The organism is Paenibacillus sp. ICGEB2008, assembly GCF_000307675.1.
Classification (GTDB): domain Bacteria; phylum Bacillota; class Bacilli; order Paenibacillales; family Paenibacillaceae; genus Paenibacillus; species Paenibacillus polymyxa.
Genome location: NZ_AMQU01000014.1, coordinates 1 through 334,330, shown reverse-complemented (window position 1 = coordinate 334,330; position 334,330 = coordinate 1). Strand labels below are relative to the sequence as shown.

The window sequence follows — 334,330 nt, the reverse complement described above, 5'->3', positions numbered from 1 at the left end:
TGGCGTAATGCTTAATGTGTTAACTTCGGCACCAAGGGTATCGAAACCCCTAACACCTAGCATTCATCGTTTACGGCGTGGACTACCAGGGTATCTAATCCTGTTTGCTCCCCACGCTTTCGCGCCTCAGCGTCAGTTACAGCCCAGAGAGTCGCCTTCGCCACTGGTGTTCCTCCACATCTCTACGCATTTCACCGCTACACGTGGAATTCCACTCTCCTCTTCTGTACTCAAGCTCCCCAGTTTCCAGTGCGACCCGAAGTTGAGCCTCGGGATTAAACACCAGACTTAAAGAGCCGCCTGCGCGCGCTTTACGCCCAATAATTCCGGACAACGCTTGCCCCCTACGTATTACCGCGGCTGCTGGCACGTAGTTAGCCAGGGCTTTCTTCTCAGGTACCGTCACCTCAAGAGCAGTTACTCTCTCAAGCGTTCTTCCCTGGCAACAGAGCTTTACGATCCGAAAACCTTCATCACTCACGCGGCGTTGCTCCGTCAGGCTTTCGCCCATTGCGGAAGATTCCCTACTGCTGCCTCCCGTAGGAGTCTGGGCCGTGTCTCAGTCCCAGTGTGGCCGATCACCCTCTCAGGTCGGCTACGCATCGTCGCCTTGGTAGGCCATTACCCCACCAACTAGCTAATGCGCCGCAGGCCCATCCACAAGTGACAGATCGCTCCGCCTTTCCTCCTTCTCCCATGCAGGAAAAAGATGTATCGGGTATTAGCTACCGTTTCCGGTAGTTATCCCTGTCTTGTGGGCAGGTTGCCTACGTGTTACTCACCCGTCCGCCGCTAGGTTAGTTAGAAGCAAGCTTCTAAACAACCCCGCTCGACTTGCATGTATTAGGCACGCCGCCAGCGTTCGTCCTGAGCCAGGATCAAACTCTCCATTAAAGACGTTACAAAGTAACGTCAACCTGTTTCATCTTCATCCACTCCAATGAGAAGAACCGAAGATGAAACAATATAGAAAGAGCGATTAGCTCATTTTGAAACTGACGAGATAAAATATCTCTTTTGGATTTTGTAAACAAAATCCGTACTCACTCGTTGTTCAGTTTTCAAAGATCAAACTTGCGTAACTCTTTACTTTAACTCACTTTATTTCTTCACCACATCTCAGCGGCGACTTAAATAATATATCATGTTTCTTTTATCTTTGCAACACTTTTTTTTAAGAGAATTTTTCAATTAATTCTAATTTGTTTTTATGTTGCTAATCATCTTGTAAAAGACAACTATAATAATATACCACATGACTATGCTAATTAGCAACATATTTTTTAGTGACATTATTCATGTGTAGGATTACTGCATTAAAAAAAAGAGACTATCATTCTCAACTAGCAGAATAACAGCCTCTTTAACATTTATTCCTTTCACCTTATGACTAACAAATCGGGACGGTACTAGTGTTTACCTCTTTCTTATATTTATCTGCGTCAGTCATTAATCCATGGATTTTGACGTGCACGAGCACTATAGGATGAGGAGCGAGATCTTCCTCCTGTCAATTTACGGGATTTATGCTTCTTAACAGTAGCATGTTCACTTGAAACCTTGGCTTTAGATGTTTCTTCCTTGGATGTACTGCTAGAGTTGTCTTTTGATTTGCCTTTAGACGCGCTATCATCTTTTTTTGAAGAAGCATCTTCATTTTGCGATGGAATAGTCAGATTGTTACCTACCTCTTGCGTTCCCGGAGAGGCTGACGCCGACTCGATCTTTCCTTCCCGGCATCCGCAGTCTGGCATAAACATATAGGGCGTTGTATATCCCTCTAATGGATACATAGGTGCATTTCCATGTGCGAACGGATGATATGGATGATTCGCGGCGTGTTGAGCCATTGGTTGGCTAAAGTCGGACACGTATCCACTTGCAGGCATACTATATTGTGGTCCTCCCCATGCGTTGCCCCACTGGCTACCCTGGACTGCACTCTCTGGTTGCTGCTGCGGACCCCCTTGGTGGATAAATGGAGGATAGACAGGATAGGATGTATTTTCAGACGCTTCATGACTCGGATAATATCCAGGGGTGCAGCAGCAATCTGAATAGGCAGGATAAGGTGTGGGATGAGCATGTATGGGTGCTGCTGTCTGCACAGGTCCCCAGCACCATGGATGCTCACAGTCATGATGATAGCCCTGATCTGCAACTACAGTAGGAGAGGCATGTTCTGCAAAGGAAGTATTTACAGGAGCATTCCCCCAATTCTGAGGAGACCCAATCCCCGGATACAACGAGTTCGGCATTGCATTTATTGGCGGACTGTAATCAAATGTCGGTTGCTGTAATGGCCATGAGGAATTTTCCATCGGCTTCGAGCTTGTGCAGCCACAAAACTTTTCAGTTACAGGTTGCTTTTCGATATTAATTGGAAGCTGCGGTTTAGGTGCAATCGGTTGAGTGACTATAGGTTGGGTGACTATAGGTTGCATTTGTTGAGGTGGGGCAGGTTGAGTAATTATGGGCTGCAATTGAGGTGGAGCAGGATTTACGGGCGCCATATTGACAGGTGCCATGTTCACGGGTGCCATATTGACGGGCGCCATAGGAGCTTCAGGCAGTTTTAATTCAGGAAGCTTAGGAGGATTCACTGTTTCTTTCGGCTGTGTCATTTCTTCTTTAGGGCTAGGCATATTCTCCGGTTTAGGCTGTGTTAATTCCGCCTTGGGCTGGGTAAGTTCTTCCTTGGTCGGGGATTCGGTTTTAGGCTGTGTCATCTCTTCTTTCACTGCGGTATTTTTTTTATTCATAGAAAGATCAGATGCGTTTTCTTTGTAGTGTGGAATATTAACTGTTTCTCCAACCAGAAGTGCGTTCGGGTTTTTAAGTTGGGAATTGGCATCAATAATTATCTTAAGCGGTACATTCCACGCCTTGGACAACTTCCATAACGTATCACCTTGCTTAACCTTGTGTTGATAAACCGTTGACGGCTGTGTTTCCATCGTAACAGGATCTGTCGGAATTTTGATTTTCTCACCGATGCTCAACTGATTAGGGTCTGCCAATTGGGGATTGGCGGCAATAACTTTCTCTAGTGTCACATTATACTTCTGTGCCAGTAAGTATAGAGTGTCACCTTTTTTGACGATGTGTATTTTCACAGGTCACAAACCTCCTAGACTTTCGTTCGGGCGGGATAAACGCCCGGCTTCTGTTATTACATCCTATGCACCTCCCGGGCGAATGACCCCCTACAAACAAAAAAATCCTCTCAACCGAATACTCTTACAAGCATTCAGTCAAAAGGATCTCGATTATTTTAGCCCTGCCACACTTTATAGCCATCCTGATCCACAATCTTCCGGAACTCAGCCAGAAGCTCCAAAGTCACTGGACCAGCAACACCGGAGCCAATCGTACGACCATCTACTTCATAAGCTGCAATCACTTCTGCCGCAGTTCCCGTAAAAAACACCTCGTCCGCGACATATACATCATGCAATGTAAAAGGTTGCTCCTTAAGCGAATATCCAAGCTTAGCACACAAATCGATGATAGCATTACGAGTAATCCCCTCAAGCGCTCCCAAATAACAAGGCGGTGTGTACAACACTCCATTTTTGACAATAAAAATGTTGTCAGCAGAACCTTCCGTCACATATCCTTGGGAATTGAGCATAATAGCCTCACCTACACCAGCATAGTTAGACTGGATCTTCACCAGGATATTGTTGAGGTAGTTCAATGATTTAATCTTTGGATTCAAAGCATCCGGGATGTTGCGACGCTGAGAGACAGAGATTGTCTTCAGGCCTGTCAAATAAGCTTCTTCCGGGTAAATGGCGAGCTGCTCGACGATAATGATGACACTCGCTTTTGCACAACGAAGGGGATCCAAACCTAGATTTCCAGCACCACGGGATACAACCAATCGAATATATCCATTACGCATTTCGTTAAGGCGAATCGTTTCAGCCATGGCTTCCAACATTTCATCAGGAGACAACGGAATGTTCAACTGAATAGATTTCGCAGAATCATACAGACGCTCTAAATGCTCCTTACATTTAAAAATATTTCCGTTATAAATACGAATACCCTCAAATATACCGTCTCCGTACAAGAAACCATGGTCATATACGGAAACCTTTGCGTTCTCCTTAGTTACATGCTGCCCATCCAGATAGATCCATTGTTCTGCCATTACAACCACACCTCCGATTAATGTTCCTTCAAAATAGGTTCGATCGCTGCTTCAACATACTTGTAGCTTGGATAAGAGCCAAGAATGCGTACATGGCACCCCAAAGCCTCGATCTCTGCAAAGGCTGCCGGAAGCAAAACGGAATGCAGAGATTCCAGAACTTCAATGTAAAAATAATAATTCCCCAATTGCTTTTTGGTCGGACGCGATTCAATACGAGACAGGTTTAACCTTCGCCATGCAAATGCAGATAAAACCTGATGCAGCGCTCCCGGGAAATCCTGTGGCGGCGTGACCAAAATACTGGTTCGCTGGCCTTCTGGCGTACGCGGGAACCTTACAGGTTCATGTCCAATCAAGACAAAGCGGGTAAAATTGTTATCGTGATCCGTCACCTTGCTGGCCAAAATGTCCAATCCGTGTTTGGCAGCCGCAAGCTTGGTTCCGAGAGCGGTCCAACCTTTACCTGGGTTATGTTTAACAATTTCGACGGCTTCTGCCGTACTTCCTGCACTCTCCAGCTCAGCTTGAGGAGCGAAAGCTTGTATGAATTCTTTACATTGGGGAAGCGCTACAGGATGGGACATAATTTTGACCACTTTGCTCAAATCCAGCTCGTCCTGATCCCCAAGAAATTCACTACGATGTCCAATAAGATTTTGAATCGAAGGATATACCCATTCCGCCTGCATTGGAATGTCTACCTCATGTACAAGCCAGTCCATATGCAAACTCACAGAGCCGTCAATCGTATTTTCAATAGGAATTACACTATAGTCTGCCTGTCCCTTGTCTATTGCCTGAAATACGTCTGCTATATGTTTGTAAAATAGAAGTTCACAGGGTGTATCTCCTAACAAATATTTAATCGCTTCATGAGAAACAGTCCCCTCAGGAAGAAGTGCAATTCGTTTCATATCGTAAGTTCCCCTTTAATCATATCCATAAAAGGGTGTGTATTCCCTTCCGTATATACTTTAACCCCTTCAACCTCTGGGCGCAATTTCAAAACAGACGCAGTGATCCCTTCTTTGTTCATTGTCTCCGTTAAATACTGTTCAAGCTCCGCTTTGCGATTTTCCCGTTGATCCATCAATGCCAGCAACGTCGGTCCAGCACCACTAAGGGCCACACCCAATGCACCATAATGGTGCGCATCCTGTAGGATCTCTGTCATACCCGGCACTAGTGCCGCGCGGTAAGGCTGATGAAGCTGATCCCGCATCGCTTCGGCGATTAGATCTGTTCGGCCCGATGCCAATGCCGCTACCAGCATTGAAGCATGACTTATATTATATACAGCATCCTTCAAGGATACGTGGGTAGGCAGGACCTCTCTGGCCTTCGACGTAGACAGTTGAAAATCTGGAATAACTACCATTACCTCTAGATTAGCATCCGGTTCAATCCGTAAGTGCTTGGCATGCTCGCCATCCCACATAGCAGTAATAATACCACCAAACAGAGAGGCTCCGACATTGTCCGGATGCTTTTCGATAGCGCTTGCCATGTCAAATAGCTTGGAATCCGACAGAGGCGAGCCAATCAGCGTATTAGCAGCCACCAGGGCACCTACAATGGCGGAAGCACTGCTGCCCAAACCACGGGTAAGCGGAATATCCGAGTACATCGAAATTTCCAGCTCAGGAACAGATACACCTGCTTCACGAAAAACCATTTGTGCTACCTTGTAAATCAAATTGGTTTTATCTTGGGGAACGCCATTCATTTGATCTCCGTACAGATGGAAAGCTGTCTGCTCGGCCTCTTTTAATTCAATCCATGCGTATAGAGACAACGCCATGCCCAATGTATCAAAGCCAGGTCCTAGGTTAGCCGTACTCGCAGGCACGCGCACTCTTGCTGTTTTCAAAACGGTCATACAAATGATTCCTCCTGCTTTTATTGACTATCCCTCTACCCGATATACACTCTTGATGCGGCGAATCACGTCCAAAGTTTCAAAATGCTCTAAAACCTTTTTCATACTTGCTTTGCTAGCTAAATGAGTCACGATAATAATTTCAGCATCGGGATTAGTCTCATTCGGTTGCTGCACGACAGATGCCAAACTGACATTGAATTCAGCAAATACCTGCGTAATCTGTGCCAATACCCCCGCTTTATCATCCACGTGCAAAAGCACGAAATTTTTGAAATACACGTCTTCGTCATTGCTAATTTTTTTAGGATTGTAGGGTACGATTGCTTTAAGCCCATTTACGCCGAGTTTGAGGTTTTTCACTACAGCTACCAGATCAGCCACAACTGATGTAGCTGTTGGCATTTCACCTGCACCTGCACCATAAAACATGGTTTCACCCACCGCTTCACCATGTACATAAACTGCGTTGAACACCCCGTTCACCGAAGCTAATGGATGCTGCTTGCGCACCATAGTTGGCTGAACATTAATCGTAAATTCATCACCTTGACGCTCTGCAATGCCAAGTAATTTCATTTCATATCCTAATCTTTTAGCAAAAGCAATATCTTCACTGGTTACCTTGGAAATGCCGCTCACGCTTACATCCTTGAGCTCTACATTGGAACGGAAACCAAGGGTGCCAAGTATCGCCATCTTTCGGGCCGCATCCAATCCTTCGACATCTGAGGTCGGATCAGATTCTGCGTATCCAAGCTCTTGGGCTTCCTTAAGAACCTCCTCATACGAGGCTCCTTCCTGGCTCATTTTAGTTAAAATATAGTTTGTTGTACCGTTCACGATTCCCATAATGCGGGTAATACGGTCAGAGGAGAAACCTTCAATGAGTGTACGAATAATCGGGATACCACCTGCTACGCTAGCCTCATAAAAAATATCACATTGTTTTTCCTGTGCCTTTGCCAGTACTTCAGAACCGTGCAATGCCATTAAGTCCTTGTTGGCCGTTACAATGTGCTTGCCTCTCTCTAACGCTTCGAGAATGTACTCCTTCGTCTGATCAATCCCACCCATGACTTCGATAATCACATCAATTTTAGGATCTCGAATGACTTCCCACGGGTCCTCCGTAAGCTTGGCGGTGTCTACTTCAATGGAACGATACTTTTCTATGTTTTTTACAGCTATTTTTTCAATGACGATCGGTGAACCGACTTGTCTGCTCAAGTCTTCCTGATTACCCTCAACGATTCGAACGACTCCCGTACCTACAGTCCCCAAGCCTAACAATCCTACTTTGACCGGTTTCATTCATTCCCCTCCTGGTAACTTTTATCTAACGAACTGTATCGCCTCAGCCTTGCCCAATCAGGCGGACCCGCTTGACTCCAGAAATGCTCTCCAAGCCCTCCAGCAGAACACCCAATTCATCACTAAGCCTGGACATTTCTACTGAGATGACTACGTTGGCTCTGCCTTGCAGTGGAATACTTTGCTGGATCGTCAGCACATTACCTCCGTAATCTGCCACTCTACCGAGCACCCTGGACAGCATACCGGATTGATGCTCTAGATCAATAGAGATATTGACAATTCGCTCGCGCTCCAACTGGTTAACCAAATGTATGCCATCTTTATATTTATAAAAGGCGCTTCGGCTTAGCCCAACTTGCTCCACAGCATCATGTACGGTTTTAACATCTCCCGAAGCCAGCAGCAGTTTTACCTGTATGGTCTTAACAATAGCTTCAGGCAAAATATCTTCCCGTACCAAGTAATAGCGCTCTTTCAAGAACGTCCTCTCCTCAAAGACTTATGTTTTTGTATAGAGGACATTATATCGAAACTCTTGAAAATCGGCAAGCTAACAATACAAAAAACGGCTACTGCCTTCTATAGAATTCCCTATAGTGCAGTAACCGTTCAGGTTTTAAAGCCTTATTTCATTTTTAGTAGTAGCTGCTACCTTCTACAAATTCGAACTCGAAATCAGCAATGCGTACAGATGTACCATCTGTGGCACCACGCTTGCGTAGCTCAGCATCCACACCCATATGACGCAACGTTCTTGCTAATTTTAAGATAGCATCATGTGAGTTCATCTGCATACGCTTCATCATGCGCTCAATTTTGGGGCTGTGCACCACGAATGTGTCGTTTTCACGTACGATCGTAAAGCCCTCGTCTTCGGCCGTATCCAACTTAAATACCTTACGTTCATTGACTTCTGCTACTTCCTCAACAACCGGCTCGTCCGGTATTTGATCCAACAGATCAGCAGCTCGATAGAGCAGTTCCTTTACCCCCTGACGTGTCAGAGAGGAAATAGGCATGATTTCAAGGTCAGGACGTATCGCAGCAATTTGTTCTTTGAAGTGAGCAAGATTTTCTTCAGCTTCCGGCATATCCATTTTATTGGCCGCCACAATTTGTGGACGCTCAGCCAGAGCTGCATTATATTGCTTTAATTCGTCGTTTATTTTGGTCCAGTCTTCAAACGGGTCACGTCCTTCAGAGCCCGCCATATCCACAACATGGATAATGATTCGCGTCCGCTCAATATGCCGCAGGAATTCATGACCCAGTCCAGTGCCTTCATGAGCTCCTTCGATCAAACCAGGCAAATCGGCCATCACAAAGTTCCGCTGATCCCCCACATCTACGACGCCCAGATTTGGGGTAATCGTTGTAAAGTGGTATGCGCCAATTTTAGGTTTTGCGGAAGTTACAACTGACAACAAGGTAGACTTTCCTACACTAGGAAATCCGACCAAGCCTACGTCAGCCATCACTTTTAACTCAAGTGTAATATAACGTTCTTGCCCCTCCGCACCGTTTTCAGCCAATTCAGGCGCTGGATTGCTCGGTGTAGCAAAACGAATATTACCGCGTCCTCCGCGTCCTCCTTTAGCTACAACGACCTGTTGGCCATGACGTGTCATATCTGCCAATACTTCACCAGTGTCATCATCCATGATAACTGTTCCCGGTGGTATACGGACGATCATGTGCTCTGCGTTGGCTCCGTGTTGGCTTTTGTTGCGACCTTTTACTCCACGCTGGGCTTTAAAATGCCGTTGGTATCGAAAATCCATCAAGGTGCGCAAACCCTCATCTACACGGAAAATCACATCCCCACCGTTCCCTCCGTCACCACCAGCTGGGCCACCATTAGGAACATATTTCTCACGGCGAAACGCAATTAATCCGTCTCCACCGTCACCGCCTTTAACAAAAATCTTCGCTTTATCTACAAACATGGTTACACCTTCCTTATGTCTGGCACTGCATTCGAATTTGAAGCATATCACCCGTAGGGAGCTTTTCTGTTCGAAGGCGTTCACTTCCAAGTACGGATCTGACCTGCTTTAGTATATTTAAGTCGGCAGGCATATCACTTCCTTCAAAACGGACGATAACATCATTCTGATCCATACCGAAATAAAGTGTCAATCTGCGCACTTCTCCCCAGGACGACCGGCCCCCGCCATATTGATACGCACGCACCGTTTGTATGACGGCCGAGGCAAGCGACTCGCCGTCTTCGGGAGACATGACAGCGTCTAACTTTAACTCTTCCTCAACCTTTACCGACAATTGTAAATTTCCGGCGTTCACGCGAAAAGACTGCAAATAAAACACCAGCGAGGGAATACCCAGCTTAGATATTTTACTGTCTTCCGACACCCGCCCTTTTATTGTTTCCACATAAGCAGCTGATTTATCATGCTTATTCATACGAATATAGCCATAAAGCACCTGTAAATCATTCATCCAGTCATGCCGATGATGGTTAAGCGTCGCTATCGCTGTACGCTCAAAAGAACGCAAAGCAGCTTTCCGCTCAAGTTCAACCTGTCTATGGGTATACCACATACCAAAACAAGCAGCAGCTACAGCCCACACAGCTAGTATGATAATCGTTAATGCTTTGGGATAGAGCAGTGAAAAAACCAAAGGAATCAGAATGGAACCCAACGCCAGATAAGGCGCTCTTATCCGCTGGAACATGGCTTCTCTCCGTTCTGCGATAATTAAATGGACTAGTCAACAACCTTAATCCAGTATAGCACAGACTAACTTTCCAGTTCATTACCATCATGCAAAAAAGCCTCCGACAAAAGTGCCGGAGGCTTTTCAGCGTGTCTAAGCCGCTATTAAGCTTCTACAGTAGCTGCTACTGGAGCAACGTCGATCGGGTAGATGCTCACCTTTTTGCGATCACGGCCCCAACGTTCGAACTTCACAACGCCGTCCACTTTCGCGAACAGAGTGTCGTCCTTACCGATGCCCACGTTCGTGCCCGGGTGAATTTTCGTTCCGCGTTGACGAACCAAGATGCTACCGCCGGTAACTGCTTGACCGTCAGCACGTTTCACTCCAAGACGTTTCGATCTGCTGTCACGTCCGTTTTTTGTGGAACCTACACCTTTTTTCGATGCGAATAACTGAAGATCCAATGTCAATTTCAACATGATGTCTACCTCCTTCTTTGTTTATTTTCTATTTGAATATACTTACCGTATGATTCAGCAATGCTTGTCAGCATAATCACCATGGATTCCAACAACAGTTGAACCTGTGCGTTCGCATCATGATAACTTTCAGGAGATAGATACGCGCTTAAAAAGCCGTTTTCCATTTCCGTTTCCATTTCAACGTCCGTAAGAGCTACAATCGAATTGACAGTTCCTACGGTTACCGCCGAAACACCAGCACATACGATATCTTCGCCAGATTTAGCAAAATTCGCATGGCCTTTAACAGAAAACCCCTGTATGCTGCCATCCTCCAGTCGTATAATACGCACGATAATCAATTATCGCACCCTCTTACGCTTGGATTTTTTCAATCGTCACTTTCGTGTACGGTTGACGATGACCTTGCTTCACATGGTAGTTCTTTTTAGGTTTGTATTTGTATACGATGACCTTTTGACCTTGACCATGCTTCTCAACTTTAGCCGTTACAGAAGCTCCAGAAAGAAGCGGTGTACCTGCTGTCAAGCCATTGTCGCCGGACACTGCCAGAACACGATCGAACGTTACAGTTTCACCATCATTAGCTTCCAACTTCTCGATGAACAATACGTCGCCCTCTTGAACTTTGTATTGCTTACCACCTGTTTCGATAATTGCGTACATTTGCTTGCACCTCCTTATGTCTCAGACTCGCCTAATAGCAGGTGGCAGTTTCTTTAAGATACTGCACTTCAGTACCTGATTGGAGCGGTTACAGCATGTGCAGCCAATCTTACGCATCACACATACTAAATGATTGTAGCACAAGCTTCGTACACATTCAACCTTTAGTTTTGAAATAATTTTGATTACGCACGTTCTATACGAGAGTCTTTTCTTCACGCACTTTTTTGCGGGTCATTTCCAGTAAACCTAACCGCGTCCAACCGACAACATAGGATTTAGTCCGGTCCTTTTTTAATCTTGCCTCCAGCACAGAGGATACTTCCCTACGATTCTCCTCTTGTTCCATATCAATAAAATCAATGATGATAATACCACCAATATCACGGACACGTACCAGGCGGGCAATTTCTTCTGCTGCTTCAATGTTAGTCTGGGTCACCGTCTCTTCCAGATTACTGCCGCCCGTAAACTTCCCTGTATTCACATCAACGACGGTCAATGCCTCCGTATGATCAATGACAATGTATCCGCCACCCTGAAGCCATACCTTTCGCGCAAAATCGCGTTCCAGCTGCTCATGAATGCCATAAGCTTTGAAAATAGTTTCTTCTGCACTGCGAAATATACTTACATGAGCTTTCGCAGAACCGATCTGTTGCAGCATTATTTCTGCATCCTTTGCTTGCTCCTCACTGTCAATGACCAGTTCATCCTGCTCAGGTGTAAACACATCGCGAATTAAACGCTGAACGATACTCAGATCCCGGTGCAATTCACACGGTGCAGAGTGTTCGCCCGCTTTACGCTGAATAGCCGCCCATTGCTTGCGTAGTTGATTCAGATCATTTTCAATCGCCTCTATACTCATTTCCTCTGAAACAGTACGAATGATGACCCCTTCCTCACCCGTGCGCAGTTGCTCTCCCATTGCTTTCAAACGGGCACGTTCTCCCTCACGCTCAATCTTCTTGGATACGGCCACATAATCAGCACGGGGCATGTAAACAATCCAGCGGCCGGGAAGTGAAAAATGAGTGGTCACCCTGGCTCCTTTGCTACCAACTGCCTCTTTTAATACCTGTACTACGATTTCCTGCCCCACCTTTAACAGTTCAGAAATGGACGGCTTTACCTCTGGCTGCTTGTCCAAATGGGCATGAAGTACGTCATCCACATACAAAAAGGCATTCTTGCGCTGTCCAATGTCAACAAAAGCGGCTTGCATTCCCGGTAGCACATTGACCACCCTAGCTTTGAAAAAAGAACCTAGAATTCCCCGTTTTCGCGGTAGTTCAGCCGCATATTCAACCAACCGTCCCTCTTCCAACAGTGCCATTTGGGTCATCTGCTGTTGGCATTGTACAATCATTTGCTTCATGGTTTTTCAACCTCTCTGAATACAGCCTCTTCCTCAATTCATAAAACATTATTTGGGCTTGGATTCTCCACCATTTGGCGGGCGTGCCGCAAAATAAGAGCGTATAAGTCGTTGCTCCGGCAATACAGCTACAATCCGTCCCTGTTCATTCATAACGTAAACCATATGATATCGGTCTCTTCTGAAAAGACGCAAAACAGGCTCCAAATGTTTCACTGGCAGGGATACAATAGGTAAAGCAATGCTTCCTTTAGCCGCTTCGCGGTAAAAAAGCTCGTCCCTCCCCAGCAAAAAACGTATAAAACGGTAAGGGATATTCCGATAATCCACAATATTAGAATAAAGCAAAAAAATCCCTACCGCCAGCAGATTTAAATGTAAAGGCTCATCTTGTCTTAATAACGGCGAAATACCATACAGGCAAAACAGCAGACTGGTTACGATACTGGCTCTAAAAGTCCATACTAATGTGCGATGATAAGAAAAGAATAAGCTAATCAGTGACTGTAATATTTTCCCACCATCGAGCGGTAAAATGGGCAACAAATTAAACAATGCAATAACAGCATTTCCCTGAATTATATAATTTACATAATCATGCTCCAACCCACTCACATGCCTAAGCCACAAAAGAATGATGATCATGATTCCGTTTTGCAGGGGGCCCGCTAGAGCAATGACAATTTCCTTCCACGCATTGAGCTTCCCTTGATCCTCAATGACAGCTACTCCTCCAAAGGGTAACATCTGTATGGAAAGCAACCGCGCCCCCAACAACGAAGCAGCTGTCGCATGACCTAGTTCATGTATAAACACCAGTGTAAATAAAGTCATGATCTCGATAAAATGTCCAGTTAATACAGAGGTCAGCATAACTAGTACAAACAGTGGATGCAGTGATAGGGTCACCCCTCGGACATTAATCAAGGGCTACCACTTCCGACGGGTCAATGTATTGATCCCCTCTTTGAATTGCCAAAAATAAAGTTGCCACCTCGCTACCGCTGTGACTTGCTGGCAATACACCGATCTCTTCACCCTCCTGAACCCAATCGTTCACTTTTAAGGTAGAGCGTGAAAGCCTTCCGTAAGTTGCTGTGATGCCCCCAGTGTGACGAACTGTAACCGAAATCCCGCTTTTGGGATGGTTTAATACGTCTAATACACGTCCTGCATCTATACTTTTAACAGCGATTGCCCCGTTATCGGTAACATTCGGCGTAATTTCTACCCCTTTAAGGCTCAGTACAAACGGCTGTGTTATATTGCCTTCAATCGGTGGAGAGCCCTTTCGACTAGCGTCTACCTGGTTCGTTTCATGCTCCTCGCCAAAAATCGGTAAAAAGGAAGGAGCTCCGTCAAAATAAGTTTTATACCATTGTCCGGCGGCTACAAAATCCATGTCCTTATTCAAGGCATCCGCGACAAACATTCTCAAATTTACTGCATAGGGAATATCCCAGCGAAATAAGCCCCATACCACTCCAAATAACACTGTTGCTATGACAGTTCTGCGCCAAAAGGAACTCCAAAAAGACGGACCACGATTTGCCCCAAAAGATTGCTGCCAACGTTGTCGATCATTTTTCCACTCGGTTTCTGGGTCTCTGGGCGAGTTGGCACTGACTACAGGCATCGATTTCATTTCTCTGTACCCGTACCTGTTCTGATCTATGCCTGAGGAATACGCCTCCGCTTTGTTTCCCTCGATTAGCTGCTGTATACGTTCTTTTCTGCGTTGCTTGATTCCGGAATTTTTGTCCATCTTATTCAGCCCCCTCAGCGAGGTAAGTTTATTACATCTTATGAGGACGGGCTTCAACTTATGTTGTCCGGGTGGGAATTACATACCCTAAAAAATCAAAAAAACCGGCGCTAGCGCACCGGATATGTTTTGTATTTATAACATTTATGTAATGACCTAAATTTACGAACCATTATCATAGAAATTAAAAAAGCAAACCAAAAACACTTAAATAAGTTGCCACTTATTTAAGTGTCTAGTATTACAAATGAACGCTACTGTAACACTTACCTTAGAAATCTTCCTGTTTTCCTTATCCACCCATACCAAAAAATTTCTTAAAGCGTGTCATCACGCTCTTCTTCTGGTCCAGCTGCATAAGAGGCACAGTATCGCCCAAGATTCGTCTCGCAATGTTCCGATAGGCAATCGCTGCCTGTGCATCCGGATTCATAACAGTAGGCTCTCCTGTATTAGCTGCTTTAATTACCATTTCATCATCCGGTACAATCCCAATAAGGTCTATGCTAAGCACTTGTAGAATCCCATCAATATCTAACATATCTCCGGATTTAACCATACTATTGCGAATGCGGTTAACCACTAATTTAGGTGATATCACATGTGAACTTTCCAGTAAACCAATGACCCGATCTGCATCGCGTACAGCAGCATTTTCTGGAGTAGTTACAACAATGGCCTGATCCGCACCGGCAATGGCATTTTTAAAGCCTTGCTCAATACCCGCAGGGCAGTCAATCAATATATATTCAAAATCCTTCTTAAGCTCTAAAATAATATCCTTGACCTGCTCCGGCGTAACAGCACTCTTGTCCTTGGTTTGAGCAGCTGGCAGCATATACAACTCCTCAAAACGCTTGTCCTTAACCAGTGCCTGATTCAGACGGCAACGACCTTCCGCTACATCAACAAGGTCATAAATAATCCGGTTTTCCAGACCCATCACAACGTCTAGATTACGCAAACCGATATCCGTATCCACCAAACACACCTTTTTGCCGAGCAGTGCAAGCGCTGTTCCTATATTGGCTGACGTCGTCGTTTTGCCGACGCCGCCTTTTCCTGAAGTGACGACGATAGCCTCTCCCATGTGCTACACCCCTTTGAACACGTTAAAATCGCGGCCCAGACGCACAATATTGCTCATTTTGTCTATTTGCATAGCGCCATCCTTGAGATACGCAAATTCCATGCCGGATTCACGCGTCTCCCATTCATCTGGTGGACGGCTGATCATTTCGGAAATTCGCAGCTGTGTTGGTGCAAAATAGGAGGCCGCGATAATCGCTTCACTATTTCCCTCCATCCCTGCATGCGCCATGCCCCGCAGAGCGCCAAGGACATAAATATCACCGGTACAAGTTATAATTCCACCCGGGTTAACATCTCCCAAAAAGAGTAAGTTTCCATCGTGATGAAGCACTTGTCCTGAGCGGATAATCCCTGTCACCGTGTGAATGGGGGGCTTGCCCTGCACTACCGCAGGCAATCCGGGTGATTCTACAGACCTGATGAGCAGATTACCCTTCTGCTTTAAAATCTCCAGAATACTTTCCTTCTGCTCCTCCGTTACTTCCCGACTTCCCAGCTTAATATCCACATGAATGATCGGGCCTGTTAAAATATTTTGATGACTGTGCTCCAGCTTAAAACGCAGCTCACCCAGCAAATCCTCAAATTCGCATTGATCGTCCAGCAGGAATACCAGGCCATCTTTGATGCCTTTAATCGTGACATGATTCGATTTCACCGCCATTAGCCTGTCCCTCCTATCTCAATCATTTCGTCCCCGGGACGTCAAATCCCTGCTAACCCGGACAAAATGTGTGTAAAAAGACCTAGACAGTCTCTTCCTTTTTCACACGGGTACCCAAACGCTGTAATTGCTTGCGAACAGGGACATAAATGATGAGGGCGAACAGAAAATGGATAAATAAATCAGGAATCATATACTGGGCAAGTGCCCAATTGAAAGTCTGATGATTCAGCTGGAACAGCTGATCAATGGCAAAGAGCATAGAATCCAGCAAGAAACTACCAATCAACACGGCCGCCATCATAATGGGCATCGGTGCACGTCTAGCTGTAAACACAAGCCCTAATAAGTATGCAGACAATCCCATTGCAAAAGAATAAGGGCCAATGATAAACCCGTAGTACACTACGTCATGAATAAGTCCAAAAACAATACCTAGCACCAACGCTGTATGACGGCTGTAATACACAGATACAAACAAAATTACGACATACACAAAATTTGGGACCATTCTTGAATGCCAACTATCCGGGAGAAGCCAAGGAAGAATCGTTCCTTCAGCTATAAACAGGACAAACAGCAGCAGTATCAAAACCTGACCGCGCATCTTCATTATTCCGGTACCTCAGGAGTGTAGAGGACGAGCAGTTCTTTCCAATCCACAAAGCTGGCTGCCGGTTTAATAATCGCTGTCCGTGTTTTACCGAACTCTCCAACCTGAATTTTCTCCACCGTTCCAATCATTAGGTTTTTGCGGAACTTCCCGCCTGCACCAGACGTAATAATCTGATCACCCTTTGCGATTGGATCTTTTTCTTCAATGCGAGTCATTTGAAATCTGTTCGTACCCGGATCATAGCTTTCAATCATACCAAACGATTGATTTTCCTTACCCAAGACTGTCGCTGCAATAGCATAAGAATTCGGATTTTTAGGGTCCAATGTAGTCAACAGCGTAACGGTAGACGTAAAATTCCCCGTGCGGCTAATGACTCCAACAAATCCTTCAAGTGAACTGACTTCCTGACCAACCTTGGCTCCATCCTTCTCACCAATATCAATCACGAGCGTTTTGGAATCATTGCTAACACTGTTCACTTGAGCAACACGATAATCATAATTATTTTTCGCCTTTTGCGTTTGGGTGAACTTCAGTTCATTCTGCAATCTGGCATTTGTCTCAACATAATTATGAGTCTGAATCTGGTCACGAGTCAGCTTAGCCACGGCTATTTTTAACCGCTCATTTTCTTCGTAAATACTACGCATATTGCCAATATCTTCAAAGAAGCCCGCTATTGCTGAAGCGGGCCTGTAAAAGATACCTTGCACAAAGCCAATTGAATCTCTGGCGAACTTCTCGGGCCAGGTTAAGGAATTTCTCTGTCCAAGTGTAATCCCCATAAGGGCAATAAACAGAACGATTCCGATCAATAGAACAAATAGTCTTTTATTGCCAAACAGCTTAAACAGTTCCTACACCCCCGATTCAACGTTTGGAACGGACGGCAGAACTGCTGCGCGATTTGAACAAATGGATATTTTCCAGTGCTCTACCCGTACCGATTGCCACACAATCCAGAGGATTTTCCGCTACGATCACCGGCATTCCGGTCTCACCTGCCAACAGCTTATCCAGGTTGCGCAGTAGTGCTCCACCACCAGTCAGTACAATTCCTCTATCCATGATGTCCGCCGCCAGCTCGGGAGGGCATTTTTCCAATGTTACTTTGACTGCGTCCACGATCGCATTCACGGTGTCTGACAATGCTTCGCTAATTTCATCGGAGGTAATCGTAATTGTCTTCGGCAAGCCTGTAACCAGATCGCGTCCGCGGATTTCCGATGTTTCCACTTGCTCTAATGGCATTGCTGAACCAACTTCCATTTTCAACTGCTCAGAAGTCCGTTCACCAATCATCAGATTGTATTGACGTTTCACGTATTGAATAATAGACTCGTCCATTTCATCGCCAGCCACTCGTACAGAACGACTTGTTACGATCCCTCCCAAGGAAATGACCGCAACTTCGGTTGTACCTCCACCGATATCGACAACCATACTGCCCGTAGGCTCCCATACCGGCAGATCAGCGCCAATTGCCGCTGCAAACGGCTCTTCAATCGTGTACGCCTCTCTTGCGCCTGCTTGCTTGGTCGCATCTTCAACAGCACGCTGTTCCACTGCAGTAATACCCGAAGGCACGCAAACCATCACGTTCGGATGGCGCGGAAACAATGAACGTTGTGCTTGCGCCTGACGGATGAAATATTTAATCATCGTTGCAGTCGTATCAAAATCGGCAATGACTCCATCCTTCATTGGACGAATTGCACGGATATTTCCCGGTGTGCGACCGATCATTTTTTTCGCAGATTCCCCAACAGCCTCAATGGTTTTTGTATCTGTACGCAATGCGACTACAGATGGTTCACGAACCACGATTCCCTTACCTCTTACGTATACAAGCGTGTTTGCCGTCCCCAAGTCAATTCCCAAATCTTTTGTAAAGCCACCCAGCATGATGTTAATCTCCTTTTCTCTTCCCTGAAATCTGTTATCCCTGTATAAACGGTTTATTCAGGCCGGTTTATCCGGTCGTGTTTAAATGTTTGATTTAAATATTATATTATATCAGACCTTGTTCCTTCAAACTTACAAAGGTCCCGTCCCCGATCACAATATGATCAAGCACGTCGATACCCACGATGTTGCCCGCTTCCATCAAGCGGCGGGTCAACTGGATATCTTCCGGGCTTGGCTTCGGATCACCGCTCGGATGGTTATGAGCGCAAATAATCGAAGCACTGCTGCACTTGATTGCAGCCCGGAATACTTCACGAGGATGCACGATGGCGGAATTCAGGCTGCCCATAGATAGCGTTTCCTGAGCAATGACATGGTTTTTGGTATTTAGAAACAGGCAAACAAAATGCTCTTTCTGCAAATAACGAAGCTGCTCGAACAGCAGATCTGCCACATCCCGCGGGCAACTAATCACCGGGGTCTCCAAGTGGCGTGACAATGCCAATCGACGCCCGAGTTCGATACCCGCTTTTAGCTGTATCGCTTTAGCATTTCCAATACCCTTAATCTGGGTCAACTCGCTCAGACTCATATCCACCAGTTGACGCAGATTCCCTGCCTGCTGCAAAATACGCTGCGCTAAATGCACAGATGATTCTCTTTGTGTTCCTGTACGCAGTAGTATTGCTAGCAACTCCGCGTTGCTCAAGGCATCCGCCCCATATGTCATCATGCGCTCTCTTGGTCGTTCTTCATGGGGGAGGTCGCGAAGCATCAGTATTGGCGACTCCAGCATATGTTTATCCCCTTTTATGGACGCAGCACATTTACTCCAAAATCGGACAGCATGTCCGACAGCAAAGAAAGCGGCAATCCTACGACGTTAAAATAACAACCCTGAATAGATTCCACCAACGTAGCACCCATGCCTTGAATGCCATACGATCCTGCTTTGTCAGACGGTTCACCAGTATTTACGTATGCCACAATTTGTTCTTGGCTCAAAGGCTTCATTGTGACCTCCGTTTGGCGATGTCTAACAAGCATCTTGCCGGTTCCGGTATGTATGCAGGCTACCCCGGTGTACACACGGTGTGTTCTTCCCTGCAATGCAGTCAACATGCGAACTGCGTCCGCATGGTCGGCAGGCTTGCCCAATACCGAATCCTCCAGCACGACAATCGTATCACTGCCAATCACCAATCCAGCTTCCTGGGACTGTGCGGCAGTGCGCACGACCGCTTCGGCTTTGCGGGCCGCAAGGGTCTCCACGATTTGCTGAGGCGTCCAGCTCTCAGGCGTGCTTTCATCCGCATGACTCGGCACCACCTCAAAGGGGAGTCTCAAATATGCGAGTAATTCCTTCCTTCTTGGTGAAGTCGATGCCAGAATAATGCGGGGCGTAATTTTCCCGTCCATAAGGGAAGCTCCTTTTCATCAGTTAGAGCCTGCGATACAGCCAGAATGCGGCGATGATGCCGATCAGACTAAGCAGGCTCAATTCAAAATTTATCGTTATGTTGTAGTTGATAATATCCAGATCCGCTCTCGGCGACCAGGATATCGTAGTGGGGTGGGTCAGAAAGGAAAGGACTTTGACCGATTGAAGGGCCTTAGCAATCCAGGCACCCAAAAGCCAACCGAGCAACAAAAACAGTATAAGCATTCCTACATTTTTTTTCATCCTGATCTTCCCTCGCCATTTTTTGACACCTTCATTATTATACGGTGATTTGTACTGCAATACAAACAGAAATCCGGCATGGGGAACTATTTCCAGTTCCTTGCCGGAAAGTATGGTTAGTCTACTGTTTTATGAATTGAATAAATTCCTTCTCACGCAAAACATATTCCATCATGGAGGACTGAATCTCCCAAATGTGTTCCTTGGCTGTATTCTTGTTATATTCTCCAAGTGCAGAGACTGCGCTGTTCATCGCCTTTTCAAGCGAGGTTGCGGTGGCAGCCGCTTCCTTCGGAAGACCAGTAGGAAGTGCAGCGACATTTTGTGTCCACTGCTGATGCAGGTCGTTCAGCTCGCTCATGTCGGAGGCTGACACCGCATTTGAGCCTTCTTCTCTGAGCAAATTTGAAGAAAGTCCGCTCAGCTTCCCCACTAATGAGTTGCTTAACTGAAAAAAGGTAGTGAGTTTATCACCATTACCTCCGTAAGCCGCTTTTTCAAATCCGGGTAATTCGAGCTCGCGGACATACAATTCCACTCCTTGTGTCTTCAATTGATTACTGAGCAACTTGGCTTGCTCCCTATCCGACGATATTCCTGCATATACCCGGTTTTGATCCTCGCTATCCCCTCCTGCTGCAATGCCTGCCTTCAACAGTTCTTCCTTTGCCTGTAAAGCCCGCTCTGGAGTGCTGAAAACCCCATATTGCAGCAAATAATAGGTTTGTGGAGGCACTTGAGTTGCTACGACGGCGACAGGGGCAGCATTCTCTTTTGCATACGTGTTATCGACATCAACAGATTCTTTAAAAACAGGCACAGCCTCATCAGCAGAAGGATCAGATCCCGGGACCATACCGCCTCCGTTAAACAGTAACAACAAAATATATCCGAACATGCCTCCTGTCACCAACGCGCTGGCTACAGAACCGATTAATCTCCATCTGGAAGGGTGAGGTGGACGCTTTCTATACTCTTGACCGGAATAATAGGTTTCCTCAACCTCAACATCGTCCTCTTCCGGACTTTCCGGTAGAATGTCCGCATCTGACCAGGAAGCTGCCGAACGACCAAAAGGGTCGTCCCATCCCTCTTGTACCCTCAATGTTGGAGTAAAGCGCCGAGTTGCAGTGCGTTTGTTCGTCTCCACAGGCTTACCAAGCTCTGAATGTTGTGTAGTTCGAGTATGTTTCTCCATACTGCTAGTCCGTTCCATCCCTTTATGCTGGTTATCTGTTTGATAAAGCTCATCATCGTGATATAACTCCGTATCTCTGATCGTGTCACGCTGTCCGTTCGTAAATGACTCATTTTGGTTCGGAAGCACCTGTAGCTTATCCTCCCGGCTTGTTTCCGGCAACTGTTGATCGAACCGGAATGTCATCTTGGCCTTGTTCATGGATGCACTCCCTCCTTGTCCCATACTTCCTCATAGTCTGTTGTATGAGTCAAGCTGAGAGAATATGCCTCGGCTTTACAAAAAAAGGGTATCCCGAAACACCTTCGTGTTCGGAATACCCTTCAAAGCTATAATACATTGGCGTAACAGCCCATGTTCATACGTATTACACTTGTTGCCCGCGAAGATGGCGTGCTAACGCGTCGCCAGCTTTCCAGATATCTCCTGCTCCCATTGTCAGCACAAGATCGCCTGGTTGTAACCGATCTTTCAGCTCTTCGATCACAGCTTCTTTGGTTGGTAAATAGATTGCATTCGCATTGCTGTTTTGGACGATTAAATCCACCAGTTTGGAAGAATGCACACCTTCAATCTGTTTTTCTCCTGCTGGTGAATAAATATCGGTAATGATCACTTCACCAGCCTCGCTAAACGCACGGCTGAACGCATCCAGCAGGAAAAAGGTACGACTGTAGCGTTGTGGCTGGAACACGGCAATAATACGCTTGCCAGTTGCTCTCGCTGCACTGATCGTAGCCTCAATCTCTGTTGGGTGATGCGCATAATCATCAATAATCAAAATGTCATTGCCTTCACCTAGCACTTGAAAACGACGTTTCGCTCCATGAAATTCCACAATAGTTGCAGCAATTTGATCAAATGGAATCCCTGCTTCCAGACATGAAATCACGGTAGCCATCGCATTATACATGTTATGTTTACCAGGTACAGACAATTCAATCGTTCCGAGTGCTGTTCCCTTACGGCTCATCGTAAAGCTTAATCGGCGGTCACCCAGTTGGATATCTGTCGCCATGTAATCCGCTTCATGCTCTACCCCATAAGTAATGACCCGAGTTTGGAGCTGAGGCAGCATCTCTCGGATGTTCTGATCATCTGCGCATACAATAGCTGCTCCATCCGGCCGAATTTGGCTCAAGAATTGCACGTAAGCACTTTTCAGGCGATTGAAGTCCCCATCGTAATTTTCCAAATGATCTGCTTCAATATTGGTTACGATCCCCTGCCAAGGATGATATTGTAGGAAAGAACCATCGCTTTCATCCGCCTCGGCAACGACAAACTCGCTTTTCCCCGCTTTGGCGTTCGTCCCCAAATTCGTGATTTCGCCGCCGATAATATACGTTGGGTCAACGTTACATCTCTCCATAACCAGAGCGATCATAGAAGAGGTTGTCGTTTTCCCGTGCGCACCCGCAACCGCTATACCCTTACGTTCGTTAAGCAAGCGAGCCAGCATCTGCGAACGGTGCAGTGTTGGAATATTCAATTCTTCTGCTGCCACCCGCTCTACATTGTCACGTGACAATGCTGTTGAATAGACGACGATATCTGCGCCCGCAATATGTTCAGGCGTGTGTCCAATATATATTTTTGCGCCTTTTGCCGCCAGTTTTTCTGTCAGCTCCTGTGATGCCACATCTGAGCCAGTCACGGTATATCCCATCTCCAGCATGACCCGAGCAATCGCGCTCATCCCGTAGCCGCCGATACCGATAAAATGAACATGTTCCGAAGTAATCAACAAATTTCACCAACCTTTTTCCGAATCGGTTTGATACATAAGGGTAGCCCGTACATCCGCAATAAGATACAGCGTGCCGGACACCACCCCCAGATCTTCCGCTTCCGTATGTGACTGAAGCAGGTTTAAAGCCTTTTTCCAGTCACCTTCTACAATAATTTTTAAATCCGTTTTGGCATAAGACGGCCGCAGCTTCTCCACGAGATGAGCCAAATCAGCGGCATTCATTTTGCGGCGAAAATCGGGCTCGGTCAGGATAAGCGTATCCACTAGTGGCAGTATATGCTGCAAGTATGCCTCATGATGCTTGTTTGATAGCATCCCCATCATTAAAACCAATTTTTTGTACGAATACACTTGTGGGAGACTCTTGGCCAGCGTTTGTGCCCCTTCTGGATTATGAGCCCCATCAAGGACAATTCTCGGCGAGGTACTGACTTGTTCGAGACGCCCTGCCCAGGCAGCTTGCCTAAATCCCTCCAGCAGATCCTCATCATCCAACACAAAAGCCATATACTGACGTAGGACTTCAAGTGCCATCAGAGCTCCTGCCGCATTAGAACATTGATGCTCACCTAACAACGTGATGTCGATTTCCATATGTCGGAAGGGTCCGGCGAATGAAAAGGTCTGACCTGTTTCATTCCCGTTTAACCGTTCATACGTAAATTGTTCTCCTGCCAGGTATAAGGTAGCTCCTTGCTTGGCCGCCGTTTCACGTATGACCTGAATAGCCTCGGGCTGGGAAACACAACTGACGACAGGTACACCCGGCTTGATGATCCCAGCCTTTTCTCTTGCAATCTGTTCCAGTGTATCTCCCAAAATGTCCGTATGGTCATAGCCGACATTCGTAATGACCGAAACGATAGGACTCACGATATTAGTTACATCCATCCTTCCCCCGAGGCCTGTCTCCCATACCACAACATCTGGAAAAGCTACCGTAGCATAGTACAAAATAGCCAACGCTGTGGACACCTCAAACATCGTAGGTGATCCCAACTCACTATCTGCGATTTCTTTCACCAACGGATACAAGCGATTGGCCAGTGAAACCAGCGTTTCATCTGGAATATCGGTCCCGTTGAATTGAAAACGGTTCGTAAATCGGGTGATGTACGGAGAAGTAAAGGTCCCAACATCGTATCCACATTTCAGAAGCACAGAGGTTAGAAAGGCACAAGTCGAGCCCTTACCGTTGGTTCCTGCAATATGAATAAATTTCAGATGTCGTTGCGGATCACCCAGCCTACTCATCAGCTGTTCGATTCGCTCCAGTCCGGGTCTAATGCCAAACGGAATCAACCCATTAATCCATTCCACTGCTTCATCATAACTTTGTAAAGGGGCTATGTCGCCGCCCCTGATCGTATCTGACATCCTCTTCACCTTCAGGTCATTTTATTGTGAGTGAAATTATCCCTTGAGTTCTTCAATACGTGCGATAACTTTAGCGCGCTTATCTGAGTAATCGGCTTGCTTGGCCTTCTCTTCCTCGATGACTTTGGCTGGTGCCTTCGCCACAAAGCCTTGGTTGGAGAGTTTTTTCTCCACGCGCTCCACTTCACTGTTCAAATGCTGAAGTTCTTTTTCAAGTCTGCTAATTTCCTGGGCAATATCTAGCAGTCCGGCTAACGGCAGGTATAGCTCTGCGCCGCTAACAATAGATGTCATGGCTTTATCTGGAGCGGTGAACTCTAAGCCTGCGTCGAATTCAGACGTGTTACAGAATCGACGTACATACTCTCCATTGCGGTTAATGATATCAAGAACGGCTTGATCGCCGGGTTTTATGAGCAATTCAATTTTTTTACTCATCGGCACGTTGACTTCAGCGCGGATATTGCGCACAGCGCGAATCACGTCGATCAGCAAATTCATTTCAGCGACCGCGTCCTTATCCTCGAAAGCAGGATCGTAAGCAGGCCAAGCGGCCAGTGTGATCGTTTCTCCCTCATGCGGAAGGTGCTGCCATATTTCCTCGGAGATAAACGGCATGAACGGATGAATCATGCGCAGTGTCCGATCCAAAACGTATGCAAGTACCGATTGTGTTTTCTTTTTCGCCTCTGCATTATCGCCATATAGGGAAAGCTTCGCAAACTCAATGTACCAGTCGCACAAATCATCCCAAATAAAGTTATACAGAAGGCGGCCTGTCTCGCCAAATTCATAAGCATCTATTAGACGCGTGATGTCGCGTGAAGTTTCGTTTAGACGGTGCAGAATCCAACGGTCAACGGTGCTCAAGTCACCAGTAATGTCTATATCTGCCGCAGTGACGCCTTCCAGATTCATCAGCGCAAAGCGTGATGCATTCCAGATTTTATTGGCAAAGTTACGCGCCTGCTCCACACGTTCCCAGCGGAAACGAAGATCTTGTCCAGGGGTGCTGCTGGTGGAGATCATATAACGCATTGCATCGGTACCATATTGGTCGATCACGTCGAGCGGATCAACACCATTGCCCAGAGATTTGGACATTTTTCTTCCGTCCGCGTCACGAACCAAACCGTGCATAAGTACATCCTTGAACGGAATCTCTTCCGTGAACTCCAGCGCGGTAAAGATCATACGCGATACCCAGAAATAAATAATGTCATAGCCTGTCACCAGAACATTCGTCGGATAATAGCGTTTGAGATCCTCTGTCTGCTCAGGCCAACCTAGGGTCGAAAACGGCCACAAAGCAGAGCTGAACCAAGTATCGAGTACATCCTCATCCTGTTTGAGTTTTCTACCGGCATATTCAGGCAAAGTGGTAGGGTCCTCCGCCGATACAATAACTTCTCCGGTTTCCTCATCATACCAAGCCGGAATACGGTGTCCCCACCATAATTGACGGGAAATACACCAATCCCGCACATTTTCAATCCAATGCAGATAAGTACGCTCAAAGCGATCCGGTACAAAGTTTACACCGTTGCCAGCCTTCTGTGCTTCAATCGCCTTAGCTGCCAGAGGCTTCATTTCCACGAACCATTGCGTCGACAGATAAGGTTCTACAACTACGCCAGAACGCTCACTATGACCTACTTGGTGTACATGCTCTTCAATACGAATCAGTACACCCTGCTCTTTCAAATCAGCGACGATTTGCTTACGGCAATCGCTGCGATCCAGTCCCTGATATTTGCCTGCTTCAGCATTCATCGTTCCCGTCTCGTCCATCACCGTAATTTGAGGCAACTGGTGACGTTGACCCATTTCAAAGTCATTCGGATCGTGAGCCGGTGTGATTTTAACCGCGCCGCTACCGAAATCTTTATCTACATAGTCATCCGCAATGACCGGAATTTCACGCCCGATGATTGGAAGCACAAGCGTTTTGCCGATCATTTGCTTATAGCGTTCATCTTCTGGATGTACAGCTACAGCCGTATCGCCCAGCATCGTTTCAGGGCGTGTAGTGGCTACAGTAATAAATCCGCTACCGTCTTTCAGAGGGTATTGCAGGTGATACAGATTTCCGTTCACCTCTTTGTATTCCACCTCAATATCCGACAATGCGGTACGTGCAGCGGGGTCCCAGTTAATGATGCGTTTACCGCGATAAATCAGACCCTTTTTGTACAGTTTAACGAATACTTCGCGTACCGCCTTGGACAGTCCCTCATCCAATGTAAAACGTTCACGAGAATAATCGAGAGAAAAGCCCATTTTCTCCCATTGATTGTGGATATTGTCCAGATAAAGATCTTTCCACTCCCACACTTTCTCCAAAAACTTCTCACGGCCCAAATCATAGCGAGTCAAACCTTCTTCACGTAGCTTCTGCTCTACTTTTGTTTGAGTAGCAATACCTGCATGGTCTGCCCCTGGCAGCCACAAGGCATCATAACCCTGCATCCGCTTGGCGCGGATAATAATATCCTGCAAAGTAAAGTCAAGAGCATGTCCAATATGCAACATACCCGTAACATTCGGTGGTGGAATAACGATAGTAAAAGGCTCTGCCTCTGGATGTTGCCCGGCACGGAAATAGCCCTTCTCCATCCACGTTTTGTACCATTTTTGTTCTGCTGATTTGGGATCGTACGTTGTTGGCATTTCCAAGGTTGTCTTGTTGTCTTGTTCTGACATATCAGGATACCTCCATGATTTTCAATTGGCAAATAAAAAAAAGCCCTTCATCCTCAAAGGACGAAAGGCTGTTCTCTCGCGGTACCACCTTTGTTTCACCCCTAGTGTATGTATCCACTGATCCATTACACATGGTGTGACACTTTATGCAGATAACGGTTGCGGACCGGCCTTATTCTACCGTGAACCTCTTACCTTCCGAAGGAATGAAATGAGGAACCGTTCAAACAGGCGACTCCCGGGTGACTTCGGCCAGTAGCTTCCTGCGGAACCTCACAGCGCTGCAATTCCACTCTCTGAAGGGCTTGCTGCCTACTCTTCCCGATCTCAGTCTTTCAATAACTATACCACATCATACATTTCCCATTGACTATAGTCAACACCCATTTCTCATTGACGATAGTCAGCACTTCGTCGCATGTTTCAGCAACCGAATCAAGGGATGTACAATACCTGCCCTTCTTCTACATGATGCTCTGCCAATCTATTATACAATTGAAGCTCCCGTGTGCTGAGCTGATAACGGTCTGCTATCGTTTCCAGTGTATCCTCGCGCTGTACAATGCATAACCGCACCTTGCGGAAAGGCGTTTCATCCTGTGTATGGAAAAAAAGATTTTTCCACTTGGCATCCTCACGCTCTTCCTCGGCTTTCTGATCCTGACCTTGCGGTTCATGTTCCAATTGCTGCTGGTGTTCGGCTTCCTTCACCGAACGGCTGGATTGAAGCAATGATGAGTAGACAACCGGGTCCGGCTCGTCTGCTCCTTCATCCTTTTTACTGTTAAGCGCCACGCGCATCTCTGGCTTTTCCTCAGTAAAGGTATCCTGAACTTCATGGTTTACCTGTTCCGACGCTTCAGGCCTGAAGTCAAAGTCATTCCCCTGACTTGCTTCCAACTGCGGCTCCAAATAAATCTCTGACTCTGTGGCAGAATGGGGCTCCGACAGCAAAGGGTCGTATGCTACATTGGGAGATGCAGAGGATACTTTGGGCTCGTTCCCTTCCGTCCCTGCTTCCTCTTGCTGAAATGCCCACACTTCCGACGCCTCCTGCTCATGCTTAACTTCGGAAGAGCTGTCTTCAACTACTTTTCCCGTCCACGGCTCATAATATCGGTTCGGATCTACTATCGGATCATAAGCTTGATGCTCCAATGATGGCTTCTGTTCCCCTTGATCCTCTGACGACTGTTCCCAGTAAGCTGACTCTTGTTGTGCTGGTACTTTGTATGAAGTTTCCGGGTCTGAAATGTTGTTGTATACCGAGTCTTGGGTAGAATAAACCTCTTCGTGACGATGCTCTCCAGCGCCGTAAAGAGATGGAGCCGGATGTTCAGGTGCATGCACCACAGTAAATTCCTCATCCAGCCAAACCGCCGTCTCCTCTGCATGCGAGCTTTCCACCCCATGCAAAGAAAGCACCCCTGTAATGTTTAGACTACGTAAAGAGAGCAGGTCCACATCAAAATTTTCAATCTCCACGGAGATATCTTCCAATCTTCCTACCCGGTTAAGCGGAATGGTAATTTCCACAGGGATCAAATGATGAAGCTCGCTCGTGATCTGTTCAGGTGTGCGGTACACGCCCTCCAGCAGCAAATGCCCTCGCAAAGCGGCATGGTCGCCGTGGGTTACAACCTGAATGCGTGGCAGAAGCTCAATTTCCTCCAACTCGGCAATCCCGGCAGCTTCCTCCGTCAAATGAATGCGTTCATAGATATCAAAACGCAAGCCTTGCGGCTGATCATTCTGTTGTTTATTCAAGGATGGCATCCTCCTTTGGGCAGCCTCCGCACATCCTCTGACTCGTGTCAGGCGCACGGAAACTCCATATTGCAAACCGTTTCTAGGTTCAAGTATATGCGCCAAAATAGAAGGCATGCCATCTTTTATAGCTGTTTGTGCAGCTTTTGAAAATCATCCGGCCAAGCATCCTCGACGATAATCGTTTCGCCGCTCAGCGGATGACAGAAGGTGAGGCGCTCTCCGTGAAGGGCCTGTCTGCCAAAATCAGCAGCACGACCGCCGTATAATACGTCCCCAAGTAAAGGATAGCCAGCATGACTAAGATGTACGCGTATCTGGTGCGTCCGACCTGTCTCCAGCGTCAGATACACGAGACTGACCGCACTCGGACCACTACCCGATACTTCTCCAACTTCCACATGGGTAACCGCCTTCTGTCCAGTTGGGGATACACGGCGGCGCTGTTTATGATGCCTATCCTTGCCAATCGGCCAATCCAACGTCCGCAGCGATGGAGGTACTTTCCCTCGTACCAAAGCTACATAACGACGACCGATGTCTTTAGCTCGCATTTGTTTGTCCAGCTTGAGCAACGCAAATTCATTTTTGGCATAAAGCACCGGGCCTGTCGTGTCCACATCCAGACGATGTACATGCCGTACTGCTGTATGAATGTCGTTGATTTCATAATAGGATGCGACAGCATGATCCAATGTTAGCGGACCATCCTTTACACCACCGTCTGGATGGACCGCCATCCCCGCTGGTTTGTGTACAACCAAGCAAAAATCATCCTCGTATAGTATCTTCAAATCATACCAACGTGGGATGACGCCGAGGTCCACTACAGGAAAAAGGGCCAGCCGCAGCCGGTCCCCTGTAAGTTCAATCCCTTTTTCATGCCGTAGCCTGCGCCACAGCTTGTCCGGTAATCCCAGACGGTTCAGCAACCAGCGGTCCACAGCTTCAGCGCGATTTTCATCAGTTGCAATTTCTCGCCCTGGTGTGACTTCCAGCCACGGTCCTCTTCTTTTCCAGCTGCCTTTCCAACTCATAGACGTTTGAGCGCGCGGTAGTTCGCTTCAATGGTCGCATCAATATCCTCAACTGTATGCACACCTGATACGAACATGCCCTCAAATTGAGATGGAGCTACACTAACGCCCTCATTGACCATTTCAGTAAAGTAACGGCGGAAGTGGTCCTGATTACTCGTTTTAGCAGTGTCAAAATTGACAACCTTCTCGTCTGTGAAGAACGGACACACCATAGAACCGACACGGTTGATCGTGACAGGAATACCCAGTTCACGCGCGTTATGTTCGAATCCGGCCTGAAGCCGTGCTGCCCGTTCTTCCAGACGATCATATACTTCCGGTGTCAGCAATTTAAGCGTCGAGTAACCTGCTGCCATAGCCAGCGGATTTCCGCTCAGCGTACCCGCTTGATAGATCGGGCCAGATGGTGCAATTTGCTCTAGAATGTCGCGACGGCCGCCATATGCACCTACAGGTAGGCCACCACCAATCACTTTGCCCAGACACGTAAGATCAGGCGTCACACCAAAGCGCCCTTGAGCAGAATGAAGTCCTACCCGGAATCCAGTCATCACTTCATCAAAAATCAGCAGACTTCCGTACTGTCGGGTTACCTCACGCAAACCTTCCAAAAATCCAGGCTGTGGCGGTACAACACCCATATTGCCGGCTACTGGCTCGACAATAATCGCAGCAATCTCTTCGCCAAATTTCTCAAAAGCCAGCTTCACCGACGCCAAATCATTATAAGGGACAGTGATTGTATGTGTGGCCACGACTTCAGGTACACCCGGACTATCAGGTAGACCTAGGGTCGCAACACCAGAGCCCGCTTTAATCAGCAAGCTGTCTGCATGACCGTGATAAGAACCTTCAAATTTAAGAATTTTACTGCGTTTCGTAAATCCACGCGCGAGTCGGATCGCACTCATTGTTGCCTCGGTTCCCGAGTTGACCATTCGAACAATGTCCATGGAAGGAACACGCTCACATACGAGCTTGGCCATTTCCGTTTCCGCAAGCGTTGGGGCTCCGAAGCTGGTTCCTTTTACAACAGCAGCCTGTAAGGCTTTAACCACTTCAGGGTGCGCATGACCCATAATAAGCGGTCCCCACGAACATACATAGTCTATATAGGATTGACCGTCGATATCATATACACGTGATCCTTCCCCACGATCAATATATACCGGTGTTATACCCACGGATTTAAAAGCTCGAACCGGACTGTTTACGCCACCCGGAATATATTGTTTTGCCTCATCAAAGGCTGCTTTGGAACGCGTATCCTTGCGTACCGTTCGTTGTTCGTCGATCATTCTAATCACTCCTGTCTTCTGAAAAATACACTTATTGCTTCAACCATCTTGCCGCATCCTTGGCAGAATAGGTAATAATCATATCTGCACCGGCACGCTTCATGCTTGTCAGAATCTCCAGCACCATCGCCTTTTCATCAATCCAGCCTTGGAGGGCTGCCGCTTTGACCATTGCATATTCACCACTGACATTGTAAGCCACCATAGGCAAATCAAATTGGTCCTTAATGGTGCGCATTACATCCAGATAAGAAAGAGAAGGCTTCACCATCAGCATGTCTGCACCCTCCATCACGTCAGACTCCGCTTCCCGCAACGCCTCACGTGCATTGGCAGGGTCCATCTGATAGGATTTGCGATCACCAAACTGCGGCGCAGAATCAGCGGCTTCCCGGAAAGGACCATAAAAAGCAGACGCATATTTGACGGAATACGACATAATTGGAATATGCGAAAAACCTTCCAGATCGAGTCCCTGCCGAATCGCCTGTACAAAACCGTCCATCATATTAGAAGGAGCGATAATATCTGCACCGGCTCTGGCCTGAGAAACGGCTGTACGTACCAGCACCTCCAGAGATTCATCATTCAATACTTCACCGCACACTTCACCATCATGCTCATGCATGTGTACCATACCGCAGTGTCCATGGTCCGTAAACTCACACAAACAAGTATCTGCCACGACCAGCAGTTCGGGATAACGCGATTTGATCAAACGAGTAGCTTCCTGAACAATACCGTTGTCCACAAAAGCTGAAGTCCCTACACTGTCTTTGGTTTCTGGTATGCCAAACAGGAGCACAGCAGGAATGCCAAGCTCACTAATTTCTTTCAGTTCTTCCTCCAGCCGATCCAGAGAAAAACGGTATACACCTGGCATGGAGCTAATCTCCTGTTTCACTCCAGTACCAAATGTTACGTAGATCGGTTGGATAAAATCAGACGGATTCAATACCGTTTCACGCACCATACTGCGGATGGCAGCTGACTGACGCAAACGACGATGTCTGGTAAAAGGGACACTCATAATTACAAACCTCCATTTTTTTTATACATTCATTTGTAAAAATTAAAATTTATAATGTCATAACCGTACTTGATTGTTTCCAGTCACATAGAGATTGAATTAGACTTTCGATAGTCGCCTTCTCTGACATCAAACTGACAGTCAATCCGGCTTGGGTTGCTGTCTCACCAGTCAAGGGGCCAATCACAGCGATAGTAACTCCCTCCAGCAGCGATACTGGATCACTGATCCCCATTTGTCTGAGGGCTTCCATGAAATAGGTTACGGTTGAGGAACTGGTAAACGTAATCGCGTGAATGGCACGCTCCTCCAGCAGCTTGAGAAGTTCATCATCCTGTGTGTTGGCAGCCAGCACCGTTTGATACAAATCAGCCTCGGTCACATGCAGTCCCATCTCTCTCAGCTGCTCCGGCAGCCATGAGCGAGCGAGATCACCTCTTGGAAGAAATACGTTTTGCCCTGCTTGCAAATCTTGCTCAAACGTTTCAAGCAGTCCCTCTGCCTGAAAAGGACCTTCGATCTGTTCTGCTACAATTCCGTGTTTTCGAAGTGCGGCTGCTGTAGCTGGTCCCACTGCGGCAATACGAGCTTTGTATAGCGCACGTACATCCTTGCCCTGTTCCTTTAAATGAGTGAAAAAGTATTCCACTCCGTTAACGCTGGTAAAAAACACCCAGTCATATTCAGGAAGTCGCGCAAACGCCTCTTTGATTTTCTGTTTTGCCTGCTCGTCCGAAGGGACGACGGTCTGGATAACTGGGAACTCATAAGGTTCGCCGCCAAGCTCCTCAATCCGGTGAACCAGACTGCTGGCCTGCGCGCGTGCGCGAGTAACCAAAATTCGCTTCCCAAACAAAGGCATATCCTCTGCCCATTTTAACTGTTCACGCTGATTGACCACTTCTCCGACAACGATGACGGCGGGCGGTTGAAAATTCGCTGTCTTCACCTTGGCTTCAATATCCGCCAGCGTACCCACTAGCGTATCTTGCTCGGCGCGGGTCCCCCAACGGATCAAAGCAACTGGAGTATCGGACGGCTTACCATGCTTTATCAGTTGATCACTGATATAGCCGATCTTCGCTACACCCATCATAAAGATCAGTGTACCCGTTGCGTTCGTTACTTTATCCCAATGAATACTTTTATCTAGTTTATCAGGACTTTCATGACCTGTAATGATAGACAGCGACGAGGCCATCTCCCGATGCGTAACAGGAATGCCTGCATAGGCAGGCACGCTGATGGCTGATGTGATGCCAGGTATGATTTCATAGGAAATACCGTGTTTACGTAGTAGCCCGGCTTCCTCGCCGACTCGCCCAAAAATAGTGGGGTCTCCCCCTTTGAGCCGGACGACTGTCTTTCCTTCCAAGGCTAAATCCACCAGCAACTGATTAATTTCCTCTTGCTTCATGGTGTGACGATCTGGCAGTTTGCCGACATATATTTTTTGGGCCCCTGGCTTCATCAGCCCCAAGAGGCGAGGGCTTGCCAGTCTGTCATACACAATGACATCGCCCAGTTGAATGCACTCCCAACCCTTGACCGTAATTAATCTTGCATCTCCGGGTCCTGCACCTACTAAATATACCTTTCCCACCATTCCACTATCCCCTCACCTGCGCCAGAATCTGTTCCGCTCCTTTGGCTATCAAACTGGCCGCCACCGCTTCTCCCAGCTTCTGCGGATCATTTCCCTGGAGCGTTTCCTTCAAAATAACCTCGCCATCTGGCGAACCTACCATCCCTGTGAGGCTGATTTCTTGATCAGCCCAAACCGCATGAGCTCCGATTGGCACTTGGCATCCCCCATTTAACACACCCAGAAAGGTTCGCTCAGCCGCAACCGTGGCCGAGGTATCCTGGTGGTTGTAGAGTTTCAACAATGCCAATAGCTCTTCATCGCTCGCACGGCATTCAATACCGAGCGCTCCCTGTCCCACTGCCGGTAAGCACGCCTCCTCTGGTATATAGGACGTAATTCGGTCTTTCCAGCCCATCCGGTGCAAACCTGCTGCTGCCAAAATGATGGCGTCAAAACCTTCCGTCTCCAGCTTTTTCAGACGGGAATCAATATTGCCACGTACTGGCTCTAATTGTAGATCAGGTCGCATGGACTTGATTTGACTGGCTCTGCGCAAGCTGCTTGTGCCTACCTTCGCTCCTGAAGGCAAATCCTCCAGACTCTTGGCGCCCAATGTAATTAGGCAATCGCGTGGGTCCTCACGGCGCGGTACAGCGCCATTGACAAGACCTTCCGGCAATTCGGACGGCATATCCTTCATACTATGTACTGCCATATCAATCTCACCAGCCAGCATGGCCTGTTCAATCTCTTTGACAAAAAGTCCTTTGCCACCCACTTTGGACAAGGTTACATCCAATATTCGATCACCCTTGGTCAGGATTTTTTTGACGACAAATTGTAAATCCAATCCATGCTCCGCGCACAGCGCATTCAAATCCTCAATGACATGCCCGGTCTGAGTTAACGCCAGAGCGCTCTGTCTGCTGCCTACCACAATTGTTCGCATGTTATTCCTCCTGATTTTGCGCAATCCATAGATCTATTTCTTTTTCGGTCCAAGCCATAAATTCATGACGTTGTATCTGTTCCAAAATTCCGCTGCTCGCCAAGCGTCTTAATAGTTTGGTCCTTTGCTGTGGGGAACTTATCTTACGTTTGATGACCTGTCGCATATCGTGCATAAAATCCAGATAAGGCTCATATTCACTACCGAACAACGTATCCAAGGCTGATGTAATATCAGCGGTCACAGCGGGGCCTGCCCCTTCGGTGGAAATACTAATCGTCAGTCTCCCTCGTCGGATGATGCCCGGCGTTATAAAATCTCCCTCTTCCGAGCGATCCGCCACATTTACCAGTATACCCCTTTGTCTGGCCTCATGCGCAACCTTATTATTCACTTCTCTCTGGTTCGTAGCGGCATATACAAGAAAGGCTCCCTGGAGGTCACCCTCGCGATATACGCGATTTACCCAGTGGAGCTGCTTGTGATCGGCCAGGATCTGCAAATCCGGCGTTATATTCGGGCTAATGACGGTAATGGATGCCCCACTTTCCATCACCCCCTTAACCTTTCGTTCCGCAATCCTGCCGCCGCCTACAACACAACAGAGCTTATTGTTACAATTCAACGAAATCGGGACAAAATGCTGCAAGTGGCTTTTCACTCCCCCGTCCACTGATGAAATACAGACCAGGAATTCAGCAAAAAATTAAGAATGAGTAGCGTGTAGCCAACCAAAGACCACTTTGCCATGACCAGGCCAGAACGCTGGTTCAATCTTTTGCTCACTAAAAATACAATATACACGCATAAGGCAATCGCTGTCATCAGCACTTTGGTATCTAGCAAAAGACGCCAGCGTTCCTCGGCAATAATAGAAATAACAGCAACAACAATAGAAACTCCCAGCAAAGGAGTACCAATTAAAAGCGCCATATGTGTATACCGATCCATCATTTCCAGACTCGGCAGGCGCTTGATCGTGTCATTCCATTTCTTGACTTTCAATTTACGATGCAAAAACAGATACAACCCCGAAAATACAGCCGCTACCGTCATCGCGACAAAGCCAAGATTAGCCAGCGCAATATGAATCAGAAGCAGCCCATGTACGGTATGCCAATTTCCAAGCGGGTTGTCGATCGGCTCCATCCATATATTGTTGAGCACAAGAACAGCAAAACTAATGATATTAAGCAGCAACACCGCAAATTCCGATCGCTGATAACGTGACAGAATCAAAGAAATCAGTACCAGGATAAATGAGAACAGAAACAGAAAGTCGTAGGTCACAAAAATAGGAAGATGCCCTTCATTCCAGGTTCGCATTCCCATAAAAACAAGCTGGAGCATTACAACGACAATAAGAAGCCCTGTACCTGTCCGTTTAGCATTCGCATTGCGACGAATTCCATCCGAAAATACAAACAGAAGGCTCAGGGCAAAAACATAAATCATTGAATCATATATAAGCATGCCTGAGGCCACGTCTGTTCACCCACCTTTACAGGCTGGCCGGCGCAAACGACGCTGGCAAAGCCTGAGCCTGACCGGTTTTTCCATGAACACCAGCCTCCGGTTTTATTAACGCAGATGCATCGCTTTTATCTACTTTCTGAGCGGCGTCCTCCAAACGATCCTCCAGAGCAAAAATGTGGCTAAACATGTCTAGCGCCTCATTTCCCTGCTTTTGGACAGCCAGTTCCTTAACCCGATTGATCGGATCATGCATCATCTGATTCAGCATACTCTTCGTCAAACGGCTTATCACTTTACGCTGCCGTTCATCCAGCTCGGGAAGCTTGTTATACAAGCTTTCCAGCGTATCCTGATGTATAGACTCCGATTTTTCCTGTAATGCACGAATCACCGGACGCACTCCCATCGTTTTCAACCATTGATAAAACTCGCTAAGCTCATCTTCAATCATATGCTCGATTTTTGCAGCTTCAGTACGGCGCATTTCCAGATTGCTCTCCACGATCCCTTCCAGGTCATCAATGTCATATAGGAAAACATTCTGCAATTCGCCAATAGCTGGGTCCAAATCGCGTGGAACCGCGATATCAATCATAAACAAAGGACGAGACTGACGACGTTTCATACTGGCTTCGACGCGATTGCGATCCAGAATATACCCCTGAGCACCAGTCGAGCTAATCACAATATCCACATCCGCCAACCGATTTATGCCTTCCTCCATCGTAACTGGCGTTCCGTTAAACTTGGAGGCCAGATCCTCGGCGCGGGACAAAGTTCGATTTGCTACAATAACCTCGGCAGCTCCGCCGCTGTACAAATGCTTAACGGTAAGCTCGCTCATTTTACCGGCACCGAGAATCAGTACCTTTTTATCCGTAAACATCCCGAAAATCCGTTTGCCCAACTCAACTGCTGCATAGCTAACAGATACGGCGCTTTCTCCAATAGACGTCTCCGAATGGGCACGCTTGCCCAATGTGACGGCCTGCTTAAACAACATATTAAACCACGTTGCTGTAATTTTTTGAGATTGAGCCTGAAGAAAAGCATTCTTTACCTGTCCCAAAATTTGTGTTTCTCCGATGACCATAGAATCCAGACCACAAGTCACACGGAACAAATGCCGAATTGCCTGCTCGTCCTCATATATATATAAATGTTGTGTAAACTGATCACGAGGAATACCAAACCATTGTTCCATAAAACTGCGTATAAAATAACCGCACATGTGAAGGCGGTCAACCACAACATATATTTCAGTCCGATTGCAGGTTGCGACAACTACGCCCTCCAACACACTTTTGGTAAGTTTGAGTTGTTCCAGCGCTTTTGGCAAATCCTGTTCTGCAAATGTAAACCGTTCTCTGACTTCCACAGGCGCCGTACGATAATTCAACCCAACAACGACGATGTGCATTGTAAAATTCACCTGCCTAAACTGTAATAAGAATACTCACTGTTATCATAAACTATGTTAATTATATCACAGAAGTCCGAATCCCCTTCGGCTGTTTTATGAATTGTTTATGAAAATTGGATGGCTTTCATAAACATCCAGCACGTTCTGTATGATTTAGTTTAGTGTAAACCACTTTTAAAACAAATAACCATGGAAATGTTCCATGGTTATGATATAGGACGCACACGGCTCCATAAAGGAGATTTACACCAACTCAGCCAGCTTGCACTCCGGGGATTCCACCTGAAGTTCTCCCAAGCCGCGAATCAGCTTCTTCGCATATGTTTTTTTCGGTTTTAGAACGGATACCAGGTAATCAATAGCTAACTGCGGATCAACAGTCTCACCGCAAGTATAACAATCAATAGCGGCAAACCCTCTCTCAGGATACGTATGAATAGAGAGATGACTCTCCGACAACAGTACAAGCACGGTAGCTCCCTGTGGTTCGAATTGCTTGGATTGAACGGACATCACCGTTGCTCCGCAAGCTTCAGCAGCTTCAACTAATTGAGCCTCCAGAAACTGCGCATCATTCAGTAATTCAAACTCAACACCCCAAGTATCTACGGCAACGTGTCTTCCGAAAGTTGAGTATTCCAATTCCATCTTTCGGTTCCCCCTTCCTAGGAATAAAATGTTCGAAAAAAATTTCATCCGCTAGGACCTACGTCATTCACTTCCCGAGGGATAACCTCTCGCAACATTCAATGTCCTGAGTGAATCCTGGTTCCTATATTCATTTTCAACGAGATTAAAAATAACATCTATGTGCAGCAAATGCAATCATTTTTTTGGAATAAAAAAGCCCCTTTCGGTAAAGAAAGGGACTACACTGTATAACAATTCATTCCATATATTCAGCCTTCTAAGCTTCCAGGGCAAATAATTTGGAGCAACTCATCCGAAGCTTGTGGTCAATCAGTTCCAGCTCAGAGAAAGTACGCGCCAGATTCCGCTCATCTAGTAACGAATTAATGAGATTGTATACATCTGCTATTTCCTTTTCGACGTTCTGATGTTGAAAAAGCTGTTGCAGCTCTTGCGCTGTATTTCTATATTCAAACACCAGCCTGGAGCCTTCTGCATTCTTTTCCATAATTTTGCGAACCGCACCTTCATTATAAAAATACACCATAGTGAATCCTTGATACATGCGGTAAACAATACCTTCACCCTTAAAACGAACAAATAGTTGGCGTATAAACAGGGTTAGCTGTGGATGAACTAAGCGGCAAGTTAATTCACAGACAAACGCTCCCTCTTTGGCTTCAAAAAATAAATGAACTTCCTCACCCGCAATATGCTCCAGAACGATTTCCTGTCTTCCGTTATCCAGAACTTTAATGCGGTAATGCACCTGAGGATCATTCACTGCCTGTAAAAATTCGTCCATTTGGGTTTCTGACAAGGTCAAAGTGGTTTTTACATACTCTGTGGCTAACCGCTGTGCCATACCAATCTCCTCAATTCTTTCCTCAAACCTGTAGTGTAAGCTTTATGCTTTATTATACATCAGACCCGCAGCGCTTTCTTGCGCATCAAATCATAAATATCCGGCATTCATCGGAAATAAACGGAAAATAACGGAGTCGCAGCTGCATTATCCACCATATGCTCACTTTTATGCTTAAATCCCACGATTTACTTTGTTTATTATATATTATTCCTACCCATTTAATAAGTTTAATGTTTTTAATCCAACATCACGAAAAAAAAGGCGTCCTTCAGGACGCCCCTAACCTTACAATTCCGTCTGCTCTTCGTCGTCATTCTCGATATAGCTGGAGATGACCGACCACAGCTCTTCCTTGCCCATGCCTTCTTCAGATGAAAAGGGGATAAACAAACCCCCGGGAAGTATTCCGAGTTCCTGCTTGATTACCTTATAGTGCTTTTCTCGCCGTGTTTTAGGGATTTTATCTGCTTTTGTGCCTACAACACAGACCGGAAGCCCATTATGACGCAGCCAGTCGTACATCATGATATCATCCTTGGACGGTGGGTGGCGCAAATCTACCATTTGAAGCACCAGTTTAAGCGGCTCACGTTCCAGCAAATAAGACTCAATCATCTGCCCCCAAGCCTTGCGAGACGTTTTGGATACCTTAGCATAACCGTAACCGGGAAAATCCACAAAATAGAGCTCATCATTGATCCGGTAATAATTGAGTTGCTGGGTTTTACCTGGCGTAGAACTGGTACGCGCCAAATTTTTACGGTTAATCATCCGATTAATCAGTGATGATTTTCCAACATTGGAGCGCCCCGCCAGAGCAATCTCTGGCAAAGCGTCCACAGGAAACTGATCCGGGCCAACCGCACTAATTATAAATTCTGCTTTTGTTACTTTCATTGTGTCTTTAATTCCTCTCTAATGTACCCTTGCCTGCTCAACCAAAGCATGCTTTAACACCTGATCCATATGGGCAACGGGGACAAATTCAACATCCTGCCGGATACTGTCGGGAATATCCTTCAAATCCCGTTCATTATCTTTGGGAAGCAGAATTTTTTTGTAGCCTGCCCGATGGGCAGCCAGCGACTTTTCTTTCAAACCGCCAATCGGCAATACGCGACCGCGCAAGGTAATTTCGCCCGTCATCGCTACATCCTTGGATACATGACGGTTGGTTAAAGCGGAAATTAATGCGGTAGCAATCGTAATTCCGGCAGATGGGCCATCCTTTGGTATCGCTCCCTCAGGAATATGAATGTGGATATCATTTTTCTCATAGAAGTCCAGTTCAATGCCCAGATCGACTGCCTTGGAACGAGTGTAGCTGAATGCCGCCTGCGCGGATTCTTTCATAACGTCTCCCAGTTTACCCGTAAGAATCAGTTTCCCGCTACCAGGCACGACCGTCACTTCAATCATCAGTGTTTCACCACCGACCTCGGTCCATGCCAAGCCTGTAACCGTACCGATCTGATCCTCCAGTTCTGCTACACCGTAACGGAATTTGGCGATACCCAAATAATCTTTCAAATTATCCGGTGTGATTTGAATCGGTCCTTCACCACCGGAAACAACTGACTTCGCTGCCTTGCGACACAGAGAAGCCATTTGCTGTTCAAGATTCCGCACACCGGATTCACGGGTATATTCGCGAATGACACGCAGCAGCGTATCCTCCCCAATAACCAATTGTTCCTCTCCCAAGCCATGCTCTCTCTTCTGCTTAGGCAATAGATATCGATTGGCGATTTCCAGCTTCTCCAGTTCGGTGTAGCCGGGAATATAGAGCGTCTCCATACGATCCATCAGCGGACGTGGGATATTATGTGCAGCATTGGCTGTCGTAACAAACATCACGTTGGACAGATCAAACGGCAACTCAACAAAATGGTCACTGAACGTGTTGTTTTGCTCAGGATCAAGCACTTCGAGCAACGCCGCCGATGGATCGCCTCGGAAATCGGAGGCCATTTTATCAATCTCATCCAGCAAAAAGACTGGATTAGATGTTCCTGCGGTCTTCATTCCCTGAATAATCCGCCCCGGCATCGCGCCAACATAGGTCCGGCGGTGACCACGGATTTCTGCTTCATCGCGCACACCACCGAGAGAGATGCGGACAAATTCCCGGCCCATGGATTTGGCAATCGAGCGAGCCAGCGAGGTCTTGCCGACCCCTGGCGGACCTACGAGACACAGAATGGGTCCCTTAATGGTCTTCACCAGTTTGCGCACGGCCAAATACTCCAACACCCGCTCCTTGGGCTTATCCAGCCCATAGTGGTCGTTATCGAGTATTTCTTCTGCTTTGACGATATCAAGATCATCATCGGTGAACTTGTTCCACGGCAAGCTTAACAGCCAATCGACGTAATTGCGGATGACACCACCCTCGGCAGAGCTTGCTGGCATTTTTTCCAGACGGTCAATTTCCTTTTCGACCTTCTCTTTCACCGGAACAGGCAACTCTCGTTCACTTAGCTGGTTGCGTAGTTCTTCAACTTCTCCTGCGCGACCTTCCTTCTCACCAAGTTCCTTCTGAATCGCCTTCATTTGTTCACGCAGATAATACTCCTTCTGCGTCTTTTCCATCTGCTTTTTCACACGCTGGTTGATTTTACGTTCCAGTTCCAGCACTTCACGTTCATTGTTCAAAATATCTAGGAGCTTCTCCAGACGCTGAGTTACGTCGATCGTCTCCAATATATCCTGCTTTTCCTTAATTTTGAGCGTCAAATGGCTTGTGATTACATCAGCCAGTCGCCCTGGCTCCTCAATATCAGATACCGCAGCGAGAGTCTCCGGTGTTACCTTTTTGGACAAATTGATATAATGCTCGAACTGAGTTAATACAGTGCGCATAAGCGCATCCGTTTCAGGCTGTACGTTTTCTGCCTCGTGCAGTTCCTTCGCCATTACCTCATAATATTCTTCATTGTCCGTATATTGAATAATCTCAGCGCGTTCCAGCCCTTCCACCAATACTCGAATGGTTCCGTTGGGAAGCTTGAGCATTTGGCGTACTTTGGCTACCGTGCCGACTCGAAAAATATCCTCTTGTGTGGGTTCTTCAATATTAACTTCTGATTGAGAACACAGGAGAATCAAATTGTCTTCAACCATCGCTTTTTCCAAAGCCTTGACCGATTTTTCCCGGCCCACATCGAGATGCAGAACCATGCTCGGGTAAACCAGAAGTCCTCTTAAAGGCAGCAAAGGAAAACGACGACCTTTTGTCTTGGTGGGTCCCATCGCTTTCGCACCTCCAGTGATTCTCAGGTTCCGGATTTTACAATCCTCACGTTGCTATCTTTCATATTTTATCAAATGTTTTATAAAAAAACCAATGAAAGACTAGTTCATTAGCAAGATCCCGTATCTGAAATCGTCCCATTATGTGTTCCATCTGCCTGTAACAAGGAGGATTGAGATGGGCGAAAAGTCTCAATTGGCGCATGTACAGGCGCATCCGTGGTCATCTCTTCTCCAAACACATGACGAAACACTTCGGTAACCGACTGTACAGGGATGACTTTTAGTCCCTCAATGCTGTCAAATAGAGCTTGCCAGTTATCCTGCGGAATGATCACTTTTTTGGCACCAGCCTGAAAAGCAGCTTCGACCTTGGCTAATACGCCGCCAATCGGCTTGACTCGACCATGGATGCTAATCTCGCCAGTCATGGCAATCTCATGATCCACCGGAATTCCCCGCATCGCGGAGGCAATAGCTGTTGCCATCGCAATCCCTGCCGACGGACCATCTACTGGCGTCCCCCCTGGAAAATTGATATGCAGATCGTAATTGGACGGAGACAAACCGAGCGTACGCAAAACAGTCAGAACATTTTCCACAGAGCCTTTAGCCATGCTCTTACGACGCAGTGTACGGGAGTTACCTCCGATCTCTTCTTCATCCACAACACCCGTAATATTATAGCTTCCCTTTCCTTCAGGAACCGGAACCGCAGTAACCTCAATTTCCAGCAGCATGCCCATGTTCGGACCGTATACAGCTAATCCGTTAACGAATCCGATTTGCGGCAAGCCCGGTATTTTTCGATCAGGACGAGGTTGAATTTGGCTGCTACCCGCTACCCATTCTACATCCGAAGCATCGAGTCGTTCCCTTTTCTCGGTAAGCGCCAAACCAGCAGCAAGCTGGATCATATTGACTGCCTCCCGGCCGTTGGTCGCATAACGCTGTACAACCTCAACTGCCTCTGGACAAGGACCAAAGCCCAACTTGTGTACAGCATCTTCAGCAATACGAGCAATCTCCTGAGGTTGCAGGGCACGGAAATAAATTTCCATACACCGGGATCGAATAGCAGGTGGCAGCTCATGCGGCGAACGTGTCGTCGCACCTACCAAACGGAAATCCGCAGGCAAACCATTTTGGAAAATATCGTGAATGTAAGCAGGCGTATGCGAGTCTTCTGAATTGTAATATGCACTTTCCAAAAATACCTTTCGATCCTCCAGCACTTTCAACAGCTTATTCATCTGCGTTGGATGCAGCTCGCCAATCTCATCAATGAACAGCATCCCTCCATGAGCCTTCGTTACAGCTCCGGGTTTAGGTTGAGGGATACCCGCTACACCCATCGCTCCTGCCCCTTGATAGATTGGATCATGTACTGAACCAATTAACGGGTCCGCAATACCACGTTCGTCAAAACGGGCCGTTGTGGCATCAATCTCCGTGAATTTAGCATCCCCCTTGAACGGGGAGGACTGATTCTTCTTAGCCTCTTCCAGTACCACACGTGCTGCAGCCGTTTTCCCTACACCAGGAGGGCCATAAATAATGACATGCTGCGGATTTGCACTGCATAACGCCGCTTTGAGCGCTCGCAGACCGTCCTTCTGACCGACGATATCCTGTAACGTGGCAGGTCGCGTGCGTTCAGCCAGCGGCTTAGTAAGTGAAATAGAGCGCAATTTGCGCAACTTATCCAATTCCTTCCTAGATTCCCGATCCACCGCACTACGGTTCGTTTTCTGGCTCCGCAGAAGATTCCAGAAATACAGACCAATGACAATCCCGAAAAACATTTGCACCAATAACAATATCATAGTCAAGTCCATCGTATTTCCTCCGTTTCTCATCTCAGCAATTTGAAAATGCTGTTCTATGAAAGACAGTATTTCCTTTTCCACGAGAGCTAAACGGCTGTCTTTCAAAAGATCAGAGAGAAATACAAAAACGCCGCGAAAAACAGTTCTGTAGCAGAGCTGCTCTCCACGGCGCTTAAACGATGACCATAGTTTATGATTATACCTGTTTTAAAATAACCGCTTTTGCCTACACCTTCTCGGCAGTGTGACGCTCTTCACGTCCCGGTATTTTACCTGTTTCCTCATAAGCCTTGACGATGATATCAATTTCTTTTTTCAATTCGTCAACCATTTCAGCCTCAGGGACTTTGCGAATCATCTTTCCATAACGGAACAATAGACCTTCTCCACGTGCTCCGGCAATTCCGATATCAGCTTCCTTCGCTTCACCCGGACCGTTAACTGCACACCCCAGTACGGATACTTTAATCGGCACCTTGAGTTTTGCAATGTAATCCTCTACTTCGTTCGCAATAGAGAACAGATCAATATCCAGACGCCCGCAAGTCGGACAAGAAATCAATGTAGCTGCATTCGTGATCAACCCAAACGTTTTGAGCAACTCCCGTGCTACCTTCACTTCTTCGACTGGATCGGCACTTAGCGAGATACGCATGGTGGATCCGATACCAGCTGCCAACAGTGCTCCCATACCCGCTGCGCTTTTAACCGTTCCAGTAAAGAGTGTACCGGCTTCGGTGATGCCCAAATGGAGGGGATACTTAATAATTTCAGCTGCCTTCGTGTAAGCCGCAATCGCCATTGGAACGTCAGAAGCCTTCAGTGATACGATAATATCATGGAAATCAAGCTCTTCGAGTATCCCGATATGGTACAGTGCACTTTCTACCATCGCTTCTGGCGTCGGGTAGCCATACTTATCCAGTAAATGCTGTTCCAATGATCCGGCGTTCACACCAATCCGAATCGGAATCCCTTTTTCTTTACACGCCTTAACGACTGCTTCCACTTTTTCACGTCGTCCAATGTTCCCTGGGTTAATACGAACCTTGTCAATCCCATTTTCAATCGCCAGTAGAGCCAGCTTGTGATTAAAGTGAATATCTGCAACCAGCGGAATATGAATCCGCTTCTTAATTTCCTTAATAGCTGCGGCAGCTTCCTCATTGTTGACGGTAACCCGCACTATCTGACATCCGGCTTCTTCCAAGCGAAGAATCTCAGCTACTGTAGCTTCCACATCTGCCGTTTTGGTTGTACACATGCTTTGGATGATGACTTCATTGCTGCCGCCAATCGTCAGATTCCCGACTTTAACGGGACGTGTGTCTTGTCTTAAGAACATGTACTTTTCTCTCCCATTAACGCCAAACCTCCACCCCATAAAACCTCATACGGGTTTAGTGAAGTGGAGATCTGGCTTCTCATATTGTAGAGATCGCGAAGTATCAATCCTTAGGCGCTCTCTTCTTGTTTTTTATCCTTATCTGTACCACCGAGTTCCGGTGCGATTTTGTCTTTTACTACCTGCTCGTTGATGACGCAAGTCGTCACATCATCACGGGAAGGAACTTCGTACATAACGTCGAGCATAATACCTTCGATGATTGCACGAAGGCCACGGGCACCCGTGTTACGCTTGATCGCCTCACGAGCAATGGCTTCCAGAGCATCTTGCTTAAATTCCAGCTGCACATTGTCCAGTTCCAGCATCTTCTGATATTGCTTGGTCAAGGCATTTTTTGGTTCAGACAAAATACGAACCAATGTCTTCTCATCAAGCGGCTCCAGCGTAGAAATAACTGGCAAACGTCCTACGAATTCCGGAATCAGACCGAATTTCAGCAGATCCTCTGGCAATACCATGGAGGTATATTCGCCTGGTTTCAGATCTTTTTGTTCACTAGTCGCGTTAAAGCCGATGACCTTCTTACCGATACGACGTTTGATCATTTGCTCCAGACCATCAAAGGCACCACCGCAAATGAACAGGATATTCGTGGTATCAATTTGAATGAATTCTTGATGTGGATGCTTACGACCACCTTGCGGAGGTACAGAAGCAACTGTGCCTTCCAAAATTTTAAGCAACGCTTGCTGTACACCTTCACCCGATACGTCACGCGTAATGGACGGGTTTTCGGATTTGCGGGCTACTTTATCAATTTCGTCAATGTAGATAATGCCGCGCTCGGCTTTTTCTACATCATAATCGGCAGCTTGAATCAGTTTCAGCAAAATGTTTTCAACGTCTTCACCCACATAACCCGCTTCCGTAAGGGAAGTAGCATCTGCGATAGCAAATGGGACGTTCAAAATTTTAGCCATGGTTTGCGCAAGTAACGTTTTACCCGAACCTGTAGGTCCAAGCATCAGAATGTTACTTTTTTGCAATTCCACATCATCAATTTTGTTTTGTGTATTAATACGTTTGTAGTGATTATATACCGCAACAGACAATGATTTTTTCGCTTGATCCTGACCAATAACATATTGGTCCAGAATTTCACGGATTTGCATTGGTTTTGGAATGTCTTTCAGATCTACTTCTTCTTCATGACCCAATTCTTCCTCCACAATTTCCGTGCACAACTCGATGCATTCGTCACATATATATACGCCCGGTCCGGCAACAAGCTTGCGAACCTGATCCTGAGATTTACCGCAGAAAGAACATTTTAATTGTCCTTTTTCATCATTAAATTTAAACATAGAGCCACCCCTTTACAGATTAATCGGTTTAGACAGCACCTGGTCAATGATACCGTATGCTTTCGCCTCTTCCGCTTCCATGAAGAAATCCCGGTCAGTATCACGTTCGATTTTTTCGAGGGGCTGACCTGTACGCTCCACATAGATTTGATTCAGCTTGGCACGTGTTTTGATAATCCAGTCCGCATGAATCAGCATGTCGGAGGCTTGCCCCTGAATGCCGCCGAGCGGCTGGTGAATCATAACTTCACTATTGGTAAGTGCATATCTCTTGCCTGGTGCACCGGCTGTGAGCAATAAAGAGCCCATACTAGCAGCCATACCTACACAAATCGTCGATACATCCGGCTTAATGAATTGCATTGTATCATATATACCCATGCCTGCAGTAACAGAACCGCCTGGCGAGTTAATGTACAAATTAATGTCCTTCTCCGGGTCTTCCGCAGAAAGGAACAATAGCTGTGCAATGACGAGATTGGCGACATCGTCATCAATCGGGCCACTTAGGAAAATGATGCGATCCTTAAGCAACCGCGAGTAAATATCGTAAGATCGTTCTCCTCGATTCGTTTGTTCCACAACCATAGGGACGAGACTCATCACGACCAACCTCTTTTCTTTATTAAAATGAACACCTGTATTCATCCGCTTCCTTAAGTCCCATTAAAACGGAAGCGGCAATCATGAAACGTGAACACCTTACAAAATATTTTAACATGTTCAGAGTCTCGTGTCATATTTGCCTGTGCTCATATATAAAATGCAGGCTATTTACAGACGTCCTGCCGAGACCTTCTCATATTTAACCATGTTTCGTATGTATGTGCAAATGTACGGTAGTGACTTATGTAAAACAGAAAACACCATTCACAGCGCTTTCCATAAACGACTAAAATTTGGATTGTCTAAGGTAAAAATAAGGCACGTAACTTTCACTACGTGCCTTATCCTTATCTAATTACTACGTTGCAGCCTGTTACAGCATACACCGTATATTTTATCGTTTAAATTACTCAGCAGCTGCAGCTGGCGCTTCCACTTCTTTGCTGTTTTCAACCAGCAAAGCGATTGTTTTGCGCAGTGAGATCTCTTCTTTCAAGTTAGCGAACGAGCCGTTACTTTCCAGAATGCTGCGGATCTCTTCTACAGAACGTTTGTAAGCATCAGCCATGTTTTGCAGCTCTTCATTAATTTCCGCTTCGGAAACTTCGATGTTTTCTGCTTTAGCCACTTGCTCCAGCACGAGGTTGTTGCGTACGCGCTTCTCAGCATCAGCTTTCATTTGCTCTTCCAGGTCTTCTTTGCTTTGACCGGAGAAGCCGAGGAACATTTCAAGATTCATGCCTTGGCTGCGCAGACGGTTGTCGAAATCGCGAACCATGTTTTGCACTTCACTCTTAACCATTGCCTCAGGAATGTCGATTGTTGCATTTTCAGCAACTTTCTCCACTACAGCGCCCTCACGAGCTGCTTTAGCTTCGTTTTCTTTGCGTTCCAGCAATTGCTTTTTCAAGTCTTCCTTGAATTCAGCAAGTGTATCAAATTCACTTACATCTTTAGCAAATTCATCGTCCAATTCAGGAAGAACTTTGCGTTTCAGTTCATGAACTTTCACTTTAAATACAGCTTGTTTACCAGCGAGGTCAGCAGAATGGTAGTTCTCTGGGAACGTTACTTCAACATCCTTGGAATCACCAGTGTGCAAACCAATCACTTGATCTTCAAAGCCAGGGATAAAGGTATTGGAACCCAGTTCCAGAGAATACTTCTCAGCTTGTCCACCTTCGAACTGTACACCGTCTACGGAACCGTCGAAGTCAATGATAGCAGTATCGCCGGATTGAGCAGCATCTTCATCAACGACAACCAATTCAGCATGACGTTGTTGCAGGCGCTCCAGCTCTTGAGCCAATTCTTCGTCGCTTACTTCGATTTTGCTTACAGGCACTTCTACGCCTTTGTAATCGCCCAAAGTTACTTCAGGTTTAACCGTAACTTTTGCTTTGAATTTGAAAGTTTCGCCTTTAGCAAATTGATCAATTTCAACATCTGGGCTATCTACTGGGAAGATGTCTGTTTGCTCTACAGCTTGGCTGTATGCTTCTGGCAACAGGAAGTCAATTGCATCCTGGTACAGACTTTCAATACCATAACGTTTTTCAAAGATAGGACGTGGCACTTTACCTTTACGGAATCCTGGTACGCTTACTTGTTTAACCACTTTATTAAAAGCTTTGTCGAGTGCAGCGGCTACACGATCCGCGTCTACCTCAACTTCAAGAACCCCAAGGTTCTTCTCTATTTTCTCCCAAGTTGCTTTCATTTTATGCTTTCCCCTCCAACAAAATCTTCACTTAGTTTTCATTACAATCAACGCACACAAAATAACCACTATAGTATATCTAACATTACTGTCTTTTTCAAGAGCAGCCCTTGAATGCTTTAACAGGTAAACGTTTCCGGTCATTAAGGAGTGTTCATTCCCGCCGCTACGAATAATCGCATCGACCGATATGCTTGCTCAAAACGGAAGCGCAGTGCATCTGTAATGCCATATATAGCGCGGGTTTCTTCTTCATTATTGTTCCCGTTCAAACTTTCCGAAACGGTCTGATGGAGTGCTGCTGCCCAAATATCCGGCATTCCGTCCTCTTCTACCAACATTGATCTATAATCTTTCGTACCGTACACGGCCATCACAAACTGTGACCACAGCTCCTGTGCAAAATAGAATAGTGTGGGCTCATGCACTTCAGTCTGGTCAGCTACCCGTTCCAAAATACGCATAATCGCCTCTGGAAACTCATCAGGCTGTAACGGAACCGTTTCAATATCGATTTCTGTCTTTTCATCCCCTCGTCTGATTTCTATCGTCCCTTCCATTCCGCGGCGTCTCAATGTCTGTAGAACACGGAATTGGAGAAGAGGATGGATTTCCCGTTCAGTAATCCAGCGAAGCAAAGCATCGTCGATCTCCGGCAGTTCCAAGTAGGATAGCTGTTCCAAAGCTAGAATCGTCTGTTCGGATAACGGTTGATCCATAGCCATCTGCAAAAGCTTGTTACCGTAGCCTGCATCCTGTTGCTGCTTAAAACGTGCATGACGGCGAGCCAACTCAACTTCACTGACTTCGTCTTCTTCCACATTGTCCGTTACCGCTCCGCTGTCAGCATACTGTGGAAATGCAGCTTCCAACCATTGTGATAGAGCGTTCCATTCATCGTATTGTTTCTGCTCCTGTCCCTGACACTGCATCAAAAAGCGCAGCATCGCCATCGCCTCTCCGTAACGTTCGTTTTCAAGCATCACCGTAAGTTGAATTTGATAGTAGTCCAGTGTCTTCGGAAACAATACGATATTATTTTCTTTTGTCGTCACCTTGGAGTCCTTTATTTTCAAGGCACCCCCTCTCCTCCGCAAGCTAAGTATTTGTAGATTATATGAGAAACAGCAGCCGAAGTTCAACCACTCGTCTTCAACATATTCACCTGTATTCTAACATACCCTTTTATAAGGCAAAAAAAACGATGTGTAGTCTGAATTTATGTGGTGTAGAGCCCAAATAAACGATAAATGCAAAATAAGACTTGAATCTTTTTCATCCATATGATATATTAATATTCGCTTGAATTTTATGTCCCAGTAGCTCAGCTGGATAGAGCAACGGCCTTCTAAGCCGTCGGTCGGGGGTTCGAATCCCTCCTGGGACGTATAGCCGAAGCTTCCTATTTAGGAAGCTTTTTTTATTTTCCAGCGAAATAGGACCCACCGTGAACGTTGGAGCCCAGCATCGTATTACAACCTATTTTAATGTAGAAAAGGCTGTTTCCGTAGCGCTGTTCGAGCGCTTGTCTGGGACAGCCTTTTAATCGAGGATATACCCATTACACCGCTTGACTGCGTGGAGTAGTAAGGAGTTTAATCAAATGAAATTAATATCTTGGAATGTAAATGGCTTAAGAGCCTGTGTAACCAAAGGATTCTATACTTATCTAAAAGAAACGAATGCCGATATTTTTTGCGTACAGGAAACGAAGCTTCAAGAAGGACAAATCCTCATGGAGAACATGGAGGAATACATGCAATACTGGAATTATGCTGAGAAAAAAGGGTATTCTGGCACAGCTATTTTCACCAAAATCAAGCCGCTCTCTGTGCATTATGGACTTGAAGAAAATGAAGAACCGGAGGGTCGAACCCTTACGCTGGAATTTGAAAAATTTTATCTTGTCAATGTGTACACACCGAATACCAAACGGGATTTATCCCGATTGCCATACAGGCTCGAATGGGAAGACCGTTTTCGCAACTATCTGCAACAACTAGACACTTTGAAGCCTGTCATCATTTGCGGAGACTTGAACGTGGCTCATCAGGAGATCGATCTCAAAAATGCCAAAGCCAACTACGGAAATGCTGGCTTCACGCCCGAGGAACGAGACCGCATGTCACAGCTGCTCAACGCTGGATTTATAGACACCTTCAGATATTTTTATCCTGATCGAACGGATGTTTATTCCTGGTGGTCCTATATGCCAAAGGTGAGAGAACGGAATATCGGCTGGCGGATTGATTACTTCCTCGTCTCGGAGCGGCTTCGTCCGCTTTTAATAGATGCGAGTATTGATTGCCATATTACAGGCAGTGACCACTGCCCTGTTATATTAGATTTGCAAGATATACCCGCATAATTCGCACTAATACAAGAGTCTAAAGTTTTAAAAGCCGTCATGCTCCGTTTGGCAGCATGACGGCTTAAATGAATTAAAGCGATCTCTCCAGATGCACCTCGATACGAGAAACCAGCCGGTCTCTCACATCTTGCGCCTCTTTTGGGTCTAATACAGCCTGGTTTATTGTCTTCTGTTCCTCATTGCTATAATGCAGTATATACTGTTTCACTATGCAGTCCGGCGCATAAGTATCCATGCGACTTGTATTATAATACGTCACCTGGCAGCTTCCGAGAAAGCAGAAGGATAACTCACCTGCAGCTGTGAACAGCCATCCTGGCAACTTGGGCTCCAGCTTCAAGGTAAGCCCCCTAGAATCATAGCCAAATGGCTGCCCGCCTGTCATCATCCATAGCCACATATGAATAAATTCTGCTGTAGATCCACTCAGCCTCGCAATATATCCCGTTCCATGCAAACTTGCATCAGGATTAGCACTGCTAGCAATAAAGGAACTGTTTTCCAGCGTACTTCTTCCATAGATCGTAGCATCCATAAAAGGGGGTAGCGCTTTTTGGATGTCGGCAAAAAATTCAGTGTATAGACCCACCTTTAAACACTCAAGTAAATATTTATATTCCATATGCATAAATATCGATTCATTTTCCAGCCACCCTGGCGTGAAAGCTCTGGAACGGCCCAGTTCAAACGGCTGCCCCGCCAGACTCTCATTCACCTTATACATACCCAGCTTTTTGTCGTAAAGCTCGCTCTGTCTGATTTGTCGATACAGCTTGCGCCCATTTATAATGTCGCCAGTTACTTTCATAGCCCGGGTTGGCCCTTCTAGGAAGAACGGTATATCCTTGCGTTTAAAGGAATGTATATTTACAAACATCCCCCCGTTCTCATCCTCCTGTACCTCGAATTCTTTGGCTTCATAATAAAAGAAGGTTGGGTATATCCCCTTTCCTATACGCAGAGCCTTATCCATCCCCTCTTGAATCTTACGTTCAGCCCACTGCAAAAACACCAGCACATCATCAAAGGATAATGCTGCTTCGGTCCCTTCAAATCCAAAACGAACCGTTTCGCGATATGCTTCTCTAGCATCCGAAATCCGTGACCAGAAGCCATGATCGGCACTACCATTCCCAGGCTCCGCATCATTAAAATCGTGGTAGTACTCTTCAACTGCGAGCCCTAATTCTTGAATCAACCTGGCTACCTCTAGCGGTAGCCTCAGCACAAAGTCTGCCGAAAGCTTCATCTGTGCATGTATTAAAAATCTTACGAGTCGCTGTAACTCGCATAGCTCACTAAAGCCCGAAGCAAACAGCCCCGGAAGTCCGTTCATGGAATCATTCCATCCCGGTTTCCCCGCCTCCATCTCAATTCCCAAGCCTTCTGGGTCTAATGTAGACAGCTTGATGGCAGCCAAGGATAGCAGCTTCTCGTATAAATTGGACTTGTAAATCTCTCCGTTGCCTCGTCCGGTTCGAACCCAGTGAACATCGCGAGTCCGCATGTGAAGTTGAGCTTTCTTCTCCTTGCTTTCTACAACCGCTCCGTACTGACGAATACGTCCGTCCTTCATCTGCACGTATTTGTTTCGGCGCGGCTGTACCCATGCCGGACTGTCGTAATACATGTACTCCCTGGCCGAGAGCAGGAGTTCTTCTTGTTTGTCTGGAAAGATACTCAAATAGCTTTCGATTAGATCCATATTATAAGTCCAATGGTCGATCCAGAAGCCTTCACCAAAATCAGCCTCATAGCATTGTTCGGAATGCTTGAGGGCTTCGATCACAAATGTCTCTACCGTTTGCTTTAGTCCAATATTGTCATGAATGATGTGCTGAATCAGCTCGCCCGGGGTAAATGATGATTGAAAAAAAGTACACAAAGACGAATGGGCCGCCACTTCCACCTGTTCCAGCAACGGTTCGAGCTCTCGTATTTGAAAGCTACAGCCTTTTACAACAAGCGGGTTATAGCCGTCCGGCTGAATCAGGCTCATAAACAAACGAATATTAAAATCTCCGACGCCCGGGTTAAACCACACATCATTTCTCCGATTCTGGTTCGCATCGCGGAAATTACCATTCCCTTGCGAATAATACCCCGCCTGGAGTTTGAAAAAATTATAGTCTCGTTCCAGATCTCCATGCTTGCGCGAAAATACATGATACACAAAGGGTTGCTCCGTGCCATTGTCCAGCAATAATGGATAACCCCCACGTAGCAGATTATCCAGATAGCTCTGACGGCAGTACTCGTCAAACAACGGAATGGATGTCTGCGTGGCCATTCCATCCGTCAACTCTTCAACTAACGTTCTAGCTTCCTTCGCCTTTTGATCGATATAAGACATCGTTGCAATTTCTGTAATCCGTTCATTGATCAATTGAATATCATTCACATGCCCGATGACCGAACAGTAATTTACAGCTGCACCTGCCGCCAGTCGTGCCGCATAACCGCTAAACCCACAAGGCACTTTATTCGTCGTCACTGGCTGCTGTGATATCAGGTCTTCGACACGTGTATGGATAAAGCAGTCAGGGAAGGTCAGGGACGTATTTTCACCAAATATAATGGATGGATCGACAATGGGACGTACTAGTCTGGCCTTGCCATCCTGCTCCACAAAGCTATACATAAAATGTCCCGCCTCAATCTGATGGACCTCACTTGTATCCGCTGTACTTCCACGTACCTTATAGTAAGGTATGCTGTTATTGAGGTTATACACATCCATCCAGCTTTTCAGTGTATATCCAAGCTCCTTGTAAGCCGTATTGTCAATACCGAAGGGCAGCACAGCCGGCATGCCGTCCAGCACCTCCAGCTCAAGTTCTTGATCGGAATGATTGACAATCTCAACCTTGCGCACCAAAGCAGCGTAGCTTTCATGAGGAAGCGTAAAATATTGCACACGCACCTCCAGCCCTATATCTGGATGAGAGCTATTAATTTCCAGCATATGGCGGGATATTAACATTTTTTGTTGCTCATGCTCCAAAGGACGCACAGCCGAAAACGGCTCCATATAGCTCCACCCATCCTGCCTTTTTACCTTTAAAAAGGTACGGAAGCCATGGATCGGTACGAGGCTATAGCTGCGGTTAGCCGGAAAAAATTCCATAATCGCTCCATTTTTATCCTCCACACCAAAGCTCGCAATTCCTTGTCCACGATTAACATAATACGCCCACAAGGGAATCCCCTGAACACCAGCAATGCCGGGCAAGAAACTGGAAAAGGGCTTGGCATGCGCAAAATTTTCAATCACAAAACGTCCTTGATTGTCAAAATAATACGGCTGCATCGTATCCCCCTTTTCTGTTTAAAACCCGTTCTTTGCCATCATTTGCTTGAACCATAGCGCACTTTGTTTGGGAGTCCGTTCCTGCGTCTCGTAATTGATATGCACAATGCCAAAACGCTTGCTGTAGCCCCAGGCCCATTCAAAGTTATCAAGGAAAGACCAGACAAAATACCCCTTGAGCTGACCTCCCTCTTCAATGAAGCGATGACAGGCCTTTAAATGCTCTTCAATATAGCGCTGACGCCCGGTATCCTCAATCTGTCCATTTACCACTTCATCCCTCATCGCTGCTCCATTTTCCGTAATCAGAATGGGCAAGCCCTTGCTAAAATCCTTCTCAATCCGTGTCAGCAGCTTATAAAAAGATTCAGGGTGAATCTCCCATCCCATGTCCGTTACTGGCTCCTCCATGTGAACCTGCTCTACTTGCAGCAACGAAGCGTCGTTCGTTGATCGAATGATGCTGCGGGTATAATAGTTAATGCCCAAAAAATCCCCCGGTTGCTGAATCAGCTCCATATCACCAGGCTGTACAAAATCCAATCCATTCAGATACGTTCCGTACCATTCCACCATATCTTCAGGATACTTTCCGTTAAACAATGGCTCCGCAAACCAACGATTAATAAAGCCATCTCTTCTGATGGCAGCAGCCACGTCCTCGGGTCGCTCGGAAGCCGCATCCACATGTTCCATGTTCAACGTAATGCCAATCTTACCCGTTAACCCTTTTTCCTTATGCAAATTGCTGGCAATCCCATGACACATCAGAATATGATGGGCGGCAGTAAAGGCTTCCCTCCAGTTCTCATGACCAGGGGCATGCTCTCCTGTACCATAGCCCAAAATAGAGGCGCAATAAGGCTCATTGATCGTATTCCACCAGTTTATCCGCTCGCCGAATCGATCCATGATTACAGAGGCATACGTTTTAAAATGTTGGATAGTCTCTCGCTGTGTCCATCCACCCTCGTCCTCAATCCACTGCGGTAGATCCCAATGATACAGCGTCAGCATCGGGATCAGTCCAGCCAACTCAATCTCATCCAGCAGATGCTCGTAGAAGAGCAACCCCTCTTCGTTAATAATGCCAGGCGCGGGCATAATACGTGGCCAAGCTACAGAAAAACGATAATGTAAAAAACCAAGCTGTTTCATTAATTGCACGTCTTCTTTAAAGTGGTGAAAATGATCACATGCTACATCTCCACAGTCCCCTCCGATTACCTTCCCGGGGATTTGACAAAAAGTATCCCAAATGGAGGGCGTTCTGCCGCCCTCATCTGTACCCCCTTCAATTTGATAAGAAGAGGTTGAAGTTCCCCACATAAACGTGGCAGGAAATATAAAGGTATTCTCGCTCATACTCGGTACCGTCCTTTCAGGAATCAAGACTTCACAGCTCCAGCCATTGCACCGCCGACAATAAAGCGCTGGAGGAAAATATACAAAATAACCAGCGGTAGTGTAACAATCAAGATACCGCAAGCAAGCAGCGGCCAGTTGTTCATGTATTGTCCATAGAAAGAGAACAGTCCCTTGGTCACTGGCTGATAGGCGGGATCAGACAAATAAATGGTAGGACCTATAATGTCGTTCCATGCACCAATGGCTGTCAAAATGATGCCTGTCGCCAACACGGGCTTCATCAGTGGTACAAGAATCGTGAACAAATAACGTGAATAACCGCATCCGTCCATTGCAGCCGCTTCATCCAGCTCTCGGGAGACAGACTTGATATACCCCACAAACATCAGGAAAGCGATGCCGGTACCTGTCGTTTTAAGCAAAATAAAACCAAGCTGTGTATTGTACAGTCCCAGACTATTAATAAGGGCAAATTGCGGAATTAGCGGATTGGGGAGATACATGGAAATCAGGAAAAACACATAAAAGAAGGTGCTGAACTTAACATATCCCCGTGCTAGCGGAAAGGCGGCAAACACGGATATAATCAGGGTTAATAACGTAGAAACTCCTGTATACAAAATACTGTTCCACATATATTGAGAGAAATTCCCTTTATCCCAAGCATCCATGAAATTCTCCAAACGCAGACCCTTGGCTAGCGCTACAGGATCCATCAAATACTCGCTTTGCGTCTTCATTGATACATTAAAAAGGTAGAAAAGCGGGAGTACATATAACGAAAGCATGAGCAGTACGATGGTGTAGCTCACTATTTTGGTTCCTTTGCTACTGCTCATTACATTTCCACCTCTCTTCTGCGCAAGTAATAAAGTGCAATCATTGATACCGTAAACACGAATACAAACTGGATCATCGCAACTGCGGAAGCAAGACCATAATCTGATGTCCCGGAGCCAAAGGCTGTGGCATATACATCAAATGCAAGTGTCGTCGTGTTGAATTTACCCCCTGTCAGCACATAAATAATGTCAAAGGTTTGCAAGGCGCCGATAATGGACAGCAGCATATTGACGGTAAAGGACGGTGCAATCATTGGAAAGGTAATATTTTTGAACGCTTTCCATCCAGAAGCGCCGTCCATATATCCCGCTTCATATAAGTCACTAGGAATGGATTGGAGTCCAGCTAAGAAAATAGTCATCGAGTAACCCATGTACATCCAAATTTGCACAAAAATGATCAATTCAAATGCAATATCATAATCCCCAAAGAAGTTGGAGCTGGTTCCAAAAAAGTTCAGCAATGCTTGCGCAGGACCGCCAAGCGGATTGGCAAGCAACTGCCAGATCAGACCGGATACCGTTACCCCGAGCACAACGGGCAGAAAAAATACAGAACGATATAACACATCACCTTTGAGCTTTTTATTAATAAGGACAGCCATGAATAGCCCAACTGCGTTTTGGATCACAACCACCGCTACGGCAAAATATAAGGAACGGCCAATGGAAGCAATGCGATCTCCAGAATCGGAGGAGGTAAAAAAGGTCGTGTAATTCTCGAATCCGATAAAATTCCACGTCTGTCCCGGAACCCCGGTAGCATCTGTAAAGGAAAAAAGCACGGTTACCATAGAGGGTCCAAAACCAAGAAGCAAATAGAGCAGCACCGGAATACTCAGCAGAAGATAGGGCATTATCCGGGCAGCACCCTTTCCAAAGGGATACATGGGTCTCACACCTTTTCACATTATTATGGGAGCTTTGCAGTTACCATTGTGTTCATGTAAAATCTATGGATTATTTAGGGGCTGCCGCATCCCAGTCTGCTTGAGATTTCTGCGCAAGCTCCAAAGGCGTTTTTAACGGACCGGCAGGCGCCAAAAATTCCGCATGTACACTGGCTTCCTTAATGTACTGTCCAACATTCTTACGATTGATAAACAGCTGATCCCAAGAGAGTTTGAAGTTTTCCAATGAAGGCTGGATTTCATTAACGAAATCGCTGCTTATCTTCACATCAGACTGTGTTGGCAAAAATCCAGCAGCGTTCACAAAATCCGTGTAGTTCTGTTTCTCAGAGAGCATTTCAAGCCATTTGATCGCATACTCCTTGTTTGGTGACTTTTCTAGTACCATCCAGGTCATATCATACTTGCCTGCCAGGTTTTTATTTTTGGCGGGGTCGTTACTGCCCGGAATCGGGAAATAACCAAATTTCAGCTCTGGATTGGCTGTCTGAATCGTAGTTGCATCCCACGTACCATCCGCTATCATAGCTACACGCCCTGAAGCAAACAAACTTGGCAAGGTTCCATAGTCAATTCCCATAAATCCACCAATGGCGTTGTTCATCAAAATTTGTGTTTTTTCCAGCACCTCAAGCTGGACAGGATCAGTCAGTTTGGTCTTGCCTGTCCACAGCCCTTTGATATATTCCAGCTGATCATCATGGATAGAGGCCTGAAGCCCTTGGACAGCAAGGTTGATAGGCCATACATCTTTACCGCCGAAACCAATCGGTTCTACGCCGTTATCTTTGAGCACCTTCATAACATTCACCAGTTCGTCCCATGTCGTGGGCACAGCAAGATTATATTTTTCAAAAATCTCTTTGTTATAAAACAGTCCTGTCAGGGCCACCTTCCCCATGTTCACACCATATACCTTGTCGTTATAGGTCATGGCATTTTTGACATCTGTAGGATTATAGTTTTTGATAAAAGCTTGATCTGACAGATCTGCAATGAGTCCTCCCTCGATCCACTGCTTCCACATCGGATCAGCAGCTCCCTTAGACCATTCCTGCGGTGCGCCTACGAAGCTGAATTTCAGAGGAATAATATCTGCATCACCGGTTGAACCCGCATTCATACGCGTTTGCATCAGTTGATCATAAGTGGAATCAGCAGGAACCGTCGTATACTCCACCTGAACATCAGGATACTTCTCTTCAAACTTTTTATTAAATTCCTTTATATAGTTATTAATATTCTCCTGCTGCCAATGAATAATTTTTAACGTGACCTTTTTATTCCCGTTCTGCCCAGCTTCGTTACCTTTACCGCAAGCGGCTAATACCACGATTAAAGCGGTTACAACAAGTAAAGAAAAACACTTTTTCAGCATTGCAAAATTCCCCCTGTAATCTTAGAATAAATGCACTCACTCTTACGAAAGCGGTTTAGTTAATTACAGCTACTATTATGTATCGAATAGCCTGTATTTGTAAATAGCAATTTGTAAATTATCAAAAAATCATTAACTATCGTTAAATCGAACTTCATTATCCATAATATATTAGGATTTATCCTATAATAGCACGGTTGACTCTCTTCTATGAGGTAGCATAGAATACGAGTAATCATTAATTTTAGAATGCAAGGTCAAATGAACTAAATCAGTTTAGTTACGGAGGATTCCATGAATATAAAAACAATAGCTAGCATGGCAGGCGTTTCAGTAGCAACGGTTTCGAAGATCATAAACAATTACACAGATATCAGTGAGGAAACCCGGCAGCGAGTACTCAAAATTATGGAGGAAACAGGCTATAGACCTTCCTCCTCGGCTAAAACGCTTGCTACCAAAAAATCTAATCTGGTAGGCGTTATATTCGCTGGCAAGCTGAATGTCGATTTTAGCCATCCTTTTTTTGTAGACATCATTAATGTTTTCAAAAAGCAGATTGGCTTGCTCGGTTACGACCTGCTGTTTTTTTCGAATGAGAAATTTCTGGATAATGGAGAGGACTATTTGGCTCGCTCAAAATATTTCTCAGTGGACGGGTGCATTATTATTGCCGGAGACGAAGTGGAGAAGAGTGTTTTTGATCTCGATGCCAGCCCTATCCCCTGCATCGGTGTCGATATCGAACTAACCGGAGCCAGTTCCTGCTACATCATGTCCGACAATCAAAAGATTTCAATGAAGGTTGTTGAGCACTTTTACATGAATGGATACCGCGAAATGGGTTTTATAGGCATAGAACGCCCCTCCTTGGTTATTAAAGAGAGAGAAGAAGCTTTTATCTCATCACTAAAGCGGTTTAGCCTTGATGTCAGACCGGAATGGATCGTGTATGGCAAGGACTATGCAGCAGAGGATGGATACCAGATCGCAAAGGCGTGGATAGAGCAAGAAAATTTACCAAAAGCTATTTTTGCGGCTACCGACCTGCTTGCCTTTGGTGCCATCCGTGCTTTCAAGGAGAGCGGCTTGAGGGTACCCGAGGATATTGCCGTAGTAGGATGTGATGATATTGAAGCCTGTCGTTATACCGATCCTCCACTGACGACTGTAAAACAAGACAAGCAAAAAATAGGTCGTCTGGCCGCTATGGTGCTGTTTGACCTGATGAATAAACAAATGGATACGAAATGTATTAAAGTGGAGCCCGAACTCGTCATTCGCACCTCCTGCGGAGCCCGGCAACATTGGAACCCTACAAGGGTTGAGGGATAGCACATACCTAAAAAAGGTGACTCCTGTCGAATACAGAAGTCACCTTTTTGCAGTTATATAACAAGAGCCCTTTCGTTTAAGCCATTATTTGTAGGCCATCGTCGCATTCACAGCCTTTTTCCAGCCTTCATACAGGCTGTCACGTGTTGCTTCATCCATCGTAGGGGTAAAAGAAGTTTCCACTCTCACTCGCTTACGAAGTTCGTCTGTACTCTTCCAGTATCCTATCGCCAACCCTGCCAGACACGCGGCACCCAGCGCCGTTGTCTCATGGATAACTGGCCGTTCCACCGTCGCATCCAGAATATCGCTCTGGAATTGCATCAGGAAATTGTTCAACACGGCTCCTCCATCCACTCGCAACATCTTCACCGTAATACCTGAATCAATCTCCATGGCTGTGAGCACATCCTTGGTCTGATAAGCGAGCGACTCCAGGGTGGCACGGATAAAATGCTCCTTCGTGGTCCCACGTGTCAGACCAAACATCGCTCCACGCACCTCGCTATCCCAGTAGGGGCTGCCCAGCCCGACAAAAGCGGGTACAAGATATACTCCTTCTGTGGAGGAAACACGGGCCGCATAAGGCTCACTGTCCTTCGCTTCACGGAACATGCGCAGCCCATCTCGCAGCCACTGGATCGCAGAGCCCGCAACAAACACACTCCCTTCAAGTGCGTATTGCACTTTGCCTTCCTCCAGCCCCCAAGCGATGGTCGTGATCAGACCGTGCTTGGATTCAACCGGCTGATCTCCCGTATTCATCAACATGAAGCAACCTGTACCGTAAGTGTTTTTGATCATTCCTTTTTCGTAACAAGCCTGACCGAACAAGGCTGCCTGCTGGTCACCCGCTGCACCGGCGATCGGTACATTCTGACCAAAAAAATGATAATCCACGGTGTGCGCATATACCTCGGAAGAAGGCCTTACCTCAGGCAACATGATTTTCGGAACTCCCAGAATATCCAGTAGCTCTTCATCCCACTTTAGCTCATAAATATTGTACATCAGCGTTCTGGCCGCATTGGAGTAGTCTGTTACATGGGCCTTTCCGCCGGATAGTTTCCAGATTAGCCACGAGTCAATCGTACCAAATAATAAGTCACCTCGTTCCGCTCTTTCCCGCGCTCCTTCTACATGGTCCAGTATCCACTTTACTTTAGTGCCTGAAAAATACGGATCGATCAATAGCCCTGTTTTGCTGTGAAACAACTCCTCATGCCCTTGCCGCTTCAGTTCTTCGCAAATATCCGAGGTTTGGCGTGATTGCCATACGAGTACGTTATACACGGGTAATCCGGTATTTTTGTCCCACACGGCCACCGATTCTCGCTGATTGGTAATGCCGATGGCAGCAATTTGTTTTGCTTTTACACCGGATTCGGAAAGACAGGAGGCAATAACGCCCAGAATAGAACTCCAGATTTCATTCGCATTCTGCTCTACCCAGCCGGGGTGAGGAAAATATTGCGGAAATTCCCGCTGGGCCGAGTACACCACATCTCCTTCGCTATTGAACAAAATCGCTCTTGAACTTGTCGTTCCCTGGTCTAGTGACAAAATATATTTTCCCATGTTCATCTCTCCCCGTGTAAATCCATCGTTTTTACGCTGTAAGCTTGTGATCCATTTTATGATTTTTATAAATACGACTAATACGGAAGGTAATCAAGAGTACAACCACGATAACTCCTAATAAAATCCAGAACGCCGGAGTCATACTCCCCTTAAAAACGGCCTGATAAAATGGACCTGCGAAAGATCCCCCCAATAGCGGTCCTACAATGGGCACCCATGCATATTTCCAGTTGGATGCTCCCTTACCGGGTATCGGTAGTAAATAATGCATCAGACGCGGCCCAAAATCCCTCGCTGGATTGATGGCATAGCCCGTTGTGCCTCCAAGGGATAAACCGATACTGACAACCAAAAAACCAACAATTAGCGGTTTAAGGCCGTCTGTAAACGAATTGGCACCAAACGACAGTAAAGCAAGAACAAAGATAAAAGTACCTATCATTTCACTAAGCACGTTACCAAACGGATGATCAATAGCTGGTCCTGTCGCAAATACACTGAGTTTGGCTGCTGTGTCCTCCGTCTCTTTCCAGTGGGGCCAATAATGCAAAATGACGATCCCTGCACCCGCCATGGCTCCAAGAACCTGAGCCACAATATAACCGGGAACATCCTGCCATGGAAAACTACCCTGAAATGCCAACGCGAGTGTAACTGCCGGATTCAAATGCGCTCCGCTGATTGGACCCACCGCATACACCCCAATAGCTACCGCGAGCCCCCACCCCAATCCGACCACAATCCAGCCGGAAGCGTGGGCAAAAGACTTTTTCAGGGACACCCCTGCGCACACTCCGCCACCTAGGGCAATAAGAATCATTGTCCCTATGAATTCGGCTGCGTATGGCGACATACAACCAACCTCCTCAATAGATCATCCGATTTTGATCGTTGTCATCGCGCAAAAAAAAGAAAAGCCATCACAAACCAACCCTGTGCTGTAACATGGGATGTCTGCGTGGCTCTCTTGTCTCCGTCACGATTATTAACTTAAATTTGATATTATATAAGCATGTAAGCGATGTCAACTGCGGATTTACGTCTTCTGATATCCTAAAATAATCGTTGACCATGTTAGATTGCCCGATTTATGATGTAAAAAAATGGCTGAATGTAAGGATTTCAGGATGAATACGACACTCCCAAACTTGATGATGAAGGGAAGAATGTTATGCTGAAATTTCTGCAAAAAATCGGCAAGTCATTAATGCTTCCAGTAGCTACATTACCCGCCGCAGGGATTTTGCAAGGGCTGGCTCTCATTAATTATGAAACGGATATTCCGCTTGGCCCTGGAGTTGGTGGATTTCTGAATCATTATGTCACTCCTTTTCTGAATGAAGGGGCGGGTGCCATCTTCGGCAACCTGGCGCTTATTTTCTCCATCGGTGTTGCTATTGGTCTGGCAGGCGACGCGGTAGCCGCACTTTCGGCAGTCATTGCCTATTTGGTGCTGACCCGTATTTTGGCGGCCGTACCGGGTATATTTGCGTATATTCCAGACGACGTCAAGCTGGACATGGGCGTATTGGGCGGTATTTTTATCGGCGGATGGTCTGCTTATCTGTTCAAAAAATATCATAATATTCAACTTCCAGATTGGCTTGGCTTTTTTTCGGGCAAACGTTTTGTCCCCATGATTACCGCCTTCACGACCATGATTTTAGCCATTCTGCTCGGCATGATCTGGAGTCCGATACAAGATGGCATTGCAGCCTTCGGCAACTGGATTGTTGGCTTTGGTGGAATCGGGTCAATGGTGTTCATGATTGCCAATCGACTGCTGATCCCGCTCGGTCTGCATCATGTGCTGAACTCGATCGCATGGTTTCAAATTGGGGACTATACCAATGCTGCAGGTGAAGTTGTTCATGGTGACCTGACACGTTTTTTCGCAGGCGATACATCGGCGGGTATGTTCATGTCCGGCTTCTTCCCCATTATGATGTTCGCTCTGCCAGCGGCGGCTCTCGCATTCATCCATACGGCCAAGTCGGAAAAACGTAAAGCTATCGCTTCCATCTTTATCGGTTCTGCGCTGGCGTCGTTCCTGACCGGTATTACTGAGCCCCTCGAATTTTCTTTTATGTTCATTGCACCTCTGCTTTACGGCGTTCATGCTCTGCTAACAGGTCTGAGCGGCCTAGTCGTATACCTACTGGATGTCAAACTCGGCTTTTCCTTTTCAGCAGGACTCATTGACTATCTGGTCAATATGAAGCTCTCCACCCATCCATTGCGAATGATCCCGATTGGGCTTGTCTTCGCCCTCATCTATTATTTTCTGTTCCGCTTCATCATCCTCAAATTCAACCTAAAGACTCCCGGGCGCGAAGACGATGTAGATGACACCCTTCTATTTGAGGCTAACAAATCCATACCCGTTGGAAAAGCAAGCGCCTCATCCGGCACCCAGTCCAGTCAGGCAGGCCAGGTCCTAACCTATCTCGGCGGTTCAGACAATATCCAAAGCATTGATGCCTGCATCACGCGGTTGCGTCTTGTCGTCAAGGACGACAAAGCGGTTAACGATCAAGCTCTTAAGCAGCTCGGAGCGTCAGGAATTATCAGGCTTGGGAACGGTACCCTACAGGTTATTTTCGGTACTCGATCCGAAGCTCTGAAAGATGAGATACAACGATTGATGTCATGAAGCTAATCCCCTGCCTTAAGCACGTGCGATCTTCCTATAACAGACGCACGTGCTTTTTTTTATGGATAAACGTTTCGAATTTTTTGTTTTTGGTTAAGGCAATGCACATAAATGGGTAACAGCTTCATATGATGGAGCTAAACCATTTACAACTTGTTCAGCAGGCAGATTATTCAGACAGCAAGGAGGGAAATGATGTGAAGACAGTACAATGGCAATGGCTGGTATTATGTCTTGCTTTTCTCACTATGATTAGTGGTTGTAGTGGGTCCCTATCCTCTAAAGGTCAATCATCTGAAGCTAATTTGTCAAACAGCAAAAAGATAACGCTTACATTGTGGTACTGGAACCGTTCTATTGACGATGAATTGCTCGTCCAGGCAGAAAAACAGTTTCCCAACATTGAATTAAAAACTCAAAAAATAGGCGGTGACTTTAAAGCCAAGCTGAAGACAACGCTCGCAGCTCGTTCCGGTGAACCGGACATCGTAGCTCTGAACGACTGGATGGTGGAGCTATTCCCGAGTGCGGATCGTTTTTATGATCTAAAGGAACTCGGAGCAGACCGACTGAAGGATCAATATTTGGAATGGAAATGGAATCAGGGCATCACTCCTGATGGTAAAATGATTGCATTTCCCATGGATACTGGGCCTACCGCCCTCTTCTATCGAAGCGACCTGTTTGAACAGGCAGGCTTGCCAAGTGATCCTGAACAGGTCAGTGCCTCGATCCGCACATGGGATGATTATATGGCAGCCGGAGAACAACTTCGGCAGAAATTCGGAAGCCATTCATTTTTGGCCGATAATATTGTAAACGTTTACAATCAGGTACTCGCTCAACATACGAACCTGTACTTCAAGCCGGACGGAAGTTATATCGGCAATCAATCTCCTGACATCCGCCTGGGCTGGAAAACCGCTGTGGATTTCCACAGGAAGCATCTGCTCGCCAATGCAGATGGCTGGACTCCTGAATGGAATGCTTCGGTCAATAACGGCAAAATCGCCTCGTTCGTAGGGGCAATCTGGATGAAGCAAGTTCTCACAGAAGCCGCACCGGATACAGCGGGCAAATGGAGAGTCGCCCGTGCTCCTGGAGGAGACGGCAATCTGGGAGGGTCTTTCATCTCTATCCTCAAATCTAGCCAACACCCCAAAGAAGCCTTTGAAGTTCTGACCTGGCTGCAAAGCCCGGAACACCAATTGGAAGCCTACCATAAAATCGGCCTGTTCCCATCCACTCCCGGCGTCTATGACGATCCAGTCATGGAGACACCCGAGCCTTTCTTTGGTGGTCAGGCCACTGGCCTCATTTTTGCCGCCTCCGCACGTCAGGTAAAAAATAGCTATTTCGGCGAGCGCTATCCTGTCATCCACGGCATTGTGACCCGTCGTCTTGCCAATGTGGCCAAACAAAATGCCGATCCCGACTCATTATGGACGGAAACAATGCAACGAATTCAACGGGAATTACAGCGTTAAAAAACAAAACTTCAAAAAAGGCGTGTGGACAATATGCTGAGAGAAATCTGGAAGCACCGGGCCGTTTATGCTGCGATCTCGCCATTTTATTTGCTGTTTGGCATCTTTGGCTTGTTTCCGATTGGCTTTTCATTGTACCTGGCGTTTCACAAATGGGACGGGATCGGAGACATGACCTACAACGGCTGGGGCAACTTTCGTTACCTTGTGACAGACAACGAATTTTGGCAGGCTGTAGGTAATACGTTTGTGATCTGGGTGTACGCCACGATTCCAATGCTATTTCTAGCACTCATTGTTGCCTTTCTGCTTTATGCCCCTTTTGTGAAAATGCGCACCTTATGGCGAGTTGGATTCTTCCTGCCCAATGTGACATCTATTGTTGCTGTTGCCATCATCTTTGGCGCCTTATTTGCCAACAATTTTGGATTTCTCAACTACCTTTTGCAGCTCTTGGGGCTACCTATGATCCAATGGCTGAATGTGCCATGGGGTATCCAAATCGCCATTTCTTCCATGGTCGTCTGGAGATGGATGGGTTACAACGCCATTATCTATCTGGCTGGGCTCCAGAGTATCCCACATGTGCTGTATGAGGCCGCCAAAATAGACGGGGCAACCGGAGCGCAAGCTTTTTTCCGCATCACCATTCCGATGCTGCGCCCAGTCATTTTGTTTACGGTCATTACGTCCACCATCGGTGGGATGCAGCTGTTCACCGAGCCACAGGTCCTGGTCGGTAATGACGGCGGTGCCGGGGCAAGTGGCATGACCATCGTTTTATACCTGTACCGCGAGTCGTTCATTAACAACTATTTTGGATATGGCGCTGCTGTCGGATGGGGCATGTTTCTCATCATTGCTCTATTCTCCATCATCAATTGGAAACTCGTTCAAGGTAAAAAATAACGATGGAAGGAGCTTTACCACATGATGCAGACACGTGCAAAATCCATTGTTTTATATGCTGGGCTGTTGGTAGGTATCATCCTGTCGATGTTTCCATTTTACTGGCTAATCGTCATGGCAACCCGTACAACCTCAGACATCTATCGTTTTCCGCCACAATTGTGGTTGGGCAGCCACTTCCTGGATAACATCACGAGAGTATTGCAGCAGATTGATTTTGCCGGCGCCTTTTTGAATACCCTTTTTGTAGCCAGTTCGATTACCCTATTGGTGCTGTTTTTTGATTCACTGGCCGGTTTTGCATTCGCAAAGTTTGATTTTCCGGGCAAAAAGGTGCTATTCGTCATTCTGCTAGCTACAATGATGGTCCCTTCACAACTTTCGCTCGTCCCCTCCTTTGTCATGATGGCTTCCTTTGGATGGGTAGGTACGTTCAAAGCGCTCATCATCCCGGGTATGGTAAATGCCTTCGGGATTTTCTGGATTCGTCAGTATGCAGAAGAATCTATTCCCAAGGAGCTCCTGGATGCGGGGCGTATGGACGGGTGCAGCTTTTTTCGGCTGTACTGGAATGTAGCACTGCCGATTTTACGCCCTGCGTTCGCTTTTCTCGGCGCATTTACCTTTATAGGAGCTTGGAATGATTACTTATGGCCATTAATCGTTTTAACGGATGAGCGCAAATTCACCCTCCAGATTGCATTGTCGCAGTTGAACGGGATTTACAATACGGATTATGCGATGGTCATTGCTGGCACCCTGCTGGCTGTACTTCCTCTTATTATTTTGTTTCTTTTCATCAGCCGCCAATTTATTTCCGATCTTGCCGCTGGAGCGATCAAAGATTAGCTTCGCTTGATTCCCCTTTTACTTGCTCTAAAGCGTCTTCGAAACTGGACTTAAGCTCTGGAGAGGAATTGCACAACTATGAGCTCCGTGCGATTTTATTAATTGGAACGACTGCTCTAAACGGAACACTCAAATAGACTACTTCGAGGCTGAGTTTACACACGATTGAACATGTACTGTCTACCTGTTATCCATATTTCCTTGTAAATTAGCCTCCATAGTTATCTAACGATTAATAAAAATCGCTTCCACTCATTTAACAGAGTAGAAGCGATTTTTCAAAAATTAAATAAACGTTTCTCTAATAGGTCAACTTAAAGCCATATCATAGTTTGCACTACTATTCATTTGCCTATCAGAGCGACATTTACATGCACAATTCGAGCCATGTCCGAAGTCATGAAGTATATTATTAGCACCGGAAGAACAAATACAAGATAAAGGAACAATTCCAAGGGTATTTGCCATTAAAGGCTTCCTTCCAAATGGATTTACAATTCTCAATTTATAATCCTCCTTCGACTCGTTTTGATAATAGATTGGAATTACACCAATGTAATATGGTTTAATTCCTCTAATAAATGTGGTTTGTGTTCCAAGATAGTATGATAGCTTATTAATGCATGTTCCAGCATATCTAAAGAACGCCTACAAGCTATTTTCTTTTTTTCGATATTAAACTTATCACTATCGTAACATTCGACGTAACAAACCGAACAAAGGCGTATAGCCCAACATTTGGAGCACTGGGACAAACTCTCCTTACCATAGTCGTCTATATAACGATCGATTAATACAGATTCGTCTATACCACTATAAACGTTTCCAACTGAAGGTGATTTTCCAATGCGCTCGCATAAATGAAAGTCTCCATTTACCGTTACATAAATTCTTCTTGAGGCAGGTGAACAGCAGCCGTTTAAGCAATAGTCCGGGTAAGGAGTTTCAGTTAAAATCCTATCATGTATTATTGAGAATTGTTTGTGTAAAAAATCGATTGTAAAGGGAGTATTTTTTGATATAGAAGTATTATTTAACATTAGATCAATTGTCCAGTTCCCTACAGGGTTATCATAACAATGCATAGAGCTTTTTTCAGTAATCGTTTTTTTCTATGTCAGACGAGTGTCTCACATAAGAAATATTTTTAGTAATATCCTTAGGTACCCACGAAAGAGAATTGAAGAAATTTTGAATTTTTTTTCATAACTACATCATTAGCTGGTCTAGGTGTTACCATGCTTAGCGATATAAGAGAATTACTCTTTTCTCCATAAGCATTAATTAGATGTTTAAGACCATTAATTGCCTTGTCATACGTGCCCTCACCATTTTTAAATACCCTCCTACAATCATGTATTTCCTTTGGACCGTCAATACTACAAACTACTCCAAAGTTAGGAACTGTAGATAGATATTCTGCGATTTCAGCAGTCATTAAGGTTAAGTTTGTTGTCATTGAAAATGTTAAATCTTTATCAGCACCATTTTTTAAAGTATAGTCTACACAATGCTTTAATAATTTAAATTCTATTAATGCTCCCCGCCATAAAAAGTTACCGCCACTTTTTTACCTGAGTTTTTCAGAGTATAATCGATTGCTAACTCTGCTACTTGCCAGGACATGTGCCTGCGTCCAAATTCCCTGAAGTCTATGTTCCCTGAATGATATATACAATAGTGGCATGCCATATTACATTGTTCGGTCAACTCCAGAGTAACCTGTTCTAGATGACTTCTTGCATTTTCTAAAACCTCATCTTTTGATAGTGCAAAGGATAAAAGAGGAGGTGCTTGGAATAAATGCTGTTCCTGCGCAACATGTATTAAGTCAATTAGAATAGTCAATGTATCATCATTAACTTTGGTAGTTTTTATTACCTCTTCGATATCTCCGTACACTTGTAAGTTATTTAGAAATACATACTCTATTTCAGTGCATTCCATAACTTTGCCTGTGCCCACATCATACAAATAGGATTTATTCTTTGTCTGAAACAACTTAAACAATCGTGAGTAATTCCCATACTGTTTTTTGATGTTTCTAAAGAACTCCATAACTGTGGAATCCAATATCATCACGTTCCTCTTGGGTTTCAATATTCAAAATATGGTCACATGCTGCTAATAGTCTCTGGTCATGTGATACTACAATTGTTATCCTTCTTGACTTTTGCTTGGTCAATATTTCTATAAGTCCACTTACACTCTTTGAATCTAAGGCTGATGTGGGCTCATCAAGAATCGTTAAGAAAGAATCTTTACTTAATGCACGAATCAAAGCTAATTTTTGCTTTTCACCACCAGAAAAGTTGCTTCCATTTTCATTTATTAGTATATTTTCAAGGTTAGCTTTTGTTATTATCTCTTCAAGCCCAAAAGCTGTTATAAGCTCATCTTGATTACTGGCAATCTCTTTTGAAAAAGTAATTCCAAATTTCAAATATTCCTTTATTGGTAGATTTAAAAACTCCGGATTCTGTTCTACATAAGAAATTCTATAACGCCTCATATCAAGCATATCTATATCTTTGATGGAGCAATTATTAAAAGCTATTTCTCCTGTGTAAAGATCACTATAAAGACCTATCAGAGTATTAAGTAATGTTGTTTTGCCTGAACCATTGTGACCACAAATCCCGTAAATTCCCCCCTTAAAAAAATCATAAGAAAAGTCTCTAAATACGCTTTCCTCGGAATATTTAACACCTAATTGTTTAATACTTATTTTCTCTAAATCTTCAAGTGTTGTACTACCATAAATATCATTTTCAGAGTTCATAACGTCATTTAGCCGTTCTATCGATACTTTCGTCTCTTGGTATGAACTTGCTAAGCTTAATAAATATGAAGTTGACGAGATGATCATTGAAAGGTACGTGTTAATTATGGTGAACTGCCCTATACTCATTTGGCCAATTACAACTTTATGACCTCCAATTCCGATTACAAATATATAGCAGATGATCAATATAAATTGATTTAGATTGGAGAAAATATAATTAGTTTTTACTTGTGAAGTCGCAACTCTAAATAATGAATTAAATGCTTTATTTAGCCGCTCATTCATTTCATTAAAGAGTACATTCTTCTTTATAAAAACCAATTTGTTAATTTGTTCGACTTTTTTAGAGTAGTATTCATTTGCTTCTTTTTTGTATTTCAGATTTGCTTTATACAATTTTTTTTCTAAAAACCACATATGTAAATATATAAAAAGGAATAAGCGAGAAAATTATAACGCATAGTAGTACATCAGCTTTTAAAACAATAATACCACTGATAATTATTGTGATTACTTGCAATACTAAGTTGGAAATATTATTTGAAAAAAAGTCAACTACTGTGGATGAATCATTATTAATTTGGTCAACTAAGTATGCATTATCCTTATCTTTGAAGACCGACAGTTTAGTTTTGAATATTTTTTGATAGATATCATTGCAGATTTCGTATAATAATAAATTATTCAATTTCGTAGAGAAAAGGGCAGTTAAATATTGTATGAGAATGTTTACTATATTTATAATCCCCAGTAACAGTACAAAATATAAAATGATACTTATATTACTTTTTGATACTAAATAATCAATATATATGCCTGTGATGTAAGGAACAATAATTCCTATAATCCACAATACTGAAGTAACAACAATGTAAAAAAAATACATACTTGCGCGTTTTTGAAAGGTATTTTTTCAAGTATTCTAGGACTATCATATTCATCACCTATGTTTCATATTAGGTAAATCTTAGCGAGATGCTAAAAACAGCATCTCGCTAAGTAATGTTACTTCTCTTATGCTACATCTTGTAGGAACAAGAAAGAGTACAGCCACTTGAACCGTGGAAAGGACAATGTGCACTTACTTGTACAGCACTTTTTACCAATACGTCCATGGTTTTTCCCTCCTTAAAATTTAATTTATATAAATAACATACAGTTTAAAAACTATATGCTACTTATCACTTTTGAGCTGCAATAGAAAATGCACTGTTTTCAAGCGTGATATTTATCTTTGCTTTACCTGCACCATTTATATAGTTATATGTTAAGTTTGGTCTAAACAATGGCCATCCCGCAGGAACACTTAATGCACTTGCAGTCGTCTTAACTGTAACTGTGTAATCCGAAGCTCCTTTACTAAAAGTTAAGGAACCTGAACCTTTTGTATTGTCATAACTAATGGCTTTTGAGTATCCTACAGGCACCCGAACTGACATTGAGGAACCATCTACACCTGTGATATCAAGATTAGTATTTAGCTCTGGAAGTGAAACTCCAGACTTTGTACTTTCTACCGTTATTTTTTCATAACTTTTATCAGGAATTAAAATATTAACTCTGTCGGAAATGCCGTTAGCTGAGCCTTTCCCCTTTACTGTGATGTAAATTGTAGATCCACTTAATGTAGAAGTGACAGTATACAAGGATTTGTTATACTCATAACTAAAATCACTTGCTGAAGTTTTTGTAACGGTGACATTACAATTTATAGCCGTTAGATTGATATTCTTAACATCATTTGAAGCTGCATTACTTGAAGCACCTAATGGCATCCCCATAAGTAAGAAACCACATAAAACAATACACATTTTTTTTAGCATTAACATGATTCAGAAACCTCCTTCTTATTTTCCGTTAATTGTCCAGCCAGTAATACTTTCGTGCACTCGGTAATATACTCCTGCAAATTATAACGATATTGCTCACATATGTTAAAGTCTGCCATTCTATTATGAGGACATCCTCCTAAACACACAGGTAAGTACTTACAGTCTGAACATTTTTCATCTTCAGTAGGATCATATAATAAATAACAACCAAGAAGCTCAGTATTCCATTTCACTGATGTATCTTCATTTATATTTCCAACACACTGCTCAATAATTCCAATATCGCTCCAACATTTATATAAATGACCAAGAGGATCAATAACGAAACTATTATATTTGTCCGCAGAACAATAATTACCTTTAGGTGCAGGATAAATATAACTAATTGGGATATCATTTTCCGACATAAATTTTAAATTAAATTTTGAATACATCTCGTCTGTCAAGCACTTAGTTCCCTCATACTTTCCATTCGTCGGCGTAACTAATCCTAGATAAGGTATTACATTTTCCAATAAAGAATTTTCCTTTAAGAATCCTACGATTTCATGTAAATTCAACCAGTTGTCTTGGTCAGTATTTATTCTCATAAATATCTTAATCATCCCTTTAATTTGCTTGAGGTTATTCATTATGACATCAAATGTCCCTCTTCCACTTACTAAAGGGCGTCTAAGATCATGTACTTCTTTAGGACCGTCAACAGTGACTTGAATATCATTTACTCCACATGATATTAACGTTTGAACTTTTTCTTTATTTAAAAGATAGCCGTTTGTAATGACACTGGCCGTATATTGTATATTGTTTTCTTTACATATTTCCAAAAAATCTTCCGATATCCTAACTATCTGCTTCATTGCAATCAAGGGTTCACCGCCATACCATGTAACATTAAGAGTGTCAAGTTTACTAGCATTTGCTTTAACAAAATTGACTATACTTTGAGCTGTTTCTTCACTCATAGTTTTGTTATGATATTGGTCTTTCTCAAAACAGTATACACATCGAAAATTGCAGGCCATTGTAGGGGCAATTGTTAGCATTAAATTAGAAGATTCAAACCGATTTTTTAAGAGGTTTACCTTTACATATGCTTTTTCATTCATATTATCTTCTACGATATAGCCACATTCGATAAGATTTTTAAGATAAGTATCATTATTTATTGCCAATCCATTGTTTGTAAGTTCACAAAACTGTTTATAGTACTCCGGTTCAAGAACTGCCAATGCACCTGTTCGAGAATTATAAAGTACCGTTTTATCGGTATTTTCAATAATGTCATTAAAAATAAAGTTATATTGCGAAGCTTTCATTTTAGCCCTCCTTAGAATGGATGCGGTCCCTATGTAATTATGAATCGATTAACTAGTGACAAAATTCACATAAGTTTTAAAAATAAGATGTACGCTCATTCTGAGTTGTAATAGCATTCTCGCAGTGCACACTAGCCACCAAGAATAGATGTCCATCATCCGAAACCGGACTGAATTTAAAAGCCATCCTACACCTTTATAGTTTATTCATATACTTTATTCTCTCTGGACAATATCTATACTAGATAGCTTTTCCTTCTCGGCTTTTAATGTAGCATAAGGCAAAAAGAAAAAATAAGCTTGTATCCTGAAATGCAAAAAAGTCCATCTCAACGACCAAATATGTCAGCTTCATGTGAGATTAATATTTTTGTTACCTATTCTAAGCAATAAAGAAGAACGTATCCATTCCCTCGCCTGGGCTACGTCCTATCCACAGTATAAGTATGCATTTGAACTTTTACTAACAAAAATTCCATAACCTGATGGTAATTTTTTTCATATGTAAAACATCACTTCGAATAGACTTTTTTTACAATATACTGGATTTATATAACATATTTGAGGTGGTCTATTTGTTTCAAGTTGCTGTTTGTGACGATGATCCCGCAATGCATAAAATTTTACAACACTTTTTCATGTGTATGTCAGTAAGTGAATCCTTTGATTTTAATCTACAATTCTTTTTATCTGGGGAAGATCTAATCAAATCTTACAGTTCACAAGAGCGATACCCCTTTCATATTATCTTGTTAGATATTGAAATGAGGGAATTATCGGGAATTGAAACTGCAAAACTTATTCGCCTTTTTCCTGACCGAGAAGTTCAAATCATATTTCTAACTAACTATCCAGAATACATGCTAGAAAGTTTTGAAGTACAAGCATTTCAATATTTACTTAAACCCCTTACTTATAAACTCTTTGTAGAAAAAATAAATAAACTATGTCATTATATGCGTTCTTCAGTATCCCACTTTCTGTCTGTGAAAAATAAAACTGAGCATCTTGTATTGAGACACTCTGAGATCATAGCCATCTCAAAAGGTGAAAACAATTACATCCATAATGAACTTTGTATTGCAACGGATTCACACAACTATTTTATTTCTGGAACGTTGAAAGCGGTTTATGAACAATTAAAATATCCGTTTGTGTTTATACATAGGTCAATAATTGTGAATTTAGTTCATATACGTAAGTTTTCAGCTACTTCTGTTATTATGTCAAACGAACAAGAATTCCCTGTAGGTCGTTCTCACGCTAAATCACTTCGTGAGGCGTATGCTCGTTTTATAATTTCTCGTTTTCAGGAAGGGTGAGTTTTTTGAATCATTGCGTTTACATTAATGTCACCTCGTTTTCTAATTACTCTTTATTTTTATTTAGCACAACAAAGCAAAGTCATTTTTCCAATCCAATAGTTAACCTTTTTTTACTTTTCGCCTCTTTACACTTCATACTTATTACAGTACTAGTAGTTCATTATTTTAAAAAAGGAAGAAAATACAAGATAGGGATTGTGTATTATTTTGTAATATTAATAGGAACATCGTTTAACTTGCTCATACATTACGGTTTATTTTCTTTTATGAAACATAATTTATTCTTTATAATGTCAATCATCAGTATTCTTGGAATGAACGTGATTAATGTCTTTCTAACGGACAAGTTGATAGAAAAGTCAAACCTCTCATGCTTTTTTCAAAAGCAAATGCTGATGCAAGAAAAACGTTATAAAGAAACAATTCGATCTCTTAGTGATATCAAACGAAGTATTCATGATTTCAAAAAACAGTTAATATTTGTCCGTGCTTGTTTACAAGAACAGAGGACGGAAGAGGGTGTTAATCACATCAACCAAACTCTAAAAAATATAGACTCACCAAAACTTCATATAACAACAGGACATCTCGTTATTGATGCTTTAGTAAATCATACTTTCAGCATCGCTAATAAAAGTGGGATAGCTTTCTTCCATCAAATCCATATTAACCCGGCAAATATTAGTATTGGAAGTCATGATCTATGTATTGTCTTAGGTAATGTTTTCGATAATGCTATTGAAGCTGTAATGCAGCTTCCTAGAAAGAAAGAGCATTCAATTCATTTGGAAATTTTCACCGATAATATTGCCCTATGGATTTATGTTCGCAATTCAAAAAGTAATTATCTCAATACAGCATTCTCAACCAAAACATACAATCCCCCTTTAAAAAAACATGGGTATGGATTACTTAACATCCAGCAAGTGATAAAGAAATATGGTGGTTATTTAAATACAACTATTACGGATTCGCATTTTCAAATTACGATTATGCTCCCATGTAATAACTCTTAGGTTTGTAAACGTTATGGATTAAGAGATATTCAGAATAAATAAAATGTCGGTAATCACCAGTCTTATAACCTAAAAAAAGGAGTACCCTCAAGCCTGTGATGGCTGAGGATACTCCCTTTTAGTATTTATGAATTTACCGTTTGTCCCTTTTCTTCTACTTGGATAGCCGCCCCTACATTGGCACCAGCAAGAATACCCTTGTTCTTATTAGGATACAAAGAATTCATATAAGTCCGGGTTTCTGCAACAACAATTCCCGACAAGCCGAGCAGTGCAATCAGGTTCGGAAAAGCCATCATGGCGTTAAAAATATCTGCCAGCAGCCAGATGGCATCGAGCTTGATGAACGCGCCTCCGGCAACCAGTACGATGAACAGATAACGGTATGGTTTAATCCACTTGACCCCAAGCAAATATTCAACACAGCGTTCCCCGTAGTAGTTCCAGCCAAGTATCGTTGTGAACGCAAATAAAATAAGGCTAATCGTCACGAGCTCTGCTCCAGCCGGAAAGGCACTGGAAAACGCATGCTGAGTCATCAGACCTCCATCATCATTTCCACTCCATATTCCCGTAACCAGCAATGTAAATCCTGTCAAATTACAAATAATCATCGTATCGATAAAAACGCCCGTCATGGATATTAGCCCTTGTTCTGCGGGCCATTTCGTCTTAGCTGCTGCTGCTGCGATTGGCGCACTTCCCAAACCAGCTTCATTTGCAAAGATCCCTCTGGCAACTCCGCTTCGCATCGCCAGCATAATCGTGGCTCCGGCAAATCCACCCGTCGCAGATGTTGTCGAGAAAGCCCCTTGTAATACTAGTGCGATCGCATGAGGAAGCTCTCCTGCAAACTTAATGAGTACGATTAAACAAACCACGATATAGAGCCCCGACATGAATGGAACAATCTTTGTGGATACCTTGGCGATACTTTTGAGTCCTCCAATCGTAACAACAGCCGTCAACACGGAAATAATGATTGCTGTAACTACTGTTGGCACGCCAAAGCTACTTTCCGTAGAAGAAACGATAGCCTTTACTTGCGGAAAAGTACCGATTCCAAATAGTGCTACAAGAATACCAGAAAAGGCAAACAACATCGCCAGCGGCTTGAAACGGCGGCCAAGCCCATTTTCAATATAATACATCGGTCCACCCGAAAATTGTCCGTTCCGGTCTTTAACACGGTATTTAACGGATAATAGCCCTTCCGCATATTTGGTTGCCATCCCGAAAAAAGCTGCAACCAGCATCCAGAATAATGAACCGGGCCCACCCAGTTTGATCGCTGTTGCGACACCGACGATACTTCCCGTACCTACAGTAGCTGCAAGTGCCGTACTCAATGCTCCAAAGCTACTGACATCCCCGCTGCCTTCGTCCGGCGCTTTACCAATTAGCTTGAGCGCTAAGGGCAATCGAATAATCTGAAGCATCTTCAGACGGATCGTTAGCCACAACCCAGTGCCCATGACGAGAATTAGAAGCGGCGCTCCCCACATCCAACTGTCAATCGTTTCTAACACATGTACCAAATTCATTTCAACCCGCTCCTTCAGCATAGTAGAAAACAAAAAAGAGTCAAATCTGTTGATTCGACTCTTGGAGAGGTTAAAGGCACGAAAAAATACAACCATCTTGTGCAGGATTTCACCTCTAAAAGCTTATAAAAAGCCTAGGGCTATCCCTGTCACAGGTTATTCGCGTCTCTGTCCTTTTGCCTGAGAGTTTAAGCAGATGTGATCTGCGGTGCACCTTCGGCGCCCAATTAAGGGTCTCTCCAGAGTTCTGTCCGTTTACGGTCCCTGCTCGTTGCTGTAAATCAGCCTAAGCACCTGAGAGTTTTGCCCCTTCGGTTGGAACTTTCATTCCATCTCCCGCAAACATCAACCAGACATATGAAATTTTTATTCATTATACAGAAAAATTTCAGCTTATTACAAGTGAAAAATTTGTGAAGCCCTCTGAAAGAATCAATAGAGTGTCTATACAAAAAGCGGGTACAGCAGATTGCATCCTGAGGATTTTCTCTGCTGTACCCGCCAAAACGATATGGAATTATAATTCTTCACCGTTGGTTGCTATCACATTTTTATACCAGTTAAATGAGTCCTTTTTGGAGCGTTGAAGCGTTCCGTTACCGTCATCATCCAGATCAACGTAAATAAATCCGTAGCGCTTGGACATTTCGGACGTAGACATGCTCACAAGGTCGATAGGTCCCCAGCTGGTGTAACCAATCAGATCAACACCGTCAGCAATCGCTTCCTTCATTTGGGCAATATGCTGACGCAAGTAATCAATGCGATACGTGTCATGCACAGAGCCGTCTTCTTCTACCTTATCATACGCACCCAGGCCATTTTCCACGATGAACAGTGGCTTTTGATAGCGATCATAAAACGTATTCAGTGTAACACGCAGGCCGATCGGATCGATCTGCCATCCCCAGTCGGAAGACTGCAGATACGGATTTTTCACACCGCCTATCAGGTTCCCTGCTGCCTTTTCGCCTTCTGGCCCTGCCGATACGGTCAAGGTCATATAGTAACTAAATGAGATAAAATCGACCGTGTTATTTTTCAAAATTTCGGCATCGCCGGGTTCTGTCTGGATCACAATATTATTTTCTTCAAAATAGCGGTTCATATAGTTGGGATATCCCCCACGAGCATGCACATCCGTAAAGAACAGGTTCATTTGATTTTCATGCTGTGCTTTCAGGATATCTTCTGGGTTACACGTATGTGGGTAGCTTTCAATGCGGGCCAGCATACAGCCGATCTGAGCGCCCGGAATGATCTCATGTCCCCGTTTGGTCGCCAATGCACTTGCTACAAATTGATGGTGCAATGCTTGATATATCGCTTGTTGCTTGTTTTCTACACGGTCAATAACCACACCGCCGCCTGTAAACGGGCTCATAGTCATGACATTAATTTCGTTAAAGGTCAGCCAGTATTTTACTTTATCCTTATAGCGTGTAAATACCGTTTCGGCATATTTTACGTAATGATCCACGACTTCGCGTCCCAACCAGCCATTATACTTCTGTGTCAGACCTAGCGGTGTTTCATAATGCGACAGTGTTACCAAAGGCTCAATACCATACTTGCGCAGCTCATCGAATACATTGTCGTAGAATTGCAATCCTGCTTCATTCGGCTCGGCATCATATCCATTCGGGAAAATCCGCGACCAGTGGATGGACATCCGGAATACTTTAAAGCCCATTTCTGCAAACAAGGCAATATCTTCTTTGTAGTGGTGGTAAAAGTCCACACCTTCACGCTTTGGAAAACGGGCGTTTACCTTCCCTGCCAAGATGTCCTTCAGTCGTTCGGACGAAATTTCTATAGCATGATCGTTCTTACGTTCTGATTTAGGTACATAGGCTATCATGTCTGCGCTGGATAGACCTTTTCCATCTACGTCAAAAGCACCTTCCAATTGGTTGGCTGCAGTTGCCCCGCCCCAGAGGAAGTTTTTCGGGAATCCTTTTAGCGTCTTCGTCATGGTATGAAAACCTCTTTCCTTAATTTAATGTTTTCACTTTAGTCAGTAACCCGTCAGGTGCTGCAATGCGAATCCATAACTAACGGTAACCGTTCTCCTTTGAAATGCATCGACAGATGCTTTAAAATAGACGTAATGCCCTCATAAAGCATCCTAATTGTTGTAACGCGTTTCATGTCAAGTATTTTTTTCTCAGGTGAGGAGAAGCATCATGTCGAATCTTGATCAAATTGCAAAACTGGCGGGCTTTTCCAAAGCTACGGTATCCAGAGTGTTAAATCAGTCCCCCCATGTAAGCCAAGAAACCAGAGCTAAAATTTTAAAAATAATGCAGGAATTGGATTATGTTCCTAATCGAAATGCGATCTCTCTATCCAAGGGTCAGACGCTTCAGATTGGTATCATCACTTCAACTATCAATGAAATTGTGCTGGCATTTCTGGACAGCTTTGTGGAAATCGCAGGCCAATATGAATTCCAAACCATTATTTATACTTCGGGAGAAGACAAAAAGAAAGAGCTTCAAGCTTTCGAGGATTTAAAAAGAAAAAGAGTCGATGCGCTGGTCATCATTTCCTGCGTGAATGACACTGATTTTTTGAGTACCTATTGCAAATATGGACCGATCGTGGCATGGCAACGAATGGAGCATACTGATATTCGCTCCGTCGCTATGGACCAGTATGAAGGATACATGTTAGCATTAAAACATTTGATACAAAAAGGCTATACACGTATAGCCAATGCTTTTGGTCGTCCAAGCAGCATCAATACTCACAGCAGACAACGAGCCTATGAGCAGATCATGAGTGAACACAATCTGCCGGTACTGCCACACTGGAACTATTCTTCTATTTATAACATTCGTGATGGCGAACAGGTCGTGCGCAATTTGTTACAGCATCGTGAGGAATTTCCGGAGGCTATCTTGTGTGCTAACGATTATGTAGCAGTGGGCATTCTCTGCGAAGCGCGCAGACAATTGCTGAGGGTACCGGAAGATCTGGCGATTGTTGGGTTTGATAACACGGAGCTGGCGCACACCATGGGGATTACAACGGTTCAAAATCCCATTATGGCTCAGGCGGAAAATGCCTTTTTCATGCTTTCCCCTCAGCTGATTGGACGCCAAATGGAGCTTCATTCGCTAGAATACAGTCTCATTGAGCGTACGACCACTTAAGGGCACAATTGACTTGCAAATTAGGCAAATGGGCCTTGATATGAAATATTTTTTGTCGAAAGAGAATAAAATATGTTGAAATCGCTTTTTTTTGTGCTACAATAGCACTATATCGAAGGATTGTGACCGGTGATGCGGGCAATGCCTGAGTTCAATTGAGTGCTATTGCTAACAATAGTGTTGAATTGTGCTTGGGCATTTTTTATTGGTAAAGGATGGGAGGGGGAACTTCAATGATTATTGAGAAGGTGCTCAATAACAACGTCCTGTTGACTAAAAACGATAAAGGCAAAGAGGTCATCGTCATGGGAAGAGGTATTTCCTTCAAAAAGGTGGCTGGGGATCAAGTCGATGATCATAAAATAGATAAGATTTTCATGTTAAATGAAAACGAGTTCACGGCCAGACTAACTGAGCTGCTAAACGATATTCCTGTGTCTCATCTGGAGGTCGTGAATGAAATCGTGACCCATGCAGCCGAAGTGCTGGATACGGAGTTAAGTGATAACATTTATTTAACATTGACCGACCATATTCATTTTGCCATACAGCGGGAAGAAAAAGGATTGGCACTCAAAAACGCGATGCTGTATGAAATTAAACGCTTTTACAAAAAAGAATTTGCAGTTGGGCTGGATGCTCTACAAAAAATTGAAAATACGCTCGGTGTAAAATTGGGCGAAGACGAAGCGGGATTTATTGCACTGCATATGGTGAATGCACGGATTGATGGTAACGAGATGAAGGCTACACTGAAAATGACCGAGATTGTCCAACACATATTGAATATTATTACGTATCATTACGGGATTGTGCTGGATGAGTCTTCTTTTAGCTATTCGAGATTTTTGACCCATTTGCAATATTTTGCAATGCGAGTGATTCGCAAAGAGGTTATTCACAGTGGTGAAGAATTTTTGTACAACCAGGTAAAGCAAACATATACCGAGGCTTTTGCTTGTGCCCAAAAAATTAATGAGTATCTGGAAAAAACATATGATCAATATTTAAGCAAAGATGAGTATGTATATCTAACGATTCACATTCATCGGGTAACTGAGCGTAATAACATATCAGGCTAAAAACTTTATATCCTCATCGTTCATGGATTGTGACTGGTAAGGCAGGCAAAACCTAAACTGATGGTGAAATCGACGTTCCCTTATAGGAGGACTGCGCAGTTTTCACCACGAGTTTAGGTTTTTCTTGTTTACAAGTTTAAAAAGATGCACGCCGGCGCATCTCAGCAACAAATGTAAACGGTAAATCCTATCAGTAGCAAGAATAACACTTAAGGAGTTCTGAACATGAGTGATAAAGAGCTATCCAAAAAAATAGTGACTCTCGTTGGCGGCGAAGAGAATGTCAATTCGGTATTCCATTGCGCTACACGCTTGAGATTTAAATTAAAAGATCGCACAAAAGCAGACAAAGCTGCACTGGAAGCAACACCTGGTGTCATTACAGTGGTGGAAAGCAGTGGCCAGTTCCAAGTGGTCATTGGTAACAATGTAGGTCAGGTCTTTGAGCATATGATGGCAGAAACAAATCTGCAGGATGCAGATAATCCAAATGCGAAAAAAGAAGAATCTTCCGAAAAAACGAATTTTCTTGGCAAAGCGGTCGATATCATTTCCAGCATTTTCTCACCTCTCTTGGGTGCTCTTGCCGGAGCTGGTTTGCTCAAAGGGATTATGGCCTTAATTGCGTCGCTCCATTGGATTGATACTGCAAGCGGTACGTATCTCATTCTGAACGCCGCTTCGGACAGCGTGTTTTATTTCTTGCCTATATTCCTAGCTATTACATCGTCCCGTAAATTTAAGACGAATGCTTTTGTATCGGTCGCAGTTGCTGGAGCCCTCGTCTACCCGGATGTTATTGCAGCGGTGGACCATCCGGCAAAACTGGCTTTTCTCGGGATTCCAATCATTCTGATAAAATATAGTTCCAGCGTAATCCCAATTATTCTCGCGGTATGGGTACAGTCCTATGTGGAACGTTGGTTTAATTCCTTTGTTCATCAATCGGTTAAAAACATTATCGTCCCTATGCTATCACTGCTAGTTGTTGTTCCGTTGACGTTTTTGGCCTTTGGTCCAGTCGGTAACCTGATCAGTCAAGGCTTGGCGAACGGTTTTACATGGGTGTACAATTTAAGCCCATTGATTGCCGGAGCTGTTGCTGGGGCATTCTGGCAAGTATTTGTTATTTTCGGCGTACACTGGGGCTTCGTTCCTATTATGCTGTCCAATATTCAAACATTGGGTTATGACACGATGCTTCCAATGCTTACAGCAGCCGTACTTTCTCAAGCGGGTGCAACACTGGGGGTATTCCTGAAATCACGAAATACTCAAATGAAAGCTTTGGCTGGTTCTTCTACACTGGCAGCTGTATTCGGGATTACTGAACCTACGATTTATGGTGTAACTTTGAAATTGAAAAAGCCTTTCATCTATGCTTGTATTTCTGGTGGTATTGGGGGCGCGATTATCGCTTCCGGCGGAGCAACTGCAAAATCCTTCTCCCTGCCTAGTTTACTGGCGTTGCCAACTTATTTTGGAGCTGGGTTCTTGTGGGTTGTTATCGGCTTACTCGTTGCCTTTGTACTTGCAGTTGTATTGGTTATGATTTTGGGCTTTGATGATCCAAAAGAAGAAGCTGCAAAAACAGAAACAGCCCCCGTAAAAAAAGAAGTAGCCATCGAAAAAGAAATCCTCGTAAGTCCGCTGCAAGGTAAAGTGCTGCCATTGGAACAATCTTCTGATGTTGCTTTTGCTTCAGGCGCTATGGGGAAAGGAATCTTGATCGATCCTACAGAGGGTGTGCTGACTTCTCCGGTTAACGGAACGATTACGACCGTATTCCCGACCGGACATGCCATCGGTATTACTTCCAATGACGGAGCGGAAATTTTGATTCACGTTGGTGTTAATACAGTGAAGCTGAAAGGACAATTCTTTGACAAACGCGTCAAAGAGGGTGATGTGGTGAAGCAAGGACAGTTGTTGCTTGAATTTGATATCGAACAAATTAAAGCGGCAGGCTATACAACGACTACGCCGATCATCGTAACCAATTCCGCTCAATACCTGGATGTACTGAACACCATGGAAACGGAAGTGAAACGTGAGGATTACTTGTTGACCGTTGTAGTCTAACGTTTAACTTTCAGACTAAAAGAAGCTTTCCTAATGGAAAGCTTCTTTTTTTATACATCATGAGACAAGTGTTACAGCGAAAAATGGAAATATCATATATTGTAAGTTTGAGATTGTAAAAAAAGGAGGATTTCTGTGAAAAAAGGATATATCGCCGGGTTAAGTGTCATTGTGTTGCTTATCATTGGTATCGCTATTTCAGCTGTAGTTAAATTTCAAGACCTGGAGCAGGTAGTTCAGCAGAAAGATAAAGAGATCCAAGCGAGCAAAAGCAATTACCCCGAAATATATGACCACTTGAATGCGGTTACAATGGATGGTTTTAAACAATTGATTCAGCAGGATCAAAGTGTATTTGTCTATGTTGGCAGACCCAGTTGTGGCGACTGCAATCGGTTTGAGCCTAACTTTAACAAGGTGATTGAACAGTATAATCTGGGCTCCAAAATTACTTTTTTAAACGTTCACAAAATTCACAAGGACAAATCCCAATGGAATAAGTTCAAAGCAGATTACAACGTAAAATACACCCCCACGATTGCAGAATTCAGGAACGGCAAGCTGGTGGATAAAATAGAATGGACGCCAAAAAGAGATCTCAGTACAGATGCCGTAAAAGAATGGCTAACCTCCAAAAAACTCATTTTATAAGCCTCTTTTTTATCCATTTCATTGAGAATAATAGAGTTGTTCATGCAAAAAAGGTATTCAAGCGAACAACGCATGAATACCTTTTATTAAGAATGTCCAAATCATCAAGCTGATTAAAAATAGTTCCTAGCGCTCTTCACTCGCTTCGGAAAGCCTTGTTTACACCCATCCGTTCCTATATTGCAGGCGATTATACAGTACGAGCATCAATCGAATCGGGAAATTCATATCGAATAATATCCGTTTCGGATACGATATGTCCGATTTGTGACTCAATGAATTCCAAATCTCCATCTACTGCACCTATAAAATGCTTGGTACCAGGTTCTACAACGATGACCATACCAGGGCTGACTGTCTGTGTCATCCCATTGATACAGACACTTCCGGTTCCTGAAACAATGGTCCAAACCTCTTTTCGGAACTGATGCTCATGATAGCTGATAAATCTCCCGTTCGAAATGACAACACGTTTGGTGACCGTTTGTAACCCGCTTGCCGCTTGTTGATGGGACAAGACCGTTTGCTTTCCCCAGAATCGCTCCTCAAAACGCGGTCCAATTTCAATTTCTGCCACCATATCCTTAATTCCTGTTGATGATTGTCGATCCGTAACCAGCACACCATCCGGCCCAGCAACAACAATAATGTTTGGGACATTCCAGATGCTAACCGGAATTTCCAGTTCATTGATGATATGCGAGTCATGTGATGCTTCCGAAATATATCCGGGACCGCTTAGCTTTGAACTTACTTCCCGCACCAACGAATCCCACGTTCCCAAGTCCCTCCACTCTCCATGATATGGGAGCACGGAGAGCTTACGAGTGTGCTCTACTACCGCAATATCAAAGCTGGTTTTAGGCAAGTCTGCGTAATTTGTCGAAAGTGTTTTATAATCGGCTGGTAAACTCATTTGCGCCAGCACATCCAATAAAAAGCCGAGTCTAAAAGCAAACACTCCGCAGTTCCATAAGGCTCCTTCACGGATCAAGGCTTCAGATCGAATCAGATCGGGCTTTTCTACAAATGAACTCACCCTATAATATTCCTGGTCAAGTAAAGGAGCTGAAGGCACAATATATCCATATTTATCTGAGGGCTCCGTTGGAACAGCCCCCATCAATGCGATATGGCTTCCTGATTGCTCTAATATGGAAGGAAGCCTGCGCAGATGCTCGAAAAATTCATCCCCCGCATAGCCATCCACCGGCATGACCCCCACGATCTCGTCACGTGATGCACCTGCAATGTCATGCAAGTAAGCGGTAGCCAAGGAAATGGCCGGGAAGGTATCCCGCTGAGTCGGCTCCTCAATCACTACAGCGTCTCCACCAATTTGTCCCTGAATCAGTTCGACCTGAGTTCCACTCGTAGAAAAATAGGCTTGATCTGCCAAATTCGCCTCATCCAACTGCCTCCATATCCGTTGCAGCATGCTTTCCGGCCGCTCGTCATGACGTAGGATGGAAAGAAACTGCTTCGGACGGTTCACATTGGATAAGGGCCATAGACGTTTACCCGAGCCTCCGGATAATAAAATCATTCGCAAAGATGCAACCTTCTTCCTCTAAATTCATATTTTCTTACATTATTGGACTGTTTGCTTTTCGTGCTTTTGCCGAATACATAAGTATGTATCATCGTAGAACATACATAGTTATGCCATGTTAATGGTATCTTTGTCCGTACAGGAGATGTCAGTCATGCCTATAAAAATACTCATCATTGAAGATCAAAAAAGTTTGGCTGATATGATTGCTCTTCATCTTCAGGAGGAAGGCTATCATACCGAACTAATCTATGATTGTAAACTCGCAATTCCTACATTAATGCACTTTAAGCCGGACATTATTGTGACCGCTCTAATGTTTTCCGGTAAAGTCGAATCTGAGCTAATCAGTCACATCCGTCAATTTACCACGGTTCCTATGCTCGTCATCTCTAATAACACCCTGCTGAATATAAGAATAAAGGCTCTGGATGACGGAGCGGATGACTTTTTATGCAAACCTTTCAGTCTGAGGGAGCTAAATGCCCGCATCAAAGCCTTGCTGCGCCGCAGTGGTAGCAACATGCTCACTGAATCACGAACGATAACCCAAAAGCTTAAAAAGGTAAGAGTTTGGGTGAATGATTACCGTCATAGCCTGTTGGTCGATGACCAGGAAATCGAAGTTACTCACATCGAATTTTCTATTATAAAAGAGATGTCCAGCAATCCAGGGAAAGTCTTTACCCGTAGCGAGCTGATGGATCGGGTCAAAGGCGGAGATGGTGCTTATCTGGACCGTACCATCGACGTACATATCTCCAGCCTCCGCAAAAAAATTGAGCGTGATCCTAAAAACCCTCAGCATATCCGTACCGTTTGGGGCAGAGGCTACAAATACGAGATGTAGCCATATTGTGGCGCCTGTTTCCCTCCGGGCAGCTTGCTTCTTATGGAATTTTCCGCTTATTCCATCGCCGATATGGAAGAAAACAAGCTGCTCCGCCCAGGATCCCTATGACAAACAATACCCAGCCAAAACGGTAGGCTGAAGCCAGAATAACGACAACCTTACCGTTTCCGCTGCCATTCGTTATGAATCCGGTAGTTACTCCATTCACAGACAGACGCGCTCGCTGATTTTCGTTACCCAGCCTGAACTCCCATAGTGGATTGGGTGATTCCGTCTCCCGGATCAGCACCTGCTGATGCATTGGATTATATAGCGTAAAACTACGTTCCATGGAATTTTCACGAGTAGCCTGAATGCTTTCCGCAGCGTGTGGTGCCATAAAAAAGGTATCCATATCCGTTCCCTCAAACAGCGTAAATTGATCCACTGTAATCATCGCTTGATAAGGGATGATGGAATATTGCTTCATTTGAAATAAGCCCGTCTGCTTCTTGTGCGCATGCGCTAAAATCTGAAACTGCATCATGGTGGTTCCTGCCGGAGCCTTTACAATCTGGTCATAATGATTCCATTGCTCCTTATCTCTCTCCTCCACCTCATCAATATAGGAGGTTTGAAGAACCTGGGACGCTTTATTTAAGAAAATGACCTTCATGTGTCGACTTCCAATTTGTTCTGACCGTGCATCCAACTGCACGGCATACTCTTGCAGCGGTTCCGCCTTCATTTTTTTGGACGCATAAATATTCCAATCACAGGAATAGCTAGGTGCGTAACGGATGGACAGTTCTGTGTCCTTGATGGATAGATCCGTCTGGCCAGGTCGAATATCTGCTACACAACCAACATCCGTGCTCAATGATTCCTTCGTGTCCTGCCCAGGCATCACGATCACTTCCTGCCCGCCCATTCGATGAATATCTGCAAAATGGCTCAATGACGGCACCTGACTGTCGAGTACAAGGATTAAGCGATATTTTCCCTTGGTTAAGAACAGATTTTTAAATTCGACTCGGCCATAGTCGTTCAGCAGACCGGGAATTTGTATGCTTTTCTTGGCAAAACCATCCTGATTGGGCACCGTTTCAATAACCTTCTTTTCGGATAAAGAGGTAGCGGGTAATCGCTTATAAGAGTCCTCCGTACGAATCGTTCTGGTCAGTACCTCTCCAGTCTCTTCATTCTTCCATTTCATGGTTAACGATCCTTCATATCCGGCAGGTAAATTAGCCAAAATAGCTGTGGCATAGGTTCCCGTTTTGGCGACTTCCACTTCTCTGCTTAACGTCCCTTTTTGGTAACTGATTCCCCGACCCATACTAAGTCTAGGTAAAGCACGTTCCGTCTGCACATTCCCTTGAGCATTAAAATCGTTCTCTGCCTCCAAGGTGAAAAAGAGCTTGCCCCGCTTCAATGCCTGCTCCACCGGAAAAGATAACCGATCCAGTTGATCCACAGGAACAATCGCAAATTGATTGACCGCATTAAAGCCTTGCAGGTTATTAACCGTGATTGGGTTATCTCCCTTTGGAAAAACATGTTCTCCCAAATCAACCCATTGAAATTGGTTTAATCCTCATCACGGGTCTTGATGTTAGCCACTCCATCGGGCAGTGTGACTTGTATTTTCCCGCCTGCCTTATTCATGAACACTCTTGCATATACATGCGAGGTTTGAGGCTGGTCCATCTTTTTATGCATCGTAAACGTGTTGGGCTTGCTGTATTTCCCCAAATCACGCAGCTGAATATCGTGAATCCACCAGTAATTTTTTTGCTGCGGACGCTGGAGGGTTAACAAATCCATTCGCATCCAATAGCTGCCAGGCGGCGAGACGTATTCCCCGTAAAATTTTACACTGTCAAAATTATATCCCTCTGAAGGCGCCACAACATAGCTAACCCCCAGCTCACGCATTTGCTTATCATAAAACCTCATTTTTACATGCATTTTGTTCGTCCCACGACCAGAAACGGTGATGTGGAACTGATAAGGGTTATTTTCCTTGGCCTCTAGCAATCCCGATCTAGCAACCTGCCATATATTACTCGGATCTCCCTTCATAATCTCACCATGCAGAGTCGGCACGTCGTTCGATTCCTCTCGGGGGTTAGCCTGCACACTGAACAACTGTGGATTATCAGGCTTGAAAAAGGTTTCCGTTCTCAGCATAGAGTCAAAATCAAGCACCGTTTTGCCTTCAATACTGCTCATCTGATAGGGTGCCACATCCAGCTTCTTACTGGCGAAGGTGACCGCAATCCCTGCATCCATCTCCATATCAAACGGGAAGTTCCGTATATTTTGGGAGGATAAATACCACAACCAATCGTTGGTTGATGCAAAAGTTTTGGACCATTTTAAAAATGCATTACCATCCTCAATGGCATCAAAAGGCCGCAAGTAATCCTCTGCCGGGAGCTGGGACAACAGCAAGTCATTAAAGGAGGCTGCCTCCACATAATCCCCCTTGTTGACCGTCTGAATGGTGTTTAACTCAGGCTTCAACGCGCTGAACAGCACGCCAAAACGGCTGAAATCAAAACCAGGCAGATGACTGTAGCTCTCCAGTCGGCTAAATCCGTAAGGTGTCACAATTTTACTTGCAAGAATATTCATATAGGGCGGTGTCTGATCAAGATTGAATATGGAAAACAAATCGTTCTTATACGTACGTTTCAACCCGGTCTGACCTTCCAGCTGAGACAGGTGGAAATCCTGCCGCTTCTCCTGTCCTTCATATTCATCATGGTAGACCAGCTGGTTGACCCCAAAGGTAGAGAACAGCCAGCCTAATCGCGAGCTTAGTCCGTTGTCCATAACATACTGTAGAAAATTCATATAGTATGTGATACCGGGATCATTGCCTTCATGATGAAAGATCGTATTTTTAGGAGAAGAGTATACCTGAAAATCCCCGGTTGCCTTCTCGGTTGCCGTTTTTCCTTTATTCCATTTGGGCGTCGCTACTCCGTTATAGCTTTGAATCATATTATCGGCAATCGGAAAATACAGTGCCTTGCTGTCAAAACGATCTGGGTCAGTCAGCTTTTCAGCCATTTGACTATAAGCCTTCGGCACTTGTACCGGCTTGTAGTACCCCTCAATGAACTGGGTACGCAAGGGAGCAAAATATACGCCCAGGCACAAAACGACGATAACAACCGCCAGCTTTTTATACACACGCTGTAGCGGCGATGATCCAAACCATTCCATACATTGAATGACGCCAAAGGTCAGCAACACACCGAAATTAAGGGAAAGCAGTCCAATAAATTTGTTAGGATCACGGAAAACCGAACCAATTACAGGGGTTTTCGTAACCAAAATAACAAACCACTTGGCAATGGACGGAAATGTCGTTCCAGTCGCTGCAACCATAAATAACAGCGTAAGGAGCGAGAAGATCAGAATGATCGGTTTTTTATGTGAACGTGTCACCATCGCGTATCCGATCAATAGCAATAAGAATCCCCCACCTACATAAAACATCGCAGGCAGTGAGGAAAAGGAAAACATTGGCCACCAATAGCTCAGTAAATAACCCACATTATATAAACTGCTATTACGGCTGAACAGAGACAACGTATCCACGACGTTGATATTATGCTGAGACGCTTGAGCGTCCATCAACATGCTACCTACATACAGGGACAACCAGTAAAAACTAAGCAGTCCGAAAAACACACCAAAAATCATGCCTTTACGCAAAAAATTACTGTATAAGGGCTGTAAATAGGCGCGCCCGGCTTTACGATGAGTCCAGGTCAGTTTGAGCAGGAGCAACATGGTGAACAATCCCAAATAAATCATCCCGAAGAAAAAATAATGAATGGCCGCAGCACTAACAGTGAATACTGCAGCCAGCAGGAACAGGTCAATCCAGTTCCGCTGATACAACTTATGGGGATGATAGTTTTTAATTTGTTGAATTTGAAACTTGGGGTCCACCGCACTGAAAAAGAATCGCAGCATTAACGGAAACAAACTATACCCACAGAGCAAATAAATATGCTGGATGCGAAAAATAACCCACGGATTCAGTGCGTAAAACAACGAACCAACCATGATGGCAAAAATACGGGTTTTCGTAAAACTTGGTGAATAATACACGCTGACCAGTCGCTTGGCAAAGGCATACATCGAAAATGCCGAGACAAATAACAAGCCTGTGATAAACGACTTGAGCAAGACCGGGCCGCTTTCGTCAAATAATAGTGAAAGTCCATAGAAGGGCAAGATGTACAGGATACGTGGAGCATTGAACAAGGTCGAGGTAGACCATCGTTCGTTCCATACCCCGGTTATTTCCTCCAGATACCGATGAGAGGTGGCTCCAAAGGCAATGTCACTGAATACGATTTGTCCTAATCCATAGATGGGGGCAAGATATGCGACAATCGCAGCCAGCATCAATAGGATTGCCGCCATATCGTAGCGGTAGCGAAATATCCACTTTTTCATGCTTGTCCCCCTCTCTTGAACCTCTTGTATCTGTTGGTTATCTTGGGCCTATCTATCTTCTCAAATGAACGATGGCCTGCAATCCCTGATCGGTGTTACGCAGCTTTAAGCGACCACCTATAGTCTTCAGATATGCATCCATGTGATACAGGCTGAACGTATGCTCCTGTGCGTTTTGGGAATAGTCCGGCTGGAAATAGCTCCAACGCATCTTGTCATCAATCCCGCCGCCTGTGTCTTCAATGATAATCATAATTTCAGCTTCTTCCAGCCGTGAGCTAACCTTAAGCATATGAGATTGCCGCTTGGACCGCAGACCCGTTCGGCTCCGTTCCTGATCCTCCAGCTGCTCTCCATCTTGGTTCATGGCCTGCACTGCATTTTCCAGCAGCCCCTGAATTGTTTTGTACAGCATGGGTGCTTGTGCTGCAATGGATGGAACTGGCTCTTGCCGCAAGATCACTTGAATGTGCTTCATATTCAGCGAACGGTTCGCCCATTTCAGCGATTCGGACAATACCTCATTCATATCGGTGAAGCTAATTCCGCTATTATCATGCATTTTCTCTTCCAGCTCATCACGCAAACTACGGACGCCTGTCAGTAATTCTCCTAGTGAGGATTCCTGTCTGAGACGACCCTGAATGAAATTTTCATTCAGCTCGCGGAAATACTCCAGTTCCTCATGAGATGCTCCTTTTCCCTGACTGGAAGACACTTCAAAGCGGTTGGCTAGATCTTGATAAAATCCCAACAGCTTTAAATCATCGCCGCCTGTGAGACGGCTAGTCTGTTCTTGCAGCTCTTGCAGCTGTTGCTCAATCGTCTGCATTAACGGCAAATAATACGTGTCCTGCTGCTGTCGCATATCTTCATCCCGCCGCTGGTCACGCACTTGATTGTTCACGATGGCATCTTTCACAATCCGTTTGCGGAACTGTATGAGCATGGCCCACAAAATAATGAGTATTAGAGCCATCACCATCCACAACTGTTTGCGAAAGGAGCTAATTCGCTGGGGGGTGTCCTGACTGATATCCTTAACCGATATGTAAAGGGCCTCTTCCCCAATGCGGCTGAATCCTATTCCGTATTTCTCTCCACGATCTTCAACGATACCCGTATTGCCCTCCAGCAGCCTACGGGTTACACTCGTGATGTCCGTCCGGTTGATATCCGAAGTACTTCGGGAAGCTACGATCTTGAATTGACCGTTATAAAATAAAGTCTCATGCTGATTCACCGGCTTACTTTTAACAATTCCACTAAGCATTTCAGCGTCAACTGTACGCACCATAAAACCGCCCGTCTGCGCCCCTTGAATCCTGCACGCTATGTACTGGGCAGGCTGATGATCCTCAGTCACAAAAGAGCTTACCGCACAACCATTTTGCAGCCATTTAATCTGCTGGACCGCATTCCTCATCTCACGATTGTCACGTCCGACCATCACATGATACTGTTCATCCAGCACATAAAAAGACCCGCTCTCACGCTTAAACCCCACAGCATATTGACGTGTTCCCTGATTCAGCATCTCTCTGCCCAGACTGGACGACAGCTCTTTTAGCTCAGCTTGCCATGCGGCATAATGCTCCGTTATGCTGCCAGACAGTTCCTGTACCTCATCCTGGAGCTGCTCGTTCTGAATTTCCGCCAAGTGACCGCTGAATTGCCGCATGACGAACCATTGTAGCACAGCGGCCAAGAACACTGTCACACACAAAACCATCAGGTACAGGATCAGCTTTTGCCAACTTGGTTTCAACAAAGCCCATTGCTTCATGACCTGGCCCCTCCATTTTGTTCAAGACGGCTCAAAATCGCTTGCATCAGGCATTCCAGCTCGTAGCTGACCAGCGGTAGCCGTGCGCACAGCAACCGGGGAGTGCGGCGCTGGAGTGCGGCAAACCTCGCAGCGGTTTCCGTTGCCCCGTCTGTCAGCAGGATCAACTCGCATGTTTTGGCTATATATAGACGATCCAAATCTTCCTCGCTGTATGCTCGCAGATCAACAACGTAAATATCATGACGATCTTCCATATGCTGAAGTGCGCTGGAGACAGCCAAGGTCACCCCTGTATGTCGCGCAGCATGATATTCGTGAAGAAGACGCATCCCTTTTTCCCAGAGCGCATGTTCAGCCGAATCAAATCGTTCACAAAAAAGACGCAACGCCCGTTCTGTACTGACATCTTTCAAAAATGCCAAAACGCTGATATTATACATGTAGTTCCTCATTTCTTACTTCCTGATTGGAGTTGCGCAGTTCTTATGACACCCCAAAACATTCTATTTGTTGACGACAGCCCCATGGTGCTGTCCCTGCTAGAACGGACATTGACGCAAGAAACATTCACCTTACATACCGCTCACACGCCTAAAGAAGCTCTGCAAGTGCTGGAAAAGTACCCGATTGATGTTGTCGTTTCCGATCTGCTTATGCCTGGTTTGGACGGGATTACGTTCCTTCGTATGATTAAGAAGGATTATCCGCACATTGTACGCATCATTTTGTCTGGTCACCTGCATACACAGTCTATTTTATCGGCCATTAATCAAGTCGGCGTGTTCCGTTTTTTGACGAAACCGCTGGAGCTGGATGATGATACGCTAAAAAAGATACTGTATGAGGCGCTTGATCAGGCCCGACTCAATCGAAACAGCCTGTATGCAGACCAGAACGTCGCATCAGACCTATCGGTATTTATAAACAGCATTTTGAATGCTCCGTACCGACCGTATGTCCTGCTGAATGAACAAGATGTCGTAACCGCCGTACACATTGCACTTGCTGAGCTGTATCCTGTCGGCTGCTCACTGCGTCATCCTGCTGGCGAAGGTATTCAGTTAACTCCGCATTCATTATATATACCGTATGAGGAGCCGGAATCTTCCGATCCCGACCTGTACTCACTGGATACGCTGACCCTCGGTCATTCATCGTTACGCCTTATCCGCCTTAGCGAGATCGCCTGAGTGACGGGTGCCGCCCTTTAACACGGCGGCTACCCCAATCACAGTCAGGCAGGTGTACATCCACAACATCCCCCCCGTTAGCAGCGGATGGCGGATGTAGTTTTTCACATTCCCCCATGTATACAACACCGGACGGAAGAAGTACCAACGTTCCAGTGCCTTTCGCAATCCGCCCTCCTCAGATGACATCGTACGATCCATCACCGAGAAGTAGTAGGCTTTTTTACGTAATACATCCTGCAAATACACCTGTTTTTCATCATGATATACCCGTGTAAATACCGCCCGGCGAATGACTCCGCCAGACTCTATATAGCGTAAGGTTGGCTGTATTTCTTCAAAAGCAATTTGCTCCGCATTAAATCCGCCTGTCGATTCGTAAGCGCTCATTCGCCAGAAGCGTGCAGCTTCAATGGAGCGTTTTCCCAAGGTCTCTCCTGCGTTGTTAATTACATTCCGCTCGAAAACCTTTACTTTGGAGAAAAAATTATTTGCTTCCGAATATGCCTCCTCTGGAACAACCAAAGCGCCAATATCTTGATGATTGTCAAAAAAGTCGATGCTCTGCTGAATCAGATGTTCGGCTAAAATCATATCGGAATCCAATACAAATATGTATTCGGCACCCAAGCGCTTCGCTTCCTCAACCGCTTTGACTCTAGCAACTCCCCGCTCTCCATGAGGAAGCTCCAATACAGTAACGGGTACTGAGCTCCCTGCGGACAGCATACGAATCGTCTCAACCGTCCGATCACTGGAGCCATCATCGGCAATTACAATATGCAGATCCCTGTAATTTTGCCCCATACAGCTTAACAAACAAGGCTCTATTGTACGTTCATTGTTGTACGTGGAGAAGAGAATGACCACTTTGTCCACTCTGTTCCGCCTCCTCTGTCCAATTCTCCATCAACTGCTCAAACGCGGCAGCTGTATGATCAAAATGAAATCTTAGCGCATATTGGTACGCTCGCTCACGGATGGCCATGTAATCTTCGCCACCCTCTGCCGCTCTTTCCATTTGTTCAGACAATCCTCGAATATCGCCGTGAAAGCATAAATATCCGCTTTTTCCGAAATCCGTCGCATCCACCAGACCGGGAGAATTGCTCACAATGCTGGGAGTTCCAACCGCTGCCGCTTCGGTAATCGTCAATCCCCAGCCTTCACGCAGGGAAGGGAATACGAGCGCATGGGCACGGCTCATCAGCTCCAGCTTATACTCTGCTGAAACAAATCCATAAAAGGTAATATCGGCTTGTGATTGTCCCTGTTCATCCGGTTCTCCGTATGTCAATCCATACCGTTCTATAATCGGCAATAATTGTTCTGTCACATAGGTTTTATCGGTTTTTCCGGCAATCCATAACATAGCCTGGGGGAACTTTTCCTTGAGCCGCCCAAAGGCTTCAACGACCAGATCAATGCCCTTATATTTAACAAAGCGTCCGGCATACATGAAGGTTGGGTTAGACTCCTTCGTCAAAAATTGTTCACGCGGCCAATGATCAAACTCAATTCCTTCCGGTAAAAGATGAACGCGATCTGGATGAAAGCCCAGTTTAAGCAGATCATACCGGGTAGACGGGGATACGGTGAGCGTCCGATCCTTCCGTGCCAGCTTAAGCATGAGGGGCTCCATATGAAATCCAATCATATTTAGCGGGAACCTGGCATTTTCATACCATATTTCCCTTGTTAGCTGATGTATGAAAAAGATCCGCTTGGAGGCCTCCACCCAAAATCGGGTAAAGAACTGATGCGTATTCGCTTGATTAATTACATAGTCAATCTGCTGCCGATGACGACGGTAATAGCGCATCGCATAATAAATAACACTGTATATGTTTCCTTTTCGAATATACGTAACACCGTCAATGACTTCATGCTCAGGCATCCCCTCAAATTGAGGTGAGAAATGAATGAACTGAAACCGACCTTGCTGTGAGCGTTTCAGCATTTCATGGGTGAAAATTTCTGCTCCCCCGCTTTTCGGAGAACGAATGTCACGCCAGGAAAGCAATAGAACTACGGTCTTATCGTCCTGCTCTAGTATGGTATTCATGGGGTGATTCCTCCCCTTATCTTTATTTTGAACAAATACATATAGGCATCTATCACAAAGTAGAGAGACATAGCTCCGTACACAATGAACTCTGACAACAAAAAATCGATCGGGTCTGTGTGAGCCATATGAAAGGCTACTAATAAAGCTGCGGCTCCTGCCATCAGACTGAACATAAAGGTGCGTCTGCCCACCAATACGTGCACATGCACAAAAAATAGCACGATGGAAAAAAGCCAATACACCCAGCCTCCCCATGGAATAAAGGCCTCAGCCGCCTGGTAAGAGGCTCCAAATAATATGGGAATAGAGGGTGGGAATATATAAGTTGTGCCCACATATACACACAGCGCGGCTACAGCCATTAATCCAGCATAGATTACAATTAACTTGCCCAAAGCCTGGCGGTCATGCCCCTGCGCACCGATCTTTGGAATAAAGGCAGCAATCAAGCTGTACGAAACGTAATAGACCAATTGGCTGTACTTCAGCGCAATGGCATAGCTGCTGGCTTGCTCGGGAAAGTAATGCTGTACATACAACATGTCGATGGAGATACAAAATAGAATGAATAAATTCGTCATAAGGCTATCGGTAAAATCCTGACCTAGCGACTTCCATAACCCAGAAGAGATACGTTCTCCACTGTGTGTAGATAAGGATACGCCACGAGCCGAAACGATCCAGCCGTGAAGCAACGACAGCAGCATTCCCCCACAGCTCGCTAATAATAAGGCTTCCAGCCTTAACCCCAGGGCAGCCAGGACAAAAAACAGGCATAGCTTCCCTAATACCTCAATGTAATAGTTCACATTGAGCGCCAGCATGCGTTCCCTCCCCTGTAAATCTCCACGGCACGAACTCACCAGAATATGCAATCCGATCAAGGCATACAGCATGAACAGCGGGCCGGACTCAACGCCCAATAGCGAACCCAGCAACGGATGAAAGGAAAGTGAAATGATCATGGCAAGCAGAGTTAGCACTAGAGGTGCTTTTAGTAATAGAGAACCGAGCGGTAAGCTGCGTAGCGGAAGCTTCTTGTCAGCCTTGGACACCAGCTTGGCAGTTAACAGCTGGATGGATAAGCCCAATACGGACAACAGTGCAAAGAGGGCCAACAGCGCGTTCGCCTGACCATAGGCTTGTCCGGTAAGATACCAGCTCGCTGCAATGTGGAAGAAAAAATTGAATCCGTTAAGCAGCACATTAAAGAGGGGGAACATCAACGAACGCAATCGGTTGTTCACGTGGTTATCTCACCCGCCGATCCAGTCGCCAAATCTCAATGATAGAGCGCAAAAAACGAATGGAATCCTTCCAGACATGAATGTGCGAGCCATCTCGGTCAATACATTTGACGGGTAGTTGCAGCACACGGAGCTGAAGTCGCTTGGCAATGAACATCATCTCCAGATCCAGCGCTAGTCCGAGTTGTTCCTTCAAATGTGGAAACATCCGCTTCACGGCAACCGAGCTCATCACTTTAAGACCCGTCTGGGAATCTACTACACCGGTTGGTAAAAAGGGGCGAGAGACGACCCGTTTGCCAAAGCTGACGATAGATCGCAATAAAGAACGATTCTCGGCGGTCATATCTTTGGTTCCAATCACAACATCATAGTAGCCCTGTTGAACAACATTGATCATTCTGGCAATATCCTCAATAAAAAAGGAATCGTCCGCGTCCACAAATACGTAGTAATCCGCACCGATGGTCCGCATTCCTTCCAGATACGTCCCTGCCTTGCGCGTATTGCGTCCCAATTCCCTTGTTTGAAGCAGTGGACTCAAGTTCTGGTTAATCCGGTTCACGGACAAGTCCGTTGCTGCCTCCAGCGCTTTAATCAAGGCATTCGTGCCATCGTGGCTACCATCATCAATGAGATAAATCGAACCTTCTATAATATGGCTGCGGATAAAGGCTTGCAGTCGCTCAGCAAAGGTTTTGACATGAACAAAACGTTTCTCTTCGTTATACACAGACAAGATGAATGCAACATGTTGGCTTTTGGTCGAATACTCGGGATAGAGCAAGCTTTGTATTTCAGAAAGTATTTCTTCGGTATCATTGGCTTGCCAAAATAGCAGACGCAATCGGCCTACTCCGATAATCTGCACCATATGCTGATCACTGAACGGAAAGGTTACATCCGTCACCAATAGCAATGGCATTTGCGGAAATTGGCTACGGATCTGATTAGCTTTCCGCACGGCTTGCCCCGGCTCCCTATAATCTATCAGGCAGCAACTTGCGCCCTCGTAGACTGAAGCTTCCTCCGTGTCCTCGCACTGTATATATTGGTAAAAACAAATCACATTGGGATAATCAATAGCCCTGTTGTTATCGCTAAAAATGGCTATAGGTCCCTGCACACAAACCTCTCCTTTTCCTCCGAATAATTCTATTTTGTTGAAAAAGAATTAAAAATGTTTGCTTAGTAAGATTAAATTAATGTCCAAATACTTCATATTTTCTTAACAAAATAGCTCACATCCCTTGATATATAAGCATTCAAGAGAAGAAAAACTAATTTTCATATTTGATAAAAACAGAGCATTTAGACCTGATTCATTAGGACTATTACTATACGAATTGCAAGGTGAATCCGAAAACAAAATTAGTTCTATGGGATTAATAAAAAAGATACACATATGGTCGTTTTGTCATAGATTGATAGACGAATAAAACCAATTCGTACGTCCATACTATGGACAACATGTCATTTTTCATCATGAATAATTATCAAAATATAGGGAAAGAAGGTATTTTTATGGAAGCATTTCATGTCAATCGTGATGGGTCATTATCTACTCCCTTACGAGGAAAGGACGTGCTAGCAAACCCTCTTTTGAACAAAGGGGTGGCATTTACAGAAGAAGAACGCAAAGAACTGGGCTTGGAAGGAATTCTTCCTCCCACTGTCCTTTCATTGGAAAAACAGAGCGTTCGGGCATATCAGCAATTCCTGGCACAACCCACCATGCTGCGTAAAAATGCTTCACTTAACGACCTTCATAACCGGAATGTCGTGCTTTACTATCGGCTGCTAACCGACCATTTGAGTGAAATGCTGCCCGTAGTCTACACACCGACTGTAGGAACCGCCATTCAAGAATACAGCCATGAGTACAACCGCCCTGGGGGCGTATATTTATCAATAGATCATCCGAATGGAATTGGACAGGCGTTCTATAATTCCGGATTGCGTAGTGAGGATGTTGACCTTGTCGTCGTGACGGATTCAGAAAGTATTTTGGGAATTGGTGACTGGGGGGTCGGGGGAATTAACATTGCTATTGGCAAACTTGCTGTATATACAGCTGCGGCAGGTATTCATCCCGGGCGGGTGCTGCCCATTGTACTGGATGTCGGCACGAATAACGAGAAGCTGCTGAATGATCCGCTATACATCGGAAACCGCCATAAACGAGTTCGCGGAGAAGCCTATCATCAATTTATTGATACCTTTATCAGCAAAACCTTAACACAATTCCCGAAAGCGCTTTTGCATTGGGAGGATGTGGGCAGCGTGAACGCACGCCACATTATAGGGAAATACGGTCAAAACATTCTCACCTTCAATGATGACATCCAGGGCACAGGAGCAGTCACATTAGCTGCGATTGTTTCGGCGGTAGGTGTCACCAAAATTCCGCTACGTGAACAAAAAATACTTGTCTTTGGTCCAGGGGCAGCAGGAATCGGTAACGCCGACCAAATACGGAGCGCTATGATCGAGGACGGGCTTCCTGCAGAAGATTCTTTCAGGTCGTTTTGGGCCTTTGATTATCGCGGGCTATTAACGGACGATATGGAAGATGTACTCGATTATCAGAAACCATATGTGCGTAAAAAGGAAGAAATCAGCTCATGGGCCCGATCGGAAGACGGCAAAATACCGTTGCTGGAGGTCATCCGTCAGGTAAAACCTACAATCTTGATTGGTACTTCCGGTGTGGCGGGTGCCTTTTCTGAAGAGATTATCAAGGAAATGGCAAAGCATGTGGAACGCCCGATCATTATGCCCATGTCCAATCCTACCAATCTGGCTGAAGCGGTACCCGAGGATTTGATACGATGGACTGATGGCAAAGCATTGATTGCTACGGGAAGTCCCTTTGAGCCCGTCACCTATAACGGTACGAAATTTGAAATTGGTCAGGCGAACAATGCCTTTGTTTTCCCGGGACTGGGTCTAGGCGCAATTGTGGTCAAGGCCAAACGAATCACTCCTTCCATGTTTACCGCAGCAGCTGATGCCGTTGCCAACGCCGTAGATTCGAATGAACTTGGCGGCGCACTGCTGCCCCATATTCGAAAATTACGTGATGTTTCGTTTGCGGTTGCGGTTGCGGTAGCAAAGGCCGCAATTCAGGATCAGGTAGCTCAGGCACACCTTCCAAATATTGAGCAAGCCATTCGGGATGCAATGTGGAAACCGGAATATGTGAGGGTCAAAGCCGTGGAAAGTGTAATCCAACACCCTCACTAATTCTTCACTAGGCATAAGCAGTTTGACATAACATAGGAACGAATGTACAGTATTAGTCAAAAGAATAGGAAAGTCCACTAGGGGAGCCATTATGGCTGAGACAAGAATGAATCTTGGACCCTTTGAACCTGATCTAGTTCGTACTAGCGTAGGAAAGTGGAGCCTTCCATATAGGGTTTCAGGCGTTTTTGCGCATTGAACCTATGTTGAAGCCGCTCCAGTTTTCGGGGCGGCTTTTTGGCATTGTTCCGAGAATTGTATCTTACGGGACTTCTTGTTCTCCATTTTTGTTGGAGGTGGGGAAATGAGTTTTTCGCAAGAGCTCCGTCAGCAGGCGGATGGCATTTTTCAAGCCATTTATGAGCATCCCTTTGTGAGAGGTATTGCTGAAGGAAATTTAACAAGGGAACAGCTGATTCACTATGTAAAACAAGACTTTGAATATTTGAACGCCTACATGCGGATTTACGGCATCGCGATCTCCAAAAGCACGAGCCGGGAGGATATGGCTGTATTTAACGAACAGATCTCTTTTATTCTCAACAGCGAGGTTCATCCGCATCAAAATTTTTGTGCTATCGCAGGTGTCACCTATGAAGAGATGCAGGGATATCCACTCGCTCCGTCCGCTCATCATTATATCCGCCATATGCTGACCGTCGCACATGAGGGTAGTCTTGGGGAAATCATGGCCGTGCTGCTACCATGTCCATGGACATATCTTGAAATTGGACGCAGGCTAATGGATGAGGTAAGACCGGACGAGTCTCATCCGTTCTATGAGTGGATTTGCTTCTATGGCAACCAGATTGAAGATGTAACCTTCAAATATCGAGAGCGTGTGGATGCTTGGGCGAAAGTCGCCACGGCTGCCGAGCGAGAGCGGATGATTGAGCATTTTATGCTAAGCTGCCAGCTGGAATATATGTTCTGGGATATGGCTTATAAGCAGGAGCAATGGCCCGTCCAAATGCACGCTACGGTCTTGGAATAATCAGTATAGATGAGAGAGGATAAACATGATGAATATATGGGAACAAAGTTATTCGGCGCTCCTGACAAAGGTACAAAACAGCAACCCCCTCGTTCATAATATAACCAATGTGGTGGTCACCAACTTTACAGCCAACGGCCTATATGCACTGGGGGCTTCCCCGGTGATGGCTTATGCACCCGAGGAAGTAGCAGATATGGCCAAAATAGCGGGCGCCGTCGTGTTAAATATCGGTACGCTAAACCGTGAGCTGGTGGATGCCATGATCCTTGCTGGACAATCGGCGAATGCTCATGGTGTTCCAGTTCTGCTAGATCCGGTTGGTGCGGGAGCGACGAGCTTTAGAACCGAGTCAGCACTGCGGATCCTAAAAGAAGTAAAAATCTCACTAGTACGAGGCAATGCAGCCGAAGTCGCTCATCTGATCGGAGAAGCCCGAGAAATTAAAGGGGTAGATGCAGGCGACAGTGCTGACAGCAGTAATGTCGATCTGGCAGTTCGGGCTGCGCAAACGCTCCATACCATGGTTGTCATCACTGGAAAAGAGGACGTCATCACCGATGGGGTTGAAGTACGATTGATTAGTGGCGGAGACGCGCTGCTTACGAAGGTAACCGGAACAGGCTGCCTGCTGACCTCTGTGTTGGGCGCTTTTGCAGCTGTTGAACCCAACCTGCTGCTCGCAGGCACAGCAGGTTTGGCATTTTACGGTGCAGCAGCTTCCCGAGCCGCAGCGCATACCGCAAAGCTGGGGCCAGGCAGCTTCCAGATTGCCTTTCTCGACGAGCTTGCCGAACTACATACTGGTTCGCTAGAGGGGCATGTCACGATCCGTGAAGCTGGAACAACTACAGCAGGTGGTGCGCGATGAGAGACGTGCATGTACCGAGAGCGCTGACGATTGCCGGTTCAGACAGCGGCGGCGGCGCTGGAATTCAAGCCGATCTCAAAACCTTTCAGGAGCTTGGCGTATACGGCATGTCGGCTATTACAGCCATTACGGTACAAAATACCTTGGGAGTTCACGGTGTATATCCGTTGCCACAGGAAGCAACAGCGCAGCAAATCGAAGCTGTAGGATCAGATCTTGGAGTCGATGCCCTGAAGACTGGCATGCTGTTTGACGCGGGCATCATCCGCCTTGTGGCCGAGCAGATCCGAAAGTTCGGCTGGAAAAAGGTTGTCGTCGATCCTGTAATGATTGCCAAAGGGGGCGCAAAGCTGTTGCAACCGGAAGCGGTGCAGGCATTGAACGACGACCTGCTCCCCTTGGCACTGGTCGTCACACCAAATATCCCGGAAGCGGAGGCCTTAACCGGGATAAGCATTCGTACGATGGAAGGACGCCGGGAAGCTGCGAGACATATTAGTAGCCGGGGTCCCAAATTCGTTGTGATCAAGGGCGGCCACGATGAGGAGAGCGAAAACAGCGGTCAGGTCATTGACCTGCTATTTGACGGAACTGCCTTTACAGAGCTGGGCGGCAAGCGGGTGCGGACTGTCCACACACACGGAACAGGATGTACGTTCTCAGCAGCGATTACCGCTGAATTAGGGAAAGGCGTGTCTGTACCGGAGGCTATTGTCAATGGAAGAGCCTTCATTCAGGCGGCGATTGAGGATACATTGTATTTGGGCCAGGGACACGGTCCAACTAATCACTGGGCCTATCGCCGTCGTCAGGAGATGCTCCAATGAACGGCCGAATATTACCTGAGATCATGCGCCGGCATTTACAGATGTATCTGGTTCTTGGAAGCGTGAACTGCCTCGCGGAACCAAGTCGGGTCGTGCAGGAGGCTCTTGCTGGTGGCATAACCATGATCCAGTTCCGGGAAAAGGGCCGTAGCGCGTTAACAGGGGTGCCTATGTTCAAACTTGCGCGTCAGCTACAAGATCTGTGCCACCACGCTGGTATCCCCTTTATCGTCAATGACGATGTGGAGCTGGCTCTTGAGCTCAATGCCGACGGCGTCCATATCGGTCAGGACGATGAATCGGCTGATTCTGTGCGTACGCGGATCGGAAACCGAATCCTTGGCGTCTCCGCCCATACGATTGAGGAAGCTCGTCGAGCCATTCTGCATGGTGCGGACTACCTCGGCGTCGGTCCCATCTATCCCACCATCTCAAAGGATGATGCTCATGCGGTGCAGGGTCCAGCCATTTTGCATGAGATGCGCAAAGCGGGAATTGATCTGCCCATCGTCGGGATCGGTGGTATTACGATAGACCGTGTGGAGGAAGTGGTAGGTGCGGGTGCCGATGGTGTAGCGGTGATTTCGGCTGTGACGCAGGCAAAACAAATTCGAGCTGCTGCAGAGGAACTAAAGAAAAAGGTAGTGCTAAGCATCAACCATCCGGGGATGTCCCCAAAACTATAAAGTGCCTTTAATAGTTCACGCAAGAGCCTCATTTACACTAATAAAGTAGAGATGAGGCTCTGTATTGTCATAAATTTAATCTTTTACAGCTTGAATTCTTGTGTTCTTTTTCTCAGCAATAAGTAATCCTAGCAAAATGTACCCCCTGTACAATATTCCCATGAGCAGAACAATACCAACGATTGAAACAAGAATAAGTAGAATATTCGCTACAAATAAAATAATTGCCATAGTCAAAATATCACATCCCCCAAATGATACTGATTTTTAAGCGTTCCTATCCCCAGTGCACTTGAGCTCGTTGAATACCTGATTAACTATAAATATATGTAAATCGTCTTTTCTAATATTCCTATAACATTCGAAAGCAATTAAAAAACGAAACTTAATTATATTGATTTTTGGTTCCCCATTCACATAACCCTTCCAAAACAGGCAATAGTGTTTCCGCTTTTTCTGTAAGACTGTACTCAACTTTAGGTGGAACTTGGGGGTACTCTTTCCGATTCACCAGACCATCCGCTTCCAATTCTTTTAGCTGTGAACTCAATGTTTTATAAGTAATAGCTCCGATTTGTCTTTTCAGATCATTAAAGCGAACCACTTGGTTTTCGGCCAGAAGATAAATAATAACCATTTTCCATTTACCACCAATAACTGACACTGTATAACCAAAAGGTGTATCTTGAATGTTTTTAACTTTACCTTTATATTCAGCCATACTCATATGTACACTATCCTTTCGGGTAGTACCTATCAAATTAGTGCGTACTACGTTTTTATTTGCGTTCAGTTTATACTAACCGTAAATTGAAGTAAAGGAGAGAAAGAAATGACTAAAACAATACGCCTATTAATGCCGCAATGGCAAGGAGGAAACAATCCTAACTACTCTTTTGGAGCTGAACTGCTGGCTTGGCTAGCCCCAGACAATGATCAACCCCTTATTCATGTTCCAGTTCAAGCTTATGATGGAACTCCGCTTGACAACGAGAACGGTATGAATGGGAGAAAACAGCTACTTGAGCAATTAGAGGCTGCTCATCATCTCATTGACGCTCATAAGCCAGATCGCATTGTAATGTTTGGTGGTGACTGCTTAGTCGAACAGGCTCCGTTTGCCTATTTAAACGAACGATACGGCGGGGAATTAGGGTTAATTTGGATCGATGCTCACAGTGATTTAGTTAGATATGTAGGCTATGATAACGGACATACATTACCGCTTGGTAACCTTTTGGGAGAAGGAGATGAGGAGTTCGCAAAACATGTGAAAATTCCTCTTAAACCTGAAAATGTCTTTATCGCTGGATTAGCAGCTCCTACAGAAGAAGAAACAAAAGCATTTTCAGAGACATTTCAAAGGTTAGGTGTTACCACTACAGAAACAGATACTGAAGTAATTCAAAGATTAGGGATTCGAACTGCTGGGACCCAAGAGTTAACGACCAGTACCGAATCAATAAAAGAGTGGATTAAAGAAAGCGGCATCAAGCACCTGGCGATTCACCTTGATTTAGATGTACTTGATCCAAAAGCATTTCGTTCTTTATTATTCGCCAACCCTGAAGCTCCCTATAATCTTTCTCCTGCGGGAACAATGCAAATACCTCAACTACTTCATCTGATTAAAGAACTATCTGAAGAAACTGATGTAGTTGGGTTAGGTATAACCGAACATATGCCGTGGGATTCCATTAACTTGAAGAATCTGCTTGGGGAAATACCTATTTTGAATCATTAATTCTACTTACGAACTGTGCATGTATCTTGACGTTAATTTTCGTAATGGAATTATGATGGCCGTTTGAATTAAAGTATTGTGCAAAAAAGGACTCCTCGGGAATTTATACTGTTATGGAGTCCTTTTTTTGATTTACTAATTCTTGGATAGCACACCACCAACAATAAAAAAGAATAACCAGGATATTAGGTGGTCGCTCGCTCTACTAACTTGAATTCCAAGGGATGTAATTCTTCATGAAGCCCCTCTAGGGCATTTCGAATCATAATGAATGCATTTTCCGCTTGCTTGTCAATCGGGTAATGAATGGTGGTTAAATCAAGCAAATGCGAAATTTCGGTGTTATCAAAGCCCACCACTGCAACATTACTCGGGACCGAAACACCGAGCCTACGTGCTTCGGTCAAAAGTCCTGCAGCCAAATAATCGGTAGAACAAGCGAAGGCATCCGGCTTGTTGGATTGTTCGCCCCACCAGTGAGCAATTTGTTCACCCGCTTCTATTGAATTTAAGCCATAAAAATGCGAGAAAGCATCAGCGTTCAAATCATATTTTTTGCAAAAATCATGATAAGCCCGGATGCGCTCTTTTGTATTCAGCCCCCTCATATTCCCATATACATTCACAATGCTGCGATAGCCTCTTGCATACAGATGCTCCAGCGCAAGCATGTACCCCTGATACTGGTCCATAAATACAGACGGGATTGCCTCAATGTTTACACGCTGCCATGTCACAATTGGACCATATTTGGTGTAGTGCTCAATCACACTCCACTCATTGACGCGAATCATACAGACCAAGGCGTCCAGTTGCTTTCTCCGCAACATTTCCAGTGCTTCAAGCTCCCGCTCCTTCTCTCCATTCGTAATAAATAGTGCCATATTAAAACCATGCTCCTGGGCATAGGTTGTAAATCCACGCACAAATGAACCCAATGAATCATTAAAAGAAATTGAAATAATTCCTATGAGCTTGGTCATGCCCTTTTTTAATGAAACCGCATTCAAATTAGGTACATAATCCAGTCGGTCTATGACCTCCTGTACACGCTGCCTTGTCGGTTCACTTACGTACGGATGGTTATTAATGACACGAGACACCGTTGCCGAGGATACACCCGCCAGCTTTGCAATTTCATGAATATTTGCCACATTTCTCACCTCGTTCTTTCTATTTTAGCATGTTCGTGTTTAGCATGTTTCGTGGCCCCGCCCTATAATTGTCACCTTCCCCAAATAAGTTTTCTAAAAGCGCTTGACCTGTAATGCATTACAGGGATTACAGTGAATTTGAGCTTAAGAAAGCGGTTTTAAAAAACATACTCAGGAGGCACTAACCATGAAAAAAGGCATAAAAATCGCAACTATTGGCGGAGGCTCCAGCTATACACCAGAATTAGTAGAAGGTTTTATCAAACGTTATGCAGAGCTTCCCATTCGGGAATTATGGCTGGTAGATATTGAAGCAGGACGCGAGAAACTGGAGATCGTAGGGGCCATGGCCCAACGGATGGTGAAAGCCGCCGGCATTGATTGTGAAGTACATTTGACACTGGATCGTCGGGAAGCCTTGAAGGATGCCGATTTTGTAACGACCCAATTTCGGGTAGGCTTATTGGAAGCCCGGATTAAAGATGAAAGTATTCCTTTGAAACACGGTATGATCGGTCAGGAAACCAATGGGGCTGGTGGGATGTTCAAAGCTTTTCGTACCATACCCGTTATCCTCAGTATCGTAGAAGATATGAAAGAACTGTGTCCGAATGCATGGTTGATTAACTTCACCAACCCTGCGGGCATGGTCACCGAAGCAGTGCTTCGTTATGGTCAGTGGGATAAAGTCATCGGATTATGTAATGTTCCAATCGGCGCGATCAAGAGTGCATCGGCTGTGCTGGACAAACCGGAACAAGAGCTGTTCTTTAAATTTGCAGGAATTAACCACCTTCATTGGCACAAAGTTTATGATAAAACTGGAGAAGAATTAACAGAACAAGTTATCGAAGGACTGTATGCTCCTGGCGCAAAACCGGAGAAGGTCGTTGAAAATATTAAGAACATGCGCTTCCTGTATGATCAGGTTCGTCAATTGAAAATGCTACCTTGTCCTTACCATCGGTATTACTATATGACCGATAACATGCTCAAGGAAGAATTAGAGGAGGCCAAAAACGAAGGAACTCGGGGCCAAGTCGTCAAACGTCTGGAAGAAAGTCTGTTTGAATTGTACAAAGATCCGAATCTGGATTACAAACCAGAGGAATTATCCAAACGCGGCGGTGCGCATTACAGCGATGCTGCCTGTGAAATCATCAACTCTATTTATAACAACAAAGGCACATTGATGGTAGTTAGTACGCGTAACAACGGTGCGATTGATGATGTCCCTTATGATAGCGCCATCGAAGTAACTAGTGTCATTCGTGCGCATGGTGCGGAGCCTGTCAACTTTGGCAAATTCCCTCCAGCACAACGGGGACTGCTGCAAGTCATGAAGGCGATGGAAGAGCTGACCATTGAAGCGGCGGTCACTGGTGACTATGCGACAGCACTGCAAGCCTTCACCTTGAATCCGCTCGTTCCAAGCGGCGATATCGCCCAAACTGTGCTGGATGAATTGCTGGAAGCACACAAAGAGCATCTGCCGCAATTTTTTGCTCATAAAGAGAAGGCGACAGTATAAAGCCAGAATCAATGATACTGCCGGAACACAAAAAAACTTCCTAATATTGAATTAGGAAGTTTTTGCTATACGTCCCAGGAGGGATACTCTCCCTACGGTCGAGACTGCGAAGTTTATGCTAACGATGCTTAGCTCCGACGTCCCCCCAAGGGGTTCTCATCCCACTGGAACACAAAAAAACTTCCCAATATTGAATTAGGAAGTTTTTGCTATACGTCCCAGGAGGGATTCGAACCCCCGACCGACGGCTTAGAAGGCCGTTGCTCTATCCAGCTGAGCTACTGGGACAAAATGATAATCCATAAAACCTTATGTATTCAGTGCATTAATGATTATATCACATTTTGGGCAACTGTCAAAAGCATTTTTTCATTATACAGGAAAGCAGGCTGCAAAAGGAATCATTTGGACGCTAACGGGGTATTATGTACAAAGAACGATGCCAAAAAGGAGGGGTTAATCCGTGAGAGGCCTTTTGTCTTCACTTTGTTATTTTAGCATTTTTTTCGCACCTTTTCTGGTGCCGGTCATTGTGTGGATTGCAGTCCGGGACGAATATGTTCAGGGACACGCGAAAAAAGCCATTTTATCGCACATTTTCCCCATTATTGCGGCGATTCCGCTAGTTTATTTTATTATCACTGCCAATCATGCAGGCTCGGTTATCGGGTTTGTACTGCTATTCGTAGTGGTCTATCTCGGCGTTTTTGTCTATAACATCTACAAAGGGATCATGACGCTGCGTGAAGCGGCCTAATTCAAAAGAAGCCTCTCGCATTCGCAATTTTGACGAATACAGAGGCTTCTTCAGGGTCATTTATAAATGAGCGTTTCTCAGTTTATGACTGTTTATTTATTACCGAAGCGTCTAGGACTTCTTCGCACCTCATGTCTTACATTTTTCTCCATCACTTCTTCCGCGAACTCATTGTTATGAATATAACTGCTGCCTTTGTTTTTCTTATACTTCGCTTTGCCGTCTATGATTTCCCCCTCCTTTCACGCTGATCTGGCGATGGCGCCGGTGTCCAAATTAACAAAAGCCGAGGTAGTGCACACCATATCCTCATGCCCCGAACTCCTTGGCAAACTCTGTACTAAGCTGCCCATAGGAGAGCAACTCCCTTTTGAACTTTTCCCGTTCCTCACCAGCGGTAATGTGCGTAGAGTCCGTAAAAGCCTTGTCGGTCACTTCTTCAAATGCCGAGTGCAGATTATTGTCATACCAATCCAGCTCCAGATCGGCATCATTGCGGATGATCCGTACCATGTCATAATCAGGCTGACCCTCCTTCTGATTCGTAGCTGTGATATAAACCAGCAGCTCCGGGTCATCTGCGGCACCGGGACGCACTTCTACCTCAGCACAGCGCACTCCGTCAAGTTCAGTGAAGCGGCGTATTTTGGCATCCTTGATGTAGTACATTGTCTCCCTCCTTCCTCACGTGTAGGCGGGTTGCCCCATCTGTAGTTTTCGGAACGGACAGACATTTTATGCTTCATTTCGGCATATATACTGATGAACTGGGGATTTAGTTTTTGATTCATTCCAACACTGGATGAACACGACAAAGAGAGGATGAATAGACATGTGCGGAATTACAGGTTTCATACAGTGGAACGGAGATTTAATGCATCAATCTGAGCTGCTGCTGAATATGACGCAAACGCTCTCCGATCGCGGACCGGATGCTGCGGGTACCTGGATATCCAATCCGTGTGCCTTCGGACACCGAAGACTAAGCGTAATGGACCCGGAAAACGGCGCTCAGCCCATGATCCGGCAGCTTGAGGATATCACTTATACGATTGTATATAACGGGGAAATATATAACGCGCCTGAGCTGAAAAAAGAGCTGCAACAACGTGGGCATTTTTTCCGTACACAATGCGACACAGAGGTACTGCTCGAATCTTATATCGAATGGGGCCCGGATTGTGTAGATCGGTTGAACGGCATTTTTGCGTTTGCGGTCTGGGATAGTGAGCGGGAGCAGGTATTTCTGGCACGAGATCGACTGGGAGTGAAGCCGCTATTTTATAGCCAAACTGAAGATGTATTTGTATTTGGCTCCGAACCCAAAGCCCTACTCCAGCATCCAGCGGTAGAGGCAGCAGTAGACGCCGAGGGATTGGCAGAAATTTTTATCATTGGGCCTGCACGCACCCCCGGACACGGCGTCTATTCGTCGATGAAGGAGCTCCGTCCCGGGCATACCCTCACCTACAGCCGCGACGGCGTACGCATTCAAGCCTATTGGAAACTGGAAAGCATTGCGCATGAGGATAACACCGAAGAAACGGCACTCAAGGTACGAGAGCTGTTAATGGATACCGTGGAACGGCAGCTTATTTCGGATGTACCGGTATGTACCTTATTGTCTGGCGGGCTGGATTCAAGTGCTCTGTCCGCATTAGCAGTTGATTATTACAAACGTACCGGGCAGGGACAAGTTCATACGTATTCAGTCGATTATGTGGACAACGACAAGCATTTTAAAGCCCATGCGTTCCAGCCCGGAGCCGATGCTCCCTGGATACAGCGGATGGTCGATGAATTAGGGACAAATCATCACTGGATTGAATTCGATACACCTGAAGTTGTAGCCGCTCTGAACAACTCCACGCTAACGCGGGATTTACCCGGCATGGCGGACGTGGATTCGTCACTGTATCTCTTTTGCCGGGAGATTAAAAAGGGCGCTACCGTTGCCATTTCTGGTGAAGCAGCGGATGAAGTGTTTGGCGGATATCCGTGGTTCCATCGGGAGGATATGCTGAACTCAGGCACATTCCCGTGGGCGGTTGCTCCCGATATGAGAGCGAGTCTGCTATCCCCTGAAGTGCGGGACTGGATCAAGCCGCTGGAGTATTTGAACGACCGTTACTCAGAAGCAGTCGGAGAAGTACCAAAGCTACCGGGGGAAACAGGAAAAGCTGCGCAAATGCGCGTCATGTCCTATTTGAACATCACCCGCTTTATGCCTACCCTGCTGGATCGCAAAGATCGAATGAGTATGGGGGTCGGACTCGAAGTACGGGTGCCGTATTGCGATCATCGGTTGGTGCAATATGTATGGAACATTCCGTGGAGCATTAAGATGACAGGCGGACGTGAAAAAGGTATTTTGCGCAAGGCGCTGGAGGGCGTATTGCCGGATGATGTGCTATATCGCAAAAAAAGCCCGTATCCCAAAACGCATAATCCCTCCTATCTTGCCGCTGTGAAAAAGCAGGCGCTGCAACTGCTGGATGATTCCTCTTCCCCACTGCTCAAGCTGATCGATACGAAAAAGATACGGGATATTGCCGCCTCACCGGAGGCATCCACCAATCTGCCTTGGTTTGGCCAGCTAATGTCGGGTCCTCAGTTGTTTGCTTACTTGACCCAAGTGGATAACTGGCTACGCACTTACAAGGTGGCTATTCGATAAAATGTGCTAACTGCTTAAGCCGTAAACTACGAGATGGTAACCGCCTGTTTTTCTCAATGCATGCTATACGTGGAACAGAAAATACCAAAAAGGCTATCCGCGCCTATGACTGACGGATAGCCTTTTTTTCGTATATGACAGGTATATATTCAACCTGCTGCCAAACTATGCCTGTGGATTTCCCAGCTTTGTTGCCAAATTACGCAGGGCTATGCCTCGATGGCTGATAGCCTGCTTTTGTTCCAACGTCAGCTCCGCCATTGTCTTTTCAAACTCTGGCAAATAGAACAGCGGATCATACCCAAACCCACCGCTGCCTGCGGTTTCAGTCGTAATCCAGCCTTCCACGGAGCCCGTCGATTCCAACGTCTCCCCAGTCTGTGGATTATACAGAATCAAGGTACAGACGAATTGAGCCGGGCTTAGCAAAGGCTGTCCGGTATCATCACCAAGCTGCTTTGATTCCAGAACATCAAGCAGCTTGATATTGTTTTCGTGATCGCTGGCGCCTTCTCCCGCATAACGGGCCGAATATACGCCTGGCGCACCATCCAGCAAATCCACGCACAGGCCGGAATCATCAGCCAGCACAGGCAATCCGAGCACATCTCCCACCGCTTTGGCTTTTTTCAGCGCATTTTCGGCAAAGGTTGTGCCATCCTCAACGACATCAGGAATGTCTGGATAATCGTACATACTTCTGACTTCCTTGCCAAACGGCGCAAAAGCATGTGCAAATTCCCGCACTTTCCCTTTATTCTTCGTAGCGACAATGACAACCGGACCATCCAGTCGCATTAGGCCCCAGCTCCTGTACGTCCAGCACCGATCTTATCGGCAATCGGTCCGAGTACTTCTTTTTGGCGCTCGATCATTTGCAAAATCCCTTGTTCACCCAAGCTAAGCAGCTGATCCAATTCATGACGGTCAAATGGGCTTTCTTCCCCCGTACCTTGCAGCTCGACGTATTTTCCACTGCCAGTCATGACGAGATTCATGTCCACCTTAGCCTTGGAATCCTCTTCATAATTCAGATCCAGCAGCGCCTTGTCACCAACAACCCCTACGCTGACGGAAGCCAGAAAATCCGTAATAGGGAAAACAGGCAACTTGTGCTGGATCGCAATTTTATTTACTGCAATCGCCAACGCTACGAAAGAACCGGTAATGGAGGTTGTACGCGTCCCGCCGTCCGCCTGAATGACGTCACAGTCCAACGTAATCGTCCGTTCACCAAGCGCCTGCAAATTGACAACCGAACGCAACGCTCTTCCGATCAGACGCTGAATTTCCATAGTACGGCCTGTCAGCTTGCCGCGCGCAGCTTCACGCTGATTGCGGCTATGTGTCGCCCGCGGAAGCATGGAATATTCGGCGGTCACCCAGCCTTTTCCTTGACCCTTCATAAAGGGAGGAACGCGCTCTTCCACTGTAGCCGTACAGATGACTTTCGTCTCGCCAACCTCTATAAAAACAGAGCCCTCCGCGTATTTATTTACTCCTGCTGTCAATTTCATCGGGCGCAGCTCATCACCGTTTCGTCCGTTAGATCTACTCATGCTTTTTCCTCCTACGTCGTATGCAACCTGTTCTTATATGTTTATTTTACCAAAGTGTGCAGGCAAAAGCACCCCAATGACGATTCCCTGTCCTTAAAGAGGAATTTCGTTAATGTGCTGCGGCTTGGCTACAGGCTCTCCATAATTTTGATTATTTTGTCCAATCACGCTTTTCTCACCATTCAGTTCAATGCGAATCTTCGTTTTGACCGCATCATCCGAATTGTCCGCTGCTGTCAGTACGACCGATTCCAAAAATTCAGCAGGTACGGCCTCCCCTTTGGCAAACATATCATCCGAGAGTGATACCGTAATGACGTTATCTTTGGAGCGTTCTACCGATTTCAGCGCCGTCTCCCCTGTCATCACTTCCTGCAATCCATCCTTGGTCTGTGGACCTTGAATTAATTGATGTAGAGCGGACTGGACACGATCTTTTTCCGGACTGACCAGTCGTGTTACAGGTACATAATATTGTACTCCAGCAGGCGAAGATGAAGAGAAATATACGGTGACTGGACTGGAATCCAGAGGGGTCACACCATGACCGACCTCCAAATTAATCCCTACTGCGCGCGTGAGCGGATGGTCCAGTGGTGTGCCGCCAACAGGCATTTCGTTCAGCTTTTTACCATCCACCCAAATCTGCACGCTTTTAATATCGGGACGGTCGGTCAAGGTCCAAGTCAAGCTTTCCATTAATTTGCGTTCTTCCTGTGGCTTATAGTTGGCGAAAAATTTGTTAAATTCGACAACAGCCAGCTTGTTATCCTTGTCCACTGTCACACTTTTCACTTCTGTACCCTGAGGCAGTACACCTTTAAATCCTTCTGGTAATAAGCCGGCATAAGGCCCGCCCTCAACCAGTGTTTCCAGCGCCGACTTGGCATCTGCCTGTACATCGCCTGAAGCAATCGGTAAAGATACAGGGGCCAGCAAGCCGTTATGATCTTGCAAAAAAACAGCCCTCAACTGCCCGGTAGTGGCAGGTGCTTTTCCAGTTACAGCCTTAATCATGGACTGCTCTGTCGTGGACGGCGGAGGGTCAATGGACGCCGCTTCGTTGCCGAAAAGGCTGCATCCGGACAACAACAGGGGCAGGGATAGCAGCCCGGCTACAGAGGTCATACGCCATGGGTGTTTTATGTTCATAAATGAAGTTCCTCCCTAACAATTTTGTACAGATTGTACTAATATGTATACGAGCCCCGCGTAAAAAATAACTACTTTTTTAGCAGACTGGACACACTGGTCATAATTGCAGTAGAAAATTAGGATCTACACGAGGAGGGTAACTTCAACTTTATGGACAAGAAAAAAGTACCTTACAGCCTGAATAGTAAAAAGGTAGCCGATGCCACCCGTGAGTGGCTGCACAAGCGTGGTGTAAGTATGACTGAAATCGCAGAACTGGTTATGCTTCTACAGAAAAAATATTACCCGAACCTAACGATGGAAGAATGTATGGACAATGTGGACAAGGTGTTAATGAAGCGCGAGGTTCAAAATGCCGTGCTTACGGGCATCCAGCTAGATATTCTCGCGGAACAGGGGGCTCTTCTTCCCCCATTGCAGGATATGATTGAGAATGATGAGGGATTATACGGAGTGGATGAAATTCTAGCCTTTTCCATCGTCAATGTGTACGGCAGTATTGGATTTACCAATTACGGTTATGTCGATAAGCTCAAACCGGGTGTGCTGGAACGCCTGAACGATAAAAGCCTTGGGCCGATTCATACGTTTCTGGACGACATTGTGGGTGCGATTGCAGCCTCGGCCAGCAGTCGTATCGCCCATCGCAAGCAGGCAGAGCGCGAGCAGGAGCTTGGAGAAGAAAGCGCACCGAATACAACACGGTAACAATGACATGCCAGTTGCAAACAATGCGTTGGATTACAATAGATATATACAGGGTAAGAGGAGAACTAGACATGGCAGACGTAATTGCAGGATATACATTCCGTACGATGCAGGCTGATGATTACGATCAGGCCATTGAGCTGTGGAATGGCTTAGACGGATTGGGATTAAGTGAGGCCGATTCACCGGAGCGGATTGCACGATTTTTGCAGCGGAATGAAGGACTTAGCTTTGTCTGTGAGTACGCTGGAAACATCATAGGCACGATTTTAGCAGGCCATGATAGTCGCAGAGGGTTTCTGTATCATCTGGGTGTAGCCACAGAACATCGTGGTCATGGGATTGCGCCCAGACTGGTGGATAAAGCGTTATCTGCTTTGCTTAAAGAAGGTATTGATAAATGCCATCTGTTTGTGATGGAGCATAACATAGGAGGTCAACGCTTCTGGTCAGCTAACGGCTGGGGGAAGCGGAGATGGGATTTTATTATATTCGCGAGATCTGGGATAGCATCTGAACGCTTGATCTATGTAAATTAGGAACGCCGGGGCTGCTGATTCTATTGAATTAGAAGCAATCAGACCCGGCATATAAGAAATCTCAGCTTATTGAGCGGTAATCCTGATTAAAGTATAGGCTATCTTGATTCTTAAATTGCAATCAATTTTGAGGTCGTAGTGTACGTTCCACAATGTTAAGTGTGGATTGACGAGAGAAAAATCGGGATACTTGGGCTACCCAATAGTTTTGTCGACCCGATATCATATGACTGCGCCCTTTTTCAAATGCTCTCAAGGCATTATTGACGACAGTCTGGGGTGTTTCTCTGGAACCTACAGAGGCTTCACTGGAGCCTACCACATCAAAAAATGAGGTTTCGGTTGCACCTGGACAGAGGGCGAGCACTTTGAGTCCTCGTTTTCGATTTTCGGCCCACAGCGCCTCGCTAAACGAAAGTACGAATGCTTTGGTTGCTCCATATACGGCCATATAGGGATCAGGCTGAAATGCAGCGGTGGATGAAACATTGATGAGTCCCCCATCCCGGTTACGCAACAAATCAGGCATAAATGCATGTGTGATATCGACTAAAGCAGCCACATTGAGCATCACTTCCTCATGCTGTCTTTCTCCTGAAACCTGCTCAAAGTACCCGTAGGTGGCAAAACCGGCGTTGTTAATCAGAAGATCTACCTTGAGTTGTTGATTTTGAACCTCCTGATGCAATGTTTGGGGAGCTCCCGATGAGGATAGATCGAGCGCAATCACCGTAGCTTTTACGTTATATTTAGCGGAGAGTTCTTTCGCCAGTGCTTTTAGCTTTTTTTCATTGCGCGCTACCAAAATGAGATTACATTGCTTAGCCGCGAGCGAATAGGCAAATGCCTCACCAATCCCGGATGAAGCCCCTGTGATGAGTGCTGTTTTGTTTGCATACCTAAACATGATGATGACCTCCATAGTATCGTCGTTTTATTTGAGAAACACTGTTACCACTACTCTATAATGAACTGAAGCCATCACGATGACGACCTCAGTACACTTCATATTTACGCTGGAGATGAAGAGGGTTTACATACATCGAGCGTATTCTTCAGTGTAAATGCATACACCTCTTGGGCCATGTCCACAGTCAAAAAATGACCTGCAAATTGTAGATGTATCACCCCGTGTAAAGCTGACCACAGCATTCGGACAACCAGCAGTGGGTCCTGTTCTTTCAGTGCTCCCTGCTCCATAGCATGTATGACGGTTTGTAAGATTCGCGATAATGCCGTTGTGGTACCCTCCAAGCTCTGTTCATCCGGCTTAAAATCAGATAATGCCCCGCCAAACATCATTTTGTAATAGGCTGAATGAAGCCGCGCAAATTTCCAATATGCCCAGCATAAAGCTTCCAGATCAGCGAGTACGTTTTTCGTAACAGGTACTTGTTCAAAGGTTTCAGCCAATAGCCGGCATCCATCCAGATACATTTCATTGGCAAGACCGTCCTTACTGCCAAAAATACTGTAAATGATCTTGGTGGAACAGCTTAATTTCTGTGCAACTCGCCGTACAGTCACTGCCTCAGGCCCTTCTTCTGCAAGAAGGATGCATGCCGCATCAATCACATTTTTACGGAGCAATTGTTGCTGCTGTAGCTTCACCTCAGAATAGGTTTTATAAGGTTGCGATGGCTCAGACATCGTTCAATGCACTTCCTTTATTCATCTCAGAAACACTGTTTCCTTATAGAATCATAGTATTCCATCCCTAAATGTTTGTCAAATAAAAAAGAGCGCAACATAAGTAGATACACTTACTGCGCTCTGGTTGGATGTTAAAAATGAAGCTATGTTTTGCGTTCCACGATCAATAGGCAATGCCCACCCTTGTGCGGATAAAATCGCAACTTGTCCATTGACGATAGGTAAAATCAGCTGTATCCGCAGTGGAAATTTGTGAGCCGTCTTCAGGCAGAAAATCTTTTTCCACGCGATATACACCTGTACGTCCGCCATCTGGCAAATAGGTTGGACATACGACTGTCCAATCTAGTGCCGATTCACGCAGCAATTCGTACACTCGCCGATGCTCCTCGGCCGCGCGGGTGCTGCGTCGCCGGGTATCGGAGGACTCGTACCGATACAGACTCGGTTCGGTCCGGCTTTGCAAAATCCCTGCCGTTCCTACCGTTATGAGTCGGTGAATGGACTGCTCCTGCATCAGCCGGATCAGCAGACCTGCACTAACGGATAAGGTGGTGGTTCCATCTGTATTCAGCGCACTGATCACAACTGTTGGCCCGCCTTTCAGCGCTTGTGCTACGTCCTCCGCGTTGGTGGCATTACCTTGTACAATTTGCAGCTGTGTCCCGTATTGGGATGCGAAATCCTCCAACTTGTCCGGTGAACGAACTAGGACGGTTACGGTATGACCATCCGCTAACGCATATTCTAATATAAAACGGCCCACACGTCCGGTAGCTCCCAGCAACAGCAAATTCATAAAAGCCTCTTCCCCGGCATACATGCCGTTCATGTTGTTCTGTCATGTTGCATTGTCATATCACTATACTCGCTCGTTAACTCCACGCCATTATTGATAGCAAAGAGGATAAAAGCGAGTGATGGGACTCGTCTCGCTCATAGAGGCTCGTTCACGGCGCACCAGCTCCACCAGGTGGGCCAGTGTCTCAGACATGGCAAACCTTAGCTGGTGAATCCCCAGCTTGTCGCCGAACACGGCAATGCACAGCTCATAAGCTGTGCTGCCTTCCGGTTGGACGAGCTGCAAGAATTTGTCCAGCCGTTCTTCATGATGCGCCAGCAATGCTTGCGTCCGTTCGCGAAAATATCCAAACGGATTGCGATGCCCGGGATATGTCCATGCCACCTCTAGCTCACCTAGGCACTGCAAGCCATCTATATAAGACTTCAGCGGCTGGGCGTCACTGCCCGGCAGCAGGCTGATATTAGGGGAAATCTGCGGCAGCACTGCGTCACCGCACAGAATAACGCCGCTATTCGGCTCATATAAGGACACATGTCCAGGCGCATGCCCTCCAGTCTCTACGGGCATCCAGCTGCGTCCGTCTAATTCCAGACGAGCGTCTATTCCGGTAGGAATGAAGGTAATCTCAGGCTGCGGATTCACTTGCAAATAAGCCTGCCGCATATGTAATTCCAAGGCTGATACCTTTTCCAAAGGAAAGCCATGCTGGACAAAAAAGCTGGGCAGCCTTTTCTCCATAGCGGTCGTCGATTCTGGAGCGTCCCACATCATCCTCGCTTCCTGATGGCTGCGAGCTGACATATGTACGCGAGCCTGACCTTGCTGCTGCATCCACCCCGCCAGTCCATAATGATCGGGGTGATGATGAGTCACCACAATGTCTGAAATATCCTCAAAGGACATTCCCAGCTGTTGGAAGACATATGCCCATTCCGCCTCTGTATCCAGATTGCGCGGACCTGGGTCTACAATTGTAAAACCGTGCTGTCCCTTGAGCACATAGCTATTCACCCAGCGCAGCGGAAAGGACATGGATATTTTGACCTGAAAGCCTCCGTCTATTCGCTCACACGGCGTAAGCTCTGGCAATTTCATGGCTTCCCCTCCGGCCTTCTGTTTCAAGCCCGCACACCGACAAAAATCATTCGGGGCGAAGCATCTTCTATATATTGATCTTCATCATAACTTCCGTGCACCTGCTCTACGGATAGCCCGGCTTGTTCTAGCAATCCACGGAACTTTTCATACGGATATAGCTTTACTCGCTCATAGTACACACGCGCAGGTTGTGCGTCAGCATGAGTGGCATCCAGCTCAGAGGCTGCTTCTGTGGTCGTCACAGATGCGGCTGACCGGATGGCAATTTGCTTTTTCACAAATCCATCTTCAATGACCCGATGCTCCTCAATCCAAGATCCCTCATCCTCCCGGGACGAATGCGGTACCAAATGTGCAGCTACGTAGGAAGGGTTCAAATAATCTATAATAAAACGACCTCCCGGTTTCAACAGCCGATAAATTTCCTTTAATACCCTAAGCTGCTCCTCATCCTTCTCAAAATAACCAAAGGAGGTAAACAAATTGACCACCGCATCAAAGCTTTCATCCAGCGGCACCGCTCTCATATCCCCTTGATGCCAGCTTACCCGCCCTTCGGAATCCGCCGCATGCGCCTCTCTCAGCAGTACATTGGACAGGTCCACACCCGTCACCTTATACCCTGCATCGGCGAGCGCAAGCGAATGACGTCCCATCCCGCAGCATAAATCCAATACGCTGGAACCTTGCGGTAATTTGAGCCAGGAGATCATTTTTTGCACTTCCTGATAGGCTCCCTGAAAGTCGCGATGCTTGTATACCAATAAATAATCTTCCCCAAAGCTTTGCTCATACCATTCTGCCATATCGTTTCTCCTCCATGAACTCATTTCGCTCTATTACATACTATATTAGCTTTTTCAAACTGGAAACTCAAAAACATTACGAATAAGCATTTTGCAAAAGCACCAAGCTTCCTGACATGAGAGCATGTTACAATAACCGTATTTGAGCTTAAATAATCATAGAAACTTCATACCCACTTCATGTGATTTATCCCATTTTATCATTAAAATGAATCATGGGAATGCCTTTAGAGAGGTTTCATGCAGGAAAGGAGCGGCAAAGTATGATTCAAATTGGACTGACGGGTTGGGGCGATCACGATGACTTGTATCCAACGGGCACTAAAGCTAACCAAAAACTAAGTGTCTATGGAAGCCATTTTCCCGTAGTAGAGATGGATAGTTCTTTTTATGCGGTACAGCCTACGGATCGTATGGCACGCTGGGCGACGGAAACTCCAGACTCCTTTTCATTTCTCGTCAAGGCCTATCAAGGCATGACCGGCCATACCCGCGGCAAACAGCCTTACTTCAAAACCATTGATGCGATGTATGAAGCGTTGCACGCATCCATACTGCCTCTTCGCGAAGCGGGCAAGCTCAAAGCTGTGCTGTTTCAGTACCCCCCCTGGTTCGACTGTACACGTGAGAATGTCGCCATATTGCGAGACACGAAAAATAGGATGGGAGAGGTCCCATCCGTACTTGAATTCAGACATCAAAGCTGGTTCACACCAGAATTTCGGAAGCAAACGCTGGCATTTATGCGTGAAGAAGGCTGGATACATAGCGTATGCGACGAGCCGCAGGCAGGCCCCGGGTCAGTTCCCATTGTACCGCTGGCTACAGACAGCAACCTGACCATCGTACGTCTCCACGGACGGAACATATCAGGCTGGAATCAAAGCTCGGCACCTAATTGGCGGGAGGTTCGTTATCTGTATCGGTACAATGAACAAGAATTGACCGAATGGAAAGACAGATTGCTGGAACTGGAGCAGCAAAGCCGTGAGGTATGCGTTATATTCAACAACAACTCAGGTGGAGACGCCGCTGTCAACGCCAAGCAACTCATGACCATCCTGGGCATGGAGCCTAGACCTTTTCCACCTCGCAAGCCACCTGAAGCGGATCAAGGGCCGGAACAGCTTGAGCTATTTTGACGGCCGGGCTGTGGGTGAAAGTTTGGGCATAGCCTCTCTGAGCTTGCGTTCGTTATCCAGCAAATGCGGGTCATCTGGCAAATAACGTAAAGCGACTTGGTTGTGCTCATATGAATCTTCCAGCTTACCTACATGGGCGTAGCAATGACTGAGTCGTACATGAGGTAACCAAGAGTAGCATGGCAGTGGGACAGGTCTCATACCAGGAAGGTGATGCTGTTGCTCCAATGCTCTTTCATACCAGTATGCGGCAGTACTCCATTCATTTCTTGTGAAAAACCAGTCCCCGATCATGCAGCACAGGTCTGCTTGCGGTACCCCGTATCGAAAAGAGCGTAACAGACGATCCAGCTGTTGTTCGGGCTTCCCGAGATGGAGATAGCATTCAGCCGCTCGCGCACAAGCAGTAATGCGATCCTCCTGGTAGCCGCTCGGCTCCTCCAGCAGATGGTCGAAGCCCTCTGCGGCCTCGGCATATTCCTTACGGTCAAAGCATTCATTGGCGTGAAAATACAGCAGACGCCCTTCCAGCTTGCCGCTTTCGCTGATCCACCGGGCGAGAATACGCTGGTTACGGAGCGTATGGTCTTGCATTCGGCGATGTGTCACTGCCACATCCGCATGCACGGTTTGCCCCTGAGGTATCACCAGATCCTCATGCAGACGCCCTTCCCAGCGGTATTGTCGCTCCCGCTTCACAAGGCGAATACGGCGTGAGCTGAACAACGGTTCACCCCGCTCACCCTCTGCCAAGTGAAGTGGCATCACCACCGCGTCGATATTTTCGGACAAACGCTGTTTTAAGGAACGAAGACGTTCACGATCGGGTTCCAGCAGCACATCATCCGCATCCAGCCACATGATATAGGAACACGTTGCCTTGTCAAACGATTCATTACGAGCGGCTGCAAAATCGTCCTTCCATTCAAACGTATATATCCGATCCGTATAGCGGGCTGCTATCGTCTTCGTCTCATCCGTTGATCCTGTGTCCACAATGATGATTTCATTCATCAGGTCTGCGACCGAATCCAGACACCGGGACAGTGTTAACTCCTCATTTTTTACGATCATGCACAAGCTGAGGGTCATTGGATGCTCATTCATGACTTCACGTCATCCCCTTTACCGTTGGCTGACTCTTCCGTTGTTTTTCCGGTAGACTTGCCATCAGTATATGCACCTCTCCTCTCAGCCTGCGTCTTGTCTATCTGTTCGACATGCGTAACCCTTTCCAACAGCAATAGTTGTTGCTCCAGTTGTCGGATTCGCTGTACCGCCTTGTCGAGTGCAGCCTTTCGCTGATTCATTTTGCGAACATGCTGCTGCTCTACCCGTCGAAACTGCTCCTCATCCAGTTTCATCCACTCATTCAGTTGCTCTGCCCCTGGCATAGCCTCATGCAGCTCTTTTGGCTTCTTGTGACCTGCAAAGCACAAATATTTATGATGTACCTCCAGCGTTTGTTCTTTAAAGTAAGGATACAGCACACGGGAGAGACTTCCGGCATAGTAAGTCCGTTTGTGATCGTGAAATGGATGATATCCATAAGGTACAGACAGGACGAGCGTCCCCTTTTTATTCAACAAGCGGTAAGCATGGGCCAGCAGGGTGTCGGGATGCGCAAAATGTTCCAAAATCTCTCCTAAAATAATAGTGTCAAAACCACCGGGAGGACGTTCAAATTGTGAAATGTCCTTTAACTGAAAGTGGACTCGTCCCCTGACGGGTGCAGATTCCTGACGAAGTTCTTTTTTTGCATAATAAATGCTGTCTTCTTCCAAATCAATCGCCGTTACCTCAAAGCCTTCCCGCGCAAGCAAAATGGACGTTATTCCCTGACTGCATCCAACATCCAGCACGGTACGACCCTGTACATGGCGACAAATCCAGTGAATTCTATTGCGGGTGGCTTCATGAGATTCCTCTGAATTAATCTGTCCGTAATAACGTTCGTTTACCTGATCACGGTTAGCCAACAGCGGCGCCCCCTCCGTCACCAGGATGCCCCAAAATCACGACATGTCCACCTGTGCAATGTGCAGTCGCATTACGTGTATCGAAGACCAGCCGAGCATGGTCAACCAACTGTTGGTAGTTCACCACAGAATGGTCTGTCGTGATGACCACAATATCTGCACTTTCCCACAGCTGGGCATTTGCCGTCCGAGATGGGATTTCTTCACCGTTCAGCTTAAAACTCGATACATACGGGTCGGTGAAGCTAACCGAAGCACCCATTTTTGTTAGATGCTCGAACAGGACAAGAGCCGGGGATTCCCGAACATCATCAATGTCCTTTTTGTAGGCTACACCTGCCAGAATGATGTTGGCCTTGTTTATGGCTTTCCCTTCCTGAGCTAGCATGGATTCGATTCGCTCCGCGATATACAGTGGCATACGCCGATTCATGCGGTCTGCCAGATCCACGAATTCCAGCGGAAAACCGTGCTGCTCCGATTTCCACGACAGGTATAGCGGATCAACCGGGATACAGTGTCCTCCAATGCCTGGTCCTGGATAGAAAGGCATGTAGCCGAACGGCTTGGTTGCCGCTGCATCCAGTACCTCCCATATATTGATGCCAATTTTCTCACACGCCGCTGTCAGCTCATTGACCATTCCAATGTTGACACTGCGAAACGTATTCTCAAACAGCTTGGCGGCTTCAGCCACAGTTGTCGAGCTAACCGGAACAATCTGATCCAAAAAGGATCCGTAAAAACCTGCTCCTGCTGCCAGACAATCTGGTGTGCAACCGCCGATCACCTTAGGGGTGTTGCGAATGTTAAAATGGACGCTACCCGGATCGACACGTTCCGGTGAAAAGCACACATAAAAATCCTGACCCACTGTCCATCCCCTGCGCTGCTCTATCACTGGCCGAATCAGTTCTTCGGTCGTTCCCGGATAGGTGGTACTTTCCAGAATCAACAGCGTTTGTCTACGCAAATGAGGTATGGCCTGATCAATGGCTGTCTCAATATAGGACGTATCTGGTTGATGTCCGTCCGTTAGCGGCGTAGGCACACAAATCACGACGATATCCGCATGCTCCAGCACCTTCATATCCGTAACTGGATGCAATTGCTGCCCGATCAGACCTTCCAATGCATCATCGCCAATATCTATGATGTACGACTTTCCTTGAAGCAACTTGGCTACTTTGACAGAATCGGAATCCACGCCATATACATCATAACCGGCCTTTGCCATTTCCACTGCCATGGGCAGCCCTACATAACCGAGGCCGATCACTGCCACCTTTACCGTTCCTTTTGTGATTCTTTCCATAAGCTGCAAAATACCCACCTCTTTCATCGTTACTCCATACCTTGCAGTAACTCAGCAATTCCAGCGCGATCCATTAACTCATCGTCCGAACGATATTGTTCGAAGTTTACCCGCTCCAAGCCACCATATTGACTCAACAAACGCTTGTCTGCTTGCTGGGGAAGAATAACAAAATAACGATCATCATAGCGATACGTGTGCGGCACCTCATAGGGTGAAATCAGCACCTCATGCAGCTTTTCCCCACCACGTATACCAATTTCCTTCACTTTTAACTTAGGCTGTCCCGCCTGTTCCTTCATCACTTCTGCCAAATCCGCAATATTGCAACCCTTCATTTTCATGACTAGCGTCTCTCCACCAATCGCCGTAACAGAAGCCTTCAGCAGCAAGCCAATCGCCTCTCCGAGCGTGAGGAAAAAACGTGTCATATCTGGGCTCGTCAGCGTTAAATCCTGACTTTCCGCGATCTGGCGTTTGAACAGGGGCACGACACTTCCACTCGTCCCTAGCACATTGCCGCCGCGAATACACACAAAGCGAGTACGCTCATTTAAGGCGTTGGCGCGGATCATCAATCTTTCGCCAATCGCCTTCGTCATCCCATATACATTCACCGGGTCTACCGCCTTGTCTGTAGAGACATCAATGACCTTGGCGACTCCCTGCTCTATGCTGGCCCGAATCACATTTTCCGTACCATGTACATTCGTCTTGAAAGCCTCTTCCGGCTGCTTCTCACACACAGGAACATGCTTTAAGGCCGCCAAATGGAACACATAATCTATCCCGCGACAAGCCTCCTGCAATGCCTGAAGGTCCCGAATATCTCCAATCATGAAATTCAGCCGGGGATCAGACTGGAATTGCCGCTGCATGGCAATCTGTGCAAATTCACCGCGTGAAAAAATACGAATTTCCGCTGGTCCCTCCTTCAGCAATTCAGCCGTCAGGCGTTGCCCCCAAGATCCCGTTCCTCCGGTCACCAGCAGTTTTTTTCCTTTGAACAATATAATCTCCTCCTGACCGTTACGAATTGGCAATGCCTGTGCCCAAAAATTCAGCCAGCACCGCGTTCATTTCATTTTCTGAGAGTCGATCCTTTGCCGGCACCTTTTTCACCGATGTATTGGCGGCATGAATGACATTCACATAGTTGCGAAGCGGAATCACCTCATGCGGCAGCTCCGTTACATATCCGTGTGTGCCTTTCCCAGGAATAACGACACGGTAATCATTCAGAAATTCCTCTACTTGATAGCGGAACACATAAAAGGAAGGCGAGTGGTGAAACACAGGTGCCATCTGCCCCTCAACCGCATTCCACAAGTAACCCAATTGATTTACCAGCGCAACCGTATCCGGTTGAAACTTGTAGCCATGTAATTGTTGTACAAAGGATTGGTGATACAAATCGTCGGAATCTATTCGAGCAATAAGCAGTTCGTCCGCTCCTTCGATGTACGCATTGATACGACGTTTACTTTCGATGCTCGTACCAAAACGGATGTGCTCAGGAATGGGCTCCCGTTGAGCCAGTTCCTCTTCCACAATGTCGCTGCATCCACCCGCCAGCTTGACGACAGATAAAAAATCCGTATTTGTCTGATTGAGCAGACTACGCAGCGTAAAGGTTCTGAATATATCCAGTCGCTCGCTGATCCACTCACGTGTCAGGCGGTTGGGATTCATCCCATAGTTATTAAAATTAATTTCAATCACAATCTTGCGATTCATTGATCTTCCTCCCTTTCATCCGTCTTCTCTCAAGTTATGAAGACGCTTCTGAAACGGCACGTACAGATGCAACAACTCTCGCAAAAATAGGTAGAATCGAAAAAGAATAGCCGTTCATACAAAAACCTTTTAACTTTCGACATATGATAGAATACGAAGTTTTTTTTCTCTATTTGAAAAGTTGAACAAGCAGGACTGACAGGGAGGAAACAAGTATGACGGATTCAAAGTATCTGGAGATTGACGAGGTATTGAAACGTTTGAAGCTGGCACTCGATCAGCACCAGCCCTTCTCGCTCATACGTATTGGAGATGGCGAAAATTTGGTATTGGCTCAAGACACCGTCTGGCCGATGGAAAAGGTGTTACAGGAACGCTGGGCGGTCAAAGCCAATCTCGGCCAAAAGGGACTATTTCTGCCCAATACGGAACTACGAGACGCAGTGGCAGAGGCAGTGAACAAAGCCAGCATCGCAGGCATTTTGCCATATGATGACGAGTCTATTAAGGCACCATCCTATATGAAGCGGGAGTTGACCGATCAGGTCTTTGCTCACTACGCTCTTTCCCCTGCGCTGACTTGCCATGCCTGCCTGAATCGATATTTAGCGGAGACACCCGTATTCTGGGACATCTTGAAAAATCGACGCATTCTGCTGGTGACCCGGACGGCCGCTGAAGTAAAGCCTGTTCTTGAGGCCGAGCCGTACGGGCTGCATATCGCGCACACGCTCGCATTTCATCAATATGAACAGATGCCGGAAACACTCGAATGGATCGCAGCACACAAAGATGACTTTGATATTGCGCTATTCTCTTGTGGTGTCAATGCAGTGGTGTTGGCGCAAAAAACAGCAGAATTAACTGGCAAAGTAGGTATAGACTTCGGCAAGGCGATTAATATCGTCATGTTCGGCAAAGCGAATTAAAGAATAAAAGTAATAGTCTGAAAAAAATCAACTTCGTTATTGGGGCTCCTCATATCAAAAAAAGCATCAGCAAAATGAAACCTGCTGGTGCTTTTTACTATCCATTGCTGCTCTAAACTTACTTAAAAATAGAATTGAGATTCTCTGTCACTTCTTTTACAATATTACAGAAACTAGCATTCATTCGAGATCATGAGGAGGATGTTGAATATGTCACATAACAAGAGATTGAAGACATATCCAATTGCAAAAACAAAGCATGTAAAGGTTCATGGTCGAACTACGCCAACACTCACCCCTCTCACTCTATTTTGGACAGGCAGCGGCATTGAATTAAATATGAAAGGCTCAGAGCTATGGATTGAAATAGAAGCCGATTATCAGGTATATGAGCCCTGGATCAGTATTGTCATCAATGGTGTCCCGATGAGTCGCCTGATGGTGACCGCTGGGCGACATTGGATCTGTCTTTTGAGAGGGTTGAACTCTGACACGGTCAAAAATGTCCGTATCGTCAAGGATGTCCAGCCTATGAGCTCGGACCCGCGCTGCTTGTTGCAAATTCATGCGCTGAAGGTTGACGGAGAATTGCTGCCGGTCCCTGATAAGCCCCTCAAAGTAGAGTTTATCGGGGACAGCATTACTTCGGGAGAAGGAACGATTGGAGCGAAGGAGGAGACAGACTGGGTTCCTATGCTATTCACAGCCCTACGCAATTATACAGCTATAACAGCCGAGGCACTGAATGCGGATTACCGAGTGTTCTCACAAAGCGGATGGGGTGTGCTAACCAGCTGGGATAACAATCCACATGGGAACATACCGGCATATTATGAGCAGGTATGCGGTGTGCTCACCGGAGAGAGAAATGAAGCATTAGGAGCATTTGCCGATCATGATTTTACCTCTTGGCAACCAGACGTGGTCGTAGTGAACTTAGGGACTAATGACGGTGGGGCCTTCTATTCTCCAGCATGGACAGACCCGGTAAGTGGGAAAGTGTATAAGCAACGTTTGAATGAGGATGGCACATTTAATGAAGAAGATGTACATGCTTTTGAAAACGCTACCGAACGCTTTCTTGTCAAGCTTCGGAATTGCAATCCTACTGCCCATATTGTGTGGGCCTATGGGATGCTTGGTACTCCGATGATGTCAGCGATCTATCGGGCGGTCGATGCGTACAAGAATAAAACGAGGGATCGCAGTGTGTCCGTATTCCAACTGCCGAACACGACAGAAGAAACGATAGGGTCTCGCAGCCATCCTGGACTCCTCGCCCATACCAAAGCGGCAGACGAGTTGACCCAGTATTTGCGAGAAATTTTAAAAAATTAGCAGCCGGAAAAAGCAAATCAACTCTGTTGTACACACCATGAAGTAATCACAACAACCAGATCATTTATGTTCTCGGTGTTGTAAGGGCACAGACAGCCACAAACCTGCGGCAAATGTCTGCCCCAGGCTGTGGCTGCTAGGCTTGGAGCGCGGCCGCCTAATCATAGGAAAACCATGACTCAGGCGCGAGCTCTGAACCGGAGAATGCTTGTATGATATATTTTACAAAAACGGAGTTGAAGCGATGCCCGTAAATACCTCAGGACCATTGCGAACAGTGGTCGATACACCCGAAATATAAGAAGAATATACCGTTTGTATGGCCCAGGGAGCGGACAGATCCTGTGCATTAAAAGCTTGCGTTTCATTAGATCCTGTCACGCCTAATACCCCCTCGGCGCGGTAGACTACCTCGTTCGGATCATAGTCGGCTCCACGTACGATTTCCACCGTATACGTATCACCAAGCTCACCGATCAGGCCAATCGAACCACTAAAAGTCACAATCGGACTCGGCACAAGAAAGGTTCGCAGCTTAATCATACCGAATCGCTCTGGTACTGGACCCAATTGAATATCGGGACCCTCCCCTGTTTTTGATGAACTGGTGGAGCTTCTCATATCCAGAAAAAAACCCATACCTTATCCCTCCAAGTTGCATGATACTCCATGCTATGCAAGCAATTCTTTGGCGTATTGGACAAATTAGTAATAAATCTATCAATTCAGCTCGAAAAAACCGATAGTAAATACATATGGTATAAGCTTTAGAATGAATATATAGATAGAAAGCAGGGGTTTGATGAAACAACTGAAACGACTGAAAACATTAACACTACGCAAGAAATTGACAGCGGCATTCCTGCTGGTCATGCTTGTTCCTAGTATCATTGTGGGCTCTTTCTCTTATCAGGCAGCATATAACCAGACAGATCGCCAATTACAGGACAGTGCGACATCTAGCGTTACTGCATCTGATCGCGCAGTTACTCAAACGATTCAAGCCAAACTCGCCGATCTCGAATATTACTCCACAACATTGACAGCTAGTGATAACAGTGCTGAAGCAGATGATGCCATTCTAAAAAGATTACAAGTGTATTTGAAAATGCATGCGGAAGTTGTTGATATGTTTGTAGGAACTCCCGAAGGTAAACTCATTATCGGCAAAGCCGTAGGCTCCACTAACGATCCTCGTGAGCGTCCGTGGTATAAACAGGCCATGGAGAAACCCGGTCAAACCGTAATCAGCCCTGTCGGGCTCAATACGGCCAAGGTCCCCGTTGTGTATATTTCACGTACACTTCCCGACAACAGCGGTGTTCTCGGTCTTTCTCTGAATTTGAATAATTTAAAAGAAATCACAAAGCTAAGAATCGGACAAAATGGCTATATTGTGATATTTGATAGTACCAAACGTATCGTTACTCACCCGACAGAAGTCAGCGGGAGTACCGAAATGGGAGAAAAAACGCCTCAATTGTTTGACTCCAAGGAGGGTAGCTTCGATTACAATGCCGCTGGTGTAGCTAAACATCTGATTTTCAAAACCAATGAGTTGACAGGCTGGAAAATTGCCGGAACGATGGACAAATCAGAAACCCGTGCCTCCGCCCAACCTATTCTTCTCACGACAATCGTAGTGTTGGTCATTGCAGCCATCATCATTGGTGTGCTCGCAATGTGGCTGATCAACAGTATCCTTAAACCCATCCATAGATTGCGTAATTCTATGGATGCTATCAGCCAAGGTAATCTATCGATTAATGTGGCTACGAACAGCACAGATGAAATTGGCGAGTTATCAAGATATTTCCAACAAATGGTGGATAACCTGCGTAACATGATTAGAGAAATTCAAGCAATGACAGGTAATTTGTCAGCATCCTCGCAAGAACTTGCCGCAGGTGCAGAACAAACGACCCGTGCCATCGAGCATGTGACCATAGCCATTCAAGATGTCGCTGCCGGCAGCGAACGTCAGGTAGACAGTGCTAAAGATAATCAGAAACGAGTTAGCGGCATGTCTGCTGACATTACAGCTATGACCGACACCATGGCAGAAATGACCACTTATTCCGCACAAGCTATTCAGGCGTCGGATGCAGGCAGTGAGCATATCGGCAATAGTGTCATCTCCATCGATGGAATTCGCACTACCGTGGAAGAGCTCGATACGATTGTCAGCGCTTTGAGTGACCGTTCCGGACGAATCGGGACGATTGTCACCGTCATTACGGAAATTGCTAGCCAGACGAATCTGCTTGCACTGAACGCTTCTATTGAAGCAGCACGAGCTGGGGAGCATGGCAAAGGTTTTGCTGTCGTAGCAACAGAGGTCCGCAAGCTGGCTGAAAACTCAGCTTATTCCGCACAGCAAATTCGTGAACAGATTCAAGGGATACAGAGCGGTGTATCTGAAGCCCTGGTCGCTATGGAATCTGCCAAGGAACGCGTAACGGAAGGCATCAATTCCATTGATCTATCCGGTCGCTCCTTCTCACGCATCCGTAGAGCAGTAGCCAAATCAGCGAAGCAACTCGATAACGTAGCCGCTTCTACCGCGGGAGTAGCCAATGGAACGAATGAAGTCGTTAGCAGCATGGAGGAAATTACACGTATTGCTGAAGAAGCAGCATCTCATACAGAGACCGTGTCCGCAGCCGCAGAGGAACAGCTCGCCTCCATGGAAGAGATCGGTTCGTCTGCCGCAGATTTGACCCGTCTGGCAGAGCAGCTTCAAGATTTACTGACACAATTCCAATTGGATGAAACAAAATAACCATTCCTACCGATAAATACAGAGAAAGCGAATTATCAAAATGAAGGAGGATGGAACATGGATATCGCAGCATTATCCACAGGTATGAGTCAGGCCAGCTTGGCTCAAGCCGTAAGTGTGAAGGTATTGGGTATGGCTAAGGATCAGGCCAGTGAACAAGGACAGGCTTTGGTACAGATGATGGAAAAAAGCGTACAACCGCATCTTGGGGGTCATCTGGACATCCGAGCATAAGTACATCCTATTCATGATGAAAGGCGATTCTACTCAGGTCTGTACAGACCCGGGCAGAATCGTTTTTTTTTCTCCCTATTTTTCGTTCAGCATAAAACGTAGTAAACTAGACATATCGTCCACAACCTCGGTTCGGAGGATAGCGCAATATAAACACGATTTACATTTAAAAGGAGGATACATAGTTTATGAGTTATACTGAATATTTTGAAAAAGCCAGAGAACAACAACTGGGCGAACTACAGGAATGGCTGTCCATTCCGAGTATCTCCGCATTATCGGAGCACAAAAAAGACATTAATCAAGCAGCCGAATGGCTGGCGGCCAAACTGACTGCTGCAGGCTTGGAAAACGTTGAAATTATTCCAACCAAAGGCCATCCGTTAGTGTACGCAGACCATTTGCATGCACCTGGCAAACCAACCATCCTTGTGTATGGACACTATGATGTGCAACCTGTGGACCCGCTTCACCTGTGGGAAACGCCACCGTTTGAGCCATCCATTCGCGATGGAAAATTGTATGCGCGCGGAGCGACAGACGATAAGGGGCAAGTTTTCTTGCACATTAAGGCGGTTGAGGCCATTTTGAAGCAGGAAGGCAAATTGCCGCTGAACATCAAGTTTTGCATTGAAGGCGAGGAAGAAGTGTCCAGTCCGAACCTGCTTGAGTTTTTGCACACTGGCGCTGAACGCCTAGCAGCTGATGCTGTACTGGTGTCTGACACCTCTCTGATCGAAAAAGGGAAGCCTGCGATTTGCACAGGTTTGCGCGGACTGTGCTCACTGGAAGTCGCCATTCACACGGCGAACACGGATCTTCATTCCGGCTCCTTCGGTGGCGGCGTGCCGAATGCCCTGCATGCTCTGGTGTCCCTGTTGGCAACCCTGCATGATGACAAAGGCCGCGTTAGCGTCGAAGGATTTTACAACGATGTTGCTCCATTATCGGCAGAGATGAGAGAAGAATTCGCGAAGCAAGGCTTCAATGAGAGCAAGCTGCAACAAGATCTTGCACTTGATTCGCTCTATGGCGAAGAAGGGTTTAGCTTCGTCGAGCGTGTTGGGGCTCGTCCTACACTGGAACTGAACGGCGTATATGGCGGCTTCCAGGGTGAAGGTACGAAAACGGTCATTCCGAAGGAAGCTCACGCTAAAATCACATGCCGCTTGGTAGCTAATCAGAATCCGCAAGATATTCTGGACAAAATCGAGCGCCATTTACGCGCACACGTTCAAGCAGGAGCTACCCTGGATATTCAACAAGGTGAGAAGGCGAACGCCTTTAACATCGACCCGTCACATGCGTTTTTACAAGCAGCAGCGGATGCCTTTGAGAAAGTATACGGTGTACGTGCCCTATTTACCAAGGATGGAGGCTCCATTCCGATCGTGGAAACCTTCTCCCGTGTGCTGAGTGCTCCAGTTGTATTGATGGGCTTCGGCTTGCCAGATGAAAACCTGCATGCACCAAACGAGCATTTTAATTTGGAGAATTTCGACAAGGGTCTGCTGACGATTGTGGAGTTTTTGAAATCTGTGTAAGCATATGACAACTTCTAATGGCTAAGTTACAATAGAGAGGGCGAAAGCCCTTTCTATTTTTTTAGAGGAGCGCTGCACAATATGATTATTCAGTTCATTCGTTTACGGTAATGTGAGGTACAGTTCATGAAAACTCAATCATTTTTTCGAAAAATGGGTTGGGTTTATTTGGCTGTGCCTTTTTTCATTCACCCAATACGAATGAACGAGGTGCTTTTCTATGTCCAAATGGAATAAACACGAGATGAAGGCTAGCCTGATCAGGAAGCATCAACATCTTTTTAGTTGTCCTGTATGTTCTCAACCCATGCGTATGGTGGAAGGTAAAAGCCTCCTATGTATGAATCAGCATTGCTATGATCTTTCAAAACACGGGTATTTACATTTATCCGCCCGATCCCATAAAACCAAATATGATAAACAACTATTTAACTCCAGAAGAATGATGTGCAATAGCGGATTTTTTGATCCTTTAAATGAAGCCATAAGCTGCACGATGATGAAGTTTATGAAACCCCTGTACGATCAAAAATCACATCTGTACTTGCTGGATGCAGGTTGCGGGGAAGGTTCCCCTTCGAGCCACATTCAGGATAAGCTTACCTGGAAGGGAATCACCGAGCTTACAAGCGTAGGTATGGACCTGTCTAAAGAAGGTATTGTGTCCGCAGCCAAAGCATATCCTCATGCTCTCTGGTGTGTTGCCGATTTGGCTCATTGCCCATTTGCAAATCAACAATTTGACGGTATACTCAATATTTTATCCCCTTCCAATTATGCTGAATTTAAAAGGATTCTTTCGGAGGATGGCTGCATTCTAAAGGTCATTCCCGAACCATATTATCTTCAGGAATTGAGATGCTTGTATGAACAGAAAAAGCCAACTTATTCAAATGACAATATATTAAGCCGGTTTAAAGATAGCTTTAATCTTTTATCCGCCGAACGAGTAACCTATCGCTTTATGCTAAATGCCGACCTTGTGGAGCCTTTGCTCCATATGACTCCCTTATCGTGGGGAGCTACGGAAGCAGACTGGCAGCGAATGCAGGAAATAGATTTACCGTATGTCACCGTAGATTTACTCATCTTATGTGGTAAAAAATAACATACCAAAAAGCATTCACAGCATGTGATTACGCATGCTCGTGAATGCTTTTTTTCGTTAATGCCGTCGCTTAAGGAAAACGAGTGTAGCGCAACAGGTGAACCAGCCGATTCAGCCGTTCTATCTCCCGATCCAGCTCATGCAGTGGCTGCCCCGCCAAAGCAGCGTTCGCTCTCCGATCACGTAGCGGATTTATTTTCCGGCCAATGAGTTTCAGCACGGTGGCCTTCCCCATGTTATTCACCACCACATATTGCGTTAGCGGATCAAGCTCAATCCACAATACATGGTGCTGTTGAAAAAACAACAGTAATTGCTTTTTTAACTCATCCAGCTCATGAGGCTCACCTGCAATTTGCGGCTGATGATGAAAAGCCACATAGCCCATCACACGCAGGTCACTTATGATTTGTTCCAAATGAAGCGTTTCGTTTATGTACACATTGTTCGTGCTCATGCGATTTCTTGCACCATTCGTACGATTTTCCCGGATGACGTTCACCCCCTGACTATCGTTTATTTTAAGGTTTATCTTTCCCCTTTTTCACTGTAGCGCAATCGGTTAAAAAAATCAGGACGTATACAAACCTTACGAATAAAAAAACAACCGGCTTAAACGCCAGTTGTTTCCCGTTCCACAAAATACTTATTGGTCATATAATGAGCCTTGCCTCTGGAAGTATCAACCATTCCCTTTTTGTTGTCGAGAAAAACAATCTCCCGGCATTTGGTGCAGTACCACTTGGTCCGCTTGAAAGGGGATTCTGTTACATACGATGTACCACATTTGCAATCTACTTTAATTAAGGTTTCTGTTGATTTGTAAGCTTGAGACAGCTCTCTTAAGCCAGTATCCGGCTGTTGAATCGGGATAATGACCTCCTGATAGCTTGAATACTGATTGTGCACTTTAAAGTCAGCCACCAGTTCCGCATGCAGTCCAAAGTACTCTTTGCCAATCTCGGTTACAAATTTCTTGCCGATTCTGTAACACTCAAGCCATTCCTGTATCTGTTGATTAGACAAAGGCACCGTGCCCTTGATACCACTATTTAATGTGTAAGTCATGATGTATAAAGTATCATCTTGTCTATGTCCGTACATGAGAAGCCTCCTTATAATACACTTGATAATGTACTACAAAGCGTACAAAACATCAATTTTATTATTTGGCAAAAGATATAGTAGCATTTCCAAGTATGGATTTAATATATGGTGAAAAGCATATAAAGACGCGTGCGAGTCTGTTAGAAAAGCAACTGACAATCTGTCAGTTGCTTTGTCTTTCTACATAGTATTTGTTGGTCATGTACCAGGCCTTGCCTGTATTCGTATCCACCATGCCCTTTTTACGATCCAGGAACACAATATTGTTGCATTCCTTGCATGACCACTTGGTTCTCTTATGAGGTGATTCTTCTATGTAGGAAGCACCACATTTACATTCTACCTGAATTAATGTTTTATACTGACTATACGCTTCTACCAGTGGGTCCAGATCTACAGCTTTACGTTCCATTACAGGCTGTATCATGGATATGTGTTCTCTCTGCTCCGAGTATTCATTATGTACCTTGAAATCTGCTACCAACTCAGGGTTTAAACCAAAATATTGTTTGCCCACAACTGTTACAAATTTGCTGCCGATTCGATATGCTTTAATCCATTCCTGCACCTGTTTACTGGATAGGTCGACTGTTCCCTTTATACCGCTGTTCAGCGTGTAAGTCATTGAGTGTTGGTTGGGTGTCATATGTCTTATCGTTCACCTCCGATCAAGAATATACCACAGGTAGTCCTAAGCAAAAACCCGATTCAACTTCCATCCTGTCGTCATGCTAATTTGTATTTCATTCTTAGACTATCACCAGATGCATTTCTATCTAAATACAACTTTGTGGTACAGCTTCCACCTCAATTATTCATATAACTTATTGGAAAACGCATGGTATTTTCTTCCTTATCTATATAGTACACCACTTATACACAAATTCCCACATATTTCAGCGGTTTAATCGTTTTTTTCGTCATATCCTCAGCATGATCAAAACAAAAGCCTTCCCGACCACCCTTCATTGTTGAAGGATCATCGAGAAGACTTTGTACCCCGCAAGGAACGAGAGGTCAGATTTTTAATTCGCCAAGCCTGATTAATTCTACGACCGCCTGTGAACGACCTTTTACGTTCAGTTTCTGCATTACGTTGGAAATATGGTTACGCACCGTCTTCTCACTAATAAATAGTTGTCCGGCGATGTCACGCGTTGTTTTGTCCTGCACGAGCAGTTCAAATACTTCACGTTCACGGTGAGTTAACAAAAACTTGTTTTTCTGGTCGTTACCCTTCGTCAATTTCACCCCTCCTTGCTCGGGTTTTGTGTGGTGTAACAAGGTTAAGGGATACAGTCAACACATTTTATGTCATGTGCTCAGGTATGGTTCAATGTGCGGATAAAAATGGGCATAGGCACCTTACTTGTAGCTTTAATGACAAGTTGAACTTTGTGTCTAAAATATGTATTGACAGGCATATAGGCCAGCCTTATGATAAGAAAAAATGCGACTGATAATCATTATCAAAAATGATAATTCGTTATAGAGATCGCGCTACAGACTATGGTTCAGGGCCAGTTTGGCCAGAAAGGGTGTTCATTGATTATGAAACTACGTTATGCCGTACCGGCCGGAGTGCTGGTCTCTTCTATTCTGTTTGCAGGTTGCGGACATCAGCAGCCTGCTGCAACATCCAAAGATACAGCAGCAACAACACAGACCACGACTCCTGCGGCGACTGCTCCCAATTTTGATCAAGCGGTTGCGGCTTACCGTACCTATGCAACCGAGCAATGCGATACGTTTGTGAAAAAGACAGAAGAATTCACGAACGCAGTCAAAGCTGGCGAGCTGGATAAAGCCAAGGCTTTGTATGCTCCAGCACGTATGTACTATGAACGGATTGAACCGATTGCGGAAGCACTGGGCGATCTGGACCCGAATATTGACGCTCGTGACGGTGATGTGGATGCAGCAGATTGGCGCGGATTTCACCGTATTGAGAAAACATTATGGGAAGAGAACACCACCAAAGGATTGGATGAGTTTTCCGACCGCCTGCTGAGTGATGCCAAGCTGCTGCGTGCCAAAGTAGAAACAGTTAACATTGATGCCAGCTTGATGGTAACAGGTGCAGTCGAGTTGCTGAACGAAGTATCTACCTCGAAGGTAACGGGTGAAGAGGAGCGTTATTCTCATACGGACTTGTACGACTTTGCGGCCAATGTAGAAGGTGCTCAAAAGATTTATGACATTTTGAAAACAGATCTGAACCAAAAAGACGCGGCGTTGGAAAAACAAATTGGTGAGCGCTTTACAGCCTTACAGCAGGAGCTGGCTCCTTTCAAAGACGGCGAAGGCTATGTATCGTATACCAAACTGAAACCGGAAGAAATTAAAAAGCTAAGCCAGAACCTTGATGCTTTGGCAGAACCGTTGTCCCAAATGGGGAAATTGTTAGGAGTGTAATGATATGAAAGGCTTTAAGCGGCAAAAAGGACAAGAAAAGTCGCAGTATGCGGAATCCCGTAATGAACAGTCTGATCTGACAGAAAAGGATGCTCAGCCAGCGGATGATGAGCGATCAGGAAAAGGCAAATCTGTATCACGCCGTGATCTATTGAAGCTGGCCGGGGTAGGCGGATTAGGTCTACTGCTTGGCGGCGGGGGCGTGGGCGCTGTGCTGTCAGCCAGTCAACGCCTCGAAAGCATGATGACGGAGGCAGATACCAAAGATGTAGTTCCTTTTTACGGCAAACATCAGGCGGGAATTGTAACCCCGGCACAAGATTTTATCTGTTTCGCCGCTTTCGATCTAACAACCCCCGACAAGGAACAGGTGCGGAATCTCTTCAAGGCCTGGACGGAAGCAAGTGCTACAATGACTTCTGGTGTGCTGCTTGGCACCGATAATGAAAATATCAACCTCCCTCCTTCCGATACGGGCGAGGCAGCGGGATTATCTCCGTCCCGGACGACGATCACTTTTGGGGTGGGCCCCTCCTTTTTTGATGGACGGTATGGCCTGACAGGGCTCAAGCCTGCCGGGTTCCGTGAGTTGCCTCGTTTTCAGGGAGACGCTCTTGAAGAGCAATGGTGCGGCGGTGATATCGGAGTGCAGGTATGTGCCAATGACTTGCAGGTAGCTTTCCATGCCCTGCGTAATTTGGCGCGTATCGCCAGAGGAACGGCGGTACTCCGTTGGACGCAGGAAGGTTTCCAGCGGACGGCACAAGCTGATCCTGCGGGCAGCACACCGCGCAATTTGCTCGGCTTCAAAGATGGCACGGGAAACCCGGACACGTCCAAGGCAGACGAGATGAATCGGCTGGTGTGGACACAGACCAATGACGGACCAGCATGGATGGGCGACGGCAGCTATATGGCTGTACGCCGTATTCGTATGCGAGTAGAGGTGTGGGATCGTTCAACATTAGGTGACCAGGAGGATACCTTTGGACGCCATCGCAGCAGCGGTGCCCCACTGGGCAAAAGCAAAGAGTTTGACAAGCTGGATCTGGCGGCTACAAGCCCTGAAGGCAAGCCGCTTACGCCCCCTACCTCTCATGTGGCATTGGCTCATGGGAACGGGAGCATTAATATTTTGCGGAGATCTTATTCCTATTCAAGCGGATTAGACAAACAAACAGGACAGCTCGATGCCGGACTGCTGTTCATCAGCTACCAGCGTGATCTGTTCAAGCAGTTCGTTCACATTCAGGAGAAGCTTGCACGCAATGACAAGTTGAACGAATACATTGTACACAAAGGCAGCGCGGTGTTCGCCTGCTTCCCAGGTGTGTCGCAAGGCGGCTACATCGGGGATACGTTATTTTAGCAGCAGGCAAGGAAGGGGATTTATATGAATCGGCGCAATAAAAGCTTGGGATGGGTGTTTGTGCTGGTGGCGGCTCTGCTGCTGACAGTAACTCCCTTCATATCCGGCTATGGGTCGGCCGTTTTCGCACAATCAAATGCTAAAGCTGTCTCTAATGATCAGCTGATGCCTGTGGTCGGCGGAGCACTGGTGGAGGCGGGACAAGACCAATGGACGGAAGCGTCCAAGGACCTAAAGGAATTCCGTGGTTTATGGGAAGCTGTCAAAGCAAATGACGGGGATTCAGCCCATATCGCGGCCGTAGATCAAGCTCTGACCGATGCAGAAGAGGCGCTTGCCCATGGCGGCGGGGATTCAGCGAAAGCTGCGTTATCCGTGCTGGCACGCTCGGTCAATGAGTTTGTGACTGCTGCCGAAGGAGATCAACCGGCTCCCGCCGGAGCTAAAGCAGCGGAAAAACTGCTTCCTATGGCGAAGGGCAGTCTGGCTGCCATGCAAAAAGGCGATTGGGCTGCTGCGCGGGTGGATTACGACCGAATCGTTAAAGCCTGGTATCAGGTGGAGACCCCGATTCGTCTGGACCATTTTTCAGTATACAGTTCACTTGAAACAAAAATCAGCCTTATTCGCATCTCTATGCAAGCAGAGCCCATACGTCAAGCACAGGCTCTCAAGGAAATGCAGGAGTTAACGACGCTGCTGTCTGATTATAGTCAGGGCAAACTTGTGAACACAGATCAAGGGGCAGATGCAGGCAATGCCGCTGCCGGAGCAGCGAATGGTTCAACAGCTTCCCTCGGCGATGCAGTCACCCTGCTCGAATCCGCACGCCAAGATGTTGTAGCTAATCAGCCAGAGCAGGCCGCAGACAAGGTAGGTCAGTTTATCGCTATATGGCCTTCTGTCGAAGGACATGTACAAATTTCCGATCCGGCGTCTTACACTGCGATTGAAAATCAAATGACCGAGACTTCTGGATATCTGCTGTCTTCCCCACCGAATATGGATAAAGCCTTGCAGACTCTTGATCAGATGCTGGACAGGCTCCGTCCGTTGACCGAGGAACGTTCTTATACTGCATGGGATGCCGCACTGATTTTGCTGCGCGAGGGCATGGAGGCCATTCTCGTGCTCGCAGCTCTGCTCGCGTATGCCAAAAAAAGCGGCGAAGCTGTGGCTGGACGATGGATATGGGCAGGAGCTGGTACAGGACTGGTGCTAAGCGGAATACTGGCGGTGCTGTTCACCTCGCTGGTGGCAGCTGCTGCATCGGGCAGTATGCGTGAGCTGCTGGAAGGTGTCACCGGGCTGGTAGCTGTTGTACTGATGCTAACGGTCGGTAACTGGCTGCATAGCAAATCCAATGCTGCTGCGTGGAACCGCTTTGTGGAAAACAGCGTGGGCAATGCGCTGGCACGGGGCAGCCTATGGTCACTCTTTGCGGTTTCTGCGCTCGCGATTCTACGTGAAGGAGCCGAGACAGCTATTTTTTATATCGGTATGGCTCCGGCCATTAAAACCTCGCAATTGCTGATTGGTATTGGCTCAGCAACGGTTATACTGGTCATACTTGCATTTGCGATCATCAAGTTCAGTGTAAGGTTGCCAATTCGCGCCTTTTTCCTGACCGCCACTATACTGATCTACTATCTCGTATTCCGATTTCTGGGCGAAAGTATTCATTCGCTTCAGGTGGCAGGCAAGCTGCCGGGACACACTGCGTCCTCGCTTCCATCCATTAGCTGGTTGGGAATGTATCCAACTTGGGAAACGTTTGTCCCACAAGCTCTTGTGCTGATCTTTATGGTGTGGCAGCTTGTCCGTCAGGAAATACGCAGCTCCCAATCACGTTAAGTCAATACTACAATGCTAAAAATGTAAAAAACGCCAAATCACAGGTCCGATGGATATCGACTCCTATGATTTTGGCGTTTTTACATACTTACATCACATCCTCAGGCAACGCAATCATACGCTGATGGTGCAGCAGGTCCGTGCGATCACCGTGTTCACGAATGACATGCACTTCCCCGCGATAATCGAGCAGTTCCGCCGGAGTAGCATGTCCCAAAAAATATAATGGGCTGTAGCTTAATCCATAGGCTCCTGCGTTCGGAAAAGCAATATAATCGCCTTCGCGAATCGGGGGCAGCTCTGCTTTTTTCACAATACAATCCTCGGGTGTACAAAGCGGACCGACAATGCTTACCGTCTCCAGCGCCGTGGAAACCTCTTCTCCCACTTGTCTGCGCATAATTCGCACCGGGTAATTGTCCCTTAAGCGGCGTCCCCGAAAGGTAGCTGAGACGTAGTGATTCATGCCGCCATCAGCCACGACAAACTTCTCTCCCTTGGATTCCTTGGTATACAACGCCCGGCAGACATACATGCCTGATTGAGCGACCAAATACCTGCCGCTTTCAATGATCAGCCTAACCCCGGGCATACTGGATCGAGTCTGTTCCGCGAGTGCATTGAGTCCGTCAATGACGTGATCCATATCGAGCGGCTGTTCATGAGCAAAATAAGGTACACCAAACCCACCGCCCAAATTGACCGTATGCATCGCCACACCGTACTGAGCCTGCACCCGTTCTGCCAACTGCAAGGTATTCGCAAATGAAGCTAAAATCTGATCCGCTTTCAGCATTTGCGTACCTGTATACACTTGAATGCCTTGAAAATATACGTGTGGGCAATCTTCCAGCACCTTAAAAAAGTGATCCAGCTGCCCTTCATCGACTCCAAAAGGGCGCGGAACACCGCCCATTTTAATCGTTGCTCCCGACAGGTCATTATCGGGATTGATTCGAACCGCAGCTCTGACAAACACGCCTGTTTGGGCAGCAATGTCCTCCAGTAGACGTAGCTCTCTCACCGATTCAACATGGATGCAGCCGATCCCACAGGCTATCGCCTCGCGCAGCTCGGCTACCGTTTTCCCCGGCCCAGCGTACAGCACATCCTCCGCAGCATACCCGGCCTCCATGGCGACGAACATTTCTCCAGCCGAGGCAATCTCCACACCGCAACCTAACGAGCGCAGCAACCCAGCCAAGGCTACGTTACCATTAGCCTTGAGCGCGTAATGTACACGCACGGCCGGATGTAACCGGGCCAGCAACGAGCTGACGTGAGCATGCAGCGCGTCCCCATCATAATAATAAAAGGGTGTCGGATGCTCGCCGAATCGCTCCAGTAAGACTTGATCCTTTTGATCCATCTGCCGAATCCCTCCTTTCTTTGCTTGGATACTCTGTATTTGGTATTACTCGAATTTCACCGATTGAAAACCACAATCATACTCATATGGCATAGATCGCCTCGCCTGAGCGTGCTGCTTGATGAATAGCTGCCAGCAGTCTGACGCGTTCAGCAGCCTCATGAAATGGAATGGGCTCCGTTTCACCCCGGATGATGCTGCAGAAGGCATCCAACTGATTGACATAATAGTTCATGGGCTCAAAAACCGTTTTGCTATGCGAGGATGTCTGTGATAACAAGGACTGTGCTGCCGTATCTGTTATATTCACCGCGATATCCTTCTTTATTTCCGTCTTGAGTGTCATTTTATAAAAGCCTAAATTCGCCCGAAAGCAATCCTTTAAGGTGACTACTGCCGAATCAAAGGTCAGTACATGAGCACAGCGATAAGGTCGCTCAAATGAGAAGAGGGCAGATGCCTCTAGTCCGCTTGGGTAACGGGCTTGTGCACGAAATGTCCAGTCACAGCCATGGGGGCCATCGAAATCCGATTGACTGTGGAATTCCGCCTGCTCCAATCCAACGACGGCCTGAAGCAATTGGAGCCAGTACACACCCAAATCCCAAAAGCAGCCCCCGCCCTGCTCCGGTCGGGATCGGTAATTGTCCGCATGCCCTTCTTTTGCTGGAATGCATAGACTCGTCTCTATGGAGCATAAGCGACCATAGCAACCCGATTCTACGATTCTGCGCAGCTCACGCTGCCAGGGATGATGCTGCACCATGACTCCCTCCAGCAGATAAGCGTTGCTCTGGTCGACGATAGCTGCCAAGGGAGCCAGATCAGCCGTCTGCAGGCATAACGGTTTTTCCACCAGCACGTGCTTATGAGCTTGTAAGGCTCTGCCAATCCACTCAGCATGTAAATCGTTGCTGAGCGCAATATATACAGCGTCGATGTCTGGGTCTTTTAACATATCCTCAGCATGTTGATAAACGACATTGACTCCATAACGCTCTGCCATTTCTTCCGCCTTGGCAACCGTACGGTTCGCAAGCGCGGTCACGCGTGCTCCTGCAACATGTCGGATCGGTTCCAGCAACGCACGAGGGGCAATGGCAGAACAGCCAATGATCCCAAAGCGAATATCTGGCATCGCAGGTTCTTGCGCAGCCGCGGCCGCGTTCATGATCCCTGCTCCATTCCTGATGGCACTTGAATGCTCTTCACATAGGACTCTATATAACGCGGCGTCCGACTGCGCAGCTCTACGATCCTCCGATGCATTTCCTCCAGAATCTGAGCACTGGCGCCATAGGTTCCAATCCACGTCTCGTAGCGCATGCCTAACCCCAGACGTTCCCATAGATCCGCATTATGCTTCTCATGCACACCAAACGGCTCCAGCATAATCAGCGGAGTAGCTGTAGCGAACGAATCGGTCAGGCTGCCGCCACCGGGCTTGCTGACAATGGCCTGGGCGTGACATGCTCGGTCCAGCATGCAATGGTAATCCGGTCCGACCTGATACACCGTTTCCTCACCCATTTTCACCTCTCCGAAAGGTGGAAATGTATGCTCCCCGGCTTCATTTCGTTGCCATGTTCTCCACTGCGGGTCCATCCGAAAATAGCGTATACTGTCCCGCTGTTCATCTGGCTGATCCTGATCATACAGCAGCAGATCCAGTTCCCAGCCCGCTTCTTCCAACCGTCCAACCTTCTCACGGTAGGTGCCCATCCCCCAACCGCCGCCATGTACGAATAAGCGGGATTGCCGTGCTTCAAAAGGGATATGCTCCACTGCCGGGATGTCAATATAGTGGCTGACTCTATTTTTATCGTTTTCAAACAGGGTCGTTTCTCCACAGCCATCAGCAAAATGCGGATGATGCTTGGCTAGATTTTTCCAAGAAGGAGAAGGTGTCGAATCCATATACACGATGTCCACATGTACCGACTCCGGCTCTCTGCGCTTGCGATACTCCTCCAGTACATACATCCAATGACCGGATAAGCATATAAAATACCGCCGATCCTCTTCTATCCATTGGTTCAGCAGTACTTCCATTGCTGCGGGGTCCAGTGAATGACGCATATCCTGCGGAACCTTTTGCGACATTAAGGCCACTGCAAAATTGTCATGGTAAGCTTTCCGACTTTTGTCGACCTTGAGACGGGCCGATTCTGGCAGTACATTTTCAAATACATGGATCGCCGTATCCATGCCCAGCCTGCGAAGACCTGCTTGCAGCAGCAAGCCAGGGGTATAAAAGCCCAATCCGAAACCGGAACACAAAATCGTTACCTTCATAAGCTTCTCCGTACTCTTACGCATGCTTATACGCCTCCCGTTTAATTCAGCACTGTAAAATGTCGCTCTGCCAAAAAACGCTCCAGCTTGGTAGTCAATCGTATTTTTTCCTCATCGCTCGCAGCAACCAGTTCCAAATAAAGCCGGCCTTTGCCTCGTGCCCGTTCATTTCCGTCAGCTTCTTGTTTACCATTCAAATCAGGCTGACTCATGCCGTTCCCTTCTGGTCCGCCATCGCTGGCTCCAATCCCACTTACGCGAACCTGCTTGGCAGATGATCTGCCTCCGCGCCCGGTTGTGTTTCTGCTTGGCGTGGTTGTATGACCTACAGTCTTGTTTTCACCGTCTCGTCCACCTGTGTTTACATATAACGTATTGGCTCCCAGAGGCATGACACCTTCCTCACGCTCACCTGTGAATAGCAATCCTTCATCTTTCAGCCCTTCCAGCAATTCCTCATAGGATAGACTGCCATCATGAGACAGTGAATAATTCGTCAGCGTGCCATGCATATTTTTCCCGGCCAGATAGGTATCGAGCTGATGCTTGATCAAACTCATCGACTTTCTGGCATTAATTTCGATAATGGGCTCCAGCTTCCCGCCGCGAAGTGTCATGGAGTCAATACAAACATCGCCATAATATCCATCCCAATACAATTGCTGCCCCACGTCCTGCATCAAGCTAAAATAGCCGTCGTGTTCCAAACGTTCCATAAAAGCCTTGTCTGGCGATAGGGATTCTCGATAGGCGAATTGAGTATTAGCCAGCCATTGCACAGATATAATGTCGACACGTCCATCATCGCTAATCGTGAATTGGCATGAAAAATCCTGCTCTTTCTCCAGGAAAGGCTCCAGCAGGAACAGTACCCGTTTGCCTTTACGCTCCTGTCCACGCAAATACGATACGACCCGGTCCAGCATTTGTGTCGAGGTAATGTGTAGATTGCCTTTGCCCGATACGCCAAAATCATCCTTGATTAAAAAGCTTCCATCCCGCAGCAGTTTACGTCCTGCTTCAGCGACATCCGCAAACGAAGTCACAATATGGCCTGGATTGCGCAGACCTAGATTGCGTTTTAGCTCAGAGGAATAGGTTTTGGCATTTACCTTGCGAATGGTTTCCAGCGGTGGCTGATGCAATGTAATTCCCCAAGCACGTGCGGCCTCCTCCACATGCGGCAACCCCGCAAATGGACTAAGCACACAGCCCTCCAGCTGAGGAAAACCTTCATCGGCATCCGTCTTGCGACTGCTCAGTAGCTCAAAAACGGATGCGGCCGACACATTGCCCGCCAGTTCCATTCCGTCAGTCAAATCCCGTTCGTTTACAGCCGGATGAAAGCCTAGCTGCGCGATATACTGACGGTGCACAGGTGAAATGGCATAACGTGTCAATAAGGCGTCTCCCGGCTGGCAAAAGCTAAAAAGCAATTCATCCATAGCTGCTACTATGGCCGAAGAAGCCCGGTCAGACAGGGCGGGTAGGGAAGCTAGCTCGGTATCTCGCCAGTAAGCCTCCGCTTCGAACGTTCCCATATATAAATGACGCTGGTTCGGTATCGCATTCATATGATTCGCTTCCTTTCCTGCTTCATTATGAACCTACTACACGGTAGCCCTACTGGCTCGCGCTCGTATAATCACGTAGAGCAAACTGCCATATCAAGCGGATAATCGCCAGCAGCCAGAGAGGTGCGAGAAATGCCCATAGCATCAAACCGGGTTCCATTTTGCCGAGAATGAACATGGGCGGAAAATTACAGATGACAAACACCGGAAGCACAAACAAGCCAATACGCTGAATCAGGTTACTATATACGGCCATCGGCACGTAGTTTGTCTCGAAAATGCTGTTGGACAGCTCTGTAACACCGTTCGTGCGGATAATCCAGAAGGCCAGCAATTGGGGCAGCAAAAACACGGAGTATGCCGTAAGCACTCCGCATCCGAGCAGCACAGCGAATCCTCCCACGGTTTCCACATCAAATGGCAACCCCAGATGATACCAGCCAATGCCTGTCATGATTCCACCGCCCACGACATTCGGCACAGTATAGCCCAGTTCAAATTGACGCAGTGTCACCATAAATTGCAGCGATACTGGTTTGGTCATGAGCACGTCCAGTGAGCCAGTCCGAATTTTGTCAGGCAGGCTTGTAAAATTACTGTAAAATAATCCACTATAAAATCCGCTCATCATCGTAAACACGCCGATATATAAGAGCATGGCATCGGGAGACCAGCCGTTAATGTCCGTCCCAGCGCGATATGGAAGCGATGCGTATAGCAGCTTGATAAACAAATAAGCGGTTTCAACCAGGCATGCACTTATAAAATTAGTGCGGTATTCCATTTGCGACATGACGGAAAACTGGACAAATTTCCAGTACAGTCTGAGGTAACGTCCAACGTTTCGAAAAACATTTTTCATGTTAACCTCCCACCGAGACAAAGCGTTTGACTCCGGCTTGCCACACCCAGCGCGATACGGCCGCCAGCACTGCAATCCAGATCCATTGCACGCCAATGCCTTCAGCGGCTTCCAGCACAGTCAGCTTGCCCGTCAACGCATTCACCGGAAAAAATACGGTATAGCTGAACGGCAGCAGACTGAACAAACGGGCCAACGCATCTCCAAAAATCGTCAGCGGAAACACAGTACCGCTAGCTACATAAATGACAAGCGACACCGTATAAAAAAAGTCCCGCCGATTCTGTCATCCAAAAAGCTATGCCACTCAGCGCATAATAGACCACAAAATTAAGCACAAGTGCTCCCGGCAACGCCAATATGTAAAGCAGGATGTACGATAGCTCGAAGCTAATTTGTCCTTCCAGGCTAAGGCATAACAGCAAAATAGCAGCCGCCAGCAGCACAACTGCGGACTGTATGACTTTGCCTCCAATAAACCGGCAAAAACGGTAGGCAGAATAATGCACAGGCTGTACCATGAATTTTGCCAGTCCACCTTCCTTGATATCTGTAGCAATTTCGTATTCAAAGCCTGTAGCAATCAGTTTTCCAGTTACTCCCGCCATAACCACATACACCAGCATTTCCGGCAGAGAATAGTCCACCACTCTTGCTTGTCCTGAAGAACCGAATACCGCAAGCCAGAGAAAAATTTGTGTCATGATCGGCAGCATAAATCCCGCCATTTGTAGCCAATAATTGGCTCGATACTCCATTTCGTTTTGCATACCAAGCTGGAGCACCTTCACATATTTGTTATTTCGCATCGGCCAGCCTGCCCCCATCATACAAATTGGCTATCCCCTCTTCCAGCGGGACGTCCTCAATCGTAAAATCAACGACAGGCAGTGCATCCAAAATCTTTTTGGACCAAGTCAACGTATCTTCTGCGTCCAGCTCAAATACCGCCTCCAGCTCCGAGTTGGAGCGAAGCTTGCCGAGCCCCGCCAACGTCAGGTTGGATACAGGAGTCTCCAGTCGAACCTTGAGCAGTTTACGAGCACCCATGACCTCATTCACCTTGTGCAAGTCTCCGTCATACACCAATCTGCCCCCACTGATAATGATGGACCTAGTGCATAAATCCTCAATGTCCTTCATGTAGTGGCTTGTCAGCAAAATGGTCGTCCGGTGTGTACGATTATAAGCTTTGAAAAACTCCCGAATCCGCCGCTGAGAAACAAGGTCCAATCCGATGGTCGGCTCATCCAGTAAAATGACTCGTGGGCGATGCAGCAGCGCGGCGATTAGTTCCATTTTCATACGCTCGCCGAGCGATAGTCGCCGCACCTGCACATGAAGCTGCTCCTCCACCCCAAGCAGAGTGACCAGCTCATCCAGCGCCTCTTTATAACGGTTATCATCGATTTCGTAGATAAGCTTGTTCAGCTCGAACGACTCGCTTGCAGGCAAATCCCACCAGAGCTGGTTTTTCTGTCCCATTACGATGGAAAACTGACGTTTAAACTCCTTTTGGCGCTTCCACGGGGTAAAGCCGAGTACCGATGCCTCCCCGTCTGTGGGATGGAGAATGCCGGACAGCATTTTGAGCGTCGTTGTTTTGCCCGCCCCGTTTGGGCCAAGAAATCCGACAATCTCACCTTCCTCAATGCTAAAGCTAACATCCTGCACAGCCTTTTTGGTCAGCTGTTCACGCTTAAACAAATTTTGTAACGATTTGCGCACGCCCGGCTCCTTTTTGTAGTACGTAAACGTTTTCGACAATTGGTTTAATGTAATGGACGGCAATGAATTCCCCTCCTCTTTCCTCTGTGCGTGATACCTGGATGAACATGCCTGATATAGCCGAATGCTTAGACTACTCGGCTGCTTGCTCAGCTAAAATCATCAATTCCTCCAGCATATGGTGCTGTCTTTCAATCAAATGCAGAGCCCGCTCTGTAATCTCAGGCATCCGATGCTTGCGCAGTTGGAGTCCTATTTTGTAAATATGCAGATTAAGCTTGTGCCAATCCCTGTGAAGTGCCTGTGCCAATTCAATGACATGCTGGGTTTGCGGCCCAAGCGTATCTTGATGCAGCCGGCAATAATCAGCTGTATAATCTGTCAAATGAAGAGCGCTGCCTAATCGCAGATTGTAATAGATTTCATGACAATACGTCCGAAACTCCTGATCCTCCATGTCTTCTAACAGATGGAAGTCATCGACAAATGCCCGGTAACCTGCGTCTCCCCGCTTGACCTGCTGATCTGTTGCAACTTTCTCACCCGTCACATACTGACGAATATGGTAAGCACACGCAGCATGCAGCTCCCTTGGCGAAAGCGGGACAGGCTGCTCCACTAGCCATGCATACTCAATAATGCCCTGCATGAGGTCGTCGAGCCGGGCTGAGCCCACATAAGTCATCGCATGTCCTGAGGAATCGAGCAGGAAGCTATCATTCACCTGTGCCGTCCGTTCTTGCAAGTCCAATCCGCACAACTCAATCACATGGCCCCTTGGGTAATTTTTCACATATACGTCGTGATAGGTTAAAGCGGTGCTGGACGTATGCAGCATCGTACCATAGCCGGATGTGAGCACCTGCAACAGGTCGGTTTCATTGCTGACTCCTTCGATCCACGGTTCTACCCGAATAACCGGTCCGCCACTGGCGGCCATTTCTTGAAGCTGCTCCGGATATTTCTCCGGCCCGAAGCGCTTCAAATCTCCACCATACTCTGCGCACATACTCCCACACAGCATGAACAGCTCAGCTTCCGCCATGTTCACCCCATACCTCCGCAATGAAGTACGCAGGGAAGAATATACGCAATGTTTCCCTGGGAGAGCGTTTGCGATTTCTTCTGCACTATGGTCAACTATGGAATCATGACAAGTTCCCATATCGGATTGCGGCCTAGGTCTTGTCTGTTCAGCGCCCTTATGCATATTTGCCCAGCAGACGCTCAATGCCTTGCAGTGTAGATAAATGCTCCAGCACCAAATCGTCGTCCTCCATCGTAATATCAAGCTCATTTTCTAATTCAACAATTAATTCAACAGCAGATAAGGAATTCAGCCCCAAGGTTCGCAGATCCTGATCCGGAGTGAGCTGTTCCAGCTCGCCGGGAGCCAGCTTCAAAACCTTTTCCAGTAAAGGTACTACATGGTATACGTCTGTTTTCATTCTCGATTCCCTCCTAATTTATGAGCATCCTAATCCAGCAATGATACCTTCCAATTTGTGCGCATAAGCATCAGCTTCCTGCCAACTGTCTGCCAAAATAAGTGTAAAAATCCGGTTCACATAGCCCCGCTTCACAGGAATACCAGACAAAGTGCCCGCCGTATAAACAAACACCCCTTCAGGTCGCTCGGGTGTATATAGCAGGCCTTCCTCCGCCAGCAACCCGCACAAACGGCTGTAGGTGAGAGGTGTAGTGGTCACGTTGCGATAATAACGGGACAAGGTCTTATGCTGTTCTCCCAAGACAGAGGACAGGAACGAGATGTAAGTAGACAGGGTAAATCTGCCGTTAATCTCGATCACTGGAACCAGCAAACCATCTTCGTCAACAAAACCGTCAATGGAGGCCATTCCCGTATACCCGATGGAATAGAGATACGTTCCCAACTGATAAGCGCATCGTCTCACTTCTTCCTCCAGCGTTTCGCCAATATCAGCGGGAACCTGGGACCCGATATAGACTGTGCCGTCTACGTTTTGCCTTTTTAGTGAAAACATCGTCACCCCACCGCCCTCGTCAATGCAGAGCTGGTAGTTCAGATCCATTTGCTTATTGTGCCAGCGCTCCACCAGCCAGCCGCCAGAAGACGATGACGAGCCGCCGAAGCGTCTCATCACACTCAGCAGTGTATCCAGCTTGGACAGCTCGTCCAGCATATACATGCCTTGTCCCGAGGCACCGTGCGGCTGCTTAATAATCAGCTTCACGGGCTCGTCCGATAAGCCAGCCAATCTCTCACATTCTCTGCGAATTGCCGCTTCATCTGCACACACAGCGCCTTCACTGACAGCAAAACCAAGCTTTTGTGCGGTCAGACGGCTAAATATTTTATCATTCACCTGGGCGCACACCGCAGATGGAGCGCCGATCAGTTCCAGCCCGCAACGCTCCGCAATCGCTTCCTCCTGCGGTGTGACCGCATAGGGTACGAGCCATGCTTTGGTACCACCGCTGCTATGGCCTGCATCCGCAACCGCGCGTAATCGTGCCAAAAGCGCGTCATCCGCCAGTACCAGCTCTGAAATCGGCGTTAGCGGATCAGAGGGCTCTGGTACCTCAATACGCGGCAGGCTGAAGCCTAACCGCTGAAGCATGTCCAGAAATGCCTCATCCGGCTGTTCACGGAGTACAATGACATCCTGACTTCGGCATAGCAGGAGATTCATTTCCTCCATCCGGTTTACAACCTGCTGTTCATCCCGGTCTACCATGCCCCCCTTCCGGGGGGATGGATGCCACACTTGCTCTGCGCCGATATTAAACAGCCAAATCAGGACCCCATGATCCCGTTCATGAGCAAGTGCTTCCACAAGGTTAATCGTTTTAGTCGTCACGTCTTGTCATCATCCCTCTCTCTTCCATCTAGGAGCAAACAATATCCATAGGAGATCCATAGGAAACTAAATGTATTTCAGAGAGCCTGCCCCGTGCAGATACAGTACACTGCATTTGGAGCACACCGGCGTCAATCCTTCATGGTTAATCTTTTGACGGGTTTTTTCATACGCATCCGAATTCCATATTTCCTTCAGACTGTGCTCACGCAAACTTCCAATTGTGAACTCACTGAAAAATTTGCAAGGCATAACCTTTCCGTCTGGTAAAATATCTGTTCTGGAGGTGAGCGCCAAGCAATGATTGGAACAACGGCTGACCATTTCCTCCCCATGTATAAATTTATCAATTTCCTCATAATCCAAGCCGGGCTGATAGCGCACGCGAATGTTCCATACCCGCTCATTGATCCGCTGTAATTCCTGCATCAGAGGGTCAATGTTAGCCGGGTTGATTTTATATTTGAAAGCATGCCAGCTACTAATATTTTTTTCTTCAAGTTGTCGGAGCCAGGAGAAATTACGTGTAAAATATTCATCCATTTTAAAGGAGGTTTCTTTGGAAATGTACCAGGGGAACGTCAGCAGCACCAGATCCAGCCTCTTGTCCTCCAACATTTGCAGAAATTCGTACATCCGTCCGATCATGTTATCGTTAATGACCGCATGGACAGTTACCCGTCCCTTGTACAATCCCTGATCGCGAAGTTCAATCAGCTTATCCATCTGCCGCATTGTTTTTTGAAAGGTGCCTTTACCGCGTATTAAATCGTGTTCTCTTTCAAAACCTTCAATCGCTATTAACAATTCCAGATTTTCAGACAAGTCCAAAATCCGGTCCAAATATTTATCAATGAGTAGTCCATTTGTACAAAAGGTCATTTCACGCCGATCTTCCGCCAGCACGTCCAAAATTTCATCAAAGCGCCGGTGAAACATCGGTTCACCACCCCACATGTACAGTCGGGACTTAACCTCCTTCGTTTCGCTCAATATCTGCCGGAGCATGTCCGGGGCAAGATCCATATTCTGTTCTTCTTTATCCATCTGGTGATGATAGCCTTCCTCGTTCCATTCAAAGCAGTGCGTGCATCTTAAGTTGCAACGGTTGGTCAGCTTAATACCGATCGTCTGGGGCATGTCCGTTTTGAAAGCAGGGTCCTGTGTTGCGTTACGATAAGACACGGAAGCGTTTTTCAGGTTACGCTTGATGAGCTTGAAAGCCTTCTCATCAATCAGCACATTGCTTTTGGGCTGCATGCTAACACCTCGTTTAATGGATTTTCAGGCAAAGTCTACCCTGCGTTCAGACTGTCTCCATACCTTCCGGGTGCGGCACTTGCTCCGCATCGCTCATTTCTTGAATGTAACTGCAAAACGCATCTACTGAACGGAGATGTTCCAACTCAAAGGAGTCAAAATCAATCTCCACATCAAATGCATCCTCCACTTGCAGCATGAAATGAACCAATTGCAACGAATCTAGTCCTGCATCATGAATAATGTCCGAATGTCCATCCAGCTTAGCGACCAATTCAGGATCTTCCTTGACCGCGCTGATCATTTCAATCACTTGGCTTTGCATAGCAAACTCCTCCTTGTGAATGAGATACTACTCTTCCGTCCAACGATGCCGTCTAAAAAGCTCCTAGAAAATTTCCTTGCTTGGAACTATATTCAATTATACTCCTCCATTGAAGAGACAAGTCAATAGGTTGTTTTGTAAGTAAAAGTCGCAAGATGTAAATTAATGTATGATTACTTCTACAAATTTTTCTGCATTCATCATTCATTTTATAGAAGCTACACTTGAAAGCGATCAGCCTCTCTCCTCTTGTATGAAGAGCGTAATTATTTTACAATATACACGAAAATATTTTTCTTTATTTTATTGAATTAAACGATACTTTTTTTTCATAAAAGCATTATATAGCTAAAGGAGCACAGCCCATGTCCCCCATTCTTCATACATTATCCCATCGACTGGAGCAGTTGCCCGTACAAGAGCGTAAGCTGGCGGAATCTATCCTGCAAGCCCCGGAGAATGTGCTGCACCTGGGTATTCGGGAACTGTCAGAGCGTTGTGGTGTGAGTGCCGCAACCGTTACACGGTTTTGTAAATCACTCCATTTTAAAGGGTATCCCGATTTCAAAATGAAGCTGGCCGCCGAGTTGTCCCATTCCAACCTTACAGGTGAAGAATCCTACCAGGACATTGTGGCTGGAAATTCACTTTCCCGCATCGTGCAAGCTATTCAGGCAAACCATACGGCCTCCATCGCGGACACGACCCGGCTGCTGGATTTCGACAAGCTGGAGCAGGCCATTGCATGGCTGTCAGCCACAAGCCGTATTGATCTCTATGGGATGGCGACATCCTCGATTGTGGCGCAGGATTTTTACCAGAAGCTAATCCGTATTGGCAAGAATAGCACTGCCTTCGCGGATTTTCACATGCAGATCACCTCTGCCTCCTCGCTCGGAGCGGAGGATGTAGCCTTTGCCGTCTCTTATTCAGGAGAAACCCAGGAGACGATTGCGGCTCTCCGCTGTGCAAAGGAACAAGGTGCTAAAACATTATCCCTGACCTCCTTCGGAAACAATACGCTGGCAAGCCTTGCGGATATTGCGCTATTTTCCTCTTCGTTGGAGGAAGGAATGCGACGTGGAGACATGGCCTCCCGCATCGCCCAGCTTCATATTATAGATATCCTGTTTACAGGTATGGTGAGCGCTAATTTTGACAAATATATTCCGAGATTGGAAGGTTCATATCAACAAGTGAGTAAGCTCAAAAAACAACCAGGGGGTCACTAAAGATGAACATTCGCATTTTGAACAGCCGTGAAGACCTGAACGCTACTGCTGCCACTGTGATCGCCAGCTTGCTGCTGTCCAAACCACAAGCTATGCTGGGCTTGGCCACCGGTAGTACGCCGATAGGCATTTACCGACATCTTGCAGATATGTACCGCAAGGGACAGGTGAGCTTTGCACACGCCTATTCCGTCAATCTTGATGAATACGTTGGCCTTACCCCAGAACATCCGCAGAGCTATCGTAGCTTTATGAATGAGCACTTGTTTCAGCATATCGACATTCCCATATCTCATACACGCGTCCCTAACGGGGATGCACTAGATCTCACAGCAGAATGTGCAGCACACGAGCAGGCCATTTTGGATCATGGACCTGTGGATCTCCAATTGCTTGGCATTGGTCATAACGGTCATATCGGCTTTAACGAACCCGGTCACAGCTTGACCGGAGCCACACATGTTGTAGATTTGAAAGAAAGAACGCGCTCAGCGAACGCCCGATTTTTTGGTGATATAGATGCAGTCCCCAGACAAGCAGTGACGATGGGAGTTGGCACCATTCTGAAGGCGAAGCAAATTATGCTGGTGGCCTTTGGCGCAGAGAAGGCCGACATTATAAGGCAGGCTTTAACTGGCCCCGTCACAACGGAGTGTCCGGCTTCCCTGCTGCAATGTCACCCCGATGTGCTTATTTTATTGGATCAGGAAGCAGGAGGATGGTTCAAATGAAGTCAGATGAACTGAACGGTAACATACCGCAGCTATTGTATGGTCAAGTCGTCGTTGGGAAAGACATCATCGACAACGGAGTTGTCATCATTGAGGGGCAATCCATCGTATACATTGGTTCTGAGGAGGATTTGCCCGTGGATTGGACCTCAGTGGTCTTGGGCAATCCGGAAGAAGGTGCCACACAAGCGGCGAATATTGTTCGTCTGGAAGGGGGTTACCTGCTACCAGGCTTTATCGATATTCATGTTCACGGCGGCAACGGTGAGGACTTTATGGACTCAGATTCGAGGGTGCTGGATGTCATCACCTCCTTTCACAGTTCGCAAGGAACGACGGCTATGCTGGCTACCACGATGACCGCGCCCAAGGAACGAATTGATCAGGTATTAAGAGAAGTTCACACATACATGGCACTTCCCATGCCCCATGCTCAGTTGGAGGGGGTGCATCTGGAAGGACCGTTCATTAGTCCGAACTGGGCAGGAGCACAAAACCCGGAACATATCGTGCCTCCGAACCTCGCTTGGGTGGCAGAATGGGAGCAGTGCTATCCGGGCCTTGTTCGCCAGGTCACACTTGCGCCTGAACGAAAAGGCGCCCTTGAGCTCATCACATGGTTGCGTAGCCACGGCATCACCGCGGCGCTCGGTCATACGAATGCTACGTATGAGGAGATTGAACAGGCAGCATCGGCGGGCCTGAACCATGCAGTCCACACCTTTAATGCCATGACTCCGCTGCATCACCGCAAGCCGGGAGCTACGGGAGCTGTACTCGCTGATCCGCGCATTGAAGCAGAGATCATCGCAGATGGCATTCATGTGCATCCTGCCGCCATTTCCCTGCTTGCCAAATTAAAGCAGGACCATAATCTCATCCTCATCACCGATGCCATGTCTGCTACTGGACTGGAAGACGGTCATTATACACTCGGCGATTTGCCAGTGATTGTACAGGACGGTGTCGCACGATTGGAGGATGGCGTCACTTTGGCAGGAAGCACCCTAACGATGATTGAGGGCTTCCGCTATCTCGTTCAACATGTAGGCTTGAGTATTCCCGAGGCATCACAAATGGCCAGCCTGAATCCAGCTCGATCCCTGAACATAGCTGATCGGACAGGTTCACTTGAAGCAGGTAAACAAGCAGATGTCTTGTTGCTGGATGCTGACTTAAATCTGCAAGGGATATGGATTAAAGGAGTTCGCAAATCATTATAGTTATATAATCCCCGCAAAAGAAAGAGCTATTCCATCAGCATAATTGCCGAGATGGGATAGCTCTTCTTTGGATATTCACATTTAAGGGTTTGAATTAGCGATGATTCATTGGTGCGGGCGTATTATTTTGTGGACGTGTTGGTGTATTTTGCATTGGACGGTTTGTATCTGCCGCCGAAGTCGGGAATACACGTTCAATCACATCCACCATTTCATTGCTCAAGCCTCTGATCGGATGACCATTTTGTACACTGCGTGTAAAGTCAGAGGTTTGTTTAACAAAGTCCGGGTTAGCCGATACATGCACCTGTTCAATGGAAGGAGCAAATTGCTTAATCTTGTTAGCAATACGACTCTTGACTGCATCACTTGGTTCATATGCAGTTCTTGCTCCCTCGATGGTGTTGTTGCCGTTATCTGTGCGATTGTTGTTGTTCGTCAAGCCACGCAACATACCATACGAGCCTGTACCCATTGTTCCGTACAAACCGTCGTCACGACGTGCAGGTGTTCCAATCCCGGTAACTCCATTATCTGTCATTCCAGGCGTTGTAGTACCTGTAGTACGGTTCCCTCTAGTGCCATTCACGCCATTCACACTCGGTACATTTCCGTTACCCCCAATACTATTAGCACTTGGAGTACCGTCAATGCTTGGAGCATTGACACCCGTTCCGTTGGCTTGGTCTTTCAAGGAAACGGCTACATAGGCATGTCGTTCACCGACCAGCACTGTCGCAGACTTTACATCCGGCATCTCGGATATACGTTTGGACAAATTGCGATCGACTTGCAGATTACGGATTGGGTGTCCGGTTCTGTTGCCATTTTCATTCAGTGACATTCCGTCCATACCATTGGATTTTACCCCATAACGATTTACACCGTCCATACGGTTTACACCGTCTAAACCATAACGATTCACACCATCCATATTAGGCGTGCTTTGCGCATTATAGCGGGTAGCGTTCGTACGGACGTTATGATTTGCAGTCCCACATCCTGTCAAAGCAGCCATGCTGGCAAGTAAAGCAGCAGAAATCGTCAAACTGATGACCTTCTTAGTTCCTGGCATGAACTCATCCTCCATACATATAAAATGTGTGACGAGATTAGCATGCGCCATCAATCTTAGGGATATCCTGACTAAAAAATGACTAAAAAAATAAAATTTTAATGTAAATATGAAATACAATTGATGATTTACCACAAGATGGCATGTATAATAAGTTTGAAATACTTAATTTTACAAAAAGGAGGATTTACAGTTTGAAGAAGCTCACCGTTTTGATGCTCATTTTTTTGTTATCCGTCACTCTTATCCCCGCCGGTGCTTTTGCAGGCTCCACTACACCTGAAGCACCGAAAGCTCCCGCCGGAAGCTGGACAGAAGGCCCAGCACCTAATCGCGTTGATCCTGCCAAGCCTGCATTATTGTTTGTACATGGTTTGAACAGTAGCGCCGAAGTGTGGACCAAGAATAATAACGATATGCTTCAGAAAGCCCGTGACGCTGGATACCAGACGGCCAGCATTAATCTGTACGATGCGAATGGCACATCCCAGGATATGTGGGACAATGGCAAGCTTCTAGCCGACAAAATCAAAATCATTAGTAATCATTTTGGAAAAAAACTCATCATCATCGCCCACAGCAAAGGTGGAGTGGATACTCAAACCGCTCTCGTGTATAACGGAGCAGCTCCTTATGTACAACGTGTCATCACCCTCAGCAGTCCCCATCATGGCTCACAACTTGCAGATCTCGCCTACAGCAGCTGGGCCGGATGGCTGGCAGATATCGTCGGCTCACAAAATCCCGGCACCTCTACTTTACAAACATCTTATATGAAGTATTTCCGAACTAAAACCGATGCACTCAGCAACGCGACTACAATTCCGTTCTTCACGTTTGCTGGTGATAACTGGTCTGGTGGCACTGCTTCCTACATACTGGGTGGACTTTATCTCTCATCCTTCGGCAAAAATGATGGAGTGGTCACAGTCGACAATGCTAAACTTCCCGGCGGACGTGTAGTTAAAGTCGGTTCCTGGGATCATGCCAAGGTTCGTACCGGTTCTTACGTCTTCTCCCTGATCCTACCTTACCTCCAAGCGAACACTCCAGCATTGAATCAGGAAACTGAGGCATTTTCAGCAGCATCTTCCCTGACCGCTTCTGCTGTACAATCCACCTATAACGAGATCGATAATTCATATTTTATTCGAGGTGGCGATTATAATGGAAAAGCCTCCGAAACCCTTACTGTTGAAAATGGTGTCCAATCCATTGATCTGGACTGGATCAGTGATAAACGTGTAAGCCAGCTTGAGCTGACCAAACCTGACGGTACTAGCGAATTGCTTCAAGTGAAAGCAGGTCGTGATGAAGAAATCTTTGCTGGTGCCTGGCATCATAGTGCAGTAGTTACCAATCCCCAACCAGGCATCTATAAGTTGAATGCCGTTATTCCTGATCATGGTGCGTATCTCCTGATTGCACGCTATCATGCCGTTCAAGTCCCTGAGCTTAAATACAATCTAAATGCAGTGGGTCCAAGGCTAAACCTGAAGTCCCAGGATTCCCCGGCCAGCGTCACACAAGTCACTTACCAAGTTCAATACTATGGTGATCCGCAACAAGGAATCACTACAGCGTCCAAAGGTCTGACGTTGCAGCAAAAAAAACGTTAACCCTACTGGGCAAATTGAGCTTTCTAAAGCGGACAAGCCGGGCATCTATTCCGTAACGTATGAAATTAACGGTACCACAGCAGCAGGATATCCTTACCGCCGCACAGCAGTTCAATCCATCTATATTGATGCTGACGGTAACAAGTATGTTGACTAAATAAAACTACAATTTAATAAGCCTGCAAACACCTATTATAGTATGGGCGTTCGCAGGCTTATTTATCATTCCAAACATCTTTAATAGAGATAATACGATGTAATCTATGCATTGTGTTCTGTTCAATCCGTTGTCTGATTCTTCAGTTTATTCAGCCAATAGTAGCGATGTAGCTCCATAATAAAATGAAAAAGAACAAATGCAAGCATGGAATAAACACACATCAATACTGTAGCAACGAATTGTTGTGTAGCAAAACCAAGGGAAAGATTGGCTATCAAATAACCAGCCCCGGTAAATGTGGTCATTGTTACTACAGCTTCTCGCTTGTGTTTTTTCTTCACTTTTGGTTCTTTCTTATAAGTTGAAGGATCTTTGAATTTCGTCAGATGATATTTTATATAGCAGTATAAAGCGATTCCATAAGCGGCAAAAGAACTTATAAAATACCATGGAGTATCCAGACCCAACATACCATAAGCAAACTTTTGTGTCATGATCATGAAGCCAATAGAGCATACCAAACCAAATACACCACGGAATAAAACATAATTCAATTGCAATTTGCGTGGCATGATGACCAGTACAAGAGCCCAAATATTAATCACAACAATCAGTGGCATCAGCACATAAACATAAACTGCAATGTAGGGGTCTCCCATTAAGGGAATAGTTAAAAACAGATCTAACAGCAATAAAACAAGAATGATAACATTGGAACGAATACGGTTAACTGGATACAACTTCATATTTTTTTCAAATAAAGCCCTGCTATCACTCATAAACATACAAGCCCTCCGTCACATAAGTTAAACCTACCGATAAGGATAGACAAGACTATATCCAATGTCCACTTTTCTAAATCTCTGTCTTCAGCTCTTGCCGCAATTCTTCAATAAAATCAACCATGATACTTTGAACAGCATCTTCACGGGACATACGTATATACCGACTCGTCCTCTGAATGTCTTCCTCGAACAAATAAAGTATCCTGCTCATGGCCTCCTGATCCCCACGTTGTGCTAATTTGAGCCATTGGACGAACTCAGCATCCGAAATAACTCTTTGAGCATTTTCTTTTTCCATTTATTCACCGCCTGTTGGGATAGCTTTAACTCTTTTGCAATCTGTGCTTCGGTTTTATCTAGTATGTAAAGGTCAAAGATGATCATTTTTCCGATCTCAGAAGATAGAGAGTTGATAAGCTGTAGTGTGTACATATTAGAGTTTACAGATTCTGCAAAAGATGGGGCGCTGACAGTTTCGTTCTTTTCCATTACAAATTCATGATTGGTTTGTACCCGAGCACGATACTGGATTCTCCAAGCAATGCGGTACAACTTCTTTCGGTATTGTTCGACCAATGTTAGCTGAGATTTCTCCAATATAAATCACCCTTTCTCTTTGGATTTGACTTTTTCTAAATCCTCATATTATAGGGTAATTTGCAATCCTGTTTTACAACCAAAACAGAACGTTTGTTCTTATTTATTATACTATTTTTACAATCAGTTGTATATGGTTCTTTTAATTTACCTTCCTTTATATATGGCTAAAAAGGAGGGAAATACATTGCAGATGGATGATGCTCTTTCTCTGGTTACCAACGTAGGCTTTCCGGCTGGACTTTGTTTTATTTTATTGCGGCACATCCTGCACACGATGGAAGAAAAGTTGGATAAGCTGGATCTCTCACTTCATGAGCTGATTCAGGTCATCCAAGATTTAAACGTCAATAACAGCCCTTCTTCCAAAAGCAGCAAGCCTGATGAATAACGCACACAAAAAAGCTCCACGCGGCGATTATTCGCCGTTGGAGCCTCTTTGTTCAGCTATTATAAATGTAATGATTATTGGCTAGCCTTAGCCTGGTCATGACCATTCTGTTCAGCATGGTTCACGTCAGATGCTGACAGGCCATAAGCCCAGTTGCTTTGTGGCGGTACAACCCACACGGTATCTGGATCATCTTTAAGTGTCCAGCCCTGATAAACCAGCTCGGGATCATCCTTTCCCAACGATATGCTCAGCGTAAAGCGGTGAACAGGCTTGTTCAGCTCGGAGGCTTTGCGCAAAGCCTGATTGCTGGCCAGGTTTTTGATTTGCTGTGAGAGAGAAGTCGCCGTGTCACCCGCTACCGACTTTCCGTTTAGCGTCCAAGATGCGGAAGCACTGTCTCCAGTTCCACTGTTACCGGAGGATCGGAGCATCCATGAGGCATTCTGGCCTTCCCACTCTATCCCGCTCAGCTTGGTATCATCCCAATCAAACGGCGTTGTGTCTGTAAAATCATCAGCATCCAGCAGCAAACCCGAAAGTGTATCTATAGGTACGGAAGCTATCTCTTTTTGGTCTGATAGTACATAAACAGCGTCTCCAGAAGGCAGCGTATCACCGAAGGCAAAGGTGCGAACGTCACCATTCTTGGTCTTAATCTCAATCTGGTCATGGGTAGCGCTGATTCCATATTTGGCTACGTCTTTGGGAGATGATTCCACGACATCACCCAACTTTACATTTTGAATCGCGGCTAGCCAATTGTCTAATGTATATTGATTTAACGGGTAAGATCGCGGCTTACTCATGCTCCATTTGCCATCATGTTGATCAAGTTCCACCGACTTGCCGTCCTTTCCAGTGATCGCAAAAGACGCAATATCTCCTTGCGTAAGCTGAACGAGCTGGCGAGCGGCCGGAGCTTGTTCACGAAAAAAGTTTTGGCTCTTGGCATAGATTATACCCGCTCCCAATACGACTAACAGCAGCACTGTGGGTATCCATTTTCTCATGCACTTCTTCGCCTCCACCATAATAAGATTCCGACAACCGCAAACAGCAGCGGCAATCCGACGACAGATATGGCTAATACCGTTTTCGCTTGTGCAGCAGTCAAATAAGCTACCTTAAAATCCTGCTCCTGACGAGGACGAATAGTAAGTCCATCAGAGTGTTCCTGTACATAATTCAGACTATTCAGCACAAAGTCTCGATTCCCTCCTGTGCTAATCTCCGTGTCGCTTAGGAGGGCTGACGTTCCGAGAATAACCGCTTTGGGCTTGCCGTCTTTTCCTTCTACCGCGTAACCGAGATCAAGCGGCCCCTGTGGGTCCTTGTCATCCTTCTGCGTTTCGTTGTTCAGCAGTCCCTGAATATTCGTTTCACCATAGCTAGCTGCAGAAGATTTTAGCAATAGCGTCGTCTTCCAATCCTTCTGTTCTCCTGCCTGCAAAGCAATAGATAGCGAAAGAACAGGATACAGATTAGAGGCCGCCAATTTATCGGTGATCGCATGACTGCCAAAGGTGGGAACCGTCCACAGAGGACCAAGCGTATTCGTCTGTTCCTGATCCACCACGATAGCATGAGTATCTTTCACACCATAATCAGCCGCTAATGCGTCAAGGTTTTTCCAGCTAGACCCCATGTTCGGGTGAAATCCTAACGCCATAAAAAGCTTTCCACCGTCATTCAGATACGTACGAATACTCTTCAGTTCCGTCACGCTAATATCCCGTTCGGGTCCGACAATAGCCAATACAGACGCATCTTTGGGCACACTACCCGCTTGATTGAGCTGAACTTCCTCTGCTTTCACATTATCTTGCGCCAGCGAGCTGCTTAATTCGGTCATTTGGGACAAAGGAATTTCCTCATGCCCTGTCAAAAAAACCACTTTCCCTTGGCGGGTAGACGATAATGCCAGCAGTCCACTGGTCAGCTTTTCCTCCCCGGTAAATTGGTATGCTCCTTCACTACTCCCCTGGGCCTGCGTAAATAGACTCCCAATATCTATAACCCGCTTCTTCTCTCCTTGCACCAACACGATGGATGCTGCTGTAATCCCATATTGCTTGGCCAGTATCGGTTCCTGATTCAAATCATATTGCTCGACCTTGAGCTTGTTGTTACGCTTGGCATACTCATTCAGCATATCCGTAACATCCCGGTTCAGCTTCTGATTCTGCGAAGTGGAGACAGTAAAGGCAATCAATCGTACGTTTTCCTTCACACCCTGAATGGTCGTTAACGTCTGATCAGACAGCGTATACTGCTTGCCTGCCGTCAGATCCAGTTGAAAGCCTCCCAGCGAACGCAGAAATAACGTCAATAAAATAAAAATCCCTACAGCAGCAATCGATAGTACCATACTATTGGTATGACCCAGCCATTTTTTCATATTCATTACCTCCACCGTTTCCGTTCAACCACTTGGATACTAAATAGCAAAAAGAGCGCCACCACCGTCACGTAGTACATCACATCGGCTCCATTCAGCAATCCTTTGGTGAAACTGTCAAACCGTGCGGTTAGTGAAAAAGGTTCCAGCCACTGCTGCAGCGCCGCAGATGCGCCCGTTTGTCCACCAAACGAATCCAGCATCCAGAACACGAGCAAGAGAATAAAACTGACGACCGCGGACATCATCTGATGCTGTGAAAGCGTCGATGCGAATAAGCCGATCGCCATCATGGCTGCGCCAAGCATAAACAGGCCGATCACGGATGTAAATACGAGCGTCCAATCCAGCGACCCATAAAAGGACATCACGACCGGATACGCCAGACTGCACAGCACCAGTATGAGCAACATGCCTAGCGCTGCCAAAAATTTACCTATCATGATTTCCGTTACACTCACAGGTGAGGTAAGCAGGAGCTCATCTGTACCCTGCCTGAATTCCTCTGCAACCAGCCGCATCGTGAGTAGTGGCACAACAAACACCAGCATGGACAATGTGTCACCGAGTACCAGCCGATAGTCCAAAATACTAGGCTGATACATCACAAAGTTCGTGTAAAATAGTAACCCCGTCAGCAACATGTACACCGCAAGCGCAAAATACGTCGTTGGGGTCCATAGATAGGCTTGCAGCTCCTTTTGACAAACTGCGAACAAACGCCTCATGACTGTTTACCTCCTGTATCCTTGTCTTCATCGACCTTGTTATCGCTGGCCAAGGCTTCTCCATGATCCACCGTGTTGACCGTTGCTTCATTCTTAGAGGTATGTAGAACATGAACCGCTGGATCGCTGCCCCCACCTTCTTCCGTCTCGCGGGTCGTTAACTGCTGGAAGATGTTTTCCAAGCTTATGTTTTCTTTTTTCATTTCCATAATCGGAAGCTTCGCATCCGACAGCACAAAAAACAGTTCTTCGCGAAAATCCTCATCAGAAGCTCCTGTAAGCAACAATCCAGTCAAATCCTGCTCTGTGACAGTCAGCTTCGTATTCGCTGAAGGCAGAGTAGGCGCCAAAGATTCAACTTGTACTTTTCCCCAAGCTCGTAGGACATCCATTACCTGCTCACGCTTGCCTTTGACCTCCACCTTCACCTTGAATCCGTCTTCCATCGAACCACCGAGCGCGTCAGGACGCCCGTCCATAACCAGTTTCCCTTCGTGGATGATCAGAACCCGATTGCACAAAGCATCCACCTCAGGCAAAATATGCGTGCTGAGCAATACCGTATGATTTTCACCAATCTCCTGAATGAGCTGACGAATCTCCAAAATCTGATTGGGGTCCAAACCCGAAGTCGGTTCATCCAGCACTAGTAAGTCCGGGTTGTGAATAATCGCACCTGCCAATCCCAGACGCTGTTTATACCCTTTGGACAAGCTGCGGACCAATTGTTTTTCACGTCCATTCAGTCCCAGTCGGGAAATCATCTCCGAAATACGCAGCTTCTGCTCTCTCGCAGGCACGTCCCGAATACTAGCTACAAACTTTAAGTAGGAACTTACAGACATATCCCCATACAAAGGAGGCGTCTCCGGCAGATAACCAATTTTGGAACGAGCCTGTCTGCCTTTATCCTGAATCGGGATACCGTCGATCGTAATTACACCCTCGTTTGGCTGAAGATACCCTGTAATCATACGCATTGTCGTTGTTTTACCCGCACCATTTGGCCCCAGGAAACCAACAATTTCACCGCGCTGCATTTCAAAATCCAATTTATGTACGCCCCGGTTGCCCTCATACCACTTGCTCACCTGCTGTACTTTGAGCACATGTTTCACCCTTTCTTTGTTCGTGATCTTCTCCCTGCTACTCCCCTACCCCAAAATGTTGCATGAGTAGCAGGTAGCAGCGAGCGGAGAATTTGGAGCCGGAAAAGCGCCAGCGCTCGGAAGCTCAAAGCCTTCGCGAAGCGGTCTCCTCGCACTTCATGCTACACTTTTAAATTCTAATGATAATCCCCCACATATAGCTTCAGCTTAACGTCACTTAAATAGAAGCTTAAAATAATGTGTCTAAAATGTGAACATGGAAATACACACCTGCCCTCGTCAACTTGTACGGTTCGCCACGGCGTGGATTCGCATCTACTATCATTACAACGTGTGAAGGGAGTGTATAAAAAGCGATGACCGTATTATTTACCAATCTAGTTTCTAACGGCGACTTCGAGACCGGATCAACCCTTTTTTGGAACGCTGTCAATGTCACCGTCACTAACTTATCCGTAAAAAAGACAAACTTTTATAGTGCGATTATGGCAGGAGGCGCGGCAGATGCATCTCTTTCCCAGGTCGTTTTTGCCACACCAGGCGAAAGCTATACGTTAAGCCTTTCAGCTGCGAAAATAGGAAACTTGGTCAATCCTCAAATCAACATTTTTCTGTACTACTATGACACAAACTTTAACTATCTGGGCACGGGGCTGACTACCTATTTGAGCGCAGGCACATTACCGGATGCTGTGAATGGAACATGGCAAAGCCTGTATGAAGTAACAGCTCCTGTTCCAGCGAATGCTACCTATGCATTTTTGGTTATTACCAAAAATGCCACAGCTAACACTGCTGATATAGCCATTGATTCCGTTGCCCTTGTTAAAGCAAGTGCAGCTGGAGCTGTGGGACCAACCGGACCTGCTGGGCCAACTGGTGCTACAGGCGCTAGCGGCGATGCAGGTGCTACGGGGCCTGCGGGTGCTACAGGCGCTACTGGACCTGCCGGACCTACAGGTGCTACGGGCGACGTTGGCGCTACCGGGCCTGCCGGACCTACAGGTGCCACAGGCGACACAGGCGCTACGGGGCCTGCCGGACCTACAGGTGCTACGGGCGACATTGGCGCTACCGGACCTACGGGTGCCACGGGCGACACGGGCGCTACGGGCGCCTGCCGGACCTACGGGTGCCACAGGCGACGTTGGCGCTACTGGACCTACGGGTGCCACGGGCGACGTTGGCGCTACGGGGCCTGCTGGACCTACGGGTGCCACAGGCGACGTTGGCGCTACGGGGCCTGCCGGACCTACGGGTGCCACGGGCGACGTTGGCGCTACGGGACCTGCTGGACCTATCGGACCTATCGGGCCTATTGGCGACACTGGACCTGTCGGACCTACGGGCGACACGGGACCGATTGGACCAACTGGACCGACCGGGCCATTTGGTCTTGGCTTTACCGGTCCAATTGGACCGACTGGACCTACAGGACCTATCGGACCTACGGGGCCAACTGGTCCTACTGGTCCTACTGGACCCACTGGGCCGACCGGACTCTAATCTTCTATTATTACCACATCATAGACTTAAACGATGTTTCATACCCTATCAACAAAGCCACCCAGCAAGTATGGCTTTGCCATCCTTGCCCTGCCGCAGTTGCGGCAGGGCTTCTATAATCAGACCACTTTTAAATTCAACTTCACAATGGCCTGAATCCTTAAATGGTTCCCAAAGGAGTGATACTCAATTGATCAGTATCAGCCTGTGCATGATCGTCAAAAATGACCAACATACCATTGGTCCTTGCCTTGAATCGGTCCATCATATTGTAGATGAAATCAACATCGTGGACACAGGTTCACAGGATCGGACCATTGACATATGTCGCAGCTTTACAGATCGGATTTTTCCGTTTGAATGGGTAGATCATTTTGCCCTTGCACGTAACTATTCATTTGAGCAAGCTACGCAGGAGTACATTCTCTGGCTGGATGCCGATGACATTTTGAAGGAGCAGGATGCTATCAAGCTGCTTGAGCTAAAGCATACTCTTGATTCCTCAGCTATATCAACCGTGGATGCAGTGTCCATGAAGTATCATTATGCCTTCGATGATCATGGCAATGTCACCCTGCATTTTCGTCGGAATCGCTTGGTCAGGCGGTCGGCCGGATTCCGTTGGCATGGAGCCGTGCATGAGTATCTCGCCGTAGACGGAAATATTCTACATGCGGATATTGCCATAACTCACACCAGAACACATACCCATACCCCGGGCCGAAATCTGCGAATTTATGAGAAGCAGCTCGCCCAAGGCCATGACTTCTCTCCCCGCGACCGCTACTATTACGCTAACGAGCTTAGAGACAATGGAAGATATGAGCAGGCCGTGCAGGCTTACCGAGACTTTCTAAACACCGAACAAGGCTGGGTAGAGGACGCAATTAGTACATGTGGCAAAATGGCTGACTGTCTGCAACAACTCGGCAAGCTGGAGGAAAGTATTACCGCGGCTCTCCGTAGCCTGACCTTCGATACGCCTAGAGCGGAGCTTTGTTGTCGGATGGGTCATTATTTTTTGCATAAAAATGAGATTCCCAAAGCCGTTTACTGGTACGACATGGCTACCACTCTGAATCCTCCTAACACGCTAGGCCCGGTACAAGACGCATACCAAACATGGTTTCCTCATATCCAGCTATGCATTTGCCATTTTCGGCTAAAAGACTATACACGTGCGAACTGGCACAATGAGCAAGCAGCCACGTACGTTCCCAATGACCCGCATGTCCAGCATAATCGACAATATTTCAGCTCAATCCTGAACCCTTCCCAATAGAGATGCCTCCCATAGCCAGCCATCATTCTTTAAGTCAATCAAAGGAGGAGCAAACCAATGCAACCACAGAAACGGTACAAGATAGCGGTCTATGCCATCAGCAAAAATGAAGCCCGATTCGCCAAGCGCTGGATGAACTCCATGCGGGAAGCTGATGTTGTCATTGTAGCCGACACCGGTTCTACAGACGACACCGTTGCTCTACTGCGCGAGGCGGGTGCAGAGGTACATCCTATTCAGGTAGTCCCTTGGCGTTTTGACAAGGCTCGCAATGAGTCCCTGCGGCTGGTCCCTGATGATGTAGATATTTGTGTCTGTACAGATCTGGATGAAGTCTGGGAGGAGGGATGGCGGTCGCGCCTGGAAGGCAACTGGAAGGATGGAACGACTCGAATGCTGTATGCCTTTACACATGGACAGCCTGGAAGGAATACCGCTTATACATGGTTCTGGAAAGAAAAAATACACACTCGTCATGGCTACCACTGGGTACGCCCGGTTCATGAAGTGCTTGAATATATCGGGGAAGGCGAAGAACACAGCATCCGATCGTGCCAGCTCCGCTTGTATCATGATCCCGATCCGCACAAGTCACGCAGCCAATACCTTCCACTGCTAGAGCAGTCTGTACGTGAATTTCCCGAAGATGATCGCAATATGCATTACTTGGGGCGAGAATATATGTATCATGCCCGTTGGGACGAATGCATCACTACGCTACAACAACATCTTGCCATGCCACAGGCGCGCTGGGGTGATGAACGCAGCGCTTCGATGCGTTTTATCGCTAGAGCATATAAGGCAACTGAACAATGGCATGAGGCTGCACGTTGGTTATACCGTGCTATTGCGGAAGCGCCCTATTTACGTGAACCTTACACGGAAATGGCTCAGCTTGCCTATCATACACGGAACTGGCCCGCCGTCTATCATATGGTCGAAGAAGCGCTGCGCATTTCGACACGACCAGATACGTATATGCAAGAGGATTTTTGCTGGGATGCTACTTTGTATGATCTTGGAGCCCTCGCTTGCTATGAGTTGGGCCTAATACACAAAGCCTGTGAATTTGCGAAAGAAGCAACAGAACGCTCTCCGGAAGATTCTCGCCTTCGCCATAATTATGCGCTAATTCAATCCAGGCTTCCATAGAAACCCACACCCCGTCCTGTAGGTTGAATAACTTGGTATAAGAACTTGTGGTTGGCAAAGGAGGTTATTGAGATCAAAGTTCTATTTACTTTTTATATACCCAGCGGTGGCGTGGAAACCTTGAACCGCCAACGCTGTAAAGCGCTCATTCAGGACGGGATTGAATGTCATCTTCTCTATTATCAGCAGGGTACAGGGATGCAAAACCTGCAAGGCGATATTCCGGTGTTCATGACTTCCTCTGAAGAAGAAATTCGAAAACTGGTGGAGACTCATCGCTACGATGCAATTATCGTCTCTTCGGACTATCCTATGCTCCCTAGACTGCGAATGTTGGGCTATCAAGGGATATTAATCTATGAATCACAAGGCTTTGGCACTCACGAAGAAGCTGCTTGGGTTGTTGCAGATGCATCTCCGTATCTTCAAAATTATGCTGACGCGGTGCTCCTCCCCGATACAACTCACCTCGTGCAGCTATTTTCCAGCATGTGTCCATGGCTTGATCGTTATGTATTCCCAAACGTATTGGATACTAGCGTATTTAATTATGTACCTAACACTCCCCCGGTTAATCCGGTCATTGCATGGGTTGGGCGGCTTGAGCCCAATAAGAATTGGCGGCATTTTATAGACATATCTTACTGGATGCTGCAAAATCGTGCCGATCTTCGGATTTGGATGTTCTATGATGACACCTTGTCGCAGACGGAGGATAAAATACAATTCGAGAACATGCTTGCTCAGCTTGGCATGTCCACGATCATTGAGCGTTTTAAAAGCGTGCCTCATGCGAAAATGCCTTTGTATTATTCCATGATTGGCGACTCGGGTGGGTATCTGCTCTCGACTTCACTGGTGGAGGGATTCGGCTACGCGGTAGCTGAGGCCATGGCCTGTCGTTGCCCGGTCTTAAGCTCTGATTCAGACGGAGTACGAGCATTCATTGACCATAACGAAACCGGCAAGTTTTATCAGCAGGGAGACATTTTACAGGCGGTACTGCAAGGACTAGACCTCATGAACAACGTCCCTCATCGCGAATCTATCCGCCAGAAGGGGCGGACACGGATCGTTAACCTGTTGGCGCCAGATAAATATGTGCGCTCCTTCCGGCAGATGATGAGCTCGTTGGGTGTACGTTAACCTGCTATTGTAGTACATGCCGCAAAAGTCTGTTTCATGATCCAAAAAAGCTGACGACAACCCTATTTTTACACACGGGCCATCGTCAGCTTGATGCGTTTGCTGTGCATTACTGAATATTAGGGAACTATCTGATCTTCAATAAACGTTCTCCTGCATGAATATCCTTCGAGTTTTCAGCTAAGATATCTGTGTACACCGCAGTATTGGTTACTATAACAGAGGTGGTGAGATCATATCCTTCATCCACTATAGCTTTTGGATCAAATTCAACCAGCTTGTCCCCTTTTTGAATCGTATCTCCTTCAGACACAAAAGAAGTGAAATGTTTCCCTTTTAAGCTAACCGTATTAATTCCAATGTGAATGAGCAGTTCAACTCCATCCTCAGAGATCAGTCCAATCGCATGTTTTGTTTTGAAAACGGTAACAACAGTTCCGTTAAACGGTGCGTAAGCTACCCCTTCTTGGGGGATAATCGCGGCTCCCTGACCCATCGCACCACTGGAGAAAGCCTCATCTTTCACTGCGGTCAAACGAATCAATTCACCGTTTAAAGGACTAAATACCGTTTTTTCTTCCGCTTTGTTTTCAACTGCAACCTTAATTTCAGGCGCGGGTTTTGCATTCTTATAGCCGAAAAGATAGGTCAGAATAAATCCGACTACAAAAGCGACAACCAAAGAGATAATAAAGCCAATAAAGCCTGCATCTATCCCCTTTGGATTAATGAATAAAGGGATACCAAAAATCCCGCCTGAGGCAAATCCATATGCTGTTGAGCCGAGTAAGCCCGCTGCAGCTCCTCCTACACCCCCAGCGATCGAGGCTAAAATAAACGGTTTTTTGGTGGGTAGCGTAACCCCGTAAATAGCTGGTTCAGTAACCCCCATCAAACCCGCGATGGTAGCAGAAGTCGCAATAGGTTTTAATTTAGGGTCGCGTGATTTCAAAGCAATGGCAAAAGCCGCACCTGTTTGCGCAAACGTAGTACAGAACAGCATACCGTTAATCGGATCAAACCCGTTCGTAACTACATTATTCAGGAGAATCGGAATGAACGCCCAGTGCAAGCCAAAGATAATAATCCCTTGCCAGAACCCAGCCAGAACGAGACCAGCTATAGCCGGACTTAACTGGTAAATCCACATGGAGCCTTTGGCTAATCCATCACTGATTATAGTTGCTATCGGCCCGACAACCAGAAAAACAATCGGTGATATAATGACCAAGGTCAGAAAAGGCACAATGAACATTTTAATGGATGCAGGTGCATACTTACTAATAAATTTTTCAACCTTAGCTGCCAAGAACGCCCCAATAATGATAGGTATAACAGAAGAAGTATAATTAATCAGAACGACAGGTATGGTCAAAAAGGACAGCGCCGTTTTATCCGTAAAAGCCGAAGTAATGGTCGGATACACCAAGGCGGCCCCCAAAACAGCAGATAGATACGGGTTTCCTCCGAATTTTTTACCTGCTGAAAACCCTAGAATAACTGGAAAGAAATAAAACATAGCGTCTGCTGTTGCATATAAAATTTTGTATGTGCCCATCTGATCAGTCATCCAGCCCAGAGATGTGCATAAAGCCAGCAATCCTTTTAGAATCCCCACAGCAGCGAGCACACCCACAACGGGCATGAACACGCCTGAGATCACATCGACAAATCGGCTGAACAGGCTCGCTTTTTCATTCTTTTGATCGTCTTCAACTGTCTGGTCTCCGTGCTTTACTCCCATCGTATCCAAAAGAGCCTCGTATACTTTGGGAACCTCATTCCCGATGACCACCTGGAATTGGCCGCCACTTTCCACGACGGTAATGACACCGTCAATCTGTTTAATTTTTTCTTTATCTGGCAATTGGTTATCCTTTAATTTGAATCTCAAACGAGTGACACAGTGAATGACACTATACACATTTTCGTTTCCCCCCACCGATCTAAGCACTTCTCTAGCTGTCTTTTGGTAATCCATCATGATCACTCCTGGATGCGTTTTCTATTTCTCCACTCCACCTGTTAGCTTACTCCTGTTCTTCTCTGGTTTTATTTCGTTCCGATGATCACAACATCGCTTTCAAAACCATGCATATCAATGACGGATTGATCAGCCTGGACATCCACCTCCGTTTGGGCAAATCGTCTCTCCGCTAAATCAATGGTTGTAAACTTGTAGTCCTGCACGTTGATATTTAGCCGCACCTTCGTGTTAACCGGGATATACAAGACGAGGGTATTCTCGTTCCCCGCAGCTCTGATCTCCTCTGTCTTGTTTAAAACAATATCCAACGGCTTTATGCCAATCAGGTTGTACATTTCAAACAAATATTTGATAAAGGAATAATCCCATGCGCCCTCAAAACGCAGTGCTGTTCTCCAATCATAGGGACTATCAAAGCCCTCTCCTTCTACAATTCCGAACTTCTTGCCTTTTTTATGCCAACTCCAAATGCCATGCGCTCCATAGGTAATCCCCGCTCCCCCGCCTGCCAGAAGACTGTGCCATGCTGCTTTTCTGGCATCTAGTGCAGTGTATCTTCCATACACATTGCGGCTGTAACTGATCTGTTCATAGCAAGGTTCTCCATTGATGACGGGACGTATCTCCGACTTGTGATAAAAATGCTGAGCAATCTCATGGGCGACATGCTGAAACTCCGAATTATGTCCTGATTGATACATATAAAATCCAAGATCCTTGTGTTGCTCAAAAGCTTCAGGAATTTCCCTCAATCTCCCTTGGATATGCAGCGTAGTCAAGCTTGTCGGGCTTAATTGTTGTACCGTTTCCAGCGCCTTCAAATAGTACGCATTAGCACGTTCTGTAGGAAAATCAGTGTCCCCGCTGATCAAATAAACAGGCTCGAATCGGGAATAGCGGTTTACAACATAAGTTACATAGCTTTCAACGCAATCCAGCGGCATTTTATTGCCCTTCTGAAACATTTCAGCCCATGTATCCGGTACATAGTTACACCACAACAGAACCAGTGCTGGAATAAAGCCGCGCTCGACAGCCATCTGGATCATGACTTCCGCCCGCTCAAAATAAGCTTCGTTTAAGGTATGGTAGTCAAAATCTCCATTTTCCAGTATTGCAAACGGCTGTAGATTCAGGTCTGATTCGCTGGCATCCCATTGTCGGAGCATATTGATCTGTAAAACGTTGAAACCCTGCATTTTTCGATAGTCCAGGTAATCGCTCCACTCTTCAATAGTGGCGTTGGTAAATACGCTCCAGACGGTATCTGCCAAGTAAAAGAAAGGCTTGCCCTTTTTCACAAAACTTCTTTGATTTTCAGCCATGCTTAAGCTCAAACAAATCACCCTTTCACTCATAAACTAAACTAAACTAATGTATAATTTTATACGATATCGAATAAAATAAACTAAATAAAGCGTTCACAATTGAATATTAACACTATGTATCCGAAAAGGTCAACTCATTTTATCTGTTGTTTGTTTAGTTTAATTTATAAACTAAACTTTATTATATAATCATGATATAATTTATATAGTTTAGTCCAAATGGGAGGTTCCACGTTGAAAATAGATGATATTGCGAAGCTTGCCGGTGTTTCAAAATCAGCCGTCTCTTTAGCATTTAATAACAAACCCGGTGTTAGCGAAGAAACCAAAGAACATATATTAAGAATTGCCCACGAGCATGGATATAGACCACGTACCATGAAGTCAAATAAGGAATTTACGAAGAATCACCATGTCATTCGTTTTGTTGCATGCAAAAATACAGGCATCGTGACCGAGCAATATGAATCACTTCCATTTTTCAATGAATTGATCCATCATATTACCCATCAGGTGAGAGAACATGGTAATACTTTGATTTTCTCGTCATTTGATAGCCATAGCCTTGAAGAAGAATTGTCTGCTCTGGAGAAGGACCAGCCTTCTTCAGGTATACTTCTGCTGGGCACCAATTTAACATCCGAGACTATTCATTCCTTACAATCCATTCATTCCAATATCGTTATTTTGGATACCTGCTTTGAACACGTTGATGCCAGTTTTGTATCGATTAATAACTATCTTGGGGGGTACCAGGCAGGCCAATATTTAATCCAGTCCGGACACAGAAATATAGGATACGTACAATCCAGTACCAGAATTCTTAACTTTACAAAACGAAAAGAGGGGTTCATGGCTGCTTTAGAGGAGCACAATCTTGCCATAGGTCATGGGCTTACATTTGATATGCACCCGATGCTTGTCATGTCACAGGACGCATTTAAAACAGCTATTCATAAACTGAATGAGCTGCCTTCGGCCCTATTTTGTGAGAATGATTATATGGCGATCAGTGCTATTAAAACGTTTCAGGAAATGAACATTCGAGTGCCTGAACAAATTTCCGTCATGGGGTTTGATAATATTCATGAAGCTAAGGTCATTAGCCCGGAACTCACAACCATTCATGTGAAAAAGGATATTTTGGCCCGAACGGCTGTAAACTTGCTGATGGAAAGGCTTAATCACAATCAGGAGCACCATACTCAGGTTCTTGTAAATACAGAGGTTATTGAAAGAAGGTCTTGTATAGACGCAGAATTATAATCAAGTGAATAGAAAAAGGCCGCCATATAGGCGGCCTTTCAGCTTTTATACTTCTGAATTGTGATTTTATAGCGAATGGATCTAAGCGTTACCGGAAACGATAAATTCTCACTTCTCCTCATTATCTTTAACTATCATGAGAGCTTCAATTTCTCGTCATTCGTTAAAGTCTTCCTCTGTCAAATCCAGGTTTACACTCGCAGCGGTTCGGCTACCGTCGGCCGCAGCAAAAATCAACTGAGAAGGCATGAAGTATGAAGAATCACCCGCAGCATATACACCAGGAATGGAGGTTCTCCCCGCTCCATCCGTTTGAATCCCGCCCGACTCGGTCCTTTCACAGCCCAAACGTTCTCCAAACGGTGCACTTTGCACAAATTGGGGGGTCACAAAGCCGCCGGCCCTTGGGACTTGAGTACCGTCCGTAAAGGACACATACTCCAGCTGTCCATGGTGACCGATGAACGCTGCAACAGGCTGCTCCATTACCGCGACTCCTTTAGATTGAAGTCGTTCTTTTTGCTCGTCCGACAAGAATGCCTGACCGTTCGTGCAGACAAGCAAATCCTTACTCCAGTTCAGGAGCAGTTTGGCTGTGTGATATATAGCTGGCGACTCAGAGACGAGGACAAGCGGTTGATCCCGTAACTCCCAGCCATCGCAATAAGGGCAATTAAACAAACTTCTTCCGTAGAACGTGTAAAAACCTTCGATCTCAGGGAATATCTCCTTTACACCCATCGCCAGTATCAATTTTCGCGCTTGAACACGAAGGCCTGAAGAATCAAATACCTCGAATCCGGATTCATTTTTCGTAACTGAAATAACCTCGGTTTGCAGATGATGCACAGACGGATACCGCAGTGCTTCCTCATAAGCTACGCGGCGGAACTCGGCTGGCGTTACGCCATCTCTCGTAATGAAACCGTGTGACGCATGCGTAACCGCATTTCTGGGCCGGTTATTATCGATCAAAGCCACACTTCTTCTTGCCCTGCCCAGTACAAGGGCTGCATTCAATCCAGCGGGTCCTCCCCCAATAATAGCGCAATCGTACAGCATAACATCCAGCTCCTTTTTTCAAAGATATTAAAGACTATTTATATCTATAATTAAAACAAAAAAAAACACTTCACATAACTGGCGATCACCTTCTCTCTATTTATAGCCGCTCCCCTTTATACTTGCGCTTGCTTTTGGGCTAAATCGACCAATTTCGTATTTTTAAGATGGCCCTCCATTTTTTCCTCCGCTTCCCTCATTACAGCTTGAATCAGACATTCTGATCCATGGACAAAATCACATTCAAACAAAGAATTCGTCCCTTCAATCGCATGGATAATATCCAAAAAGGTAATATCGTCTTTATTGCGGGATAAGCGATAGCCCCCATTGGCTCCAGAGACCGATTCGATCATCCCCGCCTTCACAAGCCTCGTCAAAATTTTTGAAAGATACGTGGGTGAGACATTTTGGGATTCGGCCAATTGCTGGACACCTACGGGCTTCACCGACGAATCCTCAACGAGCATGAGCATGGTGTGCAGTGCATAATTGGTTGCTTTGGTAAATTTCATAACTACACCTCATTCACAGACTTATTGTATCTATAATATCTCTGAATCTGCAGGAATGTCAAGATTATAGGTTAAGTATAGAAAATTGAAGGGACAAATTGCATTTTGCCTTCACCTCAATAACATCCAACCTTATAACAGAATGTTTGACTTGGGCTGGCCTGCTAGAGCGGGCGAAAGTATCACTCGCTCCTTCATGTTTTCCAATTGTTATGTAATTTTTTTCAATAAACAAGAAACAAATTCACGATTTCCACGTCTATGTATATAGATTTAATTTTAGGAAAACCTTGGATCAAGTCTTGAAGACCAATATTTTTTTACAAAGGAGCAATTAAAATGAAAAATCCAAGACTAAAATACGCTACTGCTTTCCTGTCTAGTATAGTGCTTGTGGGAAGTGTAAGTGGCTTTTCTATTGCCAATGCTAATAGCACTTTACGCCCTAATACGCATGTTCAAAGTTCAGTTAATACTATAAATCCATCTGTTTACCAGTCTGTAACCAAATTTAAAAAGAGCGAGACCCCAAATCAGGTGATTTGGAAGGAGAAAAACGTTTCGTTAGTGGCCAAAAAAATGGAGCTAGAAAATGCACCAAGCTCTGAGAAGAGTGTTATTACATCTATAACGATCAAAACAGGAGAACAGAATTACACCATTAAAACAGATGGATATAATGATAAACTGCGTAATATATCGAGCGCAGTATTATCTCCTTCTAATACATGGTTGGCTATTCAGGCACGGCGCAGTGCAGGAGATACGTTATTACTGATCAATCTTAAAACCGGAAAATCTACCATTGTAAATGATCTTTTAAAAGCTAAAGGCAAAAAAAATGTAGAATCCATTGCTGCTTATAACTGGTCACCTAAAGAAGATCAAATTGCCTTTTCGTACGGTGATACATCAAGCAGCTCCATAGCCATTTATAACACCAAGAAGGATGCCTTTATATATCTTCCTAGGGAAACGGATTACATTAGCACAAGTCTGATTTTATGGCATAAAAATGGAAAAAGTTTAGACTATATAAGTGAGTATCCATCTGACCAAAAGAAGTTGTACAGATACTCAATGGACAGCAAAAAGGTGAAACCTGTTAAAAAAATTAGCCAGAACGAATTTCAAAAATGGTTCAAACTTGATAAATACATTACAAATTAATACCAAATAGGGCGGAGTAAATCCCGCCCTTTGAATTTTTTGTTCTAGTTTATTGTGATTTTGCCGGAACTTCCGTTTTGCTCAAGCACTTGAATTAGTGCTCTTTGGTCACTGTTAGAAAGTCGGATGCAACCGTATGTTGGACGCAGAGGATACCAAGTCAGAGATGTGCTTGTAGCAGGGTCTCCGCCATGAATCATAATTTCGTCGCGGCCATTATTTGTAGCAGTCAGGAAGTTCCCACTTACTGCTTGATTCAGCCACACACGCTTATAAGGACCATAAGAATAGTCGGAGTCACCTTTCGCATAAACAATTGTTTTCGCAACCCCCGTAGGAATGTCTGCATATTTAAGTCTCCAGTTCGTATGGTCGTTACCATTCTTCGGATCATTTGATCCACGGCCTAAAGCTTCTACAGGTCCAAATACCAAACTACCACTATCGTTATAAACTTTCAGTGTTCCTTTGTAATCTCGATTAGATGGAAAATTAGCAATAATGTGATAACCCATTGTTAAACGCCTCCATTTAGTTTAGTTGAGAGTAGATTTGATAGAGTCGCTAACATCTAAATGGCTCCACATTCTTTAATGTTAGTCTTCAATTCCCTCTCACTTATGTAGGTGATTTAAGGCTGCGAATTACAACCAAATCGTGGCGTCACCAGAAGCAGCTTATCGCCAAGGGCTCTTTATTTTTTGTATGATGAACTCTGGATCGAAATATTGAAAAATTGCGTTCATAGCCTCTACGTTGGATTTGTTTGAGCAAGCTCTACTAATTTCATAAACTCATCATCTCATCTATTTTTCGTTCCTCGAAATTGCCAACAAGCGAACGACTGAATAATGCGCTAATGTAGAGATACACCCGCAGAGGATCGCTATGGGAAATCTATAGAATGAAAAGGAGAAACATATCATGGCTAAACACACAATACAAATTCCACCGAATTTTATTATGGGGGCAGCGGCTTCCGCCTGGCAGACAGAGGGCTGGAGCGGTAAACAGGAAGGTCAGGACTCGTATCTGGACGTATGGTACAAAAATGACCGCTATGTCTGGCACAATGGATATGGACCCGCGGGTGCAACCGATTTTTATAATCGTTACGCCGAGGATATTGCGCTGATGAAGCAGATTGGACTGACTCATTATCGCACCTCTATTAATTGGTCCCGCTTCTTAACGGATTATGAGCATGTGGTGGTGGATGAAACCTATGCGGATTATATGGGCAAAGTCATTGACGAATTAATTGCAAGCGGAGTCGAGCCGATGATTTGTCTGGAACACTATGAATTACCTGCTTATTTGCTCGACAAATATGAAGGCTGGTCTTCCAAGCATTTGGTAGAGCTGTTTGTGAAATATGCTGAAAAGGTGTTCGAACGGTACGGAGATCGGGTCAAGCACTGGTTTACGTTTAATGAGCCCATTGTTGTACAGACTCGTGTCTATCTGGATGCCCTTCGCTATCCTTATGAACAAAATACGCGGAAGTGGATGCAATGGAACTATAATAAAACGCTGGCTACCGCGAAATGTGTACGGCTTTTCAAAGCCAAAAATTATAGTCAGAACGGGGCTAAAATAGGTGCTATTTTGAATCCCGAAGTGACTTATGCCCGATCCAGCGCCCCTCATGACCAGTACGCAGCACATGTGTATGATTTATTTTACAATCGGATATTTCTGGACCCGCTTATAAAAGGCGAATACCCGCAAGAATTGTTCGAGCTTATGAGCAAGCATGATATTGCATTTGAGGCTACAACGGAAGAGCTGGCCTTGATTAAGGAAAATACCGTGGACTACGTTGGGATCAATCTCTATTATCCCCACCGGGTCAAAGCGCAGAGTAAAGCATGGAACGAAAACATTCCTTTTCACCCCTCATACTACTATGAGCATTTCGAACTTCCAGGTAAAAGAATGAACAAGTCACGGGGCTGGGAAATTTATCCCAAGATCATTTACGATATGGGCATGCGTATCAAGAACGAATATAACAATATCGAGTGGTTTGTCGCGGAAAATGGCATGGGCATTGAGAATGAAGCTGCTTTCAAAAATGAGGAACACATCATTCAGGACGACTATCGGATTGACTTTATAAGTGAGCATTTATACTACACGTTACAAGCTGTAGACGCAGGCTCCAACTGTACAGGTTATATGCTGTGGGCCTTCACAGACAACGTTTCTCCTATGAATGCTTTTAAAAATCGTTATGGACTGGTGGAAATTAATCTGGAAAATGATCGAAGTCGGCATTTGAAGAAATCGGGCTACTGGTATCAAGCTGTTATCAAGGAGCGCTCATTTGTTGCTGATCTGGATGAAGAGTATAAGTAGTTAAATGGACAAGCTGGCTGGCGAAAACATATAAATTCGTCCAAACCAAAAAGAGGCTGAGAGGTTTTCTCAGTCTCTTGGTTGATTCGCGCGCTCGTTAGCCCTATACGCCTTCTTTGCCTGTGCCCATACTGCTCACGTACGTTTCCTTTAGACCGGCAGAGATACCGTATAGCGGTTCCCAACGAAGCCAATGTCTGGCGACTGCGTTGCTCAGACAGCTGTGGTGAATATCTCCCGCCCGCGCCGGTGAATACACAGGGCGCACAGACGAACCGTGCAGCTTTAGTAAATCATAGGCCAGCCGATTGATGGACGTCGTTCGTCCCGTACTTACATGCACCGTGCGTTGGTCCGCTGCATGCATAGCCGCCATATTGGCTCGAACTATATCCTTGACGTACACAAAGTCACGGGTTTGCGTTCCGTCGCCGTGAATGAGCAAGGGGCTTCCTTTTTTCAGCCGCTCTATAAAAATAGCGACGACACCGCCCTCTCCCTTCGCTGCCTGACCGGGACCATACACATTTCCGTAACGCAAAATCGTGTAGTTCAAACCGTACAACCGATAAAAAAGCCGAATATACGATTCTGCGGTCAGCTTGGACAGTCCGTAGCCTGAAATAGGCTCCACGGGATCGTCTTCCTGAATACATTGCTTTTGCAGCTCTCCATATACGCCGGATGTGGAGGCAAATATGATTTTCGACACACCCGCATCACGACAGGCCTGCAACAAATGAATCGTCCCCAGCACATTCACATCCGCATCCTCATCGGGGTGATGGATGGATTGCTGCACATCAGCCTGTGCAGCCAAGTGAAACACAATATCCGGGCTTTCCCGAATCAGCAGCGTCCTGGCTTCAGGGCTGCGAATATCTGCAATATGCATGACCGCGCGCGGGTCTACATTTGCAGCATTCCCGGTCGTCAGATTATCCAACACAAGCACTCTGACGCCCGAGTCAGCAAGCGCACGTACCAGCTGGGAACCAATAAATCCGGCTCCTCCGGTGACCAAAGCCTTCACTAGCGCACCCTCCTTTTAAACCGAAGCATGTATCTTCCCTTCGCATCATGTTATGCGATGCTCTACAGCTTGGCGCAGGCGCAAGCACAGGTGGAAGACAATCTATACGTGTTCCTATAGTCTCCGCACCTCAGACATGAAGTCTGACGTGGTCCAGCATATAACGCCACATTTCATCCTGACCGTTCCATATATCCTCGGGTGGCAGGGCTACTGAAACCAATCGCTCCAGTCCCCAATTCAGCTCCGTCACACCTTCAGTCCCTGTATAATCCACGTATAACAAGCGAAAATCATAGGTAACCCTCTGTGACAACACATCATGCAGTTCTACCGCCTGCTCCCGGCTGCCACCGACACGAACCAGCAGCAGACGGGAAGCCAATGCGAATTTCTCCAGTAAACGTGCGATGCGGCGATCAAGTGTCGTTTTGAATGTAGGATAAGACGCCAGCTGCTCTGATGTATTCTGGCTAACCGGAAAATGGTGTGCTGCTGTAACCTCATAGGACGCATCCTCAACCAGGAAGTTATGACCTCCGTAATCATGCCCTGTGACACGCAGACTTTCAACATCCATAAAACGGGCAAATCGCTCATTCAGTAAACGACTGATCTGTGACAAATTGCCAGAAATCATCCAATCCAGCGGACCTGCATACGGACGCAGTCCGTTTTTATCCAGCTGAATCGATGGTAAGCAATGCCCTCCCAGGCTAAACACTGCGTCATATTCCCCTTGCAACCGTTCAAGCACGACGACCTCCCCTTTTCGACAAGGACATTCCCTCAAAAAGGGTGCGCCAGTGTGGATCACTCTTGTAATTCCATACATCGGCAAAAGGCATTTCCACTGCGCATACATGAGGAAGCTGCCAATCCACCTCCGTCAACTCCGTTACACCGGAACAATTCACCACTAACAACCGAAATTCATTCGCTACGATCCCCGACAAGATCCGCTCCAGTTCCTCTACTTCTTCATAGGTGCCCAGCATACGGACGAACAAGCTGCGCTTGGCCATCTGTGTTTTTGCAAAAAAACGTTCGATACGACGGTCTATCTTTTCCCTGAACTCGGGATAGGTCACCAGATCTGCGGACGTGTTGCGTTCCTGCGGAAAATCGTGTACCGAGATCACATTATAAGCAATATCTCTGACCATATAATTCAGTTGGCTCGTACCAACGACACTTAAATTAGGCAAATCCATAAAACCTGCAAACCGATTCTCAAGCAAGCGGTTCACATCAGAGAGCGTGTCAGACATCATCCAGTCCAGCACCCCGGCAAACGGCCGCAAACGGTTCTTTTCCAATTGAATGGCAGGTGTACAGTTTTGCCCTAGACTGAAGACCGCGTCATATTCCCCTGCCAGCTGTGCGAGTCTCATAGCCGTGCCTCCTTTGTTAAAGCGACCCTTCCCCCCGATCTACTCTTTGCTTTTTCTGTAGTCGAAAAGGGGCTTCAGGCCGCAGATTGTTCCACTCTACATTACATGCACAGCATGGCAAAAAGGGTTGGACACTGGCGCGCTTTTTGTCAAAGAGGCGTACAACTATCCAGTCCACTCGCGGTCATTTTTCATATCATATAAGGCTGGTAACCTAACGGAATTCAAGGAGGCATCATGATATGTCTGTGTTTCTTTTAACTGTCGATCATCATCTCGCTTACCACAGCGCCCATATACAAAGCTGCCATGTAACCTTTTTCAATCGTGAAAAGAGATCCGTCGATGTACTGCTGGAAATGGGGAATGACAGTGGTGTTTTTAGGCGGCAACTTCTTCGGCTGAGCCCTTCTCCCGAAGCTGGCTCTGTACTGGAAATCAAAGATATGGAGGCAGCCCAAAATCCATTTTATCTGCGAGTGGTCACAAATATTTACAATCCAGAAACGCTGTTTATCTTGGCGGAATTTGTGGAGAACGGGAACGTAGTCGCTAAGCGGACAGCCAGTCATTTTACCGTGACACCTTAATGAACAGGCAGAGGAGGAAAATTGTATGTTGTTGAAATATACAGTTCAAAACAAAGCTGAAGCAGGCACATATGCACTGCCTTTTCAGGTTACCGAACAGGAGATCGTGCTCTCTACATTGATCATTCCTGCAGGTGAAGCTGAGGGCCACATTCTCATCGAAGTCTCTTTGGCATGGGAGAATCCGCTGCTCAACTGGGATATTGGGGAGCTGGATATTCGATTGCGCCGCAACGATGAGCAGGGACCCGTGCTGGATTGGCTGCAGGACTCCTGTTATCAGGAGGGATTTGCCGAGTTAAGCTATGAGGAAACAGCACAACAGGCAGAGACTCATGTATACTGCTTGACTGTACAATCAGCTGACCACCGTGCTGTTGTTACGGGACCACTTATGATGCGAGGCTCGGTTTATGTAGACCAAATGGATGACAACCCGGATGAACAATGAGCTGAAATAAACTAAAGGCAGGTGGGAATGTAAGCCCGACCTGCCTTTTTATATGGTCTGTATGCTCATGGCGCGGATTGTTTCAGCCGTTCCAAAATGTCAGCGTCCGGCAGCTTATAATCCTCTGGCAACGAGGTATTAATTCGGTTCCAGATTGCGTAATCGACCATCTGATCTGGGTGTGACTGCTGGATTTCAAAAATACGGTTGTACAAGTCTCCAACGATAGGAAAAGTCATGCTCTCCCTCCTAACTATCGAATCAACGCACTTGATTAAGCGCTTGCCCATAAATATTGACGAGCCGTTCAATCATAACATCCAGCGACCAGTGCGCGGTTCCCCATGCCTTGGCACGATTCCCCATAGCTATCCGTACTTCATCCTGAGCGAGTAAATGCTGCAAATGAGCTGCAAGTGCCTCCACATCGCCAACCGGGGAAACCAGTCCAGTGTGTTCATGCTTCACCATTTCTGGCAGTCCACCCGCATCCGATACCACTGCCGGAAGCCCCATAATCTGTGCCTCCATGACCGAAAACGGCTGATTATCCTGTATGCTCGGATGTACAAAAAGGTCTGCCAGTTGTAAAAGGGCAGGTACATCTTCACGATGTCCGAGAAATACCACGTCTTCTTCCAGCCCCAGCTCCTTCGCCTGTGCCTGAAGCTCTTCCCTCTTATCTCCCTCCCCAACAATCCAGCAAACCCAATCCGTACGGCTTGCTTTCAACAGGCCAAGAGCGCTCATTAAATAATGTAGCCCTTTGATATAGACCAGCCGAGAAGGACAAATGATAACTTTTTTCCCCTCAGGTCGTGTCATGTCTGTTCCCCTGGCATGGACTTCCCAGAAGTGTTCGGTGTCTAAGCCATATTGGAAAGTGGCAATCTGCTGCTCAGGCACTTCGAACTCACGCACAAGCGTCTGCTTCATCCATTCTGTAGACGTAATCGTAATATCAGCGGAAATAGCGCCATAATGCTCCAGCGCCCAATAATATTTCCACATCAGCGTCTCGCGGTAACCCTCTTCATGATCCCGCTCCAAAGCCATCATGACTTCACGAGCCAGCGAGCCATGAATATTTGCTACCAACGCACTGTCTTTGCGTTTGACCCGACTTAGAGCACGAGTGGCTATGACATCTTGCGTATGAATCACATCATACTGCTCAACCCCGAAATAGGCTGCCGCCAGTTCCATACAGTATCGATCCTTTTCCACCGTCTGCACCCATGAATCCAAATGTAATACAGGGGCAGCCGATTCATTCAGCTTCGTATGCAGCAAGGGCAGCAATTGATCCTTCAGCAATTCCTTATCTTCATAGACAATATGGTATTTAGGGGTATCCGGTCCGTTCCCCATCAAGTCTACCGTGTGACCCAGTAGCTCAAGTCTTCGTTTAATTTGCAGCATAAAGGGCCACACACCACCCAAATGAGGAATCGGCCAGTACGTAGCCAACAAAATTTTCAAAACAGCCCCACCTCCTCTGTCTCGTACGTTAAGCTACATTCCGTTGCTTCCGTAAATTTGCTGGAAACCCGATAATGCGTCTGTCCAGACCGCAAAAAAACCGTTATTCGGCACGATCGTTACATCAATAAAATTGCCGATCGTGACCACTGGAACAGGACTAATCCCGTTAGGATTAAAGGAACTGTCTGTTATTCTGAGGTTCGTAAATGTATTCCCTCCGTCCGATGATTCTGCAACAAATACATCTAATAAAGAGGCTGTGATTTGATTGGTGTAGTACACAATCTTAATCACACCGGTCACGGGCGAAACATCAATGGCCGGGAAAAAATGCTGTGCTCCTGCACTGGCTCCTGTCACCGATTGCGGCGCAGTCCAGCTTAATCCACCATCCACGGACCGGGCAAGCAGCACATCCGCATACCCTGCCCGATTGTCCTGCCAAACCGCATAAAGCGTTCCCTGATTCGGGCTGGTGGAACGATCTATGGCAATGTTGGCCGTCGGCAATACATTAAAGCCAAAACCGACCACAGGCAGCGGACTTGGAACTGGGACGACAGAGGACACTGGCAGCGAGGAACTGAACGAAGTCCCCCCATTGAAGGACACAATGACCTGATATTGGTTAACCGGATTCGTCACAATGTACCCGACATAAATCACCCCTGTAATGCTCACAGTGATTTCTCCGCGCGTGATCTGATTGGAACCAGGAGTGAGCACCACAGGTGTATCCCATGTGATTCCTCCATCCTGCGAGCGTTGAAAAAACATGACTGAGCCGCCGAAAAAGTCGGGGTTATACTGATGCGTATAACATAAATAGATGTTGCCAGTATAGGAGCTGACCTGTGAAGTATCGAATTTCACGCTGACTTCCACATTATTGATAAACGTCCCATACCCTCGTTGGGCAATCACGGGTGGATCAAATGTATTGCCATTGTCTCTGGACACATAGGTAGCGATGGTACCGCTCAAGCCGTCTGCGGTAAATACGTGACAAGCTATGACGAACAAGTTGGGAAAACCGTAGCTGACGCTATGGGATTCCGCCCCTACATAGCCGGCTGGCAGCGGTAGAATTTGCTGTGTGAAGGAGACACCACCGTTATCTGAACGGTATACTGCTGTCAACGGCGGTCCGGTTGTAAAATCAATGGCAGCAGCCACTATGGTACCGTCGAGCAGATTGAAAGCCACACTCGGCTCCTGTGCCAGCCTTCCGTTAGGTGTAAGCTGTACGTTCGGCATCAGGCTTCACCTCCCGGTACACCGGCAAAAATCGTCAAACTGCCTGTGCGCGTATCCGTCCAGACGGCAATGTAGTTATTGGGCGGCGAAATAGCCACATCAATATAGTCGCCGATCAGTTCTGATTCGCCTCCACCAACATTCGGGTTAAAGGAAGTCGTTGTGAGACGACTGTTCGTAAAGGTATTGCCCCCATCCGATGATTGAGCGGCGAACACATCTAGATTAAAGCCGTCCAAGCGATTGGTATAGTACACGACAACGACCAGTCCCGTCTTAGGCGACACTGAAATCGCAGGAAAAAAATTTTGCGAGCCGGGCGGGCTGTCCGTCACAATGACTGGGGCGCTCCAGGTACCGCCAAAATCGCTGGATTTGGACAACAAAACATTGCTGTAGCCCTGACCAAAATCCTGCCACACGGCATATAGCGTATTTGTTGTGGAAGGTACCCCCGAGCAATCTGCTGCCAAGCAGGGAGAATTCAATACACGAAAATCATATCCGGGGACGGGCAACGGACTAGGTACCAGCGTTATGTTGGACACAAGAATATCACCGCTAAAGGTGGCACCTCCATCAAAAGACCGCCGGATAAAGAAAGCCGGTGTTTGCGGTCCCGTACGAATCCAGCTGACATATACACTGCCATATTTGTCGACCGCGGGCTCAGGTCGCTCCGTGGAGGACTGGATATTGGAAAGCATTAACGGTCGATCCCAGGTCAATCCTCCGTCAGTGGAGCGCTGGTAGAAGGCCGCTGACCGAGCATTAACCTCTACGTTGTATTGGCGGTTATACGTAACGTAGACATGCCCTAGATACGGACTTGCCCCTGCGTTATCTGTCGTAATATTGGTCCAGTCATTATTAATGTAATCTCCATAGCCTGGGTTAATGACCACCGGAGGATCAAAACTGGCCCCATTGTCCGTAGAACGGTAGATCACGACAGCCCCGTTCTCATTTCCCGGAAACACATGCGCCGATACGATAAAAATATTGGGGAACAGATAGGCCACCATTCCTGCCTCTGCTCCTGTATATCCCGGTGGGAGTGGCAGTAACGTATCGGTCCAGTTCGCCCCGGCGTCCAGTGAGCGATACAGTCCAATTAAAGGGGGCCCGCTACTAAAGTCAACAGCTACAGCCACAACGATATTCGGATTCAGCAAATTAACAGCAACACTAGGCTCAAATTTGGGCAGACCGCTGGGTGTTACCTGAAAATTCAAAGGCATCGCGAGCATTCCCTTCATTATATATAGATATACCTGAAGTGTTTCTATCAAAATGTACTTTTTTCGGTATAGCCTACAGACAACCATACAAGCTTTCCTCTCCATAGATTCATAGTATAGAAGCATCCCTACGAAGGGATTCCATCATACTGTTTTGAGAGGATGATTCTATTGGCTTTTACAACCGGATATATGACAAACACAAGGGATTTTGGTACTGCCTGCTCCAATGTTGTTGTAAATTTGGTCAATGAGGACACAGTGAACGCGGCAACCGTGACCATCCAAATTTTTTTCTCACTCGTACCGGATACCAAGACACCACTATACGTAACATCGGTTAATTTGCCTGCAAACTCGATTGCACGCCGGACCTTCTTTATACAAGGGGTTCTTGCCTATGAGGTGCAATACAACGTAGTCTCCGTCGCTCCAGCCAATGTTGTGCTTTCCAACTTCGGACTGGATCAGTTTGGTAATGTTGTACAGGAGCATCGTGTTCTCCAGTCCGAGCTGACCACAATCCCGGCACTATCCCCTGTTATTTAAAAGCCACCCTGTTCCAGTGCCTGATGCAATCTGTGGGTATAATACACGTAATTCCATTCCGGCGGCACGGACTGAACTCCTCGGCCGCTGCCGATGGTTGAGTGGTCATCTGTATAGTAGGAAAAGGCATGTGTATCCTGCAAAGGGCGCAATAAATCCGTAAGATACAACAAATCTGTCACGGCAATATAAGGTTTGACACCGAAGCATACAACAAAGCGTGTTGTCGTTTCACCAATCGCCTGAATCAGTGCTTCCTTGACGGAATAATGCGGTCTCGGCGTTACGATTAGCCGAGGGTCAAGCATCATTTCCAGAAAGGCAGAAGCTCCCTGTTCCGGCGTAATATCCAGCAACCGTACGATGCAATTACTGTAATGCTGCTCCAGCAGATTATCGAGCAACGGCTCAGCTTGAGCCATATCTGTAATAGGCATTAAAATGGTCATCTCAAGTGGAATACCCCGGCGGGCCCTGGCCTCATGTTTGGCGATTTGAAATGCATGCCGCCAGCGTCGATGTTCTTTTTGGCTGCGCAAGCTGGCCGATACACTAAAAGCAGAATCCACCCGATAATCCATCAGGATATCCGGGATGAATTTCATGTTGCATGTCTCGGTCAGCCGCAGCCAGTAATCATAATCCTCTACAGGTTGCAGCCGATAGCCGTCGATCAGACGGGCATATTGGCTTTTGTACATAAATGACACCCCGACAATGCTGGCGTTCAACAATTCGTGATGCGGCTGACTTTGGTACCGAATCAGCGCTTGTTGATGCTGCTGGTCGTATAACGGATTACCCGCAGCGTCAATCTGACGGAAGGTGGAGAACACAAGTCCAAGCGAATCGGGCCCCCGCTCTAGCTCGCACCGCAATCGTTCGATAAAGGATGAATGATACACATTGTCGCTGGATACCCAGGTCACATACTTGATCGCTGGATCTTTAAACAACTCATCGAATCCCCGGTTAAGGGCATGGGATACTCCTTGGTTCTGAGGGAGTGTAACCAACTGAACGCGCGGGTCTCCCATTGCTGCGTGAAGCGCCGGCTCTATCATTTCCGGCGCTCCGTCAATCACAATGATGAAGCGAAATGCCCTGTAGCTCTGGACTAGTACGGATGAGATCGCAGCTTGCAGATAACCAATATCCTGTTTGTACAGCGGCATAACAATCCCCGTATCTACCATATCAATCCCCCCTGACAAACTTTCGCTTCATGAGGATAAACCGCCCAACATCTGACTGAAGCGATCTCGATAACGTGCTTGGGTGATGTTGTACTCCTGTTCCACAGCAGGCCAATATTTTTTGGTTCCCATTTCATCATGCCAGCGGTAGTTAACCAAGGACTCGTTCAGAAAAGGAAATGGATATCCTGCCAGCATTACTCGGTACCACATATCCAGATCATGGGTGTACGGCAGCAGTTCATCGAACAAACCGATATGTGCAAACAGCTCCTTTTTGAACATCACCGTACATCCATTGACCGGATTCCCCTGCTGGAAAAAACGGTAAAACTCCGTCAGGGACGGAAATACAGCAGCTGCCTGATAGGCTGTGACTTGGCTGTGTTGATTGATGAAATTGAAATTAGTATGAGAGATGTATGCACCCTGTTCGATCATAAAAGAAACCTGGTTATTAATTTTGTCCCTATGGTAGGTATCGTCGGAGCTGAGCCACGCAATATATTCACCGCTGGCATGCCGGATACCATGATTCAAAGCGCTGGCTGTTCCACCGTTAGACTTGCCCAAATAATGTATATAGGGAAGATAGGGCTGAAGCATATTAACATGTGTGGTGGACCCGTCATCGACGACAATAATCTCAAGCGGCCCATAGGTTTGTTCCAATGCGCTTTGCAAAGCCTGATCCACATATGCACAGTTATAAAAGGGAATGACGATCGTTACTTTTGGTCTCATATCGTTCCTTCCTTTCCAGCTCGGCGGTATTGAATCATATCCTCCAGCGATTGCCCCAGCTGTATGGTCGGCTTCCAGCCCATCTCCTCCAGCTCCTGCGCCCAAAATGCCTCCGTTGCCGCTGGCTCGGCTATATCTCCCCATTGTATGGGAATAGATATTTCCGCCAGCGCAACCATACGTTCCACGATATCTCCCAGTTCCACAATGCGGCCTGTGCAGACCGAGTAAATTCGGCCTGGCACTCCCTTTTCCAATAGCACGCCATAGGCGCGAACTGCATCACGAACGTCGAGAAAATCACGCTGCGCATGTCGGGAAGACACGCGAAACGGAGCTGCCTCCGTTACGAATTGCTCTTTCATGCGTTCTGTCCGAACGATATACCCCGCGAGTAATGCACAAAAGCCGGTGGATGGACCCGGGCCAATCAGGTTGCAAGGCTCTGCCAACATGACAGATTGCTCGAACAGCGCGCCCCACGAGAGCGCGACTGCCTCTTGAATGCTTTTGCTAAGGCTGTATGGATGCGTTGGATGGTATGGTGCCTGTAAAGCCGTCTTTAGCCGAGAACCCGCAACAACAATTCTGGCTTGGGGGAAAGGTCGCAGTACATCGAGCAGATACAGGGTGGACAGTACATTGGATTCCATATATAGCAATGGACTCTGCCAAGATTCAGGTACGGAATTTTTGCCACCCAGGTGAAGCACATAATCCGGAGCAATGTGTCGAATCACTTCGCCCAGACGTTTCTTGTCGAGCAAGTCGCACACATAAGGTGTAATACAGCCACGTGTGCCCGCTTCCAGGCTGAAATCCCCATCATTTTCAGTCTGTGAGGTCAATTTTGTAGCAGAAGCGGCAGTGCGAGTCAGCGCTGCCACCTCCCAGCCAAGTTTTGCAAAATAGCGGCAGGCATGCATCCCGGTATAGCCCGCCGCTCCGGTAATGGCTATGACTGGCCGACGTTGTTCCGCTGTGCTTCTGTCCATTCCAGCAGCTCCTTCAGCATGATGCTGTAGTGAGGAACATCGTAGAGCAGATCGGCCCGGGTAGAACGAAGCGTCCGGTCCTGCACCGGCTCATCCTTCGGCACGATCCGAATATCCTCTCTCTTCCAGATATCTTTGAACAGAAGCAGCAAATCATGCTTGCTGATCGGTTCAGGGTGAACCAGATGAATGAGTCCGTCCAGCGGCTCATTCATCAACACTTGTATCGCTTTTGCTAATTCCAGCGTTGTGACTCCGTTCCAAAAGACCCGGCGGTATCCGTCAACGTCTCCGCTCTGTTGCAAGAACCAGTGCAGCAAGCCAATCCCGCCTGACCGAATCTCCGGTCCGATAATAGAGGTACGGATGGTCAGATGCCGTGGTGCCTTTACTTCTCCGAGTATTTTTGTCAAAGCATAGGCACTTGTCCCATCAGGTTGATCTGTCTCCTCATATAAGCCAGGAACCCGCTTTCCTTCGAATACGCAATCCGTGCTGATATGAATCAATCGGGCACCGATACTGTCCGCCGTCTGCCGGAGAAGATGCGGCAGCAATCCATTGATTTGGTATGCCGCAATCTGATCTTTCCCGGCATATTGATTGAGTACGCCAACCGCGTTAATAATTACGTCTGGCTGTACACTCCGTACCAGCTGCTCCACCATAAAGCTGTCCTTTACATCCAGCAGGAGACCGCCTTTATTTGCGGAATCACGGGTGGTATAGAACACGTTATACCCGCTCTGGTTTTGAAAATACTTAACCAGAACATGGCCTGCCATGCCGTTCCCGCCCAAAATAAGCAGCTTCATTTGATGAACCCCCCGCTTTGGAGAATGCTTCGAATCTCCTCTTTTGACATCAAATTGAATTCCGAACTAAAGCTGCTGAACGATACCGGAGGGCACTGATTATAACGGTCCTTTAATTGAGGAATATTCAGTGTCGGGAGAATGACCAAATATTGCTCGTCATATACTACCGTTGTCAGGCTTTCAAAGTCACTCATCAAAATCTCGTGTATTTTCTCACCGGGACGGACGCCCTTTTCTATGATTTCTACATTTTCCACGCCTGAATCCTCAATGAGCACCTCAGCCAAATCCACAATACGGCAGGTTGGCATGGTCATGATAAAAATTTCGCCGCCAACGCTTTCTACTGAAGCTTTGAACAGTAGACTGATGGCATCACGCAAGGTCAGGAAGAAGCGGGTCATGTTCATATCTGTGATGAAAACCTTGCCCTTTTGGCGAATCTGGCTTTGGAACAAATGCACCACGCTTCCGTTTGTACCCAAAACATTACCGCCGCGTACCGTCACAAAACGTGTATCACTATTCAGCAAATTGGCGTAAACAATCAGTTTTTCTCCAATCGCCTTCGTCATACCATAAAAATTGGAAGGGTTGGCCGCCTTGTCAGTCGATATATATATGACCTTCTTTACCTGATTGGCGACAGCGGCCTCGATTACATTTTGGGTGCCTACGACATTCGTTTTGAGCGCCTCATAGGGCTGATCCTCACAGACAGGTACGTGCTTGAGAGCCGCCAAGTGGAATACATAGTCTACTCCTTGGCAAGCGGTAGTCAGCGCATCCTTATCCCGAATATCCCCAATACAGAAGCTGAGTCGTTCATCCTCAAACTGCCTGTTCATTGCAACCTGACTCGATTCTCCGCGTGAAAAGATAATGACTTCTTTGGGGTTACGCGGCAATAACTGGGCAACCAGCTCATGCCCCCAGGAGCCGGTACCGCCGGTAACCAAGATACGTTTGTTTTCAAACATGCCGTTTCCCTCCAAGCAGAAATTTTACTACCTTATCCGACACATCTTCCGCCAGATAGCCTGCGGGACATTGCCACTTATGAGCTATCCCGGTCATTAAGGCTACCGCATTTGCTATAACCTCGCCATCAAGACCGGACACGATATTGCTACCGCAATCTACCGTTTCCGGCCTTTCGGTCGTGCGACGCATCGTGACCGTCGGCACCCCCATGACACAGCATTCTTCCTGTACGGTACCGCTGTCCGTCAAAGCGCAGCGGGCATGTCGCTCCAGCAGAACGAAGTCAAAAAAACCGAACGGCTCGTGGAATTCTACCAGCGGATCAAGCTGGATCGGCGGGTGGCTTGCGATCCGGGCGGCCGTGCGGGGATGAATACTGCAAATGACACGCTGCCCGAACTGCCGGGCTACCCGGTTAAGACCATCCAAAATAGCCAGCAAATGCGGCGGATGGTCGACATTTTCAGCTCTGTGGGCAGTGACCAGGAAATATTTTCCTATCGACAGTCCTAACTTTTTCAGAATTTCGCTGCCGGATACCTCTTTCTCATAGTGTTGCATTACTTCATAGATCGGATTTCCAGTCAGTATAATTCGTTGGCTTGGAAAGCCTTCGCGTAGTAGATGCTGCTTGCTTTGCTCTGTATAAGGCATATTAATGGTAGAAATCGCATCAATGACGCGCCGATTCTTCTCCTCTGGCACATCCAGATCATAGCAGCGGTTCCCTGCCTCCATATGCACAACGGGGTAACCCATACGTTCCGCAAGCAGGGCACATAAGGCGCTGTTCGTATCACCTAGCAAAAGTACATGATCCGGGCGTTCCTTGTTTAAAATGTCCTCCATCTGCGAGTACATGGCAGACAGTTGTTTGCCCAGCGTTCCCGCTTTCTCCTGAAGCACATAATCCGGGGCGCGCAAACCCAGCTCGCGGAAGAATTGTCCGCTCAGGCTTTCCGTATAATTTTGGCCCGTATGCACAAGCACATGTTCATCTGCATAATGGTCCAGCTTCGGAATAATCAGGCTGAGCCGTATAATCTCCGGTCTTGTGCCGAGCACGGTCAATATTTTCATGGTTTTGGAACCCACCTTTGCTGTCGTTGTTTCATAGAACTGTGGAGTTCAATGAATAATAGCCATCCAGCAGACTGGCTGTGCTCCGGCTAAACGTTCATCTCAACGGTCCGGTGTATGTTCACCCGGACCGTTGTTTGGAATGCTGTCTGGCCTTGAGTATGACTCGCTTCTGCTTGTGCGCTTTGGATCGCCGTGACAGGAGTTTGAGTTTCCGCTTGAGCTTCTGTTTGGACTTGGATCTTCGATATAACGGGGACCCGTGAATTTTCTTGAGACGGCTTCTGCCAGCGCTTTTCTTGTACCTTCGATTCCGCAGTCTGGTATGCTTGCGTCCCTTTGGCCATCTTGCCCGAATACTACGCTTGCGGCGAGGCAACTCAGATGGTGCCTCAGGCAAAGGGGGAGCTGGTTGTGGCAAGCCCTGAATAGCTGCATATTCAATTGGCGGCAGGCCCAGCACCGGCAGTTGATTAACCACCGATTCGGGAAATTCTCGAACAGTGTGGGCATAAGCCTCAGGTATAGCAGTGACCTGACGCAGTCCTTCGCTTTCCCTCGTCCATACCGGTCCACCCGGCTGCTGAATCAATGGGAACCAATGCGGATGATGACATACCCATTGACTGACCATGACATGCAGACTGCTTCGGTAGGAATCGGGTCCGTACACACGCGTAGCCGCACTGTTGTTGCGCACACCAATTCGTTCCATTTCCTCGGGATGATCGAGCAGGTAGCCTACTTTTTGCGCCAGGATGTCGCTGTTTCCCGGCTCTACCAAAAAATCTGTATTTCCAGTCGCCTCCATCAATTCCACAAGCCCGCCCTGAGCAAAGGCTACTACAGGCTTGCCGTAAACCAGACCCTCCAGGGCCGTCATACCAAAGCCTTCCTCCACCATGCTAGGGATCACAACAATATCCATTGCGCTATAGGCTGTTGAGACGGACTCCTCAAATGAACTGAACTGGAAGCGGCGGCTATAACGGGACTGGCGAATCAAAGAGACACATTTTACGTAATACTCGGAGTCCACTGAGCTGCCGATGATCCAGAAACGACACTGCGAATTGGTTTCACACAGCTTTAGAGCCATTTGGACAAAAGGCAACAGCCCTTTGGCTTCGTAGATAAAGGATGAAATATAACCAATGCAGATATGAAAATCCCGCAGTCCCAGCTTTTCACGTTTCCTCTTCCGTTCCAGCACATGCTCTTTGGGAGACGGCATTTCCATATCCCGACATGGAGACAACACCGTATGCTGACGTGTCAATCCCCCGCCATACAAAGGACGCATAACCGCTTGCGAAATGCCGATGACCCATTGGCTATAACGCTCAATAATGGAGACAGAAACTGGCGTATGCGCATTTTGATTAATGACCTCAGTTATTTTCCAGATCACCGGAATATTAAGCTCTTGGGCAGCCATAGCTGGCATGACGTTCACACAGGTATTGACCAGCACCACATCAGGCCGAGCTTGCCCAAGCATCTGGAGCAACGGCGCGTACGCCACATGATTTCGCAAATTCTCCGCATCCTGCGCCAATCCCTCGTACGGGGTATACATGCCATGCAGCATGAATAGATTCTGAATCTGGACAGTGATCCCACGCTTGCGGGCCATTGAGGTTAGCCGCCCTTCACCAGGCGTTACCAGAATGCAATCGAAATACGTACGAACGTCTAGGCAAAATTGCAGCAGCAGCTTTTCCGCCCCTGTAATACTGCGAACGTTGCTGACATGGCTGAATAGCATCATTTTCGGCTTGATCGGAGTTCACCTCCTTTAAAAATAACAACCATCGGACGTGTGTGAATGGCCTTATGGGAATATGACCGATAGCAGTTGGTCAATCCGGTGACCATACGTGTGCTCCCGCAGGGTTCGTTCCAGCGCACGCAGAGCAATCTCACGGCGCTCCTTTTCATGCGTTAAATAAAACTCAACCTTCTCCAGCAGTTCCTGCTGAGAACTGTAAGTTTCAATCTCTTCGCCTGGCTTGTAAAAACGAGCCAGATCGTCTCTTGTATCCGTCAGTTGCAACGTGCCACTAGCGGAAATTTCAAACGTACGAGGATTTGGCGAAACCCCCGGAATTTTCAGTGAGTTGTTGTTCACTGAATCATCCTGGTGGGAACGATGAAGATTAATTACGATTTTGCTGCCGTTATACGTATCATTTGTCTCAGCCGGAGACATCCAGCGTCCCAGCTCAATTTTGTCACCATACGACTGATAATCCGGGAGACGATCCCACCAGATTCCGTTGATTTTAATGTTACGAGCCATGAGCTGCGGCATAATCGGATTGAAAAAATAGATGCGATTCCAGTAGGCTGAACCTGTAAATCCAATCTCACGCCGGACTGAAGCAGGCGAGCTGAGTGGGAAATAGTGAGTCAAAAATGCTCCAAAGGGCAAATAGTGCACAGACGTGCAACCCAACTGACGATACAGTTCTATACAGTTCATTTCTAAGGTGAACACATAATCATAATTCGTCACAATTTTGGTCGTCGTATCGGTGTAATAGGGATCGTCCGTCAGCCAGATGGCAGTGGGAATGCCCAACTGGCGTACTGCAGCCACCTGTTCTAACGGTAGATCCATCCCATCCAGTGCCAGCATCAGATTCGGACGAAGCTGAGCGGCAATATCTCCTACCGGCTGGCGCGGGTCTGTTACGGTAACCTGAGCCGTCATGCTCTGCAACGTGGTAATGACCGCCTCATCCAGCGGAGAATACGGAAGGCCTTTGCCCGAGACGACATACAGTACATGGATCTGTCGAGAAGGGAACGTTGCTTTGGTTCGCGACATAATCGCGTTAGCACGTCCGCGCAGGTATCCCTCGTCGTATCCGTCATGGATTCCCGCAGCTCTCCCCTTCTCCCAGGAGGCCGCCGCCGTCTGGTGAACAGCTGGGTCATACGGTCCTGTCGTAGATATCGTCATCACTTTCACTCCTCACTGTTTATGGTGTTTACTTTAGGCCATCGCCTTGTCCAGCAATTCTTCCATACGATTCGAGTACCTATGCTTTTGCATGGTTGTGTGCAGTGCGCGCCAGGCTATGCGTTCGCGTTCCCAGTCATGCTTGAGATAGTAGTCCAGCTTCACTTTCAATTCCTCTGCTCCCGAGAAGGTCTCAATGTCATAGCCTGGTTGGTAATAACGGCTCAGATCCTTCCGCACATCCGTCATTTGAAGCGTTCCGCAAGCAGAAATTTCGTATGTCCGAGGATTGATGGACTCCGCTGACAACTGGTGTGTATTCCGATTATCCAGTCCGGGGTCTGTCGGGCGGTGCATATTGATAACAATTTTAGAGCCGTTATAGTATTGAGCGGTCTCTTCCGGTTCCATAAAACCCGGACGGATAAAGCGTTCCAGCACATCCCGCCGGGTTAGCCGATCCCAGTGCCCACCTACGATCAGCACTCTTTTATCCGCCAAGAAGGGAGCAAGGTAGTCAAACAGCTTCACACGGTTCCAGAAGGCATTCCCAATGAAGCAAATATCATGCTGATGCTCACGCTCTACCCGACGTGGATAAAAGATACGGGCTGACACAGCAAGCGGCATATAGTGGACCCTCGTTACTCCTTGATCCCGATAAAATGGCAGACAAGAAATTTCATGCGTAAAAACGACATCGTAGGATTGGCAGATCAACGCCGTATCCTCCGTAAAGTAGGGATCATCTACAAACCATATGGCCGTCCGAATGCCCATGGCTCGTATTTGTTGTATCTGTTCCAGATGATCCGCTGGAAAAACATGCAGCCCGTTCATGACCAATAAGAGGTCTGGACGGTGAGCCTCAGCGTCAGCCAGCATCGTGGCAGGAGTACCGATGGCGCACGAGCTGCATATTTGGCTCAATGCTTCTTGCACACCTGTGTCTATAGCTGCGAAACCTTGCGGAATATACAACACTTTCAACTGGCGAACCGCAGGTTGTATTGCCACGACCTGTGACAGAGCAGCCGTGCAACCGCCCATTCTGCGCCCTTCCCGATAGCCGCATCGGTGTGCTTCGCGTTCATTTCCGCTTCGTTGATCATTCACATCCTTCACCCTGTCCTGTTGTAGGATAAACTTCTGTCACTCCTAAACTATATGCACAGGGGTCAAACGCATCATGGACGACTGCCACTGCCCGGACAAAATTGGCGTTTGCCCGTCCAACTACCGAAACGCAAATAACCCCGAAGCTGCTAGGCTTCGGGGGGGTTAACCGTAATAGATGATTTTCATAGTTTACTGTGCCTTGTAAGCGACCTGGTGGCCATCTTCATAACCTTTGGCAAAGCCTGAATTGAAACCCTCATTGTAAGCAGCATCATATCCCTGCTGGAATGCCTGCGGGTCATGCTCCAATACAACAGGAACGGGCTGTGGGTTCTCCGCAGAAGGAGCTGCGGTTGGATTAGCTTGAGGTTTTTTCCGCCGCCGCAGAAGAGAACGTCTTCTACGTACTGAATGAAGCCCCCTTTTACGGCGTCTAAGAGCAAGCAGACGTCTTCTTCTCCGTTTTAACCTGCGAATGCTAGAACGCCGGGCATCTTTACGTCTTTTGCGGGCTTTGTCTCGAGTAGTGCGTTCCCACCTTGTACTCATTTTCATTCCTCCTTTGCTTTCTCGTCTGGGTTTCATTTTTTTGAACAGGCACATGGAGCCACGGCTTCGTCGGTTTCCCATATACCTGTCTTCTTAAAGGAATACCTGCCAACATTTTCGTGATTTCTCCCTGATAGTTGCTGAGTATACGGATGGTCTCTTCCAGACGGGGAGCCGACATATCCGCATGGGGCGTCAAGTCCGCAAGACTGGTCAGCATCCGGGCAACGGCGTGCTGGCTGGCAGCAATAGACTCCATCATATCCAGCTTAATCTCACGTTCACGCCTCATGCTCATTAGTTCATATCCCCCGAGCCCATGCCTCCCATCATCCCTTCCATTCCGCCACCCTGCTGCTCATCCTGGTCCAGCAATGCTTTGAGATTGCTGCATAGTCCAGTCTGAAGCCGGGTTAATCCCTCCAGCATTTCCACCATCTGCTCGTGAATTTCCAAAGGCCGCCCCAGCTGCTCTTCATCGGTGTCAAATGCGTGAGGCGCCAGATGGTTCAGCGTCCAATTACGCATTTTTTCTGCTTCGACCGCCTTGGCCTCCAGGATCATAGACACATTCCGCTGCATCTTGGAGGCTGCGTCCAACATGTGAATCATTGCTTTTTCCCTACTCATGTGTTCACTCCCTACCCTCGATTGTTACACTACTCCTCTTCCGAGTATGCCGTCTCCTTCACGACACGAACGAGCATTTCAGCCATTGCTTCCTGAAGGTCGGCAATACCGTTCAAATAGGCAACAATGCTTTTGTTTACTTGTCCCGAGCTATCAATAATGCCCGGAATTCCATCAAAACGCGGCTCCTCATCCGGCAGTTCATGTATGATCTGTGCCATGCGCACGACCACCTGCCGTTCCGCATCCAACAGCCTAGACATCTGCTGCTGCGAGTGCGAAATATGGATCAGCAAATCATCTAACTCGTTATGCATAAGCCCCTCCTTTATGTGTTCCGCCGTGCGGAACGCACGAAATACCTACGGGCTTTCCGCTACTACAGCGTATGCCGCAGCGAGTAGTCGGTTCCGCCTAAAAAAGCCTATTCGATCATCATAAATGCCCTTGCAACACTGGTGGAGCAATAATAGGCTGCTTCTCCGGCAATGTCGACAATTCTTCGGAGGACAAAAACTGAATTGGATAGTCCTCAGCCCGCCAGCTCATCACAGCGTAGAGGGTAAGGAACGGTCTTTTCCAGCCGTTGCCGATTTGGTACAGTTGCCCACCTTCAGCATACAGTAACTCAATCCACCGTTTGCGTTGAGCTGGGATATGAAGTGTGGGCAACATGGACATGTTCCCCAGCTCAGGAGCCGCCAGCACGGGCAAGGGTTCCTCAGGCGCCACAGCTACAGGGGGGGCGTCAGCGCTGCCGGAGACTGTCGCCTCCGGCTCACCTACCAAGGGAAGCGCCAACAAATCAAGCTGAGACACTCTAACGAGACGCACATGTTTATCTCCCGCATCACTGGCTCCATGCAGCCGCCGTCTACTTCCCGGCTCTATCCGAAATACTGCACCGGACGGTCCCTGAACAAGCGCTCCGACGGGATAAAAACTTGCTGCTGATAAGTGGGCTTCCTTACTTGATAATCCTTGGCCGTGCGGCTCTGCTGTTCCAAATTCCGGGTCGTGGAACAGCTTATCTGCGTCCCCCCACTTTTGGATAAAAAAGGATCGGTTCCGGCTCCTTTCCTCCGTTGAACCGATCCTTTCGGCCGTTTGAGGAAAACCATAAACCGTATCCCGATCACTTTCTGCAAAATGGATAAACGCATCTCCGGCAATTGCCATACGTATCCCCAACAAGCGTACACGCAGCAGCCAATCTGCATGGGCTTCCTCAATACTGTGGCATCCTTCGTCCCAATATCCCGTCTTTACCAAAGTGTCTCTGCGCAGTAGTAGACAAAATGCGGCCAGGCTTTCAGTCTCTCGCCATGCATCTGGGTTGGGAATATTATGGGCCGTGGCAAATGGACGTACTTCATTTTCATTCATATCAGGAACCTCAATCTGCTGTTCTCCGAATGGACCATTCGTTACAGGGCCGACAACTCCCATACGCGAATCGCTGTATAAACAGCCCATCAACCGGTCCAGCCAGCCAGGAGTCACCATCGAGTTTGGGTCCAGTACAACAATAGTTGTACCTTTGGCCATCATCAGTCCCTGATTCAGACTGCCGATCATCTGAACATCCTTTGTTAGCAGCGCATAGCGTACAGCGATGCTTTTACGGAGCAAATAGGTAGGTGTCCCGTCCGTCGAGCCGCAGTCCACTATAATAATTTCGTGAGGATGGCTCGTATTCTCCTCAATATGATGAATGCAAGCACGGAGCTGTTGAAGCTGATTGCAGGACACAATGATAATACTTACGCCTTCAAAAATCTTGCCGAACGAAGCCTGCCCCAACTTCCTGCCTTGCTCCTGGCCCCTGTTATATCCTGACCAATAGCCCTTTTTTCCGAGCCGTTTGCTGTGTTTCCTTTGCGTACTCAGGCGTTTCATGCCGTTCACTCCTCCGGGTGGCATTATGCCTATACTATATGCCTGGCCCGGCTGGATGGTGTTTCATTGAAATCAAGGTAGAAGTCCCTTCATTTTCACTCCAGCTTCCTGAAGGGAATCGAAGGTTCCTGCGTCGCTCCAGTAGCGCCGTAAAATATCATATTCCAGCTTGCCTTCAGCAGCATAACAGTTATTAACATCGGTGATCTCAAGCTCACCACGTGCTGAAGGCGTTATTTCCCGGATCTTATCGAATACGGCAGTATCGTACATATAGATACCCGTAACGCAATATTTGGACTGGGGATGCTGCGGCTTCTCTTCAATCCGCGTAATGCTCTCCGGGCGCTCGGGATCAAACACAGGTACCCCGTAACGACGGGCATCTGCCACCTTTTTCAGCAAGACTCTGGCACTCCCCGGTGGCTGTTGTTTGAAGCGTTCGATGACAGGTCCCAAGTCTTCCTTGAACAAATTATCACCTAATAAAACAGTGAACTTCTCCTCTGACTGCATGTAGCTTCTTGCCAAATCGAGTGCTTCCGCAATGCCGCCCGCTTTTTCTTGAATCCGGTATGTCAATTGGACACCATAATTACTGCCGCTGCCTAAAAAATCAGTGTACAGTCCGGCCGATTGTTTACCAATAATAATGAGCATATCGGTAATCCCCGCTTGTCGCAGCCTTTCAATACCATATACGATCATCGGATACTTGCCGACCGGAAGCAGATGCTTGTTGAGTAATGTAGTCAACGGATGAAGGCGCGACCCGGTTCCTCCTGCGAGAATAACCCCTTTCATATCTTCCTTCCTCCTTCGACAGCATGTTCAGTGCATGGGATTCCCGTTTCGATAAACACTCTGGGATCTACGCTCCATTTTTCTATAAATAATCGATAATTCCGCTCAATCAGCTCTTTGAGCCAGGAAGATTCCGAGCGCGAAAAGCTCGCATTTCCCTGGTGATAGACAAAACAGTCATTGCACATTAGCAGCTTGTAGCCATGCACGCGTGCACGCAGACAATAGTCGTCATCCTCATAATGTCCGGGGCTGAACCGTTCATCCAGCAATCCGATCCGTTCCATCAGCTCACGCCGGAATAACAGGCAAAACCCGACCAACCGCTTGACCTCTTGCCATCTGGAGGGATTACTTGCATTATTCTGCTCCGCATACCTCAGACAGCTGGCCATATCTCCTTCTATTCCGTGAATCTGCTGAATACCGCTGACGTAATTCGTCACCGGTCCCACCAATCCCACTGTGCTTTCACTATGCAAAGCAGCCAACATATTCGATAGCCATCCCCGTGTAACCGTCACATCATTGTTTAAAATGACGAATTGGTCACCCGAAGCCAGACGAATTCCTCTGTTACAAGCTGCCGGAAAGCCCCTGTTTTCAGGAAGACGTATGCTAATTAGCCGCTCAGATGCGCAAAAATCATCCGTCCCGTCATTCGAAGCGTTGTCCACAACAATAATTTCATACGGTGCATCTATGGTATGTGTTCGAATCGCCTCGATACACGGCTTTAATAAATGCAGGCCATTATAAGTCGGAATAATGATGCTCGTCAGACTCATCGTGCATTCCTCCCTTTGGCAACGTCTACCCGTGTTGGAACAGGCCCTAACGGAGAATACCCGGCTACCTGAAACACGGCCGTCAGCGCCTCTGCATGATCGCCGATAATTAATTGCTCCATAGCGTTCCCTTTCCCGACATTGAAGGTCCGCTTGCGGTTTGTTTTAATCACATCGACAGCATGTACGGCTGCCACGATCATGCCATGCAGAATCGCCATCGCATGGGCCTTCGGCGGTACCGCAAGCACGGCTGGCCCAAGTTGATCCAGCACACGCCGAGATAATGCATGCGGTACAGCGGTCAATGAGCTTGCTCCAAGATCCGACCTGCGCAGTACGCGGTTCAGAAACCCTTTGCACCGTGTTACGCTGTCCTGCTGGGTATAAGGCGGCAAATGTCTGCCCAGATCATTAAGCGCCACATCCGTTCCCTGATCCACCGCTTGAAGAAAAGGCAGCAAATCAGACGCTGGGATCGGCAAATCTCCGTCCACGAACAGCACAATATCAGCCTGCGTCAGACGTGCGCCTACCGCACGGCCAACATCATGCCCCAGACGACCCGGTACGTCGACGAGAGTCGCGCCAGGATGACGTTTGGCTACGGCGGAGCGCGTACCATCCGTACAGCCGTTTAATACGACCACGATATCCGCAAGCGGAAGTTTTTCCAGCTCACCCAGTACCCGGTCAATCGTAGTCTCCTCATTACAGACGCTGACCACGGCTGCTGCGGTCCCCTGCAATACAATATCACTGGAGGCTTCACGTTCCTCAGTCAGATGGACTTCGGGCATTTCTTTTGCCCGAGGTGAGAGTTTTCTCACCCTGCGGCTATGCATCGAAGCCGTCGTTTCTCGTTTTCGCTGTATACGTCTTAGCCCCCAGCCCGGGTCTTCACGCTTTCTTCTACGATATACTCTAGTCACGTTTTCACCTCGTCTCTGATCCGTTTGCGCTCCAAATCTGTATATCCCGCACGTGCTCCCAGACGTGATGTAAGCCAGGCAATAGCATCCAGGTGATCCTGGACAATTACATCTGCCAGCGGGTCCTTGCCGTTCTGTTTTTTACGTGTTGCGTTCATTTTACCGACAGCTATTCCATGTACAGTCACCACTCGCAACCCGGAGACGATGGACATCACTTGAAATAGCGGAGGTTTCTCCAAGGACTTTAGACCTATTTCCTTTAAAGCCTTTTGACTTATGGCGTGTGGAATACCAGTCATAGAGGCTCCCCCTAAATCAGCACGATTCGACAAGATATTCAATACATGCTTTGCCTCAACTACAGGATGTATGGGCGTGCGATTCACAGGTCCATGGTAATCATTCAGCACCACATCCGCTCCTGCACTTACGGCCTGTATAAATGGCCGAAGTCTGACGCAGGGAATGACGATATCACCATCCAGAAAAAGCAGGATCTGTCCGGATGCCGCTTCCGCTCCAATACGACGGCCAACATCATGTCCGAGCGGTTCCGGGAAGGAAAGTACACGAGCCCCCGCCGCCGCAGCCACCTTCGCCGTTCTATCGTGTGATCCGTTCTCAACGACGATAACCTCTGTATGTGGATGGACATGGCGCGCTTCGCGAATCACAGCTCCGATTGTTCTTTGCTCATTCATGGCCGGAATAATGACAGATACGATAATCTTTCCCGCTGATGATGGTTCAGATGGCCGCGCTTCGCCGATTTGTGCCCCTCTCTCCGTTTCGAGTACATCGCTCTTGTCAGAGACTATCGGCTTCTTATCCATGTTCGGCATTCGGTACGGCAGCCACATCTTAGAATGATAATAAGCCCTTGAATGCCGCCTCCGATTAATCTTGAATCCAGCTCTTCCACGCTTTTTCATGCTCCCGTCTCACCTCCCTTGCTGCTGTATAGATGAACAGCATGATTAGGACAGTTCAACATAACCTATGCGGTCCAAAAGCCGTGTGTAACGGCAAGCGTGGAGTCTTTTCGACACAGCAATTTTCGACTTTATTTTACAAAACTTATTATTCCTATTAAATAAATGAGTTTTTAGGGTCTAAAGAATCATTTTGGATAAATTTGTTACATAGATCTTCTCGTCCGTCATTCTCTGTGCTAATATCAGAGCCAGATGATGGGAGTTCGAAAAATCAACTTTTGTTTTTTTTGCATAAGGCAACTTTTTTCCATTATCCGCTTTTATTCCACTATCTTTTTATACGACAGGAAGGGAGGGGTTTGTTACCTTTTTAGGCTACTTGCTTCAAATGCAGTACCCTCTTTTCACGCACGCTTCATGAAAAACACTTCGGTATTTCTCTTCATGTTCCATTCTTCTATTCCAGACGACAACACGACCTACATAAATGGCGTAATGCCTTATTCAAAGCAGGATAATTCGTCCTGACATTAATCGAGGAGAGTGAATTTTTATGAAAAAAGTATGGTTTTCGCTTCTTGGAGGAGCTATGTTATTAGGGTCTGTGGCGTCTGGTGCATCTGCGGAGAGTTCCGTTTCGGGACCAGCACAGCTTACACCGACCTTCCACACCGAGCAATGGAAAGCTCCTTCCTCGGTATCAGGGGACGACATTGTATGGAGCTATTTGAATCGACAAAAGAAATCGTTACTGGGTGTGGATAGCTCCAGTGTACGTGAACAATTCCGAATCGTTGATCGCACAAGCGACAAGTCCGGTGTGAGCCATTATCGACTGAAGCAGTATGTAAACGGGATTCCCGTATATGGAGCTGAGCAAACTATTCATGTGGGCAAATCTGGTGAGGTCACCTCTTACTTAGGAGCGGTGATTAATGAGGATCAGCAGGAAGAAGCTACGCAAGGTACAACTCCAAAAATCAGCGCTTCTGAAGCGGTTTACACCGCATATAAAGAAGCAGCTGCACGTATTGAAGCCCTCCCTACCTCCGACGATACTATTTCTAAAGACGCTGAGGAGCCAAGCAGTGTAAGTAAAGATACTTACGCCGAAGCAGCTAACAACGACAAAACGCTTTCTGTTGATAAGGACGAGCTGAGTCTTGATAAGGCATCTGTCCTGAAAGATAGCAAAATTGAAGCAGTGGAGGCCGAAAAAAGTTCCATTGCCAAAATCGCTAATCTACAGCCTGAAGTAGATCCTAAAGCAGAACTCTACTACTACCCTAAAGGGGATGACCTGCTGCTAGTTTATGTGACAGAAGTTAATGTTTTAGAACCTGCCCCACTGCGTACCCGCTACATTATTGATGCCAATGACGGCAGCATCGTATTCCAGTATGACATCATTAATGAAGCGACAGGCACAGGTAAAGGTGTGCTTGGTGATTCCAAATCGTTCACTACTACCGCTTCCGGCAGTAGCTACCAGTTAAAAGATACCACACGCGGTAACGGTATCGTGACTTACACGGCCTCCAACCGCCAAAGCATCCCAGGCACCCTTTTGACAGATGCTGATAATGTATGGAATGATCCAGCCGGTGTGGATGCCCATGCGTATGCTGCCAAAACCTATGATTACTATAAATCCAAATTTGGACGCAACAGCATTGACGGACGTGGTCTGCAACTCCGTTCGACAGTCCATTACGGCAGCCGCTACAACAACGCTTTCTGGAACGGCTCCCAAATGACTTATGGAGATGGAGACGGTAGCACATTTATCGCCTTCAGCGGGGACCCCGATGTAGTAGGGCATGAACTTACACATGGTGTCACAGAGTATACTTCGAATTTGGAATATTACGGAGAGTCCGGCGCATTGAATGAGGCTTTCTCGGACGTTATCGGTAATGACATTCAACGCAAAAACTGGCTTGTAGGCGATGATATTTATACGCCAAACATTGCGGGCGATGCCCTTCGCTCAATGTCCAATCCTACTCTGTACGATCAACCAGATCACTATTCTAACCTGTATAAAGGCAGCTCCGATAACGGCGGCGTTCATACAAACAGCGGTATTATCAATAAAGCCTACTACTTGTTGGCACAAGGCGGTACTTTCCATGGCGTTACTGTAAATGGAATTGGCCGCGATGCTGCGGTGCAAATTTATTATAGTGCCTTTACGAACTACCTGACTTCTTCTTCCGATTTCTCCAACGCACGTGCTGCTGTGATCCAAGCCGCAAAAGATCTGTACGGGGCGAACTCAGCAGAAGCAACTGCAGCTGCCAAGTCTTTTGACGCTGTAGGCGTAAACTAAATCACATACACGATCCTCCTCATTTTCTCGTCCATCGACCTTTGCCATTGTGCAACTGTCACTTGGCTCTGCCCATACCATGGACGAAAAATAGGGGTGCAGTGTACAAGTCTGCACCCCTTCCCCCCTTATTTATGGCGCCCCCTCAAAGGGGCGTCCTTTTCTCTTATAAAAGTAATCCTGTATCTCTTGCTTTTTGCACAGCTTCTTCTCGATTGTTGACTCCCAGCTTGTCATAGAGAGTGGAGGCGTAATTTCTTACTGTCCCGTTGGATAGGTAAAGTTTCTCAGAAATTGATTTATAACGGTTTCCTTGAGATAAAAGATTCAAAACCTCTAGTTCACGTTTCGTTAAGCCATACTCTTCTCCATCTGACCTCGGTCCGACTGACTCTTCATCATCATTTCCGTCCCACATTCTATGGAACAAATCTTGGTTAATTACCGTGCCTCCCCGATAGACGAGGCGAATCGTTTCAGCCAGTTCACGCGATTCTATGGATTTCAGCAAATAGCCGTCAGCGCCGCTTCGCATGATTTCCTTCGCCCTCTCTGTATCCTGAAACGTTGACAGGATGAGGACGCGAATGTCAGGCCATGTCTCCTTGATTATTTGGGTTGCACGAATCCCATCCTGATTGGGCATCTCCAAATCCATTAATATTAAATCCGGATTCAGGCTTCTGCACAATTCCACAGCCTGTTCCCCATCTTCGGCCACCCCCACCACCTCTAGGTCCTCCTGTCCATCCAAGATGGTATGGAGACTGTCTCGGATAAACGAATGATCATCGACGATACACAAGCGGATTCGTTCATCGGACAATTGTACCAGTCTGGGTAACACGCATGAAATGAACGTCCCTTCGCCTTTTTCGGAGTATACAGTGACTCTTCCTTGTAACTGTGTCGCACGTTCTTTCATTGCAGTTAATCCGAAGCCATCCTTCCACTCCTCCACTCCGCCGCCATTATCCTGCACATCCAATCTCGTCTGTTGCGGTTCAAAATGCAGTGACACAATGATTTCAGTGGATTGTCCATGGCGCACGGCATTAGTCAGCGATTCCTGCAAGCTCCGATAGAACGTCATTTTCGCTTGTTTGGAGACTATGTACTCTTCCCCTATTATTCGAGTGCGTACATTTACTTGTGCATGTTTCTGGAACTCCTCTGCTAATTGTTGCAAAGTAACAGTCAAGGGAAGTGATTCTTGTGGTGAATCTATTTGATGCAAATAGGCTCTCACTTCCTCCATACTGTTACGGGCCAATTGCAATAATGAGTCGATTTTTTGCTCTCCATCTTTTGTCGCTAATTCCGTACGCAATATTTCCAACCCCATAATGATCGAGGTATAGGAATGCCCCATCGTATCATGCAAATCTTTGGAAAGTCTATCGCGCTCCTCCAACAAAGTAATCTGCTCAATCTGAGATAGGTACTGTTCCAGCACAAGCTTCTGATTGCGAATAACTTCATTTTGGCGGTAATTAGAAACTAGTAAGTGAAAGGAAAATCCCATCGCAAAAGTCAGACCGATTTGTGGGATAATCGCCCATAGATCTGTTCCTGGGGAAAACATTGCAATGAGCAACGGAAACAAAACAACTGTGATAGAACCCGACCAACGGAATGATTTATGAGCACTATTTGCCGCGATCATGAAAGTTGGCATTAAAAATGCAAGATACGCCCCCGGAAATAATAAGGTTAAGTAGAAGCACACTCCGCCAAACAAAACCATCTCAGTAAGCAGATAGTAGCGATAACTGAACATTAAACAAATCCAAGGTACTGAAAATGAGACAACTTCCCAAAGAATGATGATCCAAAGTGGCACAGTTAAATGGTCTTGGTGTTGGATAGTAGTTATCATCAATGAGAACCAGATGACAAAACGTATACAAAGCAATAACCAGTCATACCAGAGCCATTGTTTCCAGGCTGTAAACAAATTATCACTCCTTAATAGCTTTGAACATAGAGCGCGTGTACATTCCAACGATTTGAACTAGGCTCTTTCCAATGCGGGTATTGATCCAGACGAGAATACACCCAGCGATCATGACACTTATAGCCTTTTCCCATGAATCTACAGCGAATCCCAATAAGTATAGCTCAAGATGTTGAAAAAGTATCGGTGTAATGATAAATACGAGCGGAGCTATGTACAATATAACGGCACATATGAGGCTAATCACCCCAATAAAAAATTTCTGCATAAGCCAAAAAACGGCCCTCCAATTGCTACTACTAAGAATTGCTTCTCTCGCTTTCATCCATTTATCCCTTCCACTGTTTGTCCTTGTCAGGATTGGCTCTATTGATATGTCCGTATAAACCTTCGTCTGAATGCGTTCATATTGGACAAACGTGTGAGTTGTTCGCAACACACGCGCCAACAAGGGAATACCCACGAAGATAACCGTCATCGCTAACGCAAATGTAATGCTGGCCAAATAGAAGCAAAAATAAAACAGTCCAGATCCGAAGGTAAACAACAAAAAGTAGAAATCTTGCAACCTTTTTCGAGCTGATTCTTTCGTCATTTGATTCTCTCCTACTCTTTATTTTATTTGCTAATACGTTATGATTGCCCTTCGAATCCTAACTTGTTGTCTGTCACATACGGTAGTGTCAAAGTGTCATGATTTGTAGGTCATGACTATAAAACACGCCGTACTACGCTCTATTTTTGATGTCATGCATTAGAAGACGAAAGGTCACTAGCTACTATGACTTGCCGCTTGCTACACTCGGTTCATACACGGGTGAGTCGACAACTCGGTGTGCTGACAAGAACATCGCAATAAAAAAGGAGAGTTCGAAAATGAAAAAAGCAATAAATAAAGCAAGCCTTGCACTGCTACTCATTTCTACCAGCATGATCTCTGCTTGTTCCCAACAATCACTAGAAGTTGGAGAATTAAAACCATCGACATCTACGGCCAATATTCAAATGACGAAAGCTCCCAATAATGCAAAAGAAGTAGAATCTTTTGCTGATCCGTTATTCGCGGAAAAAATGAAGAAGTACAATGTGAACGGTTCAAGTTTTGTCGTGGTCCATGATGGAAAAGTCGTCGTCAATAAAGGGTACGGTTATGCAGATAAAGAGAAGAAGATTCCAGTCAATAAGGACACGGTCTTCCAAATCGCTTCAGTCTCGAAAACTTTTACCGCCTTGGCCGTGATGCAACAAGTCGATAAAGGAAAGCTTAAACTAGATCAAGATGTACAACGGTATCTCGGTGGATTAAAAATACCCAATAAAACAGGAAAAGCCCTCACCTTGTTTGATATGTTGACCTATACCAGCGGCGTAGATTATCCCGATATCACCACGATAACCGGACCCGAATACGTTAATCGAAATATATCTATGAAGGAGTTTATTCCTAAACATATGCCGACAGTGGTACGATCGCCCGGTGAAGCTTATACGTATGACAACTTCTCATTTTTACTCGCAGGATATGCAGTAGAGAATGTTACGGGCATACCTTTCTCACGATATATGGAAAAGAATATTTTTAAACCCTTAGGCATGAAGTCTACCAGTGTGCGCTTTACGCCTGACCTTCTCAAGAGAATGGCTACACATTACAGTCCCACTGGTGATCCTCATCCAACATATGGGCACGCTCCAACTGATGGACCACAAGGAAGCATTTTGTCTACTGGAGAAGACATGTCAAAGTACATGATTATGCAGCTACAGAATGGAAAGTTTGGAGGTAAACAAATCGTAAGTAAAAAAAGCATAGATATGATGCATGCCTACCAAGTTTTCGCAGATAAGACGATTCCTATTGCGACAGTTGGATTTGAGACATATTTCAACGACTTTGCCAACGGTCAACATGTAGTTTTAAAAGGCGGAAACATGCCGGGACATTCTTCATTGATGGTTTTGGTGCCTGAACAAAAAACCGCATTTTTCATGTCCTACAATAATGATTCCATGATGAGTCTAGATGTGTACGATGCGTTCATGGATCATTACTTCCCTCGAACTATCACTGTGAAGAAACCAACGTACCACCAGTTAGCGGAAAAAGAAGCGCAAAAATACGTCGGTATGTATCAAAATACACGTGTATTCGCGATTCGTACTCACTTTTCCTATGAGAATGGGGCGTTGGTCATGGAAGATGAAACTGCGGGAAAGCAAGTACTCAAAATGATTCACCCATTGTTGTTTGAAGATGCAGAAGGAAACAAGCTCGCTTTCCAGAAAAACAAAGCTGGAGAAATCGCGTATTTTTATTACACCAGTCCTAAAGGTCTAGGCGTTGTAGCTCAATCTCAGAAAATCAATCTCAAACCGCCTTTTGCAGATGTCCCGCAAAAGAGTAACTATAGAAGCCATATAGACAATCTTCATGCTTTAAACATCATGAATGCTAAAACAGGTAATCTATTTAACCCGAAGGGCACGATGACACAAGGGGAATTTGCTGACGCCTTGTTGCTCGCACATGGAGGTTATATTTTCCCAGACGAAATCGAAAAAATCAAGAAGCAACTCAAAGTAGGCATACCAAAATATGATCGCGCAACTCCGATTACCAGACAAGTCGCAGCAACCATGATTCAAAACTTGAAGCAGATTCAACCTGACCAAGCCACTCAGGTGAAATTGCTCGACGCTGCAGATGCCTGGGCGGTCCAGTCCATTCAAGCCCTTGCCTCACAGGGAATCGTAGATCCGGATACCATCATCAATACTGATGGCTCCTTTACCTTCCGTCCAAAGAATTTATTGCTGCGTCAAGAAGCGAGCGCCTTGCTTGATTTGGCTTTTGGCTATCATGCTTTGCCTATTAAACAGAAGTAAAAAATGCCTTCACCAATTATCTGACGTCCCTTCTAACTTCTCCACGCGTTGCCGCCTCCACCCTTATGTATAAGGCGTCCCATTATGGGACGCCTTTTTTCATTATGAAGTTGATTTGCAACTTACATTCTGGCCTTTTACTAGTGTCCCATTGCAATCCAATGAACCCATCCCTCACATGTCGAACCCGATTGTCTGCGTTCCACTGTAAGCACTGCCGAATACCTCTGTCGCTGGGTAACAGATACGGTTATTCCTGGTAAGCTCGCATTGGCGGTGATTGCATATTGCGTATCTATAAAAGGCTTCTCAAACACAACGTTCACTTTGCTTGTAACTTCTTGTGCAGGAAGATAAAAAGAAGTGCTACCAAATTGAGGTGAAGTCACTTCACTGTCAGTAGTCCCGTCATCGGTCACTGAGCCATCATGAATGGCATTCCGACCTAATTCTTTTTCAGTCTGAGAAGCTAGATGGTTTTCTTGCTCTAGCAAGCGCATTCGCTGCTTTGGACGCTGTCTCCCTTCCGCAATGTGAATACTGGTTATGGAACAATCCAATAACGAATCTCGCTCGGTCTGACCTTCCGTCTTCATAGATGCCATGTCGTGTTCCGTTCCGCATTCGGTATCTGAGTCAGGCACAGACAACAGCAGCACAGATGCTCGATTCATCTGCATCGCTTCCTCTAGCGTTTTGGGAAGCTTATGCTTTTTCCATGCCGCTTCCTCTACAGCTTGAAGCGAGGTATTCTTCTCTACGGGGACAGGTATACTTGCCGTTCCACGCTGAGTGGGTCTGTGACTGCCAGCGCCAGCAGGCGAAACCGTTTTCTCCTTGTTTACACGGGGAGAGGGGACAGTATTGGAATGGTTACGCCGTGCTATTTTTTTATCCTTAGGGTTATGGTTCGTGCGATGGTTCATGATGACCGCTCCTTTGACACAGGAGTGAAACAGCGGTCGCTCCGCTTCATTCACCCAGGTGGGAATCATGGCCTAATGCCTATGCGATAGCCTATGCACGTAACCACGACCACGTCACTCAATTGCACAGTCTGTTACAATTTGAGCCCAGCGTTCTGCAGAGTGCTGCCATAAAAATTGGCTCCGCACCTCCCCCAGCCCGGCTTCTCCCATCCGTTGCCGTAAGTCAGGCTGCTGGAGCAACCTGATGATGGCGTCGGCCATTTCCTGCTCGCCGTGTGACGGATAAACCAACCAGCCTGTCTTGCCGTGTTGTATAACCTCCGGAATACCACCGATTCGTGAGGCTACCACAGGCACGCCTGCCGCCATGGCTTCCAGATTGACCAGCCCGAAGGCTTCAGCTTCTACTGAAGGAACAACCGCCACATCGGCTAACTGATATAACGAGGCCAATGCCGGATGCGGCACATAACCCAGGAAGTGCACATGCCTCGCCAACCTTAGTTTACGTATCTGCCGATGCAATGCTGCGGTGTATGGCGTGAGGCGGTCGTGACCGTAATAGGCACTCCCTGCTATAAGCAGCAGCACGTCCGGACAGGTATGGACGATACGCCGCAAGGCCTTTAGCAACCGATGAACTCCCTTCCCCGGCACCAGTCTGCCTGCATATAACACGATTCGGCGGCCTGACCAGCCGAAATCTTCCAATCGAGCCGACCTGATCGCTTCTGCTGCAGGAGTCCACCGTGGTAGGAAATCGCCAGGATGAATACCCAGCTTGTTGATGACGATGCGCTCTCTGACCGCATCGGGACTGTCAGAAGCCACAACAGCCCCTAAATACGCACTGTTCACAATAATACGATCCATCGGCAACAGCAGCCTACCCATGTCCTTCCGTTTGAGGTGAGGCTCCCGGATGAACGTGGTGGAATGCAAAGTCAGCACAATTTTGCTATCGGGCAAAGCCTCGCGAATAGCATAAGCAACTGCGGGGCGGTTGTGTACATCTATAACCGCAGGTAACCATCTTTTCAAATCAGCAATTACCTCGGGAATATAACCCGCTCCCCGCGTATAGCGCATACAAGGAATTCCGTCAACATCGCCGTGATCCGGTGTTTCTGCCCCTCTTATGCCATAGATCTGTGCCTGAAGCTTATGGCTAGCCAGTGGTACCATACGAGCAATTACCCTCTCCACTGAACTGCTGCGGGACGAAGGTATAACAAAAGAGCCCGGTGTAATGACTGCTACCTTCAGCCTCTGCATCACCTCACCTACTTTCCTTACCTTATTCCTTCACCCTTCAACACTCATCTTGTATCATATCGTCTCTTGCTCTGAAAGGTGCTTGGCTTATGACTTTGGGCATATCGCAAGGCTAGCGTCCATGCCTGGCCGATCTTTGATACATATGATGGACTAGAATCACAATATGGTCAGTTGGATTGACGATAAGGAGGGCGGACATACTCATGTTGCATGTCGGCGTCATGCTCAACCCGGCAACTTACCGGGGCATTCCCGTCATGAGGACGCGATATGAATCTATCGCCAATTACGAGGAGGCCGGGTTAAGCCACGAGTTAATCCCCTGCTTTCTTCGTCTGGAAGATATTCATATATCGACCGGAACATGCCGGGCTTTTGTTAAAAACGGCAACGAGTATCGGCAGATGACTCTTCCGTTGCCGCCAGTCATCCACAATCGCACTCTCTATCGGCAAAATGAAAATGCCCGCGATATCAACAGACTGGTACACAAGGGATTCTATATTTTTAATGAACAAAACCGTTTCGGCAAAGACCATATACATGCAATTCTACAGGAAGACCCTCTGCTACATTCCCACCTGCCCAAAACATTGCAAGGCGATCCTTCTTCCATCCGCACCTTGATGGAGCAAACCGGGGATGTTGTAATTAAGCCCAGTAGCGGCAGCGTGGGTAGAGGAATTATGCGGCTGAGGCATTCCAGCGGAAGCTGGACATTGCAATGTGCTCATCCAACGATACCTGGGCGTTGGTCCACACTACGGTTGAATGTCGGAGAACTCCCTTTATTTCTGCATAAGCGACTGATGCGTGTGCCTCATATCATTCAGGAAACCATTCCGCTTGCTTTATGCGACAATCGTCCATTTGATATCCGTGTGACGGTTCAGCGCGGATATGGCGGAATATGGGGCGTGACAGGCATGTTTGCCAAAATTGCTCCATCCCACACTTTCGTCTCGAATGTAGCCCAGGGCGGTACGGCCCGTTCCCTACCAGAGGTGTTATCACGAACAGAGACAGTTCAAAACTCAAACATAGCCCGGCTGATGAATGAGCTAGAGAGACTCTCATTGCAAATCGTCCACCGATTGGCACAACACCTGCCCCGTCTGGCCGATGTCGGACTGGATCTGGGAATTACCCATGAAGGCAAGATTGTTTTTATCGAATGCAATGGTCGTGATCAGCGCTATGGCTTTAGCCAGGCAGGCATGAGTAATGTCTGGAAAGAAACGTACGCTCAGCCAATAGCTTACGCACGTTGGCTTCTCGAACGAATGTCTTCGTCAGGCACTGAACGTTCACCAGGCCGTCCCCTGTATTGATTTACGTCACATTCTGTGTCAATATAGTTCAGAGCGGCCGGACAGGTTCCGGCCAAGACGGCTCGGAAATGAACAAGGGGGATCTGTAATGGCAAAACAGTGGCTGCGGCTTATGACGGAGCTATCATCGCGCAAGTGGGTGTGCCGGATTGTGGGCTCCTTCGCGCAAAGCGGTGCAAGCCGACTTTTTATCCCCACCTTTATACGTACGTACCAGATCCAGACGCATGAGGCGGAACAGGATTGGAAAGAATATCGCTCCCTGAACGCCTATTTTACACGCAAATTAAAAGCGGGCATGCGCCCGATTGATACGAACGCCGAGGTGATGACCAGTCCGGTGGATGCACGGATTACTTTTACCGGCCCAATTACGTCTGGTACTCTTTTGAATGTCAAGGGGCAAGACTATACGCTGGAAGAGCTTCTTAACCGCTCTCCACGTCTTGAGAAGTACACACACGGTTATGCTTTTGTGCTCTATCTCAGCCCGACTGATTATCATCGCATTCATGCACCGGTATCCGGTACACTGGTAGAAAAGGAGCATCTGCGCGGCAAAGTATACCCAGTGAATGACTTCGGCTTGCAGCATATGAGGGGAGTTCTTAGCCGCAATGAACGACAGATTACGTACATGGCCCACGAATATGGTGAGGTGGCGGTCGTCAAGGTTGGCGCAATGAATGTGAGCAGCATCAAATATACGGATGAACAAGCGACTTCATGGACAAAAGGTGACGATCTCGCCTATTTCGAATTTGGCTCAACCGTCGTTTTGCTGACTGAAAACGGCACATTTGAGCCAGACCCCGCATTGAAGCTGGGGGATGTGGTGAAAATGGGACAACGTCTTGGTAGCTTTCGACACGATCCTAAAGCATAAATAAAGGATTGTAACAAAAAAAATAGCTGCACATTTGAGCATGGGGATCGAATGATTCAAATGGCTCATACGAAAAAGGACCCAGCGTAACTGCTTCGGTCCTTTTTGATTTATCCTTTATATTCGTCATGCGCTAATAGCTTATCGAATCTCAGACGGACTTTTTCCTGTATACTGCTTGAATTGGCGGCTGAAAAAAAAAGATGTCGCGGTACCCCAAAGCCTCCGCCACCTCAGTTACATTCATTCCGGCATGTAGCAACAGATGCTGCGCGCGCTCAATCCGCATGCTGATAATATGGGATTGCACGGAAACACCTAGCAGCTCCTTGAATTTTATCGAAAAATAACGCGGTGACAGCCCTGCACGTGCTGCCAAATCCTCGACTCGATGAGGAAGTCCCGGATGCTGGCGCACGTAGTTGGCCGTTTCTCGAATGACCTCGGTGAGCTGGTTACTGGCCTGTTGCTCCTGCGGTTCCTTCCGATCTGCACGCAGCAGATGAATCATCAGTTGCTTCAGGATCAGCCGGCCCTCCTCATCAGCCCCATAGGCACGCTCCAGACGCAGACGGACATATCTGGCAAGCATATGCTCCACCTCGAACGTTTCTTCCAGCATGCGGTAGCTGGCTGGAATTTGCTTGGGTTGTTCGGTGAGATCAAAATGAATATAAGTAAGTATGAGCGGCTTTTGCGGATTATGTGTGGCACGGGTATCGTCTCCCGGCTTGAACAAAAAACAACTGCCCTTGCTCACCGGATAGGCTTCCCCATTTAATACAACCGTTCCTTCTCCACTCCATACATAAAATAAATCATAGTTTGGCATCGGCTTCTCGCGTACCTGCCATTTCCAGCCCGGCTCGCACACAATTTTGGCAAAGGCCGGCAGCAGGATAAACGATGACGCAGATGTATCCAGCAAAATCTGTACCTCCTTTGGTTCATCTCTGGTTGTCCTGTTATCCCGTTATTTTATAATATAAGCGCAGCGCCACGATTAAGCAAAAAATACGCTCTTATGGCCCCTAATGCTTGTGCGTGACGCTTACCGTGTGTAATGCTATAATATGTAATCAAAATGACTTGGAAGGATGAAACGGGAATGAATCCACTGGCAGCGCAGTTAAATCAAAACATTCAGACAGGCAACGAGCATGTATATCAAATGCTTTCTCTTTTAGGTAAAGAGATTTATTTTCCAAAAGAAGGGATTTTGAGTCAATCCGCCGAGGCAGGGAAACTTGCCAAAAAGTATAATGCTACGATCGGGATTGCTACTGAAGGCAATGGTCCTATGCATTTGGAGGTTATTCAGGAGAAGCTGTCCGCTTACAGTCCCAAGGATTTGTATCCTTACGCTCCCCCTGCGGGCAAGCCTGAACTTCGTAGCGTATGGCGTGACAAAATGCTGAAAGAAAATCCTTCGCTGGCTGGAAAAGGCTACGGCCTTCCTGTAGTTACGAACGCGCTGACCCACGGTTTGAGCATCGTTGCCGACCTGTTTACGGATGAAGGAGATGCTGTCATTTATCCAGATAAAAACTGGGAGAACTATGAACTAACTTTCGGTATTCGCCGTCATGGACGTTTGGTGAATTTCCCGTTGTTCACAGAGGATCACCGTTTTAATAGTGAGGGACTACGCGAGGCGCTACTGGCGCAGAAAGAATACGGCAAAGCGATCGTTGTACTGAACTTCCCGAACAACCCGACAGGCTATACACCGGGCCTTGAAGAAGGTAAAGCAATTGTCGCTGCCATTCAGGAAGCGGCGGAAGCAGGCATCAATGTCGTAGTTGTGACAGATGACGCTTATTTTGGCCTGTTCTTCGAGGACTCTCTGCATGAATCACTATTCGGTCAGCTAGCCGGGCTTCATCCGAGAATTTTACCAGTCAAAATTGACGGAGCTACCAAAGAAGAATTCGTTTGGGGCTTCCGTGTCGGATTTATTACCTTTGCTTCGGAGCATCAGGATGTACTGAGCGCACTGGAACAAAAAACACTAGGGATTATCCGGGCAACGATTTCGAGCGGTCCTCACCCCTCTCAAACCTTCGTACTGGATGCTCTCAAATCACCAGAATTTGAACAACAGAAGAATGAAAAGTTCCAAATTATGAAGGGGCGGGCTAATAAAGTCAAAGCGTTGCTCGATAGCGGAAAATACGGGGATGTATGGAGCTACTATCCTTTCAATTCAGGCTATTTTATGTGTCTCAAGCTGAACGGCTTGTCTGCTGAACGACTGCGCACACATTTGCTGGAACAATATGGGGTAGGCACGATTGCACTGGGTGAATACGATCTTCGTATCGCGTTCTCATGTATCGAAGAGGAGTATCTGGAAGACCTATATGACATTGTGTATCGTGGTGCACAAGATTTGTTGAACGCCTAATCTGTCTGTATCAGGTTAGAATATATAGTATAACTAGCGGTATGCCAGATATTAGGGCATACCGCTTTTTGGGTCGGCTGACTATTGTCCATCATACGTCCGCACAATTATCCTTCCGCAGCGAGCAGAGATTCCTGTGCCAGTGGCAGCAGGATGACGACCTCCGTTCCCACTCCAGGCTCACTTTCATAGCGTATGCTCCCGTTCATGGCTTCAATAATTCGAAAGGAAACGACCGTTCCCAGTCCTGTTCCTACCTCTTTGGTTGAAAAAAACAAAGTACCCACTCGTTCGAGATGCTCCTGGCTCATGCCTTTTCCAGTATCCCTGATACTCAGACATGCCTGCTCTTCCTGTATCGCCAGCTTTATGTATACCCTGCCTCCATCTTCCGCAGCTTCAATCGCATTTTTCGTCACATGTATTAACGCCTGTAGCAGCTGGTTACGATCTGTATGTACATAAATTTCATTCCTTAGCTCTGTATACAGCCTTACGCCTTGCTTGGTCGCCATTGGTTTCAGAAGCAAAACGATCTGTTGAACCATGCCAGACAGATCCATCCGTTCTGTGTTCCCAATCTGCGGTCTGGATAAGTTCAGATAATCGCTAATAATTCTTTCAGCCCGATCCACTTCTGCCAGTGCCAAAGCAACATATCTGCGATTTTTCCCTTCTAATCCTGACTGGACCATTTGCAGGAACCCTTTTACGACGGTTAAAGGATTCCGTACTTCATGGGCCATAGAGGCTGCCAGTTCACCCAACGTATTCAGACGCTCGGCATATTTAATTTTTCTTCTCATTTCTTCTCGCTCCAAACTAAACTCCATCCAGAAAGAAGAAGCTCCAATACTTAGGAATTGAATCACACCGAACCAGAGTATTGAACGGATCAGCTCCATCTCATCCTCATCCAGTCTGCCATTGATCCAAGAATGTATTAAAAGAAAAATCAGCATGACCCCAGTAATCCATATACTCATTACCATATTCATGCCCACTCGAAGCAACATGCTTTTGAGCTGCATAAATTTGTTTCTTACCAAGAGAGGTCCCAAATAACACAACATCATGCTCGGAAGCCCCACCACCATAGACTCAGGGCCTACATACATGCGAGCCATTACCATTAGCGTCACATTCATTAGACCTGCCGTAGGACCAAAATATAAAACAGAGAGAATCAAAGGAACATACCGAAGATCCCAATATAATCCGTACCAAATGTACGAAAACATAAGGCAAAGCACCGAAGAAACACCCAGCACCCCTCCCATAAGCAGCAGGGTATGCTTCCTATGCCGATGATCCGACAAAGCGCTATATACGAGTAACGGTACAAACACAAGAAATATGTTCACGAGCAGCTTATCTACCAGCATCTCGTCTTTCCCACTTTCCAAGTGATAATGATTACATACTTCTTCTATTCTCGATAATACGTACCTTTTCCTCTCTCATCTCCTGCATCTGATGAAAAATATAGGGCGATTCGGCAACACACCAGAACATTGGCCCACGCAATCCGGAAACCCACTTCATAAGATACGATGTATCCTTTATCACAATGACCGAGAGGAGAATGAGCATGGGAGCAGAAGAAACAAGAGGCGGTTACGGTGGTTACGGCGCATTCACAAGCACAGGAACAATTTTGGTACTGTTCATTTTGTTAGTTATCATCAGCAAAACGATCTTCGTTTAAGCAGACGGATATCTGCACCCACGACTACCATAGCAGCGAACGTACAAAAAAAGGCTAATCCGCAGGCAGCTCAGCTTTTGCTGCTTGCGAATTAGCCTTTACTTTATTCAGACAGATATGGGTCACACTTCTTCCTCATCCTGTCCATCCAAACGCCATTTTTTGGCTTGAGTACCACGGAGCAGGAACACAACAAGGACTCCCCCAACCAATATAAGCAATGTAGACAGTAAATCCTCCGTTCCTTTTGCCAGAAAAGGAAGCCACAGCACCACCGCAGCCGGCAACGTCAACCGAACAACAAAGTCAAGAAAAGACGCACGGCGACTATGCGCAGGAATCGGATATAACTGAAGCCACAACGAATCCCTGTGATACTGTCTTAATGAAGTAATCTGAACACCTATGAGGAATATAAAAAATAAATATACGGCAATACCAATCCAGCTAGCATGGGTGATATATATAATTAACAGACCCAGAATACCTAACCGAATGACAATGCCTGCTGGTTCTGTACGCAAGAACGTCTTAAACAGCAGGTAACGATACGCTCCCTTTCTGTTCCAAGGTATGTTGCCACCCAGCCAGGACAGCCAGCGGCGCGGCGTCACTCTCTGTGTAAGGGCAGGCACATCGACAAACCAGCCCAACGTACGCATCACGCGGGCAGCCTGCATAGCCTCTGTGCGGATCAGTTTTTCCCAAGCCACTAGCAGTTTGACCGGCAAACGCAGAACAAGCACGTACACCACGCCAACCAATACGATAAACGGCAAGCTGTGTAACGGAGGCTGCCATAGCCATGCGGCTACCATCAGCACAGCCAGCACCCACCGCAGTAGACGATAGCCTATGCTCCCGCCAACCGATACCATGCGAAGCTCCTGCCAGCCGCCGTAGCTAAATAGCACCTTCAGTAGCACGAACAGCAGCAGAGTCAGTAGCAGCGGCTTAGGCGCAGCATCACTGCGGATATACAACGGCCACAAAATCATGGACAGCAGCAGCAGACCGAATATTTTGTACACCACACCTCGAATCCGGCTGGCCTTAAAATATTGTGGCATCGCGTACTCCTGGGGACGAAGGAAGACTATATCTGCCGCATTCAAATACGTTCGAAAGCTCGCATGCGCAATTGGAATAGCTACAATAAGCATGATCCAGCGGATGGGCAAATCCGGCGGAATATGCATGAGTAGTGACGTGTACCATGCGGCAAAGGCAATCAGCGCAAAGCCGAAGACCACTGCAAGGCCGCTCTGAATGACATAGCCCAGATAAGGCAGCACCTGTCCCCAGAACGCTAGACGTCTTTCTTTATGCAAACGTTGCAAATCCATGCTCATTCCCTGCCCTGTACCAGCTCATAAAATGCATCTTCCAGCGGCATGCCCGGCTTACCCGCCTGTGCTGTCACTTCATTCAGCGTACCCTGAGCAATGATGGCACCCTGATGAAGCACAATGAAACGATCGCAATAATTTTCAATCGTGGACAAAATATGAGAACTGAGCAAAATAGACGAGCCCGAACGCTTCATCTCCAACATAAAGTCAAGCAGAGAACGAATGCCGAGCGGGTCCAAACCCAAAAAAGGCTCATCTATGACATACAACGGCGGCCCCGCTAAAAATGCGCACATAATCATCACTTTTTGGCGCATCCCTTTGGAGAGATGCATCGACATACTTCCGCTTTTATCCCGCATACGGAACAAATCCAGCATTTGATCACTGCGCGTGCGGAAATCTGCTTCGCTGACTCCGTACGCTCTAGCCGTGAACTCCATATGCTCCATCACTGTCATTTCAGGATACAGCTCTGGAGCTTCAGGTACAAAAGCAATAGCTCCCTGATATACCTCGGGATTCTCATCCTGCTTATGCCCCTGTACGCGAATCTCTCCGGCCTGCGGTGTCATCAGACCCAAAATATGCTTCATGGTCGTACTTTTCCCGGCCCCGTTCAAACCGATCAGTCCCACCATTTCGCCCGGCTTCACATCGAGCGAAATCTGATGCAGCACCGGGCGTTTGGCGCTGTATCCACCAGTCAGTCCGTTAATTTGCAACACAGGCTGTTGTTCCATGGCTCCCCCTCTTCTCCCTTACTCGTTCGGTTTTGATCCTTTTTCCTTCAGCCATCTTGGCGCACCCTTGTTTTTACGATCACGCTCGCGCTGTGCCTTTCCTGCTTTGGATAAGGCTGCTCCTTTGCTCTTGCCTGGAGCTGAACCGTTCACGGAATTCCTGCCTGGACGTCCTGCTTCAGTACGAACAGGTGTCTTGCGATTTTCCGTCACTGTTCCATTGGAATTGGATCTAGTCTCAGATGGCCTTACAGGGGCACGCTTGGCATCCGCCGGGCGCGGCACCACAACTCGACCTCCATACAACACACGCTCTGCAATATCGATTCCCAGTTCACGAGAAAACTTACGCATGATGAACGTTTCGCGGTCGGTCACAACCGACACTACTAATCCTTTGCGTCCCATACGTCCTGTCCGCCCTGCGCGGTGAACATAAGCTTGACTATCCGTAGCCGGGTCAAAATGAATGACCATTTCAAGGCCCTCAATATCCAGACCACGGGCTGCCACATCGGAAGCGACCAGCACTTTGAGCTTGTCCTCGCGGAATCGAGCCAACACGTTGCTGCGTGTGACTTTATCTGCATCTCCATACAAGGATGCCGTAGTTAGACCCATATGCTTGAGCTTGGCTTCAATTTCCCCAATAGCATTGGTTGTATTCACGAACACCAGCGCTTTTCTCGGATTAAAATGCCGTACCAGACGGCGCAGCATATCCACCTTATCCCGTTCTTCGGATACAAAGTAGTAATGTTCCAGTCCACTGGCCGTCTTCTGGTCAGGATCAATCCCAATTTCTACGTAATCAGGCATCTCCCGTTGTGCCAGCGACTGAATTTCATTATTCAGCGTTGCGGACAGGAATACCAATTGACGATCACGCTGGGCGGAGCCCAATATACTGGTCACATCGCCTGCTCCGCCGAGCTGGAACATCTGATCCACCTCATCAATGACAATAGTTGTAATATTGTGCATCTTGAGCTTTTTCGAAGCGATGAGTTCCCGTACACGGCCTGGTGTGCCTACCACAAGCTGTGGGTGATCCTTTAGCTTTTCGATTTGGCGCTTGATGGCTGCCCCACCAATCAGACCCAGTACACGGATTCCACGATGCTCTCCGTAGCGCTGACCCTCACGTACAATTTGCATGGCCAATTCCTGGCTTGGAGCCAGTATCAGCTTTTGCGTAGCCTTTTTCTGTGGGTCAATCGCTTGTAGCAGCGGTAGCAAATAAGCCAGTGTTTTGCCTGTGCCGGTTTGCGAGCGTGCTAATACATGCTGTCCCTTCATTATTTCCGGTATAGCCTCTGCCTGAACTGGCGAAGGCTGTGTAATTTCATGCTCGGTCAGTTTGTCCAGCAGATCTTGTTCAACGCCGAGCGCTTCAAAATTCAATGTCATGAAAAGGTCCAACCCCTATACGTAAATTCGTTACTCTCCATTATATGCGAAAATAGCCTTGTTACCAAATCACAAAAATAAAAGATGTCCCTCACCACACCTAATGGCTACGGGACATCTATTATTTCTTATTCATCACACCATGCCCCAGCCTGTCGATCAGTCTGGGAGCTAATTGATACAGCTTGAGAAAAGGAGATACCCACTGTGGCAGATTAACCTCCTCCTTACCAAGCTCCATCGCCCTTACGATATGCTGTGCCACCTTATCAGGTTTTAGCATAAACCAGCCAACATTCCGCACATAACCCCCGGAGGGATCTGCCAGCTCAAAAAACGGTGTATCAATCGGCCCGGGGTTAATCGTCGTTACGGTCACTCCACTTCCGCGCAGTTCTTGCCGGAGCGCATTACTGAAACCGAGCAACGCATGCTTCGTGGCCGTATAAGAAGCCGATTTGGCTGTCCCGATTTTCCCAGCCATCGATGCTACATTAACAATCTGCCCACAGTTCCGCTCTGTCATTTGTGGCAGAAATGCCTTGATGCAGCGAACAACCCCCATATAGTTCACGTCCATCATTTGTTCGAACTCTGTCAGGTCGGTCTCATTAAAATACTCAAACTTACCGTACCCCGCATTGTTGAGCAATATATCAACCCGTCCGTATTCTTCCAATACTCGTGCAGCCACAGCCTCTACCTGCTCCTGGCAAGTTACGTCCAGTGGGATCAGCTCGTGCCTGCCGCTGATTCCCGCAGATACTTGCTTCAGTCGTTCCTGCGAGCGCGCTGTTAAAATAGGAATCGCGCCCTTTGCGCTCAACAACTGAGCGCAAAGGGCGCCAATCCCACTGGATGCACCTGTAATCACAATTACCTTATCCTGCAATGTACTCATGGACATCCCTCCACATTAAAGAAACTTACTCCTTTAATATTAAGAGATCATCACCTGAATATCCAGCTCACCGATTCCTTCCACCGAAAGCGGAATACAAAGGGCACGCTGAGGCACAAAAGTGGTTAAGTTTTCTGATTTCATGACCTGCGGAGGGGTGATATCCACGACAATTCCTTGACTGGACAAAATTGTACTGGCATTGCCACTAATCATATTGCCCAATTCCGAAATTGCGCTTTTTCCCATCTCATCAATTTCAGTCAACACAAATCCGCCCATCATCGCCGATACCATACGTAGCGCCACCTGTTCATTCAGGCCGAACACAATATTTCCGCTAAGCTGTCCAGTCATCCCGATCATAATCCAGATATGGTCGTCCACCAGCTCGACATTTTTCACACCGAGATTTCCGGGTAAAGGAGATACTTGGATCAATTGTTCAATGACCCGTCTCGCCGACTCCAAAAAAGGATTTATCACTTCTGCCTTCACGATCATTGCGCCCCTTTACGATGGGCTTTTAGACACACAACAAAAGTCCCATTTTAATTTGAGTTTTTTATTCAAATAATGCTGTATAACGACTCAACCTGCAATAAAATGCTCTCTCTATCACTTATCGACAGCAGTCCGGCAATTTTTTATAGCTAAAGCACAAAAAAATGTGAATAATGTCCTATATCTTTACTCCATGCCGAATTTAGACAGGTTAATTTTAAAGTATATCAGGACTTTAGTCTTTATTTCCCAATATACCACACTTTACGATGTACTGCTTCGATTCATTGCCCTTCCTGCTCGAATAACCTATAATCTAATGAAATAAAGCATAACGATGGTTTTACATATAAACAAGTAGATTGGCTAAACTCAGTCTATACAGCTGCGACAAGCTAAAGAAAAGAGAGGAGGAACTTCATGAACATCAGTCAACTTGAAACGCTTATCATGATTTCCAAAACGATGAGCTTCCGTAAAGCCGGAGAACTTCTCAATTTGACGCAGCCGGCAGTGTCCGCCCAAATCAAAAGTCTGGAGGATGAGTTCAAAACCATTCTGATTGACCGCAACCAGCCCGTCACCCTGACCGACCGGGGAGTTGTTTTTTTGGAACACGCCGAGCGCATATTAGAGGTAGTTGAGGAATTAAGACAGAGATTGTACGACTTAAACGAAACACCGCAGGGTCACATTGCACTGGGTACCACAACATCCATCGCCATTCAAATTTTACCGCGTGTGCTCTCCTATTTTCAGGATCAGTTCCCTCTCATCAAAACCTCCATTCAATCGATGGCTTCCTCGATGATCTATCAGCAGGTGGAGAACGGACTTATTGATGTTGGTATCGGTTATCTGATCGAACGTAATCCCAATCTAAGCACTTCAGTTCTGTACTATGATTCCTTTGAACTTGTCGTGTCTCCTACTCATCCGCTGGCCTCGCAACCACATGCTACCATTGAAGCCCTTCGGGAAATTCCGCTCATTCTGCTCTCTCCCGATACGGTTGGACGGAAATTCGTGGACGATGTTTTTAAAAAGCACCAAATCGTTCCCCATGTTGTGATCGAGTTGTCCAGCAGTGAGGAAGTTAAACGGATGGTCGAAATCAATCTCGGGGCTGCCATCATTTCCAGATTGTCAGTCACTTCTGAACTGCGTACAGGCACATTAAAAATGATCCATATTCCCGAGCTGGAAGTTAGTCATCCGGTAGGGGTGATTTATAAATCCGGCCGCTATCTAAACTCAGCAATGCAGCAATTTTTAAGCGATCTAAAGGGGATGCCAGAGACGAATTTCACCAGTTCTGAATAACGTAATTCGCTATGAACAACATACACAATATAAACCTTGGTTACGAAAGGAAGACAGTCCATGAAATTTGATCTGCACACCCACCATTTCCGCTGCGGTCATGCAGACGGCAACATTCGGGATTACATCGAAGCAGGTATTCAATCAGGCTTACAAGCTATTGGTATTTCCGACCATTCCCCCTTCCTATGCAGCGAAAAGGATCAGGCTTTTCCTAAAATTTATATGGCCAAGTCAGAGCTTGCTGAATATGTAAAAGAGGTACAGGAGCTTAAGAAGGAATACGAGGGCCGTATTGACGTGCTTCTTGGATTGGAAACGGATTATTTCCCTGATTTTGCTGAATTGTATCGTTCTACTTTGGCTCCTTATCCATTTGATTACCTTATCGGGTCGATTCACAATGTTGAAGGGGACAGCATTTTTAACCGCAACCGTTGGAAAAAACTAAGTGACGCTCGTAAAGTCGAGGTCAAACAAGCCTACTATGCGCTCATTCAGCAATCTGCGCGAAGCGGCATGTTTCAGATTTTAGGTCATATTGACGCCATGAAGGGGAATTTCCCTGCCTTTTCAGACATTCCTGCCGATGAAGCCATTGACGAAACCTTGCAAGTGATTGCAGCATCCAATGTGGCGATTGAAATTAACACTTCAGGTAAAACCAAGCTGAGTGGCGGATGGTACCCGTCTGCTTCTATTTTAGAAAGAGCGCACCATTTTGGTGTGGAGGTTACTTTTGGTTCGGATGCCCATAAGCCTTCGCGGGTAGGCGACGATTGGGAAGACGTAAAAGCGATGCTGAAGGATATCGGCTTCCGGGAATGGGTTTATTTTAAAGAAAAACGTAAAATTCCTGTGGCGCTTTAAAAGGCATGAAAGGTGGGATCGCTGTTGCAATGGGATGCTTAGGTATTCTATATATAGCAATAATCCCATTGCAACAGCGAACGCTATGCTTCTCCAGATTCAAATCCTCGCTCTGCTACCAATCGCCTTAAACCGTACAGCTCCATTATTTTTAATAAACAACATCTTGTGTGAGGAGAATTACATATGCAATTGGAAGATCCTATGGACAAGCTCAAAAAGCTAAAGCATGACATCACGCGCTTTATGCTCATCTATAAGTTTGCGCTCGACGAAATGGAAACCAAGATTGAAATATTAAAACAGGAATTTCAAGCGTTGCACGATTACAGCCCTATTGAGCATACCAAATCACGCCTTAAGTCTCCTGAGAGCATCATGAACAAAATGCTTCGTAAAAATAGCGAGTTATCGCTGGATGCTATCAAAGATTCTATCAAGGATATCGCGGGCTTGCGTATTACTTGCTCTTTTATTTCTGACATTTATGATGTCAGTAACATGCTTCAGAGACAGAGTGACCTCAAGGTGCTGGAAATCAAGGATTACATCAAGAATCCCAAGCCGAACGGTTATCAAAGCCTGCATTTGCTGATTCAAGTTCCTGTATTCATGTCGGACTGTGAGGAACTAGTCTGCGTAGAGGTGCAGATTCGAACCATTGCGATGGATTTTTGGGCAAGCCTGGAGCATAAAATCTTTTATAAATACAACCAGTCTGTTCCCGAGAGTCTGACACGTGAATTAAAGAACGCAGCGGATTCCGCTAATGCGCTGGATCTGCAAATGGAACGTCTGCATCGTGAAATCAAGGAGATTAAAGATGCCAGAGGTGAAGAAGACTCTATGGAAGAGCTTCGAAAGATTATGATTAATAATCAGCAGATTACGGTGCCAGCCAATTTTTTGAAGCTTCTAGGGGAATAATTTTAATCAACCAATAGCGTGATTATTCAAAAATTGAAGAATAGAATCATTGATTAAGATGGGCTGCTCTCTAAGCATATGCGGTCGATGACTACAACCCAGAGCAACTAGATAACGTGAATCTTGGACGCATGAGCATAATTCCTGAAGCTGCTCTTCTGTGGCAAAGTCGTCATGTTCACCGGCGATAAATAATGCAGGGCACGTAATGCGGCTTAACTCATTCCGTGTCAATTGCGGATATTGGCGCCAATCCTGAGCGCTTTGACGCATAAATTCCTGCCAATTACCTTGATGCGCTTCCTCATGGCGTTCCATCATTTGATGAATCATTTCATAACATTCGTTTTGGATGAGCCACTCCGGCTCAAACTCATCTGCCCCCTCAGGACATGCGACTCCACTACACCCAATGGTGGTAACGGTTGCGAACATTTGAGGGTGCTTCACCGCACAGTATAAAGCCACATTGCCTCCGCAGCTGTACCCAATAAGATGAGCTTTAGAAATATGTAACGCCTGCATAAAATCAAGCACATCTTCTGCGAGTTGAGGGGTACTCCATTCCAGGCTATCACATTTCGTTCTGCCATGTCCCCGATGGTCTGGAAAATAACATGTATACTTTTGCTGAAAAATCAAGTAATTGAGATGAAAAAGCCAGGATTCCCCTTGAATAATGACTGTGCAAAAATATGACGGGGTCTCCTACACCCATTTTTTCGTAATACATTTCTAAATCCCGAGTTTTTACGTATGGCATGTGATCCTCCCTTTTTTATTGCGTCCTGTATCTTTTACATTCCTTAGTCCGTCTATCTTAATATAAATGAAAACCATTCCATGAGGAGTGATGTAAGTATGAAAAAGGTACTTGTTTTGGGAGGAACGCGCTTTTTCGGCAAGAGACTGGTGGAACGTCTGCTGGACAGTTCCGAGAACTCCATTACTATTCTCACGCGGGGCCACACAAACGATTCGTTTGGTGACCGTGTTCAACGGATCTGTGCAGACCGTACGGACCCGCAAGCGCTCGCAGAGGCGGTAGGTGAGCAAGTGTGGGACGTTGTTTATGATAATATTTGCTATTCCCCAGATGAAGCCAGCGAAGCCTGTCGTATTTTTGATGCTAAAGCCAAAAGGTATATTATGACCTCAAGCCTATCTGTCTATGATCCAAGCCCGGAAGCGGTGACAGAGAATATCTTCGATCCTCAGGCTTATCCAGTTCGCCAGGGCGGAAAGGACGATTTTACATATCAAGAGGCTAAACGGCAGGCTGAAGCAGTTTTTACGCAGCAAGCTACGTTCCCTGTAGTGGCTGTTCGTTTTCCGATTGTATTGGGAACAGATGATTATACGAAAAGACTTCATTTTCATATTGAACATGTTCGTGCAGGCCAAGAAATTGGAGTACCTAATCCCGCAGCCCATATCTCATTTATTCGTTCCGATGAAGCTGCAGATTTTCTGCTTTGGCTTGGGTCTGCTCATTTAACAGGCCCTGTAAATGCTTGTTCCGACGGTACAGTAAGGATTGGAGATATCATTTCCATTATCGAGCAGGTCACGGGAAAACAAGCTGTGATCCAAGAAAAAACAGCAGACGAGCATATGTCTCCATTCGGTATTACACAGTCGTGGTACATGGATACATCCAATGCCCAGTCAGAGGGATACTCATTCCTCTCCCTAAACGAATGGTTACCAGAGCTGGTAATCAGCCTGAACCGTACCTATGAATCATAAAAAAAGGGGACCCGAAGCTTCGGGTCCCAGCAATATATATGATTCAAAGGGGGTCATGTCTATGTTGTACCCAGTCTATATTAAAGTAGTTTTGCAGTTATATTTCATTTTTGTTACAAAATGAAACATAGACAGGATCTGTCCAATCCATATTATCTCGAATTAAAGAACCAAAAAAAGAGGACCCGAATGATCGGGTCCCAGCAACATATATTATTCAAAAGGGGGTCATGTCTGTATTGTACCCGTCCTGTGTTAGAGTTGCTTTGCAGTTATATTTCATCTTTGTAACAAAATATTCCAATGTCATTTCTAGGCATAATCCCCTTGGGTCATCGAAAATACCAATACACTCGGCACCTCTCCTAAGGGATCATAGGCACCAATGGTCCGCAGCAGGCGCATCTTATTTTTCATAAGCACACGCATCGAAGCGTGGTTATTCTCTTGGCAACGACTTTCGATCCGCTTCAGCTTCAGAGACTCGAAACCAAAGTTCAGCATTTCTCCCACGACTTCTGTAGCCAATCCCTGTCCCCAAAAAGGCCGATCCAGAATATAGCCCAGTTGTGCCTCACCCGTCCTTTCATTCCATTGCTGAAAAGAAACGATACCGAGCAACGGTGAGGAGGTCCGTTTGTTGAATTCATCATGCAGATTGCTTTCTCCTGTATTTCTCCGATGCCATTCCACTGCGAAATGCAGAGAATCCAGGGAGTCAGCAGATATTTTAATTTGCGCAACCAGGCGCCTCATTCTGGCATAGACTGGCTTGCGAATTCGATTCACATATTGGATTACCAATGGATCGGATAAGATCCGCTCCAGCGCAGGATAATCCTCCGCTCTTAGCTGGCGCAATCGGACTCGGCGAGTGTAAAGCTCCGGCAATCCGAGACGAAGCATTTCTCTGGTCAGCACAATGTTCCCTCCTGCGGATGGATTCTGCTTTTAGCTATGCATATTTCCATACTTAATCCAGGTCCTGAATTCCGCGGTAAATACCGGTACGCAGTTCTCGAATATAATATGCCAAGGAAGGAACATCTGCCTCCTCTGCTTGTTTTACTGCCAATTCTATATCATAGGGTACACGTACAAACTGAATGGAAAAAGGCGTGAGCTGCTCCTCTCCCCATTGCCCCTCTAAAATGCAGTAGGAAGCCTGGGTGATATCCAACGGATTCCCGACACTCCCAACGTTAAAAAGTGTTTTCCCCTGAAAATGCTGAATAAAAGCATTATGCACATCACCATATCCCACGACCTCTGGAGCAAAAGGTACTTTTCCACTTTCCTCTGCTAGTGGATCAAACATGGCAAGCCTTTTGGCCGGCTCATCCCATGGCTGCACACGGTGATACACACTTTGCGGCGAGGCATGCACCAAGCGGATACGACGTCCGCTCATTCTGAAATCATAATGAAACGGTAACTGTGCCAAATACTGTACTCGCTCTGCACCCAAACGTTCGGCTTGCCAGCTAAAATGGAGATCATCGGTTATGCTAACCAACTCATCCCAATTGCCTCTAACGACGACTTCACAATGTTGGCGGATAGCATCCAGCACCTCGCACGGGCTAGGCCCTTTGCCGATCAGATCCCCCAAACAAAACACACGGCTAATGCCTCGGGAAGCAATATCCTCCAGCACCGCCTCACAAGCAGGCCAATTGCCATGAATATCTGAAATGACAGCAACACGATCCATCTGAATCTCACTCCTTTGTCCCGAAACGACTACATCTCTACACTACATTCAAGCCAACATTATGTAGTTCCAACATATATGATGAAGATGAAAAAAAAGATCATGGCCTATTGGCCAGATTTTAACGTAATCACACTAAGCTCCGGTCTGCACAGCACCCGTATCGGCAAATGTGTCATCCCAATGCCGCGGCTGACATACAGTGGCATTCTATCCGTCCCCACATGAAACAATCCCTGAATGTACTTGCGTCCACCTGGGGGCGGCATCGGTGCTCCAATGACCGGCAAACGTACCTGTCCCCCATGTGTATGTCCTGACAATTGAAGATCAAAGGACATTTGTGCCGCCACATCTGCATAGTCCGGCTCATGCATCAGCAGCAGCTTGCACATCTCATCAGGCAGTCCGTGGATAGCACGCTGCGGATTGGGCTTGCCCATGATGTTATCCTCTAAACCGACAATGGCCACACGTTGTCCCGCGCGCTCTATAACCGTATGCTCGTTTCTCAGCAGCGTAAACCCAGTTTTGGGATATAGCTCCTGAACGCCGGCTGGCAAGCCTCTATAATCATGATTGCCCAGAATAGCAAACTTGCCAAGGGTAGCGTGCATGGAAGCCATAACTGGAACAGCAGCCTTCATAGATACGGAATAATCATCTACAATATCTCCTGTAAAACAGAGCAAATCCGGCTCCAGACCTGCTATCTGGTCCGCCAGCTCACGCAGATCCTGCTCATCCATATGAAACCCCAAGTGTACATCACTGAAATGCACCACCCTAATTCCGTCAAATGCAGACGGAAGACGAGGGAGAGACAAATTGAAGCGTGTAATCTCCAAATGATTAGGCTCCCACAAGGAAGCATATCCTCCAGCCAGAAGTGCAGTTCCTGCAGTGGCCAAAGCCGCTTTCTTCAAAAAACGGCGGCGGGAAGGATTGGCTGGCTCATTTGATAAGGAACGCCGCGAAGAACCGGGAGGGATAGCGGCCTCCTGTTGTAGGCCATCCTGACTCTCGCGGCGGATTTGCGGCCTCTTCTCCATATGCGTTCCCCCTTTGCGATCTATTCCTCTATCTCATTTGTCAGAAATTTTTACTGTTCACGAAAGCTTTAGCGATGAGTGGATAACCACTGCTCTGCATAGTCAACCAAATCCCGTTGCCTTGCGAAAAAACATGAAGCCTCTCCAATGTTCACCCGCGTAAAGGATGTGGGACATTCCCGCTCAAAATCAAGTCCCAGCTGCTCAAAATCATCCGAGGTAATATTATAATCCTGAAAAGACACCCACGCTTTGATCCCATCCACCATCATAGGGGCTTGATGCGTGACAACTTCACGTCCATTATAGGCTGTTCGATATTCTGCCAAATGTAAAGAGGTGTTGCTGTCATGTCCGCAGCCCAGCAACAGTACATAGGCATCTGCCTCATAAAGCTTTGCCAAGGGCGAATGCTCACCCAGCCCAAAATCAAGCTCATGCGCTTCCAGCAAGCCTAAAGCAGCAGGTCCACGTCCCGCCAGAGAAACGTGCGGATGCCCGCTGCGCACTGTTCCTGGCAGGCCACGGAACGTTTCTACGATGACGCCCATCCCTCCGGTCAGCGTCCAGGCCGGATCATAAGCGGGCATTTCCTCGCGGACCAGTTCCCACCACGACTCATCCAGAGGCGGGTTCATCCAGGTGGACGGATCTGTCAAGTCATGTGACTGTGTTGGCATCACCAGCGTTCCTTCCCGGCCAATCGCTTTGGTTAATGCGGCAAGAATGGTGGAGGCCCCGCCTGGAACAAAGCGTCCAAAGCTGCGCATCGACGAGTGAACAAGCAGTGTCATGCCGCTCCGAACTCCCAGCTCCCTTAATCCTTTCATTACATCCGACCGCGTGACAGGTCGATTCGTTATCGGTTGCACAGTCACCTGTCCAGCCTCCTTTTCTCCAAAACGATACACAATACTCTAATTATACCATAAGTGCTGTCCCTCGCTCCTTCCTCCATGTTACCCTCCATCATTCCTGAGCGCAAAAAAACAGGCTTTCTCCGGTTTGGGAAGAAGCCTGTTTGAGTACAACCTATGGGCTGGCTCTGCTACACAGTCAGCCAGCGCTTGAACATATGCTTGGTCGTTTGCTTGTTCATTTCGGCAATGGAAGTTGTCAATGGAATGCCTTTCGGGCAAGAGCGTACGCAGTTTTGCGAATTACCACAGCCCTCCAGCCCGTCGTCCGTCATCAATGCATCCAGGCGCTCCTCCTGATTCATTTCCCCTGTCGGATGGCTATTAAACAGGCGAACCTGAGATATCGCCGCAGGTCCGATGAACGTCGTCTTCTCATTGACGTTCGGGCATGCTTCCAGACAGACACCACAGGTCATGCACTTGGACAGCTCATACGCCCACTGACGCTTTTTCTCTGCCATTCTAGGACCCGGCCCCAGATCGTAGGTACCGTCAATCGGAATCCACGCTTTGACCTTCTTGAGCGCGTTAAACATCCGGCTGCGGTCAATGACCAAATCCCGTACTACCGGGAATGTGCTCATCGGCGCAATCGTAATCGGCTGCTCCAGCTTATCGACAAGCGCCGCACACGCCTGACGCGGTTTGCCGTTAATCACCATGGAGCAAGCTCCACATACTTCCTCCAGGCAGTTCGACTCCCAGCACACCGGAGCCGTCTCTTTACCTTGGCTGTCTACCGGGTTACGCTGAATTTCCATCAGCGCGCTGATCACGTTCATTCCCGGTCTGTAGGCCAGTTCGAATTCTTCCGTATAAGAACTAGCGTTAGGCTCATCCTGACGAGTAACCACAAACTTCACTGTTTTATTCGACTTCACTGCTTGCTCCGACATCTAAATACACTCCCTTCTGTTATTTGCTCTTGGAATAATCTCGAACACGCGGCTTGATCAGTGAAACGTCGACCTCTTCATACGAAATTTGTGGTCCTTCCGGTGTCCAATCTGCAATCGTCGTTTTCAAATAATCTTCATCGTTGCGGTCCGGGAAATCCGGCTTGTAATGGGCCCCGCGACTTTCGTTGCGCAGCAGCGCCCCTTTGGTCATCGCTTCAGCCAGCTCCATCATGTTCCACAACTGCCGTGTAAACGCAGCACCCGCATTATTCCAGCGCGAAGCGTCATTAATGTTAATGTTCGAGTAACGCTCCTTCAGCTCCTTGATCTTGTGAATCGTAGCTTCCAACTTGTCATTATAACGAACCACGGTCATATTGTTCGTCATCCACTCACCCAGCTCTTTATGAAGAACATAGGCATTTTCTTTTCCATCCATGTGCAAAATATGCTCGTATTTCTCAGTCTGCTGATGGACTGCCGCATCAAATACCGAAGAAGCTACATCCTGGGCAGACTTTTTCAAGCCCTTGATATATTCCACAGCCTTTGGTCCAGCCACCATTCCACCATAAATGGCCGACAGCAACGAGTTTGCACCCAAGCGGTTCGCTCCGTGATACTGGAATTCACATTCACCAGCTGCGAACAGACCCGGTATATTTGTCATCTGATTATAATCGACCCACATGCCGCCCATTGAATAATGAACAGCCGGGAATATTTTCATTGGGATTTTACGCGGATCGTCGCCGACGAATTTTTCATAAATTTCAATAATGCCGCCCAGCTTTACATCCAGCTCTTTTGGGTCCTTGTGGGACAAATCCAGATAGACCATGTTCTCGCCATTAATACCCAGTCCATCATCAACACATACGCTGAATATTTCACGTGTCGCAATGTCGCGAGGGACCAGATTTCCATAAGCCGGATATTTTTCTTCAAGGAAATACCATGGCTTCCCGTCTTTATATGTCCAAATGCGACCGCCCTCTCCCCGTGCCGACTCGGACATGAGACGCAGCTTATCGTCACCGGGTATAGCCGTTGGATGAATCTGTATAAATTCACCGTTCGCGTAGCGAACGCCTTGCTGATACACTGCACCGGCAGCTGTACCGGTATTAATAACGGAATTTGTGGTTTTACCGAAAATAATTCCGGGACCACCGGATGCCAAAATAACGGCGTCCGCTGCAAAAGTCTTCACTTCCATCGTACGCAAATCTTGCCCGCAAATCCCTCGGCAGATGCCTTCATCATCCAGTACAGCCTGTAAAAACTCCCAGTTCTCGTACTTGGTCACCAAACCAGCAGATTCCCAGCGCCGTACCTGCTCATCGAGAGCATACAGGAGTTGCTGTCCTGTCGTCGCGCCAGCGAAGGCTGTCCGATGATGCTGGGTACCGCCAAAGCGGCGGAAATCTAGCAGTCCTTCTGGTGTCCGATTGAACATAACACCCATGCGGTCCATGAGATGGATAATTCCCGGAGCCGCTTCGCACATCGCTTTTACCGGCGGCTGGTTGGCCAGAAAGTCACCGCCATAGACTGAATCATCAAAGTGAATCCAGGGTGAGTCTCCCTCACCTTTGGTATTTACCGCACCGTTAATGCCGCCCTGCGCACAAACGGAGTGGGATCTTTTGACCGGAACCAAAGAAAATAGATGAACGTGGACTCCCGCTTCTGCCGCCTTGATCGTAGCCATTAGACCAGCCAGACCGCCGCCCACGACAATAATGTTGGATGCTGCCATTTCTGCTCACTCCTTCTTTTCAGGATTTGTACTAAATCCCCTTTTACAAATCAGAATAGAATCTCAACACGATGTATCATTTAAATAACTCGTTTACAGTAGCTGTTTAAAGGCGCTGCATTGCACCAAGGCTGTTGCCGTTTCCTGGAATTCCGCGCTGCGAAATGCAAGCAGGGAAGCAACGAAGCCGATCGACACCACCACGAACAGGGTCATACAGATATAGGAAGATACTTTTTGGGCACGTGGTCCCACGGTAATCCCCCAACTGACCATAAATGCCCACAGTCCATTAGCAAAGTGAAATGATGCCGAAACGACACTGATTAAATACAAAATAAAATAGACCGGGTTCGTCACTATACCATGCATTACGCCGCCTAGCTCCTCATGAGTTACATTACCCAGGGCCACCTGAAAGCGTGTGTCGTATACGTGCCAGATAATAAATACAAACGTAATGACGCCGGAAATACGCTGGAACAAAAAGCGCCAGTTACGCGAATAGCCAAACCTTTTGACATTCGGGTCAGCCTGATAAGCGATATACAAGCCATAGATTCCGTGGAACAGTAATGGCAAGTAGATGAATAACGTTTCTAACACAATAACCAGCGGCAAACCATTCAGGAAGGCCACGCTGCGATTAAAACCTTCCTTGCCGCCCTCCACCGCTGTGAAGTTCGTCACCAAATGCTCAACAAAAAATAGAGCCAATGGAATGACGCCAAGAAGCGAATGCAGCTTTCTGGAATAAAATCCTCTCATCTAGGTCATGCTCCCTTCTCCCAATAATAGCGTTTTCAATAGTAATATAACATATAAAATGACAGTTCCCGACAGGGAATGTTCAACAAGGTGTCCCTTATAAGGAAAAACAAAAGTGTGAACATCTTGTGTCGCTTTCATGTTACTCCTTTTCGGCTTATAATGGAATTGCAATATACGTATTAATTATTATGTCTTTTTTGCATATAGAGAGGAAGTGGAAGATTTGTTTGAGGATTTGAACGCTTTTGCCGTCATTGTCGAGCAGTCCAGCCTGAATAAAGCCTCCAAACTGCTGAATTTGTCCCAACCCGCCCTGTCCCGCAAAATTGCCAAGCTGGAGGAAGAGCTGGGTGTCCATCTCTTTGATCGTCGGGGCAAACGGCTCGAAATTACATCGACTGGCCGATTTGTATATACTTTCGCGCTGGAGCAACGGCAACGTCAGCTTCGCTTCTTACAAAAGCTGTCCCAGCACAAAAATGAAGCCCAGAGCATGCTTACACTGGGCGCAAGTCTTACGACACTCCAAACGACGCTGCCTACCCTCGTCGAAGCTTTCATGAGCAAGCATCCTCAGACTGAGTTAAAGCTGCTCACCGGCAAGACGCATGAAATCGTTGCCTTTGTACGCGACAAAAAAGCAGACGCCGGCGTTGTCGGGTCTGCCATTCATGAAGCTGGACTGCGTTGCATTCCGTTATTTGACGATCATTTGGAGCTAGTCGTCCCCATCGGACATGAGTTAACTGTCAAGACAGGAACGGCTTCAATGAAGGACTTGCAAGGATTGCCGATGATTATTTTCTCCAAAGGAACCTGGTACCGCAGTCTGACGGATGACTTGTTCCAGCGTAGCGGCATTATGCCGGATATCCGCATGGAAATCGACTCCTTCGAGGCGATTGTACGCCTGCTTCCCACCTGCAAGGCATCCGCTTTGCTGCCCAAATCCTATTTGCGCAGCGAACTGCTGCGAGATAATGGACTTACTGCATTGTACTTGCCTGATTTGAAGGAGACACGCCGAACGACCTCCCTCATCTACTCAGAAACGGCCGATCTCGGCCCAACAGCACGACGCTGGATTAGCGAGACACGCGCATCGTTTGCAGGCTACCGTATGGTATAGAGGATTTAACCCTCTTCATTGACATTAACGACCTCATCCTCAAAGCGGCCGATATTATCATTGGAGCCGATAATGACCATAATATCGTCTGCTTTCAGCCGATCCATAGCTGTCGGTGCGATCAAGATACCATTCGCCGTATGAAGCGCCACGATGCTGCAACCAAAGCGGGTGCGCGCATTTAATTCTGCCAACGTTTTGCCATTCAGACATGCAGGCACATTAAGTTCTACAATGCTGTATTCCTTGGACAGCTCCAAATAATCGAGCAGATTAGGCGTGACCAGCTGATGCGCTACTCGAATACCCATATCCCGTTCCGGATAAATGACTCGGTCCACCCCAAGCTTCTCTAACGCACGCCCATGCAGCACAGATATGGCTTTGGCTACGACTTTTCTCACACCCAGCTCCTTCAGCAAAATGGCGGTCAGGATGCTTACCTGAATATCATCACCAATCGCAACAATGCCGCAATCGAAATTACGTATGCCGAGTGACCGCAACGCATCCTCATCTGTAGCGTCCGCCACGACAGTATGTGTCAGAATCTCACTCATACTGTCCACAACATCCTCATTCCGATCAATGCCCAGCACCTCGCACCCCATATCCACCAATTGCAAAGCCAGGCTTGAGCCAAACCGTCCCAAGCCAATGACTACAAACTGCTGCGTTTTCATATCTACTCGAAAACTCCCTTACCCTATAATTATTTTACCTTCTGGATGACGATACAATTCCTTACCCTTTTTCGGTCCCAGTGCATAAGCTAGCGTGAGTGGACCCAGCCTGCCTGCAAACATCGTCAGAGTAATCACCAGCTTGCCTACAACTGTCAAATCAGGTGTAAGCCCCATGGACAGTCCTACCGTACCAAAGGCAGACACCGTCTCGAACAAGATCATCAGAAAATGATGATCTTCGGTTGCGGACAGAATCATCGTCACCCCAATCACGAACAGCAACCCCAGCAAGGTAATAGTCAAAGCCTTATAAATGCGTGCCTGCGCAAGTCGGTACCGGAACAGCACAATGTCTTCCCGTCCCCGCAGCATCGAAAACACCGCTCCAATGAGCAGAGCAAATGTAGTGGTCTTAATCCCGCCTCCAGTGGAGCCAGGCGAAGCCCCAATAAACATGAGTATGATGATAAAAAACTGCGTAGCCTGCCGCAAGCCTGCAATGTCCAGCGTGTTGGCACCTGCGGTGCGAGGGGTAACGGACTGGAATAAAGAACCCAGCAGTTTACCACCCCAATCAAGCGAGCCAAGCGTCTTCGGATTCGTAAACTCAAATACAAAAATGACAAGCGTCCCGACGACAATCAGAGCAGCTGTCATGCTGAGTACCACCTTGGTATGCAAGGACAGTCTCTTACGCTTGCGATAATCTGCCAGGTCAGACATCACTACAAAACCAATACCACCCGAAATAATGAGAAACATGGCTGTAAAATTAACAATCGGATCATATACATAACCTGTCAGGCTACGAAATTCACCGAACAAATCAAAACCAGCGTTATTAAACATGGAAATGGCATGCCAGATTCCAAAATAAATCGCCCTGCCGACAGGCATATCAAATGACCAGCGAATCGAAAAAATAGCTGCACATACGCCCTCAATCATCAGCGAGTACCATAGCACCTTGCGGATCAATCCGACAATTCCTTCGACAGAGGTCTGATTCATCGCTTCTTGCAAAATAAGGCGCTCCCGCAAGGAAATCCGACGCTTGAACACCAGCGCGATCAAGGTAGCCATAGTCATAAAGCCAAGTCCGCCAATCTGAATCAGCGCAACGATGACAATTTGACCAAAGGTTGTAAAAAAGAGCCCTGTATCCTTAACGACAAGCCCAGTTACACAGGTCGCGGAAGCGGCAGTAAACAAAGCGTCTATAAACGCAAGTGGTTTTCCTGTTGTATTAGAAATGGGCAGCATTAACAATAAACTACCTATTAGAATGATAATGGCAAAGCCTGCAACGAATATTTGCGGTGGAGAAAGCCGAAGCCAGCTTGCATTGGGATTCATTTATTCATCACTTCTCCTCCTTGGTGAACTATGAGCATGGAGATCGCTCAGCTCATAAAATCACCAATTCTTTTCAGTTTCTTTTATAAATCAGAAAAGTATCCGCAAAGCGGGATACTTTTGCCTTTCAATACTCACTACACTTTATACGTAACTACCTCATGGAACGTTTGATGACTTTAAGGCGGGCAGCAGCGAAGCGGTCCATTTGAATCTGGAGAAGCGATAGCGCTCGCCTTTGACTCTGAATTTTACCCGTATCAAGGTCTAGAAAATCAAAAAAAATTCAGTGGCAACAGCGATTGGAAGATCAAATGGAACGCGCAGCGTCCTTAACTCAGCAAACTTTTATTCACACTTATACACACAAAAAAAGACACCGGAAAACCGAGTGCCTGACTTGGTTCCTGCCCACAGCCTACGAGGTTAGCTGACGGATTCGGGCAGCACAGTATGCCCTATTTACACTTCCGGTCCATCAGGATCGGCTGTAAAATTCACCCCAGTAACATGGTTCCCCCGTTTTCTCACAGAAATTCGGCTTAAATGTATGTCATTACCCATATATTTCATAGGCATTGCCTCAAGATTATAATCCTTCTCTATCCAGATCACAAAACCGATTTCGCCGAAAAAACGTGAAATTGGCTTTAATTTGCGATTGGGCATCGCTTAATCACAGCTTATCTAATTTTATTAAAACTTTAAAGTGCTTTCACTCTGTTTTCATGAATATCGCTGGTCTGTTGGCGGGAACCTGTGCAGTATGATATCTTTAATGGATGTTCTTATTTACAGATTAAGGAGGAAACTCATGAATCCTATCGGGAAACCGGTCGTGCTCACGGCCAACTTCAAAAAATTAGGCTTGCTGGGCGGGGTTGGCCTGATTTGCTTTTTTATCTTTCAATTGCTTATTCCCTCGCTTAGCAATCCAAGTCCGGAATCATTGATGAATGCAAAGGTCATCAGCAAACAAGAAGCGATCGTACACGCATTGGACTTCGCCCGTTCTGAGCTGGGCTATACGGAATCACAGCCAGAGAAGCCTGTCGTGACCTATCAGGCTGAAACAGATTTGTACGGTTATTTATCCAGAGAAAAACTGCTTCAAGCGTACGATCGTACATGGAAAAAAAATTATCCTTATGAAACCTTTCGGGTTGATTTGCCTGACTCCTCAGCGAAGGGCAAGCTGCAAATTCATGTGGATTTATCCACTGGGAAGGTCGTTAGCTTTAAGCGGATCACCTCCAGCACCAATTACACACAGGCTGATGTTTCTACAGATGAACAAGCACGAAGCAAGCTTGTACGTATAGCTGAGGGCGACATGACGCTTGAAGCTAAGGAACAGGCTGCAGCAAAATGGATCAAACGCTTTGGCTTTAATCCATCGGAATTGAAGCTTGCGACCACTGAGGGGGAAGGTGGATTAAAATATACCGTGGACGAAAAGAAAATCGGCGCCTCGGTCCTTACGCTGGCTTTTACCTTTGAAGATGGGGATGTTCGCTCATTTACCCAAAGCTTTTCAGCCCCTTCGTCTTATACCGACTATGTTAAAAATCAAACATACTGGGCGAATTGGATGACTTATGCGGGTTATGCCCTATTTAGCTTTGTCCTGGGTGTACTTGCCATTGTGTATGCGTCACTCACCCGACGACATACTTCATTTGTACGCGGTATTGTTCTGTCCATTGTTTATTTTATTGCTAGTATAGCTGGGACCATGAACATGCTGCCTTTATTACAGGCTGAAGCAGGCAGTAAGGGCATGCTTATATTTCTTATGGTATTCCAGGTCGGTGTTACCTTCTTCATGGCTGTAGCTCTCTACTTCTCCTTGGTTGGTGGTGACGGCCTTATGCGTCAGGTTGGACTCAATGCATGGCCACGGGCCAAAGAGCCCGGCTACGGGCTGTATGTGCTTCGCAGTATGTATGTCGGTTACTTGTGGGCCTTCATTTTACTCGGCGTACAATCCATTTTGTTCTTTGTACTGGAGCGTACATTTAATACGTTCTCCACTACAGACGCCACGCAATCCCCTTACAATATGGCTTATCCATGGCTACTACCGATTATGGCCTGGATGGCAGGTATTGGAGAGGAGACTGTTTACCGTCTATTTGGTATTCCGATGGTAAAAAAAATAGTCAAAAATACGTTTGTTGCTTGTCTGATTACTACGCTTATTTGGGCACTGGGACATACGCTTTATCCAATCTATCCAGTGATTTCAAGACCTATTGAGCTGACTTTTCTTGGTTTGCTGTTTAGCTTCGTGTTCCTGCGTTACGGCTTTATCGCTGCCATGTTCAGCCACGTTATTTTTGACAGCATATTAATGGGGCTTAGTGTGATCAGTTTGGGAGACACCGTGAATGTGAGCGCCGGTTTATTCTGGATCTTACTTCCGGCTATTGTAGGCTACATCATTTACTGGTTTAGTCCTAAAAAACCTAATCGAATCATGTTTGAACCCGTGAAAAAGAGGAGCCGTATTCTACGACTCCTCCTCCCGAAGGGCAGCTATAATCTGACGAGCAAGTTTATCCCCAATAGAGAGAGGCCGGAAGTCTTCGACGCTGGCCTCTCTTATTTTTTTGAGCGATCCAAAATGCTTGAGCAGCAATTTACGCCGTTTCTCTCCAATGCCCGGAATGGAGTCCAACTGGGAAGTTACCATAGATTTGCCGCGCTGCTCACGGTGAAATGTAATGGCAAAACGGTGAACCTCATCCTGAATCCGTTGCAGCAGATAAAATTCCTCGCTGTTGCGTGCAAGTGTTACGGCCTCAAATGTATCCCCCATCAGTAGTTGGGAAGTTCTGTGTTTGGCATCTTTCACCAAACCACACACAGGAATAAACAAGCCCAACTCATTTTCCAATACATCGGTTGCCGCTTTAATTTGTCCACGCCCGCCATCGACAATGATCAAATCGGGACGCTCTAGATTTTCCTTCAGTACACGTTCATATCGGCGCCGAATAACCTCACGCATCGTTTCATAATCATCTGGTCCCTGCACAGAACGGATCTTGTATTTTCGATACTCTTTTTTGGCAGGCTTACCGTCAATAAAGACGATCATGGCCGACACTGGATCGGAACCCTGAATGTTGGAATTATCGAACGCCTCTACCCGATGCAGACTATCCAGCCCAATGGCACGTCCCAGATTGCTTGCAGCTTTGGAGGTCCGTTCCTCATCCCGCTCGATCAGTTTAAACTTTTCATCCAAAGCAACACGTGCATTTTCCGTCGCCATCCCCGTCATTTGCTTTTTCAGCCCGCGCTGCGGCACAAGTACCTTTACATCCAGCCATTCAGCCAAAGCGAGAGCTGCCGTCGTTGGGTCCTCTAATCCACCGGATAGTTGAGTTTCTGTTTCTGTTTCTGTTTCGGGTTCTTTTTCCCCGGCTGCTTGGTCACCAACTGGGTCTTGAATCGTTCCTTCTGCATAAGCTGCTCTTGCTTCGGCTACCCGCAGTGGGTCAGCAGAACGGTCTGACTCCGTTTGCACTGCTTCCTCATCTGTAATGCTGGCAGTCTCAGCTGTGATCGCACTGTAAAGTTCAGTTTCTGCTGCAATCGGTTGATCGACATCAGCCGATTTTGCCTTTATCAGCTTAGGAGAATCCGGTAATAATATTTCCTGCGGTACTGCCGGGTTGTCACTGTAATATTGCGTCACATAGGACATAAAATCACTGTAAGCTTCACCGTAGAAAGGAAAAGTCGACATATGGCGCTCGATCATTTTACCCTTGCGGACATATAAAATCTGTACACACATCCAGCCCTTATCTACCGAAAAGCCGAATACATCTCGGTCCTTCGCATCAGATGTGGTGATTTTCTGCTTTTCCATCATCGCGTCGATGCTTATAATCTGATCGCGCAGCTCTTTGGCACGCTCAAAGTACAATTCCTCTGCGGCCTCCTGCATTTTACGCTGGAGGTCCTTTTTAATTTCCTCATGTCCCCCGCTCAAAAAGGAACCGATCTCCTGACTGATCTGATCATATGTTTCCTTCTCGACCTCTTTTACACAAGGTCCCAAGCATTGATGCATGTGATAATACAGACACACTTCTTTTGGCATCACACCGCACTTGCGTAACGGATACATACGATCCAGCAGCTTTTTCGTCTGATGTGCCGCGTAGGAATTGGGGTACGGTCCAAAATATTTCGCTTTATCTTTCAGAACGCGACGGGTTACCTCCAGCTTGGGGTGTGCCTCGTTCGTAATTTTCAAGTACGGAAAGGTTTTATCATCCTTCAACAGCACGTTATAACGTGGTTGGTGCTTTTTAATAAGGTTGCACTCCAGAATGAGCGCCTCCATATTGCTGCCTGTAACGATATATTCAAAATCACGAATATCAGCAACCAGTCGCTGCGTCTTGCCGTTATGGCTACCTGTAAAATAGGAACGGACCCGGTTTTTCAACACTTTGGCCTTGCCGACATAAATGATGGTGCCTTCGCTGTTCTTCATCAGGTAACAGCCTGATGCATCCGGCAGCAATGCTAATTTGTGCCGTATGTTCTCCAGCGCCTTCTCCTGGTTCTGCAAGTCCTCCGCATAGGATTTCATTCGCCCGGTTCCTCCTTCCATTCTTAATGACTGCTCAACTTACTACTTATATTATATAGGAATAATGCACAAAAACGCCCCCGGTATATATAACCGGAGGCATTGACTGTTCATGGCGCTCCACCAAGCCCCCGCAGGAGCATGGGTCACATTCCATGATTATTGGTGTTTAGTAAGCATGCTTTTCAATGCTTCTTTGGAGTTCAAACCTACCACTTTATCAACAGGCTGTCCGTCTTTGAAGACGATTAGGGTAGGAATACTCATCACGCCGAAACGAGAAGCAGACTCTGGATTTTCATCCACGTTCACCTTCGCGATTTTGACACTATCGCCAACTTCTGTAGACAGATCCTCCAGAATTGGAGCGATCATTTTGCAAGGACCGCACCATGGCGCCCAAAAATCAACCAAAACGGTTCCTGTGCCTTCGACTTCTGCGTTGAAGGATTGATCGGACACGTTAACAATTGCCATTGTATGTTCCTCCTTTATAGAAAAGTCAAGATTATTATAACCTGTAATGTCTGTTTCGACACCTTTTAATTATATCACAATAGTCTTTTAATTGTAAGATATCAAAAGAGCAGACGAATGAACGCTTACCCTCGCTGATTTTTCCCCTTGACGGTAATGACATCCACAAAAGGACGAATCCGGTCCATCAAGCGTTGTCCCTTGTACATTTCCTCTCCGTCTTTGCTTGTAAAGCTAAGATGCTTCTCTAGCCCTTGCAGTGAGTAATTAGAAGTATAAAAGGTCGGTTTACGGTTCATTCGGTAATTCAAAATGGAGCCCATTACATGATCCCGTACCCATGGACTCAAATTTTCAGCACCAATATCGTCAAATACGAGCAGATCACAATTTTTAAGCATTTCGGTCGTTTCCTTAAGCTTCTGTCCATCCTGTATCATGGACTTTAAGTCCTCCACAAAATCAGGCATGTAGACAATCACACCGTTGAAACCCGACAGAGCCAACTCGTGCAACAGATAACCCATCAAAAAGGTTTTCCCCGTACCAAACGTACCTTCCAGATAGAGCCCTTTTTTTAATAAACCCTGACTTTTGGTTTCTTCAATATAGCGGAATACCTGATTGACTGCGGGCACGCGTTGCAAATCCTTACGTGCAATCTCAACAGCATTATATCCTTCCAACAACGCGCGCTCATCCACATAAAAGCTTTTAATTCGTTGACGCACTCGTTGTTCATGCTGGGAGGCAACTAGCTTGGCGCACGGGGTCCGAATGTCCACCATTTCCGCTGTTCCATTGGGATACTCCACGCCCAGCTTGCAAAAGTGACCCTGGAAATCGTTAGGACACTGTTCCAGTCCCGGACAGTTGTCGCAATTTCGGCGATCCCGGGTATACTGAAAGAGCATACTCATATTAAGTCGCAATTGCGTTTCGTCTACATCAGGATGTGCAGCACAAAATTCCTTCACCAGCGGATCATTTAGAACCTGATCGGCTACGCTGCGAGTACGTTGGCGAAACGAAGGGTTCTGCATCTGCTGAAGCAAATCACCGAGTGATTCCAAGAATGCTCCTCCTTTCTAAAATGTGCAGAGTTATGGAGGGCGATTGACGCTTCGCTGCCGACCGCCATAAAGTCGACACATTATTGAATTGGCTTCCATTACACCTTTTTCTGTTTACCGGATTGCAGTCGTTCGGCCAGGCGAAGCAGTTCATCCAATTCCTCCTCGGATACGGATTCCTCGGAAGGCTGATCTTGTACGATCGGAATAGACGGCTTGGCAGGCCCATTGTTTTTGGCATACGTGCGGGATCTGCCCCCGGAGGAAGAAGCAGTAGACTGTTTTCCTTTTACCTTGGCTTGATCCCTTATATATTGAACGGCTTTTTCGTAAGTGTTTACCTGCTTTAGCAGCATGTTGGAGGCAACGGCCTCGACAAAGTTGCGGTTAATCCGCTGATCGCTCCCCGATACGAGCAGTGACATTAAATAATGGATCAGCACATTGATGACTTCTCCAGGCAACTTATAGCTGATATCAATCTTCTCGAATATATCCAGCAGGTTACCGGGAACCGTGCCGGGGAAAAAGGTTTGCAGCAAACGGCGATAAGGCTCGTTGCGCAGCATCATATTATATTGGTGAATGTCACACTTGGCTGTGAATTGTGGGGGAACCTCTACATAAAATTCCATTTCCACAGCCTGCTCTGCAGGCGGCTCTTCAGGTGTGGAAGTTTCCCTCTGGCGCAAGGCAACCACCTTGGCAGCCTGCACCTGCTGTTCCTCCTGACGCTTCCGTTCCTGCCTGGAGTGTTGGCTAGCCCGAAGCTGAAGCTCGTCGAGCAATAAATCGCCTGCTTCGGTAAAAATGCCGTCCTCATCCAGCAAGCGACTGATATCCTGTACAGAGAGATCAAATTTACGGACCACGTAATTGACCATACCCAGTTGCTCGTGTTCAAATCGAAGACGCTCCACGTGCTTGCGATTGGCGGATTCACGCGGAAAACGAAGAATAATATCTGCATAGTTCAATGCTTCCTCCGATTCGGACGCTAATGCTCCAGTCTGGCGGCTCGTGGATACTTCGGACAGCGCTTGTTCCAGCTCATAATCTATAACATGGGTGTTCAGCTCAAACAGCTCATAAAACGGAACCGATATATTCTCTTTATTATGGGAAGATTGCGACCATTCGCTAGATTCCCTGCTCCACAACGATTCTCTCAGAGAAAGCACTGCAAACTTACCGATTTTGTCTCTCAACAAAAGGGTAAGGTGCTGCGTTCTGAAAAATTCAGCAGGTGCGAGCGGTGGTTGCATCTCATATTCATACATATAATCGTCCGTTTCGGGCACATACAACCTGGACGTCTGCAACAGACCGACAGCCTCCAGCTTGGAGGTCTGTTCAATCAAATACTTGCGTCCCTTCTCACTTGGCTCCAGTCCCAGTGTCAGAAAAAGTCGACGTTGCTGTTCCAACGGCGAATAACCAATCTGTCCGACTGGCACATGCTGGAACAACAGTCGATATAGACTGACCGCAAATGCGCCTACCATCGGCTGATAGACACTTCCCAGCATCAATTCATCCAGTGCGCTCAAGCCAAATTCCCGATAAACGCAGTAGCGGTGGTTCTCAGTATAGTGCAGCAGGTTTTTCATCCGCATTCCGACATTCTTCCTTTCCTGACATAACGTTCTCCAAGATGTTTTTCTATTCTATCATACTTGCCCTCGGGTGGGACCAACAAAATAAGGGCAATTGTCCTCCTTTTTGGCAGCCGTATTCGTCCGAGTTCTTCTTTTTTCGAGAATACTAACTATTTTATGACTTTTGTGACCTGCATCATGGAAAAATAATATTCTTCACACTTCTTTCATTGGTGAAAAGCTCCAAATTGAGCTACAATATAATGGTTAAACATCACGTATTGGATACAGGAACGATATACGGAAGTACACATATTTCGGCTAAGCCGATTACATTTACAGATCGTAAAGGAGTGTAGATCGTGAATCAACATCAACCTCAACAAACCCCAGCAACACCCAACGAAGTAACCTCCACACTGGAAGGCTGGTACGCGCTTCACGATTTCCGGTCCATCAACTGGACGGCATGGAAAACTGCAGACGATGAAGAGCGCGCGGGAGCACTGGACGAGCTTCAAGAGTTTATGAAGGAATGGAGCGTTACCGAGGAAGCAGGTCTGGGCAGCTCAGCTGTCTATACTGTAGTCGGACAAAAGGCTGATTTTGTTATGCTGCACCTGCGCGAAACGCTGGAAGACCTCAATAAATTGGAAAATGAATTCAACAAAACAACCTTCGCCAAATATACGACCAAAACGTATTCTTATGTAAGTGTGGTCGAACTGAGTAATTATTTGAGCAAGGAAGAAGATCCAATGGAAAATCCACAAATTGTCGCACGCCTGAAGCCTGTATTAAACAAGGCACGTTATATTTGTTTCTATCCAATGAACAAAAAACGTGATCTGGATGACAACTGGTACATGCTTTCGATGGACGAGCGTCGCACCTTGATGCGCAGCCACGGTTTAATTGGACGCAGCTATGCTGGCAAAGTAAAGCAAATCATTTCAGGCTCCATCGGCTTCGACGATTGGGAGTGGGGCGTGACCCTGTTCTCCGACGACGCACTTCAATTCAAGAAGCTAATTTACGAAATGCGTTTTGATGAAGTGAGTGCCCGATACGGTGAATTCGGTTCCTTCTATGTCGGCAGCGTTTTGAATGAAGAAACATTTGAAGACATGCTGAAGCTGTAAGACGCAGACATCAACTCTTTACTGAAAAAACCGAGGATTTCGTGAACTCCCACTTTCGGGACGACGGAATCCTTTTTTTATAAGATCTAAAACTATAATAATAGAAGAGAAAAGGCCCCCGCACGGGCGCCTGATAAAATGTATTTTTTTTTTATGATTGCCCAGGTAATAAACCAAGGAATAATAGCTCAGATTATTGCATCACCGGCTCCACCACTACGGATGTATTCTCACTTTTCGCCAGCTTTCTTTTCTCCAGAGCAATCAAAATAAAGATAATAAGCAGCAAACCACTTAGTAAGACCAAAAAGCCTCCCAACTCGGGAATAAAATATTTTAAGCTCCCACCTTTGGAGCCCATACCTCTCAAAAACTTGAAATGCCAGGTCAATGGGAGAATGTTACTTACATATTGCAGCGATGGAGGCAGCATAGCCACGGGCAATTGAGCACCGCTCAGTAAAAACGAAGGCAGTATAATTAGCATGAGGCGTGAGGAAGCTTTTCCAGGATTCGCAGCATTCCACCCTAAAACCATCGCAAACAAACTCAACGTAATCGTGTATAGGAAAAATGGAATACTGAGCTGCCATACATTCGCTTCAAAGCGTAATCCCCCAATTTGCTTAAGTAAACCAATGGACAGGTAAAAGGACACACATCCTACTAACGCATACGGTAACACCCTAAGAATCAAGCTATACGAATGCTGAAGCTCCTCTTTTAATCTTCCTTGCTCCCGCAATCGCGGGACGATTGTCAGTGCAGTAGCACCAATCAATGAAATCATGACCGTATTAATGAATCCCATAACCGAGGTCATCAAAGTAGCATTGGTAGGATTATATAACAGGCGCTGCTGAAGCAGCATATTAGAAGTAAGCCCTGTAACCTGGCTGTCACTCATTCCCATGCCCTTTAATCCACCCCCAGCCAGCATCGCATTTTCCGTCGCCATAATCTCTGTGACTGCCGAGCGTAGATTTCCAGTAGCCTGACCTACCGTATTATCCACATAAAAACCGATGTTGCTCTGAACTCCTTTGATCCTATTTTCCTCCAACCCAGCTGGGAGGTAAATCACCGCAAAAAACTTTTCATTATATAAGAGTAAATTCGGATCGGCTTCATTCTCTTGCACATGGCGTACATCAATATACTGCGATGCATCTAATTTATTAATAAGCTGTCGGCTATAACTGCTATGATCTAAATCGACTACAGCTATAGAGGCATCGTTAAGCTGATTATTTTTAAAAACAAATCCAAAGGCTAGAGCTACTATGATAGGAACGAGCAGCATAACAAAAACCATCTTACCGCTGATCAACAGCTTCCATTCTTCTATAAACGCCTTCATTTCGTCACAACCTCTACCGTCATTCCAGGTAATAATTCAGATGTACGCTGAACATCCACCCGTACTTGGAAGGAGCTTATATCCGACAGACCTTTGTCCCGACTCATTCTCATGTTGGTATACTGAGGAGCAGAAGTGATGTACCTCACCTTGCCTTGGACATCTTTATCTAAAGCTACAACGTGCGAAGTCACATTTCCCCCAGCTTTAAACTGTGACATGGAATCCTCACCCACATAAATATCGTAGTATAGCTGACTGGTTTCGATAACGGCGCCCGTTGCCCCCGTAGAAACGATCTCTCCCATTTTAGGTACAATACGCGACACCTTACCATCTGTGGATGCCTTCAGCACCATACGTCCCCGCTGTAATTCCAAAGTTTTGAGTTGAACACTTAATGCCTGCTTTTGTTGAGCCAGAAGATCCACATTGTATTCGCTATTCTTAACATCTTTTCGTGTTTGCGAGGTTTGAGTCAAGGCTTCCTTGGCTTTTTCTGTTTTGATACGAGCCTGCTGTCGTTCCTCAGCCGTTGCGCCAGCCTCCATTTTATCCAAAGCAGTTTGCTGCTGAGCGATCCCATTTCTAGCAATGTCCGATTGTTTGCTAGCCGCTGTAATCTGATTATTAGAAATTTCAACCTGATCCTTAGCTGTATCTAACACGATTTGGGCATTATCCAGTTGGTTTTTGGCGTTATCCAGTTCTGCTTTGGTTCCAGCTCCGGCATCATATAACGCTTTGATGCGCTTGTAATTCAAATTAGCCAAGTCCAGAGCCTGTTGTCTGGATGATACTGTTTTTTGCGCGATTTCCGCATTCCTTTTGGCTGTCTCTACTCCTGTCAGAGCTGCGTCCAACGATTGCTGTGCTGCTTCAATAGCCAGCTTTTGTCTTAGAATATCCTCCGCACGTGTTCCTTGATTTAATAAGGACTCTCCTGCTTGCGCGGCTTGAATGTCCAATTGTCCCTGTTTTTCTGAAGTTGAAATTTTCTCCGACTGATTTTGCAGCCCGTCTTTAGCCTGTTTTATTTTCACATCAACCTGTGCGATATCCGTTTTTAATTTCTCGATTTGCAAATCAAGGTCTACAGGATCAAGAGTCATGATTACATCCCCTTTTTTCACCTGTTGTTCTTCCTTCACCTCAATCGTGTTTACTCTTCCCCCTACACCCTGAAAAGCAACATTCACGGTATCTGCCGTAAGCAGTGTGTTTTTTTGTTGGGCTGCCATACTCACAGCATCCTTGCCGCTCATTGCCATCAGCGTACCTCCAATACCTAATGCGACAACAAGTAGCACGTACACAATGATCTTTTTATTCATTGCAACAAACTCTCCTTCATGATGATTTAACCAATGGTAGTTAAAAAATAATAGACAAAAAATAAATAAGGGACCTGATAGTACGACGTCTAACTATTTAAGCCAGGAAATTGATTATTCCCGTTTTATCCGCTCAAGTCCTGAGGAAAGCTTATATAATAACGTAGCAAATAGAATATGATCCTCCTGCGTAAATTCATTCATTAACTCCGAAAAAAGCTGGATGAACATCGGAATTTTTTCCGTCATTAACTGTTTTCCTTCGTCAGTCAAGGAGATCGCGGTCATACGTCGATCCGTCAGTGTACTTCTGCGGATGATGCCGTCCCGTTCCAGCTTATCAATTACGCTGGTTACTGTTGAACGAGTAACCCCTGAATATTCAGCCAGCTCTGATGGAGTCAATGCACGTTCATGTAAAAACAATGGCACTAAAATTTTCAGGTTGCCTACAGATAACCCATATTCCGAGAGTCTGGAAGACACTCCATTGTACACTTCATGTGCTGCCTGCACGAAAAGTAAGAACGTATTCAACGATTGGGAGTCCACATTTGGAAACTTTTCAGTCAATAAATTTATTCTCTTGGGATCGGCATTGATTTTAAAATCAGAATTCAACGTGAAGCTCCCCCTCTATAATTAGTAACCATACTATACGTCGTCGAATAGTTATGAGTCAATATCTTTTTTTCGTTCACCTAAATAAAAAAGGTCTCCAAGCTCCATTCAAGGAGTCATGGAAACCTTCTGACGTTAGAAAAACCGCCCTTTTTTCAGTACTAGTGGAATGCCGCCAATGATGAACAGATAGCGTAGATCCACAATTTTTTTCAACTGTGCAGCCACCCAGCCTTTGATTTTTCGTTTACCTACTACGGCGACAGCTTCGCCTTTTCCAAGGGATGCAACCGTACCCTTGTTGGAGAATACGAACTTGTGAAGCTCCTTTTTGCGGAGCGTAGCGGCCAGATTCTTGGCACAAAGTACCCCTTGCTGCATTGCAATTTGGGCAGTCGGTGGATAAGGGCGGCCTTCCGGATTAAACATCAGGGAGCTGTCCCCGATAATGAAAATATCATCATGACCCGGTGCACGCAGAAAATCGTCGATTTTCACCCTTCCACGCATCACTTCGAATCCGGCTTTCTCGATCAATCCGTTTCCACGGATTCCGCCTGTCCAGACGACCGTGCAGGCTTCAATTTTCTCACCTTCACCAACGATTACACCATCCTGCAGGCATTCCTTAATCGGGACTCCAATACGGAAGTTAACCCCTTTACGCTTGAGGACATCCATCGCATACTCCACCAGCTCAGGATCAAACCCTGGTAATGCTGTAGGAGCTGCCTCGACGTTAATGATTTGAATTCGGTTAAAATCGATGTCGTAAGCTTTAGCCAGCTGTGGCAGACGATCTGCCAACTCCGCTACAAACTCAATGCCACTAAAACCAGCGCCCCCTACGACGAAATTTAGGCGACCTGGCTTACCGTCATTTTTATACAGGGCCAGCTGGTATTCAATATGCTCTCGAATCAGGCGCACAGAGTTAATACTGCGAATCGTCAGTGCGAATTGATCCATTCCTGGAATACCGAATGTCTCCGGCTCCCCACCTAATCCGATGACCAAATAATCGTAGGATAGCGAGCCATCCTCCAGCACGACTTTTTTTCTCATTTGGTATGATTTCCTTCACTGTTCCTTTGACTAAATCCACCTTGAACTCATCGATTAGCTGCGCAATCGGAATCCTCGAATGCTCAATCGTATCCGTGCCTGCCGCAGGCATGTGAAGATGTGTCGTAATATAGTGGTAATCATGACGGTTGATTAGCGTGACAGTTGCCTCGTTGTGCTTGAGCTCCTTTTGCAATTGCTGAGCCGTCAATATACCGCCATATCCGGCGCCCACAATGACAATTTTGGGAATACTGCTCATGCTTCTACCCCTTCCGATATACATAATCATTCAATATTCACAGCTTTTCTCTTAACACGGTTAACTTATACTCACCGGAAAGTCTTCATCAAATATTAATCGCTTTAACTTTGCAAGAAGAACCCAGCAGTTTATAATGATAAGCAGTGAATCATACGTTCGGCGGCTATCTGAACCTCTATGCGGCTGATTCAATATCTACAATTCATACTATCCCTTTCGGAGGTGTTTTTAGAGTGACAGCTCAATCCACAGGTGCGGAGATCCGCGATCTGATCATAATTGGAGGCGGTCCAGCCGGTATTTTCGCCGCTTTTTACGGAGGAATGCGTCAGGCATCCGTCACCTTAATTGAAAGTATGCCCCAACTGGGCGGCCAGCTTGCAGCCCTTTATCCTGAAAAATATATTTATGACGTTGCTGGCTTTCCTAAAGTGACTGCACAGGAACTGGTCAACAATTTGGTTCAACAAATGAACCATTTTAATCCAGAGGTGCAGCTAGAAGAGAAAGTCGTATCGTTAGAGAAGAAAGAAGAACGCCACTTCATCGTCAAAACAGACAAAGGTGGCGAGTATCATGGTAAAGCGGTTATCATTACCGCTGGCGTGGGTGCTTTCGAGCCACGCAGACTGGAGCTTCCAGGTGCCGATCGTTTTGAAAAAACGAACCTGCATTACTTTGTCAGCGACCTGAGCAAATTTGCAGGTCGTAAGGTGCTAATCAGTGGCGGCGGTGACTCTGCTGTAGACTGGGCCCTTATGCTGGAACCGATTGCAGAACAGGTTACATTGATTCACCGCCGTGACAAATTCCGCGCGCATGAACACAGTGTCGAGAACCTCCTCGCTTCCAAAGTAAACGTGATTACACCAACGGAAATTGCAGAATTGCATGGGGAAGATACGATTACAAAGGTCACTCTTGCTCATGTAAAAACCAAAGAAACTCAGGAAATCGAAGTGGACGATGTCATCGTTAACTTTGGATTTGTATCCACACTTGGCCCAATTGCTGAATGGGGAATTGAAATCGAAAGTAACTCCATCGTGGTCGATTCTCGTCAGGAGACGAATATTCCTGGCATTTTCGCTGCAGGAGACATCACTACCTATCCAGGCAAGCTCAAGCTGATCGCGGTTGGTTTTGGTGAAGCTCCTACAGCAGTCAACAACGCCAAGGTCTATGTAGATCCAGACGCCAAGTTGTCTCCCGGACACAGCAGTAACATGAAATTGTAGTTAATTTAGACTATGACAAAAAAGGGTATTTTACTCCAGATTTGAACCTTTGGAGTGAAATACCCTTTTTCACGGTGTGCCTATTCGTTGCAGTGATTGTCCGTAAAGTCATCCGAACCCTGAATGACTTTACAGTCGCAGTACGAGAGCTTGTCCGGTCTAATGAAGGACTACGGCTGTATTCATCTCTAGATTTCTTTTGTGAATTTCAGCCAGCAACAGTGCAATGAAGTCACATTCAAGTTTAAGCTCGATTGCCATCTGATAGGAATCCAAAAGCATTTCATCCGTCAGCATAGCCATCCTCGACACAACCTTTCCTTTTATTTCAAAATCTATTCTATCAAAATACCAAAAACGGAACAAGCGTTCTATTATCCACAGTCAATTGTGGAAATCCTGTGTATAAATTGTTGGTAAGTGTCGTTAACCCTTATATGTGACAGGGGATAATGTGGACAATATTTATACACAGAATTTTGGCGATTAAACGCAAAAAAAAATTTTTTTTATGTTTATACAAATATATTATATTTAGCATCTTGTTAATAGATTATAATGGAAACTTTTTGAAGAAAACCTGAATTTATTGAGGTCTTGTGTTTACCTCTAAAATCCATACCCGTCCATTCCAATCAAGCCCGTAATCAAATCCCAGTTGTCCGATCCCGGGAAATCTTCTTTCAAGTATAGGAATACAGTGCTGTGTAAGTTCAACGATCTCCCGCCGCTTTCGTCTAGCTAGCCGTCGCGGATATATCATTCGAAGTGCCTCTGTTCCCTTCAGCAAAGTTCCTCCTTTGCACAGATTCGTTATGACCAGTCCGGGACGAGCATGACGCGCCACCACTGCACGAAACTCCCATTTTTCCCCTTCCTTTACGACTTTGACTCGATAGTCAACAGGTCTACCTTGGATACTTGCTAGTTGAATACCTTGCTGAATGAGATACGGACGTTGGATTCGGAGCTTATTGATTCCGGCCACAAGCGCTCTAAAATGGCTGAACCGATATGTTTGTTCCATACGCGTACAGGTGTAGCCGTTCCCCTCCTTTGCCACGCGCATGACTCCGACACCTCCGCCTCCTCTTACGGGTTTTATAAATACAAAAGCATGCCGCCGTAGCATTATGCGCAATTGTTCTTCACTATATAGACAGGTTTCCGGTATATAAACGGCGGTATGTGGATGATGGAGGAGCGCCTTCGTCTTTAGCCATTTGCTTGCAAGTTGTCTCATCTAATTCTCTCCTTTCGCCGTCAGCTATACTTATACATACTCAATAGAGGTGTGCTATTCTTGGGTGATTGTCAGGATCATGTGTCTATTTCGACAAGATCATGACGAACGGTAGCATGCACCGGACAACACTGGTACAATGACAATAATCTGAATACCATTTAGAACGGAGCAGTTAAATTTGCTGCAAATTGTTTCTTTCAACAAGGAGGTCAACTCATGAATAGCAAAATTGGCATCATGGACATTGGCTCAAACTCCATACGTCTCGTGATCTATGAAATGACAGAGACAGGTGCTTATCGAATTGTGCAGGAATGCAAAGAAGCTGCCCGACTGAGCGAAAAGGTTGGGGCCAACGGCCGTATGGAACGAGAAGCAATCCGCAGCATCGCTCCATTGCTACGCCAATTTATGGAAGTTTGCCGTATGCACGGGGTTGTTCGTATGCGTGCAGCAGCAACAGCGGCCATCCGCAATGCGGCCAATTCGGACGAAATTGTTCAATGGATTGCGGAAGAGACAAATTTAACATTGGAAATCCTGAGCGGGGAGCAAGAGGGCTATGCCGGTTTTCTAGGCGTAGTGAATACAATGAATGTGAGTGACGGCATTATTATTGACATCGGGGGCGGCAGTACCGAAATTACGCTGTTCCGGGATCGAACACGGCTGCATACAGTTTCATTTCCCTTTGGCGCAGTCAATATGAATTGGCGCTTTGGACGTGAGGTCAAGAATGGCGAATGGTCTCCTGGACAGATTGAAGAAATGGAGAGCTTTGTCCGTTCTTCACTGCAAAACCATGATTGGATCTTCTCCAATCCGGGTCTGCCGTTTATCGGGCTGGGTGGAACCCTCCGTACTTTGGCTAAAATCAATCAGAAACGGCGGGATTACTCGCTTCCTGTGACACACCATTACGAAATGACAATAGAAGATGTCGATTATTTTTATAGCAGTCTGCCTCATCTCCCCTATGAAAAACGCAAAAAAACAGCCGGCCTGTCCAAAGACAGAGCCGACATTATCGTACCGGGTCTCATTATATTGAAAACGATCTTTGAAGCTGCTCAAGGCTCCGCGTATTTGGTCAGTGGAGCGGGTCTGCGAGACGGCCTGTTTCATGAGCTAATCAACGCTGAACAGCCTGTGGTGGCTAATCCGCTCATCGCATCCATTCGCAATATCCTGTCGTTTGCTGTCCCGGTTAGCGAAGCGCATGTCAAGCGGGTTAACGAGTACGCCGTCCGACTCTATGACACTTTAGCTGAGGGACCCTCAATCGCTATGGACAAACGCTTGTTACTGACCGCAGCAACTCTTTACAAAACAGGCGCAGCCTTGAATTACTATCACTTCCGCCAGCATTCCGTGTTCTGGATCTTGCACGCAGGCATTGGCGGCTTATCTCACCGGGAAACAGTGCTAGCCGCGCTGATCGCTGATTACCACCCCAAAAACCGGACCCCCCGCTTGCTGCGCACACATGCAGATATTTTGGAGCCTTCCGACGAAGAACGTGTGCACCGGCTCGGCTCGCTGCTCCAGCTAGCAATCGGTATGGATCGTAGCGAATCCGGCATCATCTCCGGCATCCATCCCACGACAGGAGACGATGCGCTGCATATTCGCCTGGAAAGCAAGAGTGAACCGATTCTGGAGCAACGGGAGCTGGTGGCTGTCGCAAAAGATTTTCAAAAGGCCTGGAATCTTACGTTGTCGTGGTCCATTCTTCCTTCTTCCAGTTTTTAACCTTCATTGCTTCGAATTGGCTCCTGATGGGAGCCTCTTCGTTGTTTCTGGCTACAAATTGATAGCTGCCATTCGGCAGAAGCTGGCGTGCTTTTACATTATCCTTCAAGGATAAACGTAAAATATCCACTAGCATTTCTTTGATTCGGTCGTCATAAATTGGGCACATCAACTCAATCCGGCGAGTCAGATTGCGAGTCATCCAATCCGCGCTGGACAAGAATAGCTCCGAATGACCTGCATTTTCAAAGTAAAACAGTCTGGAATGCTCTAGGAAACGGTCGACAATACTGATAACCCGAATGTTCTCGCTAAAGCCCTCCACTCCAGGGCGTAAACAGCAGACCCCTCGAATGATTAAATCAATCTTCACACCTGCTTGAGAAGCCGCATATAGTTCATCAATCATTTCCTGATTGGATAAAGAATTAATTTTAGCAATAATACGGGCTGGCTTGCCTGCAAGTGCTTGCTCCGCTTCCCTGCGGATCAGGTCGAACAGCTTATTTTTCATTCCCGTCGGAGCTACGGTGAAAGCTTGCGGGGTCTTGAGCGCCGAGAAGCCCGTGATTTCATTAAACAGCTCAGAGGCATCCTCACCCAGCACCGGATCCGCTGTGAATAACCCGATATCCGTATATACACGCGCCGTACTTTCATTATAGTTGCCAGTTCCCACATGCACGTACCGTTTGAGCACATTACGTTCATGACGTACTATTAGAATAATTTTGGCGTGTGTTTTCAAGCCGACCAACCCGTATACTACATGACAGCCAGCTTTTTCAAGCGTACGCGCCCAAGCAATATTACGTTCTTCGTCAAAACGCGCCTTCAGTTCGACCACTACGGTCACCTGCTTGCCCGATTCGGCTGCACGTGCCAGAGCCGGAATGAGCTTCGATTCTCCATTGACACGGTACAGGGTCATCTTAATGGCCATCACATCCGGGTCCTCTGATGCCTCAATGATAAAATCAGTTACCGCATCGAACGATTCATACGGATGGTACACGAGCACGTCCCGTTTGCGAAGTACGTTAAAGATATCCTCTTGCGGAGGCAGTTCTTCCGGATACAATGGTTTGATTGCCGGAAATTTCAGATGCGAATACCCCTCCAAATGATCGGCAAAAGACGACAAAAACGTCAGATCTAACGGCCCGTCGATCTCAAATACATGATCGAACAGCTTGAATTCACGTTGAAGCTCCATCAGGGCAAAGGGGTTAATCCCTTTCTCTACTTCCAGTCTGACCGGTGCTCCCCGCCGTCTTCGACGTAGTTCTTTTTCAATTTCTTCGAGCAAATCTTCGATCTCTTCTTCATTAATGGACAAATCAGAGTTACGCGTAACCCGAAAGGCATGAACCGCCTCGGGGATATATCCAGAAAACAACGTTTGTATATGATGCTTAATCAGTTCCTCAATTAAAATAAATGATTTCTTCTTGCTATTGGAACGTAACGGCACCGAAACGACACGCGGAATATTGGAAGGCACCTGCACAATCGCAAAAAGCGGCTTATCCTCCTCCGTATCTCCCGGACGTTTCAAGACAACTGCCAAATATACGTATTTATTATGAACCAGTGGAAAAGGACGGCTTTGATCGACCGCCATCGGTGTAAGCACCGGAAATATAATTTCATGAAAATATGCATCCAGCGACTTACGCTGTGTCGTATTTAAGTCATTATATTCAAGCAGCAAAAGACCTTTTTTCGTCAATAGGCGAGAAATATCACGATAGGTCCGGTATTGCTCGGATACCATCGAGACGGTACGCTTGATCAGGCGCTTGTACAAACCGGAAGGGGTATAACCCGTAAAATCCTTTTGCATAAAACCAGCCTTGATCTTCTCGCGCGTCTCTGCAACACGAACAGCCATAAACTCATCCAAATTGCTGGACACAATTGCTAAGAATTTGGCTCTTTCCAGCAGCGGTGTATCTGCATCCTGAGCCTCCTGGAGCACACGACGATTAAATTCAATCCAGCTTAAATCTCGGTTAAAGTAACGTTCTGACCCGGCTTTATCCTTCTTCTGACTCTCTATCAACATATGGCCTCCATCAATTTCATGCAGTATAGTTACCCTTTATTGTACTATTAGATGAAACGCACTAGCATCACAGAAGTGTAAACGCAATGTAAAATGTGTGTAAACACACAATGGATGTTGAAAAGGTCAAACGGATGCTTTACAAAAATAGCATTAAGCGGTACAGTGTTTACGTCTGTTTCATAGAGTAGAATGACGAACCGTACCTTTTTCAGTTGATTAAGTTCATTATGATGTGTAATAACCACTTAGTAGCCACGTTCAATTGCTGATTTTCAAATGGCATGATATAGGGAGGATTTACATTATGGAACCCAAGAAAACGCCACGCGTACTGCAAAAAAACATCGAATTTTTTACCGCGGCGCTGTCTCAACACCTCGTTTCGGTCTGGCAAGAGGACCCAGCAGGCGTATACTGTGAGATAGGCTGTGGTTATATCGAATTGTTCAGCAGCGAGATGATTCGGGTGCGCAATCAGGATGGGACCCCAAGCCATTATGACCGCAATATCACCATGTTTCAGCTAATCACGAAGGATCAGCCGATATAATTATTATATGCTATGTCTGCGCTGTTCTTCCAGATTAGAATGGTTATATGTTTAATCTACCAATTTTCATATCTGTTGAATCTTGCAGTTTTCTCCGAAAAAGCGCCATAGAGCGCTTTTTTTTGTCGACTTTTTTTGAACATCATTTGGAAAAGCAGTATGATAAGAAAGCATATTACCTAAATTTAAAGGGGAATCAACCGATGGAGCATACAACATCAGATGGGCGCATCCTGGTCATGACCGCGGTTGAAGGCGAACGGGAGGCTGTGCTGCGCGGCCTGAAAGGCGACACTCGCTTTGTGGTCGAGCTGGCTGGTGTAGGCGCTCCGTCCGCAGCGGCTTCAACCGCGCTGGCACTGGCCACTGGCGGCTACCGTCTGGTCATTAGCGCTGGAATTGGAGGCGGCTTCGTGGAGGTCGCTGCACTGGAGAGCGTCGTCGTTGCTGACGCGATTATTGCCGCCGACTTAGGGGCAGAGACAGCAGAGGGCTTCAGCAGCGTGGACGAGCTGGGTTTTGGCTCCAGCCGCATTGCCGTGAACGCTGCCACCGCGCAGCGATTCGTTCAGGCGTTGCGTGACGCTGGCCAGACGGCCGTCGATGGACCGATCCTGACCGTCTCGACGGCCACCGGCACAGCGGCTACAGCGGAACGCCTAGCCAAACGCGTTCCCGGAGTTGCTGCCGAAGCGATGGAGGGTTACGGCGTAGCCGTGGCGGCCAACAGGTTCGAGCTGCCGATGATGGAGATTCGCACGATTTCCAATGCTGTTGGTCCACGTGACCGTGCAGCCTGGCGAATCAAAGAGGCTTTGCAAGCGTTGGAAGCCGCATTTTCTACATTAACGGAGGTTATATAGATGCAAATTGCTTTTTCACCTTGTCCTAACGACACTTTTGTCTTCCATGCCTTGGCGCATGGATTGATTCCGGGCGCACCCGCGCTGGACATTACATTCGCCGATATCGACATCACCAACAATCTGGCGATCACACCAGACGGACTTGATATCATGAAAATTTCGTACGCTGCACTTCCTTGGGTGCTGGATGAATACGCCCTGCTGCCTTGTGGTGGTGCACTGGGCCGGGGTTGTGGGCCGCTCGTACTGACTAAGGAAGGTTCCACCATCGAAGGTCCGGAAGCCCTGTCCGGCAAGCGTGTAGCTGTTCCAAGTGAACGTTCCACCGCTTATCTGCTGTTCCGTCTTTGGGCGGCCAAGCATGTGCCTGGAGGTGTCGGCGAGATCGTCGTGATGCCGTTCGACCAAATTATGCCTGCTGTCCGTGACGGAGAGATAGATGCAGGATTGGTGATTCATGAAGCACGCTTCACATATCCGTCCTATGGACTTAGCAAGCAAGTTGACCTAGGGAACTGGTGGGAAGAAGATACAGGGCTGCCGATCCCGCTCGGAGCTATTATTGCCCGCCGTACGCTGGATATGGATGCGATCACCAACTGGATACGTGCCTCTGTCGAATATGCTTGGAAACATCCCGAAGCTTCGCGTGAATATGTATTGTCTCATGCGCAAGAGCTATCACCCGATGTCGCCCAATCGCATATCGACCTGTACGTGAACGATTTTACCGCCAATTTGGGCGACAGCGGTTATGCCGCCATTGAAGCCTTGCTCGGTCGCGCTGCGCAGGAAGGGCTGGTGCCTCCGTTTGATTTAGCCAAACTGCGCCTTACGTCCACAACAACACGGTAAAAGGTGCAGACATGCCATGCATGTTATTTCCTAAATAGAGCAGCTTAAGCATATAAAACCTCCCGAACGAGCACATTGCCTAGCCATGCGCCCCATTCGGGAGGTTTTATGATTTCATATTGCAAATTCTCATTAGGTCTCGCTTGATCCTTATCCTTAGCTCTGTTCTTGCTCCACGACCTCGGTCTTAAACACGTTATCCAGTTTGGTACCCAATCGTTTGACCAGCGGCACCTTGATATCCCGACTCAGCTCTTTGAAAAAAGCGTCCATGTCACAATTAATCTTATCCAGCACGACCTTCACGGTGCCCTCTTCCAAAATCTGCTCATTCAGATCCTCAGGTACCGTAACCGAGATATCATACTTCTTGCATAACGTTTTAATGTAGCGGCTAAAGATTTCGATAAGCTCCTCATTGTTGAACTTCTCAACTGCAACTTGCCCTTTGTTCGTAAATTTCAAATTCACTCTCACGTTAGCATTTCCCCTTTTCCTTTTGACCATTTATTTTGGATAAACGTTGAACCATTCAGAGGCTCTTCAAAGAAAGGGCCTTACCGGTCGTTTTAGACTCTTGTCCTTTGATATACTAAGTATAACACATTAAGTCCGTTTTCATTTCCCAACTTGTCGTTTTATGATAAAAAATGATACATTTTGCGCATTTTCAGCATAATTTCTTTCTTTTCATGCCAATCATTAGGAATAGTTTATACACAAATACACAAGAAAACGCCTATCTCGCAAAAGAAAGACGTCTCCGTGTAGATGCTTAAGCAGTATGCATTTATAAAGGCTTCGTACATTCCCAACCGTGTGAACGATACTCACGCACAGCATCTCGTATATCCTCAATATCATCTGTATGCAGCAAAATCGCAGGTAGAATTACCCAGTACTCATTCTCCGCTAGATCAATAAATACGTCCTCGACATCATAATATTGCATATCGCCAAATGCCGTATCCCTGATTTTCTGTCCAACCAAAGGTGTAAAAGGGGAATCAAATGTTTTGGTCACCTTCGTATATTCCTTCACACCCGTTGCCGAGATTTGCTGTGAAATAATGACACTCAATGGTGTTACCTCCCTGACCTAATAATGCTCATTATAACCTTCTCTCAGACCTTCTACAAAACCATGCGCGAAAAAAAATCATAAAAATCAATAGGCCAATGCCAATGGCAACGGAGCTGATAACGATAATCAGGATGCCTTGCGTGTTTCTTTGTTCCATCTTTCTAGTCAAAATTCCGAAAACAAGACCTATAAGCCCAAACAAGCCTCCAATGACAAAAAAACTAAATACGAACCCCAAACCTGAAAAAATCCAACCAAATAGAGCGAGCACCCAGCCCTGCGGCTGCGGCTCACTCTGTTTCATCTGCCAGCGTTCCCTCGCTGTAGGTGTGTACCTGTCCATATCCTAGCTCCCCCGCTCAATTTGTATACTTAAGACAAAAATCTGTAAAGTCCAGCATCGGATTAACGTTAGGTTCCTCCTATTGCTGACCAGTGAGCTTAAAAGTGCCGCCTTCCCGCTTACCAAGCGGATAATTTTGAACCGTCATTTCCACCTTCGTATTCTTATCCCATACCGGAAGCTTGTCAGATGTACTGTACTCCTTCATAGCTATGTCGATGACTTCCTCTGCCTTCTTCGTCAATGCAGCAGAAGACATATTATATTTGCCATAACCTTGATAAGCACCGCCAAAACCGAGATTAGGTTGGTTGTTCACATTCAGTAGCACACCCTTCAACTTGCCATCCTCTGTCACATCAAAAGTTACTTTTTCCAATACAAAATCATCAGTAACGACAGATGTCTGCTCTAACAGGTGCGTTATGGATGACAGGTTGGCTGCTAATTTAACTTTTCCGAGTAGGGCTTCTGTATCATTTTGTTGCTTGGTTAAGGCTTGTGTTGTCTGTTTTAGCGATGCATTCACTATAGTTAAAGAATTGACCTTCGTATTCAGATTATAATTCCATACCGCCAAGGCTATACAGCCTAGTACAGCTACTCCAGAAATGACCGTTGCTACAACTGCCAGCTTACGAATAGGCTGTGGTTGTGGCTCCACAGACTGAGTATGACCGCTTAACTCTCCCATACCAAACTTCCTCTCTATTTATATAGTCATATTTTACTATTCCCCTCTCTGATATTCTAGTATATTTTTCCTGATTCTATATTTTCTAAGCATTTGTACAGGAATTCGTTTCATTAGCCTTCGAGCTTTGGTTCGCTCGCTTTCCGGGAGAAGCTGTATTTACCAAATACACACTACCTGCAATCAGTACCAACCCCACTACAAATGTGAAAGTGAGGGACTCTCTGAGCATGACCATACTAAAGAGTGTGGATAGCACCGGAATCATAAACGTATATGAGCCGACGGTTCCTGCATCCCCATTGTCGATTAGCTTAAAATAAATCATCCAGCCCATCGCAATCACGAATACTGAAATAAACAATAGAATCGCGATAAAGGAGGCTGTCCAGTGGATATCGCTCCATTTTTCGGTCGTAAACCCAATCCCGTTGAGTATGATCCCTCCCAAAATGAGTTGCATCGTCACCGCCCAAATGGAGTCCAGTTGTTTGCTTTTTTTCTTCATATAAATCGTTCCGAGCGCCCAGCACAGTCCCGAGGCTAGCCCCAACACAATGCCCAGCACAGACAAATGACCTGCCATTCCGCCTGAGCTAATCACGATCACTCCACCAAAACCGAGTACCAGTCCAATGACCTTCAGAGGAAACATACGCTCTCCCAACCACAGCCAGGAGAATAATCCCAACAAGATCGGTTGAAGGAATACCAAAGTGGAAAATAATCCAGCAGGCAAATAACGCAGTCCTACCGTCTGCAAGCCATAGTAGCCTGCAATATTAAATATAGCCAGCACAAGATATGTCCACGCATTTTGTCTAAGGCGTAAGGTTTTCCGATTACGCATAGCGAACAACAGCAGAATCACACCACCCAGCAGCGTGCGGATTCCCGAAAAAAATATCGGCGGCGTATCTGGCAAGGCCAGCTTGGTCAACGGCCAGTTGATCCCCCATACCATCACTAATATCAAGACAAGCCACAACGTAGCTTTAGGCGTTAACTTTTTCATAGATGTCTCTCTCCTTAGAATTTCATTGCGCATTGCTTACGACTAAAATTTGAATAGCCGTTTGCAAAGTTTTGCTTTACTAGCTTATACTGTGGTCACTAATAAATAAAATGAATGTTTTCAATAAGGGAGATAACTTTTCACTTATGACTATAACTCAGATTATGATCTTTGTTCGCGTAGCTGAAACACTAAACTTTACCCAAACTGCCCATGAGCTGCATATGACGCAACCTGCGGTCAGCCATGCCATCGCCAGTATCGAGAACGAGCTCGATGTCCAGCTATTGCTGCGCGACCGAAAAAAAGGCGTACTCCTGACAGATATCGGACACAAAGTACTACTGCAATTTCGCATGATGCTGCAAAGCATGGAAAAAGTGCAGCAGCAGGTGGCCGCTGAAAAAGGCTTGGATGTGGGTACGATCACGATTGGTGCCTTTCCTTCTGCCTCGGCCTATTTTCTGCCCCCGATTATTGATCATATTCGTCAGCACTATCCGAACCTTGTTTTCGATTTACACGAAGGTTCCACGAATGAAGTCAAGGAGTGGGTACATACCAGAGAAATTGAAGCGGGAATCATCCTGTTGCCAGACCCTGAGGTAGATGTAATTCCTTTATGTCAGGATGACATGGTTATTCTCCTGCCTGACGGTCACCCTTTTCAATCGCACGACAAAATCGCCATCCGAGACTTGAATCAACAGGAGATGATCTTTTGTAAAGGTGGACACGAGGTCGCCATTATGGAAGGTTTTGAACGCGAGCAGAGTCAGTTGCAGGCACAATTCATTACTCACAATATCAGTACGCTGGTCAGCATGGTCCGACAGGGACTAGGTATGGGCATTGTCTCTTCACTCGCCTTGTCCACGTTCCCCCATGATCTGACCGTCAAGGAAACCACGCCTCTAATTACGCGTCAAATCGGTATCGCTATCCCCTCTCTACACAATGCTTCACTTGCTGTACAGTTATTTGTGCGTACTGCGCAGGAGCTGTTTACTGATTTGAAGCAATAGGGCATATGTGCAGATTATCGAATCATCGAATACGAGGAAAAGTTACGTAAGGCAATGTAGCTAGTGATGTGAAGATCTTGGATGAGCTTATTCATAATAAGCTTATATTCGTGAATCACTTTGGACAAGTGTTGAACAATATAGATGGGGCGTTGAAGATCATTTTAGGACATTGTAGCACGGTAAAATTAGATTAATCGCGAATCCGCCATGGATACGAAATCTGACTAAGACAGGTAGACTGCCACGGCAAGAATCTTCGTGATTAAATCAAGTGACACGGCGTAAGTGAAAGAGCGCTAGCCTTTTTAGGGATAGCGCTCTTCCTTTTTACAATCTTGTTAAATCACTTCTTGGTTGTGGCATTATACAAACGCTGTAAAAGGGTAACAGCTTCAGCCCGTGTGACCTGCGCTTTTGGGCGAAGGTATCCATTGTCAGCGGTAAGAACACCCATCTTGGTAAGGGTGTAAAATGCTTCGGCCTTTTGATCCTGAGAATCTCCATCATAGGAGTACTCTTCTCCCGTTTTGTTGATGTACAGTACCGGATAGTAGGCAGAGAAATTGTCATTGTAATTTGCCTTACGGACTTTCACATCATTGTACTGTGCAGTTGAGGAAATGACTTCGTCAATCTCAGGGTGAAGAGTCTGATTGGTATAATCCGTTCGAACAGAAGCAATCATCATCATATCCCATCGGGTCAGCGGTTTGTCGGGCTTAACATAGAATTGATAGTTCGGATAATCGCCCCACACACTTTCAGCAAACGGCCACACATAATCCCCGTTGAATATGGCTGCAAAATCTTTATGCGCCCAGTGCTTGCGCGCATCCACAAACTCTGAAGATTTACCAGCTGAATAATTGATTTCTGGAAAAAGTTTATGAAACATATGGACAAATTCCGCTTTTGTTATAGTTTTGCCTGGCTTGAAGGTCCCATCCTTATAACCGCTGACAACACCTTTGTCGACCATCGAACGGATGGATTCAGCTGCCCATTCATATTTTGTACCGTCCACATCAGGAAACGTTTTTGCCGCCAATGCGGATTGACTGAAAAACAGGGCCACCACAACTATAGAGGTAATCAGCCATTTCTTTTTCAACATCTTTTTTCCACTTCCTTTAGGTAAATTATTATGTACAAAATAGTTCTTTAGACTTAATGTTATATCGGTATATCCTAAGCAGAAGATGAACATAAACAAAAAAAGCACTGCATAATCAGGTTGTAACGCGCCATATTAGCTTCTGTAAACGACACAAAAACGGCCTTCGCAACGAGTAAAATTCGTCACAAAGGCCGTTATCCGTAACCTAAACGCGTGTCTTTAGAGATAGTTCAGGCCACCACTCGAAAAATTAACAAGGTTCTTCGCTTGGTTTCCCTGCGTCTGTAGCTGTACGGAAGCTTGAACCGCAGCCGCATGTAGCTACAGCATTCGGATTATGAATCGTGAAGCCGCCGGACATACCGGACTCTTCAAAGTCGATTTCCAAACCGTCCAGATAGCGGATGCTTTCCTTTTCCACAACTACTTTCATATCCTGTACATTCATATATATATCCTGATCCGTCTCATTGTCGTCAAAGCCCATGGCGTACGAAAATCCGGTACATCCACCTGGCGTAACACCCAGACGTAAAAACATATTCGGCGTTTCCTGCTGCTCCAGCATTTCTTTCAGGCGTTCAGCAGCGGAATCGGTGATGTTAATCATAGCTCCATCCTCCTCTTTTACTTCATGCTCCCCTTCAGTATACTCTCTTATTTGCAGGTGCTCAAGTCATGGAATGTCCTTCCGTTACAGGCTTAAACACCTCTTTTTCTACTCGTTTGTATTGAACACCAGTGGTGTGAGGTTTATAATAGGTGAAGAGTGTGTTAAAGAAACTGTCGGAAATTTGTCATTTCAAAGGCGAAATTATGAGACATCCATCATTGTAGCCTGGCATTGTAACATTTTTCACATATCGTATATCCGCGCTGCCGGATTTTACCGACGGAACGGGACATCCTGTGCGCATCAAGCGCTTGTGCCGCTAATTCGGCGGACAGCCTCGCACAGAGCAATTTGAAGGAGGAATAGGCATGTCCACATTAGTTACACCTTTTACAGACCGCAGAATGGCGGAAATTGTAGAAAAGGTACAAAACGGGGTTCGTTTGAACCTCGAAGATGGTATATATTTGTATGAAACTGACGATATTCTCACACTGGGCCAGTTGGCTAACGAAGCTAATTTACGCAAGAACGGTAAAAAGGTTTATTTTATCGAAAACATGAGCCTGTACTTCACCAATGTATGCGAAGCGCGCTGCGCGTTCTGCAATTTCCGCAAGGATCAGGGGGAGGAAGGCTCTTATACGTTGTCTGGGCAGGAAATGATTGATTATGTAGAGCAACATATCCATCCAGGCGTAAGAGAATTCCATATCGTCGGCGGTCATAATAATCATGTGCCTTTCCAATACTATGTAGATTCATTGAAGGCACTGAATGAAAAGTATCCCAACGTTACACTGAAAGCATACACTGCAGCGGAAATTGACTTTTTCACACGCATAAGCGGCTTGAGTGTTAAAGAAGTTCTTCAAGAGCTGCAAAAGGCAGGACTTCAATCTTTGACTGGTGGTGGCGCGGAAATCTTATCTGATGAATATCGGAAGAAGATGCGTGTTACCAAAGCCAATGTGGACCGCTATCTTGAAGTACATCGTACGGCCCACAATCTCGGTATGAAAACTCATACGACGATGCTGTACGGTTCAGTCGAAACTTATCAGGATCGTATTGAGCACATGCTGCAAATTCGTGAATTGCAGGATGAAACAAATGGATTTATGGTATTTATCCCACTGTCCATGCAGCCGAAAAGCAAAAACGCCAACATCATGCGCCGCAACTCTGCTTACGAGGATCTCAAAACCATTGCGATCAGCCGTTTGATGCTGGACAATATCGACCATGTTAAAGCTTACTTCATTAATATTGGTCCGCAATTGACGCAGGTCGCTCTTACCTTTGGCGCATCTGATGTCCATGGCACGATTGTGCGCGAGCAGATCAGCCATGCCGCAGGTGCGTTGACTCCTGCCGGATTGACCCGCAAAGAGCTAATCTGGCTGGTCAAAGGTGCTGGACGCATACCTGTAGAACGTGACACCTTCTATAACGAAATCGAAGTTTTCGAATAAGTGTAACATCGGATTCAGATTTCCCGCGTGCATTTTATCCCCATTACTCACACCAAGCAGCCTCAAGCTGCCCCGGAACACGTCGGTCTGTCTGCTAAAGGCAGGCCCCTTTCCGGGCTTTACAACAACAAAACTTGTGCTAGATCGACAAGACACCAGACCATTTGCCGGGGACACGGTAACGAAAGGACGGCGGATTTTGATGAAAAATTTCGTTATTCTAGGGGGCGGCTATGGCGGCCTTACCATTGCCAAAGAATTGCTGGATAAACACATTCCCGACGATATTCAAGTTATTTTAGTGGATCGGATGCCCTTTCAGGGGCTGAAAACAGAATACTATGCCCTTGCGGCAGGTACCGTATCTGATTTTGATTTGAGGGTACATTTTCCGGATGAACAACGCCTTATTCGCAAATACGGAGAAGTCACTTCGATGGATCTTGAGAATAAAATGGTTCATTTTCAAGATGGTGATCCTTTGCCCTATGACCAACTTGTCATCGCGCTAGGTTGTACCGACCGTTTTCATAATACACCGGGAGCTGAAGAATACAGCTGTACGATCCAATCCTTTAATCATACCCGCCAAACGTATCTGCGCTTGAATGAAATCAAGCCTTATGGACATGTCCATATTGTAGGTGGCGGTCTAAGTGGGGTCGAGATTGCTGCGGAGTTACGTGAAAGCCGCGCGGATTTGAATATTACGATTATGGATCGGGGCGAGCGGGTGCTATCAGCATTTCCGCAACGTTTGTCTGCTTATGTACATGCCTGGTTCAAGGAGCATCATGTGAACGCACTAAATCATGTTGCGGTTTCCCGCATTGAGCCAGGGGCTATTTACAACCGTGACGAGCAAATTATGACCGATGCGGTTGTATGGACAGCCGGGATTCAGCCCGTTAAAATTGTGCAGGATTTAGCAGTTCCTAAAGACCCTCAGGGTCGCATCGTGCTAAATGAATATTATCAAATACCGGATCATCCTGAAGTGTACGTCGTCGGAGACTGTGCGAGCCTTCCTTACTCTCCAAGCGCTCAGGCGGCAGAGGTGCAAGGTGAGCAGATTGCCCACATTGTACGCGACCTGTGGAAAGGACAAACGCCTCACCCGCATCCTTTAAAGCTACGTGGTACATTAGGTGCACTTGGCAAGAAGGCCGGGTTTGGTTATGGCTTTATGGGCAGTACCTCTTTGCGTGGACGAGTGCCGCGTCTGCTTAAGAGCGGTGTGCTCTGGAAGTCCAAACGCCATTTTGGCTAATTGGATACTCAACAAACAAAGAAGACCTGCTTCCAGAGCAGGTCTTCTTTGTTGTTACATCTATGAATAATACATATTTCCTACAAGAGGAAGCTGCTTGCCGATGACTTCTATTTTTAATCCAAATCCAGGTTGTCCCATGCTTCGGCTTCTTTAATTTTGTTTAGAATCACTTCGTACAGAAGCTCTGCTGAATCTGCGGATACAATTTCACCATTAACCATCGCATAAGGCTCAGCGTTACACTGACCGCAATTGCTTAGGCAGCCGTATTCAATCACATCATAATCCGGGTTCTGTTCTAGTTTGGACATAATCTCATCGGTACCAAAATGCATATTACTGGTGCAAAATTCAATAATAGGTCTTAACATTTTTTTTCACCTGCTTTGGATGACGGGCATTTTAATTTGGCCCGCTTTGTAATATAATAAATAAGGTATAGGAAAGGAGTTGAATTCTAATGAGCGAAGCACAAAGCGTTCAAATGTATGATGAAGTAGCAGACGTACTGGATAAGCTCCGTCCGTTCCTGCAACGCGATGGCGGTGACGTTGAGCTGGTTGACGTTGAAGATGGTATCGTTAAGCTGAAGCTGGTAGGCGCTTGCGGCAGTTGCCCAAGTTCTACAATTACGCTGAAGGCAGGGATTGAACGCGCTCTTCTCGAAGAAGTCGAAGGCGTCCAAGAAGTGGTACAAGTATTCTAATGCTTGATGCATAATGATCAGAGAGTCTTGACTTCGGTAACGAAGCTCAAGACTCTTTTTTGTGTTACAACGTCTAAAGGATCTCTCGATCTTATATGGTTGGCCGAATGGGGTCCAATCCTCCGGACACATCCATAATATTACCCGTTATAAAATCCGAATGCTCCTCACACAAATAGGCGATCACTCGCGCAATGTCCTCTCCGCTTCCTGGACGCCCACGCGGTGTCTCTGTATCCTGCATGCCGATGACATCGGCAATCGACTTTTCCTTGTTCGCTCCTCGGATATCCCCGGGACAGATCATATTGACCGTGATGCCATGGGGAGCTTCCTCTACAGCCAGTGACTTCGTAAAAGACACCAGCCCCACCTTAGCAGCTGCGTAGACGGCGCGATGCGGCCAAGCCCTTGCTTCTCCAGCATGACCAAAGCCAAAATGAATAATACGTCCCCATTGCTGGCTACGCATGTGCGGCAATACCAAATGATCCAGCAACATGGTACCGACCAGATTCCCCTGTATCATGGCATGAATCTCAGCCACACTGTAATCCGCAAACAGACGGCGTTCCCGGATGAACGGTCCGGCATTATTCACCATAATATCGACTCCGCCCAGCCGATCCTGCACTTCACCGATCAGCCTGGTGATATCTTCCTGAACCGAGATATCTGCTTGTAAAGACAGGCAGCGTACTCCCTTAGACTCAATTACCCGCTTAAGCGCTTCGGCTTCAGCCTGGCTATGGACATAATTCAGGGCAATGTCACAACCTTCATCAGCCAGACGCAGAGCGGTCATTTTACCTAAACCTTTGGCACTACCCGTTATGAGTGCGACTTTGTCTCTCAACAGTTTTCCTCCTCTTCACAGAGAACGGTCACCCCCAAGTATAAAATATTTAAGCAATCCCTACAACTCCAACCAAAAAGAAACCCCAGTCCTCTTGTTCAAGAGAAGCTGGGGTTTACGTTCAGCGCATTCTTAGTTTCTGCTTAAAATGCAGGGATAATTGCGCCTTGATATTTATCTTCAATGAATTTTTTAGTTTCTGGAGATTGCAAAGCTTTAAGCAGTTTTTGGATCGCTTCGGAATCTTTATTATCAGGACGTGCTACCAGTACGTTAGCATATGGTGAATCTTTGTCTTCCAGTGCCAATGCATCCTTGGTCGGATTCAGCTTGGCTTCCAAAGCGTAGTTCGTGTTGATCAACGCAATATCCACTTCAGGCAACTGACGTGGCAGCATAGCTGCTTCCAAAGTTTTAAATTCCAGATTTTTCTTGTTTTCAGTAATATCTTTTACGGTTGCTTCAATGTTGCTTGCGTCCTTCAGCTTGATCAGACCTTGTTTCTCCAACAGCAACAATGCACGGCCTCCATTGGTCGCATCGTTCGGAATCGCTACTGTTGCACCGTCTGGAAGTTCATCAAGCTTTTTATATTTTTGGGAGTAGATACCGAATGGTTCCAGATGAACCGCGCCAACAGAAACCAGATCCATTTTACGCTCTTTATTCATCACATTCAGGTAAGGTACATGTTGATAAAAGTTAGCATCCAGTTGCTTGTCAAACAATTGTACGTTCGGCTGTACATAGTCGTTAAACTGAACGACTTGAAGACGAACCCCTTCTTTTTCCAACTGAGGCTTGATCGCTTCCAAAATTTCCGCATGTGGCACAGGAGAAGCTCCAACTTTCAGCTCGACTTCACGCGGTGACCCGCCTGTATTTTCGGCCGCATTGTTTGTATCCGATGTTGTGCTCTTTGTACCGCAAGCAGCCAGTACCGCAATTAATGTCAAGCTCAATACAGCCAATACCCATTTCTTCATGTTGTTACCCCTCCAATAATTTGTAATATTCAGGATCAGACGTCCTGATCAATAAGGATATCTATATGTTTTCCCTATTTTCGAGTATAATGCCGCACGAGGCGATCTCCTGCCATTTGCAGCAATTGTACCAATACGATCATCAGCACGACCGCAACGATCATTACAGCCGTTTCATAACGATAATAGCCGTAGTTGATTGCCAGCGTACCCAGTCCACCGCCCCCGATCATACCGGACATTGCCGTGTAGGATACGAGTGTAACGACGGTAATGGTTAATGCGGCGAGCAGGCCGGGCAGTGCCTCACGTAACAGCACACGCCGGATAATTTGTCCTGTCGAAGCCCCCATCGCTTGTGCAGCTTCAATGACACCCTTGTCCACTTCACGTAGTGACGTTTCGACAAGACGTGCGAAGAAAGGAGCAGCCCCGATAACCAATGGCGGAATGGTTCCCAGCACCCCGGTCGAGGTACCTACCAACGATCGTGTAAAAGGAATAAGTGCGACGATCAAGATGATAAATGGTACGGAACGCAAAATGTTAACGACGAAAGATAATACAACGTATATCACCTTCATCAGAGTCAACGAGGAACGGCTTGCCAGAAACAACAATATACCGAGCGGCAAACCAATAACGAGGGTGAACAATGCAGATGCCCCGAGCATCTGAAGGGTTTCCAGAGTAGAATTCCCTAGCTCTTCCCAACTCACTTGCGAAAAATCAAGTTCGCTCATTGTCCGATCACCTCCACATCGAGTCCTTGCCCTGACACTTCGCGCAGCGTATGTTCTATATCTGAATGGTTTCCTTCAAAACGAACGATCAGCTGTCCATATGGTACGTTTTTAATCGTAGAGATGGTGCCCTGTAAGATTGCAAAATCAACACCTGTACTTCGAGCCGTACGCGATAGAATTGCATCATAAGTTTTACTGCCCAAGAAGGAGATACGTACCACCTGTGCCGATTCGCCGCTACCTGCTGCTGCAATCGCTGCTTGTAATTCCTCAGGATGTTCTGCCTCCCGCTGGATAAAATCCTTAGTCACCTGATGCTGTGGCTTCAAAAACACTTCCGCCACCGGACCTTGCTCCACGATATCGCCCTCATGAATGACGCCAACTCGATCACATATACTTTGAATGACATGCATCTCATGAGTAATCAATACGATAGTCAAATTAAAGCGCTGGTTAATATCCAACAGCAATTTCAGGATAGACCCTGTCGTCTGCGGATCAAGCGCAGACGTCGCTTCGTCACACAGCAGCACATGCGGATCACTAGCCAGTGCCCGTGCAATCCCTACCCGCTGCTTCTGTCCACCTGAGAGCTGTGACGGATATTTTCCACTGTGTTCTTTCAGTCCCACCAATTCCAGCAGCTCGCGAACTTTCTTGTCTAGCTCCTGCTTTGGGGTATTTACCAGCCGCAATGGAAATGCAATGTTGTCATACACTGTCGCCGAAGACAACAAATTAAAATGTTGAAAAATCATTCCGATTTTTCGGCGTTGCTTCTGTAACTGGGCTTGACTCACAGTCACAAGGTTAACCCCATCTACCCATACTTCGCCTGAAGTAGGGCGTTCCAATAAATTAATACAGCGGATCAACGTACTTTTGCCCGCCCCGGAATGACCAATCACCCCGAATATTTCTCCACGCTTTATAGAAAGGTTCAACCCGGACAACGCATTAACGCGTCGGTTACCTTTACCATAATGCTTGGTTAATTGCTTAATCTCTATCAACGTGCTGCGACCTCCTTCACTTCTTTCTTACCCTGTTAACCAGTTGTCATCTCTCGGGATTGTATAAAATCACTATTTATTTATACAAAAAAGAGCCCCTTTCACAGAATGAAAAGGGCCCCACCTTGCGAACCTTTTCTCATCTGCCAAAATCGCTATAACTCTAGCGGTTTTGTAGGAATTAGCACCATATGTTCCCTCCCGGTGCATTACACCGGGAAAGAACGGGTTGCCGGGCTTCATCGGGCCAGTCCCTCCACCTCTCTGGATAAGAAAAATATGTTAAACTCCAGCTTTAGCTGTCCGTTAAGTTTATATAAAAAAAATAATTCAAGCATTTTTCTGAAACTAGGTTTCAGTATAGATAGTTTACATTGCTTTGTCAAAGGATATTTTCTGTCATAATTATGGGCGCACTGCCCGGTTCTCCCATTGTTTCGCAGTATAAGAAAATGCGTTTGATAGCGACTGGCATACCATTTCCAAGCCCTGCTGCAAATCTTCCAGATGGTGATCAAGATCCTCCAGTTGGATTTTTCCATATAAAGCACGGTGACGTTGCCAGAGATCGTCCTGCATTTCCGTGTTCATATAATGTATTTCCGTATTTCGACGCTTACGCAAGCGATTGATGGCATCGTTGTATGTGTCCTTGATATCATTTAAATTATCAGTCAATACAGGATGCATTTTGAGATACTTGAGCTGTCTCAACACGGTAAAATACGAATAATGCGCCTTATACTGCCCTGTTTTTAAATCATACAAATCATTCATCCAATTACCAAGCTTATCCAAAATAGAGAATACCCGCACAAACCCATCCTTATAAAAGAAAACATACAAAGCATAATCGGATTTTTCCTCCTTGCTCATATCTTCAGCGTATCCGGCTTTCACTTTCATACGGAAAAAGGCGGCAGCATGATGGCTCTGCTCCAGTTCATCCAAAGACGACATCAGACCACGTGTTAAAATATCCGCCTTCCGAAAGTCATGGGTAGGATCACCACTGGCCTGGATTTGCCGTTCCAGCAAATGTAACATGTCTGACATGCTATTCATGGCATCCAGCAAGACGCCATGATTTTCACGTGGGGGCTCGCCCAACAGCTTGCGTATCATGCTTCACGCCTCCTTCATATCTGTAAAATCCGGCTGTTAGATGCTTGAATTGGCGTCAAGCGAAATAACTCGTCCACCGTTGATCTACAAGCTTAACTATATCCTCACGCGGTAGCACCTCATCAGGGTAGCCTGGCTTCATACGTGCATCCACTACAATCGGCAGCTTATAGTTCAGATGATGCAAACGTACTTCGCTGTCGGCGTACATATCTGTAGCGGGGTTAAAGCGTGTGAATACCGTCCACAGGAACGAGGCTTGGGAGCGAACAACTTCTTTGGCATCGTCCACGATAAAGACAAGCGGCCACTCTTGCTCACCCGCAGCTAATCGCTCCAATACACGCGCAGCGAGTTCAGGCTCCTGCTCAAAGGACGAGCCGGATATAACGAGGCAACCTCCGCAATAGGGTTCGATTTCACGAATTCCCGGCAGATCGCCGCCTTCATAAACGCGAGGCAATTCACGCACAGGTTCGCCTACCCCCATCAGAATCGCCTTGCTGCCGTGATTCAGCTTGCGGCCCGTGTAATCGAGTGTATCGTGAGACGTATGGTTAAAAATAAACAAATCTCTGGCTGGATTAAATCGCTCCAAAATGGTTTCTAGCAACAGGTTAAAGTCGGATAAATCGATCACCCGATCCGTCAGCATCAGGAATTTGGTCAACGACAATTGACCTTGACCCAGAATGGTAAAGCCGGATACCAGCGCTTCACGGGAGTAGCTTTCACGTACGACTGCCGCTGCCAGCGCGTGTACACCTGTTTCTGCATATGCCCATAACGACTTGACAGAAGGCATCACAAGCGGATAGGCGGGCGACAACAGACGTTGCAAAAATTCGCCGAGATAGTAGTCTTCCTGCCGTGGCTTACCTACAATGGTTGCCGGATAAATGGCATCTTTGCGGTGATGCATATGTTTGACATGAAACACAGGGAAATCATGTTGTAATGAGTAATAGCCAAAATGATCGCCAAACGGCCCTTCCGGGCGACGTTCATGAGGCGGCACATAGCCGCTGATCGCAAACTCGGCTTCTGCCGGAATGCGATGGCCTCCAAGCGGGTCTTCTGTCATGGGCAGCTTGCCCCCCATAATCAGAGAAGCCAGCAAGAGCTCTGGCAAGTTTTCCGGGGCAGGAGCAATGGCAGACGCAATCAGAGCAGGCGGGCCACCGATGATGATCGTCGTAGGCAACGGCTCATTACGCAGCTCTGCCTCATGATAATGGAAGCCGCCGCCTTTATGGATTTGCCAATGAATCCCTGTCGTCTGATCATCATAAATCTGGATGCGATACATCCCCAAATTATGGTCCTTGGACTGGCCTGGCTTTTCGGTATACACGAGCGGAAGCGTAATGAACGGTCCTCCATCCTCGTGCCAACTGGTTACTCTAGGCAGCGGAGCCAGCGGAGCATCCGTACGGCGAACGCCCAATACAGGAGCTTCGTTATGAGATACTGTTTTTAGTCCTACTTTTAGCATGTCCTTAATCAGGCCACGTTCATTCCACAACGCTTTGGGTGTAGGTGGAAGCAGCGTCTTGGTTGCACCTACAATTGCATCCATCAGTTGCTCTGGACGAGGGCCAAAAGCCATGTCCACACGGCGATTCGTGCCGAACAAATTACTGGCTACAGGAAACGGGGTTCCTTTGACATTGGTAAACAGCAGTGCCGGACCCTCTTCCTCAATGACTCTTCGGTGGATCTCAGCCAACTCCAAATAAGGATCGACAGGTGCTTCTATAATTTTAAGATCATTTTCTTTTCGCAGCGCTTCAATAAATTGGCGCAAATTCTGGTAGATCAACTGGATGATTCCTCCTAAGCAAATCAAGCCCTCGAGAAACTCGTGGGCCTGGTTTGTTTCTTATGATGTTATTATACGTGTTCCAACGCCTCTTGGGCAAAAATACGTTTCATTATGATCTACGAAATGCTTAGGTACGCTGTGCTTGGGTCGGAACAAGCTTGCGGTCCGGTGACAATTGCCATACACGATAGCTCAGATAAGCCAAAATGGAGAACAACGATGCAATCACCAGCATATGTCCCAGCACGATAAACATATAAATTTCAGGTCTGTTGACGTACAGCAGGATAATGCCAATCACCACTTGAAGTATGATCAATACGACCGATACGACACCTAGGGTACGAATATCCCGGTGATTCGGGTGATAACGGTACGAGTAGTGACCCACAGCCAAAATAATGACGAACAGCAGTCCGGCTGAAATCTGATGAAGCAGCAGTGGAGATATGAAGCCCCCAATATTTACAACCTTCTGGATGACCGAATGACTAAGCAACGCTCCTGAATAAACAGCAATATAGGTATAGATCGTTGATAGCCATATAAAGTTACGATAGCCCCGACTGACACGCCCAGGAATCAGACGTGGAGTGTAGCGTGAATCCGCATGCTCCTGCCAGGCTCCCAGCGTCATCATAGTCGCACTGGCAAAAGCGATAAGCGCAAAGCCAAAATGCAGTCCCATGACTGCAGCCGATTGGGAGAAGATGACAGCCAACGCCCCCATCGCACCTTGTATGATAACAAACAATAGCGTAAGCAACGAGAATAGCTGTAAATCCTTCCGATGCTTCATAAACAGCAAAAAGCCGACAAACGAGGCGATAGAAAGAATTCCGGCCATGGCACTGACGGAGCGATGAGAGAACTCAATAAGGGACGCGATGGTATGTGCCGGAACCAGCTTACCATTACAAAGCGGGAATTCTCGTCCACAGCCGAGACCCGAATCCGTTCGCGTCACGACACCTCCACCGAAGGTAGCCAAAAACATGACAATACATGTTACGAGTGCCAGCCATTTTAATATTCTAATTTTGTTATTCAATGAATTCACCCGTATCCTTCCAAATATAATATTTATTCACTTTAGATGTTGTGAAATGATCACTTAAAGTAATTATAACTGATATATCGTTCCTTGACATACGAGCTTTGTTGACAAAATGTGAACGTGTCCGTAAGAAAGCCGCCTCCTTCAAAAGGAAGCGGCTTTCTGTATAGCGTGATGATTAGGTTTCCCTTCGGAGCCCTCATACATACCGTTATCATTTATTTTGCCAAGTTAGCATGGACTTCTACAGCCCGGTCCAAAAACTGCTCGATTTCCTCGCGGGATTTACGCAGCCTGTTCACCAGACGTACCAGTTCTCGCCCTTCACTGTAAGCGATAAAGCTGGGAATCCCTAGAACATTTTGCTCTTGACTGACACTTTCGGCCTGCTCTACATCAATTTCAATTAATGTAAGCTTGTCTGCATATTGTTGTTCCACATCAGGCATGAACGGATCAATAAAATGACAATCTCCGCACCAGTTCGCCTTAAACACAGCTACCGTTACACCTGAAGTGGATATTGCCTTATTAAAGTCTTCATGAGAGACGATTTTTTGCATACATACTTCCTCCTTGAACTTCTTTTATGCAGGAAATCCTGTAGTTTCTATTGTAACGCCAAGTGAAGCTTTTGCACACACCCCTATTATGCTCACATGCCGATTGGAAGCCCTCTCATTGAGGCATACTAAAGATATACTTAAGAATCCACATAAGCGACGACATTCTAACAGCATACCCAACATACTTAGTGGAATACGGGGATGCCTGCACTTGAAAGGAGGTTATTTAAACATGTCTCTCACTGAATGGCTCCATGTGGCATCTCGACAGCTTCAGGGAGGGCTCAAGCTACTCGGCTCCGTTCCGCGTTTTGCGGAGGAGGCATGGGAGGGCAAACGTGCGGCCTGGACCGAATCCCGTAAATTACGCTATCCCTTACGTGATCTGCCGTGGGATTATCAATCGGCACAAGCCGCCATGAATGAAGTTGAAGCATTAATGCTGGTGAACGGACCCGCTACGCGTCCCTCTTCTCTTAATATGCCCTTATGCGAAACAGACTGTGAGCTGCTGGAGCGGATCAAGAACGATACAGCACAGGAGAATCGCAGCAACATCACGCGCACTGCCGCTTACCTTGAATGCTATCGTGGCTACCCGGAATTACACTGGGCATTACTGGCCCATCTGGTTTCTCGTAATGGCGGCTATAATATGACTGATCTGAAAGGAGAGCTCATTGGCGACCTGTTTGGCGAACAGGAAAAGGAGTGGCTGTATCGACTACTTGAGCGCTGTAACGCCCTTATTTTTCAGGACGCTTATCCACAGTTGCAGCTTTACATGCACAGCCGTCATTTGGGACGAAGTTGCTTCCATTTGTTGCCCTATTTTCACGTTTCGCCATTCATGAAGCCCTTTTGGGAACGTTTCTGGGCTTGGCGGGATAGTTCTCTTTTGACGGTGGCGCTCATTATTAATGAACAAAACTATATTGAAGGACGTGTCGTGAAAGATCCGTATTTTCAAAAATTTGTGACACACAAGCCGGGCTTTTATTTGCATGACTGGCTTCAGCTCAATCAAGTTATATTTCCGCTTGGGCTAAACGGTGGCCTTGCCGGACTTGTCATGGAGCGTTTCGGCCATCTGGACGAGCGGATCGGCTTTGGCAAAAGTCTCTACGCTATGTTATTTGGCCATCAGCAGGTACTGGATCAGGCATCCGCATTTGCTGCCAGCGTGCCGCATACCGGTTCTCGCAGCGACTATTGGCCGGGACTGTTCACTCCGAATGAACAAAAAGCGCTGCGCTCTCCAGAAGAGAGTGCAACGCTTTTAGCACATGAATGGCTCCCGCCAAGTCAACGTCTGTACAGCCCAGAACTGAACGCCGTCTGGTCAGATACAGCCTATGATCCGATTCCCCGTTATGACTGGTTTCAGGACGGTTCTACACTTGGGCATATCAGTGAACCAAGACGGCCTCTGTTATTTGCTATGCGCCATGAGCATCGCCACGGCATTCAAAAAACAGCAATGGCCCATGATGCTCATAATAGCTTTAGATCCTTTCATTGAACAGAGGAAGGATTCTTTTAGCTTCGTTGTCCAGTGGACTCACGCTGTAGGCGCATTAACGGACGCAATACCTTCTGCAACATACGCGGATAGTTGCCCAGCTCGTCCTTGCGCAATACGCGCAATACAACCAGCAATACCAAGTAGCATACCAGTACAACCGCTCCGGCAATACAGCACGCGATCAAGAAGGCTACACGCGCAGGCATCAGGTGTACCAGCAAAATGCAGGCTTCATTTACTCCGTACCCGATAGCGCCCGAGACTACGACAGCGGTTAGGAAGCCTGCCCAGCGACGGCCCATGATTGAGAAAGTAACAATACCTTTCAGCACACGCAAATTCAGCAACGTAATGACGAGAAAACATAATCCGGTTGCGGCAATAATTCCGTAAATTCCAAGCCAACCAGCCAGCAGCCAGCTCGCTGCCAACTTCACGACGATACCAACCATCACATTGACCATTGAAATACGCGGCTTGCCCATACCGATCAATATCGAATTAGAAGTCATCATCGTAATCTGGAAGATCGTTCCGAGTGTCAAAACAGCGATAATTCCGCTGCCTCCAAGCGAGCTGAACAACAGACCATTAATAGAATAGGCAGTTACACATAAAGCCAGCACAATCGGCATTCCAGTCAGAATAGAGATACGCAAGGCAAGCGTCATCTGATTTTGTAAATGCTGTTCATCCTTACGGGCAAAAGCCGCCGAAATGATCGGAATGAGCGATTGACTGAGTGCAATGGCCAAAATTGGAGGAATACCTGCCACACTCTGTGCCCTAGAGCCTAGATAACCCAACTGAGTAGTCGCCTGATCCAATCCCACTTGTCCAGACAGCAGTCTAACTACAATCGACGTATCAATAAAATTAACCGCCGGAACCGTCAGAGACGACAATACGATGGGAATAGAGAGCTTAAAAATATCTTTGTAAATCCGCATCATCGGTAACGCGGAGCTTTCCTCTTGGAATTGCTCTTGACGATCTTGGCGATCCTGACGACGCAGTTTCACCGTGTAATACAACATGACCGCCAGAGCGCCGAGGCTTCCCATGACACCCCCAAAGGAGGCACCCGCCGCAACCTCACGATCTCCATAGCCAAGCTTCAAAATAATAAAGGCGAGCAGAATTGCGGTTGCTACCCGTGCGACCTGCTCCACAATTTGTGAAATACCGCCTGCGGTCATATTACCACGTCCTTGGAAGTATCCACGCATCATGGCAATAGCAGGAAACAACAGCAAAGCGGGTGCCAAAGCCTGAATAGCCAAAGCAGACTGCGGAACCCCTGCTACATGCTCGGCAAAATAAGGCGCTCCAAAATACAGCAGCGCCGTAATGATAATACCTGCCACGGCCGCGAATATCAAAGCCGCACGATACACACGTCGCGCTTCCGCAGGCCGATCCAGTGCGTAGCGTTCCGAAACCATTTTACTCAGTGTGCTAGGAATACCGGCCGTAGCGACCGTGAGCAGCATCAAATAAGCGTTGTTCGCAATGGTAAACGAGGCGTTCCCGACGGAGCCGAGCAAATGCTCCAATGGAACGCGCTGTACCAGACCAAGCACTCTGGCCACCAAAGCGGCAGCGGCTAAAATAAGCGTACCTTTAAGGAATGTTTCTTTATTGGACAAAATGCGTTCCCTTCTTTCTTGCTGTTCACATGCATGCAAAAGCCCCGCAACAAACAGTCATGGCCTGAGCCATAACCGGTGCGGAGCCGCATGTCGATTCTGTCTCTGCAAATCATAATAAACGAATCTCAGGTTAAAACACCCAAATCAAGAATACAATAATCATGGCAAGCTGCAAAATTACTTTCATCACGGTGCTAGTAAATAGGCCCAAGACGGAGCCAAAGCCCACTTTTATAGCTCGATCCAGCGGGGCTTTGCCAATCAGTTCACCCAGCACAGCACCGATAAATGGTCCCAAAATCAAACCGAATGCTGGAATAACAAAGGGGCCAATAATGATTCCCACAGTACTAAGGATCGCTGACAGACGCGAGCCGCCAAATCGCTTGACTCCCCACGCATTCACAGCATAATCCGCAACAAAAAGGGCAACGACGATAAGTGTTTGTATAATCCAAAACAATGCATTGTATTGAGCAAACGAGAAAAACCAGCCGTATACAAAAAATGCAAAATAAATGGCGAGCGCCCCCGGCAATACGGGATACACCGCTCCCGCCATGCCCACAATGAACAGTACAATGACAACAATCCAACCTAAAACGTCCATGGGCCTCCTCCTTCTCGTCTATTCATCTTGCTTGTGCACCATCATTTTATTACACAAGTACATAATCTCGAATCACTTCTACAATGCCGTCCTCATTATTCGAAGCCACAACCACATTAGCGGCTTCTTTTACCGTATCCTGAGCATTCCCCATCGCTACACCCAGTCCAGCCGCTTGAATCACAGCCAGATCATTCAGACTGTCACCTACGGCAACCACCTGCTCCATGGTAATGCCGAGCAGGTCGCACACTTCAGCGATGCCACTGGCTTTAGATATACCGGCCGGATTAATTTCCAGATTCGTCATCGAAGAATTGGAAATTTCAAGTCCCCCCATCTCCTGAAGCTTGAGCAAAATTTGATGGCGAATTTCGTCATTTTCCGTATTATAACCGAATTTGAGCCATTCCTGTGTATCCAATGTGTCCGGCCAACGATCTCTGTTGTATAACTCCTCGGTTGAGTAAGCCCAGAACCAGGAGCCTGTTTCTACGGCAATCTGGTGCATCTTGCGAACAAGCTCCTTATCAAGTAAATAGCGGCGCCACAATTCGTGAGGTGATTTCCATACTTCACTGCCGTTTACAGTTACCATTGGCGTCTCCAGGCCGAGTTGCTGACCGTAAGGTAAAGCATGCATCGCTGCACGTCCAGTAGACAAGCATACATGAATCCCTTCCTGAATCGCCTTATTAATCCAATTAATCGTTTCCAAGCTTATTTCATGATTATCGTTCAGTAAAGTTCCATCCATGTCGAGCGCAAGCAGTTTGTATTTATATTGGTTTTCTCCCATGGTCTCTCTTCCTCCTGTTGTCCCTTATGTCCAACGACATTTTACCATGAAAAAGAGAAGCCCACAAAAGTATTCAAGTCCTTAATTCGCTGCCAGAGGCTTTTTGGGAATACCATCAAGCCCGTATACTTCGTCATACGCATCAAATATTTTACGCGCAACGGGTCCCGCGCTCGTCGCACCAAAGCCCCCCTCCGGGATGATCACGGCTACAGCCAGCTTCGGATTTTGACGCGGAGCAAAAGCGATAAATACCCCATTATCTTTAACCGTACGTCCCACCACCTGCTGAGAAGTCCCCGTTTTGCGGGCATAGTCATAGGGAAATCCGTTAAAGGCTTTAACATCGGTAGCCATGCCGCGAATCACAGTATTCCAGTACGTATCTGAAAAAGCGACCTCATTCAGCACCTTCGGCTTAAACTCACGTACGAGATTCCCCTGGTCATCCACAATTTTACTGACTAGATGAGGCTGCATTCGCTTGCCCTTGGTTGCCAGTACAGTCGTATACTGGGCCAGCTGCATCGCTGTATATTTCCCCTGCTGACCAAAGGATGCCTGTACCAAACGTGTCAGTGCACTTTCATGCTTACTGGTGTATTCCAGTCTGCCTGCCCACTCACCGGGCAGATCGACTTCCGTCGGTACACCCAGTCCAAATTGCTTCATATACTTGTCCCATACATCAATTCCCTGATGCATTCCTGCATTACTTCCGTATTTGGCATACAGCGGCTTGCCGATCATATCGACCATGAACGTATTTGACGAGACCTCAATCGCCCTACTAGGTGTTAGTGAACCATACACATGTCCGCCTGAATTACCGACTCGGCTGGAGCGATTTTTTCCATAGTACGCACTTCCTGTATCCTGATATGTTTGTCCAGGCGAAAACAGATTTTCCTTCAACCCGATCAGCACAGTCAGCGGCTTAATGGTTGAACCCAGCAGAACCGAGGATTCCGGGTGCGGACCCACTTTTCCACTAGGTACAGATTTAATCGTTCCGTTCCCCATTTTATGCTGAATATCGTCATACACTGAAGGCGACGCACTTCCCGTTTTCCATACATTCGAGTCATAGTCCGGCATGCTGGCCATTGCTACGATATGTCCGGTCTCTACCTCCATCGCTACAGCGAAGCCAGTAGTTGCATCCGGATGAAGTTTACCCGATACGGCATGGGTACGAAGCCAGCGGAGTTGATCCATAATCGCCTGTTCGGTTTTTTGTTGAATTTCCTTGTTGATGGTAGAGTACAGATGATGACCTTTCGCTGGAGGTGTAATGGATCTAATGCCCTCCGGCATGCTTCGAGGGTTAACCTCTACCGTTTTATAGCCATTTTTCCCTCTTAACTCGTCTTGATACTGAAGCTCCAAGCCATCATATCCGACAATTTCGCTTTCCGAATACACTTGTTCCGGTCTTAGAACCTCCGAATTGGCTTCATACAACTCTTTATATTTGGGTCGGTTCGCTCGGGCTCCTTTGAATTTGTACATATATCCAATCGTTTGCACTGCCACTCGATCCGGGTCATAATGGCGTACACTTTCTTCTATAACCTCTACACCTGGAAACTCTGTTCGATGCTCCAGAAAATAAGCAATTTCCTTCTGACTCAGGTCGGATTTGACCAAACGTGGGGTGAATCCCCTATATTGAATATAATCCGGGTCAAGTCGTTGTATAATTTCCTTTGCATCAAGTCGCTCTCCTTCGCTATGCCCCAGCTCGTTTAATTTGCTAGCAAGTTTGCCAGCAAAAGCATTAAGTTCAGGAAGCAGCTTGTCCCCCGGCTTGCGGCCTTTCTCCGTACGCTTGCTATAATCCTTAGGCAAAGTCACATACAGGGACTGCATTGGAGTCGAATATGCCAGTCTAACCTTACCCGTGGAGTCATAAATCGTACCGCGACTCGGGGTTAGCGGAACATTTTTTGTATTTATGGATTGCTGCTGGCCCTTCAGCTCCTCTGATTGTATAAACTGCAATACAGCTAGTCTGGTAATGATCAGGGCAAACAGCACAAAAACACTAAAAAACAGTAGGTTGGTTCGTAAAACCGTCCGCTGTTTTCGCGTTTCTTCGTCCTCTTCACCAATTTTCTTTTTGAATGAAAATTTTTTATCCAAAATTCCTCTGTCCATATTAGCTGATCATTACTCCTTCCAATAGGTCTCATATTCCTGATCCTACCATATTTGAAACAAGAAACAAGGAAATCCAAGATTACAATTTTGTAAGAAAACGTATAAAAAAACACAAAAAAAGCCTCTCTCAGCCCGAAGGCTGAGAAAAGCTTACCTGAAATAATATCTGTATAAAAATGATTATGGCTGTTTGGCTGTATTAGGATCGGCTGTCGCTGCGTCCTTTTTCTTTGGAACACCGTCCAAACCGTACACTTCGTCGTAAGCATCAAAGATTTTACGTGCCACAGGTCCGGCGCTCCAAGCTCCGAAGCCTCCTTCAGGAATGACAACTGCTACTGCAAGTTTAGGATTCTGACGCGGTGCAAAGGCGATAAATACCCCGTTATCTTTCAGTTCCCTGCCTACACTCTGCTGAGATGTCCCCGTTTTGCGAGCAAAGTCATACGGAAAACCTTTAAATGCGCTGACATCTGTTGCCATCCCGCGTATGACTTCATTCCAGTAGGCATCCGGAAATTTCACTTCATTTAGCACCTTCGGTTTAATTGTTTGAACTACATTGCCGTTGGTATCTTTGATTTGGCTGACCAAATGCGGCTCCATCCGTTTGCCCTTAGTAGCAATCATCGTTGCGTACTGGGCAAGTTGCATTGGAGTATACTTACCTTGCTGACCAAAGGAAGCATACGCTAGTCTAGAAAGTACCGACTCGGATTTATTCGTATACTCTCGCCAACCCCGGAACTCACCAGGCAAGTCTACTCCAGTGGAAACACCTAATCCAAACTCCTTCATATAACGGTCCCATACATTTATCCCCTGGTCTTCTGTAGCATTATTTCTGTATTTGTTATATAGGCGCTTGCCAACCATATCGACCATGAAAGCATTAGAGGAATGACGTATAGCGGTAGCCGGGTCCATTGAACCGTACACATGACCAGACGAGTTCCGCACCCGTGCGGAATTATTACGTCCGAAATAAGCAGCTCCTGTGTCTTGATAGTACGTATTTGTCGTAAATAGTCCTTCTTCCAATCCAATAAGAACAGACAGCGGTTTAATAGTTGATCCGAGAAGCACGGTAGAATCTGGGTGCTGTCCAGATTGGCCTGAGCCAACGTTCTTAATTGTAGCGTTTTGATACACATGTTTTATTTCTTCATATTTGTCTTTTGAAATCGTACCTGTTTGCCAATAATTCGCATCATAATCCGGCATACTGGCCATCGCGACTACATTCCCTGTATCCACTTCCATGGCTACAGCAAAGCCTGTTTTCGCATAAGGATGAGTCCTGCCAGATACAGCGTGTGTATGGAGCCATCTCAATTGATCCATAATGGCATTTTCAGTCTTCACCTGAATTTCTTTGTTAATCGTGGAATAGACATTATCCCCTTTTTGCGGAGGTGTAACAGAATCTACACCCTCCGGCATATTACGCGGATCAATCGGAACCGTTTTATAGCCATTTTTCCCTCGTAACTGTTCCTGATATTGATATTCCAGTCCATCAAAGCCCACAGATTCATTATCCATATAAATGAGGCCCGGATCATTTTCAGCTGACATGGATTTTTGGATATTCTTATATTTATCCAACGTTTCACGCGCACTTTTGTAACTTTTAATGTAGCCAACCGTTTGGACAGCTACCGTATCTGGATCGTAATGACGTACCGTTTCCTCTACGACATCTATTCCGGGAAACTCGCTCTTATGCTGCATAAAATAGGCGACTTCTTCTTTACTGAGATTCGTTTTAATCAGACGAGGCGTAAAGCCGCTAAGCCGTTGATAGTTCCGGTCCATAGCATCCATAATTTGTTCTGCTGTCATTTTCGGCTCGTTTTTATCGCCATATTCAGCAAACCGATTAGCCAGCTTTTGCGTCATATTTTCCAACTCAGGCAACAATTTTTTATCTGGATTACGCTTTTCTTCCACGCTGTCACTATAGTTCTTGGAGAGCGTGATATACAGCGATTGTACAGGTGTAGAATACGCCAGTCTATTCTGCCCGGTGGAATCATAAATCGTTCCGCGAATCGGCGTAAGTGGTACATTTTTGGTAACATTACTGGCCTCCTGCTGCTTGAGCTGAGGTCCATCTACAAATTGAAGTATCGCCAGTCTTACAATTATGACTGTAAATATAATGAACGAGCTGAAAAAGAACAGATTAATCCGGAAGCTAAATCTTTTTCGGTCGGATGTCTCATTGTCTTTTCCTTGCTCGTTGTCCATCTTTCTCATGTGCCCTTTTCCACTCCTTCTTAAATCACTTTATCCTTGATATGTGTTTGGGCAAAACCGGGCGGGTTAAACCAGTCTCCACTTTGTGCCCAGGTCGGGTCCAGCGGTACCCACTGATCCTGTCCGCTCAAATATACTTCGTTCCAGGCATGGGACCCGTATCCTCCCTGTCCGTTGTATCCGAGGCCTGTTACAACCTTGACCTGTAGTCCCTGCGAACGAGCCATCATTGAGTAAAGGCGGGCATAATCAATGCACACTCCTTTACGTGTATCAAACGTATCTCGGGGAGTCTGTTCATGCCAGTCACCACGTTGCTCATAGGCTTCCACCTTACTGTAATCATAGCTAATGCGGGTGCCTACCCATTCATACAACGCTCTGGCTTTTTGCTCGTCACCGCTAGCCCCTCCTGTAATCTTGGCAGCTGCCTGAACGATATCGCTTGGAATGTCCCGGTCGATTATTTCGTATTTGCGCTGCATGATACCATTCAATTCCTTGGTAACAGCCTGCGTAAATACAGGCAGCTTATCCTTAATCAAAGTCCCGGACAACGGCTCAATGACCGATTGCGCACCTTGCTTATAAATCGGCGAAGCTTGTACGTAGCTGCTAAACCCGCTGTCTGGATACAGACTTACACCTATGAACAGCAGGGCTATGATCATCATGGCGCGAGCTCCACCAATAAGAGTACCTATGCCGGCCCCTGCCACCCTGCTGAAAAAGCCCGATTTTTGGGGATGCTCATGGAGAGAGGAATCTGATTTACCACCTACCATCAGCACATAAATGGCACGCAGTATAAACTGGGCGATAGCATAACTGAGCATGAACAATACGGCGAACCGCAGTAGTGGAAAACCCTCTATCCCCGCCACAAGCGTATAATAAAATTGCTCAATCCCACTTAGTTTTCGCTGTGGCAAATGCTCCATGTAAGCTGCCAGCCATTGCTGCACCTTTGGTGAAAGCCACATGGCTAACCCGAGCGAGCACAAAATACCCGCCACAGTGAGTATGCCATCCACAATGAGACTAAACAGCGCACCTACAGATCTGGTGGCCCCTCGCCTCCACCCCTGTATCAACGACAATACTACGATGGCGATCAGAAACACCGTCACGCCATTCCAATGAAGAATAGGCTCCAGCCAGGATGGATTCATTGTGTTCCTCCTGTCTTTACGGCGACTGTGGCGGCTGTGCAGCAGCCAAGTCTTTCGCGCTTTCGATATATTTCTTGACGGTGTCACTCATACTCCATTCGCCCAGCGACATTCCCTGAAACCATACCTTGACCTTGTCCCCCTCAAACGGACCCTTTACTTCCAGGTTGGAACTGGTCACTGTAAATGTACCATCTCCGTTGGAGGTGTATTTGGCATTTTGCCCCTCTTTTATCATCATGTTCAAAGCCTCGCTCTGAACCTTGTTAATTGCATCATCCTTTGCCTGAGTCACGACCTTACCAACCTGTTCAAAGGAAATACCACTGTAGACTAGCAAGCCTGCAATCACAATAATGACGATCAGCCATTTTACGAGAGTTCTTACAATCTTCAATATGACTAACAATAGGACAAGCCCAATCACTATATACAGCCAGTTATCCTGAACGATCTGCCAATTATGTTCCAAAAACTCTGACCAGACGTTCTTATCCATTCGCTACACTCCCGTTTCCAACTACATGATTCAAATTGCAAAATTGTCTCTGTAATTATACATGATTACGCAATGTCCTGTCAGCTTAGGTCTTATACATACCTTGTCATTCAATTCTTGTCCACACAAAGTGGTCTATGTTCGTCCAATCTGGCGTACAACTTAGGAAGGGCCAATACGAAGTAATATGAAAGTTTACATTTAGGAAAGGGGGTCAATCACATGAAAACAGCCCTCTGGCTGTATCTCTTCTTGTTCATTGCCTTTTTTGATCTGCATGCACAATATCCTATTTTGACACCATTCGCCATCTCTCTGGGGGCAGCTCCTACCTTTATCGGTTGGATGATGGGAATTTACTCTCTGACTCACCTGCCTGGCAATTTGATGGCAGGTCCCAAAGTCGACAAACACGGCAGTCGCCGATATATTATGTTCAGCCTGACAGCCGCAGGCCTGATCCTGATCATTCAATCGTACATCCATACACCGTGGGAATTGCTTTTTCTGCGTGCGATTAGTGGTTATGTGTTGGCCTTTTTATCTCCAGCGTGTCTGGCCATGCTGGCGCAACTGTCCGATCATCCGGTTACGCAGGGCAAATATATGTCGGGACATGGTGTTGTCCATACGTTGGCCTCAGTTCTATCTCCAGCTGCAGGCGCATTTATCGTAGCCAGCTTTGGCTTTAGCGAGACATTTAGCTCCCTTGGTATCATTCTCGTAATCACGGGGCTTATGGCTTATTTCACCTTACCCAAAAAAGCACCCGCTCCGCAGGCCCAATTATCTGATGGTCATACGACACCTGCTCCACAGTCGGCAGCACAGACGCGGTTACCCTTCAATTGGCGTTACCTGCTTCTACCTTTTGTTTTGGCGTGCGCACAAGGCATTTTATTTTACGAGATCCCATTACGAAATAACGGTTCTGCATCCATGATGTCCACCGGATTGCTCTTTTCCATCATCAGTTTGGGAGCACTCTGTACGCTCAGTTTGCTTTTTCTGAACAAATATTCACCGATGGTAAGGTTAATTTGCGGCATTATTCTGATGTCTTTAAGCTTCTACGCACTCGCCACCACGCCCGAAGCGACCATAGGCATCATCCTGTTTATTTTGGGAACAGCCAAAGGCATCATTTTTCCAGCGCTGGCCTCTCTTTTCATACGAATCGGAGGGGCACGATTGGGCAAAGCCTTTGCCCTACAATCCATTGCAACGTCTATCGGCTCCTTTGCCGGGCCTGTACTGGCGGGTCAGCTTCCGGATCACATATCTCCTTTTTTTTATCGCATTTCTAATTTTGATGACTGGTCTACTATTCGTTCCTGTTCAGCGATTATCTCCTACACCACCATTATCTGCCTCGGGTCCTTATCATTCCTAATTATAACTAAGGGGCCATGCTGAAATGCTACCTTTAAAGCCCAAAATACGTTCTAGAGGGCTTACGCACAGTACCTAATACCCTGCTCCTCATAGACTAATTTGACTGAACAATTCAATACAAAGGGAGGTGCAGCCCATGAGCCACTGTCATCCTGTAAGCCCTTGCCCTGTTTTTGGAACTTCAACTGGTACCATTCTTGTTCTTTATATTCTGCTCGTCATCATTCTTCGTACTTGCTGGTTCTAATGTTCTAATTAGCCCTAACATCCGGCTTTGTAACCCATGCCTGCCACTTACGGCAGGCTGTTTTGTTGTTTTTTGCATGAGAACCCCTTTTAGAGCTAAACTATACACATATTCTTTCATTTCCCGGGGAATTTCGAGCACAGGCATCAAGCAAGGGGTGAGCAAAATGGCGATAACCGTGATTGTCGAAGGAAAAAATGACCGCAGTAAACTCCGCCGATTACTCGATCCGGAGGTCAACATTTTATGCACCTTCGGCACACTAAACTCAATAAAATTAGAATCCCTCCGCCAGCGGACCAAGCATGACGAAATATTTTTATTTATGGACAACGACAGCTCAGGGAAAAAAATAAGAGGTGTGCTTGCAGACGCTTTTCCGGATGCCCTTCATATGTATACACGCAAAGGCTATGCAGGCGTAGAAGGTACTCCAGATGAATATGTAATTGCCCAGCTGGAAAAAGCAGGGCTTGAGGAATACATTGTATACCCTCCTGTTCTTTAGTCCTGCAAATAACAAAAAAGCTGTCCTCAGGTCAATTTCATGCCTGTTGGACAGCTCTATATAGTACAGCTTCTAAGATTGGTATTAGAACTTATGAACCGTATCAACGATCATCAGCAAGAAGCTGAGTGTCAAATGGTTAATGGAAAAGAAAAATACTTTTTTTGCCCACGAATCCGTTTCTTCTTCCTTAATCGTAAAGCCTTTAAAGGCATAAAACGCCCAAAGCACGGACAGTAACACGGACACGATCATAAAAATCATACCGGCATATCCATAAGCATACATAAGGATGGGTACCGGGATCAGCAGCACAATATAAGGAATCATCTGAATCTTAGTCCGATGAATGCCTTTCACGACTGGCAGCAATGGAAATCCTGCTGCGCGATATTCCTCAACTCTGCGAATGGCAAGTGCCCAGAAGTGAGGCGGTTGCCATAAGAACAGTAGTGCGAATAAGAGCCAAGCACCCATGTCAATACGGCCCGATGCGGCCACATAACCAATTACCGGAGGCATAGCTCCAGAAATACCGCCAATGGATGTACTCCATGTAGATGAACGTTTCAACCAGAGTGTATAGATGCCAACGTAGACAAACATACCCAATATGCCCAGTAGTCCTGCCTTCACACCAGAGAAGAAGAATAAAACAGCCAATCCGACAATACCCAAAATAATAGCGTATGACAACACCGTTGTAGGGGTCAGACGTCCTGTTGGCAGTGAGCGATTACGTGTGCGCTCCATCTTCAAATCCAACTCACGGTCAAAGTAGTTGTTAAAGACACAAGAAGACGCCATAACCAGCATTGTACCTAAGAGTGTAAGAATTAACTTTATATAGTCAACGTCCCATTGCGATGCCAACCAAAAACCACCGAAGGCTGCAACCAGATTAGTACGAAGGATGCCTGGCTTGGTAACTGTAATAAAATCTTTCCAAGTGCCCGCCTTGCCGGGTGGTTTAGATTTTACAGAATAGGTAGCCGCATCCGAAGAAGTCTTATAACTAATATTATCCATTGTGAGTAACTCCCCCTTAGAGATGTATGAATTCGGGAGTAAGTTGAACTCCGATATAAATTTTATCATATACCTACCCCAAAAAGTTTGACAGAAAACGCACAAAACGTTCACAATTCAGATGGCAAATCACCCCTGCTGATCGTTTACAGTAAATTTGGGTAGTAATAAGTACAGGAAACAATACAAAAGGAGCGACAGATATGGATACAGCCACACACTTTGTCATGGGAGTCGGGTTGGCCGGGCTGGCCTATACTGATCCTGTCGTCGCCGGAGATCCCAAGCTAGCAGCGGTCATACTGCTCGCTACAGTCGTAGGGTCACAAGCTCCGGATTTTGACACCTTGCTTCGGTTGAAAAATAATGCAGCGTATATTCGCAATCACCGTGGACTGTCGCATTCTATCCCCTTCTGGTTGATATGGATCTTGTCCATAACGGGACTGATTTGCCTGATCTTCAGGGATGTGCCCCCAGGTCATGTAGCATTATGGGTAACGATTGCCGTCTGCCTGCATGTATTCACAGATTTATTCAATACGTACGGAACCCAGGCATTTCGGCCGTTTACGAATAAGTGGATATCTTGGAATATCATCCATATTTTTGATCCCTTTATTTTCGGCACCCATGTTGCTGCGATCATGCTGTGGATCACCGGATTGGTTCCGCCCGCCCCCTTATTTATTACGCTGTACGTCATTATTGGCCTGTATTACATTTGGCGAACCTGGAGTCATTTTTTTACCAGAAAAGCGGTACGTGATATGGACAACAAACGTCAGGAAGGCGACACCTATTATATCATTCCCACGGTATCATGGAACCGGTGGCATGTGGTAAAAGCTCATCAGAATGGAAGCTATGACATTGGCGGATTAAATGGCAAGCATTTATTTTGGACGAAACACGCAACTCCATCCACACATCCAGCCGTAGAGGCCTCCAAATCCTATCGCGATGTGCAAGCATTTCGCTATTTTTCCTCCTTTGCCGTTGCCGAGGTGGAAGAACTGGAGTGGGGCTATATTGTGCGATGGGGAGACGTCAGGTATCGACACCGGAGGCAATATCCATTTGTGGCGGTGGTCGCGATGGATAAGCAATTCGGACTGATCAACAGTTATATTGGATGGCTCAGTGACGAAAAGATGCAAAAACGTCTTTCCTTGCATACGAATTAAAAATATTTCCAAGCTAACAATAGGCCGAGTGTATTACAGACAGCAAGTCTCCCTTAAACGGGGGCTTGCTGTTTTTTTGACTATTCCCGTAAAAAAAGCATTTCATGAAAGCGCCCTCTTGACGAAGCAGACTAACGTGATTCACAATGGTCATAAACATGCGCAAAAAAATCCGGAGCATGTTTGCTCCGGATTTTCTTCATCACAGCTGCTCATAATACAGCTTCCAAGATGGGAGTGTTTATGTGTATTACTGCAAGCGGCTGCTGCCCGACAAGGATTGTTCTGCTTGTTGGACCAGCTTTTTCGTGATGTATCCCCCAAGAGAACCTGTTTCGCGGGAAACGACATTACCGAAGTAACCGTCCTGAGGGATGGTGATGCCAAGTTCTTGAGCTGCCTCATATTTTAATTGTTGTAAAGCGGCGTTGGCCTGCGGTACTTGCAGGTTGTTTGAACGACGTCTGCTCATATTTGAATCTCCTTTCAGTTCTTTGTGAGTGAGGTTCATTGCAAGCTTGCAAGATTATTATGGCTCACTTACATCTACTTATTCCTGAAATTCAACATTCGAAGGCTGGAGGTTTTTACCATGAGCAAAGGTCTATCCCTATGGTTCGCCGTTTCATCCATTGTTCTGCTGACAGCAGCAGCTATATCCATCAGCTATTCTGCATGGCTTGCTATATTACTGGGACTTTTATCTGTCGGTAATATCGGCTGGGGCTTCGTAATCAAGGCCCGACAACGCCGTTCTTAAGTTAATTTGTAGAAGACCCCATCTGTCTGTCTTCAATTGGCTCTAGCGTAGACGTGGCAAAAAGCCCATGCGCTCTTTGACCGCAGACAGCGTGACTTCAGCAGCTTCTTGAGCACGCTCTGCGGATTGGGCCAAAATATGCCCAATTTCACCGGATTCCCGGATATCGCGATAGCGCTGCTGAATCGGTTCAAGCATAGCTACAACCGTCTCTGCCAGTTCTTTTTTAAATGTCCCGTACATTTGGCCTTCATAGCGATCCTGCACTTCTTGGAGCGACAAACCGGAACATTGGCTGTAAATGCCCATCAGATTACTAATTTCCGGTTTATTGGCTGGATCATATCTAACCTCACTGCCCGAATCGGTAGTAGCGCGGCTGATTTTTTTGCGTATGACTTTTGGATCGTCCAGCAGTGCAATAAAACTACCTGCATTCGGATTACTCTTACTCATTTTCTTGGATGCATCATCCAGGGACATAATTCTCGCCCCTACTTCAGGGATATACGGCTCCGGAACAGTAAAATAATCTCCATAACGGTGATTAAAGCGGCCCGCTAAATCACGTGTCAGCTCCAGATGCTGTTTTTGGTCGTCGCCTACTGGAACAAGGTCCGCATTGTAGAGCAAAATGTCAGCTGCCATCAATGACGGATATACGAACAGCCCTGCTCCTACGGAATCCTTGCCGGCGGCTTTGTCCTTAAACTGAGTCATACGCTCCAGCTCGCCCATATTCGTCAGTGTCGTCATCAACCATCCCAGCTCAGCGTGCTGTGGAACATGGGATTGCAAAAAGACATTGGATTTCTCTGGGTTAATACCCGCTGCGATAAATAATGCCGCTACCGCCTCCGACTGCTCACGTAATTGAGCTGGTTCCTGCGGTACAGTAATCGCATGAAGGTCTACGACCATAAAGTAACATTGATGATCCTCTTGCAATTTGACAAAGTTTTTCATTGCGCCGATGTAATTACCCAAAGTAAGTTGTCCACTAGGCTGAATACCTGAAAGTACGGTTTTCATATTCTTCCTCCTCCGATTATTTCAATATTTTAGAACGCAAAAAGGCCCCGCATCCTCAAGGGACGCGAGACCGTGGTACCACCCTTATTCATTGCTGTCAGCCTATGAGTTGTCGGAGCTATCCTCCGTGGCCGCTGCAATCTTGAAGCTCCGTTAACGAGGAGCAATCGGCCGTCATACTGAGGAAAGTAAAATCCTGTTCTGTGCGGCACTCCAAGGTCCATTCAGCAGTGCAGGCTCGCCGATTCTCATCCACCACCGGCTTTCTGAAGAGCTTATGCAAAAGCTTACTTGTCCTCATCATCGTGTTATCCATGTCATTTCTTTCTAAGCTACATTAATGATAATTCCGCTTACTGTTATTGTCAAATGACGATTGTGCCATATGACCAAAAATCTGTTATCATAATGACACGAAGCTTCAACCGATTATAGTGGACAAAGGAGCATGAATATGAAACAAGTGACCAAAGAACACTGGAACGGTTACGACACGTATGTTTTACATAGTGGTGAATTGGAAGTTACAATGATCCCTCGTCTGGGGAATAATATTATCTCCGTGCGTGATCTGAAGCTGAACCGGGATATCGTACGTCGACCTGGCGAGGAAGAATTGGCATTTTATTTACAAAAGCCATATCATTTTGGCTTACCTATTTTGATTCCTCCTGGCCGAATTCGCAAAGGACAATTTGAGTTTGACGGCGTCCCATATCAGTTTGACCGTAATACAGCCAACGACAATCATATACACGGTCTGCACCGTAATCAATCCTGGCGTTGCAGCGATATTGAAGAGGATGAAGAAGGTTGCAGCGTAACAACCGAGTTTCTGACAGAAAGTGATCCGCACTGGATGGAACAATACCCCATTCCTTTGCGGCTGGAAATGACATATCGTTTGCAGGGAACTGTATTAAGCCAAACGCTGCGCGTCACTAATCTAGGTGAAAAAACAGCCCCATTCGGCTTGGGATACCACACTTGGTTTATGGTGGATGGAGAACCTCAGCGCTGGCGCCTGAAGCTGCCGGTGAATGGAGTATATGAACAGGATGCTGAGCAGCTGCCTACAGGTGTCATTACTTCTTTAGATCATTTGGAACAGCTCTCCTCAGGTTTATCTTTGAAAGGAACAAATTTGGATACTGTGCTGCGAGCAGCGGAAGGCCCTGCTGAAGCTGTTTTGACTCGTGATGATGGCTATCAAATCCGCTACACCGCAGATGAGCAATACTTTAAGTATTGGGTACTATATACCAAAGGGGAATGCGATCAGTATCTTTGCATTGAGCCTTATACCTGGCTATCTGATGCTCCCAATTTTCCTGACCCAGTCGGAGATGGTGGGCTGATTCGTCTGGAGCCTCAACAATCCATCGACCTCAAAACTCAGATTCATATCATATATCCTTAATTTCCCTATAGTCGCTTTTCTTCCTTCGGCGCATATTTTCATAACTCTGTCGCATACTAACCTCATCACAGCCGAAGGAGGTGACTACACATGTATGAAGCCAATCAAGGCAGAGGACGTCGTAGCAATACTCTGGTCGTTCCTCAAGCCAACAACGCATTGCAACAATTGAAATATGAAGCTGCGCAAGAACTGGGCATCACCATTCCGGCAGACGGTTACTATGGTGATATGCCGTCCCGTGAAGCTGGGTCTCTGGGAGGCTATATCACTAAACGCTTAGTACAGCTGGCCGAACAGCAATTATCAGGTCGTTCAGGTCAATAAGCGTCATTATTCCACATGAGCATTCCGTTATCGTAATTTACCAAAATGCGTTATAACGGGTATATAACAAAGGCGGTCTTCCTTCGGAAGGCCGCTTTTCTTTGCTCTTTTTAATGTCGATGGTTATTCAGATTTAGCCGCGCGATATGTAGGCTTGTTATAGCGGATCATGAGATTCGCCATGTTGTAGTTAGACTCTAATGTTGCATCTACCAAGATTGTTCCTTGTCTGATGGCAAAATCGAAAGCAATCTCACCATGAGTCCAGCTACGCTTGTGATTTAGCGTTTCTAGGGCCATACGCCGAAAATGGTCCCGATGCTCTACAGATAAGCCTGGGTCTACTGCTGCAAATGTGCCACCTTTGCCTGCAATTGGATTATGCCGAATCCCAAATTTACCAACCACATTGTTCCGTATTTGTACAAATACGATCCCTGACGATAAACCCGCCAATTCATTATCCAATTCTTTAAAAACAATATCCATCTGCCTCGCCAACGACAATTGACCTACTTCATCCATCAAAAACCCTCCTATATACCTTATATGAAAATATTTAATAGGTCTTACGGCTCAATTATATGCGAAGGTTTTTAAGCTTACAATCAAATTCAACATAATTGGGTATTTATAACTATTTTCTAAGTATATCCATCATTTTAAATTTCGCTAACAGGTAGCATCAATTGCACTTCGACATTTTGCGACTTTATTCATCATCCTCTGCAAAAATTACAAAAAAGGCCCCCCTTACGGGAGACCTTCTAAAATGTAACTCGGTTATTTTGTCATTTGCAAAAATTGCTCAATATCCTGAACAGTAACTTGTGCGGCGTTACGCCAGAAGTCAGCCTGTGTTAAATCGGTCCCCAAGTGCTTGGAGGCCAGTTCTTCTACTGTCATGCGACCTGTATCACGCAGCAAAGCATCATATTGGTCGGCAAAGCCATCCGGATTTTCCTTCGCAAAAGCGTAAATCCCTGCACTGAACATATACCCGAAAGTGTATGGGAAGTTGTAGAAAGGAGTTTCCGTAATATAGAAGTGCAGCTTGGAAGCCCAAAAATGAGGATGAGCCTCATCCAGAACCCCACAAAACGCTTCACGCTGCGCTTCTTCCATCAACTCGCTTAATTGCTGTGCTCCTACAACACCTTTTTTCCGTAGCTCGTAAAAACGGGTTTCAAACAGGAAACGGGCATGAATGTTCATAAAGAAGGCTACACCACGCTGAATTTTATCCTCCAGCAAAGCTCCCTTTTCCTGACCCTCAGCAGCTTCCAGCAGAGCATCTGATACAATCAGTTCTGCCAGCGTCGATGCTGTCTCAGCCACGTTCATAGCATAATTTTGATTCAATGGATGCAATTCATTCATCACATGTTGATGATAACCGTGTCCTAGCTCATGGGCCAGTGTCGAAACGTTGGATGGTGATCCGGCATAGGTCATAAAAATACGGGTTTCTTTGCTTAGACGCAGAGATGTACAAAACCCGCCTGGACGTTTGCCTGGACGATCCTCTGCTTCGATCCAGCTTTTCTCAAAAGCCATCTGGGCAAAGTCGGCCATTCTCGAACTAAATTTACCAAATTGCTCAACAATCGTTGCGGCTGCATCGTCGTAAGGGATTTTAGTGGTCGATGTTCCCAGCGGAGCTTCAATGTCATGCCAGGACAGTTTTTCTAAGCCTAGGAGCTTGGCTTTCCGCTCCAGGTACTTGACTACAATAGGCTTTGTTTCATTAATCACCTGCCACATCGTATCCAACGTTTGGGCTGACATACGACTGATTTCCAGCGGTTCCTTAAGCACGTCTGTCCAGCCCCGGTTTTCATATAGCTTGAGGCGGAAGCCTGCCAGATGATTCAGCGTATCGGCACAATAGTCCTCTACCTGAGTCCATGCCTCTTCCCAACGTGCAAATACGTCTTTACGTACGCTGCGATCTGCTTCATCCAGTTTATTCGCTGCCTGACCTACAGACAGGTGTACAATTTCACCATTTTCAGGCACCGGGATCGTCATATTTTTGACAATGGTATCATAAAAATCACCCCAGCCATGGTAACCATCCACTGCCAAATCCAATGCAAGGCTCTCCAGCTCAGGAGCCATTTTTTCGCGCGCTTCGTTCCGGTATTCAGTTAGGACAAAGGAAATCGGCTTGATCGCTTCGCGCTCCATCCACTTCTGCCAAATGTCTTCACTGGTTTGTGCCAGCAAGTTCTGGAAAGCGACTAAAGCACTTTTGCCTTGGGCATACAACGAATTGACACGCGCCCCCAGTTGAACAGCCAGCTTGTCATGCTGATTTTGAGCAGTTAAACAAGATACAAAAGAACCTGCCTGCGATGCTCCATTAAACAGCTCCTGTATGCTATTCAGAACACTATCCAGACGCTCGGTATCCAACACCGTTTGTGGCACTTTGGCTACTTTAAGCTGGGATTGCAGCTGTTGGACCTTGCTCTCCAGTTCTTCCAAAAATGCATGAAATGAGGCAGAGGAAGAGCCTCCGCTAAAAATAGATTCCAGATCCCATGTTTGCTTTAACGGTGTTTTCATAATAGTTCCACCTTTCTTTTTTGGCGAATTCATGTGGTTTCATATACAATAAAGCTACATCGTGATGGTACAATCACTACAATTAGGAGGAAAACAGGATGAGACCCTTACAAATTTCGCCGGAAACGGCTGTGAAATTATCCGAAAAACTCGGCATTCCGCTGGAACACCTTATGCATACACCCCAGCACATTTTGATGCAAAAGCTGGCCGAACTAGCTAAAGAAGAAGCCGCTGGCTCGAACGGCGGAGAATCGGACAAATCATGATTCCTTTTGATAAAACCTGGCCTTATGACATTGTCATGGGAGATGTTTATGTACAGTCTTGTCCGTTTTGCAACCATGATAACGTCTTGCTGCCCCTGAAGCCCAAAGAGCTTAAGCTCATTCATGAAGGCATGAAAAAGCTGCTTGTGTTTCCATGCTGCCATAACAAGGTTACTTTGGTGGATTGTGACGACGATTATTTGCTGTCAGATACCACGTTGCGCCATCATTAATTCATGAGGCAGTTGCAAGATAACTCGTTTTACAAACAAGGTGTGAACCATGAGCCTAAATTGGTCATAGTGCACACCTTTATTTCTTCAAGAGGAGCTTGCGTTCTGCATTTCCTCAGGTAGCTGGAAGTTTTTTGCCAGCATTTGTTCACGCAGGACAGACCACTGTTCACGAGAAGCTCTAATCATCGCTGCATCCATAATTTTCTTATCATTAATGACACGCGAAAACCAGCGCACTGCTTCGTTAAAGTTACCCGTACGTCGATGCAGTTCACCAATCAGATAAAGCAGTTTGGCATTATTCGCACCAACGCCCTCCAGCTCATAGACTCGAACATAGGAATCCAAACTAAATTTGAGAAAGCGAAGCTCCTGCTCCTCATTCCCCTGGTATCTGTACATCCATGCAATATGCTGCAATAGACTGGCTACTACGCGTTCCTTTTCTCCGATGACCTGTGCACAGAGTAAACCCAACTTGTACGTTTCTAACGCCTCTTCCCAGCTACGATGCCCGCCATATTCGCGAGGCTGCCAGCGATTACCGATTTTATCCTTAAATAGCTTGGTTTGCTGATCGCTTAACTGAACGGTAGAGTGCTCTGTCGAAGTAAATCCACAATGAGGACATACCCGTACGACATAAAAATCGGGATTTTCGTTCTTATAATAAGCGCAAAAATCTGAATCGGTACGAATAGCCTTCTTTAGGCTTGGTCTGACACGGGATGTCTGAAATTCTTGTTCGCATTGCGGACAGACGATTTTGATCTGATATAACGGTTCAAGTTCCAATGTTTTTACAACCCTCTCCAAAATTCGGCAATCCCCGAAAGCTTACGGGGTATTTACAAAATGATGCGCAGGACCGGACAAACGACTAAGTATGATGGAACGAAGCGGCTCCTCAATTCCCGTATCCGTTAACGCATCTGCCATACAAGACAACCATGCCTCTGCTCGCTCCTCCGTCACGGGGAACTTCATATGTCTGGCACGTAACATCGGATGACCATATGCATCAGAAAAGAGGGACGGCCCTCCAAAAAACTGGCTCAGGAACATAAACTGCTTTTCCTTTACCGGCTCCATGTCTTTAGGAAACAGGGGACTTAACAACGGATCTTTATAAACTCTCGGGTAGAAGGCCTCAATAATAGCACGAATACCTTCCGCACCCCCAAGGTTGTCATAAATGCTCAGGCTAGGATTCACTTTTCCTCCAACTTTCTGTGCTATGGTAATAAATATACACTCGTATTATAACAAAAAACAAAAAATGACGCTAAAAATAAGCGTCATTTTATCAATTTAACATATGAAGAGGTTTGCTTCACTGCACATCGCTTCGTCATTCCATGAATACCACTAATAACTCCGCCAATCCTCTTCACCGGTATGGACGAGAGAGGCACGAATGACATACACAAAAGCACATACAAACAGACCGGCAACGATACTCATCCTGATCACTCCATCCTTAAGGTTATGGAATCGTTGTTTTCTTATTTTAACATACTCTTTACAAAAAAACAGCATTCCATGTAATCGTTTTCTTTACTTTTTTTGTACTCTTTGTCCATCCTCGACATAGGTATAATAGTACAATTCCAAAGGAGGGGCCTCTATGTCGCTGTACCGCCGTTTCTCGCTTCCTTTGCTCATCCTCATGCTGTTATTCCTATTCATACTGATGGCCGCGTATCCGCAATCTTCTTTGAATGCCGGGCTTCGCGGTCTTGCCATCTGGTGGGATGTACTGTTCCCATCCCTATTCCCATTTTTCGTTATTTCCGAGCTTCTTCTCGGCTTTGGAATTGTCCATTTCATAGGTGCGCTACTGGACCCACTGATGCAGCCTCTATTCCGTGTACCTGGGTGCGGGGGGTTTGTCGCGGCGGTCAGTTGTGCATCCGGCTACCCTATAGGGGCCAAATTAACCGCTAAGCTGTGGGAACAAAAATGGATCACTCGCATTGAAGGTGAACGTTTGGTCGCGTTTACGACTTCCTCTGATCCGATATTTCTGATTGGTGCAGTTTCTGTTGGCTTCTTCCATCAACCTGAAATTGCACTCGTCCTGGGAGCGGCCCATTACGGTGGCGTTCTCATCATCGGACTACTCATGCGCTTCCATGGTTCCCGTTCAGAAAAATACGATATTCGCAGCAAACGCTCTCAACCTCCTCAAAAAGCCTGGTCGAAGTCTGCTAACACATTAACAACAGGTCGCAATAAACAGCCTGGACCACTGCGCCAAGCGTTATATGCCATGCATACAGCACGTTTGGAAGATGGCCGTCCATTGGGTGAGTTGCTTCGTCAGGCGATTGCTTCCTCCCTACGCCTTATTATTGTCGTAGGAGGGCTGGTTGTATTCTTCTGCGTCATTTTAGAAGCTTTGACGAACTCCGGCTTAATGAGCGGGCTTCATCTGCTTACGGCTAGCCTATTGTCTGCCTGTGGTCTTCCACCTACATTAACAGAGTCCATCGTAGGTGGTATTTTTGAAGTCACTTTAGGTGCGCAAGCTGCAGGTGAAGCTGCAACAGCGGCATTACCGTTCAAGGTAGCCGCAGCAGCTTTTGTTCTCTCCTGGGGCGGGCTATCCGTCCATGCACAAGTTGCAAGTATTTTAAATATGACGAATCTCCGCTATATGCCATTTTTGCTGGCCCGGGCTGCGCACGGGATCATCTCTGCATTGCTAGCTCTCGTATTATGGCGCCCGTTAATGGGGCAGGGAAGCTCTCCGGTCTTTTCTCCGGTACACGATATCGCATGGTCCCCTGGCTTCTCGTCCGCTATACTGCTGCAAAGTCTGCTGCTTCTTGCCTGCATACTGGCCGGAATGCTTGCTCTCTCCTGGTTAAGCGTGGGTACAAGTCGCTTATTCATACGATTGAAAGGAACACACCGGCAATGAACGATTGTGTTCTTGCTCATAATTGATTATGATCGATATATACCCATGACAAAGGAGCTTTTCATCTTGAGATATTATGTTCTGGATCGCGGGGATCAGCACTCCATGGACTTGAGTCAGCAATTTCACCGTCTTGCCCAAGAAAAGAATTTCAAGCTGGATGCCGAATCGCCGGAAATCGTCGTGTCTATTGGAGGCGATGGTACGATGCTTCATGCGTTTCATACCTTCATTGACCGCATTCCGGATATTGCCTTTGTTGGTGTACATACCGGGCATCTGGGCTTTTACGCGGATTGGCGTGCGGACGAGCTGGAGGAGCTAATCCACCTGATGAGCCAAAGCGGATCTAAGGGACCGCTTAACCCGAGAATCGTTAAGTATCCACTGATTGAGTTGGAAATTCACAAGAAGTCAGGCAATGCTTCTTTTATTGCCTTAAATGAGTTTACATTAAAAGGGGTAGATGGCACGGTCGTTGCCCAAGTAGATATTAACGATATCACCTTTGAGATGTTCCGTGGTGATGGTATATGTGTTTCTACACCTTCAGGAACAACCGCCTATAATAAAGCACTTGGCGGAGCTATGGTTCACCCTACCATTGAAGCATTACAGTTGACTGAGATCGCTTCCATTAATAACCGTGTGTACCGGACATTGGGATCCCCCCTGCTACTGCCAAAACATCATCATTGTGATATTTTTTCACGGAAAGATCAGCGTCTTTTACTGACTGTAGATCACTTGAACTTTCCTGTGGATGACTTGATCTCTGTTCGATGTCAGGTTGCAAGTCAGAAGATCAGCTTCGCTCGTTACCGTCCTTTCCCATTTTGGGATCGGGTACGCAACGCTTTCCTCAATTAGAATCTGTAAAAGAGCCAAATCCTGGCTCTTTTTTTAATTGATCAGGAGGAAGCATTAGCCCCATTTTAAAATTTGCAAAAAGTTGGTCATAACATTGGCAGTTGTGGTGGAGGACTTACAAACAAAACGGCTCCTGAAAATTCAGGAACCGTTTTGTTGTGGAGAGGTGAATGTTTTATTTTTTTGACGCTGGCCCTCGGGTTCACGCGAAACACGAACTTGCCGTCCCTCCCGATTTTCCTTTGGCTGGCGATCATAGCGTGGCCCACGCGATTCCTTTTTATCGAAGTTTCCTTGTGGATTGCGCTGCCTACGTGGTTCCCGGGCTTGCTGCCCTTCCCCCGAACTTCGCCCATCCTTTGCTTCACGCGGTTCCCTTGGCTGGCGCGAATCACGTGCTTCACGCTGCCGATTTCCTTCACGTCCTTCTCTGGATGGGCGACTTTCGCGAGCTTCACGCGGCTGTCGTTCACGTACTTCCTGCGCATCCTTCGGTTCCCTACGTTGCAACTCTCGTGGTTGGCGGGCTTCTGAAGGCTGTTCCACTCTCGACTCCTCTGTAGCTGCGGAATCCTGCTGTGGTTGCGGATATTCCGTTTGTCCAGCTGAAGGTTGCGAACTTTCTTGGCGCTCTTCAGTTTCTGACATTTCCGCTTGTTCCCTTTGAGCATCTACCAACTGCTGGATGTCGGGAGGAACGAAGTCATCACTGGTACCGTTCTTATTTTCAACTTCACGGCTTTTTTGCAGCACAAAATAGGCACAGCCAAAATTGCAGTATTCATTAATATAATCGTCCAATACCACAATGGATGTATCTTTATTGGCTTTGGGGTGCCCTTCTCGATAAAACCCCTTCAGACGAAGCTGATTGTAACCCCAATCACCAATAATATAATCATAGCGATCCAACACTTCACTATATCGATCACGAAAGGCTTCGGGATTCCACCCGTTCTTGTGATCCTGCAACACTTCATAGTTTTTACCACCGATTTGAAACAAGCTATTCTGACCGCCTTTCCCGGATCAAACCTGCGAAAGGGCGCTTTCTTCCTTATGCTGAGCGGCCGACTTCACCTGCTCATGCGCTTGGTAGGAGCTGCGGACCATCGGACCGGATTCGACGTGGCTGAATCCTCGCTGTAATCCCTCTTCCTTTAACTTCGCAAAATCTTCCGGTGGATAATATTTTTGCACATATAAATGTTTCTCGGATGGCTGCAAGTATTGACCAATTGTCATAATGTCACAATCGACTTTGCGCAGATCATCCATGGTTTGTAAGATCTCGTCCCACTCTTCTCCGACACCTAACATGATGCTTGATTTCGTTGGGATATCCGGGTTTAATTGCTTTGCACGTTGAAGCAGCTCCAGAGAGCGGTGATATTTCGCTTTAGCCCGAACCTTGTCGGACATGCGTTCCACCGTTTCAATATTATGATTCAAAATATCTGGCTTGGCATCCATGACGATTCGCAGCGACTCAATGTCGCCCATAAAGTCGGGAATCAATACTTCAACACTGCAAAAAGGTAATCGGCGGCGAATCGCACGAACCGTTTCTGCAAATATTGTAGCGCCCCCGTCTTTCAAATCATCGCGGGCCACACTGGTTACGACACAGTGTTTTAAATTCATGTTCTCAGCCGCTTCTGCGACGCGTTCAGGCTCCTGCAAGTCCAGTTCCGTAGGCATTCCCGTATTTACTGCGCAAAAACGACACGCACGCGTACAAATATCACCCAAAATCATAAATGTAGCTGTCCTGTTGGCCCAGCATTCATATATATTAGGGCATCGTGCCTCCTCACATACGGTATGTAATGTCTTGGAACGCATCATGCTCTTGATTTCCTGATAGTTATCGCCTGTCGTAAGTTTAATACGAATCCAATCGGGTTTAGCTTCCTTCACTTTTTTAGACAATGGCATAGACCTTCTTTCTGATAAGCTTAAGCTGTCATTGCCATACATTATAGCATGAAAGCCATGGAAAAACCTCCATTCATTGTTCCCTTTTTGATATGACATTGATGCCGGAAAAAGTAAACTCTTGAGATGGATAAAAGCGGCGGATATGGCTCAATCTAATCAAAAGCGCCCTATTTACGCAAATACGGGCCAAGAATTTACCGGGCGCTTAAGCCCTTTTAATAGGAGGTCGGTTCACGTGTCTTACCCTACGCGGGCAGTCCGCGCTGTTCGTCTGTTATCGCTGCTGTTGTGCGCTACTACACTGACAACGGCTTGTCCGCTTCCTGCTCATGCCCTTGCCGAGCACACAAAGTCCTCGTCAGCCGGAAATAACCTGACAGCAAATATGGATGCTTCACATGCTTCGTCTTCATCGTATACGTCCAGACTTGCTTTATATCACTCCATCGAAGCCCTGACAGGAGTCCCTTGGTACAGACTGGCTGCCATCGACCAGTACGAACGCACACTCACGGTGGCCCATCCCAAGGATCGCAAGCATGCGGAACGGATCATAGGTATTTTTGTGACAGGACCGGTATGGTCCGGTCTGTTGAACCCTGATGCCGAGGATCAAAATCCACGTTCCATTGAACTATTTTCCGGGCTGGGACAAGACGGCTCAGGCGATGGAATCGCTGACCGCAATAATGACAAAGATTTGCTGTTCAGCATCGCTTCTTATCTCGGAAAGTATGGAAATAACGAGGATGAATTTGGTATTGCCGTGTGGGAATATTACCATAACAGCCGCTCGGTTCAAAGAGTTCAGCAGTTTGCCAAGCTGTATCAGAGGTATGGCAAACTTGATCTGGTCAGTCAAGCTTTTCCGCTGCCTCTAGGCAGCATTTATAGCTACCGCAGCACTTGGGGAAGCCGACGCAGCTGGGGGGGCTACCGTATACACGAGGGGACTGACCTGTTTGCTGGCTACGGAGTTCCGGTTCGCAGCACCTGCTACGGTGTAGTTGAAATGAAGGGCTGGAACCCCTTCGGAGGCTGGCGAATCGGTATTCGTGATCTCAACAACCGCTATCACTACTATGCGCACCTTTCCGGCTTTGATAAAACCGTTCATAACGGAGACATCGTCACGCCTGGTCAGACGGTGGGCTGGGTCGGAAGCTCGGGCTATGGGAAACCGGGTACCCAAGGCAAGTTCCCACCACATCTACACTATGGTATATACCGGGACAATGGCTGGACAGACTGGTCCTTTGATCCATATCCGCTATTAAGACAGTGGGAGCAGAGTGAACGTAAAGCGCTCAAATCAGGAAAAACCAAAGGGACCTCCTCATAGGTCCCTTTGGTTTTTTTGAGTAACTCACACTCACCCCCTCTTGTTTATGGCGTTGGGGACTGATTGAGGGAATTGGGGTCTTCCTGTATCTCTGGAACACTTTCTATGCTGGAACCTACAGCACCGCTACTCTCTATGGAATGGGAAGGCAGTGCCAACTGCGGAGCGGTTGCACCATTTTTGCCGACTGGTTTCCCCTGATTGTCATAGTAGTACATCGGGACGTTGCCCACTACCAGCAAATAAGAAACCGGGATTTCCGTCTCCACAATCTGAGGTTGCATTTCAAACGGTATAACCACAGACACTTCCGTCGTAATTCGAATGTACACTTCCACCAAGATCATGTTTATGCCCGCATCCTGCTGACGTGTATTTAAATCCACCTTGATTGCTCCATGCGGCTCCACTTTTAGGGGAACCTTGGGTCCATAAGCTGCCAGTAGCGGACTCCCCAATGCCTGACCAATCGGAACACTTTCATCAAAATGACTCATACTGTCCATCGTTGCCTTGACTGCTTTGAGCGTGTCTGACGTAATTCTCATATGCTCCGCATAATTTAGAACAAATCCAGAGGTTCTCCCTTGCGTATCCGTTCTCCATTCGATCAAATTATCAGCAGTCTTCCCCTGCTCTACCTGCGCAGTAATTGCTGAATTAATAGCCTCTGTCGCCATTTGTTTGACCCGCACTTTAGCCAGATGCATCATGGGTGGCTTCAAATGCTGTTCCACATAGGCGGCCACCTGTACGATTCCTACCAGCAGCGCCAATGCCACAATGAGCCACATCCTGCGTCTGCCACGTCGCCTTCTGTTTGGTCTGCTGTGCCATTGCGGTTTTCTATTCATTCTGATCCCCCCGCAGCGATGAGCTTACTTTAGAAGGATATGCCGCAAATAAACGAAAAAGAAGCTGCCCGTCCGGCAGCTCCTCCTGGTGGTAAACATATATGATTTCAAATACGATTCAGTCCAAGCTCAACTCATTATTTGAAAATGTGGTCAATCTTTTCGATATCCGCTTGACTCAATTGGACATTCAGCGTTTTCAGATTCGCCAGAACCTGCTCCGGTCCCTTCGCGCCTGGAATGAGGGCATCAATCGAATCACGAGTCAAATACCATGCAAGCACCACATGAGCAACCTCTGCATTCAACGCATTAGCGATCTCGCGTACCTGCTCCACTTTGTCCAAATTACGAGCAAATGCCTCTCCCTGAAACAATGGATCTTTCGCTCTGATGTCCGTAAAGGTCATGTCTTTCGTATACTTACCACCTAGTAGTCCAGAAGCTAGCGGGAAATACGGCACAAACGAAATGCCATTTTCCTTAGTATAAGGCAGCAGATCCTTCTCAGCTTCCCGTTGCAACAAATTATAATGGGATTGAAGCACATCTACATAGCCGTCACTATTCGCATCCTTAAGTTGTTCAATGGTAAAGTTAGATACACCAATAGCTTTAATTTTGCCTTCGTCCTTAAGCTTCTTCAGTTCTCCGACTGCTTCTGCCTTTGGCGTAGCTTCATCTGGGAAATGGATATAGAACAGATCAATATAATCCGTTTGTAATCTTTTCAGACTGGATTCGACGGATTCACGTAAAAAAGCAGGCGAGTTGTCAAAAACAACCTCTCCGTTTACAAATTTATGTGCTCCCTTGGTCGCTATAACAGCTTCCTCACGTTTGCCGCGCTCTTTAAGTACCTCACCGATCAACCGCTCTGAGTGCTCAGGCCCATAAATAAAAGCTGTATCCAGAAAATTGATGCCGTTATCCAAAGCTGTGCGAACGACTTCTTTGCCCGTTTCATTGTTCAAACCGGAAAAAAGATTATGTCCTCCTACCTTATTCGCACCCAAACCGATTGGTTTTACATATAAATCTGTTTTGCCAATACGCACTTGCTCTGCCAATTCACGTCATCTCCTTTTCGAAAGTTACTTCCATTTTATTATTAAATTCCAAAAAAAGCAAAGTGCGTACCTTGCTGCTGCTCTTATCCCTTGATCCCCGTTAAGGCAATACCTTCCATAAAATACTTCTGTCCTATGGCGAAAAGAATGATAGCTGGCAACACGACAATTAAAGAAGCGGCCATCAGAACACCCCATTGCGCTGAATATATTCCCTGAAACTGCTGTAGCCCAATCGCCAACGTAAATTTGCTTTCATCATTAAGATAAACGAGCGGTCCCATAAAATCATTCCATGTGTTCAAAAATGTAAACAATCCGATGACCAAAATCGCTGACCGGGACAAAGGTAAAATAATGCGAGTAAAGATCGTAAAATGGTTGCCTCCATCCACAAATACAGCTTCATCCAGTTCTCGCGGAAGAGTCATATAAAATTGTCTGAGCAAAAAAAATATTAAAAACGCCTCCACCAAAAAACGAAGGTAATACCAATGGAACATAGGAATTAACCATACCTAATGCCTGCCAACCAATAAAAGACGGAATCAGCGTAACTGCAAACGGCAGCATCATACTGCTTAATAACACAGCAAATACCTTATCTCTTCCTTTCCACCTCATTCGCGCAAAGCTGTAGGCAGAAATGGTACTCGACAGGAGTACACCCGCTAAAGTACCTGCAACGACAATAAATGTGTTCACAAAATAGCGCCCAAACGATAACTCTTCAAACGGCTGTAAAAAATTCTCAAGTACAAATGGCTCCGGAATCCATTTCGGTGGGATCAAAAAAATCTGACTTAAATCCATCATGGAGCTTCTCACCAGCCAGTAAAAAGGAAACATGCAGAACAAGGAGCCCACGATGAGAACTGCGTAGAGTAAAACCCTGCTCCAACTCCATCCGCGTTTTTTCATGCTCACGCCCCCCCGCCTTCGTAATACACCCATTTGCGGGCTGTCTTGAATAGAAAGGCAGTGAAGATCAAAACTACAATAAAGAGCACCCATGCAATCGCACAGGCATAACCCATATTCGAAAAAGTAAATGCCTCGCGGAATAAATAAAATGTGTAGAACAAGCTGGAATTGTTAGGTCCGCCCTGAGTCATGACGTAAGGCTGGACAAACACCTGAAATCCACCGATGAAGCCCATAATCGTATTAAAGAAAATTGTGGGCGATGTCAACGGAATCGTAATATAAACAAGCTTATGAAGAGCGTTCCCACCGTCAATTTCAATGGCTTCATAATAGTGCCTAGGTATGTCTTGTAGGCCAGCCAAAAAAATAATCATAGTCCCCCCAACGGTCCACAAACTCATTAAAACCAGTGTAGGAACTACCGACCCTTCACTATAAATCCATTGACTTTCCGGCAAATGCAGCGCGCGCAGCACCACATTCAGCAAGCCAAGATCCGGATCAAACAGCCACATCCAGATCATAGACGATGCGATGAGCGGCACAATCGTAGGTAGATAAAAAACGGTCCTAAAAAAAGCCAACCCCTTTACCTTTTGATTGAGCAATATGGCCAAAAAGAAAGCCACTATAATTTGAAGGGGCACACTCAAAAACACATAATAAAACGTAACTCCAAGTGATTTATAAAAAAATTGATCTGTACCATCAAATAAGTGGACGTAATTATCCAGACCGATAAAATGGGCCTGTGAAGCAACCTTGTAATCGGTAAGACTGAACCAGAGACTAGCGATCATCGGTCCCAGAACAAAGATGACAAAGCCGAGAATTGCGGGGGCGGCGAAAAGCCACCCCAACCCATTTTCCCTCTTACGAATCGAAGATAACGATTGCATTCTATCCCTCACTTTCTGTCACAGCCTTCACCTTATTCTTTCGGGTATGTCCCCTTAAATTCAGCATTCGCCTTGGCGGAAACCTCCTTAAATGCTTGCTCCACCGTTTTCTTGCCCAGCCATACTTGATCCAGCGCCGGGTTAATAATCGCATTGATTTTTTCCGAATTTTTCAGATAGTAGTCATAAGAATTGACACCGTTATGCAGCGTTTGGTTCATGACTGCATCACGATATCCATCCGCATGGCCTGGCTTGACATCTGCCCATTTGCTAATCAAGTCTGGTTCGGTGTACCACTTTTTCATGACAGGCATCCACAATCCGCTGGAATGCATGTCAAGCCCGCTTTCAGCATCCAGCAAGAATTTATAAAACATCCATGCTTCTTTCGGATGTTTGGTTTTGGCAGAAATCACTTCCGGTTCGCCAAACAGGATCGTTTTGCTGCTTTTCAGTTTGGGTAACACGCCTACACCAAAATTCACCTTCGATTCTCCGAGATCCAATTGGACCCACTGCCCATCCAGATCCATCGCTACACGTTTGCTTTGCAATGCTACGGCCGGGGAAGGGATATTTTTGGACTGCGTAGGCGACGGTGCCACATGATACACGTTGATCAGGTCCGCCATCTTTTGCACGGCTTCAATCACATCAGGGTTTTCAAGATTAAGCGAGTCCCCTTTATCTGAAATAACGCTTGCGTTGTTGGAAGGTACTAGCAGATGCCACATCCATGTGTCAAACCGAACTCCATACTGTTTGATGTTACTTGCATCGAAATTGGGGCTAAGCGCATTATTTCCCGCTTTATCAATGGTGAGCTTTTGCGCTGTCTCTAAGAACTGTTCCCATGTCCAAGCCTCTTCAGCTTTGATTGGCGGCAAGGCAACACCAGCCTCATCAAACAAATCCTTGTTGTAATAGAGCGCAAAGGCTTCCTCCGTCACCTTGACCCCTGCCACTTTATCCTTATCCCAATAGATGACTGAATTAGGAATGAGACTCTCCTTCGTTAGCTCCTTATCCTCCTTCAAAAATTCATTTAAATTATATAGTTTGCCTTGTTCAGCCCATTGCAGAGCCTGTGCTTTATAAATAGGAAATACATCTGGTGCCTGATTGGCCGCAAACATCGTCGTTAATTTGGTGACGTAATCCCCGGGGATGTGCATATAGTTGATTTTGATCCACGGATATTTGTCTGTGAATTTTTTGGCGATCTCCTGTTGAACCTTCTTCTCATTGGTGCTCCCCCAACTGGCATAGGTCAGTGTCACTTGCTCGTGCCCCTGCAAATCTACTGGCTTACTGCTGCTCTCATTTGAACTACAGGCTGACATCAGTCCAACGACCAAGCACATGCAGACGATCCATAACTTTCGTTTTAACATGAGTAACGCCCCCAAACCGTTTATTTTTTATCTTTTCGTTTGTTGCTTCGTCACTAAATTCATTCTAGCAAACGCTTACATTTTTGAAAGTCGCACTCTCATTGGATTGGTGTCATTTGATTAGATCTATGTGTTTCTCCGATTCGGATCAGGACAAATGTCCCTTTATCTTCTGGTGAGTGGAGCGCAACCCCATATTCCATCCCATATAACAGCCGTACTCTTCTGTCTACATTTTTAATGCCCGTTGACCGGATTTCTCCAGCTTGAATGCGGCGTATATGATCTTCTTGAATTCCTAATCCATTATCCTCGACTTTAAAACACACCAATTGCTTTTCGACCCAGGCTGTGATCTTAATCCGACCACCTGATTCCATTTCGGCGAAGCCGTGAATAATTGAATTCTCCACAAAAGGCTGCAAGAAGAGTTTGGGAACCTCCATCTGAAGTAAAATGGGATCAATATCATACTCCACTGTGAACTTGTTCTCAAAGCGATTTTGCATAATATAAATGTATTTTTCCAGCCAATTCAGATCGGTTTCCAGGCTCCAGGTCTCGTTTTTGTTTCGAGTCGTAATTTGCAGCATTTCCGCCAGACTAATGATCAATCGGCCCAGTTCCTGTTGTTTATGTTCTAATGCGATCCAATACATTGTCGTTAAGGTGTTATACAAAAAATGGGGATTAAGCTGTAAATTAAGTGCCATTAACTCCGATTCTTTGGCTCGCAGACGTGATTTGTAATTTTCTTCGATCAAATCTTTAATTTTCTCATTCATTTGATTAAATCGGATCACCAGATCCCCCAATTCATCATAGCCGCGTTCAGGAATTCGAATATCAAAATGTCCCTTCTCCATTACCTTCATTGCCTGTTTCATATCCGTGATGGGCTTACTGATGTATACCGACAGCAAATAAGCAAGGATGACAGCAATGAGCATCATAAAGCCTAAAAAGAACAAGGTGTAGGTACGAATCGTTGACAAATGCCCCAGTACATCTTCCATGGGAATGGCTATATATGATACCCAGCCCGTCGTCTTCATCGCTTCGTAAACCAGTAGTATACTTTGACCCTTCACGTTTACCATTTTTGTCCCTTGTTCCGAAGTAATGGCATTCTTCAGCCAATCCGCCACGGGCTCCCCCGCTTGTTGCTGTCGATCTGAGCTCATGACTATCCCGTTGTTATCGTGAATCATACCGTAGGATAGATGTGCAAATCCGCTGCGGGCTGCATAATCTTCAAAACCATCCTTTAACAAATCAGGCCGGAAATTCAATATAAGTATAGGCTTCTCCTTTCCTTCAGGAAGCGTATGAAAGGTTCCAGCATCATCTAATGCAGTCAAATGAAGCTGCTTAACCACAGCAAATAAAGAACTAAAATCATAGGAACCTTGTTTTAAATCCTGCTGATGAAAGGTATCAGCATACGAATAGGCAGGAATCCACCTGGTAGCCCCCTCTGCTTGTACCGCCGTTGTCGCCAAGGGAGAAGAATAGAACGGCAGAACGGGAATATACATCCGCTCTGTACTTCCGTATGCATACTTTTGCGTCATAATCTGTGAAGCGTACACTTCCTCCATATTGCCAAAGTATCTGTACAAAATTTTCGTAATGCTGCGATCAGCTCGTAAAAGCGATGAAGAATCTGTAGTATCCACGTCTGTGATGGTCTGTAAAAGATCATGATCAATTGGAATCATATCTACGGTTTTTTGAATAGCTGTCAGCTTGTTATCCAGCAGCTGGTTATTGCTACGCAATACACTTGTAACGCTATCTGTTACGTTTGCAGTAATATTCCGCGCACTGGTTTCGAAGTAGACAAAGCCCAGGATCAAAACGATAAAACCAGACAACAAAAAATAGGACAGCATCAACTTCGTACGAAAGCTACTGTCCAAAAATTTTTGATATATATATTTGACTTGGCGCATTGTACCTTCCTTTCACCTAACGACTCAATTGAATTTCCTGCGAAATTCGTCAGGTGTGTGCTTAACGTTTTTTTTGAACACTTTAAAGAAGTACTTGGTATCTTTATAACCAACCTGTCTACTAATTTCTGCGACCTTGGCGTCTGTATGCAGCAGTAAGTGCTGAGCCTTTTGCATTCTGAGCTTCACCATATATTCCGTGAACGAGAGCCCAAAATAGTTTTTGAACAGAATGCTAAAATAGGACGCATTATAGTGAAAGCGCCGGGCCACAATCTCCAGACTTAGGTCTTCATGTAGATGTGTATCCAGAAATTCCTTGCATTTTTTCATGATGGGTTCACCTTTGGAGCTGCCATCAAGCTCAAGAATCAGCTCTTTTAACCATGCTGCAATACGATCCTCAAGATTTTGGAGAGATGTGGCCTCTTCGACAGCTCGGTTCAACTGTTCCGAGTAACGTGAGTAGACTTCCTCACTCCACCCTATATTTAACCGTGGTAAACTAACTAGGAGAAGGTGTATTAATTTAGCTTTAAGCGCATCAGGTGGAGGGTACCCTTGCGTCATTCGTCCAATGAAATGTTGTACCCATTCCAATAGCTGATCGGGCTTTCCATTGGAGTTAGCGCTTTCAACGAATTTTAGAAAGGCTATTTGTTCATGAGTGCTCAATTCCTGTACCGACTGTTCATCATCTGAAACGACAAGGTTCAAACATCTGGTGTGAGGTGTATAAAATCGCATGGAGATCAGGCGAACAGCCTTTTCGTGAGATTGGCTTATTTGCATTTCATCGAAATCAAAAGGCTGACCCCAAGCAAACCAAATGGAGATAGCTTGCTGCTGCTCCACCTTTTTCAGTCCAGCTTGAAGTGCGCTTTTGGCCTCCTTGCCTTCAGCCCTTTCCCTCCAATTCACTACAACGACCATATGCTCTCTAGGGGTTTCAAGCGGGAACACGACAGAAGATGCCCACGGGCGCAATATTTCAACAACCGCGTTTCGCAGCTTAGAATCCCACGCATATATATCCTCCGGGCGGGATGCAGATGTCCCCAACGCGAGGACTTCTCCTATCCCCTGCCATCCAAAGTGACTCTTTAATAAGCTTTTCTCGTTAGGCTGTAACTTGTCTGTCACGCATCTGCTAAACAAATGCTCCACAAAGGCAGGCATGCTTTGCTCGATCTGATTCAACGCTGTTCGATTTTCACCGAGTGCTCCCTGCTCCTCTACAATGATCTTCTCCATTTGTTGAATCACTTCAATAAGCTGCTGTGATTGCACCGGTTTCACCAAATAATCATTCGCTCCGTACCGTACCGCCTGCTGTGCATAGCTAAATTCCTGGTAGACTGTCACTAAAATAACTTTGGTCTCATGCTGACCCGATGTTCTCAATTGTTGTAGATATTCAATCCCATTCATAATCGGCATTTGAATATCTGTAAAAACGATCTGGATCGGCTGGGATAATGAAATGGTCAAAGCATCTTTCCCATTCTTGGCTTCCCATACCTCGTATTCTGGACGTAAATCCCGGATCATGGCAGCCAACCCACGACGCTGCCTAGTTTCATCATCTACAACAAGCACTCCCAGCGGGATCGAATTCACAGACTCCCCTCCTGTCGGTCTTATACACGTATGTTTTTTCAGTATAACACTTACAGGCGGGGACCCATCCTATTTTCTTTTTCGCTTCATACTACGAATGGTCGTTTTTGTGGTCTGATCCACCCGGTATGATTCTGTGATTTTTTGCAGAGCTTTATTGAAAGTAAAATTGTCTAATGTATTATGACTTAAATACGCCGTCGTTACCTCTGGCAGCTTGATATAACAGATAGATATCGCCCATGCTACCGCCATTTGTACATAATAATCTTCCCGATGGGTCTGATCTAGCAAATTAAGCACCCGGTTAATATACTGTTCCTCAATATAAAAATTCAGAAGCATAACCACCCCAAACCGAATCTCATATTCTTTCTTAGAAAACAGATAAGGCTGAATAAAATCCCATACTCTTTCTTTATGTTGCTTCGTAATTTTCAATCCGGCACAGAAACTGTCACATACGGACCAATTATCAATTTTAGGAACAAACTTGGCGGTATAACTCAAGACTTCCTCAATATCTGTTTTAACAGAACCAATCACCATACCTTGCAGCATCACTTCTTCAAAGTGTTCACTTTCAGCGGTCTCCAGATAGAGACGCCAATCTCCCTTGGCAATTTCTTGAGCCAGCTTACGCAGCACTGGCAGACGCACACCCAGCACATTATTAATCGTCGGAAGCAATGCAGCCGTAAATTTCTGAAAATCTGTATCCACATGTGACAATATCTGTTCTCTGATGGTCTTCTCCATATTTTCCACTCCCTGTTTGTTAACGAAATGAAATGCTCCACAAATAAATGGAGGCCACTGAACCATAAGGCGAATACACTCGGCGATACTCCTCAAATTGCTGCTTGGTCAGTGTATCTAAATGGTACAACTTCATCATTCCCCGCCGAATAGCCATATCGCCCCAACTGACGACGTCTGGACGTTCCATGCAATTAATCAGCATCATTTCAGCCGTCCAAGGGCCTATCCCTTGTAGCGAGGATAATTTCTGGATCACCTGTGTATCGGAAAACTCATACAACTCCTGTAAATCCAACAATCCCTGCTCGATCGTTTGGGCTATATTCAGGATACATGCTGCCTTTTTCATGGTGATGCCACAGCTTTGAATATCCTGAGCTGTCTGAACGGCTATATTTTGTGGAGTGATCGCTCCTAATTTTTCCTGCATCCTTGTCCATATGGTCTGAACCGCCTTGGCGGAAATAAGCTGCCCCACAATCGCATGAACAAGCGCTGCAAACAGGTCGGGAATGATTACGCGTTCTACCTTGCCCATTTGCATTATAGCTGTACCAAGTACGGTATCTACCGTCTTCAGGTAGTTGATTTCCTTTTCACCATAGTCAAAGTTTTTGGTCATTACCGTTTCCATTGGTTCTCCCGCTCCCCTTGTAAGGTGCACTCTTCATTTAATGACATAGGTTGCTTTCATATCAGGGTTCGAATCCTTCTTTGCTCACATAGAGCTGTTCTTTCGGAAAAACCTGAAGAAAACGCTCATAAACCGCCTTATACGCAGCAGGGTGATACCATTCCTCCAGCCCCAATGACTCATACAGCGCACCAATTTTCAAGCTACGCGTCCGCCTTCCCCCGCTACCGTCTCCCATAAAATAATCATCTATACAGACACGGTTGACCAGAGACACGAGCTTGTTTGCAAAATGCTCACTGCTTGGCAGCATCGGAGCAATGGTAGCTTGCGTCGGTACACCTGCCTCTTTTAAAAGTTGCAGTGTTTGGAGACGAGCCTGGATGGGAGGAGCCTCCGGGGTGAAATGTTTGCGTATATCCTCGCGGTCTGTTTCTACCGTGATACTCACACGTACACGTTCCTTCAATTGGAGCAATAAATCAATATCCCGTCGTACAAGCGGACTACGCGTCTGTACAAAGAGAAAATCCGGTGGATCTTCCACCATCACTTCCAGCAGAGATCGGGTCACCTCTTGTTTGTACTCGGCCGGCTGATAAGGATCTGTGCTTGACGACATAAAAATCGTAACTTTACCTTTGGATTTGGCCCTACGAAGCTCCTTACGAAGAATATCAGCCGCCTCTTTTTTAATATCAACCCATGTTCCCCAAGTTTCCTTCCGAAACGTAGAGACTGGCAATTGGCGTACATAACAATACGAGCAACCAAAGGTACAGCCGGTATACGGGTTCAACGAGTGTGTATACCCTGACAAGAAGCCAGTCCCTTTATTCAAAAGAGTCTTGGGGGATTTGTAATACTCATTTTTCATACCTGACCTCACTACTGTATTGGTTTGTGTGTGTGATTCTTTTCAAGCTGCAAAAGCTTCACCTTCATGTCCAGCCCCCCACGATATCCGGTCAAAGCTCCATTCTTACCAATGACCCGATGACAAGGGATGGTGACCAAAATCGGATTAGCACCGATAGCGGTACCAACCGCACGAACAGAGTTCGGCTTTTGAATCGCGTTGGCAATGTCTGAATAGGATTGTGTCTCCCCATACGGAATATTACACAGCGCGTTCCACACAGCCATTTGAAATGCAGTTCCATGAAAGTCAAAAGGGAATGTAAAATGTGTACGCTCCCCTTGGAAATATTCAATCAACTCCTTGGCATAGAGCTGTAAAATGGTATCCTCTTCAACTAAAGGACTGCCGGGAAATCGACTTCCTGCCCATGCAATCAATTCCTCAACAGTTTGATTAAGCGAACCAACATAACATAATCCTTCCGATGTAGCTGCAATATATAAATTCCAATCCTCATGCACCAATAATGACCAATAGATCGTTTTATTCATTTGATATACCATGCTGTGTATCTCCTTTTTGAGTTGCTATGGATTCGAGTTGGCGATATTGCAATGGAGTGTAGCCTATATTCTTTTTAAACAACGTAATAAAGTAAGGGGTATTGGACAGACCTACGTTCTCCCCCACTTCCGCAACAGATTGTTGTGAGCAAATAAGCAGCTTCTTCGCTTGTTCCAACCTCGTACGCTGTATATATTCCATCGGAGTTACATGCATGATTCGCTTGAAGGTACGATGTAAATGGTACGGACTTCCATGACTGATCTCTGCCAGGACGTGCAATGTTAAGTCCTTCATATAATTCGAATCTACGTATTCTGTAACTCCTGCGATCCAGTCGTGATCAGGCAATCGTTGTCCTGTCGGTTTACATCTTTTGCATGGACGAAAATGCTCAGCCAAAGCCTGCTCTGCTGATATAAATAAACGGATGTTCTCTCTTTTAGGAGGTCGGGATTTGCAGGAGGGGCGACAAAATATTTTCGTTGTCTTCACAGCATACAAAAATACCCCGTCATAAGACTTGTCATTTTCTATAATAGCTCTCCACTTCTCGTCTGTTATGGATAAATCGGATGTTCTCATTTCAATCACCCCTCTGTGCAATGTACCCTGTCTCATATCTAAATTATAAACTAAACAGTGAACATATGTACCCCTTTTGGAATGTAAAGGCAAGATAATGAAAAAAGATGACCCACAAGGAGCCATCTTTAAATGTAGTAATCTATCTTATTTAGGCTTGAATCTTACCCGGTTCAACTGTGATCGTCAACTCATCTGAAGGAAGCTGATATTCCCGTGACCAATAATCTGCATTTGAAATTCCCGCCTGCTTCGGATCAAATACCGGGTCTAGCCCCTGCCTCCGCTGCTGCTCGTAATCCTTGAGCACGAGAAGCGCAGGCTTGGCCAGGAGAATCATAGCAATCAGATTGACCCAAAGCATAATACCGACGCCCATATCCCCTAGTGTCCACGCCAAGGCCGATTCTTTGACGACCGTTCCATAAAACGTCGAACCCAGAATTACCAACTTTAACAGGAACATAGGCCATTTGGCTTTACGGTCGGCAACCAGGTAAGCCATATTCGTTTCAGCGATGTAATAATACGCAATAATGGTGGTAAATGCAAAAAAGAACAAGGTTATGGACAAGAGACTTGAGCCAAAACCCGGGAATACCGATTCAATAGCAGCCTGTGTATATTGGGTTCCTTCTTCAACACCCGGGAGATGCTGCACAATATACCCCCCACCTGGTCCCTTCACATTGTACATACCTGTAAACAAAACCATGAAAGCCGTAGACGTACAGACTAAAAAAGTATCTACATATACGGAAAAGGCTTGAACCAGCCCCTGTTTTGCCGGATGGGACACTTCTGCTGCGGCTGCTGGATGCGCACCAGAGCCTTGTCCCGCTTCATTAGAATAAATGCCTCGTTTTACACCCCAAGCAATGGCTGTCCCTGCTATACCGCCGAACACTGAATCTACACCAAAAGCACTGCGAAAGATCAGGGCAAATACCTCGGGAAGCGCAGTAATGTTCGTCATCATAATATAGAAAGAGACAAGGATGTAGCCTAGTGCCATAAACGGTATGACAACCTGAGCCACATTGGCAATTCTTTTGACACCGCCAAAAATGATAAGCGCCAGCAACACGACTACTAATATCCCAGAAACCTTCATATCCATACCAAACGAACTATGAAAAGCTACGGCGATGGAGTTCGATTGAGTTCCTGGCATCAACAAACACATAGCGACCAACGCTACTACCGCAAAAATAACGGCAAACCATTTTAAGCCTGTTCCTTTTTCAATATAAAAAGCCGGGCCGCCTCGGTACTGACCATCACGCTTTACCTTATATACCTGAGCCAGTGTAGATTCAACAAACGCAGTAGCCGACCCGATAAAGGCCATGACCCACATCCAAAATATCGCCCCTGGCCCCCCCATACCGACTGCCAATGCAATCCCAGCAATGTTCCCCGTCCCTACACGTCCCGATAGCGCCATCGTAAAGGCTTGAAAAGAAGAAACGCCTGCCTCTGAGCTTTTTCCTTTAAAGACAAGGCGAATCATCTCTTTGAAATGCCTAATTTGTAAAAATCGAGTCATGATTGAAAATAATAGCCCCACGCCCAAACAGACATATACCACAGGATTGCTCCAAATGACGCCATTTACTGCCTCTGCCCACTTCTCTAACATTCCTTGCATTTCCCCCTGATCCATCAATTCATCTAGTCTATGTTTTCAGAAAATTTGCATAATTACAAAAAATTATAGATTAGTTTTTACGACCGTACAAGCTAATTTAATTGACATATTGTCAATTACAAATAGCCTTATTCGGCATCATAGGACGACAAAAAAGCTCTGATGATCCGAGAATGTGGATCATCAGAGCTTGGTCCTTACTTAAGGCAATCAGGCGATGCTTCTTGCTCATTATGAGCGCTAGAAAGTTTCAATAACGGTGCCTGCTCCGTTACCTGCCCTTGAGGGATGGGGAGGATTTCCGTATATTCAGAAGAATTTGTAATGATAACTGGCGTAATCGTAGGATAACCCTCTGCCTTGATTTGCTCAACATCAAATTCGAGTAGCAAATCTCCTGCTTTTACTTGATCGCCTTCTTTGATATAGGAAGTAAAATGTTTACCATCCAGCTTAACCGTATCTACTCCGACGTGAATTAGAACTTCTGCGCCATGATGCGAAACCACTGCCAGCGCATGCTTTTTCTTGAACGCTACAGTAATGGTTCCGTCGAACGGTGCTACAACTCTGCCTGTTGTCGGCTGGATGGCTATACCTTTACCCATAGCTTCCGCAGCAAATGCTGGATCGGGAACCTCCGACAGAGCGACCACAGTTCCTTCAATCGGGCTTAGCACCTCTTCGTTAGAAACGGTAACTGTAGAAGTCGATTCTTTAGCCGAGTTGTCAGCGGTTTCTTCCTCTTCAACTGGATCTTCGAAGCCTAAAATATAAGTCAAGATAGCCGAAACCAAGAATGAAACAGTAATCCCTAGAATCAATCCTGGGAAGCCTTGTCCGCCAGGACCGTAAAAGATCGGCAAAGTCAGCAACCCAGGTGCGCCGGAGGCAAATGCTTGCGTCCCCGCTTGGCCGATAATGGCACCACCGACAGCACCACCGATAACACCAGCAATAAACGGGCGCTTCAGTGGCAGCGTAACCCCATAGACCGCTGGCTCTGTAATACCGAACAAAGCGGTAAGTGTAGCAGAACCTGCCAGCGTTTTCAGCTTTTTATTTTTCGTTTTCAGCATGACACCAAACGCTGCGCCGGTTTGAGCAAAGATGGAAGCCGCAGCAGAAGGCTTAATACCGTCTCTGCCGTTAACAGCAATGTTATTAATAAATACAGGTACAAGACCCCAGTGAACACCGAAAATAACGAGCAACTGCCAGCAAGCACCGAGAATTGCTCCAGCCAGCAGCGGACTAAAGCTGAACGCAGCAACGAGTGCGGTGGCGATTGCATTGCCCACATACACCCCAACTGGACCAAAAACCATCAGAGTCAGAGGAAGCATAATTACAAGTAGAATCAAAGGTGTAATAAAGTTTTTGACGCTCTCATGGATCAGTCGATTGCACCATTTTTCCAGCTTACTCATGACGATAACGGCTAAAATAATCGGGATAACGGTTGATGAATAACTCATCATCACAATAGGAATACCGAAAAAGTCTGTTGCTGTGCCTTCTGTTTTCAGCGTGACTATCGTCGGGTACAGCAATCCTCCGGCAATGGTCAGAGCAACGAAGATATTACCACCAAATTTCCGTGCCGTTGTAACCGCTAACAAGAGCGGCAGGAAATAAAACAAGCTGTCGGCCGCAGCATACAAAATCATATAGGTCGTGTCTTTTGGTACCAACCAGCCAAGGTTGCTCGCAATCAGCAGCAGACCTTTCAAAATACCGGACCCCGCCATAACTCCAAGCAATGGTGCGAAAATGCTGGAAATTACGTCAATTACAGCGCCAAATCCTTTTTTGCCTTTAGTTGAGTTCTCTTCTTTTCCAGTTTCATTCAAAATGTTGGATACTTGGCCGATGGCATTGTATACTTCTGGTACTTTGTTGCCAACCACAACCTGGAACTGGCCACCGCTCTGCTTGACCGTAATAATTCCATCGGTTTTCTCCAGCTTTGCCTTATCTGCTTTCGCCTCATCTTTTAGCACAAAACGCAGGCGCGTGGCGCAGTGTACGAGCGATACTACATTTTTTTCCCCGCCTACCAGGTGCACAATTTCTTTAGCCAGTTTTTCATAACTCATGATGGACACCTCCATGTTCTAAGGGGCTTTTTACATATTTAGGCACACAAAAAACCTAAGCCTTGAAAAATGGTGGGCACTTGAGTCCCGCGATTTTTCATGACTTAGGTTTTGCCTGCATAACCAGTAACAATCCCAGTTAAAACTTATTAAATTCCTGTTACTCACATAATACATTTAATCTACCATATTTGTCAACAAAAACATTTAAACATATACTTTCGATTCTTTTTCGAATAAAAAGTTTAGAGCTTATCTGTTCACCACTCGTTCAATATGCACAGTCAAATACAGCTTTTCTTCGTTCGTTAATTCATGATTGTATTCTTTTTTAACGAAAGTTCCGATTTTCTCCGTACAAGCGGCTGCATCCTTGTGCTTTTCCTTAATCAAGTCATATAAATGATCATAGTTATTTTCATAGTGATTTCCTTTAAATACGCGCTGAGCGAAAAATTTCAGATGCGTAATAAAGCGGAAATAACTTAGAGAATCCTCGTCAAAATCAACCTTAAAGTGGTATTTTGCGATATTGATAATTTGCTGGATAAACTTCGTAATGCTCATGGTCGTAATGACTTCCTCATTCATTTCAGCATTCACAATGTGAAGGGCAATATAAGCCGCTTCATCCACAGGCAGTTCAATAGCGAGCTTTTGTTTGATTTGTTCCAGCGTTCTTAGACCAATCGCGAATTCTTCCTTGTACAGCTGCTTGATTTCCCACAATAACGCGTTTTTGATTTCTAGTCCTTCCCGGTACCTTTCAATAGCGAAATTGATATGGTCGGTCAGAGAAACATAAATATTTTCGTTCAGCTTTCTGTTCAGATTATGCTTGGCGTCATTAATGACTTCCTCCACAATCACAATCAAATCCAGCGGTACCTCGCGCAGCAGCATTTTGAAGTTATCGGATGTCTGCTTGTTTTTCAGCGCAAATACCTTCTGAATTCTGGTTTCATCTACTGTGTCTCCAGGCTTTTTCTTAAAAGCAATCCCCCGACCCATTACTACGAGTTCAGTACCGTCTGTCTGGTAAACACTAATTACATTGTTGTTGATGACCTTTGCTATATTCATCTCGATCCCCCGTTCCATATGCCAGCAAGAGCCACTCATGCTCCATCCACTTTATTGCAAACAAAAAAAACCGAAGCACGCCAAATAAACAAGACTGTAAAATCCGCTTATTCGTGGCTTAGGTTTTGCCTGCTCTGCAGTAACAATCCTAAAAATGATGGAATTGCGTCAAGTATAGCCCGAAAAGGAACGATTGTCAACGCTTTCAATTGAGAAACGAGGATCGGAAATTCCCGTTGATTCAGGACGTCCGATCCTATTTTCTTGTCGTACGACTATTCGCCGAGATTTTCACCATCGGAATGAATTACGTTTTTATACCAGTCAAAGCTTTTCTTTTTAATACGTTTCAACGTACCGTTGCCTTCATTGTCACGGTCTACATAAATGTAACCATAGCGTTTTTTCATTTCTCCAGAGGATGCGCTGACAATATCAATAGGTCCCCAACTGGTGTAACCGATAATTTCGACGCCGTCTTGAAGAGCCTCACCCATTTCAGCAATATGTCGCTTGAGATAGTCGATTCGGTAATCGTCATTCACTTCTCCTTCAGGTGAAACCACATCATTGGCACCAAAGCCATTTTCCACTACGAAAAGAGGCTTTTGGTAGCGATCATGCAATTGGTTGGCTGTGATACGGAATCCTTTTGGATCGATCGTCCAGCCCCATTCGGACTTATCCAAATATGGGTTGGCCACGGAGCCGAAAACATTACCGCTAGTCATATTTTTGACAACCTCTGGGTCTGTGCTGGTTGTCCGGCTCGAATAATAGCTAAATCCGATGTAGTCGACGGTATGGTCTTTCAAAATGGCTGCGTCGCCGGATTCCATCTCGATGTTTAATCCATGGTCCTTGAAGAAGCGTTTGGCATAACCAGGATATTCGCCGCGTGACTGTACATCAATGAAGAAGTAGGACTCGCGGTCTTTTTCCATCCCCTGATACACATCTTCGGGATTACATGTATACGGATAGAAGCTTCCAGCAGCAAGCATACAGCCAATTTTCGCATCTGGAATGATCTCGTGACATGCTTTTACAGCCAGCGCGCTTGCAACAAGCTGATGATGCGCAGCCTGGTACTGAATTTGTTTAACGTTTTCACCTTCTTGGAATACAAGCCCGGCACCGAGAAACGGCAAGTGGAGCAGCATGTTGATTTCATTAAACGTCATCCAGTATTTTACTTTATCCTTGTAACGTGTGAATACGGTTTTGGCATAGGTTTCGAACAGACCAACCAGTTTCCGGTTGCGCCAGCTTCCGTATTTCTCGATCAGAGCTACCGGCACGTCAAAATGAGCAAGGGTTACAACTGGCTGAATGCCGTGTTTATGCAACTCGTCGAACAAATCATCGTAAAATTGCAGCCCCGCTTCATTGGGAGTAGCGTCTTCTCCAGTTGGAAAAATACGAGCCCAGGCAATGGAAACACGCAGTGCTTTGAAACCCATTTCTGCAAATAGTGCAATATCCTCGCGATATTGGTGATAGAAGTCAATGGCTTCATGGGAAGGATAGAATTCGCTTTCAAGTGGGGTTAGCGAAGGAACATTACCTTTCATTATGCTTCTTCTCTTCTCTCCGGTAGGCAGCAGATCCACCAGGCTCAATCCTTTACCGTCTTCCAAATAAGCCCCCTCGGCCTGATTGGCTGCAAGAGCACCGCCCCATAAAAAGTCTTTAGGAAAAATATAACTGGACATAAACGTTCTCCTTCCAAATGTGTGATAAAAGGGTGTACAGAAAGGGAGATGAATAATAAAAAAACCCAAACCAGCCTGGTTACACTTGCAGTGTAAACAAGCCGATTCAGGTTATGCCCTATCGGTAACATCCCATGAAAAGGTTATTCATATTTGATTGAAACTCTAACAAAGATTTAGGAGCCTGTCAAATTTAATAGATATGATACATACGCTATTCACTCTAAACAAAATACGAATTTTTAGTTTATTTTCGCAAAATAACTAAACTAAATAACTAATTTTTTATAAACAAGCTAATTGACAGCGGCTTACAGAGGTGATACGATGACTTTGAAAATAAAAATTTATATAATTTATCCACTAAAATTTAGTTTTGTTTAGTGTAATTTTAATTTGTTTACTTCTAGTACAAGGAGAGTTATTCATGAAAAAGCTGAAACTGGGTTATGCGCCTACTCGACGATTCACCTTCAGTGCTGAAGATGCATTCCGCTACAAAGTTGCCATTCGCCAACAAATCGAGAGCTTCGGAATGAACATTGATATCGTGGATTTGGAAGGGCTTAATGAGGAAGGTTTGCTGTATGACGACCATATTAACGCGGACTTGATTATCAAACGTTTCAAGGAAGAGGAAGTGGACGCCGTTTTCTTCCCCCACTGTAATTTTGGTACCGAGGATACGGTTGCCCGTGTGGGCAAGGCGCTTGGCAAGCCGGTTCTATTGTGGGGTCCACGTGATGAGGCTCCGTTGGCCGACGGCATGAGATTACGGGATACCCAGTGTGGATTGTTCGCTAGCGGAAAGGTGCTGCGCCGCTTTAATGTCCCTTTTACCTATATCACAAACAGTCGTGTGGCTGATCCGGTATTTGAACGAGGCTTTAACAATTTTATCTCGGCTGCCAATGTAGTACGACAGTTCAAAAGTTTACGGATTCTCCAGATAGGTCCTCGTCCTGCTTCCTTTTGGACCATGATCTGCAATGAAGGGGAGCTGTTGGAGCGATTCGGTATTGAGATTCATCCAATTACACTAGTAGATATTCAGCTCCGTTCAAAGAAAATTGCAGCCGGGAGCAGTGCTGAACTTTCAGAAGCGATTGATTATATCAAAGAGAAGCTGGACTACAGTGAAGTCACCGAAGAAGATATCAGACGCATCGCTGCACTTAAAGTAGCCATGAAATCCTATGCTATCGAAACCGGAAGTACAGCCATCGCCATCCAATGCTGGTCCTCCCTCCAGGAAGCTATGGGAATTATGCCTTGTCTGGCTAATGCCATTTTGACAGATGAACAAATTCCGGTCACCTGCGAAACCGATATTCACGGAGCAATTACTTCGGTTATGGTACAAGCGGCTGCGATGAACGAACTCCCCACTTTTTTCGCTGATATTACGGTACGTCATCCTGAGAATGACAATGGAGAGCTTCTTTTCCACTGCGGGAACTTTCCAGTATCCATGTCTATTGAGAACAAACCCAAACTACGCAAGCACTTCCTGTTCGATGATCACGCACCAGGCACACATGAAGGACAAATCAAAGGCGGCGGCATGACCATCGCCCGTTTTGATGGTGATCACGGAGATTATTCCATTTTCCTCGGCAAGGCTAAAGGAATTGAGGGACCTTATACCCGCGGTTCGTATGTCTGGGTAGAAGTCAACGACTGGCCGTTATGGGAAGAAAAGCTCGTCAAAGGTCCTTACGTCCATCACTCCGTTGGCATTCACGCTAATGTCATCCCGGCTCTGTACGAGGCCTGCAACTACCTTCCAGGTGTCACGGCAGATCCGGTAGATCCTAGCGAACAGGAAATCCAGCGCTGGTTGCGTGGCTCCGATCTCGCTGTCACCAAGTCGGGTATTCTGGTTTAACTATATTATTTCAGGAGGGCACTATGGAAATCCTAGACTTGAAAATCAAAGCCGCACAAATCCGTAAGGACCTGCTCACCATTATTCATCGTGCTAAAACAGGACATACAGGAGGCTCGCTGAGCAATACGGATATACTCACCGCCCTATACTACGAAATCATGAATATTGACATCGCTAATCCTAAATGGGAGGAACGTGACCGCTTTATTGCCAGCAAGGGACATTCCGTCGAGTCTTTATGGTGTATTCTGGCAGACCTTGGTTTCTTCCCTAAAGAAGAACTGGAAACCTATAGTCAATTCGGTACCCGTCTGATTGGGCATCCGAACAATAAAGTTCCCGGTATTGAAATGAATACAGGCGCATTGGGCCATGGCCTCCCCATCTCAGTCGGTATAGCACTGGCTGCCAAGCGTGACGGGCGATCCTACCGTGTATTCTGTCTCATGGGTGACGGGGAGCAAGCGGAAGGCTCCAATTGGGAAGCTGCTATGGCAGGTGCCCATTACAAACTGGATAATCTTGTCGGTATCATTGACCGTAACGGCCTGCAAATTAGCGGTACAACCGAGGAGGTTATGGGACTTGAGCCGCTGGAGGAAAAGTGGGCCGCCTTCGGCTGGAACGTGATCTCCATTGACGGCAACAGCATGGAGGAACTGATCCATACATTCCGTAATGTCCCTGAAATTGAAGGCAAACCAACGTTGGTGCTGGCAAACACGATCAAGGGAAAAGGTGTATCCTTTGCCGAGGGTGTTCCAGGCTGGCATCACCGTATTCCAAGTGATGATGAACTTGAACGCGCACTGGCGGAACTGACACAAGAAATAGACGAATTATCCGGGGAAGGACAGGTGAGATAAACAATGAACAAAATCCCAAATCGTCAGGTCATCTGTGAAACGCTGCTTAGCCTTGCCAAAGAGGATCGGGATATTATGGTGTTGGCTAGTGATTCTCGCGGCTCTGCTGCTATGGCTCCCTTTGCCGATGCCTATCCGGAACAATTTGTGGAGGTAGGCATCGCCGAGCAAAATATCGTCGGTATGTCTGCTGGACTCGCACACAGCGGTAAAAAGCCGTTCGTCACCTCTCCTGCCTGCTTCCTGAGCATGCGTAGTATTGAGCAGATCAAGGTAGATGTAGCCTATTCCGGAACCAATGTAAAGCTGATTGGGATAAGCGGTGGTGTTAGCTACGGTGCACTAGGAATGTCCCACCACTCTGTCCAAGATATTGCTGTCGCCAGAGCGATTCCTGGTTTGATGGTCTTACTCCCCGCCGATCGTCATGAAACCAAGAAAATGACCGAAGCGCTGGTTCAGCATGAAGGAGGCGCATATGTAAGGATCGGACGTAATGCTGTTGAGGATGTCTATCCGTCCGATGATTATCCGTTTGAGATTGGGAAAGCTGTTACCCTACAAGAAGGATCAGATATTACCCTGATTGGCGCTGGTGAGACCGTCCGTATCATTCTGGATGCGGCTGAGTTGCTGGGGCAGATGGGTATTAAAGCTCGTGTTCTCAATATGCACACCATCAAGCCACTTGATGAGGAAGCGATCATCGCCGCAACCCGGGAAACGGGAGGTATTGTCACCGTAGAGGAGCATAGCGTATTCGGAGGCTTGGGTGCCGCTGTAGCAGAAGTGGTGGTTCAACATCAACCGGTTCCTATGAAAATGCTGGGCATACCGGATGAGCCGGCGATTGCCGGCAAAACAGCTGAAGTCTTTGAACATTATGGACTTACCTCTGAAAATATCAGCAAGATTGTGCTCGAATTGATGAACAAGTAAGGAGCTGTAGCTGTAATGAATATCGAGACCTATATTCTGGCGATCGATCAAAGCACTTCCGGAACCAAAACACTGCTGGTTAATCAGCAAGGCGAAGTGATTACCCGTTATTCTTTGGAGCACAAACAATATTACCCGCAGCCGGGCTGGGTCGAACATGACCCGCTTGAGATATATCACAATGTGCTTATTGCTGCGAAAGGCGTACTGGAGAAGGCAGGGCTTTCTCCTTCCTCGCTGGCCGCAGTAACCATTACGAATCAGCGAGAAACGGCTCTGATCTGGGACCGTTCTACTGGCTTGCCTATCTATAATGCCATTGTATGGCAGTGCCAGCGAACGGCAGAGGTCTGCACACGGTTGAAGAATACTGGCTATGAAGATATTATACGCTCCAAGACAGGTCTAATGCTCGATCCTTATTTCTCTGCCGCCAAGTTCAATTGGATTTTGGAACATGTACCTCATGCCCCCCAATTGCTTGCTGAAGGTAAACTACTTGCGGGGACTATTGACAGCTGGCTGCTATGGAAGCTTACGGGCGGTCAAATACATGCAACCGATTACAGTAACGCCAGCCGGACTTCCCTTTTTAACATTCATACTCTGGCTTGGGATATGGAGTTGTGCAATATATTCGGTGTTCCTTCCTCCCTGCTCCCTGAGGTAAAAGCATCCGATACCTTGTATGGCTATACGCAGGAAGCGGAATTATGGGACGAACAAGTAGCGATATCAGGGATAATCGGAGATTCACAGGGTGCACTGTACGGGCATCGTTGCTTCGATACTGGCGACGCCAAAGCGACATATGGGACTGGAACATCTGTACTTATGAATATTGGTTCGCAACCCGTACAGGGCGGTGAAGGCTTGGTTACAACGATTGCCTGGGGGGCTTCAGGAAAGGTATCTTATGCATTGGAAGCTGTTATACGTACGACCGGAGACAGTATAAAATGGATACGGGATAATTTAGGATTATTCTCTTCATTTGAGGAAATGCAATCCATGATCACCGAATTGCAGGACAATGAGGGCGTATATCTGGTCCCTGCTTTTGTCGGTTTAGGTGCTCCCTACTGGAATCCCTCTGCACGTGCTGCAATTGTAGGTATGACCCGTGGAAACGGCAAAGCACATATTGTACGCGCAGCGCTAGAGAGCATCGGGTATCAAGTGAGAGATGCGGTTCAATTTATACGTGAACAATCCGGTGTGCCCCTTACTAGTTTACGTACGGATGGCGGGGGCTCATCTAACAGCTGGCTCATGCAGTTTCAGGCAGATATTCTGGGTACCCATGTTTCCCGCTCTACCTGTGCTGAGCTGTCTGCAATGGGTTCTGTGTATCTGGGCGGTCTCGGTGTCGGATACTGGTCAGATCCTAAAGGCATCATCACGGGAAATACCTCTGATCAGAATCTGTATGAGCACTACACTCCTAGTATGGATGAAGTCAGCCGCCAGCGGCTTTATGCAGGTTGGCAGAATGCAGTGCAGATGGTAATACGTTCAGAACAACCGCTTACACCATCTTCTTCCGCTAATTGTTGATGAATCTTCCTCATTTACTTTTGAGCTCACTACAAGCTTCCGATTATTTTACAGGTGTTACACTTGGATAATCGGAGGTTTTTTATGTACACTGCATGTATTCCGCTTTACAGAAAGGGGGAAACCTTGAATGAATGCACGCATGGTTTCAATTCTTCAGCACTTGCTGGCTGCCGATGCTCCTGTCAAAAGTGATTATCTGGCCAAATTGATTCAAGTTACTTCACGTACCATTCGCAGCGATATCCGGGAACTAGACAAATTTCTATCCAAGCACGGGGCAGCAATTGAACCTGTTCGTTCAAGGGGATATGAACTAAAAATTACGGATCATCGTAGCTTTCGTGCACTGCTGCAGCATTTATTCATGTCTGGCGAGCCCGATGATCCAGGTTCTCCCGGCTACCGGCAATTGTATTTAATCAAGCGTCTCCTGCTCGCTGATCATTATGTGAAGCTGGAAGACCTCGCAGATGAGCTATATATAAGCAAGTCTACGGTGCAGAATTGATTTCAAAGAGGTCAAAACCAAACCCTCCAAAGCTACGGAATCACCATTGGCA

The 334,330-nt window shown here is 46.4% G+C and carries 301 protein-coding genes, 2 tRNA genes, 1 rRNA gene, 10 pseudogenes, 5 riboswitches and 2 other annotated features; of the genes and pseudogenes, 92 read left to right on the top strand and 222 right to left on the bottom strand.

The genetic code is table 11. The features are described 5' to 3' along the window. From C400_RS27895 to C400_RS0114450, 46 genes are all read right to left on the bottom strand, one after another. Window positions 1-894: ribosomal RNA gene (locus C400_RS27895) — 16S ribosomal RNA — on the bottom strand; the annotation flags it as partial. A 548-nt stretch (window positions 895-1,442) separates the two neighbouring features. Then, entirely contained in the window at window positions 1,443-3,116 is a 1,674-nt protein-coding gene (locus tag C400_RS0114670; RefSeq protein WP_017427429.1) for a LysM peptidoglycan-binding domain-containing protein, read from the bottom strand. A gap of 158 nt (window positions 3,117-3,274) precedes the next feature. After that, complete coding sequence (ilvE, locus tag C400_RS0114665) at window positions 3,275-4,159, bottom strand: branched-chain-amino-acid transaminase (RefSeq protein ID WP_017427428.1); 885 nt, start codon at window positions 4,157-4,159, stop codon at window positions 3,275-3,277. Between the two features lie 17 nt (window positions 4,160-4,176). Further along, window positions 4,177-5,076, bottom strand: coding sequence for a prephenate dehydratase (pheA, locus tag C400_RS0114660; RefSeq protein ID WP_016818437.1), 900 nt, complete (start codon window positions 5,074-5,076; stop codon window positions 4,177-4,179). Next, window positions 5,073-6,041: a homoserine kinase gene (gene thrB, locus C400_RS0114655; RefSeq protein ID WP_017427427.1), complete on the bottom strand. Its 969-nt coding sequence runs from the start codon at window positions 6,039-6,041 to the stop codon at window positions 5,073-5,075. Before thrB ends, pheA begins: the two co-directional genes overlap by 4 nt. Before the next feature lie 27 nt (window positions 6,042-6,068). Continuing rightward, on the bottom strand, window positions 6,069-7,355 hold the full coding sequence (locus tag C400_RS0114650; RefSeq protein WP_017427426.1) for a homoserine dehydrogenase: 1,287 nt from the start codon (window positions 7,353-7,355) through the stop codon (window positions 6,069-6,071). Window positions 7,356-7,398: 43 nt separating this feature from the next. Next, window positions 7,399-7,836 carry an ACT domain-containing protein gene (locus C400_RS0114645; protein WP_013372659.1) on the bottom strand — a complete coding sequence of 146 codons (438 nt, stop codon included), beginning with the start codon at window positions 7,834-7,836 and terminating at the stop codon, window positions 7,399-7,401. 157 nt (window positions 7,837-7,993) lie between these two features. Next, window positions 7,994-9,304, bottom strand: coding sequence for a GTPase ObgE (gene obgE / locus C400_RS0114640; RefSeq protein WP_017427425.1), 1,311 nt, complete (start codon window positions 9,302-9,304; stop codon window positions 7,994-7,996). Window positions 9,305-9,317: 13 nt separating this feature from the next. Next, the gene (locus C400_RS0114635) at window positions 9,318-10,055 is read right to left on the bottom strand and encodes a Spo0B domain-containing protein (protein WP_017427424.1); all 738 of its coding nucleotides are present in this window, start codon (window positions 10,053-10,055) and stop codon (window positions 9,318-9,320) included. A 146-nt stretch (window positions 10,056-10,201) separates the two neighbouring features. After that, on the bottom strand, window positions 10,202-10,519 hold the full coding sequence (rpmA, locus tag C400_RS0114630) for a 50S ribosomal protein L27 (RefSeq protein WP_013311590.1): 318 nt from the start codon (window positions 10,517-10,519) through the stop codon (window positions 10,202-10,204). Window positions 10,520-10,524: 5 nt separating this feature from the next. Continuing rightward, a complete protein-coding gene (locus C400_RS0114625; protein WP_016818432.1) occupies window positions 10,525-10,863 on the bottom strand; it encodes a ribosomal-processing cysteine protease Prp in 339 nt (112 codons plus the stop codon). Window positions 10,864-10,876: 13 nt separating this feature from the next. Beyond that, window positions 10,877-11,188 (bottom strand): 50S ribosomal protein L21, encoded by a 312-nt coding sequence (gene rplU / locus C400_RS0114620; protein ID WP_013311592.1) that lies wholly within the window; start codon window positions 11,186-11,188, stop codon window positions 10,877-10,879. 13 nt (window positions 11,189-11,201) lie between these two features. Next, window positions 11,202-11,288 (bottom strand) — a sequence feature (ribosomal protein L21 leader region). 96 nt (window positions 11,289-11,384) lie between these two features. Further along, entirely contained in the window at window positions 11,385-12,569 is a 1,185-nt protein-coding gene (locus C400_RS0114615) for an Rne/Rng family ribonuclease (RefSeq protein ID WP_017427423.1), read from the bottom strand. Between the two features lie 48 nt (window positions 12,570-12,617). Continuing rightward, window positions 12,618-13,496 carry a M50 family metallopeptidase gene (locus C400_RS0114610; protein WP_016818430.1) on the bottom strand — a complete coding sequence of 293 codons (879 nt, stop codon included), beginning with the start codon at window positions 13,494-13,496 and terminating at the stop codon, window positions 12,618-12,620. After that, on the bottom strand, window positions 13,489-14,334 hold the full coding sequence (locus C400_RS0114605; protein WP_016818429.1) for a peptidoglycan DD-metalloendopeptidase family protein: 846 nt from the start codon (window positions 14,332-14,334) through the stop codon (window positions 13,489-13,491). Before C400_RS0114605 ends, C400_RS0114610 begins: the two co-directional genes overlap by 8 nt. A 292-nt stretch (window positions 14,335-14,626) precedes the next feature. Further along, window positions 14,627-15,424, bottom strand: a complete 798-nt coding sequence (gene minD / locus C400_RS0114600) for a septum site-determining protein MinD (protein ID WP_013372668.1) — start codon at window positions 15,422-15,424, stop codon at window positions 14,627-14,629. A gap of 3 nt (window positions 15,425-15,427) precedes the next feature. Continuing rightward, window positions 15,428-16,090, bottom strand: coding sequence for a septum site-determining protein MinC (gene minC, locus C400_RS0114595; RefSeq protein WP_017427422.1), 663 nt, complete (start codon window positions 16,088-16,090; stop codon window positions 15,428-15,430). An 82-nt stretch (window positions 16,091-16,172) separates the two neighbouring features. Then, window positions 16,173-16,703, bottom strand: coding sequence for a rod shape-determining protein MreD (mreD, locus tag C400_RS0114590; RefSeq protein ID WP_013372670.1), 531 nt, complete (start codon window positions 16,701-16,703; stop codon window positions 16,173-16,175). After that, a complete protein-coding gene (gene mreC, locus C400_RS0114585; RefSeq protein WP_017427421.1) occupies window positions 16,703-17,524 on the bottom strand; it encodes a rod shape-determining protein MreC in 822 nt (273 codons plus the stop codon). Before mreC ends, mreD begins: the two co-directional genes overlap by 1 nt. A gap of 55 nt (window positions 17,525-17,579) precedes the next feature. Continuing rightward, the gene (locus tag C400_RS0114580) at window positions 17,580-18,614 is read right to left on the bottom strand and encodes a rod shape-determining protein (protein ID WP_013311600.1); all 1,035 of its coding nucleotides are present in this window, start codon (window positions 18,612-18,614) and stop codon (window positions 17,580-17,582) included. Window positions 18,615-18,720: 106 nt separating this feature from the next. Further along, window positions 18,721-19,413 (bottom strand): RadC family protein, encoded by a 693-nt coding sequence (gene radC, locus C400_RS0114575; protein ID WP_017427420.1) that lies wholly within the window; start codon window positions 19,411-19,413, stop codon window positions 18,721-18,723. A gap of 14 nt (window positions 19,414-19,427) precedes the next feature. Next, window positions 19,428-20,036 carry a Maf family protein gene (locus C400_RS0114570; RefSeq protein WP_016818425.1) on the bottom strand — a complete coding sequence of 203 codons (609 nt, stop codon included), beginning with the start codon at window positions 20,034-20,036 and terminating at the stop codon, window positions 19,428-19,430. A 22-nt stretch (window positions 20,037-20,058) separates the two neighbouring features. Next, on the bottom strand, window positions 20,059-20,301 hold the full coding sequence (locus C400_RS0114565) for a DUF4321 domain-containing protein (RefSeq protein WP_016818424.1): 243 nt from the start codon (window positions 20,299-20,301) through the stop codon (window positions 20,059-20,061). 121 nt (window positions 20,302-20,422) lie between these two features. Then, window positions 20,423-21,700, bottom strand: a complete 1,278-nt coding sequence (locus C400_RS0114560; RefSeq protein WP_017427419.1) for an SPOR domain-containing protein — start codon at window positions 21,698-21,700, stop codon at window positions 20,423-20,425. A 166-nt stretch (window positions 21,701-21,866) separates the two neighbouring features. Next, window positions 21,867-23,246 carry a UDP-N-acetylmuramate--L-alanine ligase gene (gene murC, locus C400_RS0114555; protein WP_038978209.1) on the bottom strand — a complete coding sequence of 460 codons (1,380 nt, stop codon included), beginning with the start codon at window positions 23,244-23,246 and terminating at the stop codon, window positions 21,867-21,869. A 6-nt stretch (window positions 23,247-23,252) separates the two neighbouring features. After that, complete coding sequence (locus C400_RS0114550; protein ID WP_016818421.1) at window positions 23,253-24,629, bottom strand: bifunctional folylpolyglutamate synthase/dihydrofolate synthase; 1,377 nt, start codon at window positions 24,627-24,629, stop codon at window positions 23,253-23,255. Window positions 24,630-24,665: 36 nt separating this feature from the next. Further along, the gene (locus C400_RS0114545; protein WP_017427418.1) at window positions 24,666-27,332 is read right to left on the bottom strand and encodes a valine--tRNA ligase; all 2,667 of its coding nucleotides are present in this window, start codon (window positions 27,330-27,332) and stop codon (window positions 24,666-24,668) included. 435 nt (window positions 27,333-27,767) lie between these two features. After that, window positions 27,768-29,099 carry a LysM peptidoglycan-binding domain-containing protein gene (locus C400_RS0114540; protein ID WP_017427417.1) on the bottom strand — a complete coding sequence of 444 codons (1,332 nt, stop codon included), beginning with the start codon at window positions 29,097-29,099 and terminating at the stop codon, window positions 27,768-27,770. A gap of 125 nt (window positions 29,100-29,224) precedes the next feature. Then, complete coding sequence (locus tag C400_RS0114535) at window positions 29,225-30,136, bottom strand: RluA family pseudouridine synthase (protein ID WP_017427416.1); 912 nt, start codon at window positions 30,134-30,136, stop codon at window positions 29,225-29,227. Next, window positions 30,133-31,437 carry a glutamate-1-semialdehyde 2,1-aminomutase gene (gene hemL, locus C400_RS0114530; protein WP_017427415.1) on the bottom strand — a complete coding sequence of 435 codons (1,305 nt, stop codon included), beginning with the start codon at window positions 31,435-31,437 and terminating at the stop codon, window positions 30,133-30,135. The genes C400_RS0114535 and hemL overlap by 4 nt, the downstream gene beginning before the upstream one ends. 31 nt (window positions 31,438-31,468) lie before the next feature. After that, window positions 31,469-32,467, bottom strand: coding sequence for a porphobilinogen synthase (hemB, locus tag C400_RS0114525; protein ID WP_017427414.1), 999 nt, complete (start codon window positions 32,465-32,467; stop codon window positions 31,469-31,471). A 49-nt stretch (window positions 32,468-32,516) separates the two neighbouring features. Then, complete coding sequence (cobA, locus tag C400_RS0114520) at window positions 32,517-34,073, bottom strand: uroporphyrinogen-III C-methyltransferase (protein WP_017427413.1); 1,557 nt, start codon at window positions 34,071-34,073, stop codon at window positions 32,517-32,519. Between the two features lie 4 nt (window positions 34,074-34,077). Next, entirely contained in the window at window positions 34,078-35,004 is a 927-nt protein-coding gene (gene hemC / locus C400_RS0114515) for a hydroxymethylbilane synthase (protein WP_017427412.1), read from the bottom strand. Window position 35,005: 1 nt separating this feature from the next. Next, window positions 35,006-35,653 carry a precorrin-2 dehydrogenase/sirohydrochlorin ferrochelatase family protein gene (locus C400_RS0114510; RefSeq protein ID WP_016818413.1) on the bottom strand — a complete coding sequence of 216 codons (648 nt, stop codon included), beginning with the start codon at window positions 35,651-35,653 and terminating at the stop codon, window positions 35,006-35,008. An 8-nt stretch (window positions 35,654-35,661) separates the two neighbouring features. Continuing rightward, window positions 35,662-36,489, bottom strand: coding sequence for a cytochrome c biogenesis protein CcsA (gene ccsA, locus C400_RS0114505; RefSeq protein WP_016818412.1), 828 nt, complete (start codon window positions 36,487-36,489; stop codon window positions 35,662-35,664). Between the two features lie 16 nt (window positions 36,490-36,505). Then, the gene (gene hemA, locus C400_RS0114500; protein ID WP_017427411.1) at window positions 36,506-37,900 is read right to left on the bottom strand and encodes a glutamyl-tRNA reductase; all 1,395 of its coding nucleotides are present in this window, start codon (window positions 37,898-37,900) and stop codon (window positions 36,506-36,508) included. A gap of 246 nt (window positions 37,901-38,146) precedes the next feature. Then, window positions 38,147-38,545, bottom strand: coding sequence for an adenosylmethionine decarboxylase (speD, locus tag C400_RS0114495; RefSeq protein ID WP_025365654.1), 399 nt, complete (start codon window positions 38,543-38,545; stop codon window positions 38,147-38,149). 265 nt (window positions 38,546-38,810) lie between these two features. Continuing rightward, window positions 38,811-39,398, bottom strand: a complete 588-nt coding sequence (locus C400_RS0114490) for a hypothetical protein (RefSeq protein ID WP_016818410.1) — start codon at window positions 39,396-39,398, stop codon at window positions 38,811-38,813. A 288-nt stretch (window positions 39,399-39,686) separates the two neighbouring features. Then, window positions 39,687-40,298: a ribosome biogenesis GTP-binding protein YihA/YsxC gene (yihA, locus tag C400_RS0114485; protein WP_013372691.1), complete on the bottom strand. Its 612-nt coding sequence runs from the start codon at window positions 40,296-40,298 to the stop codon at window positions 39,687-39,689. A gap of 18 nt (window positions 40,299-40,316) precedes the next feature. Beyond that, complete coding sequence (gene lon, locus C400_RS0114480) at window positions 40,317-42,653, bottom strand: endopeptidase La (protein WP_016818409.1); 2,337 nt, start codon at window positions 42,651-42,653, stop codon at window positions 40,317-40,319. A gap of 110 nt (window positions 42,654-42,763) precedes the next feature. After that, window positions 42,764-44,491, bottom strand: a complete 1,728-nt coding sequence (gene lonB, locus C400_RS0114475) for an ATP-dependent protease LonB (protein WP_016324658.1) — start codon at window positions 44,489-44,491, stop codon at window positions 42,764-42,766. 217 nt (window positions 44,492-44,708) lie between these two features. Continuing rightward, a complete protein-coding gene (ispG, locus tag C400_RS0114470; protein WP_017427410.1) occupies window positions 44,709-45,827 on the bottom strand; it encodes a flavodoxin-dependent (E)-4-hydroxy-3-methylbut-2-enyl-diphosphate synthase in 1,119 nt (372 codons plus the stop codon). 110 nt (window positions 45,828-45,937) lie between these two features. Further along, on the bottom strand, window positions 45,938-47,194 hold the full coding sequence (gene clpX / locus C400_RS0114465) for an ATP-dependent protease ATP-binding subunit ClpX (RefSeq protein WP_013372695.1): 1,257 nt from the start codon (window positions 47,192-47,194) through the stop codon (window positions 45,938-45,940). Window positions 47,195-47,206: 12 nt separating this feature from the next. Continuing rightward, window positions 47,207-47,797, bottom strand: coding sequence for an ATP-dependent Clp endopeptidase proteolytic subunit ClpP (gene clpP / locus C400_RS0114460; protein ID WP_016324659.1), 591 nt, complete (start codon window positions 47,795-47,797; stop codon window positions 47,207-47,209). A 409-nt stretch (window positions 47,798-48,206) separates the two neighbouring features. Next, on the bottom strand, window positions 48,207-49,520 hold the full coding sequence (gene tig / locus C400_RS0114455; protein WP_017427409.1) for a trigger factor: 1,314 nt from the start codon (window positions 49,518-49,520) through the stop codon (window positions 48,207-48,209). Between the two features lie 143 nt (window positions 49,521-49,663). Continuing rightward, complete coding sequence (locus C400_RS0114450) at window positions 49,664-50,596, bottom strand: hypothetical protein (protein WP_017427408.1); 933 nt, start codon at window positions 50,594-50,596, stop codon at window positions 49,664-49,666. 237 nt (window positions 50,597-50,833) lie between these two features. On the opposite strand from C400_RS0114450, the gene C400_RS0114445 reads away from it, so the two are divergent. Next, a tRNA-Arg gene (locus C400_RS0114445) sits at window positions 50,834-50,907 on the top strand. A gap of 216 nt (window positions 50,908-51,123) precedes the next feature. Further along, window positions 51,124-51,888 carry an exodeoxyribonuclease III gene (locus tag C400_RS0114440; protein WP_017427407.1) on the top strand — a complete coding sequence of 255 codons (765 nt, stop codon included), beginning with the start codon at window positions 51,124-51,126 and terminating at the stop codon, window positions 51,886-51,888. Window positions 51,889-51,961: 73 nt separating this feature from the next. On the opposite strand, the gene C400_RS0114435 is transcribed toward C400_RS0114440, so the two are convergent. The 5 genes from C400_RS0114435 to C400_RS0114415 form a co-directional block, all read right to left on the bottom strand. Continuing rightward, a complete protein-coding gene (locus tag C400_RS0114435; RefSeq protein WP_017427406.1) occupies window positions 51,962-55,201 on the bottom strand; it encodes a hypothetical protein in 3,240 nt (1,079 codons plus the stop codon). An 18-nt stretch (window positions 55,202-55,219) separates the two neighbouring features. Then, a complete protein-coding gene (locus tag C400_RS0114430) occupies window positions 55,220-56,566 on the bottom strand; it encodes a GH1 family beta-glucosidase (RefSeq protein ID WP_026065451.1) in 1,347 nt (448 codons plus the stop codon). Between the two features lie 23 nt (window positions 56,567-56,589). Next, complete coding sequence (locus C400_RS0114425; protein WP_017427404.1) at window positions 56,590-57,408, bottom strand: carbohydrate ABC transporter permease; 819 nt, start codon at window positions 57,406-57,408, stop codon at window positions 56,590-56,592. After that, complete coding sequence (locus C400_RS0114420; protein ID WP_017427403.1) at window positions 57,408-58,301, bottom strand: carbohydrate ABC transporter permease; 894 nt, start codon at window positions 58,299-58,301, stop codon at window positions 57,408-57,410. Before C400_RS0114420 ends, C400_RS0114425 begins: the two co-directional genes overlap by 1 nt. A gap of 70 nt (window positions 58,302-58,371) precedes the next feature. Beyond that, complete coding sequence (locus tag C400_RS0114415; RefSeq protein WP_017427402.1) at window positions 58,372-59,700, bottom strand: ABC transporter substrate-binding protein; 1,329 nt, start codon at window positions 59,698-59,700, stop codon at window positions 58,372-58,374. 294 nt (window positions 59,701-59,994) lie between these two features. On the opposite strand from C400_RS0114415, the gene C400_RS0114410 reads away from it, so the two are divergent. Beyond that, window positions 59,995-61,035 carry a LacI family DNA-binding transcriptional regulator gene (locus C400_RS0114410; RefSeq protein ID WP_016818623.1) on the top strand — a complete coding sequence of 347 codons (1,041 nt, stop codon included), beginning with the start codon at window positions 59,995-59,997 and terminating at the stop codon, window positions 61,033-61,035. Between the two features lie 84 nt (window positions 61,036-61,119). On the opposite strand, the gene glpK (C400_RS0114405) is transcribed toward C400_RS0114410, so the two are convergent. Next, entirely contained in the window at window positions 61,120-62,613 is a 1,494-nt protein-coding gene (gene glpK, locus C400_RS0114405) for a glycerol kinase GlpK (RefSeq protein WP_016818622.1), read from the bottom strand. A 31-nt stretch (window positions 62,614-62,644) separates the two neighbouring features. After that, a complete protein-coding gene (locus C400_RS0114400) occupies window positions 62,645-63,469 on the bottom strand; it encodes an MIP/aquaporin family protein (protein ID WP_016818621.1) in 825 nt (274 codons plus the stop codon). A gap of 318 nt (window positions 63,470-63,787) precedes the next feature. On the opposite strand from C400_RS0114400, the gene C400_RS0114395 reads away from it, so the two are divergent. The 4 genes from C400_RS0114395 (at window position 63,788) to C400_RS0114380 (ending at window position 68,514) form a co-directional block, all read left to right on the top strand. Then, window positions 63,788-65,269, top strand: a complete 1,482-nt coding sequence (locus C400_RS0114395; RefSeq protein ID WP_016818620.1) for a PTS transporter subunit EIIC — start codon at window positions 63,788-63,790, stop codon at window positions 65,267-65,269. Between the two features lie 128 nt (window positions 65,270-65,397). Then, window positions 65,398-66,756, top strand: coding sequence for an ABC transporter substrate-binding protein (locus C400_RS0114390; protein ID WP_016818619.1), 1,359 nt, complete (start codon window positions 65,398-65,400; stop codon window positions 66,754-66,756). A 33-nt stretch (window positions 66,757-66,789) separates the two neighbouring features. Further along, complete coding sequence (locus C400_RS0114385; RefSeq protein ID WP_016818618.1) at window positions 66,790-67,665, top strand: carbohydrate ABC transporter permease; 876 nt, start codon at window positions 66,790-66,792, stop codon at window positions 67,663-67,665. Between the two features lie 21 nt (window positions 67,666-67,686). Further along, window positions 67,687-68,514: a carbohydrate ABC transporter permease gene (locus tag C400_RS0114380; protein ID WP_016818617.1), complete on the top strand. Its 828-nt coding sequence runs from the start codon at window positions 67,687-67,689 to the stop codon at window positions 68,512-68,514. Window positions 68,515-69,673: 1,159 nt separating this feature from the next. Here C400_RS0114380 and C400_RS27890 read toward each other — a convergent pair. The 6 genes from C400_RS27890 to C400_RS0114360 form a co-directional block, all read right to left on the bottom strand. Further along, window positions 69,674-69,973 (bottom strand): hypothetical protein, encoded by a 300-nt coding sequence (locus tag C400_RS27890; protein WP_232795372.1) that lies wholly within the window; start codon window positions 69,971-69,973, stop codon window positions 69,674-69,676. A gap of 74 nt (window positions 69,974-70,047) precedes the next feature. Further along, window positions 70,048-70,596, bottom strand: a complete 549-nt coding sequence (locus tag C400_RS27885) for a hypothetical protein (RefSeq protein ID WP_232795371.1) — start codon at window positions 70,594-70,596, stop codon at window positions 70,048-70,050. Next, complete coding sequence (locus C400_RS28440) at window positions 70,559-71,716, bottom strand: ATP-binding cassette domain-containing protein (protein WP_269800345.1); 1,158 nt, start codon at window positions 71,714-71,716, stop codon at window positions 70,559-70,561. Before C400_RS28440 ends, C400_RS27885 begins: the two co-directional genes overlap by 38 nt. Continuing rightward, entirely contained in the window at window positions 71,688-72,185 is a 498-nt protein-coding gene (locus C400_RS27875; RefSeq protein WP_269800344.1) for an ABC transporter transmembrane domain-containing protein, read from the bottom strand. The genes C400_RS28440 and C400_RS27875 overlap by 29 nt, the downstream gene beginning before the upstream one ends. 295 nt (window positions 72,186-72,480) lie before the next feature. After that, complete coding sequence (locus C400_RS0114365; protein ID WP_017427401.1) at window positions 72,481-73,128, bottom strand: hypothetical protein; 648 nt, start codon at window positions 73,126-73,128, stop codon at window positions 72,481-72,483. After that, window positions 73,122-74,450 (bottom strand): radical SAM/SPASM domain-containing protein, encoded by a 1,329-nt coding sequence (locus C400_RS0114360; protein WP_017427400.1) that lies wholly within the window; start codon window positions 74,448-74,450, stop codon window positions 73,122-73,124. Before C400_RS0114360 ends, C400_RS0114365 begins: the two co-directional genes overlap by 7 nt. Window positions 74,451-75,025: 575 nt before the next feature. On the opposite strand from C400_RS0114360, the gene C400_RS0114355 reads away from it, so the two are divergent. Both C400_RS0114355 and C400_RS27870 read left to right on the top strand, forming a co-directional pair. Further along, the gene (locus tag C400_RS0114355; RefSeq protein WP_017427399.1) at window positions 75,026-75,772 is read left to right on the top strand and encodes a LytR/AlgR family response regulator transcription factor; all 747 of its coding nucleotides are present in this window, start codon (window positions 75,026-75,028) and stop codon (window positions 75,770-75,772) included. Between the two features lie 392 nt (window positions 75,773-76,164). Beyond that, on the top strand, window positions 76,165-76,791 hold the full coding sequence (locus C400_RS27870; protein ID WP_232795370.1) for a sensor histidine kinase: 627 nt from the start codon (window positions 76,165-76,167) through the stop codon (window positions 76,789-76,791). Window positions 76,792-76,916: 125 nt separating this feature from the next. Here C400_RS27870 and C400_RS0114345 read toward each other — a convergent pair whose 3' ends face one another. Further along, entirely contained in the window at window positions 76,917-78,335 is a 1,419-nt protein-coding gene (locus tag C400_RS0114345; RefSeq protein ID WP_038978208.1) for an alanine/glycine:cation symporter family protein, read from the bottom strand. Window positions 78,336-78,493: 158 nt separating this feature from the next. Further along, window positions 78,494-78,588, bottom strand: a riboswitch (glycine riboswitch). A gap of 11 nt (window positions 78,589-78,599) precedes the next feature. Then, a riboswitch (glycine riboswitch) is annotated at window positions 78,600-78,684 on the bottom strand. 168 nt (window positions 78,685-78,852) lie between these two features. Further along, a complete protein-coding gene (locus C400_RS0114340) occupies window positions 78,853-80,310 on the bottom strand; it encodes a glycoside hydrolase family 1 protein (RefSeq protein WP_017427397.1) in 1,458 nt (485 codons plus the stop codon). A 211-nt stretch (window positions 80,311-80,521) separates the two neighbouring features. On the opposite strand from C400_RS0114340, the gene C400_RS0114335 reads away from it, so the two are divergent. The 4 genes from C400_RS0114335 to C400_RS0114320 all read left to right on the top strand — a co-directional run bounded on the left by C400_RS0114335 (window position 80,522) and on the right by C400_RS0114320 (window position 85,308). Further along, the gene (locus tag C400_RS0114335) at window positions 80,522-81,493 is read left to right on the top strand and encodes a LacI family DNA-binding transcriptional regulator (protein ID WP_017427396.1); all 972 of its coding nucleotides are present in this window, start codon (window positions 80,522-80,524) and stop codon (window positions 81,491-81,493) included. A 233-nt stretch (window positions 81,494-81,726) separates the two neighbouring features. Next, window positions 81,727-82,575 carry a BglG family transcription antiterminator LicT gene (gene licT, locus C400_RS0114330; RefSeq protein WP_016818607.1) on the top strand — a complete coding sequence of 283 codons (849 nt, stop codon included), beginning with the start codon at window positions 81,727-81,729 and terminating at the stop codon, window positions 82,573-82,575. A 225-nt stretch (window positions 82,576-82,800) separates the two neighbouring features. Then, a complete protein-coding gene (locus tag C400_RS0114325) occupies window positions 82,801-84,657 on the top strand; it encodes a beta-glucoside-specific PTS transporter subunit IIABC (RefSeq protein WP_017427395.1) in 1,857 nt (618 codons plus the stop codon). Window positions 84,658-84,792: 135 nt separating this feature from the next. Further along, on the top strand, window positions 84,793-85,308 hold the full coding sequence (locus C400_RS0114320; protein WP_017427394.1) for a thioredoxin family protein: 516 nt from the start codon (window positions 84,793-84,795) through the stop codon (window positions 85,306-85,308). 190 nt (window positions 85,309-85,498) lie between these two features. Here the strand turns inward: C400_RS0114320 and C400_RS0114315 are convergent, their stop codons facing one another. After that, entirely contained in the window at window positions 85,499-86,854 is a 1,356-nt protein-coding gene (locus C400_RS0114315; protein ID WP_038978207.1) for a sugar phosphate nucleotidyltransferase, read from the bottom strand. A 160-nt stretch (window positions 86,855-87,014) separates the two neighbouring features. Here C400_RS0114315 and C400_RS0114310 point away from each other — a divergent pair, with 160 nt between their 5' ends. Beyond that, window positions 87,015-87,710, top strand: a complete 696-nt coding sequence (locus tag C400_RS0114310; RefSeq protein ID WP_017427392.1) for a response regulator transcription factor — start codon at window positions 87,015-87,017, stop codon at window positions 87,708-87,710. A 40-nt stretch (window positions 87,711-87,750) separates the two neighbouring features. Here the strand turns inward: C400_RS0114310 and C400_RS0114305 are convergent. The 3 genes and pseudogenes from C400_RS0114305 to C400_RS0114295 all read right to left on the bottom strand — a co-directional run bounded on the left by C400_RS0114305 (window position 87,751) and on the right by C400_RS0114295 (window position 94,406). Next, a pseudogene (locus tag C400_RS0114305) lies at window positions 87,751-92,177 on the bottom strand (hypothetical protein). Window positions 92,178-92,229: 52 nt separating this feature from the next. Beyond that, the gene (locus C400_RS0114300) at window positions 92,230-93,963 is read right to left on the bottom strand and encodes a HAMP domain-containing histidine kinase (RefSeq protein ID WP_017427391.1); all 1,734 of its coding nucleotides are present in this window, start codon (window positions 93,961-93,963) and stop codon (window positions 92,230-92,232) included. Then, entirely contained in the window at window positions 93,960-94,406 is a 447-nt protein-coding gene (locus C400_RS0114295; RefSeq protein WP_017427390.1) for a hypothetical protein, read from the bottom strand. Before C400_RS0114295 ends, C400_RS0114300 begins: the two co-directional genes overlap by 4 nt. 45 nt (window positions 94,407-94,451) lie before the next feature. On the opposite strand from C400_RS0114295, the gene C400_RS0114290 reads away from it, so the two are divergent. Further along, complete coding sequence (locus C400_RS0114290; RefSeq protein ID WP_017427389.1) at window positions 94,452-95,156, top strand: response regulator; 705 nt, start codon at window positions 94,452-94,454, stop codon at window positions 95,154-95,156. Here C400_RS0114290 and C400_RS0114285 read toward each other — a convergent pair. From C400_RS0114285 to C400_RS0114270, 4 genes are read right to left on the bottom strand one after another with little or no spacing between them, the layout of a single operon-like run. After that, window positions 95,124-96,035 (bottom strand): glycosyltransferase family A protein, encoded by a 912-nt coding sequence (locus C400_RS0114285; protein ID WP_017427388.1) that lies wholly within the window; start codon window positions 96,033-96,035, stop codon window positions 95,124-95,126. The two genes, C400_RS0114290 and C400_RS0114285, sit on opposite strands and share 33 nt — an antisense overlap. Further along, a complete protein-coding gene (locus C400_RS0114280) occupies window positions 95,995-97,221 on the bottom strand; it encodes a glycosyltransferase family 4 protein (RefSeq protein WP_017427387.1) in 1,227 nt (408 codons plus the stop codon). The genes C400_RS0114285 and C400_RS0114280 overlap by 41 nt, the downstream gene beginning before the upstream one ends. Then, window positions 97,218-98,471, bottom strand: coding sequence for a hypothetical protein (locus tag C400_RS0114275; RefSeq protein WP_017427386.1), 1,254 nt, complete (start codon window positions 98,469-98,471; stop codon window positions 97,218-97,220). Before C400_RS0114275 ends, C400_RS0114280 begins: the two co-directional genes overlap by 4 nt. Before the next feature lie 4 nt (window positions 98,472-98,475). Continuing rightward, window positions 98,476-99,597 carry a glycosyltransferase gene (locus C400_RS0114270; RefSeq protein WP_016818594.1) on the bottom strand — a complete coding sequence of 374 codons (1,122 nt, stop codon included), beginning with the start codon at window positions 99,595-99,597 and terminating at the stop codon, window positions 98,476-98,478. A gap of 398 nt (window positions 99,598-99,995) precedes the next feature. Here C400_RS0114270 and C400_RS0114265 point away from each other — a divergent pair, with 398 nt between their 5' ends. The 5 genes from C400_RS0114265 (at window position 99,996) to thiE (ending at window position 105,095) form a co-directional block, all read left to right on the top strand. Beyond that, window positions 99,996-101,717, top strand: a complete 1,722-nt coding sequence (locus C400_RS0114265) for an NAD-dependent malic enzyme (protein WP_017427385.1) — start codon at window positions 99,996-99,998, stop codon at window positions 101,715-101,717. A gap of 69 nt (window positions 101,718-101,786) precedes the next feature. Then, window positions 101,787-101,889: riboswitch (TPP riboswitch) on the top strand. A 132-nt stretch (window positions 101,890-102,021) separates the two neighbouring features. After that, window positions 102,022-102,711 (top strand): thiaminase II, encoded by a 690-nt coding sequence (gene tenA, locus C400_RS0114260; protein ID WP_016818592.1) that lies wholly within the window; start codon window positions 102,022-102,024, stop codon window positions 102,709-102,711. 25 nt (window positions 102,712-102,736) lie between these two features. Continuing rightward, a complete protein-coding gene (gene thiM, locus C400_RS0114255) occupies window positions 102,737-103,582 on the top strand; it encodes a hydroxyethylthiazole kinase (protein WP_038978201.1) in 846 nt (281 codons plus the stop codon). Beyond that, window positions 103,579-104,409, top strand: coding sequence for a bifunctional hydroxymethylpyrimidine kinase/phosphomethylpyrimidine kinase (thiD, locus tag C400_RS0114250; RefSeq protein WP_017427383.1), 831 nt, complete (start codon window positions 103,579-103,581; stop codon window positions 104,407-104,409). The genes thiM and thiD overlap by 4 nt, the downstream gene beginning before the upstream one ends. Further along, window positions 104,406-105,095, top strand: coding sequence for a thiamine phosphate synthase (thiE, locus tag C400_RS0114245; RefSeq protein WP_017427382.1), 690 nt, complete (start codon window positions 104,406-104,408; stop codon window positions 105,093-105,095). Before thiD ends, thiE begins: the two co-directional genes overlap by 4 nt. Before the next feature lie 385 nt (window positions 105,096-105,480). Here thiE and C400_RS0114235 read toward each other — a convergent pair whose 3' ends face one another. After that, window positions 105,481-105,822 (bottom strand): winged helix-turn-helix transcriptional regulator, encoded by a 342-nt coding sequence (locus C400_RS0114235; protein WP_017427380.1) that lies wholly within the window; start codon window positions 105,820-105,822, stop codon window positions 105,481-105,483. Window positions 105,823-105,927: 105 nt separating this feature from the next. Between C400_RS0114235 and C400_RS0114230 the strand changes: the two genes are divergently transcribed. Beyond that, complete coding sequence (locus C400_RS0114230; protein ID WP_017427379.1) at window positions 105,928-106,839, top strand: arginase family protein; 912 nt, start codon at window positions 105,928-105,930, stop codon at window positions 106,837-106,839. 185 nt (window positions 106,840-107,024) lie between these two features. On the opposite strand, the gene C400_RS0114225 is transcribed toward C400_RS0114230, so the two are convergent. Beyond that, the gene (locus tag C400_RS0114225; RefSeq protein WP_017427378.1) at window positions 107,025-107,993 is read right to left on the bottom strand and encodes a LacI family DNA-binding transcriptional regulator; all 969 of its coding nucleotides are present in this window, start codon (window positions 107,991-107,993) and stop codon (window positions 107,025-107,027) included. A gap of 187 nt (window positions 107,994-108,180) precedes the next feature. Between C400_RS0114225 and C400_RS0114220 the strand changes: the two genes are divergently transcribed. Then, complete coding sequence (locus C400_RS0114220) at window positions 108,181-109,524, top strand: 6-phospho-beta-glucosidase (RefSeq protein WP_017427377.1); 1,344 nt, start codon at window positions 108,181-108,183, stop codon at window positions 109,522-109,524. Between the two features lie 214 nt (window positions 109,525-109,738). Here the strand turns inward: C400_RS0114220 and C400_RS0114215 are convergent. Further along, a tRNA-Arg gene (locus tag C400_RS0114215) sits at window positions 109,739-109,812 on the bottom strand. Window positions 109,813-109,987: 175 nt separating this feature from the next. Between C400_RS0114215 and C400_RS0114210 the strand changes: the two genes are divergently transcribed. Next, window positions 109,988-110,281 (top strand): DUF4870 domain-containing protein, encoded by a 294-nt coding sequence (locus C400_RS0114210; RefSeq protein ID WP_016324668.1) that lies wholly within the window; start codon window positions 109,988-109,990, stop codon window positions 110,279-110,281. Window positions 110,282-110,590: 309 nt separating this feature from the next. On the opposite strand, the gene C400_RS0114205 is transcribed toward C400_RS0114210, so the two are convergent. Beyond that, window positions 110,591-110,950: a hypothetical protein gene (locus C400_RS0114205; protein WP_017427376.1), complete on the bottom strand. Its 360-nt coding sequence runs from the start codon at window positions 110,948-110,950 to the stop codon at window positions 110,591-110,593. Between the two features lie 163 nt (window positions 110,951-111,113). On the opposite strand from C400_RS0114205, the gene asnB reads away from it, so the two are divergent. After that, window positions 111,114-112,958 carry an asparagine synthase (glutamine-hydrolyzing) gene (gene asnB / locus C400_RS0114200; RefSeq protein WP_016818534.1) on the top strand — a complete coding sequence of 615 codons (1,845 nt, stop codon included), beginning with the start codon at window positions 111,114-111,116 and terminating at the stop codon, window positions 112,956-112,958. Between the two features lie 165 nt (window positions 112,959-113,123). On the opposite strand, the gene C400_RS0114195 is transcribed toward asnB, so the two are convergent. The 3 genes from C400_RS0114195 to C400_RS0114185 form a co-directional block, all read right to left on the bottom strand. After that, entirely contained in the window at window positions 113,124-113,756 is a 633-nt protein-coding gene (locus tag C400_RS0114195; RefSeq protein ID WP_013372746.1) for an XTP/dITP diphosphatase, read from the bottom strand. Then, window positions 113,756-114,517: a ribonuclease PH gene (gene rph / locus C400_RS0114190; protein ID WP_016818533.1), complete on the bottom strand. Its 762-nt coding sequence runs from the start codon at window positions 114,515-114,517 to the stop codon at window positions 113,756-113,758. The genes C400_RS0114195 and rph overlap by 1 nt, the downstream gene beginning before the upstream one ends. A 93-nt stretch (window positions 114,518-114,610) precedes the next feature. Further along, window positions 114,611-115,669: a GerMN domain-containing protein gene (locus tag C400_RS0114185; protein WP_017427375.1), complete on the bottom strand. Its 1,059-nt coding sequence runs from the start codon at window positions 115,667-115,669 to the stop codon at window positions 114,611-114,613. A 153-nt stretch (window positions 115,670-115,822) separates the two neighbouring features. Here C400_RS0114185 and C400_RS0114180 point away from each other — a divergent pair, with 153 nt between their 5' ends. Then, window positions 115,823-116,380 (top strand): phosphatidylglycerophosphatase A family protein, encoded by a 558-nt coding sequence (locus C400_RS0114180; RefSeq protein WP_016818531.1) that lies wholly within the window; start codon window positions 115,823-115,825, stop codon window positions 116,378-116,380. A gap of 71 nt (window positions 116,381-116,451) precedes the next feature. Next, entirely contained in the window at window positions 116,452-116,919 is a 468-nt protein-coding gene (locus C400_RS0114175) for a GNAT family N-acetyltransferase (RefSeq protein WP_017427374.1), read from the top strand. A gap of 121 nt (window positions 116,920-117,040) precedes the next feature. Here the strand turns inward: C400_RS0114175 and C400_RS0114170 are convergent, their stop codons facing one another. The 5 genes from C400_RS0114170 to C400_RS0114150 all read right to left on the bottom strand — a co-directional run bounded on the left by C400_RS0114170 (window position 117,041) and on the right by C400_RS0114150 (window position 121,281). Next, a complete protein-coding gene (locus tag C400_RS0114170; protein ID WP_016818529.1) occupies window positions 117,041-117,826 on the bottom strand; it encodes an SDR family NAD(P)-dependent oxidoreductase in 786 nt (261 codons plus the stop codon). Window positions 117,827-117,930: 104 nt separating this feature from the next. Continuing rightward, window positions 117,931-118,569, bottom strand: a complete 639-nt coding sequence (locus tag C400_RS0114165) for a TetR/AcrR family transcriptional regulator (RefSeq protein ID WP_016818528.1) — start codon at window positions 118,567-118,569, stop codon at window positions 117,931-117,933. Between the two features lie 166 nt (window positions 118,570-118,735). Then, entirely contained in the window at window positions 118,736-119,371 is a 636-nt protein-coding gene (locus C400_RS0114160; protein ID WP_016818527.1) for an NAD(P)-dependent oxidoreductase, read from the bottom strand. A 90-nt stretch (window positions 119,372-119,461) separates the two neighbouring features. Beyond that, window positions 119,462-120,472, bottom strand: coding sequence for an MBL fold metallo-hydrolase (locus C400_RS0114155; protein ID WP_016818526.1), 1,011 nt, complete (start codon window positions 120,470-120,472; stop codon window positions 119,462-119,464). A gap of 23 nt (window positions 120,473-120,495) precedes the next feature. Then, a complete protein-coding gene (locus C400_RS0114150; protein ID WP_017427373.1) occupies window positions 120,496-121,281 on the bottom strand; it encodes a class I SAM-dependent methyltransferase in 786 nt (261 codons plus the stop codon). A 263-nt stretch (window positions 121,282-121,544) separates the two neighbouring features. Here C400_RS0114150 and C400_RS0114145 point away from each other — a divergent pair, with 263 nt between their 5' ends. After that, a complete protein-coding gene (locus C400_RS0114145) occupies window positions 121,545-122,423 on the top strand; it encodes a DUF72 domain-containing protein (protein WP_017427372.1) in 879 nt (292 codons plus the stop codon). On the opposite strand, the gene C400_RS0114140 is transcribed toward C400_RS0114145, so the two are convergent. From C400_RS0114140 to C400_RS0114120, 5 genes are read right to left on the bottom strand one after another with little or no spacing between them, the layout of a single operon-like run. Then, window positions 122,415-123,530, bottom strand: coding sequence for a tetratricopeptide repeat-containing glycosyltransferase family 2 protein (locus C400_RS0114140; protein ID WP_017427371.1), 1,116 nt, complete (start codon window positions 123,528-123,530; stop codon window positions 122,415-122,417). The two genes, C400_RS0114145 and C400_RS0114140, sit on opposite strands and share 9 nt — an antisense overlap. After that, entirely contained in the window at window positions 123,527-124,402 is an 876-nt protein-coding gene (locus tag C400_RS0114135; protein ID WP_017427370.1) for a class I SAM-dependent methyltransferase, read from the bottom strand. Before C400_RS0114135 ends, C400_RS0114140 begins: the two co-directional genes overlap by 4 nt. Then, window positions 124,395-125,744, bottom strand: coding sequence for a nucleotide sugar dehydrogenase (locus C400_RS0114130; protein WP_017427369.1), 1,350 nt, complete (start codon window positions 125,742-125,744; stop codon window positions 124,395-124,397). The genes C400_RS0114135 and C400_RS0114130 overlap by 8 nt, the downstream gene beginning before the upstream one ends. Before the next feature lie 2 nt (window positions 125,745-125,746). Continuing rightward, entirely contained in the window at window positions 125,747-126,727 is a 981-nt protein-coding gene (locus C400_RS0114125) for a polysaccharide biosynthesis protein (protein WP_017427368.1), read from the bottom strand. 19 nt (window positions 126,728-126,746) lie between these two features. Further along, the gene (locus C400_RS0114120; protein WP_017427367.1) at window positions 126,747-127,454 is read right to left on the bottom strand and encodes a glycosyltransferase; all 708 of its coding nucleotides are present in this window, start codon (window positions 127,452-127,454) and stop codon (window positions 126,747-126,749) included. 215 nt (window positions 127,455-127,669) lie between these two features. Between C400_RS0114120 and C400_RS0114115 the strand changes: the two genes are divergently transcribed. Both C400_RS0114115 and C400_RS0114110 read left to right on the top strand, forming a co-directional pair. After that, window positions 127,670-128,383, top strand: a complete 714-nt coding sequence (locus C400_RS0114115; protein ID WP_017427366.1) for a GT-D fold domain-containing glycosyltransferase — start codon at window positions 127,670-127,672, stop codon at window positions 128,381-128,383. Window positions 128,384-128,593: 210 nt separating this feature from the next. After that, window positions 128,594-129,721 (top strand): SGNH/GDSL hydrolase family protein, encoded by a 1,128-nt coding sequence (locus C400_RS0114110; RefSeq protein WP_017427365.1) that lies wholly within the window; start codon window positions 128,594-128,596, stop codon window positions 129,719-129,721. A gap of 222 nt (window positions 129,722-129,943) precedes the next feature. Here the strand turns inward: C400_RS0114110 and C400_RS0114105 are convergent, their stop codons facing one another. After that, entirely contained in the window at window positions 129,944-130,360 is a 417-nt protein-coding gene (locus C400_RS0114105) for a hypothetical protein (RefSeq protein WP_017427364.1), read from the bottom strand. Window positions 130,361-130,523: 163 nt separating this feature from the next. On the opposite strand from C400_RS0114105, the gene C400_RS0114100 reads away from it, so the two are divergent. The 5 genes and pseudogenes from C400_RS0114100 (at window position 130,524) to C400_RS0114085 (ending at window position 135,389) form a co-directional block, all read left to right on the top strand. Next, window positions 130,524-132,503, top strand: a complete 1,980-nt coding sequence (locus C400_RS0114100; protein WP_017427363.1) for a methyl-accepting chemotaxis protein — start codon at window positions 130,524-130,526, stop codon at window positions 132,501-132,503. Between the two features lie 57 nt (window positions 132,504-132,560). Next, a complete protein-coding gene (locus tag C400_RS26455) occupies window positions 132,561-132,737 on the top strand; it encodes a YjfB family protein (RefSeq protein ID WP_016818514.1) in 177 nt (58 codons plus the stop codon). A gap of 188 nt (window positions 132,738-132,925) precedes the next feature. After that, window positions 132,926-134,281 (top strand): dipeptidase, encoded by a 1,356-nt coding sequence (locus tag C400_RS0114090; RefSeq protein ID WP_017427362.1) that lies wholly within the window; start codon window positions 132,926-132,928, stop codon window positions 134,279-134,281. A gap of 220 nt (window positions 134,282-134,501) precedes the next feature. After that, window positions 134,502-134,657, top strand: a pseudogene (locus C400_RS28590) (putative RNA methyltransferase); the annotation flags it as partial. A gap of 120 nt (window positions 134,658-134,777) precedes the next feature. Beyond that, on the top strand, window positions 134,778-135,389 hold the full coding sequence (locus C400_RS0114085) for a methyltransferase domain-containing protein (protein ID WP_232795369.1): 612 nt from the start codon (window positions 134,778-134,780) through the stop codon (window positions 135,387-135,389). Between the two features lie 70 nt (window positions 135,390-135,459). Here the strand turns inward: C400_RS0114085 and C400_RS0114080 are convergent, their stop codons facing one another. From C400_RS0114080 to C400_RS0114065, 4 genes are all read right to left on the bottom strand, one after another. Next, window positions 135,460-135,846 (bottom strand): hypothetical protein, encoded by a 387-nt coding sequence (locus C400_RS0114080; protein WP_174821069.1) that lies wholly within the window; start codon window positions 135,844-135,846, stop codon window positions 135,460-135,462. Between the two features lie 155 nt (window positions 135,847-136,001). Continuing rightward, a complete protein-coding gene (locus tag C400_RS0114075) occupies window positions 136,002-136,493 on the bottom strand; it encodes a hypothetical protein (protein WP_013372771.1) in 492 nt (163 codons plus the stop codon). A gap of 166 nt (window positions 136,494-136,659) precedes the next feature. Beyond that, window positions 136,660-137,142 (bottom strand): hypothetical protein, encoded by a 483-nt coding sequence (locus tag C400_RS0114070; protein WP_016818510.1) that lies wholly within the window; start codon window positions 137,140-137,142, stop codon window positions 136,660-136,662. Window positions 137,143-137,513: 371 nt separating this feature from the next. Further along, window positions 137,514-137,741, bottom strand: a complete 228-nt coding sequence (locus C400_RS0114065) for a helix-turn-helix domain-containing protein (RefSeq protein WP_013372773.1) — start codon at window positions 137,739-137,741, stop codon at window positions 137,514-137,516. A gap of 306 nt (window positions 137,742-138,047) precedes the next feature. Here C400_RS0114065 and efeO point away from each other — a divergent pair, with 306 nt between their 5' ends. From efeO to C400_RS0114050, 3 genes are read left to right on the top strand one after another with little or no spacing between them, the layout of a single operon-like run. Continuing rightward, window positions 138,048-138,911, top strand: coding sequence for an iron uptake system protein EfeO (gene efeO / locus C400_RS0114060; RefSeq protein ID WP_017427359.1), 864 nt, complete (start codon window positions 138,048-138,050; stop codon window positions 138,909-138,911). Window positions 138,912-138,915: 4 nt separating this feature from the next. Then, window positions 138,916-140,280 carry an iron uptake transporter deferrochelatase/peroxidase subunit gene (gene efeB, locus C400_RS0114055; RefSeq protein ID WP_017427358.1) on the top strand — a complete coding sequence of 455 codons (1,365 nt, stop codon included), beginning with the start codon at window positions 138,916-138,918 and terminating at the stop codon, window positions 140,278-140,280. A gap of 24 nt (window positions 140,281-140,304) precedes the next feature. Further along, window positions 140,305-142,134: an FTR1 family iron permease gene (locus C400_RS0114050; protein WP_017427357.1), complete on the top strand. Its 1,830-nt coding sequence runs from the start codon at window positions 140,305-140,307 to the stop codon at window positions 142,132-142,134. A gap of 88 nt (window positions 142,135-142,222) precedes the next feature. Here the strand turns inward: C400_RS0114050 and C400_RS0114045 are convergent, their stop codons facing one another. The 13 genes from C400_RS0114045 to C400_RS0113990 all read right to left on the bottom strand — a co-directional run bounded on the left by C400_RS0114045 (window position 142,223) and on the right by C400_RS0113990 (window position 154,390). After that, on the bottom strand, window positions 142,223-143,503 hold the full coding sequence (locus tag C400_RS0114045; protein ID WP_016818506.1) for a type III PLP-dependent enzyme: 1,281 nt from the start codon (window positions 143,501-143,503) through the stop codon (window positions 142,223-142,225). Window positions 143,504-143,585: 82 nt separating this feature from the next. Beyond that, window positions 143,586-144,674, bottom strand: coding sequence for a Gfo/Idh/MocA family protein (locus tag C400_RS0114040; RefSeq protein WP_017427356.1), 1,089 nt, complete (start codon window positions 144,672-144,674; stop codon window positions 143,586-143,588). Continuing rightward, window positions 144,671-145,822: a hypothetical protein gene (locus tag C400_RS0114035; protein ID WP_017427355.1), complete on the bottom strand. Its 1,152-nt coding sequence runs from the start codon at window positions 145,820-145,822 to the stop codon at window positions 144,671-144,673. The genes C400_RS0114040 and C400_RS0114035 overlap by 4 nt, the downstream gene beginning before the upstream one ends. 17 nt (window positions 145,823-145,839) lie before the next feature. After that, window positions 145,840-147,372: a hypothetical protein gene (locus C400_RS0114030; RefSeq protein WP_017427354.1), complete on the bottom strand. Its 1,533-nt coding sequence runs from the start codon at window positions 147,370-147,372 to the stop codon at window positions 145,840-145,842. A gap of 49 nt (window positions 147,373-147,421) precedes the next feature. Beyond that, the gene (locus C400_RS0114025; RefSeq protein ID WP_017427353.1) at window positions 147,422-148,234 is read right to left on the bottom strand and encodes an ABC transporter permease; all 813 of its coding nucleotides are present in this window, start codon (window positions 148,232-148,234) and stop codon (window positions 147,422-147,424) included. Window position 148,235: 1 nt separating this feature from the next. After that, window positions 148,236-148,493, bottom strand: a complete 258-nt coding sequence (locus C400_RS27865; protein WP_232795368.1) for an ABC-2 family transporter protein — start codon at window positions 148,491-148,493, stop codon at window positions 148,236-148,238. Then, entirely contained in the window at window positions 148,468-149,043 is a 576-nt protein-coding gene (locus tag C400_RS0114020; RefSeq protein WP_232795367.1) for an ABC-2 family transporter protein, read from the bottom strand. The genes C400_RS27865 and C400_RS0114020 overlap by 26 nt, the downstream gene beginning before the upstream one ends. Next, a complete protein-coding gene (locus C400_RS0114015; RefSeq protein ID WP_016818500.1) occupies window positions 149,033-150,025 on the bottom strand; it encodes an ABC transporter ATP-binding protein in 993 nt (330 codons plus the stop codon). Before C400_RS0114015 ends, C400_RS0114020 begins: the two co-directional genes overlap by 11 nt. A gap of 70 nt (window positions 150,026-150,095) precedes the next feature. Next, on the bottom strand, window positions 150,096-151,172 hold the full coding sequence (locus C400_RS0114010; protein ID WP_049885695.1) for a hypothetical protein: 1,077 nt from the start codon (window positions 151,170-151,172) through the stop codon (window positions 150,096-150,098). Continuing rightward, window positions 151,165-151,410 carry an acyl carrier protein gene (locus tag C400_RS0114005; protein WP_016818498.1) on the bottom strand — a complete coding sequence of 82 codons (246 nt, stop codon included), beginning with the start codon at window positions 151,408-151,410 and terminating at the stop codon, window positions 151,165-151,167. Before C400_RS0114005 ends, C400_RS0114010 begins: the two co-directional genes overlap by 8 nt. 18 nt (window positions 151,411-151,428) lie before the next feature. Beyond that, entirely contained in the window at window positions 151,429-152,805 is a 1,377-nt protein-coding gene (locus C400_RS0114000) for a peptide ligase PGM1-related protein (protein ID WP_016818497.1), read from the bottom strand. Between the two features lie 66 nt (window positions 152,806-152,871). Next, the gene (locus tag C400_RS0113995; RefSeq protein WP_016818496.1) at window positions 152,872-154,065 is read right to left on the bottom strand and encodes a radical SAM/SPASM domain-containing protein; all 1,194 of its coding nucleotides are present in this window, start codon (window positions 154,063-154,065) and stop codon (window positions 152,872-152,874) included. Between the two features lie 46 nt (window positions 154,066-154,111). After that, entirely contained in the window at window positions 154,112-154,390 is a 279-nt protein-coding gene (locus C400_RS0113990; RefSeq protein ID WP_016818495.1) for an acyl carrier protein, read from the bottom strand. Between the two features lie 365 nt (window positions 154,391-154,755). On the opposite strand from C400_RS0113990, the gene C400_RS0113985 reads away from it, so the two are divergent. Genes C400_RS0113985 through nagA form a run of 3 tightly spaced genes read left to right on the top strand, consistent with a single transcriptional unit; the run spans window position 154,756 to window position 157,576 of the window. Then, window positions 154,756-155,622 carry a MurR/RpiR family transcriptional regulator gene (locus C400_RS0113985; protein ID WP_017427351.1) on the top strand — a complete coding sequence of 289 codons (867 nt, stop codon included), beginning with the start codon at window positions 154,756-154,758 and terminating at the stop codon, window positions 155,620-155,622. Between the two features lie 2 nt (window positions 155,623-155,624). After that, window positions 155,625-156,353 (top strand): glucosamine-6-phosphate deaminase, encoded by a 729-nt coding sequence (nagB, locus tag C400_RS0113980; RefSeq protein ID WP_017427350.1) that lies wholly within the window; start codon window positions 155,625-155,627, stop codon window positions 156,351-156,353. Beyond that, window positions 156,350-157,576 (top strand): N-acetylglucosamine-6-phosphate deacetylase, encoded by a 1,227-nt coding sequence (gene nagA, locus C400_RS0113975; protein ID WP_017427349.1) that lies wholly within the window; start codon window positions 156,350-156,352, stop codon window positions 157,574-157,576. The genes nagB and nagA overlap by 4 nt, the downstream gene beginning before the upstream one ends. A 94-nt stretch (window positions 157,577-157,670) precedes the next feature. Here the strand turns inward: nagA and C400_RS0113970 are convergent, their stop codons facing one another. Then, window positions 157,671-158,651 carry a YhcN/YlaJ family sporulation lipoprotein gene (locus C400_RS0113970; protein WP_017427348.1) on the bottom strand — a complete coding sequence of 327 codons (981 nt, stop codon included), beginning with the start codon at window positions 158,649-158,651 and terminating at the stop codon, window positions 157,671-157,673. A 194-nt stretch (window positions 158,652-158,845) separates the two neighbouring features. On the opposite strand from C400_RS0113970, the pseudogene C400_RS0113965 reads away from it, so the two are divergent. Then, window positions 158,846-160,427 (top strand): annotated as a pseudogene (locus C400_RS0113965) (esterase/lipase family protein). A 122-nt stretch (window positions 160,428-160,549) separates the two neighbouring features. Here C400_RS0113965 and C400_RS0113960 read toward each other — a convergent pair. The 3 genes from C400_RS0113960 to C400_RS0113950 form a co-directional block, all read right to left on the bottom strand. Then, window positions 160,550-161,215, bottom strand: coding sequence for a hypothetical protein (locus tag C400_RS0113960; protein ID WP_017427346.1), 666 nt, complete (start codon window positions 161,213-161,215; stop codon window positions 160,550-160,552). Window positions 161,216-161,285: 70 nt separating this feature from the next. After that, window positions 161,286-161,426 carry a hypothetical protein gene (locus C400_RS27860; RefSeq protein ID WP_016818488.1) on the bottom strand — a complete coding sequence of 47 codons (141 nt, stop codon included), beginning with the start codon at window positions 161,424-161,426 and terminating at the stop codon, window positions 161,286-161,288. 23 nt (window positions 161,427-161,449) lie between these two features. Continuing rightward, window positions 161,450-161,812: a hypothetical protein gene (locus C400_RS0113950; protein ID WP_016818487.1), complete on the bottom strand. Its 363-nt coding sequence runs from the start codon at window positions 161,810-161,812 to the stop codon at window positions 161,450-161,452. Window positions 161,813-161,999: 187 nt separating this feature from the next. On the opposite strand from C400_RS0113950, the gene C400_RS0113945 reads away from it, so the two are divergent. Further along, window positions 162,000-162,203 carry a hypothetical protein gene (locus C400_RS0113945; protein ID WP_016818486.1) on the top strand — a complete coding sequence of 68 codons (204 nt, stop codon included), beginning with the start codon at window positions 162,000-162,002 and terminating at the stop codon, window positions 162,201-162,203. Between the two features lie 74 nt (window positions 162,204-162,277). On the opposite strand, the gene C400_RS0113940 is transcribed toward C400_RS0113945, so the two are convergent. The 4 genes from C400_RS0113940 to C400_RS0113925 are packed head-to-tail and all read right to left on the bottom strand — an operon-like array spanning window position 162,278 to window position 166,441. Further along, entirely contained in the window at window positions 162,278-163,216 is a 939-nt protein-coding gene (locus C400_RS0113940) for a DUF4340 domain-containing protein (RefSeq protein ID WP_017427345.1), read from the bottom strand. Next, window positions 163,213-164,604 (bottom strand): GldG family protein, encoded by a 1,392-nt coding sequence (locus C400_RS0113935; protein WP_017427344.1) that lies wholly within the window; start codon window positions 164,602-164,604, stop codon window positions 163,213-163,215. The genes C400_RS0113940 and C400_RS0113935 overlap by 4 nt, the downstream gene beginning before the upstream one ends. 5 nt (window positions 164,605-164,609) lie before the next feature. After that, window positions 164,610-165,332 (bottom strand): ABC transporter permease, encoded by a 723-nt coding sequence (locus C400_RS0113930; RefSeq protein WP_017427343.1) that lies wholly within the window; start codon window positions 165,330-165,332, stop codon window positions 164,610-164,612. Further along, window positions 165,329-166,441 carry an ABC transporter ATP-binding protein gene (locus C400_RS0113925; protein WP_026065446.1) on the bottom strand — a complete coding sequence of 371 codons (1,113 nt, stop codon included), beginning with the start codon at window positions 166,439-166,441 and terminating at the stop codon, window positions 165,329-165,331. Before C400_RS0113925 ends, C400_RS0113930 begins: the two co-directional genes overlap by 4 nt. Window positions 166,442-166,797: 356 nt before the next feature. Here C400_RS0113925 and C400_RS28720 point away from each other — a divergent pair, with 356 nt between their 5' ends. The 4 genes from C400_RS28720 (at window position 166,798) to C400_RS0113905 (ending at window position 171,527) form a co-directional block, all read left to right on the top strand. Beyond that, complete coding sequence (locus C400_RS28720) at window positions 166,798-168,066, top strand: NTTRR-F1 domain (RefSeq protein ID WP_442952197.1); 1,269 nt, start codon at window positions 166,798-166,800, stop codon at window positions 168,064-168,066. Between the two features lie 71 nt (window positions 168,067-168,137). After that, the gene (locus tag C400_RS0113915; protein WP_017427341.1) at window positions 168,138-169,229 is read left to right on the top strand and encodes a glycosyltransferase family 2 protein; all 1,092 of its coding nucleotides are present in this window, start codon (window positions 168,138-168,140) and stop codon (window positions 169,227-169,229) included. 57 nt (window positions 169,230-169,286) lie between these two features. Continuing rightward, window positions 169,287-170,381 (top strand): tetratricopeptide repeat-containing glycosyltransferase, encoded by a 1,095-nt coding sequence (locus C400_RS0113910; RefSeq protein ID WP_017427340.1) that lies wholly within the window; start codon window positions 169,287-169,289, stop codon window positions 170,379-170,381. A gap of 51 nt (window positions 170,382-170,432) precedes the next feature. Next, on the top strand, window positions 170,433-171,527 hold the full coding sequence (locus tag C400_RS0113905) for a glycosyltransferase family 4 protein (protein ID WP_016820099.1): 1,095 nt from the start codon (window positions 170,433-170,435) through the stop codon (window positions 171,525-171,527). A 127-nt stretch (window positions 171,528-171,654) separates the two neighbouring features. On the opposite strand, the gene C400_RS0113900 is transcribed toward C400_RS0113905, so the two are convergent. Beyond that, window positions 171,655-173,508 (bottom strand): beta-glucoside-specific PTS transporter subunit IIABC, encoded by a 1,854-nt coding sequence (locus C400_RS0113900; RefSeq protein ID WP_017427339.1) that lies wholly within the window; start codon window positions 173,506-173,508, stop codon window positions 171,655-171,657. Window positions 173,509-173,579: 71 nt separating this feature from the next. After that, window positions 173,580-174,860, bottom strand: coding sequence for an apiosidase-like domain-containing protein (locus tag C400_RS0113895; protein ID WP_026065445.1), 1,281 nt, complete (start codon window positions 174,858-174,860; stop codon window positions 173,580-173,582). Window positions 174,861-175,076: 216 nt separating this feature from the next. On the opposite strand from C400_RS0113895, the gene C400_RS0113890 reads away from it, so the two are divergent. Beyond that, window positions 175,077-176,108 (top strand): LacI family DNA-binding transcriptional regulator, encoded by a 1,032-nt coding sequence (locus tag C400_RS0113890; RefSeq protein WP_017427337.1) that lies wholly within the window; start codon window positions 175,077-175,079, stop codon window positions 176,106-176,108. A 156-nt stretch (window positions 176,109-176,264) separates the two neighbouring features. Here the strand turns inward: C400_RS0113890 and C400_RS0113885 are convergent, their stop codons facing one another. Further along, entirely contained in the window at window positions 176,265-177,170 is a 906-nt protein-coding gene (locus C400_RS0113885) for an NAD(P)/FAD-dependent oxidoreductase (RefSeq protein WP_017427336.1), read from the bottom strand. A gap of 116 nt (window positions 177,171-177,286) precedes the next feature. Beyond that, entirely contained in the window at window positions 177,287-177,685 is a 399-nt protein-coding gene (locus C400_RS0113880) for an Rrf2 family transcriptional regulator (RefSeq protein WP_016820094.1), read from the bottom strand. A 339-nt stretch (window positions 177,686-178,024) separates the two neighbouring features. On the opposite strand from C400_RS0113880, the gene C400_RS0113875 reads away from it, so the two are divergent. Then, window positions 178,025-178,855, top strand: a complete 831-nt coding sequence (locus C400_RS0113875; protein ID WP_017427335.1) for a hypothetical protein — start codon at window positions 178,025-178,027, stop codon at window positions 178,853-178,855. A gap of 44 nt (window positions 178,856-178,899) precedes the next feature. Here the strand turns inward: C400_RS0113875 and C400_RS0113870 are convergent, their stop codons facing one another. Further along, window positions 178,900-179,370 carry a L,D-transpeptidase gene (locus tag C400_RS0113870; protein WP_016820092.1) on the bottom strand — a complete coding sequence of 157 codons (471 nt, stop codon included), beginning with the start codon at window positions 179,368-179,370 and terminating at the stop codon, window positions 178,900-178,902. A 409-nt stretch (window positions 179,371-179,779) separates the two neighbouring features. On the opposite strand from C400_RS0113870, the gene C400_RS0113865 reads away from it, so the two are divergent. Continuing rightward, window positions 179,780-181,216 carry a glycoside hydrolase family 1 protein gene (locus C400_RS0113865; RefSeq protein ID WP_017427334.1) on the top strand — a complete coding sequence of 479 codons (1,437 nt, stop codon included), beginning with the start codon at window positions 179,780-179,782 and terminating at the stop codon, window positions 181,214-181,216. A gap of 103 nt (window positions 181,217-181,319) precedes the next feature. On the opposite strand, the gene C400_RS0113860 is transcribed toward C400_RS0113865, so the two are convergent. The 3 genes from C400_RS0113860 to C400_RS0113850 form a co-directional block, all read right to left on the bottom strand. After that, window positions 181,320-182,249 (bottom strand): NAD-dependent epimerase/dehydratase family protein, encoded by a 930-nt coding sequence (locus C400_RS0113860; RefSeq protein ID WP_017427333.1) that lies wholly within the window; start codon window positions 182,247-182,249, stop codon window positions 181,320-181,322. Window positions 182,250-182,379: 130 nt separating this feature from the next. After that, the gene (locus tag C400_RS0113855; RefSeq protein WP_017427332.1) at window positions 182,380-183,006 is read right to left on the bottom strand and encodes a DUF1796 family putative cysteine peptidase; all 627 of its coding nucleotides are present in this window, start codon (window positions 183,004-183,006) and stop codon (window positions 182,380-182,382) included. Continuing rightward, entirely contained in the window at window positions 182,999-183,643 is a 645-nt protein-coding gene (locus tag C400_RS0113850) for a DUF1796 family putative cysteine peptidase (RefSeq protein WP_017427331.1), read from the bottom strand. The genes C400_RS0113855 and C400_RS0113850 overlap by 8 nt, the downstream gene beginning before the upstream one ends. Window positions 183,644-183,885: 242 nt before the next feature. On the opposite strand from C400_RS0113850, the gene C400_RS0113845 reads away from it, so the two are divergent. Both C400_RS0113845 and C400_RS0113840 read left to right on the top strand, forming a co-directional pair. After that, complete coding sequence (locus tag C400_RS0113845; protein WP_017427330.1) at window positions 183,886-184,233, top strand: hypothetical protein; 348 nt, start codon at window positions 183,886-183,888, stop codon at window positions 184,231-184,233. A gap of 25 nt (window positions 184,234-184,258) precedes the next feature. After that, window positions 184,259-184,684 (top strand): hypothetical protein, encoded by a 426-nt coding sequence (locus C400_RS0113840; RefSeq protein WP_017427329.1) that lies wholly within the window; start codon window positions 184,259-184,261, stop codon window positions 184,682-184,684. 65 nt (window positions 184,685-184,749) lie between these two features. On the opposite strand, the gene C400_RS27850 is transcribed toward C400_RS0113840, so the two are convergent. Genes C400_RS27850 through C400_RS0113820 form a run of 4 tightly spaced genes read right to left on the bottom strand, consistent with a single transcriptional unit; the run spans window position 184,750 to window position 188,754 of the window. After that, window positions 184,750-184,923 (bottom strand): hypothetical protein, encoded by a 174-nt coding sequence (locus C400_RS27850; protein ID WP_016820085.1) that lies wholly within the window; start codon window positions 184,921-184,923, stop codon window positions 184,750-184,752. 22 nt (window positions 184,924-184,945) lie between these two features. Continuing rightward, entirely contained in the window at window positions 184,946-186,166 is a 1,221-nt protein-coding gene (locus C400_RS0113830; RefSeq protein ID WP_017427328.1) for a glycosyltransferase family 4 protein, read from the bottom strand. A gap of 33 nt (window positions 186,167-186,199) precedes the next feature. After that, on the bottom strand, window positions 186,200-187,426 hold the full coding sequence (locus tag C400_RS0113825) for a sialidase family protein (RefSeq protein ID WP_017427327.1): 1,227 nt from the start codon (window positions 187,424-187,426) through the stop codon (window positions 186,200-186,202). Next, on the bottom strand, window positions 187,426-188,754 hold the full coding sequence (locus C400_RS0113820; RefSeq protein WP_017427326.1) for a glycoside hydrolase: 1,329 nt from the start codon (window positions 188,752-188,754) through the stop codon (window positions 187,426-187,428). The genes C400_RS0113825 and C400_RS0113820 overlap by 1 nt, the downstream gene beginning before the upstream one ends. Window positions 188,755-188,859: 105 nt before the next feature. Here C400_RS0113820 and C400_RS0113815 point away from each other — a divergent pair, with 105 nt between their 5' ends. Then, the gene (locus C400_RS0113815; RefSeq protein ID WP_228552471.1) at window positions 188,860-189,216 is read left to right on the top strand and encodes a hypothetical protein; all 357 of its coding nucleotides are present in this window, start codon (window positions 188,860-188,862) and stop codon (window positions 189,214-189,216) included. On the opposite strand, the gene C400_RS0113810 is transcribed toward C400_RS0113815, so the two are convergent. The 18 genes from C400_RS0113810 to C400_RS0113725 all read right to left on the bottom strand — a co-directional run bounded on the left by C400_RS0113810 (window position 189,213) and on the right by C400_RS0113725 (window position 205,657). Then, window positions 189,213-190,412: a glycosyltransferase gene (locus C400_RS0113810; RefSeq protein ID WP_017427325.1), complete on the bottom strand. Its 1,200-nt coding sequence runs from the start codon at window positions 190,410-190,412 to the stop codon at window positions 189,213-189,215. The genes C400_RS0113815 and C400_RS0113810 overlap by 4 nt on opposite strands. Before the next feature lie 27 nt (window positions 190,413-190,439). Further along, window positions 190,440-191,156 carry a glycosyltransferase gene (locus C400_RS0113805; protein ID WP_017427324.1) on the bottom strand — a complete coding sequence of 239 codons (717 nt, stop codon included), beginning with the start codon at window positions 191,154-191,156 and terminating at the stop codon, window positions 190,440-190,442. After that, window positions 191,153-192,151 (bottom strand): NAD-dependent epimerase/dehydratase family protein, encoded by a 999-nt coding sequence (locus tag C400_RS0113800; protein ID WP_017427323.1) that lies wholly within the window; start codon window positions 192,149-192,151, stop codon window positions 191,153-191,155. The genes C400_RS0113805 and C400_RS0113800 overlap by 4 nt, the downstream gene beginning before the upstream one ends. After that, window positions 192,112-192,966, bottom strand: a complete 855-nt coding sequence (locus C400_RS0113795) for a dTDP-4-dehydrorhamnose reductase family protein (RefSeq protein ID WP_016820077.1) — start codon at window positions 192,964-192,966, stop codon at window positions 192,112-192,114. Before C400_RS0113795 ends, C400_RS0113800 begins: the two co-directional genes overlap by 40 nt. Next, the gene (locus C400_RS0113790; protein ID WP_016820076.1) at window positions 192,963-193,949 is read right to left on the bottom strand and encodes a polysaccharide biosynthesis protein; all 987 of its coding nucleotides are present in this window, start codon (window positions 193,947-193,949) and stop codon (window positions 192,963-192,965) included. The genes C400_RS0113795 and C400_RS0113790 overlap by 4 nt, the downstream gene beginning before the upstream one ends. Beyond that, window positions 193,942-195,033, bottom strand: coding sequence for a non-hydrolyzing UDP-N-acetylglucosamine 2-epimerase (gene wecB / locus C400_RS0113785; protein WP_017427322.1), 1,092 nt, complete (start codon window positions 195,031-195,033; stop codon window positions 193,942-193,944). Before wecB ends, C400_RS0113790 begins: the two co-directional genes overlap by 8 nt. 121 nt (window positions 195,034-195,154) lie before the next feature. Next, the gene (locus C400_RS0113780; protein WP_016820074.1) at window positions 195,155-196,804 is read right to left on the bottom strand and encodes a glycosyltransferase; all 1,650 of its coding nucleotides are present in this window, start codon (window positions 196,802-196,804) and stop codon (window positions 195,155-195,157) included. A 63-nt stretch (window positions 196,805-196,867) separates the two neighbouring features. Then, the gene (locus C400_RS0113775) at window positions 196,868-198,001 is read right to left on the bottom strand and encodes a CgeB family protein (protein WP_016820073.1); all 1,134 of its coding nucleotides are present in this window, start codon (window positions 197,999-198,001) and stop codon (window positions 196,868-196,870) included. A 33-nt stretch (window positions 198,002-198,034) separates the two neighbouring features. Then, window positions 198,035-199,126: a CgeB family protein gene (locus tag C400_RS0113770; protein WP_017427321.1), complete on the bottom strand. Its 1,092-nt coding sequence runs from the start codon at window positions 199,124-199,126 to the stop codon at window positions 198,035-198,037. A gap of 183 nt (window positions 199,127-199,309) precedes the next feature. Further along, complete coding sequence (locus tag C400_RS0113765; RefSeq protein WP_039269198.1) at window positions 199,310-199,669, bottom strand: hypothetical protein; 360 nt, start codon at window positions 199,667-199,669, stop codon at window positions 199,310-199,312. After that, window positions 199,617-199,967, bottom strand: a complete 351-nt coding sequence (locus C400_RS0113760; RefSeq protein ID WP_017427319.1) for a hypothetical protein — start codon at window positions 199,965-199,967, stop codon at window positions 199,617-199,619. The genes C400_RS0113765 and C400_RS0113760 overlap by 53 nt, the downstream gene beginning before the upstream one ends. Continuing rightward, on the bottom strand, window positions 199,967-200,299 hold the full coding sequence (locus C400_RS0113755; protein WP_013372833.1) for a hypothetical protein: 333 nt from the start codon (window positions 200,297-200,299) through the stop codon (window positions 199,967-199,969). The genes C400_RS0113760 and C400_RS0113755 overlap by 1 nt, the downstream gene beginning before the upstream one ends. A 29-nt stretch (window positions 200,300-200,328) precedes the next feature. Continuing rightward, the gene (locus C400_RS0113750; protein ID WP_016820069.1) at window positions 200,329-200,616 is read right to left on the bottom strand and encodes a hypothetical protein; all 288 of its coding nucleotides are present in this window, start codon (window positions 200,614-200,616) and stop codon (window positions 200,329-200,331) included. A 118-nt stretch (window positions 200,617-200,734) separates the two neighbouring features. Next, window positions 200,735-202,198 (bottom strand): glycosyltransferase family 2 protein, encoded by a 1,464-nt coding sequence (locus C400_RS0113745; RefSeq protein WP_017427318.1) that lies wholly within the window; start codon window positions 202,196-202,198, stop codon window positions 200,735-200,737. A gap of 72 nt (window positions 202,199-202,270) precedes the next feature. Continuing rightward, a complete protein-coding gene (locus C400_RS0113740) occupies window positions 202,271-203,002 on the bottom strand; it encodes a sugar phosphate nucleotidyltransferase (protein ID WP_016820067.1) in 732 nt (243 codons plus the stop codon). Then, a complete protein-coding gene (locus C400_RS0113735; protein ID WP_016820066.1) occupies window positions 202,999-203,790 on the bottom strand; it encodes a glycosyltransferase family 2 protein in 792 nt (263 codons plus the stop codon). Before C400_RS0113735 ends, C400_RS0113740 begins: the two co-directional genes overlap by 4 nt. After that, entirely contained in the window at window positions 203,787-204,722 is a 936-nt protein-coding gene (locus C400_RS0113730; protein WP_016820065.1) for a glycosyltransferase family 2 protein, read from the bottom strand. Before C400_RS0113730 ends, C400_RS0113735 begins: the two co-directional genes overlap by 4 nt. Further along, window positions 204,719-205,657 (bottom strand): glycosyltransferase family 2 protein, encoded by a 939-nt coding sequence (locus C400_RS0113725; protein WP_016820064.1) that lies wholly within the window; start codon window positions 205,655-205,657, stop codon window positions 204,719-204,721. Before C400_RS0113725 ends, C400_RS0113730 begins: the two co-directional genes overlap by 4 nt. A gap of 556 nt (window positions 205,658-206,213) precedes the next feature. Between C400_RS0113725 and C400_RS0113720 the strand changes: the two genes are divergently transcribed. After that, on the top strand, window positions 206,214-207,992 hold the full coding sequence (locus C400_RS0113720) for a M4 family metallopeptidase (protein ID WP_017427316.1): 1,779 nt from the start codon (window positions 206,214-206,216) through the stop codon (window positions 207,990-207,992). A 166-nt stretch (window positions 207,993-208,158) separates the two neighbouring features. Here C400_RS0113720 and C400_RS0113715 read toward each other — a convergent pair whose 3' ends face one another. After that, window positions 208,159-209,772 (bottom strand): helix-turn-helix transcriptional regulator, encoded by a 1,614-nt coding sequence (locus tag C400_RS0113715; RefSeq protein WP_017427315.1) that lies wholly within the window; start codon window positions 209,770-209,772, stop codon window positions 208,159-208,161. 181 nt (window positions 209,773-209,953) lie between these two features. Then, window positions 209,954-210,544 (bottom strand): sensor domain-containing protein, encoded by a 591-nt coding sequence (locus tag C400_RS0113710; RefSeq protein WP_017427314.1) that lies wholly within the window; start codon window positions 210,542-210,544, stop codon window positions 209,954-209,956. A 281-nt stretch (window positions 210,545-210,825) separates the two neighbouring features. On the opposite strand from C400_RS0113710, the gene C400_RS0113705 reads away from it, so the two are divergent. After that, the gene (locus C400_RS0113705; protein WP_016820060.1) at window positions 210,826-212,835 is read left to right on the top strand and encodes a serine hydrolase; all 2,010 of its coding nucleotides are present in this window, start codon (window positions 210,826-210,828) and stop codon (window positions 212,833-212,835) included. A gap of 140 nt (window positions 212,836-212,975) precedes the next feature. Here C400_RS0113705 and C400_RS0113700 read toward each other — a convergent pair whose 3' ends face one another. Together C400_RS0113700 and C400_RS0113695 are read right to left on the bottom strand one after the other, a co-directional pair. Further along, window positions 212,976-213,761 carry a WIAG-tail domain gene (locus C400_RS0113700; protein WP_017427313.1) on the bottom strand — a complete coding sequence of 262 codons (786 nt, stop codon included), beginning with the start codon at window positions 213,759-213,761 and terminating at the stop codon, window positions 212,976-212,978. Window positions 213,762-213,875: 114 nt separating this feature from the next. Continuing rightward, window positions 213,876-215,039 carry a glycosyltransferase family 4 protein gene (locus C400_RS0113695; protein ID WP_017427312.1) on the bottom strand — a complete coding sequence of 388 codons (1,164 nt, stop codon included), beginning with the start codon at window positions 215,037-215,039 and terminating at the stop codon, window positions 213,876-213,878. A 206-nt stretch (window positions 215,040-215,245) separates the two neighbouring features. Here C400_RS0113695 and C400_RS0113690 point away from each other — a divergent pair, with 206 nt between their 5' ends. Further along, the gene (locus tag C400_RS0113690; protein ID WP_017427311.1) at window positions 215,246-216,373 is read left to right on the top strand and encodes a YheC/YheD family endospore coat-associated protein; all 1,128 of its coding nucleotides are present in this window, start codon (window positions 215,246-215,248) and stop codon (window positions 216,371-216,373) included. Between the two features lie 88 nt (window positions 216,374-216,461). After that, window positions 216,462-217,259, top strand: coding sequence for an archaetidylserine decarboxylase (gene asd, locus C400_RS0113685; protein WP_016820056.1), 798 nt, complete (start codon window positions 216,462-216,464; stop codon window positions 217,257-217,259). 141 nt (window positions 217,260-217,400) lie between these two features. On the opposite strand, the pseudogene C400_RS0113680 reads toward asd, so the two are convergent. Beyond that, window positions 217,401-218,187, bottom strand: a pseudogene (locus C400_RS0113680) (helix-turn-helix domain-containing protein). A gap of 180 nt (window positions 218,188-218,367) precedes the next feature. Between C400_RS0113680 and C400_RS0113675 the strand changes: the two are divergent. Then, complete coding sequence (locus C400_RS0113675; protein WP_016820054.1) at window positions 218,368-219,666, top strand: aminotransferase class I/II-fold pyridoxal phosphate-dependent enzyme; 1,299 nt, start codon at window positions 218,368-218,370, stop codon at window positions 219,664-219,666. A 107-nt stretch (window positions 219,667-219,773) separates the two neighbouring features. Here C400_RS0113675 and C400_RS0113670 read toward each other — a convergent pair whose 3' ends face one another. Next, window positions 219,774-221,051: an ATP-binding protein gene (locus C400_RS0113670; RefSeq protein ID WP_017427310.1), complete on the bottom strand. Its 1,278-nt coding sequence runs from the start codon at window positions 221,049-221,051 to the stop codon at window positions 219,774-219,776. Window positions 221,052-221,257: 206 nt separating this feature from the next. Here C400_RS0113670 and C400_RS27845 point away from each other — a divergent pair, with 206 nt between their 5' ends. Continuing rightward, a complete protein-coding gene (locus C400_RS27845) occupies window positions 221,258-221,374 on the top strand; it encodes a hypothetical protein (RefSeq protein WP_013372853.1) in 117 nt (38 codons plus the stop codon). Between the two features lie 122 nt (window positions 221,375-221,496). Here the strand turns inward: C400_RS27845 and C400_RS0113660 are convergent, their stop codons facing one another. From C400_RS0113660 to C400_RS0113640, 5 genes are all read right to left on the bottom strand, one after another. Beyond that, window positions 221,497-222,720, bottom strand: coding sequence for an ABC transporter permease (locus C400_RS0113660; RefSeq protein WP_017427309.1), 1,224 nt, complete (start codon window positions 222,718-222,720; stop codon window positions 221,497-221,499). Between the two features lie 2 nt (window positions 222,721-222,722). After that, a complete protein-coding gene (locus C400_RS0113655; protein WP_017427308.1) occupies window positions 222,723-223,469 on the bottom strand; it encodes an ABC transporter ATP-binding protein in 747 nt (248 codons plus the stop codon). Between the two features lie 18 nt (window positions 223,470-223,487). Next, complete coding sequence (locus tag C400_RS0113650) at window positions 223,488-224,879, bottom strand: DEAD/DEAH box helicase (protein ID WP_017427307.1); 1,392 nt, start codon at window positions 224,877-224,879, stop codon at window positions 223,488-223,490. Between the two features lie 121 nt (window positions 224,880-225,000). After that, window positions 225,001-225,780, bottom strand: coding sequence for an SDR family NAD(P)-dependent oxidoreductase (locus C400_RS0113645; RefSeq protein WP_016820049.1), 780 nt, complete (start codon window positions 225,778-225,780; stop codon window positions 225,001-225,003). Window positions 225,781-225,819: 39 nt separating this feature from the next. Next, the gene (locus C400_RS0113640) at window positions 225,820-226,278 is read right to left on the bottom strand and encodes a chemotaxis protein CheX (RefSeq protein ID WP_025365744.1); all 459 of its coding nucleotides are present in this window, start codon (window positions 226,276-226,278) and stop codon (window positions 225,820-225,822) included. A 426-nt stretch (window positions 226,279-226,704) separates the two neighbouring features. Between C400_RS0113640 and C400_RS0113635 the strand changes: the two genes are divergently transcribed. The 3 genes from C400_RS0113635 to C400_RS0113625 all read left to right on the top strand — a co-directional run bounded on the left by C400_RS0113635 (window position 226,705) and on the right by C400_RS0113625 (window position 229,404). After that, a complete protein-coding gene (locus C400_RS0113635) occupies window positions 226,705-227,607 on the top strand; it encodes a LysR family transcriptional regulator (protein ID WP_016820048.1) in 903 nt (300 codons plus the stop codon). A 60-nt stretch (window positions 227,608-227,667) separates the two neighbouring features. After that, complete coding sequence (locus tag C400_RS0113630; RefSeq protein WP_017427306.1) at window positions 227,668-228,477, top strand: histidinol-phosphatase; 810 nt, start codon at window positions 227,668-227,670, stop codon at window positions 228,475-228,477. A 186-nt stretch (window positions 228,478-228,663) separates the two neighbouring features. Further along, entirely contained in the window at window positions 228,664-229,404 is a 741-nt protein-coding gene (locus C400_RS0113625; RefSeq protein WP_016820046.1) for a GTP pyrophosphokinase, read from the top strand. 6 nt (window positions 229,405-229,410) lie between these two features. Here the strand turns inward: C400_RS0113625 and C400_RS0113620 are convergent, their stop codons facing one another. Then, a complete protein-coding gene (locus C400_RS0113620; RefSeq protein WP_017427305.1) occupies window positions 229,411-230,046 on the bottom strand; it encodes an alpha/beta fold hydrolase in 636 nt (211 codons plus the stop codon). Window positions 230,047-230,265: 219 nt separating this feature from the next. On the opposite strand from C400_RS0113620, the gene C400_RS0113615 reads away from it, so the two are divergent. Continuing rightward, window positions 230,266-231,153, top strand: coding sequence for an NAD-dependent epimerase/dehydratase family protein (locus C400_RS0113615; protein WP_017427304.1), 888 nt, complete (start codon window positions 230,266-230,268; stop codon window positions 231,151-231,153). Between the two features lie 312 nt (window positions 231,154-231,465). On the opposite strand, the gene C400_RS0113610 is transcribed toward C400_RS0113615, so the two are convergent. The 7 genes from C400_RS0113610 to C400_RS0113575 form a co-directional block, all read right to left on the bottom strand. Further along, window positions 231,466-232,074, bottom strand: a complete 609-nt coding sequence (locus C400_RS0113610) for a GNAT family N-acetyltransferase (RefSeq protein ID WP_017427303.1) — start codon at window positions 232,072-232,074, stop codon at window positions 231,466-231,468. Between the two features lie 52 nt (window positions 232,075-232,126). Then, window positions 232,127-232,867, bottom strand: a complete 741-nt coding sequence (locus C400_RS0113605; RefSeq protein WP_017427302.1) for a metallophosphoesterase family protein — start codon at window positions 232,865-232,867, stop codon at window positions 232,127-232,129. Between the two features lie 107 nt (window positions 232,868-232,974). Beyond that, window positions 232,975-233,919, bottom strand: coding sequence for a metallophosphoesterase (locus tag C400_RS0113600; RefSeq protein WP_017427301.1), 945 nt, complete (start codon window positions 233,917-233,919; stop codon window positions 232,975-232,977). A gap of 68 nt (window positions 233,920-233,987) precedes the next feature. Beyond that, on the bottom strand, window positions 233,988-234,797 hold the full coding sequence (locus C400_RS0113595; protein WP_017427300.1) for an aminoglycoside N(3)-acetyltransferase: 810 nt from the start codon (window positions 234,795-234,797) through the stop codon (window positions 233,988-233,990). A gap of 170 nt (window positions 234,798-234,967) precedes the next feature. Beyond that, window positions 234,968-235,735, bottom strand: coding sequence for a succinate dehydrogenase iron-sulfur subunit (gene sdhB / locus C400_RS0113585; RefSeq protein ID WP_013372870.1), 768 nt, complete (start codon window positions 235,733-235,735; stop codon window positions 234,968-234,970). 19 nt (window positions 235,736-235,754) lie between these two features. Then, the gene (gene sdhA / locus C400_RS0113580; protein WP_016820039.1) at window positions 235,755-237,500 is read right to left on the bottom strand and encodes a succinate dehydrogenase flavoprotein subunit; all 1,746 of its coding nucleotides are present in this window, start codon (window positions 237,498-237,500) and stop codon (window positions 235,755-235,757) included. A 93-nt stretch (window positions 237,501-237,593) separates the two neighbouring features. Continuing rightward, the gene (locus C400_RS0113575; RefSeq protein ID WP_016820038.1) at window positions 237,594-238,268 is read right to left on the bottom strand and encodes a succinate dehydrogenase cytochrome b558 subunit; all 675 of its coding nucleotides are present in this window, start codon (window positions 238,266-238,268) and stop codon (window positions 237,594-237,596) included. A gap of 226 nt (window positions 238,269-238,494) precedes the next feature. Here C400_RS0113575 and C400_RS0113565 point away from each other — a divergent pair, with 226 nt between their 5' ends. Further along, entirely contained in the window at window positions 238,495-239,400 is a 906-nt protein-coding gene (locus C400_RS0113565; RefSeq protein ID WP_016820037.1) for a LysR family transcriptional regulator, read from the top strand. 5 nt (window positions 239,401-239,405) lie between these two features. On the opposite strand, the gene C400_RS0113560 is transcribed toward C400_RS0113565, so the two are convergent. After that, window positions 239,406-240,083: a potassium channel family protein gene (locus tag C400_RS0113560; protein ID WP_013372875.1), complete on the bottom strand. Its 678-nt coding sequence runs from the start codon at window positions 240,081-240,083 to the stop codon at window positions 239,406-239,408. Between the two features lie 18 nt (window positions 240,084-240,101). After that, window positions 240,102-241,442, bottom strand: a complete 1,341-nt coding sequence (locus tag C400_RS0113555) for a TrkH family potassium uptake protein (RefSeq protein WP_016820036.1) — start codon at window positions 241,440-241,442, stop codon at window positions 240,102-240,104. 400 nt (window positions 241,443-241,842) lie between these two features. Continuing rightward, a riboswitch (cyclic di-AMP (ydaO/yuaA leader) is annotated at window positions 241,843-241,995 on the bottom strand. Between the two features lie 261 nt (window positions 241,996-242,256). Between C400_RS0113555 and C400_RS28585 the strand changes: the two are divergent. Further along, a pseudogene (locus C400_RS28585) lies at window positions 242,257-243,986 on the top strand (CPBP family intramembrane glutamic endopeptidase). Here the strand turns inward: C400_RS28585 and uvrC are convergent. From uvrC to C400_RS0113530, 4 genes are all read right to left on the bottom strand, one after another. Continuing rightward, window positions 243,955-246,057 (bottom strand): excinuclease ABC subunit UvrC, encoded by a 2,103-nt coding sequence (gene uvrC, locus C400_RS0113545; protein WP_017427298.1) that lies wholly within the window; start codon window positions 246,055-246,057, stop codon window positions 243,955-243,957. The pseudogene C400_RS28585 and the gene uvrC sit on opposite strands and share 32 nt — an antisense overlap. Before the next feature lie 159 nt (window positions 246,058-246,216). Then, window positions 246,217-246,534, bottom strand: a complete 318-nt coding sequence (gene trxA, locus C400_RS0113540; protein WP_010347861.1) for a thioredoxin — start codon at window positions 246,532-246,534, stop codon at window positions 246,217-246,219. Between the two features lie 125 nt (window positions 246,535-246,659). Further along, window positions 246,660-247,607 carry a primosomal protein DnaI gene (gene dnaI / locus C400_RS0113535; RefSeq protein WP_016820033.1) on the bottom strand — a complete coding sequence of 316 codons (948 nt, stop codon included), beginning with the start codon at window positions 247,605-247,607 and terminating at the stop codon, window positions 246,660-246,662. 98 nt (window positions 247,608-247,705) lie between these two features. Next, complete coding sequence (locus C400_RS0113530; protein WP_016820032.1) at window positions 247,706-249,223, bottom strand: DnaD domain protein; 1,518 nt, start codon at window positions 249,221-249,223, stop codon at window positions 247,706-247,708. A gap of 344 nt (window positions 249,224-249,567) precedes the next feature. Here C400_RS0113530 and hemQ point away from each other — a divergent pair, with 344 nt between their 5' ends. Next, window positions 249,568-250,347 (top strand): hydrogen peroxide-dependent heme synthase, encoded by a 780-nt coding sequence (gene hemQ, locus C400_RS0113525; RefSeq protein WP_017427297.1) that lies wholly within the window; start codon window positions 249,568-249,570, stop codon window positions 250,345-250,347. 193 nt (window positions 250,348-250,540) lie between these two features. On the opposite strand, the gene C400_RS0113520 is transcribed toward hemQ, so the two are convergent. The 4 genes and pseudogenes from C400_RS0113520 to C400_RS0113505 all read right to left on the bottom strand — a co-directional run bounded on the left by C400_RS0113520 (window position 250,541) and on the right by C400_RS0113505 (window position 254,989). Further along, a complete protein-coding gene (locus C400_RS0113520) occupies window positions 250,541-251,707 on the bottom strand; it encodes an ABC transporter permease (protein WP_017427296.1) in 1,167 nt (388 codons plus the stop codon). Beyond that, complete coding sequence (locus C400_RS0113515; protein ID WP_017427295.1) at window positions 251,704-253,041, bottom strand: HlyD family secretion protein; 1,338 nt, start codon at window positions 253,039-253,041, stop codon at window positions 251,704-251,706. The genes C400_RS0113520 and C400_RS0113515 overlap by 4 nt, the downstream gene beginning before the upstream one ends. A gap of 114 nt (window positions 253,042-253,155) precedes the next feature. Next, window positions 253,156-253,662 (bottom strand): MarR family winged helix-turn-helix transcriptional regulator, encoded by a 507-nt coding sequence (locus C400_RS0113510; RefSeq protein ID WP_017427294.1) that lies wholly within the window; start codon window positions 253,660-253,662, stop codon window positions 253,156-253,158. 135 nt (window positions 253,663-253,797) lie between these two features. Continuing rightward, window positions 253,798-254,989 (bottom strand): annotated as a pseudogene (locus C400_RS0113505) (NAD(P)/FAD-dependent oxidoreductase). 236 nt (window positions 254,990-255,225) lie between these two features. On the opposite strand from C400_RS0113505, the gene C400_RS0113500 reads away from it, so the two are divergent. Further along, the gene (locus C400_RS0113500; protein ID WP_016820026.1) at window positions 255,226-256,230 is read left to right on the top strand and encodes an NAD(P)/FAD-dependent oxidoreductase; all 1,005 of its coding nucleotides are present in this window, start codon (window positions 255,226-255,228) and stop codon (window positions 256,228-256,230) included. Window positions 256,231-256,389: 159 nt separating this feature from the next. On the opposite strand, the gene C400_RS0113495 is transcribed toward C400_RS0113500, so the two are convergent. Then, a complete protein-coding gene (locus C400_RS0113495) occupies window positions 256,390-256,533 on the bottom strand; it encodes a sporulation histidine kinase inhibitor Sda (RefSeq protein ID WP_007431918.1) in 144 nt (47 codons plus the stop codon). 283 nt (window positions 256,534-256,816) lie between these two features. After that, complete coding sequence (locus C400_RS0113490; RefSeq protein ID WP_017427293.1) at window positions 256,817-257,473, bottom strand: YheC/YheD family protein; 657 nt, start codon at window positions 257,471-257,473, stop codon at window positions 256,817-256,819. Window positions 257,474-257,692: 219 nt separating this feature from the next. Here C400_RS0113490 and C400_RS0113485 point away from each other — a divergent pair, with 219 nt between their 5' ends. Next, window positions 257,693-259,228, top strand: coding sequence for a Ppx/GppA phosphatase family protein (locus C400_RS0113485; protein ID WP_017427292.1), 1,536 nt, complete (start codon window positions 257,693-257,695; stop codon window positions 259,226-259,228). Here C400_RS0113485 and ppk1 read toward each other — a convergent pair. Next, on the bottom strand, window positions 259,188-261,296 hold the full coding sequence (ppk1, locus tag C400_RS0113480; RefSeq protein WP_016820023.1) for a polyphosphate kinase 1: 2,109 nt from the start codon (window positions 261,294-261,296) through the stop codon (window positions 259,188-259,190). The genes C400_RS0113485 and ppk1 overlap by 41 nt on opposite strands. 307 nt (window positions 261,297-261,603) lie before the next feature. Here ppk1 and C400_RS0113475 point away from each other — a divergent pair, with 307 nt between their 5' ends. The 3 genes from C400_RS0113475 to C400_RS0113465 all read left to right on the top strand — a co-directional run bounded on the left by C400_RS0113475 (window position 261,604) and on the right by C400_RS0113465 (window position 263,570). Next, on the top strand, window positions 261,604-261,849 hold the full coding sequence (locus tag C400_RS0113475; protein WP_016820022.1) for a hypothetical protein: 246 nt from the start codon (window positions 261,604-261,606) through the stop codon (window positions 261,847-261,849). A 203-nt stretch (window positions 261,850-262,052) separates the two neighbouring features. Then, window positions 262,053-262,712, top strand: coding sequence for a futalosine hydrolase (locus tag C400_RS0113470; RefSeq protein WP_017427291.1), 660 nt, complete (start codon window positions 262,053-262,055; stop codon window positions 262,710-262,712). Further along, complete coding sequence (locus C400_RS0113465; RefSeq protein WP_017427290.1) at window positions 262,713-263,570, top strand: 1,4-dihydroxy-6-naphthoate synthase; 858 nt, start codon at window positions 262,713-262,715, stop codon at window positions 263,568-263,570. Window positions 263,571-263,726: 156 nt separating this feature from the next. On the opposite strand, the gene C400_RS0113460 is transcribed toward C400_RS0113465, so the two are convergent. From C400_RS0113460 to C400_RS0113440, 5 genes are all read right to left on the bottom strand, one after another. Continuing rightward, on the bottom strand, window positions 263,727-264,047 hold the full coding sequence (locus C400_RS0113460; protein ID WP_013372898.1) for a hypothetical protein: 321 nt from the start codon (window positions 264,045-264,047) through the stop codon (window positions 263,727-263,729). 313 nt (window positions 264,048-264,360) lie between these two features. Continuing rightward, window positions 264,361-264,651: a hypothetical protein gene (locus C400_RS0113455; RefSeq protein WP_016820019.1), complete on the bottom strand. Its 291-nt coding sequence runs from the start codon at window positions 264,649-264,651 to the stop codon at window positions 264,361-264,363. Window positions 264,652-264,682: 31 nt separating this feature from the next. Beyond that, window positions 264,683-264,997, bottom strand: a complete 315-nt coding sequence (locus C400_RS0113450) for a hypothetical protein (protein WP_017427289.1) — start codon at window positions 264,995-264,997, stop codon at window positions 264,683-264,685. Between the two features lie 79 nt (window positions 264,998-265,076). Continuing rightward, complete coding sequence (locus tag C400_RS0113445; protein ID WP_016820017.1) at window positions 265,077-265,691, bottom strand: hypothetical protein; 615 nt, start codon at window positions 265,689-265,691, stop codon at window positions 265,077-265,079. A gap of 85 nt (window positions 265,692-265,776) precedes the next feature. Then, window positions 265,777-266,706, bottom strand: coding sequence for a DMT family transporter (locus C400_RS0113440; protein ID WP_016820016.1), 930 nt, complete (start codon window positions 266,704-266,706; stop codon window positions 265,777-265,779). Window positions 266,707-266,852: 146 nt separating this feature from the next. Here C400_RS0113440 and C400_RS0113435 point away from each other — a divergent pair, with 146 nt between their 5' ends. Next, window positions 266,853-267,731: a LysR family transcriptional regulator gene (locus tag C400_RS0113435; protein WP_017427288.1), complete on the top strand. Its 879-nt coding sequence runs from the start codon at window positions 266,853-266,855 to the stop codon at window positions 267,729-267,731. A 346-nt stretch (window positions 267,732-268,077) separates the two neighbouring features. Here C400_RS0113435 and C400_RS0113430 read toward each other — a convergent pair whose 3' ends face one another. Both C400_RS0113430 and C400_RS0113425 read right to left on the bottom strand, forming a co-directional pair. Then, window positions 268,078-268,848 carry an S-layer homology domain-containing protein gene (locus tag C400_RS0113430; RefSeq protein ID WP_017427287.1) on the bottom strand — a complete coding sequence of 257 codons (771 nt, stop codon included), beginning with the start codon at window positions 268,846-268,848 and terminating at the stop codon, window positions 268,078-268,080. Window positions 268,849-269,101: 253 nt separating this feature from the next. Further along, a complete protein-coding gene (locus tag C400_RS0113425; protein ID WP_017427286.1) occupies window positions 269,102-269,461 on the bottom strand; it encodes a HesB/IscA family protein in 360 nt (119 codons plus the stop codon). A 371-nt stretch (window positions 269,462-269,832) separates the two neighbouring features. Between C400_RS0113425 and mqnE the strand changes: the two genes are divergently transcribed. Continuing rightward, window positions 269,833-270,939, top strand: a complete 1,107-nt coding sequence (gene mqnE, locus C400_RS0113420) for an aminofutalosine synthase MqnE (protein ID WP_017427285.1) — start codon at window positions 269,833-269,835, stop codon at window positions 270,937-270,939. A 202-nt stretch (window positions 270,940-271,141) separates the two neighbouring features. Beyond that, window positions 271,142-272,209 carry an NAD(P)/FAD-dependent oxidoreductase gene (locus C400_RS0113415; RefSeq protein ID WP_016820011.1) on the top strand — a complete coding sequence of 356 codons (1,068 nt, stop codon included), beginning with the start codon at window positions 271,142-271,144 and terminating at the stop codon, window positions 272,207-272,209. A gap of 116 nt (window positions 272,210-272,325) precedes the next feature. On the opposite strand, the gene C400_RS0113410 is transcribed toward C400_RS0113415, so the two are convergent. Next, the gene (locus tag C400_RS0113410; protein WP_016820010.1) at window positions 272,326-272,583 is read right to left on the bottom strand and encodes a YuzB family protein; all 258 of its coding nucleotides are present in this window, start codon (window positions 272,581-272,583) and stop codon (window positions 272,326-272,328) included. Between the two features lie 89 nt (window positions 272,584-272,672). On the opposite strand from C400_RS0113410, the gene C400_RS0113405 reads away from it, so the two are divergent. Beyond that, on the top strand, window positions 272,673-272,918 hold the full coding sequence (locus tag C400_RS0113405) for a NifU family protein (protein ID WP_013372910.1): 246 nt from the start codon (window positions 272,673-272,675) through the stop codon (window positions 272,916-272,918). Between the two features lie 91 nt (window positions 272,919-273,009). Here the strand turns inward: C400_RS0113405 and C400_RS0113400 are convergent, their stop codons facing one another. From C400_RS0113400 to C400_RS0113360, 8 genes are all read right to left on the bottom strand, one after another. After that, window positions 273,010-273,774, bottom strand: a complete 765-nt coding sequence (locus C400_RS0113400) for an SDR family oxidoreductase (protein ID WP_016820009.1) — start codon at window positions 273,772-273,774, stop codon at window positions 273,010-273,012. Between the two features lie 143 nt (window positions 273,775-273,917). Continuing rightward, window positions 273,918-274,760, bottom strand: coding sequence for a MetQ/NlpA family ABC transporter substrate-binding protein (locus tag C400_RS0113395; RefSeq protein ID WP_017427284.1), 843 nt, complete (start codon window positions 274,758-274,760; stop codon window positions 273,918-273,920). Between the two features lie 74 nt (window positions 274,761-274,834). Then, complete coding sequence (locus C400_RS0113390; protein WP_017427283.1) at window positions 274,835-275,503, bottom strand: methionine ABC transporter permease; 669 nt, start codon at window positions 275,501-275,503, stop codon at window positions 274,835-274,837. Continuing rightward, window positions 275,500-276,522, bottom strand: coding sequence for a methionine ABC transporter ATP-binding protein (locus C400_RS0113385; protein WP_017427282.1), 1,023 nt, complete (start codon window positions 276,520-276,522; stop codon window positions 275,500-275,502). Before C400_RS0113385 ends, C400_RS0113390 begins: the two co-directional genes overlap by 4 nt. 136 nt (window positions 276,523-276,658) lie before the next feature. Next, window positions 276,659-276,797: riboswitch (SAM riboswitch) on the bottom strand. A 130-nt stretch (window positions 276,798-276,927) separates the two neighbouring features. After that, window positions 276,928-277,647 (bottom strand): Cthe_2314 family HEPN domain-containing protein, encoded by a 720-nt coding sequence (locus C400_RS0113375; protein ID WP_017427281.1) that lies wholly within the window; start codon window positions 277,645-277,647, stop codon window positions 276,928-276,930. A gap of 55 nt (window positions 277,648-277,702) precedes the next feature. Next, window positions 277,703-279,469 (bottom strand): UbiD family decarboxylase, encoded by a 1,767-nt coding sequence (locus C400_RS0113370; RefSeq protein ID WP_017427280.1) that lies wholly within the window; start codon window positions 279,467-279,469, stop codon window positions 277,703-277,705. A gap of 130 nt (window positions 279,470-279,599) precedes the next feature. After that, window positions 279,600-280,532 (bottom strand): COX15/CtaA family protein, encoded by a 933-nt coding sequence (locus tag C400_RS0113365; RefSeq protein WP_013372916.1) that lies wholly within the window; start codon window positions 280,530-280,532, stop codon window positions 279,600-279,602. Window positions 280,533-280,747: 215 nt separating this feature from the next. Next, a complete protein-coding gene (locus C400_RS0113360; protein ID WP_017427279.1) occupies window positions 280,748-281,092 on the bottom strand; it encodes a thioredoxin family protein in 345 nt (114 codons plus the stop codon). 235 nt (window positions 281,093-281,327) lie between these two features. Here C400_RS0113360 and C400_RS0113355 point away from each other — a divergent pair, with 235 nt between their 5' ends. Continuing rightward, entirely contained in the window at window positions 281,328-282,617 is a 1,290-nt protein-coding gene (locus C400_RS0113355; RefSeq protein WP_017427278.1) for a DUF2515 family protein, read from the top strand. A gap of 17 nt (window positions 282,618-282,634) precedes the next feature. Here C400_RS0113355 and C400_RS0113350 read toward each other — a convergent pair whose 3' ends face one another. The 7 genes from C400_RS0113350 to C400_RS0113320 form a co-directional block, all read right to left on the bottom strand. Then, window positions 282,635-284,269, bottom strand: a complete 1,635-nt coding sequence (locus C400_RS0113350) for a putative polysaccharide biosynthesis protein (RefSeq protein WP_017427277.1) — start codon at window positions 284,267-284,269, stop codon at window positions 282,635-282,637. A gap of 133 nt (window positions 284,270-284,402) precedes the next feature. Next, window positions 284,403-284,882, bottom strand: coding sequence for a DUF456 domain-containing protein (locus C400_RS0113345; protein ID WP_017427276.1), 480 nt, complete (start codon window positions 284,880-284,882; stop codon window positions 284,403-284,405). Window positions 284,883-284,931: 49 nt separating this feature from the next. Further along, the gene (locus C400_RS0113340; RefSeq protein WP_017427275.1) at window positions 284,932-285,681 is read right to left on the bottom strand and encodes a Cof-type HAD-IIB family hydrolase; all 750 of its coding nucleotides are present in this window, start codon (window positions 285,679-285,681) and stop codon (window positions 284,932-284,934) included. 81 nt (window positions 285,682-285,762) lie between these two features. After that, complete coding sequence (locus C400_RS0113335; protein ID WP_017427274.1) at window positions 285,763-287,841, bottom strand: peptidoglycan D,D-transpeptidase FtsI family protein; 2,079 nt, start codon at window positions 287,839-287,841, stop codon at window positions 285,763-285,765. Window positions 287,842-288,024: 183 nt separating this feature from the next. Next, entirely contained in the window at window positions 288,025-290,106 is a 2,082-nt protein-coding gene (locus tag C400_RS0113330; protein ID WP_017427273.1) for a peptidoglycan D,D-transpeptidase FtsI family protein, read from the bottom strand. Between the two features lie 20 nt (window positions 290,107-290,126). After that, entirely contained in the window at window positions 290,127-291,278 is a 1,152-nt protein-coding gene (locus tag C400_RS0113325; protein WP_017427272.1) for a transglutaminase domain-containing protein, read from the bottom strand. A gap of 16 nt (window positions 291,279-291,294) precedes the next feature. Further along, window positions 291,295-291,777, bottom strand: a complete 483-nt coding sequence (locus tag C400_RS0113320; RefSeq protein ID WP_016819993.1) for a hypothetical protein — start codon at window positions 291,775-291,777, stop codon at window positions 291,295-291,297. A gap of 222 nt (window positions 291,778-291,999) precedes the next feature. Here C400_RS0113320 and C400_RS0113315 point away from each other — a divergent pair. The 3 genes and pseudogenes from C400_RS0113315 to C400_RS0113305 all read left to right on the top strand — a co-directional run bounded on the left by C400_RS0113315 (window position 292,000) and on the right by C400_RS0113305 (window position 293,927). Next, window positions 292,000-293,170: pseudogene (locus C400_RS0113315) on the top strand (MFS transporter). A gap of 180 nt (window positions 293,171-293,350) precedes the next feature. Next, window positions 293,351-293,419, top strand: a pseudogene (locus tag C400_RS27835) (YjcZ family sporulation protein); the annotation flags it as partial. A 166-nt stretch (window positions 293,420-293,585) separates the two neighbouring features. Then, on the top strand, window positions 293,586-293,927 hold the full coding sequence (locus tag C400_RS0113305; RefSeq protein ID WP_017427271.1) for a toprim domain-containing protein: 342 nt from the start codon (window positions 293,586-293,588) through the stop codon (window positions 293,925-293,927). Between the two features lie 84 nt (window positions 293,928-294,011). Here the strand turns inward: C400_RS0113305 and cyoE are convergent, their stop codons facing one another. Further along, window positions 294,012-294,956, bottom strand: coding sequence for a heme o synthase (gene cyoE, locus C400_RS0113300; RefSeq protein WP_017427270.1), 945 nt, complete (start codon window positions 294,954-294,956; stop codon window positions 294,012-294,014). 203 nt (window positions 294,957-295,159) lie between these two features. On the opposite strand from cyoE, the gene C400_RS0113295 reads away from it, so the two are divergent. Then, entirely contained in the window at window positions 295,160-296,143 is a 984-nt protein-coding gene (locus C400_RS0113295) for a metal-dependent hydrolase (protein WP_017427269.1), read from the top strand. Window positions 296,144-296,393: 250 nt separating this feature from the next. On the opposite strand, the gene C400_RS0113290 is transcribed toward C400_RS0113295, so the two are convergent. Next, complete coding sequence (locus tag C400_RS0113290) at window positions 296,394-296,615, bottom strand: alpha/beta-type small acid-soluble spore protein (RefSeq protein ID WP_013311857.1); 222 nt, start codon at window positions 296,613-296,615, stop codon at window positions 296,394-296,396. A gap of 120 nt (window positions 296,616-296,735) precedes the next feature. On the opposite strand from C400_RS0113290, the gene C400_RS27830 reads away from it, so the two are divergent. Continuing rightward, window positions 296,736-296,903, top strand: a complete 168-nt coding sequence (locus C400_RS27830; RefSeq protein ID WP_016324694.1) for a hypothetical protein — start codon at window positions 296,736-296,738, stop codon at window positions 296,901-296,903. Between the two features lie 42 nt (window positions 296,904-296,945). Here C400_RS27830 and trpS read toward each other — a convergent pair whose 3' ends face one another. After that, complete coding sequence (trpS, locus tag C400_RS0113280) at window positions 296,946-297,935, bottom strand: tryptophan--tRNA ligase (protein ID WP_016819987.1); 990 nt, start codon at window positions 297,933-297,935, stop codon at window positions 296,946-296,948. 55 nt (window positions 297,936-297,990) lie between these two features. Further along, window positions 297,991-298,248: a binding site (T-box leader), on the bottom strand. 141 nt (window positions 298,249-298,389) lie between these two features. Between trpS and C400_RS0113275 the strand changes: the two genes are divergently transcribed. Together C400_RS0113275 and C400_RS0113270 are read left to right on the top strand one after the other, a co-directional pair. Continuing rightward, window positions 298,390-299,355, top strand: a complete 966-nt coding sequence (locus tag C400_RS0113275; protein ID WP_017427268.1) for an aldose 1-epimerase — start codon at window positions 298,390-298,392, stop codon at window positions 299,353-299,355. Between the two features lie 90 nt (window positions 299,356-299,445). Further along, complete coding sequence (locus C400_RS0113270) at window positions 299,446-299,682, top strand: alpha/beta-type small acid-soluble spore protein (protein ID WP_013372934.1); 237 nt, start codon at window positions 299,446-299,448, stop codon at window positions 299,680-299,682. A 123-nt stretch (window positions 299,683-299,805) separates the two neighbouring features. On the opposite strand, the gene C400_RS0113265 is transcribed toward C400_RS0113270, so the two are convergent. Both C400_RS0113265 and C400_RS0113260 read right to left on the bottom strand, forming a co-directional pair. After that, window positions 299,806-300,207, bottom strand: a complete 402-nt coding sequence (locus C400_RS0113265) for a hypothetical protein (RefSeq protein ID WP_017427267.1) — start codon at window positions 300,205-300,207, stop codon at window positions 299,806-299,808. A 258-nt stretch (window positions 300,208-300,465) separates the two neighbouring features. Beyond that, window positions 300,466-302,253 (bottom strand): M3 family oligoendopeptidase, encoded by a 1,788-nt coding sequence (locus tag C400_RS0113260; RefSeq protein WP_017427266.1) that lies wholly within the window; start codon window positions 302,251-302,253, stop codon window positions 300,466-300,468. 98 nt (window positions 302,254-302,351) lie between these two features. Here C400_RS0113260 and C400_RS26835 point away from each other — a divergent pair, with 98 nt between their 5' ends. Both C400_RS26835 and C400_RS0113250 read left to right on the top strand, forming a co-directional pair. Then, window positions 302,352-302,522: a YycC family protein gene (locus C400_RS26835; RefSeq protein WP_016819983.1), complete on the top strand. Its 171-nt coding sequence runs from the start codon at window positions 302,352-302,354 to the stop codon at window positions 302,520-302,522. Beyond that, window positions 302,519-302,755 carry a hypothetical protein gene (locus C400_RS0113250; RefSeq protein WP_013372938.1) on the top strand — a complete coding sequence of 79 codons (237 nt, stop codon included), beginning with the start codon at window positions 302,519-302,521 and terminating at the stop codon, window positions 302,753-302,755. Before C400_RS26835 ends, C400_RS0113250 begins: the two co-directional genes overlap by 4 nt. A gap of 87 nt (window positions 302,756-302,842) precedes the next feature. Here C400_RS0113250 and C400_RS0113245 read toward each other — a convergent pair whose 3' ends face one another. Continuing rightward, a complete protein-coding gene (locus tag C400_RS0113245; RefSeq protein ID WP_013372939.1) occupies window positions 302,843-303,574 on the bottom strand; it encodes a DUF2225 domain-containing protein in 732 nt (243 codons plus the stop codon). A 21-nt stretch (window positions 303,575-303,595) separates the two neighbouring features. Further along, complete coding sequence (locus C400_RS0113240; RefSeq protein ID WP_013372940.1) at window positions 303,596-303,973, bottom strand: globin domain-containing protein; 378 nt, start codon at window positions 303,971-303,973, stop codon at window positions 303,596-303,598. Window positions 303,974-304,385: 412 nt separating this feature from the next. Here C400_RS0113240 and ylbJ point away from each other — a divergent pair, with 412 nt between their 5' ends. Both ylbJ and C400_RS0113225 read left to right on the top strand, forming a co-directional pair. Continuing rightward, window positions 304,386-305,684: a sporulation integral membrane protein YlbJ gene (ylbJ, locus tag C400_RS0113230; protein ID WP_017427263.1), complete on the top strand. Its 1,299-nt coding sequence runs from the start codon at window positions 304,386-304,388 to the stop codon at window positions 305,682-305,684. A 66-nt stretch (window positions 305,685-305,750) separates the two neighbouring features. After that, window positions 305,751-306,554 (top strand): NAD kinase, encoded by an 804-nt coding sequence (locus C400_RS0113225; RefSeq protein ID WP_017427262.1) that lies wholly within the window; start codon window positions 305,751-305,753, stop codon window positions 306,552-306,554. Between the two features lie 141 nt (window positions 306,555-306,695). On the opposite strand, the gene C400_RS0113220 is transcribed toward C400_RS0113225, so the two are convergent. Beyond that, complete coding sequence (locus C400_RS0113220; RefSeq protein ID WP_017427261.1) at window positions 306,696-307,559, bottom strand: YutD family protein; 864 nt, start codon at window positions 307,557-307,559, stop codon at window positions 306,696-306,698. A 24-nt stretch (window positions 307,560-307,583) separates the two neighbouring features. Beyond that, the gene (lipA, locus tag C400_RS0113215) at window positions 307,584-308,486 is read right to left on the bottom strand and encodes a lipoyl synthase (RefSeq protein WP_016819978.1); all 903 of its coding nucleotides are present in this window, start codon (window positions 308,484-308,486) and stop codon (window positions 307,584-307,586) included. A gap of 244 nt (window positions 308,487-308,730) precedes the next feature. On the opposite strand from lipA, the gene C400_RS0113210 reads away from it, so the two are divergent. Continuing rightward, entirely contained in the window at window positions 308,731-309,837 is a 1,107-nt protein-coding gene (locus C400_RS0113210) for a M23 family metallopeptidase (RefSeq protein WP_016819977.1), read from the top strand. A gap of 44 nt (window positions 309,838-309,881) precedes the next feature. Here the strand turns inward: C400_RS0113210 and yunB are convergent, their stop codons facing one another. The 16 genes and pseudogenes from yunB to C400_RS0113130 all read right to left on the bottom strand — a co-directional run bounded on the left by yunB (window position 309,882) and on the right by C400_RS0113130 (window position 328,514). Continuing rightward, entirely contained in the window at window positions 309,882-310,631 is a 750-nt protein-coding gene (gene yunB, locus C400_RS0113205; RefSeq protein WP_017427260.1) for a sporulation protein YunB, read from the bottom strand. A gap of 197 nt (window positions 310,632-310,828) precedes the next feature. Then, window positions 310,829-311,761, bottom strand: coding sequence for an aldo/keto reductase (locus tag C400_RS0113200; RefSeq protein WP_016819975.1), 933 nt, complete (start codon window positions 311,759-311,761; stop codon window positions 310,829-310,831). A gap of 83 nt (window positions 311,762-311,844) precedes the next feature. Continuing rightward, window positions 311,845-312,682 (bottom strand): annotated as a pseudogene (locus C400_RS0113195) (carbohydrate ABC transporter permease). Window positions 312,683-312,684: 2 nt separating this feature from the next. Further along, entirely contained in the window at window positions 312,685-313,587 is a 903-nt protein-coding gene (locus C400_RS0113190; RefSeq protein ID WP_026065442.1) for a carbohydrate ABC transporter permease, read from the bottom strand. Window positions 313,588-313,619: 32 nt separating this feature from the next. Further along, complete coding sequence (locus C400_RS0113185) at window positions 313,620-314,984, bottom strand: ABC transporter substrate-binding protein (RefSeq protein WP_017427258.1); 1,365 nt, start codon at window positions 314,982-314,984, stop codon at window positions 313,620-313,622. A 98-nt stretch (window positions 314,985-315,082) separates the two neighbouring features. Further along, entirely contained in the window at window positions 315,083-316,939 is a 1,857-nt protein-coding gene (locus tag C400_RS0113180) for a sensor histidine kinase (RefSeq protein ID WP_017427257.1), read from the bottom strand. Window positions 316,940-316,963: 24 nt separating this feature from the next. Further along, a complete protein-coding gene (locus C400_RS0113175) occupies window positions 316,964-318,559 on the bottom strand; it encodes a response regulator transcription factor (RefSeq protein ID WP_017427256.1) in 1,596 nt (531 codons plus the stop codon). 69 nt (window positions 318,560-318,628) lie between these two features. Continuing rightward, window positions 318,629-319,318 carry a DNA alkylation repair protein gene (locus C400_RS0113170; protein WP_017427255.1) on the bottom strand — a complete coding sequence of 230 codons (690 nt, stop codon included), beginning with the start codon at window positions 319,316-319,318 and terminating at the stop codon, window positions 318,629-318,631. 19 nt (window positions 319,319-319,337) lie between these two features. Next, window positions 319,338-319,955: a DNA-3-methyladenine glycosylase family protein gene (locus tag C400_RS0113165; RefSeq protein ID WP_017427254.1), complete on the bottom strand. Its 618-nt coding sequence runs from the start codon at window positions 319,953-319,955 to the stop codon at window positions 319,338-319,340. Between the two features lie 61 nt (window positions 319,956-320,016). Continuing rightward, entirely contained in the window at window positions 320,017-320,832 is an 816-nt protein-coding gene (locus C400_RS0113160; RefSeq protein ID WP_017427253.1) for an SPL family radical SAM protein, read from the bottom strand. A gap of 11 nt (window positions 320,833-320,843) precedes the next feature. Beyond that, window positions 320,844-321,380 (bottom strand): methylated-DNA--[protein]-cysteine S-methyltransferase, encoded by a 537-nt coding sequence (locus tag C400_RS0113155; RefSeq protein WP_016819966.1) that lies wholly within the window; start codon window positions 321,378-321,380, stop codon window positions 320,844-320,846. Beyond that, window positions 321,361-321,966 carry a bifunctional transcriptional activator/DNA repair enzyme AdaA gene (locus tag C400_RS0113150; RefSeq protein ID WP_016819965.1) on the bottom strand — a complete coding sequence of 202 codons (606 nt, stop codon included), beginning with the start codon at window positions 321,964-321,966 and terminating at the stop codon, window positions 321,361-321,363. The genes C400_RS0113155 and C400_RS0113150 overlap by 20 nt, the downstream gene beginning before the upstream one ends. 151 nt (window positions 321,967-322,117) lie before the next feature. After that, window positions 322,118-323,608, bottom strand: coding sequence for an alanine/glycine:cation symporter family protein (locus tag C400_RS0113145; RefSeq protein WP_017427252.1), 1,491 nt, complete (start codon window positions 323,606-323,608; stop codon window positions 322,118-322,120). A gap of 206 nt (window positions 323,609-323,814) precedes the next feature. Next, window positions 323,815-325,716: a beta-glucoside-specific PTS transporter subunit IIABC gene (locus C400_RS0113140; protein WP_017427251.1), complete on the bottom strand. Its 1,902-nt coding sequence runs from the start codon at window positions 325,714-325,716 to the stop codon at window positions 323,815-323,817. A gap of 252 nt (window positions 325,717-325,968) precedes the next feature. Further along, on the bottom strand, window positions 325,969-326,799 hold the full coding sequence (gene licT, locus C400_RS0113135) for a BglG family transcription antiterminator LicT (RefSeq protein ID WP_016819962.1): 831 nt from the start codon (window positions 326,797-326,799) through the stop codon (window positions 325,969-325,971). A gap of 275 nt (window positions 326,800-327,074) precedes the next feature. Further along, window positions 327,075-328,514, bottom strand: coding sequence for a 6-phospho-beta-glucosidase (locus C400_RS0113130; protein ID WP_017427249.1), 1,440 nt, complete (start codon window positions 328,512-328,514; stop codon window positions 327,075-327,077). Window positions 328,515-328,941: 427 nt separating this feature from the next. On the opposite strand from C400_RS0113130, the gene C400_RS0113125 reads away from it, so the two are divergent. From C400_RS0113125 to C400_RS0113105, 5 genes and pseudogenes are all read left to right on the top strand, one after another. Beyond that, on the top strand, window positions 328,942-330,402 hold the full coding sequence (locus C400_RS0113125; RefSeq protein ID WP_017427248.1) for an L-fucose/L-arabinose isomerase family protein: 1,461 nt from the start codon (window positions 328,942-328,944) through the stop codon (window positions 330,400-330,402). Window positions 330,403-330,425: 23 nt separating this feature from the next. Beyond that, entirely contained in the window at window positions 330,426-331,271 is an 846-nt protein-coding gene (locus C400_RS0113120; RefSeq protein WP_017427247.1) for a transketolase, read from the top strand. A 3-nt stretch (window positions 331,272-331,274) separates the two neighbouring features. Next, window positions 331,275-332,210 (top strand): transketolase family protein, encoded by a 936-nt coding sequence (locus tag C400_RS0113115; protein ID WP_017427246.1) that lies wholly within the window; start codon window positions 331,275-331,277, stop codon window positions 332,208-332,210. 15 nt (window positions 332,211-332,225) lie between these two features. Further along, complete coding sequence (glpK, locus tag C400_RS0113110; protein ID WP_017427245.1) at window positions 332,226-333,767, top strand: glycerol kinase GlpK; 1,542 nt, start codon at window positions 332,226-332,228, stop codon at window positions 333,765-333,767. A 130-nt stretch (window positions 333,768-333,897) separates the two neighbouring features. Then, a pseudogene (locus C400_RS0113105) lies at window positions 333,898-334,330 on the top strand (HTH domain-containing protein); the annotation flags it as partial.

Bases quoted from the DNA above. Each gene is read 5' to 3' on its own strand.
- ilvE (WP_017427428.1), bottom strand. From the start codon at position 4,159: ATGGCAGAACAATGGATCTATCTGGATGGGCAGCATGTAACTAAGGAG.
- pheA (WP_016818437.1), bottom strand. From the start codon at position 5,076: ATGAAACGAATTGCACTTCTTCCTGAGGGGACTGTTTCTCATGAAGCG.
- thrB (WP_017427427.1), bottom strand. From the start codon at position 6,041: ATGACCGTTTTGAAAACAGCAAGAGTGCGCGTGCCTGCGAGTACGGCT.
- C400_RS0114650 (WP_017427426.1), bottom strand. From the start codon at position 7,355: ATGAAACCGGTCAAAGTAGGATTGTTAGGCTTGGGGACTGTAGGTACG.
- obgE (WP_017427425.1), bottom strand. From the start codon at position 9,304: ATGTTTGTAGATAAAGCGAAGATTTTTGTTAAAGGCGGTGACGGTGGA.
- C400_RS0114635 (WP_017427424.1), bottom strand. From the start codon at position 10,055: ATGTTCCAGCGGATAAGAGCGCCTTATCTGGCGTTGGGTTCCATTCTG.
- rpmA (WP_013311590.1), bottom strand. From the start codon at position 10,519: ATGTTGAAATTGACATTGGATCTTCAGTTATTCGCATCGAAAAAAGGT.
- rplU (WP_013311592.1), bottom strand. From the start codon at position 11,188: ATGTACGCAATTATCGAAACAGGTGGTAAGCAATACAAAGTTCAAGAG.
- C400_RS0114615 (WP_017427423.1), bottom strand. From the start codon at position 12,569: ATGAAGCAAATGATTGTACAATGCCAACAGCAGATGACCCAAATGGCA.
- C400_RS0114605 (WP_016818429.1), bottom strand. From the start codon at position 14,334: ATGGACAAAAATTCCGGAATCAAGCAACGCAGAAAAGAACGTATACAG.
- minD (WP_013372668.1), bottom strand. From the start codon at position 15,424: ATGGGAGAGGCTATCGTCGTCACTTCAGGAAAAGGCGGCGTCGGCAAA.
- minC (WP_017427422.1), bottom strand. From the start codon at position 16,090: ATGGCGGTGAAATCGAATCATGTCACGATTAAAGGCATCAAAGATGGC.
- mreD (WP_013372670.1), bottom strand. From the start codon at position 16,703: ATGAAGATGCGCGGTCAGGTTTTGATACTGCTGCTGTTTGTCCTGTTT.
- C400_RS0114580 (WP_013311600.1), bottom strand. From the start codon at position 18,614: ATGCTGGGTGGCTTTACAAAAGATTTGGGAATTGACTTGGGGACGGCA.
- radC (WP_017427420.1), bottom strand. From the start codon at position 19,413: ATGCTGGAGTCGCCAATACTGATGCTTCGCGACCTCCCCCATGAAGAA.
- C400_RS0114570 (WP_016818425.1), bottom strand. From the start codon at position 20,036: ATGGACGGGAAAATTACGCCCCGCATTATTCTGGCATCGACTTCACCA.
- C400_RS0114565 (WP_016818424.1), bottom strand. From the start codon at position 20,301: ATGAAAAAAAATGTAGGAATGCTTATACTGTTTTTGTTGCTCGGTTGG.
- C400_RS0114560 (WP_017427419.1), bottom strand. From the start codon at position 21,700: ATGAACAAGGCCAAGATGACATTCCGGTTCGATCAACAGTTGCCGGAA.
- C400_RS0114550 (WP_016818421.1), bottom strand. From the start codon at position 24,629: ATGTCAGATACGATCAGGGGCGGCGACATAGCCCCTTTACAAAGTTAT.
- C400_RS0114545 (WP_017427418.1), bottom strand. From the start codon at position 27,332: ATGTCAGAACAAGACAACAAGACAACCTTGGAAATGCCAACAACGTAC.
- C400_RS0114535 (WP_017427416.1), bottom strand. From the start codon at position 30,136: ATGAGTTGGAAAGGCAGCTGGAAAAGAAGAGGACCGTGGCTGGAAGTC.
- hemL (WP_017427415.1), bottom strand. From the start codon at position 31,437: ATGATCGACGAACAACGAACGGTACGCAAGGATACGCGTTCCAAAGCA.
- hemB (WP_017427414.1), bottom strand. From the start codon at position 32,467: ATGAGTGTCCCTTTTACCAGACATCGTCGTTTGCGTCAGTCAGCTGCC.
- cobA (WP_017427413.1), bottom strand. From the start codon at position 34,073: ATGGTGGGAAAGGTATATTTAGTAGGTGCAGGACCCGGAGATGCAAGA.
- hemC (WP_017427412.1), bottom strand. From the start codon at position 35,004: ATGCGAACAATTGTGGTAGGCAGCAGACAGAGCGCTCTGGCGTTAACT.
- hemA (WP_017427411.1), bottom strand. From the start codon at position 37,900: ATGCACATCGTCGTTGTTGGGTTGAATTATCGTACGGCGCCTGTGGAA.
- C400_RS0114490 (WP_016818410.1), bottom strand. From the start codon at position 39,398: ATGGCACAGCGGTTAGCCACAGAGTATGTAAAAACCACTTTGACCTTG.
- yihA (WP_013372691.1), bottom strand. From the start codon at position 40,298: ATGAAAGTAACAAAAGCAGAATTTATAATTAGTGCGGTTGGCCCGGAT.
- lon (WP_016818409.1), bottom strand. From the start codon at position 42,653: ATGGGACCCACCAAGACAAAAGGTCGTCGTTTTCCTTTGCTGCCTTTA.
- lonB (WP_016324658.1), bottom strand. From the start codon at position 44,491: ATGGACTTGACTATGATATTGTTATTGGTGCAAATGTTTTTCGGGATT.
- ispG (WP_017427410.1), bottom strand. From the start codon at position 45,827: ATGTTCTTAAGACAAGACACACGTCCCGTTAAAGTCGGGAATCTGACG.
- clpX (WP_013372695.1), bottom strand. From the start codon at position 47,194: ATGTTTAAATTTAATGATGAAAAAGGACAATTAAAATGTTCTTTCTGC.
- clpP (WP_016324659.1), bottom strand. From the start codon at position 47,797: ATGAGTCTCGTCCCTATGGTTGTGGAACAAACGAATCGAGGAGAACGA.
- tig (WP_017427409.1), bottom strand. From the start codon at position 49,520: ATGAAAGCAACTTGGGAGAAAATAGAGAAGAACCTTGGGGTTCTTGAA.
- C400_RS0114440 (WP_017427407.1), top strand. From the start codon at position 51,124: ATGAAATTAATATCTTGGAATGTAAATGGCTTAAGAGCCTGTGTAACC.
- C400_RS0114435 (WP_017427406.1), bottom strand. From the start codon at position 55,201: ATGCAGCCGTATTATTTTGACAATCAAGGACGTTTTGTGATTGAAAAT.
- C400_RS0114430 (WP_026065451.1), bottom strand. From the start codon at position 56,566: ATGAGCGAGAATACCTTTATATTTCCTGCCACGTTTATGTGGGGAACT.
- C400_RS0114425 (WP_017427404.1), bottom strand. From the start codon at position 57,408: ATGAGCAGTAGCAAAGGAACCAAAATAGTGAGCTACACCATCGTACTG.
- C400_RS0114420 (WP_017427403.1), bottom strand. From the start codon at position 58,301: ATGTATCCCTTTGGAAAGGGTGCTGCCCGGATAATGCCCTATCTTCTG.
- C400_RS0114415 (WP_017427402.1), bottom strand. From the start codon at position 59,700: ATGCTGAAAAAGTGTTTTTCTTTACTTGTTGTAACCGCTTTAATCGTG.
- C400_RS0114410 (WP_016818623.1), top strand. From the start codon at position 59,995: ATGAATATAAAAACAATAGCTAGCATGGCAGGCGTTTCAGTAGCAACG.
- glpK (WP_016818622.1), bottom strand. From the start codon at position 62,613: ATGGGAAAATATATTTTGTCACTAGACCAGGGAACGACAAGTTCAAGA.
- C400_RS0114400 (WP_016818621.1), bottom strand. From the start codon at position 63,469: ATGTCGCCATACGCAGCCGAATTCATAGGGACAATGATTCTTATTGCC.
- C400_RS0114395 (WP_016818620.1), top strand. From the start codon at position 63,788: ATGCTGAAATTTCTGCAAAAAATCGGCAAGTCATTAATGCTTCCAGTA.
- C400_RS0114390 (WP_016818619.1), top strand. From the start codon at position 65,398: ATGATGGAGCTAAACCATTTACAACTTGTTCAGCAGGCAGATTATTCA.
- C400_RS0114385 (WP_016818618.1), top strand. From the start codon at position 66,790: ATGCTGAGAGAAATCTGGAAGCACCGGGCCGTTTATGCTGCGATCTCG.
- C400_RS0114380 (WP_016818617.1), top strand. From the start codon at position 67,687: ATGATGCAGACACGTGCAAAATCCATTGTTTTATATGCTGGGCTGTTG.
- C400_RS27890 (WP_232795372.1), bottom strand. From the start codon at position 69,973: ATGACAACAAACTTAACCTTAATGACTGCTGAAATCGCAGAATATCTA.
- C400_RS28440 (WP_269800345.1), bottom strand. From the start codon at position 71,716: ATGTGGTTTTTAGAAAAAAAATTGTATAAAGCAAATCTGAAATACAAA.
- C400_RS27875 (WP_269800344.1), bottom strand. From the start codon at position 72,185: ATGTATTTTTTTTACATTGTTGTTACTTCAGTATTGTGGATTATAGGA.
- C400_RS0114365 (WP_017427401.1), bottom strand. From the start codon at position 73,128: ATGTTAATGCTAAAAAAAATGTGTATTGTTTTATGTGGTTTCTTACTT.
- C400_RS0114360 (WP_017427400.1), bottom strand. From the start codon at position 74,450: ATGAAAGCTTCGCAATATAACTTTATTTTTAATGACATTATTGAAAAT.
- C400_RS27870 (WP_232795370.1), top strand. From the start codon at position 76,165: ATGCTGATGCAAGAAAAACGTTATAAAGAAACAATTCGATCTCTTAGT.
- C400_RS0114345 (WP_038978208.1), bottom strand. From the start codon at position 78,335: ATGAATTTGGTACATGTGTTAGAAACGATTGACAGTTGGATGTGGGGA.
- C400_RS0114340 (WP_017427397.1), bottom strand. From the start codon at position 80,310: ATGACGAAGACGCTAAAAGGATTCCCGAAAAACTTCCTCTGGGGCGGG.
- C400_RS0114335 (WP_017427396.1), top strand. From the start codon at position 80,522: ATGTCGAATCTTGATCAAATTGCAAAACTGGCGGGCTTTTCCAAAGCT.
- licT (WP_016818607.1), top strand. From the start codon at position 81,727: ATGATTATTGAGAAGGTGCTCAATAACAACGTCCTGTTGACTAAAAAC.
- C400_RS0114325 (WP_017427395.1), top strand. From the start codon at position 82,801: ATGAGTGATAAAGAGCTATCCAAAAAAATAGTGACTCTCGTTGGCGGC.
- C400_RS0114315 (WP_038978207.1), bottom strand. From the start codon at position 86,854: ATGATTTTATTATCCGGAGGCTCGGGTAAACGTCTATGGCCCTTATCC.
- C400_RS0114310 (WP_017427392.1), top strand. From the start codon at position 87,015: ATGCCTATAAAAATACTCATCATTGAAGATCAAAAAAGTTTGGCTGAT.
- C400_RS0114300 (WP_017427391.1), bottom strand. From the start codon at position 93,963: ATGAAGCAATGGGCTTTGTTGAAACCAAGTTGGCAAAAGCTGATCCTG.
- C400_RS0114295 (WP_017427390.1), bottom strand. From the start codon at position 94,406: ATGTATAATATCAGCGTTTTGGCATTTTTGAAAGATGTCAGTACAGAA.
- C400_RS0114290 (WP_017427389.1), top strand. From the start codon at position 94,452: ATGACACCCCAAAACATTCTATTTGTTGACGACAGCCCCATGGTGCTG.
- C400_RS0114280 (WP_017427387.1), bottom strand. From the start codon at position 97,221: ATGAATACCATACTAGAGCAGGACGATAAGACCGTAGTTCTATTGCTT.
- C400_RS0114265 (WP_017427385.1), top strand. From the start codon at position 99,996: ATGGAAGCATTTCATGTCAATCGTGATGGGTCATTATCTACTCCCTTA.
- tenA (WP_016818592.1), top strand. From the start codon at position 102,022: ATGAGTTTTTCGCAAGAGCTCCGTCAGCAGGCGGATGGCATTTTTCAA.
- thiM (WP_038978201.1), top strand. From the start codon at position 102,737: ATGATGAATATATGGGAACAAAGTTATTCGGCGCTCCTGACAAAGGTA.
- thiD (WP_017427383.1), top strand. From the start codon at position 103,579: ATGAGAGACGTGCATGTACCGAGAGCGCTGACGATTGCCGGTTCAGAC.
- thiE (WP_017427382.1), top strand. From the start codon at position 104,406: ATGAACGGCCGAATATTACCTGAGATCATGCGCCGGCATTTACAGATG.
- C400_RS0114235 (WP_017427380.1), bottom strand. From the start codon at position 105,822: ATGAGTATGGCTGAATATAAAGGTAAAGTTAAAAACATTCAAGATACA.
- C400_RS0114230 (WP_017427379.1), top strand. From the start codon at position 105,928: ATGACTAAAACAATACGCCTATTAATGCCGCAATGGCAAGGAGGAAAC.
- C400_RS0114220 (WP_017427377.1), top strand. From the start codon at position 108,181: ATGAAAAAAGGCATAAAAATCGCAACTATTGGCGGAGGCTCCAGCTAT.
- C400_RS0114205 (WP_017427376.1), bottom strand. From the start codon at position 110,950: ATGTACTACATCAAGGATGCCAAAATACGCCGCTTCACTGAACTTGAC.
- asnB (WP_016818534.1), top strand. From the start codon at position 111,114: ATGTGCGGAATTACAGGTTTCATACAGTGGAACGGAGATTTAATGCAT.
- C400_RS0114195 (WP_013372746.1), bottom strand. From the start codon at position 113,756: ATGCGACTGGATGGTCCGGTTGTCATTGTCGCTACGAAGAATAAAGGG.
- rph (WP_016818533.1), bottom strand. From the start codon at position 114,517: ATGAGTAGATCTAACGGACGAAACGGTGATGAGCTGCGCCCGATGAAA.
- C400_RS0114185 (WP_017427375.1), bottom strand. From the start codon at position 115,669: ATGAACATAAAACACCCATGGCGTATGACCTCTGTAGCCGGGCTGCTA.
- C400_RS0114180 (WP_016818531.1), top strand. From the start codon at position 115,823: ATGGACAAGAAAAAAGTACCTTACAGCCTGAATAGTAAAAAGGTAGCC.
- C400_RS0114175 (WP_017427374.1), top strand. From the start codon at position 116,452: ATGGCAGACGTAATTGCAGGATATACATTCCGTACGATGCAGGCTGAT.
- C400_RS0114170 (WP_016818529.1), bottom strand. From the start codon at position 117,826: ATGTTTAGGTATGCAAACAAAACAGCACTCATCACAGGGGCTTCATCC.
- C400_RS0114165 (WP_016818528.1), bottom strand. From the start codon at position 118,569: ATGTCTGAGCCATCGCAACCTTATAAAACCTATTCTGAGGTGAAGCTA.
- C400_RS0114160 (WP_016818527.1), bottom strand. From the start codon at position 119,371: ATGAATTTGCTGTTGCTGGGAGCTACCGGACGTGTGGGCCGTTTTATA.
- C400_RS0114155 (WP_016818526.1), bottom strand. From the start codon at position 120,472: ATGAAATTGCCAGAGCTTACGCCGTGTGAGCGAATAGACGGAGGCTTT.
- C400_RS0114150 (WP_017427373.1), bottom strand. From the start codon at position 121,281: ATGGCAGAATGGTATGAGCAAAGCTTTGGGGAAGATTATTTATTGGTA.
- C400_RS0114145 (WP_017427372.1), top strand. From the start codon at position 121,545: ATGATTCAAATTGGACTGACGGGTTGGGGCGATCACGATGACTTGTAT.
- C400_RS0114140 (WP_017427371.1), bottom strand. From the start codon at position 123,530: ATGAATGAGCATCCAATGACCCTCAGCTTGTGCATGATCGTAAAAAAT.
- C400_RS0114130 (WP_017427369.1), bottom strand. From the start codon at position 125,744: ATGAAAGAGGTGGGTATTTTGCAGCTTATGGAAAGAATCACAAAAGGA.
- C400_RS0114120 (WP_017427367.1), bottom strand. From the start codon at position 127,454: ATGAATCGCAAGATTGTGATTGAAATTAATTTTAATAACTATGGGATG.
- C400_RS0114115 (WP_017427366.1), top strand. From the start codon at position 127,670: ATGACGGATTCAAAGTATCTGGAGATTGACGAGGTATTGAAACGTTTG.
- C400_RS0114110 (WP_017427365.1), top strand. From the start codon at position 128,594: ATGTCACATAACAAGAGATTGAAGACATATCCAATTGCAAAAACAAAG.
- C400_RS0114105 (WP_017427364.1), bottom strand. From the start codon at position 130,360: ATGGGTTTTTTTCTGGATATGAGAAGCTCCACCAGTTCATCAAAAACA.
- C400_RS0114100 (WP_017427363.1), top strand. From the start codon at position 130,524: ATGAAACAACTGAAACGACTGAAAACATTAACACTACGCAAGAAATTG.
- C400_RS26455 (WP_016818514.1), top strand. From the start codon at position 132,561: ATGGATATCGCAGCATTATCCACAGGTATGAGTCAGGCCAGCTTGGCT.
- C400_RS0114090 (WP_017427362.1), top strand. From the start codon at position 132,926: ATGAGTTATACTGAATATTTTGAAAAAGCCAGAGAACAACAACTGGGC.
- C400_RS0114085 (WP_232795369.1), top strand. From the start codon at position 134,778: ATGATGAAGTTTATGAAACCCCTGTACGATCAAAAATCACATCTGTAC.
- C400_RS0114080 (WP_174821069.1), bottom strand. From the start codon at position 135,846: ATGAGCACGAACAATGTGTACATAAACGAAACGCTTCATTTGGAACAA.
- C400_RS0114075 (WP_013372771.1), bottom strand. From the start codon at position 136,493: ATGTACGGACATAGACAAGATGATACTTTATACATCATGACTTACACA.
- C400_RS0114070 (WP_016818510.1), bottom strand. From the start codon at position 137,142: ATGACACCCAACCAACACTCAATGACTTACACGCTGAACAGCGGTATA.
- efeO (WP_017427359.1), top strand. From the start codon at position 138,048: ATGAAACTACGTTATGCCGTACCGGCCGGAGTGCTGGTCTCTTCTATT.
- efeB (WP_017427358.1), top strand. From the start codon at position 138,916: ATGAAAGGCTTTAAGCGGCAAAAAGGACAAGAAAAGTCGCAGTATGCG.
- C400_RS0114050 (WP_017427357.1), top strand. From the start codon at position 140,305: ATGAATCGGCGCAATAAAAGCTTGGGATGGGTGTTTGTGCTGGTGGCG.
- C400_RS0114045 (WP_016818506.1), bottom strand. From the start codon at position 143,503: ATGGATCAAAAGGATCAAGTCTTACTGGAGCGATTCGGCGAGCATCCG.
- C400_RS0114040 (WP_017427356.1), bottom strand. From the start codon at position 144,674: ATGAACGCGGCCGCGGCTGCGCAAGAACCTGCGATGCCAGATATTCGC.
- C400_RS0114035 (WP_017427355.1), bottom strand. From the start codon at position 145,822: ATGCGTAAGAGTACGGAGAAGCTTATGAAGGTAACGATTTTGTGTTCC.
- C400_RS0114030 (WP_017427354.1), bottom strand. From the start codon at position 147,372: ATGAATGCGATACCGAACCAGCGTCATTTATATATGGGAACGTTCGAA.
- C400_RS0114025 (WP_017427353.1), bottom strand. From the start codon at position 148,234: ATGAAAAATGTTTTTCGAAACGTTGGACGTTACCTCAGACTGTACTGG.
- C400_RS0114020 (WP_232795367.1), bottom strand. From the start codon at position 149,043: ATGCGAAATAACAAATATGTGAAGGTGCTCCAGCTTGGTATGCAAAAC.
- C400_RS0114010 (WP_049885695.1), bottom strand. From the start codon at position 151,172: ATGCATAAGGGCGCTGAACAGACAAGACCTAGGCCGCAATCCGATATG.
- C400_RS0114005 (WP_016818498.1), bottom strand. From the start codon at position 151,410: ATGAAAACAGACGTATACCATGTAGTACCTTTACTGGAAAAGGTTTTG.
- C400_RS0113995 (WP_016818496.1), bottom strand. From the start codon at position 154,065: ATGCAGCCCAAAAGCAATGTGCTGATTGATGAGAAGGCTTTCAAGCTC.
- C400_RS0113990 (WP_016818495.1), bottom strand. From the start codon at position 154,390: ATGCAAAGCCAAGTGATTGAAATGATCAGCGCGGTCAAGGAAGATCCT.
- C400_RS0113985 (WP_017427351.1), top strand. From the start codon at position 154,756: ATGTCCCCCATTCTTCATACATTATCCCATCGACTGGAGCAGTTGCCC.
- nagB (WP_017427350.1), top strand. From the start codon at position 155,625: ATGAACATTCGCATTTTGAACAGCCGTGAAGACCTGAACGCTACTGCT.
- nagA (WP_017427349.1), top strand. From the start codon at position 156,350: ATGAAGTCAGATGAACTGAACGGTAACATACCGCAGCTATTGTATGGT.
- C400_RS0113970 (WP_017427348.1), bottom strand. From the start codon at position 158,651: ATGCCAGGAACTAAGAAGGTCATCAGTTTGACGATTTCTGCTGCTTTA.
- C400_RS0113960 (WP_017427346.1), bottom strand. From the start codon at position 161,215: ATGTTTATGAGTGATAGCAGGGCTTTATTTGAAAAAAATATGAAGTTG.
- C400_RS27860 (WP_016818488.1), bottom strand. From the start codon at position 161,426: ATGAGCAGGATACTTTATTTGTTCGAGGAAGACATTCAGAGGACGAGT.
- C400_RS0113940 (WP_017427345.1), bottom strand. From the start codon at position 163,216: ATGAGAAAATGGATACCCACAGTGCTGCTGTTAGTCGTATTGGGAGCG.
- C400_RS0113935 (WP_017427344.1), bottom strand. From the start codon at position 164,604: ATGAAAAAATGGCTGGGTCATACCAATAGTATGGTACTATCGATTGCT.
- C400_RS0113930 (WP_017427343.1), bottom strand. From the start codon at position 165,332: ATGAGGCGTTTGTTCGCAGTTTGTCAAAAGGAGCTGCAAGCCTATCTA.
- C400_RS28720 (WP_442952197.1), top strand. From the start codon at position 166,798: ATGACCGTATTATTTACCAATCTAGTTTCTAACGGCGACTTCGAGACC.
- C400_RS0113910 (WP_017427340.1), top strand. From the start codon at position 169,287: ATGCAACCACAGAAACGGTACAAGATAGCGGTCTATGCCATCAGCAAA.
- C400_RS0113900 (WP_017427339.1), bottom strand. From the start codon at position 173,508: ATGGATTACCAAAAGACAGCTAGAGAAGTGCTTAGATCGGTGGGGGGA.
- C400_RS0113885 (WP_017427336.1), bottom strand. From the start codon at position 177,170: ATGCTGTACGATTGCGCTATTATTGGGGGAGGACCCGCTGGATTGAAT.
- C400_RS0113880 (WP_016820094.1), bottom strand. From the start codon at position 177,685: ATGAAATTTACCAAAGCAACCAATTATGCACTGCACACCATGCTCATG.
- C400_RS0113875 (WP_017427335.1), top strand. From the start codon at position 178,025: ATGAAAAATCCAAGACTAAAATACGCTACTGCTTTCCTGTCTAGTATA.
- C400_RS0113870 (WP_016820092.1), bottom strand. From the start codon at position 179,370: ATGGGTTATCACATTATTGCTAATTTTCCATCTAATCGAGATTACAAA.
- C400_RS0113865 (WP_017427334.1), top strand. From the start codon at position 179,780: ATGGCTAAACACACAATACAAATTCCACCGAATTTTATTATGGGGGCA.
- C400_RS0113850 (WP_017427331.1), bottom strand. From the start codon at position 183,643: ATGAGACTCGCACAGCTGGCAGGGGAATATGACGCGGTCTTCAGTCTA.
- C400_RS0113845 (WP_017427330.1), top strand. From the start codon at position 183,886: ATGTCTGTGTTTCTTTTAACTGTCGATCATCATCTCGCTTACCACAGC.
- C400_RS0113840 (WP_017427329.1), top strand. From the start codon at position 184,259: ATGTTGTTGAAATATACAGTTCAAAACAAAGCTGAAGCAGGCACATAT.
- C400_RS27850 (WP_016820085.1), bottom strand. From the start codon at position 184,923: ATGACTTTTCCTATCGTTGGAGACTTGTACAACCGTATTTTTGAAATC.
- C400_RS0113825 (WP_017427327.1), bottom strand. From the start codon at position 187,426: ATGCCGAACGTACAGCTTACACCTAACGGAAGGCTGGCACAGGAGCCG.
- C400_RS0113820 (WP_017427326.1), bottom strand. From the start codon at position 188,754: ATGGTTGTCTGTAGGCTATACCGAAAAAAGTACATTTTGATAGAAACA.
- C400_RS0113815 (WP_228552471.1), top strand. From the start codon at position 188,860: ATGACAAACACAAGGGATTTTGGTACTGCCTGCTCCAATGTTGTTGTA.
- C400_RS0113810 (WP_017427325.1), bottom strand. From the start codon at position 190,412: ATGGTAGATACGGGGATTGTTATGCCGCTGTACAAACAGGATATTGGT.
- C400_RS0113805 (WP_017427324.1), bottom strand. From the start codon at position 191,156: ATGAGACCAAAAGTAACGATCGTCATTCCCTTTTATAACTGTGCATAT.
- C400_RS0113800 (WP_017427323.1), bottom strand. From the start codon at position 192,151: ATGGACAGAAGCACAGCGGAACAACGTCGGCCAGTCATAGCCATTACC.
- C400_RS0113795 (WP_016820077.1), bottom strand. From the start codon at position 192,966: ATGAAGCTGCTTATTTTGGGCGGGAACGGCATGGCAGGCCATGTTCTG.
- C400_RS0113790 (WP_016820076.1), bottom strand. From the start codon at position 193,949: ATGTTTGAAAACAAACGTATCTTGGTTACCGGCGGTACCGGCTCCTGG.
- wecB (WP_017427322.1), bottom strand. From the start codon at position 195,033: ATGAAAATATTGACCGTGCTCGGCACAAGACCGGAGATTATACGGCTC.
- C400_RS0113780 (WP_016820074.1), bottom strand. From the start codon at position 196,804: ATGATGCTATTCAGCCATGTCAGCAACGTTCGCAGTATTACAGGGGCG.
- C400_RS0113775 (WP_016820073.1), bottom strand. From the start codon at position 198,001: ATGACGATATCTACGACAGGACCGTATGACCCAGCTGTTCACCAGACG.
- C400_RS0113765 (WP_039269198.1), bottom strand. From the start codon at position 199,669: ATGAGTACAAGGTGGGAACGCACTACTCGAGACAAAGCCCGCAAAAGA.
- C400_RS0113760 (WP_017427319.1), bottom strand. From the start codon at position 199,967: ATGAGCATGAGGCGTGAACGTGAGATTAAGCTGGATATGATGGAGTCT.
- C400_RS0113755 (WP_013372833.1), bottom strand. From the start codon at position 200,299: ATGAGTAGGGAAAAAGCAATGATTCACATGTTGGACGCAGCCTCCAAG.
- C400_RS0113750 (WP_016820069.1), bottom strand. From the start codon at position 200,616: ATGCATAACGAGTTAGATGATTTGCTGATCCATATTTCGCACTCGCAG.
- C400_RS0113745 (WP_017427318.1), bottom strand. From the start codon at position 202,198: ATGAAACGCCTGAGTACGCAAAGGAAACACAGCAAACGGCTCGGAAAA.
- C400_RS0113740 (WP_016820067.1), bottom strand. From the start codon at position 203,002: ATGAAAGGGGTTATTCTCGCAGGAGGAACCGGGTCGCGCCTTCATCCG.
- C400_RS0113735 (WP_016820066.1), bottom strand. From the start codon at position 203,790: ATGAGTCTGACGAGCATCATTATTCCGACTTATAATGGCCTGCATTTA.
- C400_RS0113725 (WP_016820064.1), bottom strand. From the start codon at position 205,657: ATGAAAAAGCGTGGAAGAGCTGGATTCAAGATTAATCGGAGGCGGCAT.
- C400_RS0113720 (WP_017427316.1), top strand. From the start codon at position 206,214: ATGAAAAAAGTATGGTTTTCGCTTCTTGGAGGAGCTATGTTATTAGGG.
- C400_RS0113715 (WP_017427315.1), bottom strand. From the start codon at position 209,772: ATGTTCAGTTATCGCTACTATCTGCTTACTGAGATGGTTTTGTTTGGC.
- C400_RS0113710 (WP_017427314.1), bottom strand. From the start codon at position 210,544: ATGACGAAAGAATCAGCTCGAAAAAGGTTGCAAGATTTCTACTTTTTG.
- C400_RS0113705 (WP_016820060.1), top strand. From the start codon at position 210,826: ATGAAAAAAGCAATAAATAAAGCAAGCCTTGCACTGCTACTCATTTCT.
- C400_RS0113700 (WP_017427313.1), bottom strand. From the start codon at position 213,761: ATGAACCATCGCACGAACCATAACCCTAAGGATAAAAAAATAGCACGG.
- C400_RS0113695 (WP_017427312.1), bottom strand. From the start codon at position 215,039: ATGCAGAGGCTGAAGGTAGCAGTCATTACACCGGGCTCTTTTGTTATA.
- C400_RS0113690 (WP_017427311.1), top strand. From the start codon at position 215,246: ATGTTGCATGTCGGCGTCATGCTCAACCCGGCAACTTACCGGGGCATT.
- asd (WP_016820056.1), top strand. From the start codon at position 216,462: ATGGCAAAACAGTGGCTGCGGCTTATGACGGAGCTATCATCGCGCAAG.
- C400_RS0113675 (WP_016820054.1), top strand. From the start codon at position 218,368: ATGAATCCACTGGCAGCGCAGTTAAATCAAAACATTCAGACAGGCAAC.
- C400_RS0113670 (WP_017427310.1), bottom strand. From the start codon at position 221,051: ATGCTGGTAGATAAGCTGCTCGTGAACATATTTCTTGTGTTTGTACCG.
- C400_RS27845 (WP_013372853.1), top strand. From the start codon at position 221,258: ATGGGAGCAGAAGAAACAAGAGGCGGTTACGGTGGTTACGGCGCATTC.
- C400_RS0113660 (WP_017427309.1), bottom strand. From the start codon at position 222,720: ATGGATTTGCAACGTTTGCATAAAGAAAGACGTCTAGCGTTCTGGGGA.
- C400_RS0113655 (WP_017427308.1), bottom strand. From the start codon at position 223,469: ATGGAACAACAGCCTGTGTTGCAAATTAACGGACTGACTGGTGGATAC.
- C400_RS0113650 (WP_017427307.1), bottom strand. From the start codon at position 224,879: ATGACATTGAATTTTGAAGCGCTCGGCGTTGAACAAGATCTGCTGGAC.
- C400_RS0113645 (WP_016820049.1), bottom strand. From the start codon at position 225,780: ATGAGTACATTGCAGGATAAGGTAATTGTGATTACAGGTGCATCCAGT.
- C400_RS0113635 (WP_016820048.1), top strand. From the start codon at position 226,705: ATGAACATCAGTCAACTTGAAACGCTTATCATGATTTCCAAAACGATG.
- C400_RS0113630 (WP_017427306.1), top strand. From the start codon at position 227,668: ATGAAATTTGATCTGCACACCCACCATTTCCGCTGCGGTCATGCAGAC.
- C400_RS0113625 (WP_016820046.1), top strand. From the start codon at position 228,664: ATGCAATTGGAAGATCCTATGGACAAGCTCAAAAAGCTAAAGCATGAC.
- C400_RS0113615 (WP_017427304.1), top strand. From the start codon at position 230,266: ATGAAAAAGGTACTTGTTTTGGGAGGAACGCGCTTTTTCGGCAAGAGA.
- C400_RS0113605 (WP_017427302.1), bottom strand. From the start codon at position 232,867: ATGGATCGTGTTGCTGTCATTTCAGATATTCATGGCAATTGGCCTGCT.
- C400_RS0113600 (WP_017427301.1), bottom strand. From the start codon at position 233,919: ATGGAGAAGAGGCCGCAAATCCGCCGCGAGAGTCAGGATGGCCTACAA.
- sdhB (WP_013372870.1), bottom strand. From the start codon at position 235,735: ATGTCGGAGCAAGCAGTGAAGTCGAATAAAACAGTGAAGTTTGTGGTT.
- sdhA (WP_016820039.1), bottom strand. From the start codon at position 237,500: ATGGCAGCATCCAACATTATTGTCGTGGGCGGCGGTCTGGCTGGTCTA.
- C400_RS0113575 (WP_016820038.1), bottom strand. From the start codon at position 238,268: ATGAGAGGATTTTATTCCAGAAAGCTGCATTCGCTTCTTGGCGTCATT.
- C400_RS0113560 (WP_013372875.1), bottom strand. From the start codon at position 240,083: ATGAAAACGCAGCAGTTTGTAGTCATTGGCTTGGGACGGTTTGGCTCA.
- C400_RS0113555 (WP_016820036.1), bottom strand. From the start codon at position 241,442: ATGAATCCCAATGCAAGCTGGCTTCGGCTTTCTCCACCGCAAATATTC.
- uvrC (WP_017427298.1), bottom strand. From the start codon at position 246,057: ATGAAATCCTATGCGGAGGACTTGCAGAACCAGGAGAAGGCGCTGGAG.
- trxA (WP_010347861.1), bottom strand. From the start codon at position 246,534: ATGGCAATTGTTAACGTGTCCGATCAATCCTTCAACGCAGAAGTCGAA.
- C400_RS0113530 (WP_016820032.1), bottom strand. From the start codon at position 249,223: ATGCGGATGAAAAACCTGCTGCACTATACTGAGAACCACCGCTACTGC.
- C400_RS0113520 (WP_017427296.1), bottom strand. From the start codon at position 251,707: ATGAAGGCGTTTATAGAAGAATGGAAGCTGTTGATCAGCGGTAAGATG.
- C400_RS0113515 (WP_017427295.1), bottom strand. From the start codon at position 253,041: ATGAATAAAAAGATCATTGTGTACGTGCTACTTGTTGTCGCATTAGGT.
- C400_RS0113495 (WP_007431918.1), bottom strand. From the start codon at position 256,533: ATGGCTATGCTGACGGATGAAATGCTTTTGGATTCCTATCAGATGGCA.
- C400_RS0113490 (WP_017427293.1), bottom strand. From the start codon at position 257,473: ATGAGACAACTTGCAAGCAAATGGCTAAAGACGAAGGCGCTCCTCCAT.
- C400_RS0113485 (WP_017427292.1), top strand. From the start codon at position 257,693: ATGAATAGCAAAATTGGCATCATGGACATTGGCTCAAACTCCATACGT.
- ppk1 (WP_016820023.1), bottom strand. From the start codon at position 261,296: ATGTTGATAGAGAGTCAGAAGAAGGATAAAGCCGGGTCAGAACGTTAC.
- C400_RS0113475 (WP_016820022.1), top strand. From the start codon at position 261,604: ATGGAACCCAAGAAAACGCCACGCGTACTGCAAAAAAACATCGAATTT.
- C400_RS0113470 (WP_017427291.1), top strand. From the start codon at position 262,053: ATGGAGCATACAACATCAGATGGGCGCATCCTGGTCATGACCGCGGTT.
- C400_RS0113465 (WP_017427290.1), top strand. From the start codon at position 262,713: ATGCAAATTGCTTTTTCACCTTGTCCTAACGACACTTTTGTCTTCCAT.
- C400_RS0113450 (WP_017427289.1), bottom strand. From the start codon at position 264,997: ATGGACAGGTACACACCTACAGCGAGGGAACGCTGGCAGATGAAACAG.
- C400_RS0113445 (WP_016820017.1), bottom strand. From the start codon at position 265,691: ATGGGAGAGTTAAGCGGTCATACTCAGTCTGTGGAGCCACAACCACAG.
- C400_RS0113440 (WP_016820016.1), bottom strand. From the start codon at position 266,706: ATGAAAAAGTTAACGCCTAAAGCTACGTTGTGGCTTGTCTTGATATTA.
- C400_RS0113435 (WP_017427288.1), top strand. From the start codon at position 266,853: ATGACTATAACTCAGATTATGATCTTTGTTCGCGTAGCTGAAACACTA.
- C400_RS0113430 (WP_017427287.1), bottom strand. From the start codon at position 268,848: ATGTTGAAAAAGAAATGGCTGATTACCTCTATAGTTGTGGTGGCCCTG.
- C400_RS0113425 (WP_017427286.1), bottom strand. From the start codon at position 269,461: ATGATTAACATCACCGATTCCGCTGCTGAACGCCTGAAAGAAATGCTG.
- mqnE (WP_017427285.1), top strand. From the start codon at position 269,833: ATGTCCACATTAGTTACACCTTTTACAGACCGCAGAATGGCGGAAATT.
- C400_RS0113415 (WP_016820011.1), top strand. From the start codon at position 271,142: ATGAAAAATTTCGTTATTCTAGGGGGCGGCTATGGCGGCCTTACCATT.
- C400_RS0113410 (WP_016820010.1), bottom strand. From the start codon at position 272,583: ATGTTAAGACCTATTATTGAATTTTGCACCAGTAATATGCATTTTGGT.
- C400_RS0113405 (WP_013372910.1), top strand. From the start codon at position 272,673: ATGAGCGAAGCACAAAGCGTTCAAATGTATGATGAAGTAGCAGACGTA.
- C400_RS0113395 (WP_017427284.1), bottom strand. From the start codon at position 274,760: ATGAAGAAATGGGTATTGGCTGTATTGAGCTTGACATTAATTGCGGTA.
- C400_RS0113390 (WP_017427283.1), bottom strand. From the start codon at position 275,503: ATGAGCGAACTTGATTTTTCGCAAGTGAGTTGGGAAGAGCTAGGGAAT.
- C400_RS0113375 (WP_017427281.1), bottom strand. From the start codon at position 277,647: ATGATACGCAAGCTGTTGGGCGAGCCCCCACGTGAAAATCATGGCGTC.
- C400_RS0113360 (WP_017427279.1), bottom strand. From the start codon at position 281,092: ATGCAAAAAATCGTCTCTCATGAAGACTTTAATAAGGCAATATCCACT.
- C400_RS0113355 (WP_017427278.1), top strand. From the start codon at position 281,328: ATGTCTCTCACTGAATGGCTCCATGTGGCATCTCGACAGCTTCAGGGA.
- C400_RS0113345 (WP_017427276.1), bottom strand. From the start codon at position 284,882: ATGGACGTTTTAGGTTGGATTGTTGTCATTGTACTGTTCATTGTGGGC.
- C400_RS0113340 (WP_017427275.1), bottom strand. From the start codon at position 285,681: ATGGGAGAAAACCAATATAAATACAAACTGCTTGCGCTCGACATGGAT.
- C400_RS0113335 (WP_017427274.1), bottom strand. From the start codon at position 287,841: ATGGACAGAGGAATTTTGGATAAAAAATTTTCATTCAAAAAGAAAATT.
- C400_RS0113330 (WP_017427273.1), bottom strand. From the start codon at position 290,106: ATGAGAAAGATGGACAACGAGCAAGGAAAAGACAATGAGACATCCGAC.
- C400_RS0113325 (WP_017427272.1), bottom strand. From the start codon at position 291,278: ATGAATCCATCCTGGCTGGAGCCTATTCTTCATTGGAATGGCGTGACG.
- C400_RS0113320 (WP_016819993.1), bottom strand. From the start codon at position 291,777: ATGGATAAGAACGTCTGGTCAGAGTTTTTGGAACATAATTGGCAGATC.
- C400_RS0113305 (WP_017427271.1), top strand. From the start codon at position 293,586: ATGGCGATAACCGTGATTGTCGAAGGAAAAAATGACCGCAGTAAACTC.
- cyoE (WP_017427270.1), bottom strand. From the start codon at position 294,956: ATGGATAATATTAGTTATAAGACTTCTTCGGATGCGGCTACCTATTCT.
- C400_RS0113295 (WP_017427269.1), top strand. From the start codon at position 295,160: ATGGATACAGCCACACACTTTGTCATGGGAGTCGGGTTGGCCGGGCTG.
- C400_RS0113290 (WP_013311857.1), bottom strand. From the start codon at position 296,615: ATGAGCAGACGTCGTTCAAACAACCTGCAAGTACCGCAGGCCAACGCC.
- C400_RS27830 (WP_016324694.1), top strand. From the start codon at position 296,736: ATGAGCAAAGGTCTATCCCTATGGTTCGCCGTTTCATCCATTGTTCTG.
- trpS (WP_016819987.1), bottom strand. From the start codon at position 297,935: ATGAAAACCGTACTTTCAGGTATTCAGCCTAGTGGACAACTTACTTTG.
- C400_RS0113275 (WP_017427268.1), top strand. From the start codon at position 298,390: ATGAAACAAGTGACCAAAGAACACTGGAACGGTTACGACACGTATGTT.
- C400_RS0113270 (WP_013372934.1), top strand. From the start codon at position 299,446: ATGTATGAAGCCAATCAAGGCAGAGGACGTCGTAGCAATACTCTGGTC.
- C400_RS0113265 (WP_017427267.1), bottom strand. From the start codon at position 300,207: ATGGATGAAGTAGGTCAATTGTCGTTGGCGAGGCAGATGGATATTGTT.
- C400_RS0113260 (WP_017427266.1), bottom strand. From the start codon at position 302,253: ATGAAAACACCGTTAAAGCAAACATGGGATCTGGAATCTATTTTTAGC.
- C400_RS26835 (WP_016819983.1), top strand. From the start codon at position 302,352: ATGAGACCCTTACAAATTTCGCCGGAAACGGCTGTGAAATTATCCGAA.
- C400_RS0113250 (WP_013372938.1), top strand. From the start codon at position 302,519: ATGATTCCTTTTGATAAAACCTGGCCTTATGACATTGTCATGGGAGAT.
- ylbJ (WP_017427263.1), top strand. From the start codon at position 304,386: ATGTCGCTGTACCGCCGTTTCTCGCTTCCTTTGCTCATCCTCATGCTG.
- yunB (WP_017427260.1), bottom strand. From the start codon at position 310,631: ATGTGGCTCATTGTGGCATTGGCGCTGCTGGTAGGAATCGTACAGGTG.
- C400_RS0113190 (WP_026065442.1), bottom strand. From the start codon at position 313,587: ATGCAATCGTTATCTTCGATTCGTAAGAGGGAAAATGGGTTGGGGTGG.
- C400_RS0113185 (WP_017427258.1), bottom strand. From the start codon at position 314,984: ATGTTAAAACGAAAGTTATGGATCGTCTGCATGTGCTTGGTCGTTGGA.
- C400_RS0113180 (WP_017427257.1), bottom strand. From the start codon at position 316,939: ATGCGCCAAGTCAAATATATATATCAAAAATTTTTGGACAGTAGCTTT.
- C400_RS0113170 (WP_017427255.1), bottom strand. From the start codon at position 319,318: ATGGAGAAGACCATCAGAGAACAGATATTGTCACATGTGGATACAGAT.
- C400_RS0113165 (WP_017427254.1), bottom strand. From the start codon at position 319,955: ATGGAAACGGTAATGACCAAAAACTTTGACTATGGTGAAAAGGAAATC.
- C400_RS0113160 (WP_017427253.1), bottom strand. From the start codon at position 320,832: ATGAAAAATGAGTATTACAAATCCCCCAAGACTCTTTTGAATAAAGGG.
- C400_RS0113155 (WP_016819966.1), bottom strand. From the start codon at position 321,380: ATGGTATATCAAATGAATAAAACGATCTATTGGTCATTATTGGTGCAT.
- C400_RS0113150 (WP_016819965.1), bottom strand. From the start codon at position 321,966: ATGAGAACATCCGATTTATCCATAACAGACGAGAAGTGGAGAGCTATT.
- C400_RS0113145 (WP_017427252.1), bottom strand. From the start codon at position 323,608: ATGTTAGAGAAGTGGGCAGAGGCAGTAAATGGCGTCATTTGGAGCAAT.
- C400_RS0113140 (WP_017427251.1), bottom strand. From the start codon at position 325,716: ATGAGTTATGAAAAACTGGCTAAAGAAATTGTGCACCTGGTAGGCGGG.
- licT (WP_016819962.1), bottom strand. From the start codon at position 326,799: ATGAATATAGCAAAGGTCATCAACAACAATGTAATTAGTGTTTACCAG.
- C400_RS0113130 (WP_017427249.1), bottom strand. From the start codon at position 328,514: ATGTCCAGTTATATTTTTCCTAAAGACTTTTTATGGGGCGGTGCTCTT.
- C400_RS0113125 (WP_017427248.1), top strand. From the start codon at position 328,942: ATGAAAAAGCTGAAACTGGGTTATGCGCCTACTCGACGATTCACCTTC.
- C400_RS0113120 (WP_017427247.1), top strand. From the start codon at position 330,426: ATGGAAATCCTAGACTTGAAAATCAAAGCCGCACAAATCCGTAAGGAC.
- C400_RS0113115 (WP_017427246.1), top strand. From the start codon at position 331,275: ATGAACAAAATCCCAAATCGTCAGGTCATCTGTGAAACGCTGCTTAGC.
- glpK (WP_017427245.1), top strand. From the start codon at position 332,226: ATGAATATCGAGACCTATATTCTGGCGATCGATCAAAGCACTTCCGGA.